Below are 457199 nucleotides of genomic sequence, written 5' to 3'. Positions count from 1 at the left end.
CTCAGCACCATGGAGCCCAACGGCTGCCGCTTTCATGTGCAATTGAGTCAGGTCAACGCCTGACTCCACCCCCTGCCGCTATCCTGCCAGAGATCCCGGTAATTCGGCGAAGATGGCCCCATGCTATCGCTTGTGTCTGTAAAGTCTTGAAATGTATGGGATTGGACAGGACAAGTTTTTCACAACGGGTTGACCTGTTGATCACAGTGCGCTGCTTAAGGTTGTAGGCATCAGCTACTGGAGATCCGTTGATGTCTGATCCGATCAAGCTCGAATTTTCCGAAAAGTACGACGACGAACACGCTCAGGAATATTTGCTCAAGCATCAGGACAATCTGGCGCGCCGGTTGTCCCACAAACGCGACGAGCAATTGGCCCGTGGTGCGCTGGCGATGGCGGGTGAGCCTGGCCTGGTGCTGGACTTGCCGTGCGGCGCTGGGCGTTTCTGGCCCTTGCTGGCGGAAAAACCCAACCGCGTGATCATCGGTGCCGACAATTCGGCGTCCATGTTGAAGGTGGCGATGGCCGCTCAGCCCGCCGATGTGGTGAAACGGGTACGGCCCTTGCAGACATCTGCCTTTGATATTGATCTGCAAGATAACGCGGTCGACAGCATTTTCTGTATGCGCCTGTTGCACCACATTGGTGACCCGGCACATCGCATGGCCATATTGCGGGAGTTTCAACGCGTTACCCGTGACAGCGTGATTATTTCGTTATGGGTAGACGGCAATTTCAAGGCCTGGAAACGCAAGCGTCTTGAACAGCAACGTCGTGTAAAAGGTGAGCAGGAAGGTTACCAAAACAGGTTTGTGTTACCGGCTGCTACTGTTGAAGCAGAATTTGAGGAAGCCGGTTTTCGTGTTCAGGAATCCCTGGACTTCATACCGCTCTACGCCATGTGGCGAGTGTATGTATTGCGCAAGAGGTAACAGGATGGCAGTTGAGTGCGTAGCAGGCAGTCATGTAGCGCCCGAAGAACGCTTTGATTATTTCTGGCGCCAGCAGGGCGAGTGGGTCGAAGAGCCCAACCGTCGGCGTGGTGGTGAAAGCGGTGTGCAGCGTGTGATCAGCCCCAACGGCCGCTTGCTCTACAGCAAACGCCAGACCGGGCACATCTACCGCAGTTGGCTGCATCCGTTTGGCCGCCCGACGGTGCTGCGCGAGCGCGATGCGATCAAGGGCCTGCGCCTTTTGGACGTGCGTGTGCCGGAAATGGTGTTTTGCGAAGCGCGCCGCGACCCCGAGCACCAATGGAAAGCGCTGTTGGTCACTGCGGCTCTCGACGGTTTCGACGAAATCGAGAACTGGTACGCCGCCGGTGGCCGCGAGCAATACGGCGAACTGGTGCATGAGCGTGTACTCAAGGAACTGGCCGGCACCCTGGCGCGCATGCACAAGGGCCGATGGCAACATGGCTGCCTCTACATCAAGCACATCTTCGTGCGGGTGACGGGCGAGGGTGACTCGGCCAACGTCGAAGTGGCGCTGCTGGATTTCGAGAAATGTCGCCAGCGCCTGACCGCTTATCGGGCCGCCTCCCATGACATGCTGCAATTGCGCCGCCATTCGTCGTGGAACGATACCGACTGGAAGAAACTCAGCTACTTTTACGAGACGGCGTTTGGCAGCGCTATCAAGGGTTTAACCAGATGAAGCTAGAAATAGCACGAGGTCTGTTTTTGGTCGGAGCGCTGGGCATCGCAGCCTTGGCGCTGGCGGCGTGGGAACAGCCTCGCACACAGGTGCTCAGTGCAACGCAGGGTGGCGCGCAATGCCTATTGCCGCGCGTTGCCAAAGCGAGCACGGCGGCCAAGCCTGATCATGAGTTATTGCTGTTCATGTTTGGAATGTCTCAAGGGATGAGGCCACAGAGTTGATGAGTTTAAAACCAAAATGAAAAGGCCTCGCGTTGCGAGGCCTTTTTTTTGGGTTGGCATCCGGCTCGTGGCGGGTGAAAAGCGACGCGAACTCAGATCAGATGCAGATGGTTATCCCAGAGCCCTGCCGGCAATTCCAGCGGTTTTGCAACCAGCTGTTTCTGGCGACAATCGTAGAACCGGCAACGGCCCTGGCCCGACGTCACGACAAACCCATCCTCGACCGCGCCCACGCCGGCACAGTCGGGCAGGGGGCCATCCAGGCGCAGCTCGCCGCTGTCCATGTCCCAGATAAAGAAGCGATTGCCACGCGGCGCGGTCAACGCCACCAGGCGCAATTCGCTGTGTACCGCCACGCTGGCGGTGTAGTGCCCCATCGCCTGCAACTGCTCGTCGGCCACCGGAAACGCCACGAACGGCTGCCCTGGACGCTTGATCGCCAACAACTCGGAGCGCTCCTGGGACGGCCCCATGAACTGTTGCCCGGTGAGGATGGTGCCATCGCTGGCGATCCCCATGTGACGCACGCTGTTCATCTGCTGGCCGAGGGTTTCCTTGCTGATCAAGGTGCCGTCGCGCTGCATCAGCACCAGGCTCGGTTCCATGGCGTTGAGGTTCATCTCCACGCGGCTTTCGGCTTCGGTGCGAATGCCACCGTTAGCCACCACCAGGGTTTCGCCGTCGGGCATCCACGACACCTGGTGCGGGCCGATGCCGTGGGTGGAGATTTCACCGCTGTGCACCAGCCGCTCACCTTCGAACCGGTACACACCGAGCAGGCCACGGCCGGGGTCGGACGTGTCGTTCTCGGTGGCGTACAGCCAGTCGCCACTCTTGTGGATGACCGCGTGGCCATAGAAGTGGCGGTTGACGTGGGAGGTGATGGTTTGCAACAGCGCGCCATCGCGCAGGTCGATCAGGTAACTCTCGGTGCCCGGGCGACGGGCGACAAACAGCGCAATCGGCAGCGTCGGGTGGTTGATGATGTCGTGGCAGCGCTGGCCGACCTGGGTGGCAAACACCGGCTTGCCGTCCAGGCGATAGCCCACGGCGTAGTGCTTGCCGTCTGCATCATCCCGCGCCGAGAGCAGCAGCGGGCCCTTGTCTTTGCTTTTGAACAGCGTCCAGCCGCCCAGTGTGAGTGCACTGAGCAGCACGCTACCAACGGCCAAAGCCTGTCGCCTGAGCATCATCAGTCACCGTCGTTGGCGTTAAAGCCCAGTTGGATGCCCAGCGCCTTGGCCAGTTCGCCTTCATGCAGGCGGTGGACGACGTTGAGGCTGTCGTAGATATCGTTGAGTTGCTGGCGCCCGGCGTCGTCGGCCAGCAGTTCATTGAGGGTGCGCTGGTTACTGGCGAACAGTTTCAACGACGCGGCATAGGCGGCGTCGATCTTGTCGGCCAATGGCTTCTGCTCGGACGGCAGCAGGCCACGCAGGCCTTTGTTGTCGACGCCGACCCACACGGTCTGGGCTGCCGCCAGGCTGGCTTCGAGGCTTTGCAGGGACGACTGGCTGCGCCATGCATCGGCCTGGAACGGCTGCGGGATGCCCTTGGTCTGGCGGCCCATCGGCGTGCCGAGCTTTTTCTTCAGGGTGTCCAGTGCAGTCACCTGCACGCGCAGCAGATCGGCAATGGCTTCGTGGGAGTCGGCGTAGCGCTGGTTGGGGAACTTGGTCATCTGCGCCAGCATGCCGTCGGTGCTGTTCCAGCTGGCCAGGATCTCTTCGGCCAGGGCCTTCTGGCGGTCACCGATGGCGACCAGCAGCGGGCAGTAACGGGCCTTTTGCGCGTCGTCGGCGATATCGGTCTTGGCGTCGTAGAGGATGTATTCGTAGGCGGACAGGCCTTGCACCACCACGCTGGACTTGGCCAGGGCGGCGCCGTCGATCTGCGGTTGGCTGGCGACCAGTTGCTCGACTTGGCGGCCGACCAGGTTCTTCTTGTCCGGCCAGAATTGCACCTGCCACGAACGGTTGCCCTCGGCCAGCGGCCCGATCAGCAGCGGTTGCAACTCGGCCCAGGCCTTCTGTGCATGCAGGAAGTCGGCACGCGCGGTGTCCAGGCTTTCCTTGCCCTGGCAGTAGGCCAGCGCGCTGACGGCCAGTTGGCGGTCGGCTTCGACCCAACGGCTGTAGGTCGGCAGGATCACTTGCTTGGCGATGGCCGCCGAGGTCACCGCTTGCGGGTCTTGCGGCGAGCAGGCGCCGAGGGCTAGGGCGGCCAGGCTGGTGAACAACAACTTGGGACGGAACATGTCGAGCTCCCTTCTGTAAGTGGGGCGAAGCTTATAAAGAATTCAGGAACGCCAGCAACGCAGCGCGCTGCTCGGCATTGAAGGACAACACATGCTGCTGCGCCGCTTGGGCTTCGCCGCCATGCCATAGCACGGCTTCGAGCAGGTTGCGGGCGCGGCCGTCATGCAAGAACTGGGTGTGGCCACTCACGGTTTGCGTCAGGCCGATGCCCCACAACGGCGGCGTGCGCCAGTCGCGGCCACCGGCCTTGAATTCTGTGCGGTTGTCGGCGAGGCCCGCTCCCATGTCATGCAACAGCAGGTCGCTGTAGGGGCGGATCACCTGGTTGGCCAGTTCAGGTTCGGCGGCATTGGCGGCCGTGGTGAATGCTGGCGTGTGGCAACCCTGGCAGCCGGCTTGATAGAACAGGTTTTTACCGGCCAGCACCTGCGGCGTGTTGACGCCACGGCGCGCGGGTACGGCCAGGTTGCGGGTGTAGAACAGCACCAGGCGCAGGATGTTGTCGCTGACTTCCGACTCGCCATCGGGGCCATTACCGTTGGGGGCCTGTTTGCAGGCGACTTGGGCATCGGTGCAGTCATCAAAGGGTCTCAGGGACGTGGTGAGGCCCATATCACCAGAGAACGCGTGAACATTTTGTTGATTGAGGTTGGGCTGCCCGGCTTTCCAGCCAAAACGCCCGAGCACGGTTTTTTGCTGGGCGTCGTCCCAGACCCAATTGGCACGGCCGACGATGGCGCCCTTGGCGGCGGTCTTCGGGTCGGTGTTGCGCAGGATATCGGCGTCGCTGATGGCTTCCAGCAGGCCCAGGCCAATCATCGGCGGGGCGATGCGCGCAGAAAAGCGCGTGTCGGGGTGCATCGGGCCATAGCCAAGCTGGGTGATCTGCAGGTCGGGCTTGCGCAACTCGACCACAGTGCCGTCCTTGAAGGTGACGTTGACCGGCGTGTAGTCGACGCGCACCTTGCCTTCCGGTGGCACGCCCGGCACCGCCATGTCCTGCAATTGCCCGCCGTAGACCGGCTCGGGCACCACGCCAATCTGCTCGATGGCCTTGGCATGGGCGGGCGTATCCGGAATCGACAGGCGTACCAGCATCGACACCGCGTTGGGCGCATCGGGCAGCGGCGGGTGACCACGGCCGTCTTTTATATGGCAGTTCTGGCAAGCATTGGTGTTGAACAGCGGGCCGAGGCCGTCACGCGCCGTGGTGGTAGACGGTGCGATCACCCAGGGGCTGCGAAAGAAGCTGTTGCCGACGCTGAAGTCCAGGCGCCGCGTGGGCGACAGGTTGGCCGAGGGCAGGGAAAACGCGTTCTGGTCGCGCTTGTTCACCGTCGCAGCGCCGCCCGCCCGTGATTCACCCGGATCGGCCTTGGTAAACCTCGGGGCGTCATCGCAGCCAGCCAGGCTCAAGGCCAGCAATGCTGCGGACAGGCGAAAAAGCGAACGGAACATCGAGTTTCCTGAACCACTGCTGAAAATAGGGTCGCAAAGTCTAACAGGGCAGGGCGCAATGAATAAGAGCAATTATCGTTTGGTGGCATCCCGATTCATTCCCGCTAGAATGACCGCACATTTTTTTCTGGAGGTGGCCCATGCAGGCTCTCGACGCTTTGCTCAACCGTGTTTCCGTGCCGCGTCTGCTGGAACCGGCACCGACCCAGGAGCAGCGCGACGTGCTGTTCGCCGCCGCCATGCGTGCGCCCGACCACGGCCAACTGCGGCCTTGGCGTTTCCTCACGGTTGAAGGCACTGCCCGCGAGCAGATGGGCACTTTGTTGGCCGAAGCGGCCCGCCTGCAAGACGCCGATGCGCCGCAAGCGGTGATCGACAAGGCCCAGAACGGCCCGTTGCGCGCGCCGTTGGTGGTGGTGGTGATTGCTCGTTTGCAGGAGCACTTCAAGGTGCCGAAGTCCGAGCAACTGCTGGCTGCTGCCTGTGCGGCTCATGGCATTCTGTTGGCGGCTTATGCCCAGGGGATTGGTGCGGTGTGGCGCACCGGTGAGTTGTCCTATTCGGCCCATGTGGCCAAAGGCCTGGGGCTGACGGCGGATGAGGAGGTGATTGGCTTCCTGTACCTGGGCACGCCGCAGAACCCGCCGCGTACTGCTGCTAAAGAAGACCTGACGCAGTTTGTCAGTGCCTGGACCGGTCTCTAAATCCAAAGTGAACCAACTGTGGGAGGGGCTTGCCCCCGATGGGGGTGTGTCAGCTACAGAGGCGTTCACTGGCACTCTGCTATCGGGGGCAAGCCCCCTCCCACATTGGAACTGTGTTGTTTTTGAGATTGGGTTTACACCCTGAACTGATCCATCAACTTCATCTGCTGGCTGGCCAGTGCATTGAGTTGGCTGCTGATCGCCGCCGACTCGGTGGCCTGGCCGGTGAGGGTTTCGGTCACGGTACGGATCGCCGAGACGTTGCGGTTGACCTCTTCGGCCACGGCGCTCTGTTGTTCGGCGGCGCTGGCGATCTGCAGGTTCATGTCGCTGATCACGGTGACCGCATCGCTGATCTTGCCCAAGGCCTGCACCGCCTGATGGATCTGCCCGGCATTGCTCTGGGCCTGGCTCTGGCTGGAATGCATGGTCGCCACCACGCCACGGGTGCCGCTCTGGATGCGTTCGATCACCAGGCGGATTTCCTCCACCGAATCCTGGGTGCGCTTGGCCAGGTTGCGCACTTCGTCGGCCACCACCGCAAACCCTCGGCCGCTTTCCCCGGCGCGTGCGGCTTCGATGGCGGCATTGAGGGCCAGCAGGTTGGTCTGCTCGGCAATGCTGCGGATCACTTCCAGCACTGAACCAATCTGCTCGCTGTTGACCGCCAGCGCTTCGACTTCGCCCACGGCCTTGCTGACTTCTTCGGCCAGGGTGGTGATGTCGCGGGTGCTCTGCTCGATGATCGACATGCCTTCCCGCGCCGACTGGTCGGCACCGCGTGCCGCGCTGGCGGCATTCGACGCGCTGTTGGCGACGTCGTGGGCGGTGGCGCTCATTTCGTTGGACGCGGTGGCCACCTGGTCGATTTCGCGGAACTGCACCTGCATGCCTTCGCTGGTCTGGCGTGCGATGGCTGAAGACTGGTCTGCGGTGCCACGTGCTTCGGTGATGCTTTGCTTGATCTGGGCGATGGTCGGTTGCAGCTTGTCGAGGAAGCGGTTGAACCAGTTCACCAGTTCGCCGAGTTCATCCTTCTTGGCGTAGGCCAGGCGTTGGGTGAGGTCGCCGTCGCCGCTGGCGATGTCCTTGAGCATGGCGGCCACGCTGTTGATCGGCCGGGTCACGCCGGTGGCGGTCAGCCAGATCAGCAGCAAACCCAGCAGGCCAGCGGCGGCGGCTACCAGCAGGGCCTTGAGGGTGCCGGCTGCCTGAGCGTTGTCAAGTACTCCCTGCAACTTGACGTTATCGGCGAGCATTACCGCTTTTGGCAGCTTGATCACCACGCCCCAGGTTTTGGCGTCGGCAATCGGTTTGACCGGGTACACGGCGCGCATGGTGCCGTCCTGTTCGCGGATCATGCGGTTGTCACTGGCCAGCAGCTGCACGATTTCCTTGCCCTCGGCGCCGAGGGTGTCGACCAGGTTCTTGCCGACTTTGGCGGGTTCGCCGCTATAGGCCGCGATCAGACCGGTGCTGGACAGAATTTCCAGGTGTGCGGCGCCGTTGAACAGGTCTTTCTGTGCGGCATCGGCGGTTGCTTGCAGGGCGGTGAGGGCGATGTCGACACCGACGACGCCGATGAGTTTGCCCTCCACGATCAGCGGCGAGGCGATGGTGGTCATCAATACCTTTTTGCCCGCCACCGTGTCTTCATACGGGTCCAGCAGGCAGGTATTGCGGGTGTCCCGTGGGCAGGTGTACCAGATATTGTAGGGCGTACCGTTGAGGGTGAGGCTGGTCTTGTTCAGGTCTTCTTCGACCATGATGGTGTTCAAGCCCTCACCGCCGGCACGGCTCCAATAGCTGGAGAAGCGCCCTTTTTCGTTGGAGACGCGCGCCTTGTCATCGACGAATTCGCTGTCTTTGCCGTCGAGGCCGTTCGGTTCGAATGACAGCCAGAAACCGAGCACTTTGCTGTTGCGATCGAAGGTGGTTTTCAGGCTCTGGTTGATTTCTTCGCGCAGCGCGCCGGCTTCCAGGCCACGCTTGCTGGCCATGCTGCGCAAGTCCTTGATCTGGTCGGCCAGCGCGGTCAGCGCCATCAGGCTGTCGCCGAAGGTTTTCTGCAACTGGCCCGCTTGCTCGGCGGCCCTGGCTTGCAGCAGTTGTTCCACGCTGGCGGTGAGCATGCGCGAGCTGGAATCGCTGACCAACAGATCATTCTGGCTGGTGTTGTAGATATTGATGCTGACGACCAGCGCTATCACCCCCAGCAGGCAAAGGCCGGACAACAGCACGATTTTCAAGCGGATGGAGAGGGTGTTGAACATAGGCTCACTCGCGAATGGACTTGTTGGAAGGCACGCAGTGCAGGCCAAGTCCATTCAGCGCTATGTCTGAAACATCGGCGTAACAAATTTATTCATGAGCAGCAGGCGATGAGTGGTAGGAAAATGCCTACAGCCAACGTCATACGGGCTGTGCGAGTCGTTCGGGTCGAGACCAGATCCACAGGTTGCCCAGGCTCATTCCGGCAATGGCCAGGTAGATTGGCCAGCCGTGGTCGAGCATCACCAGCATCAGGACGGCGCACAGCAGCATGCTTACGGTGGCGCTGACCTTGGCCCGGCGAGCGATGATCTTGCCGTTGCGCCAGTTGAACAGGATCGGCCCGAACAGCCGGTGGTTCTCCAGCCAGGCGCTGAGGCGTGGCGAGCTTTTGGTGGCGGCCCAGGCGGCCAGCAGGATGAATTCGGTGGTGGGCAAACCCGGCACGACAATCGCGATCAACCCAATGCCCAGGCTGACATAGGCCAGCAGGCCGAAGAGGATCCGGGCGATTTTCGAGGTGGAAGGGGTTTTGCGGGTCATGGTTTATTTGTAGCGTCGCGAAGTGAGCGCCAACTGTGGGAGGGGGCTTGCCCCCTCCCACAGTTGATGGCATTTCAATCTGGATGTCAGGCCAATTCAGGGGCGCTAGCGTACGCCTGTTCGAGCAACACGGTGAAGCGCACAAACGCGTCGATTGCGCCTTTTTCCACGGCGGCTTCTTCTTCGGCGCTGAATTCCAGGGCGTCGAGGGTGCGGGTGAAGCTTTTCCAGCCCTCGGCACGACCACCCGCCGGCTCACCCAGGTGACGGGCACCGAAGGTTTCGCTCAGGCCCAGGCCCACGGCACGCTTGATCAGGAACGCAGCGCCCAGCTTGGAGCCTTCGGACACAAACAGCCAACCCAGGGCTTCGGCCTTGCTCGGGTTTTTCACCGCGCCGGCAACCGGTGCAGGTACGTCGGTGTCGAGGTCGCCCAAGTCAAGTTTGGCGGCTTCGGCACGGCAACGCTCGGCCAGGTCCGGCACGATCTTGATCAGTTCGGCATCGTTGTACAGGGCTACCAGTTCCGATTGGAACAGGTACTGCGCCACCACGAAACGGGCGAAGTTGGCCTGGGTTTCAAACGGGGCGTGGGCCTTGACCAGTGCGTCCAGCTTGGTGTGCGGCTCGTTGGTGATCTGGTTCAGGCGTTGGGAGCGCAGGCTTGCGCGTTCTGCGGTAGGGGAAGCGGTCATGAAAAAGTCCTTGAGAAGGGATACGCCTTAGTGCCCGAAAGAGAGCTGTTATCAACTAGACGAACAAGAAGACGCGGCACAGTAAAAAATCCTCACCCCGTCGATGAAATTTCGACGAGGTGAGTAGGGCGTTGCTAGATGTCCCAGATCACGTTGATCGCAAAGTTGCGGCCGGGCTGGGTCAGGCGGTCGAGGTTGGCCGGGCCGGTCACAGCGGCTTCACCGACGCTGTCGTAGCTGCGCACGTCATCCCAGTTCCAGTACTTCTTGTCGGTGAGGTTGTAGAGGCCGCCGTTGATGGTCACGTCCTGAGTGACTTTGTAGAAGGCCGTCAGGTCGACCACACCGAAGCCAGGGGTCTTGAAGGGGCCGCTGGTGTCGCCGTCCGGCGCGTGGAAGGTCGTGCTGTCGACGCGATCCTGCTTTTTCACCAAGGTCCAGCTCAACAGGCCACCGTAGTTGTCCTGGTCATAGCCCAGGCCGAAGACGCCCTTGAGCGGGTTGACGCTGTTCAACGGCTCGCCATTATCGTCGTTGCGGCCGTAGGCATAGGACACCGAGCCCTGGGTGTAGAGGCCTTGCGGCGCGCCGAAGGCATCCAGGTTCAGGCGGCCCTTGGCTTCGGCGCCCTTGATGGTGGCGCGCTTGATGTTGATGGCCTGGAACTGTTCAAGGCTGCCGCCGGCAACGGCATTGTCTTCGTCGATAAAGTCGCGGTATTTGTTGTAAAACACGGCGATCTCGAAGGAGCCTTCGTCGAACTTGCCGCGAATCCCGGTTTCGACGCCTTTGCTGGTTTCTGGCTTGAGGTCGGGGTTCGGCTCGACGGTGTAGCCCAGGTTCAGGTTTTCAAAGCGGCCGTACAAGGCCTTGGCGGACGGCGTACGGAAACCTTCGGCGTATTGGCCGAACCAGGTGTATTGGTCCGTCAGGGCGTAAGTCAGGCCAAACTTGGGTGTCACACGGTGCCAGGTTTTTTCCTTGTCGCTCACCGGGTCCGCGCCTGTCGGGTTGACGGTGTTGAGGAACTCCTGGGTCAGCTTGGGTTTGAGCTGGGTATAGTCGTAGCGCACGGCGGGCAGGAAGGTCCACTTGTCCCAGGTGATCTGGTCCTGTGCGAACAGCGAATACGTGTGGATGGTCGGATCGGGGAAGTCGCTGGACTTCTTCACGCTGTCGCTGGCAATTGGGCTGGGTGCACCGATGGCGGTGCATCCACTGCCCACGGCCACGCAGGTCGCGCTGCCCTCGCGCGAACCGGTGACTTTTTGCTGCTTGAGTGTGGTGCCGTAGGTCACTTGGTGGTCGGTTTCACCGAGGCTGAATGCTTTGTCCAGCTGGGCGTCGAAAATCCACTGTTTTTCCTGGTAGAGCGTGTCGCGGGTGCGCAGGACGCGACGGCCTGACTGATAGATCTCGGCGGTGGTCTGGTCGGTCTTGGCGATCTGGTAGTTGAGGCTGGTCTTGATGCGGTCGGCAATCGGCGACTCGAGGGCGAAGCTGTTTTCCAGGCCGAAACGTTCACGGGTAATGGTGTCGTTGCCACGACGGTCACGGTAGAGGTTGAAGCCTCGGCCGCCGATGAACGGGCCGCCTACCGCGTTCTTCAGGTTGACGTCGCGATCATCCTTGTACTTCTCGTAGGTCAGGCCCAGGCGGTTGTCATCGCCATAGTTCCAGCCGAGCTTGGCCAGGATGTTGGTGGTGCGCGCGTCCTCGGGGTTGGCGCCGGTGCGGGCCAGGCCGGTGGCGTTGTTGCCGTCGTAGGACTCGGTCTCGTGGCCATTGCGCTGGCTCAGGTGCAGCAAGCCATCGAAGTCCTGCACGCGGCCGGCGACGGTGCCGGAGGTCAGCCAGCTTTCGTCGGCGGAGCTGTAGCCGGTCTTGAGGCGGGCGCCGACATCCTGGCCGGGCTTGATGATGTCGTCCGGGTCGAGGGTGAAATAACTCACGGCGCCGCCGATGGCGCTGCTGCCATACAGGGCGGAGGCCGGGCCGCGCAGGATCTCTACGCGCTTGACGATTTCCGGGTCGACGTAGTTGCGGCGGGTCTTGGCGTAGGGGCCGTTGAAGAAGTTGTCCGGCACTTCCACGCCGTCCACCTGGGTGAGGATGCGGTCGCCGTCGATACCGCGGATGTTGAAGCCGGCGTTACCGGAGCGGGTGCCCGCGCCGCCGACCGAGACACCGGGCTCGTAGCGCACCAGTTCGCGGATGTTGTTGACGTTCTGGCGGTCCAGTTCTTCGCGATCCTGCACGCTGACGGTGCTCGGTACGCTGTTTACATCCTGCTCGTTGCGGGTAGCGCTGATGGTCACTTGTTGCAGGTTGAGGGTGCTGCCCGCCGTGCGCTTTTCCAGGACGATGTTGTTGCTGCCCAGCTTGCGGTAGCTCAGGTTGGTCCCCACCAACAGCCGGTCCAGGGCTTTTTCCGGCGGCAACGGGCCGCGTACGCCAGGGGATGACACACCCTGGGCCAGTTCCGCCGGCAGGCCGACTTGCCAGCCGGTCACGGCGGTAAAGGCGTTGAGCGCGGAGACCAGCGATTGCTGCTCGATGCTGAAGTTGTAGTTGCCTTGGCTGCGTGGGGCAGGTTCGGCGGCGGTGGCGGTCATCATTGGCGCACCGGCCAGCAGGATGGCGGCCGTCAGCAAGGACAGAACGGGCGAAGAGGACCGGCGGTTGAAACAAGAGGACATCGAGAGCGCTCCGGGGTACGAATCTTATAGTTGCGAACTGAACCAAATAGGAATCAGTTGCATTGGCTAAGACGAGACGTACCACCGTCGACTATCGAGTAAAAATAATTCTCATTTAGTTCAGGATCACCAGTGCCGGGTATTCCGATAGCCTGGCCGAGGTGATGTGGGCCAGGGAGCGCACCACGTCCAGGGGCTGGTCCAGGCGGTAATTGCCGGTGACGGCGACGCTGGCGAGTTGGTCGTTGGTGTTGACGATCCAGCCGGGGTAATAGCGGCGCAGTTCGGCAAGGACTTCGCTCATCGGGCAGTTTTCGAAGATCAGCCGACCTTGCACCCAGGCCAGGTCCTTGTTGGCGTCCAGTTTGGCGGGCGCACCGAAACCCTTGGGGCCGATACGGATGCTTTCACCGGCGCTCAGGCGCACGCGGGCATCGTCGAAGGTATTGCTCAGGTCGACATCGCCACGCTGCACTTGCACCTGTGCTTCGCCATTGAGGTAGCGCACGGCGAAGGCTGTATCGCGCACGCTGGCACGTACGGGGCCGGCGTCGATTTCCAGGGGCAGGCCATGGTTGGGCTTGATTTCGAAAAACGCCTCGCCCTGGTACAGGCGGGCGATGCGCTGGTGGTCCTTGATGCTGCTGGAAAGCGCCGAGTTGGTGTTGAGCAACACCTTTGAACCATCGTCCAGTTGCAGGCGCTGGCGTTCACCCACCACGGTGAGGTGATCGGCTTGCAGGCGCACCGGCAGGTTGCTGAAGCTGAACAGGCCGATCAGCAACACGGCGGCGGTGGCCAACGGTTTCCAATGGGGCTTGATCCGCCGCCAGGCGCTGGGCTTGCGCGGTGCTGCCAGGGCCACGGCGGCGCTGTGCACTGGCGCGCCACCCCAGGCAGCCTGGGCCTTGGCGAAGGCGTGGACGTGGGCGGGATCGCTGGCCAGCCAGGTTTCGAATTCGGCCTGCTGCCCGGGCTGCGGGCACTGCAAGGCGATCAGCCAGTCGAGGGCTTGGTCCATAGCCGTGTCTTGCAACACCTCATGAGCCACATCATGGGGGCGCAGTTTGTTCGGGTCCGTCACGGTGTTCCTCGGGTCTTCGCCACGTTCTATTCAACTTTCCTACAGCTTGGGTCGACGTTTCTGTCGGGTGAAGCTTAAGGCCGATCCAGCCGTTCGGCCACACCTACACAGATGGCCATGATCAACTTCAGTTCCTTTTGCACGGTGCTCAAGGACACTTCCAACTGATCGGCAATCTCCTGGTAACTGCAACCGTGCAGGCGGCTGAGGATGAAGATCTGCTGCTGGCGGGCGCTCAACTGGCCCAGGCTGACGCTCAGGGCCTCAAGCATTTGCTCGGCCTGGGTGGCATCTTCGGGTGTGCTGATGGGGGCGGCGACACTTTGCAGGACGTCCAGCGGGACATCTTCCTGCAACGTACGGGCCTGGATCCTGCGCGCACGCAGATGATCCAGCGCCAGGTTGCGCGCGGTCTGATAGACGAAGGGTTCAAGGTGATCGATCGGCCGCTCGCTGAGGGCCCGGGTGACGCGCAGGTAGGTTTCCTGCAACAGGTCCTCGGCGGTGCTGTGGTTATTCACCATCCGCTGCAAGGTGCGAAGCAGAACCACCCGTTGGGTGAGAAAGACGTGGTTGAAGCGAGATTGGCTCACAGTGCTACCAGACCGATTTGCAGTTAATGATAATGCTTATCATCAACTCAAATGGCAAGCGGCTATTTTCCTTATGCGCGACACAAACCAATGTGGGAGGGGGCTTGCCCCCGATGGCAGTGGATCAGTCATACATAAGTTGACTGGCCCACCGCTATCGGGGGCAAGCCCCCTCCCACACAAGCCCGCCGCAAAGCGGATTTATTCGGCGTTGCACAACGCCAAGCAGTTATCCAGCATACGGTTGGAGAAACCCCATTCGTTGTCGTACCAGGCCAGCACTTTCAGCAATTTACCGCTGACTTTGGTGTGATTCGCATCGAAGATCGACGACAGTGGGTTGTGGTTGAAGTCACTGGAAACCAGCGGCAGGGTGTTGTAGCCCAGGATCTTCGAGTGCTGGCTTGCTTCTTTGAGCAGCGCGTTGACTTCTTGCGCCGTGGCTTCTTTCTTCAGTTGTACGGTGAGGTCCACCAGCGACACGTTGATCACTGGCACCCGCACCGCCATGCCGGTCAGCTTGCCCGCCAGTTCCGGCAGCACCAGGCCTACCGCTTCGGCGGCGCCGGTCTTGCTCGGGATCATGTTCTGGGTGGCCGAACGCGCGCGGTACGGGTCGGTGTGGTAGACGTCGGTCAGGTTCTGGTCATTGGTGTAGGCGTGGATGGTGGTCATCAGGCCGCTTTCGATACCCAGCTCGCGGTGCAGCACTTGAGCCACAGGCGCCAGGCAGTTGGTGGTGCACGAGGCGTTAGAGATGATCTGGTGGGATTGACGCAGAATGTCATGGTTGACGCCGTAGACCACGGTGGCGTCCGCGCCCTTGGCCGGTGCCGAGATGATCACCTTGCGTGCGCCGGCGGTAATATGGGCGGCAGCCTTGTCACGGTCGGTGAACAGGCCGGTGCATTCGAACACCACGTCGATCTTGTGCGCAGCCCAGGGCAGGTCGGCCGGGTTGCGGATGGCACTGACGGCAATCCGGTCACCATTGACGGTCAGGCTTTCCTGATCGTGGGCGACCTCTGCTTCGAAAGTGCCATGTACGGTGTCGTATTTGAGCAGGTGGGCATTGATCGAACTGTCGCCCAGATCATTGATGGCGACGATCTGCAAATCCTGGCGGTAGCCTTGGGTATACAGTGCGCGCAGGACATTACGGCCGATACGGCCAAAACCATTGATTGCGATACGAAGAGTCATTGGAAAGTGCCTGTCGTCGATTTGTTGTAAGAATTACAAGATTATTCGCATAAAAATAGAAAACAAGCCTTTTTAGTGGCAATATTTTGTTCAATCTACAACGAGTGACCTGAATCAACTGGTCCGATGATCCAAACGACTCCCTGCCATCCCATGCGCTGCGGGCGTTTGATCAGCATAGACACTCAGGTCGCCACATCCGTTAGCCTGGAGTTCTACACATGCATCCCCGCGTTCTTGAGGTCACCGAACGGCTTATCGCCCGCAGCCGCGCCACCCGCGAGGCTTACCTTGCGCTCATTCGCGGCGCAGCCAGCGACGGTCCGATGCGCGGCAAGCTGCAATGCGCCAACTTTGCCCACGGCGTGGCCGGTTGCGGCACTGAAGATAAAAATAGCCTGCGCATGATGAATGCCGCCAACGTGGCAATTGTTTCGTCATATAACGACATGCTCTCGGCGCACCAGCCGTACGAACATTTCCCTGAACAGATCAAGAAAGCCCTGCGCGAAGTCGGCTCGGTCGGCCAGTTCGCCGGCGGCACGCCCGCGATGTGCGACGGCGTGACCCAGGGCGAGCCCGGCATGGAGCTGAGCCTGCTCAGCCGTGAAGTCATTGCCATGTCCACGGCGGTAGCGCTGTCCCACAACATGTTCGACGCGGCCTTGATGCTGGGCATCTGCGACAAGATCGTCCCCGGCCTGATGATGGGCGCGCTGCGCTACGGTCACCTGCCGATGATCTTCGTACCGGGCGGGCCGATGCCGTCGGGCATTTCCAACAAGCAGAAAGCCGATGTGCGCCAGCGCTACGCTGAAGGTAAGGCCACCCGCGAAGAGCTGCTGGAATCGGAGATGAAGTCCTATCACAGCCCCGGCACCTGCACCTTCTACGGCACCGCCAATACCAACCAGTTGTTGATGGAAGTGATGGGCCTGCACCTGCCGGGCGCCTCGTTCGTCAACCCGTACACACCGCTGCGTGACGCGCTGACCCGCGAAGCCGCGCACCAGGTCACGCGCCTGACCAAGGCCAACGGCAACTTCATGCCGATCGGCGAGATCGTCGACGAAAAGTCCATCGTCAACTCCATCATCGCGCTCAACGCCACCGGCGGCTCTACCAACCACACCCTGCACATGCCGGCCATCGCCATGTCGGCGGGCATCATCCTCACCTGGGACGACATGGCCGACCTTTCCGAGGTGGTGCCGACCCTTTCCCACGTGTATCCGAACGGCAAGGCCGACATCAACCACTTCCAGGCGGCGGGCGGCATGTCGTTCCTGATCCGTGAACTGCTCGAAGCCGGCCTGCTCCACGAAGACGTCAACACCGTGGCCGGCAAGGGCCTGAGCCGCTACACCCAGGAGCCGTTCCTGGTCGACGGTGAGCTGATCTGGCGCGACGGCCCGATCGAGAGCCTCGACGAAAGCATCCTGCGCCCCGTGGCCCGTGCGTTCTCGCCCGAGGGCGGCTTGCGCGTGATGGAGGGCAACCTGGGGCGTGGCGTGATGAAAGTCTCGGCCGTGGCCCTTGAACACCAGATTGTCGAAGCACCTGCCGTGGTGTTCCAGGATCAGCAGGACCTGGCCGACGCGTTCAAGGCCGGCCAGTTGGAAAAAGACTTCGTCGCGGTGATGCGCTTCCAGGGCCCGCGCTCCAATGGCATGCCCGAATTGCACAAGATGACGCCGTTCCTCGGTGTGTTGCAGGACCGTGGCTTCAAGGTCGCGCTGGTAACAGACGGGCGTATGTCGGGCGCGTCGGGTAAGATCCCCGCCGCGATTCACGTCAACCCCGAAGCCCAGAGCGGCGGACCACTGGCGCGGGTGCGCGATGGCGATATCATTCGCGTGGATGGCGTGAAGGGCACCCTGGAGCTTAAGGTGGACGCCGAAGAATTTGCAGCGCGCGCGCCTGCCACGGGCCTGTTGGGCAATAACGTGGGTGCCGGTCGCGAGCTGTTTGCATTTATGCGCTTGGCCGCAAGCTCCGCAGAGCAGGGCGCCAGCGCCTTTACCTGTGCCTTGGAGACGCTTAAGTGAAGCTTGCGCTGGTCGGTGACATCGGGGGCACCAATGCCCGTTTTGCGTTGTGGCGGGATCAGGAACTGCATTCGATCCGTGTGCATGCCACGGCGGATCACAAGAGTCCTGAAGAGGCGATCAAGGTCTACCTCAAAGAGGAAGGCCTGGAAATCGGGGACATCGGCGCGGTGTGTCTTTCTGTCGCTGGCCCGGTGAGCGGAGATGAATTTAAATTCACCAACAATCACTGGCGCCTGAGCAAGACTGCGTTTTGCAAGGCGTTGCAGGTGGACGAACTGCTGCTGGTCAATGACTTCTCGGCCATGGCCCTGGGCATGACCCGCCTCAGGCCCGACGAATTCCGCGTGGTCTGCGAAGGCACGCCGGAGCCGTTGCGGCCTGCGGTGGTGATCGGTCCGGGCACTGGCCTGGGTGTCGGTACATTGCTGGACTTGGGCGGTGGCCGCTTTGCGGCGCTGCCGGGGGAAGGCGGGCATGTCGACCTGCCGCTGAGCAGCCCACGGGAAACCCAACTGTGGCAGCACATCTACACCGAGATCGGGCATGTCAGCGCTGAAACCGCTTTGAGCGGTGGTGGGTTGCCACGTCTGTACCGGGCGATCTGTGCAGTCGACGGCCATGCGCCGGTACTGGAAACGCCCGAAGCCATCACGGCCGCCGGTCTGGCCGGTGACCCGGTGGCGATGGAGGTGTTGGACCAGTTCAGCATCTGGCTGGGCCGCGTCGCCGGTAACAATGTGCTGACCACCGGTGGACGCGGTGGTGTGTACATCGTGGGCGGGGTGATACCGAGGTTTGCCGACTTCTTTATCCACAGCGGTTTTGCCAGGAGCTTTGCTGACAAAGGCTGCATGAGCGACTACTTCAAGGGTATTCCGGTGTGGTTGGTGACCGCGCCGTATTCCGGGTTGACCGGGGCTGGCGTCGCGTTGGAACAGGCTTTTGCATAGGGACTGATGGCCCTATCGGGGGCAAGCCCCCTCCCACATTGGGAACGCATTCCAATGTGGGAGGGGGCTTGCCCCCGATGAGGCCATCAACAACACCCCATAACAACAAGGAGGACCCCGTGAGCGTAATCAGTAAATCGATCCTCCTGGTCGACGACGACCAGGAAATCCGCGAATTGCTGCAGACCTACCTCAGTCGCGCCGGTTTCCAGGTGCGTGGGGTGCCGGATGGCGCGGGGTTCCGCCAGGCGATGAACGAGGCGCCGTGCGACCTGGTCATCCTCGATGTGATGTTGCCGGACGAAGACGGTTTCAGCCTTTGCCGCTGGATCCGCCAGCACCCGCGCCAGGCGCAGGTGCCGATCATCATGCTCACCGCCAGTTCCGACGAGGCCGACCGTGTGATCGGCCTGGAGCTGGGCGCCGACGACTACATCGGCAAACCCTTCAGCCCTCGCGAGTTGCAAGCGCGGATCAAGGCCTTGTTGCGCCGTTGCCAGTTCGGCCAGGAGCGCAGCAACGGCGGCGAAGTGCTGGTATTCGATGAGTGGCGGCTGGATATGATCAGCCACCGCCTGTTCCATGTGGACGGCGAAGAAGTGATCCTCTCCGGGGCCGATTTCGCCCTGCTCAAATTGTTTCTCGACCACCCGCAGCAGATTCTCGACCGTGACACCATCGGCAATGCTACCCGGGGTCGCGACCTGATGCCGTTGGATCGCATCGTCGACATGGCCGTCAGCCGCCTGCGCCAACGCCTGCGCGACACCGAAAAGCCCCCTCGTCTGATCCGCACCGTGCGGGGCAGTGGTTATCAACTGGCAGCCAGCGTGGTTGCCGGCAATGTCCACTGAACATTTGACCGAACACCGCCGGCGTTTCCCGGTGCCGCGTTCGCTGCTGGGGCGCATGCTGCTGCTGACGCTGCTGGCGGTGCTGTTCGCCCAGGCGCTGTCCAGCGTGATCTGGGTCTCGCAATTGCGCGCCACCCAGCTCGAAGGCCTGGTCACCAGCGCCCGCAGCCTGGCGCATTCGATGACCGCCAGCGTGAGTTATTTCCGCTCGTTGCCGGTGGCCTACCGCCCACTGGTGCTCGATCAACTGCGCAGCATGGGCGGCACGCGTTTCGTGGTGACCCTCAATGACCGCCCGCTGGACATGGCCATCCTGCCGCAGACCCCGCGTAAACAGGCGGTGCTTGAAGCGGTGGATGAGGTGCTGAAGCAGACCCTCGGCGCCGATGTGCATATGTCGGTGGAGTTCGTCAGCGCCGAAGACCTGCGCATCTTCAATGCCGGCCTGAAACTCGATGAGCTGCCGCGTTCCTGGGCTCACTACGCGCTGACCCTGGAACCGGTGAACCCGCCGGTGCTGGTCACCCAGATCCAGCTCGCCCCGGGCGAATGGTTGTATATCGCCTCGCTGTTGCCCGAGCCCTACACCAGCCTTGAAGAACAAGGCCTGCCGTCCCAGCAGGTGTGGTTTATCGTGCTGACCAGCGGTTTCCTGTTGCTGTTCATCGGCCTGCTGGTGCACTGGCAAAGCCGGCCGCTCAAGCGTTTGGCGCGGGCGGCGCGGGATATGTCCCTGGGCGCCGACGTGGAACCGGTGGCCGAAGGCGGTGGCAGCGAAGTGGTGGAAGTGGGCCGTGCCTTCAATGCCATGCGTGAGCGCATCAGCCGTTACCTGACCGAGCGTAGCCAGTTGTTCAGTGCGATTTCCCACGACTTGCGCACACCGATCACCCGCCTGCGCCTGCGCGTGGAACTGCTGGAAGACGAAAACCTGCAAACCAAGTTCGGCCGCGACCTGGATGAACTGGAGTTGCTGGTGAAGGGCGCGCTGCAATGTGTGAAAGACACGGACATCCACGAAAACATCGAGCCGGTGGACCTCAACCATGTGCTCGAATGCCTGGTGGAGCCTTACGTGGCACCCAACGGCAACGGCCGGGTCACGCTGAACGGTGCAGCCCTGGCGGCGTATCCGGGCAAGCCGCTGGCGCTCAAACGTTGCATTGGCAACCTGATCGACAATGCCTTGAAGTACGGGCAGAACGCTCATCTGCACATCGAGGACGATGGCGCGGAGTTCGTCCTGCATGTGGACGACGAGGGGCCTGGCGTGCCGGAGCAGCGGTTGGAGCAAGTATTCGAGCCACACTTCCGCCTGGCGGGGCAGCAACAGGGTTACGGCTTGGGCCTGGGGATTGCGCGCAACATTGCGCACAGCCATGGCGGTGAAGTGAGTTTGCAGAATTTGCGTGAGGGTGGGTTGCGGGTGACGTTGCAGCTGCCGCGCGGATTAGACTGAACAAAAGCGGTCAACGTGTGGGAGGGGGCTTGCCCCCGATGACAGTGTGTCAGTCAGCTTAGTCTGTAGCTGACCCACCGCAATCGGGGGCAAGCCCCCTCCCACATTTTGATCTTCATTGGTTCAGATGCTCTGGCGCAACCGGGCCAGGTCACGCAACGGCGGCGCGCCAAACAACCGGCTGTATTCCCGGCTGAATTGCGATGGGCTTTCATACCCCACCCGATACCCCGCCGCCGACGCTTCCAACCCTTCGGCAATCATCAAGCGCCGTGCCTCCTGCAATCGCAACTGCTTCTGGTATTGCAACGGGCTCATGGCGGTGATCGCCTTGAAACGGTGGTGCAGGGTCGAGACGCTCAGGTTCACTTCCTTGGCGAGGTCATCGATGCGCAGCGGTTGTTCGTAGTTGCCGTTCAACCACTTGATCGCCTGGCTGACCCGATGGCTCTGACTGTTGGCCACGGCGATTTCATACAGCCGATAACCCTGCGGGCCGCGCAACAGGCGATAAAGAATCTCGCGGTTGATCAACGGCGCGAGCATGGCGATGTCTTTCGGCGTATCCAACAGGCGGGCCAATCGCAGTACGGCGTCCAGCAGTTGACCGTCGATGCGATCGACGTACATGCCGCGAGAAGTCGGGCGCGACGGCACGCCCATTGGGCCTGCTTCTGCGATCAGGGCTGTCAGTTGCGCCGGATCGATATTGATGCGCACCGAAAGGTTCGGGTCTTCCGGCGTGGCATCGATGATCCGCCCGGCCACCGGCATCGCCACCGAGAACACCAGGTAGTTGAGCGGGTCGTAGGCAAAGATCTCGTCGGCCAGGCGGACTTCCTTGCTGCCACTGGCCAGGATGCACAGGGCCGGTTCCACCAGCACCGGCATGAAGTCGCGCGGGGTGTTGTGGCGGTTCAGAAACAGAGTGGTGATGGCCGTACCGTAGGAGCCGTCCTCCCAGGTATGCCGGTGCACGATGCTGGCCAGTTCGGCGCGCTGTTTTTCCATCTCGGCGTCGAGGGGGATGGCTTTATGTTCGGGCGACGACATGGAACGTCCTCTAGGGGCTACTTCGATGGGTTCAGCTTAGCGGCGGCTTTTCAAACAGTGTTACGTCGATTCTGCACAATCCTTGCCTGATCCTGCGATACATCGTGAATCAGGCAATCGCGGCACCTGTCATCTCCCTGAAATAAGGCGTTGGGCCCTGGAATAAAACCGCTGTGCCGAACGTCCTCCCTACGCTTCTCGCAGGATTGTGCAATAAGCCGACAGGAATTGACTAACCGCGCGACTACCCGCGCCGTTATCTTTGATCCTGTGGCAACACGCCCTCACAGTGCTTGCCGAGCATCACTTCTCAACGGGAGAGTCGAACATGTCCACCCCCATTCCCGCGAGCCATATGGCCTTTATCCGCGCCCGCACCGGGTGCAGCACCGAACTCGGTGCACGCTTGAGCAGTTTGATCGAACCGGGCCGCCAGGCTCAGGGTTGCCTGCAATTCTCGTTGCAGCATTCCCAGGTCGATCCCGATGTATGGTTGATCTCCGGTTTCTGGAGCAGCGAACAGGCGATGAGCGCCTACTTCAATTCTCCAGCGCTGATGATCTTTACCGAGCTGTTGAACGACATGGTCGTGCGCAGCATGGACTTCCAGACCTTTACCGATGCATCCGCCGCACACGCCTACGGCGAGTACCTGCAACTCGCCGGCTGAAGGTCTAGAATGGCCGACTTTCCATTGGCCAGGACCTGCAACATGGCACGTAAACAATTTGCCCACCACGAAGCCGTATCCGCCGTAGTACCGGGTGAAGGGGGCTACAGCGCCGCCGTCGCCGTCAAGGCACTCGATGGCATGGGGGCCCCGCAGTTTCACAAAATCCTGGACGGACAGACGTTCAAGACGGCCGCCGATGCCGATGATGCAGCCACCGTGCAGCTTGAACGGCTGATCGGTGTGGATGAAGAGGGGCAGCTGACCTGGGCGAGCGCCGCCAACTGAGCAACGCCGACAATCCAATGTGGGAGGGGGCTTGCCCCCGATAGCAGTGTGTCAGTCAACAACGATGTTGGATGTGCCATTGCCATCGGGGGCAAGCCCCCTCCCACGTTTTATTGTGTTTCAGTCAAGGTTTGCCGGCGCCTGGGCGATACATCTTGAACAGGGCCTCCGGCCCCAACTGGAAGTAATCCGCCGGTCCGCCACCGCGCAAAATCGGCTCGGCGGCGGCGGTGTCGTAGATGCCATCCTTGAGCAGCCACTTGGCGATATGCACCGCGACCACCTCGCCCAGCACCAGCCAGCTCGGCACCAATGCCTTGTCGGCACGTTGCAGCTGGATGATCTGCGTCACCTTGCATTCGAACGACACCGGGCTCTCGCCCACCCGCGGTACACCAACGATCTTCGAGGCCACTGGGGTCAGCCCGGACAATTCGAATTCATTCACGTCCGGTGATACCGGGGCACAACTCTGGTTCATCTGCTCGGCCAACGGGCGGTTGGCCAGGTTCCACACAAACTCGCCGGTCTGCTCGATGTTGTTCAGGCTGTCTTTGCGCCCGACGCTGGAGAATCCAATGATCGGCGGAATGTAGTTGAACGCATTGAAAAAACTGTAGGGCGCCAGGTTCAGGCGGCCTTCGCGGTCGTGGGACGAAATCCAGCCGATCGGCCGTGGACCGACGATGGCATTGAACGGGTCATGGGGCAGGCCGTGGCCGTTGGCGGGTTCGTAGAAGTGGATATCGTCGGGCATGGCCGGGGTTCCTGCAGTGGTCGTCGATGAAGTGGCCATACTATGGAATTTTCATTCATCGCCCACCTATTTTTCACAGCTCCACCGTCAGTCTGCGCCCACTGTCGACAACCCGATAAGTCGGCCTATTGAGAGACTGAGCTTTGGAGCCTTCCCCTTTATGAATAAACTTCCTCAGATCACCCTGGCGTTCTGGGTCATGAAAATCTGCGCGACCACCCTGGGCGAAACCGCCGGGGATTTGCTGTCGATGACCCTCAATGTCGGTTATGCCATCAGTTCGATGATGCTGATCAGCGTGTTCCTGATCACCCTGGTGACGCAACTGCGCTCGAAAACCTACAACCCGGTGCTGTACTGGATCGTGATTTTGTCCACCAGCACCGCAGGCACCACCATGTCGGATTTCATGGACCGCACCTTGGGGCTGGGTTATGCCGCGGGCTCCATGATCCTGGTCGCGATCCTGATGATCATCTTCGCGTTGTGGCACCTCAGCGGCGATTCGCTGAACGTGAACAAGGTGCAGACCTTCCGGGGTGAGTTGTTCTACTGGATGGCCATCCTGTTCTCCAACACCTTGGGCACCGCGTTGGGCGATTTCCTGGCAGATGACTCAGGGCTGGGTTTTGCCGGCGGCGCGTTGTTGATCGGCTCGGCGATTGCGGCGGTGGTGGCACTCAAATACTTCACCAGGATTTCTTCAGTGCTGTTGTTCTGGGTGGCGTTTGTACTGACCCGGCCGTTCGGCGCGACCTTGGGTGACTTCCTTACCAAGCCCCATGAAAAGGGCGGGTTGGATTTCGGCACCATCGGTTCGTCGGCAGTTTTGGCGGCGGTGTTGGTGGTGATGATTGCGGGGGCGTCGTACGCGCAGCGGAGGTACGGACGTAAGGCGATAGCCGAGTTGTCCTGACTCAACCTGTGGGAGGGGCTTGCCCCCTCCCACAGGGTTGACTGCAACTGACGTTTAGTCGGTGGTAATGCGCGAGTGTTTGCGGGTGTCCTTCATGGTCACGTAGACCACCAGCGACACCGCGATGCACGCGGTCACGTACCAGTAGTAACCGGTTTCCATGCCGATGCTCTTGAACCACAGCGCGATGTATTCAGCGGTGCCGCCGAAGATCGACACTGTCAGCGCATACGGCAGGCCCACGCCCAGCGCACGGATTTCGGTGGGGAACAACTCGGCCTTCACCACGGCGTTGATCGAGGTATAGCCGCTGACGATGATCAGTGCCGCCATGATCAGGAAGAACGCACCCCACCAGGTCTGGATGGTGTGCAGGGTGGTGAGGATCGGCACGGTGAACAGGGTGCCGAGGATGCCGAAGGCGATCAGGATCGGCCGCCGGCCGATCTTATCCGACAGCCCGCCGACAATGGGTTGCAGGCACATGAACAGGAACAGCGTCGCCGCCGAGATGGTGGTGGAGTCGGAAATGCTCATGCCGACGGTGTTCACCAGGTACTTCTGCATGTAGGTGGTGTAGGTGTAGAACGCCAGCGTACCGCCCATGGTCAGGCCGACCACGGTCAGCAGTTCCTTGGGGTGGCGCATCAAGGTGCGCATCGCGCTTTCCTTGGCTTTTTCCTTCTTGGTGAACGACTCGGTTTCTTCCATACCGCGCCGCAGGTACAGCGCAACCACCGCGCAGAGGGCACCGATGGCGAACGGGATACGCCAGCCCCAGGCATACAGTTGCTCGGTGGTCAGCAGTTGTTGCAACACGATCAGCACCGCCAGGGCGATGAGCTGGCCGGAGATCAGGGTCACGTACTGGAAGCTGGAGTAGAAACCACGACGTTCCTTGGTCGCCATCTCGCTGAGGTACGTGGCGGAGGTGCCGTATTCGCCGCCGACCGACAGCCCCTGCAGCAAACGGGCAAAGACCAGCAGGATCGGCGCACCGATACCAATGATTTCATAGCCCGGGCTCAGGGCAATCAGCAGCGAGCCGAAGCACATCAGGTAGACCGAGGCCATCAAGGCTTTTTTACGGCCGACCTTGTCGGCGTACAGGCCCATCAGCCAGCCACCGATCGGGCGCATCAAAAAGCCCACGGCGAAGATCGCGGCGGTGTTGAGCAGTTGGGCGGTGGTGTCGCCTTTGGGGAAGAAGGTCTTGGCGAAGTACAGCGAGAAAGCGGCGTAGACGTACCAGTCGTACCACTCGACCATGTTGCCGACGGAACCACTGAAAATCGATTTGATGCGGCTGGAGGTAGTGCGCTCTTTCGTCGGCGCGGCCGCCGACCCCAGAGGCAGGGCGTTGGAGTTATCCATTGAAGGATCCTTCATCTAGTTGTTTTTATGGAGCGGCGCGTGCGCAGCCTGGCTCGAGCTATAGCAGGAGCTGTGCCAGGTGGATGAAGGCCCGGCCTAGAAGGGTTTGGTGATTTTTTTGAGCGGAAAGTCGCTGATGATTTTCAGGGGGGTGAGCGGAAATCCGCTTATGGCTGCTGTCCTCATCGGGGGCAAGCCCCCTCCCACACTTGAGCGCGTTCACAAATCAAAATGTGGGAGGGGGCTTGCCCCCGATAGCGGCCTGCCAGTCAACACAAAGATTCGCCTAGAGAAACATCTCCCGCACCAACCCATGCCGCTGCATCTTCTCATTGAAGGTACGACGCGGCAGTTGCAGCTCGGCCAGTACTGCCTTGATATCGCCCTTGTGTCGGGTCAGCGCGGCTTTCAGGCAGTGCGCTTCGAAGGCCTCTTGCTGTGCGGCCAGGGACTGTCCGGCCTCGATGCCTTCCGGTTCCGGGTCGCCAAGGCCCAGCACCTGGCGTTCGGCGACGTTGGCCAACTCGCGCACGTTGCCCGGCCAGTCATGGCTGAGCAAGCGCCCCAACTGCGCGCCGCTCAATGGCTCGACGCTGCGGCCCAGGCGTTCGGCGGCACTCTGTGCAAAGTGATCGAACAGCAACGGGATATCTTCGCGACGCTCACGCAGGGGCGGCAGGCGCAATTGCGCGACGTTCAATCGATACGCCAGGTCTTCGCGAAAGCGCCCGGCGCGGGCTTCTTCCAGCAGGTCCGGCTTGGTGGCGGCGATGATGCGCAGGTCCACGTGGATGCTCTGGTTGGAGCCCAGCCGCTCCAGCTTCTGCTCCTGCAGCACACGCAGCAGTTTTACCTGCTGGGCCAGCGGCATGCTTTCGATTTCATCGAGGAACAACGTGCCGCCGTGGGCGTATTCCAGTTTACCGATGCGCTTGCCCTGGGCGCCGGTAAAAGCGCCGCTTTCGTGACCAAACAGCTCGGCCTCGAACAACTGCTCCGGGATCGCCGCGCAATTGAGCGCTACAAAAGGCTTCTTTGACCGAGGGCCGAAATCATGCAGGCACCGCGCGACCATTTCCTTGCCGCTGCCGGTCTCGCCACGGATCAGCACGTTGACCGGCAGGCTCGCCAGGTCCAGCACCTGGCGACGCAAGGTCTGCAAGCTTCGGGATACGCCCAGCAGTGTCGATTCCAATTGCGCCCGATGATCGGCCTGTTGGTGCAGGCGACGGTTTTCCAGGATCAGCCCGCGCTTGTCCAAAGCACGGCGCAGGCTGTTGAGCAGGGCATCGGGGCTGAAGGGTTTTTCGAGGAAGTCGTAGGCGCCATCGCGCATGGCTTCGACCGCCATCGGTACATCGCCATGGCCGGTGAGCAGAATCACCGGCAAATCGGCATCACGGCGTCGCACTTCGGCCAGCAGCTCCAGGCCGCTGAGCCCCGGCATACGCACGTCGCTGAGGATCACGCCGGGGAAATCACGGGGCAGTTGCGCCAGGCATTCGTCGGCGCGGCTGAACAACTGCACCTCAAAGCCTGACAGGCTCAGCCATTGCTCGACGGCCGTGCGGATGCTGGCTTCGTCATCGACCACAATCACAGCGTTCAACATAGGTCGGGCGTCTCCAGCGCGATGGGTAGAGTCAGGGTAAATACCGCACCGTCGCCACGGTTGCCGGCGATCAGGCGACCGCCCAATTCGTGCACGATAGCGTAGGACACTGCCAGCCCCAAGCCGAGCCCGTCACCCACCGGCTTGGTGGTAAAGAACGGGTCGAACACACTGTTCAGGTGTTCTTCGGCAATCCCGCCGCCGCTGTCGCTGACCGTCAGTTGCCACAGCTGCTGATCGGCGTGCAGGCGGATTTCCAGGCGTTTGCGCGGTTTGTCGGCCATGGCGTCGAGGGCGTTGCGCAGCAGGTTGATCAGCACCTGCTCCAGGCGGATGGCATCGCCGCGCACCCAGGCAGGTCGGGTCAGGTCCAGCACCACGCCGATCGCCTCATCGCGCAGGCGGGCGTCAAGCAGGTGCAGGGACTGGTCGACCACGGTGGCCAGGTCCAGGCGTTCACGCAGGCCGCTCGGGCTTTTGCGCGCGAAGGTCTTGAGGTGGCCGGTGAGGGCGGCCATGCGCGTGAGCATATCGTCGAGTGGCGTGAGGGCCTGGTAGGCGTCGTCGACGCGGCCGTGATCCAGCAGCAGGCGCAAGGTGGCCAACTGCATGCGCTGGGCTGTCAGCGGCTGATTGATCTCATGGGCGAGGGCGGCGGACATCTGCCCCAGCGCCGCCAATTTGGCCGATTGCACCAGGCCATCCTGCGCGGTGCGCAACGCCTGGGTGCGTTCTTCCACCAGTTGCTCAAGCTCTTCGCGACTGCGCTGGCGCAAGCGGGCCAGGCGCCAGCGTTGGGTCAGGAACAGCACTAGGAATACCAACGCCAGCCAGGAACCGGCGGCCGCCAGGCCGGCGTTGCGTTGATCTTCAAAGGCGAACTGGGGCTTGCGCAACAGGTGCAGGGTCCAGCCTTCGGCTTTCAGCGGCAAGGACTCCCAGATGTAATTGGCATTGCCGTCCGGGCCGTTGACGCGCATCAGGTGGCTGTTTTCGTCAAAGCGCTGCAGGGTCTGGGTCTCCAGCGCCTGCAGTTGTTTTTTGTCGTATTGGCGGGTGGCTTTCAGCTCGGCGAGGTCGTTGGCCGACAACGGACGCAGGTTGCGATAACGCCAGCCGGGCTGGTTGGCGATAAACACGATGCCCCGCGCATCGCTGACCAGCAGCAAATCATTGCCCTGGGCCCATTCACGCTCAAGCTCGGGAAATTCCAGCTTGACCACCATGGCGCCGAGGAACTGCTCGTGTTCATCCAGCACTGCGCTGGAGAGGAAATACCCTGGGATGCCGGTCGTCACCCCCACCGCATAAAAACGCCCGGCGCCCTGGCTCAAGGTCTGGCTGAAGTAGGGCCGGAACGCATAGTTATGCCCTACATAACTGCTCGGCAGGTTCCAGTTGCTGGCGGCCACCGCCAGGCCGGTGCGGTCCATCAATTCCAGGGTGGAGGACTGCGCGGCGCCATTGATGCGTTCAAGCTTGCGGTTGAGCACGTCCTGAGTGGCGGCGTCCAGCGGGCCTTTCAACGCGCTGATCATTTCCGAGTCCAGCGCCAGCACGGCGGGTAGCGCGCGGTAGCGTTCGATCAGGGTGTGCAACGAGTTGGCATAGAGTGCCAGTTGCTGATTGGCACGGGCGGCATCGTCCACCAGGGCCTGGCGTTCGGCGTGGCGAGTGGCCAAGGCTGCGGCCAGCAGGGCACCGGCGATGATCAGCAGGGAGTAGAAGGTCAGGCGCAGGGGGCGGGGGATCGCGATCATACGGTGATGGGCAGGCACGGTAAGGGGAGTGCACCATAGCATGCACGACGTTTATGTTGGGGAGCGGCCTTCCTGTCGCGATCGGTGCTGTTGTGGCGAGCGGGCTTGTCCCGCGTTGGGCTGCGCAGCAGCCCCAATAAGGCCACCGCAGTGTGTCAGGCATATCTCGGTGGCAGGTTTCAGGGCGGCTTCGCCACCCAACGCGGGACAAGCCCGCTCGCCACAACAAGCCCAGTGGTCACGCAGAAAGCCCAGAGGTCACAACCGCCGCGTTTTCCACAGGCCATAAAAAAGGCGACTGGGCCATGGGCCGCAGTCGCCTTTATGTTTGGAGGGGAAGCGCTTACTGCACTTCTACCGCCAGGCTTTCACTGATCTTTTTCTGCCAGATGGCAGGACCGGTGATGTGCACGGATTCGCCCTTGCTGTCGACAGCAACGGTCACCGGCATGTCCTTCACGTCGAACTCGTAGATCGCTTCCATGCCCAGTTCGGCAAACGCGACTACGCGCGACTTCTTGATGGCTTGCGCCACCAGGTAAGCGGCGCCGCCGACGGCCATCAGGTACACGGCCTTGTGGTCCTTGATCGCTTCGATCGCAGTCGGGCCGCGTTCGGATTTGCCGATCATGCCCAGCAGGCCGGTTTGCTCAAGGATCTGACGGGTGAACTTGTCCATCCGCGTCGCGGTGGTCGGGCCAGCCGGGCCGACCACTTCTTCGCGTACCGGATCAACCGGGCCGACGTAGTAGATGAAGCGACCTTTCAGGTCCACCGGCAGGGTTTCGCCCTTGTTCAGCATCTCGACCATGCGCTTGTGCGCGGCGTCGCGACCGGTGAGCATCTTGCCGTTGAGCAATACGGTTTCGCCCGGCTTCCAGCTCTGTACTTCTTCCGGGGTCAGGGTGTCGAGGTTGACGCGACGGGCCGACGGGCCGGCTTCCCAGACGATTTCCGGGTAGGCGTCCAACGGTGGCGCTTCCAGCGACGCCGGGCCAGAACCGTCGAGCACAAAATGCGCGTGACGGGTGGCGGCGCAGTTGGGGATCATGCACACCGGCAGGGACGCGGCGTGGGTCGGGTAGTCCATGATCTTCACGTCGAGCACGGTGGTCAGGCCACCCAGGCCTTGGGCGCCGATGCCCAGTTGGTTGACCTTCTCGAACAGCTCCAGGCGCATCTCTTCGATACGGTTCTGCGGGCCGCGCTTTTTCAGCTCGTGGATGTCGATGGATTCCATCAACACTTCCTTGGCCATCACTGCGGCTTTCTCGGCGGTGCCGCCGATGCCGATACCCAGCATGCCCGGTGGGCACCAGCCGGCGCCCATGGTCGGAACGGTCTTGAGCACCCAGTCGACAATCGAGTCGGACGGGTTGAGCATGGCCATTTTCGACTTGTTCTCGGAACCGCCGCCCTTGGCCGCCACGTCCACTTCCACGGTGTTACCCGGGACGATGGAGTAGTGGATCACGGCCGGGGTGTTGTCCTTGGTGTTCTTACGTGCACCTGCCGGGTCGGCCAGGATGGATGCACGCAGGACGTTTTCCGGCAAGTTGTAGGCGCGACGCACGCCTTCGTTGATCATGTCGTCCAGGCCCATGGTGGCGCCATCCCAACGCACGTCCATGCCCACGCGCACGAACACGGTGACGATACCGGTGTCCTGGCAGATCGGGCGATGGCCGGTGGCGCACATGCGCGAGTTGATCAGGATCTGGGCGATGGAATCACGGGCCGCTGGCGATTCTTCGCGCAGGTAGGCTTCGTGCATGGCCTGGATGAAATCCACGGGGTGGTAGTAGGAAATGAATTGCAGGGCGTCGGCAACGCTCTGAATCAGGTCGTCTTGCTTGATCACGGTCATGAGTCGCGCTCCTCTATAAGGGAACATTCAATAAAGGTGGGCCCAGTGTTGCATCGGTCGGCTGGGTCCACCTTTCCAAGGCACGCCAAAGTGGTGCAGGCGCGACGCTAAAAAGGCGCGGCAGTATAACCCGGCGCGGTGGCCGATACACCCGACTATGGTCAAACTGTCGCAGGCATGATTCCCTGTGCGCGCCCCTTGTGACTGAGTCCTTATATGCCTGAACTGTACGTCGGCGAACGCCATTGGTCGGTAACCCCCGGCAGCAACCTGCTGGATGCCTTGAACCAGGCGGGTGTGGCCGTGCCTTACAGTTGCCGCGCCGGCAGTTGCCATGCCTGCCTGGTGCGTTGCCAGGGCGAGGTCGAAGACAAGCAGCCCGAAGCCTTGAGCCCGGCGCAGCGCCAGGACGGCTGGCGGTTGGCCTGCCAGTGTCAGGTCAGCGGCGATCTGCGGGTTGAAGCGTTTGACCCGACGCGTGATGGCTTGCCGGCCCAGGTGGTGGGTGTCGATTGGCTGAACCCGAACGTGCTGCGCCTGCGCCTGCAACCGGAGCGCGGTTTGCGTTACCGGGCTGGGCAGCACCTGGTGTTGTGGGCCGGGCAGGTGGCGCGGCCGTATTCCCTGGCGAGCTTGCCCCAGGAAGATCCATTCCTGGAGTTTCATCTCGATTGTCGCCTGCCGGGCGAATTCAGCGATCTTGCCCGGCAGTTGCAGGTGGGTGATCGGCTGCGCCTGGGTGATTTGCGCGGCGGTGCGCTGCAATATGATCCGGACTGGCAAACGCGGCCATTGTGGCTGCTGGCGTCCGGCACCGGGTTGGGGCCGTTGTGGGGCGTGTTGCGTGAGGCGCTGCGTCAGGATCACCAGGGCGCCATCCGCGTGATTCACCTGGCCCATGATGCCGAAGGCCATTATCTGGCCGAACCCTTGGCGCAGTTGGCTGCACAGCATCCAAACGTGTCGGTGGAACTGTGGACGGCGGCGCAGGTGGCCCAGGCATTGGCGCAACTGCGGCTTGTTTCGCGGCAAACGCTGGCCTTACTCTGCGGGCACCCAGCCAGCGTCGAGGCGTTTTCCAAGCGCCTGTTCCTGGCAGGATTGCCGCGTAATCAGCTGCTGGCCGATGTGTTTCTGCCTCGTGGTTGAGCGCTGATTTTTCCCGCCGCGAGACTCGTCATGACCGATACCATCCAACAGGTGCGCGAACGCGGGCTGCTGATCCTGCAGCTCAACCGTCCCGACAAGAAAAATGCTTTGACCCGTGCCATGTACACGCAATTGGCCAATGCACTGGAGCACGCCGACGCGGACGCGGATATCCGTTGCGTGCTGATCCAGGGCAGCAATGAGTGTTTCACGGCCGGCAACGACATCAGCGATTTTCTCGAACAGCCGCCCAACGACCTCGACAGCCCACCGTTTCACTTCATGAAAAGCCTGCTCAATTGCAGAAAGCCAGTGATTGCTGCCGTGGCGGGGGCTGCGGTGGGGATTGGCACAACCCTGCTGCTGCATTGTGACTTGGTGTATATCAGCCGCGATGCGCGGCTGCGCATGCCGTTCGTCAACCTGGGGCTGTGTCCGGAGTTCGGGTCCAGCCTGATTTTGCCGAGGTTGCTGGGGCACGCGAAAGCCGCCGAATTGCTGCTGCTGGGCGAGGGGTTTAGCGGCGAACAGGCAGCGGCGTGGGGGCTTGCCACCGAAGCGCTGGGCAGTGGCGAGGCTGCATTGGCCAAGGCGCGGGAAGTAGCCGAGCGTTTTGAGACCCTGGCGCCGGGGGCGGTGCAGGTCACCAAGCAGTTGATGAAGAGTGTGGATCGCGAGCAGTTGCGGCAGGTGATCGAGGAGGAGGGCGCTTTGTTCACCCAACGGTTGAAGTCGCCTGAGGCGATTGCGGCGTTGTCAGCGTTTATCACCCGGCGATGAACGTGTGGTGGTTGATCGGGCTTCATCGGGGGCAAGCCCCCTCCCACATTTGATAGGCAGCGCGGTCAAAAGGTGGGAGGGGGCTTGCCCCCGATGAGGTCCTTTGGCATCACACAACAGCTTCCCTGAAATGCAAAAAGCCCCGCCATTTTCATGGCGGGGCTTTTGTTTTTCAGCGTGTCACTCAGACCTGCGGGTCGCCCACGTGCAGGATCTTCATGCCATTGGTGCCACCGGTGGTGTGGTAGCTGTCGCCCTTGGTCAGGATGACCCAGTCGCCTTGCTCCACGACACCGCGCTTGACCAACTCGTCGATTGCCTTCTGGCTGACTTCGTTCGGTGCCAGCGAAGCCGGATCAAACGGAATGGTGTACACGCCACGGAACAGTGCCGCGCGGGCCTGGGCTTCGCGGTGCGGAGTGAACGCGTAGATCGGCACCGAGGAACGGATGCGCGACATGATCAACGGCGTGTAGCCACTTTCGGTCAAGGCGATGATCGCTTTAACGCCCGGGAAGTGGTTGGCGGTGTACATGGCGGCCAGGGCGATGCTCTGGTCGCAGCTTTCGAACACCTTGCCGATACGGTGGCTGGAGGTCTTGCTGGTCGGGTGCTTTTCGGCGCCGACGCAAATACGCGCCATGGCCTGCACGGCTTCCAGTGGGTACGGGCCGGCGGCGCTTTCGGCCGACAGCATCACAGCGTCGGTGTAGTCGAGCACGGCGTTGGCCACGTCGGACACTTCGGCGCGGGTCGGCATCGGGTTCTGGATCATCGACTCCATCATCTGGGTCGCCACGATCACCGCTTTGTTGTGGCGGCGTGCGTGCAGGATGATCTTCTTCTGGATACCGATCAGCTCGGCGTCACCGATTTCCACGCCCAGGTCGCCACGGGCAACCATCACCGCGTCGGAAGCCTTGATCAGGCCGTCGAGGGTTTCGTCGTCGGCCACGGCTTCGGCGCGTTCGATCTTCGCCACCAGCCAGGCGGTACCGCCGGCTTCGTCGCGCAGTTTGCGGGCGTATTCCATGTCGGCGGCGTCGCGCGGGAAGGACACGGCGAGGTAGTCCACTTCCATTTCAGCGGCGAGCTTGATGTCGGCCTTGTCTTTTTCAGTCAGGGCCGGTGCCGTCAAGCCACCGCCACGACGGTTGATGCCTTTGTGGTCGGACAGCGGGCCGCCGATGGTCACGGTGCAGATCAGCTCGGTGCCGGTGGCGGTATCGACGCGCATGACCACGCGGCCATCGTCCAGCAGCAGTTCGTCACCGACGCCGCAGTCCTTGACCAGGTCCGGGTAGTCGATACCCACGACTTGCTGGTTGCCTTCGGTCAGCGGGTGGCTGGTGGAGAAGGTGAAGGTGTCACCGATCTTCAGCTCGATCCGCTTGTTGGCGAATTTTGCAATACGGATTTTAGGGCCTTGCAGGTCGCCCAGCAGTGCCACGAAGCGGCCGTGCTTGGCAGCCAGGTCACGCACCAGCTTGGCGCGAGCCTTGTGCTCGTCCGGGGTGCCGTGGGAGAAGTTCAGACGGGCAACGTCCAAACCAGCCAGAATCAGCTGTTCGAGGACTTCCGGCGAGTTACTGGCCGGGCCAAGGGTGGCGACGATTTTGGTACGACGGACGGACATGCACAGACTCCTGAGTTCAAGCGCTGAGGAAGGCTACTATGCTCTTTCGTTGTAGTCATTGTTCGTTTGCACTACTTATCGATGATTGGCTTGTTTTCGCTGCGGCTGAATACGAACATCCTTGAAGATTTTCGACGAGGGGTCGATACACTGCACAAGACAGGAGAACCCTCATGCGAATTTTGCTCGTTGCTGCCCTGGCCGTCAGTGTTGTCGGCTGCACCCGTTGGTCGATGGACCATCATTTGAACAATGCCTACCGCGCCTACAAGGTCGGCGATTGCGAGCGCGTCACCCTGGAATTGTCCCAGGTCGACCGTGAAAGCCGCACGCGCCGCTATGTGCAGCCGGAGGTCTCGATGTTGCGCGGGCAGTGCCTGGAACGGCAAAAGCTGTTCGTTGATGCGGTGCAGACCTATCAATTCATCATCAATCAGTACCCGTCGAGTGAGTACGCCTATCGTGCTCGTGCGAGGCTCGATACCTTGCAGCAGCTGGGGCATTACCCCGGTGCAAGTGTCGCCCAGCCACGTCCCGCTTCGTTGTGATGATATTCGTCATTTCATAACTGGCCTGTTGCCAGTCTTGGGCTATCCTTTGGATGTTCGTTTGTACAAGTTTCCATGCAAACGAATGTGGGGCCCGGATTCGGTAGCTGTTCTGGCGGCGGACTATTGCCTGTTGTCGTACCGAGATCCATGGAGAGCGGGCGTTATTTTCTCGTTCCGAATCACTGGCACGGCCGCAGTTATGGCCACTGGATGGCGATCTCACCATGTTTACCGACCGACGGATCGAGCGGCATCAGCTACCTTATTTCCTGCAAGTGTTTAACCGACTCACCGATAAGCCCATCGGCTTTTTGGGCAATGTATCGGAAGATGGGCTGATGTTGATCAGCCAATTGCCCATGATGGTCGACGTGGATTTCGAGCTGCGCTTGAAGATTCCGGAGGCTGACGGCACCTTCCATCCAATTGATCTCACGGCTACCTGCCTGTGGAGTCACGAAGATATCAACCCCCAGCATTACGACTCCGGGTTCAGTGTGCAGCAGGCCCCGGAGGAGTATGGGCAATTGATCAACGTGTTGTTGCATTACTTCAGTTTTGATCCTTTGCAGGCTTCGGCTTAGCGGCAACCTGCTCTCGACCCGGTTCAGGGGCTTTATGCCCTGCCGTGGTCGAGTGTTTCTTTTCAGAACCTTTCTCCTCAGAGGGTCCCGGCTTTTTTCCAACCCATGTAGCGTGTCACCAATGCGGGGCCCAGCTCAGAGGGCAAGGTGTCCAGCACGGACAAACCGTGCGCGCTCAGGCGGTCATGCAACTCATCCCGTGTGTTGAGGTAGTCGATGGTGCCGCTGTAGGCCAGGGCTTCGGGCAAGGTTTGCACAGGGGTATGGCGCAGTTGGTCGAGTACCTCCTCGCGCAAGCTGGCCACCAGCACCTTATGTTGGCGACTGATGCGTTTGACGGCAGTCAACAGTGCTTCATCGTCCTCGTCCCGCAGGTTACTCACCACAATGACCAAGGCTCGACGCTTCTGCCGGGCCAGCAGTTGGCTTGCCGCCGCCTGGTAATCGGCAGTGCGTCGGGTGGTGTCCAGGTCGTACACCGCATTGAGCAACAGGTTCAACTGGCTACTGCCCTTGACCGGCGCCAGGTAGCGCGACTGGTCACCGGCAAAGGTGCACAGCCCCACGGCATCGCCTTGGCGCAAGGCAACGTAGCTGAGCAGCAGGCACGCGTTGAGAGCATGGTCAAAGTGAGACAGTTCGTCATCCTGGCTGCGCATGCGCCGCCCGCAGTCAAGCATGAACACGATTTGTTGGTCGCGCTCATCCTGGTATTCACGGGCGATGGGGGTGCGTTGTCGGGCAGTAGCTTTCCAGTCGATCTGGCGCAGGCTGTCGCCTTCGCGAAACTCGCGCAACTGATGAAACTCCAGCCCCAACCCACGCCGTTGGCGTTGACGAACGCCCAATTGGCTCAACCAGTTGTCTACGCCCAGCAGTTGGGCGCCGTACAGTCGGGCGAAATCCGGGTAGACGCGGGTGGTGTCGTTCACCTCGATATAGCGTCGTGCAGACCATAGCCCCATGGGGCTGGGCAGATGAACTTCGCAGCGGCTGAAACTGAAATGCCCGCGCCGCAGGGGGCGAAGACGGTAGCCCAGTTCGCAGCGTTCACCGGGATACAAGGTTATGGACTGAGGCATGTTCTCCACGCTCAACCCGTCGGGGGCATGATCGAATACCTGCACCGTCAGCGGCTGTGGGAAGTCGTGGTCCAGGGCCAGGCGGATTTCGCCCCAGCGCCCCAACGCCAGGCTGCCGGGCATCTGTCGTTGTATACGCGGAGAGGGGCGGCGATGCCCTCGTACGGCGTCCAGCATGGCCAACAGCAACAACGCCAGGAGTAATCCCCAGACGAGTGAGTGCAAGGTGTCCGATACTGTGAGCTGCAACGCTGCCGCAGTGCCCAGCAGGATGCCCAGACCCAGCAATGCGCCGAGCCAGTTCAACAGCAGACGGGTCGGCTTCATAGGCGAGTCATTGCCGAGGTGCCGGAATCTGATCGAGCAATTGCCTGAGCACCTGGTCGACCTCCAGCCCGTCGATATCCAACTCTGGCGCGATACGTACGCGGTGACGCAGTACTGCCAGGGCGCATTCCTTGATGTCATCCGGCGTGACGAACTCACCACCGCGCAACAAGGCGCGGGCGCGGGCGCCGCGTACCAGGTCAATGGACGCCCGTGGGCCAGCACCGATCGCCAGGCCTGGCCAGTTACGGGTGGCGCGCGCCAGGCGCACGGCATAGTCGAGCACCTGTTCGTCCAGGGCAAGGTCACTGGCAACCTGCTGCAGTTGCAGCACATCTTCGGCCTGCAACACCGTGCGCAATGGGTGTACATCCAGCATGTCGGCCCGCGACGAGCGTGTGACTTCGCGCACCATGTCCAGTTCCTGCTGCGCGTCGGGGTAATCCATGCGCACCTTGAGCATGAAGCGATCCAGTTCCGCCTCTGGCAGGGGGTAGGTGCCTTCCTGTTCGATGGGGTTCTGGGTTGCCAGTACCATGAACGGTTGGCCGATGGGCAGCGCCTCGCCTTCGAGGGTCACCTGCCGCTCCTGCATGGCCTCAAGCAAGGCCGCCTGGGTCTTGGCCGGGGCACGGTTGATTTCGTCGGCCAGTAACAGATGAGTGAACACCGGCCCCTTGCGCAGCTTGAATTGTTCGGTGTGCAGGTCGTACACGGCGTGGCCGGTGACATCGCTGGGCATCAGGTCCGGGGTGAACTGGATACGTGCGAAATCGCCCTCGAAGCAGCGTGCCAAGGCACGTACCAGCAAGGTTTTACCCAGCCCCGGCACACCTTCGAGCAGCACATGGCCGCCAGCGATGAGTGCGGTCAGGACATCGTCGATCACCGCGTCCTGGCCAATCACCGCCTTGCGCAACTCGGTTCGCAGGGCTTGAGCTTGCCCAGTGGCGCGTTGCAGGGATTCGCGGGTCAAGGCAGTGGCGCTTGGGAAATCACTCATAAGGCATTCCTGAGGGTTTGCAGGCACGCCACCTGCCGGCTGAAGTCGGCGCTGGAAAGCCGTTTTGCCGGGAGTGGGCCAAGGGCCTGGTTGATCACGTGAGGGGGTTGGCGCGTCAGGTGTTCAAGCACCCGGCACTGTTCTGCGTTGTCGAGGTGTTCAAAGCCGGGGTGACGGCGTCGGGCCGCACGCAGGATATCGCGCTGCAAAGTCTGCAGCAGTGTGCCTTGGCCGCTGCGGCGCAGCAGGAAGTCGGCACTGGCTTTCAGATGTTCCTGCAGTTGGCGACGAGCAGGGGAAGCGGGGTGCTGGATCGGGCCTTGACGCACGCCGGCACGCCAAAGTCCCAAGGCGACGAAGGCAACGAGTGCGACCAGGGCTTGGGGGAAATAGCGCATCAGCAAGCTAAGCAGGTCGTCGAAATCGCTGTTGAACAGCAAGGTCACGGCGGTGCCCTGGTTCAAGTACCAGAGCAGCCAGGCATTGTCGTGCTTTCCGATGTTCGGGGTTTTCCACAGGTCGCTGTCCGTGATCACTGTGACGCGGCCTTCCCCGAGGTCAAGCTGCATCAGGTGGCTGGCCCTCGCGCTGTTGGCGGAAAATTGAGCCAGGTGCCTGGGGTCGGTGAGGTTGAAATCTGTGTCGAAACTGAAGTAAGCCGATGCGGTTTCATTGTCGACATAGAGCTTGGTCAGGTCCGGGGCTTTCTTCTTCGAGGGCTTCTTGACGGAAGTGGCAGATTCTTCAGGCTCGTCACTCAAGGTCTGGTGAATATGCAGGCGATCGAGCAGCAGGTCGCCGCTTTTGCCTGTCTCTTCATCCCACAGCGCCTCGGCGACCACAAGCAAATGACCGCCGGATCTGGCCCACGCCAGCAACTGTTCTACCTGGCGTGGTGACAGGTTACTGCGTTCGCCGAGCAGCAGCAGGCTGTTGCCTTTGGAAGGCAGGGTGCCCAGCCGTTTCAGGCTATTGGCGTGTTCTACGGTGAGGCCTTGTTGACGCAGAAAGTGTTCGGCCGCCAGATAGGGATTGGCCAGTGCCTCCGGCGAAGGACCACGATCCACCACTTCGTCATAGGGAATCGCCTTGCTCCACACGTAGTAACCGCCCGCTCCAAGCAGGCATGCCAGCAATAACCCCACCCACAGTAATGGACGATTCATCAGTTGCTCCCTGGACTGAACAGGGCGCGCCAATCACTGCATAGTTTCTGCTGGGCAGGGAGCGCTGGGAGGTGGTGACCATAGGCGAGGTTTTGCCAATGCCGGGTCAGCTCATCACTGAAGGCCAGCAGTTGGGGGTGTTGCAACTGGTGTACACGTGCCAGGACCTGGCCTTCGGTATCAGCGTCTTTCAACGGCAGGTTGAAATCATGCAACAACCGGCTGAGCAGGCCTCGGTACAGCAGGCCGAGGGCTTCCCTGGGGTGGGTGGCCCATAGGTGTTCGGCGGCGCCGGCAACGTCGTCGGGCAAGGTTTCGGTGCCCAGTTCAAGGCCGAACAACTGCGTGGGCAGCGGTTTGACAGCCTCTGTCTTGCGCGGCCCGCGTCTGCTGACAAAGGTGCGCAACCACTCGCGATAGCGCCACACAAGCATGATCAGGCTACCAATGAACACGCTCCACAGCAGAATTTCCAGGCCTTGGGCGATGTGCTTGAAGGTATTGCTGTTGAGGTTGTCCAGCAAGGCCTTCAGCCAATCGGGAAGTCTGCCGTTATTGGGCGTTTTGTTTTTACCGGCTGGCTTTTCTTCTCCAAACCGATAACGGGTCACGGTTTCCGGGTTTTTGAAGGGCGGCTTGTCCAGCAGCGATTTGATGGATTGGCTCGCGCTCGGAGTGCTCAGTGGCTTGGAGGGGCTGGAAGCATCGGCCATGACGGGAAGGCTGAGAGGCAGCAGCATCAGTCCGATCATCAGCAACAACATCGGTGCCACATTGCTCAGGCGTTGACGCAGGCGTCGGAATACCAGTTCCAGATCCCAGGCTTCCAATACGGTGCGACGATTAAGGTAGAGGCTGAAGCCGCAGGCGACATAGATGGGTTCCCAAAATATCAGGAGCAAGGCATAGAACGCGTTGCCCAGGTGCTCCAGCCACAACCCTTCCGAGCTTGTCGCCAATAACAGGCGTTGCCAGTCCCAATCCATCTCGAGGTTTTGCGGGATGAACAGATAGAACAGTGCCATGCAGCCGAACCACAGGCCGATTTCAAGGTGCATCCCGATGATGGTGAGCCAGCGTGCGGCTCCGGCATTGCGTTGCTGCAACACGCCCAGGCGTTTCTGGCGTGCCGGGCCGTCCAGGCCTTCGAGTTGGCTAACCGGCATTTCAAAGCTGCGGCTCAGGCTGAGCCGTCGCCAGGTCAGGCTGGCCAGCAGTTGACCCTTGAGGAGGCGCGGCCACTGGCGCACAGCGTGCTTGATAGTGGGCGTTTCACCAAACAGGGCCTTGGACAGAATGTACAGCGGCAAGCGGTCGAAGGCCGGCTTGAGCCACCAGAACAGAAATATGGCGGTGGACGGATACTGCCACAGCAGGGCTGTAAGCAAGGCGAACACAGGTAGGGTGACCAACGCCCAACTGCCCATCAATAGCACGCGATGCTCCCGTGCCATCAAGGCGCCAAGATCCATGGCTTCCCAGGCAGTACGCGGCCGGATGACCACACTGGCATCAGTCAGGCGCATGGCGATTCCTTCCGGCAAAGCCCAGGTAAGTGCCCACCAGCAGCCACAGAACAGCGCCCACCAGGTATTTGATCCACGGGGTTATCACGGTGGTGGATGACCAATATGCCTCGATGAAAGCTGCGATCAGCAGAAACAGCATGACACCGCACAGCATTCGCACGCTCTTGCGTGCAGCCAGCCGCAATGATTCACCACGGGTCAGTTGTCCAGGGGCGATCAGTGCCCACCCCAACTGCAAGCCTGCGGCACCGGCGAGGGCGATCGCGGTCAGTTCGAATGCGCCATGGCCGATGACGAATGACCAGAAGGTCTGGCCATAGCCGATCTCGGTCAGGTGACCGGAGACCGCACCGATGATGAGCCCGTTGAAAATCAGAAAGAACACGCTGCCCAGGCCGAACAATAAACCGGCGGCAAACGTCTGGAACGCGATACCGATGTTGTGCATCACGTAGTAGCCGAACATCATCCAGTCTTCACTTGATGCACGCTCGGCGGCGCGGCCCAGGCGGCTTGCATCAGGGTCGTACATGGCCTGCATCTCGGCCACCTGTTGCGGGCTGACGATGCTGTAGATCAGGTCGGGAAACAGGTAGACCAGCAGGGCAATACCCACCAGGCTGCCGAAGAACAGCAGGCTGGCGATCAGCACGAAACGCCACTGTTCCCGTACCAGCCGAGGAAAATCGGCGAGTACAAAGCTCAGCGCATTCGCCGCCAGTTGGCTGCGATGACGGTAGAGTTGTTGGTGGCCGCGCAGGGCCAGTTGTTGCAATGGGTCTACCAGGTAGCTGCTGTAGCCACGTTCCTGGGCCAGGGCCAGGTGCTGGCACAGGCGTCGATATTGATGAGGGAAATCGGCCACTTCAGCGGCTTTGGCCTGCCCTTGCTCCAACTGTGTGAGCTGCTCGGCGAAGGTTTGCCATTGGCGTTGGTGACGGCTTTCGAAAAGGCTCTGTTTCATGTCGGCCCCAGCAGGCCGCGGGCCACGCCATTGAGTTGTTCCGCAGCGCGGGCGGGGGATACCTGCAAGGGCGCGGCGAGAATCGAGGCCAATTCGTGAACACGCTCGGTGGACAGTTCCCCTTGGCGTTCCGCAAAACCAAGGATCGCCCGTTGTTCGCTCAAATCCAGGGCAAAGGGCAAGCGCAGGGCTGTTGCTTGAGGAATCTGGGGCCGTACCAGCGGTTGTTCCCGGTAGATCACCAGTGTGCCGGCGGCCAGGTCGCCCAGGCGCTTGAAGTGGGGGTGCTGCAGGCAACTGATCGCGCCAAGGCAGTAGCCGAACGGCAGCATGTCCACAAACCGCAGCAGGTTACGAATCAGTGAAGCGGACCAGCCAATCGGAGTGCCGTCATCTTGTACGACACGCAGCCCCATAACCTGCTTGCCGGGTGAGCAACCCTGGTTGAGCACCTCGAACAGCACCATGTACCACCAACTGATCAAAAACAGCAGCAGCGCTCCCAGGCCGATCCCGACGTTGCCAAGCAAAGCCAATGGCACCAACAGAACGCCCATGATCACCCCGCGTACACCTAGGTCGAAGGCAAAGGCGAGCACGCGCGGCACCAGGCCGGCCGGACGCAGGGGCAGGTCGATGCCCTCCGGGGTCTCGATCTGGTAGCGGGTGTCCAATGGGGCTGACGGCATCGCGATCCTTGGCAGTGCAGAGTGACAGGAAGACACGGATGCTAGCAGTGTCGGGGATGGAAGCAACCATTCAAGGTTTTGCTGGGTGTTTGTACAGTGTATTTGGTGCTGGTCGCGGAAGCCTTTCAGCGCCTAGACTTTGTCGATCTTCAGTACAGGAACAGCCCGTGACCTCCATTTTCTGGTACGACTATGAAACCACCGGCATCAATCCGCGCAGCGATCGCCCGCTTCAGGTAGCCGGCATTCGTACCGACCTCGAACTCAACGAGATCGGCTCGCCGGTCAATCTCTATTGCCAGCCCAGCGACGATATCCTGCCGCACCCCATCGCGTGTGCGATCACTGGTATCACGCCCGCAATACTCGCGGAAAAAGGCTTGGCCGAGGCCGACTTCATGACTCGGGTGCACACTGAACTGGCCGCCCCCGGTACGTGCGGTGCCGGTTACAACACGCTGCGGTTTGATGACGAGATGACGCGCTACAGCCTCTATCGCAATTTTTTCGACCCCTACGCACGAGAATGGCAGGGCGGTAACAGTCGCTGGGATTTGATCGACGTGGTCCGCACGGCCTACGCCCTGCGCCCGGAGGGCATTGAATGGCCGCAGCAGGATGGGCGCGTCACGCTCAAGCTGGAGCGTCTGACCGAAGCCAATGGGATCGACCATGGTCAGGCGCACGATGCGTTGTCCGATGTGCGTGCCACGATTGCGTTGGCTCGGCTGGTACGTGAGAAACAGCCCAAGTTGTATGAATGGCTGTTTCAGCTGCGCAGCAAGCAACGGGTAATGGACCAGGTGCGTCTGCTGCAGCCAATGGTGCATATTTCCGGGCGTTTTTCTGCCGAACGTCATTACCTGGGTGTTGTGCTGCCGCTCGCATGGCATCCGCGTAATCGCAATGCATTGATCGTCTGTGACCTCGGACTCGATCCGCAGGGGCTGCTGGACCTTGATGCCGAGGCCTTGCGCCAGCGCCTCTATACCCGTCGTGACGATCTCGCCGACGGTGAATTGCCGGTCCCCCTCAAATTGGTGCATATCAACCGCTGCCCCGTGGTGGCGCCCTTGAATGTGCTGCGCGCAGAAGATCGTGAGCGTCTGCACTTGGACATGAATATTTTTCAGGAACGGGCGCTGCGGCTAACTGACGCACAGGAACTTTGGCGCGATAAGTTGGCGGTCATTTACGCGCACGAAGACTTCACGCCGAGTTCGGATCCTGAGCAACAGCTTTACGACGGTTTTATCGGAGACCGTGACCGGCGTTTATGTGAACAAGTCCGGACCGCTGAGCCTGCGCAATTAGCGCGCCAGCAGTGGCCTTTTGATGACGAGCGTTTGCCTGAATTATTATTCCGCTACCGAGCGCGCAACTTCCCCGATACGTTGAACAGCGAGGAGCAACTGCGCTGGAAACTTTTCTGTCAGCAACGTTTGTCGAGCCCGGAATGGGGCGCGCCGAATACCCTTGATGCGTTTAAACAGGCTCGGCTTGAGTTTGCTGTTAGTGCTACACCGTTCCAGTCTCAGGTGCTGGACCAATGGCAGGAGTATGCGGACGCTCTAGCGACCAGAATGAATCTGTAGTCGGTTTTCGCAGACTATGCGGACAATAAAAAACGCCAGCAAGCTGGCGTTTTTAATGTGTCACGGGGCAGGCGCAAACCTGATGAGGCTTAGCCCAGCAGGGTAGCCCAACCTTCAACCACGTCACCGCCCCACTTGGCTTTCCACTCTTTCAGCGTTTTGTGGTTGCCACCTTTGGTTTCAATCACTTCGCCGTTGTGCGGGTTTTTGTACTGTTTGACTTTGCGGGCACGCTTGGTACCGGTAGTTTTTACGGCGCCGCGTGGAGCTTTAACTTTCGACTCTGGATCCAGCAGCGCGATGATGTCACGCAGGGATTTGGAGTATTCACCCATCAGGGCACGCAATTTACCTTCGAATTCCAGCTCGGTTTGCAGTTTGTCGTCTTGGGACAGGTTCTTCAAACGGGCTTGCAGCTCTTTGATAGCTTCTTCGGTGGCACGGTATTCGTTGATCAGAGACATGTGGACTACCTTATGTAGAGCGCTGATTGACAGGGATAGTGGCCCAATAATAGTCAGGCGGTTTCCTCAAGTAAACATTTAAGCTCGCATTTATGTGAATTACTTTGAATGTTTGTAGCAATGCTATGCATTCGAGTTAATTACTAGGGCGTAGACCCAAAGATAATCTGCTTGGAAAAGCGGGAACAGCCGTGGTATGCCGCACAGATTCATATAAGGGTGGTAAAACCATAGGCTATTAAGGGACAAAGCTGGGGCCGGCGATCAGAATAAACGTTAACGAATACTGCAGTTTTCCTGCGCAATCGCTAGAATGGCGGCCTTTGCGAAGTTCTGGAGTTTCCCCCTAATGCGCACTTTTCGGCTGGTGATTGCTTGCCCGGACCGGGTCGGCATCGTTGCCAAAGTCAGTAACTTTCTGGCCTCCCACAACGGCTGGATTACCGAAGCGAGTCATCACTCGGACAATCTCAGCGGTTGGTTCTTCATGCGTCACGAGATTCGTGCCGATTCGCTGCCTTTTGGTCTTGATGCCTTCCGTGACGCGTTTGCGCCGATCGCTGAAGAGTTTTCGATGACCTGGCACATCACCGACACCGAGCAGAAAAAGCGCGTGGTGTTGATGGCCAGCCGCGAATCCCACTGCCTGGCCGATTTGCTGCACCGCTGGCACAGCGATGAGCTGGACTGCGAGATCGCTTGCGTGATTTCCAACCATGACGACCTGCGCAGCATGGTCGAGTGGCACGGCATCCCGTATTACCACGTGCCGGTCAACCCGCAGGACAAGGAGCCGGCGTTCGCCGAGGTCTCCCGCCTGGTCAAGCAACACGAGGCTGACGTTGTGGTGCTGGCGCGCTACATGCAAATCCTGCCGCCGGAACTGTGCCGCGAATACGCCGGCAAGGTGATCAACATTCACCACAGCTTCCTGCCGTCGTTCGTAGGGGCCAAGCCGTATCACCAGGCTTCCCTGCGGGGTGTGAAGTTGATCGGCGCGACTTGCCACTACGTCACCGAAGAGCTGGACGCCGGCCCGATCATCGAGCAGGACGTGGTGCGTGTCAGCCACAGCGACAGCATTGAAGACATGGTGCGTTTCGGCCGCGACGTCGAGAAGATGGTCCTGGCCCGTGGCCTGCGCTACCACCTGGAAGACCGCGTGCTGGTGCACGGCAACAAGACGGTGGTGTTCTGACCGACCTGTTGTGATTGAAGAATGAAGGGCCTGGGCGTTAAATCGTTCCGGGCCCTTTTTCTTTGCGTGCCCTTGAGGATTGAGCGATGAATGATCCGTTGGACAAAGCCACGTCAAAAGCACCGGCAACCTTAGGGGAGGGCTGTTTGAGCCGATATGACCCGGATGACCTGAGCAGCGAGGACGGCACCGAATTTCCCGGTGCCGCCGAGTTGTGGGAGCAAGAGCAGGCCAAGTCCGAGCCCGAGGACTTCTGATCAGATCCGGAAACTACCGACCAACTGCTTCAACCGTGCCGCTTGTTGCTCAAGGTCGGCACATGCTCGCAGCGTGGACTGCAGGTTTTCCACCCCTTCCTGATTGAGGGTGTTGATCTCGGTAATGTCCATGTTGATCGACTCCACCACTGAAGTCTGTTCTTCCGTGGCAGTGGCGACCGACTGGTTCATGCCGTCGATCTCGCCGATGCGCTGGGTCACGCTGTTCAGGCGCTCGCCGGCCAGGTTGGCGATGTCCACGCTGTCGAGGCTGTGGCGCTGGCTTTCACTCATGGTGCTGACCGAATCCCGGGCGCCGACTTGCAGCTCCTCGATCATCTTCTGCACTTGCTGCGCGGACTCCTGCGTGCGATGCGCCAAGTTGCGCACTTCATCGGCAACCACCGCAAACCCACGGCCCGCTTCCCCGGCACGCGCCGCTTCAATGGCGGCGTTCAGTGCCAGCAGGTTGGTTTGCTGGGAAATGCTGGTGATCACTTCGAGAATCTGGCCGATGTTCACCGTCTTGCTGTTAAGCGCTTCGATATTGCTGCTGGACGCGCTGATCATCGCTGAAAGCTGATTCATCGCCTTGATATTGCGCTCGACCACTTGCTGGCCGTCCTCAGCCAGGTGCCGGGCATCGCTGGCCTGATGGGAGGCTTGCGCGGCATTGCGCGCAATTTCCTGGGCGGCGGCGCCCAATTCATTGATGGCGGCGGCGACACTGTTGGTACGGTTGGCCTGCTCGTCGGAGTTGACCATCGACGAGTTGGACGCGCTGACCACCCGTAGTGCTACCTCATTCACCTGTTCGGTGGCTGAGGACACTTCGCTGATCGATGTGTGAATGCGCTCCACGAAGCGGTTGAAGGCGTTACCCAGCGTGCCGAATTCATCGTGATTCTGGATGGTCAGGCGGCGCGTCAGGTCCCCCTCGCCATCGGCGATGTCCTGCATGGCGCGGGTCATCACGTGCAAAGGTTGCATTAATACGCGGATCAGCATGCCCAGCAGGGCGATGATGATCACCACCGCAATCACCGTGGCGATGACCGCCGAGGTGCGGAACTCGCTGAGCATGGCGAAGGATTTGTCTTTATCTACTGAAATACCGAGGTACCAGTTCACCGAAGGCAGGCCCTTGATCAGTATGAAGGTCACGATGTTGGCCTTGCCGTTGGCCTCGACTTCGCTGAAATCGGCGCTGATTTTTGGCGTATTTTTCGGATACACATCGGTCAGGGTCTTCATCACCAGGTTTTTATCCGGATGTACCAATACTCTGCCATCGGCGCTGACCAGAAACGCATAGCCCATGCCGCCGAAGTTCAGCGCGCCAATGTTATCCACCAGGGTTTGCAGGCTCAGGTCGCCGCCCACTACGCCGATGCTCTGAGTATCCCGGGTGCTGGGGGTGGCAACGGAAATGATCAACTTGCCGGTGGCGGCATCGATATAGGGTTCGGTCAGGGTTGAGCCGTTGCTGCTCTGGGCGCCCTTGTACCAGGGCCGCACACGCGGGTCGAAGCCGTCCGGCATCTTGGTGTCGGGGCGGATGGTAAAGGCGCCCTGGCTGTCACCGACGTAGGTCGCCATGAATGAGGACGTCAGGGTTTTCTGCTCCAGCAGGCTGGCAACTGCGGAAGGCTCGGGGTTGATGGCGATGTTTTGTGCGGCGTTCTCCACCAGGGCAATGCGCCCGGTGAGCCAGGTTTGAATATTGCTGGCGGTGACGTCGCCCATTTCATGCAGGTAATTGTTGAGGTCGTCGCGAATGGCGTTGCGTTGCAGGTAGTCGTTGTAAAGGGTAAACAGCGCGAAAGCCGCGATGACGATAAGGGAGGCTGCAAGCAGGATTTTGTGGCTGAAACGCAGATTTTTATTCATGGCTTGTAGGGTCCGCTAAGGTCTTAATATCCAAAGCGCGTCCTTGTGGGATGCGCAAAATGACAGCGTCAAAAAAGGTGTGATACTTCTTGTGATAGCTCCGGTGGTCCATGTAGGAACTATCTGACCTATTTTTAGACTTTGTGGGTCTTACATCTGCCTGTATCGACTTGGCGACACTAAAGATTAACCATGGGTGACGAAATGCCTGACTCCTCGCAACTGCTTATCGGTGCCGACCTTTCCGGCCAGCCCATCGCCCAGGCCATGCGGTTGGCCAATCGCCACGGGTTGATCGCCGGTGCCACCGGCACGGGCAAGACCGTTACATTGCAACGCCTGGCGGAAGCCTTCAGTGACGCCGGCGTGGCGGTGTTTGCCGCGGACATCAAGGGGGACCTATGCGGGCTCGGCGCTGCGGCGAATCCGCAAGGCAAGGTCGCCGAGCGCATCGCCGGCATGCCTTTCCTGAATTACACGGCCAAGGCTTATCCGGTCACGCTGTGGGATATCCACGGGCAGTCCGGCCATCCATTGCGCACCACCATCAGCGAAATGGGCCCGTTGTTGCTCGGTAGCCTGTTGGAACTTACTGACAGCCAGCAGTCAGCGCTTTACGCGGCGTTCAAGGTGGCGGATCGCGAAGGCTTGCTGCTGCTGGACCTCAAGGACCTCAAGGCACTGCTTAACCACCTGCGCTATCACCCGGAATTGCTGGGCGAAGACGCAGCGCTGATGACCACCGGATCCAGCCAGGCCCTCTTGCGGCGCCTGGCGGTGCTGGAACAACAGGGGGCTGAAGCCTTGTTTGGTGAGCCGGCCCTGCAGTTGGAAGATATCCTGCAGCCCACTGGTGATGGACGCGGGCGCATCCATCTGCTGGACGCCAGCCGTCTGGTGCACGAGGCACCGAAGGTATACGCGACGTTCCTGCTGTGGCTGTTGGCGGAGTTGTTCGAGCAACTGCCCGAGCGTGGTGATGCCGAAAAACCGCTGCTGGCGCTGTTTTTTGATGAGGCACATTTGTTGTTCGCCGATACGCCCAAGGCCTTGCAGGAGCGCCTGGAACAGGTGGTGCGGCTGATTCGCTCCAAAGGCGTCGGTGTGTATTTTGTCACTCAATCGCCGGGCGACCTGCCGGACAGCGTGCTGGCCCAGCTCGGTCTGCGTATCCAGCATGGCTTGCGGGCGTTCACCACCAAGGAACAGAAATCCCTGCGTGCCGTCGCGGAGGGGTTTCGGCCCAATCCAGCATTCGATGCCTTGTCGGTACTGACCGAGCTGGGCACGGGTGAGGCGTTGGTGGGCACCTTGCAGGAAAAAGGCACGCCGGAAGTCGTCCATCGCGTTTTGGTTGCTCCGCCGCAATCACGCATCGGGCCGCTCAGCGAAGCCGAACGCGCCGCGTTGGTCGCCAGTTCGCCGCTGCAAGGCCGTTATGACAAGCCGATTGATCGGGAATCCGCTTACGAAGTGCTGATGTCACGCAAGAAGCTTGGCCCGACCGAAGAGACCAAGCCGACTACCGACGAGCCGAGTTTTACCGACAGGGCCGGTGCGTTTCTGGGCACCACGGCAGGCAAGGCGCTGAAATCGGCGATGCAGCAGGCCGCCAATCAGATGGGGCGGCAACTGGTACGTGGTTTGTTGGGGTCGTTACTGGGCGGCAGCAAGCGCAAATAGAGACTCAGGGCTTGAGCCTGGCGTGGGCTGCCAGTCGCTCAAGGGCTGCGCGCAAGGCCGGGTTGCTGATCCCGTCGGCCGTTGCCTGAATGGTTTCGGCGGCATTCGTCGAGAGGTCATGAGTGTGCTGCACCACGCCAGGCAGGGTGGTGGGCGGTTGTACCTTGAACTGAATGCGCGTCAAACCGGCGAATTCATCAAACGCTATCAATTGACGTTGCAGGCGTTTTTGCTGATAACGCAGACGTGTCGCCCAGTGGCCATCTGTGACAATTAGCAGCAGGTTGCCTTCACGCCAGGACGCCACGCGGCAGTGTTCGCGCGCGGCCGGTTGCAGTTGGCTTTCGAGCAGGCGTTGCAGATGGCCCAGGCGTTGCGCATGGCCAAAGATGGCTTTCAGCGGCTTGGCATCGCGAAGCAACACGGCAGGCGCGCGGGCTGGCGAGGGGCGAAATGCCATTGTTGGACACCTTAAGTAACAGAGCCGCCATCTTAGCAGAAAGCGTCTGCATCTCCCCAGGCAAAGCATCCATGGGCTTTTGTGCGTGAAATCAATCGGTAACTTCTGCGCTCCATGGGTTGAAGTTCCGGTAAAAGCCCTTATTTTAAACAGGCCCTCTCACAGCACCATGCCAGCATCGGGGAATAACGCCACTTTCCTCACCCACGATTCCGGGTAGAATGCGCGTTCGCATGCGGCCGTGAGGGCTGCTCGGGCCACTCACGGTGCGCCCTCCATCCCTATGTGTGGAAGAACCTGCCGATATGTTTGCGCCTTTGTTAAAGAAACTTTTTGGAAGCAAGAATGAGCGCGAAGTCAAACGCATGCTCAAGACGGTGCAGCTGGTCAATGCCTTCGAAGAGCAGATGGTTGCCCTTTCGGACGAGCAATTGCGCGCCAAGACCCAAGAGTTCAAGGCCCGCATAGCCAAAGGTGAAACCCTCGACAAGCTGCTTCCCGAAGCCTTTGCGGTCGCCCGTGAAGCCGGTAAGCGTGTCATGGGCATGCGCCACTTCGACGTCCAGTTGATCGGCGGCATGACCTTGCATGAAGGCATGATTGCCGAAATGCGTACCGGTGAAGGCAAGACCCTGGTGGCAACCCTGGGCGTTTACCTCAACGCATTGTCCGGCAAGGGCGTGCACGTGGTGACGGTGAACGACTACCTGGCCCGCCGCGACGCTAACTGGATGCGCCCGCTCTATGAATTCCTCGGCCTGACCGTTGGCGTCGTTACGCCATTCCAGCCGCCGGAAGAGAAGCGCGCTGCCTACGCGTGCGACATTACCTACGGCACCAACAACGAATTCGGTTTCGACTACCTGCGCGACAACATGGCGTTCAGCATGGATGAAAAATTCCAGCGCGAACTCAACTTTGCCGTGATCGACGAAGTCGACTCCATCCTCATCGACGAAGCCCGTACCCCGCTGATCATCTCCGGCCAGGCCGAAGACAGCTCGCGCCTGTACACCGAAATCAACAAGTTGATTCCGCGTCTGGAGCAGCACATCGAGGAAGTCGAAGGCGTGGTGACCAAAGAAGGTCACTTCAGCATCGACGAGAAGACCCGCCAGGTCGAACTCAACGAAGCCGGTCACCAGTTCGTCGAAGAGATGCTGACCCAGATCGGCGAATTGGCCGAGGGTGAAAGCCTGTACTCGGCGCACAACCTGGGCCTGTTGACCCACGTGTATGCCGGCCTGCGTGCCCACAAGCTGTTCCATCGCAACGTCGAGTACATCGTGCAGGACGGCCAGGTCGTGCTGGTCGACGAGCACACCGGTCGTACCATGCCGGGCCGCCGTCTGTCCGAGGGCCTGCACCAGGCCATCGAAGCGAAGGAGCACCTCAACATCCAGGCTGAAAGCCAGACGTTGGCGTCCACCACCTTCCAGAACTACTTCCGTCTGTACAACAAACTGTCCGGGATGACCGGTACGGCCGACACTGAAGCGTTCGAATTCCACCAGATCTACGGCCTGTCTGTGATGGTCATTCCGCCGAACAAGCCTTTGGCGCGTAAAGACTTCAATGACCTGGTGTTCCTGACGGCCGAAGAGAAATACGCGGCAATCATCAACGACATCAAGGACGGTATGGCCCAGGGCCGTCCGATCCTGGTGGGCACCGCTACCATCGAGACTTCCGAGCACGTGTCCAACCTGCTTAATAAGGAAGGCATCGAGCACAAGGTCCTCAACGCCAAGTTCCACGAAAAAGAAGCCGAGATCATCGCCCAGGCCGGTCGCCCTGGCGCACTGACCATCGCCACCAACATGGCCGGTCGTGGTACCGACATCCTGTTGGGCGGCAACTGGGAAGTGGAAGTCGCGGCCCTGGAAAACCCGAGCCCTGAGCAGATCGCCCAGATCAAGGCCGATTGGCAGAAGCGTCACCAGGCCGTGCTGGAATCCGGTGGCCTGCAGGTGATCGCCTCCGAGCGTCATGAATCGCGTCGTATCGACAACCAGCTGCGTGGCCGTGCCGGTCGCCAGGGTGACGCCGGTTCCAGCCGCTTCTACCTGTCCCTGGAAGACAGCCTGATGCGCATCTTCGCTTCGGACCGCGTGAAGAACTTCATGAAGGCCCTGGGCATGCAGTCCGGCGAAGCGATCGAGCACCGCATGGTGACCAACGCCATCGAGAAGGCCCAGCGCAAGGTTGAAGGCCGCAACTTCGATATTCGTAAGCAACTGCTCGAGTTCGATGACGTCAACAACGAACAGCGTAAAGTGATCTATCACATGCGTAACACGTTGCTGGCCGCCGACAACATTGGCGAGACCATCGCCGACTTCCGTCAGGACGTGCTCAACGCCACCGTCAGCGCACACATTCCGCCACAGTCCTTGCCAGAGCAGTGGGATGTTGCCGGCCTGGAAGCGGCGTTGAAGAGCGACTTCGGTGTCGACTTGCCAGTCCAGCAGTGGCTGGACGAAGACGACCACCTGTACGAAGAAACCCTGCGTGAAAAACTGATGGCCGAATTGCTGGCCGCGTACAACGAGAAAGAAGAGCAGGCGAGTGCCGAAGCACTGCGCACCTTCGAGAAGCAAATCGTTCTGCGCGTGCTGGACGACCTGTGGAAAGACCACCTGTCGACCATGGACCACCTGCGTCACGGCATCCACCTGCGGGGTTACGCCCAGAAGAACCCGAAGCAGGAGTACAAGCGCGAGTCGTTCACGCTGTTCTCCGAGCTGCTGGATTCGATCAAGCGCGATTCCATCCGCGTGCTGTCCCACGTTCAGGTGCGTCGCGAAGACCCGATCGAGGAAGAAGCTCGCCTGCGTCAGGAAGCCGAGGCACTGGCTGCGCGCATGCAGTTCCAGCACGACGAAGCGCCAGGCCTGGAAGCGCCTGAGGTATTGGGTGAGGAGGTCGATGTGGCCCTGGCTCAAAGCCCGGTGCGCAACGAACAGAAGCTGGGCCGCAACGAGCTGTGCTATTGCGGCTCGGGCAAGAAGTTCAAACACTGCCACGGCCAGATCGAATAAGATTTTCGCCTGACGCTGCAACACCCTGCGCCGCGACCGGCTCCTGCCGTCGCGGCGTTTTGCCATTAATTTCACCGTCGCTCACGACGGCACAGACATCACCCATTTTTAAGGAGCGCATTCATGGCTGTTGGTCTTGGTCCTTTGCCCACGTTGCACCCGGTTGCCGGTTTTGAACTCGGTATCGCTTCGGCCGGCATCAAGCGCCCTGGGCGCAAGGATGTAGTCGTGATGCGTTGCGCCGAAGGCTCGACCGTCGCCGGTGTGTTTACCCTCAACGCGTTCTGCGCTGCGCCGGTGATTCTGGCCAAGCAACGCGTGGCCGGTACGATCCGCTACCTGCTGACCAACACCGGCAACGCCAATGCCGGCACCGGCGAGCCTGGCCTGGTGGCGGCTGCGCGCACCTGCGCCAAGCTGGCCCAACTGACCGGCGTGGACGCCAGCCAGGTCCTGCCGTATTCCACCGGTGTGATCGGTGAGCCGTTGCCGGTCGAGAAAATCGAAGGCGCGCTGCAAGCCGCGCTGGACGACCTGTCTGTGGATAACTGGGCCGCCGCCGCCACCGGCATCATGACCACCGACACCCTGCCAAAAGGCGCAAGCCGCCAGTTCGTGCACGATGGCGTGACTGTCACCGTGACCGGTATCAGCAAGGGCGCGGGCATGATCCGTCCGAACATGGCCACCATGCTCGGCTACATCGCTACCGATGCCAAAGTCTCCCGCGACGTGCTGCACAGCCTGATCCTGGACGGTGCCAACAAGTCGTTCAACCGCATCACCATCGATGGCGACACCTCGACCAACGACTGCTGCATGCTGATCGCTACCGGCCAGGCCAACCTGCCGGAAATCACCGAGGCCAGCGGCCCGTTGTTCGCCGCGTTGAAGCAGGCGGTATTCGAAGTGTGCATGGACGTGGCCCAGGCCATCGTGCGTGACGGCGAGGGTGCCACCAAGTTCGTCACGGTTGAAGTCAACGGCGGCGGCAACCACCAGGAATGCCTGGACGTGGGTTACACCGTGGCTCACTCGCCACTGATCAAGACTGCGCTGTTCGCCTCTGACCCGAACTGGGGCCGTATCCTGGCGGCCGTTGGTCGTGCCGGTGTGCCAGACCTGGATGTGAGCAAGATCGACGTGTTCCTCGGCGACGTGTGCATCGCCAGCCGTGGCGCCCGTGCCGAAACCTACACCGAAGCCCAGGGTTCGGCGGTGATGCAGCAGGAAGAAATCACCATCCGTATCGAGTTGGGTCGCGGCGAGTGCAGCGAAACCATCTGGACCACCGACCTGTCCCACGAGTACGTGAAGATCAACGCGGAATACCGTACCTAAGAGGATAAGCGCGGTGAAACGAGTGCATGTAGCAGCAGCGGTGATCCGCGGTGTCGACGGCAAAATCCTGCTGGCGCGCCGCGCCGATACCCAGCACCAGGGCGGCCTCTGGGAATTCCCCGGGGGCAAGGTGGAAGCCGATGAATCGGTCGCCGGCGCGCTGTCCCGCGAATTGCAGGAAGAGCTGGGCATCGAGGTCACCACGGCGCGGCCGCTGATCAAGGTGCAGCATGACTATCCGGACAAACAGGTGTTGCTGGATGTCTGGGAAGTCTCGGCGTTTACCGGTGAGCCCCATGGCGCCGAAGGGCAACCGCTGGAATGGGTGGCGCCTCGGGAGCTGCTCAACTACGAGTTCCCGGCGGCCAACGCGCCGATCGTTGCGGCTGCGCGCTTGCCTGCCGAGTACCTGATCACCCCGGGCGAACTGGAAACCCCGACGTTACTGCGGGGTATCCAGAAAGCCATTGCTGGCGGCATCAAGTTGGTACAACTGCGTGCGCCCAACGGCTACGACCCCAAATACCGCGACCTTGCGGTGGATGCGGTGGGCCTGTGCGCGGGCAAGGCCCAGTTGATGCTCAAGGGGCCGTTTGAATGGCTGGGAGATTTTCCTGCGGCCGGTTGGCACATGACCTCGGCGCAACTGCGTAAGTACGCCAGCAAGGGGCGTCCGCTGCCGAAGGATCGCTGGCTGGCTGCTTCCTGCCATAACGCTGAGGAGTTGGCACTGGCAGAAATGATGGACGTGGATTTTGTCACGCTGTCGCCGGTGCAGCCGACCCAGACCCATCCTGATGCGCAGCCGTTGGGCTGGGAGCAGGTAGCGGCGTTGATCGCCGGGTTCAGCAAGCCGGTGTTTCTGTTGGGCGGGGTTGGACCCGCCGAGCGGGAGAAGGCTTGGGAGGCTGGGGCCCAAGGTGTGGCAGGGATTCGCGCGTTCTGGCCTGAGATTTGAGGCTGTTCTGACCGGCCTTATCGGGGGCAAGCCCCCTCCCACATTCGACCGAGTTCTACCGTTGGAATGCGGTCAAATGTGGGAGCGGGCTTGCTCGCGAAGGCGTCAGATCAGGCGCTGAATAATCAGTGGGGTTTAGCGGCAGCCTGCCATAAAACCTCAGCAACGCCCTGGCGCCTTGCAATTACCCGCGCCGCCACAAACAACAAGTCCGATAACCGATTGATGTACGCCAACCCCACGCCTTCCAACGGCTCGACCGCATTCAACTGCTGGCACCGCCGCTCTGCACTGCGCGCGAGGCTGCGGCACACGTGGGCCTGGGCGATCAACGCCGAGCCACCGGGCAGGATGAAGTTCTCTAGCGATCCCACTTCTTCATTCCAGCGATCAATTGCTGCTTCCAGCCGATCCACTTCCGCCGCATTCAGCGCCTTGTACACTGGCATCGCCAACTCGCCCCCCAGGTCGAACAAGCGATGCTGGCACGGCGTAAGCACCTCGATCACATCCTTCAGTTCCGGATGTTTGCCGCTCTGTTCTTCAAGATTGGCCAGTAACAATCCCAACTGGCTGTTCAGCGTATCCACCTCACCGATGGCCTCCACCCGTGGGTGATCCTTGGGCACACGGCGGCCGTCGCCCAGGCCGGTTTCGCCTTTGTCGCCGGTACGGGTGTAGATCTTCGACAGGCGAAAGCCCATGGTCATTGCTCCAGTTGGGTGAGTTCGTAAGGCGGCAGTTGGCTGCCGGCCAGGGGTAAGCGCAAGGTAAAGCAGGTGCCCTGGCCGAGGGTGGAGTGCACTTCCATCTGGCCCTTGTGGTTATTGGTGATGATGAAATACGACACCGACAGCCCTAGCCCGGTGCCCTGGCCGATTTCCTTGGTGGTGAAGAACGGCTCGAAGGTGCGTTTGCGCACGTTTTCGCTCATGCCGATGCCGTTGTCTTCCACCTGGATCTCCGCCCACGGCGGGTTGAGGCGCGTACGCAGGATGATGCGCCCCGGTTCGTTGTCGTCTTCCCGCAGGTGAATGGCCTGGGCCGCGTTTTTCAGCAGGTTGAGCAGGACCTGTTCGAGTTCGTTGGCAGTGCCTGGCACCGGACCCAGTTGCGGGTCGAACTGGCGGATGATCGCCTGGCCCTTGAAGTCAAAGCCGATGGCCAGGTCGAAATCGTTACCGGCAATCTCCACCGCCTGGTCGATCAATGCCGGCAAGTCGCAAGGTGCCATCTGTCGGTTGCTGCGGCGACTGAAACTGAGCATATGGGTGACGATCTTCGCCGCCCGCGCCCCGGCCTGCTGGATGCCATCGAGCAGTTGCGGCACTTCGCGGCTTTGCAGGTAGCGGTTGACGGTCTCCAACTCGATACCCACCTGTTCCGCGTGTTCCAGGTTCTTCGGCAAGTCAGGCGATAAGCGGCGGCGGATGTTTTGCACGTTATGCAGGATCGCGCCCAGCGGGTTGTTGATCTCGTGGGCCATGCCGGCGGCCAGGCCGCCGACGGAGAGCATCTTCTCCGACTGCACCATCATTTCTTCCAGGGACAGGCGCTGGGTGATGTCATCGATACGGATGACCACGCCACGTCCGGCCCCGCCCATCAGCGGGTAGAAGGTCAGGGCGTAGTGCTTGGGCTCGTCGTCCTTGAACCAGGTGACGCGCTCGATGCGCTCCACCGTGTGTTGTTCGACCGCTGCCCTGATCTGTGGCAAGTAAGGCTTGAGCGGCTGGAAGGCCAGGTAGATCGGCTGGTTCAAAGCTTCATCCAAGCGTGTGCCGGAGAGGGCGCTGGCTTCCTGGTTCCATTGGGTGACGTAGAGCTGTTCATCCAGGGCGATCAATGCCGAGGGCATCGAGTCGATGATGCTGTTCAGGTAATTCTGGAAACCGGTGAGTTTCTTCTCGATCTTGCTACGGACCTGGACTTCCAGTTCCAGCTTGCGGTTGGTGTGGCGCGTCTCTTCGGCCAGGCCCTGGGCCTGGTCGTAGGCCGCCTGGGAGTCGTCCCGTGCGCGCTTGAGCTGTTGCTCGCGGGCTTCGATGCGCGACAGCATTGTGTTGAAGGCTTCGGCCAGGCTGCCTATTTCATCGTGGTTGCCACGACCGGCGCGCAGGGCGTAGTTCTCTTCGCGAGTGACCTGGCGCGACAGTTCTTCCAGTTCGTGGATCGGCCGCGTGATCAGGCGTTTGATCTGACGGGCGATGACCAGCCACAACAGTACGCTGAAAATCAGGATGCCCAGGCTGGCAGTCAATGTGCCGGTGTAGAACGCCACTGGTAGCTCACTGCTGGCCACCAGCAGCAAATGCCCGGACGGTTGGCCGGCGCGGGGCAGGGTGATGACCTGGTTGCTGCGAAACTCGGTGACACGCCAGGCCTCGATGTGCCGGTAGTCATCGGGCAGGTGCAGGCGGTCGCCGTGTTGCATCTGCGCCAGGCGGTTGCCGTCGCCGTCGTACAGAGCGGCGGCGCGCAACGGCGAATAGCTGGTCAACTCATTGAGCAATGCGTCGGCCTTGGCCGGCGATTCGAGGGCCTCGGCGGCGAGCGCAGGGTTGGACACCAGGCGGCCGATGGCCTGCAAGGCCTGGGGCGCCATGCTTTCCTGGGAGATCCAGTAGGCGGCGCTGATAAAGGTCAGGTTGGCCACCAGCAGTACGGTGGTCAACAGCACCAGCAGGGCGGCCAGCAGTTTCTGCCCGACCGGTAGGTTTTCAAGACGCTGGCGCAGCGGCATCAGGGTTTTCCCAGGTGATAGACAGGCGGGCAGGGTAGCGCGTGGCTCAGTCGCGGGGCAATCCGCGTGCAAGCAACTGCTCGACCAGGCGCACTTGCAGCTGTTGAAGGTGCGGCAGGTTCAGTTGGTGACGGGCGGCCGCCTGGCAAGCATAGCCCAATAGGTAGCTGATTTCGGTGCGGCGGCCTGCGGCCACGTCCTGGTACATGGAGGAGTAGTTGGCGGCGGTGGCCTGGATCACCCGTTCCACCTCGTGTTGCAGGTCCAGCGCGGCGGCGGGCTGGCCACAGCATTCCAGCAGTTCGCCGAGTTCGGCGCACAGGGTGGCGACTTCGCACTGGTGGGCCTGTAGCTCGCCATTGCGGCACTGATACAGCACGGTCAGCGGGTTGATGGCGCAATTGAGCGCCAGCTTGCGCCAGAGCCGCGTGAGGATATCGGTGCTCCAGTCGTGGGGGATGCCGGCGGCTTGCAAATCCTCCAGCCACAGCGGCGGGGTTGGGTGGCCTGCATCGCCCAGCCAGGTGTAGCCATGGCCGGCGAACACCACGCGCCAGTCGCCGTCGCGAAACGCGCCTTCGGTGCTGGAGGCGAAGATGCAGCGGGCCTGGGGCAGTTGCGCGGCGACTGCGTCCTGGCTGCCGAGGCCGTTCTGCAGCAGGATCAGTTCGGCATCGGGCGCCAGTCGATGTTGCAACTGTGCGACGGCTGCTTGAGCGTCGTAGGCTTTGCACGCCACCAGCAGGCGATGAATCAGCCCAGGACTGTCGGATGTTTCGCCTGTCACCGGGTAAGTGTGTTCTACACCTTGTTCCACCAAGGTCAGCCCCTTGGCTGTCTGATAGTTGGCCAGGCGCGCTTCATCGCGCAGGATCAACCGCACGGGCACGCCAGCACGCGCCAGGCGAGTAGTCCAAAGTGTGCCCAGGCTGCCGGCGCCGAGAATATGCCAGGTGGTCGACATCAGTTTTTGCTCCGTAGGGTCGCCCGCAGCGAACGGGACAAAAGAACCGCTATAATGCCCCGGCATTTTAGCTTGGGCGCGCTCCATCTCTACTGAGCCCGCCCCTTATATTGGAGATATGACATGCCTTCGTTCGACGTGGTATCCGAACTGGACAAACACGAAGTCACCAACGCCGTCGAGAACGCCGTCAAGGAGCTGGATCGCCGCTATGACTTGAAAGGCAAGGGCAGCTTCGAGTTCAAGGAAAAAGAGCTGACCGTCAACCTGACCGCTGAAGCCGATTTCCAGCTGGAAGCGATGATCGAGATCCTCAAGCTGTCGCTGGTCAAGCGCAAGATCGACGCGCAATGCCTTGAAATCAAGGACGCCTACGCCTCCGGCAAGCTGATGAAGCAGGAAGCCATCCTCAAGGAAGGCATCGACAAGGAACTCGCGAAGAAAATCGTCGCCCACATCAAGGACGCCAAGCTGAAAGTCCAGGCCGCGATCCAGGGTGAGCAGGTTCGCGTCACTGGCAAGAAGCGTGACGACTTGCAAGAAGCCATCGCGGCCCTGCGTGCCAAGACCTTCGACATGCCGCTGCAGTTCAATAACTTTCGCGACTGATGGCACATTGGGGAACCTGTGGGCGTTTTTGACGTCCCACGCCCCACAACCTGCGCCCACTATTGAGCCCTCCGGGGCTCAATTGCTTTTATGGCCACTCACTACACCGAACATCCGGTAACCAGGAGAATGTAGATGGATTTCAATGCTGAAGTGGATCACCTGATCAAGACCTCAGAGTCGTGGCTGCCAATGATCATGGAATACGGCAGCCGGTTTTTGCTGGCAGTGGTCACCCTGGCCATCGGTTGGTGGCTGATCAACGTGTTGACCCATCGAGTGGGTCGTTTGCTGGCACTGCGTAATGCTGACCTGGCGCTGCAACACTTCATCACCAGCCTGGCGAACATTGCGCTCAAAGTCATGCTGGTGGTCAACGTGGCCTCGATGATCGGCGTGGCAACCACCTCGTTCGTGGCCGCGATTGGTGCCGCGACCCTGGCCATTGGCCTGGCCTTGCAAGGCAGCCTGGCGAACTTCGCCGGTGGCGTGCTGATTCTGCTGTTCCGCCCGTTCCGCATTGGTGACTGGATCGAAGCCCAGGGCACCTCGGGCACCGTCGACAGCATCCAGATCTTCCACACCGTGCTGCGCACCGGTGATAACAAGACTGTGATCATCCCTAACGGCAGCCTGTCCAACGGGCTCATCACCAACACCAACCGCCAGCCGACCCGCAAGGTGGTGTTTGATGTGGGGGTTGACTATGAGGCTGATCTGCAGAAAGCCCGTGAAGTGCTGCTGGAGCTGGCAAAAGATCCACGTGTACTGGCCGATCCGGCTGCCGTGGCGGTGGTTTCGACTTTGGGTGACAGTTCGATCACCGTTTCCCTGCGTTGCTGGACCAAGACCGCGGATTATTGGGATGTGGTGTTCATGTTGAACGAACTGGCACGTGACCGTTTAAAAGCGGCGGGGATTGATATTCCATTTCCGCAGCGGGTTATTCGGGTGATGCAGGAAACAGCTGCCAAGTAATTTGAGGTCATCGTCTTGAACTTGGCCGATAGGTCAGGTTCAAGGTGCACGTGTTAATCTCGTTAGTTAGCTTGCTAGTTATTTCTGTGCTGAAACATTACAGCCATAAAAAAGCCGCTCCCTTGTTAAATAAGGGAGCGGCTTTTTGTTTAAGGCCGAGGCCTTAAGTCATCGTTGTAATCAAACGATCAATTACAAGATGTTCAGCGGGTATTGTGCGATAAGACGCAGTTCGTCGATGGACGCCGAACCGTAGTAAACGCCGTCAGACGAACGATACGTGGCTTGACGAATACGCAGGCTCAGGTCTTTGGCTGGGCCGCTCTGGATTACGTATTTGCCTTCGATATCGCGTTCCCACTCTTTGCCGTTCGAAGTGGTGCCCGTGTTGGCGCCGCTACCGGTAACGTAACGAGTCATGAAGCTCAGGCCAGGGATGCCGAAGGTTGCCATGTTGAGGTCATACCGTGCCTGGAACGATTTCTCGCCTTCAGCGTTGAAGTCGGAACGAGCGATGGAGTTGGCCAGGAAAATCGTGCCCCCACCGTCTACGCCGTAAGCGTAGTCGCCGTCACCGGTAACCTTCTGGGCTGCCAGGGTGAAGGTATGAGCTCCGAGGGTGTACGCACCCTGCAAGCTGAATGCGCGGTTGTCGAGCTTGGTGGTGCCGTCTTTTTCAGCTCGTGTCAGGCCTGCGCCGTCGCTCTTGGTGCTGTAGATGTTGAAGTCTACAGCCACCGATTGGTCATCGCTCAGCGCGTGGGTCCAGTTCACGTTGGCGTAGAGTTTCTTCCAGTAATCTTCCACTTTCGAGTAGTAGAGGCTGGTGGTGAACTCTGGGGTCCAGGAGTAGACGCCGCCGACGAAGTTGGCATCACGCAGGCCAGTGCCAGTGCCTGGCTCGGAGCTGGCGATACTGTCTTTGTAGGTGTGGTCCTGGGCAACGATCGAGGTGAAGTGACCTGCTTCCAGCTTAAGACCCTTGATCTCATTGCTGGTGATCGAGATGCCTTGTGGCAGTTCCGGGAGCAGACGGCTGTCGTCGGATGCGAATACCGGGGCGGTGGTGTACTGGTCACCCACTTTCAGGACCGTATCGGAAATACGGAACTTGATGGCGGCGCCGCCTTTGGAGTAGTCATCCTGCGCACGGCCATCTGAGCCGTTAGGGAACAGGCCGGTGCCGGCACGGCCTTTGCCGCTGTCGAGTTTGACGCCCAACAGGCCAATGGCATCGACACCGACCCCAATGGTGCCTTGGGTGTAGCCCGAACTGAACAGGCCATGGAAACCAAGACCGGTCTCTTCGCGGCGGCTTTGAGTGCCAGGCGCGTTGTTACGGAAGTCACGGCTGAAGTACAGGGTACGAGTCAGAATGCTGGCGGTACTGTCCTCGATAAAGCCCTTGGAATCGTCCTGGGCGGACGCCATTGCGAACTGCGAGGTGCCTGCTGAAACAGCCAGGGCGATCATGCTCCACTTCATCACGCGCATCGTGATTTGCTCCTTTGGTTTTAGGAAGAGTACTGCCGTCCCACCTGTATTTTTATCTGGGCGGCTCTTTCTTTTATGTGTCGGCGCAAAGTTATATCACGCAGACCCTATTGACGATACTTACCCATCTATCCTTTCAGCTTCTTTACGAGGCTGTCGTAAATTGCTAGCTCCATGTCGCAAATTCACAGTCCAACTGTAACCGGACTGACAACTTCAATACTGTTTCCAAACCCTTTTCAAAGTTTGAACACTTCCTTGATACGCATTGAAACGCTGCTGTTTTTTATCGCGAAACACCTGTTTCCATTCAGGTGTCGTTGCCGACGATGCAGGTGTCAATGCAACAAGCGTGCACAAAGCGGTAACCGAATGTCATTTTTTCGTGAAAACCGTTACGGACGTGTAAAAACCGCATAAGCACGGGCTTTTTACGCCGTTTGGTTTGGGCTTGACGCGGCGGTGTTACCCCTGTTCGGTGGTGCATAAAACCTGTGCGAGGGGAAAACGTTACCGGTTCACCCTCATGAGTGGGTAATCGGCGGATCCCTTTGAGGCACAAGTGGGTCATTTTGGTGCGTCCCGGTGAGGCCCGGTTTAGCGTAGCTCAAATATTCGACCGCCTCGAAAGAGTGCATGTTTTTTCATCACTGGCGCCGGCGCTTTGCTGCATTCGTCGTGAAGCCGTGCGCATTCGAAGGTATGCTGGGCGCCTGAACCTGACTTGCCGAACGGAGTGCCCGCGGTGTTCGCCCTAGATCAACGCCTGCAACAAGACACACTGGTCATCGGGGACTTCCCGCTGTGCCGCCTGCTGCTGTCCAATGACTCAAACTACCCGTGGTTCATCCTGGTGCCACGCATCAACGCTATCAGCGAAGTGTTTCAACTGGATGTCGCCGACCAGCAGCGTTTGTGGCAAGAGACGACTGCCCTGGCCCAGTTGCTGAATGAAGGCTTGGCCGCCGACAAGATGAACATCGGCGCCCTGGGCAATGTGGTCAGCCAGTTGCACGTGCATGTGATCGTGCGCAAGCGCGACGATGCTGCCTGGCCGGCGCCGGTATGGGGCAAGCATCCGGCGCAGCCTTACACCGATGAGCAAGTCGCTGCCATCCGCGCCCGTCTGCGCGAGCTGTTGCCTGCCGACTTCATTTTCAACCAGGGCTGAATCATGGACCTGCAAGACCGCGTCACCGACCTGGAAAGCCGACTGGCCTTCCAGGACGACACCATCGAGACCCTCAATGACATCCTCGTCACGCAGCAGCGTGCTGTAGAGCGCCTGCAATTGCAGATGACCGCGCTGCTCAAGCGCCAGGAAGAAATGGGCGGCCAATTCGAAACCTCCGAAGAAGAAGCGCCGCCGCCTCACTATTGATAGCCACGCATAAAAAAACCGCGACCCAGCCAGGCTGGATCGCGGTTTTTTGCTGCGAACGCAGGTATCAGCGGCGCGGCAGTGCAGCGATCACGTCTTCGGCCTGCAGGCCTTTGTCGCGATTCATCACGGAGAACTCCACGCGCTGGCCTTCCACCAGGACGCGATGGCCTTCGCCGCGAATGGCCCGGAAGTGGACGAAGATATCGTCGCCCGAATCACGGGAAATAAAGCCGAAGCCTTTGGATGTGTTGAACCACTTGACGGTACCGGTATCCCGATTGGTCATGTCGTAGGTTTGCGACGAGGCCGCAGGGGACGAACGGTAGAAGCTGATGGCCAGGTGAAGAACGATGGCGACCACAGCAATCACCAGGCTGAGCAGGATGGCCGGGTGGCCGCCGACTTCAGGCATGGGTGCCAGGAGGGTGAGGGTTTGTACGACAACGGTCAGTACCAGCAGCGCGCTGACCAGGTTTTGCAGTTGATGACGTGGGCCTTTGTTCCAGTAAGGGATCACCGGTGCCAGCGTCAGGTTAAGAAGGCCGAACATGGCCAGGTACAGAGCGTCGTGTTGTTCCAGATACGGCAGGCTTTCAGGCTGCAGGCTCGGGATAAAGGACAGCAGCAAAGCTGCAACGCCCGTTAGCAGGTGGACGATTTTCAACATTTTGATTAACTCACGTTAAGACGGATCACAAGGAAGAGCTGACTGGCACGGTTCGCTTCTGAACAATGGGAGGCGTTGGGCACGTGCGCGGGGTATCAGCCTATGCCGCTGCCGCAGAAAGTAACGGCGGCGACACGCCATCTATTTAACAGCAAAGGCTGTGCCTACTCAAATCAAGCATTTCGGGGTATTGCAAGGGCGATGGCATTTCTGCAGCAAACGCTTGTCCTAGACGCGTGCAGTTTTTTCAAACGGCCAGCAGAGAAATTTCCTACTTGCCTCAAAGGCTTGGGTTGTGCCGGTCGACAGGGCGCACCGGGGCGAATTGCCGCGCCGGGCTGCGCATCACCGGCACTCTTGCTAGAGTGGTCCTGCACCTGATCAATGAATGCTTGTCAATTGAAGGGGATAAACATGGCAATCGATATCGGTATCAGTGAAGAAGATCGTAAATCCATCGTCGACGGGCTTTCGCGACTGCTTTCCGATACCTATGTTCTGTATCTGAAAACCCACAACTTCCATTGGAACGTCACGGGTCCCATGTTCCGCACGCTGCACTTGATGTTCGAAGAGCAGTACAACGAGCTGGCCCTGGCCGTGGACTCCATTGCCGAGCGTATCCGTGCCCTGGGGTTCCCGGCGCCGGGTGCCTACTCCATCTATGCCCGTCTTTCTTCCATCAAGGAAGAAGAAGGCGTGCCCAGCGCCGAAGAGATGATCAAGCAACTGGTGGCTGGCCAGGAAGCGGTCACCCGCACCGCGCGCGGTATCTTCCCGCTGCTCGACAAGGTCAGCGATGAGCCGACGGCTGACCTGCTGACCCAGCGTATGCAGGTGCATGAGAAAACTGCGTGGATGCTGCGTTCCCTGCTTGAAAATCAGTAAACGCTGGCCTTGAGTGGCGTCGCCCTGGCGCCGCTCGCTTGTTTCCGCGCATTTCCTGGCGTTGTCCTACGCCGATCAACTCCGCGTCTTCTGGTTGCCCGCCGCTCCCTGCTGTTTTATAGGGCCATTGCCCAATGGGAGTACCCATGGGCGGTTGTTTGGCAATGGAGTGTCAGGTGTATGTCACGCGGAGTGGGTAATGGAGTGATGGAAACCGGTGGTTTTCATAAGATAAAGATCGACCCGTTTGCAAAAGGGTTCGATATGGGACTGGCCAAGCCGCTGTCCCGATCGGTAAGGCTCAATGGATTTTCCACGTGCCTGCGGCTGGAGCAGATCTATTGGAATATCCTCACGGAAATCGCCAGGATCAATGCCTGCTCAGTCAGTGCGTTGCTGTCTTATGTCGATCGGGAAGTGCACTTGCGTTATGGCGGGGTGAAGAACTTCAGTGGGTTGGTCAGGGTGGTTTGTGTGGTGCACGTCCTGAAAGGGCGTGCTGAACCCGCCTGTTCACCGGTATAGCCACCGGGCTTCGGGGCCGGCCCTCTATCATGGCGGGCAGGGCCCCGGGCAGAATGCCGGCTGCGCTGCCTCGATTTACCGGATATAATCCCGCGCTTTGCTACGCATGCTGCGGATCCGTAGGGCAGGCGTGGCGCAGTAACGTTCTGATCGCCGAGACATCGCCATGCCCATGTACGACTACCAATGTGCTTCCTGCGGTCATCAGTTGGAAGCCATTCAGAAGATCAGCGCAGCGCCGCTGGTCGATTGCCCAGCCTGCCAGGCACCGGAACTCAAGAAGATGTTGTCCATGCCGGGCTTCCGCTTGAGCGGCAATGGCTGGTACGAGACCGATTTCAAGACCGGCTCGAAGAAGAACCTGGCCGGCGGCGACAAAGCAGACTGAGTTGAACTCTACGCGCAGGCTCCTGCATTATCCGTCCCCTGCTTTAATGTACGGTGACGAGGCAGGCCTCCACCGAATTTCGAATTACGAGAAGTGAAACCACTACCATGATGCGCAGCCATTATTGCGGCCAACTGAACGAGACCCTGGAAGGTCAGGAAATCACCCTTTGCGGATGGGTTCACCGTCGCCGCGACCACGGCGGGGTGATCTTCCTCGATATCCGTGATCGTGATGGTCTGGCCCAAGTGGTGTTCGACCCGGATCGCGCCGCAAGCTTCGCCGCCGCCGACCGCGTGCGCAGCGAATACGTTGTGAAGATCACCGGCAAGGTTCGCCTGCGTCCGGCGGGTGCCGTGAACAAGAACATGGCGTCCGGCGGCATCGAAGTGCTGGGCTATGAGCTGGAAGTGCTGAACGAGTCGGAAACCCCGCCGTTCCCACTCAACGAATACTCTGACGTGGGCGAAGAGACCCGCCTGCGCTATCGCTTCCTGGACCTGCGTCGTCCGGAAATGGCCGAGAAGCTGCGCCTGCGTTCGCGCATGACCACCAGCATCCGTCGTTTCCTTGACGAAAACGGTTTCCTGGACGTAGAAACGCCGATCCTGACCCGGGCCACCCCGGAAGGCGCGCGTGACTACCTGGTGCCTAGCCGTACCCACGCCGGTTCGTTCTTCGCCCTGCCGCAATCGCCTCAGCTGTTCAAGCAACTGCTGATGGTCGCCGGCTTCGACCGCTACTACCAGATCGCTAAGTGCTTCCGCGACGAAGACCTGCGCGCTGACCGCCAGCCTGAATTCACCCAGATCGACATCGAGACCAGCTTCCTCGATGAAAAAGAAATCATGGGCCTGACCGAACAGATGATCCGCAACCTGTTCAAGGAAGTGCTGGACCTGGAGTTCGGCGACTTCCCGCACATGACCTTCGAAGAAGCCATGCGCCGCTACGGCTCCGACAAGCCAGACCTGCGTAACCCGCTGGAACTGGTGGACGTGGCCGACCAACTCAAAGAAGTCGACTTCAAGGTGTTCAGCGGCCCGGCCAACGACCCTAAATGCCGCATCGCCGCCCTGCGCGTGCCAGGCGGCGCGAGCATGCCGCGCAAGCAGATCGACGACTACACCAAGTTCGTCGGCATCTATGGTGCCAAGGGCCTGGCGTACATCAAGGTCAACGAGCGCGCCAATGGCGTTGACGGCCTGCAATCGCCGATCGTTAAAAACATTCCGCTGGACAACCTGAACGCGATCCTCGATCGCGTCGGTGCAGTCGACGGTGACATCGTGTTCTTCGGCGCCGACAAGGCCAAGATCGTCAGCGAAGCCCTGGGCGCACTGCGCATCAAGCTGGGTCACGACTTGAACCTGCTGACCTGCGAATGGGCTCCGATGTGGGTCGTTGACTTCCCGATGTTCGAAGAGAACGACGACGGCAGCTTCAGCGCCTTGCACCACCCGTTCACCGCGCCGAAGTGCTCGCCGGCCGAGCTGGAAGCCAACCCGGCTGGCGCGCTGTCCCGGGCCTATGACATGGTGCTCAACGGCACCGAACTGGGTGGCGGTTCGATCCGTATCCACCGCAAAGAGATGCAGCAAGCGGTCTTCCGCCTGTTGGGCATCAACGAAGCGGAACAGGAAGAGAAGTTCGGCTTCCTGCTCGACGCCCTGAAATACGGCGCGCCGCCGCACGGTGGCTTGGCGTTCGGCCTGGACCGTCTGGTGATGCTGATGACCGGCGCCCAGTCGATCCGTGAAGTGATCGCCTTCCCGAAAACCCAGAGCGCTGCGGACGTCATGACCCAGGCTCCAGGTGTGGTGGATGCCAAGGCACTGCGCGAGCTGCACATCCGTCTGCGCGAGACGCCGAAGGCTGAGTAAGGCTGCTGCGTGAAAGCGCACTGAGGTTTACGCAGTCTAAAAAGGCGCATCTTCGGATGCGCCTTTGCGTTACAAGGGTTGCATTCTGCCTGGGGCGGAATTGATAAGGTTTCTAGAGAATTTTTGGAGTTGTGTTATGGCTGGCCATTCCAAGTGGGCGAACATCAAGCACCGCAAAGAGCGTCAGGATGCCAAGAAAGGCAAGATTTTCACTAAATGGATCCGCGAGCTGACCGTCGCGGCCCGCCAGGGTGGGGGTGACCCAGGCTCCAACCCGCGTCTGCGCCTGGCGCTGGACAAGGCCCTGGGTGCCAACATGAGTCGTGACATCATCGACCGTGCCGTGGCCCGTGGTGCCGGTGCGGCCGATACCGACGACATGGTCGAGCTGAGCTACGAAGGCTATGGCCCGGGCGGTGTGGCGGTGATGGTCGAGTGCATGACCGACAACCGCAACCGTACTGCCGCCGCCGTGCGCCACGCATTCAGCAAATGTGGTGGCAACCTCGGTACTGACGGTTCGGTGGCCTACCTGTTCGAGCGCAAGGGGCAGATCTCTTTCGCACCGGGCACCGATGAAGACGCGCTGATGGAAGCGGCCATGGAAGCCGATGCCGATGACGTGGTGACCAACGAAGATGGCTCCATCGACGTGTTCACCTCGTTCGCCAGCTTCTACGCCGTGCGTAATGCCCTGGAAGCGGCCGGTTTCAAAGGTACTGACGCGGAAATCGTGATGCTGCCGACCACCAGCGCCGAGCTGGACCTGGATGGCGCGCAGAAAGTGCTGAAGATGCTGGATATGCTCGAAGACCTGGATGATGTGCAGAACGTTTATTCGAATGCGGATATCCCAGAGTCTGTCGCCGAACAGCTAGGCTGAAGGGCGATGTAGTTTTAAATGTGGGAGGGGGCTTGCCCCCGATGGCGGTGGTTCAGTCGGTTGGGAGATAACCGACACACTGCCATCGGGGGCAAGCCCCCTCCCACATTGGTTAGTCTCTGTATGAAAAATTGTGTTTACCCAACCCGCAGGCGTTATGACTTTAATCCTAGGTATCGACCCCGGTTCGCGCATTACCGGTTTTGGCGTGGTGCAACAGACCCCGCGTGGCTGCGTGTATGTTGCTTCGGGCTGCATCCGCACCGGTGCGGGCGAGTTGGCCGAGCGCCTGCAGATCGTCTATCGCGGCGTGCGTGAAGTGATCCAGACCTACGGGCCGGTGACCATGGGCATCGAGAAGGTGTTCATGGCAAAGAATGCCGACTCCGCGTTGAAGCTTGGCCAGGCCCGCGGCGCTGCCATCGTGGCGGGCGCCGAGGAGGGCATGGAGATCGCCGAATACACTGCGACCCAGGTCAAGCAGGCCGTGGTCGGCACCGGGGCAGCCAACAAAGAGCAGGTGCAGATGATGGTCATGCACATGCTCAAGCTCACCGCCAAGCCGCAGATCGACGCCTCGGACGCCCTGGCTATTGCCATTTGTCATGCGCACACCCGCTCAAGCTTGCTGCCCCACGGCCTGGGCACGGCACGCAGTCGTGGCGGGCGCCTGCGTCTCTGATAGCATCAGCGCAATCGTTTTCCGGTCGGACCTTGCTCTGACCCTAGCTTTAAGGATCTGAACCGTGATTGGACGCTTGCGCGGCACCCTGGCTGAAAAACAGCCGCCGCACCTGATTCTGGATGTAAATGGGTTGGGGTATGAGCTGGAAGTGCCCATGACCACCCTGTATCGCCTACCGTCGGTCGGTGAGCCGATTACGCTGCACACCCACCTGGTGGTGCGCGAAGATGCGCAATTGCTCTATGGTTTCATTGGCAAGCGTGACCGCGACTTCTTCCGTGAGCTGATCCGCCTGAATGGCGTGGGGCCAAAACTGGCCCTGGCTCTGATGTCGAGCCTGGAAGTGGATGAGCTGGTGCGTGCCGTTTCGGCCCAGGACACCTCGGCGCTGACCAAGGTGCCAGGCGTTGGCAAGAAGACCGCCGAGCGCCTGCTGGTGGAGCTCAAGGACCGCTTCAAGGCCTGGGAAGTCGTACCGAGCATGTTTGCCCTCGTCCCGAACCAGCCGGACATGCCGGCCGGCCAGGTGGCGAGTGCCGAGAGCGATGCAGTCAGCGCGCTGATTTCCCTGGGTTACAAGCCGCAGGAAGCCAGCAAGGCCGTATCGGCCATCAAGGACAAGAACCTGAGCAGTGAAGACATGATCCGCCGCGCCCTGAAGGGAATGATTTAAGTGATTGAAGCTGATCGTCTGATTGCAGCCACCGGCCCGCGCGACCGTGAAGAGGTCCAGGACCGCGCCATCCGGCCCCTGAGCCTGGCCGAGTACATCGGCCAGCCCACCGTGCGCGAGCAGATGGAGTTGTTTATCCAGGCTGCACGCGGGCGCAATGAGTCCCTGGATCACACGTTGATCTTCGGCCCGCCAGGGTTGGGCAAGACCACGCTGGCGAATATTATTGCTCAGGAAATGGGCGTGTCGATCAAGTCCACCTCCGGTCCGGTGCTGGAGCGTCCGGGGGATCTGGCCGCATTACTGACCAACCTTGAACCCCACGATGTGCTGTTTATCGACGAGATCCACCGGCTCTCGCCGATCGTCGAAGAAGTGCTGTACCCGGCCATGGAAGACTTCCAGCTCGACATCATGATCGGCGAAGGCCCGGCGGCGCGCTCGATCAAGCTCGACCTGCCGCCGTTCACGCTGGTCGGTGCCACGACCCGTGCGGGCATGTTGACCAACCCGCTGCGAGACCGTTTCGGCATTGTTCAACGTCTAGAGTTCTATAGCACGGCTGACCTGGCGACCATTGTCAGCCGTTCGGCGAATATTCTCGGCCTGCCGCTGGACCCGGAAGGCGCGTTTGAAATTGCCCGTCGAGCCCGCGGCACGCCACGGATCGCCAACCGTTTGCTGCGTCGCGTGCGGGATTTTGCCGAGGTGCGGGCCAAGGGGCATATCACCAAGGCCGTGGCCGACCTGGCTTTGAACCTGCTGGATGTGGACGAGCATGGCTTCGATCACCAGGATCGGCGTCTACTCTTGACCATGATCGAGAAGTTCGACGGAGGGCCGGTGGGTGTCGATAGTCTGGCGGCGGCGATCAGTGAAGAGCGCCATACCATTGAGGACGTGCTGGAGCCGTACCTGATTCAGCAGGGTTACATCATGCGTACCCCAAGGGGCAGGGTGGTGACGCGCCACGCCTATCTGCACTTTGGGTTAAACATTCCGTCACGATTGGGCGAGATGCCTGTAGTAGACGAATTTCTCGATGCAGTGGACGATTAAAAGCTTCACGCCAGACGATTTATCCGAGGTTTGTGCTGTCCTAGTGGCTGGTGTCGTCATTCAGTCGGTAGAAAAGTTTCAGACAATGAAAAAACAGTTGCCCAGCCGGATTGGCAACCTGAGGAGTAAGCACTAGAGTATGCGCGCGCAAAACGGGGATCAGTCGTTCGCACATCGCTGTCGCGTTTATTACGAGGACACCGATGCCGGCGGCATCGTGTATTACGTCAACTACCTCAAGTTCATGGAGCGGGCTCGAACCGAGCGGCTACGGGAGCTGGGCTTTGCCCAATCCGAGCTGGCAGGCGAGGACCTGTTATTCGTCGTGCACTCCAGCGAGGCGCGGTATCACGCGCCGGCGCGGCTGGACGACGAGCTGTTGGTCAGCGCTGAAGTAATCGAATTGAACCGTGTCAGCCTGCGTTTCAAGCAGCAGGTCAGGCGGGCAACGGATGCAACGCTGCTCTGTGAGGGGCAGTTCCTGGTGGCCTGTGTGCGCACCAATAGTTTGAAACCCCGGGCCATTCCCGAAGCTCTACGTGCGGCCTTTGCCGACGTAAGCGGCGCGGGTAAACAATCAAAGCAGGAGATTTAGCGTGGAACCTACCGTCGTCGACCATTCCTCCATGTGGAGCCTGGTCAGCAATGCCAGTGTTGTGGTTCAACTGGTCATGCTGACCCTGGTAGCCGCATCGGTTACCTCTTGGGTCATGATTTTTCAGCGTAGCAACCTGCTGCGTGCTGGTCGACGTGCCCTGGAGAGCTTTGAAGAGCGCTTCTGGTCGGGTATCGACCTGTCCAAGCTGTACCGCCAGGCTGGCAGCAACCCGGACCCGGATTCGGGCGTCGAGCAGATCTTCCGCGCCGGCTTCAAGGAATTCTCCCGTCTGCGCCAGCAGCCAGGCGTTGACCCGGAAGCGGTGATGGAAGGTGTGGCCCGTGCCATGCGCGTCGCCATTTCCCGCGAAGAAGAAAAGCTTGAGCAAAGCCTGCCGTTCCTTGCCACCGTCGGTTCCGTCAGCCCATACATCGGCCTGTTCGGTACCGTGTGGGGGATCATGAACTCCTTCCGTGGCCTGGCCCAGGCCCAGCAAGCGACCCTGGCCACCGTGGCCCCGGGTATCGCCGAAGCCTTGATCGCCACGGCGATCGGCCTGTTTGCCGCTATCCCCGCAGTAATCGCCTACAACCGCTTCGCTGCCACCAGCGAAACGTTGATCGGCCGTTACTACACCTTCGCCGATGAGTTCCAGGCGATCCTGCACCGTAAAGTGCACACCAGCGAAGAATAAGCAGGTAATTCCCAATGGCTTTAATCGCTCGAGCTCGCAAAAAGCGCAAGCCGGTCGCCGAGATGAACGTAGTGCCTTACATCGACGTGATGCTGGTGCTGCTGGTTATCTTCATGGTGACCGCGCCGATGCTCAACCAGGGCGTGAAGGTTGATTTGCCCAAGGTTTCCAGTGAAGCCTTGCCGCAAGACAACAACACTCAAGTCCTGACCATTTCGATCAAGGCTGACAAGACCTATTACTGGAACCTTGGCAGCGAAGTCGACACGCAGAAGCAGCAAGACAAGGCTCTCACCTTGCCTGCGATGACCGATGCGGTGACCAAGATCATTCGCTCCGGCAACGAAGGCGGCAAGCACACCCAGGTGTTCATCCGTGGCGACAAATCGGTCGACTACGGCTCTGTCATGGGCGCCATGGGCGGGCTGCAGAAGGCCGGCGTGGGTAACGTTGGCTTGATTACCGAGGCGCCCTGATGCAGCAACAGCGAGAGCCGTCCGCCTCGGAAAGCTTCTTCTGGCCTAGCGTCTGGGCGATTGCCCTGCACGTCCTGGTGTTTGGCATGCTGTTCGTCAGCTTTGCCATGACCCCGGACCTGCCGCCAGCCAAGCCGATCGTGCAGGCGACCCTGTATCAGCTGAAATCGAAAAGCCAGGCCACCACCCAGACCAATCAGAAGATTGCAGGTGAGGCCCAGAAGTCGGCTGCACGCCAGACTGAAGTCGAACAGATGGAACAGAAGAAGGTCGAGCAGGAAGCGGTGAAGGCGGCTGCGGAACAAAAGAAAGAAGAGGCGGCTCAAAAGGCCGAGGAATCGAAAAAGGCTGATGAAGCCAAGAAGGCTGACGAGGCGAAAAAGGCTGATGAAGCCAAGAAAGCCGAGAAAGCTGCCGAAGCGAAAAAGGCCGAAGAGAAACAATTGGCTGATATAGCCAAGAAGAAATCTGAAGAAGAAGCCAAGAAGGCTGCCGAAGAAGAGGCCAAGAAAAAGGCCGCTGAAGACGCCAAGAAGAAAATAGTCGAAGACGCGAAGAAAAAAGCCGCCGAAGACGCCAAGAAAAAAGCTGAAGCAGACGAGGCGAAGAAAAAAGTCGCCGACGACGCGAAGAAGAAAGCTGCCGCCGACGCCCAGAAGAAAAAGGCCCAGGAAGCAGCGCGCAAGTCCGCCGAAGAGAAGAAGGCCCAGGCCTTGGCAGATTTGCTCTCCGACACGCCGCAGCGTCAGCAAGCCTTGGCCGATGAACGTGGTGATGAAGTCGCGGGCAGTTTCGATGACCTGATTCGGGCGCGGGCAGCAGAAGGCTGGACTCGTCCACCTTCGGCGCGCAAAGGCATGACAGTAGTGCTGCAGATCGGCATGTTGCCGGACGGTACGGTGACTTCGGTCAGCGTGGCCAAGTCCAGTGGTGACGGTTCGTTCGACAGTTCGGCGGTTGCCGCAGTCAAGAACATTGGCCGGTTGACCGAGATGCAGGGAATGAAACCAAGTGACTTCGCTCCCTATCGTTCATTCAAGATGACATTCACACCTGAGGATCTAGCCTTGTGAGAAACCTTCTTCGAGGAATGCTTGTCGTTATTTGCTGTATGGCAGGGATAGCGGCGGCGGATGAAAAGAACATCCTGGTCACCAGCGGTAGCGACCGGGCCACCCCGATCGCGGTAGTACCGTTCGGCTGGCAGGGCGGCAGCGTGCTGCCGGACGACATGGCCCAGATCGTCAGTGACGACCTGCGCAACTCCGGTTACTACGCGCCCATTCCAAAAGGCAACATGATCAGCCAGCCAAACCAGGCCAGCGAAGTCGTGTTCCGTGATTGGAAAGCGGTGGGTGCGCAGTACCTGATGGTCGGCAACATCACGCCGGCCGGCGGTCGCCTGCAAATCACCTACACCTTGTTCAACGTGGCGACCGAGCAGCAGGTCCTGACCGGCAGCGTCTCGGGCACTGCCGAGCAGATCCGCGACATGGCCCACTACATTTCGGACCAGTCGTTTGAAAAGCTCACCGGCATCAAGGGGGCTTTCTCGACGCGCCTGCTGTACGTAACGGCTGAGCGTTTCTCGGTGGACAACACTCGCTACACCTTGCAGCGTTCGGACTACGACGGTGCGCGCGCTGTAACCTTGCTGCAATCCCGTGAGCCAATCCTGTCGCCGCGTTTTGCGCCGGACGGCAAGCGCATTGCCTACGTGTCTTTCGAGCAGAAGCGTCCGCGTATCTTCGTCCAGCACATTGATACTGGCCGTCGTGAGCAGATCACCAACTTCGAAGGCCTCAACGGTGCGCCAGCGTGGTCACCGGATGGTTCGCGCCTGGCGTTCGTGCTGTCCAAAGACGGCAACCCGGACATCTACGTGATGAACATGGCCACGCGCCAGATCACTCGTGCAACCAGCGGTCCGGGTATCAATACCGAACCGTTCTGGGGCAAGGATGGTTCGACCATCTACTTCACCTCTGACCGAGGCGGCAAGCCACAGGTCTATAAGGCGAACGTGAATGGTGGCGGTGCAGAACGGGTTACTTTTATCGGTAACTACAACGCCAACCCTAAACTTTCGGCTGATGAAAAGACGTTGGTGATGATTCACCGTCAGGATGGTTTCACTAATTTCCGGGTTGCGGCCCAGGATTTGCAGCGTGGAACCGTAAAAATCCTTACAGATACCAACCTTGATGAGTCAGCCACTGTTGCGCCCAACGGCACCATGGTAATCTACGCCACCCGCCAGCAGGGCCGGGGAGTCTTGATGCTCGTGTCCATTAATGGACGCGTAAGGCTCCCACTTCCTACCGCACAAGGCGAAGTCAGAGAACCATCCTGGTCCCCTTACCTGAACTGACGCGGCGCTACAAAAAGATTTGCTTAACACACTGGGGTTCATTAGGAGTTTCACGATGGAAATGCTGAAGTTTGGTAAGTTTGCTGCTCTGGCTCTGGCTCTGTCCGTAGCCGTTGGTTGCTCGTCTAAAGGCGGCGACAATGCCGGTGAAGGCGCAGCTGTTGATCCAAACGCTGGTTACGGCGCTAACACTGGTGCGGTTGACGGCTCCCTGAGCGAAGAAGCTGCTCTGCGCGCTATCACCACTTTCTACTTCGAATACGACAGTTCGGACCTGAAACCAGAAGCCATGCGCGCTCTGGACGTTCACGCGAAGGACCTGAAAGCTAACGGCGCTCGCGTTGTTCTGGAAGGTAACACTGACGAACGTGGTACTCGTGAGTACAACATGGCACTGGGCGAGCGTCGTGCGAAAGCCGTTCAGCGCTACCTGGTACTGCAAGGTGTTGCTCCAGGCCAACTGGAACTGGTTTCCTACGGTAAAGAGCGTCCAGTTGCTACTGGCCACGACGAGCAGTCCTGGGCTCAAAACCGTCGCGTCGAACTGCGTAAGTAATTCGTCATGCGAACGTGCCGTCGTGCTCTGACTGTATTGGCTCTCAGCCTCGCACCGCTTGCGGTGTGGGCTGCGGTTCCTGTGGAAGATAGCAACTCTGGCTATAACAATAGCGGGAGCAGTTATCCGCCAGCGGGTTATGGCACGAACGGCGCCTATGCGGGGGGAGCGGCTACGTCCGCTCCCTCGGCACAGGGCGAACTGTTCAACCAGCTGCAACGCATGCAGGATCAAATCGCGCAGCAGCAAGGCGCTATTGAGGTACTGCAAAACCAGGTGAACCAGCTCAAGCAAGAAGGCCTGGAGCGTTACAAGGATCTTGATCAACGTATTGGAGCCGGCGTTCAACCTGCCGCAACTCCTGATAATTCTTCTGCCGGTGGCGCGCCTAGCGCTGCTGCCGGTGCAGCAGCAGGGGCGGCTGCCAGCCAAGCCCCTGCCGCGAGCAGCGAACCGGGTGATCCGGCGAAGGAAAAGCTGTATTACGATGCAGCCTTCGACCTGATCAAAGCCAAGGATTTTGACAAGGCCAGCCAGGCCTTTACCGCTTTCCTGCGCAAATACCCGAACAGCCAATACGCGGGCAACGCCCAGTACTGGTTAGGTGAAGTCAACCTGGCAAAGGGTGATCTACAGGGCGCGGGCCAGGCATTTGCCAAGGTCAGCCAGCTGTACCCCAAGCACGCCAAGGTGCCGGACTCGCTGTACAAACTCGCTGACGTAGAACGCCGCCTGGGTCATACCGACAAGGTCAAAGGCATTCTGCAACAGGTGGTGGCCCAGTATCCGGGGACTTCCGCTGCCCAGTTGGCCCAACGGGATCTGCAGCGCTTGTAAGCGACGTTTGCCCGTTTAGAAGAAACCCGCGCCTGGCGCGGGTTTTTTCGTTAGAATCCACGCCCTTTTATGAAACACGCTTTTTGGGGTCTACGCGTTGGCGGGGTCCCTTAAAGTGCCTGACGGAGGCGGACAGCCTGTTTAGCTGTTACGCCCGTGGCGACTATGCAAGACACATTACGTATTACCGAAGTTTTTTACTCGTTGCAGGGTGAAACGCGAACGGCCGGCCTGCCCACAGTATTTGTGCGCCTGACCGGTTGCCCCTTGCGTTGCCAGTACTGTGACAGCGCCTACGCCTTCAGTGGCGGTACGGTGCGCACGCTCGATGACATCCTGGAGCAGGTCGCCGGCTACAAGCCGCGCTACGTCTGCGTGACCGGTGGTGAGCCGCTGGCCCAGCCCAATGCCATCCCATTACTCAAGCAGCTGTGTGACGCCGGTTACGAGGTCTCCCTGGAAACCAGTGGCGCGCTGGATATCTCGGCGGTCGATCCGCGTGTAAGCCGCGTGGTGGATCTCAAGACCCCCGGCTCCAAGGAAGCGCACCGCAATCGCTACGAGAACATCGAATTGCTGACGGCCAACGATCAGGTCAAGTTCGTTATCTGTTCGCGCGATGACTACGACTGGGCGAACTCTAAGCTGATTCAGTACGGCCTTGATCGCCGCGCAGGCGAAGTATTGTTCTCGCCAAGCCACCATGATCTGAACGCGCGCGACCTTGCCGACTGGGTGGTGGCTGATAACCTGCCAGTCCGTCTGCAATTGCAACTGCATAAATACCTTTGGAACGACGAGCCAGGACGCTGAAATGACTAAACCAATGATTGATCAAAAACGCGCGGTAATCCTGCTGTCCGGTGGCCTGGACTCGGCAACCGTGGTGGCGATGGCGCAAGCTGAAGGTTATGCCTGCTACACCATGAGTTTCGACTACGGCCAGCGCCATCGCGCCGAGCTGAACGCTGCTGCCCGCGTTGCCCGTGACATGGGGGTGGTCGAGCACAAGGTTATCGGTTTGAACCTCAATGGCATCGGCGGCTCGGCCCTCACTGACAGCAGCATCGATGTGCCGGAAACCGCCGGCGAAGGCATCCCGGTGACTTACGTGCCAGCGCGTAATACCGTGTTCCTGTCCCTCGCCCTGGGCTGGGCAGAAGTGCTCAACGCCCGCGATATCTTTATCGGAGTCAATGCGGTGGATTATTCCGGCTACCCGGACTGCCGCCCAGAATTCGTCGAGTCATTCGAGCGCATGGCCAACCTGGCGACAAAGGCCGGTGTAGAAGGGCAGGGCTTCCGTATCCTGGCGCCGCTGCAAAACCTCAGCAAGGCCGATATCGTGAAAGCAGGTGTAGGACTTGGCGTCGATTATTCGCTGACGGTTTCCTGCTACCAGGCAGACGATGACGGCCGTGCTTGTGGGAAATGCGACAGCTGCCGACTGCGTGCAGAAGGCTTCCAAGCCGCCGGAATTACTGACCCAACGCGTTATTTCTGATTTATTTCAAATAAGGTGTTGAATAATCCTTAGAAATCAGTATTATACGCGCCACCACACAGCGGGTCGTTAGCTCAGTTGGTAGAGCAGTTGGCTTTTAACCAATTGGTCGTAGGTTCGAATCCCACACGACCCACCATTTTTGGCGGTTTAGAAAATCCGGAAGGCCCACGCAAGTGAGGATTTCCGGGTTTTTTTTTGCCTGTTTGAACACACCGAATGCCCCAAGCGTATGAAGCGCTTGGGGTTTTTTATATCTGAGCCATAGCCAATCCGTGGTTAAAACCGGCTGGTCAGATTCGGGTTAAAAGGTCATTGCTGGAAACGAAAAAACAGCCAAAGTCATTGAAATGCATAGAATTGTCCGACAATTCAGTGCATGAAAAACTCTTCATAAACCCCTCGCTCGAACGTTGGTAGCTTCCCCATCGCTGCCCCATAATTCGAGTCCTAATAATGAATAACAAAACTCTTAAAGGCGCCTTGGCGCTTGCCGTTTCCCTTGCCTCAACCCCGTTGTTCGCCGGTGGTTTCGCGCTCAATGAACAAAGCATCAGTTCAATGGGTACGGGCTACGCCGGTCGTTCCTCCTCGGCCGAAGACGCCAGCACGGTGTTCGGCAACCCCGCCGGCATGTCGCGTCTGAAGCAGAATGAAGTCAGCCTCGGTGCGACTTACCTCGATGCCAAATCCAACATCAAGGACGCCAGTTCCTCGCAGTTCGGTGCCGACAACCCAGGCACCAACAAGGGCGATATGGTGCCCGGCATTGCCGTGCCGATGGGCTACCTGGTCACGCCCATTGATGAGCACTGGGCATTCGGCCTGGGCATCTACGCGCCGTTCGGCCTGGTGACCGACTATGAACACAGCTTCCAGGGCAATGGCTTTGGCAACAAGAGCAAGGTCCAGGTCATCACCGTGCAACCGACGGTCAGCTATGCCTTCAACGATAAAGTGTCGGTGGGCTTTGGCCCGACCTTCAACCGCATCAGTGGCGAGCTGGATTCCAATGTGCCGCTGGGTGGCGGCGCCGGCGAAAGTGTGAAAGTCAAAGGTGACGACAACGCTACCGGGTTCAACGCCGGTCTCCTGGTGCAGCCTCTTGAGAGCACGCGCATCGGTGTGACCTACCACTCGCAGGTGGTCTACCACCTCAGCGGCAAGACCCATGCCTCCGGCTTGATTTCCGATGCCTTCGACGGTGGGCCGCAGAAGTATGACGCCAGCCTGGACGTGACCACGCCGTCATCGGTGGATTTCTCGGTAACCCATCAACTGAATGACGACTGGACCTTGTACCTTGGCAGCACCTATACCCGCTGGAGTCAGTTGAAAAAGATCACCATCAATAACGATGGAGTCTCCGACCTCACTGCTCAATTCGGTGGCCTGGGCGCCATCACAGAGCAGCAGCACTGGCATGACACCTGGTCTCACGCGATCGGTGCGGCCTATCGGGTCAACAAAGAACTCGTACTGCGGACCGGTCTCTCGGTGGACCAGACGCCTACCAACAACACCGACCGCTCCGTGCGGATTCCCACGGGGGACCGCACCGTTTTCAGCCTGGGTGCCGGCTGGACGCCCGTCGATAACCTGACCTTCGATGTGGCGTATTCCTACCTCAAGGAAGAGCCGATCAAGGTGCGGCAGAACCTTTCCCAGGTTGGCCTGACCTACGATGCGAAGTATGAAAACAGCGCCAACGGGTTTGGTGGTTCGGTGACTTACCGTTTTTGATGAACAACCGGCGGTAAACGCAGGAAACCCCAAGCGGGGTTTCCTTTTTTTTGCTCCACGAAGGCGCAGGCGAGTACCAGATTAGGCTTTTGAAACCATTCGATATTCTGTAGCCTTGCCGAGCTTCACCTTAACCCGTGCTTGATGAACACAATCACTTCGTCCGGCGGTGCCCGAAGGGCTCCAGAGCCGGTGGTACACTCGACTTTCGCGCAACTGCGCCTGCAGGTCTTGCGAACATGACGCAAATTTCCGAACGCCTTCTGGTTCAAGCCCACCTCGACGCCAAGCAGCCCAAGGCCCTCAGCGCCGATGAAGAGGCGAGCCTGCGCACTGCCATCGCCGCCGAGCTCAAGGCTCAGGATGCGGTGCTGGTTGCCCACTTCTACTGTGATCCGGTTATCCAGGCCCTGGCCGAAGAAACCGGTGGCTGTGTCTCCGACTCCTTGGAAATGGCCCGCTTCGGCGCCGCTCACCCGGCCAAGACAGTCTTGGTCGCTGGCGTACGTTTCATGGGCGAGACTGCCAAGATCCTCACGCCTGAAAAGCGCATCCTCATGCCCACCCTGGAAGCCACCTGCTCCCTGGACCTGGGCTGCCCAGTCGATGAGTTTTCGGCGTTCTGCGACCAGCATCCCGAACGCACCGTGGTGGTGTATGCCAACACCTCGGCGGCGGTCAAAGCCCGGGCGGATTGGGTGGTGACGTCAAGCTGCGCGCTGGAAATCGTCGAAAGCCTGATGGACAACGGCGAGACAATCATCTGGGGGCCAGACAAGCACCTGGGCACATACATCCAGCGCCAGACCGGTGCCGATATGTTGCTGTGGGACGGTGCCTGCATCGTCCACGAAGAATTCAAATCCAAGCAGTTGGAAGACATGAAGGCGCTTTACCCGGATGCAGCCATTCTGGTGCATCCGGAGTCGCCGACCTCGGTGATCGAACTGGCGGATGCCGTGGGTTCTACCAGCCAGCTGATTGCCGCGGCCCAGCGCCTGCCGAACAAGACGTTTATCGTCGCCACCGACCGCGGCATCTTTTACAAGATGCAGCAGCTGTGCCCGGACAAGGTCTTCGTCGAAGCGCCTACCGCCGGTAACGGCGCGGCGTGCCGTAGTTGCGCGCACTGCCCGTGGATGGCGATGAACACGCTGGAGCGCACGTTGCAGTGTCTGCGTGAGGGCAGTAACGAGATATTCGTCGAACCGTCGGTAATCCCGCAGGCAGTACGCCCGCTCAAGCGCATGTTGGATTTCACCCAGGCGGCGCGGCTGAAGCGGGCCGGTAACGCATAGTCGAACGCGGTAAAAAATGTGGGAGGGGGCTTGCCCCCGATAGCAGTGGATCAGTTAATACACCTGTGACTGACACACTGCTATCGGGGGCAAGCCCCCTCCCACATTTTGATATCCAATAGGTAGAAGGCTACTTCTTCTGCTTGGGGATACGCACCAGCTGGCTGTCGGAATAGATGTCATGCCAGCTGCGTTTGCGCTTATCAAACAGCGACCAGATAAACCCCAGCCCCACGCACAACCACGACGCAATCGACACCACGAAGCGCAACAGCGCCTGCCACAGGCTGATCCGCGAGCCGTCAGCGTTCTGTACGCGTACGCCCCACACCTGCATGCCCAGGGTCTGCCCGGAATGGGTCCAGAACTTGGCGAAAAAGCCAAACAGCACAAACAACAGAATCGTCGATAACAACGGGTCGCCATCCAGCGCGCCGGATTCGGTGAGGGTGCGCATCCTGGCTTCACCGACAAACGCGATCCAGATCAGCTTGTAGATAAACGCTGTGACGATCAGCAGTGCGGTGCATAGCAGGAAATCATAGAACATCGCTGCCAGGCGACGGCCCAGGCCAACGGCGGGGAATTCGCCTTGGGGGCTCAGCAGGGGTTTCGACATGGCAGGGCTCTCTTATGAAAAAAAGCCATTTTACGAGCAAATGCACATAAAAAAGCCCCTGATGTCACCATCAGGGGCTTTTTGTCGCAGAAGAACTCAGTGGTTTTCTGCCAGTACTTCGTCAGCCTGCATGCCTTTCTGGCCTTGCACAGCAACGAATGTCACTTTCTGGCCTTCTTTCAGGCTCTTGAAGCCGTTGCCCTGAATAGCGCGGAAATGCACGAACAGATCCGGACCGCTTTCTGGAGTGATAAAACCAAACCCTTTCTCGTCGTTAAACCACTTGACGGTACCGCTCTGACGTTCAGCCATTTTCTTATTTCCTTGACGCTAAAAATTAATGACAGCCCCTTTCGCATGAAAGAGTACTGGGCTGGGTTGCAGGAAAGTAAGAGACGTCGAACGGGTTGTAGCGGACTTCTTCAGCTACTGCCCAGGTCCAGGTTCCAAGCGACCCATGCAAACACAGTGGGCAAACTCTACGCCAACTAATAGAGAAAAAACAAGCCCTGCCAAAAGCCCAGGTTTTGCTGGGGCTCATGACACTTTGTTGAACAGTGTGGAACTGACTTATTCGATAGAGTTGGTCACTTGTTATAGGTTGATCCCTCTATAAAAGACTATCGGAAGTGCACTGTTTTATGGCGATTGCGTTACAGATTAGTGCACGTTAACGCAATCGCGTTACTTATAGAAACAGTCAATCAGCCACGATAGTAACGTTGTGGCACAAATGGCATTTTACTTACACGAAGTGGCACCTTTTTCCCACGCACCAACGCAGAGACTTCGGTATCCAGTGCGATGAATGCGCTGTCCAGGTAACCCATGGCCAGCGGGCCGCCGAGGGTCGGGCCGAAACCGCCGCTGCACACGCTGCCGATCACGGTGCCGTCTGCGTCGACAATTTCCGCGCCTTCACGCACGGGCGTACGCTCCTGTGGCAGCAGGCCTACACGTTTGCGGCTCACGCCGGCTTGCTGCTGGGTGAAGATGGTGTCGGCACCGGGAAAGCCACCGGCACGCGCACCGTCGGCACGGCGGGCCTTCGAGATAGCCCACAACAGGCTGGCCTCGATGGGGGTGGTGTCGGTGTTCATGTCGTGGCCGTAGAGGCACAGGCCGGCTTCCAGGCGCAACGAGTCGCGGGCGCCCAGGCCGATGGCCTGTACTTCGGTCTCGGCCAGCAGGCTGCGCGCCAGGCTTTCCGCGTTGGCGGCAGGCACGGAGATTTCGAAGCCGTCCTCACCGGTGTAGCCCGAACGGCTGACATAGCAGTCCACGCCCAGCAGGCGCAGGGAAGCGAATTGCATGAAGGTCATCTTGGTCACTTCCGGTGCCAGGCGCGCCAGTACCTTGACTGCCGCCGGGCCCTGCAGCGCCAGCAATGCACGCTCTTCGAACAGCGGCTCGATGGTGCACTGGTCGCCGATATGCTGGCGCAGGTGCGCCAGGTCCTGGTCCTTGCAGGCCGCATTGACCACCAGGAACAGTTCGTCGTTACCCAGGTTCGCCACCATCAGGTCATCGAGAATGCCGCCCTGGTCATTGGTGAACATCGCGTAACGCTGCATGCCCACCGGCAGATCGATGATGTCGACCGGCACCAGGGTTTCCAGGGCCTTGGCGGCGTTGGCGCCGGTGAGGCGGATCTGGCCCATGTGGGACACATCGAACAAGCCGGCTTGATCACGTGCGTGCAGGTGTTCCTTCATCACGCCCAGCGGGTATTGCACTGGCATGTCGTAGCCGGCGAAGGGCACCATGCGTGCGCCCAGTTCGAGGTGCAGGGCGTGCAGAGGGGTTTTCAACAGGGTTTCGGTGGACATATTCAGCTCCTGAAAAACGTGCTGGCGCGCTTTTAGGCGTCAGCACTCGATAATGTTGACCGCCAAACCGCCACGGGCGGTTTCCTTGTATTTGCTTTTCATGTCGGCGCCGGTCTGGCGCATGGTGCGGATGACCTTGTCGAGGGACACAAAGTGCTGCCCATCGCCGCGCAAGGCCATGCGCACTGCGTTGATCGCCTTGACCGAGCCCATGGCGTTACGCTCGATGCAGGGCACCTGCACCAGTCCGCCGATCGGGTCGCAGGTCAAGCCGAGGTTGTGCTCCATGCCGATTTCGGCGGCGTTTTCCACCTGGGACACGCTGCCGCCCAATACTTCGCACAACGCACCGGCGGCCATGGAACAGGCCACGCCGACCTCGCCCTGGCAGCCGACTTCGGCGCCGGAGATCGAGGCGTTTTCTTTGTACAGAATGCCGATGGCGGCCGCGGTGAGCAGGAAGCGCACTACGCCGTCCTCATTCGCGCCAGGGATAAAACGCATGTAGTAATGCAGCACCGCCGGCACGATCCCGGCCGCACCATTGGTGGGCGCCGTGACCACGCGCCCGCCGTTGGCGTTTTCTTCGTTGACCGCCAGGGCGTAGAGGTTGACCCAATCGAGCACCGACAGCGGGTCGCGCAACGCCGACTCCGGGTTCTTGCACAGCTGGCGATGCAGGGCCGCCGCGCGTCGCTTGACCTTCAATCCACCGGGCAGGATCCCTTCGTTGCGACAACCGGCGTCCACGCAGTCCTGCATCACCTGCCAGATTTTCAGCAAACCGGCGCGGGTTTCCGCTTCCTGGCGCCAGGCGCTTTCATTGGTCAGCATCACCTGGCTGATGGACAGCCCGTAAGTGGTGCAATGGCTCAGCAAGTCCTTGGCGTGCTTGAACGGGAAGGTCAGGGGCGTGGCGTCTTCGACAATCCGGTCGGCGCCGGCGGCGTCTTCGTCCACCACAAAACCACCGCCGACCGAGTAGTACTCGCGGCTGCGGATCTGGATGTGGGCGGCGTCGAAGGCACGAAAAATCATGCCGTTGGGATGGTAGGCGAGGGGTTTGCGAATCATCGCCAGGTGTTCTTTCTCGTTGAACGCAATGCGGTGTTCACCGAGCAGGTTCAGGTGGCCGTCCTTGCGCATCTGCGCCAGGCGTGTTGCCACGGTTTCGGTATTCACGGTGTCCGGGTGTTCGCCTTCCAGGCCCAGCAGTACGGCTTTGTCGCTGCCGTGGCCTTTGCCGGTGGCGCCCAGCGACCCATAGAGTTCCACCTTGACGCAGGTGGTGGCGCCCAGCAGGTGGTCACGCTTGAGACCCTCGACGAATCGAGCGGCCGCACGCATCGGGCCGACGGTGTGGGAGCTGGAGGGGCCAATGCCAATCTTGAACAGGTCGAACACGCTAAGGGACATGGTTGTTCTCCGGTTTCTTATTATTTTCTGAAAGTTGACTCGATCTAGTGTGGGAGGGGGCTTGCCCCCGATGACGGTGTGTCAGTCAGCTTATCTGTGGCTGATGCACCGCATTCGGGGGCAAGCCCCCTCCCACATTTGTACCCAATGCATCCTTTGGTTATGCGTAGCTCTCGATCGACGGGCACGCACACACCAGATTACGGTCACCAAACACGTTGTCGACACGCCCCACCGGCGGCCAGTACTTGCCTTCGATCAACGATGGCACTGGATACACCGCCTGTTCGCGGGTGTAGGGGTGGGTCCACTCACTTACTAGTTCAGCTGCGGTGTGGGGTGCGTTTTTCAGCGGGTTGTCGTCCTTGTCCAGCGTGCCGTTCTCCACTGCGCGGATTTCTTCGCGGATGGCGATCATGGCGTTGCAGAAACGGTCCAGTTCCTCCTTGGATTCGCTTTCGGTCGGCTCGATCATCAAGGTGCCGGCCACTGGGAACGACATGGTCGGCGCATGGAAGCCGAAGTCGATCAGGCGCTTGGCCACGTCATCCACGCTGATGCCGCTGCTGTCCTTCAGCGGGCGCAAATCCAGGATGCATTCGTGGGCTACCAGGCCGTTGCTGCCGGTGTACAGCACCGGGTAGTGCTCTTCCAGGCGCCGGGAAATGTAGTTGGCATTCAGGATCGCCAATTGCGAAGCGCGCTTGAGGCCCGCACCGCCCATCATGCTGATGTACATCCAGGTGATCGGGAGGATGCTTGCGCTGCCGAACGGCGCGGCGCACACCGCGCCTTCCTTGCGTTCCAGGGCCGCGTGGCCAGGCAGGAACGGTGTGAGGTGCGACTTGACGCCAATCGGACCGACGCCCGGGCCGCCACCGCCGTGGGGGATGCAGAAGGTCTTGTGCAGGTTCAGGTGGGACACGTCGCCACCGAACTTGCCTGGGGCGCACAGGCCAACCATGGCGTTCATGTTGGCGCCGTCGATGTACACCTGGCCGCCGTTGTCGTGAATGATGCCGCAGATTTCGCGGATGCCTTCTTCGAACACACCGTGGGTCGATGGGTAGGTGATCATCAGCGCGGCGAGGTGCTCGCGGTGCTCGATGGCCTTGGCGCGCAGGTCTTCGATGTCGACGTTGCCACGGGCGTCGCACGCGGTGACGACCACGCGCATGCCGGCCATGTTGGCGGTTGCCGGGTTGGTGCCGTGGGCTGACGACGGGATCAGGCAGATGTCGCGGCGTTCTTCGCCACGGCTCTGGTGGTAGGCACGGATGGCCAGGAGGCCGGCGTACTCACCCTGGGAACCGGCGTTCGGTTGCAACGAGATCGCGTCGTAGCCGGTAGCCGCGCAGAGCATCGCTTCCAGTTCGGACGTCAGTTGCAGGTAGCCGGCGCTTTGTTCGGCCGGGGCGAACGGGTGCAGGGCACCGAACTCGGCCCAGGTCACCGGGATCATTTCGCTGGCGGCGTTGAGCTTCATGGTGCACGAGCCCAGCGGGATCATGGTGCGGTCCAGCGCCAGGTCCTTGTCGGCCAGTTTGCGCAGGTAGCGCATCAGCTCGGTTTCGGAGTGGTAGCGGTTGAATACCGGGTGGCTGAGCACAGGCGACTGACGCAGCAGGGCGGTCGGCAGGGTGCTTTCAACCTTGGCAGCGAAGTCCGGCAGGGCCTTGCCGTCGGCGAAGATCGCCCACAGGGTTTCGATATCGGCCTGGGTGGTGGTTTCGTCCACCGACACACCAAGATGCTCGCCGTCCACGACGCGCAGGTTGATGCTCTGGGCACGGGCCTTTTCGTGCAGGGCGGCAGTGTTGGCGCCGGTGTTCAGGGTAATGGTGTCGAAGAAGTGGGTTTGCTCGACGTTCTGGCCCAGGGCAGTCAGGCCCTTGGCCAGGATCGCGGTCAACTGGTGCACACGTCGGGCGATCTGGGTCAGGCCCTTGGGGCCGTGGTACACGGCGTACATGCTGGCGATGTTGGCCAGCAATACCTGGGCGGTGCAGATGTTCGACGTGGCTTTCTCGCGGCGGATATGTTGCTCGCGGGTCTGCATGGCCAGGCGCAGGGCCGGCTTGCCGAAACGGTCGACGGACACGCCGACCAGACGGCCCGGCATGTCGCGCTTGAACGCATCCTTGGTGGAGAAGTACGCCGCGTGCGGGCCACCAAAGCCCAGCGGCACGCCGAAGCGTTGCGCGCTGCCGATGGCCACGTCGGCGCCGAACTCACCCGGCGGGGTCAGCAGGGTCAGGGCCAGCAGGTCGGCGGCCACGGCCACCAGGGCATTGGCGGCGTGGAAGCGCTCCGTCAGTTCGCGGTAGTCGAACACGTCACCGTTGCTGGCCGGGTATTGCAGCAGGGCGCCGAAGAATGGGCTGACGTCGCTCAGTTCGCGCTCATCGCCCACCACCACGTCGATGCCCAGCGGCTCGGCACGGGTGCGCAGCACGTCGAGGGTCTGCGGGTGACTGTGGATCGAGGCGAAGAAGGCGTTGCTGCCCTTGTTCTTGCTCAGACGCTTGCAGAAGGTCATGGCTTCGGCGGCGGCGGTGGCTTCGTCGAGCAGGGAGGCGTTGGCGATCGGCAGGCCGGTGAGGTCGCTGATCAGGGTCTGGAAGTTCAGCAGCGCTTCCAGGCGGCCTTGGGAAATCTCGGGTTGGTACGGGGTGTAGGCGGTGTACCAGGCCGGGTTTTCCAGGAGGTTGCGCAGGATTGGCGACGGCGTGTGGCAGTTGTAGTAGCCCTGGCCGATGTAGGTCTTGAACAGTTGGTTCTTGCCGGCGATGGCCTTGATCTTGGCCAGGGCTTCGGCTTCGCTCAGGCCGTCTTCCAGGCCGAGCACGCTGGTGCCCTTGATGCTTTCCGGGATCACGCTGGCGCTCAGGGCTTCCAGGGAGTCAAAACCCAGGCTGGCGAGCATCTGCTGCTCATCTTCCTGGCGCGGGCCGATGTGGCGGGCGATGAATTCGTTGGCGGTGGTGAGATTAACGGTCATGGCGCGCTCCTCAAGCTTCAGCGTTGGCTTTGATCAGGCGATCGTACGCGTCCTGATCCAACAGTTTAGCGACTGCCCCGGCATCGGCCGGTTTAAAGCGGAAGAACCAACCTTCGCCCATCGGGTCTTCGTTGACCAACTCCGGGCTGCCGTCGAGCTTGTCGTTCACTTCGAGGACTTCCCCGTCCAGAGGCATGTACACGCCGCTGGCGGCCTTGACCGATTCCACGGTGGACGCTTCGGCGCCCTTGTCGTAGGCCTGCAACTCCGGCAGTTGCACGAAAACCACATCACCCAGCGCGTTCTGCGCGAAAGCGGTGATACCCACGGTGACGCTGCCGTCAGCTTCGGCGCGCAGCCATTCGTGATCTTCAGTGAAACGCAACTCGCTCATGGAAACTCCTCAGGGCCAGATTCGTCTGGTGGACGGGATTGGAATAATGGGGAGTTGCTTAGCAATATCGCGGCCAACGTCATTAAGCCTATATAAATCAATGACTTGATAGAATTGGTTATGACGATATGCATTTTGCCTGTAGCGATTTCGCTACAGTTGGGCCTGTGAAAAAAAGCCTATGTGGATCAAAGCCTTGCATGGCGCGCAAAAAACAGGGTTGTAGCGATATCGTTACGCTGTAGCGCTTTCAGTACACTGGATGTCGTTCTCAGACCAACATTTGCAATGCGCTCCGACATTTTTAACCATGTCACTCAAGGCTTGTTGGGAATGCCGTACTTGCGCAGACGATGGGCAATCGCCGTATGGGACGTCTGCAACCGGCTGGCCAGTTGTCGAGTCGAGGGGTAGCTGGTGTAGAGCGTTTCCAGCAGGTTGCGCTCGAAGTCTTCCACCGCCTGTTCCAGGCTGTCGATTTCGCCGTCGCTCTGGCGCGCCACCGAGGTGCCGGCGATGTCGAGGTCGCCGATATCCACCAGGCTGCTTTCGCAGATGGCGGCGGCGCGGAAGATCACGTTCTGCAACTGCCGCACGTTGCCTGGCCAGCGGTTGCCCAGCAGCGCCGGGTAAGTGCCGGGCGCCAGGCGGCAAACCGGACGCTGGATCTGCGCACAGGCCTGCTGCATGAAATAGCGGGCGAGCAGCAGGATGTCCTGGCCGCGTGCACGCAGGGGCGGCACTTCGACGTTGAGCACGTTGAGGCGGTAGAACAGGTCTTCGCGGAAGGTGCCTTCGCTGACCATCTTCTCCAGGTCGCGGTGGGTGGCGCTGAGGATGCGCACATTGACCTTCACTTCACGGTCGCCGCCAACGCGTCGGAAGCTGCCGTCATTGAGAAAACGCAGCAGCTTGGCCTGCAGGTACGGCGACATCTCGCCGATTTCATCGAGGAACACCGTGCCCTGGTTAGCCAGTTCCATCAGGCCTGGCTTGCCACCGCGTTGCGCGCCGGTAAAGGCGCCGGGCGCATAGCCGAACAGTTCGCTTTCGGCGAGGTTTTCCGGCAGCGCCGCGCAGTTCAAGGCCAGGAACGGCGCACTGTGGCGGGCACTGATGGCGTGGCAGGCACGCGCCACCAGTTCTTTGCCGGTGCCCGTCTCGCCCTGGATCAACAGCGGCGCATCCAGCGCCGCCACCCGCTGCGCACGCGCCTTGAGGGTGCGGATCACCGGGGACTCGCCAAGCAGCGCATCAAACCCTTCGGCATGGTCATGGTGCAGCGCCGACAGTTGTTCGCCGATGCGGTTGGGTTGATACAGGGTGAGCAAGGCGCCCGCGTCGGTGATCGGCGTGGCGTCCAGCAGCAGGGTCTGGCCGTTGACGCTGATCTCGCGCAGCGGCAAGCGAAAGCCGTGTTCCAGCAAGGTGTCGAGCAGCGCCGGGTCATTAAACAGCTCGCTGATGCTTTCGCCGGCCGGTTCGCGGCCGTACAGGGCGATCAGCGCCGGGTTGGCCAGCAGGATCTTGCCCGCGCTGTCCAGCGCCAGCACCGGGTCGGTCATGGCGGCCAGCAGGGCGTCGAGTTGCAGGTGGCGGCGTTGGCCGGGGAGGATGTCCACCACGGTCACCGCCTGCACGCCGTGCACGCTGAACAGCGCATCGCGCAGCTCTTCGAGCACCTCGGCGCTGAGGGTCGGTGCGTCGATGTAGACGTTGGGTGGCACCATCTCCACCGCATCCAGGTTGAGATTGCGCCCACCGAGCAGGGCCAGGACTTCCTGGGTGATGCCGACGCGGTCGATGAAGCTGACGTGGATACGCATGGGGCGCTAACGATTCTAGGGAGCGAGAGGCGGCAAGTATGCCTTGCAGAGGGTGGAGATCAAAATGTGGGAGGGGCAAGCCCCCTCCCACCGTTGAAGCTGAGTTGTGACCGTTATTCCAAGTGCTCGGGTTTGATCGGGTCCCCGGCCTTCACATCCAGTTGATGCCGCACATCCTCGAACATCAGGTCGTACTGCTTGTGCATCGAGCCATTCAACACCGCGACCTTAGGCATCCCATACTTCTGCGCGATGTTCATCGCATGCCGCGCAAAGTCGAATGCCTGGTCCTTGGGCAGGAAGAACTCTTCCTTGAGGTCCTTGCCCTGCACCGAGCCATGCAGCTTGAACAGCATGCCCTTGCCTTCCTTTGGGTCCTGGCTGACTTCGTAGTCGATGCACAGGTTGTAGCTGTAGTCCTGAGCATTCAGCGCGTGACGTTCAACATGCAAGTGACCGGGTTCAAAGGTGGCCATAGGCGTCTCTCCTCTACTTCACAGATAGGTGATGCCAGGTGTTGCCGTACTGATGCGTGTACCGGCACTGCCCTGGACGATGGCTTCGATGTCCGAGAGTGAACCGATGACGGCGGTTTTGCCAGTCTTGCGGGCGAACTCGCAGGCCGCTTGGACCTTGGGCCCCATGGAACCGGCGGCGAAGCCGAGCTTTTCCATTTCGTCGGGGTGGGCCTGGCCGATGGCCTTCTGGGTAGGCTTGCCGTAGTCGATGAAGGCCGCGTTGACGTCGGTGGCGATCACCAGCAGATCGGCCTCCAGTTGCGAGGCCAGCAACGAAGAACACAAGTCTTTGTCGATCACGGCCTCAATCCCGCGCAGCTTGCCGTCTTCCCCATACATCGTCGGGATGCCACCGCCGCCGGCGCAGATGACGATGGCGCTTTTTTCCAGCAGCCACTTGATCGGGCGGATTTCAAAGATGCGTTTGGGCCGTGGGCTGGCGACCACGCGACGGTACTTGTCACCATCCGGCGCAATGGCCCAGCCTTTTTCGGCGGCGAGTTTCTCCGCTTCGGCCTTGGAATACACCGGGCCGATGGGCTTGGTCGGGTTCTTGAAGGCGGGGTCCTTGGCGTCCACTTCCACTTGGGTGAGCAGGGTAGCGAAGGGCACTTCGAAGTCCAGCAGGTTGCCCAGTTCCTGTTCGATGATGTAGCCGATCATGCCTTCGGTTTCGGCGCCGAGCACGTCCAGCGGGTATGGCGAGACCTGGATGTAGGCCGCTGCCTGCAACGACAGCAGGCCGACTTGCGGGCCATTGCCGTGGGCGATCACCAGCTCGTTGCCGGCATGGATCTTGGCGATCTGTTCGGTGGCGATGCGGATATTGGCGCGTTGGTTGTCCGCGGTCATGGGTTCACCACGGCGGAGCAGGGCGTTGCCGCCCAGGGCTACGACGATGCGCATACAAAATGTCCTTCTGAAATTCATCGTTGTGAACGCGGTTAGTGTGGGAGGGGGCTTGCCCCCGATTGCGGTGTTTCAGCCAGCACTTTTATTACTGATGTACCGCTATCGGGGGCAAGCCCCCTCCCACATTTTTTAGATATCTGCGAGTGCCGACACCAGAATCGCCTTGATGGTATGCATGCGGTTTTCCGCCTGCTCGAACGCGATGTTGGCCGGCGACTCAAACACCTCTTCGGTCACTTCCACGCCATTGGCCAGGTTTGGATACCGCGCGGCGATGTCCTTGCCCACCTTGGTTTCGCTGTTGTGGAACGCCGGCAGGCAGTGCATGAATTTCACCCGTGGGTTGCCCGAGGCTTTCATCATCTTGGCGTTGACCTGGTACGGCAGCAGTTGCTCGATGCGCTCGTCCCACGCTTCCACCGGCTCGCCCATGGACACCCAGATATCGGTGTGGATGAAGTCCACGCCTTTCACTGCTTCCTTCGGGTCTTCGGTGATGGTGATGCGTGCGCCGCTTTCTTCGGCAAACGCCTGGCATTGCTTGATGAAGTCCGCGTGCGGCCACAGCGCTTTGGGTGCGCCGATGCGCACGTCCATGCCCAGCTTGGCGCCGATCATCAGCAGCGAATTGCCCATGTTGTAGCGCGCATCCCCCAGGTAGGCGTAGCTGATGTCATGCAGCGGCTTGTCGCTGTGCTCGCGCATGGTCAGGGTGTCGGCGATCATTTGGGTCGGGTGGAATTCGGCGGTGAGGCCGTTGAACACCGGCACGCCGGCGAACTTGGCCAGCTCTTCGACGATTTCCTGCTCGAAGCCACGGTACTCGATCGCATCAAACATGCGCCCGAGCACGCGGGCGGTGTCTTTCATGCTTTCCTTGTGGCCGATCTGCGACGACACCGGGTCGATGTAGGTGACGTGGGCGCCCTGGTCATGGGCGGCGACTTCGAACGCGCAGCGGGTGCGGGTCGAGGTCTTTTCGAAGATCAGCGCGATGTTCTTGCCTTGCAGGTGCGGACGCTCGGTGCCGGTGTATTTGGCGCGCTTGAGGTCGCGGGACAGGTCCAGCAGGTAGTGCAGCTCGCGGGTGGTGTGGTGCATCAGCGACAGCAGGCTGCGGTTGCGCATGTTGAAAGCCATGATGGAGTCTCCTTAGTAGTCGATTGGGTCGCGGATGATCGGGCAGGTCATGCAGTGGCCGCCGCCACGGCCCCGGCCGAGCTCACCGGCGCTGATAGTGATGACTTCCACCCCGGCCTTGCGTAGCAGGGTGTTGGTGTAGGTGTTGCGGTCGTAACCGATCACCACGCCAGGCTCTACCGCCACCACGTTGTTGCCGTCATCCCATTGTTCGCGCTCGGCGGCGAAGCTGTTGCCGCCGGTCTCGACCACACGCAGTGCCTTGAGGTTGAGGGCCGCGGCGACGGTTTCGAGGAAGTTGGTTTTCTCGCGTTGGATGTCGATGCCGTGTGGCTTGCTTTCATCCGGGCGCAGGGTGAAGGGCACGATCTGGTTGACCACTTCGGGGAAGATGGTCACCAGGTCGCGGTCGCAGAAGCTGAACACGGTGTCCAGGTGCATCGCCGCGCGGGATTTCGGCAGGCCGGCGACGATCACGCGTTCCACCGCCTTGTTCTTGAACAGGTTGCGCGCCAGTTGACCGATGGCCTGGTGGGACGAGCGCTCGCCCATGCCGATCAAGACCACGCCGTTGCCAATCGGCATCACGTCGCCGCCTTCCAGGGTGGAGGCGCCGTGCTCCTGGTCGGGGTCGCCGTACCAGATCTGGAAGTCGGCGTTGGTGAACTCGGGGTGGAACTTGTAGATGGCCGAGGCCAGCAGGGTTTCCTGGCGTCGCGCCGGCCAGTACATCGGGTTGAGCGTCACGCCGCCGTAGATCCAGCAGGTGGTGTCGCGGGTGAACTGGGTGTTGGGCAGCGGCGGCAGGATGAAGCTGGAATGCCCGAGGAAGTCGCGGAACATTTCGATGGTCTTGCCGCCGAAGCTGCTCGGCAGGTCATCGGCCGACACGCCACCGATCAGGTACTCGGCGATCTTGCGCGGCTCAAGGCTGCGCAGCCAGGAGCTGACTTCCTCGACCAGGCCCAGGCCCACGGTGTTGGAGGTAATCTTGCGCTCCAGGATCCAGTCCAGCGCTTCGGGGATGGCGACGATGTCGGTGAGCAGGTTGTGCATTTCCAGCACATCAATATCCCGCTCGCGCATCTTGGTCACGAAGTCGAAGTGGTCGCGCTTGGCCTGGGCCACCCACAGCACGTCATCGAACAGCAGTTCATCGCAGTTGTTGGGGGTCAGCCGCTGGTGGGCCAAACCTGGGGAGCACACCATGACTTTGCGCAGTTTGCCGGCTTCGGAATGTACGCCGTACTTCACTTTTTCCGTGGTCATTACAGATCCTCCAGTCAGAATTACAGAGTCAGGAAGCCGTCGTAGAGCCCATAGGCCGCCACCAGGGCGCCAATGACTACTGCGGCGAAAATCAGCTTCTCGACGTTGGTGAAAATCGGTTTGCCCAGTTCATGCTTGGCCTTGGCGAACAGGATCGCGCCGGGGGCGTAGAGCAGGGCGGAGAGCAGCAGGTATTTGGTGCCGCCGGCGTAGAGCAGCCAGACCGCGTAGATCAGGGCGATGGCGCCGATGAACAGGTCTTTCTTGCGTTCGCGCAGGGCGTTTTCATAGGTCTCGCCGCGCACCGCCAGCAGCAACGCGTAGGCCGCCGACCACAGGTAGGGCACCAGGATCATCGAGGTGGCGAGGTAGATCAGCGACAGGTAGGTGCTGGCGGAAAACAGCGTGATCACCAGGAATATCTGCACCATGGCGTTGGTCAGCCACAGGGCGTTGGCCGGTACGTGGTTGGCGTTCTCCTTGCGCAGGAACTCCGGCATGGTGTGGTCCTTGGCGGCGGCGAACATGATCTCCGCACACAGCAGCACCCACGACAGCAGCGCCCCCAGCAGCGAGATGATCAAGCCGACGCTGATCAGCACCGCGCCCCAGTGGCCCACCACATGCTCCAGCACGGCGGCCATCGACGGGTTCTGCAACTTGGCGAGCTCCGGCTGGGTCATGATCCCCAGGGACAGCACGTTCACCAGCATCAGGAACAGCAGCACGGTGATAAAGCCGATCACGGTGGCCTTGCCGACGTCGGAGCGTTTTTCCGCACGGGACGAGAAGATGCTCGCGCCTTCGATGCCGATGAACACCCACACGGTGACCAGCATCATGTTGCGCACCTGGTTCATCACACTGCCCAGGTCGGGGTTTTTCACGCCCCAGATGTCAGCGGTGAAGATCTCCAGCTTGAAGGCGAACAGCGCGATCAGCACGAACAGCACCAGCGGCACGACCTTGGCGACGGTGGTCACCAGGTTGATGAACGCCGCTTCCTTGATCTCGCGCAGTACCAGGAAGTGCACGGCCCACAGCAGCACCGAGGCGCCGATCACCGCGGCCGGCGTGTTGCCTTCGCCGAAAATGGGGAAGAAGTAACCCAGGGTGCTGAACAGCAACACGAAGTAACCGACGTTGCCCAGCCACGCACTGATCCAGTAACCCCAGGCGGACGAGAAACCCATGTAGTCGCCGAAACCGGCCTTGGCGTAGGCGTATACGCCACCGTCGAGGTCGGGCTTGCGGTTGGCGAGGGTCTGGAACACAAAGGCGAGGGTCAACATGCCGATGGCGGTAATCACCCAACCAATCAATACCGCGCCGACATCGGCACTGGCGGCCATGTTTTGCGGCAGTGAAAAGATCCCGCCGCCAATCATCGAGCCCACGACAAGTGCAACCAGTGCGCCCAGTCGAAGTTTTCCGGGAGATTCAGACATCGCATAACTCCAATGCAGGAGAAGAGAGACCACAGAATAAATCCGTGCGCTAATCAAACAGCTGACTCAGATCACTTCATTGGCACATTCCATTGTGAATTAATGACTTAGGCTGGAAACTCGTGGGCGATAAGAATCCTCGGAAAGTATTGACGCAGAGCCATTCTTTCCTTTTGGTTAATCATTTAGTCAGCGCTATGGAGGTTTTAAGCTAGACCGTATTCTTGAATATGCAAACATTTCGAAAGGCGTTTCGCGAACGGTCAGACAATCCGATATTTAAATTCTAAATAAGACTAAACTCGAATGCCTGACATGCGATTGCGTTATGAGCCTCTTGGTTTTATCGCCTTCACTAATAAACGCTACACTCGCTGAGTTAATTAGCCGAGTGCACCGTTGTCAGCTCAAGTTGTTGTTCATTCAGGAGTGTTCATGTCTCAACCGGCCCAGAAACTGCGACTTGGTGCCCTGATTGCCCTGGTGGTGGGCTCGATGATCGGCGGCGGGATTTTTTCCTTGCCACAAAACATGGCCGCACGCGCCGAGGTGGGGGCCGTGTTAATCGGTTGGGCAATCACCGCGGTCGGCATGCTGACCCTGGCCTTCGTGTTCCAGACCCTGGCCAATCGCAAGCCCGAACTGGATTCGGGCGTGTATGCCTACGCCAAGGCCGGGTTCGGTGACTACATGGGGTTCTCGTCGGCCTGGGGCTACTGGATCAGCGCGTGGATGGGCAACGTCGGTTACTTCGTGTTGCTGTTCAGTACCCTAGGCTATTTTTTTCCGGTGTTCGGCCAGGGCAACACGCCGGTGGCGATCGGCTGTGCCTCGTTGCTGCTGTGGGCCGTGCATTTCCTGGTGTTGCGCGGGATCAAGGAGGCGGCGTTCATCAACCAGATCACCACGGTGGCGAAGATCGTGCCGCTGCTGATGTTTATCGTGATCGCCGCCGTGGCGTTCAAGGCGGATATCTTCACTCGCGATATCTGGGGCCTGGGCAACCCGAATATGGGCAACGTGGTGGACCAGGTGCGCAACATGATGCTGGTCACCGTGTTTGTGTTTATCGGCATCGAGGGTGCCAGCGTGTACTCGGCGCGGGCCGAGAAACGCTCGGACGTGGGCCGCGCCACGCTGATCGGTTTTCTCGGCGTGCTGGCCCTGTTGGTGCTGGTGAATGTGCTGTCCCTGGGCATCATGAGCCAGCCGGAACTCGCGCAATTGCAAAACCCGTCCCTGGCCGGCGTGCTGGAACATATCGTCGGCCCCTGGGGGGCGATGGCGATCAGCATCGGCCTGGCGGTGTCACTGGTCGGTGCCTTGCTGTCCTGGGCGCTGCTTTGTGCGGAAATCCTCTACGCCACGGCCCATGACAAGACCATGCCGGCGTTCCTGAAGAAGGAAAACGCCAATCAAGTGCCGGTCAACGCGTTGTGGCTGACCAATGTGATGATCCAGCTCTTCCTGGTGATCACGCTGTTTTCCCACAGCACCTACACGACCCTGATTTACCTGGCCTCATCGATGATCCTGGTGCCCTACCTGTGGTCGGCCGCGTATGCCGTGCTGTTGAGCGGGCGCGGCGAAACCTACGAAGACGCCCACGGCCAGCGTTTGAAGGACTTGCTGGTGGGCCTGATCGCTCTCGGCTACGCCGTGTGGCTGCTGTATGCCGGGGGCTTGAAGTACCTGCTGCTGTCGGCGCTGTTGTATGCACCGGGGGTGATCCTGTTTGCCCTCGCCAAGCGTGAGCAGCGCCAGCCCTTGTTTACCCACATGGAAAAAGGCATTTTCAGCTGTGTGATCACCGGCGCGGGGCTGGCGGCGTATGGGCTGTACAGCGGGGTGTTGTCGTTGTGAGACTGGCGTATCAGCCGCCTTATGATTGGGCGGCGATGGTGGGGTTTCTGTCGGCGCGGGCGATCGGCGGGATGGAGACGGTCGAGGCGGGGGTGTACCGGCGCAGTATCAGCCTCGGCGGGCAGCACGGCTGGATCAGCGTGGCACTGGGGGATGGCGATTGGCTAGACGTCGAGGTGGGTTCTCCAGACCCGGCGGCGTTGCCTGAGATCGAACGGCGCCTGCGCACGATGTTCGATCTGGATGCGCAGCCCCAGTTGATCAACCCGCAATTGGCGACGGATCCCTTGATGGCGCAGTTGGTCGCGGCCCGTCCGGGCCTGCGCGTGCCGGGCACCTGGGATGGCCTGGAACTGGCGATTCGTGCGGTGCTGGGCCAGCAGATTACCGTGGTGGCGGCGATTCGCCTAGCGGGCAAGCTGGTGGCGCAATATGGCCAGCCGCTGGAGACGCCGTACGTCGGTATCACCCATGTGTTCCCCTCGGCCGAAGTATTGGCGGCAGCGGACCTGGCCACCCTGGGCATGCCGAAGGCGCGTGGACGGACCTTGTCCGGCGTCGCGCAGGCGTTGCTGGATGACCCTCAGCTGTTCGAAGCCAAGGCCAGCCTCAAGGATGGTGTGGCCCGGCTGGTGGCGTTGCCGGGGATTGGCGACTGGACCGCGCAATACATCGCCATGCGCCAGATGCGCGAGACGGATGCGTTTGCGTCGGGGGATATCGGCTTGATCAATGCGCTGGCGGCGTTGGAGGGCGGGCCGGTGTCGGCGCGGCAGTTGCTGGCGCGGGCCGAGGCGTGGCGGCCGTTGCGGGCGTATGCGGCGCAGCATTTGTGGACTTCGTTGCAACGGGTGGATTGATAGTGACGGTACGGGCCTCATCGGGGGCAAGCCCCCTCCCACAGTTTGATTTGTGAACAACATCCAAAAATGTGGGAGGGGGCTTGCCCCCGATGGCGATAGTCGAGTCACCACTGCGCTCGGTGTGAACCCAGTTCCCCAGCCGGCAGATCCCACTGCAACGGCGTGCCGCTGATAGTCACCGGCGGCAACAATCGATGCGCCTGGCCCCAGGCCGTCTGTTCCACTACCAGGCCTTGATCGCTCGGTTGCTCGGCCCGCAATGCCGGCTGCTCCGGCACCTGCCCGGCGTCCACCAGCAACTTCGCCGTACGCGCCAACGACAACCGCGCCGAACCGCCACGGCCGGTTTTCAACCGTTCGCTCAATGCCCGAATCGCACTGGCCGCCATCAAATACCCGGTGGCGTGATCCAGTGCCTGCAACGGCAGCGGCACCGGTTTGTCCGCGTGTTTCCAGGCCATGCCTGCGGCGGCAATCCCGCTGCTCATCTGCACCAGGCTGTCGAAACCCCGGCGGTTGCGCCACGGGCCGCTCCAACCGTAGGCGTTGAGGCTCACGTCGATCAGGCCGGGGGCAATGGCTTGCAGGGCGCTGGCGGTGTAGCCCAATTGCTCCAGGGCGTCGGCGCGGTAGCCGTGGAACACAATGTCGGCGTCCTTGAGCAGGCTTTCGAAAACCAGGCGGCCTTGGGCGCTCTTCAAGTCCCGGCGGGCGCAGCGTTTGCCCAGGGTCATTTCCGGCACTACGCCGGGCTCGTTCCAGGTCGGTGAGTCGATGCGCAATACATCCGCACCCAGCCCTGCGAGGAAACGGCTGGCCACCGGGCCGGCCAGCACGCGGGTCAGGTCCAATACCTTGAGGCCCGCCAGTGGACGCGCCACCGAGCCGAGCCAGGGTTTGTCGACGGAGGTTGCCAAGGTCTGGCGCTGCACCAGTGCCTCGGCATTGACGGCCAGGCCCTGAGGGTGGGTTTGCCAGGCTTGCCAGGTACGCATCTGCGCGGCACAACCGCCTTCATCGACAATCGCCTGTTCCAGTTCGGCGGCATTCCAATTGGCTACCTTGCCGGCCATCGCGATGCGATCAGCCACCTTGCCCAGTACCCGTTCAGCGGCGGCGCGGTGATGGGGCGCGTTGGTGTGCAGGCGAATCCAGCCATCGGCGCAGGCGTAGTCACCGGCCACCGGGTCCCACAGCGGTGGCGTTTTCCAGCCTATCGGGCGAATCGATGACGAGAACCAGAAGGACGCCAGTCGCCGGTCCACACTCACGCCGGGCAGTCGCCCGGTCTGTTGCAGGATCAACTGGGCCACGGCCTGGCCGGCGGCACCGATACTGGCAACCGCCAGGTCGGTGACGGCAAAGGCCGAGGGCAGGGCGCCGGCTTCGGTGCTGGTCAGCGGCGTGCGCGGTAGATCGAGTGCGGCTTGGATGGGAGTCAGCAGGTCAGTCATCAACGGCCCTCCGTAAGAGAAGGGCCACTATAGAAGATGATCAGGCCGGTGTGACAATCCCAGGTTCCAGCGGCAGATCGATACTGGCGATAAAACCGCCTTGGGCATGATTGGCCAGGAACAGGTTGCCGCCATGGCGCTCGGCGGCGCGACGGGCAATCGCCAGACCCAGACCGTGGCCTTGTGCGGTCTGGCCTGGGGCGCGATAGAACGGTTCGCCCAATTGGCTCAGGTGTTCGGCGTCAACGCCGGGGCCGTGGTCGCGCACGCTGATCACAATATGCTCGCCGTGAAGGTGGGCGTGTAGCTCGATCGGCTGGCCCGGCGGGTTGAAGCGCTGGGCGTTGCGCAGCAGGTTATCCACTGCCCGTTCGATCATGGTCGGCCACCCCTTGAGGTGCAGTTCGGTGTCGGTGGTGAGCTGCACCACCTGATCCGGCGCGCTGAGCTGTGCGTCTTTTTGCAGGGTCTTGAGCAACGGGTTGAGGTCGATTTCTTCGGCGCTGGCGTTATCGGCATCGACGCGGGCCAGTACCAGAATCTCGCTGATCAGAGCCTCCAGGCGATCACATTCGCGGGTCAGGCGAGGCCAGAGTCTTTCGCGTTCTTCGGGGCTGGCGCGTTCGGCCAGGGCCAGGGCGATCCGCAGGCGCGCCAGGGGCGAGCGCAGTTCGTGGGACACGTCGCGCAGCAACTGGCGCTGGCTGCCGATCAGGCTTTGCAGGCGCGCGCCCATGCGGTTGAAGTCGGTGGCCAGTACGCCGAACTCATCGCGCCGGTTGGCCAGTTGCGCCAGGCTGTTTTGTTGGTAGGTGGCTTGCCCAAGGTCATGCACTGCGCCGCGCAGTCGGCTTAAGGGGCGCGTGATGGACAGTGTGACGAACAGGCTGAACAGGGTCAGCACCACCAAGGCGATGACCAATGCGCTCAACGGCCATGTCAGGCTGCTGCGATGCCATTCGTCCAGTTCCGGGTGCGGGATGCGGTAGATCAACAGGTAAGTGTCGCCGGTCTTCTCACTGGTGTATTCAGCGGTCAGGCGGCGCCAGGGCAGGTGGCCGTCCTTGCTATCGTTCTGGCGGGCTTCGAAGGCGGCGGCGCGGCGTGGGAAGGTGCCGCGCACCACCGGCTCGCCGCTTTCGTTCAGCACCTGCACGTCGATGTGGTACTGGCGTTTGCGCTGTTGCAGCAACTCCTGGGCAGCGTCCTCACCCTGGGTTTCGTAGAGTTGGGTCCACTCTTCGGCCAGGTTGTTGAGGCCAGGGTGACGGCTGAGAATCCAGGCATCTTGATTGAGCATATGCCCAAGCAGGATCGACAACCCGGCAACCAAGGCGATGGCCAGCCAGAAACTGGCCAGGATGCGCCAGAACAATGAACGCACAGGAAACCCTCAAGCAGGAAAAGCCCAGTGGCGGGGGCCACTGGGCTGGGAGCGTTAACGCGAGGGCATTATTGCGCTTTTTGCGGCTGTTGCGCTTTCCAGGCCTGGAATTCCTTCCATTCGGCGCGGCGCTGTTCCTGCTGCTTGACGATTTCGTCGAATTTCTTCTGCTGGTCTGGCTTGAGCAGCGCACGGATATCCGCCTGGGTTTTCTGCTTGCCGGCGGCGATTTCGTCCTGCATGGCCTTCTGGTCAGCAGCCGGGAGCTTGTCCAGGTACTTTCTGGTCAGGTCCTTGCGAGCGTGCCATTGGTCGCCCATCAGTTTGCCGATCTGCTGGCGCTGTTCCTTGCTCAGGTCCAGTTGGCTGAAGGGGCCGCCTTTGCCACGCGGACCGTGTTCGCCGTCGTGACCCGGGCCACCCATCATATGGCCTTCGGGGCCGCCCATCGGGCCTGGGCCTTCGGGCATTGCCGCCATGGCAACGGTCGGCAGGGCAGCGGCGAACATCAAAGCGATAAGGGTCTTGCGCATGGTGATTCTCCTGTCTCTATTCCGGTGAGTCCGGATGTGAGTAGATTACGGAGATCAAGGTCAGCCGCCGTCAGGAGAGGGTAAAGGTTTGGTAAGGGGAAGGCGGCAGCTGATAGCTGCTTCAAAGGCTGTAATAGTAGCCCCGACTGCGCAACGCCACGATGCGTGGTCGGCCGTCCGGGTGCGGGCCGATCTTTTTGCGCAGGTTGCTCACGTGCATGTCCAGGCTGCGATCGTAAAGGGTCAGTTTGCGGCCCAGGGCGATCTGCGCCAGTTCCTGTTTGTCCAAGGGCTCGCCGGGCTGGCGTAGCAAGGCTTCCAGCAGGCGGCTTTCGGAGACGGTGAGGGAAAATTCCTGTTCATCGATGCTGACCACGCCGCGCACCGGGCTGAAACACAGGTCGCCCAATTCGAGCTGGGTGGACACGGCGGCCGGGTGGCTGCGGCGCAGCACGGCGCGCAGGCGTGCGGTGAGCTCGCGTGGGTCGCAGGGCTTGGCCAGGTAATCGTCGGCACCCAGTTCCAGGCCGAGAATGCGGTCCAGTGGTTCGCCGCGCGCCGACAGCATCAGCACCGGCAGCTCCGGGTGGTCGTTGCGTAATTGCTTGAGCAGTTCCAGGCCGCTGCCGTCGGGCAGCATCACGTCGAGTACCACTGCGGCCGGGGCACTGTCGGCCAAGGCTTTGCGGGCGCTCAAACCGTCATGGCAGGCGCGTACCTGGAAGCCTTCCTGGCTCAACCAACTGGTCAGCAGCTCGCAGAGCTCCTGGTCATCATCTATCAGTAACAGCTCGCTCATGACTCACTCAATTTAGCCATTGTCGACGGCGACGGTGCCCACCGCTGGCGAAGATCCCGCATAGCAAGGCGATCAGCGCCACGGCCCCACCGGTGACGAACCATTGTTGCTGCTCGGTCAGCCATCGGGTCAAGGCGCCGCCCTGTGTTTCTTTGAGTTGCTGGGCCAGGCGTTGGTTCTCTTGGCGAAGGCGACTCAGTTGGGCGCTTTCGCGTGTAGCATCTACGTTTTGCAGTTGCTTGCTCAATTCTTCACGCTGGCGTTCGCTTTCTTTCAACCGCTGCTGCAACTCGGTGATCTGGGCGCCGGCACTCAAGGACAGAGGCGTGGAACTGCCGGTGTTCGAGGTTTCTTCAGCGTGGGCCGTAGCCCCGATCATTACCACTGACAACAGACACAACTGACGTAAGCGCATCGGAACTCCTGATTCCACACGAATATTCAGAACGTTGTCGGCAGGTTACCGAGAATAATGAGCAATTAGGAGCGCGCCGAACCGATTAGGTTCGGCGTGGCCGTTATCAAGGCAGGACTTGCTTGAACGGCTTGATCACGACGTCGGCGTAAACGCCGGCAGCTACATAAGGATCAGCCTTGGCCCAGGCCTGGGCATCGGCCAGGGAGGCAAACTCGGCGACGATCAGGCTACCGGTGAAACCGGCGTCGCCTGGGTCGTTGCTGTCTACCGCAGGGTGTGGACCCGCCAGCACGATACGGCCTTCGGCCTGCAACTGCTTGAGGCGCTCGACATGGGCCGGGCGCACGCTCAGGCGTTTTTCCAGCGAGTCGGCAACGTCGGTGGCAATGATGGCGTAGAGCATGTCAATCCTCGGTTTTCGGGGTGGTAGGGGCGACGTCATGCAGGTGGCGCGACAGGTAGATACCCTGGCCGACCAGGAACAGCACGGTCATGGCCAGGCTGCCGAAGACCTTGAAGTCGACCCAGTAGTCCTGGAAGGTAAAGGCCACGAACAGGTTGGCGGCGCCGCAGAACAGGAAGAACACGATCCACGCAACGTTCAGGCGTGTCCACACCGGATCCGGCAGGGTCAGCGCGTGGCCCATGATCCGCTTGATCAACAGGCGGTCACCGATGAAGTGGCTGCCGATAAACACCAGGGCGAACAGCCAGTTCACCACCGGCGCTTTCCATTTGAGGAAGGTTTCGCTGTGGAAGGCCAGGGTCAGGCCGCCGAATACCAGGCATGCGACCAGGGTGAGCCATTGGCTTTTTTCCAGCTTGCGCTGGGAGATGAAAATGGCGCCGTAGACGACGATAGAGCTGATGATCAGTACGGCGGTGGCGCTGTAGATGCCCCCGAACGAGAACGCATGACCGGCGATTTCGATGACCCTGGGGTCGAGCTTGGTAACGATGAAAAACAGCAACAGCGGGATGAAGTCGATGAATTGTTTCACAGTAAGAGCCAGAAGCTGGATGTGGCGGCATAATAACAAACATCCTTGGTAGCGAAAGCGCCAGCTGACTTGAGGTTACACATCCCCGTGAATGTTGATTTGCACTGCCACAGCACGGCCTCCGACGGCGCCCTGGCGCCTGCGTTACTGGTTGCGCGTGCGTTTGAAAAAGGCGTGCGAGTCCTGGCGTTGACCGACCACGACACCCTCGAAGGCCTCGACGAAGCCCGCGAAGCCGCGCATGCGTTGGGCATGCAGCTGGTCAACGGTGTGGAGTTGTCCTGCACCTGGGGTGGCGCCACCATTCATGTACTCGGCTACGGCTTTGATCAAAAAGCCCCGCCTTTGGTCGCCGCCATTGCCCAGTTGCACGATGGCCGCTGGCTGCGGTCCGAAGAAATAAGCCGCAAGCTCGGCCTTAAAGGCATGTCCGGTGCCCTGGAAGGCGCCCGCGCCATCCAGCAGGAACTGGGTGACAGCGGCAACGCACCCGCGCGGCCGCACTTTGCCGACTGGATGGTACGTGAAGGTTTTGTAAAGGACCGCGCCGAAGCGTTCCGCAAATGGCTGGGCGCCGGCAAGTTGGGTGATGTGAAGCAACACTGGCCGACCCTGGAGGACACCGTCGAGACCCTGCGGGCCTCCGGGGCCTGGGTCAGCCTGGCCCATCCCTGGCACTACGATTTCACCCGCAGCAAGCGCCGCAAGCTGATTGCCGACTATATTGGAGCGGGCGGCCACGCAATCGAAGTGGTCAACGGGCATCAACCCGCCGAGCAGGTCGGCAGCCTGGCGATTCTTGCCCGCGAATTTGGTCTGCTGGTCAGTGCCGGCAGTGATTTTCATGGCCCAGGCGGCTGGTCCGAGATCGGCGAGTATCGCCCCGTCCCGGAAGATTTGCCGCTCTTGTGGGGGCGATTCAAGCATGACCCCATTATTGCCACCGTCTGAACAGGTAGAACACGTGAGTCAATTCTTCCAGATTCATCCGGAAAACCCCCAGGCGCGCCTGATCAAACAGGCCGTCGAGATCATCCGCGCCGGCGGCGTGGTGATCTACCCAACCGATTCGTCCTACGCCATTGGTTGCCAGATCGGCGACAAGGGCGCGGTCGAGCGGGTAAGACGCCTGCGCCAGTTGGACGACAAGCACAACTTCGCACTGATCTGCAGTGACCTGTCCCAGTTGGGGCTGTTCGCCAAGGTCGACACCGGCACCTTCCGCCTGCTCAAGGCTCACACGCCGGGGCCCTACACCTTTATTCTGAATGCCACCCGCGAAGTGCCGCGCCTGCTGCTGCACCCGAAGAAGCGCACCATTGGCCTGCGGGTGCCAGAGCATCCCATTGCCCTGGCGCTGCTTGAAGAACTGGGTGAGCCGTTGATGAGCGTGTCGTTGATCATGCCCGGCGACACCCATCCCCTGGAAGATCCGTATGAAATGCGTCAGCTCCTGGAAAAGCAGGTGGACCTGATCATCGACGGCGGTTTCGGCGGCGGCAAAGCTTCCACCGTGATCAACCTGGCCGACGGCGAACCCGAAGTGATCCGCGTGGGTTGCGGCGACCCGGCGCCGTTCATGGTCGAGGCCTGAATGTCAGCCGTGGAAACCGTCGACAGCCAGGCGGGCGCCCAGCAGGAACTGCCGTTTGCCATGGTGTACGGCCAGGCGGTCATGGAAATGCCCCTGGATCTGTACATTCCGCCGGACGCGCTGGAAGTCTTCCTGGAGGCTTTCGAAGGTCCGCTGGATTTGCTGCTGTATTTGATCCGCAAGCAGAACATCAACATCCTCGATATTCCGGTGGCGGAAATCACGCGCCAGTACATGGGCTATGTGGAGCTGATGCAGTCGGTGCGCCTGGAGCTGGCCGCCGAGTACCTGGTGATGGCTGCCATGCTCGCCGAGATCAAGTCGCGCATGCTGCTGCCGCGCTCGGAGACGGTGGAGGCCGAAGAAGACGACCCACGCGCTGAACTGATCCGACGCCTGCAGGAGTACGAACGCTTCAAGGCCGCCGCCGAAGGCATCGATGGCCTGAGCCGGGTGGGCCGCGACGTGGTGGTGCCCAAGCTGGATGCCCCCGAGGCCCGTGCGCGCAAACTGTTGCCGGACGTGAGCCTGGAAGAATTGCTGATGTCCATGGCCGAGGTGCTGCGCCGGGGCGATATGTTTGAAAGTCACCAGGTCAGCCGCGAGGCGCTGTCCACCCGCGAGCGCATGAGCGACGTGCTGGAGCGCCTCAAGGGCGGCGGCTTCGTGCCGTTTGTCGAGCTGTTCACCACCGAAGAAGGGCGCCTGGGGGTGGTGGTGACGTTTATGGCGATCCTCGAACTGGTCAAGGAGTCGTTGGTCGAGCTGGTCCAGAATGAGCCTTTTGCGGCTATCCACGTGCGGGCGCGAGCCGAATAAAGAGCTGAATCGATGAATCTGACTGAACCCCGCGAACTGGCACCGCTGCTGGAAGCTTTCCTACTGGCGTCGGGCAAACCGCAATCCCTGGAGCGTTTGTTCGAGCTCTTTGAAGAGGCCGAACGTCCCGAGCCGCCGGTGTTCAAGAAGGCGCTGGAGATTCTGCGCAAATCCTGCGACGGCCGTGCTTTTGAATTACGCGAAGTGGCGTCGGGTTATCGCCTGCAGATTCGTGAGAAATTTTCACCTTGGGTCGGACGCCTGTGGGAAGAGCGCCCCCAGCGTTATTCTCGGGCGATGCTGGAGACCATGGCGCTGATCGCCTATCGCCAGCCGATCACCCGGGGTGAGATCGAGGACGTGCGGGGCGTGGCGGTCAACAGCCATATCGTCAAGACGTTGCTGGAGCGCGAGTGGATCCGCATCGTCGGTTACCGTGACGTGCCCGGCAAACCGGCGATGTTTGCAACCACCAAGGTGTTCCTCGACCATTTCAACCTGAAAAACCTCGACGACTTGCCGCCGCTGGCCGAATTGCGCGAAATGGAAGCGGAGCCGGTGCTCGACTTCGACGATGCCCCGGTGCCGGCCAGCCTGCAGGAGCTCGCCGATGCGACAGCAGAGCCGGAAGAACCGAAGGACGAAACCAGCTTCCACACCTTGCTGCTGGAACTGGACGACATGGAGCAGGGCATCAAGACCGACTTTGATGACTTGCTGCGCGATGGTGCGACTGAGGCAGAACCCCAGGAAACCGTTGACCCTGAACCTGAGCCCGAACCTGAAGAAGACATCCTCGGCGTCGCCGAAGCCCGTGAAAAACTCCTGGCCGCCGTCGCCGCCCTCGAACAGCCGCCGCTGAGCGACGAAGAAGACGAAGCCCGGGCCCTGGCCGAAGCTATCGAGGCCGAGCGTCGCCAGTTCGAAGATTGACCCGGATCCCAAATGGCCCACCGGTCGGCGGAAAAACCGATTGCCGGCCACTAATCGACTAGTCTCTGATGCGCAACGCGCGCCATGCGCGTATGATTCGCGACCCTTTGCCGAGCTATTCGGCCAAAGCCCCGCTTTCAACACTCTTCAGGCCACGCCTGAATCGACCCACCGGGAGGTGCTTAAGATGAACGACAAAGACCAGAACGACAGCCAGGAAATCGGCCCAGCAGGCGAAAAACTGCAAAAGGTGCTGGCGCGTATCGGCGTGGGCTCGCGCCGCGACGTCGAAGCCTGGATCACCCAGAAGCGCATCAAGGTCAACGGCGTCGAGGCTACCCTCGGCCAGCGCGTCGACCTGCACGACGCAATCACCATCGATGGCAAGGTCATCAAGCGTGAAGAGGCCGCCGAATCGGTGCGCCGCGTGATCATGTACAACAAGCCCGATGGCGAGATCTGCACCCGCGACGACCCGGAAGGCCGTCCGACCGTGTTCGACAAGATGCCCAAGCCCAAAGAAGGCCGCTGGATCAACATCGGTCGCCTGGATATCAACACCACTGGCTTGCTGATGTTCACCACCGACGGTGAATTGGCCAACCGCCTGATGCACCCGTCCTACGAGATGGACCGCGAGTACGCCGTGCGTGTACGCGGCGAAGTCGACGACGAGATGATCGAGCGCCTCAAGGCGGGCGTGGTGCTGGAAGACGGCCCGGCCAAGTTCACCGACATCAAGCAGGCGCCAGGTGGTGAAGGTTTCAACCACTGGTACCACTGCGTGGTGATGGAAGGCCGTAACCGTGAAGTGCGTCGCCTGTGGGAATCCCAGGGCCTGGTGGTCAGCCGCCTGAAGCGCGTGCGTTTCGGCCCGGTATTCCTCAACTCCGACCTGCCGATGGGCCGCTGGCGCGAAATGAGCCAGTACGAAGTCGACATCCTCAGTGCCGAAGTCGGCCTGACGCCGGTGGCGATGCCGCAGATGAACGCCAAGAGCAAAGACAAGCTTGAGCGTATGCAGCGTAAATCGTCGCGCCCGGTGGCGCGCACCGAGCGGGTTGCCCGCACCCTGCGCCCGGCGTTGAATGCTCCGGCGACCGGCGGTCGTATTTCCCGTGAGCCGCAGATCGAAGGTGAGCGCCGCCCAACCGCGCCGTCGCGTCAGGAAGGCGAGCGTGCGCCACGTGCGCCGCGTCCTGCCCCATCGGGTGGCCGCAGCAACCGGGGTGAAGCGGATCGCCCGGCCGACAACGCCAGCACCAAGCGTCCAGCCAAGCCTGCCGCTAACAAGCGTCCCGGCCCGAAACTGGTCGCGGACGAGCCGTCTGGCAAGCGCCGTGGCGCACCGGCCGGTTCTGGCCAGCGTCCTGGTTTTGGCCGCAAGAAGCCGCAGTGATCTGCTAAGGGACTCAGTGGGGTTTAAATCTCGCTGGGTTCTGCGTGATAGTTTAATTAATGTAAAACCACTCACACCCCACTGGATGTGGAGTGTGAGTGGTTCATAAAATGAACTTCGAGCTTTTTATTGTTTATATAAATCTAAAAGCCTGAATGGCGTGTCGTTAACAAGATGATAGTCTGAGCGTGCCGTGGCAGTTAACCAGCTTCGAAACGTCACTTAGGGGAACGGTCTGCGGATTATCTTTGGAGTGATTGTATTCTAATACACTATTCCCTATTAATGATGGTCTTTCGCTGGTGTCTGCTCCTGGGCAGGACACATTGATATGACATTGGCCGTTTGAGGCAGTTGAGATTCCACTGGTACTGGCTATACAGCTGTGATAAGCGCTGCTGCTTTTCCATGCAGTTAGGCAGGCTGAGTCCTGGGAGGGAGCTGCTGGAGTAGGATGGTTGGCATTGTCACGCTCTATTGCCTCTCTTTGGCGTTCTGCTTGTTCACGTTCCAATCTTTCTATTAAGCGCTGATTTGCTTCTCTGTCTTCGGCGCTGTCGGCTAATAGAATTGTATCTTGATGAGCCGGCCCGGCTAACGTTGTGTGTGAAAAAAAAGCCATTGATAGATAGATAACACACAACGCGGTGATTGTATTTTTCATCCTATATTTCCTCTGGGTTAGCCCTGGCCCGCACGGGGGGGCTGACTGGTATCAGCTGGCTGATAGCTGGAATATAGGTGGATATGTTTCTACGGGAACCTGTGAAAGTTGACAGGCTTTAAGAGTTATTGTGAATAGCGGACTGCCAAAAGGTTAATAATAGCGGTTGTGTCAATTTGATGTGTGCTCCTTAGAGTGTATAGGCACCCTCAACTAGTATGGGCTTGTCATCCAAGGCCAACACCCCACTGGCAAAGATCAAATCCAGGTGATGGCTGCCTTTCTGCCCACCGCCCAAGCCCAGGTGCAACCCGCAATGGCGCTCCTCGAACCCGGCGTTGCGCGCATACAGATCCTTCACCCCTTCATTGGTACCAATCCCCAACTCTTCCACACGCCGGTTCGACGGGTTGGCATTCAGGTACTTGTTGAAATCATCGGCCAACCCCGGCACTTCACTGGCCACGCTGCAGATGGTCGAGTTCTCGATCCACAACTCCAGCGGCGATTGCAGCACACCATATTTGCGCGCAAACGGGATGGTGCTGAGAAAGGTGCCGACAAACCGCACCTGACCATTGATAGCCTCACTGTGGGTGGCGATCTCGCCCGGGGCCAGGTCGTGATTGCCGACTCCGTTGATATTGGTCCACTTCTTGATGCTGCTCATTGGCGCTTCCAGCCGTGAGCCATGTTTGTCGGTAAAGCTCAGCACGTTGGCCTGGGACATGCGCCGGATCAGCGTGGCATTGAGGTCGGCAATGCGTTGGGGCTCGACGCTGAAGGTGTCATAGAAATAGTCGCCATAATCCTTGAACAGCAGGGATTTTTTCCAGTGTTCGGCCATCACGCCTTGCAGGGCACGGATAAAGTCCGGGCCTTCGGCGCGAGGGTTGGGCAAGGTGGAGGAGTCGTAGAGAAACAGGTACAGGTCGCAGGCTTCGATGGCCTGGGCCAGGGTGTCGCTGGCGGCCAGGTCCAGGCGCTGCACCTGGAAGTTGAAAGGGGCGGCGCTGCCCTGGGTGATCGTCTGGGCGATGGCGTCGTAGCGCTCGGTATGGCCCAGCAGCACGGTGGGGCGGCTCAGGCCATTGAGGGCCGGGTGGTGCGCGAGGTAGTAGAGAAAATGTTCGACGGCGCGGGCCTTGTCCATGACGTGCGTCCTTCTGTGCCTTGGGTAAGGGAGCAGGTGCCGTGCACGGCACCTGCCGGGAGCGTGCCGGTTTTTAGAAGGGCCACATCGCTGTGCCAAATGGCACAACAGCGTCGGCTTGCATCATTTCTACGGCGGCCTCATGGGTCGGCGCTTCAAACCAGTCGTCGAGTTGCAGTTCGGTTTCCAGGTCGTTTTCCAGTGCTTGCATGGTGTATCTCCTAGAGGACGGTGTTTGAGAACGGCTTGCCAACGGGCTTCGCGGGCAAGTGCAAAGAACCTAGGAGAGAGTGTTTCAAAATGCAAAATTTTTATTGACACGGTTTCATTTGGATTTTTTGTTCTGTTTTTGGTGTTTGATTGTTTCTTGAGGAAAAACAGACAACTGGCAGCGCTGAATTGCAGGAAATTTCTGACCGTCATTTTTTATTCAGATCACGGCTGTAACGTGAATTTTCCATGCTGTAACGATTAATTTACGCGTAAATGGCGACATTATTGGTTGATCTTGCGCTGTAAGGATTACCTGACAGATCGTCGCACACGCTTTTGGCGGGCGGCCCCAAGCGGTCGAGCGGTGTACAATGCGCCGCGTTTTACTGTGACCCCCTTGCGTAACCACGCTAAAGGCCAAGACCTCAGGGTGTACCCACCCTGATCACTCCGCCTGGCCACGAGCCGGACGGGTTCGATTTCGTCACAGATAAAAACAAACAGGTGACGCATGACCGTTAGAAAGACGCTGTACTCCTGGTGCCTGCGCTGGGGTTTGAGCGGCGCTGCTTGAGTCGGTAATTCAAGGCAGCAACCTGCAATCAATCTTCTCAAACCTTGCGTGAGACCCTTTTCATGAGTGGACCCCATTCCTCTTCAGGCGAGCTGAAACGCGGCCTGAAAAACCGACATATCCAGTTGATCGCCCTCGGTGGCGCCATCGGCACCGGCTTGTTCCTCGGCTCGGCCGGGGTGCTCAAATCAGCCGGGCCGTCGATGATCCTGGGTTATGCCATCTGCGGCTTCATTGCCTTCATGATCATGCGCCAGCTCGGCGAAATGATCGTCGAAGAGCCAGTTGCCGGTTCCTTCAGCCACTTTGCCCACAAGTACTGGGGCGGTTTCGCCGGCTTCCTGTCGGGCTGGAACTGCTGGATTTTGTACATCCTGGTGGGTATGTCGGAGCTGACGGCCGTCGGCAAATACGTGCATTACTGGTGGCCGGAGATTCCGACCTGGGTTTCGGCCGCGGCGTTCTTCGTGCTGATCAACCTGATCAACCTGGCCAACGTCAAAGTGTTCGGTGAGGCCGAGTTCTGGTTCGCGATCATCAAGGTGGTGGCCATCGTCGGCATGATCGCCCTGGGCAGCTATTTGCTGGTCAGCGGCAGCGGCGGGCCGCAGGCGTCGGTAAGCAACCTGTGGGAACACGGTGGCTTCTTTCCCCACGGCGTCGGCGGATTGGTGATGGCCATGGCGATCATCATGTTCTCCTTCGGCGGCCTGGAAATGCTCGGTTTCACTGCTGCTGAGGCGGACAAGCCGCGCACCGTGATCCCGAAGGCGATCAACCAGGTGATCTACCGCATCCTGATTTTCTACATCGGTGCCCTGGTGGTGCTGTTGTCGCTGACGCCATGGGACAGCCTGCTTGAAACCCTCAACGCCTCTGGCGACGCCTACAGTGGCAGCCCGTTCGTGCAGGTGTTCTCAATGCTGGGCAGCAACACCGCCGCGCATATCCTCAACTTTGTGGTCCTGACGGCGGCGCTGTCGGTGTACAACAGCGGCACTTACTGCAACAGCCGCATGTTGCTGGGCATGGCCGAGCAGGGCGATGCGCCCAAGGCATTGGCCAAGATCGACAAGCGCGGCGTGCCGGTGCGTTCCATCCTCGCCTCGGCGGCGATCACCCTGGTGGCGGTGTTGATGAACTACCTGATTCCGCAGCACGCGCTGGAACTGCTGATGTCCCTGGTGGTGGCCACGTTGGTGATCAACTGGGCGATGATCAGCTTCTCCCACTTCAAGTTCCGCCAGCACATGAACCGCACTGGCCAGGTGCCGCTGTTCAAGGCGTTGTGGTACCCCTACGGCAACTTCGTGTGCCTGGCGTTCGTGGTGTTCATCCTGGTGATCATGCTGATGATTCCGGGCATCCAGGTGTCGGTGTATGCGATTCCGGTGTGGGTGGCGTTTATGGCGGTGTGTTATGGGATCAAGAACAAGCGTAGTGCCCGTGAGCAGTCAGGGACAGGGGCGCCGATAGCTGAGTGAGATAGCAGCCTTGAACGACAAACCCGACCTTGAGTCGGGTTTGTTTTTTGTTGGGGTATTACAATTTTTTAGGTTTTGAGATGGCCTCAAACTCATCCATCAACAGATGAATTTCAGTACTGGGGTTTCTGTCTTTGCTCTTGAGCGCATCCTGCAAGCTTCTTGGTGCGTGCTTTCTCGCGTTCTCGAACGGCGCGCCTGCCAGCATTTTGAAATAGCCTTTCAAGCCCGATTTGGCGTAATCCGCCATTCCAGGTTTGGCCCGCAGATCTGCTCCGACAAGATCACCTGCCGAGTGCTTACCCGAGGCTGAATAAGGTTTGCGGGTGTAACCAAAGTGCAGAAGTAGCCAATATTCGAAGCAGGGATAGGAGGCGATGATGGTAATTTTTTCGTGCGCCCAAGACAGTCGAATGGCCTCATCAAATGATTCGTGTGTGTCACGGTCGATGGCGCAGAAGACTTTGTCAAATTTCCGCTGCCGCTCAATGGCGTATTCCACAATACCTTTTGGATGGGTAACACCGCAGTGCATGATTTCAATTTCCGCTTGGGAGCGAAAATGTTGGGCGGCATCCTCGAGGTAAACCTTGCTGGATTGCAGGTCTTCACAGATGACCAAAACCGTCGCTTGTGGCTGAAACCGGGGTTCCCTTCTCCTGAATGAATCAGCTGTGCGCGCCATGGCTTAGCTCCTGCTGAGAATCGGCAAACCGCGGTAGCGACCTTCATAATAACGCTTTTCGATATCCTCACTGTCTCTTCCCTGAAAGTCATGTACGGAAAACATTTGTGTGGCCCCGTTAGTATCGCGCTCAGTGAGCCAGAATTGATCGCGCCTTAAAAGTTTAGCATTCATGAGGTGGGTGTCATGAGTTGTGAATATTAACTGAGATTTTACATTGTTTAATAGGTGATCCTTTACAAGACTCTCTACAATTTTGGGATGCAAGCTACTGTCAAATTCATCAATAACTACCACCATTTCCCTATGAAGGGATTTCAAATTAAGCAGCGGTAGCCAAAAGCCTATAAGGTTTTGGGTGCCGCCAGACTCTTCGTTTAGCTCAAAATCGGCATTGCCCAAGGCGGTAGTATGGGTTAGTTTTGTTTTTGATTCTTTTTCCAATAAGTCTATATATTCACTAGGGTCATTTGATTTTTCCTTGAGTGTTTGGCTCTCCTCGAAATGTATGTTTGTAATCGGAACATCCAGACGTTGAAGAAGGTCCTGTAACATCACTTTTGCTTCTGCGTTTTGCATGATGATGGCGCGTGATGATAGCGAGGTCGCGCTGATATCATCCTGCCCAACACAAAATGATGAAGACTTTAGCCAGTTATACGGATCTTTTAATTGTTTTAAGTCTTCGCTGCTGTTTAGGACTGCTTGAGCTAGAAATAAACTTTTAGGAGGGGTGAGCTTTTTCCAGGCTTCGTGAACAATTGTCCCGCCTTCTAATGAGTCTCCGAAAACGTATGTCTCTCCAGTTTCTGGGTGGAATTTTCTAGAGTACAGTTGTCTCTCTTTTCCTTTTGGATACGAGTATAGGGTCTCTTCAATTATACGTTTTGATGTGATAGATAGAAAATATTGAAAGCGAAGGCCGTTTTCAATGAAGTTTATTTCGAAGCAACTTGGTTTGTCAGCCAGTTCTGAGTCAAAACGGAATGGTGTTACTGGGATTGAGTAATTGCTGCCGGGCGATTGATGTAAAAGCATAGGTATTAATTGGAGTGCTTTAACAAAGCTTGTTTTACCTGAGGCGTTCGGCCCGTAAATCGCAGCAACTTTCAACAGCTTCGGAAATTTCTCCCCAAGCACTTCGGGATCAAAGATATTTTGTTTCTTCCCAAGACGGGCAGAAGCCACCATCGACAGGGTCTGCTTCTCGCGGAAGGAGCGAAAATTGCTGACAGAAAATTCAATTAACATGCAGAAAACCCGCAATTGAGTGCGCTGATAGGCGAACAATATAGCTAATAAAAGAAGCAGCTGCATTTTTTCTGCGCTTCATGGTATTTCTTCGGGCTGGGTGGTCTTCACGACCCATCGAGTTTCAAGCCCACCGGGTTAGACTCCGTCCCGGATCAAAACAACAGCACCCACCTGGAGGCCCCATGCAACACACCGACATTGACGGCGGCGCGTTTCAGCGTGATGAGTTGGAAGGCCTGATTGACCAGCACTCCGGCCCCTTGCGCCTCACTGGCGTGGACTTGAGCGGCGCCGATTTGTCGCGCATGACCCTGGATCATTGGGTGTTCGAACGCTGCATCCTGGTCCAGACTTCTTTCTTGGGGGCTCGACTGGAAGGCACGAAATGGAAAAGCTGCCGCGCCAGCCTCGCCATTTTCGAAGCGGCCAACCTGCTGGAGGCACAGTTCCACAGCTGTGACCTGAATAACACCCGTTGGCAGCGCAGCAAGCTGTCCCAGGCCAGTTTTGAACACTGCAAGTTGACCGGCGCCAACTTCACCCATTGCGCCTCGCTGGGCCTGAGTTTCAACGAAACGCGGCTGAACAGCGCTTTTCTGTCTGGATTGTCGTTTGCGCGCACCGTGCTGAATAACCTGGATTTTTCCGACAGCGATTTGTCTGATGCCGACTTTCGCAAGGCTGAGCTGATCGATTGCAGCCTCGCCCATGCTCGCATCAATGGCGCCAACTTTGCCGGCGCCGACCTGCGCGGTGCGGATTTGAGCGGGTTTCGCCTCAATGATGCCAAACTGTTCAAAGGCGCCGTGATTTCCAAAGCCCAGGCGTCGATGCTCTTGTCTGAGTTGGGCCTGTCCGTTGCCTAAGGTTTTTGATTGATGCTGGTAATTTCCAACAATGTGCACCTGCCGGATGCCGAGATCGAGCTGACCGCCATCCGCGCCCAAGGCGCTGGTGGGCAGAACGTCAACAAGGTGTCGAGCGCCGTGCACCTGCGCTTTGATATTCCCGCATCGTCGCTGCCGGACTTCTACAAGGAACGGTTGCTGGCGCTGCGCGACAGTCGCATCACCAGTGAAGGCGTGCTGGTGCTCAAGGCGCAACAATACCGGACCCAGGAGCAGAACCGCGCGGATGCGCTGGAGCGCCTGGTGGAGTTGATCCTCAGCGCTACCAAGGTGGAGAAGAAGCGCCGCCCGACCAAGCCGACCCTGGGCTCGAAAAAACGTCGCCTCGAATCCAAGACCAAGCGCGGCAGCATCAAGGCCGGGCGTGGCAAGGTCGACTTTTAGTCGCCGCGTGCCTCACGGGCTTTCGGCGCTTGTCGGTACAGGTAAACACTGAGCAGCAAGCCACCCAAGGCGGCGAGGGCGGCGAACAGGAAGATCGACGCAAAGCCAAACCCCGCCGCCACGGCCCCGGCGAGCGGGCCGGTGATGCCCAGCGACAGGTCGATGAACAGCGAGTAAGCGCCCACCGCCGAGCCTCGGCTGGACGCCGGCACCAGGTTGACCGCTTCCACGCCCAAGGCCGGAAACACCAGGGAAAAGCCAAACCCGCTCAACGCCGCACCGGCCAGGGCCAAACTGGCATCCGGCGCGAGCCACAACAACAGCAGGCCAAAGATTTCTACTGACAGGCAGGCAATCGCCACGCGAAACCCGCCGATCCGGTTGATCAGGTTGCCGAACAACAGCCGTGCGCCGATAAAGCTGGCGCCGAACAAGCTCAAGGCCCACACCGCGTTATCCCAGTGCTGGGTGGTGTAGTACAGGGTGATGAAGGTCGCGATGGTGCCAAATCCAATCGAGCCCAGTGCCAGCGCGCAGCCGTGGGGCAAGACCCGGCCCAGTACATTCATGAACGGCAGGCGTACACCGGCCACAATCGGTGCGGCGACCTTGTTCCAGGCCAACAGCAGGCCGACGATGGCCAGCAGGATGATGCTGACCCCCATGCTCCACAGCCCGAAACTCTTCACCAACACGACGCCCAATGGAGCACCGACCGCCAGCGCGCCGTAGCTGGCGATGCCGTTCCAGGAAATAACCTTGGCGGTGTTCTGCGCGCCGACCCGGCCGATGCCCCAGCCGATGGCACCCGAGCCCACCAGGCTTTCCGCGCTGCCCAGCACCAGGCGGCCGATCAACAGGCTGCCCAGGCTCAAGGCTGGCAGGCTGGAGAACCACGCAGCGAGCAGCATGAACACGCCGCTCAGGCCACAGCCGACCAGGCCGATCAGCACGGCGCGTTTGCTGCCCAGGTTGTCGATGATCTTGCCCGCGTACGGGCGGCTCAGCAGGGTGGCCAGGTATTGCACGCTGATCACCAGGCCGGCAATCACCGCACCGTAGCCCAGTTCACTGTGGACATAGCCCGGCAACACGGCCAAGGGAATACCGATATTCAGGTAGCCGATGAAGGTGAACAAGACGATGGAAACAACTTGCAGCGTGACCGCCATGGGGCGCTGGATATCGGGCATGGGAGAGGTCCACTGTCGCAGCAGGTAAAGATAGGCTGCTAATGATACCGGTGGTTTGCTTCGTGCAGGGCGCTAAAACACAAAAACCTCGGATCAAAAAGACGTCAGGCGCGCGCAGGGGCCAGCAGTTGGGTGGTGACCAGGGCGGCCAGCGCGTTTTCCTGGGTGCCGAAACGCTTGAGCAGTACGGCCTGTTTCTCCGCGCTGAGGCGGTTCCACACCTCGACCATCTGCAGGGCAGCGTCGAGTACGGCGGTATCCGGGGTGTCGGGGAGGGTATCGGTCATGATGGGCGTCTCGATTGATTCAGGCAGTGTGGAAAGCGCTCAACGTTGCGCTTTCCACACGGTCTGTTACGGCGTCAGTCCTGGCTTTTGCTGTCGACTGGTTTGGCTTCTTTGGCCTCAGGCTGTTTGTCGCTGGCCTGCTGCGGTGTTGGCTGCTCTGTAGGGTGCAGGCTTGGGAAGGGGAGATTAGGTATCTCGTGCATCGTCGTCGCTCCTCGCAAGGTCTGTTTTTTCAATCGCAGGTGATTCCGCGCTCTCAAAAAGCCTTGGCAGGATACAGCACCGCAAATGACAAAAAGATTTTTATGTCGCCGGATGGATGAACTTTCATCGTTTAAACGGTCGTTCGGCTAGAACGGCACCTTGCCCAGAATCATGTCGCGGTACATCACAAAGTCTCCCAGCAGGCTATAAAACGGGTGCTGAAAGGTCGCCGGGCGGTTCTTTTCGAAGAAGAAGTGGCCGATCCAGGCAAAGCTGTAGCCGGCAATCGGCAAGGCGATCAGCAAGCCCAACGAACCCCGGCCGATGGCATACGCCAGAATGCCGATCACCAGCGTGGTACCGATGAAATGCAGGCGCCGGCAGGTACTGTTGGCGTGCTCGGCCAGGTAATAGGGGTAGAACTCAGCAAAGCTATTGAATCGCTTGACGTTTTCCACAGTGGCCGGCCCTTTGGTGGTTATGCCGCCCAACAGATGTTCGGCGGGGAGCTTATTTGAGTCTAGAGTGATCAGTAGTAACAGCCAGTGACAATAGATGCCACTTTAGTATCCTTGGCTTCCTGGCTGTCGTTTGAGCCTGCTTTATTAAGAAGACGCCATGAGCGAACGAACAACTTCTGCAAGCTGGGCGATGGGGATAGTCAAGGCATTGGAAATGGACGGCCTGGATTGCCGCGCCTTGTTCAAGCAACTGGGCCTGGACTACGCCGCCCTGAATGATCCCGATGCGCGGTTCCCGCAGGATTGCATGACCCGCCTATGGCAGCGCGCGGTAGAGCTGTCGGGCAACCCGGCGATTGGCCTGAACATGGGCAAGGTGGTGCGCCCGGCGTCGTTTCATGTGGCGGGCTATGCGCTGATGTCCAGCAACACCCTCGCCGAGGGTTTTATGCGCCTGGTGCGTTACCAGCGCATCATCGCTGAAAGTGCCGACCTGAGTTTCCGACTGATCCCCGAAGGGTATGCGCTGATTCTGACGGTGCATGGCGATCACCTGCCGCCGACCCGGCAAAGCGCCGAAGCCTCGTTGGCCAGTGCCCTGGCGCTGTGTGGCTGGCTCACCGGCCGCACCCTGCAGCCGCGCAAGGTGGTGCTGCAAGGTGATCAGCCGGCGGACCTGGCACCCTACAAACAAGCCTTCCACGCACCCCTGGAGTTCAACGCACCCTACGACGCGTTGATTTTCGAGCGGGCCGACATGGAAGCGCCGCTGCCCACGGCCAACGAGGCCATGGCGCTGTTGCATGATCGATTTGCCGGTGAATACCTGGCGCGTTTCTCGGAAAGCCGCGTGACCCACAAGGCGCGGCAAGTGCTGTGCCGGCTGTTGCCCCAGGGCGAGCCCAAGCGTGAAGTGGTGGCGCAGACGTTGCACCTGTCACAACGCACCTTGCAGCGGCGGCTACAGGAGGAGGGCACCAGCTTCCAGACCCTGCTCGACGACACCCGTCGCGAACTCGCCGAGCAATACCTGGCGCAGCCGAGCATGACCTTGCTGGAAATCGCCTACCTGCTGGGGTTTGCCGACCCGAGTAACTTCTTCCGTGCGTTTCGTCGCTGGTTCGATGCCACGCCCGGCGAATACCGGGCGCGGTTGTTGGAAACCTCGGCTGTCAGTGACGCCAAAAGGCCGGAATACACAGAACAAAGACCGTAATGATCTCCAGTCGGCCGAGCAGCATGCCCAATGACAGGATCCATTTGGCCGCATCCGGCAGGCTGGCGAAGTTACCTGCCGGGCCGATGGTTTCCCCCAGCCCCGGGCCGACACCGGATACGGTACTGGCGGCGCCGGTCAAGGCGGTCATCCAGTCCAGGCCCAGCAGCGACAAGGCCAGGGCGATGGCGCAGATGGTGATGGCGAAGAAGAACGAAAACGTCAGGATCGAACGCACGATCTCTTCATCCAGGCGGTGGCCGTTGTACTTCTGCTTGATCACCGCGCGCGGGTGAATCAGCTGGTTCAAGTTGGCCTTGAGCAGGATGTAGGCGACCTGGAAACGGAAGATCTTGATCCCGCCGGCTGTCGAGCCCGAGCAACCACCAATAAACCCCAGGTAGAAGAACAGCATCAGTGAGAAGTTGCCCCACAGGCTGTAGTCCCCCAACGCGAAACCGGTGGTGGTGACCACCGAGGTCACGTTCAGCGCCACATGGCGTAGGGCATCGAGCCAATGCAGGTTGGTGGTCCACCAGTACCAGGTGCCGAGCACCAGCCAGGTCACGATCAGCAAACCGAGCAAACCTTGTACCTGCTGATCCTTGATCAGTGCCTTGCGGTTGCCGCGCAACGTGGCCACGTAGAGGGTGAACGGCAGGCTGCCGAGAATCATCACCACCACCGCTACCCAGTGCACCGCCGGTTGTTTCCAGTGCGCCAGGGATTCATCCGAGGTGGAGAACCCGCCGGTGGAAATCGCCGACATCGCGTGGTTGATCGCGTCGAACAGGCCCATGCCGGCCCACCAGAACGCCAGGCTGCCAAGGATGGTGATGCCCACGTAGGCGGCCACGATCAGCCGCGCCACCATGTGCGAGCGGGGCATGACTTTTTCCGAGCGGTCCGAAGATTCGGTCTGGAACAGGCGCATACCACCGATGCGCAGCAGCGGCAGGATCGCTACCGCCATGCCGATAAAACCAATACCCCCGAGCCAGTGCAGCAGCGAGCGCCACATCAGGATGCCCGGCGACAGGGTGTCCAGGCCGCTCAACACCGTGGAACCGGTGGCGGTGATGCCGGACATGCTTTCGAAGAAGGAGTCGGTGTAGCTGATGTGCTGGGTCAGCAGAAAGGGCAGCGCGGCGAAGACACACACCACCACCCAACTGGTGACGGTCAGCAGGTACATGTCCCGTGGACGCAGGTGCACATGCTCCGGGCGACCGGGGATCACCAGGGCCAGGCCGGCGAGAAAGGTGATCATGCTGGCCCACAGGAACGAGGGCAGGTCGCTGGTGCGTTCGAAGATCACCAGGGTGGCCATGGGCACGACCATGGCGATCGCGAGAGTGATCAGGAAGATGCCGATGATGAAACCGATGATGCGCAGGGTCGGCAACGCCATGAAATTCACTCGAGATAGGGCAGAGGCGCCATTCTACCTGGGGTGCGGGGCATGTAAACCGGGGTTGAGGCAATGCAGTCAAATGTGGGAGGGGCTTGCCCCCGATGGCGATGTGTCAGTAAACACGTGCTTCACTGACACACTGCTATCGGGAGCAAGCCCCCTCCCACCTGGATCAGAACTCGTGATCAGCGTTATCCGGGTTCAGGTCGCTGATGCCCAGCTTGCCCGCTGCCGCTTCGATCGAACCGGTCTGCTTGACCAGTGCGGCGATAGCGTCGCGCACGATCTGGTTGCCCGCATCGTTGCCGGCCGCGATCAACTGGTCGTAGTGCTCACCCTTGTTGGCGTGGTCGACCATGACCTGGATCTTCGCTTCGGTCGCCGCCAGGTCCGCTTTCAAGGCGGTGTCGGCAGCCGGGTCGGCCTTGGCCACCAGGGACGACAGGCTGGCGCCGGTCATTTTGGTGCCGTCGACGCGGGTGTACTCGCCCAGGTAGACGTTGCGGATGCCCTTGGCGTCGTAGAAGTGCGAGTTGTGGGTGTTGTCGCTGAAGCAGTCCTGTTCGTCTTCCGGCGAGTTGGCTTCCAGGGAAACCTTCATGCGCTCACCGGCCAGCTCGCCCAGGGACAGGCTGCCCATGCCGAACAGCATTTTGCGCAGGCCATCGGTGGCAGGTTCTGCCTCCAGGGTGGCGCGGTAGTTGTCTTCGACGTTGGGTTTCCAGTTGCCGACCATTTCTTCCAGGTCGCTGACCAGCAGTTGGGTCACGGCACGCAGGTAAGTACGGCGGCGCTCGTTGTGGCCACCGGTGGCACCGTCGCCCGTCAGGTAGTCCGACGCAGGACGGTTGCCGGCGCCTGGGCCGGTGCCGTTCAGGTCCTGGCCCCACAGCAGGAATTCGATGGCGTGGTAGCCGGTGGCGACGTTGGCTTCGGAACCGCCCAGCTCATTGAGGCTGGCGAGTTTTTCCGGAGTGATGTCCTTCACATCGACCTTGTCTTCGCCGACCTGGATCTGGGTGTTGGCGATGATGTTGGCGGTGGCGCCCGGGTTACCCAGGGCATGCTCGTAGGACTTGTCGACGTAGTCGATCAGGCCTTCGTCCAGCGGCCATGCGTTCACCTGGCCTTCCCAGTCGTCGATGATGGTGTTGCCGAAGCGGAACACTTCGCTTTGCAGGTACGGGACGCGGGCGGCGATCCAGGCGGTACGTGCGGCTTTCAGGGTTTCGTCGTTCGGCTTGGCGAGGAACGCGTCGATCGCGGTCTGCAGGGTTTTTGCAGTGGACTCGGCATCGCTGTAGACCGCGAACACCATGTCTGCGTAGTGCGCGACCACGGCCTTGGCAGCCGCTTCGTCGACCTGGCCGGCAGGGGTGGCAGCCGCTGGAGCGGTAGTGCTGGCAGCCGGGGTCGGCGCCTGTGGCGCTGCGGCCTTGTCTTTACCTTCGCCACAGCCGGCGAGAGAAATGGCAATGGCCAGCAGACTGGCGGTGGCCAGGGGCATACGAATCATGGCGAACATCCTGCTTCGGTTGTTGATGGGGCGCGCGGGGGGAGCGCAAAAAACTGCGACATAATGCGAAAGATTTGCATTTTGTGTAAAGGGTTATACGCGGGAAATATTCAGTATCGTTTTGGCCGGTCAAAGAATTACCGCGTTGTTACGCTCCGACTGCTTCAGAAATGCCGCCAACTCCCGGGCCTGCAAGGGTTTGCTGTAGTGGTAACCCTGACCCTCATGGCAGCCCTCGGAGATGATGTAGGCCTCTTGCTCAGCGGTTTCCACGCCTTCGGCGATCACCTGCATGCCCAGGCTTTTGCCCAACTGGATGATGGCCCGCACGATGGTGGCATCGTCGTCGTCATCCAGCAGGTCCTGGACAAAGCTCTTGTCGATCTTGATCTTGTCCAGGGGCAGGCTTTTCAGGTAACTGAGGGATGAGTAACCGGTGCCAAAGTCATCGATGGCAATCAACGCCCCGGAACGGCGCAGGCTCAGCAGATGCTGGGCTGCGGTGCTGATGTCTTCCATCAGGCCGGTTTCGGTGACTTCCAGTTCCAGGCTGCGCGGTGGCAGGCGGTAGATCTGCATCAGGTTATTGACCACCCGTGGCAACTCGGTGTGGTGCAGTTGCACGGTGGACAAGTTGACCGCCATGCGCAGGTCGGTGAAGCCCAGGTCGTGCCATTCGCGCAATTGCCGGCAGGCCTGGTCCAGCACCCACTCGCCAATCGGAATAATCGTGCCGTTCTGCTCGGCCAGCGGGATAAACAGGTCCGGCGGTACCAGGCCATGCTCGGGATGCTGCCAGCGGATCAGCGCTTCCACACCGACCACGCGGTGATCGCGATAGCTGATCTGCGGTTGGTACACCAGGTGGAACTGGTCGCGGCTGAGGGCGTCGCGCAGGTCTTTTTCCAGCTCGCGGCGCCGGCGCATTTCGCTGTCGACGCTGGCGATGTAGAACTGATAGCGGTTGCGCGAACGGGTCTTGGCCAGGGTCATGGTCTGTTCGGCTTTTTGCAGCAGCTTTTCGGTGCTGTCGCCGTCTTCCGGGAACAGGGTGATGCCGATGGTGGCGCGCAGGCGGATGCCTTCGTGGTCGAGGGCGAACTCTGCCTCCAGGTCGTCCAGGATGCTTTGTGCCAGCTCGGCGGCCTCGTAAGGCTGGTCGATATCGGCCTGCACCAGGGCGAACTGGTCGCCGCCCAGTCGGGCGAGTGCGCCGAGGCGACCGCTGTGGGCGCGCAGGCGGTCGGCCAGGGCCAGCAGCAGTTTGTCGCCGGCCTGGTAGGTAAACTGCTCGTTGACGCTCTTGAAGTCATCCAGCCCCACGCACAACACCGCTACGCGCCGTTGCCGACGGCCGGCGTCGATGAGGATCTTGTCCAGTTGTTCCTGCAGTTTCTGGCGGTTCGGCAGGCCGGTGAGGAAGTCGTACTGGGCCATGCGCAGCAGGCTGCTTTCCGCTTCGTGGCGCAGGTGGGTGTTACGTTCGATGGATTCGAGCAACTGGTTGGCGGTGTTGATCCACAGACCCAACTCGTTGCGCTCGTGGCCCTTGAGCTGCGGGATCTTGTGCTCGCTGGGGCGGTCAGGGTTGATCGACGTCAGGTGCTCGATAATCCGTGACAGCGGCTTGGTCAGCAGCCAGTGATAGACCAGGTAAAGCACCAGGCCCATGGCCAGGGCACGTAGCACCCCGGAAATAAAGATGATCACCGAGTTGACGATAAAGCCCTGGCCATAAGTCGCGGTGTCGAGGGTGATGCTCAGGTCGCCGTAATATTCGCTGTAGGGGCCTTTGCCCACCAGCGCCGTGGTGAAGGTGCGTTCCTGGCCAAGGATCAGATCGGTCAACCAGCGGCTGGGCGCTTGCTGCAAGGCACGGCTTTTTTCCGCCAGCATGGTTTCGTTGGGGTGGCCGATGGACGCCATGCGCACGGCGTCATCCTGAAACAGGCCCTCAATGACTTGCATGCCCATCTCGCGGTCCAGGCTGTAGACGGCCTGGGTGGAGGGGTCGCGAAACATGTCGAGGATGCGCTGGGCATCGCCGGCTACGGCCTGGCGCGTCTTGTAGGCATCAAAAACGATCTGCGCCACGCTTAGCGCGACGCCCACGATCAATGCCGACAGCAGCACAACCCGTAGCAACTTCACCGACAAGCTGTTTTTGAGTTCCAGCTTCAAAGGGGCATTCCTTGTCTCATGCGGGTGGCCTTCAATATGCCATGAGTATTGGCAATCTGGGCATGGCAGTCAAAGGAACATTGGGGCTTGAAGGAATCTGGACACTGTCGAGTGAAGGGGGCGGGAGCGAAAGCGAAAGCGAACGCATTTTCGGATCCCGCGCGGGGTTGAAGGATGTTTTAGGAATTAAAAGTAATCTGAGCCGTATTCTTCTGATGAACGTCGTTGCAGATTTTGCTCGCTGGCTCATTCCCGTCTTTGCTATTCAAATCCAGCACCTTGCTAAATAAGTCAACGCCTTTTCCCGCCAAGTCCAGACCTTTACCTACTACATCGGCGATTTTAGTTGTCAGCGGCACAATCCCTGTAATAGCTGACGCGATCGATAACGGATCCATTGCGTACTCTCCTGCATGAACTGAGAGAGTTATTTCTCTCACGTGCTGGGTGGCCGATTCATGTCAGTGAGTTCCAACTATCCAGCATTGATTTCAACCACAAAAAAGCCCGGCATTTGCCGGGCTTTTTTTACTGCAAGCAGTGCTTAGGCAGTGAAGGTCTTGCCTTCGAACTGCTCAGCCACGAACTTCCAGTTGACCAGGTTCCAGAACGCTTCCACATACTTTGGACGCACGTTGCGGTAGTCGATGTAGTAGGCGTGTTCCCACACGTCGCAGGTCAGCAGCGGGGTATCGCCGCTGGTCAGCGGGTTGCCGGCGCCGATGGTGCTGGCCAGGGCCAGGGAACCGTCAGCCTTTTTAACCAGCCAGCCCCAACCGGAACCGAAGGTGCCGACGGACGTCTTGGTGAACTCTTCCTTGAACTTGTCGAACGAACCGAACGCAGCGTTGATGGCTTCAGCCAGCGCGCCGGTAGGTTGGCCGCCGGCGTTTGGCGCCAGGCAGTTCCAGTAGAAGGTGTGGTTCCAGACCTGGGCAGCGTTGTTGAAGATGCCGCCCGAAGAGGACTTGACGATCTCTTCCAGGGTCTTGCCTTCGAACTCGGTGCCTGGCACCAGGTTGTTCAGGTTCACGACATAGGTGTTGTGGTGCTTGTCGTGGTGGTATTCCAAGGTTTCCTTGGAGATGTGCGGCTGCAGGGCATCGTGTGCGTAGGGCAGCGGCGGCAATTCGAAAGCCATGATAAATCTCCTAATCAGGTCAGTTGCGGTGAGCGCAAGGCCGATCACGGGCGGCCAAACAAGCGCCGGGGAGTTTGTACTCTTTGCGGCGCAGGGTCCGGATCATAGCACCGGGGGTGCGGCAAAACCACGCAACAACTGTGTGGGATAGAGGTTCCAGAGCGTTTGGAATATTCCTCAGGCACTGATCAATTGATAGGCCACGCTGAACATCATCACCGCCACCAACAGGTCCAGCAGGCGCCAGGTGGCCGGGCGTGCCAGCCAGGGCGCCAGCCACGCCGCGCCGAGCGCCAGGGTGGCGAACCACAGGAACGATGCGCTGGCGGCACCGGCCACGTAGGCGCCGGGCTCGGTCTGTTGGGCGCCGAGTGAGCCGATCAGCAACACGGTGTCCAGGTACACGTGCGGGTTGAGCAGGGTCACGGCCAGTGCGCTCAGCATCACCGCGCGCAGCGAGCGGACCTGCAGGTTGCCGCCCTGATCCAGACTCTGTTTCGAACAGGCCTGGCGCAGTGCGCAGGCGCCGTACCAGATCAGGAAAGCCGCGCCGCCCCAGCGTGCGACCGCCAGCAGTATCGGGCTCTGCGCCAGTACCGTCGCCAGGCCGAACACCCCGGCGGCCACCAGCAGGGCATCACACACCACGCATAGCGCGGCTACTGGCAAGTGATGTTCGCGGCGCAGGCTTTGCGCCAACACAAATGCATTTTGGGTGCCGATGGCCATGATCAGGCCGAGGGCGACCAGCAAACCATTCAGATAGCTCTGCCACATAGGGTCTACTCCGCGTTTGCCGCCAGTTGCTGCAACACGTGCATGGCACGCTGGGCATCGGCACGGCCGACGAACAGGTGGTCGTGGTAATAGCCGGCAATCACGTTGCAACTGATGCCGGCCTGGCCCAGCGCGCTGGCGAAGGCGGCGGTCAGGCCCACGGCTTCCAGGGCTGAATGCACGTTCAAGGTGATCCACGCGGCGACGTAATCAAAGGCCAGGCCAGCCCGTTCCGCCTGTTGGCGTTCGACGATCAGGGTCAGGCCCTCCTGTTCGCGGAAGCTGCCGATTACCTCGCAACCGGCGGGGATACGCTGATCGGGCAGGGTGCAGAACACATAGTCGCCGTCATTCAGATGGGGGCTCATGCTGCGCAGCAGGGTTGCCAGGGCGGTTTCGCCAGCCATGGGAGGTTCCTTGTAAAGAGAGAAGCGATGCTGGCTATTCTCAGGGCGCAGGCTGTATAAGAAAAACCAATATTGCTGATCGCTCATTAGAGAAACTGATGTTCGACTATAAATTGCTTTCCGCCCTGGCGGCGGTGGTGGAACAGGCGGGCTTCGAGCGCGCCGCCCAGGTGCTGGGGCTGTCGCAGTCGGCGATCTCCCAGCGCATCAAGCTGCTGGAGGCGCGCATCGGCCAGCCGGTACTGGTGCGGGCCACGCCGCCGACGCCCACCGATATTGGCCGTCGCCTGCTCAACCATGTGCAACAGGTGCGCTTGCTGGAGCGCGACCTGCAAAGCCACGTGCCGGCCCTGGATGAGGAAGGCATGCCCGAACGCCTGCGCATCGCGTTGAACGCCGACAGCCTCGCCACCTGGTGGGCCGAGGCCGTCAGTGGTTTTTGCGCCGAGCAGCATCTGCTGCTGGATCTGGTGGTGGAGGACCAGACTGTAGGTCTCAAGCGCATGCGTGCCGGTGAGGTGGCGGCCTGCATCTGCGCCAGCGAGCGCCCGGTGGCCGGGGCGCGTAGCCTGTTGCTGGGGGCCATGCGTTATCGGGCATTGGCGAGCCCAGCCTTTATTGCCCGGCATTTTCCCGACGGCGTGCGCGCCGACCAACTGGCACGCACACCGGCCTTGGTGTTCGGTCCGGATGATTTCCTGCAACACCGCTACCTGGCATCCCTCGGTGTGGATGGCGGTTTCGAACACCATTTATGCCCATCGTCCGAAGGCTTTATCCGCCTCACGGAAGCGGGCCTGGGCTGGGGGTTGGTGCCGGAATTGCAGGTACGCGACCAACTGGAAAAGGGCCTCTTGGTCGAGTTATTGCCAGATAAGCCCATCGATGTGCCGTTGTACTGGCATCATTGGCGCAGTGGCGGGCAACTGCTGGGCTTGTTGACCGATCATCTGGCCCAGGCGTGTGGCCAATGGTTGGTGCCGTTGGAGTGATGACGCGCGTCAAGGCAACAGCGATGAAAAACGAAAGAACATGGGGTAATACATGAAGATTCTGGTCACCGGCGCAAGCGGCTTCATCGGCGGGCGCTTTGCGCGTTTCGCCCTGGAGCAGGGCCTGGACGTGCGGGTCAACGGGCGACGTGCCGAAGGTGTGGAGCACCTGGTCAGGCGCGGCGCCGAGTTTATCCAGGGTGATTTGAATGACGCCGACCTGGTGCGCGACCTCTGCCGCGATGTCGAAGCCGTGGTGCATTGCGCCGGCGCTGTCGGGTTGTGGGGCAAGTATCAGGACTTTCATCAGGGCAATGTGCTGGTCACCGAAAATGTCGTCGAAGCCTGCCTCAAGGAGCGTGTCGGCCGGCTGGTGCACCTGTCGTCGCCGTCGATTTATTTTGATGGGCGCGATCATCTGGGCCTGACCGAAGAGCAAGTGCCCAAACGCTTCAAACACCCCTATGCCGCTACCAAGTACCTAGCCGAGCAGAAGGTGTTCGGTGCCCAGGAGTTCGGCCTCGAAGTCCTGGCCCTGCGCCCGCGCTTCGTCACGGGCGCCGGTGACATGAGTATCTTCCCGCGCTTGCTGAAAATGCAGCGCAAGAATCGTCTGGCCATCGTCGGCGACGGCCTCAACAAGGTCGATTTCACCAGTGTGCACAACCTCAACGAAGCGCTGCTCAGCAGCCTGCTCGCCACGGGCTCGGCGCTGGGCAAGGCCTACAACATCAGCAACGGTACCCCAGTGCCGGTGTGGGATGTGGTGAACTACGTGATGCGCCAGATGGAGCTACCGCAGGTGACGCGGTATCGGTCCTACGGTTTGTCCTACAGCGTGGCGGCGCTCAACGAAGCGTTTTGTGCGATGTGGCCGGGCCGTCCGGAGCCGGCGTTGTCGCGCCTGGGCATGCAAGTGATGAACAAAGATTTCACCCTCGACATCAGCCGCGCCAGGCATTATCTGGATTACGAGCCAAAGGTCAGCCTGTGGACCGCCCTCGACGAGTTCTGCAGTTGGTGGAAGGCCCAGGACCCTGGGTTGAAGTAAGCACACAACAGGCAACACTTCGGGAACCGAATTCGGCGTTCCGGGTCGATCAGAGCGCCGGGAACGCGGTTTATACTCCCGTCGCTCGCCACCTCACCGATTCAGGGTTGATTCATGCGTAACGATGCTAAAGACGACTTCGACAACGTTCCCAGCCTGCGGGCCGATGTCGGGGATGACGATGATTTCGAGCCTACCCCGGCCACCTCGGTGCGTTCGCGCAACCCCAAGGTGGTCAAGGTCAAGAGCGCCAGCACCGGCCCGTTGTGGGCCTTGATCGGTGCGCTGCTGATCGCCTTTGCGGGCCTGGCCTGGTGGAGCTTCCAGCAGATCTCCCTGATGGGCCAGCAGTTGGTGGCCACCCAGGAGAGCTTTGCGCGCATCAGCGAAGAAGCGGCGGGGCGCCTGCAGGATATTTCCGGCAAGGTGGTGGCCAGCGAGGCCAGCGTCAACAACGGCAGCGAAGCGCTGAAACTGCAGATCAAGCAGCTTGAAAGCCAGCTGCTGGAGCAGGGCAAGCAGCAAGTCGGTGTGGCCGGCCAGGCCACCGAGCTGGACAAGCGCCTGGCGCAAATGACCGCCAGCACCACTGACCTGTCCAACGCCAACAGCAAGCTGCAAGGCCAGGTCCAGGCGTTGACCGACGCCGTGGCAACGCTCAAGGCGGCACAAGGTGACGCGGCCAAGCGCGATAACGAGATCAAGGAACTGACCGCCGACGTGGCCGCATTGAAGAAACAGGGCAACCCCAGCGCCGCCATCGCCCGTATCGAACAGGACCTCGTGGTGCTCAAGAGCGCCCAGGACAACGCGTCGGCCAGCAGTGATGGGCCTACCAACAAGGAGTTCGACGTGTTCCGCATCCAGACCACGCGCAATATCACCACCTTGCAGAGCCAGGTGCAGACCCTCAACCAACAGCTCAACGCGCCGGCGAGAGTCACCCCGCTCGGGCAATAAAGTCTCTGATGGAAATGTCACCACTCGGTGACATTTCCCATCCCCTTCGTTACTTGCCCCCACCGCGCCCTTGTTTAGACTCCGGTGATCCCACAAACAATAATAAGGGCCCCCCATGACCACCCAACCACTGCCTGCCAGCAGTTGGCTGAACGCGCCTGCCCATCACGTCTGGCTCGCTGCCGAAGGCCAGCGCCTGCTGGCGTTTGCCAAGGCGTCTCGACTGCCCGACGGCTTTGGCAACCTGGACGACAAAGGCCGGTTGCCGGCCGATGCCCGCGCCGAAACCATGAACACCGCCCGCATGATCCACAGCTTCGCCATGGCCCACGCCATGGGGTTGCCCGGTTACGCCGAACTGATTGAGCACGGGGTTGCCTCCCTCAACGGCCCGTTGCGCGACAGTGAGCACGGTGGCTGGTTCGCCACGCCCCATGCCGTCGACGGCAACCGTGGCAAGGCCGCCTACCTGCACGCCTTTGTCGCCCTGGCCGCCAGCTCGGCGGTGGTGGCCGGTGCTCCCGGCGCGCAAAACCTGCTGAACGACGCCATCCATATCATCGACCAGTTCTTCTGGAGCGAGGAGGAGGGCGTGATGCTTGAGTCCTTTGCCCAGGACTGGAGCGGCGTCGAAGCCTACCGCGGCGCCAACAGCAACATGCATGCTACCGAGGCGTTCCTGGCCCTGGCCGATGTGACCGGCGATACACGCTGGCTGGACCGCGCCCTGCGCATCGTCGAACGTGTGATCCACACCCATGCCGCCGGCAACCAGTACATGGTCATCGAGCATTTCGACACCACCTGGCAGCCCTTGCTCGGCTACAACGAAGACAACCCCGCCGATGGCTTCCGCCCCTACGGCATCACCCCCGGCCATGGCTTCGAATGGGCGCGGCTGGTGCTGCACCTTGAGGCCGCGCGCTTGCAAGCCGGGCTCGCCACACCCGAATGGCTGGTGACCGATGCCAAAGGCCTGTTTGCCAGTGCCTGCGATTACGCCTGGGCGGTGGATGGCGCCCCCGGCATCGTCTACACCCTGGACTGGAACCACCGCCCGGTGGTGCGCGAGCGCCTGCATTGGACCCACGCCGAAGCCAGCGCCGCTGCCCAGGCCTTGCTCAAACGCACCGGCGAATTGCATTACGAAACCTGGTACCGGCGTTTCTGGGAGTTCTGCGAAACCCACTTTATCGACCGCATCCACGGCAGCTGGCACCACGAACTCAGCCCGCACAACCAACCCAGCAGCAAAATATGGGGCGGCAAGCCGGACCTGTACCATGCCTGGCAAGCGGTAGTGCTGCCCGCACTGCCCTTGGCACCCAGCATGGCCAGTGCCATCGGGGCTGGACGCTATGTCACCAACTGGTGACATTTGTGCATCCCTTTGTTACCTGCGCCTCAAAAAACCCTGTTTAAACTCCGTGCAGCGCAAGCCTAAGACTTGCATGCATAACAACAAGAAAAGGTACTCAGATGAACGCGATTAATCGCCTCGCCGTCGCTATTTCCATTGCCTCGTTGTTTCCCCTCAGTGCATTTGCCGCCGACTCGAAAGGGACGGTTGAAGTTGTGCATTGGTGGACCTCGGGTGGTGAGAAGGCGGCTGTAGATGTCCTGAAGGCCCAAGTTGAGAAAGACGGCTTCACCTGGAAAGACGGTGCCGTCGCAGGTGGCGGTGGCGCCACGGCCATGACTGTGCTGAAAAGCCGTGCAGTCGCCGGCAACCCGCCAGGCGTTGCCCAGATCAAAGGCCCTGATATCCAGGAATGGGCGTCCACCGGCCTGCTCGACACCGACGTGCTCAAAGACGTCGCCAAAGAAGAAAAGTGGGACTCCCTGCTCGACAAGAAAGTCTCCGATACCGTGAAGTACGAAGGTGACTACGTCGCCGTACCGGTCAACATCCACCGCGTGAACTGGCTGTGGATCAACCCGGAAGTCTTCAAGAAAGCCGGTATCACCAAGAACCCGACCACCCTCGAAGAATTCTACGCCGCTGGCGACAAGCTGAAGAAAGCCGGCTTTATTCCGCTCGCCCATGGTGGCCAGCCTTGGCAGGACAGCACCGTGTTCGAAGCGGTGGTGCTCTCGGTGATGGGTGCCGATGGCTACAAGAAAGCCCTGGTCGACCTGGATAACGCCGCACTGACCGGTCCGGAAATGGTCAAGGCCTTGACCGAGCTGAAGAAAGTCGCGACCTACATGGACGTCGACGGCAAAGGCCAGGACTGGAACCTCGAAGCAGGCAAGGTCATCAACGGCAAGGCCGGCATGCAGATCATGGGTGACTGGGCCAAGTCCGAATGGACCGCCGCCAAGAAAGTCGCCGGCAAGGACTACGAGTGCGTAGCCTTCCCGGGCACCGACAAAGCCTTCACCTACAACATCGACTCCCTGGCGGTGTTCAAGCAGAAAGACAAAGGCACTGCTGCCGGTCAGCAGGACATTGCCAGAGTCGTGCTGGGTGAAAACTTCCAGAAAGTGTTCAGCATCAACAAGGGTTCGATCCCTGTGCGTAACGACATGCTGAACAAAATGGACTCGTACGGCTTCGACTCCTGCGCCCAGACCGCTGCCAAGGACTTCCTGGCAGACGCCAAGACCGGCGGCCTGCAGCCAAGCATGGCGCACAACATGGCCACGACCCTGGCGGTGCAAGGTGCGTTCTTTGACGTCGTGACCAACTACATCAACGACCCGAAAGCCGACCCGGCCGACACCGCCAAGAAACTTGGCGCTGCGATCAAGTCCGCCAAGTAACGGTTGACCTTGTGGGGGGACTCCCTGGCCCCCCGCAAGGCTTGTTCCTGTAGTCCTTTTTCCCTGTACTGGATTTCCCCATGAGTTCTGTTGCTGTGTTCAGCAAAGCCTCGCCGTTCGATGCACTGCAGCGCTGGCTACCCAAACTGGTGCTGGCGCCCAGCATGTTCATCGTGTTGGTGGGCTTCTACGGCTACATCCTGTGGACGTTTGTACTCTCGTTCACCAATTCCACGTTCCTGCCAAGCTACAAATGGGCGGGCCTTGCGCAATACGCGCGGTTGTTCGACAACGACCGCTGGTGGGTAGCGAGCAAGAACCTGGCGGTGTTTGGCGGGATGTTCATCGGCATCACCCTGGTCATCGGCGTGACCCTGGCGATCTTCCTCGACCAGAAAATCCGTCGCGAAGGCTTTATCCGCACCATTTACCTGTACCCGATGGCGCTCTCGATGATCGTCACCGGTACCGCCTGGAAATGGCTGCTCAACCCGGGCATGGGCCTGGACAAACTCCTGCGTGACTGGGGCTGGGAAGGCTTCCGTCTCGACTGGCTGATCGACCCGGACCGCGTGGTCTACTGCCTGGTGATCGCCGCTGTGTGGCAAGCCTCGGGCTTTATCATGGCGATGTTTCTCGCCGGCCTGCGTGGCGTCGATCAATCGATCGTGCGCGCCGCACAGATCGACGGCGCGAGCCTGCCGCGCATCTACTGGAGCGTGGTGCTGCCCAGCCTGCGTCCGGTGTTCTTCAGTGCGGTGATGATCCTGGCGCACATTGCGATCAAGAGCTTCGACCTGGTAGCCGCGATGACTGCTGGCGGCCCCGGCTACTCGTCCGACCTGCCGGCGATGTTCATGTACTCGTTCACCTTCAGCCGTGGCCAGATGGGCATGGGCTCGGCCAGTGCCATCCTGATGCTCGGTGCGATCCTCGCGATCATCGTGCCTTACCTCTACTCCGAGCTGAGGACCAAACGTCATGACTAGTCTCGCCTCCAAACCTGCCATCAGCCTGAGTCGCATCGCGATCTACGCGGTGCTGATCCTCGCCGTGCTGCTGTACCTGGTGCCGCTGGTGGTGATGCTGCTGACCAGCTTCAAGACCCCGGAAGACATCAGCTCCGGCAACCTGCTGAGCTGGCCGACCGTGGTCACCGGCATCGGCTGGGTCAAGGCCTGGGCGACTGTGGACGGCTACTTCTGGAACTCGATCAAGATCACCGTTCCGGCCGTACTGATCTCTACCGCCATCGGTGCATTGAACGGCTATGTGCTGTCGTTCTGGCGCTTCAAGGGGTCGCAGCTGTTCTTCGGCCTGTTGTTGTTCGGCTGCTTCCTGCCGTTCCAGACCGTGCTGCTGCCGGCGTCGTTCACCCTCGGCAAGATGGGCCTGGCCAGCACCACCACCGGCCTGGTGTTTGTGCATGTGGTCTACGGGCTGGCGTTCACCACGTTGTTCTTCCGTAACTACTACGTGAGCATCCCGGATGCGCTGATCAAGGCCGCGCGTCTGGACGGTGCGGGCTTCTTCACCATCTTCCGTCAGATCATTCTGCCGATGTCGACCCCGATCATCATGGTCTGCCTGATCTGGCAGTTCACCCAGATCTGGAACGACTTCCTGTTCGGCGTAGTGTTCTCCAGCGGCGACTCCCAGCCCATCACGGTGGCGCTGAACAACCTGGTCAACACCAGCACCGGGGCCAAGGAATATAACGTGGATATGGCGGCGGCGATGATCGCCGGGCTGCCGACCCTGCTGGTCTATGTGATCGCAGGCAAGTATTTCGTGCGCGGCCTCACGGCCGGCGCGGTCAAGGGGTAATCATGGCTACGCTTGAACTTCGCAATGTAAACAAGACCTATGGCGCCGGCCTGCCCGACACCTTGAAGAACATCGAACTGTCGATCAAGGAAGGCGAATTCCTGATCCTGGTCGGTCCTTCGGGGTGCGGCAAATCCACGCTGATGAACTGCATCGCCGGCCTTGAGACCATCACCGGCGGCGCGATCATGATCGGCGACCAGGACGTGAGCGGCATGAGCCCCAAGGACCGTGACATCGCCATGGTGTTCCAGTCCTACGCGCTGTACCCGACCATGAGCGTGCGCGAGAACATCGAGTTCGGCCTCAAGATCCGCAAGATGCCCCAGGCCGATATCGACGCCGAAGTGGCGCGGGTGGCCAAGCTGCTGCAGATCGAACACCTGCTCAACCGCAAGCCGGGCCAGCTCTCCGGCGGCCAGCAACAGCGCGTGGCCATGGGCCGTGCCCTGGCGCGTCGGCCGAAGATCTACCTGTTCGACGAACCGCTGTCCAACCTCGACGCCAAGCTGCGTGTCGAAATGCGTACCGAAATGAAACTGATGCACCAGCGTCTCAAGACCACCACGGTCTACGTGACCCACGACCAGATCGAAGCGATGACCCTGGGCGACAAGGTCGCGGTGATGAAGGACGGCATCATCCAGCAGTTCGGCACGCCGAAAGAGATCTACAACAATCCGGCCAACCAGTTCGTGGCGAGCTTTATCGGTTCGCCGCCGATGAACTTCGTGCCGCTGCGTCTGCAGCGCAAGGACGGCCGCCTGGTGGCATTGCTCGACAGCGGCCAGGCGCGTTGTGAGCTGGCCCTGAACACCACGGATGCCGGCCTGGAAGATCGCGACGTGATCCTGGGCCTGCGTCCGGAGCAGATCATGTTGGCGGCGGGCGAGGGCAACAGTGCGTCGAGCATTCGTGCCGAAGTCCAGGTGACCGAGCCAACCGGCCCGGACACCCTGGTGTTCGTGCAACTCAATGACACCAAGGTCTGCTGCCGCCTGGCACCCGACGTGGCACCGCAGGTGGGCGAGACCCTGAGCCTGCAATTCGATCCTTCCAAGGTACTGCTGTTCGACGCCAACACGGGCGAGCGACTGGGCACTGTTTCTTCATCGCCCACACAGGGGCATGCCGACAACGTGGCCCAATTCAAAGGCCGCTGAAGCAGATAAGTTGTTGTTTTAGATAAAAAAAGTAAACCGCGTTAGATAAAAACAGTTTAATAACAATAAAGACGAGGATGTAGGGATGAAAAAGCAACACAACAACACTCGGCTGATCTGCCAAATGTCAGCTGCAGCAGCCCTGGTACTGTCCGCCAATGCGATGGCGGCCGATGCATTCAGCGCTGATTCCAAGTGGATGACCGGCGATTGGGGCGGTGAGCGTACCAAGCTGATCGAGCAAGGTATCGACATCAAGGCTGACTACGTTGGGGAGATGGGCTACAACGCCAAGGGCGGCTACAACCACGACAAGACCGGTCGTTACTCTGACCAGTTCGGTCTCGGCGTGGCACTTGACCTGCAAAAACTGTGGGGCTGGGACAATACCCAGGCCAAGATCCAGTTGACCAACCGTAATGGCCAGAACATCTCCAACGACCGCATTGGCGACCCGCGTGCCGGCACGCTGAGTTCTTCGATGGAAGTCTACGGCCGTGGCCACATGGTGCGTCTGACCCAGTTCTGGATCCAGCACCAGATGTTCGACAACAAGTTGGACGTGAAACTCGGTTACTTCGGCGAAGGCGAAGACTTCAACACCTTCCCGTGCGACTTCCAGAACCTGTCGTTCTGCGGTTCGCAAGTGGGTAACTATGTCAACACCTGGTACAACTGGCCTGTCAGCCAGGCCGCGATCCGCGTGAAGTACAACATCACGCCTGAGCTGTATGCGCAAATCGGTGCATACAACCAGAACCCATCGCAGCTGGAGCACGGCAACGGCTTCAAGCTCAGCGGCAGTGGCACCAAGGGCACCGTGATCCCGGTGGAATTGGTCTGGTCGCCTAAGGTCAACAACCTGCCGGGCGAATACCGTGTGGGTTACTACAAGAGCGCGGCTGATGCCTCTGACGTCCGTGAAGACATCAACGGCAACGATGCAGCGACCACTGGCGCCGCCTACCGTACCCATAGCAGCAAGAAAGGCTACTGGTTCGTTGCCCAACAGCAGCTCACCACGCACAACGGCGACGCTTCCCGCGGTCTGAACATCGCGGCCAACGCCACCTTCCACGACAAAGAAACCAACCTGGTCGACAACTATCAGTCGTTGATGCTGGTGTACAAAGGCCCATTCGATGCGCGTCCAAAAGACGACGTGGGTATTGGTGCCGCGCGTCTGCACGTCAACAACGACGTGAAGAAAAACGCCGAACTGCTCAACGTCGCCAATGGCGTGAACGACTACGACAATGCGCTTTACACGCCAATCCGCGAAACCGAGTACAACTTCGAAATCAACTACGGCTTCCACGTCACCAACTGGCTGACCGTGCGTCCTAACCTGCAATACGTCGTCCAGCCTGGCGGCGTGGACAAAGTCGACAACGCGTTGGTGGCTGGCCTGAAAATTCAGTCTACGTTCTAACGCTGTTGCGATAAGCTCCTTCTCTCTGTGCGCATTTTGCGGGTAGCCATGGCTATCCGCTTTTTTTTGGGCTGCATTGTGATGATTTTCAGGACTGTGGCACATGCATGAGCAACCGCTGCAACGCTTTTTCAAATCCTTGCGCGAGCGCCCGGTGTTCGCCTGGGAGCGTTTCCAGATGCGTGACGTGTTGGTGATCGATCATCCGCTGTGCCAGGCGGTGTTCAGTCGCCAAGGCGCGCAATTGCTGCACTTTCAGCCGACCGGCCAGAAACCCTGGTTGTGGTGTGCCGCCAAGTGGCCGCAAGTCGGTGCCATCCGTGGAGGCGTGCCGGTGTGCTGGCCGTGGTATGGCCGCCACCCGAGTGAAAATGCCTGGCCGTCCCATGGCTGGGCGCGCTTGATCGACTGGAAATTGCTCGACAGCAGCACCGACGACGACGGTGTGCGCCTGCACTGGCAATTGCAGCTGTGCGACTGGCAGGTCGACCTGCATGCGCACCTGGGCGAAACCCTGGAGCTGCGCCTGAGCACCGAGCATCAGGATGAGTTGCCGTGCCAGCTGAGCCATGCATTGCACGCTTATTGGCGTATTGGTCATGTTGATGAGATAGCGCTGTCTGGGCTTGACGGTGCGCAAGGTTACGACCAGCTCAATCGTCAGGTCTGCCAGCAGGAAGGTGAATTGCGGGTGGAGGGCGGTTGCCAGCGGGTGTTCCAGCACGAGGGCGAATTGCAGCTCAAGGACCACGCCTGGCAGCGCGAACTGTGCATCGACACCGGCGACAGCGCCGACACGGTGGTGTGGCACCCGGGCAGCCGGCCGCTGTTGGGCGTGAGCTTCAACGAGGCGTCGGGGTTTGTGTGCGTGGAGTCGGCGATGGCCGGGGCGAGCCTGGCGCCGGGGGAGAGGGCGCATTTGAGTTTGCAGGCTCGAGCAGGGGTATAGCAGTGTGGCTGCTGGCCTTATCGGGGGCAAGCCCCCTCCCACATTTTGAATGTATTCACAGATCAAAGTGTGGGAGGGGGCTTGCCCCCGATGAGGCCAGTACAGCCAACACAAAGGCCGGCTTAGTTGAACTCATCCCCCACCGGGTACCGGCTGTCATTCAAGCTCTCTTTGATCTTGCGCAAATGCGGCTGGAAATCCACCCCGCGACGCAAGGTCATGCCGGTGGCCAGTACATCCAGCACCGTCAGTTGGATGATCCGCGAGGTCATCGGCATATAGATGTCGGTGTCTTCGGGCAGTGGAATGTTCAGGCTCACCGTGCTGGCCTTGGCCAGCGGCGAGTTCTCGGCGGTCACGCCCAGCACTGAAGCGCCGTTTCCACGGGCGATGCGCGCCACTTCCACCAACTCACGGGTACGCCCGGTGTAGGAAATGATCACGAACAACTCGCCAGTGTGCGCCACCGAGGCGATCATGCGCTGCATCAGCACGTCGGCATGGGCGGTAACGGCCAGGTTGAAGCGGAAGAACTTGTGTAGCGCATCCATCGCCACCGGGGCCGAAGCACCCAGGCCGAAGAAGTGGATCTGCCGCGCCTGGATCAACAGGTCCACGGCCTTGCTGATCAGGGCCGGGTCCAGGGCCTGGCAGGCGCTGTCGAGCGACGCGATGGCGCTGCCAAAAATCTTCTGGGTGTAGGCCTCGGGGTTATCATCGGCCTCCACCGCGCGGCTGACATACGCTGCGCCGCTGGCCAGGCTTTGCGCCAGCTGCAATTTCAGTTCAGGGTAACCGCTCACGCCGAACGAACGGCAGAAACGGTTGACCGTCGGTTCACTGACCGAGGCGGCCTGGGCAAGGGCGGCGATGGAAAAGCGGGTCGCCTGCTGCGGGTTGAGCAGGATGACCTCGGCGACTTTTTTCTCGGCCTTGTTCAATTCTTCGAGGCGGTTCCGGATCTGTTCCAGAAGATTTCGCACGCGGTCCATTCAGTCTTTCCTTCGGGCGACGATGCAAATTAGGGTGGCAACCAATCGACGAGTGGCCTTTTGCGGTGGCCTATCCTACTTAGGGTAGCTGAACACCACCACTCGGAATGCGTATTTCGGGAAAATGTTGTGGTTATTACTACATTTTTCCTTGAGTGATGCCTTGAAAAAAGGTATTTGTAGCTTAACTTGATAAAAGAACAAACATCATGCCTTCGATAACCGTAGAACCCTGCACCTTTGCCCTGTTTGGCGCCTTGGGTGATCTGGCGCTGCGCAAGTTATTTCCTGCCCTCTATCAACTCGATGGCGCCGGCCTGCTGCACGACGACACGCGCATTCTGGCCCTGGCCCGCGAAGCCGGCACCGAACAACAGCACTTGGCGCACATCGAGCACGCATTGCGAGAGTTCGTCGGCAAGGAACTGGACGAAACCATCGCCCAGCGCTTCCTGGCGCGCCTGACCTATGTGCACGTCGACTTCCTGAAGGCCGATGATTACGTGGCCCTGGCGGACATCGCCGGCACCGAGCAGCGCCTGATCGCCTACTTCGCCACCCCGGCGGCGGTGTACGGCGCCATCTGCGAGAACCTGTCCAAGGTCGGCCTGGCGGACAACACCCGCGTGGTGCTGGAGAAACCGATTGGTTCGGACCTGGAATCCTCGCGCAAGGTCAATGACGCCGTGGCGCAGTTCTTCCCGGAGAACCGCACGTACCGCATCGACCACTACCTGGGCAAAGAGACCGTCCAGAACCTGATCGCGCTGCGTTTCGCCAACAGCCTGTTCGAAACCCAGTGGAACCAGAACTACATTTCCCACGTGGAAATCACCGTGGCGGAGCAGGTCGGTATCGAAGGCCGTTGGGGTTACTTCGACAAGGCCGGCCAGCTGCGGGACATGATCCAGAACCACCTGTTGCAGCTGCTGTGCCTGATCGCCATGGACCCGCCGGCCGACCTGTCCGCCGACAGCATCCGTGACGAGAAGGTCAAGGTGCTCAAGGCCCTGGCGCCGATCAGCCCGGATGGCCTGACCACCCAGGTGGTGCGCGGCCAGTACATCGCCGGCTACAGCGCCGGCAAGCCGGTGCCGGGTTACCTGGAAGAAGAAAACTCCAACACCCAGAGCGACACCGAGACCTTCGTCGCCCTGCGTGCCGATATCCGCAACTGGCGTTGGGCCGGCGTGCCGTTCTACCTGCGCACCGGCAAGCGCATGCCGCAGAAGCTGTCGCAGATCGTCATCCACTTCAAGGAACCGTCCCACTACATCTTCGCCCCTGAGCAGCGCCTGCAGATCAGCAACAAGCTGATCATCCGCCTGCAACCGGACGAAGGTATTTCCTTGCGCGTGATGACCAAGGAGCAGGGCCTGGACAAGGGCATGCAACTGCGCAGCGGCCCGCTGCAACTGAATTTTTCCGACACCTACCGCAGCGCCCGGATTCCGGATGCCTACGAGCGGTTGTTGCTGGAAGTGATGCGCGGCAATCAGAACCTGTTTGTTCGCAAAGATGAAATCGAAGCCGCGTGGAAGTGGTGTGACCAGTTGATCGCCGGGTGGAAGAAATCCGGTGATGCGCCCAAGCCGTACGCGGCCGGGTCCTGGGGGCCGATGAGCTCGATTGCACTGATCACGCGGGATGGGAGGTCGTGGTATGGCGATATCTGATTTGAAACTGCCCCAGGGCGTAACCCCTCATGAGTACCGTACCCCGGTGCTGTTGGCGGAAGGCTTGGCCAATAATGTGGCCGAGCAACTGCGCACGGCCATCAGTGCCCGTGGCGAAGCGACGCTGGTGGTGTCCGGTGGCCGCAGCCCCGTGGCGTTTTTCCAGCACCTGGCCAAGCAGGGCCTGGACTGGTCCAAGGTCACCATCACCCTGGCCGACGAGCGCTGGGTGCCGGTGGAACATGCCGACAGCAATGCCGGCCTGTTGAAGCAGCACTTGCTGCAAGGCCCGGCGGCCAAGGCCAGGTTCTTGAGCCTGTACAGCGCCGCGGCCAATCTTGAAGACGCTGCCGAGCAGGCCGATCGCCTGCTGGCCGAATTGCCAGCCATCGATGTGCTGGTGCTGGGCATGGGCGATGACGGCCACACCGCATCGCTGTTTCCCGACAGCCCGAACCTGAGCCAGGCCTTGCAGCCCGACGGTACCCGCCGTTGCTGGCCGATGCTGGCGCCGACCGTGCCGCACCAGCGCCTGACCATGAGTCGCGCGCTGTTGGCCACGGCGAACTACACGATGCTGTCGATTTCCGGCAGCTCGAAATTGACCACCTTGAGCGCCGCGCTGGCCAGTGATGACGTCGCTGCCATGCCGATTCGCGCGTTTCTGCAACCTACATTAGAGATTTACTGGTGCCCATGAGCCAAGGATCAGCCGCTATGAAAAGCCCTCAACCGACCGTGTCCATGGCGGACAAAGTTGCCTTGATCGACAGCCTCTGCGCCAAGGCGCGGATCCTGCCGGTGATCACCATCGCCCGCGAACAGGACATTCTGCCGCTGGCCGATGCCCTGGCAGCCGGTGGTTTGACCGCACTGGAAGTGACCCTGCGTTCGGAGTTCGGCCTCAAGGCCATTCAGGTACTGCGCGAACAACGCCCTGAACTGTGCACGGGGGCCGGCACCGTACTCGACCGTCACATGCTCGAAGCGGCCGAAGTGGCGGGCTCGCAATTCATCGTCACTCCAGGCATTACCCGTGACCTGCTGGAAGCCTCGGTACACAGCCCGATCCCGCTGCTGCCGGGCATCAGCAATGCCTCCGGCATCATGGAGGGCTACGGTCTGGGTTATCGTCGCTTCAAGCTGTTCCCGGCGGAAGTCAGCGGCGGCGTGGCGGCGATCAAGGCCCTGGGCGGTCCGTTCGGCGAAGTGAAATTCTGCCCGACCGGAGGCGTTGGCCCGGCCAACATCAAAAACTACATGGCGTTGAAAAACGTGATGTGCGTGGGCGGTAGCTGGATGCTCGACCCGGAGTGGGTCAAGAACGGCGACTGGGCCCGTATCCAGGAAGTCACCGCGCAGGCATTGGCCCTGCTGGATTGATCTGCTTTTACTGAATCGTTGTTGCTGTGCTTGACGGCATTTTTGCGGTGCACTTGGTCGGTGTACCGCATTTTTTTTGCCTGTAGAAAGGGCGCCTAACCGACGCTCAACTCGGTGATGGCTTTAACCAGCACGGCTATCTCGGTTGCCGAAGTCACCAACCCCGGCGTCACCCGGATACAGGTGCCGAACGACGCACCGACTCGGGTAGTGACAAACAGGTTGTAGTCCTTGAGCAGTCTATCGACCATCACCTGCTGGTCCCGCCCGCTGAACTTGAACGCCGTAATCCCGCAATACACCCTTGGATCATCCGGCGTCAGCACCTCGATCCCCGGCAATGCCCGCACCTGGCTGACCCACAGGTCCCGCAGGTCATTCACCCGTGCGCCTTTTGCCGCCGCGCCGCCTAATTGGCGATGTTCTTCAAACACCAGCGGCAAGGTCATCAAGGCCGGAAAGTTCGGCGTGCTGTAGGACGTACGCGCACGCACATCGGTGGTGGGGTAGTGAAACTCACCCATGTCCGGGTCGATATCGGCCAGGCGCTCCGGGGCGATGTACAAAAAGCCCAGGGTCAGTGGCGCGCCGATCCATTTGTGCAGGTTGAAGCCGGCAAACTGAATGCCCAGCTCGGCCAGGTTGAACTCGATCTGGCCCAGGGCATGGGCGCCGTCGAGGATCACGTCCACGCCGTGCTCACGCGCTGCATGGGCGACGGCTTCGACGGGCATCACCAGGCCGGTGCGGTGGGTGACGTGGGTCAGCGCCATCAGCTTTAAACGAGGATACTCAACGAACGCATCAAGATACGTCTGCACCAGGCTGTCGAAACTGGCCGGGTGTGCGTGGGACAGTTCGATCACCTCCACGCCACGAACGCCGGCCAGCCAACGCATCGCACCCTTGACCGTGTCGTACTCCAGGTCACTGATCAGCACCTGATCGCCCGGTTGCAGGCGGTTGTAGTTGCGGATCAGTGATTGCAAGGCTTCGGTGGCGTTACGGGTAAAGGCCACCGACTCCGGGTCCACATCAATCAGCTCGGCCAGTTGCCGACGAATCTCGACGTTCTCGCCTTGCTCGAAGCGTTGGCGCACATGCAGCGAATTACTTCGGTTGATAAACGCAACCTGTTCCAGGTAATGCGATTGCACCGTTCGGCTCATGCGACCGAAGTAACCGTTTTCCAGATTGATCGGGCCGGGTTCCAGGGCATAGCGCTCGGAAACAGCCTGCCAATGACGTTCGTTGTCTGCATTCCTTGGCATAGGGGGGGCTCTTAATGGCGCGGTGCGGGTTTGCCGTGTTTGGCGCGTAGCGGTTCGAGTAATTCAGATAACCCGTTACTGTCGATTTCCTGCATCAACGCCAGCAAGCCGCCCAGTTCGCCGTGGGGGAAACCTTCACGGGCGAACCAGTTCAGGTAGGGGCCGGGCAGGTCGGCGATTATCAGTCCTTTGTATTTGCCGAAGGGCATTTCGCGGGTGATCAGCAGTTCGAGTTTTTCGGGATTCATGCAGGCTCGGGTGTTTGAGTCGTGACCTTGGAAAATACAGGCATTCTGCATGAAGGCCAAATGACAGATCATGCAAATAACGTACATACAGATGGTTCAATTAATCGTAAATAACTGAAATATATGGAGAATTTGTTTTTTGAAAACCTGGCACGGGCGCTGCAACCACTAAGACAACCTTCTAACCCGTACAAGGAATTGAAAAATGACTGACATCAATAAAGAATCGATCTCCGTACTGAACGACCTGATCGAAACCAGCATCGACGGCCAAAAGGGTTTCAAGGAGTGCGCTGAAGACATCAAGCACCCAGAACTCAAAGCCCTGTTCGCCAAGCGTTCCGCCGACTGCGCCACCGCTGCTGCCGAGCTGAAGACCGCCGTGCGTGCCCTGGGTGGTGATCCGGAAGATTCCGGCAGCGTTGCCGGCGCTTTGCATCGTGGTTGGGTCGACGTGAAGTCGATGCTCACCGGTAAAGATGAAGAGGCGGTGCTGAACGAAGCCGAGCGCGGTGAAGACCACGCACTGAAGGCTTACAAGGAAGCGATCGAGAAGATCAACAAGCACAACCTGCTGGGCATTCGTGACCTGGTTGAACGTCAGTACCACGGCGTGCAACGCAACCACGACCAGGTGAAAGCCCTGCGTAACCAGGCTCGCGCTCAGTCGTAAGCCCTGCGTTGTAAAAGAATGTGGGAGGGGGTTTGCCCCCGATAGCAGTGCCTCAGTCATTGAAATATCGACTGATCCACCGCTATCGGGAGCAAGCCCCCTCCCACATTTGTCTTGCGTAGACTTCAGCCAATGCTGATCGGCGGCAACTCGGTCAGCGTCACCACCTGCTGCTTACGCGGCGCCAGGATTTCCGCCTCGCCATCCACCACCAACTCATCGCGCTGGTTGAACACACGGGTGGCGATGCGCACGCGGAACTTCGGCAGTTTCTCGAGGATTTCCAGGCGCACAGTCAGGGTGTCGCCGATTTTCACTGGCTTCTGGAAGCTCATCTGCTGGCCGATGTAGATCGTGCCCGGCCCAGGCAGCTCGCAGGCAACGGCTGCGCTGATCAGGGCGCCGCTGAACATGCCGTGGGCAATACGCTCCTTGAACATGGTCGCCTTGGCGTACTCGGCATCCAGGTGCACCGGGTTGTGGTCACCGGACATGGCGGCGAACAGCTGGATATCACGCTCTTCCACCAGCTTGCTGTAGCTGGCGGTCTGGCCGACTTCGAGGGCTTCGTACGGGGTGTTGGTTACCTGGGTCATCTAAACGTGCATCCTGTGGCTAATCGGTAATTTAACTGACTGATTTTAATCGAAAATTTATTCGCAGCGGGTGGGCCTGCGCAACGTCAGGGCCTGGTCGAGCCAGCTCAGTACATCCGCCGTGACTTCATCACGGTTGGTTTCGTTGAACACTTCATGGCGCGCCTGCGGGTAGATATTCAGTTGCAGGTGCTGGCAGCCCGCTTCACGCAGGGCGTTGGCCAGGCTGTTGAGACGCTTGCCTTCGCTCACCGGATCACATTCACCGCCCATTATCAGGATCGGCAGGCCAGGGTCGATCTGCGCGAGATTGGACGCTTTGCTGATTTGCTGCAAGCCGCCGAGCAGGTCGATCCACAGTTGGTTGGTGCAGCGGAACCCACACAGCGGGTCATTGATGTACTTGTCCACCTCGGCCGGGTCGCGACTGAGCCAATCGAAAGCGGTGCGATTGGGTTTGAACGCCTTGTTGAACGATCCAAACGACAGGAAATCGATCAGCGCACTGCGCCCGCGCAACCCCTGGCGCAGCCGTTCGGCCCGGGCGATCACCCGCGCGGCGCGGTACAGCGCCACCGGCTGGAAATTCGAACCGCTGAGAATCGCGCCATCCAGGCTCGCGCTGTGGTGCAACAGATAGGCCTGGGCGATGTAACTGCCCATGCTGTGTCCCAACAGAATGATCGGCAACCCCGGCTGTTGCTGGCCGATATGCTGGTTGAGGCTGGCGAGATCGCCCACTACCTTGTTCCAGCCGTCATGCTCTGCATACAGGCCCAGGGTGCCTTCGTCGGCTGTGCGGCCGTGGCCTCTTTGGTCCGGCGCATACACGCCGTAGCCGGCGTCGCACAGGGTTTGCGCCAGGCGCGCATAGCGCCCGCTGTGCTCGGCCATTCCATGGGACAGCATCACCAGGGCCCTGGTCGGGCCTTCGGGCATCCATTGATTGACGTACAGGCGGCTGCGGTCATTCGCGGTCAGCCAGAAGCTGCTGTGGTTCATGGCGGTTCCTTTGCTCAGGGGCTGCTCAAGGTCAGCTCGGGGTTGTTGCAGTGTATAGCTCATCTGCCGAGGATCGGCGCATCTGCCTACACGTCAGCGGCAAGATTCATACAATCAATGACACGGTTTGCTGTATTTGCCTGTTTGGCTATTGCTGCTAACGTCCCCAAAGCTCCGCTTTTCATAGCAGTCAGAAAGCGGCCGGACACACTCAGGTAAGAGGACAAGAATAATGCAACCTGATTTCTGGAATGACAAACGCGCAGCGGGCGTTCCCAACGACATCGACCTCTCTGCCTACAAGTCGGTGATCGAAGTCTTCGAGCGCTCCTGCAAGGCCTTCGCCGACCGTCCGGCATTCAGCAACATGGGCATCACCCTGACCTACGCCGAGCTGGAGCGCCAGAGCGCCGCCTTCGCCGGCTACCTGCAACAGCACACCGACCTCAAGCCGGGCGAGCGCATCGCGGTGCAGATGCCCAACGTGCTGCATTACCCGATTGCCGTGTTCGGCGCCTTGCGCGCCGGGCTGATCGTGGTCAACACCAACCCGCTGTACACCCCGCGCGAGATGCGTCACCAGTTCAAGGACGCCGGCGTGCGTGCGCTGGTCTACCTTAACCTGTTCGGTTCGCGGGTGCAGGAGGTGTGCAGCGACACCGAGATCGACTACCTGATCGAAGCCAAGATGGGCGATTTCATGCCCGCTGCCAAAGGCTGGCTGATCAACACGGTGGTCGACAAGGTCAAGAAGATGGTCCCGGCCTACAACCTGCCGCGCGCGGTGTCATTCAAGCGCGCCCTGCGCATGGGCGCGGGCCTGGGCGTGACCCGCCACCCGGTGACCCTGGACGACATCGCGGTGCTGCAATACACCGGCGGCACCACCGGCCTGGCCAAGGGCGCGATGCTCACCCACGGCAACCTGGTGGCGAACATGCAACAGGCGCGGGCGTGCATGTCCCAGGTCACCGATGATGGCCAGCCGCTGGTGAGGGAAGGGCAGGAGGTGATGATTGCGCCGCTGCCGCTGTACCACATCTATGCTTTCACGGCGAACTGCATGTGCATGATGGTGACCGGCAACCATAACGTGTTGATCACCAATCCGCGGGATATCGGCGGGTTTATCAAGGAACTGAAAAAATGGCGGTTCTCCTGTCTGCTGGGGCTGAACACGCTGTTTGTGGCGTTGATGGACCATCCGGACTTCAAGACCCTGGACTTCTCCCACCTCAAGATCACCAATTCCGGCGGCACCGCACTGGTGAAGGCCACGGCCGAGCGCTGGAAGGCCATCACCGGCTGCTCCATCGGCGAAGGCTACGGCCTGACCGAGACCTCGCCGGTGGCCAGTACCAACCCCTACGGCAGCCAGTCGCGCCTGGGCACCGTGGGCCTGCCGGTGCCTGGCACAGCGATGAAAGTCATCGACGATCAAGGTCACGAGTTGCCGTTGGGCGAGCGCGGTGAGTTGTGCATCAAGGGCCCGCAGGTGATGAAGGGCTACTGGCAGCAACCGGTCGCCACTGCCGAGGCGTTGGACGCCGAAGGCTGGCTGAAGACGGGCGACATTGCGGTGATCGATGCCGATGGGTTCGTCAGCATCGTCGACCGCAAGAAAGACCTGATCATCGTCTCGGGTTTCAACGTGTACCCCAACGAGATCGAAGACGTGGTGATGGCCCACCCAGCGGTGGCCAACTGCGCGGTGATCGGCGTGCCGGATGAACGCACCGGGGAGGCGGTGAAGCTGTTCGTGGTGGCGCGTGCCGAAGGGGTGAGCCTTGAGGAGTTGAAGGCGTACTGCAAGACCAACTTCACGGGGTACAAGGTGCCTAAGCACATCGTGTTGCGCGACTCGTTGCCGATGACGCCGGTGGGCAAGATCTTGCGCAGGGAGCTGCGCGATATCGCTTGATCTGAAATGTGCTGAAAAATGCGGGAGGGGGCTTGCCCCCGATGGCGGTGGGTCAGTCACCAGATGTGTAGACTGAACCACTGCCATCGGGGGCAAGCCCCCTCCCATATTTGTACTGTGCTGTTCTGAAAGCCCCGTTCCAGAGCCATTTATCGAGCTATTTCAGCTTGGTTTAAAGTGTGACCAAATATTGTAGGACAGTCGTGTTTATGACCGTGGCCCCCTCTTTTGGCTCTAGGCGGCCTTTGGCAAAGCTGCTACTCTCGGCGCGCTTTGTGACGTCTCGGCCTGCTTGAAAGCGCCAGATTCACCTAAAAAAAACATACACCAATAATAATCGCATCAAATGCGATGATGAATTCGCGTCGCTGACGTCGCTGAGGAGTGGGCTTCCATGAACGAAGACTTTTGGAAGGATAAGTACCCCGCCGGGATTGCCGCAGAAATCAATCCAGACGAGTATCCGAATATTCAGGCGGTACTGAAGCAGTCCTGCCAGCGCTTCGCCAACAAACCGGCTTTCAGCAACCTGGGCAAGACAATCACCTACGGTGAATTGTACGAACTGTCCGGCGCCTTCGCCGCGTACCTGCAACAGCACACCGACCTGAAGCCCGGCGATCGAATCGCCGTGCAACTGCCCAACGTCCTGCAATACCCGGTCGCCGTGTTCGGTGCGATCCGCGCCGGCCTGATCGTGGTCAACACCAACCCGCTGTACACCGCGCGGGAAATGGAACACCAATTCAACGACTCCGGCGCCAAGGCCCTGGTGTGCCTGGCCAACATGGCGCATCTGGCGGAAAAGGTCGTGCCCAAGACCGCCGTCAAGCATGTGATCGTCACCGAAGTCGCCGACCTGTTGCCGCCGCTCAAGCGCCTGCTGATCAACAGCGTCATCAAGTATGTGAAGAAAATGGTCCCGGCGTATCACCTGCCCAAGGCGATCAAGTTCAACGACGTGCTGGCCAAGGGGCACGGCCAACCGGTCAGCGATGCCAGCCCGGCCAGCGGCGATGTGGCCGTGCTGCAATACACCGGCGGCACCACCGGCGTGGCCAAGGGCGCGATGCTCACCCACCGCAACCTGGTCGCCAACATGTTGCAATGCAAGGCGCTGATGGGCTCCAACCTCAATGAAGGCTGCGAGATCCTGATCACGCCGCTGCCGCTTTACCACATCTATGCGTTCACCTTTCATTGCATGGCGATGATGCTGATCGGCAACCACAACATCCTGATCAGCAACCCGCGCGACCTGCCGGCGATGGTCAAGGAACTGTCGAAGTGGAAGTTCAGCGGCTTTGTCGGCTTGAACACGCTGTTTGTGGCGCTGTGCAACAACGAAGCGTTCCGCAAGCTGGATTTCTCTGCGCTGAAAGTCACCCTGTCCGGCGGCATGGCCCTGCAATTGGCAGCGGCCGAGCGCTGGAAGGCGGTGACCGGTTGTGGCATTTGCGAAGGCTACGGCATGACCGAGACCAGCCCGGTGGCCACCGTGAACCCGATCCAGCATATCCAGATCGGCACCATCGGCATCCCGGTGCCGTCCACCGTGTGTAAAGTCATCGCCGATGACGGCACTGAACTCGCACTGGGTGAAACCGGCGAGCTGTGCGTCAAAGGCCCGCAGGTGATGAAGGGCTACTGGCAGCGCCAGGACGCCACCGACGAGATGCTCGACAGCGAAGGCTGGCTCAAGACCGGTGATATCGCGATCATCCAGCCTGACGGCTACATGCGCATCGTCGATCGCAAGAAGGACATGATCCTGGTCTCGGGCTTCAACGTGTACCCCAATGAGCTGGAAGACGTACTGGCAGGTCTGCCGGGCGTGCTGCAGTGCGCGGCCATCGGCGTGCCGGACGAAAAGTCCGGGGAGCACATCAAGCTGTTCATCGTGGTCAAGCCGGGTGCCACCCTGACCAAGGAGCAGGTGATGGAGCATATGCGCGCCAACGTCACTGCGTACAAAGTGCCCAAGGCCGTGGAATTCCGCGATGCGTTGCCGACCACCAACGTAGGCAAGATCCTGCGCCGTGAGCTGCGCGATGAAGAGTTGAAGAAGCTCGGTCTTAAAAAGTAACGCTCTACCAATGTGGGAGGGGGCTTGCCCCCGATGGCAGTGTGTCAGCTACCGATGTGCTGACTGATACACCGCTATCGGGGGCAAGCCCCCTCCCACATTTTGAACAGCGTTTTTTACAGGGCGAACTGCGCGAAGCTCACGCCAGTCCCTGCCGGACGCACATCCTTCAAGAACGAATCCTTGTCCGCGCTCAGCTCCAGAGTGATCTCCGGTTTGCGCTTGCCCGCATTGCGTACCACCAGGCCTTCGAGCTTTTCACGCAAGAACAGCGTTGGCACCTTCAGGTGCAACAACTGGTCGGTCTCGGCGTTGTGCATCAACAGGTGGATCCACTCGTACTGGCCCACGGCAATCCGGCCCACCGGCAGGTCGAACCACCAGATGTTGCGCTTGCGGTCCAGGTCGGTGAAGTGGCAGTTGTTGACGCCGAGTACGGCTCCGCCCAGTTCGGTGTTTCTGCGGGCGATGGCCTGTGCTTTATTGAGTTTCATAACCTTCCTACGGGATCTGTTATTCAGCGTTATAGCCTGAATGTGCCGGGCATTCTCGTGGGTTGGCCGCAAAACATAAAGCCAAACCTGCGGTCGGCGATGAAATGCCTGGGTAAAAATATTTGAAACTCTGCGCAACGGCCTCGGGTCAATCTTTAGGTAATGACCCAAAAACCTTGATTGTTCTTTCGGAGAAATACCATGAGCAGCACATCTGACAAGATTAAAGGCGTGGCAAACGAGGCGGTCGGCAATATCAAGCAAGGTGTCGGTAAAGTCACCGGCAACGACAAACTGCGCGCTGAAGGCGTCATTCAGGAAAAGAAAGGCGAAGTGCAGAAAGCGGTAGGCGACACCAAGGACGCAGTGAAAAAAGCGACCAAGTAAACGCGCTTTCAAGCAGTCCAAACGGCCATCCACGGATGGCCGTTTTTATGTCACACGGCGTGATTAAAGTTTCGAAATTGTTTCAAGGTCGCCAAATAGGCTACCTTGATTTAGAAAACGGCCCCTGAGTCGCCCACAAACTCAACTTTTTGCGGCGAAAGGAGACGCTATGATTTTTCCGGTTCTCGATGGTCTCAAGCTGCACAAAGTGCTGTTGCGTACCGTCAAGGAATTCGTCGATGACGAAATGCCTACCTATGCTTCTGCACTGGCCTACCAGATGCTGTTCTCGCTGTTTCCCTTCCTGTTGTTCCTGATTGCCCTGATCGGTTTCCTGCACCTGCCGGACTTCTTCACCTGGCTGCGCCTGCAGTCGGAACTGGTGTTGCCGCCCCAGGCCCTGGAGCAGGTGAACCCGGTGATCGACCAGTTGCAGCAATCCAAGGGTGGCCTGCTGTCGGTGGGTATCGTGATTGCGCTGTGGACCGCCTCGGCCGGTGTGCGCCTGATGATGAGCGCGATGAACGCCGCCTACGACGTGGTGGAAGGCCGGCCGATCTGGAAGCGCTTCCCGCTGTCGATTTTCTACACCGTCGGCATCGCCGGCATGTTGCTGGCCGCTGCTGCGCTGATGGTGCTGGGCCCGCAAGTGATGGAATGGCTGGCCGGGCAGATCGGCATGCAGGAGTTCGTGGTCACCCTGTGGACCATCCTGCGCTGGCCGTTGATCGTGATTTTGCTGATGTTCGCCGTGGCACTCATGTACTACGTGATGCCGGACGTCGAGCAGAAATTCCGCTTCATCACCCCAGGCTCCGTGCTGGCGGTAGTGGTGTGGATCGTCGCGTCCCTGGGCTTTGGCTACTACGTCAAAACCTTTGCCGACTACAACGCCATGTATGGCAGTATCGGCGCGATCATCGTGTTGCTCCTGTACTTCTACATTTCCGCCGCCGTGCTGTTGCTAGGCGCGGAGATGAATGCAGTGATCGAGCACATGTCCGCCGAGGGCAAGGACCCCGGTGAAAAAGAGTTCGACGAACCCGGCCATACTGATGAAAAACAGCACGTCTCAGGCCTCGGCCGGGACCACTCCAAGCCCACCCCTGACGAAGTCTGATCGATGATCCGTGAAATCCTGAAAATGGGCGACGAGCGCTTGCTGCGTATCGCGCCTCCGGTTCCGCCGGAATTGTTCGACAGCCCCGAGTTGTGGCAATTGATCGATGACATGTTCCAGACCATGGAACATGTGGGCGGCGTCGGCCTGGCCGCACCGCAGATCGGCGTCGACCTGCAATTGGTGATCTTCGGTTTCGAGGCCAGCGAACGCTACCCGGACGCACCGCCGGTGCCGCAGACGATCCTGATCAACCCGCTGATCACCCCCCTCAGCCCGGTGCTGGAAGAGGGCTATGAAGGCTGCCTGTCCGTACCCGGCCTACGGGGCGCGGTAAACCGTTATCAACAGATTCGCTACGAAGGGTTTGATCCCAAGGGCGAGCCGATTGTACGGTTTGCCGACGGTTTTCATGCGCGGGTGGTGCAGCATGAGTGCGACCACCTGATTGGCCGGTTGTACCCGTCGCGGATCACCGACTTCAGCAAGTTCGGGTTTATCGAGGTGATGTTCCCGGACATGGACCCCACTGCCGACGACTGACTTTCAAACGCGCTGATTGTGGTGAGCAGGTTTGTTGTGGTGAGCAGGCTTGCCCTGCGCTGGGCTGCGAAGCAGCCCCTCGGGTTGGCGGACGAACCCCACTCACCACAGCAAGCCGGCCCCTACAGGTTGAGCATTATTTGGCCGGCTTTACGAACCGCAACGTCATCCGATCCGACTCACCAATCGCCACATACTTCGACTTATCCTGCTCCCCCAACTTCAACGTCGGCGGCAACGTCCACACCCCACCCGGGTAATCCTTGGTGTCCTTCGGGTTGGCATTCACCTCGCTCTGTCCCGCCAGCTTGAACCCGGCATCCGTTGCCAGCTTCACTACCTGGGCTGTGGTCAGGTAGCCGCTGTCCTTGATCGCCTGCAGATCCGCCCCGTCCTTGGCCCGGTGATCTTCCACACCCAGCACGCCGCCCGGTTTCAGTACCTGGTAGAACGCACTGAACGTGGCCGACGCGGTGCCTGCCGCTACCCAGTTATGCACATTGCGAAACGTCAGCACCGCATCCGCCGATGCAGGTTTGCCGAATACCGGCGCCGTGGGATCGAACTCCACCACCGAGGCGTTGCCGTAGCGCGCGGGGTCAGCCGCGAATTTCTTCTTCAGGTTCTCTTCCGACGTGCGCGCGTAAGCACTGCTGCTCGCGGCTTGCACGGCGGCGATGTACTGCCCGTGATCCTTGAGCAGCGGTGCCAGCACTTCGCTGTACCAGCCGCCGCCCGGGGTGATCTCGATCACGGTTTGCTTGGCGCCCAGGCCAAAAAACTCCAGGGTCTGTCGCGGGTGGCGATAGCCGTCACGGGCGCTGTTGGCCGGGTCGCGCCAACTGCCGGCCAGTACGCTTTGGTACTGCTGGGCGCTGATCGGTGCGTCGGCGGCCTGGCTCAAGGCCGGGGCGAGCAGGGCGATGAGGGAGAGAGCTGCGAGCGTCGTTTTCATGATCATCCTGTAAAGGGCCACTGTGCCGCCGAGGCTAGCATGGGCCCTGTACGTGCGGATCACACATTATCCGAGGTCGACCTCACCAAACGATCTAAGCCCATCGCGATCATCGGTTTGTTGCGCTTGTAGCGCACCAGCCGCTCGTTGAGCGACTGCGGCAACAGCGTGTCCTGGGTGAAGCCCATGCGCCGGTACATCTCTTCCAATTCCGGATGGCACAGCAACCACAGCGTACCGTCCACATCGGCCGCCGCCGCCGTGATCAGTCGCGCCGCCAGCCCTTGGCCGCGATAGGCCGGGTCAACGAACACCCCGGTCAGCCACTGCCCGCCGACCACGGGCGTGAGGCACAGGCCGGCAACAATCTCGCCCTCGCGCGCCACCCACAAACGCCCGCCCTTGAGTGCCTTCATCGACGAATTGTGGTTGCGGTAAAACTTGTTCAGCAGCGGCCACAGCGGCTCGGCCAGCGGTTCGATGTGCAATGGGGGCATGGTCTTCAGGCAGCGTTATCAAGGGCCGGGGATTATAAACGCCTTGTGCGCGGCAATAGGTGGTATACCCATCACTGCAACCCCTTAAAGTGGAGTACGCATCATGGCCAAAGGTATGGATTCAAAGAAAGCCGCGAAGAAAAAACCGGCAAAGACCGCGGATGAAAAACGCGCCGACAAGAAAGCCAAGAAAACCGAGACAGGCCTGTTCGGTCACTGAGTTACAAGCTTAGAACCAAACGATCTGCAAGATTTTCCCGCGCCATTGCACAGAGCAGGAAACACCTGCTCTGAGCTGCCGATGGCCCACTACCTTGATCCTGCCCAACGCCGGGAAATCGAAACCCTGGCCCAACGTTTTACCGCCAGAACCGAGTGGCCGACCTGGCTGCTGTTGATCGGCATCTACGCCGGTTGGTTCGCCGTGATCCTCGGCAGCCATTGGCTGGGCCTGTGGTTGAGCACACTGCTGTTGATCCCGATCGTGACGCTGTGGTTGTCGGTCCAACACGAACTGCTCCACGGCCATCCCACCCGTTCGCTGCTGCTCAATAAAATCCTCGGCTATGCACCCTTTGCCGTGTGGTACCCCTACACGCTGTACCGCGACAGCCACCTGCTACACCACAACGACGAAGACTTGACCCTGCCGGGCGTCGACCCGGAAAGCCGCTACCTCTCCCAGCAGCAATGGGACCACAGCTCGCTGTTCGAGCGCGGCGTGCATGGGGTGACCAAGACCGTGCTCGGCCGCTTCCTGCTTTCTGCCCCTTTGGCGATTGGCCGCCTGATCCGCCACGAATGCCAGCGCCTGCCCCAGGTGTGGCCGATGTGGCTGGCCCACGGTGCTATCACCGTGCTGATGCTGGGTTTCATCGCCCACTACAGCGCGCTGTCGATGGGGCATTACCTGCTGCTGGTCAGCGTGCCGGCCTTGTCCCTGGCCTCGATCCGTTCCTACTATGAACACCGCCCGCACCCCCGGCCCGAGCAACGCAGCGTGCTCAACGAAGCGTCCTTGCCGTGGAACTGGCTGTTCCTCAATAACAACCTGCACCTGGTGCACCACGATTTGCCGAAACTGCCTTGGTACTTGCTGCCCACGGTTTATCGCGCCCGGCGTGAACAATGGATCGCACGCAGTGGTGGCTTCCTGGTGCAAGGCTACGGCCAGTTGATCGGCCGCCACGGGCTCAAGGCCATCGACAGCCCCCGGCACCCCTTTGCGTGAGAGACGAGCATGAGTGAGCACTACGCCGAACTGCTGATGTATGTCGCGCCCGAGCCGATCCGGCAGGCCAACCAACAGTGGTTGTCGCGCATTCTGGAACGCCTGGGCCGGCGTCGTCTCGACGCCGATCATCTGGACTTGCCCGGACTGTGGCTGGCTCCCGAATTGCTGGTGACCCAAACCTGCGGTTATCCACTGATGACCCAGTTGCGCGGCAAGGTCCGGGTGATCGGCCGCCCGTGCTATGAGCTGCCCCACAGCCGCCAGGGCGAACATTGCAGCCTGCTGCTGACCCGCGACGACAACCCGCACCATCGCCTGGCGGACTTCTACAACAGCCGTGGCGTGATCAACGGCCACGACTCCAACAGCGGCATGAATCTGTTGCGCGAACGCCTTGCACCCCTGCAACGCGATGGGCGTTTCTTCGCCAGTGTCGGTATCAGCGGCGCCCACCGCGAGAGCCTGCGCTGGCTGCGCGAAGACCGTGCGGACCTCGCCGCCATCGACAGCGTGACCTACGACTACCTCGCCCGTTTCGCGCCACGGGAGGTGGCGGGGCTGCGCATCGTTACCCGCAGTGCGCCGAGCCCGACCTTGCCCTATATCGGCCCGTTGGGCTTGAGTGATGAACAGGTGGTCCAGATCCGCTGGGCGATGAACCAGGCGTTGCAGGACTTGCCCGAGGTGGCCGAGACACTGGGCTTGCACGAAGTGCTCCGCGCCAGCGAAGACGACTATGCGGTGCTCTTGAGCTATCAGGATCAGGCCGTCAACGCGGGTTATCCGATAATTCAATAAGGTTATATAAAAATACCTTTTAAATATTATTAAAGAATAAGCAGCCTTGTTAGGATCGCTCCACCGGAACACCGGACATAACGTGCAACCTTCTCAGATGGAGCCACTATGTCCGGCGCCGACACTTCTCACAGCGATTACGTGGGCGGATTGTTCCGCAGTCATTACGACTGGCTGTGCAGCCGTTTGCAGCGCCACCTCGATTCCCGCGCCCACGCCGAAGACATTGCCGCCGACACCTTCGTCCAGCTCCTGAGTGCGCCGGGCGTGGTGCCGATCCGCCAGCCCCGCGCCTTGCTCACCACCATCGCCCAGCGCCTGATGTACCAACTGTGGCGTCGCCGTGACCTGGAGCGCGCCTACCTCGACGCTCTCGATAACTATGAGACCTCCGTCGCGCCATCCCCGGAAGCGCTGGCGCAAATGCTCGAAGCCCTGCAAGCCATCGACCATCTGCTCGACGGCTTGCCCGCCAAGGTCAAGGCGACCTTTTTGCTGTCCCAGCTCAATGGCCTGACCTACCCGGAAATCGCCGCCGAGCTGGGGATTTCCCAGCGTTCGGTCAGCGACTACATGACCCGCGCCTTCAACCGTTGCCTGCGGCTGTGCCTGGAATGAACGACGACCTGATCGACGAATTACACGCGGCCCAGTTATGACTTTTAACGAACATCACCGCACAACTATGAGGTTGCCGATGAAGCATCTGAAGAAACTCCTGGGCGGCGGCCTGCTGGCCCTGAGCCTGCTGTCCCCAACCGTCCATGCCGCCGAAGCCGTCAAACCCATCCACTTCGGTGACATCACCTGGGAAAGCGGCAGCCTGATCACCGAGGTGCTGCGCCTGATCGTCGAGAAGGGCTACGGCCTGCCCACCGACACTTTGCCCGGTAGCACCGTGAGCCTGGAAGCCGCCCTGGCCAAGGACGATATCCAAGTGATCGGCGAAGAATGGGCCGGGCGCAGTCCGGCGTGGGTCAAGGCGGAAAACGAGGGCAAGGTGTTCGGCCTGGGCGACACGGTCAAGGGCGCCACCGAAGGCTGGTGGGTGCCGGAGTTCGTGATCAAGGGCGATGCCGCGCGCGGTATCAAACCCCTGGCGCCGGACCTGAAGTCGGTGGCCGACCTGCCACGCTACAAGGACGTGTTCCGCGACCCGGAAGACCCGAGCCGTGGGCGTTTCCTCAACAGCCCCACCGGCTGGACCTCGGAGATCGTCAACAGCCAGAAACTCAAGGCTTACAAGCTCACTGACAGCTTCGTCAACTTCCGCACCGGCTCCGGTGCGGCGCTGGATGCCGAAGTGGCGTCGTCGATCCGTCGCGGCAAGCCGGTGTTGTTCTACTACTGGTCGCCAACGCCGCTGCTGGGCCGCTTCAAGCTGGTCAAGCTGGAAGAGCCGCCGTTCAACGCCGACGCCTGGAAGACCCTGTCCGACGCGAAAAACCCCAACCCTATCGGCACCCGCTCGATGCCGGCGCGCCTGGCGATTGGTGTGTCAGCACCGTTCAAGGCGCAGTACCCGCAACTGGTGAGCGTGTTTGAAAAGGTCGACCTGCCGATTGATTTGCTCAACGGCATCCTCGGCGACATGAGCGAGAAACGCACGCCGCCCCGCCAGGTGGCTGAAGCCTTCCTCAAGGACCATCCGGATGTCTGGCAGCAATGGGTGCCGGCGGATGTCGCGGCCAAGGTCAAGGGGGCGCTCTGATGCTTAAAGTCTTCGCTGCGGCGGTACTGTCATTGATCGCCGGTCAGGTGCTGGCGACCGAGCCCTCCACCTTGCGTATCGGCTACCAGAAAAGCTCGGTGAGCATGGTGCTGGCCCGTGAGCACAAACTCTTCGAAGCGGCGCTGCCCGGCACGCAAGTGCAGTGGATCGAGTTCCTCGGCGGCCCGCCGCTGATCGAAGCGCTGAATGGCGGCAGCCTGGACATCGGCAATATCGGCGACATCCCGCCGATCTTTGCCCAGGCCGCCGGTATCGACCTGCAGTACTTCGCCGTCGAGCCCAACGAGGGCAAGACCGAAGCGGTGCTGGTGCCCAAGGCCAGCCCCGTGCAGAGCGTGGCTGAACTGAAGGGCAAGCGCGTGGCGCTGCTCAAGGGCTCCAGCGCACACAACCTGTTCCTCAAAAGCCTGCTGCGCGCCGGCCTGCAATGGAAGGACGTGAACGTGGTGTACCTGTCGCCGTCCGATGGCCGTGCTGCGTTCGAGCAAGGCAAAGTCGATGCCTGGGTGGTGTGGGACCCGTACTACTCCGCCGCCGTGGTCGACGGCTCCGCCCGTGTGCTGGGTGACGGCCAGGGCCTCAACCCGGCCGGCAGTTTTTTTGTGGTCAGCAGCCCGTTTGCCAAGCAGTACCCGCAGTCCATCGGCACGATCATCCAGACCCTGGGCAAGGCGCAGCGCCTGTCCCTCGACAAGCCCGAAGAAAGCATTGCACTGATGGCCAAGACCCTGGGCCTGCAACCGGCGGTGGTGAAAAGCTACTTCGAACACCGCTCGCCCGCGCCGATCCGGCCGCTGCAAGCCTCGGACGTCGCTACCCAGCAACGCACGGCGGACCTGTTCTTCGCCAACGGCCTGATCCCGAAAAAGGTCGACGTGCAGCAAGCCGTCTTCAAGGCGCCATGAATGTGTGGTGAGCGGGCTTGCCCCGGTACAAACCGGGGGCATCGTTTACATATCTAACCGGGGGCATGGTTTACAGGTGAATACGCATGATCAGGATCGCTCGGGCTCGCTGGATGTGCTGGCGCTGAGCAGCTTCGTCTCAACTCATGGGTTTTCAGCGGCCAGTGCGGCAACCACCGCAGGTCGCTCACCCACGCGTTGCTGAAACGCCGCCAGCGCCGGCCACTGGCCCAGGTCAATCGCGTGGAATGCTGCCCAGCGCAGCACCACGAACAGGTAGGCATCCGCCACCGAGTAGTGCGACCCCAACAGGTAATCCTGGCGCTCCAGCGTTTGCACCAGCACCGCGAAACGTTTGAACAGCGTGGCCTCGAACAGCGCGCGCACGTCGCCCTGGATCGCGTCGTTGAAGAACACCGCCAAGCCACCATGAATCTCGGTGGCGATAAAATTCAGCCATTCCTGCAAACGCACCCGCTCCCAGCTGCCATTGACCGGAGCCAGGCCGGCGGCGGGTTTCAGGTCGGCGAGGTATTGCAGGATCGCGCTGGCTTCGGTGAGTACCTGGCCGTTGTCCAGCTTCAGGGCGGCGACGTAACCCTTGGGGTTGATCTGCAGGAAGTCTTCGCCCTCGGCGGTGGTCTTGGCCTGGTTATCGACCCGCACCAGGTCGAACGGCAACGCCAATTCGCGCAACACGATATGCGGGGCGAGGGAACAGGCGTGGGGGAAGAAATACAGTTTCATCTGGGGCAGCTCCGTTGAATTTGCGCCAGTCTCGCGGGCGTGGCACCGTGCGTAAAATTAAACCTTCAGACCCCTGCCATAAGGACAGCTACTGCCATGATGAACCTGATGCACTGGCGCCTGCTGGTGGCCGTGGCCGATCACGGCAGCATCACTGCGGCCGCCGAGCGCGTGGGCATGACCCAGTCGGCTGCCAGCCAGGCCATGGCCGGCATGGAGGCGACGTTGGGCGCGCAACTGTTCACCCGTGAACCGCGCAAGACCTTGCCCACGGCCCTGGGCTTGAGTGTGATCGAACAGGCGCGGGTGATGCTCGGCGCCTTGCAGGCGATTCGCAGCACTGTGGACGACGCCAGGCCCATGTTGCATGGGACGATGCGCATCGCCAGTTTCCCGAGGGTGCTGGCGACGTTTCTGACCCCCGCCTTGCAGCGCTTTGCGCAGCTCTATCCCGGTATCGAGGTCACCACCCTGGATGTCACCGACAACGAAGTGCTCACCTTGCTCGATAGCGGCCTCGTCGACCTGGGCGTGGTGCTCAACCCCACGCCCGAGTGCAATGCGACTGTGTTGGGCCGTGACTTATGGATGGCCGTGTTGCCGGTGGACCATGCGCTGGCGCAACGCCCGGCTGAGGCGTGTGTGTCGCTTGAGGAGTTACTTGAGCAGCCTTTCGTACTGGCTACCGGTGGTTGCACCGCCAATGCGCGCAGCCTGGGGACTGCAGCGGGGCTGACCCTGCGGGATATTCGCGTGGAAGTGCGCGAATGGAGCAGTGCCTTCAGCCTGGTGCGCGAGGGGGTTGGCGTCACGCTGGTGCCGGAAATGGCCCTGCCTATCCAGCGCAAGGGCCTGCGGGTGATGGCGCTGAAGGTGCCGCTGCACCGTGAATTTGCGTTGGTCGGCACGCCGAGTCGTCCACCGTCAGCCGCCGTCAGCGCACTGTTGGAAATGCTGGTTGACTAGTGGCCTTGCATAGCGCCAAGCCCTGTCTATGCTCATCCAGAACCGTTGATGACGCTTGGCATATAAAGCGATTCGGATGGTTGTTCCCATAAAGATCTGCCAGCACTATTCAATCCGTGAATGGAATGCGCCTTGCCAGGCGCTGGTATTTGAAAGGGTGATCCGAATATGTTCAACCGCCATCACAAATCCGACCTGCAACAAATTGAACGTTTCTCCTGCGCCCTGACCGAATCCAATGCCAAACTCGCGGCCATCAGCCGTTCCATGGCGATGATCGAGTTCGACCCCTCCGGCGTGATCCTCGACGCCAACGACAACTTCTGCCAAACCATGGGCTACAGCGCCGAAGACATCCGTGGCAAACACCACCGCATCTTTTGCGACGAGGCTTATACCCACACCGACGCCTACGCCAAGCTATGGCGCGACCTGGCACGGGGCGAGGCGCTCAGCGGCACCTTCATGCGCTTGAACAAGCACGGCCAGGAAGTGTGGCTCGAAGCCAGCTATATGCCGGTGCTGGACAAGGACAATCACGTGCAGAGCGTGATCAAGGTCGCGTCGGATATTTCCGCGCGGGTTCACCATGAACATGAAAACCAGAGCCTGATCGATGCCATTAGCCGTTCCATGGCGGTGATCGAGTTCACTCCCCAGGGCCAGATCCTCAACGCCAACGAAAACTTCCTGAAAACCGTGCAGTATTCCCTGGATGAAATCGTCGGTCAGCACCACAGCATGTTCTGCCATCGCAGCGAAGTGGAGTCGCCGGCCTACAAGGCGTTCTGGGCATCGCTCAATCGCGGCGAATACCACTCGCACCGCTTTGAACGCAAAAACAAATACGGCAAGACATTGTTCCTGGAGGCGTCCTACAACCCGATCTTCGACACCAGTGGGCGCCTGTACAAAGTAGTCAAGTTCGCCAGCGACATCACCGACCAGGTCGCGACCCTGAGAACCGCAGCCGATTCGGCCCACGCCACCTCGGTGCAAAACGACGCCTGTGCGCGCAAGGGCTCGGAGGTGGTGCAGCAGACGGTGCAGATCATTGAAGAAATTTCCCACGATCTGAACCAGGCGGCGCAAAGCATTGATGCGGTGAGCAAGCAATCGGACATCATCGGCAGCATCGTGCAAACCATCCGCAGCATTGCCGAGCAAACCAATATGTTGGCGCTCAACGCCGCGATTGAAGCGGCACGGGCGGGCGAGCATGGGCGTGGCTTTGCGGTGGTGGCCGATGAAGTGCGCAGCCTCGCGGCACGTACCAGCCAGGCGACGGTGGAGATTGTCGATGTGGTGCGCAAGAACCACGACCTGTCGCTGAGTGCGGTGTCGAGCATGCAGTCGAGCTTGAGCCGCACGGGGCTGGGGGTGGAACTGGCGAATGAAGCGGGGCAGGTGATCCTGGAAATCCAGGAAGGGTCACGGCATGTGGTGGATGCGATCGGGCAGTTCAACTCGACGTTGCAACTGCAATAACCTGTAGGAGTGGGGGCTCCTACAGGGTTGTGCGGCGTCAGATCGCGGCCAGGGTTTCTTTGACTGTCTGCGCCTGCGGCTCAGCGGTTTTCGCGGCTACTTGCTGTTCTTGCTGCTGCTTCAGGCGTTCAGCCACCTGCTTGGAAATAGCGTCCTGCTTTTCCTGGGACATGTTCTGCACATCCGCCTCGGTCAAACCCTGCTCCTTGAGCAATTGCTCGCGGATACGCTCGGCCGGAGATTTGCTCATGTAGTCTGTGAACTCGGCACGTGCGCCGGAGGTGGCGCTGGTAGCCGGCACATCCGAGGTCGCCGCGCTGGTCTGCAACTGCACACGGGTCTTGGCGAAGGCTTCGTCGATGCGGTCGGCGGCCTTGTCCAGTTCCTTCTGCGCGGCCGGCACGGTCACGCTTTGCTGCGCGGCCTGCAGGGCACCGCTGTACAGCGCGCTGGCGGCGGCGTTGGCGGGATCCATGTCGGGCCGTTTGATCTGTTGAACGGTCGACACGGCTTGGGTGTTGTTGTTAACCAGCATGATCGGTCACCTGTGGAAATGTGCGGTGCCACAGGTGGAGCAAATAGCGTGCCGGGTGTGAAGTGCCCGGTTTTATTGGGGATGGCGTGGCCGACGCGGCAAGGGTTGTCCTGCCGGCGGCCAGCCATTGCCGTCAATGGGCGATGTTTTCCAAAGCCGGTTCGGCATACTGGCAGCTTCGGGCTGCGTTTGATCCCTATTCAAATGGATATCGAAGGCAAAACGTTTTAAGGTCTAACTTTAGACAGAAACATTAAAAACATATTTAACTTCGACTTCTTCTCCGTCACGTATTGAGATGGATGTTACGGATCCAGTGACATGTTTGGTGTTCGGGATATAAACGATGCTGTAGGAGCCTTGATCGGACCAGTAGAAAGTACCATTTCCGTTGGCGTCCTTAGCGTTATAAGTGGACCAAGGGCGTATGCCAGCCCCGAGGAATGTTCCGTTCGACTCTCCTGGAATTTTTTCGACAATCAAACTAATAATGACTTCTTCTCCATTGGGCCATTTAATAAAGCATTCCACGATATTGTATTGTTCTGTCTGTGACAGAAAGACCGTGTCTGTTGTGAAACTGCCTTGAGGCGACTTGGAGACCTGGAAGTGCCCAGTGGCCTTTGGCGTTTTATTGGTTATGAAACTTGCGGAGATTGGCTTCGTATTTGCGGTCATGGCGAGTTCCTTTCTGTTTGAGTTTGAGCGGGGCTCTCTTTTTAGAGATGGAGTGAGTGTAAATGGGCGCGTTATTTTGTCTACTGTAAAGGTTGACAGTAGATTCGTTGCGGTAAGCGATGCATAGTTCGGTGTTTGACTTTTTACTGGAGAGGTGTGGCAATTTTTGAATTAGGTTTATATGGATTTCATATAAGAGCTCTAATAGCTACTCGTGTTCCAAGGTTGGGTGAGGCATGGCAGTTGTTTCGATAGTGTCGGGGTTTGCTACAGTCAGGCGGGATCAATATAAAACTGCCCTACGAACGAAGGGGGGGACGTGCCATCGACATTGACCCCCCGCCGAATGCTACCTTGCTCAGTGGGCGATGTTTTCCAGCGCCAGGTTCCGCGTACGCGGTCCGAACCAACTGATGGTGATCATCACGATCAGCATGCTGCTGGCAATGAACGCCAACACTCCAGGCGTGCCCAGATGCTCGAGGATAAAACCGATCAACAAGCTGCTGAACACCGTGGACAAGCGGCTGAACGAATAGCAGAAGCCCACCGCCCGTGCGCGGATGTTGGTCGCGAACAACTCGCTCTGATAGGAGTGGTAGCTGAAGCTCAGCCAGGCGTTGCAGAAGGTGATCATCACCCCGCAGACCACCAGACCCACCGCCGTGGTTTGCAGGGCAAACAGGCTGCCGAAGATCATCGCGCCCATCGCCGAGCCGACGATCTGCCATTTGTTTTCAAAACGGTTCGCCACCTTCACGAACAGCAACGGCCCCAGCGGGTAGGCGAGGGTGATGATGAAGGCGTAGAGCAAACTGTGGGTCACGCTGACGCCCTGGCCCGACAGCAACGCCGGCAACCAATTGCCGAAGCCAAAGAAGCCGATGGCCTGGAACACATGGAACACGATCAGCATCAGCGCGCGACGGCGGTACGGCGGTTGCCAGATATCGGCAAAGCGGCCACTGCCTTGCACGCTGACGGCTTCCGGTTCCGGCTCATCCAGCTGCTTGCCATGGTCTTTCTGGCAGCGTGCTTCCAGGATGTCGATGATTGCCCCGGCCTCTTCAAAACGGCCCTTTTGCGCGAGCCAGCGCGGTGATTCCGGCAGGCGCTTGCGCAGTTGCCAGATAAACAGCGCAAACACCGCACTGCTCAGCACTACCCAGCGCCAGCCCGACACGCCGAATGGCGCCTGGGGCACCAGCCACCATGACATCAATGCCACCGCCGGCACCGACAGGAACTGGATGAAAAACGCAAAGGCAAACGCCGAACTGCGCATGCGCTTGGGCACCAGTTCCGAGAGGTAGGCGTCGATGGTCACCAGTTCGATGCCCAGGCCGATACCCACCAGGAAACGCATGCCGATGACGCCCAGCGCTGACGTTTGAATCCCCATCAACACGGTAGCGACGGTGTACCAGATCAACGCAAAAGTGAAGATCGCCCGGCGCCCGAAACGGTCGGCGATGGGGCTGAGCAGGCTGGCACCGAGGAATAGGCCGAGGAAGGTCGCCGAAGCAAAGGCAGCCTGGTCCGAGAAGCCGAATACGCCCTCGCTGCCGGTGTGGAAAATCCCGTCGCTGATCAGGCCGGGGCTGATGTAGGCGGTCTGGAACAGGTCATACAGCTCGAAAAAACCGCCTATCGACAGCAGCGCGACAAGGCGCCAGACGGTCGCAACGGCGGGCAAGCGATCGATGCGTGCGCTGATGTGGGCGGCACGGATCGGGTCGATGCCGTCGGTACTGGAGAGTGCGGGCATGGGGAAACTCAATAAGTGATTGGAATCTCGACTGTTTGAAACGCGTCATCCTGGGGATGCTTTCTCTCGCAGCGTGCTCAGTTATGGCCGTCGAGGGCAAAGGTTTTGAAACCGGGGCGCTGGCTGAGGCGCTGGTAATACGCCTGCACCGCAGGGTAGGGCGGATGCGCCAGAGGGGCGTTGCGCCAGCGATGCACCGAGAGGCCGATGAGGATGTCGGCCAGGGTGAACTCATCACCCGCCACGTAGGCGCCGGTCTTGATCAACTGCTGTTCGAGCAGGCCCATCTTGTCATTCCAGGCTTGCACGCCGGCCTGGATGCGCAGTGGGTCCTGGTAGTCGGGGTTCTGGCGTACCAGCGCATGGAACGCATAACCCCACGACGGGTTGAGTTCGGTAGCTTGCCAGTCCATCCATTGCTCCACGCGGGCCCGTGGTGCGGGTTCGGCGGGGAGCAGGTCGTGGCGTTGGTAAAGGCCGACGAGGTAGCGGCAGATGGTGTTGGATTCCCACAGCACGCCGTGGTCGTCGATCAGCACCGGCACCTGGGCGTTGGGGTTCAGGGCGAGGAATTCGGCGGATTGGGTAGGGGAGTAGCCGATGCCCCAGTCTTCACGCTGGTAGTCGATGCCCAGTTCCTGGCAGGTCCAGAGTACTTTGCGCACGTTGATGGAGGACGTGCGGCCCAAGATTTTCAGTGAGTGTCCCATGGTGCTTCCCTGGCATTTAGAGAAGGACCAATCTAGCAGGGGTGATAGCAATGTGGGAGGGGGCTTGCCTCTCCCACATTGATCAAGTGCTTTCTCGCACCTGTAACTCAAACCCCATATCCACCACCGGCTTGGCCACTTTGTTACCCGCCATGATCGTCAGCAAATGCTCCGCCGCTCGCCGGCCAATCGCCTCACGCGGGGTGCTGATGCTGCTCAGGCGCGGCACCATGAACGACGACGCTGGTAAGTCGTTGAAGCCCAGCACAGCCACGCGCTCCGGCACCTTGATGCCATGGCGCATGGCCTCCAGCAGTGCGCCCTGGGCCAGGTCGTCGTTGCCGAAGAAGATCGCATCCACGTCCGGATGGGCCGCCAGCAACTGCAGGAACAATTCGCCACCCAGGCCTACGGAAGACGGGCGCGGTGTCAGCAATTCCAGCGCCGGGTCGTACAGGCCGGCCTGTTGCAGCGCCCGGCGGAAACCTTCACCACGCAGCAACGTGCGTTGGTCCAGTTGCGCGCCGATGTACGCCAGGCGCTTGCGCCCACGGGACAGCAGGTGCGCGGCCGCGGTCTCACCTGCCGCCAATTGCGAGAAACCCACGCAGTTCACCCCGGCGTTGGGGTCCAGGTCCATCATGTACACGCAGGGCACATTGCTGGCCTCGACCATTCGTCGGGCGCTTTCGGTGCGATCAAAGCCGGTCAGCAACAAACCCCGTGGCTGGTAGGCCATGTAGTTGCGCAGCAGGTTTTCTTCTTCATCGCGGGAATAGTGGGAGTTGCCGATCAGCACTTCAAAGCCCTTGGGCCGCAGCACCTGGTGGATGGCTTCGAGGGTTTCGATAAACAGCAGGTTGGACAGCGACGGCACCAACACCACCACCGAATGGCTCTGCGCCGAGGCCAGGGCGCGGGCGGCGGGGTTGACCACGTAGTTCAGTTCGGCGGCGGCCTGCTGCACTTTTTCCACCAGTTCGGTGGCGACGGTGCTGATGCCGCGCAGGGCACGGGAGGCGGTAATCGGGCTGACGCCGGCCAGGCGGGCGACTTCATTAAGGGTCGGGCGACCCGTGGTGCGCATTTTTTTATCGTTCTTGGAGGTCATCAGGCGGCTTGCCAAACAAAAATCGAGGCACTAAGGTAGCGCTGTCTCCAAGTAGCTGCAAATGCTTGAACGCAGGGTTGCCTGATCCGGTTCAAATGATTGGAGAGGATGCACGCGTCACTCCATAAAAATGACAAGACGGCGCGGGAAAAGCCTGTTTTTGCACTAGCCTTACAGCGTGCAAAGGTAGCGCTATCTGCGTCCTGAGGTGTTTCATGAGTCAACCTGTTACCGCCCTGGTCATCATGGGTGTCGCCGGCTGTGGCAAGACCAGTGTCAGCGAGGCCCTGTGCCGCCTTAACGGCGCCACCGCGATTGAAGGCGACAGCTTTCACCCCGCCGCCAACATCGAAAAGATGAGCGCCGGCCACCCCCTCAACGACGACGACCGCGCCGGCTGGCTCGACATCCTGTGCGATGAACTGCGCCGTTCGCTCAAGGCGGGCGAGCATCCCGTGCTCACCTGTTCCGCCCTTAAAAAGAAATACCGTGACCACCTGCGCGAAGCCGCGCCGGGCCTGGGTTTCGTGTTCCTGGAGCTGACCCGTGAAGTTGCCGCCGACCGCGTGTCCCATCGCCCCGGGCATTTCATGCCGGCCAGCCTCATAGACAGCCAGTTCGCCACCCTTGAATCGCCCAAGGGCGAGCCGCTGACCCTGGCCCTCAACGCCAGCGCAGACAGCGTCGAGGCACTGGCGGAGCAGACCAATACCTGGTGGCTGCAACACGGTTTTGAACCATCCAACTGATTTTTTGCCGGAAAAGATAGCGCTGTCCCCGGCAGGAAATTCAACACCCGCTTTAATAACAACAACAAACAGGAGAGACCCCCCATGTTTGGCATGTCCCACGAGTCCTACCTGCTGCTCGACGCAGTGGTTACCATCATCGGGTTGATCGTTCTGATCACCAAGTTCAAGGTGCACCCGTTCATTGCCCTGATCATCGCGGCCGGCTTCCTCGGCCTGACCTCGGGCATGCCCGTGGACAAGATCATCAAGGCGTTCCAGGACGGCTTCGGCGGGGTGCTCGGCTTTGTCGGCATCATCCTCGCGCTGGGTACGATGCTCGGCAAGATGATGGCCGAATCCGGCGGTGCCGATCAGATCGCCCAGACCCTGATCCGCGCCTTCGGCAAAGAGAAGGTCCAGTGGGCCATGATGTTCGCCGCATTCCTGGTGGGCATCCCGCTGTTCTTCGAGATCGGCTTTGTGCTGCTGATCCCGCTGGTGTTCATCGTCGCGCGCCGTACCGGCGTGTCGCTGATCAAGATCGGCATCCCGCTGCTCGCCGGCCTGTCGGCGGTGCACGGCCTGGTGCCACCGCACCCTGGCCCGCTGCTGGCCATCGGCGTGTTTGGCGCGGATATCGGCAAGACCATCCTCTACGGCCTGATCGTCGCACTGCCGACGGCCATCATCGCCGGCCCGATCTTTGGCACGTTCATCGCCAAGTACATCCCGGGCAACCCGTCCCAGGAACTGGTCGATCAACTGGCCCGCGAGCCTGAGAACAAAGACCTGCCGAGCTTCGGCATCACCCTGGTCACCGTGCTGTTGCCGGTGTTCCTGATGCTGCTCAAAACCTTTGCCGACATCGCGTTTGCCGAAGGTAACGTGGTACGCAACTGGATGGACATGATCGGCCACCCGATCACCGCCTTGCTGCTGGCGTTGTTGCTGTCGCTGTACACCTTTGGCCATCGCCAGGGCATCCACTCCAAGCAGATCCTCAAGCTGCTCGACGCCAGCCTCGCGCCGACCGCTGCGATCATCCTGATCATCGGCGCCGGTGGTGGCTTCAAGCAGATGCTGGTGACCAGCGGCGTGGGTGATGTGATCGGCCACATGGCGGTGAACGCGCAGATCAACCCGATTCTGCTGGCGTGGCTGGTGGCGGCGGTGATTCGCGTGGCGACCGGTTCTGCCACGGTGGCGACCATTACCGGCGCGGGCATTGTGGTGCCGGTGGTGGGGATGATTCCAGGGGTTAACCGTGAGCTGTTGGTGCTGGCGACGGGGGCGGGTTCGTTGATCCTGTCTCACGTCAACGATGCGGGGTTCTGGCTGGTGAAGCAGTACTTCAACATGACCGTGGCCGAGACGTTCAAGACCTGGACGGCGATGGAGACCATTCTGTCAGTGGTGGCGTTGATTTTCATCATGCTGCTGTCGTTGGTGGTCTAAGCCACACCGCGGAACAAATGTGGGAGGGGGCTTGCCCCCGATAGCAGAGTGTCAGTCACAGCATCTGGTGACTGATCCACCGCCATCGGGGGCAAGCCCCCTCCCACATTTAGACTGAGTCAGGCGCCGGTTTTGGGGGCGAGCCCATCCGCCCGGAACATCCCGCGAATCCCCCGCACCGCCTGGCGAATCCGGTCCTGGTTCTCGATCAGCGCAAAGCGCACGTGATCATCGCCATACTCACCAAAGCCGATGCCCGGCGACACACACACCTTGGCTTCCAGCAGCAACTTCTTGGCAAATTCCAGCGAGCCCAGGGCGGCATACTGCTCGGGAATCTTCGCCCAGACGTACATCGACGCCTTCGGGTTCTCCACCATCCAGCCCAGCTCATGCAGGCCCTTGACCAGCACGTTGCGGCGCTGGCGGTACTGCTCGGCGATGTCCTTCACGCACTGTTGATCGCCTTCCAGCGCAGCAATCGCCGCCACCTGCAGCGGGGTGAAGGTGCCGTAGTCGTGGTAGCTCTTGATCCGCGCCAGGGCGTTGACCAGTTCCGGGTTGCCCACCATGAAGCCGATGCGCCAGCCGGCCATGTTGTAGCTCTTGGACAGGGTGAAAAACTCCACCGCAATGTCCTTGGCGCCCGGCACCTGCATGATCGACGGGGCTTTCCAGCCGTCGTAGACGATGTCGGCGTAGGCCAGGTCATGCACCACCAGCACGTCGTACTGCTTGGCCAGGGCGATCACGCGTTCGAAGAAGTCCAGCTCCACACACTGCGCGGTAGGGTTGGACGGGAAACCGAGGATCATCATCTTCGGCTTGGGGATCGAGCCGCGAATCGCCCGTTCCAGCTCAGCGAAGAAGTCCACGCCAGGCACCAGCGGCACCGAACGCACCTGCGCGCCGGCAATTACCGCGCCGTAGATGTGAATCGGGTAGCTCGGGTTGGGCACCAGCACGGTGTCGCCCTGGTCAAGGGTGGCCAGCATCAAGTGCGCCAGGCCTTCCTTGGAACCAATGGTGACGATGGCTTCCGACTCGGGGTCGATGTCCACTTCATAGCGGTCCTTGTACCAGCGCGAAATCGCCCGGCGCAGACGCGGAATGCCTTTGGAGGTGGAGTAGCCGTGGGTGTCTTCACGCTGGGCGACGGTGACCATCTTCTCCACGATGTGGGGAGGCGTGGCGCCGTCGGGGTTACCCATGCTCAAGTCGATGATGTCTTCGCCGCGCCGACGCGCAGCCATCTTCAGCTCGGCAGTGATATTGAAAACATACGGGGGGAGTCGATCTATGCGCGCAAAGCGGCGCGGCGAACCTTGGTCGGCCATTGTTGCCTCGAGAGTACGTAAGCGCCCGGAACCGTCCGAGCGACGTCGGCCACTGCGGTGGCCTGCGGGGCAGACAATACGGTCGATGATGGCCAGTTGTCCAGATGTGTAGGAAATTTTCTGCATGGAGTACCGCGTGGATATGCCCCTATACTCGATACGGGTTTGTTCCCTCATAAGAAGGAGACTGTTCGTATGGATCAGCAGACAAAACAACCGTTGGAGCCACGCATGGAAGCGGGCAAGGCCCTGGTGATTGCCGGTGTACAAGGGCGTTATTCGAAGGCCACCGTGGGCGATATCCCTAAGCTGTGGGAGTTGTTCGACACCTGCATCAAGGACATCAAGAAGCGCGTGGGCGGTGTGACCTATGGCGTTTGCCATAACCCCAACCATGGCGAATTCGACTACATGGCCGGGGTCGAAGTCCTTACAAAAGCCGACGTGCCAAGCAACTTCCAGTCTATCGAGATTCCACCGCTCAACTATGCCGTGTTCCCGCATTACGGGCCGGTGCAGGCGCTGGAGCAAACCTACGAACGCATCATGTTCGAGTGGCTGCCGCACTCGGGCTACAAGGTGATGGGCGCGGATTTCGAGCGCTACAGCGCGGATTTTGACGGGCGCAAGGGCACCGGGACGGTGGAGATCTGGTTGCCGGTGGGAGAAAGAGGCTGATTGCCCGTGTATGAGCCGGCAAGCCGGCTCATACAGAGGTATCAGTACAGCGTGGTTCTGACCCGCTCCGGCATCTCCCGGTCATACGCCTCGGCGTCAAACTGCCCATCATTGAGCCGCTTGTGAAACGCTCCCGCCGAGGGCAGCGCCGAACGGTCCAGGTGTTTCTCCGGGTTCCAGCAGTCCGAGCGGACAAACGCCTTGGAGCAGTGGAAATACGCGGCTTCCACCTGCACCAGAATCACCGAGCGCGCCGGCTTGCCATTTACCGCAAAACTCTCCAGCAGTTGCGGCTCAATGCAAATCTGCGCCCGCCCATTCACCCGCAACGTCTCACCGATCCCGGGGATGATGAACAGCAACGCAATGCGCGGGTCCTGCACCAGGTTGCGCAAGGTATCCAGGCGGTTGTTTCCCGGCCGATCCGGAATCGCCAGGGTGCGCTCATCCACGATCCGCACGAACCCCGGCACATCCCCGCGTGGCGAACCGTCGATGCCGTCCGGCCCGGACGAACTCACCACCACCAGCGGTGAAGCCCGCACCATCGCCTGGTAGTCCTCATTGAGAAACGGGATTTCCTTGCGTACTGCGCGCTCGTGGGGGAGGCCGTAGAGGGTTTCGAGTTGTTCGAGAGTTGTCAGCATGAGAGTCACCTTGTCCTTGGATGAATACGGGCGCGTGTTCAGCCGCCAAAGCTGTGTTGGTAACCCTGAGCGGATCGCCGAATGGCTTTCGCGACCTCAGGCGCTAATCGACAGTAATCGTCTTCGCGCTTGAGCACGACTTCAAGCGTCTGCAGGAGCGCCTGGATGCGCATTTCGGGATTTTCTATTTCGCAGGTTCTGGCAAATTCGAGGATGCCCAGGCGTGAGGCGAACAGCGATTTGTTTCCACTCAGGTCCAGCGCCAATGTGTCTTCAGGAATGTAAGCAGTGGTGTTGACGATGTCGTAAGCAGGCGCCAAACGTGTATCCGATTGCACGGGGTCGCTATAGAGCACGCCGAAGTTTTTCAGGTGCGCATCGCCGTTAGCCACGATGCAGCTCAGCGCCACGCTATCAAACAATTGATCGAGTGAGCTGCGTTGATAGGCCGGGGCACAGAACACACGTACGGCCTTGGCGATGGCGGCGTAACTCTTGGTGTACTTTTGTTCGGCGGACAGGCCCATCAGTGTAGTCATGTCCTCAAAACCCAGTGGGTTGAGGTGTTCGTCCCGATCAAAGCGCCGCATGATGAACAGCTTATGGTTTTGTGACAGGTAAAACGGCGGCACGGGCAGACCTGCATCGCGGGCAATGGACATGCACAGGTATTCATTGATGGCCAACCCCGGAAACTCGTCGCGCCCGCTCTTGATAATCAGGTCGTTGGTTTTCGAGGTGAATTTCTGTTCGGGTGTCAGCGGCTTTTCCGGCACCAGCACCTTGGGCTGCACGCCAGAAATGCCTGCTCGCAGGATGTAGCGATCCACCAGTTCGACGAACAGGTCTTCTGCGCCATCCCAGGCGAGAATTTCGTCAAGACTTTCTCCGGTTTCCGGAGAGCTGTTGCGATGGATCAGCTCATTTACTTGATCCGAAGACACGAAAACCCGGCCGATCGGCGCGCTACTGCCCGAGAGTGCCAACAGCAACATCGGGTCGACTCTGACCGTTTTGGCGAGCCGATTGCGCAGTTGCTCCAGGACGTAGCCTTCCGGCAGGTTCATCTGGAAGATGGGGTGGAGTTCTCGGCGGCGATATTCTTCTGTGCGAACCGGCATCAACAGGCTGACTGCGCTATGCGCTTGCGTGTTATCGCCGTAGCGAAACAGATAGTCATCGGCACCCATCAATACGCTGCCGCTATCACCTTGAGGTGTGTGAACACGCAACCTGGGATTAGTCATTAAATAGATCCTCCACTTCCTCAAGGGTCGGCAGGGTCACAGGCACTAATTTGAATTCGCTGCCCAGTGCTGCAGTCACCCGGGCATAGGCATTCATCGAGACCGAGAGGCTGCCTTTCTCGATTTCGATCAGTTTTTGTCGGGTAACTCCGGCCAGTTTCGCCAAATCGGCCTGCTTATAGCCACGGTTGAGGCGCAGGGAACGTAGTTGGATGCCGAGTCGATGAGTGATTACAGAAGTATCCATGTCACGTATTTATTACTTGGCTGTTGTTAAGTTATGTATACGTTACATTTTGAGCGTGTCAAGGTTGGCCTGACCAAACACCCACCTCAACCTCCGCTCATACCCAATCCGCCCCTTATACGCCTCCCCGCTGTCCAGCCACCCAGCCCTCAGATACAACCCCATCGCCGCCACATTGTCCGCGTCCACCGACAACTCCAGGCTCTTGATCTGCGGCCACGCAGCCAGTGCCGCCGCCGGCAGCGCCTGCAAGCACGCCTTGCCGAACCCGCGCCCTTGTTGATGCCGGTCCACCTGCAACGCATGCAAGGTCGCGCTATGTTCATCGGCCCAATGGGGCAGGCATGGTGGGCGTTTGAGCAGCAGGAAGGCCACCGGTATTTCGTCGGCGAGGAGGGCGAAGCCCTTGATGGCGCCGGGGCTGGGGTTGACCAGCAGGCTGTTCAGCGCACAGTAGATATCGCCGGAATACGGCAGTTGCTCGGGATGCACTTGCAGGGTGTCGAGTTGCTGTTTCTGCGCAAGGCTCAGCGTCTCATAGGCAACGAGGCGGGTTTCCATCGGTGGTGCATCCGAAATCCTACAAAGAGGCGTGGATTCTAGCGGGTTTGCCGAGGGCGAAATTATTTTTAAGCGGGTTGTCGATTTGCCGAAGGGCCATTCGACTAGGGGTGTCTTCCGTGAGTTTTCGACCCCGAGGAGTATCGCCATGAGCACTGCAATCAACACCCTGATCGAACAATGGAAATACGCCGTCACGGCCAAAGATGTCGACAAGATTGTCAGCTTTTACGCCGATGATATCGTCGCGTTCGACGCCGTTGGCGCCCTGCAATTCAAAGGCAAGGCTGCCTACCAGGCGCACTGGAAGGCCTGCATGGAGTTTTGCCCCGACCCCGGTATTTTCGACTTTCATGAGCTGCATATCGTTGCCGGAGAAGACAGCGCCTTTGCCCACTGGCTCGCCCACTGTGGTGGCGCCGGGCCGGATGGCGTGCTCAAGACATGCTGGATGCGGGTCAGCGCCGGTTACCAGCGCATCAACGGGCAGTGGAAGGTGGTGCATGAGCACTGGTCCGCGCCTTTTGACATGGAAACCGGCACCGGTCTGTTCGACCTGAAACCGTGAGCGCCGCGAACTATAGTCAGTAGTCCGAAAACGGAGAAATCCATGAAATACCTCTGCCTGATCTACAGCAACGAACAGGTATTGCACACCTCGCCGGACAGCCCGGCAGACCCGGAATGCTTCGCCTACGCGCAGTCCGTACAGGCCAGCGGTCGCATGCTGGCTGCCGAGCCGTTGGAGTCGGTGAGCACTGCCACCACCGTGCGCATGCGCAATGGCAAGCTGTCGATCACCGACGGGCCGTTTGCCGAAACCAAGGAGCAGCTCGCCGGGTTCTACCTGATCGAGGCCCGCGACTTGAACGAAGCGATCCAGGTGGCCGGTGGTATTCCGGCGGCCCGGGTCGGCAGTGTGGAAGTGCGCCCCGTGCGTGAATTGAATCTCTGAACACAACAACCATAAGACTCAAGAGGTTTACCCCATGTCTACGCAACCTGCCGAGTTTGAGCTGTCCATCAGCCGCCTGATCGATGCACCGCGCAGCCGGGTGTTCCGCGCCTGGACCGAACCCGCCTTGCTCCAGCAATGGTGGGGCCCCCACGGCATGACCACCCCCGAGTGCGAAATGAACCTGTGGGTCGGTGGCCGGTTTCGTACCCTGATGCGTGCGCCGGACGGCGCCGAATACCCGACCCAGGGCGTATTCCTGGAAATCGAAGCGCCCAATCGGCTGGTGTTCACCGACGCCTTCACGCCCGGCTGGATACCCTCGGGCAAGCCGTTCATGACTGCTGAAGTTACCTTCGAAGAGGTCGATGGCAAGACGCTCTACACCGCCCGGGCCATGCACTGGAGCGCCGAAGACAAACAGGCCCACGAAGCCATGGGCTTTCACGATGGCTGGGGCCAGAGCCTGGATCGGCTGGTCACGCTGGTGACCGAGGGTATGCACGATTGACCCTCTCGGTCGATGCCCTTTACCGCAGCGAATCACGTCGGGTGCTCGCCACGTTGATTCGCTTGCTGGGCGACTTCGACCTGGCCGAGGAAGCCCTGCACGAGGCGTTTTTCGTCGCCGTGCAGCGCTGGCCGCTGGACGGTGTGCCGGCCAATCCACGGGCCTGGCTGGTGTCGACCGGGCGCTTCAAGGCCATCGACCGTCTGCGCCGTCAGGCGCGTTTTACCCCGTTGTTGCAGGAGCAGGCCGACACGCTGGAAGCGGCTGACTGGAGCGATGAAGACGTGGAAGACGACCGCCTGCGCCTGATCTTCACCTGCTGCCACCCGGCGTTGGCGGCGGATGCCCAGGCGGCGCTGACCTTGCGTGAGATCTGCGACCTCACCACCGAGGAAATCGCCCGGGCGTTCCTGGCCACGCCGGCCACCATCGCCCAGCGCATCGTGCGCGCCAAGGGCAAGATCCGTGAGGCGAAAATCCCTTATCAGGTGCCGTCCAGGGACGCGCTGCCGGAGCGTTTGGACGCGGTGCTGCGGGTGATTTACCTGGTGTTCAACGAAGGGTATTCGGCGTCCGTCGGGGCCGACCTGACCCGCGAGGAGTTGACCCGCGAAGCGATTCGCCTGGGGCGCCTGCTGCTGGAGTTGCTGCCCGAGCCGGAGGTCATGGGTTTGCTGGCGTTGATGCTGTTGCACGAGTCCCGCCGCCCGGCGCGCACCTCGGCCGAGGGTGAGTTGGTGCTGCTGGATGAACAGGATCGCTCGCTGTGGGACGCGTCGTTGATTGCCGAAGGCTGTGGGTTGGTGGAGCGCGCACTGGGCACCCGGCGCTTTGGCCCGTATTGCCTGCAGGCCGCCATCGCAGCGGTGCATGCCGAAGCGGCGCATGCGGATGAGACGGACTGGCCGCAGATCGTCGGTCTCTACGATGTATTGCTCAGGGCAACGCCGTCACCGGTGATCGAACTGAACCGCGCCGTAGCGCTGGCCATGCGCGATGGACCGTTGGCGGGCTTGCAGCAGGTGGAGGGGATTCTGGCGCGTGGCGAGTTGCTGGATTACCACTTGGCGCATTCGGCACGGGGGGAATTCTGCCGGCAACTGGGGCGCGTCGCAGAGGCACGCGCAGCCTACGAGCGGGCGCTGGCCTTGACCCAGCAGGCGCCCGAACGCAGGTTTATCGAAAAGCGTCTGGTCGAACTCTGAATCAAGGCTGCTGACGCGTCGCCGCCAGCACAATCTCACGAATGCACACATGCTGCGGCTGCTGGTAGGCATAGGCAATGGCCGACGCCACATCGTCGGCGCTGAGCACGGTGCCGCCCATGTCCTGTTTCCAGGCCTGGTAGCCGGTCTTGATCGCTTCATCGGTGGTGTGGCTGAGCAGTTCGGTTTCCACTGCACCTGGGGCAATAGTGATAACGCGTACATTGCTTGGCGACAATTCTTCGCGCAAGTTTTCCGAAATCCCGTGCACGGCGAACTTGGTGCCTACGTAGGCCACGTGATTCGGGAAGGTCTTGCGCCCGGCCACCGAGCTGACGTTGATAATCGTGCCGCTCTTGCGCTCTACCATGCCGGCGGCCACCGCGTGGATACCGTTGAGCAGGCCTTTCACATTGACGTCGAGCATCTGCTCCCACTGTGCCGGGTCTTGCTCGCTGACCGCGCCCAGCAGCATCACACCGGCATTGTTGATCAGTGCATCAGCCGGGCCGAATTGCGCCTCGGCTTCTTGCACGGCCGCGACCAGGGCAGCGCGATCAGTGATGTCGACGCCACGGTTCAAGGTGTTCGGCAGGCCCAGGTCATTGAGGCGATCAATACGCCGCGCCAACAGCAACAACGGGTGGCCGGCGGCTGACAGCAGGCGGGCGGTGGCTTCCCCGATACCGGAACTGGCGCCGGTGATGATGATCAATGGCTTGCTCATGAACTCACTCCTGGAATAAGAAAAATCGATAACGGGTTCGTGGTCGCAGTATATTTACCGGCGCCAAGGCTTAAAAATGCCTTATTCCTCTGTCAGCCATCGGATTCAGCTATGGATGTGCGTCATCTCAAGGCGTTTCTCGCGGTCTTCGAAGAACGCAATATCACTGCGGCGGCCCAGCGTTTGTTCATCAGCCAGCCGACACTGTCGGTGACCATCAAGCAACTGGAAGATGAACTGGGCGTGGCGCTGTTCGTGCGCCAGCCGCGAGGCGTGGAGGTCAGCGCCGAAGCGCGGGTGTTGTACCCGCAAGCGCGGCGCATGGTGGCGGAAGCCGACGCGCTGAGCCGCCTGTTTCGCGGACGCGAAAACCGTATTGCCCTGGAGCTGGGTGTGGAGGGCGACATCGCCGACAGCCAGATCGAAGCCTTCCTGCGCATGGCGCACCAAGGGCTGCCAGGGTTGCTCCTGACCCTGCAGGAAGGCTGCGAAGGCGAAGGGCGCCTGGCCGTGGAGGAGATGTGCTGCGAGGACGACTTGTTCCTGCCGCTGTGGGAAGAGCCCTACGTGATGGCGTTGCCAGCTGCGCACCCGATGGCGCAGCCCGCCAAGGAACAGGCATGGGCGCCGATAGAAGACTGGATCACCTGCCCGCAACATGACTCCCATCAGCGCTTGATGGCGCTCTATGGCCGCTCACCGCAAGCAGTCGCCGGGCATGCCGGGTCGCTGACCCAGGCGTTGCATATGGTGGCGGCCGGTGTGGGCGTGGCGATGTTGCCGCAGTCGTTGGCGGTCGAGCGGGCGGGCGTGGTGATACGTGAGTGGCACCTGCCGGCACCGACACGTCGAGTCGGCTTGTGCTTCGCCGCGCAGGCGTTGGAGCTGCCCGCGTTGCGTGCCTTGCATGAATACTTCCAGAACAACCGCCCGCCGCAGCTCAGCGCCGCATGATCTGGTCGACGGGGTTATTCGAGCATCTGGCTCAACATCCAACTGCCCGCCGGCCCCGGTGGGTATTGCTGCGACCAGAGCGCATCCACCGCCACCGAGCGCGGCCAGCCACGAACCTTGAGTTCAACCAGCCCGGCATTGCCAAAACGCTCCACCAACCAGCGCGGTAGTTCCGCCCAGCCGAAACCGAGTTGCGCCATCTCCATCAGCATCAGAAAACTCGGCGCCGACCACACCCGGCCCTTTGGGCGCGTTTCGTTGGGGCTGATGATGCTGGCCAGGCGCAGTTCCCGGTGTTGCTGCAAGGCTTGCGAGTCGATGTTCTCCAGGCGAGCCAATGGGTGAGTGGGTGCGACGAACAGCGCGATTTCCGTGCGTTCGGCCACGGGTGAGCGCGTCAGGTCGGGCGGGTAAATGTCCTGGGCTTCGATCAAGGCAATCTGCGCGCGGCCGCTCTGCACAAGGGCGATCAGGTCTTCGCACTCGGCGATCAGCCATTCCAGTTCAAGGTCCGGGTAGCGTTGCTCGAAGGCCTTGAGCGCGAGTTCAAAGCGTTCCGACTGGTAGGTATCGGACATGGCGATCGTGACCTTCGGCTCCAACCCCTGGGACAACTGGCTCGCTGCCAGTTCCAAACGGCTGCTGGCCTCCAGCACCTGCTCGGCGCGTTGCAGCAGCACATGGCCGGCCGGAGTCAGCGTCGGCTTGCGGCTGCTGCGGTCGAATAGCAGCACATCCAGGTCAATTTCCAGGCTCGCCACGGCCGCGCTGACGGTGGACTGGCTCTTGCCCAGCTTGCGTGCCGCCGCCGAAAACGACCCTTGGGTGGCGGCCTGGACAAACGCTTGCAGCACTTCGTGGGAGGCCATGACTATCGCCTTGATCGATGGTTATTAGTTATGAAGTATCGATTCAAAGGGTAATCATGGCAACCATCGTCCTTCACAGAGCACAGGTTATGAGCCCTACCAAGTCGATTACTGAACGTGTATGCCAAGCCCTGGGTTTTGAAGGCCTGGCGCTGTTGATCTGTACGCCGCTGCTGGTATGGATCACTGGCAGACCGGCCCTGGAAATGGGCGCGGTGACCCTGGGCCTGAGCCTGCTAGCACTGACCTGGAACATCATCTTCAACAGCCTGTTCGACCGCCTCAAGGTGCGCCTGCAACTGTCCAACGGCGGCTGGACGCGGGTGCTGCATGCGCTGATGTTCGAAGGCGGGCTGATCATCGTCGCCGTGCCGTTGATCGCGGCGTGGCTGAACATCAGCCTGATGCAGGCGTTCATGCTCGACATCGGTGTACTGCTGTTTTTCCTGCCGTACACCTATGTCTATCACTGGGGCTATGACGTACTGCGCGACACGTTTTTACAGAAACATGCCGCCCGACGCCTCGATGCGCTGCCCCGTGATCCAGTTGCTACCGTCGGCCAGCAGGACGGCGATGGCGCCGCCGATATCGTCCGGTAAGCCTGCCCGGCCTAGAGCGGTGTTGTTGGCGACCATCGTATTGAGCGCCGCATTGTCGCGCACGGCGCCGCCGCCGAAATCAGTTTCGATGGCGCCGGGCGCGAGGATGTTCACGGTGATCCCACGACCGCCCAATTCCTTGGCCTGATAGCGGGTCAGCACTTCCATCGCACCTTTCATCGACGCATACGCCGCATAGCCCGGTAGGCTGAAACGCGCCAGGCCGCTGGAGATATTGAGGATACGACCACCGTCGTTGATCAGTGGCAACAGCTTCTGGGTTAGGAAAAACGGGCCTTTGAATTGGATCGCCACCAATTGGTCGAACTGCGCTTCGGTGGTCTCGGCAAAGCTGGCGTGGGCACCGATGCCGGCGTTGTTGATCAGAAAATTAAAGTGGTCCTGTGCGAATACGTCTTTGAGCACGGTGCCGACTTCGCCGACAAAATCATCAAAGGTGCCGCTCTGGCTCACATCCAGTTGCAGCATGGCGGCGCGGCCCCCCAGGGCCTGGACCTGTGCGACCACCGCTTGGGCTTCAGCCGCCGCGCTGTGGTAGGTGCCGATGATGTCAACGCCCTGTGCCGCCAGGTGCAGCGCGGCGCTTTTGCCCAGGCCACGGCTGGCGCCGGTGATGAGTGCGATTTTACGGGTCATGGTCTAGTCCTCGTGGGTGATCAGTGGAACCCAGTGTATTTATTCGCCCATAACGTGATAAACAGCGTTATACCGGAATCACTGGCCGGATTAGGCGAACAATCAAATGAACAAACTTGAGCTGCTGCGCACCTTCGTGCGTGTCACCGAACTGTCGAGTTTTACCCAGGCCGGCGAGAGCCTGGGGCTGCCGCGCTCGACTGTGTCCGAGCATGTGCAAGCCCTGGAAGAACTGCTCGGCGCGCGCCTGTTGCAACGCACCACGCGCAAGGTGCAGGCGACCCAGGACGGCCGGGTTTTGTATGAGCGCAGCAAGGATCTGCTGTCGCATATGGAGGAGCTGGAGGGCTTGTTTCGCCAGGATGAAGCGCAATTGACCGGGCGCATTCGGGTGGACATGCCCAACGTGATGGCGCGGGAATTGATCCTGCCGCGCCTGCCCGAATTCATGGACGCTCACCCACTGATCGAGCTGGAGATCAGCACCACCGATCGCCAGGTCGACCTGCTCGCCGAAGGCTTTGATTGCGTGCTGCGCGTCGGTGCGCAACCGGACCAGAGCGTGGTGGCGCGCCTGCTGTGCAGCATGCCGATGATCAACTGCGCGAGCGCGGCGTACCTGCAACGCCATGGCATGCCCGAGACGTTGGCCGACCTGGCGCGGCACCAGTTGGTGCATTACGTGCGGCCGCTGGGCGCGCGCTCGGCTGGCTTTGAATACCTGCTGGGCAACAAGGTGCACCGCGTTCCCATGGCCGGGCGCGTGACGGTCAACAGCACCGATGCCTACAGGGCGGCATGCCTGGGCGGTTTCGGGATTACCCAGGTGCCGGCCCTGGGTATCGCTGATTTATTGGCCAGCGGTGAGCTGGTCGCGCTGCTGCCGGACTACCCGGCGCCGCCGCTGGACGTGTCACTGCTGTATGCCGGCCAGCGGCATTTGCCGTTGCGGGTGCGGGTGTTCATGGACTGGTTGGCCGCCACCCTGCAAGCCCACCTCTAACGCCGCGCCGACAGTTGCTGCGGCGCCAGGAACGCGTCGTGGAAGTAATCGCGCACCGCCTGCATCGCCGGGGTGAAGGCGCGCTCGCGGTGCCAGGCCAGGCCCACGCTCATCGGCGTGACGGGGTCGGTGACGGTGAGGGTTTCGATGCGCTTGCCTTCCAGGGACCAGGGTCGATGCACCAGGTCGGACAGGATCGCCACGCCGCTGCCATTGGCGACCATGCTGCGCACCGCTTCCACCGAACTGGTGCGCAGCCGCACCAGGGGCGTTTGCCCGGCCTGTTCCCAATAGCGCATGGCGCTGTGTTCGGCCTCGTCGACGGTGAGCAGGATGTAGGGTTCCCGGGCCACGTCGGCCAGGCTTACGGCGCCGCGCTCGCACAGCGGGTGGTGGCTGGGCAGCCACAGGCGGCGTTCCGAGTTGAACAAGATCTCCGAGACGATAGCCGGGTGGGTAAGGTTGGCGGTGAGCACCACCGCCATGTCGAACTGGCCGTCGAGCAAGCCCTGTTCGATGGCCTGGCGTTCCTGCTCGAAGACCTCGATGGTCACGTCCGGGTGCCAGTGTTCCATGCGCTGCAAGTGGTGCGGCAGGAAGTAGCCGAGCACCGTGTAGCTGGCGGCCAGGCGCAGCACACCGCTGGCGCGGTAGTCGGGCAGCGGGCTGTTCAGCGCGTCATCGACGCTGCGCAGGATCACGTAGGCACGGTTGAGAAAATGCCGCCCGGCATCCGTGAGGTTCATGCCCTGGGCCGAGCGCACGAATAACTGCACGCCGAGCATGCCCTCCAGCTCCTTGATCGCCGTAGTCACCGCCGATTGGGATATGTTCAGGTGGATGGCCGCCTGGGAAATCTGGCCGATCTCGGCGGTGGCGACGAAATAACGAATTTGGCGCAAGGTCAGGGACATCGGCCTCTCCATAACATAGGGCTATCTGATTTTCAGAAGATGGGTCATCTGATAATAGATCTTCCCAAGGGGTCAAGGGGCAGCCTACTTTTCCAGCATCACTTAGGCGGAGCGACTTCGATGCAGGCAGTGGATTTCAACTCGGACATGGGCGAAGGCTTCGGCCCCTGGACCATCGGCGATGGCGTCGACGCAGAACTGATGGCCTATATCAGCTCGGCCAACATCGCCACCGGCTTCCACGCCGGCGACCCCGGCACCATGCGTCGCACCGTCGAGCGGGCCAAACAATTGGGCGTGGCCATCGGCGCGCATCCGGGCTTCCGCGACCTGGTGGGCTTTGGCCGTCGCCACATCAACGCGCCGGCCCAGGAGCTGGTGGACGACATGCTCTACCAGCTCGGCGCCCTGCGGGAAATCGCCCGCGCCCAAGGCGTGACCCTGCAACACATCAAGCCCCACGGCGCGCTGTACATGCACCTGGCCCGCGACGAAGAAGCTGCGCGGCTGCTGGTGCAGAACCTGCAAATCATCGAGCCGACGCTGCTGCTGTACTGCATGCCCAATTCGGTGATCTGGCGAGTGGCCACGGAACTGGGGCAGCCGGTGGTGCGGGAGTTTTATGCCGACCGTGAGTACGATCTGACCGGCTCCATCGTGTTTACCCGCAATGTGCGGGCGCTGGATCCGGCGACGGTGGCGGCAAGAGTCCTACGGGCCTGTCAGACGGGACTTGTGCGAACCGTAGAAGGCGAAGACCTGTTTATCGAATTCGATTCCATCTGCCTGCACAGCGACACGCCGGGTGCGCTGGAACTGGTGGAAGCCACCCGCGAAGCGCTGGACCAAGCGGGCATCACGGTCAAAACACCACAATAAAAACGCTCCCGTATTTTTTTCGCCTGCCTTTCTACAACGATTCCAAGAGGAACAGACATGGCTGAAACGTCCCCCATCCGCTACAGCTTCGGCGGTGATGAACACCTGTTTGCCGAGGTTAGCGACAGCATGTCCCTGGAAGCCTTTTTCAAGGGCATGGCGGTGACCCGCGCCGTGGAACGCCTGGCGCTGGAAGGCGTGCTGGATGTGTGCCTGGCCAACGCATCGTTCCAGATCCGCTTCGACCCCGACCGCATTGCCCCTCACGTATTGCTCGACGCGGTGCAGACCGCCGAAGCCCAGGCCGTGGCCGAACGCACCCTGCGCACGCGCATCATCGAAATCCCGGTGCTGTACAACGACCCGTGGACGCACGAAACGCTGATGCGCTTTCGCGACCGCCACCAGGACCCCAGCGGCACCGACCTGGAGTACGCCGCACGCATCAATGGCCTGGCTGATGTCGACGCGTTTATCGCAGCCCACAGTGGTGCGCCGTGGTTTGTGTCGATGGTCGGGTTTGTCGCGGGCTTGCCGTTCATGTTCCAGATGGTCGAGCGCGAGCGCCAATTGCAAGTGCCCAAGTACCTGCGGCCACGCACCGATACGCCGAAACTCACCCTCGGCCATGGCGGCTGCTTTGGTTGCATTTACTCGGTGCGCGGTGCCGGCGGTTACCAGATGTTCGGCGTGACCCCGGCGCCGATCTACGACCCGGCGCAGCAGTTGGCGTACCTCAAGGAGCACATGGTGTTCTTCCGCCCCGGCGATATCGTGCAGTTCAAACCCATGGACCGCGACGCTTACGATCAGGCAGTAGCGCAAGTGGATGCAGGACGTTTCGACCTGCGCATCCGCCCGGTGGAATTTTCCCTCGACGCGTTTCTCGCCGACCCCATTGGCTATCCGAAGACCCTGCAGGAGGCGCTGGCATGATCAAGGTCCTCAAACCCGGCCTCGCCACCTCCGTGCAGGACCTTGGCCGCGAAGGTTACTACCACTTGGGCATTCCGCCTTCGGGCGCGCTGGACCAGTACGCCCTGAGCGCGGCCAACCATCTGGTGGGCAACCCGGTGGGCGCAGCGGGCCTGGAGTGCACGCTGATCGGCCCCGAACTGGAGTTCCAGCAGGATGCGTTGGTGGCCCTCAGCGGCGCCTTGATGTCGCCGCGCCTGGACGGTGAAGTGGTGCACCAGGACACGGCGTTTCAGGTGCGTGCCGGGCAGGTGTTGCGCTTTGAGTTTCCCAAGGCGGGGGCGCGGACTTACCTCGCGGTGGCCGGTGGCATCGATGTGCCGCTGGTGCTCGGTAGCCGCGCCACCTACACCCTCGGCGCGCTGGGCGGCTTTCACGGTCGGCGCTTGCAGGAAGGCGACGAGTTGCCCATCGGTGAAGCCAGTGGCACGGGGCGTGCGGGCAACAGTTTGCCGATGGCGTTGCGCCGTTCGGTGGGCGGGGATGTCACCCTGCGCGTGGTGCCGGGGCTGTATTACGAGCGCCTAACGGACGCGGCAAAAAGCAGCTTTTTCGCCGAGCCCTGGACCGTGGGTTCCGAAGCCGACCGCATCGGCTATCGCTTCAAGGGCGGCAGTGCGTTGAGCTTCCAGCCACGGGAGCAGCCGTTTGGCGCGGGGTCGGATCCGTCGAACATCGTCGACAGTTGCTACCCGATTGGTTCGATCCAGGTGCCGGCCGGGTTGGAGCCGATTGTGTTGCACCGGGACGCGGTGTCGGGTGGTGGCTACGCGATGATCGGCACGGTGATCAGTGCCGACCTGGATTTGATCGGGCAGATGCAACCGAACCAGCGGGCGGGGTTTGTGGCAGTGACGCTGGAAGAGGCGTTGGAGGCGCGGCGGGTGTACAAGAAGCGGTTGAAGCTGATGTCGGGGCTGTTCGCAGGATAAAACTGTGGGAGGGGGCAAGCCCCCTCCCACATGTTCAATCACTGTTGTGTCAGAAGAGTTGGGTGAACAGCCAGTAGAGGCTACCCGACAGCAGAATCGCCGCCGGCAACGTCAGCACCCACGCCATCGCCAGATTGCGGATCGTGCGCATCTGCAACCCGCCCCCGTTTGCCACCATGGTCCCCGCCACACCCGACGACAGCACATGGGTGGTCGACACCGGCAACCCATACATGTCCGCCGCGCCGATGGTCAGCATCGCTACCATTTCCGCCGAGGCGCCCTGGGCGTAGGTCAGGTGGGTCTTGCCGATCTTCTCGCCCACGGTCACCACGATGCGCTTCCAGCCGACCATGGTGCCCAGGCCGAGTGCGATGGCCACGGCGATCTTCACCCACAGCGGAATAAAGCGCGTGGAATTGTCGATCTGTTGCTTGAACAGTTGCAGCTTGCCTTGGGTGTCGGCGTCGAAGTTGCCGACCTTGCCCTTGTCCATCAGGCGAATGGTTTCGCTGGTCAGGTACATGTCGTTGCGCACGTTGCCGACGGCTTCGGCAGGCACTTTGGCCAGGGAACCGTAGCCTTTCACCTCATCACCGATCTGCCCGGCCAGGGCTGCGAGGGCGGGGACCAGTTGCGGGGTGGCTTCCTTGGTGCGCACGTAAGTGGAGAGGATCGGTCGTGGGTCACCGGTCAATGCTTGCGGTGCACTTTTCACCAGGGCGACTTGGGTGACTTCGGCTATGGCGGCGAACTGCAATGACTGCTCAGCCGGCATGGTGCGGTTCAGTGCGTAGGCCATCGGCAAGGTGCCCACCAGGATCAGCATGATCAGGCCCATGCCTTTTTGCCCATCGTTGGAGCCGTGGGCAAAGGACACGCCGGTGCAGGTGGCGATCAGTATGCCGCGGATCCACCACGGCGGCGGGGTATCGCCTTTTGGCGCCTTGTACAGCGCGCGGTTCTTGACGAAGGCGCGCAGGGCCAGCAACAGCATCGCCGCAAAGGCAAAGCCGATCAGCGGCGACAGCAGCAAGGCGTAGCCAATCTTGATCGCCTGGCTCCAGTCCACACCGCTGGTGCCGTCACGCCCGTGCATCAAGGCATTCGCCACGCCCACGCCGATGATCGAACCGATCAGCGTGTGGGACGACGACGCCGGCAAGCCCAGCCACCAGGTGCCGAGGTTCCACAGGATCGCGGCGATCAGCAGGGCGAAGATCATCGCAAAGCCGGCGGAAGAACCCACCTGCAGAATCAGCTCGACCGGCAGCAACGCAATAATCCCGAACGCCACCGCGCCGCTCGAAAGCAGCACGCCGAGGAAGTTGAAAAAGCCCGACCACACCACCGCAAAATGCGGCGGCAGCGAGTTGGTGTAGATCACCGTCGCCACGGCGTTGGCGGTGTCGTGGAAGCCGTTGACGAACTCGAAACCCAAGGCGATCAACAGCGCCACACCCAGCAGCAGAAACGGCGTCCAGGTGGTGAGCTGGGCGCCCATTTCATGCATGTCGTGCATCAGGCTGTAGGCGGTGAACAACAGGCCCATGGCGAGTACGGCGAAGAAGATGATCACCGTCACCAGGCCGGGTTTCTTGTCCAGCCTGGGCTTGGGCGCAGCGGGTGAGGCGTGGGTGGAGGCAGTCAGGGAAGGGGTGGCCATGCCGGAGCATCCAGTGTGGGGAGGATGTCGTTCATAGTCATTGCAGAATGTTACAGAGATGCTGCCATAGGTCAGTGTTTGATGGAATTGGGATAGCCGCTGATCCTGTATACGCTGCAGAACCTATGTGGGAGGGGGCTTGCCCCCCGATGACGGTGGGTCAGCAAGCTAATCTGTAGCTGACCCACTGCCATCGGGGGCAAGCCCCCTCCCACATGTTCAACGGTGTTGCAGCTCAGTAGTCTTTGCGCTTCCTGAAGGCCCACCGCCCGGCGATCAAGGTAAAGGTCGCCACCAACGCCACCAATATCCAGAAGCCTTCCGGGTCTTGGGAAAGTGGCACACCGCCCACGTTCATGCCGAAAAAACCGGCGATGATGTTGATCGGCAACGCCAGCACCGTCACCACGGTGAGGGTAAACAGCGTGCGGTTGCTTTGCTCGTTGAGGTTGGCGGCGATCTCTTCCTGCAACAGTTTGATGCGTTCGCCCAGGGCCATCAGGTCGTTGATGATCAGCGCAAACTCCTCGGTGGATTTGCGCAACTCCTTCACGTCTTCCTTTTGCAGCCACTGCGGCGGGCGGTTGAGCAGGCGCAGCAGCGAGCCCGGTTCCAGCGCCAGCAGGCGTTGCAGGCGCACCAGCACTCGGCGTGCGGCACCGAGTTCGGCGCGGTTGGTGGACAGGCGTGACGAGAGTAATTGATCCTCGATATGGTCGACGCTGATGCTGGTCTTGCGCACGATTTGCGTCAGCACTTCACCCTGGTCACGCAGCAGGTGCACGAGCAAGGCCAGTGGCGAGCGAAAGCTTTCACCGGCCTTCACCGATGAGCGCAGCTTGTCCACTGAGTGCAGAGGTTGCAGCCGCGCGCTGATCAACAGGCGGCTGCGGGCGCACACCCACAGCGTGGAGATATCCGACGAGACCATGCTGCTGAAGTTGAAGACCACGTCGTTGACCACCGCCAGCAGGGCCGAGTCGACATGCTCGATGCGCGTGGAGCGCGAGCCTTCATGCAGGGCTTCGAAGAACTCTTCCGGCAGGTCCAGATGCGCCTGCATCCAGCGCTCGCACGCGGCGTGAGCCAGGTTCAGGTGCAACCACAAAAACTCGTCCGGGTCGGCCGGTTGGCGCAAGGCCTGGAGGGCCGTGGCCGAATCGATCTGCTCGCCCTTTTCACCGGGGCGAAAACGGAAACCGTAAAGCAAGCCGAACAGGTCGGAGTCCTGGTGGCTGTGGTCGATGCTGTGGTTCATGAGGGCTCGCAGGAAAAGCGCCTGTAGGAGATTTCACAGGTTCGCATGCGCGAATCATTGCAAGGGAATTTGACAGTTTTGTGACGGTTTTGGATTTATTTCGTTGCGGTGACATTTATTTGACCGCCTGTCAGGAGTTGTTCAAGAGGCCTCTGGCCCGGCCGATTCAAGGTGTTAAGAACCGCTGTGGATCGGCGGTGCTTTTGATGACAGGGAAGTCGCCGTGTGTATGCACCACTTCCTTGTATCGAGGCTTTTCCCCGATGAATGTTTTGCGAACCTCCTTGAGAGCACAAATCCTGTCGCTGCTCGGTGGCAGCCTGTTGGCGATGCTGTTGATCGCCCTGGCCTGTTTCAACTTCCTGTCCAATGGGGTGCTGAGCTATCGAAGTTTGATCGATGGGCCGTTGCTGACCTCACAGTTGATCGACGAGGCCAACCTGCAATTCAAGGTGCAGGTGCAGGAATGGAAAAACGTCCTGTTGCGCGGCAAGCAGCCTCAGGACATGGAGAAATACTGGGGCCAGTTCCAGGAGCGTCAGCGCGATGTGCAGGGCATTCTCACTCGGCTGGTCACCCAGACCGGCAGCGACCCGAGCCTGAGCCGACGCATCGAAACCCTGCGTCAGACGCACGAGCAACTCGGTGTGGCTTACCAGAAAGGCCGCGATGCCTACGTGGCGGCGGGGGGCGATGCCACTGCGGGCGATATGGCGGTGAAGGGCGTGGACCGCGCGGCCAGCGAGCAAATGAGTGCGCTGGTCAGTGACCTGCGCGAACAAGGCAGCCAGCAATCCAAGGCCATCAGCGCCTACGCTGAGCGCACCGTGCTGGTGGGGTTGGCGATCATGTTGCTGTCCGGTGTGCTGATCGGCTTGTTCAGCCTGTGGTTGATCAACCGCAACCTGATCCTGCCGATCCGCAGCCTGATCGACTACGTGACGCAACTGAGCCACGGTCGGTTCGCCGAGCGCGTAGCCAGCCGTCGCCAGGATGAGTTGGGTCACTTGGCCGCCGCCGCAAATACCTTGCGCGACTTTCTTGCCGAAACCTTCAGCCGCTTGCAGCGCAGCGCCAGCGACCTGGTCGGCGCCAGCGGCGAGTTGAACGCCATCGCCGGGCAGATGGCCACGGGCACCCACGATCAATTCAACCGCACCGACCAAGTGGCCACGGCCATGACCGAAATGTCCGCCACCGCCCAGGAAGTCGCGCGCCATGCCGCCAGTGCTTCCCGTGCGGCCGACGAGGCGGACCATTCGGCGCGGGAAGGCGGTGAGGTGATGAGAGTCACCATCGCCACCATCGGCCAGATGCGCAACGAAATCCTCAATACCGGCACGATCATCCGCCGCCTCGAAACCGACAGCGTACGCATCGGCAAAGTGCTGGAAGTGATTCGTGGCATCGCCGAGCAGACCAATTTGCTGGCGCTCAACGCGGCGATTGAAGCCGCGCGCGCAGGCGAAGCAGGGCGGGGGTTTGCCGTGGTGGCTGATGAAGTGCGCAGCCTGGCGCAACGCACGGCGGCATCGATCATCGAGATCAACGGGATTATCGAGGCGGTGCAGACCGGGGCGGTGGACGCGGCTGAAGCGATTGTGAGCGGCCAGTCATGCAGTGATGAGAGTGTGGAGAAGGTCACGCAAGCCGGCGCCATGCTCGCTCACATCACCCAGGCGGTGGAGGCGATTCGCGACATGAACCGCCAGATCGCCACGGCAGCGGAGGAGCAGACGTCAGTGGCCGAGGACATCTCGCGCAACATCACGCAGATCACCACGGTGGCGACGGCCAACCTCGACAATGTGAAGCGCACCGAAGCGGCGAGCCATGACCTGCGTGGGTTGTCGAGTGAGTTGAATGAGGTGACGGCGCGTCTTAGCGCCTGATCAGGCAAAAAAAAGCCACCCAAGGGTGGCTTTTTTTTAGTTCAAATCAAGTATCGAGCTTGTCTTCCAGCACGGCGCCAGTCTTGGCGTCGAGCTTCACTTCAAACTTCTTGCCAGCGGTGTCGGTCAGTTCGACTTCGTAGACCAGCACACCACTGTTGTTGTGGTCCAGCTCGGTGTCATTGATGGTGGCGCCTGCATGTTTGGCCAGGGCAGCCGCGTTGAGTTTTTCGAAAGGCATCACGGCGCCGGACTTGAGCAGGCCTTCAATGTGGTCCGGGCGAACATCCGCCTGGGCCAGGCCGGCGGTCAGGGTCAGGGCGGTAGCGGCGAACAGAGCGGTCAAGGTTTTCATGGTGTGTGTCCTTCTTCGGTGAGCTGTTTAAGTGGCGCCAGATTAACCGGCGCAACTTAACTCATCCTTAATGGCACACTGACCACTCAGTACTTATAGTCGTTCAGCAGGTCTTGCACGCTGGACGACGGCCAGCGCTTGTAGAACTTCAGCAGCTCGGCGGCGCGGTTGGTGAAGATGCCATCAACGCCGGCCTTCATCACTTTGTCGAAGTCCACCGGCTCATCGACGGTGTAGACATGCACCAGCAGGCCCTTGTCGTGGGTCAGTTTGTTCATTTCCGGTTTGACCAGGTCCGAATAGCTCTGGTCGCCGTGGTTGGTCAGCTCAGCCGATGGGCCGGTGCCGATGGCGCCGAGGCTCTTGGCTTCGTCGACCCATTTTTCGAACTCGGCGGCATCCTTCGGCTCCTGCTTGGCGTAGTAGGCGGCCTTGGTGGTTTCGCCGGACTCAGCGAACGTCTGCTTGTTTTTCGGCTCGATGCTGCCTTCACCCACCCACAACAGCAGGATCTTCGGGGTGTTGGGCATTTCTTTCTGCAGCTCTTTGAGGCTGGCAACCTCGAAAGTTTGCAGCACGACGCGGCCCTTGCCCTGGCCGACACCGGTGTTGCTCTTGCCCAGTTTGGAACCGGCGGAGCTCAGCCAGCCTTTGTCCAGCAGCTTGTTTTTCAGGTCGGCTTCGATGCCCGGGAATTGCTTGGGCTCCTTGGTTTCGATGTACAGGCCGGGTTTGTGCTGCGGGTTGCCTTCGGCGATCTTGATGATGTCGTCCAGGCTCTGGATTTTCAGGCCAACGAAACCTGGACGCGCGCGATCCGGGTAGGCGGCGTTGAACCAGCTGCCGGCGTCGAGGGTTTGCAGTTCTTTCCAGGTGAACTCGTTGGCCGGGGCGTCCTTGCGGTCGGGGAACTTGGTGGCCACGTCGGTGGTGCGCTGCAGGTTGTTGTCGTGCAGGGCGAACAGCACGCCGTCCTTGCTGCGCTGCAGGTCCATTTCCAGGTAGTCGGCACCCAGGTCGCGGGCAATTTTGTAGGCCGCGGCGGTGGATTCGGGAGCGTCGTAGGAAGCGCCACGGTGGGCGATCACGGCCGGGTAGGGGATGCCTTCGTTGGTTGCCAATTCAGCCGGGCTGATCGGGTCGGCAGCCTGTGCCTGGCCAAGGCCGAGCATCAGGGCGAGCAGCAAGGCACTCTTGGTAAACGTGACAGGCATATGCGAAGTCCTTTCGTGGAGGTAGCTTTGAGAAGGCCTCCTTTTTAACAATTGATTGCGAAAGGCGCTATCACCAAACCGACATTAACGTGCTCACGCCTCAATTTTCTGAGTTTTTTTTGCAGGCATTGCAGTACTCTTGCCCGAAGCTGCCCCGTTAGAGGGCGGTACTTTGTGCCACGCGTGTAAACCATCTTTCCAGTCCCTGTGGGACTTTTCAGTGAGGTTTACCATGCGCATCACCTCCGAGCTTATCTGCCAGGCCGCCGACCAACTCCACGGTTTTGTTGGCCTCAACCGCAAGACCGGCCAGTACATCGTGCGTTTCAGCGAAGATTCCTTCGGCATGGACGTGGCCGATGACGGCATTATTCCCACCGCCGAATTCGTCTGGCTGCCGGCCCCGGAACAGACCATGACCCTGTCCCGCGAGCGCATCCAGTTGCTGCTGGACCAGAACATCGACGACCGTATCAACATCACCGAGCCGTTGCGGGTGTATATGCGGCGGGTGGAGATTCCGCAGATCAGTGCGTTGCGCAGCCTGGTGAGCTAACCCTGTGGCGAGCAGGCTCGCCACAAACAAGCCTGCTCGCCACAACAAGCCTGTTAACCACAAACAACCCTGCTCATCACCTGCAAGCCAGTTCATCATCAGGCACTCTCAACCCAAAGGCTCAACCGCTTTCGAAGGCGTACGCCCGTTCGACTTTGCACACCCGTGTCTGGAACGCCGAGTACCAAGTGGTGCGCCCCTGTTCGCGTACCGCCCGGTGCTCGGCCTGCTGCTTCCAGGCCAGGATCGCCGCCTCACTGTCCCAATACGACACGGTAATGCCCAACCCGTCTTCCCGTGCTGATTCCACGCCGAGAAATCCCGGTTGTCCGCGCGCCAGTTCGAGCATGCGGTTGGCGGCCTGGCCGTAACCCTGGTCGCCCTCGGTGCGCAGTGAACTGAAAATCACCGCGTAGTAGGGCGGGGCGGGTGTGCGGGCGATCATGCCGACACTGCCTGGCAAGCCTTGAGCAAGGCAATTGCCAAGGGCGGCGTAATACCCTTTAGCGCAGCGCGTTCGGGTTGGAACAGCGTGGCGACGAAGAACGGGTGGTCGAGCAATTCCACGGCCCGCAGATCGCCTGCCGAGTCATGGCCGCTGGGGATCAGGTCGCCTTCCAGCAGGGCATCGAGAAATTCGGGGTTCACGCCGTAGCGGCAGCGGTAACCTTCCTGCAGGTCAAGGGTGTCGTAGGCCTCGGCGATGCGCGTGTACGGCACCAGGCGCACAGTGTCGGTGGCTTCCACCAGCGCACAGCTCAGTGGCGCGATCACGGCGCGCTTGGCGTGCGGCGCGAGTTCGCCATGCTCGGCATCCTTCCAGCCCAGCACGTTGCGCGCATATTCCAGCACCGCGTGCTGAAAACCGCCGCAGGTGCCGAGGAAAGGTCGACGTTGCTCGCGGGCAAAACGGATCGCCCGCAGTGCGCCATCGGTGTCGCGGTAGGGGCTGGCGGGGACGCACCAGAAACCATCGAACGCGTGCAGGGATTGCGGCAGGGTATCGGTGTCGAGCCACTGCACATGGATGCTCAGCCCCAAGGTTTCGGCGGCCTGTTGCAAGGCCACGGGGATGGCTTGGTGGGCGATGACAGCGGGGTTGTAATCGCCGATCAGGGCGAGGTGCAGCGGTGTGGTTTTCATCCTGTACATCCCATGGCTTGTGGTGTCCTGGGGCGCACTATAGATTGGCGTTCGCGCAATCAATATTGGCGTTTACCCACATGCTCAATGCAGCTACGCACTATTCACTGGATTACCCTGATTTATCGCTGATCCTCGCCCTGGTGCGTGGCGGCACGCTCGCACGGGCGGCGGCGTTGTTACGGGTGGATGTGTCCACGGTATTCCGCGGGGTACGGCGCCTGGAGGCGGCGCTGGGCCAGACGTTGTTTGAAAAAAGCCGTGCCGGCTACCTGCCCACCAGCCTGGCGAGCAACCTGGCGCAACAGGCCGAGCGTGCCGAACAGGCCCTGGAAGCAGCGCGCATTGGTGTGGAGCAGGGCGGTGAGGTGATCAGCGGTACGGTGCGCCTGACCTGTACCGACTCCGTGTTGCAAGGTTTGCTGTTGCCGGCCCTGGCGCAGTTCATGCCGCACTACCCGGCACTGACCCTGGAGCTGAGTACCTCGAATGACTTCGCCAACCTCAGCCGCCGTGACGCGGATATCGCCCTGCGCCTGACCCGCACGCCCCCGGAGCATCTGGTGGGTCGACGCCTGGGCAATGTGGCTTATCAGGTGTGCGCCAGCGCGGATTTTGCCCGTCAGCACGCGGGCCGTGAGTTGGCCGACCTGCCTTGGGTCGCCCCGGATGACTTCCTGCCCGACCACCCCACGGTCGCCTGGCGTCGCGAGCAGCTGCCCGGTGTGCGCCCCAGTTATCGCTGCAACAGCATGTTATCGGTCACCGAACTGGTACGGGCCGGTTTGGGCGTGGCGGCCTTGCCGGACTTTCTATTGGGCGACGGCCTGCAATCGCTGGGCCCTGCGTTGGCAGGGCATGACACCGCGTTGTGGTTGCTCACGCGCCCGGACTGCCGAGCGTTGCGCTCGGTGGTGACCCTATTCGATGAGCTGGGACGGCATGTGCGACTGCCTTAGGTTTTTCGCACAAAGTGCTCATGCATTTCGCAGGTCAGGCTTTCAATGTGCTCAGTCAGTTGTTTGGTCATTTCCGTGAGCCGGGTGTTCTGTTCCAGCAGTTCCAGCAACTGCTTGGTGGTCTGCGCCGCCTGGGCCTGGCGCTCGGTGTTGGCAATCGCCAGGGCTTCGCGGTGCTGCGCATCCGCGTCGGACTGCGCCTTGTCGCGGGCGGCCTGGCGGGTCTGGGCCAGCAGGATCAGGGGCGCGGCGTAGGCCGATTGCAGGCTGAACGCCAGGTTGAGCAGGATGAACGGGTACACGTCGAAATGCGTGATGCCGGTCATGTTCAGTACCACCCACAACACCACGATGGCGGTTTGTGCGCCGAGGAAGGTCGGCGTACCGAAGAAGCGTGCGAAGGCTTCGGCCTTGAGGGCAAAGGTGTCGTTGCCGAAGGTCGGTGCCAGGTGGGCGTGGGGGCGGTGAAAGCGCAGGTGGTCGACGGGGGTGGCTTCGGGCTTTTCTGGGGTCATGGCGGGCTCGGATCTCATGCTTGAAGAACAACCAGCACTATAGACCGAGCCCCCGGCACTCCGTATGAAGATCGGGTCAGTTGCCGCCCCGCTCGTTGGCGAACGCACTCACCGCCTGCACCGCTTCACTGGTGCCTTGGCGAATCTGCAGGATCACCGTGCCGGCCTGGTTGGCCATTTCAACCCCTTGGGCAGCACGGTCGCGGGTGGCGTCCATGCTGTCGATGGCTTGTCGGGTTTCAGCCTGAATCATCGCGATCATGCTGGAAATCTCCGTGGTGGAGCCGCTGGTGCGTGCCGCCAGTTGCCGGACTTCGTCGGCCACCACGGCGAAACCACGGCCTTGTTCGCCCGCACGTGCTGCCTCGATGGCGGCGTTGAGGGCCAGCAGGTTGGTCTGGTCGGCGATACCGCGAATGGTGTTAACGATGGCAGTGATCTGTTGCGAGCGATCACCGAGCTTGGCGATCAGTTGTGAGGAATCGTCGATGTCCGCAGAAATTTCGCGCATGCCATTGGCGGTTTTCTGGATCACCTCGGCACCTTTCTCTGCCATGTCCTGGGTGCTCAGGGACAGGTGATAGGCCTGGGCCGCACTCTGCGCGTCCGCCGCATGCTGTTGCACACGGGCGGTGATGTCCGTGGCGAACTTCACCACTTTGCACAGCCGCCCGCTGGCGTCGTACACCGGGTTGTAGTTGGCTTCGAGCCACACGACCTGGCCGTTTTTATCCACCCGCTCGAACTGGCCGCTGAACAGTTCTCCCTGGTTCAGGCGTTTCCAGAAGTCGCTGTAGGTCGGGCTGCTGGCCAGCGCCGCGCTGCAGAACATTCGGTGATGCTGGCCCTGGATCTGCGCCAGGGTATAACCCATGCGCTGCAGGAAGTTGGCGTTGGCGGTGATGATGGTGCCGTCGAGCTTGAACTCGATCACCGCCATGGCGCGGCCAATGGCATCCAGTTTGGCATTGGCTTCGCTTTCGGCCTGCAGGCGCGGGGTGACGTCCATCGCGTACTTCACCACTTTGGTCACCTGGCCCGTGTCATCACGCACCGGGTTGTAGCTGGCTTCCAGCCACACCGACTGGCCATCCCCGGCCACCCGTTCAAAGGTGCCGGACTGGAATTGGCCATTACGCAGGTTTGACCACAGTTGGCTGTACTCGGGGCTACGGGCGAAGGCCGGGGTACAGAACATTCGATGGGACTGGCCCTCTACCTGCTCGGCGCGGTAGCCCATGGTCTGCAGGAAATTGGCATTGGCGCGCAGCACATTGCCGGACAGGTCGAATTCGATCACCGCCATGGAGCGCTCGATAGCGTCCAGCAGGCTGGCCTGTTGGGCGATGGTGTGTTGCTGGGTGCTGATGGTTCTTTTATGTGTGTTGAATAGCATGTGCGGTGCTCGGGCAAGCAGACTCTGGGGTTTCCTTGGATATGCGCCTGCCCCCGTAAGGTATATGCCCTACGGTTGACTTGCTCATTGCCAGCTTCCTTGTGCTGACAGAGGGGGTGGGACAACGGGTTCAGAGTGATCAGCCTGGCAGGAAGTTCGCCCTTGAGGGAGGACCTTTTTTGGGTAGGCGACCAGTGGTGGCATTATGCTTTCTTCTGGCTGGCAGGCTGGAAGATTCGGACGAGTAGTCGTAGGACGACTTTAGGCGGAATGGGCGATCACTTTGTCGCTGACATTGACCCGGTTGCGCCCGGTGTCCTTGGCGGCGTACAGCGCGCGATCCGCTGCATTCAGCCACATCGCGGCATCGCTGAAGAAGGGCTGGAAGTCGGCCAGGCCGATGCTCAGGCTGACCCGCAATTCGGGGATCTGCGGGTTGCGGTAATTGCTGAAGGTTTCGCGCATGCGCTCCATGATCCGGGCGGCCTGTTCCAGCGGCATTTGCGGAAGAATCACACAGAACTCATCGCCCCCGTAACGTCCGGCCAGGTCGTTTTCCCGCAGGTTGCGCCGCAACTCCAGGCTCAACTGCCGCAGTACCGCATCGCCGACAATATGGCCGTGGGTGTCATTGATCTGCTTGAAGTGGTCGATGTCGATCAAGGCAATCGTGGCGTGGCTTCGCTGTTGCTGGCACTTGTGGAACTTGAGGTGCAGCAGGTCCTTCCAGGAACCGTGATTGAGCAGCCCGGTGAGGCTGTCGGTGCGGCTCAGGGCGCTCAGGGCGCGCTTGTGTTCGGACAGTTTGATTGCCAGTTGATAGCAGACCATGCCGATGGCCATGGGATAGAGCGTCAGCATCGGCAGGCAGGTGTAGACCTGCAGCAGGCTGACATCAGGGTTGAACCGGATACCGAACAGCGCCCCGGCTACGCCGATTCCGAGCCCTTGTGCGCACAGGCCACGCAGGAACAGGCGCTTGCCGCCGGCGGCCACGTTATTCATGGTCATCATCGACAGGATGGTCACTGCCGTCAGTGGCGTGAACTGCGTGGCAGCGGCCCAGAAGCCGCCGAGCAGCGAGTCATACAGCAGGTTGCGTTGTTCGGCCTGGTAGGGGTATTGCGAGCGGGTCGACAGTTGATACGCCACATGCGCCCAGGCAAACCCGTTGAACAGCAGGAGTGCCCACACCCAGCCTGGCATGGCGAGGGGGTAAAGGGCGCCGCTGACACTGATGCAACCGATGGCAAGGCCGATGATCCTTGGCTTGTAGATACGCTTGGCAAATGAAAGCCCTTTGCCTTGTCTGTTTTCCATAAATTCCTGGGGGCAGCTGTTTTTTACAGATACGGTGGCGCGCGTTCGCTGGATCAACCGTTGATCGGATAATGACTGTGAATATTGTCAGTTATTCGCGTGGGAATAATCAGTGTCCTTCCAGGCCATTTGCGCAAAACGGAGGGCGAATGCGTCAAAAACGACCTGGAATGTCGCTCACACAACAGGTTTTTTACGGTTGGCGGGGGGCGGTGACTTCGTAGCCGGCGAGGAACAGGTCGATGGCCGACTCGATCACACTGGCCTGGTGGGCTGCATCCAGGGTGGGTTGGCCGAGGGTGATTTGTGGCCAGAAGGCGAAGGCCTTGAGCAGGCTCTGGATCTGGTGGGCGGCGAAGGCGGGGTCTGAGCAGTTGAGCCGGCCGTCAGCCTGGGCGGCGCGAACCCATTGGGTGAAGCCTTCTTCGCGCTGGCTCAGGCGGGTGACCATGTCTTGCGCACGCTCCGGCGAATGGATGGTGGCGGCGATGGCGACGCGAGCGAGGTCGAGGAAATTGGCGTCCGACATCATCTTCATCTTCGCCTCCAGCAGCCCGCGCAGTTGTTCGCGCAACGGGCGGTCGCTGGTGTAGCTGACGTCAAGTTGGGCGACGCTGCTGGCCCAAAGTTGATGAAGAATTTCAGCGAACAGTTCTTCTTTGCTGGGGAAGTGGTTGTACACGGTGCGCTTGGATACGCCGGCGGTGGCGGCGATCTTGTCCATGCTGGTGACCTCGAAACCGTTTGCGCGAAATTCGGCGATGGCCGCAGCCACAATGGCTTCGCGTTTACGGTCGGTGAGGCGTTGAGGTGCAGTCATGGGTGGCGCTCGGCTCTTGGAGGAAAATTACACTCGGTAGTTTACTTGCTCCGGATTTTGTTGCAATCTTGAAACTACACTGTGCAGTGTAATTTATAAGCGATCCGTAGGAGTCACCCGGAAATGGCCACGATCTCGTCCCGCGTCGATTCTTCGCCAGCAGCGCCCAAGCAAGGCCAAGGGCACTTCAGCAACGACACCCCCGTGCAGCACGGTGGCTTCGGCAAAACCTTGCGCATTTTCTGGAACATGTTGTTCAACAAACCACGCAGCACGCGGCCGGTGGGGCAGATCCCGGTACAACCACTGACTCGCGAGCAATTGCTGGCGGCCCCGGATCACAGCGTGTTCCGCCTTGGACATTCCACCGTGTTGCTGAAAATGCGCGGTAAATTCTGGGTAACCGACCCGGTATTTGCCGAGCGCGCCTCACCGTTCAGTTGGGCCGGCCCCAAGCGCTTCCATCAGCCACCGATCAGCCTTGAAGAGTTGCCGCCCCTGGAGGCGGTGATTCTTTCCCACAACCACTACGACCACCTGGACCGCAAAGCTGTCGTCCAATTGGCCGACAAGGTCCGTTATTTTCTTGCGCCGCTGGGCGTGGGCGACATCCTGGTCAAGTGGGGCGTGGATTCCAGCAAGGTACGCCAACTGGATTGGTGGCAGGGCACCGAAGTGGATGGCATTCGGTTTGTCGCCACCCCTGCGCAACATTTTTCCGGGCGTGGCCTATTTGATGCGAACCAGACCCTGTGGTGTTCCTGGGTGATGATCGATGGTCCTCGGCGAATTTTCTTCAGCGGTGACACAGGTTACTTCGACGGTTTTAAACGCATCGGCGAGCAGTACGGTCCGTTCGATCTGACGCTGATGGAAACAGGTGCTTACAACGTCGATTGGCCTCACGTGCATATGCAGCCAGAGCAAACCCTGCAAGCGCATATCGACCTCAAGGGCCGCTGGTTGCTGCCGATTCACAACGGCACTTTCGACCTGGCGTTCCATGCCTGGCATGAGCCGTTCGACCGCATCATGGCTCTGGCCTGGGAGCGCAACGTGTCCATCACTACGCCGCAGATGGGGCAGGCGTTCAGCTTGAATCAGCCTGAGCGTGGGGTTGCGTGGTGGCTGGAGGTGGAAGCCCAGGGGGCGCAGGAACACCTCGCAGGCTGACGGAGGAGGCTATGGAAAAAGGAGTTTTCAAGCTGTTTCAGAGCTGCGACAGGCGCCAGGCAACGGTGCGATGATCCCCGAAAATTTATGTGTCGGGGGACGTCTTTTATGGAGAGCACGTGCAAGAAATATTGGCAGGCGGGGTTGCCTTGTCCGACAGGGCAGCGGGTGTCTGCGCTCACTGATTCGTCTGGCCAGGCAACGATAGCCCAAGAGCATACAAGCTCGCGTGGTATCGCTTTCGGTGCTGATCCCCAAGCTCATGGCGCCTTGGGGAAAAGCGTCCCGGTCCCGGGGTATGACGCCCCGGGACTCCCTCTAAAACCCTCGCGTGACCCGTCGCTGTCATTGATCGCATTGAGTGGTATTGAACCTTCGGGGCCGGTGATGGTGGAAGTGCCCCTGGTGCAGAACAACACGACCTTTACCGCCGCCAGTGCGTTACAGGGCAGGCGCCTGGGATTTGCCGAGCGGTTTGTGGAGGGGCATGAACATCAGTTGATTGAGCACCGCACCTCCTTCCTGAAAGCGCTGGACATCCTGCTTCGGTCCGGCGCCGTACTGGTACCGGTGCATGCGCACCGTACCGACACCCTGCATGTTCGCAATGAAATCGATGAGCTTGTGCATGAGTATCGACTGGATGCCTTGGTATCCGACAGCCGCAGTACCGCCTTCCATGGGGCTTGCTGGAGTGGTTACCCGGGGCTGGGTGAGCCGCTCGAGGATGGCGCGACACTGTGGTTCTACGGCGCACGATGGGCGAAGGAGTGGTTGGTGGCCATGGTGTGCGAGTATCGAAGCTCCCGTCGTTTGATGGACCCCTTGGAAGGCTACCCGTTGCGTTGAACTATCCCACACAGTGAACCGCACGCGTCGCGCTGTCCGGCAGGAGAAGAGTTTTTAGACTGGCCCACGGATCAACGTTGGTCCTTCGTCATTTCTTACTCCTCGAGAGGTTTTATGATCGGTATCGCATATGGAATGGGCTCCATCGTCCGGCAGTTTGTTCAGTCTTTTGCAGACGGCCACTCACCTGTTGTTTCAAAGGCAGTCCCTCCGGGGACCGAATACCTCAATGTCAATGAGCTTGGCGCGCAAATGGCCCAAGGCAGGTTCGGTTCAGCCGACTTGGTCACGTACCTGCATGAGCGGATTCGCAGGGTCGACCCGAAACTGAAGTCCATCATCGAACTCAACCCCAAGGCACTTGAAACCGCACGCGAACTGGACCGTGAACGAGCCAGCGGCAACGTGCGTGGCCTCCTGCATGGCATTCCTGTTTTGCTCAAGGACACCATCGAAACTGAAGGCATGCAAACCAGTGCAGGTGCTTTTGGACTGGTGGGGGCACCTGTCGGCAAGAACGCCCCATTGGTCGACTACCTGATCAAGCAGGGCGCGGTGATCCTCGGTAAAACCAATATGACCGAACTGGCAGGGTTTCGTGGTGGTCCTGATGGCTGGAGCAGCAGGGGGGGACAAACCCGTAACCCACATGGTGCGGATGCCGACGTCGGGGGTTCCAGTTCCGGGTCTGCCGTCGCCGTTGCGGCGGGGTTGGCGCCCTTGGCGGTGGGAACTGAAACCAGTGGTTCGATTATTGTGCCAGCAGCGCGCAATGGGGTTGTCGGGCTCAAGCCCAGCGTTGGCTTGCTGGACCGTAATGGAATTATTCCTGCAAGTCACCACCAGGACACTCCTGGCCCGATGGCGCGTTCGGTATTTGATGTGGCGCTGATGCTCAATGCCATGTCGGGCAGCGATCCCAAGGATCCGGCGAGCCAGGGAGCGCCCCAAGGTATCGATTACACGAAATTACTGGTTCCAGGCGCGTTGAAAGGCAAGCGTATCGGCTATCCCGCAACGTTTTCTGAAACTGGCGAACCCACACCCACTAAGGACAGTGCGTCATTCCGCCGGATACTTGCCGTGCTTCGTGAGCAAGGCGCGGAAGTAGTGCCGGTCGAGATGCGCCTGGCCGATGATTCGCGTTGGGTAGATTTGTTGTTCTCGGACGTAAAGAATGAATTGAATACTTATGTGGGCAAGCGTTCAGGGTTGCCAGTCGATTCACTGCCTGATCTGACCCTGTTCAACATTAAACGTGATGGCGCGGAGGTGGATCACCAGGCAGTCCTCAACCAAATCAATGCCCAAACCATGACGCCTGAGCAGAGCAAACCCTTTTGGGATGAGCTCATCCGAGACTTTCGCGCTACCATTGACGACCCGATCAAATCGGAGGGTCTGGACGCCATGGTGTCGGATTTTGAGACTAACGACTATTTTGGGGTAGCAGCAGCCGGCTACCCAGGCATCGCTGTCCCTGCTGGTAAGGATGAGAATGGGCTACCGACCAGTGCCTATTTTTTCGGGACCCAGTGGTCCGAACCCACCTTGCTGGCCGTGGCCCATGGGTATGAGCAGGCAGCCCGTGCTCAAATCAAACCGGTGCTCTGACGCCGCAAATGACGTGTCAGGCATTGCAACTGCAGGCCTGACGTTTCGCGGTTGAGAGGGGAGTGCATGGGACCCCGTCCAGGCGCTGGCCAGCAAGGTGGTACGGCTGGCCGCTATGCACCATTGGCTTGAGCAGTGGGTGAGTCAAGTGATGACGAAGTTGCGCCGATCAAGCGAGAGATGATCCCTTGCGCTGCGTGTTCGGTTGTGGCGGTGTCAAAGCGGCGTGTACTCATCCCCCACCCCGGCGCAAACCCCGGGAAAAACACCAGGCCTTCAGCTTCCAGCCGAAAGGCCAGGGCCAGGCGGGTTTCGTCATCCACGTCGCATTGACATTCAAACTGCTGAACGGCTTCAACCGCCACGCCAGCCTGGTATGCCAGGCGTTCCCGGCTCCAGCCCAGCATCGTGCGCGCCTGTACGCTGTGCTTGGCGGTGAATTGATGCAGGACGATCTGCTGTTCTACGAAAGAGCTCATTGCCAGAGAGGACATGGGGTATCTCCAGGGTTTGACGGGGGAGGACAAACTATACTGTGTTTTTGTACAGTTGTTTTGACCGCTCATCAACTGGTTTTTTATGACATGGCCTTGTTCGATTTCCTGCGCCCTGGCAGTAGTCTATTTGCCAGACGATGGCGATGACAGGTACAAAAAAGCTGCATTTGAAGAACCGACTCAGTGGCCTGGCTGTGATGGTCACGCGTGACTTGCCGACGGATTCCGAGTTGGCAGTTCTCACTGGAGAGGCGCTGGATGCGATTAGGTATGCCGCTCGACAACCTTATGACATTGAATGGGTGGATATCCCTTCATCACAAACCTGGACGGTTCGTTGCTGGCGTGGGAAGTAAAATGAAGGAGCAACTGCAATGCTGACGTTCAATTGCTCACAAGCTGCCTGTGAGTTTTTCAGCCGAGTACACAAAGGCAAAAAGCATACACCCGTTCTACGGCCTGCTCTGCCTGTCGAGAGCTATGATCTTCACAGCGACCCCCATCAGTGGCTGGTGCATGCTGCGACAGTTAAACGCAAGCATGTGGTAGTGGTTATGCATCTTAAAACCCGTTACTGCATGCTCTTTTTCGATATGAAAAAAGCTGATAGCGAACGATTTTTCCAGGTGTTTTTCGAGCGTTGGACGGCCGGTATTCTAGATAATGCGTTGAAATGCGCAGTGCTGGATTGGGTCGATCCTCAGGTGCTGGAGCAGATGTTGGCTAATCAAGCCTATTGCCTCGTCCAACGTGGCGATCGCAGTGGCCAGACTACCCTTAATGAAGTACTGCGGTTCTTTAAATGGGATGCCGAGGATTTTGATTTTGTAACGCAGCCTTGGAGTCCATTGCGCTACGACGCAGGAATCAATCGAACACCCAGAGGATTCAAAGGGCAAAACACCTATGTGTTTCCTGATGAGGAAATGCTGATCCACTGGTTGGTAGCCTTCGGGGGCGTAGGTGTCGCCAAGGCTCAACAAACACGCGAAATCTATCGGGCATACAAAGCGTCCTGCCGCTGATGCGCACTATTCCACCCCCGGCGCCTCCCGAATGATCAGGTGATCCAGGTTCTCGATATTCGCGCTGAACACCCCGAACGTCTGCTCGGGGTTTTTCTTGCTCGGCACCTGTTTCAGTTCCGGCGTCACCCCATAGAAGAAGCAGTACAACGCCCGCTCACTGTCCACCGCCGCCTTGATCTGCTCCAGGAACGCCTTGCGCTTGCGGTAGTTCTCGATGAGTTTCTTGCTCAGGTAGACATTGACCGAGTAGGGCTTCTTGTCGAGCCACACCTTCTTTTCGAAGTCGATGCGAAAGCTGCTGGTGTAGTCCTTGATTTCTTTGATCCTGCCCCAGTAGATCAGGCCCTTGTTGTCCTGCAGGTATTCGATCTTCTTGAAGAACGTCCAGTAGGTGGCGGTGTGATCGCCGATCTTCAACGGCATGGACTTGAGCTTGTCCTTGTCGTCGATATTGGACACGTAGCATTCCACCGGGTGGGCGAACACGCTGGTTTTGTCCGGTGTGGTGTCGCTGGCGTTGTGGGAAATGGAGCTGCGGTTTGAGGGTGTCTTTGTTTGCTCTTGTGGGATGTTTCCTTCGGTGCCTGCCAGCGGGGTCTTGCGCTCGTACTGACGGCGGGTGAGCACTAATTCCGATGGGAAATTGTCCTCGCGCTCGTCGTCGCTTTCGCCGGCTGCGCTCTTGTGCGTGCTGGCGTAGCGGCAGCCGTCGATATGCCGGGTGCCGGTCTTGTTCTTGAAGTGCGGCGTACGCAGGTAATTGACGTTTTTAGCGTTGAAGGTGCTCAGGGTATTGCCGGGATCAAACGCTGCCCGGCACTCATCGTTGGGGCACAGGAAACGGTCCTTGTCGGAGTCGAAGTCGGCGGTCTCGTCGAAATTCAGGTCTCGTACGTCGTAGATCGACAGCTTGTCGTCGAGACTCAGGCTGTAGGCCGTATCGAATTTCATGGGGCTCGGGTCCGTGAGAGGTTTCGCTATTAATAGCGGGATCCTGCGTAAATATCAGCAAGAACCTGCTACCCGTCGCCCACTCAAGAAACACAAGGTGCCCCCTACCGCAGTCAGTGCCCCCAACGCATAGAACATGCTGGCCGGCGTGGCATTGATCAGCAGATAGCCGCAAATCACCGGGCTCATTGCCCCGCCGAATGCCGCCAGGTTCTGTGCACCGTAGTAACTGCCGCGCAGTGCATCAGGTGCGATGGTGTCGATAAACAGGAACTCGGAGGGGTAGATGATCATCTCGCCCAGTGTGAACACGAACATTGCCATGCACCAGGTGACCAGGCTGTCTGCGAGGCTGAAACCGACAAGCCCGGTCATGAACAGCAGCGTGCCGAGCACGATCCAATAGCGCAGTTGCTCACGCTTGAGGAAACGGCCGATCTGGTACTGCATCAAAATCACAGTGATGGCATTGCAGGCCAGTACCGCAGACAGAATCTTCAGCGCCTCGGCGGGTTTGTAGGCTACCAGCAAAAACTGCGACAGATACAAGGTATAGCGCCCGTGGACAATGGTGCTCAGCAGGCTGCCGCTGGTGAACAGAATCAGTGTGCGGTCGTTGCGCAAGGTGCGCAGTGTGGTGAGGAAACTCAAGGGCTTGTTGCTGTCATCCCGTTGGGTGGGCGGGATGCCAATCATCAGGAACAGGCTGCCAAAGGCGATCGCACTGGCGATCAGGAACGGTGCCAGTTGCATGTGGCCGGCAATCACGACGCCGACCATCGGGCCTGTGGCGTAGCCGACGTTGGTCAGTGTGTAGCGCAGGGAAAACACCTTGGCACGCTCGCCCACCGGCAGGTTCTCGCTGATGATGGCTTTTGAGCCAATCAGGAACAGCGCCGACGCCGCTTCGGTGATGACCAGGGTCACGGTGGTGAGGTAGAGGTTGCTGGCAAAGGTCAGCAATAGAAAACCGATGGAGCTGGAGAGCATGGCCAGGATCAGCAGCTTGCGCTTTTCCAGGCGGTCGATGATGTAGCCACCGTACAGGCCCAGCAATGTCGCGATAAACACCGCGATGCCCATCAGCAAGCCGATGTCCTGCTGGTTCAGGCCCAGGCGGGTACTCAGCAACAGGGCCAGCAACGGGCTGGTCATGGCGCGGCTGACCACGATGGTCAGCGAGCAAATCATCAGGCGGCGGATTACCAGGGAGTAGGTGGCCACGGTGGGGCGGGTGTCCTTGTTATTTTGTGGACAACGAAAATCCAGGGTGGGAGGGGGCTTGCCCCCGATGGCGGTGGCTCAGTCACCAGATGCTTGGCTGATAGACCGCTATCGGGAGCAAGCCCCCTCCCACATTGTTCAGATCGAGTTATTGGCCGGAGTTGATGGTGATCTTCTCTACCGCACCTTGCTCCAGGTCCCACTTCTTCAGGATCTTGCCGTAGGTGCCGTCATCGATCATGCCTTGCAACGCTTCACTGATCGCCGTGACCAACTCCGTATTGCTCTTCTCAATCCCAAGCCCGGTGAACTGCTTGGAAATCGCCAACCCCACCGGCTTGTACTTGCCCTTGTCCAACGACATCAAATAAGGAATGGTCTCGCTGCCCTGCATCGCAGCGTCCAGACGGTTCTGTTGCAACTGTGCCCGCGCATCTGCCGAGCCCTCAGTGCCGATCACCACGATCGCCGGCTTACCGGCGGCTTCGCAGTTTTCCTTGCTCCACGCGGCAATTTCCGACGGCCAGGTGGTGCGACGGCTGGTGCCGACTTTTTTACCGCACAGGTCAGTCAATTCCTTGAGGTCTTCACGCTTGGCCAGGGTGTAGAGCTGCGGGCCGCTGGTGAAGTAGTCGATAAAGGTCACCGCCTTTTGGCGCTCGGCGGTGTCGGTCATGCCCGACAGCACGATGTCCACGCGCTTGGTGGTCAGGCCACTGAGCATCTGCTCGAAGCCGGTTTCCTGCCACTTGATCTTCACGCCCAGGCGCTCGGCGAGGGCGTTGCCCAAGTCGAAATCCAGGCCGGTGATCTTGTTGGTGGCCGGGTCCTTGAAGTCCATCGGCGGGTAGTTCGGCACGATGGCCGCGCTGATCTCACCCTTGTCCTTGATTGCCGCCGGCAATGCCGCGAAAACAACGGAAGAGGCCATCAGGCCTGCGAGCAACGTGGGGATAAACATTTTCTTCATGGGGGCGTTCTCGTTTGTTTTTTAGTTAAGTGCGAACGGCAGAAATAAAGCTTTGGGTACGCGGGTTTTGTGGGCTTATTAGAATTTCTTCGGGGCTGCCGGCTTCCACAATCTGGCCGGCATCCATAAACACCATGCGGTTGGAGACTTCGCGGGCGAAGCCCAACTCATGGGTGACCACGATCATGGTCATGCCGGTGGTGGCCAAATCGCGCATCACCGACAGCACTTCTCCTACCAGCTCCGGGTCGAGGGCTGACGTGGGTTCGTCAAACAGCATCAGCTTGGGGCGCATCGCCAGTGCACGGGCAATCGCCACGCGTTGTTGCTGGCCGCCGGACAACTCCACCGGATAGGCATTGCGTTTGTCCGCCAGGCCGACGCGGGCCAGCAACTCCAGGGCATCCTCGGTGGCTTCCTTGGGCGAGCGCTTGAGCACCTGGCACGGGCCTTCGATGATGTTTTGCAACACGGTCATGTGCGGGAACAAATTGAAGCGCTGGAACACCATGCCGGTGGCCAACCGCTGGCGGGCAATCTGCGATTCGTTCATCTCATGCAGCTTGTTGCCGACGACCCGGTAACCCACCAGTTCGCCGTCGACCCACAGACCGCCCTTATCGATTTTTTCCAACTGGTTGACGCAGCGCAGCAGGGTACTTTTACCCGAGCCGGACGGGCCGATGATGCACATCACTTCGCCTTGCTCGACCTCGATATTGATATCGCGCAGCGCGTGATACTGGTCGTAATACTTGTTCAGGTTGACGGCCTTGACGATGCTTCTCATGGGGCAAATCTCCTCAACCCAGACTTACGAACGCTTGCCGGCGCCGCGGGCAAAGCGGCGCTCAAGGCGGCTTTGGCCAAATGAAAGAACAGTCACCACCGCCAGGTACCAGATGCCGGCCACAATCAGCAGCTCCATGACCCGGGCGTTGGCGTAGTAGATGTTTTGCGCGTTGTGCAGCAGCTCCGAGTACTGGATCACGCTGGCCAGGCTGGTCATTTTCACCATGCTGATGAACTCGTTGCCTACAGGCGGAATGATCACCCGCATCGCCTGCGGCAGAATGATCCTACGCAGTGCTTGCAGGCTCGGCATGCCGATGGACTTGGCGGCTTCATACTGGCCGGTGTCGACCGAGAGCAAACCGGCACGCACCACTTCGGCGGTGTAGGCACCCTGGTTGATACTCAGGCCCAGCAGGGCGGCCACGAACGGCGTCATCAGGTCGACAGTGTCGATACTGAACAGGCCGGGAATCGCGATCACCGGGAAGATCAGCGCCAGGTTGAACCACAGCAGCAGTTGCAGGATCAACGGCGTGCCGCGGAACAGCCAGGTGTAGGTGATGGCCACATAGCGCAGGATCGGGTTGGCCGACATGCGCATGATTGCCGTGATCACCCCGATCACCACACCCAGCGCCATGGCCAGGATCGACATGACGATGGTGTTGACCAGGCCCCAGAGGATGGCTTCAGACGTGAGGAACTGCCCGATGTAGGACCATTCGATCTGACCGTTGGCGAAGGCACGCAACAGCGCGGCCAACACGATCACGATCAACGTGGCAAAAAACATCCGCCCGTAATATCGACGCGGTACGTGCTCGTACTGGGTGATATCGAACTGGTTTTCGGACAACTTGCGCTCGGCTGCCAAGCGCTCGGCCGGGGTTTGGCTCATGGTGACTCTCCAAAAACTGATGACGCTGGTACTGATGTACTCGGTCCAATGTGGGAGCTGGCTTGCCTGCGAAAGCGCCGGACCAGACACCACGGGGTTGCAGGCTTAAATCCGAAATCCCTGGTAACTCTCTGTCCACTGTTGCTGTTCGGCCAAGGCCGCTTTCAACCGCCCAATCTGCTCCCGAACCCGCTCCGGCGCCGTCCCACCCCACCCACTGCGCGCTGCAATCGCCGCTTCCAGGGTCAGGCAATCGCGCACCTCCGGCGTCAACCGCGCGTCCACCTCCGCCAACATCGCCGGCGAGGCTTCCCACAGTTCAATCTCATGCTTCTCACAGGCCTGCACCAAGGCGCCGGTAATCTCATGCGCCTCCTTGAACGGCACGCCGCGAGTGGCCAACCAATCCGCCACTTCCGTTGCCAAGGTGAACCCCATCGGCGCCTGACGCCTAAGCTCTTCCACCTGCACCTTCATGGTCGCAACCATCCCGGCCATCGCCGGCAGCACCAGCAGCAAGGTGTCCACACTGTCCAACACGCTGTGCTTGTCTTCACTCAAATCGCGGTTGTACGACAGCGGCAATGACTTGAGCGTCGACATCAACCCGGTCAGGTTGCCAATCAAGCGCCCAGCCTTGCCCCGCGCCAACTCGGCAATATCCGGGTTCTTCTTCTGCGGCATGATCGAGCTGCCAGTGGCGTAGGCATCGTCCAGCACCACCCAGCGAAACTGCCGCGAAGACCACAGGCAAAACTCTTCGGACAGGCGCGAAATATTCACCCCGAGCATGCCCGCCACAAACAGGAACTCCGCCACATGGTCACGGCTGGCGACAGCGTCGATGGAGTTTTCGCACGGCCCGGTGTAGCCCATTTCCTTGGCCGAATGCTCAGGCTGGCGTGCAATCGCCGAACCGGCCATCGCTGCCGCCCCCAAAGGCGACAACGCCGTACGCGTATCCCAATCCACCAGGCGTTGCACATCGCGCAACATCGACTGGGCGTGAGCCAGCAAGTGGTGGGCGAACACAATCGGTTGCGCCTGCTGCAAGTGGGTGAACCCAGGACAGATGCTTTCCACATGTTGCTCGGCCTGTTCCACCAACGCCTGCTGCAAACCCAACACCTCGGTGGTGATGGTGCGCGCATGGTCGCGTAGGAAAAGGCGCAGGTCATTGGCGGTTTGATCATTACGCGAACGCCCGGCACGCAGCTTGCCGCCCAGGGCGCCGAGGCGTTCAGTCAATACGCGTTCGATAAAGGTGTGCACGTCCTCGTCATCCAGGGTCGGATGCAGCGTGCCGGCGGCGAAGTCCGCACCAATACCGTCCAGCGCGTCGAGGGTGCGCAGGGTCTCCGACTCATCCAGCAGACCAGCGCGTTGCAACTCACGGGCATGGGCGCGGGAGCCGGCCAGGTCGTAGGGCGTCAGGCGGAAATAGCGCTCAGGGCAACGCGACAACGCGGCCAATGCAGCAGATGGGCCGGTCTTGAAACGAGCGCCCCAAAGGCGGTCGGTGGGCTGGGACATGGATGTTCCTCACGCTTGTTTTTAGAAGAGTCGGAGGCAGTAAAAATAAGTTTTCAACTAGACTGAACCAGCGTCTGACGCGCCGTATTCAAGGTTGCCAAGGGCGGATGTTTATGTTCATTATCGCCGCCTGGCTATGTTCAAGGATTGGGTTGAAGCCTGTTGAATATGGCACTTGAGGTCAACGCGTATTATGGAAACCCCACTTTCCACTTCTGGAAACCTGCCACCCAAACCCGGCACAAGACCGCCCCTGCAACTGAGCGGGCTGGACTTCAAATTGCTGCGCGTGTTCATGGCCGTAGTCGAAGCCGGCGGCTTCAGCGCCGCGCAAAACGAGCTGAACGTGGGCCTGGCGGCCATCAGTAAACAGATCTCCGACCTCGAGATCCGCATCGGCATGCGCCTGTGCACCCGGGGCCGAGAAGGGTTTGGCCTGACCGAAGAAGGCAAGTTGGTGTATCAGGCGTCCATCGAGTTATTTACCTCGGTAGACAGTTTTCGCGACAAGCTTAGTTCGGCGCAAAACGAGCTTATTGGCGACCTTAGTGTGGGCGTAATTGATAACACCGTGTCCGACGTTAATTCCCCGCTAATTACCGCGCTAGGGAAATTGCACAGCGAATCGCCGAAAATTAGATTGCGCCTACATGCCTCGCAATTGGACGAAGTTGAACGCGGCGTGGTCGAAGGGCGGCTGATCGTCGGTATCGTGCCGGTGTATCAACGGCGTGAAGAATTCGATTATTTCCCGCTGTATGAAGAAAAGGCCCACGCCTACTGTGCCGTAGGACACCCACTCTTCGACGCAAACGACCTCACGCCCGAGGTCTTGCGCCAATACGAAGTGGTGAACCATCGGTATGCGATCCACCGCGACAAGGCCAACTTCGTCAACTACGACAGCCAGTCCGCCTCGGCCTCACAAGTGGAAGCTGTCGCGATCCTGGTCCTCACCGGCCGCTTCCTCGGCTTCCTGCCGGAACACTACGCCGCGCCATTGGTAAGGGAAGGGCGCCTACGCGCACTGTGCCCGGAACAGGTTCACCTGAGCACCGCGTTCAACCTGATCCTGCGCCACAGCGCCCCGCGCAGCCCGATGGTAAAAGCCTTCGCAACAGCCTTGGGCGTGGACCTCAAAGCCACGACATAACACTCAAGCCAAACACCGTCCCTCCGAGCGACAGAGATCAACTGTGGGAGCTGTCGAGCCCCAGCGAGGCTTCGAAGGGATCGCCTCGGTCTCCTGACGGCCCCATTCATTCGGATCGCTTCCCTTTAGGTTGTTATCGTTTTCAAATGAAATTGCTGATTTGTTAGCAAATTTAAGAGCGCATTAGCGTTTTCGTACTCACAAAATTATCGTTTTCGCCTACTATTCCCTAATAGTTATCGTTTTTTAGGGTTCGTTAGGGGATTCGACCATGCAGGTAGGCTTCAAGGCACTCGCTGACCGCTACCGTATCTCGCTGGCACAGCCACTGCGCGTCGAATCGGCAATCGGTACGACCCGCATGAGCCACGAGAGCAATGGACATGTCGAGCGTAAGTACCCCCTCAGCTACCAACCCTCGGACGACTTTGCAGGGCATTTCGAGTTCGGGCTCAAGTACGAAGAAATTCACCTCGAATTCTTCGCTCGCCTATTTGCTGCAGCCGGCCCTGAGCCCGTCGAAGCCTGGTGCCGGCAAACGCCTTTTGGTCAATATGCCCGCCGCACCGGATTCCTGTACGAGTGGTTAACCGGACTGCACCTTGATGTACCAGATGTTACCAATGGCGGCTATGTCGATGCTGTTTCATCACAGCATTACCTGACCCGCGTTGAGCCTTTGCGTATAAGGCGCTGGCGCATCAACGATAATCTTCCCGGCGTACCTGCGTTCTCCCCCTTGATCCGTCGCACCGAAGCCGTGCAAGAAGCGTTGCAGTTTGATCTGGGCGCAGCACTGGGGGAGCTGAACCAGACCTTTGGCGCTGATATCCTGATGCGCACGGCGAGTTGGCTGACGTTCAAGGAGTCGCGTGCCAGCTTTTTGATCGAGAGAGAGGCAGACAAAGCCGACAGGATCCAGCGGTTTGCCCACGTGATCGCCAAGTACTGTGGTCACATCGAGAATCCGTTGAGTAATGAAAGCCTGCACACCTTGCAAGCCGGTATTTTGGGGGAAGAGGCGCTAGGGCTGGGCTTGCGGCACTCACCGGTCTTCGTGGGGCAGGCCACTATGCGCGAGGATATCGTTCACTACATTGCGCCGCCATTTGAGGTGCTAATGCAATTGCTCGACGGCTTGAAAGCATTCGAGTTGGCAACACGGGGCGCTGAGCCGCTGGCCCGGACCGCTGTAATCGCTTTTGCTTTTGTCTATATCCACCCCATGCGAGACGGCAATGGTCGGATCCATCGCTTTCTGATCAACGATACCTTGATCCGTGATAAGGCGGTGCCTGAAGGCGTAATCTTGCCAGTGTCGGCCACAATCACAAGTTCGATTGATTTCCGGGCGCGTTACGATCGTACGCTGGAGGCATTTTCGCGGCCATTCATGCAACGCTACGCTGGCTCCTATCGATTTGGAGAACTTGTAGTCTACGAGGACGGAACCCGCAGCAATCTGGTCTTCGATGACTACGACGATGCGCAATTCGCGTGGCGCTACCCCGACTTGACCGAACAAGTCTTGTATACGGCACAGGTAGTGGCGCACACGGTTCGTATAGAGATGGCTGATGAAGCGCGTGTGTTGGTCATCTTTCAGCGCGCCCAGGAACGGCTAAAAGAAGTGCTGGAAATGCCTGATCAGGACGCAAACCGAGTCATTCGGTCGTTAAAGGAAAATGGCTGGCAGGTATCGGGGAAATTGAAGAAAGCTTATCCGCAGCTGGAAGTGATTCACCTAGCCGAACGGGTTGTGGAAGCGGTGCGATCCACATTTGAAGATCAAGAATTGGGTAGCGGTGACGATTGATCGGAATGGGCCATCCGCGCACTGGCACCCCATGCTAGTGCGCGACCCTCGGTCTACCCGCCAACCCCACCCACCCGCATCATCGCTGCAACCGAGCCCGCTTCTTCTTCGCATGAAAATGCCGAAAATGCGCATCCTGCGCCGCCGCCAGCAACTCCCGATCCCCACGCGTATCGCCCCAGGCCCGCAGCCGATAGTCGCCCAAATCCCCGTACACCGCCTCAAGCCGCAGCACCTTGTTCTCGCATCGGCAGTTATTCCCGGTGAGCTTGCCGGTCAACACCCCGTCGACCACCTCAAGCTCAGTGCCGATCAACTTGATCCCGAGCCGATTGGCAAACGGCTGTAACACCAATGCCGGCGACGCCGAACACAACGTGACCTCCGCCCCGGATCCCAACTCCTGCTCCACCGATAACACCCCTGTCGGCCGCATCAGCCGCGCCCAAGTCTTCTGGCAATACTCCTCGGCTTTCTGTTGCACCCATGCCTTCTCCACCCCGGTCATAAAGGTGCGGATCAACTGCGCCTTCAACTCATCCCGGCTGATCTGCCGCACCAGAAAGCGCAGCCCCGGCACCGCCAGCTTGAGCATCCGGCCGTAGAACTCGCCGGGGCCAAAGGCAAACTTGAGGAAGGGCACGAAACTGTCGTGGTGGGTCAGGGTGCCGTCGAAGTCAAAGACGGAAAGTACTTTGGCGTCAGCGGGGCCGGCTTCGAGCATGTCTGGGTTCACGGGTTGGCCTCGGTCCTATCGGGTATTTATTGAGTGTGCATCAGGTGTGACAGCGGGAGTCTACTCCCGTGCCAATCTTCCGACTTTGGCGTAAAGCCCTTCGGTGAAGGCATCCCGGTCACTCGACCGGTGACAACGCTGATGGCAATTGGGGCACAAGGCTACAGCATTGGTGGTGCGATCCGAACCCTTCTGGGCGAGGTGGTCAGCCTGATGTGCTTCAAGAAGTAGCAATTCACCGCGCACAAAAAAGCCCTGAACACGTCAGGGCTTCATGGGGTTGCTTGGCTTAGGAATCAATCCCAGCTCAGCGCGCCGCCAGTCTGGTACTCGATCACACGGGTCTCGAAGAAGTTTTTCTCTTTCTTCAAGTCCATGATTTCGCTCATCCACGGGAACGGGTTGGTGGTACCTGGGTACTCTTCCTTCAAGCCAATCTGCGACAGACGACGGTTGGCGATGAACTTCAAGTAGTCTTCCATCATCGCCGCATTCATGCCCAGCACCCCACGCGGCATGGTGTCACGAGCATATTCAATCTCCAGCTGAGTCCCTTGCAGGATCATCTGGGTCGCTTCTTCCTTCATCTCGGCATCCCACAGGTGTGGGTTTTCGATCTTGATCTGGTTGATCACATCGATACCGAAGTTCAGGTGCATCGACTCATCGCGCAGGATGTACTGGAACTGCTCGGCCACGCCGGTCATTTTGTTGCGACGGCCCATGGACAGGATCTGGGTGAAGCCGCAATAGAAGAAGATGCCTTCCAGCACGCAGTAGTAGGCGACCAGGTTGCGCAGCAGTTCTTTGTCGGTCTCGACGGTGCCGGTTTCGAACTTCGGATCGGAGATCGAGCGGGTGTACTTCAGGCCCCAGGCGGCTTTTTTAGCGACTGATGGGATCTCGTGGTACATGTTGAAGATCTCGCCTTCATCCATCGCCAGGGATTCGATGCAGTACTGGTAGGCGTGGGTGTGGATCGCTTCTTCGAAGGCCTGGCGCAGGATGTACTGGCGGCACTCCGGGTTGGTGATCAGGCGATACACGGCCAGCACCAGATTGTTGGCGACCAGGGAGTCGGCGGTGGAGAAGAAGCCGAGGTTGCGCATGACGATGCGGCGTTCGTCGTCGGTCAGGCCTTCGGGGTTTTTCCACAGGGCGATGTCGGCGGTCATGTTGACCTCTTGCGGCATCCAGTGGTTGGCGCAGCCGTCGAGGTACTTCTGCCAGGCCCAGTCGTACTTGAAGGGTACGAGTTGGTTGAGGTCGGCGCGGCAGTTGATCATGCGCTTTTCGTCAACGGCGACACGGGCGGAGGCGCCTTCGAGTTCGGCGAGGCCTTCGGCGACGTCGAGTTTGTCGAGGGCGGCCTTGGCGCGGACGATGGCGGCGGAGTCACTGGCGGTGACGGCGCGGGCTTCGATGGCGGCGGCAGCGCCGGCACCGTCGAGGCGGTCCATGTTGGCTTCGGTGGCGTGGCCGGCGTTGGCGCCTTTGGTGGCCACTTCGCCTTCTTCTTCTTTGTCGAATTCGTCCCAGCTCAGCATGACGTGTCGTCTCCTGCGTGAGGGCTCAAAGGTGCCCGTGTGAAACCGGATGGTTGGGTGTTCACACGGCCCCCAGGGCCGCGGTGGATCTTAAGGAATCGTTTGTTGCAGCTAGCGCACGCATTAAACGGAATAGGGTTACGGGTGCTCTGCGTGAGGCTTGAGGTGCGGAGCGGTGGTTGCTTGCTCCAGCGGGAGGCCTCAGGTCTGGCTCTTCATCCCTGTGTAAAGGGATATTGCAGGCCCGATTTACCCGCGCATTATAGGGAAAAAATCGGCTTTGTGTTGTGGCGGATGGTCACGGATCGCAGACAAAAAGCCTGCTTTTCGAGCCAAGGCTCGGGTTTATTGGGGTTGGCTGGAGGGGCGAGCGGCAGGATTTTTTTTGAGGATGTGCAGCGAGGGGGGAAGGGGGGCGGTGCTTTGCCGCAAGAACCATTTCTTGCGGCGAATAAGTTCAAACTAACCAAGTGATTACCCGTTAGAACAACCATTGCCCATCACATGGTAATTAAGTATATGACGCTGACCCTGTGAGTCTTCATATTCCATCTTCACCGGTACCACTTCGCACACTTCCGGAATACTGCTCATGGACAGTACTTTTGCCACATCCAGATGGGTGCTGTAAGTGTAGTCTTCAACGATCGGAGGGTTGCTGCCAGCTACGTCAGTCGGGGCTTCGTCGGCCAGGGCGGCGGTGGCGCACAAGCTGCTGAGGGCCATAACTACTAAAGCTTTCATTTCTCTATTTACCTTCTTCAGGGCGAAAGGGGTCACGGGGCCCTTGTGAGGCCACGTGTGTAACTTAAGAGTTGGGAAGTTCGGATTAACGTTGCCTTCGTGGGGGCTGTTGCGTTGTTAATCACTGCTGTATTTAACTACAGTGCCTTGTTGGCGGAAGTGATTTTAGGCCCTCACGTTATATTCATATACCCGTGCTTTTGATAAACACTATTGGCGGTTTTTGTAACAATCCTGTGGTAAAGCTTTTTTCACAAAGCCGCAAAGCGCCACGGCCCGCGGGCTAGAGGTGCAAACGGGGATATCAGGGCAATTTGTAGGGGCTTGTTACTACCATCGTCGAATGGTTCTATAGGTCGGCCCCGGCTACAACAGGGCCATACAACAACAACTATGTCACCGAGGTAAGAAAGATGAGTGCGGCTTCCCTGTACCCCGTTCGCCCCGAAGTAGCAGCCAACACGCTGACCGACGAGGCGACCTACAAGGCCATGTACCAGCAGTCGGTGGTCAACCCCGATGGCTTCTGGCGCGAGCAAGCCAAGCGCCTTGACTGGATCAAGCCTTTCACCACGGTGAAGCAGACCTCTTTCGACGATCACCACGTCGACATCAAGTGGTTCGCCGATGGCACCCTGAACGTTTCCTACAACTGCCTGGACCGTCACCTCGCCGAGCGTGGCGATCAAATTGCGATCATCTGGGAGGGCGACGACCCTGCCGAGAGCCGCAACATCACCTACCGCGAGCTGCACGAAGAAGTCTGCAAGTTCGCCAACGCCCTGCGCGGCCAGGACGTGCACCGCGGCGACGTGGTGACTATCTATATGCCGATGATCCCCGAAGCCGTGGTCGCCATGCTGGCCTGTACCCGTATCGGTGCGATTCATTCCGTGGTGTTTGGTGGTTTCTCGCCGGAGGCCCTGGCCGGTCGCATCATCGACTGTAAGTCGAAGGTGGTGATCACCGCCGACGAAGGCATCCGCGCGGGTAAGAAGATTCCGCTGAAGGCCAACGTCGACGACGCCCTGACCAACCCGGAAACCAGCAGCATCCAGAAAGTCATCGTGTGCAAGCGCACCAATGGCCAGATCAAGTGGAACCAGCACCGTGACATCTGGTACGAAGACCTGATGAAAGTGGCGGGCACCGTGTGCGCGCCCAAGGAGATGGGTGCTGAAGAAGCGCTGTTCATCCTCTACACCTCCGGCTCCACCGGCAAGCCCAAGGGCGTGCAGCACACCACCGGCGGCTATCTGTTGTACGCCGGCCTGACCCACGAGCGCGTGTTCGACTACCGCCCGGGCGAAATCTACTGGTGCACCGCCGACGTCGGCTGGGTCACCGGCCACACCTATATTGTCTACGGGCCGCTGTCCAACGGCGCGACCACCGTGCTGTTCGAAGGCGTGCCGAACTACCCGGACATCACGCGGGTGGCGAAAATTGTCGACAAGCACAAGGTCAATATCCTTTACACCGCCCCGACCGCGATCCGCGCCATGATGGCGTCCGGCACTGCTGCGTGCGAAGGCGCAGACGGCTCCAGCCTGCGCCTGCTCGGTTCGGTGGGTGAGCCAATTAACCCAGAGGCGTGGGACTGGTACTACAAGAACGTCGGCCAATCCCGTTGCCCGATTGTCGATACCTGGTGGCAGACCGAAACCGGCGGCAACATGATGAGCCCGCTGCCGGGCGCCCATGCGCTCAAACCGGGTTCGGCGGCACGGCCGTTCTTCGGCGTGGTGCCGGCGTTGGTGGATAACCTGGGCAACCTGATTGAAGGCGCGGCCGAAGGCAACCTGGTGATCCTCGATTCGTGGCCAGGCCAGGCACGTACCCTGTTCGGCGACCATGACCGTTTTGTCGACACCTACTTCAAGACATTCCGTGGCATGTACTTCACCGGTGACGGTGCGCGTCGTGACGAAGACGGTTACTACTGGATCACCGGCCGTGTGGACGACGTGCTGAACGTGTCCGGCCACCGCATGGGCACCGCCGAGATCGAAAGTGCCATGGTTGCCCACCCTAAAGTCGCCGAAGCGGCGGTGGTGGGTGTGCCGCACGACATCAAGGGCCAGGGCATCTATGTGTATGTCACCCTCAAAAACGGCGAAGAGCCGAACGAGGCGCTGCGTCTGGAGCTGAAAAACTGGGTGCGCAAGGAGATCGGGCCGATTGCTTCGCCGGACGTGATCCAGTGGGCGCCGGGCTTGCCGAAGACGCGTTCGGGGAAAATCATGCGGCGTATCCTGCGCAAGATTGCCACGGCTGAGTACGACGGGCTGGGGGATATCTCCACCCTGGCGGACCCGGGTGTGGTGGCGCATTTGATCGAGACGCACAAGACCATGAACGTCGCGTAAGGCGGGATAGTCAGATAACGCCCCACCCGGTGTAAGCCGGGTGGGGCTTTTTTGAGCGGCCTCAAAAGCACCGGAGATCCAGTGTGGGAGGGGGCTTGCCCCCGATTGCAGTGGTTCAGTTTAAATGCCTTTCACTGACACACCGCTATCGGGGGCAAGCCCCCTCCCACATGGGATCCACGCCAGTCAAATAAATATCGGTTTTTCGTGTAGGGCGTTTCTGAATGTTACCGCCAACCCTCAATGTGTAACCTCCCGCCCAAACCTGAGGCAATGTGCTACGTCTGCGCCCCGAAAAACCCCATTCCAGACACCCCAGGAAATAAGATTAAACGCCAGACTTGCCGTGCCAGAAGGGTTTGCGAATAATAGGCCCGCAATTTGCAGCGTCTACAGGTTTAATGTCTTTTGTCTCTGCATAAAATCCAGAGGCTGTCAATGAGTTGGATCCGCTTTCTCGGTGCTTCTGTAAATTGTTGTCGCATTGAGGAAATATCGGCTTCCAGCCTGTCGTTAGAATGCCGATCACTCGCTCGTCGTCTCCGATGTTGAATCGGTGTAGGACGCAGCACCGCTATTCGGTTTCCCTTACGCCGCATCGTGGGCCATGGCTCATACTGCTGTTTTGCCCTATACCGATGGAGTCCCAAGATGAAGAAACTCGTGCTGTTGGGCGCCCTGGCGCTGTCCGTGCTGTCCATGCAGGCTTTCGCTGATGAAAAGCCCCTGAAGATTGGTATCGAAGCGGCTTACCCTCCGTTTGCCTCTAAGGCGCCGGATGGCAGCATCGTCGGTTTTGACTACGACATCGGCAACGCCCTGTGCGCAGAGATGAAAGTCAAGTGCACGTGGGTCGAGCAGGAATTCGACGGCCTGATCCCTGCGCTGAAAGTGCGCAAGATCGACGCGATCCTGTCGTCCATGTCCATCACCGACGACCGCAAGAAGTCCGTGGACTTCACCAACCGCTACTACCTGAGCCCAGCGCAGCTGGTGATGAAGGAAGGCACCACCGTCAGCGACAGCCTGGATGAATTGAAAGGCAAGAAGATCGGTGTGCAGCGCGGTTCGATCCACGATCGTTTCGCCAAGGAAGTCCTGGCCCCTAAAGGCGTCACGGTTGTGCCTTACAGCTCGCAGAACGAAATCTACCTGGACGTGGAAGCCGGTCGCCTCGACGGTACCGTGGCTGATGCCACCCTGCTGCAAGACGGCTTCCTGAAAACCCCGGCCGGTAAAGGCTACGCGTTCGTGGGCCCGCAGTTCACCGACGCCAAGTACTTCGGCGACGGCATCGGTATCGCTGTGCGTAAAGGCGACAAGGCCGAACTGGACAAGATCAACGCGGCCATCGCGGCGATCCGTGCCAACGGCGAATACAAGAAAATCCAGGACAAGTACTTCGACTTCGATATTTACGGCGCTGACCCTAAGTAACTCGTCGCAGCTGTCTGTCCCAAATGGCGCAAGCAACAGAATTCCTGAGGTTTGCGCCATTTTTTCATCCCCCTTTTCGAGGACCTGAATCATGTTGAAAGGCTACGGGGCCGTCATCCTCGATGGCGCATGGTTGACGCTTCAGCTCGCCTTGTCGTCCATGGCCTTGGCCATTGTTCTGGGTCTGATCGGGGTCGCGTTACGCCTGTCGCCGGTGCGCTGGTTGGCCTGGCTGGGTGACTTGTACTCCACGGTGATCCGCGGGATCCCCGACCTGGTACTGATCCTGCTGATTTTCTACGGCGGCCAGGACCTGCTCAACCGCGTCGCGCCGATGCTCGGCTATGACGACTATATCGACTTGAACCCCTTGGCCGCCGGTATCGGCACCCTGGGTTTCATCTTCGGCGCCTATCTCTCGGAAACCTTCCGTGGCGCCTTCATGGCCATTCCCAAGGGCCAGGCCGAAGCCGGCCTGGCGTATGGCATGAGCAGTTTCCAGGTGTTCTTCCGGGTGATGGTGCCGCAGATGATCCGTCTGGCCATCCCCGGTTTCACCAACAACTGGCTGGTACTCACCAAGGCCACCGCGCTGATTTCGGTGGTGGGCCTGCAAGACATGATGTTCAAGGCCAAGCAGGCGGCAGACGCCACCCGCGAGCCTTTTACCTTCTTCCTCGCGGTGGCGGCGATGTACCTGGTGATCACCAGCGTGTCGTTGCTGGCCCTGCGTCATCTTGAGAAGCGCTACTCGGTAGGCGTAAGGGCGGCTGATCTATGATCTTCGACTACAACGTCATCTGGGAGGCCATGCCGCTGTACCTCGGCGGCCTGGTGACCACCCTGAAACTGCTCGCCATCTCGCTGTTCTTCGGCCTGCTCGCGGCCTTGCCCCTGGGCCTGATGCGCGTGTCCAAGCAGCCGATCGTCAATGGTGCGGCCTGGCTCTATACCTACGTGATTCGCGGCACGCCGATGCTGGTGCAGCTGTTCTTGATCTACTACGGCCTGGCCCAGTTCGAGGCGGTGCGCGAGAGTTTCCTGTGGCCACTGCTGTCCAGCGCCACCTTCTGCGCGTGCCTGGCCTTTGCGATCAACACCAGCGCCTACACCGCCGAGATCATTGCCGGCAGCCTCAAGGCCACGCCTAATGGCGAGATCGAGGCGGCCAAGGCCATGGGCATGTCGCGCTACAAGCTGTACCGCCGTATCCTGCTGCCGTCGGCCCTGCGTCGTGCGCTGCCGCAGTACAGCAACGAAGTGATCATGATGCTGCAGACCACCAGCCTGGCCTCCATCGTCACCCTGATCGACATCACCGGTGCCGCACGCACCGTGAACGCGCAGTTCTACTTGCCGTTCGAGGCGTATATCACCGCCGGTGTGTTCTACCTGTGCCTGACCTTCATCCTGGTGCGCCTGTTCAAGTTGGCCGAGCGCCGCTGGCTGAGCTACCTGGCGCCGAGGAAGCACTGATATGCAACGTATCGATCACCGGTTGCCCTGGAGTCACCTGGGCTGCGAGCGCCAACTGAGCGTGTTCCGTTTCGGCAAGGGCGAGCGCAAGGCCTATATCCAGGCCAGCCTGCACGCCGACGAACTGCCCGGCATGCGCGCCGCGTGGGAGCTGAAAAAGCGCCTTGTCGAACTGGAACAGCAAGGTGCGCTCAATGGCGTGATCGAGCTGGTGCCGGTGGCCAACCCGATGGGCCTGGGCCAACTGCTGCAAGGCAGCCACCAGGGGCGTTTCGAGGTCGGCAGCGGCAAGAATTTCAACCGCGATTTCGTCGAGTTGAGCGAGCCGGTTGCCGCATTGCTTGACGGCAAGCTGGGCGATGATCCCCACGCCAACGTGCGCATGATCCGCCAGGCCATGAGTGACACGCTTAACGCGCTGCCCGAGCCGAGCAGCCAGTTGCAGGGCATGCAGCGCATCCTGCTGAGCCATGCCTGCACCGCCGATGTGGTGCTCGACCTGCATTGTGATGCCGAAGCTGCGCTGCACATGTATGCGCTGCCGCAGCATTGGCCGCAGTGGCGTTCGCTGTCGGCCCATTTGAATGTGAAAGTCGGCCTGCTGGCGGAAGACTCCGGCGGCAGCTCGTTCGATGAAGCCTGTTCGCTGCCGTGGCTACGCTTGTCCCAGGCGTTTCCCGACGCACAGGTCCCGCTGGCCTGCCTGGCGACGACTCTGGAACTGGGTGGCCAGGCTGATACCGGCCGCGACGAAGCGGTCTTCCACGCCGAAGGCATCCTGGCGTTCCTTGCCGAGCAGGGCTTGATCAAGGGTGAATGGCCCGCGCCGCAATACGAGCCGTGCGAAGGCGTACCGTTTGAAGGCACTGAACTGCTGTTCGCGCCCCACGCCGGGGTGATCAGTTACCTGCGTAAAGCCGGTGACTGGGTCGAAAAAGGCGAACCGATCTTTGAAGTGATTGACCCCCTGGAAGACCGCGTCAGCACCCTGTGCGCGGGCACCTCGGGGGTGCTGTTTGCCGTTGAACGGCTACGTTATGCCCAAGCGGGTTTCTGGCTGGCCAAGGTGGCGGGGCGCGAAGCGCTGCGTCACGGGCGCTTGCTCAACGACTGACCACCTGTTTTTGTGAGAACCGACCGCATGTACAAACTTGAAGTCCAAGACCTGCATAAACGCTATGGCAGTCATGAAGTGCTCAAAGGTGTGTCCCTGGCCGCCGCGGCCGGTGATGTGATCAGCATCATCGGTTCCAGTGGTTCGGGCAAAAGTACCTTTTTGCGCTGCATCAACCTGCTGGAGCAACCCCACGCCGGCAAGATCCTGCTCAACAACGAAGAGCTGAAGTTGGTGGCCAACAAGGACGGCGCCATGAAGGCCGCCGACCCCAAGCAACTGCAGCGCATGCGTTCGCGCCTGTCCATGGTGTTCCAGCATTTCAACCTGTGGTCGCACATGACCGCGCTTGAAAACGTGATGGAAGCGCCGGTGCATGTGCTCGGCATGTCGAAGAAAGAAGCCCGTGAAAAGGCTGAGCATTACCTGGCCAAAGTCGGCGTGGGCCATCGCAAGGATGCGTTCCCCGGCCACATGTCCGGTGGCGAGCAGCAGCGCGTGGCGATTGCCCGTGCCCTGGCGATGGAGCCGGAGGTGATGCTGTTCGACGAACCCACCTCGGCGCTGGACCCGGAACTGGTCGGCGAAGTGCTCAAGGTGATGCAGGACCTGGCCCAGGAAGGCCGTACCATGGTGGTGGTGACCCACGAAATGGGCTTTGCCCGTGAGGTGTCGAACCAGTTGGTGTTCTTGCACAAAGGCATCGTCGAAGAGCGCGGCAATCCACGGGAAGTGTTGGTGAACCCGCAGTCCGAGCGTTTGCAGCAGTTCCTGTCCGGCAGCCTGAAGTAATTCCTGCCTATGGGGTTTGCTTTGTGTGGGAGGGGGCAAGCCCCCTCCCACATTGGATATGCATCGTTTTTGAGATTTGTACTCGATTACGGGCTAGCATTGGCCCTTGTCTTCATTACTGTTACTGGCTTCGGATAGCACTCCATGACCGCCCACAAAATTGGTTTCCTGATTTGGCCCAGCACAAAAGCCCTGACGCTTGCGCTGGCTGAGGAGGCCTTGCGCGTTGCCCAGCGGGTGCATCCGGATGTGGTCTACGAGCTGTCGTTCCTGCTTGCAGAACCGGCCACCGAAGGTGCCTGGCAACTGCCGGGCGAGCCGTGGGCCGGCAAGCTCGAGGGTTTCCAGAAGCTGTTCCTGCTGGCGGATGAGCCACCTACTGTCATTGCCTCGCAACTGAGCACTGCGCTCAAGCAGCTTGTGCGAGCCGGGTGTGTGATCGGTGGTCTGTCGGCCGGTGTGTATCCGTTGGCCCAGCTCGGCCTGCTCGATGGCTACCGTGCTGCCGTGCATTGGCGCTGGCAGGACGATTTCGCCGAGCGCTTCCCCAAGGTCATCGCCACCAGCCATCTGTTCGACTGGGACCGCGACCGTCTCACCGCCTGCGGTGGCATGTCGGTGCTCGACCTGTTGCTGGCGGTATTGGCCCGTGATCACGGCGCGGAACTGGCCGGTGCGGTGTCCGAGGAACTGGTGGTAGAGCGTATCCGCGAAGGCGGCGAACGCCAGCGTATCCCGCTGCAAAACCGCCTGGGTTCCAGCCATCCGAAGCTGACCCAGGCGGTGTTGCTGATGGAAGCCAACATCGAGGAACCGCTGACCACCGACGAAATTGCCCAGCACGTCTGCGTGTCGCGACGACAACTGGAACGCATCTTCAAGCAATACCTCAACCGCGTCCCCAGCCAGTACTACCTGGAACTGCGCCTGAACAAGGCCCGCCAGATGCTCATGCAAACCAGCAAGTCGATCATCCAGATCGGCCTGTCGTGCGGCTTCTCCTCGGGGCCGCATTTCTCCAGCGCCTACCGCAATTTCTTCGGCGCCACCCCCCGTGAAGACCGCAACCAGCGGCGCAGCAGCAGCCCGTTCGAACTGTCATCGGTGCCGTCGGAACGCGGTTGAACGCCTGCTTCACTCCTCTTCTGGCGGGCCCTGCGGTGGAATCAACCGGTTGCCCGCGGCATCCCGTGTAGCCGCCTGGACATACAGGGCAAAACCGGTGCGCAGGTAGTACTGCCGCAACAATTCCAGACTGTGCTCAGACAGCGGGTTGCCGCGCAGGTCGGAGTCGTTGTCGAGGGTTGTTGCGACTTCCAGTATGGCCTCGGGCAACGTCTCGATCAGGTTGTTGCTCAGGTCCAGCGTATGCAGGGACGGTAGTTGGAATACTCCCTCGGGAACCTCACGCAATTGGGCATCGCGCAGGTGCAGCGAGCTCAGCTGATACAAACGGCTGACAGCTGGCGCGTGGCCCAGAGGGTTGTTGCTCAGGTCGAGGAATTCAATGCCATTCAAGTTTTCCAGTGAGCGCGCACTTTCGGGCGTCAAGCTCAGTCGGCATTCGGCAAGGTCCAGGGAGGACAGGTGCGGCATGCTGAAAATCGACGTCGGCAGGGTTTGCAATGAGCATCTGTTGAGGGTCAGTGTCTGCAGCTCGGGGAACCCCCTGAGGGTGCCGTCGACTTCGGTGGTTGTGCCGTCGCTGATCAGTTCGAACGAAGTCACATGCTCGAAGCGCGCATTGAGTTGTGGCAGTGCGCCGAGTATCGGCGTTTCGAGTGTCACTGCATGGGTCAGATCGTCATCGAGGCTCTCTTCGTCTTCGGGGCTTTCATAACGCCAGGCTTGTTTGAGCAATGTCTTGAAATTGCGCCGTACCAATTGCTGTTCGGCGCGTGTCTGTTCGTCCAGGGGGATGTCGAGGATCGGGTGGTGCGTCGGCACATCGACAATCCATTCATCCAGGTCGGTGTCCAGCTGGCGGTATTCCTCTTCGAGCTCGCGCATTTCAGCGTCTATGTCGCTCATCGTGCCTGGCAGTTTGAAGCTGAAACGATCGGCCTCGCTGGCGATGAAGGTCGGGTAGAGCTGTTGCACGCGTGCGCGCTGAGCGTCGGAAACCCTGGCTCTGAAGAACTCTCCGGTGCGTTGGCAATAGGCCTTGATCCGTTCCAATGCCTGCCCGGACAACGGGTTGCCCGACAGGTCAACGCCCCGGGCGATCGCGTCGGGCAAATCAGAGAGGCTCGCAGGCAGGTCCTCAATGGCATTGTTGCTCAGGTCAACCGCCGCATGCAGTTCGCTGCTCAGCAGGCCGGTCGGCACTTCGCGCAGGCCGGTGTTGCGCAGGTGCACGCGGCTCAGTTGAGGGAGTCGGTTGAAGTCCGGCATGAGTCCCAGTGGGTTGTGGTTGAGGTCCAGGAACGCCAGGCGGTTCAACCCTTCCAGCCCCCGCACGGAAGTGGCGGACAGCGTGATCGAGCATCGGGGCAGGCCGAGAAACTCCAGGCGTTGCAGGTTGAACAACGGCGCGGGGATATCCCCCAGCGGCGCGTCGCTGATGTCGACAACGTTCAGCTTGTTGAAGCTGGACAGGAAGTGATCCAGGTGCAGGGGGCGACCGTTACCCTCGATACGAATGCCGCCGATATGCTCGAAGCGGATGCTCAACTGCGGTAGCTCACCGGCCAGGGCGCTTGAGATTTCCAGGGAGTTGAGCCAGCGCGTCTGTTGCGGGGTTTCGCGCCGCCAACTGCGTTCCAGCAGTTCCTTGAGCACGGTTCGGCGTCCGCGCTCTACGTCGGAGAGGGCGGGGGCCCGGGCCCAGGTCTGGAGTTCCTCGGTCAGGGTCTGATAGTCGGCGGCCAATTGCGCCAGGGCCACTCTGCCGGCCTCGATGTCGCCCGGCAGGTCGAAGATGAACCGGTTGATCTGCTCGTCGCGGAACGTCGGAAACAGCCGTTGTGCGTCACGCATGTCGGCGGGCAGGGCATTGGCCTCCAGGTAGGTGCCGTGTGCCTGGTAGTAGGTCTTGACCTTCTCCAGCGTCGCCCGTGAGAGCGGGTTGCGCGACAGGTCGAAACGGCGGCTGGACTCGGCCGACAATTCGAACATGGCCTGCGGCAACGTGCTGATCCGGTTGTCGTTCAAGATAGCGGCTTGTAGCTCCGTACGGCTTAGCAGGCCGGCCGGCAGGCGCTCGATGCCGGTATTTGACAGGTCCAGGGCGACCAGTTCAGGCAGGGCCTCGATACTGGGGACGAGGCCGAGCGGGTTGCCGTTCAGGTCCAGCGAGCGCAGCTGATGCATCGCCGACAGCCGCGCCAGGCTCTCCGGCGTGAGGGTGATCCGGCAATTGCTCAATTGCAGTGAATTCAACTGAGGCAGCGAAGTGATTTGCGCGGGCAGGGCATCCAGCGGAGTGTTCATGATTCCCAACTGGCGCAGCCTGGGAAAGCGGCTGAGAAAGGGCAGCACGCCCTGCAGATACTCGGAGCCGTCCAACAGCAGCATGGAAATGTGATCGAACTGGGCGTCCAGGCGTGGCAGCTCGCCGAGAAAGTTGGCGTTCAGGTTCAGCACATGGCCGTCGCGGGCCGGGTCTTCGTAGTAATCGTCGATCCTGGTTTCGCGGCGCCAGGCTTGCTTGAGCTGATGGGCAATGGTCAAGCGGTTCTGTTCCTCCTGGCGCCGCTCCCAGGTGCTCAACGCCTGGGCGCTGGTCGGGTGGTGGGTCGGAATATCCGTTTGCCAGGCCAGCAGGTCTCGGTTCAGTTGTGCATATTCCCGGGCCAATTGAGCGAGCTGTGTTGCTGCGCCGCCCGGGCGAGTCTGCAACTGTTCAATGAGTGCGTGCAGTTGGGTATCCCTCAGGCCGGGGTACAGGGTACGTGCCCGTTGCTGCAGGCTCACCGGGCTGCCCGCGGTGCGCGGTTGTTGGGCATAACCCGCATCGTTGCCGAGCAGTTGCAGGGTTTCGACGGCGGGTTCCGGCTCGGCGCCCAGCAGTACCCGCAGCTCGTGGCGTGGCGGCGGGTGTTGGCGCAGGCGTTCGCGCAGTTCAGGGCCTTGGTGGATGCCGATGTTCAGCTGATCGCGCTGGGCATCGGGGAGGGCGTGTAGGATGGCGGTGTAGAGGTCGGTCTCGCCGGACAGCGGGCCGCGCTCGTCATAGGGCACGTAGCGGCCGCTGTCCAGGCGTACCAGGCTGCGGCGGATGGGGGCGGTGTCGGGGCCGATGCTGCGCCACAGCGGCCCGTCGATGGTGCGGTGCCGGGCTTGCAGGTTGACGTCGGTGGACCAGCCCGGCAGCAATCGCAGTGCGCTCAGCGTCAGTTGGTCGCTGTCGAGGTTGATGTGCGAGTCCAGGTGTTGCCCCTCGTAGGCGCGGTTCAGGCGTACCTCGGTAAGGGCCGCCTGGGCCAGTTGCGCCAGGCGCGGTGGCGTGCGCTGTTCGCGCAGTGCCGTCAGTTCCTGCGCGGTTGCCTGGCCCAGCAACTTTTCGGCGACCGATGCGGGCAAGCCGGGGGCGCTGTCGATCAGCCGCTGGGCCTGGGGGTGTGCGGAATGCTGCCGGAACCCATAGCGCGATTCGAACAGGGCGCCTCGATGCTTGCGTGCGATCTCGGCCAGCCGCTTCCTCAGGTTGCGCGCGCGGGTTTCCAGGCTCAATTGCGGGTCGCTGGCGCGCTCGCCGAACTGTGCGCGGATCTCTTCCGGGGTCAGCGCCTTTAGCACCGCCTTGAGCAAATCACCGTTGGTCAATTGTGCTTCATGAATTTGCACCAGAGGCTTGGACTGATCGCCGAAGACCCACGCCACACGGCCCTGATCATCCAGCAAGCGCAAGCCCCGGGTGTGTGGCCATGAGCCGTTGGCGGTGAGCAGTTGCAGCAGGTCCTGCGGGTCGATACGGCCGTACGCTGCCGGGTCATCGCTGTTCAGGCGCTCGATCAGGGTGTCCAGGTCGCGCTCGATGCGCAGCCGTGCCAGGGCGTCATCGAGCAGCGGTGGCAGGGGCTCGCTGTGAAGGTGCATCTTGCGCAGGCTGTCTTCAGGGGTGCCGCTGAGGGTCAGGGCCAACTCGCGGTCGGCGTCACTGAGGCCCTGCGCCCGGTAGCCCAGGCGGCCGAGCAGGGTGGGTTGGGTCCATTGCAGCGGTTGGTCGAGTTCGGTCCGCCAGGTACCGTGCTCGTTGTGGTGCAACTGGGGTTGATAGGCGTCGGCCCGTGTTGGGTGTTGGATACGGTACTGGCCGTCCTCAGGGGACTTTTTCACCGCATAGAGTTTGCCTTCCAGCGGCAGGATCGATTCCTTGCGCACGTCATGCAGGCCGCGTGCGTCAATACCCAGGTGCGGCGGCAATTGCAGCTTCTGCTGGTAAGGCTCGAGGTCGGGTTGCCAGTAGCGGCGGGCGCCATTGGCGAGGGTGACCGGTTTGAAACGATCGATGAAGGCCAGGGTTTGCGGTGACAACAGTTTGCGTAACTCAGGCACGCCGATTTGCGTGCCGGCCGTAAACAGCCCCAGTTGAACCGCAGCCTCCAGCAGGCTCATCAGGTGTGCAAACGCTTCGCGGTCGAGCCCTTCGGCCCAATCGACGATGCCCTCGAAGACGTCGTCGAGCAGTTGATAGGCCATGTAGCCCAGCATCAGCTCTCCAAGCCCCGGGATGAAGGGTGCAACCACCATCAGCAGCGTGTTCACAATGGAGGAGGCCACATTGACGAACGCATCCCACCGCGCCCAGCGGGCGTTGCGGTCCACGGTGGCGGTGGCGACCGCCAGGGTGCGAGCGTCGTTGAGGATTTTGTTCAGCCTGGATTGATAGAGGAATACCCACGGATCGCCCATGATCGGGATGGCGGAGAATTGCAGCGTGGGATCGTCGGTGGGTTCGGCGCGCCAAGGGGCCAGACCTTTGCCTTGATCACTGGGGTGCCAGGTGATTTTCTCCAGGCGCTGGCTGAGGTCGGCGAAAAACACACCGAGGTGCTCGTGGGCCACGAAGCGACTGAAGAACGCCTGGTAGTCGGTGGCGCGCAGTTGTCGGGTGAGTTCCTGTTTGAAGGCCAGCGCAGAGCGATATTCCTTGAGCGGGTGTTCCGGGTCATCTGGCACATAGGCCACCAGGCGCCGCACGCTACGGGTGTTTTCAAGATCCGGTGCGAACAGCAGGATACCGGTCAGCGGTGTACCCATCATGCTGAATTCATGGCACAGCACCGCATCTGTGCCGAGGCGCAGGCCGGTACGGCCATCGATGAAACCCTCTATCACCTGCGCGTAATCGTCCTGGATATCCTGCTGCAGCCGTGCCAGTTGCAGCGCTGCGCGCAGGGCGGCTTTCTGGCTGGCGTCGACCTTGGTTTGCAGCACCGCGCTGGCGACCGGGCTGTCCATGCCCAGCCCGCTACGCAGGTAGCGCATGTAACGGGCGCCCAGGTCGAGGTCGCGACACAGTTGGGCGAAGGCAGCGACCGGCAGTTGGTGTTTGATCGCCGGCAAGGTGTCGAACCGGCCGGAAGCGTCGGGACGGGTGATGTAGGTGGAGGCCGGTTCATAAGCGTCCGCCTGGGTTTCCTTGTGTTCGAAGTTGTGCAGTGCGGCGTCGAGCAGCGATACGGTCCAGGCGCGGGCGGCGCCAGAGCGCACGGGAAACCAAGGGATGGTCAGCGGGATGTATAGGCGGATAAAGGTCGCTTCCACATCCAGTTCAAGGTTGAACTGCTGTTTCAAGGCGTCTGCAAGCAAGGGTTTGCCGAACGCCTTGGGATCCTTGAGATCCTTGAGCGCGTTGTCGACGCGTCTCTGGGCTTGCCAATGTGCACCGTTCAGCTGTTTGAAGGCGGCTTGCTGCGCGGCGTTGGCGGTTGGTAAAGGCAGGGGCGCAGCTTTTTTGAACGCCTCGCGCTGGCGCACGGACGCGCTGAGCAGCCAGCCGGGCAGGGCGCCGGTCAATGGTTCAAAGTCTTGGTCGGGGCGGCTGTTATCGCTGACTGCCGGTACAGGAGAAGTCGGGGTTGTCATGCTCGGATCCATGAGGGGCTCGAAACCACGAGTAAATCAGCCGCCCCGGCATGCCGGACTTTAGATAGTTATGCCGCCGGCACGTCTGGCCCTCACGCAAACGGCGCGCAGCGTTTAAACTGCGCCATTGCGATGCTATTTGTCGCATTGGCGTAAACCCGCGTAAAACGCGGGTTGGCGCTATAAGAAGTTGTCGCTTGGCGACAAGGCCCTACTGAAAACTGTCCTTACAATCCCTGCATCGCCCGCCAGTTCCAGGCAGGCGTTCCTCTTCAGGAGACTCCGATGTCCGTTGAGCAAGCCCCGGTGCAACGTGCCGATTTCGACCAGGTCATGGTTCCCAACTACGCACCTGCCGCCTTCATCCCCGTGCGTGGCGCAGGTTCGCGCGTGTGGGACCAGGCTGGTCGCGAGCTGATCGACTTTGCCGGCGGCATCGCGGTCAACGTATTGGGCCACGCCCACCCGGCGCTGGTCGGTGCACTGACCGAACAGGCCAACAAGCTGTGGCACGTGTCCAACGTGTTCACCAATGAGCCGGCCCTGCGCCTGGCGCATAAGCTGATCGACGCCACCTTCGCCGAGCGTGTGTTCTTCTGCAACTCCGGCGCCGAAGCCAACGAGGCCGCGTTCAAGCTGGCCCGTCGTGTCGCGTTCGACCGTTTCGGTACCGAGAAGTACGAGATCATCGCCGCGCTGAACAGCTTCCATGGCCGCACGCTGTTTACCGTCAACGTCGGTGGCCAGTCCAAATACTCCGATGGCTTCGGGCCTAAAATCACCGGCATCACCCACGTTCCTTATAACGACCTGGCCGCGCTGAAAGCTGCGGTGTCGGACAAGACCTGCGCCGTGGTGCTGGAACCGATCCAGGGTGAAGGCGGCGTGTTGCCGGCCGAGCTGGCCTACTTGCAAGGTGCTCGTGAGCTGTGCGACGCCAACAACGCCTTGCTGGTGTTCGACGAAGTACAGACCGGCATGGGCCGCAGCGGCCACCTGTTCGCCTACCAGCACTACGGCGTGGTGCCGGACATCCTCACCAGCGCCAAGAGCCTGGGCGGCGGTTTCCCGATTGCAGCCATGCTCACTCGCGAAGACCTGGCCAAGCACCTGGTGGTCGGCACCCACGGCACCACCTACGGCGGCAACCCGCTGGCGTGCGCGGTGGCCGAAGCGGTGATCGACGTGATCAACACCCCTGAGGTGCTGGCTGGCGTGAATGCCAAGCACGAGCTGTTCAAGGCGCGCCTGGAGCAGATCGGCAAGCAATACGGCATCTTCACCGAAGTGCGCGGCATGGGCCTGTTGCTCGGTTGCGTACTGAGCGATGCGTTCAAAGGCAAGGCCAAGGACGTGTTCAACGCGGCCGAGAAAGAAAACCTGATGATCCTGCAGGCCGGCCCCGACGTGGTGCGTTTTGCGCCGAGCCTGGTGGTGGAAGACGCGGACATCCAGGAAGGCCTGGACCGTTTTGAACGTGCAGTAAAAACGCTGACGCAAGCCTGATACACCCTTATTTGCCGGACCGTGTCATGTGGGAGGGGGCTTGCCCCCCGATAGCGATGGGTCAGCCACCTGATTTATCAACTGACAGACTGCTATCGGGGGCAAGCCCCCTCCCACATTTGACCTGCGTTGAATCAGGAACTGTCCGGTATTTTTTCCTATGAGTTTTTCGAGTTAAGGAGTGACACCATGCTGGTGATGCGCCCCGCGCAAATGGCTGATCTGGGCGAGGTACAGCGTCTGGCTGCGGACAGCCCGATTGGTGTCACCTCCTTGCCGGACGACGTGGAACGCCTGAGCGACAAGATCGCCGCGAGCGAAGCGTCCTTCGCCGCCGAGGTGAGCTTCAACGGTGAAGAAAGCTATTTCTTCGTGCTTGAAGACACCGAGACCGGCAAGCTCGCCGGCTGCTCGGCCATTGTCGCGTCGGCCGGTTACTCCGAGCCGTTCTACAGCTTCCGTAACGAGACCTTCGTGCACGCTTCCCGCGAGCTGAAGATCCACAACAAGATCCACGTGCTTTCCCAGTGCCACGACCTCACCGGCAACAGCCTGCTCACCAGTTTCTACGTGGTGCCCGAGCTGGTCGGTTCGCCGTGGTCGGAACTCAATTCCCGTGGCCGCCTGCTGTTCGTCGCCAGCCATCCCGAGCGCTTTGCCGACTCGGTGGTGACCGAGATCGTCGGCTACAGCGACGAGAACGGTGACTCGCCATTCTGGGACGCCATCGGCCGCAACTTCTTCGACCTCAACTACGCCGCCGCCGAGCGTCTGTGCGGGCTGAAAAGCCGCACCTTCCTCGCCGAGCTGATGCCGCATTACCCGATCTACGTGCCGCTGCTGCCGGACGAAGCCCAGGAAGCCATGGGCCAGGTGCACCCGCGTGCGCAGATCACCTTCGACATCCTGATGCGCGAAGGCTTCGAGACCGACCATTACATCGATATTTTCGACGGCGGCCCGACGCTGCACGCACGGGTCTCGGGCATTCGCTCGATCGCCCAGAGCCGCGTGGTGCCGGTGAAGATCGGCGAGATGGTCAAGGGCGTCGGCCGCCAGTACCTGGTGAGCAACGCGCAATTGCAGGACTACCGCGCGGTGATGCTGGAGCTGGACTACGCGCCGGGTAAACCGGTGACGTTGGACCTGGCAGCGGCCGAGGCTCTGGGTGTTGGCGAAGGTGCGAGCGTGCGCCTGGTAGCGGTTTAAAAAGAGAGTTTCGCGGGTGGCTGACAACAGCGGCCCGTTCGAGGAGATAGCATGATCGTTCGTCCCGTACGCAGCAGCGATTTACCGGCCCTGATTGATCTGGCGCGCAGCACCGGCACCGGCCTCACCACCTTGCCGGCCAACGAAGAGCGCCTGACCCACCGCGTGGGCTGGGCCGAAAAAACCTTTCGCGGCGACGCCGGGCGCGGCGATGCCGACTACCTGTTCGTGCTGGAAAACGACGAGGGTCGAGTGGTGGGCATTTCCGCCATCGCCGGCGCCGTCGGCTTGCGTGAGCCTTGGTACAACTTCCGGGTTGGCTTGACCGTCAGCGCCTCCCAGGAGCTGAACATCTACCGTGAGATTCCGACGCTGTTCCTGGCCAACGACCTCACCGGCAATTCCGAACTGTGCTCGTTGTTCCTGCACGCCGATTACCGCAGCGGCCTCAACGGCCGCATGCTGGCCAAGGCGCGCCTGCTGTTCATTGCCGAATTCCCGCAGTTGTTCGGTAACAAGATCATCGCTGAGATGCGCGGGGTGTCCAACGACGCCGGGCGTTCGCCGTTCTGGGAAAGCCTGGGCCGGCACTTCTTCAAGATGGAATTCAGCCAGGCCGATTACCTCACCGGTGTGGGCAACAAGGCGTTTATCGCCGAGTTGATGCCGAAGTTTCCGTTGTATAGCTGCTTCCTTTCCGAAGATGCGCGCAACGTGATCGGCAAGGTCCACCCGGATACCGAACCGGCGTTGAGCATGCTCAAGAGTGAAGGCTTCAGCTACCAGGGCTACGTCGATATTTTCGACGCGGGACCTGCGGTGGAGTGTGAGACCCAGAAGATCCGTGCCGTTCGCGACAGCGAAACACTGGTATTGGCGATCGGCACCCCAGGCGACGACGCCACGCCGTTCCTGATCCATAACCGCAAACGTGAAGATTGCCGGATCACCGCCGCCCCGGCCCGCCTCGCAGCCGGAACCCTGGTGGTCGACCCGCAGACCGCCAAGCGCCTGCGCTTGGTGGTGGGCGATCAAGTGCGTGCCGTACCGTTGTCCGCTGCTCGGGAGTCGAAATAATGAATTCGCTGTACATCGCAGGTAGCTGGCTGGCTGGCCAGGGTGAGCTGTTTGAATCGCGCAACCCGGTGACCCAGCAGGTGCTGTGGGCCGGCAATGGCGCCACCGCCGAACAGGTCGAGTCCGCCGTGCAGGCCGCGCGTCAGGCTTTCCCCGCCTGGGCCAAGCGACCGCTGGAAGAGCGCATCGGCGTGCTGGAAACCTTCGCCGCCACTCTGAAAAAACGCGCTGACGAAATCGCCCGTTGCATTGGTGAGGAAACCGGCAAGCCACTATGGGAGTCGGCCACCGAAGTCACCAGTATGGCCAACAAGATCGCGATCTCGGTACAAAGCTACCGCGAGCGCACCGGCGAGAAGAGCGGCGCGCTGGGCGATGCTACCGCCGTATTGCGCCACAAACCCCACGGTGTGGTGGCGGTGTTCGGCCCTTACAACTTCCCCGGCCACTTGCCGAACGGGCATATCGTTCCGGCCTTGCTGGCGGGTAACACCGTGCTGTTCAAACCGAGCGAGCTGACCCCTAAAGTCGCTGAGCTGACCGTGCAGTGCTGGATCGAAGCCGGCCTGCCGGCGGGCGTGCTGAACCTGCTGCAAGGTGCGCGGGAAACCGGCATCGCCCTGGCGGCCAACCCAGGCATCGACGGGTTGTTCTTCACTGGCTCCAGCCGCACCGGCAATCATCTGCACCAGCAATCCTCCGGGCGCCCGGACAAGATTCTCGCGCTGGAGATGGGCGGCAATAACCCGCTGGTGGTCGATGAAGTGGCCGATGTGGATGCGGCGGTCTACACCATCATCCAGTCGGCGTTTATCTCCGCCGGCCAACGTTGCACCTGTGCCCGTCGCCTGTTGGTGCCCGAAGGTGCCTGGGGCGATGCGTTGCTGGCGCGCCTGGTGGCGGTCAGCGCGACCATCGAAGTCGGCGCGTTCGATCAGCAGCCGGCGCCGTTCATGGGCTCGGTGATTTCCCTCGGCGCGGCGAAAGCCTTGATGGACGCCCAGGAATTGATGTTGGCCAATGGCGCGGTGGCGCTGTTGGAGATGACCCAGCCACAGGACCAGGCCGCGTTGCTCACGCCGGGCATCATCGACGTGACCGGCGTGACCGAGCGCGAAGACGAGGAGTTGTTCGGCCCGTTGTTGCAGGTGATCCGCTACGCTGACTTTGCAGCGGCGATTGCCGAGGCCAACAACACCCAGTACGGCCTGGCCGCGGGTTTGTTGTCGGATTCTGAAGCGCGCTACCAGCAGTTCTGGCTGGAAAGCCGTGCCGGTATCGTCAACTGGAACAAACAACTGACCGGCGCCGCGAGTACCGCACCGTTTGGTGGGGTAGGGGCGTCGGGTAACCACCGCGCCAGTGCCTATTACGCGGCGGATTACTGCGCGTACCCGGTGGCCTCGCTTGAGACCCCGAGCCTGGTGGTGCCTGCCACGCTGACCCCCGGCATCACACTGAACTGAATGTGGGAGGGGACTTGCCCCCTCCCACATTGGATCTCTGTAGTACTGAAGATTGCTTATAAAAACAGATGTTCGTGGAGCCTCGCCGATGAAATCCTATGAAGTCAATTTTGACGGTCTAGTGGGGCCGACCCATAACTACGGCGGTTTGTCCTTCGGCAACGTCGCGTCCCAGAGCAACAGCCAGCAGCATTCCAACCCCAAGGAAGCGGCGTTGCAGGGCCTGCAGAAAATGAAAGCCCTGATGGACATGGGCTTTGTACAAGGTGTGTTGGCGCCCCAGGAACGTCCTGACGTGGCCGCCTTGCGCAATCTGGGTTTCAGCGGCACCGACGCGCAAGTGATCCAGCAGGCGGCCAAAGACGCTATGCCGTTGCTGGTCGCGAGCTGCTCGGCGTCGAGCATGTGGGTGGCCAACGCCGCCACCGTCAGCCCGAGCGCCGATACGGCGGATGGCCGCGTGCATTTCACTGCCGCCAACCTCAATTGCAAGTACCACCGCAGCATCGAGCACCCGACCACCAGTCGTGTGCTGGGGGCGATGTTCGCTGATCAGAAGCACTTCGCCCACCACGCCGCGTTGCCGGCCGTGGCGCAATTCGGTGACGAAGGCGCGGCCAACCACACGCGTTTCTGCCGTGAGTACGGAGAGGCGGGCGTCGAGTTTTTCGTGTTTGGTCGCAGCGCGTTCGACCCCCGCTACCCGGCGCCGCAGAAGTACCCGGCGCGCCAGACCCTCGAAGCCTCCCAGGCCGTCGCGCGTTTGCACGGTTTGCAGGATGACGGTGTGGTCTATGCCCAGCAGAACCCGGCGGTGATCGATGCCGGGGTATTCCACAACGACGTGATCGCGGTGGGTAACGGCGAAGTGCTGTTCTACCACGAAGACGCGTTCCTCAATACCGAACAGATGCTCGGCGAGCTGCAAGGCAAGTTGGCCAAGCTGGGGGGTAACTTCCAGTCGGTGTGCGTGCCCCGCGCCCAGGTCAGCGTCGAGGACGCGGTACGTTCCTACCTGTTCAACAGCCAACTGCTGAGCCGCGCCGATGGTTCGATGTTGCTGATCGTGCCGGAAGAATGCCGCGCCAATGAACGCGTCTGGCAGTACCTGCAAAACCTGACCGCTGCCGGTGGCCTGATCCGCGAGGTGAAGGTGTTCGACCTCAAGCAAAGCATGCAGAACGGTGGTGGCCCGGCGTGCCTGCGTTTGCGCGTAGCGTTGAACGAAACGGAGCTGGCGGCGGTGAACCCAGGCGTTATCATGACCGCGCCGTTGTACGACACCCTGACCCAATGGGTCGACAAACACTATCGCGACAGCCTGCGCGAAAGCGACCTGGCTGATCCGCAATTGCTGTTTGAGTGCCGGACGGCACTGGATGAACTGACGCAAATCCTTAAACTGGGCGCGGTTTATCCTTTCCAGATCAATTAACGCCGTACGGCTGAGAACTATCTATTATGACCACCGACACCCTGAAACTGATTCTTGAAGACACCGACGGCACCCAGCTGGAGACCTCCTGCACCCGCGTCGCCGTGGTCTGGCAGGGCAAGGAAATCTGGATCCAGCATGACGGCCGTGGCCAACTGCTGATCGGCGTGGACGTGGAAGAAGGCGACGCCGAATACGCCAACCTGCTGATGCGCCCACTGGCCACCAACCTGATGAGCCTGCAACTGGAAATGGAACCGGCCGACGTTGAAGGCGATGATGACGATCACGTCCACGGCCCAGGCTGCAACCACTAAGGAAGCTGCGTATGCTCGCCCTTGGCAAACTGCTTGAACTGACCCTCGCCGGTCGCGAACCGGCGCAAAAAATTCAACTGACTGTCGACGGCGTGCAGATGCGCTGGCTCAGCGAGGGCGCACTTGAAGTGCGCCCGCCTGAGGCGAAGGACAACGGCAGCGACCTGCTGCTGTCGTCCGGCATCCATGGCAATGAAACCGCGCCGATCGAACTGCTCGACCGCCTGTTGCATGGCATTGCCCGTGGGGAGATCAAGCCCCGTACCCGTATTCTGTTCCTGTTCGGCAACCCCGAGGCCATGCGCCGCGGCGAGCGTTACCTCGAACTGGACGTCAACCGGCTGTTCAACGGTCGGCATGAAAAAAACATCGGCCCGGAGGCCATGCGCGCCGCCGAGCTGGAGCAACTGGCCCGCAGTTTTTTCAGCCTGCCGGGCCGCTCACGCCTGCATTACGACCTGCACACGGCCATTCGCGGCTCGAAGATCGAGCAGTTTGCCCTGTACCCGTGGAAGGAAGGTCGCCAGCATTCACGCCATGAGCTGGCGCGCCTGAACGCTGCCGGCATGCAAGCGGTGCTGTTGCAGAACAAGACCTCGATCACGTTCACCGCGTTTACCTACGAACAACTCGATGCCGAGGCGTTCACCCTGGAATTGGGCAAGGCGCGGCCGTTCGGGCAAAACCAGGGCGTGGACGTGTCCCGCCTGGAAACACGCCTCAAGCAGATCATCGAAGGCACCGAGCCGCCGACCAGCAGCCTCGACGGCCTGCAACTGTTTGCCGTCTCCCGTGAAGTCATCAAGCACAGCGACGCCTTCCTGCTGCACCTGCCGGCGGATGTGGAAAACTTCTCGCCGTTGGCCCAGGGCTACCTGCTGGCCGAAGACGTGGCCAAGACCCGCTGGGTGATCGAGGAGGAGGGCGCGCGCATCATCTTCCCCAACCCGAAGGTGAAGAATGGTTTGCGGGCGGGGATATTGATTGTGCCGACGACGGATGTCGGCTTGGCCTGAAGCTCAAAGCCTCATCCGATCCAAATGTGGGAGGGGGCTTGCCCCCGATAGCGGTGGGTCAGTTGACAATTAAGTGACTGACACACTGCCATCGGGAGCAAGCCCCCTCCCACCTTGTACTTTGCCGTGTTGCTTAGACTGCTACCGCGCGTGGCTCGCTACGGCGAATCGCGCGGACTTTGTGCAAGGTGTCGGCGCAGGTGCGTGCTGCTTCCTGGCCTTTGTGCACGAAGTGCTCGTAGAAGAAGGTCTGGTGTTCGCTGCCGGCGTGGAAGTGATGCGGGGTCAGGGACACCGAGAACACCGGCACTTCGGTTTCCAGCTGCACCTGCATCAGGCCGCTGACCACCGATTGGGCGACGAATTCGTGGCGGTAGATGCCACCGTCCACCACCAGCGCGGCGGCGACGATACCGGCGTAACGGCCGGTCTTGGCCAGCAGCTTGGCGTGCAGCGGCATTTCAAAGGCGCCGCCGACTTCGAAGAAATCGATGTCCGATTCCTGGTAGCCCTGGGCGATGATCTCGGCGAGGAAGCCTTTACGGCTCTGGTCGACAATTTCCTTGTGCCAGCAAGCCTGGATAAACGCGATACGTTCGCCGTGGTGGTGCTTGGCTTTGCTGTCGATTGCGGTGGGTTGCATGTTCTGACTCCTGTTTAAGAAAAAAACAGGGCGTTATGAATCGAATGGGATTTAAGGGTACGCGAGCACACATCGTGCGCGGCCCTCAGGTGCCAATCCCGTTCTCTCTTCATCCGGACTATGACCGTCGGCCCCGGGATCACACCGGGTCTGCTGACCTTGTCGCCGTCCTGCGTGAGCAGTTCGAGGCGCCAAGCGCTCGCGGGCTATACACATTGCGTGTAATTACCGCCGGTGGGGAATTGCACCCCGCCCTGAGAACGTTGCCGCCAGAACCCTGGCGGCGGAGAGTTTTTAACACGGTTTTTCGAAAACTGCACGACCGCGGTATCGATAAGCTATATCGGTTTGTTTGGTTGGTATTCGATTGAATGCAGTTGGGGCTTGATATTCCGTGGCGTTGCCCGCAGTAATCACTCACAAAAGGCACTTACTGAACCCTCGAGAGGCTTGTTTCATGTCTGTGATCGACCTGCGCAGCGACACCGTGACCCAACCCACCCCCGGCATGCTCGACGCGATGGCCACTGCCCCCAGCGGCGATGACGTGTATGGCGAAGACCCCAGCGTCAACCGACTGGAGGCCGAACTGGCCAAGCGCCTGGGCTTTGCCGCGGCGTTGTTCGTGCCCACCGGCACCATGAGCAACCTGCTGGCGTTGATGGCCCACTGTGAGCGCGGCGAGGAGTACATCGTCGGCCAGCAGGCCCACACCTACAAATACGAAGGGGGCGGGGCGGCCGTGCTCGGGTCGATCCAGCCGCAGCCGCTGGAAGTGCAGGCGGATGGCTCACTGGACCTGGACCAGGTGCTGGCAGCCATCAAGCCTGACGACTTCCACTTTGCCCGTACCCGTCTGTTGGCGCTGGAAAACACCATGCAGGGCCAGGTGCTGCCGCTGGAGTACCTGGCCAAAGCCCGGGCGTTTACCCGAGAGCATGGCCTGGCTCTGCATTTGGATGGCGCACGGCTCTACAACGCAGCGGTGAAGCTGGGGGTGGATGCGCGGGAGATCGCGCAGCACTTCGATTCAGTGTCGGTGTGCCTGTCCAAGGGCCTCGGTGCGCCTGTCGGCTCGGTGTTGTGCGGGTCCACGGCGCTGATCGCCAAGGCCCGGCGCCTGCGCAAGATGGTCGGTGGCGGCATGCGCCAGGCCGGTTCCCTGGCTGCTGCAGGGTTGTATGCCCTGGATCACCAGGTGCAGCGCCTGGCCGACGACCACGCCAATGCCCAATGGCTGGGGGGGGAGTTGCGCAAGGCGGGTTATGAGGTGGAGCCGGTGCAGACCAACATGGTCTATGTGCAGATCGGTGATCAGGCCCAGGCTTTGAAGGCGTTTGCCGCCGAACGCGGGATCAAGCTGAGCGCCGCACCGCGCCTGCGCATGGTCACTCATTTGGATGTGAGCCGGGCGCAGGTCGAGCAAGTGCTCGCGACATTCGTCGACTTTTCGCGCAAATGACTGTGCAGACCGTCTAATTGAGCCTCTCTATCGCATAAACACGCTGTACCACCGGCAAAGGGCCGATATAATGCGGCCCTTTGCCGTCGCTTCGTCTGATGATGTTGCGCACTGGCCTTTGGCCGCAGCCTCCGTGGAAGAACCTAATGAAAAGCGCAGAAATCCGTGAAGCCTTCCTTCGCTTCTTCGAAGAGCAAGGTCACACCCGTGTCTCCTCCAGCTCCTTGATCCCAGGCAATGACCCTACCCTGCTGTTCACTAACGCGGGGATGAACCAGTTCAAGGACTGCTTCCTGGGCCAGGAAAAGCGCGCGTACACCCGCGCCGTCAGCAGCCAGAAATGCGTACGCGCCGGTGGCAAGCACAACGACCTGGAAAACGTAGGCTATACCGCCCGTCACCACACTTTTTTCGAAATGCTCGGCAACTTCAGCTTTGGCGATTATTTCAAGCAAGACGCGATCAACTTCGCCTGGACCTTCCTGACTGGCGTGCTGAAACTGCCGAAGGAAAAACTCTGGGTCACCGTCTACGCCAGCGATGACGAAGCGTATGACATCTGGACCAAGGAAGTCGGCGTGCCGGCTGAGCGCATGGTGCGCATCGGCGACAACAAAGGCGCACCGTACGCCTCCGACAACTTCTGGACCATGGGCGATACCGGTCCGTGCGGCCCTTGCACCGAGATCTTCTACGACCACGGCGCTGACATCTGGGGCGGCCCACCGGGCTCGCCAGAAGAAGACGGCGACCGTTACATCGAGATCTGGAACAACGTGTTCATGCAGTTCAACCGCACCGCCGATGGCGTGTTGCATCCGTTGCCAGCGCCGTCGGTGGACACCGGCATGGGCCTGGAGCGGATCAGTGCGGTGATGCAGCACGTGCACTCCAACTACGAGATCGACCTGTTCCAGAGCCTGCTGGCCGCTGCGGCCAAGGCCATTGGTTGCACCAATGAAGACCAGGCTTCCCTCAAGGTTGTGGCCGACCACATCCGTTCCTGTGGCTTCCTGATTGCCGACGGTGTGCTGCCGTCCAACGAAGGCCGTGGCTACGTGCTGCGTCGCATCATCCGTCGTGCTTGCCGTCACGGTAACAAGCTGGGTGCCAACGGCAGTTTCTTCTATCAGATCGTCGCGGCCCTGGTGGCCGAGATGGGCGAAGCCTTCCCGGAACTCAAGCAGAACCAGGCGCACATCGAGCGCGTGCTCAAAGCTGAAGAAGAGCAGTTCGCCAAGACCCTTGAGCAGGGCCTGAAGATCCTCGAGCAAGACCTCGCCAACCTGCAAGGCTCCGTGGTGCCGGGTGACGTGGTGTTCAAGCTCTACGATACCTACGGTTTCCCGATGGACCTGACTGGCGACATCGCCCGTGAGCGCAACCTGACCCTCGACGAGGAAGGTTTCGAGCGCGAGATGGAAGCCCAGCGCGTGCGTGCACGTTCGGCCAGCTCGTTCGGCATGGACTACAACAGCCTGGTCAAGGTTGACGTAGCCACTGAATTCACCGGTTACAAGGCCACCAGCGGCTCGGCCAAAGTGGTCGCCCTGTATAAGGACGGCCAGTCGGTTGATGTACTGAATGAAGGCGATGACGGTGTTGTGGTTCTGGACCAGACCCCGTTCTACGCCGAGTCCGGTGGCCAGATTGGCGACTGCGGTTTCCTCAAGGCGGCTTCCGGTCGTTTTGATGTGCGTGACACCACCAAGACCGGCGGTGCGTTCCTGCACCACGGTGTGTTGGCTTCGGGCAGCCTGACCGTGGGTGCGCCGGTCGATGCCCAGGTGGACGCTGATGTGCGTCATGCCACTTCGCTGAACCACTCGGCCACGCACTTGCTGCACGCCGCGCTGCGCCAGGTTCTGGGTGAGCACGTGCAGCAGAAGGGTTCTTTGGTAGACAGCCAGCGCCTGCGTTTCGACTTCAGCCACTTTGAAGCGATCAAGCCTGAGCAGATCAAGGCCCTGGAAGACATCGTCAACGCCGAGATTCGCAAGAACACCGCGGTAGAAACCGAAGAAACCGATATCGAGACCGCCAAGGCCAAGGGCGCCATGGCGCTGTTCGGCGAGAAGTACGGCGACAGCGTGCGTGTACTGAGCATGGGCGGTGACTTCTCGGTGGAGCTGTGTGGCGGTATCCACGCCAACCGTACCGGCGACATCGCCCTGCTGAAAATCATCAGCGAAGGCGGCGTGGCCTCCGGTGTGCGTCGTATCGAAGCGGTGACCGGCGCTGCGGCCCTGGCCTACCTGAATGCGGCGGAAGAACAACTCAAGGAAGCGGCCAGCCTGGTCAAGGGCAGCCGCGACAATCTGATCGACAAGCTGTCCGCTGTGCTGGAGCGCAACCGCGCCCTGGAGAAACAGCTGGAGCAGTTGCAGGCCAAGGCGGCCAGTGCGGCCGGCGACGACCTGTCGGCTTCGGCGGTGGACGTCAAGGACGTCAAAGTCCTGGCTGCACGCCTGGACGGCCAGGACGGCAAGGCGCTGTTGGCCTTGGTCGATCAGTTGAAGAACAAGCTCGGCCGCGCAGTGATCCTGCTCGGCGGTGTCCATGAGGATAAGGTCGTGCTGGTTGCAGGTGTGACCAAGGACCTGACTGGCCAACTCAAAGCCGGTGATTTGATGAAGCAAGCCGCCGCGGCAGTGGGCGGGAAGGGTGGTGGTCGTCCGGACATGGCGCAAGGCGGTGGTGTAGACGCCGGCAGCCTGGACGCGGCCCTGGCCCTGACCGTGCCGTTTGTCAAGGCAGGTATTTAAGGCACTGTTAACCGGCCCGTGGTCTAGTCACGGGCCGGTGTGGTGCTGGTTGATTGGATATTAGGCGCCCCTTTACGGGCTGAGGCGGCTTAGAAATGGCTTTGATCGTACAGAAATTTGGAGGCACCTCGGTCGGCTCTGTCGAAAGAATCGAGCAGGTGGCCGACAAGGTTAAGAAGTTCCGCGATGCCGGCGACGACCTGGTGGTGGTGCTGTCGGCCATGAGCGGCGAGACCAATCGCCTGATCGATCTGGCCAAGGCAATCAGTGGTGATCAACAGCCGCTGCCGCGTGAGCTGGATGTGATCGTGTCCACCGGCGAGCAGGTGACCATCGCGTTGCTGGCCATGGCGTTGAATAAGCGCGGTGTGCCGGCGGTGTCCTACACTGGCAGCCAGGTGCGCATCCTCACCGACAGCGCGCATACCAAGGCGCGTATCCTGCAGATTGACGATCAGAAAATCCGTACGGACCTGAAAGCCGGGCGCGTGGTAGTTGTAGCAGGCTTCCAGGGTGTGGACGAGCAGGGCAACATCACCACCCTCGGGCGTGGCGGTTCGGACACCACCGGCGTGGCGCTGGCAGCGGCCCTCAAGGCTGATGAATGCCAGATCTACACCGATGTGGATGGCGTCTACACCACCGACCCGCGTGTGGTGTCCGTGGCTCAGCGCCTGGACAAGATCACCTTTGAAGAGATGCTGGAAATGGCCAGCCTCGGTTCCAAGGTGTTGCAGATCCGTGCGGTGGAGTTCGCCGGCAAGTACAACGTTCCGCTGCGCGTATTGCACAGCTTCAAGGAGGGTCCGGGCACCCTCATTACTATTGATGAAGAGGAATCCATGGAACAGCCGATCATTTCCGGTATCGCTTTCAACCGTGATGAAGCCAAGCTGACTATCCGTGGCGTGCCGGATACCCCGGGCGTGGCGTTCAAGATCCTGGGTCCTATCAGCGGTGCCAACATCGAAGTCGACATGATCGTGCAGAACGTTTCGCACGATAACACCACCGATTTCACCTTCACTGTGCACCGCAACGAGTACGATGCGGCCGAGCGGATCCTGCAGAACACTGCCAAGGAAATCGGCGCCCGTGAAGTGGTTGGTGATACCAAGATTGCCAAGGTGTCGATCGTGGGCGTGGGCATGCGCTCCCATGCCGGCGTTGCCAGCCGCATGTTCGAGGCCCTGGCCAAGGAAAGCATCAACATCCAGATGATCTCCACCTCGGAAATCAAAGTCTCGGTGGTGATCGAAGAGAAGTACCTGGAGTTGGCTGTACGCGCTCTGCATACCGCTTTTGAGCTGGACGCTCCGGCCCGACAGGGCGAGTGACGCAGTGCCTGGAAGGCGCGGTTTACCGCGCCTTTCCTTTTTTTGTAGGGCGCATGTTCTTTTGCGCGCGCTCGACAATACTTAGGCGGTAGGGCTATGGCCTTTGGGTTGTAGGTCGAAGGCCTTTTTTTTGCAGACTGTTGTTCCTGAACTGAAATGCGTGAGGAGAAAGGTATGCTGATTCTGACTCGTCGTTGCGCAGAAAGCCTGATTATCGGTGATGGCGAAATCACCGTGACCGTGCTCGGCGTCAAAGGCAATCAAGTGCGTATCGGGGTTAACGCTCCGAAAGAGGTAGCGGTGCACCGCGAGGAAATCTACCTGCGGATCAAGAAAGAGAAGGACGAAGAACCAAGCCTTTAATTTTTATCGTTTTTTATGTTTGCAAACGGGGATGAACGTGGTTAATATACGCCCCGTGTTGCGGAGAGCTGGCCGAGTGGCCGAAGGCGCTCCCCTGCTAAGGGAGTACACCTCAAAAGGGTGTCGGGGGTTCGAATCCCCCGTTCTCCGCCATTATTTGCTTAGTACGTTGCAATCTGGTTTTTTCGGTAAGTTGTTGAAATTACTCGAAAAAATAGCTTTACATAGAGATTGAACGGCCTATAATGCGCGGCAACAAATGCACTCGTAGCTCAGCTGGATAGAGTACTCGGCTACGAACCGAGCGGTCACAGGTTCGAATCCTGTCGAGTGCACCATTTAAGAGTCAGTTGCAGAAATGCAGGTGATTCGGTTACAACCAGTTGTGATCTGGTCTAAAAACACAATCTGCACTCGTAGCTCAGCTGGATAGAGTACTCGGCTACGAACCGAGCGGTCACAGGTTCGAATCCTGTCGAGTGCACCATACAAACAAAAAGCCCGCCTAGTGCGGGCTTTTTGCCGTCTGGGGTTTGTGTGGGATTTGTTCTTTTTCTCTCGCCTTCATGTGTTTTCCTCATCCGCTGCGTCGTCGCAGTTCATAGATGCGGCCGTTGCTCAGCTTTGGCTCGCAAGCGCTTGTTCTTTCCAGTTTTTTGACGTTTAAAGTGGCCGGGCGGTGTATCATTGCGCCCGTCAGCCCCGCCGGGGCTTGTGGAATACCTCCATGGACTTACCCAGTAGTTACTCAGTACCCCGTTTTACCAATCATGAATTGACTGATTGATCCTTCCGGCGTGCCCCGCTGCTGGGAGTGGAGTTCGCCTATGACCGAAGTAGAAGTAAAGAAAACACAAGAAAGCCTGCAGGATCGCCTGGCTCAAGTCATCGAGCTGCTGCAGCGCCAGCGTGTGGTCGAAGACCTTACGCACCGCCAGGATGGCCCGAATAACAACCTGGTTGAAAACCTGGTTCACCGGCAAAACCTCGTCGAGCTGCAGCGCAAGCTTGACGACCTGCACTCCGCCGACGTCGCCTATATTCTCGAAGCCTTGCCGCTGGATGATCGACTGACCCTATGGCAGTTGGTCAAGGCTGACCGCGACGGCGACATCCTCCTCGAAGTGTCCGACTCGGTTCGTGAAACCCTGATCGCCGACATGGACGATCACGAACTCCTGGCTGCAGCCAAGGAGATGGACGCCGACGAACTGGCCGACCTGGCCCCTGAGCTGCCTCGTGATGTTGTCCATGAGCTCATGGAAGCGTTGGATACTCAGCAGCGCGAGCGTGTGCGCTCCGCGCTGTCCTATGACGAGGACCAGGTCGGCGCCCTGATGGACTTCGAGATGGTCACCATCCGTGAAGACGTCAGCCTGGAAGTGGTGCTGCGTTACCTGCGCCGACTCAAAGAGCTGCCAGGTCACACCGACAAATTGTTCGTGGTGGATTACGAAGGCATTCTCAAAGGCGTGCTGCCGATCAAGCGCCTGCTGGTCAATGATCCGGAGAAGAAAGTTGCCGACCTGATGGCCAGCGACACCGTGAGCTTTCATCCGGACGAGGACGCTTACGACGCGGCCCAGGCATTCGAGCGTTACGACCTGATCTCGGCGCCGGTTGTCGACAAGAACGGCAAACTGATTGGTCGTCTGACCATCGATGAAATCGTCGACTTGATTCGTGAAGAAAGCGAGACCGAAGTCCTCAATATGGCGGGTCTGCGTGAAGAGGAAGATATCTTTGCCTCGGTTTGGCGCTCGCTGCATAACCGTTGGGCGTGGTTGGCCATCAACCTGATCACAGCCTTTATCGCGTCGCGGGTTATTGGCTTGTTCGAAGGGTCGATCGAGAAGTTGGTGGCGCTTGCAGCACTGATGCCGATTGTGGCCGGGATCGGCGGAAACTCGGGTAACCAGACGATTACCATGATCGTGCGCGCCATGGCGCTGGATCAGGTGAGTACCGCCAATTCATCGCGTTTGCTGCGTAAGGAGCTGGCGGTTGGCCTCATCAACGGTCTTGTGTGGGGTGGGGTGATCGGTGTGGTGGCTTACTTGCTGTATGGCAGTTGGTCGCTGGGGGTGGTGATGACGGCTGCGATGACCCTCAACCTGCTGCTGGCGGCGCTGATGGGCGTATTGATCCCGATGACCCTGGCTCGTCTTGGGCGTGACCCTGCCATGGGGGCCAGTGTGATGATCACGGCCATGACCGACAGTGGTGGCTTCTTCATCTTCCTGGGTCTGGCGACGATCTTTCTACTTTGATTCCATCCGGCGGGAGCGTATCTGCTCCCGCCTTGCATTCTCTTCCCAAATCCCAGGCAAAAAAAAGCCAGCACATGGCTGGCTTCGGCTTTCAGTTGCAGATCAATTGGCTTCTGCGGCCGCCTCAACGTCGTGCGCGATAAGCGAGACGAGAGCATTTTGCTGGCGGTGGGAGAGCTGACGAAAACGCTGCAGCAGTTCGCGTTCGTGCAACGACAGCTCTGGGCTGTCCAGGCGCATGCTCAACTCGTCGCCCAGCGCACCTTCCTGAATGAGGCTTTGTTCCAGGCGAGCGATGATTTCGGAGTTCATGCTGCGGTGATGATTGCGAGCCACCTCGGCAATGCGTTCCCGCATTCCGTCTGGCAGACGTACGACGAACTTGTCAGCCGTACGGCTGGAATAAATTGCCTGTTTCAATGGGCGCATATATTTAACCGGTTAGTTCAGGGGAGCGGTTTTTGGAATTGGCCGCAAGATGAGTGTTAAGACAAGGCTCACGACCAAAGTTCAACCTGAATTGCAAAGAGGCCGCATCATGCCTCAGATTTGACAGTTCCTTGGCGTCAATTCTGTGACAAATATTGAACTGCCTAAAGGCTTTATGCCAGCACTCATTTGCATTTTTGCGGACTGGTTGGAAAATTTTTCACCGCGTGAATCCGCGAGGGAACTTCCCGCAAGCCCGGGCCACTACAGGGTTTCAGGCCGCACATCCTATAGCAAAGTGGCCTTTTGCCCTTAGCTTTAAGACTAGTGGCAATTTGCCGATATGCGAGGGTCAGGCGACATAAGGTCGGGCGCAGAGGGGATTAGCGCAGGACAGGGTCGAATTTGATGCGACGACCGACGATGAGCGTCAGCAATAAGAGGCTGGCGAATACACCGCTGGCAATGAAAGCGGTGGTTGTGCCGTCTTGAGATTCCGCACCCAAACCCAGAACCGCTGTGGCAACGGTCAGGCACAGGAACAGCCAGGCATATTTATTCATCAGCGGCTTCCTCAGAATACCCAGTGTTCAGTAGCAGGTGCCGCTTGGGTGTCTTGGGTCAGGCGTACCGGCGATTGCGCATTCGGAGTCATCACTGCCAGTTGCGGGCGTTGTTGCAAATGGTGGGGGATGGCCTGGCTGATCTGCGCAGGGTCGTTGCTACCGGTGGATTGAAAATGAAACATGACCAACGCGGCCAGGGCGACGGTGTTCAGGGCTAACAGAAGGGCACTGTTCATGATTATGTTCTCCGTTTAACGCCGAGGCTTATTGGGGTTGTAGGAGAAGTATTGCAGGTGTCGTGCCAATCTATTAATTCAATAAAATCAGATACTTACCGATGGTTTTAATGGCTTTTAGGTTGCAATTTGCAATGATGGCATTTTGAGGGAGTGCATTTTGCACGATACAGCCCGTGCGCCCGCGTCGCCGGGGTTGAAACACGATCAACCAGGCAAGTATCGGCCTACACTCAAAAAGCCTACGGACGACATGACAAAACCTACCCTGGCCGTTAACATGCACGCCGTCTGTCGCCGCATCCCAGTGTAGCGGCTGTCATTTGTCCCAGTAGCTCAATTGGATAGAGCATCCCCCTCCTAAGGGGAAGGTTGGCCGTTCGAACCGGCCCTGGGACACCAGATTCAAAGCCCTGCACAGACTGTTCTGGCAGGGCTTTTTTGTGGGCGCCTTTCAAAGACGGGTCGAACCTTGCCGGTGTTCAGCGTTCACAGCACGTGTGCGTGCATTTTTCACAATCGGTGTACCTCACAAGCGGTCGGGCAGCGTCTGAGCCTTTAAGCAAAATAATCCCCGGAAACAGCGCAAGTTGCCTGTCCGGACCCGGTCACCCCGGACTATCATGCCGATAGGCCTGTCTCTCACTGCAAGGAGCCGCTCGGAACGCCGATGCGCCAGATCTGGAAATCTTTTCGAGCCCTTTATTTCGCCTCCTTGATGATGCTGATTGGCTCCGGCCTGCTCAGTACCTACCTGGCCTTGCGCCTGGCGGCCGACCATGTGGACAGCCTGTGGGTCGGTGCGCTGATGGCGGCCAACTATTTTGGCCTGGTGCTGGGCGGCAAGATCGGGCACCGCCTGATCGCCCGGGTCGGGCATATTCGTGCTTATGCAACCTGCGCTGGCATTGTCGGCGCGGCGGTGCTGGGGCATGGTCTGATCGACTGGCTGCCGGCCTGGATCGTGCTGCGGATGATCGTGGGCCTGGGGATGATGTGCCAGTACATGGTCATCGAGAGCTGGCTCAATGAACAGGCCGACGCCAAGCAGCGCGGCGTGGTGTTCAGCGGTTATATGATCGCGTCCTACCTGGGGCTGGTGCTCGGCCAGTTGATCCTGGTCATGCACCCTCAGCTCGGCCTCGAATTGCTGATGCTGGTCGCACTGTGCTTTGCGCTGTGCCTGGTGCCGGTGGCAATGACTCGCCGTATTCACCCGGCGCCCCTGCATCCGGCGCCGATGGAGCCACGCTTCTTTATCAAGCGCGTCCCGCAGTCGTTGAGTACGGTGCTGGGGGCAGGGGTGATCGTGGGCTCGTTCTATGGCCTGGCGCCGCTCTATGCCTCCCAGCAAGGGCTGTCTACCGAACAGGTGGGTCTGTTCATGGGCAGTTGTATTTTTGCCGGCCTGCTGGTGCAGTGGCCGTTGGGCTGGTTGTCGGACCGCTATGATCGCGCGCTGCTGATTCGTTGCTTTGCCCTGTGCCTGGCAGTGGCGGCGCTGCCGCTGGCATTACTGACCAAGGTGCCGCTGGAAGTACTGTTCGTGGCGGGCTTCGTGTGTTCCCTGGTGCAGTTCTGTTTGTACCCGCTGGCGGTGGCGTTCTCCAATGATCATGTGGAAGGCGACCGCCGTGTCTCGCTCACCGCCATGCTGCTGGTGACCTACGGTGTCGGTGCGAGTATCGGGCCGTTGCTGGCCGGTGTGGTGATGAAGGTGTTTGGCAGTCACATGCTGTATGCGTTTTTCAGCCTGTGTGCGCTGATCCTGGTGTGGCGGATTCGGCCGAAAGCCGTGACCAACCTGCATCAGGTGGATGACGCGCCGCTGCACCACGTGGCAATGCCCGACAGCATGTCCAGCTCGCCGTTGGTAGCCTGCCTCGATCCACGGGTGGACGAGGCGGTGGTGCAGGAGCAAATGCAAACCGCCGCGCCGGAACCCGATCCGGAAACGGTCACATCGGTCGACGAGCCGCTCTTTGAGGGGCCGCCTGAGCCGCCGGGCCCGGACGAGCATCCTCATGACTTGAGCAGGGCGCGCCCCTGAATACAAAAACGGGCAGATCCCATCAGGGTCTGCCCGTTTTTTTTGCCGCGATCTTTGAGTTTAAAAATCGTCGTCTTTATCGAAACGTCGTGCTTCGCGTTGTAACTGGTAGACAAAGCGCTCGACCTGACGCTGCACCAGACCACTCATGTTGTGGAAGCGCACGCCGGCAAACGTGGTGTTGATCTTCTCTTCAAAGTGCAGGTAACGCAGTTCAACCGAGGTGGTCATGCTACCGAAGGGCAGGGCGGCGATAAAGCGGTCGTAGACCTGGCCTAACTGCAGACGCTCGGAGATGTCTCCCTCAAAGCGCAATTTGCAACCTGTGGCGGAAATATCCAGCAGCTTGCCGCTGATCGGGGCCTTGAGCTTCTCGCCACCCAATTCGATGTTCACCAGTTGCGCCAGCTTCAGGGCAGCGCGAAAGGCATTGCGACGCTGGTGGTAGACCACTTCGTCGGGCAGGCTGCCGGTGTAGATGCGGTGGCCGTCCTTCTCGCTGATGCTCAGGTTGCCGTTGCTTTCCCAGGCAACGCGTACGCCGTCGTGGAAACCTTCGATACGGAAGGGTTCGCCATTTTCGAGGTAGCGTTCACCGTCGCGGGGGATCATTTCATCCAGGGCCAGGGTGCCGTTGTCCCGGCTGACGTCCACCAGGTAGCTCTGGAAGCGCTGGCTGCGTTCGTGGAAGGTAATGATCAGCGGGTCATGGCTATCTTGCAGCATGCGCAAGGTACTGGCGATTTCCAGAGGCGTGGTGAGGACCTTGGGTGGCTGCGGGGCATCTTCCGCATTAAGGGCGTTGAACACGGTTCTTCCATCTCCAGACAAAATACGACTACACGCAAGAGCGGGCATTCTGCCAGTATGTGGCGCGCCTTGGATAGGCCGCGCTGTAAACCGGCGTCAGGCTTGGCTGCGGGTGCTTGGCTTGACCAGGCGCGAGGTGGAACCCTGAGCGTTGTAAAGCGCTGGAGGCTCTCCGCCGTGAAGTATACGCAACTGGTTGGCGGTCGTGGCTTGCTGAAGCTGGATCGACTGACCGTTGAGTTGGTTGGCTTCCTGGCACTGGGTGAGCAATAGGTTGAGTTCTTTGCTCTGGGCCAGTAGTTGATCGCCGACCGAGGAGTGGCTGGCCAGCTGCGCGAGGCCATCATGGTCGGCGGGCAGGCCCAGGCTGACGAGGATCTCGCTGCGTTTTTTGCCGTGCTGTTCCAGCAGGACAATCAGCGATTGCTTGCGCGCCAGAATTTCTTCCAGCAGGGGCATGTCCCGGCCGTAAAGGGCCAGGGATTCTTCCCTGAGCAGCTCGAGCAGCAATTGCGTCGGTGCTAGATCATCAATGATCAGTTGAAGCAGGGTTTCGTCGTGATGCATGGCTGGCCTTGGGGTTTAAGCGTCCAAAAGCCCGGCGCAGGCCTTTGCCTAGCGCTCGGCTTCGAAATTAAGCAGCTTGCTGGCTACACGGTTGCTGTCGACTTTATAGCTGCCATCGGCGATTGCCTGTTTCAATTCGGCCACACGGGCTTTATTGACCACCGGTTGATCGCGCAGCGAGTCAGTGACCTTCTGCAACTGTTGAGCCTCATTGCTCAGGTGTACGGATTCCCCGCTCTGGCTGGCGCTGGCCTGTTCTGCCTTGGCGGGCAGTGGCTGAGCCTTGGCTTCTACGCTGTCCTTGGTGCCGACAGTGCGCGTAGGAGCCGACGTTGTCGGGGTGCTATTTAAACGGCTGAAATCGATGACCATGATCAAAAAACCTCTGGGTATTTGGACGCTTGCCATGTTTTCGGCCATATCCGGACAAACTTTAGGCTCGAATGACAATAAACTGCACCGGCCGGCATCCAACCGACAGTGTAGGAAAAGCTGGCGTCTGATACCAGTGGTCTATAAAGCCACCTCCACTTGGCCGGGGGCCGTGACTCGCGCCTTGATCACACGGTTGGAGTTGAGATTCTTCACGCGGATCTGTTCGCTCATGCCGCCGTTGGACAAGGCTTCCCCCGGCATTTTGACCTGCAGCGCGCCACTGCTGGCGGAAATCACTACCTGGTCACCTTTGCGAATCACCTCGGCCTGCTCCAGGTGCACCAGGGTGATGACCTGATCGGTGACCACTGGTCGGGTCAGTTTCTGCCCGACGGCCTGGTCGAGGGAGGTCAAGTAGCCCTGGCTGATCATGCTGATGTCGCGTTCGCGCAGCACCACGTCCTCAAAACCGATAATGCCCGTGCGTTTAAGTGGGCGGGCAACCACCACTACATCGCGGAACAATTTGACCTGGGCGGGCACGAACACCGTCCAGGGCGAGGCGCCGTCGCAGCGCACCTTCACCGTTACGCGACCGATGGGTTGGGCGGGGCTTTCCAGGGTGGCTGTCAATTCCTTGTCGCACATGGGCATGCGCAGGCGCGGGTCCAACTGGTTGACCTGGATTTCATAACGCCCCGGCGTCTGGGTGGTCGCCAGATAATCTTCTACAGTGAACTCAAGAAAGCCCTGGGTGACGCCGATAAGTAGATCAGGCAAGGTGACGTTATCTGCGCGGGCCGTGGCGCCCAGGCCCAAGGCAAGCAGTGCCAGCGGTGCGCAGAGCAGTCTGCAATACCGTGTCAGGTGGAGGCGTCGGGAAACTGTCGTTTTAATATCCATGACCAATAAATAGCAAAGCTCGTGCCGTTTAGTGTTGGGTGCGCGTCACTGCCCTTATAGGTATGGCCGAAGGTTTTAGCGTGGGAGTCAAGGCATGGCAGGAGTAATGGATTCAGTAAACCAGCGCACACAGCTGGTGGGGCAGAATCGCCTGGAGTTGTTGCTTTTTCGCCTGGATGGCAAGCAGCTGTATGGCATCAACGTGTTCAAGGTGCGGGAAGTGCTGCAATGCCCCAAGCTGACGATCATGCCCAAGTCCAGCCCGGTAGTGTGTGGCGTTGCCAACATCCGTGGCGCGACGATCCCGATTCTTGATCTGGCCCTGGCCACCGGTTCCGCCGGTTTGCAGGACCGCGAAAGCCCGTTCGTGATCATTACCGAGTACAACACCAAGACCCAGGGTTTCCTGGTGCGTTCGGTGGAGCGCATCGTCAACATGAACTGGGAAGAGATCCATCCGCCGCCCAAGGGCACGGGGCGCGATCATTACCTCACGGCGGTGACGCGGGTCGACAACCAGTTGGTGGAAATCATCGACGTCGAGAAAATCCTCGCCGAAGTGGCGCCTACCTCCGAGTCGATCTCGGTGGGTGTGGTGGACGCCGAAACCGCGCACAAGGCAGTCTCACTGCGCGTGCTCACGGTGGACGACTCGTCCGTGGCGCGCAAGCAGGTGACCCGTTGCCTGCAAACCGTCGGCGTTGAAGTGGTCGCCCTCAATGATGGGCGCCAGGCGCTGGACTACCTGCGCAAGCTGGTGGATGACGGCAAGAAGCCGGAAGAAGAATTCTTGATGATGATTTCCGACATCGAGATGCCGGAAATGGACGGCTATACCCTCACGGCCGAGATCCGCAACGATCCACGCATGCAAAAATTGCATATCATCCTGCATACTTCGTTGTCGGGTGTATTCAACCAGGCGATGGTCAAGAAGGTCGGTGCCGATGACTTTTTGGCCAAATTCCGTCCTGATGACCTGGCATCCCGGGTTGTCGACCGGATCAAGGCAGCAGATCACAGCTAAGGTGTTTCCCTTGGCGGTCATACGATTTTAGAGGCGGTATCAGTGTCTACAGGTAATTTGGATTTTGAACAGTTCCGGGTCTTCCTGGAAAAAGCCTGTGGCATATTGCTCGGTGAAAACAAGCAGTACCTGGTATCCAGCCGTCTCAACAAACTGATGGAGCAGCAGGGCATCAAGTCGTTGGGTGAGTTGGTGCAGCGCATCCAGGGCCAGCCGCGCAGCGGGCTCAAGGAAATGGTGGTCGATGCCATGACCACCAACGAAACCCTGTGGTTTCGCGACACCTACCCGTTTGAAGTGCTCAAGAGCAAAGTGCTGCCGGAGGCCATCAAGGCCAGTCCGGGCCAGCGCCTGCGCATCTGGTCGGCGGCCTGCTCCTCGGGGCAGGAACCGTACTCGATTTCGATGTCCATCGATGAGTTCGAGCGGACCAACATGGGCCAGTTGAAGGCGGGGGCGCAAATTGTGGCCACCGATCTGTCCGGCACCATGCTCACCAACTGCAAGACCGGTGAGTACGACAGCCTGGCCCTGGGGCGTGGTCTGTCCCAGGAGCGCCTGCAGCGTTACTTCGACCCGAAAGGGGCAGGACGCTGGGCGGTCAAGGCGCCGATCAAGAGCCGCGTGGAATTCCGCTCCTTCAACCTGCTCGACAGCTACGCCAGCCTGGGCAAGTTCGACATGGTGTTCTGCCGCAACGTGCTGATCTACTTCTCGGCCGAAGTGAAGAAAGACATCCTGTTGCGCATCCACGGCACGCTCAAGCGCGGTGGTTATCTGTTCCTTGGCGCTTCTGAGGCGCTGAACGGTCTGCCGGACCATTTCCAGATGGTGCAGTGCAGCCCGGGGATCATCTACCAGGCTAAATAAGGCTGTGCGGTAAAAAAATGTGGGAGGGGGCTTGCCCCCGATACCGGTGTGTCAGTGATCGATGTATCAACTGAACCACTGCCATCGGGAGCAAGCCCCCTCCCACATTTGGTTTGCGGCAAACCGCAATAAAGCGGCAACCCTCATTGCCGCTTTACTGGCGCGACGCGGAAACCGCTTGCCGCTTTTCCGGCATTGCCGCCGGCAACCCCTTACCAAAACCCTTGATATACGGGCTTGCGCCAGATTGGCATGCACCTTGCTATAACCCTGTTAACGAAAAGCAGGTCAGCCCTTGAAGGTTTCCGCCATGAGCATCAGCTTCGATAAAGCGCTCGGTATCCACGAACAAGCCCTGGGCTTCCGCGCCCAGCGTGCCGAAGTCCTGGCCAACAACATTGCCAACGCCGACACCCCGAACTACAAGGCTCGGGACCTGGACTTCTCCGCCGTGCTCGCCGCACAGCAGGACAAGACCAAGAACGGCACCTTCGCCTTGAACATGACCAACAGCCGTCATATCGAAGCGCAAGGCCTGAGCAATGGTGACGAGTCGTTGCTGTATCGCACGCCGATGCAACCGTCGATCGACCAGAACACCGTCGACGCCCAACTGGAGCAATCGGCCTACGCCGAGAACTCGGTGAACTTCCAGGCCAGCTTTACCCTGCTCAACAGCAAATTCAAAGGGCTGATGTCAGCCCTGCGTGGAGAGTAAGCCATGTCCCTGTCCAGTGTTTTCAATATTGCCGGCAGTGGCATGAGCGCGCAGACCACGCGCTTGAACACCGTCGCCAGTAACATCGCCAACGCCGAGACCGTGTCTTCGAGCATTGACCAGACCTACCGTGCCCGTCACCCGGTGTTCGCCACCATGTTCCAGGCAGGCCAGAACGGCGGCAGCGATTCGCTGTTCCAGGACCAGGGGGCCGCCGGCTCCGGCGTGCAGGTACTCGGTGTGGTCGAAGACCAGAGCAACCTTGAAGCGCGCTACGAACCCAACCATCCCGCTGCGAACGAAAAGGGTTATGTCTACTACCCCAACGTCAATGTGGTCGAGGAAATGGCTGACATGATTTCCGCCAGCCGCTCGTTCCAGACCAACGCGGAAATGATGAACACCGCCAAAACCATGATGCAGAAGGTCCTGACCCTGGGTCAGTGATAAGGGGCGCCAAACAATGGCCATCGTTGATACGTCAAACAACACGCCGGTCCAGGACCTGTTCAACTCCAAGGTCAAGAACGCCCAGGACAACAGCAGCGTCAGCGACGCCGCCAATAAGGCGACGGGCAAGCAGGCGTTGGGCAAGGATGCGTTCCTGCAACTGCTGGTGACCCAGCTGAAAAACCAGAACCCGCTGTCGCCGCAAGACAACGGCGCGTTCGTGGCGCAACTGGCGCAGTTCAGCAGCCTGGAAGGCATCAACACCCTGAACGACTCGGTGAATGCGATCTCCACCAACTTCAGTTCGTCGCAGGCGTTGCAGGCCTCGTCGCTGGTCGGGCGCTCGATCATCATCCAGACCGACAAGGCCATGGTTGATACGAGCAAGAGCATGACCGGTTCGGTGGCGGTGACCTCGGCGGTGGGCAACGTCTCCGTCAAGATCACCGACAAAGACGGCAACGTGGTGCGCACCATCGACATGGGGGCCCAGAGCGCCGGCACCCAGAACTTCATCTGGGATGGCAAGAACGACAAGGGCGAGGTTGCCCCGGCGGGTACCTACACCTTCAACGCCACCACCAAGAACGACAAGGGCGACTCCGTTGCCCTGGCCACTTCGCTGCCCGCGACGGTAACGAGCGTGACCCTGAGCAAGACCGGCGGCGAAATGCTGCTGAACCTGGCTGGCGGCATGGGCAGCGTCAAGCTGTCGCAAATTCAGACTATCGGTACATAGAGCCGGCTAAATACGGCAGAGGGAGAGAAACATGTCTTTTAACATCGGCCTTAGCGGCCTCTATGCGGCCAACAAACAACTGGACGTGACCGGCAACAACATCGCCAACGTCGCGACCACTGGCTTCAAGTCGTCCCGTGCGGAATTCGCCGACATCTACGCCGCGTCCAAGCTGGGCACCGGCCAGAACAGCATCGGCAACGGTGTGAACCTGGCGGCCGTGTCGCAGCAGTTCACCCAAGGTGACGTCAACGGCAGCGGCGGGATCCTGGACATGGCGATCCAGGGTGGCGGCTTCTTCGTGCAGAAGGGCAGCGACGGTTCGCTGGAGTACACCCGCAGCGGTGCCTTCCGTGCCGACAAAGACGGCTACATCACCAACAACACCGGCACTTCGCGCCTGCAAGGCTACGCGGCAGATGCCGATGGCAAGATCATCAAGGGCGGCCTGACCGACCTGCAACTGAACCTGTCGAACCTGCCGCCCAAGGCCTCCACCAAAGTGGATTCCACCAGTAACCTGAACTCCTCGGAGCCGGTGATCGACCAGGTGGCCAAGCCGTTCAACCCGAACGACACCAGCACCTTTACCACCCAGTACAGCACCACCTTGTACGACTCCCAGGGCAACGCGCACCCGATGGTGCAGTACCTGGTGAAAACCGACGGCAATAAGTGGAATGCCTATACCCTGATCGATGGTCGCAACCCTAATGGTTCGGCGCCAACCGGCACCCCATCGACCCCACCTGTGCCATCGACCTTGACCTTTGACGGCGCCGGCAAGCTGACCAGTGTGGTCACCGGTGGTGTCTCCGACAAGACCCTGACCATTACCGGTTGGGTTCCTGGCACCGTGACCAATGGTGTGTGGAAGGCCAACGGTGCGGATGCGAACCCAACAGGTATCGCCGTCAACATGGCCAACATCACCCAGTACAACTCGGCCACCTACCGCAACCCACCGGTCACCGATGGCTACGCCACCGGCCAGATCACCGGGCTGAAAATCGACGGTAGCGGCGTACTGTTCGCCACGTTCAGCAACCAGCAGAGCAAGGCCATCGGCCAGATCTCCCTGGCCAGCTTCAACAACGAGCAGGGCCTGCAGCCAGCCGGTGGCACCACCTGGAAAGAAACCTTCGCGTCGGGCCAGCCGGGTTACGACACCCCGCAAGCCGGTACCCTGGGGTCGATCGTGGCCAACTCCCTGGAGAACTCCAACGTCAACCTGACCAACGAGCTGGTGGACCTGATCAAGGCCCAGAGCAACTACCAGGCGAACGCCAAGACCATCTCCACCCAGAGCACCATCATGCAGACCATCATTCAGATGACGTGACGCTGTTGGCCTGATCCCTTGAAGAAAGAAGCCCCTCGACTGAGGGGTTTTTTTTGCATTGATTTTTTGGCAGGGCTACCCGCTCAAGAGATCACACGATTTGCTGGAACTACCTACACCTCTTGCTCCACCCATTGAGCCAATAGTTTTGTTAGAGGCGAAGGTTATGTGGGACTTATTGACGTCGGGCGATAGGGGCTTGGTGTATTGGCAAGGAGGGACGGGTGTACCGCGCACTGAGGAAACCAAAGACAGCACAGCTGCTGATAAGGATGCCGTCTTAAAACTACTCAAGGAACTGGAAGACGCTCAGAAAACCTCCAAGAACCAGACTGTTCAAGACTTGCGTGACAAGCTGAATGATTTGCGCAAGAAGTTGGGGGAGGACAAGTTCAAGGAGATTATCGAGCAGTTAAAAAAGGACGCGCCTAACAGTTGGCTTGAGTTTATGAAGGCACTGTTTCCTGAGCTGTTTCCAGATGACGTGTCGACTGATGTTGAATCGCAGTCAAGCCGCGGGATAGGAGGTGGTGTTGGTGGTTCGGGTGGTGGCGGTGGTGGACGCGGTCGCTACGAAGGCGGTGGCGTTGACCGTGGGGGGTTAGGGTTAGGAGAGGCGGTGGGTAACTTGCCGGTCACGGCGGGAACCCATCAAACCAATTTCGAGCCGGGTAGCTACAAACCTGGTGAAATGCCGAAAAATCTCTTTTCCGGTGCTTATCAGGGACAAGCAGGTAATTGCGGCGCTATTTCGGCTTGTAAGGCCATGATTGCGCAGTATGGGCCAGCGGGTGTGTTTAAGGACGTCAAGCGGGACTCAGCAGGTAATTACGATGTAACGCTCAAAGACGGCAATCATGTCCGGGTTACGCAGTCGCAGTACCGTGAGACAGCAGCAAAGGCTCAACTACAGGGACAGGATCCCAAGTTGCTTGGGTTTATGAATCTCATGTTGGCCGTGAATAACGTTCAGGCAATGAACCAGCGTAACGACGGTATTTCCGGGAGAAGCTTCAGCGAAGCCATTGATAGCATCAATAATGGGGAGTGGGCTAAGGAGACTTTCGATCGGTTGGGGTATAAAAATCTCGTAGAGAGAGTCAGTCCTTCTGAGTTGGCCAGGGGCCGGCCCGGCACCTTGGATAATTCGACACATTCGGTGGCGGTAATGGGCGGTAATGAGGATCGATGGGGTACGAAGTTCGGCAATGCACGCACTGATCCCAATTTGATTGCCTGGAGCTTCAAGCGGGGGTATGCCTAAGTAAAAAGAGGGATCTCCTGTAATCAAAAGCCCCCTGTAAGCCCGGTTGAAATCCTGGGCTTACAGGGGGCTCGCTGTTTCAGGTAGTTAAACCTGAAAGTGCCTCAGCTTACTGGCAAGCTTCGCAATCCGGCTCGTCAATCGCGCAGGCCTTTGGCACTGGCGCCGGGCCGGCTGGGGCTGCAAGCACCGAGTCATCACCATGGTTGCCGCTGGAAACCGCGTTCAGCTTACCGGTGTTGATGGTTGACTTCTCGGTGCTGGTCGCGGCCAGGGCACGGAGGTAGTAAGTGGTTTTCAGGCCACGGTACCACGCCATGCGGTAGGTCACGTCCAGCTTCTTGCCCGAAGCGCCGGCGATGTACAGGTTCAGGGACTGCGCCTGGTCGATCCACTTCTGACGACGGCTGGCGGCGTCAACGATCCACTTGGTGTCCACTTCGAAGGCAGTCGCGTAGAGCTCTTTGAGTTCCTGCGGGATGCGCTCGATCTGTTGCACGGAACCGTCGTAGTACTTCAGGTCGTTGATCATGACCGAGTCCCACAGGCCGCGAGCCTTGAGGTCGCGAACCAGGTACGGGTTGATCACGGTGAACTCGCCCGACAGGTTCGATTTCACATACAGGTTCTGGTAGGTCGGTTCGATCGACTGCGATACGCCGGTGATGTTGGCGATGGTGGCGGTCGGTGCGATGGCCATGATGTTGGAGTTACGAATGCCTTTCTGCACACGGGCACGTACCGGCGCCCAGTCCAGGGATTCGTTCAGGTCGACGTCGATGTACTTCTGGCCACGGGCTTCGATCAGGATCTGTTGCGAGTCCAGCGGCAGGATGCCCTTGGACCACAGCGAACCCTGGAACGTCTCGTAGGCGCCGCGCTCGTCGGCCAGGTCGCAGGAAGCCTGGATCGCGTAGTAGCTGACCGCTTCCATGGACTTGTCGGCGAACTCGACCGCTGCATCCGAACCGTAAGGAATGTGCTGCAGGTACAGCGCATCCTGGAAGCCCATGATGCCCAGGCCAACCGGACGGTGCTTGAAGTTGGAATTCTGCGCCTGTGGCACCGAGTAGTAGTTGATGTCGATGACGTTATCGAGCATGCGAACAGCGGTGTTGACGGTGCGTTCCAGCTTGGCGGTGTCCAGCTTGCCGTTGACGATGTGGTTCGGCAGGTTGATCGAGCCCAGGTTGCAAACGGCGATCTCGTCCTTGTTGGTGTTCAAGGTGATCTCGGTGCACAGGTTCGAGCTGTGGACCACGCCCACGTGCTGCTGCGGGCTGCGCAGGTTGCACGGGTCTTTGAAGGTCAGCCATGGGTGGCCGGTTTCAAACAGCATGGACAGCATTTTGCGCCACAGGTCTTTGGCCTGGATGGTCTTGAACAGCTTGACCTTGCCTGGGTACTCGGTGAGGGCTTCGTAGTACTCGTAGCGCTCTTCGAAGGCTTTACCGGTCAGGTCGTGCAGGTCCGGCACTTCGGATGGCGAGAACAGGGTCCACTTGCCGTCATCGAAGACACGCTTCATGAACAGGTCAGGGATCCAGTTGGCGGTGTTCATGTCGTGGGTACGACGACGGTCATCACCGGTGTTCTTGCGCAGCTCGATGAACTCTTCAATGTCCATGTGCCAGGTTTCCAGGTAGGCGCACACCGCGCCTTTGCGCTTGCCACCCTGGTTTACGGCTACAGCGGTGTCGTTCACCACTTTCAGGAACGGCACGACGCCCTGGGACTTGCCATTGGTGCCCTTGATGTACGAACCCAGCGCACGCACCGGGGTCCAGTCGTTGCCCAGGCCACCGGCGAATTTGGACAGCATGGCGTTGTCGTGGATCGCGTGGTAGATGCCCGACAGGTCATCCGGCACGGTGGTCAGGTAGCAGCTGGACAGCTGTGGACGCAGGGTGCCGGCGTTGAACAGGGTCGGGGTCGACGACATGTAGTCGAAGGACGACAGCAGGTTGTAGAACTCGATGGCACGGTCTTCTTTGTGCTTCTCTTCGATCGCCAGGCCCATGGCCACGCGCATGAAGAACACTTGCGGCAGTTCGAAGCGGATGCCGTCCTTGTGGATGAAGTAACGGTCGTACAGGGTCTGCAGGCCCAGGTAGGTAAACTGCTGGTCACGCTCGTGGTTGATCGCCTTGCCGAGTTTTTCCAGGTCGAAGGTGGCCAGGACCGGGTTCAGCAATTCGAATTCGATACCCTTGGCGATGTAGGCCGGCAGGGCTTTGGCGTACAGGTCGGCCATCTCATGATGAGTGGCGCTCTCGGCGACTTTCAGGAAGCCCAGGCCTTCGGCACGCAGGGTGTCCATCAGCAGGCGCGCAGTCACGAACGAGTAGTTCGGCTCGCGTTCAACCAGGGTACGGGCGGTCATCACCAGGGCGGTGTTGACGTCGGTCAGGGCCACGCCGTCGTACAGGTTCTTCAGGGTTTCGCGCTGGATCAGGTCACCGTCGACTTCTTCCAGGCCTTCGCAGGCCTCGGTGATGATGGTGTTCAGGCGGCCCAAGTCCAGCGGTGCAAAGCTGCCGTCGGCCAGGGTGATACGAATCGACGGATGCGCTTGCACGGCGGCTTCTTCGGCCGGGGAGCGTACGGCACGTTCCTTGGCGCGCGAATCACGGTAGATCACGTAGTCGCGGGCGACTTTCTGCTCGCCGGCACGCATCAGGGCCAGTTCGACCTGGTCCTGGATTTCTTCGATGTGGATGGTGCCGCCCGATGGCATGCGACGCTTGAAGGTCGCGGTGACTTGTTCGGTCAGGCGGGCAACGGTGTCGTGGATGCGCGACGAGGCAGCAGCGGTGCCGCCTTCAACTGCAAGAAACGCTTTGGTGATGGCGACGGTGATTTTGTCATCGGTGTAAGGAACGACAGTGCCGTTACGCTTGATCACGCGCAATTGGCCGGGTGCAGTGGCGGACAGATCCAGGTTCGAATCGGCGGCCTGCGGCACGGAGCCTTGCGGGTTCTCGCGAGTTGTGTCGGTTTGCATGGGGGGTTGTCTCCACGTTCTATATTTGATTGCGAGTGCCAGGCTCTTCCTGCAACACCCGTACCGTTTTCCATATCGGGGATGGGAAACAGCTGCCATCCGCGTGAGCGGTTTGGTCTACTGAAAATCGGTTGGTTCCATGCTGCGCTAGCAATAAAACGCTTGAATTTCGAGCCACTTGTGTGGTTGGGTGATTTCTGTGAAAACCCCACATGTAGGGTCTTCTGTAGTGCCGAGGTACAAGATAATGCGTTTTTGAGGGGTTAGCAACGCAGTAACCTGTGGATAACGCTGTGGGTAAAATGTGTAAGAAAGGTAGAACAGCCGTGTAGGCCGCATTGCTGCTGGATTACACCGTTTGTCATTAAATGTTACGGGCTCAAAACAAGCGGCCCATTTTCGAAGGGCGCGAACCCTATCACAAAAAAACGCGATCACCGAATGGATTTCCCGGCTTGTGTTTGAGGGCTGGCCCATGGCTACAATCGCCCACATCGGGCTAAGAAGTGACCCACATCATGCCCGCCTTTTATGACAGACATTGAGGTCACCCGTGGAGCAAGAAGCCTGGCAGGTATTGATAGTCGAAGACGACCAGCGATTGGCCGAATTGACCCGTGAGTACCTGGAGAGCAACGGCCTGCGGGTCTCGGTGGAGGGCGATGGTGCCCTGGCGGCGGCGCGGATCATCGCCGAACAGCCCGACCTGGTGATCCTCGACCTGATGCTGCCCGGCGAAGACGGCCTGAGCATCTGCCGCAAGGTGCGCGAGCGCTATGACGGCGTGATCCTGATGCTCACCGCGCGCACCGACGACATGGACCAGGTGCTGGGCCTGGACATGGGCGCCGACGATTACGTGTGCAAACCCGTGCGTCCGCGCCTGCTGCTGGCACGCATCCAGGCCTTGCTGCGGCGCAGTGAGCCGGCCGAGACCGCCAGCGTGGAGAACCTGCGCCGCCTGCAATTCGGCCCCCTGGTGGTGGACAATGCCCTGCGCGAAGCCTGGCTGAATAATGACGGAATCGAACTGACCAGCGCCGAGTTCGACCTGCTGTGGCTATTGGTGGCGAATGCCGGGCGCATTCTGTCCCGCGAAGAAATCTTCATTGCCCTGCGCGGCATCGGCTACGACGGCCAGGATCGCTCCATCGACGTGCGTATTTCTCGCATCCGCCCCAAGATAGGTGACGACCCGATCCACCCGCGCCTGATCAAGACTATCCGCAGCAAAGGCTACCTGTTCGTCCCCGAAGCCGCCGCCGACATGCCGCTGTGAACTCGATCTTCCTGCGCATCTACGGCGGCATGTGCGCGGCGCTGATCCTGGTGGCGCTGCTCGGCGTACTCGCCCTGCACCTGCTCAACGAGGTGCGCAGCGGTCAGTACCGCGAGCGCCTGGCCCATGGCACCTTCGCCTTGATGGGCGACAACCTGCAACCCATGAGTGCCATCGAGCGCCAGCGCGCCCTGGCGGTGTGGGAGCGGTTGCTGGGGATCCCGCTGGAGTTGCGCCCGCTGGCCGATGCTCAACTGGACTTGAGCCAGCGCAATCGCCTGCAACGCGGCCAGGTGCTGGTGCAACAGACCGGGCCACATGCCGCGCGGGTACTGCGTTTGGTCAGCGAGCAGGAGCCGCTTGTTCTAACCGGTGAAGTGCAGCAGATCAGCGAACAGCTGGCACGCGCGACCATCTACCTGCTGGCCGATGAGCTGGTGCGCTTCCCGGTGGCCGAACAGCCGCAACGCCTGGCGCAGATAAAGGAAGCCAAGGGCTTTGGCTTTGACATGCACCTGATGCCCCTCGACCAGGCTGATATGGATGAAGACCAGCGCCGTCGTGTATCGGAAGGCGATACGGTGATGGCCCTGGGCAAGGGCGGCGATTCGATCCGCGTGTTTGCCGGCATGGTCGGTACGCCGTGGGTGCTGGAGATCGGCCCGTTGTATCAGATGAACCCTTACCCGGCGCAATGGCTGATCCTGATCGCCTTGATCGGCCTGACCCTGATCGGGCTGATCGTCTATCTATTGGTGCGCCAGCTTGAACGTCGGCTGCGCGGTCTGGAAGCCGCCGCCACGCGGATCGCCAAGGGCAACCTGGAAGTCCGGGTGCCGGCCCGTGGTGCCGATTCGGTGGGGCGGCTGGCGGCGGCGTTCAATGGCATGGCCGAGCATTTGCAACAGCTGCTGGCGATCCAGCGCGAACTGGTGCGCGCGGTGTCCCACGAGCTGCGCACGCCGGTGGCACGCTTGCGTTTTGGCCTGGAGATGGTCGGCGACGCGACTACCGTCGAGGCGCGGCGTAAATACCTGGAGGGCATGGACAGTGACATCCAGGACCTCGACGGCCTAGTGGATGAAATGCTCACTTATGCGCGCCTGGAACAAGGCTCGCCAGAGCTGAATTTCCAACGGGTCGACCTTGATGCGTTGCTCGATCAGGTGATCGGCGAATTATCGCCACTGCGTCCGCAAATAAATGTAGCCCGTGGTATTTGCTTGTCTTCGGCGCATTGGGACGACGCCTGGGTCGATGCCGAGCCGCGCTACCTGCACCGTGCGTTGCAGAATCTGGTGAGCAATGCCATGCGCCACGCCCAGGGCCAGGTGTTGATCAGTTATCAGGTGGGCCAGGTACGCTGCCGCATCGACGTGGAAGACGACGGCCCCGGCGTGCCGGAAAGCGCCTGGGAGCGCATCTTCACGCCCTTTCTGCGCCTGGACGACAGTCGCACCCGTGCCTCGGGCGGGCATGGCCTGGGGTTGTCGATTGTGCGGCGAATTATCTATTGGCACGGTGGGCGGGCGTTGATCAGCAAGAGCAATAACTTGGGCGGCGCGTGTTTCAGTTTGAGTTGGCCCAGGGATCAGGATAAATCCTGATGGATCAGGCGCTGACTGCGACCAGACTCAACAGCTGCCCATCACCCACCGCAAACTGCCCCACCAATTCCTTGCCATGGCACCATTCTTCGGACAGGTCCGTCAGCAGCCGCAGCCGCAGATGCCCGGCCTCTGACCATTCCAGCAACTCGGCATGCTCAAAGTAGAAACGCTTCTGCACAATGGGGTAGAGCGCCTTGAACAGGCTCTCCTTGGCGGAGAACGTCAGCGTCACCAACTGCGCTATCTGCTCTCTTGGCAAGGCGGCCATGCGTTGCAGCTCATCAGCCGTCAGGATTTCCCCGGCCAACCGCTCCGCTCGTTCCAGGCTCAGCACATTCTCCAGGTCCATACCCAGCCCGCGCCATTGCGCCTTATGCGCGACAATCGCGGCGGCGTGCCCGGTGCTGTGGGTGATGGAGCCGCTGATGTGCGCGGGCCACACCGGTGCGCGGTCTTCGCCGATCGCGGGGATGCAGTCGAGGTGGTCGAGTTGTTGCAGGGCGGCACGGGCGCACAAGCGACCGGCGAGGAACTCGGCCTGGCGCTTGGCCACCGAGCGCTGGATGCTCGCCGGTGGCGGCACGGCACAGCGCTGGAAGTCGCCAGGCGTGAGCAGGGCCGGGTCAAAACGCGTGCTGAGAAACACCGTGCCGGGCAACGATTCGGGCAGCGGCCAATGGACGTCGAGTGGGGTGCAGCAAGCGGGTAGCGGATTCATGGGCGGTATTTTGCCGAGTTGAGGGGCGCGAGGATAGCCCGCTGTGGTTCAGGTGGGGTTCAGAGCCCGTTCAGGGGGAGTTCAGGGGCGCCTGCGTAGTCTGGGGCATACAGCCAAACGCATAGAGGTAACACCATGACTGCGATCAAACAGCTGATGTTGGCGTTAACCATGCTCAGTGCCACCGCTGGGGTCCAGGCATCCGACGGCGCCTTCGCCGCATTCGGCGGTGAAAAAACCAAGAAATCCAGCACCTTGATCCAGCGTGTCAGCTTCGAAGAAGTGGGCAGCCAACCCACGCCCTGGGGCCAGTCCCTGGGGCTTGTCACCCCGCAGGCGGGCTATCGCGCCGGTTATGAACACCTGACCGGCCAGTTCAATGGCATAAAACTGCGCCCGCAAGAGCTGCAGGGCCGCTATGATATCCCTCTGTCGGACAGTTGAATTGCCTTGGAGAGCCTTATGAAATTGCTGGTGGTGGAAGATGAGGCGCTGCTGCGCCATCACCTGTTTACCCGCCTGACCGACAGCGGGCATGTGGTCGAGGCCGTGGCCAATGCCGAAGAGGCGCTGTACCAGACTGGCCAGTTCAACCATGACCTGGCGATCATCGACCTGGGCCTGCCCGGCATGGGCGGCCTGGACCTGATTCGCCAACTGCGTACTCAGGCCAAGACCTTTCCGATCCTGATCCTCACCGCCCGCGGTAACTGGCAGGACAAGGTCGAAGGCCTGGCTGCGGGTGCCGACGACTACGTGGTCAAACCGTTCCAGTTCGAAGAGCTGGAGGCGCGGATGAACGCCTTGCTGCGCCGCTCCAGTGGCTTTACCCAGTCGACCATCGTTGCCGGGCCGTTGCTGCTGGATCTCAACCGCAAGCAGGCGTCGCTCGAAGAGCAGCCGCTGGCGTTGACCGCCTACGAATATCGGATCCTTGAATACCTGATGCGCCATCACCAACAAGTGGTCGCCAAAGACCGCTTGATGGAACAGCTCTACCCCGATGACGACGAGCGTGATCCGAATGTCATCGAGGTGCTGGTCGGCCGCCTGCGTCGCAAGCTGGAAGGCCCGGCCGGGTTCAAGCCGATCGACACCGTGCGTGGCCTGGGCTATCTGTTCAATGAGCGCTGCCGTTGATTCGCTCGCTACGCGTGCGCTTGATGCTGGCGGCCGCGACCTTGGCCGTGCTGTTCATGCTCGGCCTGTTGCCGGCCATGCAAGGGGCGTTCAGCCTGGCGTTGCAGGATTCCATCGAGCAGCGCCTGGCGTCGGACGTCACCACCTTGATCTCTGCCGCGCGGGTCGAAAACAACCGTCTGCTGATGCCGGCGCAGTTGCCCGACGAACGCTTCAACCTCACTGACAGCCGCCTGCTCGGCTACATCTACGACCGCGAAGGCCACCTGGTGTGGCGTTCGCGGGCGACCAAGGAAGAAAACATCAACTACAAACCGCGCTACGACGGGCGCGGTAACGAGTTTGCACGGATTCGCGAGGCCAACGGCCAGGAATTCTTCGTGTATGACGTCGAGGTCAGGCTGCTGGGCGGCAAGAGCGCCGCCTTCAGTATCGTGGCCCTGCAACCGGTGCGCGAATACCAGTTGACCCTGGAAGGTCTGCGCGAAAATCTCTACCTGGGCTTTGGCGCAGCCTTGCTGGTGCTGTTGACCTTACTGTGGCTGGGCCTGACCTGGGGCCTGCAAGCCCTGCGGCGGCTGAGCCAGGAACTCGACCAGATCGAAGGCGGCACCCGTGAGAGCCTCTCCGAACAGCACCCCCGCGAATTGCTGCGCCTGACCGGCTCCCTCAACCGCTTGCTGCACAGCGAGCGTGAGCAACGCGTGCGCTACCGCGATTCCCTCGACGATTTGGCCCACAGCCTGAAAACCCCGCTCGCCGTTTTACAGGGAGTGAGCGAAGAAATGGCCCAGCGTCCGGAAGATCGCGAGCAGGCCCGGGTGCTGCAATCGCAGATCGAGCGCATGAGTCAGCAGATCAGCTATCAGTTGCAGCGCGCCAGCCTGCGCAAAAGCGGCCTGGTGCGCCACCAGGTGCGCCTGGAGCCGGTGCTGCAAAGCCTGTGCGATACGCTGGGCAAGGTCTACCGCGACAAGCGCGTCAGCGTGTCCTTTGACCTGCCGGAAGAATGTGACGTGCCAATCGAGAAGGGCGCCTTGTTGGAGTTGCTCGGCAACCTGCTGGAAAACGCCTACCGCCTGTGCTTGAGCGAAGTGCGCATCAGCCTGGTGGAAAGCCTGGAAGGCACCGAGCTGTGTATTGAGGATGACGGGCCTGGCGTGCCGCCGGATCAGCGTGCACGAATTCTGCAACGGGGTGAGCGCCTGGATCGCCAGCACCCGGGGCAGGGGATTGGCTTGGCGGTGGTCAAGGACATCATCGAAAGTTACGGTGCGCGGCTGACCCTGGGCGATTCGCCATTGGGTGGCGCCGCTTTCAGGATCCACTTCCCGGCTTTGTGATCTTTATGGGGTGTGCAGGCCTCATCGGGGGCAAGCCCCCTCCCACATTTTGATGTTTGAACACATTCAAAGGTGGGAGGGGGCTTGCCCCCGATAGCGTCAGTCCAGGCGCTACATCTCTAACTCTCTTTTGCTCGGTAAGCCCCCGGCGTCAACCCCGTCCACTTCTTGAACGCCCGATGAAACGCCGACGGTTCGGAAAACCCCAACTGCTCGGCAATCTCCTGCAACGACAAATCCGCGCGCCCCAAATGATAGATGGCGATGTCCCGCCGCAGCTCATCCTTGAGTGCCTTAAAGCTGGTGCCTTCCTCGCGCAAATGCCTGCGCAGGGTCTGCGGGCTGATGTGCAGGTGCTGGGCGACGGCTTCCAGGTCGGGCCAAGGTGTACGGTCGCGGCTGAGCAAGCGGCGTAGCTGGCTGCTCAAGCTGTCGCCTTCATCCGGGCGTGACAGCAGGTCGGCGGGGGAGCGCTCAAGGAAGTGCTTGAGCGTGCGTTCGTCCTGCAGCAGCGGCAGGCTCAGGTAGCGGCTGTGAAACACCAGGCTGCTGTTCGGTGCGCCGAATATCTGGGCACAGGGAAACAATAGGTCATATTCGCCGGCGTGGGCCGGCATCGGGTAGCTGAAGGTGGCCTGGTGCAGGCGGATGCGTTGGCCGATCAGCCAACTGCCGAGTCGATGCCAGATCACCAGCAGGCATTCGCTGAGGAAGTGATCCGGGTCCCACAGTTGTGAGTCGTCCAGGCTCAAGCGGGCCATGTCGCCTTCGCGTGTCAGCTGCCAGCGTGGGCCTTGCGCAAATAGGCTATAAAACAGTAAGCCGCGTTCCAGAGCCTTTTCCAGGGTGCGGCAGTGGATGAGTGCGTGGCACATCATGGCGAAGGTGCCGCGTTTGCTCGGGCCGTCGGCAAACCCCAGGTATTCATCGTCCAACGCCAGCCAGAGCATTTGCAGCAGCCGGGTAAATTGTTCCGGTGCGATGCGGGCGCGGGGTTCGGTCAACAGTTCCGGGGTGATGCCTGCCTGCAACAGCAGGCCCGAGTAGTCGTAGCCCGCCCTGCGCGCGCCGCCGAGGGCTGCCCGAGCGTAATGGCTGGCGATGGTACGTTCACGCATGCGAAGGCCTCGTCCATGGAGAGGCGGATGGTAGTTATCCTCGGGTAGGGTCACAAGGCGGATATCCGCCAAATTGTAGGACGGGATTGGGCCGCTGGGCGGAAATCCGCCACTCGATGGGAGGCTTGGGAGGGGGGCGGATAAGCCCAAGCCCTGATGTCTAAAGGCCTTCAGGGTTTTTCAGAAAAGTGGCACGGCCCTTGCGATAAGGATTACAGCGCAGGCTGGACCTACAGACCTCGCAAACAACAAATCCCTCCAGTGCAGGAGGGTTCGCAATTCAAGTGTCGTGGGCAATGGCGGATATTTGCCACACGGGACGATTGAGGAACTTTGCAATGACGACTCGTCAGCCTATCTACAAATCCCTGTACTTCCAGGTGATCGTTGCAATCGTTATCGGTATTTTGCTCGGTCACTTCTACCCACAGACCGGTGTGGCCCTCAAGCCGCTGGGTGACGGGTTCATCAAACTGATCAAAATGGTCATCGCCCCGATCATCTTCTGCACCGTTGTCAGCGGCATCGCTGGCATGCAAAGCATGAAATCAGTGGGCAAGACCGGCGGCTACGCGCTGCTGTACTTCGAGATTGTTTCCACCATCGCGCTGCTGATCGGCCTGATCGTGGTGAACGTCGTGCAACCGGGCGCCGGCATGCACATCGACGTAGCGACCCTGGATGCTTCCAAAGTCGCGGCCTACGTGACCGCCGGTAAAGACCAGAGCATCGTCGGCTTTATCCTCAACGTTATTCCGAACACGATCGTCGGTGCCTTCGCCAACGGCGACATCCTGCAAGTGCTGATGTTCTCGGTGATCTTCGGTTTCGCCCTGCACCGCCTGGGTGCCTACGGCAAGCCGGTACTGGACTTTATCGATCGCTTCGCCCACGTGATGTTCAACATCATCAACATGATCATGAAGCTCGCGCCAATCGGTGCCCTGGGCGCCATGGCATTCACCATCGGTGCCTACGGTGTGGGTTCGCTGGTGCAGTTGGGCCAGTTGATGATCTGCTTCTACATCACCTGCATCCTGTTCGTGCTGGTAGTGCTGGGCGGTATCTGCCGCGCTCACGGTTTCAGCGTGATCAAACTGATCCGCTACATCCGTGAAGAGCTGTTGATCGTACTGGGTACTTCCTCTTCCGAATCCGCACTGCCACGCATGCTGATCAAGATGGAGCGTCTGGGCGCGAAGAAATCCGTAGTAGGCCTGGTGATTCCAACTGGCTACTCGTTCAACCTCGACGGTACTTCGATCTACCTGACCATGGCGGCCGTGTTCATCGCCCAGGCGACCGACACCCACATGGACATCACCCACCAGATCACCCTGCTGCTGGTGCTGCTGCTGTCTTCCAAAGGCGCTGCAGGCGTGACCGGTTCGGGCTTCATCGTACTGGCGGCCACCCTGTCGGCCGTAGGTCACCTGCCGGTTGCCGGCCTGGCGCTGATCCTGGGTATCGACCGCTTCATGTCCGAAGCCCGTGCGCTGACCAACCTCGTAGGTAACGCCGTTGCCACCATCGTCGTGGCCAAATGGGTCAAGGAACTGGACACCGACAAGCTGCAAAGCGAGCTGGCGTCCGGCGGCACCGGTATCTCGGAAACCCGTGAACTGGATGACCTGGGCGTGGCCGAAGGCCCTGCACCTGTGGTCAAGTAAATCGCCGATGGCGTGAACTAACGCCGACAGCAACGCACAAACGCCCCGACTGGTTCGGGGCGTTTGCGTTTCTGGCGCGTCACTTCGGCGACTTTTGTTTTACAGTGAATGACTCGGTTTTAACGCTTGCAGGAGGTTATGTGGACAGTGTGGATCTGAATGTCCTGCGCAGCGTGCTCGAATGGCGCCGTGCCGGACAGCGAGTGGTGTTGTACAGCGTGGTCCAGACCTGGGGCAGCGCGCCGCGCCCGCCGGGCGCCATGCTGGCGTTGCGGGGCGATGGGGTGGTGATCGGCTCGGTATCGGGCGGGTGCATCGAAGACGACTTGATTGCCCGCCTGCAGGATGGCCGGCTGCCTGAAGACGGGCCGCCGGTGCAGTTGGTGACCTACGGCGTCACCCGCGATGAGGCCGCGCGTTTTGGCCTGCCGTGCGGCGGCACCTTGCGCCTGACCGAGGAGCGGGTGGACGAGTGGGAATGGGTGGCTGAGCTGTTGGCGCGTTGCGAGGATCATCAGATCGTCGCCCGGGAGTTGGACCTGGCCACTGGCAAGGTGACGTTGAGCAGTGCAAGCAAGACCGATGTCGTGACCTTCGACGGTGAACGCTTGCGGGCCATCTACGGCCCACGCTGGCGCCTGCTGTTGATCGGCGCCGGGCAGCTGTCGCGGTATGTGGCGGAAATGGCGCGCCTGCTGGATTTCGAAGTACTGATCTGCGACCCGCGTGATGAGTTCGTCTACGGCTGGGAAGAGCAGCACGGCCGCTTTGTGCCGGGCATGCCTGATGACGCAGTGTTGAATATCCAGACCGACGAGCGCACGGCCATCGTCTGCCTGACCCATGACCCGCGCCTGGATGATATGGCTTTGCTGACGGCGCTGAATTCCTCGGCGTTCTACATTGGTGCCCTTGGTTCACGTGTCAACAGCCAGAAGCGCCGGGAGAACCTGGCGGCGCTGGGGTTATCGACGCAAGCGATTGCGCGCCTGCATGGGCCGATCGGTTTGCATATCGGCAGTCACACGCCGGCGGAAATCGCATTGTCGTTGATGGCGGAAATTGTCGCGATCAAGAACGGCGTGGCACCGATGCAGAAGAAACCGCTGCCGGTGGTGGTTGAGTGAGCATCACCGCGATTGTGCTGGCGGCGGGACAGGGCAGCCGGTTTCGCGCGGTGGCAGGGGCTGACCAGGATAAGTTGCTGGCTGATTGTGTGGGCCTGGATGGCGTCGTTCGGCCAGTGATCGAGCAGGTGCTGAAGAATCTGCCGAGTGCCGTGGCTGATCGTTGGGTGGTGACTTCAGCCGATCGTCCCGAAGTAATTCGCTTGGCAGAGATCTACGGTTGCAAGGTGTTGCTGCTGCGCTCGGCCGGCATGGGCGACAGTATTGCCGCTGCGGTTGCAGCCAGTGCTTCGGCGAATGGCTGGCTGGTGCTGCTGGGAGATATGCCGTTTATTCAGTCATCGAGCATTGAGCGAGTGATTGCGGGGTTGGAGGAGGGTGGCATCAGTGTGCCGGTGCAGGACGGGCAGTACGGGCATCCTGTGGCGTTTGGCCGGGTATTTGGGGCGCGGCTGATGGCGCTGAACGGTGACCGTGGGGCGAAATCTCTGTTTGCGCAGGCGGCGGTGCGTGAAGTCGTGGTTGAAGATCCTGGCGTACTCTGGGATGTCGACCTGCCACACTGCCTGAATTTCGAACCGATCTAAGTGTGGGAGGGGGCTTGCCCCCGATTGCGCTGGATCAGCGGCGGATGGGTTGGCTGATCCTCTGCTATCGGGGGCAAGCCCCCTCTCACAATAGGTTTTGGGTGCATAAAAAAGCCCCGCCTGATCACTCAGGCGGGGCTTTTTAGTTGCTGCGGGAATCAGACGAGAGGTTTGCTCTCGTGCTCTGCTTCCTGTGCTGCGGCTGCGGCAGCAGCAGCAGCGGCTTCAGCTTCCTTGCGGCGACGACGCACTTCACGTGGATCGTTCGGCGCACGGCCGTTTTCGGTCAGGGCGCTGACCGGAGCGGCTTCAACCACGGGTGCAGCCACTTCGGCAACCACCGGCGCTTCTACCACCGGCGCAGGTTCAACGGCCGGAGCGGGCTCAACCACTGGGGCTGGCTCGGCAACCACAACTTCGGCAACCGGTGCCGGCGCTTCTTCTACCGCTGGGGCAGGTGCTGGCGCTTCGACCGGAGCGGCAGGCTCGGCAGTCCATTGGAAGGCGGTCTGTTCTTCACGAACTTCACGAACTTCTGGAGCAGCATCAACCACTGCTTCAACCACTGGTTGAGGCTCGACTACCGGTGCTTGCTCAGCCACCGCTTCAACTTCTGGCAGGGCTTCTTGAACCGGAGCAACTTCCACTTCAGGAATAACCGGTGCTTCGATCGGGGTAGTCGCTTCAACAACAGGCGCTTCTACGGCTGGGGTTTCGGCAGCAGGTGCTTCAACGACCGGCGCTTCAACCACCGGGGTCTGGGCAGCAGGTGCTTCTACAACGACGGCTTCTTCAACAGTCGCGGTAGCGCGCTCAGCCTGCTCGTGAGCCTGGGCTTCAGCCGGAGCGCTGATGACCGAGCTGGCAACGGCAGCGGTAACGGCCAGGCCGGCAGCCAGTTCGGCGCCAGTCGGTTCGCCGGTAGCGGCCTCTGCGTTTTCGCCGGTCTCTTCCGAGCCTTCGATCACGTTGCCGTTGGCATCACGCTGACGCTCACGACGGTTGCTGCGACGACGCTGGCCACGGGAGCGGCGGCGTGGACGATCGCCTTCGGCGCCTTCCTGACCGTCTTCCTGCAGTTGCTCTTCGCCGGTCAACACTTCTTCTTCGCTGGCGGCAGCGGCCTGTTCGGCACGTGGTTGACGCTCTTCACGCGGAGCGCGAGGCTGGCGTTCTTCACGTGGCGCACGTTCTTCGCGCGGCTGGCGAGCCGGGCGTTCCTCGGCAACAACAGCGGCACCGGCAACGGCTGGCGCAGCGTCCAGCGGCTCACGAAGTTCACGCACGCGTTCTTCGCGCTCGCCACGTGGCTTGCGGTCTTCACGCGGGGCACGTGGAGTACGCGGTGCGCGCTCTTCACGCGGTGCCCGTTCTACGGTCGGGGTTTCTTCACGGGCTTCGCGAGGCGCACGCTCTTCACGTGGGACGCGTTCTTCACGCGGCGCACGCTCTTCGCGCGGCTTGCGCTCTTCGTCACGACGGCCGTTGCGGTTACGGCTCTGCTGGCGACCGTTGCGACGCTCTTCGTTGCGCGCTGGGCGCTCGGAGGCCGGTTTTTCAACCACGACCGGCGCGGCTGGCTCTTCCTTGGTGGCGAACAGGCTTACCAGCGACTTCACCAGGCCTTTGAACAGGCTTGGCTCAGGCATTACGGCCGGAGCGGCAACCGGAGCGGCGGCTTCAACCGGAACCGGTGCGTTGGCACGGGCCGGAGCAGTTTTCACGGCGGCTTCCTGGCGGACCAGGGTGCGGGTCGCGGCGGCTGGCTGCACTTCTTCGACTTCGGCGGCAGCTGCGGCGATTTCGTAGCTGGACTGGCCGCTGTGGGCTTCCGGGCTGTCATCACGCAGGCGCTGCACTTCGAAGTGCGGCGTTTCGAGGTGGTCGTTCGGCAGGATGACGATACGGGCACGGGTGCGCAGTTCGATCTTGGTGATCGAGTTGCGTTTTTCGTTGAGCAGGAAAGCTGCAACCGGAATCGGCACTTGTGCGCGGACTTCGGCGGTGCGGTCTTTCAGGGCTTCTTCTTCGATCAGGCGCAGGATCGCCAGGGACAGCGATTCAACGTCACGGATGATGCCGGTGCCGTTGCAACGCGGGCAGACGATGCCGCTGCTCTCGCCCAGGGACGGACGCAGGCGCTGACGGGACATCTCCAGCAGGCCGAAGCGCGAGATGCGGCCGACCTGTACGCGGGCACGGTCAGCTTCCAGGCATTCGCGGACTTTCTCTTCCACGGCGCGCTGGTTCTTGGCCGGGGTCATGTCGATGAAGTCGATCACGATCAGGCCGCCGATATCACGCAGGCGCAGCTGGCGGGCGATTTCTTCAGCCGCTTCCAGGTTGGTCTGCAGGGCGGTTTCTTCGATGTCGCTGCCTTTGGTCGCGCGCGCCGAGTTGATGTCGATGGACACCAGGGCTTCGGTCGGGTCGATCACGATGGAGCCACCGGAAGGCAGTTCGACCACGCGCTGGAAAGCGGTCTCGATCTGGCTTTCGATCTGGAAACGGTTGAACAGCGGAACGCTGTCTTCGTACAGCTTGATCTTGCTGGCGTACTGCGGCATCACCTGGCGGATGAAGGTCAGGGCTTCGTCCTGGGCTTCAACGCTGTCGATCAGCACTTCGCCGATGTCCTGGCGCAGGTAATCGCGGATGGCGCGGATGATCACGTTGCTTTCCTGGTAGATCAGGAAAGGCGCGGAACGATCCAGGGAGGCTTCCTTGATGGCGGTCCACAGTTGCAGCAGGTAGTCGAGGTCCCACTGCATTTCTTCGCTGCTGCGGCCCAGGCCGGCGGTGCGCACGATCAGGCCCATGTCGGCCGGTGCGATCAGGCCGTTCAGCGCTTCACGCAGTTCGTTGCGCTCTTCGCCTTCGATGCGACGGGAAATACCGCCGGCACGTGGGTTGTTCGGCATCAGGACCAGGTAACGGCCAGCCAGGCTGATGAAGGTGGTCAGGGCGGCGCCCTTGTTGCCACGTTCTTCTTTTTCGACCTGGACGATGACTTCCTGGCCTTCGCTCAGGACGTCCTTGATGTTCACGCGGCCTTCGGGGGCTTTCTTGAAGTATTCGCGGGAGATTTCTTTGAGGGGCAGGAAGCCGTGGCGCTCGGAGCCGAAATCGACAAAGGCAGCCTCAAGGCTTGGTTCGATGCGAGTAATACGGCCTTTATAGATGTTGGCCTTCTTTTGCTCGCGTGCACCGGATTCGATGTCCAGGTCGTAGAGGCGTTGGCCATCTACCAGTGCAACACGCAACTCTTCGGGTTGAGTTGCGTTAATCAGCATTCTTTTCATGTTGTACCGTCGGTTTCCGGGCTGCCGGAAACGGCGTTCGGCACACACGACTTCTCACGGTCGGTGTCAGGTGCGTCAAGAGTGGTTGGCCACTCCAGTGTCCAGCAATAACGAGCCAATTGGGCCGGTATCGCGACGGACGCGTCCTGCTTGTTAGCGGTGGTGACAAAGGCACCACTTCAACAAAAGCTAAGGTCAGGAGGAGGAATCAACCGGCGACTGTGGACGAGATGAAGCGTCTAAATATAAGCCTAGTGCTACACGGTCCGACGGTTGTGCATCTCCACCCTACACGTATCCCTGATAATTCGGGTGCTGCCGCGCGCAGAATCCGCAGCGGGTTGGCATTTACCGTGTTCTCCAATGGGGAGTCCACGCTCATGGCTAAACAAGACTAGGTGTGGGCGGTTGCGCTCTCACTCAGCTCTTAACAGGCGTTGTTTCCGAAGTATTCGCCGTGGTCTGGCTCAAGACTGACTGCACTTTGTGAACTGGCCGTAAATATCGGCGCAAAATGCGAGTATTCACTCTGCTTTCTGCACTCGCTTCAGGCCTCATGTCACCTGCGCTTGTTACAATCTTGAGCCTTCCAGGGTGGCGAAAGCCCCGTAGGACGGCCTCGCGTTCTGATGAATTGCGATGGTCAGGGCCGGCAGTTTGCCGCATGTCCTCTGTCCAGGCCGCTTTTGGCGGCGTTCGCGACTATAGCAGCAATGATTAAGTGCTTCAATTCCATAAAAAATTGTTATCATCGCCGCCATGACGACTACCGCCCCCCAGACCCCCAGCGTCCAGCTGCTCGAGGTCTCGCCGGAATATGCCGGCCAACGCATCGACAATTTTCTCCTGGCCAGGCTCAAAGGCGTGCCCAAGACCTTGATTTACCGCATCTTGCGTAAAGGTGAAGTGCGGGTGAACAAGGGCCGGATCAAGCCCGAGTACAAGTTGCAGGCGGGCGATATCGTGCGCGTGCCACCGGTGCGCGTGCCTGAGCGTGACGAGCCTGTGCCGTTGGCCCAGGGCTTGTTGCAGCGCCTGGAAGCCTCGATTGTGTTCGAAGACAACAAGCTGATCGTGATCAACAAGCCCTGCGGCATTGCGGTTCACGGTGGCAGCGGCCTGAATTTCGGTGTGATCGAAGCCTTTCGTCAGTTGCGCCCGGATGCCAAGGAGCTGGAACTGGTCCACCGCCTGGACCGCGACACGTCCGGCCTGCTGATGATCGCCAAGAAACGCAGCATGTTGCGCCACCTGCACACCGCCCTGCGCGGCGATGGCGTAGACAAACGCTACATGGCGCTGGTGCGCGGCAACTGGGCCAGCTCGATCAAGAGCGTCCGCGCGCCGTTGCAGAAGAGCAACCTGCGCTCCGGCGAGCGCATGGTCGAAGTGGACGAGGAGGGCAAGGAAGCCCTGACCCTGTTCAAGGTGCTGCGCCGTTTCGGCGACTTCGCCACCATGGTCGAGGCCAAGCCGGTCACCGGGCGCACCCATCAGATTCGCGTGCACACCCTGCATGCGGGCCACTGCATTGCCGGTGACACCAAGTACGGCGACGAGGATTTCTCCAAGGAGATCCGCGACCTGGGCGGCAAGCGCCTGTTCCTGCACGCCTACATGCTCACGGTACCGCTGCCCGATGGTGGCGAATTGAAGCTGCAGGCGCCGGTCGATGAGATGTGGGCCAAGACCGTGGAGCGCTTGAGTGTCGCACCTTGACTACAAACTGCTGATATTCGATTGGGATGGCACCCTGGCCGACTCCATTGGCCGGATTGTCGAGTCGATGCACGCTGCGTCGACCCGTTCAGGTTACGCGTTGTGCAGTGATCTGGCGGTCAAGGGCGTCATCGGTCTGGGCCTTCCCGAAGCGATCCGTACCCTGTATCCCGAGATCAGCGACGCTGAACTGGTCGCGTTTCGCGAACACTATGCCGATCACTACATCGCCCTGGAGGCTACGCCCTCGCCGCTGTTCGACGGTGTGGTGCAATCCCTGGCGGCATTCCGTGCCCAGGGTTATCACCTGGCAGTCGCCACCGGCAAGGCCCGTCGCGGTCTGGATCGGGTGCTCAAGGCCCACGGTTGGGAAGATTATTTCGATATCACCCGCGCCGCCGATGAAACTGCCAGCAAGCCTCACCCTCTGATGCTGGAGCAGATCCTGGCTCATTGCGGCGTGTCGCCACGCCAGGCCTTGATGGTGGGCGATGCCTCCTTCGACCTGATGATGGCGCGCAATGCGGGCATGGACGGCGTGGCGGTCAGCTATGGCGCCCAGGCTGCCGAGGCGTTGCAGCAATATGAACCGCGACTGACGATCGATCATTTTTCCGAATTGCAGGCCTGGCTCAACCAGGCCCAATAAGTCTTTGCTGGGGTTGATGGCATGAGTGACGAGTGGAAAGCGCCCGAAAAGGCTGAAAGCAGTGATGACAAAAGCTGGAAGCTGCTGGAGAAGACTCTCCTGGCCAGCGTCCAAGAGCAGCGTCGCGCGCGGCGTTGGGGGATTTTCTTCAAACTGCTGACGTTTGTCTGGCTCATCGGCATGCTGGCGCTGTTCAGTCCGCTGATGGATATGGAGAAAAGCGCAACCCGTGGCGCCAACTACACCGCACTGATCGAAGTGCGCGGGGTGATCGCCGACAAGGAGTCAGCCAGCGCCGACAACATCGTCAGCAGCCTGCGTGCCGCGTTCGAAGACCCTAAGGTCAAAGGTGTGATCCTGCGCATCAACAGCCCGGGTGGCAGCCCGGTGCAGTCGGGTTATGTGTATGACGAGATCCGCCGCCTGCGTGGCCTGCACCCGGATACCAAGCTGTATGCAGTGATTTCCGACCTGGGCGCTTCCGGTGCGTATTACATTGCCAGTGCTGCTGATCAGATCTACGCCGACAAGGCCAGCCTGGTGGGCTCCATTGGTGTGACGGCGGCCGGTTATGGTTTCGTCGGCACCATGGAGAAGCTGGGGGTAGAGCGTCGCACTTATACCTCAGGTGAACACAAGTCGTTCCTTGATCCGTTCCAGCCGCAAAAAGCCGATGAAACCCAGTTCTGGCAGGGCGTGCTCGACACCACTCATCGCCAGTTCATCGCCAGCGTGAAGCTGGGGCGTGGGGATCGTCTGAAGGACAAGGACCATCCGGAACTGTTCTCCGGCCTGGTCTGGTCAGGCGAGCAGGCCTTGCCGCTGGGCTTGATCGACGGCCTGGGCAGTGCTAGTTCGGTAGCGCGGGATGTGATTGGCGAGAAGGAACTGGTGGATTTCACGGTTGAGGAATCGCCGTTTGATCGTTTCTCCAAGCGGCTCGGTGCCAGCGTGGCGGAGAAGCTGGCCTTTTACATGGGCTTCCAAGGCCCAAGCCTGCGCTGAGCCCCAGGCTACATATAGATCAAAATGTGGGAGGGGGCTCGCCCCCGATTGCGGTGGGTCAGCTGCGGGTTAGTTGGCTGATCCTCTGCTATCGGGGGCAAGCCCCCTCCCGCATTTGCTTGTGGTGTTCTCAGGGAATTTGCACGCCTTCGGCCAGCAGCATATCCACCAGGCGAATGAGGGGAAGGCCGATGAGGCTGGTGGCGTCCGGCCCTTCGGTATTTTGGAACAGGCTCACGCCCAACCCCTCGGCCTTGAAGCTGCCCGCGCAGTCATACGGTTGCTCAATTCGCAGGTAACGCTCGATGCACTCGGCATCCAACTCACGCATGTGCACGGTAAAAGGCACGCAGTCGACCTGGCAGCTGCCTGTCTCGCTGTTCAGCAGCGCCAGCCCAGTGAGAAAACTGACGCGCTTGCCGCTGGCGGCCAGCAGTTGCTCGCGGGCGTTTTCGAAGGTGTGCGGCTTGCCGATGATCCGTCCGTCGAGCGCTGCAACCTGGTCGGAGCCGATAATCAAATACCCCGGATGGCTGGCGGCAAGGGCGCGGGCTTTCTGTTCGGCCAGGCGCTTGACCAGTTCGATGGCGGACTCATTTGCGCGGTGGCTTTCATCGATATCCGGCGAGCTGCAGATGAACGGCAGGTGCAGGCGGCTCAGCAATTCCCGGCGATACACCGAGCTGGATGCGAGTAATAAGGGCAGCATGGGCGTCTCCTCAGGTCGGCAGCGGATTCTAGCGGGGCGACCGGCTGACGCACAGGGCTGAATTTCCTTTGACATGGCTGGGTGCATCCCTATAATGCTGCGCCTATGTTGAATGACCCGATTCCACCTCACGTTGACCCGCGCAAATTGGCTGATCGTGGCACTTCCCTTCAAGGTGAGTTGCTGCTGGCCGATTTGGAGAGACTCTGCGACCCGCTTTCCGACACTGTCGGTACGGTGCAGGCCAAATTCGTTTTTGAACGAGATGAACGTAAATCTGTGGTAATCCACAGTTTTATCGACACCGAGGTCAAAATGGTTTGCCAGCGTTGTCTTGAGCTGGTCACCCTGCCGATCCACAGCGAGTGCAGTTATGCTGTGGTGAAGGAGGGTGCGAATACCCAGTCGTTGCCGAAAGGTTATGACGTGCTGGAACTGGGCGAAGATCCTTTGGATCTGCATGCACTGATCGAGGAGGAGCTTCTGCTCGCCTTGCCCATTGTGCCTGCTCATCATCCGGAAGAATGCCAGCAGCCGGCGGGCCTCGATGACGAGCCCGAACCGAGCGAGGACGAGGTAACGCGGTCCAACCCGTTCAGTGTATTGGCGCAGTTAAAGCGTGACCCAAACGTTTAGGAGTTAATCAATTATGGCTGTTCAGCAGAACAAAAAATCCCGCTCCGCCCGTGACATGCGCCGTTCGCACGACGCTCTCGAGGCTAGCACCCTGTCCGTGGAAAAGACCACCGGTGAAGTTCACCTGCGTCACCACGTATCGCCAGAAGGCGTATACCGTGGCCGTAAAGTGATCGACAAGGGCGCTGACGAGTAATCACTTGTCTGCTCTAGTCATCGCGATAGACGCAATGGGCGGGGACTTCGGTCCCCGCAGCATTGTTCAGGCCTGCATTTCCAGCCTGTCTGCAACACCCTCGCTGCACCTGACCCTTGTCGGTCAACCCTCCTTACTTGAAGAACTGATTGCCAGCCATCCGGCGGTGGATCGCGCGCGCCTGACGATTACGCCAGCCAGCGAAACCATCACCATGGATGAAAAGCCGGCGGCCGCCCTGCGTGGCAAGCCTGACTCTTCGATGCGGGTGGCCCTGGAGCTGCTGCGTGATGGCAAGGTGCAAGCCTGTGTCAGCGCCGGCAATACCGGGGCCCTGATGGCGTTGTCGCGGTTTGTGCTCAAGACGCTGCCCGGCATTGACCGGCCCGCGATGGTGGCGGCGATTCCGACGCAGAAAGGCTATTGCCAGTTGCTGGACCTGGGCGCAAACGTCGATTGCAGCGCCGAGCATCTGCTCCAGTTTGCCGTGATGGGCTCGGTGGCCGCCGAAGCGCTGGGCGTGGCCCGGCCACGGGTGGCCTTGCTGAATATCGGCACCGAAGACATCAAGGGCAACCAGAAGGTCAAGCTGGCCGCCACGTTGCTGCAAGGCGCGCGGGGGTTGAATTACGTCGGGTTTGTCGAAGGTGACGGCTTGTACCGTGGCGAAGCGGACGTGGTGGTGTGTGACGGGTTTGTCGGCAATATCCTGCTCAAATCCAGCGAAGGCCTGGCGACCATGATCGCCACGCGTATCGAAGCGCTGTTCAAGCAGAGCTTGGCGTCGCGCCTGGTTGGTGCCCTGGCGCTGCCGCTGATGCGCCGCCTGCAGGCGGACCTGGCCCCGGCGCGGCATAATGGCGCGAGTTTTCTGGGGTTGCAGGGCATCGTGGTAAAAAGCCACGGCTCGGCCGGTGTCGAGGGGTTTCAAAGTGCGATCGCGCGGGCTGTGATCGAGATCCAGGAAAACCTGCCGCAACGCTTGCACGGCCGTCTCGAGGACCTGTTGCCTTAGGCGAATCGGCCCGGGAGTGCTTAAATGTGACCGGCCAGTTCAATTGACCATCCAATCTGTCAGTTTCGTGCGCTCCCACTGTAGGAGTGCGCTTTTTTGACGACCAGATCATTAGGGGCTTGTTACATGTCTACATCCCTCGCATTCGTCTTTCCAGGGCAGGGTTCGCAGTCCCTCGGCATGTTGGCCGAGCTGGGCGCGCAATACCCGCTGATCCTGGACACCTTCAAGGAAGCTTCCGACGCCCTGGGTTACGACCTGTGGGCACTGACCCAACAAGGGCCGGAAGAGCAACTCAATCAAACCGATAAAACCCAGCCGGCCATCCTGACCGCTTCGATCGCCCTGTGGCGCTTGTGGCTGGCGGAAGGCGGCGCACGCCCTGCATTCGTCGCCGGCCACAGCCTGGGCGAATACAGCGCCCTGGTTGCGGCGGGTAGCCTGACCTTGGGTGAGGCGGTCAAGCTGGTGGAGCGTCGCGGCCAATTGATGCAAGAAGCCGTTCCGGCCGGGCAGGGCGGCATGGCAGCAATCCTGGGCCTGGACGACGCTGTGGTGATCGAGGCCTGTGCCGAAGCGGCCCAGGGCGAAGTGGTCAGCGCGGTAAACTTCAACTCCCCTGGCCAGGTGGTGATTGCCGGTGCCAAGGCTGCCGTTGAGCGTGCCGTCGAAGGCTGTAAGGCCCGTGGTGCTAAGCGCGCGTTGCCGTTGCCGGTGAGCGTACCGTCGCACTGCGAGCTGATGCGCCCGGCTGCCGAGCGTTTTGCCGAGTCCATCGCCGCCATCAACTGGCAGGCGCCGCAGATCCCGCTGGTGCAGAATGTCAGCGCCGCCGTGGCTGCTGACCTCGATACCCTCAAGCGCGACCTGCTGGAGCAGCTCTACAAGCCGGTACGCTGGGTTGAATCGGTCCAGACCCTGGCCGCCAATGGTGCGACTGAGCTGGTTGAGTGTGGTCCGGGCAAAGTCCTGGCCGGCCTGAACAAGCGCTGCGCCGACGGCGTGTCGACTGCCAACCTCAATACCCCTGACGCCTTTGCTGCCGCTCGCGCGGCACTGGCCTGAATCCCTGAACGTAGGAGAAGCCTGCATGAGTCTGCAAGGTAAAGTTGCACTGGTCACCGGCGCAAGCCGTGGCATTGGCCAGGCGATCGCCCTGGAGCTGGGCCGTCAGGGCGCCGTTGTGATCGGCACCGCCACTTCCGCCTCGGGCGCCGAGCGTATCGCCGCGACCCTGAAGGAAAACGGCGTGCAAGGCACCGGCCTTGAGCTGAACGTGACCAGCGATGAGTCCGTGGCTGCCGTACTGGCCGAGATCACCGCACAGTTCGGCGCGCCGGCGATTCTGGTGAATAACGCCGGCATCACCCGTGACAACCTGATGATGCGCATGAAAGACGACGAGTGGTACGACGTGGTCGACACCAACTTGAACAGTCTGTTTCGCCTGTCCAAGGGCGTTTTGCGCGGCATGACCAAGGCGCGTTGGGGCCGAATTATCAATATTGGCTCCGTAGTGGGTGCCATGGGCAACGCAGGCCAAGTAAACTACGCAGCCGCCAAGGCCGGTCTGGAAGGTTTCAGCCGTGCATTGGCTCGTGAAGTCGGCTCGCGGTCGATTACGGTCAACTCGGTGGCCCCTGGGTTCATCGACACCGATATGACCCGCGAACTGCCGGAAGCACAGCGTGAAGCGTTGCTGACGCAGATTCCGCTGGGCCGTCTGGGTCAGGCTCAAGAGATCGCGAATGTGGTCACTTTCCTGGCATCCGACGGTGCGGCATACGTGACTGGGGCTACAATCCCGGTGAACGGCGGGATGTACATGAGTTAAATTGTGACGGATCGCTTCAAAAATATGTCATACGAGCTGTCTAAAATCCGTTATAAAGCTGCAACTTAATTTATAGGCAGGTGGCCGACCGGGTACAGGGTGAAGCTTTCAGTTGAAAAGCTGAAAAGGCTTTCTATACACTTACCCACTGGCCAGCTGCCTGAATTTGTCCATTAGGAGTTAAACAAGGTATGAGCACCATCGAAGAGCGCGTCAAGAAAATCGTCGCCGAGCAACTGGGCGTTAAAGAAGAAGAAGTGGTCAACACTGCTTCCTTCGTAGAAGACCTGGGTGCCGATTCCCTTGACACCGTTGAGCTGGTGATGGCTCTGGAAGAGGAATTCGAGACCGAAATCCCGGACGAAGAAGCTGAAAAAATCACTACTGTTCAAGCTGCTATCGACTACGTTACTAGCCACCAGGCGTAATAGTTTGTAGTCGTCGCTTGCTGTCAGGGAAAAACCGCACTGCTGTAACGGCGTGCGGTTTTTTCTTTAGCCCTGATGAAAAGTACGCGCTGAAGCAAAAGTGTCGTCATTAGAAAAAGGAGAGTGCTGTGTCGCGTAGACGCGTCGTAGTCACCGGTATGGGTATGTTGTCGCCACTGGGCACGGATGTGCCAAGCAGTTGGCAGGGCATTCTGGCTGGCCGCAGTGGTATTGGTCTGATCGAACACACGGACCTTTCTGCCTATTCCACCCGTTTTGGCGGCTCGGTAAAGGGTTTCAATGTCGAGGAATATCTCTCGGTCAAGGAATCCCGCAAACTCGACCTGTTCATTCAATACGGCCTGGCAGCCGGTTTTCAGGCAGTACGCAATGCCGGCCTGGAAGTCACCGACGCCAACCGTGATCGCATCGGCGTGGCCATGGGCTCGGGTATTGGCGGTTTGACCAATATCGAAGAAACCAGCCGCACGTTGCACGATTCCGGCCCCCGTCGAATTTCACCGTTCTTCGTCCCCGGCTCGATCATCAATATGATTTCCGGTTTCCTGTCCATCCATCTGGGCGCACAGGGACCTAACTACGCCATCGCCACGGCGTGCACCACCGGCACGCATTGCATTGGCATGGCGGCGCGCAATATCGCCTATGACGAAGCCGACGTGATGATCGCCGGCGGCGCCGAGATGGCGGCGTGCGGCCTCGGCATGGGCGGCTTCGGCGCGTCCCGTGCGCTGTCGACGCGTAACGACGAGCCGACCCGCGCCAGCCGTCCGTGGGACAAAGGCCGTGATGGCTTTGTACTCTCCGACGGTGCCGGCGCCCTGGTGCTGGAAGAGTTGGAACACGCCAAGGCGCGTGGTGCCACTATCTACGCCGAGCTGATTGGCTTTGGCATGAGCGGTGACGCCTACCACATGACCTCACCGCCGTCCGACGGTGCCGGTGCTGCGCGTTGCATCACCAACGCCCTGCGCGATGCGAAGGTCAATGCGGACCAGGTGCAGTACATCAACGCCCATGGTACTTCGACTCCGACGGGCGATCTGGCGGAAGCCGAGGCCATCAAGTCGGTATTCGGTGAGCACGCCTACAAGCTGGCGGTCAGCTCTACCAAGTCCATGACCGGTCACCTGTTGGGTGCGGCGGGCGCGGTCGAGGCGATCTTCAGTGTGATGGCCATCAAGGATCAGGTCGCGCCGCCGACCATCAACCTGGATGAGCCTGACGAAGGCTGCGACCTGAACTTCGTGCCACACGAAGCGCAGCCGATGCCGATCGACGTGGTGATCTCCAATTCGTTCGGTTTTGGCGGCACCAACGGTTCCCTGGTGTTCCGCCGGTTCGCCGAGTGATGCACAGCTGGGTCGACGGTCAGCCAGCGGACAGCGTGCCCCTGAAAGATCGCGGCCTGGCGTATGGCGATGGGTTGTTCGAGACCATCGCTGTAAAGGCCGGGCAGCCGGTGCTGCTCGACCGTCACCTGCAACGCCTCGACGAGGGTTGCAGGCGCCTCGCCTTGGTTGCGGATCCGGTGTTGATCCGCAGCGAAGTGCAGGCCTACGCCACCGCCCTTGGCGAGGGTGTCCTCAAATTGATCCTGACCCGTGGCGACAGCCTGCGCGGTTATGGCATCAACCCTGGCGCACCGGTGCGCCGTATCTTGCAGGGCAGCCCGCCTGCTACTTATCCCAGCGCTCATGGAACCGATGGCATCCGCCTGTTTCCCTGTGCCACCCGCTTGGCCGAACAGCCGTTGCTGGCCGGTCTCAAGCACCTCAATCGCCTGGAACAGGTGATCGCCCGTGCCGAATGGCAGGACGCCGAGCACGCTGAAGGGTTGATGCTGGATGTGTCCGGTCGCGTGATCGAAGGCGTATTCAGCAACCTGTTCCTGGTGCGCAATGGCTTGTTACTAACCGCTGATCTGACGCGTTGCGGCGTGGCCGGGGTGATGCGTGCCGAGATTCTGGCCCAGGCACAGACCCTGGGCGTCCCGGTGGCCGTGGCCGACATCAGTATTGAGCAGTTGCAGCAAGCCGACGAAGTCTTCGTGTGTAACAGCGTTTATGGCATTTGGCCGGTGCGCGAGTGCGCTGCGATGAGCTGGTCGGTTGGCCCGCTCACCCGTAAACTGCAGGGCATTGTTCGCGCGCTATTGGAAATCTGAGTTGATACGAAAACTGGTTGTACTGCTGCTGGTCGGTCTGTTCTCGGCGGCTTTGCTGTTGGGCTATGGCGCCTGGAAATACGACGCTGCCCTGAAGCAGCCCTTGAACCTGACCCAGGAGCAATTGCTCGACGTACCGGCTGGGGCGACCCCCACTGGCACCTTCAATCGCTTGGAAGCCGACGGCGTGCTGGACGGTGCCTTCTGGTTGCGCCTGTACTGGCGCTTCAACCTGGACGGCCAGCCATTGCACAGCGGCGAATACCGCATGACGCCCGGCATGACGGCGCAGGGCCTGATCGGCCTGTGGCAGCGTGGCGAAGTGGTGCAATACAGCCTGACTCTGGTTGAGGGCTGGAACTTCCGCCAGGTACGCTCGGCGCTGGCCAAGCATGAAAAGATCGTGCAGACCCTCTCGGGCCTGAGTGACAGCGAAGTCATGGAGAAGCTCGGTCACCCTGGCGTGTTTCCAGAAGGGCGGTTCTTCCCCGATACCTACCGTTTCGTGCGCGGTATGACCGACGTCGAATTCCTGAAGAAAGCCTACAACCGCCTGGACGACGTGCTCGCCCAGGAGTGGAGCAAGCGCGCCGCCGATGCGCCGTACACCGACCCTTACCAAGCGCTGATCATGGCCTCCCTGGTGGAGAAAGAGACGGGCGTGCCTGAAGAGCGCGGGCAGATTGCCGGGGTATTTGTACGTCGCCTGAAGATCGGCATGTTGTTGCAGACCGACCCGACGGTGATCTACGGCCTGGGCGAGCGCTACAACGGCAAGTTGACCCGTGCGCACCTCAAGGAAGCCAATCCCTACAACACCTACATGGTAGCCGGCCTGCCGCCGACGCCCATCGCCATGGTCGGCCGCGAGGCGATCCATGCCGCGCTGAACCCGGTGCCGGGCAGCAGCCTGTATTTCGTCGCCCGTGGCGACGGCAGCCACATTTTCTCCGATAACCTGGATGCGCATAATGCCGCCGTGCGTGAGTTCCAACTCAAGCGGCGCGCCGATTACCGCTCCAGCCCGGCGCCGGTGGTGAAGCCTGCCGAAGACGCAACGCCACCGGCGGATGTGCCTGCTGATACGCCAGCTGAACCCGCGCCGCAAAGCCCGCAATAATTCTGACTAAGGACTGCCTGTGACTGGCTTGTTTATTACCCTGGAAGGCCCCGAAGGCGCCGGCAAAAGCACCAACCGCGATTATCTGGCCGAGCGCTTGCGCAGCGAAGGCATCGAGGTGGTGTTGACCCGCGAGCCCGGTGGCACGCCGCTGGCCGAGCGTATCCGCGAAGTGCTGCTGGCGCCGGGTGACGAGCAGATGAACCCGGACACCGAGCTGCTGCTGGTGTTCGCCGCCCGTGCCCAGCACCTTGCCGAGGTGATCCGTCCAGCCCTGGCCCGTGGTGCCGTGGTGATCTGCGATCGGTTCACCGATTCTACCTATGCCTACCAGGGCGGCGGTCGGGGCTTGTCCCTGGAGCGCATCGCCACCCTGGAAACCTTTGTCCAGGGCGAATTGCGCCCTGACCTGACCCTGCTGTTCGATCTGCCGGTGGAAGTCGGCATGGCCCGCGCCACTGCTCGTGGCCGTCTGGACCGCTTCGAACTGGAAGGCGATGGGTTCTTCAACGCGGTACGCAGTGCATTCCTCACACGGGCCAAGGCTGAGCCCGCGCGGTATTCCCTGCTGGATGCAGCCCAACCGCTGGCGCAGGTGCAGCAAGCCATCGACGCGCTGCTACCTAAACTGCTGGAGCGCACCCGTGGCTGAAGCCTATCCGTGGCAGGACAGCCTGTGGCAACAACTGGCCGGCCGTGCCCAGCACGCCCACGCCTACCTGTTGCATGGGCCGGTAGGGATTGGCAAGCGAGCGTTGGCCGAGCGCCTGATGGCCAGCCTGCTGTGCCAGCGCCCGGTCAAGCTTGAAGCCTGCGGCGAGTGCAAATCCTGCCTGCTGCTCAAGGCCGGTAGCCATCCGGATAACTACCTGCTCGAACCCGAAGAGGCCGACAAGGCAATCAAGGTCGACCAGGTGCGCGACCTGGTCAGCTTCGTGGTGCAGACCGCACAGATGGGCGGGCGCAAGGTGGTGCTGATCGAGCCGGTGGAGGCGATGAACGTCAATGCTGCCAACGCCTTGCTCAAAAGCCTGGAGGAGCCGTCCGGCGATACCGTGCTGTTGTTGGTCAGCCACCAATCGAGCCGGTTGTTGCCCACCATCCGCAGCCGCTGCGTGCAGCAGGCCTGCCCGCTGCCAAGCGAGGCCATGAGCCTTGCGTGGCTGGCGCAGGCGTTGCCGGAGTGCTCCCAGGAGGAACGGGTCGAGCTGCTGACCCTGGCCGCCGGTTCGCCGTTGGCCGCCGTGAAGCTGCAGGCCCAGGGCGTGCGTGAACAACGTGCGCTGGTGGTGGAGGGGGTCAAGAAACTGATCAAGCAGGAAGTGTCCGCCACCCAGTTGGCAGAAAACGCCTGGAAGGACATCCCCCTGCTGTTGCTGTTCGACTGGTTCTGCGATTGGTCGAGCCTGATCTTGCGCTACCAGCTGACCCAGGATGAAAACGGCCTGGGCCTGCCGGATATGCGCAAGGTGGTGCAATACCTGGCGCAGAAAAGTGCCCAGGACAAGGTGCTGACGATTCAGGACTGGATCCTCGCCCAGCGCCAGAAGGTGCTCGGCAAAGCCAACCTCAACCGCGTGCTGCTGCTCGAAGCGTTGCTGGTGCGGTGGGTCGGTTTGCTCGGGCGCCGTTAATTTCCGTGGCTGGCGGGTGTATCGTCGGCCAGACATTTTTCGTGACTGAAGTTGTAGACCCCTATGCTCGTAGATTCCCACTGCCACCTTGACCGCCTCGACCTGGCCCAGCACGGCGGTTCCCTTGACACTGCCCTCGACGCCGCGCGCCAGCGTGGGGTAGGGCACTTCCTGTGCATCGGCGTCAGCGCGGAGAATGCGGCAGACGTCAAAGCCCTGGCCGAGCGTTATGCCGATGTGGATTGCTCGGTGGGTATCCACCCGCTGGACCTCAAGCCCGGTGAAGCCCCGGCCCTCGACTGGCTGCTGGGTGAACTCAATCACCCGCGCGTGGTGGCCATCGGCGAAACCGGCCTGGATTACCACTACGAACCCGAAGCCGCCGAGTTGCAGCAGGCTTCGTTCCGCCTGCACCTGCAAGCCGCCCGGCAGACCGGTAAACCGGTGATCGTCCACACCCGTGGCGCCCGTGCCGACACCCTGGCCCTGCTGCGCGAAGCGGCGTTGCCCCAGGCCGGCGTGTTGCATTGCTTCACCGAAGACTGGGATATGGCCAAGGCGGCGCTGGACCTGGGGTTCTATATTTCGCTGTCGGGTATCGTCACCTTCCGCAACGCCGATGCCTTGCGTGATGTCGCACGCCAGGTGCCCGCCGACCGCCTGCTGGTGGAAACCGATTCGCCGTACCTGGCGCCTATCCCCCATCGCGGCAAGCCGAACCTGCCGGAGTATGTGCGCGACGTGGCGGATTACCTGGCGATGCTGCGCGGTGAGTCCTACGAGCGTTTTGCCGAGCAGACCACCGAAAACTTCAAGCGCCTGTTCCCGCTGGCCCACGTGGCTTCTTAACGCGGAGGTCAAATCGCAGGCAAAAAAAACCCGGGTTCTGGGGGGTGAATCCGGGTTAAGACCATTAGGAGTAAAACAAGGGTACGCGGTCCGTTGGTACCCAGGTCGGCGCTTCACTTGGGGGAGATGTCACGCCGACAGTTCAAGTATTGATCAGTATCCGATTCAGTCCAGTCGCGACTGATCGTTTTTTAAACAGATTTGGAATACGCGCGCTTCGCTTGAGTTCTCATCAGGCCGGTGCACGGGTGCAGTTGTTGCGTATTATTTCTGACTGATATCAATGAAAACGTTGGCGCGCTGAAAGTAAAGTGCATTCCGGGTTCACATAGACATTGCCCAACGACCGTTCAGTCGGGATAATCCCTCGCAGCGGGTAAATCGTATCGCCACGTATCCGTGGCCCTGCGCAACCCTCCCTAATCCGACCTTTGCAGACCTCTTCCTCATGCACAAAGAACCCCGTAAGGTCCGTGAGTTTCGCCGCCGTGAGCAGGAAATTCTCGACACCGCACTCAAGCTGTTCCTCGAACAAGGTGAAGACAGCGTCACCGTCGAGATGATTGCGGATGCCGTGGGTATCGGCAAAGGCACGATCTACAAGCACTTCAAGTCCAAGGCCGAGATCTACCTGCGGCTGATGCTTGACTACGAGCGCGACTTGAACGAGCTGCTGCATTCGGCCGATGTCGATAAGGACAAGGAAGCCCTGTCCCGCGCCTACTTCGAGTTCCGCATGCGTGACCCGCAGCGCTATCGCCTGTTCGACCGGCTGGAAGAGAAGGTGGTCAAGGGCCATCAGGTGCCGGAGATGGTCGAGGAGCTGCACAAGATCCGCGCCTCGAACTTCGAACGCCTGACCCTGCTGATCAAGGGCCGCATCAGTGAAGGGAAGCTTGAAGATGTGCCGCCGTATTTCCACTACTGTGCCGCCTGGGCCTTGGTCCACGGTGCCGTGGCGCTGTACCACTCGCCGTTCTGGAGCAATGTGCTGGAAGATCAGGAAGGTTTCTTCCAGTTTTTGATGGATATCGGCGTGCGCATGGGCAACAAGCGCAAGCACAGCAGTGAGCCGCCGGCGATTGAAGCGGCGCCGGCCCAAACGCCTGCCACGTAATGATTTGCTGCCACGCGCAGTACCCCAGGAATATACTCAGGCAAGGACTCTTGCTAAAAGCTGATTTATCAGTCAGCTTTTAGCGCGCCCGAATCATCCTCTGCCGGAGTGATCCATGATCGTTGATCGTCAAGGCAGGCGTTTTCGCAATTTGCGGATCAGCCTGACCTCAGCCTGCAATTACGCGTGTACCTACTGCGTGCCTAACGGCAAGCGGCTGGTGGCTGCCCAGGACGAACTCTCCGCCGAGGCCATGGCCCGTGGTGTGGAATACCTGATCGAAGCGGCGGGCATCGACCGCCTGCGCATCACCGGCGGTGAGCCGCTGGTCAGCCCCAAGCTGGAAGCCTTCATGGGCGCCGTGGGGGGAATGGGGCTCAGCGATATCAGCCTGACCACTAACGGCCAACTGCTGGCGCGCAAGCTGCCGTTGCTGGTGGAGGCCGGGATCAAGCGCATCAACGTGTCCCTCGATACCCTGGACGCAGATGCCTTCCGCAGCATTGCCCGTGGTGGCGACTTGGCCACTGTGCTCGACGGCATGGACCAGGCCCGCGCTGCCGGCATCAAGATCAAGGTCAATATGGTGCCGTTACGCGGCCAGAACCTCGACCAGGTCATGCCGCTGCTCGACTACTGCCTGGAGCGTGGCTACGAATTGCGCTTTATCGAGTTGATGCGCATGGGCCATTTAGCCAAGGACTCCAATGCGTTCCTGCAGCAGTTTGTCAGCCTGCAACAACTGCTGGGCCTGATCGGCGAACAGTATGAATACCTGCAAGCCAACGCCCCCGTGGACGCCACGGCCGTGCGCTACGAAGTGCCGGGCAAGGGCTTCTTTGGTGTGATCGCCAACGAGAGCGTGCCGTTCTGCCGTACCTGTTCACGGTTGCGCTTGTCGTCCACTGGCTGGCTGCATGGCTGCCTGTCGTCGAGTAACCGCCACTACGTCGGCGACCTGCTGGACAAGCCGCGCCATCAAGCGCTGCCGGCGTTGCAAGGCCTGTTGATGAAAGCCCTGGGCGACAAACAGGAAGTGGCCTTCTCGGGCGGTGCAACCATCATGAAGATCATCGGCGGCTAGTGTTCCAAGCTGGCGCAGAACCTGCATCACACGCCCATTCGCCGGTTTTCCGTCACCGGCTTCTGGAGGATTAGGATGCGTAGTCTGGTTTTGTTGCTGGCGTCGTTGACGCTGAGTGGCTGCATGACCGTCAGCGATATGGCCGAAGGCACCCGCTATCAGATGAGCGACGCCGGTTTGCTCGACCACAGCGATACCCGCCGTACCGCCTCGGTACGCATACAGCCGGACTCCTTCGTCTTTATCGCCCAGGGCGCCTTTGTGCCGCCGGGCAGTGCCTATCCGCGTCCGAACGTGGTGGCCGAAGAAGCCTTCAATGGTTTTGTCGAGTACTTCCCCATGGTGCGCCGCGCCCGTCAACCCGAAGGACTGGAGCAGGCCATGGCCGAAGCCCGTGCGGCGGGGGCTCACTACCTGCTGTACTGCCGTTTCGCCAAGGCGGATGACCGCATCGGCAACGCGGATGAATGGGCCGACCAGGAGGCCCTCGACCGCGTCGGCCTGGACAGCGGCGTCATCCAGATCATGTTGATCGAGACCAGCACCCAGTATTTGATTGATACTGCACGTATACGCAGTCGTGGCGGTTTACTGACGTTTCACGACAACAAGCCACAAGACCTGATTGCCCGCCCCCTGGCGCAGTACGCCCGTGGCCTGTTGGGGATGAGCAATCCATAAGACCCAGGAGAACCCCATGACCGATTCCGCCAAGGCCAACGACCTGTTGGCCCAACTGCCCAAAGGCAAGGGACCGGCGCCGGTGCACCTGTGGAACCCGGACTTCTGCGGCAACATCGACATGCGCATCGCCCGTGATGGCACCTGGTTCTACCAGGGCACGCCGATCGGGCGCAAGCCGATGGTCAAGCTGTTCTCCAACATCATCCGCCGCGACGGCGATGATTACTTCCTGATTACGCCTGTAGAAAAAGTCGGCATCACCGTCGATGATGCGCCGTTTGTCGCCATTACCCTGGAAGTCGAAGGGCAGGGCGAAAGCCAGGTGCTGCGCTTCACCACCAATGTCGATGACCAGGTCGAAGCCGGCCTCGAACACCCGCTGCGGGTGGTGATCGACCCTGTGACCCAGGAGCCTGCTCCCTATCTGCGAGTGCGCAGCAACCTCGAAGCCCTGGTGCACCGCAATGCGTTCTACCAATTGGTGGAGTTGGCAGTGAGCCGTCCGATCAACGGTCAGAACTGGCTGGGCGTCTGGAGCGCAGGGGAGTTTTTCCCTATTGGCCTGGAGCCCTGAGGCCGGTTTTATCATCTCCCTGAAATAATTCGCTTGCTGCACATGGGCGCTTTGCGTTATCAATTTGTACATGATTAGACATGTTCGATTTGATAAGAAAAAACGCGTCGTCGACGAGCTCATCCGCCGTATCGAGGGTGGGGTGATGGCCGACGGTTTCCTGCTGCCGGGCGAGCATCAGTTAGCCGAAGAGTTCGCGGTCAGCCGCGGCACCCTGCGTGAGGCCCTGGCTGAACTCAAGCGGCGTAACTACATTGCGACCCAGAGCGGCGTCGGCTCCATCGTCACTTTTGACGGCATGGTGCTCGACCAGCGCAGTGGCTGGGCCCAAGCCCTGGCGGACACCGGTGCGAAGGTCAACACCGATATCCTGCGCCTGGAAGCGGTGACCCGCCCGGACCTGTTCAGCCGTTTTGGCAGCGACCAATTCATTGCCCTCGACCGTCGCCGTCGCACCACTGACGGCACTGCCGTGTCCCTGGAACGCTCGCTGATGCCCGCTTCCGGAGGCCTGGAGGGCCTGCCGAGAGTCGGCCTGATCGATGATTCCCTGACCATTACCCTGGCTGCCTACGGTTATGTCGGCGCCGAAGGCGACCAATGGATCGGTGCAGAGCCCCTCAGCGATGAAGATGCCGAGTTGCTTGGCCGCCCAGCCGGCACGGTGTTCCTCAAGGCCTCGCGCACCACCTACGACCGTCGCGAGCGTTTCATGGAGTACGTCGAAAGCTTGCTCGATCCTCTGCACTTTCGCCTGCACCTGCAATTTGGAAACTCGAAATGACCCCGCTCAATCGCGCCCTCGGCGCCTTCTACGGCTTGGCCTTGGGCGATGCCCTGGGCATGCCGACCCAGTCCCTGAGCCGCGAACAGGTGCGCGCGCGTTTCGGTGCCATCACCGGCCTGGAACACGCCGACGCCGACCAGCCCATCGCACCTAACATGCCCGCCGGCTCCATCACCGATGACACCGAACAGGCCATCCTGGTGGGTGAGTTACTCGTGCAAGGCCGAGGCAAGATCGAACCCACTGTGCTTGCCCAGCGCCTGATCGACTGGGAAGCGGTGATGCGCGCCAAGGGTTCCCAGGATTTGCTCGGCCCCTCCACCAAGCGTGCGATCGACATGATCCTCGCCGGCCACACCCCGGAAGAATCCGGACGTTACGGCACCACCAACGGCGCCGCGATGCGCATCACGCCAGTGGGGATTGCCGCCGATGTCAGCGACCCGGCGCAGTTTATCCAGGCGGTAATCCAGGCCTGCCAGGTCACCCATAACACCACCCTGGGTATTTCCAGCGCGGCGGCGGTGGCGGCGGTGGTATCAGCCGGAATCAACGGTGTGGACCTGGGCGAAGCGTTGAACATCGGCACCCAGGTTGCCCAGCAGGCCGAAGGCCATGGTCACTGGATCGCGGGTGGGCGGATGTCCACGCGCATCAGCTGGGCGCGGACCTTGAGCGTCGGCAGCGGCGACAAGGCCCTGTTCGCCGACCTGCTGTACGAATTGATCGGCACCTCCGTCGCGTCCCAGGAGTCGGTGGTGGTGTCGTTCGCCCTGGCCCAGCAAGTGGCGGTGGGCGAGATGAGTGCTTTCGAGGCGCTGTGCCTGGCGGCCAGTCTTGGCGGTGACACTGACACCATCGCCGCGATTCTCGGCGCCATGCTCGGTGCGTGCCTGGGCATGCAGTGCTGGCCTGAGGCGCTGATCGAACAGGTCAAGCAGGTCAATGGCCTGGATCTGCAGTCGCTGGTTGAAGAATTGTTGAAAATGCGCTGAGTCAGGACGACCGGAAGATTCGCTTTGTATACCTGCCACAACCACAACAATACAGGCACTTGGAGCACCCTCTCATGAGCAGCACATCTTCCGGCCAAAGCGCCGGGCAATTGGAAACACGCGGCATCGAACCGGTTCCTGAAGGCGAGTGCAATGGCCACCCGCTGCAACTGTTCTGGGTGTGGTTCGCGGCCAATATCAGCATCCTCGGCTTGCCGCTCGGCGCCACCCTGGTCGCGTTTCGCGGCCTGGCGATCTGGCAGGCCATCATCGTTGCGATCCTCGGCGCCGCCGGCTCCTTTGCGGTGGTGGGCATCATTTCTATCGCCGGCCGTCGTGGCCGTGCGCCCAGCCTGACCCTGTCCCGCGCCATCTTCGGCGTGCGCGGCAATATCGGGCCGACCCTGGTGTCGCTGATGTCGCGCCTGGGCTGGGAAACCGTCAACACCACTACCGCCGCCTTTGTGCTGCTGTCGTTGTGCTCGATCCTGTTCGGTTCGCCGGTCGAAGCCAAAAGCGCGCCGGTGCTCACCCTGGTCTTCATCGCCATCTTCGTGCTGTTGACCTTGTCGGTGTCCGGCCTGGGCCACGCCACCTTGCTGGTGATCCAGAAGTGGGCCACCTATGTGTTCGGCGCGTTGAACATCCTGGTCGGCGGTTTCCTCTGCGCCACCATCGATTGGAGCGCGGTGTTCAACGCCACCCCGGCACCGCTGAGCGCGATGATCATCGGCGTCGGCACCATGGCGGCCGGCACCGGTATCGGCTGGGCCAACGCCGGCGCGGATATGTCGCGCTACCAGCACCGCAGCGTCAAGGCCGTGCGCCTGGTGGCGTCGGCGGCGTTCGGTGCGGGCATTCCGCTGGTGCTGTTGATCACCCTCGGCGGCCTGCTGTCGGTGGGCAACAATGACCTGGCGTCGGCGACCGACCCGATCATCGCGATCCGCGATATGTTGCCGACCTGGATGGCCGTGCCGTACCTGATCACCGCGTTCGGCGGGTTACTGCTGTCCAACAACCTATCGGTGTACTCGGCGGGCCTCACCACCCTGACCCTCGGTTTGAAGGTCAAGCGCGTGCATGCGGTGATCGTCGATATCGTGGCGATCTTCGCCGGTTCGATTTACTTCATGCTGATCGCCGACAGTTTCTACGGCCCGTTCATCACGTTCATTTCTTTGCTGGCGGTGCCGATCACGGCATGGGTCGGCATCTTCGTGGTCGACCTGATCCACCGTCACTACTACAGCGCCAAGGACCTGCTGGACGTGAGCCCAAGCAGCGCCTACTGGTATCGCGGCGGTGTGGAGTGGCGTGCCTTCGGTGCCTGGGCCGTGGCGATCGTGCTGGGTTTCAGCTTCACCACCATCGGCACCACCGCCGAGAACATCTGGTTCGCCGGGCCTTTGTCCGACTCCTGGCTGGGCCACAACGGCCTGGGCTGGATCGTCACCTTTCTGGTGGCCGGCGGGATTTATGCGGTACTGGGCGGTGCGGCTGATCGTCGCCCGGCTTTAGTAGAGAGCCCTAATGTCTAGATTGCTGCACACCGGCCAGGTCATCGTCGACCTGGTCATGGCCCTCGATACCTTGCCCGCAACCGGTGGCGACGTGCTGGCGCAATCGGCCAGTTTCGAAGCCGGCGGTGGCTTCAATGTGATGGCGGCCGCACGGCGCAATGGGCTGGCGGTGGTCTACCTGGGCCGTCACGGCAACGGGCGTTTCGGCGACCTGGCACGCGCGGCGATGCAGGCGGAAGGTGTCGAGATTGCCCAAGCGGCCAGCACGGATAAAGATACCGGTTTGTGTGTGTCGCTGACCGAGGCCACCACCGAACGCACCTTCATTTCCCATATCGGTGCTGAAGGCGAGTTGAGCGCCGAGGACCTGGCGCGCGTGGTCCCGCAGCCGGACGATTACGTGTATGTGAGTGGCTACAGCCTGTTGCTGGAAGGCAAGGCGCAGGCTCTGCTCGACTGGTTGCTGGCGCTGCCTCGCGCTATCAAGGTGGTGTTCGACCCGGGTCCGTTGGTGAAGGCACCGGATTCGGCGCTGATGGTGGCGCTGTTGCCGCGTATCGATATCTGGACCAGTAATGGCCCTGAAGCACTGGCGTTTACCGGGGCGGAAACGGTTGCAGAGGCGCTGGTCGACTTGAATCGTCATCTGCCCGGCGATGCCTTGCTGGTGGTGCGGGATGGGCCGAATGGATGCTGGGTGAGCCGCAATGGCCAGGCCGAGCATGTGCCGGGGTTGAAGGTGACGGCGGTGGACAGCAATGGCGCTGGGGATGCCCATGCCGGGGTGTTTATCGCAGGGTTGGCCGATGGCCTGGCACCTGCCCAGGCTGCACGCCGGGCGAACGCGGCAGCGGCGCTGGCGGTGACTCGCTGGGGGCCGGCTACATCGCCTGGCAGCGCAGAAGTCGACGCCTTTCTCCGGGAATAGGCCGTGTCAAAAAATGTGGGAGCGGGAAAGCCCCCTCCCACATTTGAGGCTACTGGCTGGTTTCAGACTCCAACTTACGCGCCTCATCCACACCCGACGCCGTCAGCTTGATCGGCAGGTTCAACGCATATTCACCGGCGGCGTCGGTGGTCACATGCCCATCCTTGATCAGGCCGCGATCCTGCAGAAACGCCAACGCACTGGCGACGACTTTTTCTCCGCGGTAGTTATCCAACACCTCCTTGCCCAGCCCCTGGGGATGAGCGTGCAGCAGGCGGGTCAAGACTTCTTTCTCAAGGTCTTTGTCGACGTTCATGCGTACCTCTTCACTGGGAAATGATCGGGTGTTCGTCTTGCGTTGGGTGGATCAAGGCGCAGGCTGTTTTGGCGCGCCGGGCAGGTTCGAGTCATCGCCCTTGTTGATCTTGGGTTCATTGACCGATGGGCCCATTTTGCCGTTGCCGACGGCAGCTGGTGCCTGGCGTTGGGTGTCATGGCCCTGGGTGTGCGGGTCAGCGGCATTGGTATTGTCAATGACTGCGCCGCCATTGGTGTCCAGGCCGGTGCCCATGGATTTCTGGGACTCGGTGGTTGCGTCCGGGTTGGTCGGGCCGGTGGAGGAGGTGGCCGCAAAACCGCTCAGCGAAACCGAAGACAACAGGCCAGCCAGGGCGAGGGCAGCAAACTTGGAATGCTTCATGAGGGTGTCTCCATATGATGAATGTCCTTACCTACTGTTGGTCAGCTCTCGTTTGATGTTCGTGCCTGGGTGGCGACGAACGGTCTTGCGTCACCTGTAAGATTTTGTGTGCCAGTGACCACGAATTGCGCTGCAACTCGTCACGAAAGCGCCTTAGTATGTGTGCTTTGAAATTGCCAAGGCTCGCCCATGACCATCGAGATTCGCCCCGCCGTGCCCAGCGATGCTGCGCAGATCCTGACTTTCATCACTGAGTTGGCCGAGTACGAGAAGGCCCGGCATGAAGTGATCGCCAGTGTGGTGGACATCGAGCGTAGCCTGTTCAGCGAAGGGGCGACCGCCCATGGCCTGATCTGTTTGCGCGATGGCCTGCCGATTGGTTTTGCGGTGTTCTTCTTCAGTTATTCCACTTGGCTGGGCAGCAACTGCCTGTACCTGGAAGACCTGTACATCAACCCGGAGCAACGCGGCGGCGGCGCGGGCAAGAAGCTCTTGCGCCACCTGGCGAAGATCGCGTTCGACAACGGCTGCGGGCGCTTCGAGTGGAGCGTGCTGGACTGGAACGAACCGGCGATTGCGTTCTACAAATCCATCGGTGCCCAGCCGCAGGAGGAGTGGGTGCGCTATCGCATGGAAGGTGATGCGCTGCGTGACTTCGCCCTAGGCTAAAGACCGTAGATCAAAATGTGGGAGGGGGCTTGCCCCCTCCCACAATTTTTTTGCTCTTTTCTCAATATATGGGATGCAAATTTATATATTGAGATGTTTCAAAAGATGGGTTTATAGTCGGCTGCATCAGCACTCACTACCAAAAATAAAACAGGTGAAGCGATGCAGGCACAACCGTTGTCACTCCCCGCCGTGCCCGAACCCACCTACGGCGAGCGGCTCAAAGGCAAAGTGGTGATCATCACCGGTGCCTCCCAAGGCATTGGCGAGGCGATCGTCGCGTGTTTCCAGGCGCAGCAGGCGAAGCTGATCATCGCTGATATCCAGGGCGAAAAGGTCGAGCAGGTCGCGGCCCGCTGGCGCGAACACGGCGCCGAGATCTACGCGCAATCCGTCGATATCACGTCCAAGGAACAATGGCAGGCACTGGTCAATGTGGCCATCGAGCGCTTCGGCCGGGTGGACGTGCTGGTCAATTGCGCCGGGGTCAATGTGTTCCGCGACCCGCTGGAGATGACCGACGAAGACTGGCGCCGCTGCTTCGCCATCGACCTCGACGGCGCCTGGTACGGCTGCCGCACGGTGTTGCCGCACATGATCGAGCAGGGCCTCGGCAACATCATCAACATTGCCTCCACCCATTCCAGCCACATCATTCCTGGCTGCTTCCCCTATCCCGTGGCCAAGCATGGCCTGCTTGGCCTGACCCGCGCCCTCGGCATCGAATACGCGCCCAAGGGCATCCGCGTGAATGCCATCGCGCCGGGCTACATAGAAACCCAGCTCAACGTCGACTACTGGAACGGTTTCCCCGACCCCCACGCCGAACGCCAGCGTGCGTTCGACCTGCACCCGCCCAAGCGCATCGGCCAGCCGATCGAAGTGGCGATGGCCGCGTTGTTCCTGGCGACCGACGAGGCGCCGTTTATCAATGCAACCTGCCTGATGATCGATGGCGGGCGGTCAGTGATGTACCACGACTGAAGCGTTTTCCAATAACAAGAAAGAGGTGGTTCATGTTCAAGAAGACTTTAGGCACCCTGGCACTTGCAATGGCGTTCAGCAGCGTGGCACTCGCCGAAGAAGTGAAGATCGGCTTTCTGGTCAAACAGGCCGAAGAACCCTGGTTCCAGACCGAATGGGCCTTCGCCGAGAAAGCCGGCAAGGAACACGGCTTTACCGTGATCAAGATCGCCGTGCCCGACGGTGAAAAAACCCTCTCGGCCATCGACAGCCTGGCTGCCAACGGCGCCAAGGGCTTTGTGATCTGCCCGCCGGACGTGTCCCTCGGCCCGGCCATCGTCGCCAAGGCCAAGGTCAATGGCCTGAAAGTCATGGCCGTGGATGATCGCTTCGTGGATGCGAAGGGCAACTTCATGGAAGACGTGCCGTACCTGGGCATGGCTGCCTTTGAAGTGGGCCAGAAGCAGGGCGCCGCAATGGCAACCGAAGCGAAAAAACGCGGCTGGGACTGGAAGGAAACCTACGCCGTGATCAACACCTATAACGAACTCGACACCGGCAAGAAGCGCACCGACGGTTCGATCAAGTCCCTGGAAGACGCCGGCCTACCCAAAGACCATATCCTGACCGCCGCGCTCAAGACCCTCGACGTACCCGGCAGCATGGACGCCACCAACTCGGCGCTGGTCAAGCTGCCCAGCGGCGCGAAAAACCTGATCATCGGCGGCATGAATGACAACACCGTGCTCGGCGGCGTACGCGCCACCGAAAGCGCCGGCTTCAAGGCTGCCAATGTGATCGGCATCGGCATCAATGGCACCGACGCCATCGGCGAGTTGAAAAAGGCTGAAAGCGGTTTCTTCGGCTCGATGCTGCCCAGCCCGCATATCGAGGGTTACAACACCGCGTTGGCGATGTATGAGTGGGTCACCACCGGCAAGGAACCTGCGAAATACACGGCGATGGACGAAGTGACCCTGATCACCCGCGCCAACTTCCAGGCAGAGCTGACCAAGATCGGGTTGTGGAAATGACCGGCGCGGCCTTGCGCTTCAACGGCATCGGCAAGGAATTTCCCGGTGTGAAAGCCCTGGCGCAGATCAGCTTTGAAGCGCGGCCGCGCGAGGTGCATGCGTTGATGGGCGAGAACGGCGCGGGCAAGTCGACGCTGCTGAAAATCCTTGGCGGCGCCTACCTGCCCAGCAGTGGCACGTTGCAGATCGGCGCGCAGACCATGGACTTCAAGTCTGCCGCCGACAGCATTGCCAACGGCGTGGCGGTGATCCACCAGGAGCTGCACTTGGTGCCGGAAATGACCGTGGCCGAGAACCTGTTCCTTGGGCACTTGCCGACGCGCTTCGGGGTGGTCAACCGCAGTCAGTTGCGTAAGCAGGCGTTGGCCTGCCTCAAGGGCCTGGCGGATGAAATCGATCCGGATGAGAAGCTCGGTCGACTTTCCCTTGGTCAACGCCAACTGGTGGAAATCGCCAAGGCGCTGTCCCGTGGCGCCCATGTGATTGCCTTCGACGAGCCCACCAGCAGCCTGTCGGCGCGGGAGATCGATCGCTTGATGGCGATCATCACGCGGCTGCGCGATGAAGGCAAAGTGGTGCTCTACGTGTCCCATCGCATGGAGGAAGTGTTCCGCATCTGCAACGCGGTAACGGTGTTCAAGGACGGCCGTTACGTGCGCACCTTCGACGACATGAGCACCCTGACCCACGACCAGTTGGTAACGTGCATGGTCGGCCGCGATATTCAGGACATCTACGACTACCGCCCGCGTGAACAGGGCGATGTAGCGCTCAAGGTCGAGGGCTTGCTTGGCCCGGGCCTGCGTGAGCCGGTCAGCCTTCAGGTACACAAGGGCGAGATTCTCGGCCTGTTCGGCTTGGTCGGGGCAGGGCGCACGGAGCTGTTTCGGTTGCTCAGTGGTTTGACCCGCTGCACTGCAGGACGCCTGGAACTCTGTGGGCAACCCCTGCGGCTACATTCACCCCGCGATGCCATCGCCGCCGGCGTACTGCTGTGCCCGGAAGACCGCAAGAAGGAAGGCATCATTCCGCTGTCCAGCGTCGCCGAAAATATCAATATCAGCGCGCGTGGCGCCCACTCTGCATTTGGCTGGCTGCTGCGTGATGGCTGGGAAAAGGCCAACGCAGACCGGCAAATCAAAAGCATGAAGGTCAAGACGCCGAACGCCGAACAGAAAATCATGTACCTGTCCGGCGGCAACCAGCAGAAGGCCATTCTCGGCCGCTGGTTGTCGATGCCGATGAAAGTACTGCTGCTGGATGAGCCAACGCGTGGCATCGATATTGGTGCCAAGTCGGAGATCTACCAGATCATCCATAACCTGGCGGCCAGCGGTATTGCGGTGATTGTGGTGTCCAGCGACCTGATGGAAGTGATGGGGATTTCCGACCGCATCCTGGTGATGAGCGAAGGCGCCCTGACCGGCGAACTCGCCCGTGACCAGGCGGATGAAGCACGGCTGTTGCAACTGGCTCTCCCGCGTTCGCGGGCTTGAAGAATTCGAGGTGAATGATGTCTGAGGTAAAAACTGCAAAGGGCTTCTGGCCGGGTTTCAACCAGCGCAAATTCCTCGATGACTGGGTGATGCTGCTCGCCGCGTTGAGCATCTTTGTGCTCAGCGCGTTGTTTATCGACAACTTCCTTTCACCGCTGAACATGCGCGGGCTGGGCCTGGCGATCTCCACCGTGGGCATCGCCGCGTGCACCATGTTGTTCTGCCTGGCATCCGGGCATTTCGACTTGTCGGTGGGCTCGGTGATTGCGTGTGCCGGGGTGGTCGCAGGTATCGTGATCCGTGATACCGAGAGCGTGGTGCTCGGTGTGTCGGCGGCGTTGGCCATGGGCCTGGTGGTGGGGCTGATCAACGGTATTGTCATCGCCAAGCTGCGTATCAACGCCTTGATCGCGACGTTGGCAACCATGCAGATCGTGCGCGGCCTGGCTTACATTTTCTCCAACGGCAAGGCCGTCGGCGTGATGGACGAAGGGTTCTTCGTATTCGGCAACGGCCAACTGATGGGCGTGCCGGTACCGATCATCATCACCGTGCTGTGCTTTGTATTTTTCGGCTGGCTGCTCAACTACACCACCTACGGGCGCAACACCATGGCCATCGGTGGCAACCAGGAAGCGGCGTTGCTGGCCGGGGTGAACGTCGATCGCACCAAGATCATCATCTTTGCCGTGCACGGGTTGATCGGTGCGTTGGCCGGGGTGATCCTCGCCTCGCGCATGACCTCGGGCCAGCCGATGATTGGGCAGGGCTTTGAGCTGACGGTGATCTCGGCGTGCGTGTTGGGCGGGGTGTCGTTGAGTGGCGGCATCGGCATGATCCGCCATGTGATTGCCGGGGTGTTGATTTTGGCGATCATCGAGAATGCGATGAACCTGAAGAACATCGACACCTTCTACCAGTACGTCATCCGTGGTTCGATCCTGTTGCTGGCGGTCATCATTGACCGCATGAAACAGCGCTGATCCCGAGCCCTATGAAGATTCAAATGTGGGAGGGGGCTTGCCCCCGATGGCGGCACGTCAGAAAAACATGCATTCACTGACACACCGCTATCGGGGGCAAGCCCCCTCCCACATTTGGATCTGCGCTGTATTGAGGTTCAGCTTTTGCCATAATGCCGCTCGTTTTCGTACCACCACATAGGCCTGATATGCAGGAAAACGCCCACACCCCCGTCAAAGACACCGCCCCCACCGGCACCCAGACCCTGCTGCGCGGCCTGGGCGTGGTGCAGGCCGTGGCGGCGGGTGCGCGGGATCTGAAAGAGATCGCCAAGCGCATCGGCACCACCCGCAGCACCACCCACCGCCTGGCCAGTTGCCTGGTGGACGAGCGTTACCTGCGCGTAGTGCCGCAAGTCGGTTACCTGCTGGGGCCGAAGTTGATCGAGCTGGGTTTCCAGGCGCGGGAAGAGCTGCCGCTGGTGACCTTGGCTATCCCGTATCTGGATGAGCTGTCGGCATTGACCGGTGACACCATCCACCTGGCCATTCGCGAATACGACGACGTGCTTTACCTGCACAAGAACCCCGGCCGCAATGGCCCGGAAATGCGCTCGCGAGTCGGCCACCGCATGCCCCTGGCGCGCACCGGTATCGGCAAGGCGTTGCTGCTGGATGACACGGTGGAGGAGTGGCAGCGCCTGTACGACGTCAGCTTGCCGGTGGGCGGGAAAAGCCTGCAATGGCCGCAGCACCCGGAACAATCCTGGGCACAGTTCGAGCAGCGCATGCGTGAATACGTGGTGGGCGGGTACGCGTTCGACCTGGAAGACAACGAACCGTCGATCCGCTGCGTAGCAGCACCGGTGCGCGATGCCAGCCGGCGCATCGTCGCCGGCATCAGCATCGCCAGTACCGTGCCCTACATGCCGCTGGAGAAAATGGCCGAGCTGATTCCCGTGGTCAAACAGGTCGCAGCCCGGCTGTCGGCGGAGTTGGGCGCGAAGGCCTGATCAGGCCTTCAAGGTCGTCATGTCGATGACAAAACGGTACTTCACATCGCCGGCGATCATGCGGCTGTAGGCTTCGTTGATATGGCGGATGTCGAGCATTTCGATGTCGCAGGTGATGTTGTGCTCGGCGCAGAAATCCAAGACTTCCTGGGTTTCGGCAATGCCACCGATCAAGGAACCGGCCAGCACTTTACGGCCCAGCACCAGCTTGGCGGCGTTGACGGGCGGGTCGACCGGTTCGATCAGGCCCACCAGGATATGCACGCCGTCAAAGCGCAGCACGTCGAGGTAGGGGTTCAGGTCGTGCTGCACCGGAATGGTGTCCAGCAGGAAGTCGAAACGGCCGGCGGCGGCTTTCATCTGCTCGGCATCGGTGGACACGATCACATCGTCGGCACCCTGGCGACGACCTTCCTCGGCCTTGCTCGCCGAGCGGGTGAACAGCGTCACTTCCGCGCCCATGGCCTTGGCGAACTTGATGCCCATATGGCCCAGGCCACCCATGCCCAGCACGCCGACTTTATCGCCGGCCTTCACGCCATAGTGCTTGAGCGGCGAGTAGGTGGTGATGCCGGCGCACAGGATCGGCGCCGCGCTGGCCAGGTCGAGCTTGGCCGGGATCTTCACCACGAAGTGCTCGCTGACCACGATGCTGTCGGAGTAACCGCCCATGGTGTTGCTGCCGTCTACACGGTCCGGGGTGGCGTAGGTCATGGTCGGGCCTTCGAGGCAGTATTGCTCAAGGTCTGACTTGCAGGCGTCGCAGTGACGGCACGAATCGACCATGCAGCCCACGCCGACCAGGTCGCCAATTTTGTGCGCGGTGACATTGGCACCAACGGCAGTGACCTTGCCGACAATCTCGTGGCCCGGCATCAGCGGATATACGGCGATGCCCCATTCGTTGCGCGCCTGGTGGATGTCGGAGTGGCAGACGCCGCAGTAGAGGATCTCGATGGCCACGTCATCGGCGCGCGGGCTGCGGCGCTGGAAAGACATGGGGGCGAGGGGAGTGGTGGCCGACTGGGCGGCATAACCGATGGCGGTGTACATGGGGAAACCTCGCAAAAGCTTGGACAGGAGAGGTGGCGCATTTTGCGCGCCGACCCTGGGAGCGAACATGGCAAATGCTCCGAGTCTCATGCCTATTCGTCCGGGAGTGCCCCGGGTTTGGATCCATTGGCCGCCATACCTGCGATGATGTTCTCATCCCTTATTCGCGAAGTTTTTTTGCCATGTTGTTGACCCGCCATCTCGATGCCAACGCCACCTTGGTTGCCTTGATTGAGGGGCTTACGCCCTGCGACGGTTTCTCCCCGACCCACCTGCCCGGTGTGCAAGTGCTGCGCGCCAGTTGTGACGTGGCACGCGGGCCGCAGATCTATGAGCCAAGCCTGATGTTCGTGGCCCAAGGCAGCAAAGTCGCCTACCTGGGGCCGCGCACGTTGGAGTATGGCGCCGGGCATTACCTGATCCAGGCCATGCCGGTGCCGTTCGAGTGCGAGACCTTTGCCATGGGCGCTGATGCGCCGTTGTACGGTGTCACGGTGGGCATTGACCGCGTGGTCCTGGGCGAATTGGTCATGTCCATGGGCATTCAGGCCGGGCCGCCACCCACGGCGCAGACGCTGGAGTCGATGAGTTCGGTGATGCTCGATGACGCAATGCGCGGTGCTGTCGAGCGGCTGTTGCAATGCCTGCACGATCCGCTGGAAAGCCGGATCATGGGCGCGGCGCGGGTCCGGGAAGTGTTGTTCACCGCTCTGCGGGGCCCGCAGGCCGATGTGTTGCGAGCACTGGTGGAACAGCAGGGGCAGTTTTCGCGGATCGCCACGTCATTGAATCACCTGCATGGCCACTACGCCGAGCCGCTGAATATCGAGACGCTGGCCGGGTATGCGCACATGAGTGCGTCGACCTTTCATGAGCACTTCAAGCGCTGCACGTTGTTGTCGCCGGTGCAGTACCTCAAGCGTCTGCGTCTGCTCAAGGCCCAACAGTTGCTGCTGGTGGACGGTATGGGTGTGGCGCAGGCGGCGCACAGCGTGGGGTACCAGAGTACGTCGCAGTTCAGTCGCGAGTACAAGCGCTACTTCCTGCGCAATCCCGGCGAAGAGCGAGCGGCATAAAAAAGGCTCCCGTTCGGGAGCCTTTTTGTTCAAGCGGGGGAGCTTACATGTTCGGGTAAGTCGGCCCACCCGCGCCTTCCGGTGTGACCCAGGTGATGTTCTGCGAAGGGTCCTTGATGTCACAGGTCTTGCAGTGCACGCAGTTCTGGGCGTTGATCTGGAAGCGCTTCTCGCCGTCTTCCTGGGTGATCACTTCATACACGCCGGCCGGGCAGTAGCGCTGCGCCGGTTCATCGTAGAGCGGCAGGTTGGTGCCAATCGGGATGCTGGCGTCTTTCAACTTCAAGTGGCACGGCTGTTCTTCTTCATGGTTGGTACCGGAGATGAACACCGAACTGAGCTTGTCGAAGCTCAGCTTGCCGTCGGGTTTCGGGTAATCGATCTTCTTGCTGTCCTTGGCCAGCTTGAGGCAGGCGTAGTCCGGCTTGGTGTCGTGCAGGGTGAACGGCATCTTGCCGCCCAGGATGTTCTGGTCGAACCAGTTGAAACCTGCACCGATGATCGGGCCGAACTTGTGCATCGCCGGGCCGAAGTTGCGGCTGGCGAACAGTTCTTCGTAGAGCCAGCTGGACTTGAAGCTGTCGACGTAAGCGGTCAGTTCATCACCGCCTTCGGAGTCGGCAAACAGGCGGTCGGCCACGGCGTCGGCGGCGAGCATGCCGGACTTCATCGCGGTGTGGCTGCCCTTGATCTTGGCGAAGTTCAGGGTGCCGAGGTCGCAACCGATCAGCGCGCCGCCCTTGAAGACCATCTTCGGCAGCGAGTTCAGGCCGCCTTTGCAGATGGCACGCGCGCCGTAGCTGATGCGCTTGCCGCCTTCGAGGTACTGGGCCAGCACCGGGTGGTGCTTGAGGCGCTGGAACTCATCGAACGGCGACAGGAAAGTGTTGCTGTAGGACAGGTCGACGATCAGGCCGACTACTACCTGGTTGTTTTCCAGGTGATAGAGGAACGAGCCACCAGTGTTCTCGTTGCTCATGATGTCCAGCGGCCAGCCGGCGGTGTGCACCACCAGGCCAGGCTGATGTTTGGCCGGGTCGATTTCCCAGATTTCCTTGAGGCCGATGCCGTAGTGCTGGGCGTCGGCGTCGCTGTCCAGGTTGAAGCGCTGGATCAGTTGCTTGCCGATGTGGCCACGGCAACCTTCGGCGAACAGCGTGTATTTGCCACGCAGTTCCATGCCGGGGGTGTAGACGCCTTCTTTCGGGTTGCCTTCGCGGTCGACGCCGAGGTCACCGGTGATGATCCCGCGCACCACGCCGTTTTCGTCGAAGAGCGCTTCCTGGGCGGCGAAGCCTGGGTAGACTTCCACACCGAGGTTCTCGGCCTGCTGGGCCAGCCAGCGGCACAGGTTGCCCAGGGAGATGATGTAGTTGCCTTCGTTGTGCATGGTCTTGGGCACAAAGAAGTCAGGCACCTTGGTGGAGGCTTCGGGGCTGCGCAGTACATAGATGTCGTCGCGCACCACCGGGGTGTTGAGCGGGGCACCGAGTTCTTTCCAGTCCGGGAACAGTTCGTTCAGGGCGCGGGGTTCGAACACGGCACCGGAGAGGATATGCGCGCCGACTTCGGAGCCTTTCTCGACCACGCAGACGCTGATTTCCTTACCGGCTTCGGCGGCCTTCTGCTTCAGTCGGCAGGCGGCAGACAGTCCCGCCGGGCCAGCGCCGACGATGACCACGTCGAATTCCATGTATTCGCGTTCCACAGGCTATCTCCTACTCAAGGCTCAACAGGCTTTTTTTTCTAATGGGTGGAGGTTCGGTGTCGTCTTGCGGCAACGGCAAGACCCACCTTTCTCTCTAGGTGGCGCATTATATCTACACCACTGGCAGCGTCCAATACAAACGTTTGTTTGAATTGCTCGCAGGCTAGATAAATCAAAGTGGTGCGGCTTATGACTGGCTATTTTGCCGTATTGACCAGAATAGGCGTTCCGGTCAATATACGGTCGGTTTTGCGCTTACCGTAGGCAGACAGCAGGTTTCAAGAGCACGTCCAAAAGCAAGACAGGTGACGCGTGCCCAAACACTGGCGCGCAGTTTACACGCTGCGATAAAGAATGACCTCTCAGTCACCCCTGACGAACGGTCATCATTTCCCGTGAGCAAGGTCGCCGCCTGCGTTTTTGGAGGTGCCCTTGTGTGCCGATGAGCATCAACCGCCAGGTTCGCCTAGGCGACTTTCTTTTCACCGGAGAGTAACGAGGAATCCATGAAGGTTCTTGTAGCTGTCAAACGCGTTGTCGATTACAACGTGAAAGTTCGCGTCAAGGCGGACAATTCCGGCGTCGACCTCGCTAACGTCAAGATGTCGATGAACCCTTTCTGCGAAATCGCCGTGGAAGAAGCCGTACGCCTGAAAGAGAAAGGCGTGGCGACTGAAATCGTCGTGGTTTCCATCGGCCCGACCACTGCTCAAGAGCAGCTGCGTACCGCGCTGGCACTGGGCGCCGACCGCGCCATCCTGGTCGAGTCCGCTGAAGAGCTGACCTCCCTGGCCGTTGCCAAGCTGCTCAAAGCCGTTGTCGACAAGGAACAGCCTCAGCTGGTGATCCTCGGCAAACAGGCCATCGACAGCGACAACAACCAGACTGGCCAGATGCTGGCTGCGCTGACCGGTTACGGCCAGGGCACCTTCGCCTCCAAGGTCGAAGTGAGCGGCGACAGCGTTGCTGTCACCCGTGAAATCGACGGCGGCGCGCAGACCGTTTCTTTGAAACTGCCGGCCATCGTCACCACCGACCTGCGTTTGAACGAGCCGCGCTACGCGTCCCTGCCAAACATCATGAAAGCCAAGAAGAAGCCGCTTGAGTCGTTGACTCCGGAAGCTTTGGGCGTTTCCACCGCCTCTACCAACAAGACCGTGAAAGTTGAAGCACCGGCTGCACGCAGCGCGGGCATCAAGGTCAAGTCGGTAGCTGAACTGGTAGAGAAACTGAAAAACGAAGCGAAGGTAATCTAATCATGACTATCTTGGTAATCGCTGAACACGACAACAAGGTGCTGGCCCCGGCCACCCTGAACACCGTGGCTGCCGCTGCGAAAATCGGTGGTGATATCCACGTATTGGTTGCTGGCCAAGGCGCTGGCGCCGTGGCTGAAGCCGCTGCGAAAATCGCGGGCGTGAGCAAAGTACTACTGGCCGACAACGCCGCTTACGCTCACCAGTTGCCGGAAAACGTTGCCCCTCTGGTTGCAGAACTGGGCGCTGGCTACAGCCACATCCTGGCTGCCGCTACTTCCAACGGCAAAAACATCCTGCCACGCGTTGCCGCGCAGCTGGACGTTGACCAGATCTCCGAGATCATCTCGGTCGAAAGCGCCGACACCTTCAAGCGCCCGATCTATGCCGGCAACGCTATCGCTACCGTACAGTCCAACGCTTCGGTCAAAGTCATCACCGTACGCGCCACCGGTTTCGACCCGGTTGCCGCTGAAGGTGGTTCGGCTGCCGTTGAAGCCGTCGCCGCTGCCCACGACGCTGGAACTTCGAGCTTTGTTGGCGAAGAGCTGGCCAAGTCGGACCGTCCTGAGCTGACCGCTGCCAAGATCGTCGTTTCCGGCGGCCGTGGCATGCAGAACGGTGACAACTTCAAGCACCTGTATGCCCTGGCCGACAAGCTGGGCGCTGCGGTCGGCGCCTCCCGCGCGGCCGTCGACGCAGGTTTCGTACCCAACGACATGCAGGTCGGCCAGACCGGCAAGATCGTTGCGCCACAGCTGTACATCGCCGTCGGTATCTCCGGCGCGATCCAGCACTTGGCCGGTATGAAAGACTCCAAGGTGATCGTTGCGATCAACAAGGACGAAGAAGCACCGATCTTCCAGGTGGCTGATTACGGCCTGGTGGCGGACTTGTTCGAAGCTGTCCCTGAGTTGGAGAAGCTGGTCTAATCCAGTCGCTTCACTTATAAAGAGCCCGGTCCATGTGACCGGGCTTTTTTTTGACTTGCTGGAGACACTTGCCATGGAACTGCGTCCCTGGGCCGTACTGCTGGGCCTCACTCTGCTGCCGAGCCTGACGCTGGCCGCCGGCAAATGCGACCGCCTGGTGATCACCGGCAGTCCGGACGCGCCGCCCCTGCTCTGGCGTGACCCGCAAGACCCCACGCACCTCATCGGCGCCACCGCCGACGTGCTGCAACAAGTGGGCAAGGACCTCGGGTTGAAAATCGACCTGCTCTACGGCGGCAAACGTTCGCTGGCCCTGGATGAGGTGCGCAGCGGGCGCATGGATATCCTTGCCGATGTGCCGCTGAACCTGGGCGAGCTGGAAACCCTCGACTACATCCACCCGGCCCTGGTGCAGCTCGACTACCTAGTGTGGACGCGCAAGGATTCAGCGCTGGCCTACACCACGGCGGCCGACCTGCACGGGCACAAAGGCGCGGTGTCGGAACGTGCGCGCTTGAGTGCCGCCTTCGAAACGTTCGCCGGCCAGCAATTGAGCCTGCAACGCCTGCCGTCCCTGACGCCGGCGTTCCAGAAACTGCTGCTGGGAGAGGTCGACTATGTCCTCGCCGGGCGTTATTCCGGCATGGCAATGGCACAGACCTTGGGCATGAGCAACGACCTGATCGCCCGCGAGGTGCCCGTCGATCAGCCGGGCCTGTACCTGGCGATTTCCCACAACTCGGCCTGCAACGATCCGTGGTTGCGCGGACAGCTCGCCCAAAAGATGACAGAATTGCCCGGGTCTGGTGTGACGGAAGCCGCGTTGCAGCGCAATCTGGAACGTTGGAAAGCGCAATTGCAACAACCCGTCGGCACCCCAACAAAGTAGGGATTTTCAGTGACTCTTCGACCTCTTTTCGCGGCCCTCGCCGTTGTCGCTCTGGCGGGATGTGCAGCTGATCCTGCGCCGAATGAACAAATTCGCCTCACCCAGCAAGCCCTTGAGCAAGCCAGCGCCGTTGGCGCCAACCCCGATGAATCGCCCGAACTGAAACTGGCCGAAGAGAAATTCGCCCGGGCCAAGTCGAGCATGGCTGACCAGTCCTACAAAAATGCACGCATGCGCTTTGAGCAAGCCGAGTTGGACGCGCGCCTGGCAGAAGCCAAAGTGTTGACCCGCAAGAGCCAGGAGCAGTTGAACGTGCTCAACACCCGCATCACTCGCCTGCGCAAGCAACTGCAGTTGGGGGAAGCCCAATGAGTCCGATGATCCGTGGTTTGAGTTGTGCGCTGCTGTTGGGCACGGCTGTATTGGGCGGTTGTGCCAGCCATCCCGACAGCGAACAGGCCCTGCAACAGGCTGGGAATGACTTCCAGAAGGTCAAGGAAGACGCCAATGTGTTGCGCTTTGCGCCCAAGGACGTGATCCGCGCCGGTGAGTCCCTGGCCCGTGCCGATCGCCTGTCCAGCTACTGGGGCAGCGGTGCCGACGTGGTGCATTACGCCTACTTGAGCCAACGCTACAGCGCTATTGCCCGTGAACACACCGAACAGGCGCTCAACCAGGAGCGCGGTGCCAAGCTCGAACTGGAACGCCAGCGCCTGCAACTGGCCTTGCGTGAAAGCAAGCTGAGCAGCGTGCAGCAGCAGGGTAAATGGCTTGAAGAACAGATCGCCAGCCTGACCACCACCCAGACCGATCGTGGCCTGGTGATGACCCTGGGCGATGTGCTGTTCGACACCGGTGACGCCGAGCTGAAGAACTCGGCCAACCGCACAGTGCTCAAGATTGTGCAGTTCTTGCAACTGAACCCCAAGCGTGTGGTGCGTATCGAGGGCTACGCCGATAACACCGGCGGCGAGCAGGAAAATCTCAAACTGTCCCGCGACCGCGCGCAGTCGGTGGCTGATGTGCTGGTCGACCTGGGAATCGACGAAAAACGCATCCAGGTGGAAGGGTATGGCGACCAGTATCCGGTGGAGGCCAATGCCTCCGAGCGGGGCAGGGCGCAGAACCGTCGTGTTGAAATCGTCTTCTCTGACGAGAAAGGTCAACTGGGCGCCGCCCGGTAGAAGCCTGGAGCAGCTCTGAATGTGGGAGGGGGCTTGCCCCCGATAGCGGTGCATCAGTCAGCAAATCTGTCGCTGACCCACCGTCATCGGGGGCAAGCCCTCTCCCACATTTTGGTGTGCACCCTCACAGTTTTACTGTCACTCCAACGCGCGCTCGACTATTGTGGCAACTGTCCCCGTACACTTCTAAACTGTGCCGGTATGTTTCACACAAAAATAAAATACCCGTGAAATCGAGTGCTGCGTCATGACCAATCTGTTGCTTTACCAACGTATCGCCCAGCAACTGGCTGAGGATATCCGGCGCGGTGTCTATCAGCCGGGTGAGCGTGTGCCTTCGGTGCGCAAGATGAGCTCACAGCTGAACGTCAGCCACGCCACGGTGTTGCAGGCCTACGCCAACCTGGAAGACCAGGGGCTGATCCGGGCGCGGCCACAGTCCGGCTATTACGTGCACCAGACGCCAGCACTCACGGCGCCGACGCCGGACATTGCACGGGTCGAGCGCCCCGGGTTGGTCACCCGCAGCAGTATCATTCAACAAGTCTTGGGCGAATCGCGCCGCGAAGGTGTGTTCCCGTTGGGCGCCGCAGTGCCGAGCGTGGACTACTTGCCGGTACGCGCCCTGCACCAGCAACTGGCCAAGGTCACACGCTTCCAGAGCCCGCGTGCGTTCAGCTACATGTTCAGCCCCGGTTTCGAACCGCTGCGCCGCCAGGTGGCGATCCGCATGCGCGATGCGGGCGTGGTGGTGGACCCGTCCGAAGTGGTGATCACCCACGGTTGTGTCGATGCGTTGCAGATGTCGTTGCGGGTGCTGACGCGGCCTGGCGACCTGATTGCCGCTGAGTCGCCGACCTATTACGGGTTGCTGCAACTCGCCGATCTGTTGGGCCTCAAGGTCATCGAGATTCCCAGCGACCCGTCCACCGGCATGAGCCTGGAAGCCCTGCAACTGGCGGCCAACCAATGGTCGATCAAGGCCCTGGTGCTGACCACGCGCCTGAGCAACCCGCTGGGCGGCACCATGCCTGAGGAACGGCAGAAACAGTTACTGCGCCTGGCCTCGGACTTCGACATCCAGATTGTCGAGGACGATATCTACGGCGAGCTGATGTTCGAACTGGGCCGCACCAAGGCGCTGAAAGCCTATGACCGCCTGGATCGGGTCATCTATTGCTCCAGCTTTTCCAAGACGCTGTCCCCCGGTGTGCGCATTGGCTGGATGATCGCCGGCAAATACCAGCAGGAGATCCAGCGCCTGCAGATGTTCAGCACCCACTCCGCGTGCAGTGTCACGCAGATGGGCGTTGCCGCTTACCTAGAGAATGGCGGCTACGACCGGCACCTGCGCTACATTCGCCAGGAATACCGCAAGAACCTCAGCGCCTTTCAACTGGCGGTGCAGCAGTATTTCCCGGAAGGCACCCAGATGACCCGTCCGACGGGCGGCTTCATCCTGTGGGTCAGTTTGCCTGGAAGGGTCAATACCCAGGAACTGCACGTGCGCGCACTGCAACAGGGCATCAGTATTGCGCCGGGGCTGATCTTCAGTAATACGGAGCAGTTCAACCACTGTATTCGCCTGAACTGCGGCACCCCGTGGAACCGCGAGGCAGAGCGGGCGCTGATGACGTTGGGGATGCTGGCGAGCCAGTTATGCCAGGAAACAGCAGCAGGATTATGACGCTCAGAAAGGGGACAAATCCTCTAGCACACTAATCACTGTGCTTGTCATGCCGCGCACAACAAGCGAGCATATGGCCCTCTGCCGTTAATGCTGTAGGCGATATGACCTGTATTTTTCGCGCTGTTCTGGTAATTGGCCTGTTAAGCCTGTGCAACGTCGGCACAGTGCTGGCGGCAGCTCCTGTGAGTGAAACCAAGCCGGCCGCCAGTAACGAGCAGAAGCCCTCCACGAAAAAAACGGCTCCCGTTAAAAAAGCCCCAGCGGTGAAGAAACCCACCGCTGCCGCCAAAAAACGTGCAGCCAGCAAGTCCAAGGCATCCCGCGAAGTGACGCAGACACAATTGCCACCGGCACAGTTGGACCTGTCCCTGCCGTCGGACATGGTCAGGCACTTGCAGCCTATCGGTACCATGCCCAAACCCAAAAGTGTGCCCTTGCTGCCGCCGATGTTCGGTGAGAAACCCACCGACAACAGCGCCTTCCAGATCAACGGCCGCCTGCTCAGCAATGAAATGAAGCTGCAATTGCGCAACGAAGAACGGCGCGAAGTCGAAGGCGCCGCGGTGGAGTTCGAGTTCAAGCAGTAAACTTTTCCCGCAAACGTGACGCGTGCCCTCGACCATCTGTCGCAGACTGGTCAGTCACTTTTGTTTTCTGCGAAAAACCCCTGTTAACCCATTTTAAAACGGCTGTTTTAGGGCGTACTCTAGCCCGGCCATCCACATTGAGTCGTCGAGGACCTGCTGGTCATGAATTGCCGTGAAGGCTGTGGCGCTTGCTGCATCGCCCCCTCCATCAGTTCGCCATTACCGGGCATGCCACAGGGCAAACCGGCGGGCGAACGCTGCCTGCACCTATCGGTCGAACAGCTATGCCTGCTGTTCGGCCAGCCGGAGCGACCGGCGGTGTGCAGTGATTTCAAGGCGGATCTCGAGGTCTGCGGCACCGACCAGGCCGATGCGATCCGCTTGATCGGCTGGTGGGAGCAGATGACGGCGGCTTGATGGGCTTTACTATCGGAACTTCAACAATAAGGAATACAACAATGGGTTCGCTGAAACGAATGGCTGTGTTGTGCGGTTTTACGGTGTTGTTTGCTGCCACTGCCCAGGCTGAGGATTGGCAAGTCGCCAAGGACGAAGACGGTATCAAGGTGTCCCTGAGCGAAATTGCCGGCTCCAAGTACAAGGCGTATCGCGGGGTGACCACGATCAAGGCACCGGTGGCGAAGATCGTCGCGTTGCAGGAAGACGTAGTCGGTGCGTGCAAGTGGATTCATGAGTGCAAATTGCAGAAGCTGCTGAAACATGAGGGTGACGTCAGCTATACCTACACCCAGTTCAATGCGCCGTTCCCCGTCAGTAATCGTGATTCGATCCTGAAAATCACCACTGCCAAGGGTGCCGATGGCAGTGTCACTCGGACCTTGCTGGAGGTTCCTACTTATCAGCCGGAAGAAAAAGGCTTCGTACGCGTAGCCCAGGTTGAAGGCTTCTGGAAACTGGTCCCCAAAGGCGACAACCTGACCGAAGTCACCTACCAGGTGCATACCGAGCCAGGCGGCAGCGTGCCCTCGTGGCTGGCCAACAAGTTCGTGGTGGACGCTCCGTTCAACACCTTGAAAGCCTTGAAGCAACACGCGGAAAAATAACTGCAGCTGATCCGGTGCCTCCGGCCTTGAGTGGAACGTTTGTCCAGCGCTCAAGGTCCAGATATGTGTAAGCCCACACATGGGTTTTATCGAGGAGGCACCGATGCAAACGTGGCAAATTACCTTCGTTGATGATCACGGCGTGCAGACCGTGGAGCAGTTCACCTGCGAACACAAGCCCAGCCTCGAAGACGCTGCGCACATGATTCGCAACAAGCTGGTGCCCGTCGCCGCCGAACTGGACCTCAATGACCTGGAGGGCCGCAAGCCCGAGCCGACGGTCAAGATCCTCAAAGACCAGAACAGCATCCAGATCCTCGACATCTCTCCCGCCGTCTGAACATTCCCTGTAGTCCATCCAAGCGCCTCTGGTGGAGGTGATAGCTTCGCGCTACTCTGCAAACGAGATCAGCGAATGAATCGCTAGTTCTGGTCTTGTCAGCTACATGCTTGTTTTCCAGCGGTGATGTTGTTGCCGTAGTCCCCACGCCATTGCGGCGTGGGCTTCGGGAAGCACGGAAAGTCTATCCATCAATTTGAGGAGCACTTTTCATGAGCACAGCCTATCAAGAAGACATCAGCACCAATGTTCTGCGCCGCATGAAAGAAGGCGGCTTCGACTTCTCGCGTTTTCACCCCATCGAGTTCTACGCCATTTTCCCGGATGAGGAACGGGCGCGCAGGGCTGCGGGTGAGTTTCGCGGGGAATCCCTGAATGCCCAGGTGAGTGCGCGCGACGATGGCGCCTGGTACCTGGAACTGAGCAAAGTCATGTTTGCGACCTACGACGGCATAGGAGATTTCGAGCAAGACTTCGGGGCGGTGGTCGAGCCGCTGGGCGGGATCATCGAAGGATGGGGCGTGAAGCAGGAGGTGCGTGGGTTACCCATGTAGCGGCAGTTTATGAGCAACACAGCGTATCGGCTGGCCTTTGGGTCGGCCGATTTTGTTTGTGCGGTGGGAAAATAACTCGGAACTTGCGCGCTATTTTTACGCACCAAAAAAAAGGCCACCCATACGGGTGGCCTAAAGGGAAGAGCGGAGCGCTGAAGGCAGTTCAGCAGATGGGGCCGATTATCCGTAGCCTGCGCCGGGCAGTGAAATCAACTCTGACTATGCTGTTGATAGTCAAAGCCCGCATTGCGATGAAGCGTCGGGCAGTGCACCGGGCATTCTACGCACCAGGACGGTGCGAGCAGATTACGTGGTTAATTCAACTCACTGATTTTTAAGTGTTTATGCCGCTGGCACGGGCCTTGCGATGGTTCTTGCGCCCGGGTGACAAGGAGTTCGGCATGATCCGCACTTATTACGATGAAATGTACGATGGGGCAGGCCAGGTCCGACCGCATTACCGCGAGTTCGCCCGCTGGCTGGCCGAAACCCCGCCTGAATTGCTGGCTCAACGCCGGCGCGAAGCCGATTTGCTGTTTCACCGCGCCGGGATCACCTTCACCCTCTACGGGGACGAGCAGGGCACCGAGCGTCTGATTCCCTTCGACACCATCCCGCGCAGCATTCCCGCCAGTGAATGGAGGATTGTCGAGCGTGGCTGCATCCAGCGGGTCAAGGCGTTGAACATGTTTCTCGCCGACCTGTATCACGAGCAACGCATCATCAAGGCCGGGATCATTCCTGCCGAACAGGTGCTGGCCAACGAGCAATACCAACTGGCGATGCAGGGCCTGGACCTGCACCGCGACCTGTATTCCCACATCTCCGGCGTCGACCTCGTACGCGATGGCGACGGCACGTACTACGTGCTCGAAGACAACCTGCGTACACCCAGCGGCGTCAGCTATATGCTCGAAGACCGCAAGATGATGATGCGCCTGTTCCCCGAACTGTTCGCTGCCCAGCGCATCGCGCCCATCGATCACTATCCCAACCTGCTGCTCGACACGCTGAAAAGCTCAAGCCCCCTGGATAACCCCAGCGTGGTGGTATTGACGCCGGGCCGCTTTAACAGCGCGTTCTTCGAGCATGCCTTTCTCGCCCGCGAGATGGGCGTGGAACTGGTGGAAGGCGCCGACCTGTTCGTACGCGATGACCGCGTTTTCATGCGCACCACCGATGGGCCCAAGGCCGTGGACGTGATCTACCGTCGTCTCGACGATGCGTTTCTCGATCCCCTGGCCTTCAACCCGGACTCCATGCTCGGCGTGCCCGGCCTGCTCGCGGCTTATCGCTGCGGCAATGTGGTGCTGGCCAATGCCATCGGCACCGGCGTGGCGGATGACAAGTCGGTGTACCCCTTCGTCACCGAGATGATCCGTTTTTACCTGGATGAAGAACCGATCCTGAAGAATGTTCCGACCTTCCAGTGTCGTAAACCGGACGAGCTATCCCACGTACTCGCCAACCTGCCCGACCTGGTGGTGAAGGAAACCCAGGGCTCCGGCGGCTACGGCATGTTGGTAGGCCCGGCGTCCACGGCAGCGGAAATCGAAGCCTTCCGAGCGCGGATCAAGGCCAAGCCCCACGCCTATATCGCCCAGCCGACCCTGTGTTTATCCACCTGCCCGACCTTTGTCGAAAACGGCATTGCGCCGCGCCATATCGACCTGCGCCCGTTTGTGTTGTCCGGCAAGGAGACCCGTGTAGTGCCCGGCGGCCTGACCCGCGTGGCCTTGCGCGAAGGTTCGCTGGTGGTGAACTCGTCCCAGGGCGGCGGCACCAAAGACACTTGGGTGGTCGAGGACTGATGCCATGTTGAGTAGAACTGCCTCGGATCTGTACTGGATGTCGCGCTACCTGGAGCGTGCGGAAAACCTCGCACGCATGCTCGACGTCAGCTATTCGCTGTCACTGATGCCCCAGGATGGGCGCGGCGACGGCCTGCATGAACTGGCCATGCCGCTATTGATTACCGGCACCCTGGACGATTACCACGAACGTCACGGCGAACTGCACGCCGAACGCCTGTTGCACTTTTTTGCGCTGGACGCGGCCAACCCGGCCAGCATCTACAGTTGTCTCGGCGCCGCGCGGGCCAGCGCCCATGCGGTGCGTGGGCGAATTACCGCGGATATGTGGGAAAACATCAACGCCACCTGGCTGGATATTCGCGATATCGCCCAGCAGGGCCTCAGCCGTTATGGCATGAGCCGGTTCTGTGAGTGGGTCAAGGAGCGCTCCCATCTGTTCCGGGGTGCCACTTACGGCACCATCATGCGCAACGATGCTTTCCGATTTATCCGCCTGGGCACTTTTATCGAACGGGCCGACAACACGCTGCGCCTGCTGGACGCCCGCTATGAGATGGCCGGTGACCGCGCCGAGGCTGTCACCGATGGCACGGCCCACGCCTACTATCAATGGAGCGCCTTGCTGCGTGCCTTGTCGTCGTTCGAGGCCTACACCGAGATCTATCGCGATGCGCCCGGCGCACGGCAAGTCGCCGAGTTGCTGCTGTTGCGCGCCGATGTGCCACGCTCACTGCGGGCCTGCAGTGAAGAGATCGACCAGATACTCGCCAGCCTGCCTGGCATCAACGGCCGCCCGGCCCAGCGCCTGGCCGCCGAGATGGATGCGCGCCTGCGCTTTACCGCCATCGATGAAATCCTTGAGGAAGGCCTGCACGCCTGGCTGACCGACTTTATTCCTTTGGTCCGCCAGTTGGGCGACGCCATCTACAGTTCCTACCTGGAGGCGGCATGAGACTCTCCATCAGCCACGAAACCACCTACCACTATGAAGACCAGGTGCGCGCCAGCATCCAATACTTGCGCCTCACGCCCCATGACAGCGAGCGCCAGCATGTACTCAGTTGGCAACTTGACCTGCCACGCCCGGTGCGTGCCCAGGTGGACCCGTTCGGCAACATCCTGCATGTGTTGACCCTGGACGAGCCCCACGACGCCATCATCATTGGCGCGCGTGGCCAGGTGGACATCGACGAGTTGCGCGAGGCCGAGCATGAGAGCCAATCGGCGTTCCCGTTCCTGCGCTGCACGCGCCTGACCGAACCCGATGAAGCCCTGCGTGGTTTTGCCGAACAGCACTGCCATCAACGGCGCGACCGTACGGCATTGATCGACCTGATGCAGGCACTTAACCAGGCGATGGTCTACACGCCCGGCGCGACCGAGGTCGACACCTGCGCCGCCCAGGCCTTCGCCGGCCGTGCGGGCGTGTGCCAGGACCACACCCACGCGTTCCTGGCCTGTGCGCGTAGCCTGGGCATTCCTGCGCGGTATGTGTCGGGGTATTTGTACACCGAGGACAGCACGCACCTGGCCAGCCACGCCTGGGCCGAAGCCTGGCTGGATGACGCCTGGTACAGCTTTGACGTGACTAACCAACTGGCCCGCCCGGAGCGGCATTTGAAGCTGGCGGTGGGGCTGGATTACCTCGATGCTTGCCCGGTGCGCGGCATGCGCCGGGGCGGTGGGCATGAGCAGATGCATGCCAAGGTGTTCGTGGCGCCGACGCCGGTGATTTCCGTCCAGCAGCAATGATTCGGTTGCGGCGAGCGGGGTGTTGTGGCTGGCGGACTTGTTGTGGTGAGCAGATTTGCTGTGGTGAGCGGGCTTGCCCCGCGTTGGGCTGCGCAGCAGCCCCAAAACCAGGAACCGAAGAAACTCCTGACACACCGCATTCTGCTTGATCAGGGCTGCTGCGCAGCCCAACGCGGGGCAAGCCCGCTCACCACAGCAAGCCCGCTCACCACAACGCGTTCACCACCGGATGTTTAAGGTTGCTGTTTACGCCCGGCCATATGCTTCAAATACCCCACCAACAGATCCAGCTCACCGTCCGGCAACACGCTGGCCGCGAACGCCGGCATCTTCGCCTGTGGCCAACGCCGCAAACTCTGCGGGTCGCGGATATAGCGCTTGAGGAAATCACCGCCAAAATACTCGGTGGGGTTGTAGGGGATATTCAGGTCCGGTCCCACCTGGGCGTCTCCGGCGCCATTGATGCGGTGGCAGGCCAGGCAGTTTTTCTGGAACAGGGCAAAACCCTGGTTGATCGGGTCGTTGGCCGCCAGCTTCGGATCCGGCAACAACGCCGGAAAGCGCTCCGCTACCGTGTTCAACTGCTTGATCCCGGAGATCTGGAACGGCCACTGCTCAGGGCTGATAGCCCCGGCTTGCGGGTCGGTCCACACCAGGTAGAACGGCCCGGCACTGGGTTTGCCCTGCGCCAGTGCCGGCCAGGGTTGAGCAGGATCCTCCACCGCCAGCCAAGCACGTGCACCCTGTTGTTCCAGCAACGGCGCGGCGGTGAGTTCGGCGGCGAATCCATCCAGGGCAACCGCTTGCAGATGGCTCTCGGGTTTCAAACCCGGTAGGAGCACGGCCAGCGGCACTGCGCGATAACTCATGCTGCGCTTGTAGGAGACGTCATCGTCGATCTGCACCGTCTGCGCTTGCGGGTGCTTGAGCAAGTCGGCGGTCTGCCAGGTCTTGCGGGAGTGGTTGAGTTCGATGGTCAATTGGGCCGCCGCAGTGGGGAGGCTGATGAGCAAGGCGAGGAGGGCAAGGATGGCTTTCAAGAAAGGGCCCGGTGTCGAGTGGCGATGCTGCTCACGATACCGCAAATCTGCACGCAAAAAGACAGCCCCTGCCGGACCGCTATGCGCAATGTCCTGGCAGGCGCTGCCAAAAGCTGCAAACCCGGTGCTGTGAGTGCACGGAATGTGGGTGTGGAGGTGTCACCCAATAACCTTGGTCAAATTGGGCAAGATCAGAATCAGTGTGGTGGCGAAAAGAATGAGTCCCGCCTGACGTACTTTCGAATGTTTGAACATGGCTGACTGCCTTTTGTTGTTATTCCTGAGCGTCAAATGCGTGCCGGTCTTATTTCAGTATGGCGAGATGACGTGTCGCTTTTCTTACAGTTGCTCCAGCAAAACCCGGCAGCAACTTCTTACTGATTCAACCTTAGAGCCCTCGTTCTTCGCGGCTTAGACTCATTTCATATCAGCTAATCAGAATTTCAGCTTAAAAAGGCATGAGGCATATCGCCATCTTGGCGCCAATGCCTTGGCTAGACAGCTAAAACGATTAATCAGGTGATTACCTTAGGTGCCTACCGTTCGTCCGAGCGAGGGGGTCAAAAGCAATGAGCGCATCCGTCATTGAAACCGTGTCAATCGGGCCTAAGGTAGAGGCACACATGCACACTGGTTCGAGGACGTCATGACCCAAGCGTTGATCTTTGATGCGATACGCACCCCCCGTGGCAAAGGCAAGGCGGACGGTGCCCTGCACAGCGTCAAGCCGGTGAACCTGGTAGCCGGCCTGCTCACGGCGCTGGCCCTGCGCAGTGACTTGGACACCCACCAGGTGGACGACATCGTGCTCGGCTGCGTGACCCCGGTAGGCGACCAGGGCGCCGACATCGCCAAGACCGCCGCGCTGGTGGCGGACTGGGACATCAGCGTCGCCGGGGTCCAGGTCAACCGCTTCTGCGCGTCGGGCCTGGAAGCGGTCAACCTGGGGGCGATGAAAGTCCGCTCCGGCTTCGAGGATCTGGTGGTGGTCGGCGGCGTCGAGTCCATGTCCCGCGTGCCCATGGGCAGTGACGGTGGCGCCTGGGTGCTCGATCCGCAGACCAATATGCACAGTCACTTCACCCCACAGGGTATTGGCGCGGACCTGATCGCCACCCTGGAAGGTTTCACCCGCGAGGACGTCGACGCCTTTGCCCTGCATTCCCAGCAGAAAGCGGCGAGGGCGTGTGCAGACGGTTCCTTCAACAAGTCGCTGATCGCGGTGCAGGACCAGAATGGCATCGTGCTGCTGGACCATGACGAATTCATTCGCGGCGACTCCACCCTTGAAGGCCTCGGCAAGCTCAAGCCGAGTTTCGAAATGATCGGGCAGATGGGCTTCGATGCCACCGCGTTGCGTGTCTACAGCCACGTAGAGCGCATCCATCACGTACACACCCCCGGCAACAGTTCCGGCATCGTCGATGGCGCCGCGCTGATGTTGATCGGCTCCGAGGCCAAGGGGCGCGAGCTGGGCCTGCAACCCCGGGCGCGTATCGTCGCCACAGCGGTCACCAGCACCGACCCGACCATCATGCTCACCGGCCTCGCGCCCGCCACGCGCAAGGCCCTGGCCAAGGCCGGACTGCGCGTTGAAGACATCGACCTGTTCGAGGTCAACGAAGCGTTTGCCTCGGTGGTGCTCAAGTTCATCAAGGACATGGGCATCGACGCCGCACGCGTGAACGTCAACGGCGGCTCGATTGCCATGGGGCACCCGTTGGGCGCGACCGGCTGCGCGATCCTCGGCACCCTGCTCGACGAACTCGAAGTACGCCAGCAGCGCTATGGCCTGGCCACCCTGTGTGTCGGCGGTGGCATGGGCATCGCCACCATTATCGAACGCCTCTGAGCCCAAGGAACTTGTCATGACCCAAGCCATTCGTTACGAAAAAGGCCAGGACGGCATCGTGGTGCTGACCCTCGACATGCCCGGCCAGATCGCCAACACCATGAACGCAGTGTACCGCGAGGCCATGGCGGCTACGGTGGAGCGCCTGGAGGCGGAAAGGGATAGCATCGCCGGCGTCGTCATTACCTCGGCGAAGAAGACGTTTTTCGCGGGTGGCGACCTCAATGAACTGATCAAGGTCGACAAGGCCCACGCCAAGGATTTCTACGACGGTGTACGGGTGTTGAAAGCGCAACTGCGGCGTCTGGAAACCCTCGGCAAGCCCGTGGTGGCCGCGATCAATGGCGCGGCGCTGGGGGGCGGCTGGGAGATTTGCCTGGCGTGCCATTACCGCGTTGCGCTGGACGACAAGTCGGTGCAGTTGGGCTTGCCGGAAGTCACCCTGGGCCTGCTGCCGGGCGGCGGCGGGGTGGTGCGCATGGTGCGCATGCTCGGGCTGGAAAAGGCCTTGCCGTATTTGCTCGAAGGCAAGAAAGTGCGGCCGCAACAGGCGCTGCAAGCCGGCTTGATCAACGAGCTGGCGGCGGATCGCGATGAGTTGCTGGCCAAATCCCGAGCCTGGATCCTGGCCAATCCGGACGCCAGGCAACCGTGGGACAACAAGGCCTACCAGATTCCGGGCGGTACACCATCGAACCCAAAAGTGGCGCAGATGCTGGCCATTGCGCCGTCGATTTTGCGCAGTAAAACTAACGGCTGTTTCCCCGCGCCGGAGAAAATTCTTTGTGCGGCCGTCGAAGGCGCCCAGGTGGACTTCGACACCGCGCACCTGATCGAAACCCGTTACTTCACCGAGCTGGTGACGGGGCAGGTCGCAAAAAACATGATCGGCACCTTCTGGTTCCAGCTCAACGAGATCAACGCCGGCAGTTCGCGGCCGCAAGGGTTTACACCGTATGTCACGCGCAAAGTCGGTGTGCTGGGCGCCGGGATGATGGGGGCGGGCATTGCCTATGTCAGCGCCAGCGCCGGTATCGAGGTGGTGCTCAAGGACATCAACCTGGCGGCCGCCGAGAAGGGCAAGGCGCATTCGGCGGTGCTGCTGGACAAGAAGGTCAGCCGTGGGCAATTGACCGCCGAGCAGCAGGAAACCGTCTTGGCGCGGATTCGTCCTACGGCATCCGATGCTGATCTGGCAGGCTGCGACCTGATCATCGAGGCGGTGTTCGAAGACCGCGAACTCAAGGCCAAGGTCTCGGCCGCTGCGCAAAGGGTGGTCGGCGCCGACGCTGTGATCGCCTCCAATACCTCCACCTTGCCCATCAGCGGCCTGGCCACGGCAGTGCCGGATCAAGCCAAGTTCATCGGCCTGCACTTTTTCAGCCCGGTGGACAAGATGCCGCTGGTGGAAATCATCAAGGGCGCGCGCACCAGTGACGAGACCCTGGCCCGTGGTTTCGATTTTGTCCTGCAAATCAAGAAAACCCCGATCGTGGTCAACGACAGTCGTGGCTTCTTCACCTCGCGGGTGTTCGGCACCTTCACCAACGAAGGCATCGCCATGCTCGGCGAAGGCGTGGCCGCGCCGATGATCGAGACCGAAGCCCGCAAGGCCGGCATGCCGGTGGGCCCGCTGGCGGTGTCTGACGAAGTGTCCCTCAGCCTGATGAGCCATATCCGACAGCAGACGGCCAAGGATCTGCAGGCGGAAGGCAAGGCGCTGCCTACGCACCCGGCGACAGCGGTGATCGATCTGTTGGTCAACGAATACAAGCGCGCGGGCAAGGCGGCGGGAGGCGGTTTCTATGAGTACCCCAGCGGCGGGCAAAAGTACCTGTGGCCGGAGTTGAAAAGCCGCTTTGAGCGACCTGATCAGCGCATCTCGCCGCAGGATGTACGCGACCGCCTGCTGTTTATCCAGGCGATCGAGACGGTGCGCTGTTTGGAAGAGGGGGTGTTGATGTCCACGGCGGACGCGAACGTGGGGTCTGTTTTTGGCATTGGTTTCGCGGCCTGGACCGGTGGTGCGTTGCAGTTCATCAACCAATATGGGCTGAAGGACTTTATCGCCCGCGCTCGCTACCTGGCTGAACAGTATGGCGAACGTTTCATGCCGCCGGGGTTGTTGCTGGAGAAAGCGGCGCAGGGTGAAGTGTTCCGGTGAAGCTGGGGGGCTTGCCTTGAAGGGGTATTTCAAGGCAGGCTCTGGGGTGTGCAATATTCCCATCACCGTGTCAGGTATTTTTTATGTCGCTACGCGTCTGTATCCTGGAAACCGATATCCTGCGTCCAGGCTTGATCGATCAATACCAAGGGTACGGGCAGATGTTCAAGCGCCTGTTCGCCAAGCAGCCGATTCCCGCCGAGTTCGTGGTGTACAACGTGGTGAACGGTGAATACCCCTCGGACGACGAAGTGTTCGACGCGTACCTGGTCACCGGCAGCAAGGCCGACTCCTTCGGCACTGACCCATGGATCCAGACTCTCAAGACCTACCTGCTCGACCGTTACGAGCGTGGCGACAAGCTGCTCGGCATCTGCTTCGGTCATCAATTGCTGGCACTGTTGCTGGGCGGCAAGACCGAGCGCGCCGGCCAAGGCTGGGGAATGGGCATTCACGACTACCAGCTGGATGCCAAGGCCCCGTGGATGAGCCCTGAAGTACCGGAATTGACCCTATTGATCAGCCATCAGGACCAGGTGACCACGTTGCCGGAGAATGCCACCGTCATCGCCTCCAGCGCGTTTTGCCCGTTCGCGGCGTATCACATCGGTGACCAGGTGCTGTGCTTCCAGGGACACCCGGAATTTGTCCATGATTATTCCCGCGAGTTGCTGGAGATTCTTCAGACAACCCTGGGCGAAAAGGTCTACACAAACGGCGTAGCCAGCCTTGAGCGCGACCACCACGGTGCAACCGTGGCGGAATGGATGATGCGGTTTGTGGCGCACAAGTCCGAAGCTCAGGTTTAAAGCCAACCCGACCGTTTGAAACTGGCCCACAACCCCGTGCAACCCGTGGCAATGAGCCCGAGCACCGCAAAATAGCCGTAGTGCCATTGCAGCTCGGGCATGTTCTGGAAATTCATCCCGTAAATCCCCGCCACCGCGGTGGGGAATGCGAGGATCGCCGCCCATGCGGCGAACTTGCGCTGCACCACGCTCTGGCGCGAAGCCTCCAGTAACACACCGATTTCGATGGTCTGGCTGGCGATATCGCGCAGGGTGGTGAGGTCTTCCATCTGCCGCGTCACGTGAATCTGCACGTCACGAAAGTACGGGCGCATGTTCTTGTCGATGAACGGGAAGCTGAGCTTCTGCAGCTCCTGGCTGATCTCCACCATCGGTGCCACGTAACGCTTGAGCCGCAGCACATCGCGGCGCAAACCGTGGAGGTTCTGGATATCGCGCTCGCTCAACGAACTGCACAACACGTTGCGCTCCAGTTCATCGATCTCGGCGTGGATCGCTTCGCTCACCGGCTGGTAGTTCTCGGTGACGAAATCCAGCAGCGCATACAGTACGAAATCTTCCCCATGCTCCAGCAACAGCGGCCGCGCCTCACAACGCTGGCGCACAAAGCCGTAGGACGCCGAGTGCCCATTGCGGGCGGTGATGATGTAGCCGTTGCCGGCAAAAATATGGGTTTCGATAAACTCCAGCTTGCCGTTCTCGCGCACCGGTGAGTAGGTGACGATAAACAGCGCATCGCCGAAGGTTTCCAGCTTGGGGCGGCTGTGTTTTTCCAGGGCGTCTTCGATGGCCAGTTCATGCAGGTTGAACTGGCGTTGCAGGTTGGCCAGCTCCTGGGCGTTGGGTTCTTCCAGGCCGATCCACACAAAGTGGTCGGGTTTGGCGGCCCAGGCCGCGCCTTCATCGAGGGTGATATCCGAAACTTTCTTACCGGCGCTGTAGACGGCGGCCGCAACAACTCTACCCATGGTGCTGATCGCTTCTTATTGGGATGACAGGTGTTGGGCAGCTTAGCCTGAATGGCGTTCCGTCGTTGCATCGAGCATTTTGTGGTGAGCGAGCTTGCTCGCGCTGGGGGGCGAAGCGCCCCCCAGCAGTGTTCAGGCAGCCCGCAACTCGCGGTCCATCTCGTCAATACAGGCTTCCATCTGCGCATGACACGCCTGCATCAACGCCGGGATGTCATCCGAAGTCAGGCCAACGGTAGGAATCGGCGGCAACGACCGTATGAGCACACCCCCGCTGTTCCAGCGATTGAGCTGCATATGTGTCACGTAGTTACTGACACACACCTGCACAATCGGCACACCCGCCGCAATCGCCATATGGAACGCGCCCTTCTTGAACGGCAGCAACCCTTGGCCCAGGTTGCGCGTGCCCTCCGGAAACACCCAGATCGAAGTGTCTTCGTGCTGCAACGTGTGGGTGGTGGTAAGCATCGCCCGGCGTGCCTTGTGCGCATTGCCCCGGTCAATCAACACATTGCCCGCCAGCCAGAACAACTGGCCGAACAGCGGCACCCACTTCAGGCTTTTCTTGGCGATGCACACCGTGCGGTAGGGCACTACGGTGCCGAACACAAACAGGTCATAGTTGGACTGGTGGTTGGCGATGATCACGCAGGTGCCGGGCTTGTTGCGCAGCGAGTCCACATCGGCCTTCACGTTGAGCCGCAGGATCCACATGGCCGGCAGCGCGTACAGGCGTGCGCACAGGCGACTGTTGTCCGGGTTGAACGGCCGGCACACACCAACCAGCACGCCGAGCACGCCGGCAAGCATAAAGTGCAGGCCCATCAACAACATACGCAACAGGAAAAGCATCGACACGGCCCACCGGCACAAAAGGTGGCGCAGTGTACGGTTGTGCACTGTATTCGGCAATTACCCCGGTAGAGGTAGGAGATAGGCGATGTTTAAGCGCATGTTTCAACATCTGTCGATACGGGCAAGCTAGAGCGGCTGAAGATGATTCGGAATTGGTTGTAAGAAAAAGCCCGACTCAAGGTCGGGCTTTGGTACATCACGCGTAGGGCTTAACTCAGGATATGCCCCTGGTCCTGGATGATGGCGTCGTCCAAGGCTTCCAACAGTTCTTTACGGACTTTCAACTTGGTGTGCTTGTGGGCGTTCATGTTGAGCTTCTTCAACTGACGCGCCGCTTCCAGCGCCGCCGCGTGCAGCTCTTCCGGTGCCACCACTTTGTCGAGGAAGCCGGCTTGCAACGCGCCCTGCGGGTCAAACATCTCGGCATTGATCACCGAACGATGAAACGCCGACTTGCGCAGGCGATCCCGCGCCAACTCGATACCGGCGTGGTGCATGGTCATGCCAATCGCCACCTCGTTCAGGCCAATGCTGAACGGGCCATCCACCCCAATCCGATAGTCCGCCGACAACAGCAAAAAGGCGCCCTTGGCCACCGCGTGTCCTGGGCACGCCACAATCACTGGGAACGGGTGCGACAACAGGCGACGCGCCAACGTTGAACCGGACGTCACCAGACCGATGGCCTCTTTGGGGCCGGCGGTCATCACCTTCAAATCATAACCCCCCGACAAAATCCCCGGCGTGCCGGTGATCACCACCACCGCCCGGTCCTTCTCCGCCTGGTCCAGCGCTTCATTAAAGGCACTGACCACCGCCGGAGAAATGGCATTTACCTTGCCGTTGCTCAAGGTCAGGGTCGCGATACCGTCTTCGAGGTGGTAGGCAATCAACTCACTCATGACGCGGTTCCTTGTAGGACTTGTTATAGAAGAATGCAGCAGACGTTACCCACCACGCCCGCCCCGGTAAAGCGCTGTGACTGACTGGCCGGTCAGGCTTTTGCCCTGCACAGCGCATCGGAATGCCTGGCGCAGGGCGCAATCGCCGCCCCAGGCGTCTACCGCCGATGCCTGAGAATGGCACAATCACCGCCCGTTGCCGGGCGGTGAGCGGCATAACCGGCTAAGCGCATGAATATTCTGAAAAAAACCTTTGCCATCAGAAAGGCTTTCGACTACATTAGCGCGCCTCGACAGACTGAACTGGTTTGACGAGATACGGTGAAGTGTCCGAGTGGCTTAAGGAGCACGCCTGGAAAGTGTGTATACAAGAAATTGTATCGAGAGTTCGAATCTCTCCTTCACCGCCAAATTACGAAAACGCAAACCCCTGATTTTCCTAGAGAAAGTTGGGGGTTTGTGGTTTTTGGCGTCCAAAAAAAGGCTCCATGGGACCGTCATGGGACTGGTGCGTTATTTTGGTGCGAAAGTTGGCACTGACGGATGAGTTCACAGTTACCTATTTTTAGGGTGCTGCATGATGAGCTGCCAGCCACTGGGGAGAGGATCAAATGGATGTTCTAGAGCATTTTCGTCAAAGGAAGGATTCCGCCAAAGAGCGCCTGGCGAAGCTGGGTGGCGCCCCTGAGCTCTGCTTCGCAGTGTCGGGCTTGTCTGTAGAGTGCGACAAATATGATTTTTCCCGCGTTGCAGTTCTGAGAAGGGTTGAGGCACCCCCAGGTGAGATAGAACTTGCACAAGCGCTGCACCGAAAGTCTTTGTTAAGTGCAGTCGCACGCCACATGCCCTCGGTAACTCACGAACTTGCCGTAGCGTGCGATGGGGAAATATTCGATCAATCGAACATGAACCTCGGTTGGTGGATCATTTCAGCGCTTCGCACGCGTTCCCAAGTTGACATATTGGTGCCGGCTGTGGCGGACGTATCATGGGATGTAATTCCCGCAGTAGAAGCCGACGCTTGCCGGATCCAGCTACTTGAAGACGTGCCGGCAGCACGTAGGTTAGATGTTCGGACAGCCGTATCAGTCGATGCGTTGGACTGGGTGGATGCTCAATTAAAAAGTTGGATCAATTTGCTGGAGCGACCCGCTTTCCGGCTGGCTGTAGATGCCATGACCACGCATCACCATCATGCCAACTTAAGGATGTCAGCCGCGGCCCTCTGGTCTGGCTTTGAGGCCCTATTTGGAATTAATTCTGAGCTTCGTTTTCGCCTTGCGTTGTTGGCAGCTGCCTACCTGGAGGATCGAGGGCCAGAGAGGGTGAGCCTCTACCGGCGCATCAAAAAACTCTACGATTACCGCTCAAAAGCTGTGCATGGTGGGGCCACGACGGACGAGATGCTTGTCGACCATATAATTGAGGTCCGTTGCCTCTTGTCACGTTTGCTCTGTCGGATGACCGAGCAGAGTTGCCAGCCGTCAATAGACGAATTTGAGGTTTTGTTGTTGAGCTGAGCTTTAGGGAGATTGGATATAAAGCGTCTGGTCAGCGAAATGGAAACCCAGCCCGGCCGACTACACTGGATGGCTCAATCCTCAAGGAGCTAGACCGATGCAGATCAATGAAGCGGTGGAGGTGGTGGAAGAGTTGCACACGGCGCAGGCCAATCGGCGCTTGGCTGACGGCTGGACACTGTTAGCTGTTGTGCCCGGTTATGACCACCTTAACGCGCAGGCGGTGGCCTGCTATGTGCTTGGCAGGCCAGCGGAACCCGGCAGAGGCGTCTTTGATGGCGACTGAGGCAACACTGCCTTACCAATAACGCCGCTTATGTTCAATGGCCCCCACATCTGTGCCAAGTGTGGGGGCCTTTTCACGGCCCTCGGAAACCAGCACCCCTTGGATTGGTATACCGAACCAAGGGAAACTGGCAGCTATAGTCCTAAAGCGGCATGCAATATCTTCTAAGGCTGCGATACATCCATTCGCCGCTCTATGATATCCAGCAAGTCACACCCATCCCGCAACGGGATAGAGCACAGTAAAGCAAAGTCGCTGAGTACCACCGCATCGCTGCTTATCTCACTACGCAGCGCAAGGTTCTCAAGCACCTGCGTCACAGCACGAAGTCGATAGTTCGCAGCGTCGAGGAGGATTTCAAGCGGGACGGTTGTGTCGACAAAAAGGGCGGGTGTGGTGCTGTCGTTGCTGGTGAGGGCCATGTATTGGTTCATGCGTTAAGTCCGTTCACTTAGGGGGGGAGCCACGCATTTGTCGCCAAACAAAAGGTGGCAGCTGTACGCAGGTTGGCGAACCGGGACAAGAACGGACAAAGACCGGCAGACCCGAAGGTCTCCCACGCACAGCCACCATGGAGCAGCTTATTGCGTACAGGGGCATCCCGCAAATCTGCCGGGAGGCTTCTGCCGTCTTGTAGTCGGGTCGCCAAACCCAATCGCTCTTCGAGCGACCCGGTGACTATAGGCATGGAGATGATGAGGTGGGAGAGTGGCGCTTCCGGAAAGCGCGTAGAACATTTCGCAAACTTGTGATGTTGCTCAAGGTGCCAGCAACCAATTGCTATAGGTTTCCAGAAAGCTAAGGTCTCGGGACTATCGAGGTAAGAAAATCGAGTTGTGCTAGGGAAAATATTTCTCTAGCATCTGACCTCATGGCTACTCTTCACAGTGAACGAAACTGGAAAATAAAAATCTATCCCGACGACCACGCGCCACCGCACTTTCACGTGCAGACCCCGGATGGCGAGTGTTTGGTTCAGATAGAAGGGCTTGTCGTGCTTGGCGCAGGTGCCGAAACAAAGGCCTTGAAAGCCGCCCTGAATTGGGCAAAAGCTCATATCGCTGATCTTCATCGGGTATGGGATGAACAAAACCGGAGGAACTGACTTATGACCAGCAAGCTTCGCATTTCTGCTGTGCAACCAGTTGCCGGCAAGCATGCTCTAGAAATCGAGTGGAACAATGGTAAGCAACATACCGTCGATCTCATCGATCATATAAAAACCTTCCCCATCCTCAAGCCGCTTATGGACCTGGGGCTCTTCAGCCAAGTAGCTGTAGGTGAATGGGGCTTTGATGTGACATGGGGCAATGACCTTGAGCTGTCTGCCGTGACCTTGCACCGCCTGGCACTGGAGCAGTCCGGCGAGGTTATGCTCACGCAGGATTTCAGAAAGTGGATGCTCAGCAACAATCTTTCCCTGTCCGCCGCTGCGGTCGAATTGGGCTTCTCACGTAGGACTATCACGGCCTATAGCAGTGGTGCTGCTTTGATTCCCAAGCACGTAGGGTTGGCGTGTAGAGGGTGGGAGTATGAGCACCAAACTCACGTGTCAATGGTGTGCAAGTAGGCTCGGTACTCTCTCGAAAGGGCGGCCAATTCAGCCGCCCTTGTTCATATCACGCCCGCACATACACCCAAGCCCTCAACCCCGAAGCCAACCCCACCTCCACCCGCTTGTAGTCCGACACTTCATACGCATCCGCCGCCGCCAGCTCCTGCTCCGTAATCCGGAACACCATCCCCTCAATCCTGGCGCCTGCCTCAGCGCTCGGCGCCACAATCGGATGATGCGTCTTGCCACTACTCGCCAGCACATCCGGGTCGGTGATCTCCACCCAGCTCTGTGAATAGCCCAGCATCGCATCCTGCTGGCCCGCCAGTTCCCGGCCGAAGTTGGCCAGTTGTACGGATTTGTCCTGCAGCGTGCCGTAGGAAAATAACAGCACGAGGTGTTCGGTGGCGCGGTTCATTTGCGTTCCTTAAGCGAGGAGGTCTTCGTAGAAAGCCCCATAGGGTTTGCTCGGATGGGCAATCTGGATTTCCAGGATCCACAGGCCGGCGTTCGGGTAGTGCTCGAAGTCACCCAGGTCGCCACCGCGGTGGATGGCGTGGGGGAAGTCGCTGACGCGGTGGCCCTTGATGTCGAGGTTCAGTTGCCAGCCCATGGCCAGGGCTTGTGCTTCGGCGTAGCGGTAAAGCTCCTGGCCGACGACCTGGTCGTTTTTCCAGCGGGCTTGCACGCGGTCGAACAGTGCTTTGGCGGCGCTGGCGCAGGCGTGCATGTCCGGGTCGTTGCCGATGGCGAAGGTGGCGCCGGCGTCACCTTCGTGACCCTGCCAGACGGCGCCCATGTCGATGAAGAAGATGTCGTTGTCGCCCAGCATCGGATCGCCGTCGGAGCGTTGTTTGAAGGTCTTGAGGGTGTTGGCGCCAAAGCGCACCAGCAGTGGGTGCCAGATGCGCTGCATGTCGAGTTCGGCGAGGACGTGTTTGCCCAGTTCGCGGGCTTCGGATTCGAGCATGCCGGGGCGGATGCGTTGGGCGAGGTGTTCGATGGCTTGCCAGGTCATGCCTTGGGCGTAGCGCATGGCGTCGATGCTGTAGGCGGCGCCCACAGCTTCCTTGGGTTGTGCGGACACCGGTATCTCCTTGGGTTTCGTTATGCTGTTTACTATATAGCGGTAAGGCTCTGGCGCCCAAGGGGATTTTTTATAAATGCAGCCAGGCCAGGCTCCCCAATATCACGGCTGCTCCGCCTGCCGTATACGACAGGCGCTTCAACCATTCCCGCCTGGTGAGCAAGGTGATCGCCGCCAACGAAATCGCGATCTGAATCGCGGTCATCGCTTGGGCCCAGCGATGGTGCTGGTGCAGCGCCTGTTCCGACTTTTCATCCCATTCCTTTGAGGTGGCCTCAAGCTTTTCGGCCTGTTTGCGCACGTCTTCCTTCTGGCTTTTGTAGCGCTCGATCTCTTCCTTGTAATGCACCGCGTCCACACCGGGGATGTGGGTGGCCAGTTCTGCCAGGTTTTGCCGGCTGGATTTGGCCTGGTAGTAGTTCCACTGGTTGGCGGCCTCGGTCTTGAAGATGGCGGCGTTGTTCTTGTCCATTGCCGCTTCGCTTTCGGTGGAGCCGGCCTGGTAGCTGAGCATGGCGCCAAGGGTGGCCATGAGGGCGGTCATCACGGCGATGCGGCTGGCGAAGTTGTCACCGCGGCCGTGGGCATGTTCGGTGGTGTGTTCGATGTGTTTTTCGTGGGGGCTGGGGACTTCGAAGGCTTCGGACATGGGGGCGTCTGTGAAGGGACTGAGGGAGTCTGATTCTTCACCAGTGAAGCTGTCTCAATCCTGTACGTAACGCTGCAAACCTTCGACAAGCGCGTCGAACATCACGCGGCAGCGCGGGCTGCTGCGCAGGTCTTCGTGCATGGTCACCCAGGTGTCCAACTTGAGTGCAAAGCCTTCCGGCAGGACCCGGCGCAGGCGGGGATCGCGCTTGGCCAATTGGACCTGGCACCCGCCGATACCGGCACCGGCACGGATCAGTGCCAGTTGGGCTAGGTCGCTGTCGCTGCTGAGGGCAAAGGCGCTGCGCTCGAAACCCTTGATGGCCAGGCTGCGGATAAATGCGTTTTCCTGGTCGAAACCGATCACTGAGTGACCGGCCAGGTCTTGCATCAACAGGGGCGTGCCGTGTTGCTGCAAGTAATCGTCGCGGGCGTGCAGGCCTACTTCGATCAGGCCGATGCGTCGCGCCAGCAGTTGCTCCTGGCTGGGGCGGACCATGCGCACGGCGATGTCGGCTTCCAGTTGCAACAGGTCGCTCAGGCGGTTTGTCAGCACCAGTTCGACCTTGAGGTGCGGGTGTGCCCGGCGCACTTGCGTGAGGATCGGCGGCAGCACTTCCACGCCGACCACTTCACTGGCGGACACGCGCACCACGCCGCGCACTTCATCACCCTGGGCAGACGCTGCACGCTCAAGTGCCGCCGCTGTGCGCTCCATGGTTTCGGCGTGGGCGCGCAAGGTGTGGGCCACGGCCGTGGGCAACAAGCCGGTGGGTGATCGGGTAAACAGCACCACGCCCAGCGCCGTTTCCAGCGCGGCGATGTGCCGGCCGACCGTGGGCTGTGTAATGCCGAGTTGCCGTGCGGCCCCCGACAGCGATCCTTCCCGGAACACGCCAAGGAACGACCGGTAAAGCTCCCAACCAATATTCGTTGCCATACATAAATGTATAGCGCCTGGATAGTCTTCGACAATTCCTCTATAACCTAGCCGCGCAGAAAATGTCCCCATCAACCAGCGTGGGAGCGTGTGATGAATACAGTATTGGTGTTGGGTGCAACCGGTGGCATTGGTGGCGAAGTCGCACGGCAGCTGCTGGCGGCGGGTTGGCAGGTACGCGCGTTGACCCGTGATGCCGACAAGGCCCGTGGCCAGAACGCCGCATTTGACTGGCTTGAGGGTGATGCACTCAACCGCGATGACGTACTTGCCGCAGCCCGAGGCTGTGAAGTGATCGTGCACGCGGTCAACCCGCCGGGCTATCGGCACTGGGCCGAGCGGGTGCTGCCGATGATCGACAACACCATTGCGGCGGCCGTTGCTGAAGGCGCCACCATTGTATTGCCCGGCACCGTCTACAACTTTGGGCCGGACGCGTTTCCCGTACTGCACGAAGACTCCCCTCAACACCCGCAAACCCGCAAGGGTGCGATCCGTGTGCAACTGGAGCAACGTTTATACGAAGCTTCAGGCAACGGGGCGCGGGTGCTGATCGTGCGCGCCGGTGACTTTTTCGGCGCGCAGGCGGCCAACAGCTGGTTTTCCCAGGGCTTGGTCAAACCTGGCAACCTTGTGCGCAGCATCAATTATCCGGGGGCGCCAGGTGTTGCCCATCAATGGGCGTACCTACCCGATGTGGCGCGTACGATGGTTGAACTGCTCGAGCGCCGTGAAACCCTGGAGGCGTTCGCGCGTTTTCATATGGCGGGGCAGGTGGACACGGATGGCACACAGGTGAGCAGGGCGATCCAGCGCGTGGTGCTGCGTAGGACGGGGCAACAGCCTGTCGTCAGGATGTTCCCCTGGTGGCTGCTGAAAATAGCTTCGCCTTTTGTCGTCACCTTCCGTGAAATGCTGGAGATACGTTACCTGTGGCAAACCCCTGTGCTGCTCGATAACACGCGGCTGGTTGCGGTATTGGGCGTTGAACCTTGCACGCCGCTGGATGAAGCGGTGGAGACGACCCTGGCCGGCATGGGTTGCCTGCCTCGGGCAGTGTGAAGTTTGGCACTAAAGGGCCTGTAGCATCGGCCTCTACGGCACTGGCCCATGCGCGGATCCAGGTGGAAGCCCTTAAGTGAGGGGACTGAGGGGGCAGATTTCCAGCGTAACGCTCTATAGCTCCAGTTGACTGGCGTTGATGCCGAACGCCTTGGCAATTTTTTCCCGCGTTGCACGGCGAGGTTTATTCACCGACTCTTGTTGGGCAAATGCGGATTGGGAAATGCCCAGGCGTTTGGCAACTTCTTCCTGGGTCAGGTTCAGGTGTTCGCGCCATGCACGGATAGGGGTTGCCCCATCCACCAGGCGGCTTACCACCGCATGGGGAATCAGATTTGGATCGTTCTGCCGGGCCAGATAATGTTCATAGGGAATCACCACAAAGGCTGGCTTGCCCTCCGTATTGTGGATGATCTGTACGGCAGTAGGTTCGCTCGTCACGCTTCTTGACCTCTTCAATGCTGACCACATGGATATCGCGATCCCAATCGAAAAGGACTCGGTAATTCCCCACGCGCAAGCGATAACCATGGGGGTAATTGACCAATGCCTTGACGTTGGCTGCCTCGGGCATGCGCTCGAGCGCTGACACAGCATCGCGTACCTGTTGCTGATGATACGTATGCAACCGAAGCAGTTGCTTTACGGATTTTCTAGTCCAGTGGATGGAGTTCATTGGAAGGTTAATAAGTCTTTTATAAGGTTAGCAAGCGATATTTTCAGACGCGCGCCAGTGGCTGTTCGCGCTGCCCTCACAAACCGTAGACGCTCGCCGCTCACACCGACCGGTATAACTGTTTCCAGGTATGAGGCATTGATGTGAAGGGCCATCAACCGGGGAGTCGAGTCGATACAAAGTCGTGGAGGTTGCCTGTATGAGACCCGCCCCGCTATTGTGCTGAATCCTTTTAGTCTTTCCCTTGGGTTGTAGCGATGAATGCACCGCGTACCGCAGTCGGTCCGATCAAGGCCGTGATTTTCGATATGGACGGGTTGTTGCTGGACACGGAAGGCATCTACACAGAAGTCACGCAGATTATCGCCGAACGCTACGGTCGCACCTACGACTGGGGCATCAAGCAGCACATTATCGGGCGCGGTGCCCAGGACCTGGCGGAGTATGTGGTGAAGGCGCTGGATTTGCCGATCACGCCGGCCGAATTCCTCAAGATCCGGGAACCGCTGATGAGCGAGCGTTTCCCCAAGGCCTTGGGCATGCCCGGCGCTGAGGCCTTGGTGCGGCACCTGAAGTCGCACAATATCCCGATTGCCGTGGGTACCAGTTCGTCGCGCAATTCGTTTGGCCACAAGACCACCTTGCACCGCGAATGGTTTGGCCTGTTCGACACCATTGTCACCGCTGACGACCCGGAAGTCGGCGCCGCCAAACCCGCGCCAGACATCTTCCTCACTGCCGCCCGCCGCTTGGGCGTGGCACCGCAGGATTGCCTGGTGTTCGAAGACTCACCCTTCGGCGTCACTGCTGCGAAAGCCGCCCATATGACCGCCATCGCCGTGCCGGACGAAGCCATGGCCGACAGCAAGTATCACCACGCCGACCAGATCATCCGCAAGCTCGCGGACTTCGACCTGGCGGCCTACGGCCTGCCACCTCGAGCCTGATTGATTGCGGTTAAAAATGTGGGAGGGGCGGTGCGACGATTCGACTTGCCCCTCCCACATTTGATTTGCGGTGTTCCGCAAATCCTAGGCGCTGAAGCCACCATCGATGGTCAGACTTGCACCGGTGATGTAGCCCGCTTCCGGCCCAGCGAGGTAAGCCACAAAACTGGCAATCTCTTCCACATGCCCATACCGCCCGACCGCCATCAACCCAATCAAACTCTCGGCAAAATCACTGTTGGCCGGGTTCATATCGGTATCCACCGGCCCAGGCTGCACGTTATTGATGGTGATCCCACGTGGCCCCAGATCCCGCGCCAAGCCTTTGGTCAACCCCACCAGCGCCGCCTTGCTCATCGCATACGGGCCACCGCCACCAAACGGCATGCGCTCGGCGTTGGTGCTGCCGATATTGATCACGCGGCCGCCTTCACCCATATGCTTGGCCGCTTCCTGGGTTGCGATAAACACGCTGCGCACGTTGATCGCCAGGGTCTGGTCAAAGTCTTCCAGCTTGAAATCCTCCAGCGGCGCAATGGCCAGTACGCCGGCGTTGTTCACCAGGATGTCCAGTCGCCCAAAGGCTTCGACGGTGGCGTTGACCGCATTGCGTATCGCATCGGCATCGGCGCTGTCGGCGTGGATCGCCAGGGCTTTGCCGCCTTCGCTGATCACGCTGTTCTGCAGTTCTTCGGCCTTGGCGGCCGAGCTGACGTAGGTAAAGGCAACGGCTGCGCCCTGTGCGGCAAGACGTTTGACGATGGCGGCGCCGATGCCGCGAGAACCGCCTTGAATCAAGGCGACTTTGCCGCTGAGGTTTTGTGTGGTCATGTCGATCTCCAAGCTGTTCAAGGCGGGATGCCTTGTTGTTGGAACCGAGTATCGACCTCGCCAGCCCCTCCCGGTAGACCAGGATTGCTATAGTCTGTGTAAACCAAAAGTTTAGAGTGGGCGATATGGAAAGCTTTGGCAGTATCGAATGTTTCGTGCGCAGCGCCGAAGGTGGCAGCTTTGCCGAAGCGGCGCGGCACCTGAGCCTGACACCGGCGGCGGTGGGCAAAAGTGTCGCCAAGCTTGAGGCGCGCCTGGGCGTACGCCTGTTCCAGCGCAGCACTCGGCGCCTCACCCTCACTGAAGCCGGCAAACTGTTCCTAGAAGAGGTCAGCGGCAGCCTCACCACCATCCAGAACGCCGTGGCCAACCTGGCCAGCGCCGAAGGGCGGCCGGTGGGCACCTTGAAAGTGAGCATGGGCACAGTATTTGGCAATCGCTACGTGATGCCACTGTTGGGCGCGTTTATGCGTCGCTTCCCGGACATCAGCCCGGACTGGCATTTCGATAACCGCCAGGTCGACCTGATCGGCCAGGGCTTCGATGCCGCCATTGGTGGTGGCTTCGAGCTGCCTCAGGGGGTGGTGGCGCGCAAGTTGACGCCGGCCCATCGAGTGCTGGTGGCGTCCCCGGACTACCTGGCGCAGCGTCCTTCGGTGCGGGTGCCCGAAGATTTGGCGCGTTGCCACGGGATCCTCATCCGTTCACCGCAGACCGGTCGTATACGGTCCTGGCAATTGACCAGTATCGAGCGTGAACACCGCCCGCTGGTACTCAAGCCGAGCATGACCATGAGCGACTCCGAAGCCGCCTGCTGCGCCAGCGCCCAAGGCCTGGGCATCGCCTTGGTGAGCATGCCTATGGCCGTGCCATTCCTGGACAGCGGCGCGGTGGTGCGGGTGCTGCCCGACTGGTACGTCGACGACGGCAACATCTCCATTTACTACGCCGAACACAAACTGCTGCCCGGCAAGACTCGCGCGTTTGTGGATTTCATCATTGAGCAATTCGCTGAGCAGCAGTTGAACCAACGCTTCAGCGCGGCCAACCGATGACTTTTTTCGCCCTCGGCGTCGCATAAGTCCTGATCTTCGACGTCGACAGTCCCAACCGCACCAGCGACTCGGCAATGGTCACCGCCGCCGTCACCCCATCCACCACCGGCACGCCGGTGCGCTGGCGAATCTGCTCATCCAGCCCGGCCATGCCGCCACAACCCAGGCAGATCACCTCGGCCTTGTCTTCGCTGATGGCCAACTCGGCCTGGCGCACGATGGCTTCCATCGCCGCCAACGGGTTTTCTTCCAGCTCCAGCACCGCCATGCCACTGGCGCGTACCGAGGCGCAGCGCTGGTACAGGCCGGCCAGTTTCAGGCGGTCTTCGATCAGCGGCACAGTGCGGTCCAGGGTGGTCACCACCGAATAGGCGTGGCCGAGGAACATCGCGGTGCTGGCGGCGGCTTCGGTGATGTCCACCACCGGCACGTCGAGCAATTCCTGCAAGCCTTCACGACCATGCTCGCCATAGCCGGCCTGGATCACCGCATCGAACGGCTGGTCGTAGGCCATTACCCGGTCCATCACCGCGATGGCCGCCAGATAGCTTTCAAAGTTGCCCTCCACCGATTCGGCGCCGAAGTACGGCGTGAGCCCGACAATCTCTGTGCCCGGCGCAGCCACGGCGCGCGCCTGCTGGGCGATGGTTTCGGTAATGGATTCGGTGGTGTTGACGTTGACCACGAGGATACGCATGGAAGGTCCTTGATTAATGACTGACGTTATCGACGGCAATGCTTTCGCCACTGACATCGGCGTAGAACGGCTGGCGCTTGGCGATCAGCAAGTACAGCAGCCCTGCAATACCGGCGCCAAACATCCAGGAAAACGGTGAGACGCTGGCGAAACCCGGTAACAAAGCCAGGAGAATGGCGATCACCGCTGCAGGAACAAACGCTGCCACCGCACGCAAATTGACTCCACGGCTGTAGTAATAAGCGCCGCTTGGGTCTTCGCTGTACAACTGCGGCACGTCGACCTGGCCTTTGCGGATCAACCAGTAATCGACCATGATCACCCCATACAGCGGCCCCAGCAGCGCGCCCAGGCCGGAGAGGAAGTACACGATCACCAGCGGGCTGTTGTAGAGGTTCCACGGCAGGATCAGCACCGCCACGGTGGCGCTGATCAACCCGGCGCGACGGAAGTTCAGGTACTTGGGCGCCAGGTTGCTCAGTACAAAGGCCGGTGCGACAAAGTTGGCCATGATGTTCACCGCCACGGTGACGATCAGGAACGCCAGGCAGCCCAGCACCAGGAAGAAGGTATTCGGGATGGCGGCGATGATTTCGGTCGGGCTTTCGATGACCCGGCCATTGAGCTGGAACTGCCCGCCGCACAGCAGCACGGTGATCGCGGCAAACACCAGGATATTCACCGGCAGGCCCCAGAAGTTACCGACCTGAATGGTCTTGCGGCAGGGCGAGGAGCGGGCGAAGTCACAGAAATTGAGGATCAGCGTGCCGTAGATCGCCAGCCACAGCGCGCCACCAGCAAAGATATTGCGCCACATCTCGCCGCCGCTCAGCGGCTCGCGGATCGACCAGGCGATGTTGCCGCCCGTTTGGAAATACATCCAACCGGCCAACGACGCCACGGTGAGCAAAATTACCGGCCCGGCGAAGCCTTCGTAGCGGCGTACCATTTCCATGCCGTAGGCCAGGATCACCAGTTGCACCAGCCAGATCGCCACGAAACACACCCAGCCGAGGGACGACAGGCCCAGGATCGAATTGTGGTCGTATTCGGCAAAGCCCGGATGAATCGCCGTCAGCAACACGCGGAAAACCACCGACGCCAGGTAGGTCTGGATGCCGAACCAGGCAATCGCAATCACCGCGCGGATCAACGCCGGAATCTGCGCGCCATGAATGCCGAAGCTGATACGGCTGATCACGGGAAACGGCACACCGGTCTTTTGCCCCATGTAGCCCGACAGGTTCATGAAGAAATACACCAGTGCCGCACCGATACCGAGGGACAACAGAATCTGCCAGCCGCCCAGGCCCAGTGCATACAAGCCAATGGCAAACGAGTAGTTGGCGATGTTGTGTACGTCATTGGTCCACAGCGCAAAGATGCTATAGCGACCCCAGCGCCGGCCTTCAACCTTGGTGGGCGCCAGGTCCTTGTTGTGCAGGCGTGGGCTCAGCACCAGAGGGCTGGGCTCGATGGCTTCGGGCTTCAGGGAGGAGGGCAGATCCAGTGCGATGTTATTCGAGAGGCTTGTACGCATTCCGGCAGGCTCCAGCGCATCGGCAGCCAGGCCGCAGATGGCAAAGTGTATGTAGGTTTTGTATTTATTGTATACAAAGCGTATTTCACCTTAAGCCACTTGCGTGCCAGTTTTTGATCTATGAAAACCTTGGGTAATTTCGTTTTTTTAGGTTCATGAAATAACTAGCTGAATTTAAAGCGATATAAATTGACCGTTTGAACAGTTATTTATTTTTTGGTGGGAACCGGGCGATTTGCAAAGACAAAAGACAGGTGGGGAGAGGTGTTACGTAATGGTGCGCTACAAGATGGATTGCACACATAAATGGCACCGATAGTTACATGTGTGTGTACACGTTCAGTGGCCAACACAAATCAAATGTGGGAGGGGGCTTGCCCCCGATTGCGGACTGCCAGTCACCATTGATCTGGCTGACCCACCGCTATCGGGGGCAAGCCCCCTCCCACATTTTTTACAGCGCAACTTCAGGCCTTGCTGATGATATTCCCGGCATGCAGCCCGCATTCCTTCTGCGTGGCTTCTTCCCACCACCAGCGACCTTCACGCTCATGCTGGTTCGGCAGCACCGGGCGGGTGCAGGGCTCGCAGCCGATGCTGATGAAGCCGCGCTCATGCAGGCTGTTGTAAGGCAGCTCCAGCATGCGGATGTAACCCCAGACTTCCTCACTGGTCATCTGTGCCAGCGGGTTGAACTTGTACAGGGTGCGTTCCGGTGTCGAGAAGGCCGTGTCGATTTCCAGCGCCGCCACCTGGCTGCGGGTGCCTGGGCTCTGGTCGCGGCGCTGGCCGGTGGCCCAGGCTGTGACGCCAGCGAGTTTACGGCGCAGCGGTTCGATCTTGCGCACGCCGCAGCATTCGCCGTGGCCATCCTTGTAAAAGCTGAACAGGCCTTTCTCTTTGACGAAGGGCTCCAGCTTGCTCTGGTCTGGCGAGATCAGCTCGATGTCGATCTTGTAGAAATCGCGCACCTGCTCGATAAACCGATAGGTCTCCGGGTGCAGGCGGCCGGTGTCGAGGCTGAACACCTTGACGTTTTTGTTCAGCTTCCAGGCCATGTCCACCAGCACCACGTCCTCGGCGCCGCTGAAGGAAATCCACAGGTCATCACCGAACTGGCTGAACGCCAGCTTGAGAATGTCCTGGGCGGATTTGTTGGCATAAGTCGCGGCGAGTTCAGCGACGTCGAAGGCTTGGTTCATCAGGACGGTTCCTACAGGTCAGTGGCGCTGAGCGCTCTATAGGGGAGCGATGGTATCAAAAACCGCCCTGCGTTGCGGCGGCGAGCGTGAATGGCTAGAGTTCGGCAGTGTTTTTGCTCGCTCAACCAACAACATCTATAAGGGAGTGTCTTGTGGAAATTGCCTGTCTCGACCTGGAAGGGGTACTGGTTCCGGAAATCTGGATTGCCTTCGCTGAAAAAACCGGTATTGAATCCCTGCGTGCCACTACCCGGGACATTCCCGACTACGACGTACTGATGAAGCAGCGCCTGCGCATCCTTGACGAGCACGGGCTCAAGCTTGCCGACATCCAGGCAGTGATCGCCACCCTCAAGCCGCTGGATGGCGCCATCGAGTTCGTCAACTGGCTGCGCGAGCGCTTCCAGGTGGTGATCCTCTCCGATACCTTCTATGAGTTCTCCCAACCGCTGATGCGCCAGCTGGGTTTCCCGACCCTGCTGTGCCACCGCCTGATCACCGACGAAACCGATCGCGTAGTCAGTTACCAACTGCGCCAGAAAGACCCCAAGCGCCAGTCGGTATTGGCCTTCAAGACCCTCTACTACCGCGTGATCGCCGCCGGCGACTCCTACAACGACACCACCATGCTGGGCGAAGCCGACCGTGGGATTCTGTTCCATGCGCCGGAAAACGTGATCCGCGAATTCCCGCAGTTCCCGGCGGTGCATACGTTTGAGGATTTGAAGAAAGAGTTCATCAAGGCCTCGAATCGGTCGTTGAGCCTGTAAGGCTTTCAGCGCGGCTGATGGCCTCTTCGCAGGCAAGCCAGCTCCCACACTTGACCGAGTTCCATCATGAGAATGCAGTCAAATGTGGGAGCGGGCTTGCCCGCGAAGAGGCCAGCCCAGTCACTACAAACCGTCCAGTGTCTCCAACAACACCCGCACCTTCGTCAGCGACTCCTGGTACTCCGCCTCCCATTCCGAGTCCGCGACAATCCCGCCGCCGCCCCAGCAACAAACCTGGCCATCCTTCACCAGCAAACTGCGAATGGCGATGGAACTGTCCATCTCGCCGCGCACATCCAGATACACCAGCGAACCGCAGTACAACCCACGGCGAGTCGGCTCCAGCTCGTCGATGATCTGCATCGCGCGGATCTTCGGCGCGCCGGTGATGGAGCCGCCTGGGAAGCTGCCGGCGATCAGGTCGAGCGCGTCCTTGCCGTCGGCCAGCTCGCCGATGACGCTGCTCACCAAGTGGTGCACGTTGGGATAGCTTTCCAGGTTGAACAACTCCGGCACGCTGACCGAGCCGGTGCGGCAGGTGCGACCGAGGTCGTTGCGCAGCAGGTCGACAATCATCAGGTTTTCGGCGCGGTCCTTGGGGCTGGCCAGCAGTTCGGCGGCGTTGGCCGCGTCTTCCTGAGGCGTCAGGCCGCGTGGGCGGGTGCCTTTGATGGGGCGGGTTTCGACCTGGCGTTTGCTGATGTGCACGAAACGCTCTGGCGACAGGCTCAGCACCGCACCCTCGTCCGGCAGGCTCTGGAATCCGGAGAACGGCGTCGGGCAGGCTTCGCGCAGGGCGCAGTAAGCGACCCATGGATCACCGCTGCACGGCGCGCGGAAACGCTGGGCGAAGTTGACCTGGTAACAGTCTCCGGCCTGGATGTAATCCTGGATACGCACAATGGCCTGACGGTAAGCCTCGGCGGTGAGGTCCGGCGTCATGGGGCCCTGGAGTTTGAACGTCGCCGATGTGTCGGCAACGTCATGGCTGAACAACGCGATCAACCGCTGCCGTTCGTGCTCGGCCAGGGTGGGATGGAACACCAACTGGCTGGTCTGCGCCTGGTGATCACTGGTAAACGCCCAGGCATACAGGCCAAAGCGCGCATCCGGCAGGTGCAGGTCGTCCGTTGCCAGATGCGGCATTTGCTCCAGATGCCGACCAAAGTCATAGCTCAGGTAGCCGATCAGTCCACCGGCAAACGGCAGCTCATACCCGGCGGGCAGATTTGCTTCACCTAGCTGCGTGAGATTTTTCCGCAAACGTTGCAAGAACTCGCCACCGCTTTCATCGGGCGATACTGTCAACGTGACGTTCGGCCAGGCACTCAGCAGGTCATACCGGCCACGCTCAGCCGCCGGCCGGCCGCTGTCCAGCAGCACCGCGCCAGGCGCATGGCGAATCGCCGCGAAATACTCGGCGGGGTTGGCTCGATAGGGCAGCGGGTGTACAGAGCAGGTCAGCATTTAGCCTTCAACCGGTGGAATATGCCCAAACATTTCTTGAACGAACTTCACCCGCTCCTCCGGCGTTTCCGTCACGCCAGCGGCGTTCAGCTCCTCCAACCGCGCTTCCACTGCATGGGTACGCAGGGTCAAACCGCAGTCATTGGCAATCTGGATATTCAGCCCAGGCCGCGCATTCAGCTCCAGGATCAAAGGGCCTTTCTCCTGGTCCAGCACCATGTCCACGCCGATATAGCCCAGCCCGCATAACTCATAGCAGCCGGCGGCGAGCTTCATGAACCCATCCCAGTTGGGCAATTGCACGCCATCCACCGCATTGGTGGTGTCGGGGTGTTTGGTAATGATGTTGTTCAGCCAGGTGCCGCGCAGGGTCAGGCCGGTGGCAAGGTCCACACCCACGCCAATGGCACCCTGGTGCAGGTTGGCCTTGCCGCCCGACTGGCGGGTCGGCAAGCGCAGCATGGCCATCACCGGGTAGCCCATCAGCACGATGATGCGGATGTCCGGCACGCCTTCGTAGCTGATGCTCTTGAAGATCTGGTCGGGCACCACGCGGTACTCGATCAACGCACGATCACGGTGGCCGCCCAGGGAGTACAGGCCGGTGAGGATGCTAGAAATCTGATGCTCGATTTCTTCATGGCTGATGATCTTGCCGGACACCGTGCGGTAGCGTCCTTCAAAGCGGTCGGCGACCACCAGGATGCCGTCACCGCCAGCGCCCTGGGCCGGCTTGATCACGAAGTCGCTGCGCCCACCGATGATCTCGTCGAGCTTGTCGATTTCCTTCTCGGTGCTGATCACCCCGTACATTTCCGGCACGTGGATGCCGGCCGCCAACGCGCGTTCCTTGGTGATGATCTTGTCATCCACGATCGGGTAAAGGCTGCGCTTGTTGTACTTGAGCACGTAGTCGGCGTTACGCCGGTTGATGCCCATGATCCCGCGCGCTTCCAGGGCTTTCCAGGTCTTCCAGAAGCCGAACATTACTGGTCAGCCTTCAAGAAGGCCTTGAAACGCACCAACTCGGTCAGGCGGTAACCGCGATAACGCCCCATGGCCAGCATGAAACCCACCAGGATCAGCAGGATCGCCGGGAAGGTGAACACGAAGTAGATCAGTTCCGGCACGCTCATGATCAGGTGTGCCAGGGACGCCGCGAACAGCGTACCAATCGCCACTTTCAGCGCATGGTTGGCGCCGCGTTCTTCCCAGGTGATCGACAGGCGTTCGATGGTCATGGTCAGAATCACCATCGGGAACAGCGCCACCGACAGCCCGCGCTCCAGCCCCAATTTATGGCTGAACAGGCTGATGGCCGCAATCAGCACCACCACGAAGGTCAGCACCACCGAAAGTCTCGGCAGCATCTGCAATTTCAGGTGTTCCAGGTACGACCTGAGCGACAGCCCCAGCGCCGTGATAATCGTGAACAGCACAATCCCGAAGCCCAGTTGCGTCTCGCGGAACGCCAGGGCGATCAGCACCGGGGTGAACGTGCCTAATGTCTGCAGGCCGATCAGGTTGCGCAGGATCAGGATCACCAGGACGCCGATCGGGATCATCACCATGATCATGAAGGTCTGCTGGGTTTGCAGCGGCAAGCCGTACAGCGAGTATTCGAGGAAGTTGGCGTCGGTGTTCTCGTCGGTCAACTTGGCCAGGCGAATCGCGTTCATCTCGCTGTTGTTCAGGCTGAAGGTCACCATGGCCTTCTTGCCGCCGTCGACGGTGATCAGGTTTTCATCACCGGTCCACCACAGCAGGCGGTCGGCGGGCAGGCCCTGTTCGCCGGTTTCCGGGTTGAAGTACAACCAGTCATTGCCGTTGAAGCTACGCAGCCACAGTTCCGGGGTTTGCGGCTGGTCGGCGACCAGGCGGATGGTGTGGACCTTTTCCACCGGCACATGGGCGATGGACAGCAGCAATTCGACGATCTTGGCTTTGTGCGGCGTCGACGGGTCGCCCGCCAGCAGCAGCTTCACGTTATCGTCGTTGAGGTTGTTGGTGCGCTTGATCGCTTCGGTGATAAACGTCTCGACGTCGGCCGAGTGCTGGCGGATCGGCGCCAGCAGGGCTTCGGCGGCGATTTTTTCCGGGCCTTCCACGGCAATGCTGTCGCGGAACGTGGGGCCCTTCACTTTGACTTTTTCGCCGCTGTAGCGCTTGGTCAGCACCAGGCGGTAATACAGGGTCTGGTTGCCCTTGGCACGGCGGGCCGACCAGGTGACCTTACGGTTGCCGTCGATGCGGTTGACGCTCACCCCATAGTTATTCGAGATGAAGCTTTCGTTGAGGCTGACGAAGTCGCGGCTCAAGGGCGGCACGAACATCTGGATCTTCACCGGGTCTTTCGGGTTGGCGACGAATTCGACCTTGGCGTCGATGTTCCACAAGTCGTCGGTGGCGTCCTCGGTGACGGGGATCCCCAGCACGAAGATCTGATAAGCGGTGACCGAAATACCCAGGACCACCAGGATGGTGATCAGGATCTTCAGGTGCAGGGTCAGAGAGCGCATTCGGTTTACTCGGCGGTATGAGCGTCGGCGGCGCAGGCGGGTTTGCCTGCTGCGTATTTAAGACTGGGGTCGACCAGCGCATCAAAGCGTTTCAGCGCTTCGGAGCCGATCAGCAGCGGGTATTGGAATGCGCTGCGGTCAGTCAAGTTCACTTCGATGCTGCGTAAAGCAGTGCCCATGCAGATATCCAGGGCAATCACCGGACGGGCGGTGTAGTTCTTGTCCTCATCGGGGTCGTAGTCACCGGCGCGGCGCTTGATCTTGCTGACGCGGGCCAGGGGACGCTCGATGGGATGGGAATGGGCGGTGTCGATGGCTAGGTAGAAGCGCACCCAGGATTCGCCGTTGCGCTTGAAGCGCTTGATATCACGGGCACTGAGCGAGGCGGTCTTGGCCCCGGTATCCAGTTTGGCCGCGACTTCCAGGTCGATACCGGCCAGTTGGGCGTATTCGTTGAGGCCATAGACGGTCTTCTCGGCGGCAGCGCCGAGGCCGGGTGCGGTTAACAGGCACATTAATAGAAGGAAGGGTTTGAGTCTCATAGATCCCGAGGCGGCAGTGCGATGTTCAATTCAAGGCGACTGGCATTGCTGCGCAAACTCCCTCGTACGCCGTTTCATCCAATGATGTCAGGCAAAAGTGCCGGGCATTCTAACATGATGCTTTTTTGGCGCCAGCGCTGGCAGGCGGCCATGCCCCTATTGGGTGCAACCCTGGTTATTAGACGATTGTCGACAATATGGATTTATTCTTTGACTATCCTGGGCTGATTGACTAGTTTTTGCGGCATTGCTTTTAAAGGTGTCGACAATATGCTGGATCAGCTGGAATCCCCAGTGGTGGCGCAAGACGATTCCCAGACCATGTCCGAGAACGTCTTCCGGCGTATCCAGGCCGCCATCGTCAAGGGGGAGATCGCGCCCGGCAGCAAGATCTCCGAGCCAGAGCTGGCGCGCACCTACGGCATCAGCCGTGGCCCGCTGCGTGAGGCGATCCACCGCCTGGAAGGCCAGCGCCTGCTGGTGCGCGTGCCCCACGTTGGCGCCCGGGTGGTGTCGCTGAGCCACGACGAACTGATCGAACTCTACGAAATCCGCGAATCCCTCGAAGGCATGGCCTGTCGCCTGGCCGCCGAGCGCATGACCGACGCGGAAATCGAAGAACTGCGCCAGGTGCTGCACACCCACGAGCGCGACGAAGCCTTCCAGGCCGGCCTCGGCTATTACCAGCAGGAGGGCGACTTCGACTTCCATTACCGGATCATCCAAGGCGCCGGCAACCGCACCCTGACCCAGATGCTCTGCGGCGAGCTGTACCAATTGGTGCGCATGTACCGCATCCAGTTTTCCGCCACCCCCAATCGTCCACGCCAGGCCTTTGCCGAGCACCACCGCATTCTTGACGCGATTGCCGATCGCGACGGTGAACTGGCCGAACTGTTGATGCGCCGGCATATCGGCGCATCCAAACGCAACATTGCCCGTCACTTCCCGGACGGCACTCCCCAATCACGAGGTGAATGATGAGTTCCAATAACAAGATGACTCCAGGCCAGCGTTTCCGTGACGCGGTCGCCAGTGAACACCCGCTGCAGGTGGTCGGTGCGATCAACGCCAACCACGCACTGCTGGCCAAACGCGCCGGGTTCAAGGCGATCTACCTGTCGGGTGGCGGGGTGGCGGCTGGCTCCCTGGGTGTGCCGGACCTGGGCATCACCGGCCTGGACGACGTACTGACCGACGTACGCCGCATCACCGACGTGTGCGACCTGCCGTTGCTGGTGGATGTGGACACCGGCTTCGGCTCCTCGGCGTTCAACGTGGCGCGCACCGTCAAGTCGATGATCAAGTTTGGCGCGGCGGCTATCCATATCGAAGATCAGGTCGGCGCCAAGCGCTGTGGTCATCGCCCGAACAAGGAAATCGTGTCCCAGCAGGAAATGGTCGACCGCATCAAGGCCGCCGTGGACGCGCGCACCGATGACAGCTTCGTGATCATGGCGCGTACCGATGCGCTGGCCGTCGAAGGCCTGGAATCCGCGCTGGAACGTGCCGCCGCCTGCATCGAGGCCGGCGCCGACATGGTGTTCCCGGAAGCCATCACCGAACTGGACATGTACAAGCTGTTCGCCTCCCGCGTGAAGGCGCCGATCCTGGCCAACATCACCGAGTTCGGCGCCACGCCGCTGTACACCACCGAACAGTTGAAATCTGCCGATGTTTCCATCGTGCTGTACCCGCTCTCGGCCTTCCGCGCCATGAACAAGGCCGCCGAGAATGTCTACACCGCGATCCGTCGCGACGGTACCCAACAGAACGTGATCGACACCATGCAGACCCGCATGGAGCTTTACGATCGCATCGACTACCACACCTTCGAGCAGAAGCTCGATGCGCTGTTTGCCGCGAAAAAATAACCCGGCCCACTCCCAAATAAATTCAAGATTGGAGAACAGACATGGCTGAAGCAAAAGTATTGAGTGGTGCCGGCCTGCGTGGCCAGGTGGCTGGGCAGACCGCACTGTCCACCGTGGGCCAGGCGGGTGCCGGCCTGACCTATCGCGGCTACGACGTGCGCGAACTGGCCGCCGATGCGCAATTTGAAGAAGTCGCCTACCTGCTGCTGTACGGCGAGTTGCCGACCAAGACCGAGCTGGCCGCCTACAGCGCCAGGCTGGGCAAGCTGCGCGACCTGCCGCAAGCGCTGAAGGAAGTGTTGGAGCGTATCCCCGCCGACGCCCACCCGATGGACGTGATGCGCACCGGTTGCTCGTTCCTGGGCAATATCGAGCCGGAAAAAGACTTCAGCGTGCAGCGCGACGTTACCGACCGCCTGCTCGCCGCGTTCCCGGCAATCATGTGCTACTGGTACCGCTTCAGCCACGACGGCAAGCGCATCGACTGCGTGACCGACGAGCCGAGCATCGGCGGCCACTTCCTGCACCTGCTGCACGGCAAGAAGCCCAGCGAGTTGCACGTCAAGGTGATGAACGTGTCGCTGATCCTCTACGCGGAACACGAATTCAACGCCTCGACGTTCACCGCCCGGGTGTGTGCCTCGACCCTGTCCGACCTGTATTCCTGCGTCACCGCCGCCATCGGCTCGCTGCGCGGCCCGCTGCACGGCGGCGCCAACGAGGCGGCGATGGAGATGATCGAGCGTTTCTCGTCGGCTGAAGAAGCGGTCGAAGGCACCCTCGGCATGCTGGCGCGCAAGGACAAGATCATGGGCTTCGGCCACGCGATCTACAAAGACAGCGACCCGCGTAATGAAGTGATCAAGGGCTGGTCGAAAAAACTTGCGGACGAGGTGGGCGACAAGGTGCTGTTCCCGGTCTCCGAAGCCATCGACAAGACCATGTGGGAGCAGAAGAAGCTGTTCCCCAACGCCGACTTCTACCATGCCTCGGCGTACCACTTCATGGGCATCCCGACCAAGCTGTTCACCCCGATCTTCGTGTGCTCGCGCCTGACTGGCTGGGCGGCGCATGTGTTCGAACAGCGCGCCAACAACCGCATCATCCGTCCAAGCGCCGAATACACCGGCGTTGAGCAGCGCAAGTTCGTGCCAATCGAACGTCGCTGAATGGGAATGCCGACGATCCTGAAATGTTAACCGGATCAAATGTGGGAGGGGGCTTGCCCCCGATTGCAGTCTGTCAGTTGATGCAACTGGCACAGACCCACCGCTATCGGGGGCAAGCCCCCTCCCACATTTTGACCGCATTTCAATTCTGGATCGGTGCAGGTCCTCCCTTTGTTATCACCGTGACCGAGTCCTGACGATGAACACTGAATTTCGCAAACCGCTCCCCGGCAGCCGCCTGGATTTCTTCGACGCCCGCGCGGCTGTCGAGGCAATCACCCCCGGTGCCTACGCCACCTTGCCGTACACCTCCCGCGTGCTTGCGGAAAACCTCGTGCGCCGTTGTGACCCGGCCACCCTCAATGCATCCCTGAGCCAGTTGATCGAACGCAAGCGTGACCTCGATTTCCCATGGTTCCCGGCCCGCGTCGTCTGCCACGACATCCTCGGCCAGACCGCCCTGGTCGACCTCGCCGGCCTGCGTGATGCCATCGCCCTGCAAGGCGGTGACCCGGCCCAGGTCAACCCGGTGGTGCCGACCCAACTGATCGTCGACCACTCCCTGGCCGTCGAAGCCGGCGGTTTCGACCCGGACGCATTCGAGAAAAACCGCGCCATCGAAGACCGTCGCAACGAAGACCGTTTCCACTTCATCGAGTGGACCAAGAAGGCCTTCAAGAACGTCGACGTGATCCCGCCCGGCAACGGCATCATGCACCAGATCAACCTGGAGAAAATGTCCCCGGTGATCCAGGTGCGCGACGGCGTGGCCTTCCCCGATACCTGCGTTGGCACCGACAGCCACACCCCCCACGTGGATGCGCTGGGCGTGATCGCCATCGGCGTCGGCGGCCTGGAAGCCGAGAGCGTGATGCTCGGTCGCGCCTCGTGGATGCGTCTGCCGGAAAGCGTCGGCGTTGAACTGACGGGCAAGCTGCAACCCGGCATCACCGCCACCGACATGGTGCTGGCGCTGACCGAGTTCCTGCGTCAACAGAAGGTGGTCGGCGCCTGGCTGGAGTTCTTCGGCGAAGGCGCCTCGGCACTGACCCTTGGCGACCGTGCAACCATCTCCAACATGGCCCCGGAATACGGCGCGACCGCGGCGATGTTCTACATCGACCAGCAGACCATCGCCTACCTGAAACTCACCGGCCGTGAAGACGAGCAAGTCACCCTGGTGGAGCAATATGCTCGCCACACCGGCCTGTGGGCCGATGACCTGAAAGGCGCGCAATACGAGCGTGGGCTCACCTTCGATCTGTCCAGCGTCGTGCGCAACATGGCCGGGCCGAGCAACCCGCATGCTCGTTTAGCGACCAGCGATCTGGCGTCCAAGGGTATTTCCGGCCAGTGGGACGAAGTGCCCGGCCAAATGCCTGACGGCGCGGTGATCATCGCCGCCATCACCAGTTGCACCAACACCAGCAACCCGCGCAACGTGATCGCCGCAGGCCTGCTGGCGCGCAACGCCAACAAGCTGGGGCTGACGCGCAAGCCGTGGGTCAAATCGTCCCTGGCACCCGGCTCGAAAACCGTGGCCATGTACCTGGAAGAAGCCGGCCTGGGCCATGAGCTGGAAAAGCTCGGCTTCGGCGTGGTGGCGTTCGCCTGCACCACCTGCAACGGCATGTCCGGCGCACTCGACCCGGTGATCCAGCAGGAAATCATCGACCGCGACCTGTACGCCACCGCTGTGCTGTCGGGCAACCGCAACTTCGACGGGCGAATCCACCCCTACGCCAAGCAAGCATTCCTCGCGTCGCCACCGCTGGTGGTGGCGTACGCGATTGCCGGCACCATCCGCTTCGACATCGAAAAAGACGTGCTCGGCCTCGACGCCAACGGCAAGGAAATCCGCCTGCAGGACATCTGGCCGAGCGACGAAGAGATCGACGCAGTGGTCAAGGCCTCGGTCAAGCCGGAGCAGTTCCGCCAGGTCTACATCCCGATGTTCGCCATCCACGAAGACACCGGCCCGAAAGTCGCGCCGCTGTACGATTGGCGCCCGCAAAGCACCTACATCCGCCGTCCGCCGTACTGGGAAGGCGCCCTGGCCGGTGCTCGTCCGCTCAAGGGCATGCGCCCATTGGCGGTGCTGCCGGACAACATCACCACCGACCACTTGTCGCCGTCCAACGCGATCATGCTCGACAGCGCCGCCGGCGAATACCTGGCGAAAATGGGCCTGCCGGAAGTCGACTTCAACTCCTACGCGACCCACCGTGGCGACCACTTGACCGCGCAGCGCGCAACCTTCGCCAACCCGAAACTGTTCAACGAAATGGTGTTGGAAAACGGCAAGGTCAAGCAGGGTTCCCTGGCGCGCATCGAGCCGGAAGGCCAGGTCACGCGGATGTGGGAAGCCATCGAGACCTACATGGAGCGTAAGCAGCCGCTGATCATCATTGCCGGCGCCGACTACGGCCAGGGCTCGTCCCGCGACTGGGCGGCCAAGGGCGTGCGCCTGGCCGGTGTGGAGGCGATTGCCGCCGAAGGGTTCGAGCGCATCCACCGCACCAACCTGGTGGGCATGGGCGTATTGCCGCTGGAGTTCCTGCCGGGCACCGACCGCCACACCCTGAAGATCGATGGCAGCGAGACCTATGACGTGGTCGGTGCGCGCACTCCACGCGCGCAGTTGACCCTGGTGATCAACCGCAAGAATGGCGAACGTGTCGAGGTACCGGTGACCTGCCGCCTCGACACTGCCGAAGAAGTGTCGATCTACGAGGCGGGCGGCGTGTTGCAGCGTTTTGCCCAGGACTTCCTGGAATCGGCGGCGACAGCCTGAGAGGACACCATGGCACACGTAGCGCAAATCAAGATCCCTGCCACCTACATGCGTGGCGGCACCAGCAAGGGTGTGTTTTTCAGCCTCACGGACCTGCCCGAACCGGCGCAGGTGCCGGGGGCTGCGCGTGACGCCTTGCTGTTACGGGTAATCGGCAGCCCCGACCCCTACGACAAGCAAATCGACGGCATGGGCGGCGCCACCTCGAGCACCAGCAAAACCGTGATCCTGGCCAAAAGCACTCGCGCCGATCATGACGTGGATTACCTGTTCGGCCAGGTCTCCATCGACAAACCCTTCGTTGATTGGAGCGGCAACTGCGGCAACCTGTCGGCGGCGGTCGGTTCCTTTGCCATCAGCGCCGGCCTGGTCGATCCGGCACGCCTGCCCCACAACGGCGTGGCTGTGGTGCGTATCTGGCAAGCCAACATCGGCAAGACCATCATTGCCCACGTGCCGATCACTGACGGCGCGGTACAGGAAACTGGCGACTTCGAACTGGATGGCGTGACCTTTCCGGCCGCCGAAGTGCAGTTGGAGTTCATGGACCCGGCGGCGGAAGAAGAGGGCGGCGGTGGTTCGATGTTCCCCACCGGCAACCTGGTGGACGACCTGGAAGTGCCTGGCGTCGGCACCTTCAAGGCAACGCTGATCAACGCCGGTATCCCGACCATCTTTATCAACGCCGAAGACCTCGGCTACACCGGCACCGAGTTGCAAGGCGCGATCAACAGCGACCCGAAAGCCCTGGCAATGTTCGAGACTGTGCGGGCTTATGGCGCGTTGCGCATGGGCCTGATCCAGCACCTGGACGAAGCTGCCCAACGCCAACACACGCCGAAGGTGGCGTTTGTGGCCAAGCCGGCCGACTACGTGGCGTCCAGTGGCAAGGCGATCAAGGCGGGTGATGTGGACCTGCTGGTGCGTGCGCTGTCCATGGGCAAGTTGCACCACGCGATGATGGGCACGGCGGCGGTGGCAATCGGCACGGCGGCGGCGATTTCCGGGACGTTGGTCAACTTGGCGGCGGGCGGTATTGAGCGCAACGCGGTGCGCTTCGGGCATCCGTCCGGTACCTTGCGCGTCGGCGCTGAAGCCACCCAGGTGGAGGGCGAATGGGTGGTAAAAAAAGCCATCATGAGCCGCAGCGCCCGAGTACTGATGGAAGGCTTCGTACGCATCCCCGGCGATGCTTTCTAAAGGTCCTCCTCTATCCAATGTGGGAGGGGGCTTGCCCCCGATAGCGGTGTTCCAGTCGACAGATTCATCCACCGATCCACTGCCATCGGGGGCAAGCCCCCTCCCACAGGTGATCTTTATTCCAAGGCGGACACCTTAGATCTGCCCTCAATAACCGTGAGCCCGAGGACTGACCCCAACCCCTTTTTGGAGTACTGCCATGAGCGCCAACGTCGACCAGAACAACCGTCCCGAGTACGACCAGGTCCTGCAGGACATCGCCGACTATGTCCTCACTTACCGGATCGATTCCCAGGCCGCATTGGACACCGCCCGCAACTGCCTGATGGACACGCTGGGCTGCGGCCTGCTGGCCCTGCGTTTCCCGGAGTGCACCAAGCACCTGGGGCCGGTGGTCGAGGGCACGGTGGTGCCGTTCGGCGCTCGTGTACCGGGCACTTCGTTCCGGCTGGATCCGGTCAAGGCGGCGTGGGACATCGGCTGCATCGTACGTTGGCTCGACTACAACGATACCTGGCTCGCCGCCGAGTGGGGCCACCCGTCGGACAACCTCGGCGGCATTCTCGCCGTGGCCGACCACCTGTCGCAAAAGCGCGTGGCCAACGGTGACACACCGCTGACCCTGCGCGCGGTGCTGGAAGCGATGATCATGGCCCACGAAATCCAAGGCGTGATTGCCCTGGAAAACTCGTTCAACCGTGTCGGCCTCGACCATGTGCTGCTGGTAAAAGTCGCCTCCACGGCGGTGACCGCCAAGCTGATGGGCGCCAACCGTGAGCAACTGCTCGCGGCCTTGTCCCACGCATTTGTCGATGGGCAGGCGTTGCGTACGTACCGGCATGCGCCGAATGCCGGTTCGCGAAAATCCTGGGCGGCGGGTGATGCCTCCAGCCGGGGTGTGCGCCTGGCGGATATCGCGATGCGCGGCGAAATGGGCATCCCCGGTGTATTAAGCGCACCGCAGTGGGGGTTCTACGACGTATTGTTCAGCCACACCAACAAGGACCTGGCGCTCAAGCCGCAGGACAAGCGCGGGTTCAGCCTGTCCCAGCCCTACGGCACCTATGTGATGGAAAACGTGCTGTTCAAGATCAGCTTCCCCGCCGAGTTCCACGCGCAAACAGCCTGCGAAGCGGCGGTGACCTTGCATCCATTGGTCAAGGATCGCCTGCAGGAAATCGAACGTATCGTCATCACCACCCATGAGTCGGCGATTCGCATCATTTCCAAGGTCGGCCAACTGGCCAACGCCGCGGACCGTGACCATTGCCTGCAATACATGACCGCCGTGCCGTTGGCGTTCGGCAATCTGGTGGCGGAGCAGTACGAAGACGAATTCCACGCCGCCCATCCGATCATCGACGCGCTGCGGGACAAAATGGTCATCGTCGAAGACCCACGCTACAGCCGCGAATACCTGGAGGCTGACAAGCGTTCCATCGCCAACGCGGTGCAGGTGTTCTTCAAGGATGGGAGCAGCACCGAGCAGGTGGCGGTGGAGTACCCGATCGGCCATCGCCGTCGCCGGGTGGATGGCATTCCGTTATTGGAAGACAAGTTCAAGGCCAACCTGGCCACACGGTTTACCGCGCAGCGCAGCGCCGAGATTTTTGCGTTGTGCAAAGATCAGGCGCGGCTTGAGGCGACGCCGGTAAACCGGTTTGTTGATCTTTTCGTGATCTAGCAGACACCCTGTATTTATCTGTGGAAACCCAATGAATGTGGGAGGGGGGGGCTCCCACAGTTCACCGTGTTCACTCGAATCGCAGTATGACTCTGCGGTTGTGTTTGCTCTTCTTCTCGATCTTCTCGCAGAACACCCGGCCGATTTCTTCGGTGTTGAGCACATGGGTGCCGCCGCACGGTTGGATATCGATGCCGGCGATTTCAATCACCCGCACCGCACCCTGAATCACCGGCGGTGCCACCGCCTGGGTGCGGGTGATCTGCAGCAGGGTGGCGTACTCGGTGGCCGGCATCGACAGGGTTTTCACCGGGTGGGCCTGTTCGATCAGCGCATTGAGGTCGCGGGTGATGCTGTCTTTGTCGAGGGTCATTTCCGGCAGGTCGAAATCCAGGCGGCCTTTGTCTGCGCTGATGCTGCATCCGGTGACCGGCGCGTCGATGATCGAGCACAACAGGTGCAGGCAGGTGTGCATCTTCATGTGCTGGTAGCGCCGGTCCCAGTCGAGGCCGGCGTCCACCTGCACTCCGGCGGTCAATTGCTCGGGGCAGTGTTCCACCTGGTGCCAGATGATCGAGCGCTGCACCGGGTCGCGCACTGTGCCGGTCACTTCGACCCGCGTACCGTCCGCCAGGGTGAGGTGCCCCGTGTCGCCTGGCTGCCCGCCCCCGGTGGGGTAGAACAACGTGTGTTCCAGGGCGACGCCGTGTTCGCTGACGGCAATCACCCGGGCGCTGAAGGCGTTCTGGTAGGGCGCGCTGTCGAACAGCGCCAGGGTTTCCATGGTGTGCACGGACATGTTCAACCTCCAACGATCAATGGGCTGGCTTGCAACAGGGAACGCACCATCGCACTCAAGCCAGGCGGGGAAAGCAGGGTGATTTCAAATTCCGGGCCGCAGACCTTCAGGTTCAGCGGCAGGCGTGGCAGGGGGTTGCCCGACTCGATGCGGTGCAGGCGAAATTGCAGGTGGTGACGCTCCTTCACCGTGGGCTCCAGCATCAGCCCGGGCAAGGGATGGAAGTCGGCGTCCAGCACCGTGACCTTGTGGCTCGCATTGATCTCGCCGACCACGTGCAGACGCTCATCCAGGGCGAAGGCGCCGAGGTAATTGCTGTGGTCCGACTCGTCGTTTTTTTGCAGTTGGATCTGGTTCACCACCTTCACTTTGGTGCCGGCGGGCACATCCTGGGTGATCACACAGGAGGGACTGATAAACACGTTGTCGCCGATCAGTACATAGCCGAGCACGCGGGCGCCGGAACCAACCTCGACGTTATTGCCCAGGCGTGGGTGGCGCTTGCCGTCGGGGTTGTTGGCGATGCCACGGGCGCCCAGGGTCACGCCGCAGAGGATGTAGCAGTCGTTGCCGATCTCACACGTTTCGCCGATCACGGTGCCGTAGCCGTGATCCAGTACAAAGCGCCGACCAATGCGCGCCGCCGGGTGGATCTCGGCGCCGGAAAGCACCTTGCCCTGGTTGCTCAGCTTGAGGGCGATACGCGAGAAGACGCCGTTGGTGCGGTCGGGGAAATGCCACACCAGGTGCGCCAGCCGGTAATACAGCACCGCCTTGAACGACGCGTAGGACTCCAGGATCAGCTCACCGCGCCCACGGGATGCCGGGTCGCGGTAGGCGTAGGCGATCAAATCCTCGGCCACCGCCTGGGCGGCATTCTGTACCAGCGGCGCCAGATGCGGCTCCAGCTGTTTCATCTGTGCCGGCGTGAGCGTCTTGATGAGGTGAGTCAGCAACTCATCGTGCAACTGTTGCATGTCGATAAAGCCACCCATTGAGGCACCCCCGTCGTCTGATTGGTTGGAAGACCGTTTATTCGAAACTGGGCAGGTAGCTGTCGGCATTGTCGTAGACCATGGTCAGCACCACCGTTTCGGGCGGCAGTTCCGGGGCGAGTTGGGCGACGGCCACCATGTTGGCAGCCGAAGACAAGCCCAGGCTGATGGCATCCGTGCGCATGATGCGTTTCATCATGTCGATGCAGTCCTGGCGCGAGACCTTGAGCATGCCGTCGATCACGTCCAGGTTGAGGATGCTCGGGATCAGGCCGATCGACAGGCCCTGGATATGGTGCGGCGCATGCTGGTTTTTCAGCAGGTCGCATTCTTCCGGCTCCACCCCCATGACGCGCAGCCCCGGCCAGGCGGCTTTCAAGGTTTCGCCAATCCCGGTGATATGCCCACCGGTGCCGATTCCGCTGACAAAGTAGTCGGCGCGACGCTCGCCGAACGCACGCAGGATTTCCGGTGCGGTGGTGTCGCGATGGGTCTGTGGGTTGGCGCCGTTGCGTTGCTGGTTGAGCATCACGTAGCTGGGGTTTTCCAGCTGCAATTCCATGCACTTTTCGCCGTGGGAGTTGTTGCCCAGGCGGCTGTCCGACAGCACCACCTTGGCCCCGTACAGGCGCAGCAGCTTCTGTTTTTCGGGGCTGTAGTTGTCGGGGATCACCAGCACGACCTTGTAGCCCAGCACATTGCCGGCCATGACCAGGCCGATACCGGTATTGCCGCCGCTGGGCTCGATGATGGTTTGCCCGGAGTCACGGATCAGGACGCCCCGGCGTTCGGCGTCGAGGATCATGCCCAGGGCGATGCGCGCCTTGTGGCTGCCGCCCGGGTTGAGGGATTCGAGCTTGGCGTAGACCTCAATGCCGAGGTCTTCGGAGAACTGCGCCAGGCGCACGATCGGCGTTTGGCCGATCACCTCGAGAATCGAGTTGTGCAACATCATTTAGTCCTCGGCTCAATACAAGGGCATGTCGGGTTCGACGTCGCGAACCCAATGTTTCATGCCGCCCTGCAGGACTTTGGTATTGGCGAAACCCGCCGCCAGCAAGGTACTGGCGGCTTGCTCGGCGCGGGTGCCGGCGTAGCAGATCAGGTAGTGGGTGTTGTCCCGGCTGAGGCGGTCGAGCTGATCGTCCAGTTCGGCCAGGGGGATATGCACCACACCTGGCAATTTGCATACCTCAAGTTCGCTGGCATCACGCACGTCCAGCAACACATCGACGCTGCGCGGGTGTTCGAGCAATTGCTTGAGTACACGGGGCTTTATGTAGCGCTCCTCGGCCAGGGACGGTCGGCTGGGCATGGCGTCTGCACAGACAGCCGGTGCCACGCTTTCGTTATGGCGCAGTTCGGAGCAGCACGGGCAGTCGGCACGGCGCTTGAAGCGGATCTCGCTGAACTTCATCGCCAGCGCATCGAAGCGCATCAAGCGGCCAGACAGCGGTTCGCCAATGCCGATCAACAGCTTGATGGCCTCGGTGGCCTGGATCATCCCGACCACACCGGGCAACACGCCGATCACGCCACCGGCGCTGCAATTGGGCGCCAGTTCGGCGGGCGGCGCGCTGGGGAACAGGCAGCGGTAGCAGGGCCCACCTTTATAGTTGAGCACGCTGATCTGCCCGTCGAAGCGGTAGATGGCGCCGTATACCAACGGCTTGCCCAGCTGCACGCAGGCGTCGTTGACCAGGTAGCGGGTGTCGAAATTGTCGGTGCCGTCGATCACCAGGTCGTATGCGCCCACCAGTTCCAGGGCGTTATCGGCATTCAGGGCGGTGTCGTGGGCATTGATCTGGATATGACGGTTGAGTTCTTGCAGACGTTGCTTGGCGGACTCGACCTTGGGCATGCCCAGCGTGCTGTTGCCGTGGACGATCTGGCGTTGCAGGTTGCTGCTTTCCACCACATCGAAGTCCACCAGCCCCAGGGTGCCGACGCCGGCTGCTGCCAGGTACAGGCTGATCGGTGAGCCCAGGCCACCGGTGCCGATGATCAGCACCTTGGCTTTCTTGAGGTTCAACTGGCCTTCGCGGCCGACGCCGGGCAGGGTGATGTGGCGCACGTAGCGCTGGACTTCTTCATTGCTCAGTGCGTCGACATCCATGCCGCCCGACGTGGCGAGCAGCACTTCGATCCGGGCTTTTTCCGGTAGTGGGTCGTCGGCGCCCACTAACTCTTCCTCGGCGGTAAACAGGAAGTGTTCCTTGAGCTGGTTGTTCTTCTCGTGGAACAGGTGGGGACGTAACTGCGGGTGGCTGCTGCAGAGGTTTTCAATGACTTCGCGCAATGTCGTTCCGGCGCCCTCGAGGGTCGATTCCGGCAGCTTGGCCACGCGAACCAGAATGTCGGGGAAAGAGACAGCGTTCATGGACAACTCCGTGTGCAGGTCGTTGAAAGGTTGAAGGGCGAAATGCTTGCCATCCCAGGCAAACAGCTTGGAACCGAGGGCCTGGCCCTGGCGAACGTCGACCACCAGGTAGCTGACGGGGTAGATCGGTTCACCCATGAACAGCGCCTTGTCCTCGTCTTCGTCGCTGAAATAGGCGCCGACATCCGGGTGGGAGTGATAGATCACCACCACCGGGTTGTCGCTGCGAAACGCCTTGCTCAGCAGCAGGGTGTCGGCCACCGAGAATGTGTAGCCGTTGGCGGCGCTGCGCGGGTACATCTCGGGGTTCTTGCGGTGCAGCTCGTTCTGGATATTGCTGCCCAGGTACACGCTGCCGTCGGCGAAGACAAAACCACAGCACTCCTCGGGGTAGCTGCGGCTGGCGTGGGCGTAGATCTGTTCCAGGGCTTCGGGGCGGAGGACGTCCATGTTTCTCTCGCGTGGTGGTAGGAGGGTCAATTTTTCTTGGCCAAGAGTTTTTCAACCGGCAACTTGGTGATCGCAAAGCCGGCCAGCAGGATGGCCGAGTAGAGCATCAGGTCGCGGGAAATCGACACGCCTTCGTACCAGGCGCCGATGATCACCGCGAACACCGGGAAGATGATAAACACGAACGACAGGATGATCGGGCTCAAGCGCTTGAGCAGCATGAAATACACGATGAACCCACCCACCGAGGCCACCAGCCCCAGGTAGAACAGCGCACCCCACGACCGTAGGGTGATGGCTTCGAAGGTCGGCGCTTCAAACCACAGCCCGGCGACGAACAGCATCAGCCCGGCAATACCGATGGGCAGGGTGTTGTAGGTGATTACGCTGATGGCGCTGCCTTTCTGCTTGGTGATGACGTAGCACAAGGCATGCATGATCGCGGCGGTCAGAATCGCCAGTACCCCGAAGAACTCGGCGTGGTCCAGGTGCAGGCCCTGGCTCTTGATGATCATGTAGAGGCTGCCGAAGCCGATACCGATACCGACCACCTGGGAAAAGTAGATGCGTTCGCGCAGGAACAGCGCGGAGAAAATCAGGATGAACACCGGCATGCAACTGAACAGCAGCGCGGTGAGGCCGGACGAGACATGCATCTCGCCGTAGTTGAGCAGGTAGTAGGGCACGCTGAAGTAGGACAGGGTCACGAACACGAAGAACCAGCGACTCTCGCGGGGAAACAGGATCGGTTCGCGGCGCACCATGGCAAAACACAGGAACAGCGGGAAGGCGATGAGGAAGCGCAGGCCGGCGGAGGTCAGCGGCGGCACGCTCTCCACGGCAATCTTGATACCCAGCCAGGTGGTGCCCCAACTCAGGCACACGATCAGGAACATCACACTGGTGATCAGCCCGGCCAGCCACTGTTTTTGGGTTTTGGTCTTGGCGGTGTTTTCGAGAACGGCGGACATTGGCATCGTTTATTGCTTCCCTGAGCCGGAATTGAACTCTATATTGAGCTTGTAATGAGTTGTAAAATTCGGCGATTGAACCCGTAAAAGCACACTATTAGGGCGAAAGATGGCTGTCAAAACAAATATTGACATGGTGTCAATTATGCGTGAGGGGTTGTCCAACGGTCAGGGCGTGAAGTACAAGCGACTGTCCGATGTCATGGAACGGGGCATCCTTGAAGGCTTGATTGAGCCAGGAAGAAAACTGCCGCCCCATCGGGTACTTTCCGACAATCTTGGCGTCACGATCGGCACCATCAGCCGTGCCTACGGCGAACTGGAACGCCTGGGCCTGGTGGTGGCGCGGGTGGGGGACGGTACCTTCGTGCGCAAGCGTGGGATGGAGCGCCAGCGCGATGAAGGCTTTCGCAACTTCAGCGAAGAACCGCGCCAATACTTCGACATGAGCCGGAATATGCACATCCCGGGGCAGGAGACGGTGTTCCTGGCCCAGAGCTTCCAAACCCTGTCGACCAACGCCAAGTTCCTCCAGGACATCAGTGCCTACACGCCAGACGCCGGCTTGCCGCGCTACCGTGAAGCCGGTGCGCAATGGCTGGTGCAGCGCGATTTTCATCCGATCCCCGAGCAGGTCATCTGCGTCAACGGCGGCCAGCACGGCTTGCTCTGCTCGATGATGGCACTGTTGCGGGCTGGCGATACGGTGGTCACTGAACAGCTGACTTATCCCGGCCTGATCACCGCCGCGCGCATGCTGGGTATCCGGCTGATCGGTCTGGAGATGGACGAAGAAGGCGTGCTGCCGAGCGCGCTTGACGAAGTCTGTCGTAATCACCGGATTTCAGCGCTGTACTGCACGCCCACCATCCAGAACCCCACCACCGCTGTGCTCTCGGTGGCGCGTCGCGAAGCGTTGGTCAAAGTCTGTCGCGAACACAATCTGCTGATTCTTGAGGACGAAGCCCACGGTGTACTGGTGGAGGATCGGCCGCCGCCCCTCAGCCATTTCGCCCCTGAGCGTACGATTTTGATCAGCAGCCTGAGCAAGGCGGTGTCCGCCGGGCTGCGTGTGGGCTATGTGCATGCGCCGCCCGCACTGGTCAGCCGTATTTCGGCGGCCCTGCGTTCGACCTGCTGGATGGCCACGCCCGTCACCCTCGAGCTGGCGACCCAGTGGATCGAGAACGGCACGGCGGAATACCTGCTGCGCCAGCAGATCAACGAGATCAGCCGCCGCAAGGCGCTGGTCCGCGACCTGCTGGCGGGCCTGGAATACCGCACCCATCTCAACAGCCCGCACTTCTGGATAGAAGTGCCGGAGCCATGGCGGGCGTCGGAGATCGAGGCCGAGCTCAAGCAGAATAATTACCTGATCGCCACCGCCGAGGCGTTTGCCGTGGGGCAGACGGCGGTGCCGCAGTTCATCCGGGCGAGTATCTGCAACACCTCGGGGGATGATCAGCTGTTGCGGGCGGGGTTTGATGCGCTGGCCACGGCGCTGGGGCAGGGGGGAGGAAGGTTTCAGCTGTAGGCAGGTTCACCGCGTTATCGTTCTTCGCAGGCAAGCCAGCTCCCACATTTTGACCGCATTCCAGAGCTGGAACTCGGTCAACTGTGGGAGCGGGCTTGCCCGCGAAGAGGCCAGTCCAGGCGCCACCCTTACTTGAACCTGCGCTCCACGCCTTTCTCCACCAGAATCTTCGCGGAAATCTCTTCCACCGAGAAATGCGTGGAATTGATGTGCGCAATATTCTCCCGGCGGAACAGATTTTCTACTTCGCGCACTTCAAACTCACACTGGGCATAGCTCGAATAGCGACTGTTGGGCTTGCGCTCATTGCGGATTGCGGTGAGGCGGTCCGGATCGATGGTCAGCCCGAACAGCTTGTGCGAATGCGCGCGCAGGGCCGCCGGCAGCGTCAGGTGCTCCATGTCGTCTTCGGTCAGCGGGTAATTGGCCGCGCGAATCCCGAACTGCATGGCCATGTACAGGCAGGTGGGCGTTTTGCCGCAGCGCGACACGCCGACCAGGATCAGGTCGGCCTTGTCATAGTAGTGCGTACGGGCGCCGTCGTCGTTGTCGAGGGCGAAGTTCACCGCCTCGATACGCTCCATATAGTTGGAGTTGTGCCCAATGGAATGGGACTTTCCGACCGAATAGGAGGAGTGTTCACTCAACTCCTGCTCCAATGGCGCCAGGAAGGTCGAGAAAATATCGATCATGAAACCATTCGACGTTGCGAGAATCTCACGGATGTCTTGATTGACGATGGTGTCGAAAATGATCGGGCGGAACCCGTCTTTTTCAGCCGCCAGATTGATTTGTTGTACCATGGCCCGCGCTTTATCCACGCTGTCGATGTACGGCCGCGTGAATTTGGCGAAGGTAATGTTTTCGAACTGCGCGAGCAGGCTTTGACCCAGTGTTTCGGCTGTGATGCCGGTGCCGTCGGAGATAAAGAAAGCAGATCGTTTCATTTGAGCCCTGGGCCTTAAGCTGATGGCGAATCTTGGATATGATAGGCGCGATTTTGCCGTCCCGCAGTGGGCCGCATTCTCACTTATTTTCCAGGTCCAGGCCACAAGCGCTGGCGAATGCTCCTACTGAGCAGCCGGCGTCCTGAGCTTTTCCAACACAGAAAGTGGAGAGATCACCTTGGTAGAGTACGTAGTTTCCCTCGATAAGCTCGGCGTCCATGATGTAGAGCACGTGGGGGGCAAGAACGCATCCCTCGGCGAGATGATCAGTAATCTTGCAGGCGCAGGTGTGTCGGTGCCCGGTGGTTTCGCCACCACGGCCCAGGCTTACCGCGATTTCCTCGAACTGAGCGGCCTCAACGCTCAGATCCACGCCGCGCTGGACGCCCTGGACGTCGATGACGTCAATGCCCTGGCCAAGACCGGCGCCCAGATCCGCCAATGGATCATGGAAGCCGAGTTCCCCGAGAAGCTCAACGAAGAGATCCGTACCGCCTTCGCCACCCTGTCGGCCGGCAACCCGGACATGGCCGTCGCCGTGCGCTCCTCGGCCACCGCCGAAGACCTGCCGGACGCCTCCTTCGCCGGCCAGCAAGAGACCTTCCTGAATATTCGCGGCGTGGAAAACGTTATCCGCGCAGCCAAGGAAGTGTTCGCCTCGCTGTTCAACGATCGCGCGATTTCCTACCGTGTGCACCAGGGTTTCGACCACAAGCTGGTGGCCTTGTCTGCCGGTGTGCAGCGCATGGTGCGTTCGGAAACCGGCACTGCCGGCGTGATGTTCACCCTCGATACCGAATCGGGCTTCCGTGACGTGGTGTTCATCACCGGCGCCTACGGCCTGGGTGAAACCGTCGTACAGGGCGCGGTCAACCCCGACGAATTCTACGTACACAAGGGCACCCTCGAAGCGGGCCGCCCGGCCATCCTGCGCCGTAACCTGGGTAGCAAGGCTATCAAGATGATCTACGGCGACGAGGCCAAGGCCGGTCGTTCGGTGAAAACCGTTGAAGTCGACAAGGCCGAACGCGCGCGTTTCTGCCTGACCGACGCTGAAGTCAGCGAGCTGGCCAAGCAAGCGATGATCATCGAAAAGCACTACAAGTGCCCGATGGACATCGAGTGGGCCAAGGACGGTGACGACGGCAAGCTGTACATCGTGCAAGCCCGTCCGGAAACCGTGAAAAGCCGCACGTCGGCCAATGTCATGGAGCGCTACCTGCTCAAAGAAACCGGCACCGTGCTGGTGGAAGGCCGTGCCATCGGCCAGCGCATCGGCGCCGGCAAGGTGCGGATCATCAAGGACGTGTCCGAGATGGACAAGGTCCAGCCAGGTGACGTACTGGTCTCCGACATGACCGACCCGGACTGGGAACCGGTGATGAAACGCGCGAGCGCCATCGTCACCAACCGTGGCGGGCGTACCTGCCACGCGGCGATCATCGCCCGTGAACTGGGGATCCCTGCGGTAGTCGGTTGCGGCAACGCCACCCAACTGCTCAAGGACGGCCAGGGCGTGACCGTGTCCTGCGCCGAAGGCGACACCGGTTTCATCTTCGAAGGTGAACTGGGCTTCGACATCAAGCAGAACTCCATCGACGCTATGCCGGACCTGCCGTTCAAGATCATGATGAACGTCGGCAACCCTGACCGTGCCTTCGACTTCGCGCAATTGCCGAATGCCGGTGTGGGCCTGGCCCGCCTGGAATTCATCATCAACCGCATGATCGGCGTGCACCCCAAGGCCCTGTTGAACTATGACGGCCTGCCGCTGGACATCAAGGAAAGCGTCGACAAGCGCATCGCCGGCTACAACGACCCGGTGGGCTTCTATGTCGAGAAGCTGGTGGAAGGCATCAGCACCCTGGCGGCGGCGTTCTACCCGAAAAAGGTCATCGTGCGTCTGTCGGACTTCAAGTCCAACGAATACGCCAACCTGATCGGTGGCAAGCTCTACGAGCCGGAAGAAGAAAACCCGATGTTGGGCTTCCGTGGCGCCTCGCGTTACATCAGCGAAGCGTTCCGTGATTGCTTCGAACTCGAATGCCGCGCCCTCAAACGCGTGCGCAACGAGATGGGCCTGACCAACGTCGAGATCATGGTGCCGTTCGTGCGCACCCTGGGCGAAGCGAGCCAGGTGGTGGACTTGCTGGCGGAAAACGGCCTGTCCCGTGGCGAAAACGGCCTGCGCGTGATCATGATGTGCGAATTGCCGTCCAACGCCATCCTGGCCGAAGAGTTCCTGGAGTTCTTCGACGGTTTCTCCATCGGCTCCAACGACCTGACCCAGCTGACCCTGGGCCTGGACCGCGATTCCGGGATCATCGCCCACCTGTTCGACGAGCGAAACCCTGCGGTCAAGAAGCTGCTGGCCAATGCCATCCAGGCCTGTAACAAGGCCGGCAAGTACATCGGCATCTGCGGCCAAGGCCCTTCCGACCATCCTGACCTGGCCAAATGGCTGATGGAACAGGGCATCGAAAGTGTCTCGTTGAACCCCGATTCCGTGCTGGAAACCTGGTTCTTCCTGGCGGAAGGCCAAGCGTCCGCCTAAGATCGTCATGTCAAAAGTGCCGGTCACCCGATAAGGGTGACCGGCATTCTTATCTGTGCAGGGCGGAACTCCTTCCGGACGCCGCCCTTTTTTGTGCAAGAGCATTATGCAAAGCAGCAGCAAACTGTTTCCCGTCGCCCTGATCAGCGCTGAACGTCGTGGCGACCTGAGTGAAGATGTTTACCGCCTCAAACCCGGTAACAGCCCCGACGGCACCGTCGAGCTGGCGGTTACCCGTCTGGGCCTGGCCGATGTCCCGGAAAACCGGGGCATTGCGGTTATTTTATTGCATGGCAGTTTTTCCAATCGGCGCTTCTGGTATTCGCCCAAAGGCATCGGCCTGGGGGCTTACCTGGCCCGTCAGGGGTTTGATGTGTGGATCCCGGAAATGCGTGGTCATGGTTTGTCCAAGCGCAATCATGACTACGCACGCAACCGCGTCGCTGACTATGCGCGCTACGACTTGCCGGCCATTGGCGCGTTTGTGCGCGAGCAAAGCGGGCAGGTTCCCCACTGGATCGGCCATTCCCTGGGCGGCACCAGCCTGGCTGCAGCGCTTGGCGGGAAGCACCTTGGCGCGCCAGCCGTGGCTTCTGTAGCGTTGTTTGGCTGCCAGGTCAGCCGCACCCACTGGCCGTTGAAACTGCCACCGGTGGAGTGGACGGGGCGCTTGCTCTTGAAACGCTTCGGCGAAGTGTCTGGCTCGCGCCTCAAGCGTGGCCCGGAGGACGAGCCGGCAGGTGTGATGATCGAAGCCATGCGCTGGAACGGCCTGTTTGGCCGCTTTGGCGAAGGCAAGAACGACTGGTGGAAAGGCCTGGCAGACGTGGATGTGCCGTTGTTGGCGGTCAGTGCCGCCGGCGACCATCAGGACCCTGACTGGGCGTGTCGCAAGCTGTTCGAGCAGGTCGGCTCCGAGCACCGTCAATACCTGTGCCTGGGCCGCCAGCAAGGGTTTACCGAAGATTTCGGGCACGTTGAAATGCTCGTCAGCAAAGCTGCCCAGGCCGAAGTGTGGCCGCTGGTGGTGCAATGGCTGAACGACCCGCTCACACCCTTGTTCGGCGTGCAGCCCGAGGTGCTGGCCACGGGTTGAGGGCAGGGCTCTGCCAAGGGCGTTTCACTCGTGTGTGGTTGCGGCTAAGATATGACGCGTTAAACGCTTCTGGTCATATTCAGTCGCGCAGTGGCTATTGCGTTGCGGCGAAGTGGATGGGATGTTTCGCACCTGCTTGGGCTGGCGCTTCTTTTGAAAGACGCTTCTTTGACGGAAAGGAATTGTTCAATGAACCATTACGTGACCCCCGACCTGTGCGACGCGTACCCGGAGCTGGTGCAGGTGCTTGAGCCGATGTTCAGCAACTTCGGCGGCCGAGATTCCTTCGGTGGCGAGATTGTCACCATCAAATGCTTCGAAGATAACTCTCTGGTCAAGGAACAGGCAGACCAGCCTGGCGCCGGCAAGGTGCTGGTGGTTGACGGTGGCGGTTCCCTGCGCCGTGCGCTGCTGGGTGACATGATCGCCGAGAAGGCCGCGAGAAACGGCTGGGAAGGGCTGGTGATCTACGGCTGCATCCGCGATGTCGACGTCATTGCCCAGACCGACCTGGGCGTGCAGGCCCTGGCCAGCCACCCGATGAAGACCGACAAGCGTGGCATCGGCGACTTGAACGTGGTGGTCACCTTTGCCGGGGTGACGTTCCGTCCGGGCGAGTACATCTATGCCGACAACAACGGCGTGATCGTGTCGCCCAGCCCGCTGAAAATGCCTGAATAAACTGCAATAACCGACGGGGTGAGGATGTTCGAGGAAGAAAACGCGCAATGGGGCCTGGTGCATGCCCTGGTGCTGGACGGTAAAGGCGGTGCGCGTTCGATTGCACGGACAGAGCTCGACGACTTGCAACTGCAGCCCCAGGAAAGCCTGTGGCTGCATTGGGATCGCAGTCATCCGCAAACCCAGACCTGGCTGCGCAAATCCAGTGGCCTGAGCGAGTTCGCCTGTGACCTGTTGCTGGAGGAGAACACCCGCCCGCGCCTGTTGCCGCTGCCGGACTCGCAATTGCTGCTGTTCTTGCGAGGGGTCAACCTCAACCCCGGTGCTGAACCGGAGGACATGGTCTCGGTGCGCATCTTTGCTGCGGCCAGCCGGGTGATTTCCCTGCGGTTGCGCCCGTTGCGCGCCACCGACGAACTGCTGGTGCAATTGGCGGACGGCAAGGGGCCGAAGACCGCCTCTGAACTCATCCTTTATATGGCTCAGTACCTCACCAATAAAGTGCAGGATCTGGTCTCCGACCTGTCCGAAATCGTCGACATAGAGGAAGAAAAACTCGATACCGACGAACGGTATACCCCGGAACATGGCAGCGTTTTGCAGATCCGTCGACGGGCGGCCGGGCTCAAGCGATTCCTGGCGCCGCAGCGGGATATTTTTGCCCAGCTCACGCGCATCAAATTGCCGTGGTTCTGTGACGACGATGCCGACTATTGGAACGAATTGAACAACAGCCTCACCCGTTATCTGGAAGAGCTCGAATTGACCCGAGAGCGCGTGGGGCTTGTGCTGGAGGCCGAAGACCGGCGTTTGAGCGTGCGTATGAACCGCACCATGTACCGCTTCGGGATCATCACCGGGATCTTCCTGCCGATGAGTTTTCTCACCGGCTTGCTGGGTATCAATGTGGGCGGGATTCCGTTCTCTGCCAGCCCCTATGGATTCATGATTGCGTGCCTGTTGATGGTCTCGGTGGCGCTTGGACAATGGTGGCTTTTTCGACGATTACGCTGGGTTTGACCTGAATATGAGCTGAACGTAGGAAGGGTCCTATGTGACCCCAAGAATTTAACCCTCGTCTTTTAAATCACTTGCGAGAGGTCCTTATGCACGATCCGTTCGAACAGTCTTTGCGTGACATGCTCAATGCTTCGCCGTCCAACCGGGACGACGATGCCTGCCTGGGCCGCGTGCTGAAAACCGCCAACCGTCAGGTAGGCGCGGGTGATCTGTTCGGTCTGCTCGGGCGCTGGGTGCCGGCGTTGATGATGGCCCTGAACAACGGTTCGGCCCATGTCTCACCGGTTTCCCGTCGTAAACCTCTTGCTCGCACTGCTGATAAGGCTGATTGAATATGGAACTTGATCTCTGGACCCAGAGCCTGGTCACCGCGATGACCGCATTGTGGACCAAGGTGGCGAATTTCATTCCCAACCTGTTTGGTGCCTTGGTGCTGGTGCTGCTGGGCTTTGTCGTGGCCAAGCTGCTCGACACCCTGCTGTCCAAACTGCTCGCGAAACTGGGCCTCGACCGCCTGATGGCGGGCACCGGCCTGACCAAGCTGTTGGGACGTGCCGGGCTGCAAGTGCCGATCTCGACATTGATCGGCAAGATCGTTTATTGGTTTGTTTTGCTGATTTTCCTGGTTTCTGCGGCTCAATCCCTTGGACTTGAGCGAGTTTCAGCTACGCTCGACATGCTGGCGCTGTATTTGCCGAAGGTTTTCGGCGGCGCGCTGGTGCTGCTGGTAGGCGTTTTGCTGGCGCAACTGGCCAATGGGCTGGTGCGCGGCGCCGCCGAAGGCGTGGGGTTGGACTATGCTGCCGGCCTGGGGCGAATTGCCCAGGGCCTGGTGATCATCATCAGTATTTCGGTCGCGATCAGCCAGTTGGAGGTCAAGACTGACCTGCTCAACCATGTGATTGTGATCGTTTTGATTACCGTTGGTCTGGCCGTTGCGCTGGCCATGGGCTTGGGAAGCCGGGAAATTGCCGGCCAGATTCTTGCGGGAATCTATGTGCGTGAGTTGTATCAGGTAGGGCAACAGGTGCGTGTGGGCGAGGTCGAAGGGCAAATCGAGGAGATCGGCACAGTCAAGACGACGGTGCTGACCGATGACGGCGATCTGGTGTCGTTGTCCAATCGGATTCTCCTGGAACAGCAGGTCAGTAGCCGCTAACCCGGCAAACCCTGCTAATGTACGCCGCCGCGAACCCGGCTGATCGGGCTGTGGCGGACATTGACCTGACTGTCGGCACGACTTGTTTTGAATAAAGCCCAAACGCTGTCCACGCGCTATGACCCCCGTGAGCTCTCTGATGAGGAGTTGGTCGCGCGCTCGCACACGGAGCTGTTTCACGTAACTCGCGCGTACGAAGAATTGATGCGCAGATATCAACGCACTCTGTTCAACGTTTGTTCAAGGTATTTAGGGAACGATAGAGATGCGGACGATGTCTGTCAGGAAGTGATGCTCAAGGTGCTGTACGGGCTGAAGAACTTCGAGGGCAAATCGAAGTTCAAGACATGGCTGTACAGCATCACGTACAACGAGTGCATCACGCAGTATCGGAAGGAACGGCGCAAGCGTCGCTTGATGGACGCGTTGAGTCTTGACCCCCTTGAGGAGGCGTCTGAAGAAAAGGCGCCGGCACCCGAGGAGAAGGGCGGACTTGACCGCTGGTTGGTGTATGTGAACCCGATTGACCGGGAAATTCTGGTGCTACGATTTGTCGCAGAGCTGGAATTCCAGGAAATCGCTGACATCATGCACATGGGTTTGAGTGCTACAAAAATGCGTTACAAACGTGCTCTTGATAAATTACGTGAGAAATTTGCGGGCGAGACTGAAACTTAGTGCGTGGCAAATATCTCTTACGTGTAGGCAAGTTCTGTTAGACTTGTCGCCGAGTTGTCCCCCGGTTTGTGGGACTGCTTTACAATCACCAGATGGGGATTTAACGGATGAAACTGAAAAACACCTTGGGCTTGGCCATTGGTTCTCTTATTGCCGCTACTTCTTTCGGCGTTCTGGCACAAGGCCAAGGCGCAGTTGAAGGCGAGCTGTTCTACAAGAAGCAGTACAACGATAGCGTCAAGCACATCGAAGACGGCTTCAATCCTGGCGCTCGCATCGGTTACTTCCTGACCGACGACCTGTCCTTGAACCTGTCCTACGACAAGACCAACCACACCCGTTCGAACGACGGTACTGGTAACCAGAAGATCAAAGGCGATACCGGCAGCCTGGTTGCCCAGTATCACTTCGGTCAAGCTGGCGTAGACAGCCTGCGTCCATACGTAGAAGGCGGTTTCGGCCACCAGAGCCGTACCAACGTTCAGGCTGACGGCCACAGCGGTCGCGACCAGACTACCTTCGCTACCGTTGGTACTGGCGTGAAGTACTACTTCACCAACAACCTGTACGCTCGTGCCGGTGTTGAAGCTGACTACGGTCTGGACAACGGCAAGTGGGACTACTCCGCACTGGTCGGCCTGGGCGTGAACTTCGGCGGTAACGCTGGCGCAGCTGCTCCAGCTCCTACCCCAGCACCAGCTCCAGAGCCAACTCCAGAGCCAGAAGCTCCAGTTGCTCAGGTTGTACGTGTTGAGCTGGACGTTAAGTTCGACTTCGACAAGTCGGTTGTTAAGCCTAACAGCTACGGCGACGTGAAAAACCTGGCCGACTTCATGGCTCAGTACCCAGCTACCAACGTAGAAGTTGCTGGTCACACTGACTCCGTAGGTCCAGACGCTTACAACCAGAAGCTGTCCCAGCGTCGTGCTGACGCTGTTAAGCAAGTCCTGGTTAAAGACGGCGTTGCTCCTAGCCGTATCACCGCAGTAGGTTACGGCGAATCCCGCCCAGTTGCTGACAACGCAACTGAAGCTGGTCGTGCTGTTAACCGTCGCGTAGAAGCGTCGGTTGAAGCTCAAGCTCAGTAATTACTGAGTGGTAGAAAGAAGCCCGGCTTAGGCCGGGCTTTTTTTTCGCCTGTAATTTGTCTCAGGCGCTGGCGGCTTGAGCGAGGCAAGCGACTTGCCCTGGGGCTGCGACATGGCCAATTACCAGGATGGCCGGGCTTTTCAAGGCAAATGCCTGCGCATCTGCATACATTCGTGACAGTTCACTGCGGCATTCCCGTTGCTGAGGCAGCGATGCGTTTTCGATCATCGCCACCGGCATATCCGCCGCCATCCCGCCGTCCAGCAGTTGCTGGCGAATCTCCTCCAGCTTCGCCACGCCCATGTACACCACCAGCGTTGTCCCGCCCTCGGCCAGTGCTCGCCAATTCAGGCGGCTGTCGTCCTGGGTATGCGCCGTCACCAGGGTCACGCCACGACTCACTCCGCGCAGCGTCAGCGGAACCGCGCAATTTGTCGCGCCCGCCAGCCCGGCCGTAATCCCGTTGACCAACTCTACCTCGACGCCCCTTTCACGCAGCCACATGGCTTCCTCACCGCCGCGCCCGAAAATGCACGGGTCACCGCCCTTGAGCCGCACCACGCATTTGCCCTGGCGTGCATAGCGCAGCATCAGGCGATGGATAAAGTCCTGCGGGGTCGAGCGACAGCCACCGCGTTTGCCCACGGTGATCACCCGTGCTCCGACGCAGTGTTCCAGTACTGCCTGGTTGACCAGGTCATCGATCAGCACCACATCGGCCTCACGCAAGGCGCGTACCGCCTTGAGGGTCAACAGCTCCGGGTCACCGGGGCCTGCGCCCACCAGCCAGACTTTTGCGTTCATAAATTATTCCTCGTCCAGGGATGACGTCAGCGGTGAAAGAGTGCGTACAACAGCACCAGGTTGATCAACAACGAAAGCAGCGCCAGAGTGCGCCAGACCTTCAAGGGTTCACGCTCCAGCAAGGGCTTGGGGCGGATGCTCAGTTCCTGTCGGTCCGCCTGTTCCAGCACTCGCAACCATTCTTCGGCAGTTTCGTAACGATGCGCCGGTTGGGCCGCCACTGCCCGTTCCAGGCTCAGGGGCAGCCAATCCGGCAGGTCGGGGCGGTAGCGACTGGCGCTGACGGGCTGGTTGAACCGGGGCCGTTGGAAGGCTTCGATTTCACCGTAGGGGTAGTGCCCGGTCAGCAGGTAATAGAGGCTGACACCGACACTGTATAAATCCTGCTGGGCCGTAGGCCGGTCGCCATTGAACGCCTCGGGCGCGATAAAGCTTGGCGTGCCCGGCAGCGCATGAGCGCGGTCTACCGACAGGCCTGGGCAGTACGCCAGGCCGAAATCCAGCACGCGCAGTTCGCCATCATCCCCCAGCAGCAGGTTTTCCGGCTTGATATCGCGGTGCAGGATCTGTCGCCGGTGCAACATGCCCACCGCCCGCAGCAAGCGCTCGGCGATCGACTGCCATTGCGCCAGGGGCAATGGGCCGTGCTGCTGGAACAGTTCGGCCAGGGTCTGGCCGGGGTATTCCCGCATCACGTAGTACAGATGCTGGCGCCCGCTGGCGGCATGGACTTCAGGAAACGCCCGGCCGGCGACTCGCCGTAGAAACCATTCTTCCGCGAGCAAGGCCTGGCCGGCATCGCCGTCATCATCGCGGCTCAGCGGGAGGGTTTTCAGCAGCCAGGGTTGCTGCTGGGCATCCCACACCCGGTACAACAATGACTGTCGGCTTTGCGCCAATACGCTTTGCACCTGCCAGCCTTCAAAGTGTTGCCCGGCTTTCAGCGGCGGTGGCAGCGGCCACTGCTGCAATTGCACCAGGGCATCGCCGAGGGTGGCTGCGCCAAGGGCGTCGACGCGGACGAGCAGGGCACTGGCATTGTCCTGGCTGCCCGCCAGGTGCGCGGCGTTCACCAGGGTGTTGACTGCCAGCTCCAGGTCGGTTTGCTCGCGCAGAATCGAGCGGATGCTGTGATCGCCCAGGGTTGCCCACACACCGTCACTGAGCAGCAGGAAACATTCGCCTTCGCGCAACTGGCCGTCGAGAAAATCCACCACCAGGTGTTGATCCAGGCCGAGGGCACGCTTGAGTACATGCTGCATGCCCGGCTGCTCCCACACGTGATCCTCACTGATGCGTTGCAGTTCCCCATCCAGCCAGCGATACGCCCGGCAATCGCCGACATGCGCCAGGGTGAAGCGCTGGCCGCGAAACACAAGGGCACTCAGGGTGGTCAGCAACGGCTGGCCACCGCCATTGGCCTGCAGCCAGCGATTCTGGGCCAGCAGCAAACGCTCCAGAGCCTGGGCCACGCTCCAGGTCTGCGGCGTGGCGTAGTAATCCAGGGCCAGCGCCTGCAAGGTCGAGCGGGCGGCCAGGCCGCCGTCGGCGCACTGGCTCACTCCATCGGCGATGGCGCACAAGTAGCCTTTGCTCGCCGCCAGTTCGGCCACGGGGGTCACCACCCGCAGTGCGTCCTGGTTTTCCGTCCGAGGGCCGATGGCACTGGCCTGGGCGATGCTCAGTTGCAGGCTCATCAGACCCGCGCAGCCGTCACGGCGGCCGAGCCCCAGGTGGTTCTCCAGCGACGTTTCACGCCATGCAGGCCGAACCAGGCCAATACGCCCAGGCTGGCGAACAGCCACAGCGCCATCTGATAGCTGCCGGTGCTTTGCTTGATCGCCCCCATACCCGCCGCCAGGGCAAAACCGCCAATGCCGCCGGCCATGCCGATCAGGCCGGTCATCACGCCGATCTCGCGGCGGAAACGCTGCGGCACCAGTTGGAACACCGCGCCGTTACCGGCGCCCAGGCCAAGCATGGTGCAGACGAACAGGGCCAGCGCCGCATAAGAGCTTGGCAGGTTGAAACCCACCGCCGCGATGCAGATCGCCGCCACGCTGTACATGCCCAGCAACGTACGAATCCCGCCGAAACGGTCCGCCAGCGCGCCGCCCAGTGGGCGCATCAGGCTGCCGCCGAACACGCAGGCCGCGGTGTAGTAGCCGGCGGTCACCGGGCTCAGGCCGTACTGGTCGTTGAAGTAACCGGGCAGGGCACTCGCCAGGCCGATAAAGCCGCCGAAGGTCACGCTGTAGAAAAACATGAACCACCAGCTGTCACGGTCGCCCAGGGCCTTGAAGTAGTCGGCCATGGATTTGGCTTTTGGCCGTTCAGGGGCATTGCGCGCCAGCCAGGCAAACACGATCAGCGTCAGTACCAGCGGAATCAAAGCGAAGCCGAACACATTGCTCCAGCCAAAGGCGGCCGCCAACACAGGCGCCAGCAACGCGGCGAACACCGTGCCGGAGTTGCCCGCACCCGCGATCCCCATGGCTTTGCCTTGGTGTTCCGCCGGATACCACTGGGAGGCCAGTGGCAACGCAACAGCAAAGGATGCACCGGCCATGCCCAGGAACAGCCCCAGCAGCAGCGCTTGTTCGTAACTGTGGATGCCCAGCTTCCAGGCGCCGAACAGGGCACAGATCACAATCACTTGGCCAATCAGCCCGGCGGTCTTGGGCGACAGCTTGTCCGCCAGCATGCCCATCAGGAAACGCAGCACCGCACCCGCCAGGATCGGTGTAGCCACCACCAGGCCGCGTTGTTGGGTGGTCAGGTGCAGGTCGGCGGCAATCTGCACCGCCAGTGGCCCCAGCAGGTACCAGACCATGAAGCTCAGGTCGAAATACAGGAACGCGGCAAACAGGGTCGGGGTGTGCCCGGATTTCCAGAAGCTTGATTTCATCACGCACCTCAACGGTTGGGAGTCTTGTAAGAAGGCCAAAACGAAAAAACGCCGCCACCGGGTTTGCGAAGGCAAACCGGGTGTGCGACGTCTTTGTCGGGGAGGGGCAACCGCCGTTGGCTACCTGTGCGCAATACTTAGCAAGAGCTGAGCCAGATCAGCCGAGCAGCTCGCTCATGGCGATAATCTGCTCCGCCACCTGGATCAGCTTTTGCTGGCGGCTCATGGCCTGGCGGCGCATCAGGGTGTAGGCCTCTTCTTCGTTGCAGGCCTTCATTTTCATCAGCATGCCCTTGGCCAGCTCGATGCGCTTGCGCTCGGCCAACTGCTGGTCACGTGCCTGGAGCTGGGCGCGCAAGGCCTGGTCACTTTCGAAGCGCGCCATGGCCACATCGAGGATCGGCTGCAGGCGCTGGGCCTGGATGCCTTCGACGATGTAGGCACTGACGCCGGACTTGATCGCCTGGCGCATTACGTTCGGGTCATGTTCGTCGGTAAACATCACGATGGGCCGGGGTTGGTCACGACTGACCAATACCACCTGCTCCATCACATCACGGCCCGGTGACTCGGTATCGATCAGGATCACGTCCGGGCGCACCGTTTCGACGCGTGCGGGCAGGTCGATGGTCAGGCCTGACTCATCGATGACGTCAAAGCCGGCCTCGATCAGCGCCGTCCTGAGGCGGCCGACCTTGCGCGGGGTGTCATTGATCAACAGGATTCGCAGCATGGGGGTTCTCCTGTCAGCGCAAGGCCTGGCGGTTGGAATCATCGGCCAGGGCATGCAGGCGGAAGCTGCGGGCATACTCGGTGGGGTTGGAACCGTCCCAGACTTTGCCGTCGATCAGTTGGCTGCTGCGCATGTCCTGGGTTTTCACCGGGATCCCCAGCGCACCTGCCGCCTGGCGATACAGCGCCAGTTGCTGCACCTGGCGGGCAACGCCGAGGTAGTCGGGGTCCTCGCGCAACAGGCCCCAACGCCGGAACTGGGTCATGAACCACATGCCGTCGGACAAGTAGGGCAGGTTCACCGCACCATCAGCGAAAAAACGCAGGGCGTGGGGGTCCTGCCATTGATTGCCCAGGCCATCGTCATAGGCTCCCAGCAGGCGCGGTTCGATGCAGTCGAGCGGAGCGTCGAGGTACTCGCGACCACTGAGCAATTGCGCGGTGGAGCGGCGGTTTTCGGTGCTTTCTTCGATAAACCGGCTGGCCTCCAGGATCGCCATCACCAGCACGCGCGCGGTATTGGGGTACTGGTCGACGAACGCACGGGTGCAGCCGAGGACTTTTTCCGGGTGATCCGGCCAGATCGCCTGGCTGGTCGCCAGGGTAAACCCTTGGTTCTGCTTGACCGCGCTGGCGCACCAGGGCTCACCGACACAAAACCCGTCGATGCGTCCGGCTTGCAGGTGCGCAACCATTTGCGGCGGCGGGACCACCACGCTGTCCACATCCTGCAAAGGGTGAATGCCTTGGCTCGCCAGCCAGTAATAGAGCCACATGGCGTGAGTACCTGTGGGAAAGGTCTGGGCGAAGGTCAGTTTTGTTCGGCTTTGGTGCACGTGGCGGTCCAGTGCCTCAGGAGTGACCACCCCTTGTTGCTGCAAACCGTGGGACAGGTTGATGCTCTGGCCGTTCTGGTTGAGCCCCATCAGCACGGCCATGTCGGTGGGCGCGACACCGCCGATGCCCAGGTGCACGGCATAGATCAGCCCGTACAGGCTGTGGGCGGCGTCCAGTTCGCCGCTGACCAGTTTGTCGCGCAGGTTGGCCCAGGACGATTGGCGCTTGAGGTTCAGGGTCAGGCCGTAGGGTTGAGCGAAGCCCTGGGTGGCCGCTACGACCATCGAGGCGCAGTCGCTCAGGGCCATGAAACCCAGGTCAAGGCTGCTCTTTTCCGGGGCATCACTGCCGTTGACCCAGGCCAGCGGGTCGTTCATCGGGCTGTTGCCGACCGAATCGTTCATCAACACCTACCTTTTCTTTCAAAAAAAAAGCGTCGTTCCCTCAGATGGCGATGTAAGCCAATGCGGGTAACGACGCCTTTGTCCGTAGCGCGCTCCGCCGTTGGCGCGTGCTCTGATGCAGAGTTCATAGCAAGGCACATGCCACGGGCGGTGAGGCCCGACTGGCCGTCAACTTTCCATCAAGATTGAAACCGGGCGGGCTTTCAGTATTGCCGCTTTCTCAACGCCAGACTGCCCAGGAACCCTCACGGTGCACGCCGAATCCCTTTTAACGATGCCCCGCCTCCGGTTCCACCGTTGGCTGTGGTTTGCCGGGCTGTGGCTGGTAAGTGCGCTGGCTGGGGCCGAGCTTCACCAGGTTCGGGATGAAAGCCTGTATACCGTGTTCACTGCGCTGTCGGAGCCGCTGGGGGTGCCCATCGTTGTCAGTCAGGCGGTGGCGCGCAAACGTCTCAGCACTGCGCTGGATTTCGATGCGCCGCAACAGGCGCTGGAAGCGCTTGCGCTCGAACAGGGGTTGATCTGGCACGGCGACGGGCAAGCGCTGCATATCTACGATGCCGACGAGGCAAAGAGCTCTGCGGTGACCTTGCGGCATATTACCGTCGACAAGTTGCGTGGCCTCATGCGCCGCTCGGGCCTCGATGAGTCACGCCACCCCCTGCGTGAAAGTGGAGCGCGCACTTTCTATGTGTCCGGCCCACCGAATTACGTCGACCAAGTGATGCGCCTGGCCCAATTGATGGACCGGCAAAGAGCCGACTTGCGTGTGGGCGCGCAAGCCTTTGGTGTGGTTCAAGTGCTCAACACCGATGTGGCGGACCGTCAGTACGGCACACGTGACAACCCGGTAACCGTGCCGGGGATGGCGTCGATGATCAAGACCCTGCTGGCCAGCGAGCACAAGGGGTTGCTGTCCGACAAGAGCCTTGGTGTGATCGCCTACCCGGACAGCAACAGCCTGCTGATTAAGGGCAAGCCGGCCCAGGTGAGTTTCATCCAGAAACTGGTGGCGGAACTCGACATACCCAAGCGACCGATCGAAGTGTCGCTGTGGCTGGTGGATGTGGAGCGCACTGAACTGGAGAAGCTGGGCCTGGGCAGGGACGAAGACGCCAAGACGTCGACCACGCGAATCTTTGCGCCTCGGGATGACAACCGCGTGATGGCCAGGATCGCTGCATTGGAGCGTCGTCGACGGGCGAAGGTGGTGACACTGCCCGTGATTCTCACTCAGGAGAACGTTCCGGCGGTGTTTCAGGATAGCCATACCTTTTATCTACCGCCCCCGGGAAACGACCGAATTGACTGGAAACCTGTGCGCTATGGCACTCAGGTCAGCGTACTGCCGCGTTTTTCCGAAGCTAACCAGATCGAAATGCGCCTTGAGATTGAGGAGGGGCACCAGAGGAGTGAGAAGGGTCGGCGTGAAAAAAACACGGCGGTGGCGCAGGTGGGGGTCAACAGTGTGGTGCGTGTGCCCCAGGGCAGGCGTCTGTGGCTGGGCGCGTTTCAACGAGAGGCAGAAGGGCGGGCGGCTGCTCGCCCGGATCAAGTGCGTCTGTTTGTGATTCAGGCCAGGGCCGTGGGCAGCGAGGCGCTGGGGCCGGGTGGGGGGGCAGGGCCGCCGCCTTTGACAGCAGCACAATACGAGCGCGTTCAACGTGCGTTTGTACGGCCTGAGCGCGATGTCTCACCGTGAACAAGGTGTTAGCCGATGCATCTGGAAATTCTTCTTCAGGAACAATTGATCAGCCGCCGGCGCCTGGCAGCGTTTGCGCCCGGCAAGGTGTTGCCGTTGATGCCGGAGATAATCCATTGCGTGGAGGTTCGGGTTAACGGGCAATTACTGGCCTTGGGTGAGTTGGTGCAGTTGGAAGACCGGTTGGGGGTTGAGCTGCACGAGGTTTACCACGCATGGCTACCTGATGCTGATGGGTAGAGAAACGTCTTACAGCGTGGTTCCAAAAAACGCGGGATGTCTGCGCTTTGTCCTAGCGTGAGCCCTGAGGCAGGTTTTTATAGTCGTGACAGGGGCACTTGAACCCGTAATGCAAATGAGGACTTCAATGTCAGTAGTCGGATGCCGAGGTAATCATGGCTGTCATGGATGATGGAGGGACGACGACTTCCCTGGTGTTTGCGCGTTGGACCCTGCACGACGATGGTCGCCTGACCGGTGAAGACGCGGATGTTCAGTTGCCGCCCAAGGAAGGGCTGGTGCTGCGATTGTTGCTGATGTCCGGTGGTGTGTTGATGACCAAGGATCGCTTGCTGGAGCTGGCTTGGCCGCAAGGGGAAGTCGCCGAAGAGTCGCTGACACGCTGCATTTACTCACTGCGCAAGTACCTTGCCACCGACAAGGGGTTTATCAAGACGATTTATGGTCGAGGGTACCGGTTCATCTGCCCGGTAAAGGTCGAGGGCGATGTGTCGGGCCGCATGGCAGATGTGTGCTCGGCATGCGGCCAGACCCGCCATGGAGCGGTAACCCGTGGTTAGGTTCTGGAGCAAGGGCTTGGTGTTGGGGGTGATGATGACCGGCAATCAGGCGCTGGCCTATTGCTGGGAGGAGGCGGCCAGCCGCTACGACATCGAGCCCGAACTGCTGCAGGCGATCGCTGCGGTGGAGTCGGGCTTTCGTGCGCAGGCGATAAACAGTGCGAACCGTAATGGTACTCGGGACATCGGCCTGATGCAGATCAACAGCAGCCATTTGCCGCGCCTGCTCGAGCGAGGTATTACCGAGGAGCGGTTGCTCAATGAGCCTTGCCTGTCGGTAGAGGTAGGGGCTTCGATTCTCGCCGAGTTCATCCAGCGCTTTGGCTACAACTGGACGGCGATAGGCTCCTACAACGCAGGCCCGGGTTCCGGGCCTGCGCGTCAGGCGTTGCGCATGCAGTATGCCCAGAAAATCTGGGCGTATTACGAGCAGTTGGTAGCGCACCGCCACTGACGATTGAGGTTCACGCCTCGCGCGCTACCCGTGACCCCGGCTATAATCGCCGTCACCTTTCGCCGCCATCCGAGTCTAGCCCGCCCATGTATACCCTGGCCCGCCAGCTGTTGTTCAAACTCTCCCCGGAAACCTCCCACGATCTGTCCCTGGACCTGATCGGTGCCGGTGGCCGCCTGGGGCTCAATGGCCTGGTATGCAAGTCACCGGCAAACATGCCTGTCTCGGTGATGGGGCTCGACTTCCCCAACCCGGTCGGCCTGGCGGCTGGCCTGGATAAGAACGGTGCGGCCATCGATGGGTTTGCGCAGTTGGGTTTCGGTTTCGTTGAAATCGGTACCGTGACCCCGCGCCCGCAGCCGGGTAACCCCAAGCCACGTATCTTCCGCCTGCCGGAAGCCGAGGCGATCATCAATCGCATGGGCTTCAACAACCTGGGCGTCGATCACTTGCTGTCGCGGGTTCAGGCCGCCAAATACAAGGGCATCCTGGGCATCAATATCGGCAAGAACTTCGATACGCCGGTTGAGCGCGCCGTGGACGATTACCTGATCTGCCTGGACAAGGTCTACGCCCAAGCCAGCTATGTTACGGTCAACGTCAGCTCGCCCAACACCCCGGGCCTGCGCAGCCTGCAATTCGGTGACTCCCTCAAGCAACTGCTCGAAGCCTTGCGCCAGCGCCAGGAAGACCTGGCCGTGCGCCATGGCAAGCGCGTGCCGCTGGCGATCAAGATCGCGCCGGACATGAGCGACGAGGAAACCGTGCTGGTGGCCCAGGCCCTGGTGGACTCGGGGATGGACGCAGTCATCGCGACCAACACCACCCTCAGCCGCGTAGGTGTCGAAGGCCTGGCCCATGGCGACGAAGCGGGCGGCCTGTCGGGCGCGCCGGTGCGTGACAAGAGCACCCATATCGTCAAGGTGCTGGCTGCGGAGTTGGCCGGGCGCTTGCCGATCATCGCGGTCGGCGGTATCACCGAAGGCAAGCATGCGGCCGAGAAGATTGCCGCGGGCGCAAGCCTGGTGCAGTTGTATTCCGGCTTCATCTACAAAGGCCCGGCGCTGATTCGCCAGTCGGTAGATGCCATCGCAGCATTGCCAAAAGCCTGAAAGCGACCCATTAAAAAGGGCCCCTGAAAAGGAGCCCCCTGGGCCGAAGCCCGCCGCCCGGATGGGGCGTGCATGGTAAGTCGTTACAAATCCAAAGGTGGTGTCGGAATTAATTGCCCTTGATTAGCCGACGGCGTGAAGTTCGTTGAGTCTGTGGATTCCCGCAGTGCCAGTCATACCGTCCCAGTTGTCGCCGCGTCCTTCTCGCCAGCCGTTGATCCAGGCTTGGCGTACCGACGGTAGAGTAAATGGGCAAAGCTCACGGGATTTGCCATGAACGCCATATTGATATCCGCGTAAAAATGCTCTTTCCAACGGATCACGCTTAAGTCTTCTCATAGGGTGTTTCCCTCACTTGTTGACTGTCTTGATATCCTTCGGCCTCGTCCGAGGCCGGGCAGAGTTTTTCTGCCGTTGGTGGGCTCGCTGCCGGCGTGGCGAGCCGATGTGTCGGCGTCGTTACGGCGCCAACCTGTGTTGAGTTCTAACCAATAGGTCACATGGATTCAATGATCGTTTTGTCATAAGCACGTAACGATAACGATGCTATAGCCATAAGCTGGGATGGTTTTTCGCCCCTTTTATTGGGCAAAGCCAGCTATGATGCACCCTGCATAGAGGATGGGTTTAATCCTTTAGTGAGAATGTCCGCCCGTTGCAGTCAGTTATTATTCGACGAAGGGTCGGAATATTTCTTTTTGTTACAGCCAATTGTTTATCTGCCCCGTCACTAAAGGCCCGAAGGCCCGGCAGCCGGGGTGGGACGGCACATTCGTGCCACGCGAGCACTCTTCAAGAAAAGTGCTTGATTGAAAACCGAGCCGGCGATGCGTCGCCCGTTCATTTATTGCTGAAAAGCCTGGAATGCCCCATGTCGGACCGTTTTGAACTCTTCCTCACCTGCCCCAAGGGCCTCGAAGGCCTGCTGATCGAGGAAGCCGTCGGGCTTGGCCTTGAGGAAGCCCGCGAGCACACCTCGGCCGTGCGCGGCATGGCCGACATGGAAACCGCCTACCGCCTGTGCCTCTGGTCACGCCTGGCCAACCGCGTGCTGCTGGTGCTCAAGCGCTTCCCGATGAAGGACGCCGAAGACCTCTACCACGGCGTGCTGGATATCGAGTGGGCCGACCACATGGTCCCCGACGGCACCCTGGCGGTTGAATTCAGCGGCCACGGTTCGGGCATCGACAACACCCACTTCGGCGCGCTGAAGGTCAAGGATGCGATTGTCGACAAGCTGCGCACCCCGACCGGCGAGCGCCCGTCCATCGACAAGATCAACCCGGACCTGCGCATCCACCTGCGCCTGGACCGTGGCGAAGCCATCCTGTCCCTGGACCTGTCCGGCCACAGCCTGCACCAGCGCGGTTATCGCCTGCAGCAGGGTGCGGCACCGTTGAAGGAAAACCTGGCGGCCGCGATCCTGATCCGTGCCGGCTGGCCGCGCATCGCTGCTGAAGGCGGCGCGCTGAGCGACCCGATGTGCGGCGTGGGCACCTTCCTGGTGGAAGGCGCAATGATCGCTGCTGACATGGCCCCCAACCTGAACCGCGAACTGTGGGGGTTCACCACCTGGCTCGGTCACGTCCCGGCCCTGTGGAAGAAACTGCATGCCGAGGCCGCTGAACGCGCCGCCATCGGCATGAACAAGCCGCCACTGTGGATCCGTGGCTACGAAGCCGATCCGCGGCTGATCCAGCCTGCGCGCAACAACATTGAGCGTGCAGGCCTGAGCCACTGGATCAAGGTGTACCAGGGCGAAGTCGGCACCTTCGAGCCGCGCCCGGACCAGAACCAGAAAGGCCTGGTCATCTGCAACCCGCCGTATGGCGAGCGCCTGGGTGACGAAGCCAGCCTGTTGTACCTCTACCAGAACCTCGGCGAGCGTCTGCGCCAGGCGTGCATGGGCTGGGAAGCCGCGGTGTTCACCGGCGCGCCGGACCTGGGCAAGCGCATGGGCATCCGTAGCCACAAGCAGTATTCGTTCTGGAACGGTGCGTTGCCGTGCAAGTTGCTGCTGATCAAGGTCAACCCGGATCAGTTTGTCACCGGCGAGCGTCGCACCCCGGAGCAGCGCCAGGCCGAACGTGAGCAAGCTGCCTACGACCAGGCCCCGGCCGAGCCGCAAGAGCGCCAGTACAACAAGAACGGTAACCCGATCAAACCCGCTCCGGCCCCGGTGGTCGAGCAGGCGCGCCTGAGTGAAGGCGGGCAGATGTTTGCCAACCGCTTGCAAAAGAACCTCAAGCTACTGGGCAAGTGGGCCAAGCGCGAAGGTGTGGATTGCTACCGCGTGTACGATGCCGACATGCCGGAATACTCCATGGCCATCGACCTGTATCACGATTGGGTCCACGTGCAGGAATACGCCGCGCCGAAGTCCATCGACCCGGAAAAAGCTTCCGCGCGGATGTTCGATGCGCTGGCCGCGATTCCCCAGGCGCTGAACATCGACAAGAGCCGCGTGGTGGTCAAGCGCCGCGAGCGTCAAAGCGGCACCAAGCAGTACGAGCGGCAGAGCGCCCAAGGCAAGTTCACTGAGGTCAGCGAAGGCGGCGTGAAGCTGCTGGTCAACCTCACCGACTACCTGGACACCGGCCTGTTCCTCGACCACCGCCCGATGCGTCTGCGTATCCAGAAAGAAGCGGCCGGCAAGCGCTTCCTCAATCTGTATTGCTACACCGCCACCGCCAGTGTGCACGCGGCCAAGGGCGGCGCGCGCAGCACCACCAGTGTCGATCTGTCCAAAACCTACCTGGACTGGGCACGTCGCAACTTGTCCCTCAACGGCTTCTCCGACAAGAACCGCCTGGAGCAGGGTGACGTGATGGCCTGGCTGGAGGCGAGCCGCGATGAGTTCGACCTGATCTTCATTGATCCGCCGACCTTCTCCAACTCCAAGCGCATGGAAGGTATCTTCGACGTGCAGCGCGACCACGTGCAGTTGCTCGACCTGGCCATGGCGCGCCTGGCGCCGGGCGGCGTGTTGTACTTCTCGAACAACTTCCGCAAGTTCGCACTGGAGGACAACCTCAGCGAGCGCTATGCGGTCGAGGAAATCAGCGACAAGACCATCGACCCCGACTTCGCACGCAATGCGAAGATCCACCGGGCATGGAAAATCACCGCGCGCTGATCCCTGCTGTTAAAAGAGCCGCAAGCCTGGATTATTCCGGGTTTGCGGCTTTTTTACGCTGGTCAAACTCAAGGTCGATGGCTATAACTTAAGGCCAAGCCAAGTGACACCCCCCGCACGCTGGCGTTGTGAGTGTTACCTATGCCGTTGCAAGCCGTTCGCCCGAAAATCCTAGGCTTCATCAGTGAACAGGCGTCGGCTTGGCTGGTGGCATTGGTGGTATTGCTGGCCGGGTTTGCCTTGACGGCTGTTGTTGCCTGGGCCGCCGCCGACCTCTATCAGCAGCAAGTGCGCCAACGCTTTCAGATGCTGGTCAACGAGCGCTACACCCGCCTGCAGGAACGCTTCGATGATCAGGAGCAACGCCTGAACAGCCTGCGGCGTTTCTTCGTCAATTCCGATGACGTGTCCCGCGAAGAATTCGACGGTTTTGCCCAGCCCTTACTACTGCGGGCGCGCGCTTACTCCTGGGCGCCCCGTGTGTATCGCGAACAGCGCAGTCAGTTCGAGCAAGCGGCGTCCGAGCAGCGCGGCACACCTTTTGTTATCCGTGAGTTGAATTCACTGGGTGAGTTGGCCCCTGCGCCCGAGCGCGATGAATACGTGCCGGTCTTGTACAGCCAGACCCAAAGCCTGCTGGGCGCACCCCTCGGTTTTGACTTGCTGGCCCAGCCCCTGCGGCGTTCGGCCCTTGAGCGTGCGCAAAAGACCGGCAAGCTGGCGGTGTCCCAGCCCATGCAACTGGTGGGCGTGGAACCGGCCTATGCCACCGGGGTTCTATTGGTCGCGCCGGTGAGTCATGTGCCCACCTCCGACCAATCCCAGAATGAGCCCTACGGCTATGTCATGGCGGTGATCAGCATGCGCCAGTTGGTGGCCGACGGTTTGCCCAAGCCGGATCGCGACAACCTGGTGATGCAGATCATCGACACCTCCGACGTGCAACAGCGCGTACTGTTCGAGTCCGGCAATGCCGTGGCCGGCGGTGATCTTGTCGGAGCGCGCCGCCTCACGCTGGGCGACCATGTGTATGCCCTGAAACTGCGCCCGAGCCAAGTGTTCGACCAGGCCAACCACTCCTCGTTGAGCACGATCCTGACCATGGGCGGCCTGCTCAGCCTGTTGCTCAGCGCGCTGCTCTATGTGCTGGTCAGCCAACGCCAGCGCGCGTTGAAACTGGTGGAGCAGCGCACGGCGCAGTTGCGCCTGCGCGAGCAGGAGTTACGCGGCGCCCATGGCCAATTGCGCAGTGTGCTGAATGCCGCAACGCAGGTCGCGATCATTGCCACCGACCTGCGCGGTGTCATCAATACCTTCAATGCCGGTGCCGAGCAGATGCTGGGGTTCAAGGCCGAGCAGGTGATGGGCACGCACACCCTGGAAAGCCTGCACCTGGCGTCGGAACTCGAAGCGCGCTCCGCCAGCCTCAGTGTGGCCCTGGGCAAACGCATCCCGGCAAGCCAGGCGATGCTGGTGGAAAGCCCCGACAACCTGCACGAAGCCCGCGAGTGGACCCTGGTACGTGAGGATGGCAGCCAACTGACGGTGAACATGTTGGCCACCGTGTTGCTGGACGACCATGGTTTGTGGATCGGTCACCTGGCGATTTACCTCGACATTACCGAACAAAAGCGCGCCTACGAGGCATTGGCGGCCCGGGATCGGCTGCTCAAGAAACTCAGCGCCCATGTGCCCGGCGGCATCTTCCAGTTCACGTTAGAACCCCACGACAACTGGAAATTTATCTACGCCAGCGACGGCATGCGCGACATCTATGAAATCGAGCCCAGCATATTGCAGCAGGATGCCAAGCAGGTCTTCGAGCGCATCCACCCGCTGGATGCGGAGCGGGTACGCGCTTCGATCCGCTTGTCGGCGTTGCAGTTGAGTCATTGGCGTGAGGAGTATCGGGTGCTGTTGCCGCACCGCGGCCTGCGCTGGATTCGTGGCGAAGCCACTCCGGAAGAGTTACCCGCAGGCGGCACGTTGTGGCACGGCTACGTGTCGGACATTTCCGATCTGAAACGGGTGGAAGAAGAGCTGCGTGCGCTCTCCATCACCGACTCCCTGACCGGGATCCATAACCGCCGCTATTTCCAGGATCGCCTCAAGGCCGAGATGGTCAGGCTCAACCGCACCTCGGGGGCTTTGTCGGTGATCATGCTGGATATCGATCACTTCAAGCGCATCAACGACCAGCATGGGCACGCCGTCGGCGATGGGGTATTGCAGGAGTTGTGCAAACGCATCAGCCAGCGCCTGCGCCGTACCGATGTGTTCTGCCGCCTGGGCGGCGAGGAATTCATGGTGTTGTGCCCGCACACCGATGGCGCTCAGGCCTACAGCCTGGCGATGGAGTTGTGGGCGTCGCTGCGCAGTGCGCCGATGGAACCGGTAGGCATCGTCACCGCCAGCTTCGGCGTGGCCAGTTGGCGGGTGGATGAAGGTATCGACGGGCTGCTGCTGCGCGCCGACTCGGCCGTGTATGTGGCCAAGCAGGCGGGCAGGGATCGGGTGGAGACGGAGCGCCTGCGCGCTTGATGCTTTTCTGTAGGAGCGAGATTGCTCGCGAAGATCGTCAATCCCATCGCGTCTATCCAGGATAAACGCGGTGTTCTTGAGTTTTTCGCGAGCAAGCTCGCTCCTACAGGACCGGTGCTGCCGCGGCGACCTTCGGCTGGCGGTATAAATCCAGCAGCACTTGATCTAACACCGACGAAGCACCCCATGGCTTTGGATCATTGAGGATCGCCACCACGGCCCAGGTGTTGCCGTTGTTGTCGCGGCTGAACCCGGCGATGGCTCTCACGGTGTTCAGGGTGCCGGTCTTGACGTGGGCTTCGCCGCGCATGGCGGTGGTCTTCAGGCGTTTGCGCATAGTGCCGTCGGTGCCGGCGATGGGCATCGAGCTGATGTATTCCGCCGCGTAAGGGCTTTTCCACGCGGCTTGCAGCATGGCCGCCATCTCGCGGGCGCTGACCCGTTCGGCACGGGACAGGCCGGAGCCGTTCTCCATCACCAGGTGCGGTGCGGTGATGCCTTTCTTCGCCAGCCACTGGCGCACCACGCGTTGTGCAGCCTTGGCATCGTCGCCATCGGCATCATTGCGGAACTGCGCACCCAGGCTCAGGAACAACTGCTGGGCCATGGTGTTGTTACTGTATTTGTTGATGTCGCGGATGATTTCCGCCAGGTCCGGCGAAAAGGCCCGGGCCAGTACCTTGGCATCCTTGGGCACCGGCGCCTGGATGTCACGGCCCTGGATGGTGCCCCCCAGTTCCTTCCAGATCGCCCGGACGGCGCCGGCGGTATAGGTGGCGTGGTCCAGCAGCGACAGATAGGTCTGCGAGCTGCAGCCGTCGGCCAACTGGCCGCTGACCGTTACCGTCACGCTGCCATCGGCGGCGGTAACCGGGTTGTAGCGTACGTCGCCGGTGCACTGCTTGGCGTTGGAGACCTTGACCTGGTTGTCGATGCGGATGCTGGCAATCGGCGGCTCGACCGACACCAGTACCCGGCCTGAATCATTGCGGGTCACGAAGCGCAAGGCCTTGAGGTTGACCAGCAGCGCGTCCGGCTTGACCAGGAATGGTTTGTTTTCGTCGTTGCCGTCGTCATTGAATTCGGGCAACTGCGGCTGATTGAAGAAACTGCGGTCCAGCACCAGGTCGCCAGTGACTTGCTGTACGCCGTTGGCGCGCAGGTCGCGCATCAACAGCCAGAGTTTTTCCATGTTCAGCTTGGGATCGCCGCCGCCCTTGAGGTACAGGTTGCCGTGCAACACGCCACCGCTGAGGGTGCCATCGGTGTAGAACTCGGTTTTCCACTGGTGGTTGGGGCCGAGCATTTCCAGGGCCGCGTAAGTGGTGACCAGCTTCATGGTGGAGGCCGGGTTCACCGACACGTCGGCGTTGAACACAGTGGGCGTGCCCGGGCCGTTCAGGGGGATCATCACCAACGACAGCGCAGTGTTTTGCAGTTTGGCTTTGGCCAGCGCCTGTTGAACATTGGGTGGCAGGGTGTTGTTGACGGGGGCAGCGGAGACGGAAAAGGCCAGTGGCAGAATAAAACCGGCAAACAAGACGGAACGCAACGATTTGATCATAAGAAGTAAAACCCTACTGCTGAGGAGGGTGAAAAAGGCGAGGGGTAAATAAGAAAAATCCCTCAATGGTCATGAAAGTGTCGGCATTATGCCCCAAGGTTAAGCCACTTGTAGCTGAACCATAGCGGGTATTCGGCGTTTTTTTCACAGGCGTTGTGCCGCCTGTCCCAGAGAATCGGGCAATCGCCGCCTTAAACTGCTAAAGTGCCGCCCGTTATTACTTATGAGGATTGTTCCAATGGCGACTAACCGTTCCCAGCGTCTGCGCAAAAAACTGTGCGTTGATGAATTTCAAGAGCTGGGTTTCGAACTGAACCTGGACTTCAACGAAGGCCTGAGTGAAGAAGCTATCGACGCTTTCCTCGAAGCATTCATCAAAGAAGCCATGGAAGCCAATGGCCTGGGCTACGTCGGCGGCGATGACTACGGTCTGGTTTGCCTGCAGAAGCGCGGCTCGGTCTCCGAAGAGCAACGTGCGGCCGTTGAAGCCTGGCTGAAAAACCGTTCCGAGCTGACCAAGGCTGAAGTCAGCCCGCTGCTGGACGTGTGGTATCCGGAAAAGCCGATCAACGCGGCTAAGTGATACTGAAAAAAAACGGCGACCTGAAGGTCGCCGTTTTTTTATGCCTTACGCCAGTTCAGGATCAGCAGCGTCAACACCCCCGCCACAATCCCCCAGAACGCCGAGCCGATGGAAAACAGCGTCAAGCCAGACGCCGTGACCATGAAGGTGATCAGCGCCGCTTCACGTTCCTTCGGCTCATTCATGGCGATGCTCAGGCCATTGATGATCGAGCCAAACAACGCCAGGGCCGCAATCGACAGCACCAGTTCCTTGGGCAAGGCTGCGAACAATGCTGCCAAGGTCGCGCCAAATACCCCGGCAATCCCGTAGAACACCCCGCACCACACGGCAGCGGTATAACGCTTGTTGCGGTCTTCATGGGCGTGAGGCCCGGTGCAGATCGCTGCGCTGATGGCGGCCAGGTTGATGCCGTGGGAGCCGAACGGAGACAGCACCAGGGACGCCAGCCCCGTGGCGGTGATCAGCGGCGAGGCCGGCACGTTGTAGCCGTCGGCCCGCAGCACGGCGATGCCGGGCATGTTCTGCGAGGTCATCGCTACCACGAACAACGGGATGCCGATGCTGATGGTCGCCGCCAGCGAGAAGTGCGGCGTGGTCCACACGGGGGTTGCTACTTCCAGGTGGAAACCGCTGAAGTCCAGCAGCCCCATCAACCCCGACAGCGCGGTGCCGATCAGCAGCGCGGCCAGCACCGCATAACGTGGCGACAGGCGTTTGATGATCAGGTAGGTAAAGAACATCCCCAGCACAAGCCCGGTGCGATGCTGTGCGGCGACGAAGATCTCGCTGCCGATCTTGAACAGAATCCCCGCCAGCAAAGCAGCCGCGAGTGACGCGGGGATGCGCTTGACCAGTTTTTCAAAGCTGCCGGTCAAGCCGCAGATCGTCACCAGCACCGCGCAGGTGATGTACGCGCCGATGGCCTCGCCGTAACTCACACCGCCCAGGCTGGTGATCAGCAGCGCGGCACCGGGTGTCGACCAGGCAATCGTGATGGGGGTGCGATAGCGCAGGGACAGGCCGATGCTGCACACCGCCATGCCGATGGAAATCGCCCAGATCCATGAGGAAATCTGCGCCGTGGTCAAACCGGCGGCTTGCCCCGCCTGGAACATCAGGACCAGGGAGCTGGTGTAGCCGGTCATCATGGCGATGAAGCCGGCGACGACGGCCGACGCAGAGGTGTCGGCCAGTGGGCGCAGAGGCGCTTGGGTGGCGTCGGTCATGAACAGGTGTTCCTTTTACCAGGGAAGTTGCGGATTCAAGCCTAAACTCAAACGCAGCGACTCATTGCAATACAGCCGACGCCGCAAACAGCCGTACAGTGTGTTGGCGCAGTGGGTTGTGTACAATGTGCCCTGTTTTTAGGTGATACTTGCCAGCGACACGCTGTTGCCGTATTACCGTTAATTCGCCGCCGTTCTCCAAACCCGAGTGCCCATGAACGAACAGTTGCAACCTCTCAAGAAACAACCGCGTGCCGGCAAGGCCGGTCGCAGCGGAACCCAGGACGATATCGTCTACGCGCATATCTTCGAGGCGATCCTCGAACAACGCCTGGCACCCGGTACCAAGTTGAGCGAAGAGGCACTGGGCGAAATCTTCGGCGTCAGCCGCACCATCATTCGCCGCGCGCTGTCGCGCCTGGCCCATGAAGGCGTGGTGCTGCTGCGGCCCAATCGCGGTGCGGTAGTGGCCAGCCCAAGCGTCGAGGAGGCACGCCAGGTGTTCCTGGCGCGGCGTCTGGTGGAGCGGGCGATCACTGAGTTGGCGGTGCAACACGCCACGGCTGAGCAACTGGCCGAACTGCGCCAGATGGTCAACGACGAACGCGACAGCTTTTCCCGTGGTGACCGCGGTGCCGGTATCCGCCTCTCCGGCGAGTTCCACCTCAAGCTGGCTGAAGCGGCGAAGAACGCGCCGCTGATCAGCTTCCAGCGCAGCTTGGTGTCCCAGACCTCATTGATCATCGCCCAGTACGAAAGCGGCAACCGTTCGCACTGTTCCTACGACGAGCACACCCAGTTGATCGATGCGATCGAAGCACGGGATGCGGCGTTGGCAGTGAATTTGATGATGCATCACATGGATCACATCGACAGCAAGCTCAACCTCGATGAAGAGAGCGCGTCGGATGACCTGCATGCGGTGTTTTCGCATTTGTTGCAGACCAAGAAGCCGGGTCGTTCGCCCATAAAGTTGTAAATACGACCAACAATGTGGGAGGGGGCAAGCCCCCTCCCACATTTGTTTTGGTTGTTTATGGAATTAGCGCTGGTGCACCAATTGCCCGGCCGCATACGTCTGCAACACCGTGCGATCATCCCCCAGTGTCATCAGCACAAACAACGTCTCGGCAATGTTCTTCGCCTGCTTCAGGCGATAGCTCATCAGTGGCGTGGCGTTGTAGTCCAACACCAGGAAGTCCGCATCGGTGCCCGGTTGCAGCGTGCCGATCTTGTCTTCCAGCCGCAGCGCCCGCGCACCGCCCAGGGTCGCCAGGTACAGCGACTTGAACGGGCTTAACCGTGCGCCCTGCAACTGCATGACTTTGTAGGCTTCGTTCAGGGTTTGCAGCAGGGAGAAACTGGTGCCGCCCCCCACATCGGTGCCCAGGCCCACATTCAATTTGTGCTTTTCGGCCATCGGCAGGTTGAACAAACCGCTGCCGAGGAAGAAGTTCGAGGTCGGGCAAAATGCGACCGCCGAACCCGTCTGCGCCAACCGTGCACACTCGTCATCACACAAATGCACGCCATGGGCAAACACCGAACGCTCGCCCAGCAACTTGTAGTGGTCGTAGACATCCAGATAGCCACTGCGCTCCGGGAACAGCTCCTTCACCCACTCGACTTCCTGCTTGTTCTCGCTGATGTGGGTCTGCATGTACAGGTCCGGGTATTCCCCCAGCAGTTGCCCGGCCAGTGCCAGTTGCTCCGGCGTACTGGTCGGCGCAAAGCGTGGCGTGACCGCATAGTGCAGGCGGCCCTTACCGTGCCAGCGTTCGATCAGCGCCTTGCTTTCCTGGTAGCCGGATTCAGCGGTGTCGGTCAGGTAGTCCGGCGCGTTGCGGTCCATCATCACCTTGCCGGCGATCATGCGCAGGTCGAGTTTTTCTGCTGCTTCAAAGAATGAATTCACTGACTGCGGGTGCACGCTGCCGAACACCAGCGCGGTGGTGGTGCCGTTGCGCAGCAGTTCCTTGATGAAAATATCCGCGACTTCCTCGGCGTGGGCCTTGTCGGCGAACTGGCTCTCGCACGGGAAGGTGTAGGTGTTGAGCCAGTCGAGCAACTGCTCGCCATAGGCGCCGACCATGCCGGTCTGCGGCAGGTGGATGTGAGTGTCGATCAGGCCCGGGGTGATCAACGCGTCCTGGTAATGGGTGATGTCGATGTCGGCGGGCAAGGTCGGCAGCAAATCGCTGGCACGGCCGATGGCGCTGATTTGACCGTTTTCGATCACCAGCAGGCCGTCTTCGAAGTACTCGTAGGAGGCTTCGATGCCCACTTCAGCGGGGTCGGCGAGGCTGTGCAGCAGGGCGGCACGGTAGGCTTTGCGAGTCAAAGGCATGGTGATCTCATTTCAAATGGCTTGGCTGCGACGTGAAGCCGGCAGCAGTTTGGCAATGGGTTCGGCGCTGGCGGTGTGCTGGCCGAAATTGGCGTTGTAGGTGGCGATGATTTCGCCGGCGATGGAGATGGCGATTTCCACCGGTAACTTGCCCTTCACCTCGGTGAGGCCCATGGGGCAGCGCATGCGTTGCAGCTGCGCGGCGTCGAAGCCGCGATCGCGCAGGCGGTGTTCGAACTTGACGCGCTTGGTCTTCGAACCGATCAGGCCGAAGTAGGCGAAGTCATTGCGCTTGAGCAGGGCGGCGGTCAGTTCCAGGTCCAGCGCATGATTGTGGGTCATGACGATGCAGTAACTGCCCGCCGGCAGGTCGGCAATTTCGTCGACCGGCTCTTCGCTGACGATTTTACGCACGCCCTGGGGGATATGTGCTGGAAACTCCTGATCACGGGAATCAATCCAGCGCACCCGGCACGGCAGGCTGGCCAGCAACGGGACCAACGCACGGCCAACGTGGCCGGCGCCAAACACCGCAATTTGCGCCTGCACCTGGCCCATGGGTTCGAACAGCAACACCGTCACGCCACCGCAGCACTGGCCCAGGCTCGCGCCGAGGCTGAAGCGCTCCAGATGGGTGTTCTGCTGGCCGCGCACAAGCATGTCGCGGGCGATCTGCATCGCCTTGTATTCCAGGTGCCCGCCACCGATGGTGTCGAAGGTCTGCGTGGCACTGATCACCATCTTCGAACCGGCGTTGCGCGGCGTGGAGCCGAGCTCTTCGATGATGGTCACCAGCACGCAGGGTTCGCCTTGGTTCTGCAGGTCGGCGAGGGCGCTGATCCAGTTGTTCATAGTCACCTCTTGTGGTGTCTGTCAGGCCGCTATCGGGGGCAAGCCCCCCTCCCACATTTGAAGGTATTCACAGATCAAAGTGTGGGAGGGGGCTTGCCCCCGATGGCAGCGCCTCGGTCTAGAGCGAAGCCATCTCGGTATCCGCCTCAACCACCTTCGCCGCAGTCAACTGCCGCATCTGCTCACACCCCCACAACACCCGCTCCGGCGTGGCCGGTGCATCGATCCTGGGTTGATGGCGATAGTCACCCAGGCTCGCCACGGCATCCTTGATCGCACACCACGAGGCAATCCCGAGCATGAACGGCGGCTCGCCCACGGCCTTGGAATGGAACACCGTGTCTTCCGGGTTCTTGCGGTTCTCCACCAGCTTCACCCGCAGGTCCAGTGGCATGTCGGCCACGGCCGGGATCTTGTAACTGGCCGGGCCGTTGGTCATCAGCTTGCCCTTGGCGTTCCACACCAGTTCTTCCATGGTCAGCCAGCCCATGCCCTGGATGAAGCCGCCTTCGACCTGGCCGATGTCGATGGCCGGGTTCAGCGACGCGCCCACGTCATGGAGGATGTCGGTGCGCAGCATCTTGTATTCGCCGGTCAGAGTGTCGACGATTACTTCGCAGCACGCCGCGCCGAACGCGTAGTAGTAGAACGGCCGTCCCCGTGACTGGCTGCGGTCGTAGAAGATTTTCGGGGTCTTGTAGAAGCCCGTGCTCGACAGCGGGACCTGGGCGAAATACGCCTGTTGGATCAACGCCTCAAACGTCAGGATCTGCTCGCGCACGCGCACATGGCCGTTGTGGAACTCCACATCCGCTTCGCTCACGTCGTACTTGCGTGCGGCGAATTCCACCAGGCGCTGCTTGATGGCTTCGGCGGCGTTCTGTGCGGCCTTGCCATTCAGGTCGGCACCGCTGGAGGCGGCGGTCGGCGAGGTGTTCGGCACCTTGTCGGTGTTGGTGGCGGTGATCTGTACGCGGTCGATTTCCACCTGGAACACCTCGGCCACCACCTGCGCGACCTTGGTGTTCAAGCCCTGGCCCATTTCGGTGCCGCCGTGGTTCAGGTGGATGCTGCCGTCGGTGTAGATATGGATCAGCGCACCGGCCTGGTTGAGGAAACTCGCGGTAAACGAGATACCGAATTTCACCGGGGTCAGCGCCAGGCCTTTTTTCAGGATCGGGCTGTGGGCGTTGTACAGGCGGATCGCTTCGCGGCGCTCAGCGTATTGGCTGCTGGCTTCCAGTTCGGCGGTCATCTCGTCGAGCATGTTGTGCTCGACGGTCTGGTAGTAGTGGGTGACGTTGCGGTCGGTCTTGCCGTAGTAGTTGGCCTTGCGCACGGCCAGTGGGTCGAGGGCCAGGTGACGGGCGATGGCGTCCATCACTTCTTCGATGGCGACCATGCCTTGCGGGCCGCCGAAGCCGCGATAGGCCGTGTTGGACGCGGTGTTAGTCTTGCAGCGATGGCCGTTGACCGTTGCATCGCCCAGGTAATACGAGTTGTCGGCATGGAACATCGCACGGTCGACAATCGAGTTGGACAGGTCCGGCGAACAGCCGCAGTTGCCCGCCAGTTCCAGGTTGATCCCGTGCAGGCGGCCGTTGTCGTCAAAGCCCACGTCATATTCGATGTAGAAGGGGTGGCGCTTGCCGGTCATCAGCATGTCTTCCACGCGCGGCAGGCGCATCTTGGTCGGCTGGCCGGTCAAGCGTGCCACCACCGCGCACAGGCACGCCGGGCTGGCCGCCTGGGTTTCCTTGCCACCGAAACCACCGCCCATGCGGCGCATGTCGACCACGATCTTGTTCATCGACACGTCGAGCACTTCGGCCACCAGTTTCTGCACTTCGGTGGGGTTCTGCGTGGAGCAGTAGACGATCATGCCGCCGTCTTCGGTGGGCATCACCGAAGAGATCTGGGTTTCCAGGTAAAAGTGTTCCTGGCCGCCGATGTGCAGGGTGCCCTGGATGCGGTTTTTCGCAGTGGCCAGTGCGCCGGCCGAATCGCCGCGCTGGTGGGTGTGGCTGTCGAGCACGAAGTGCTTTTTGCGAAACGCCTCGACCACGTCCAGCACCGGCTCCAGGTCTTCGTATTCGATCACCGCCGCCATGGCGGCCTTGCGTGCGGTTTCCAGGTCACGCGCAGCAACGGCCAGCACCACTTGGCCGACGAACTGCACCGTATCAATCGCCAGCAAGGGGTCGCCGGGCATCAATGGGCCGATGTCTTTCAGGCCCGGCACGTCTTCATGGGTGATGACAATGCGCACGCCTTCAAACGCGTAGCAGGGCGCCGTGTCGATGCTGATGATGCGGGCGTGGGCGCGGTCGGACAGGCGTGCATACAGGTGCAACTGGTTGGGGAATTCCAGGCGGTCATCGATGTACTGCGCTTCGCCGGATACGTGCTTGGCGGCGCTGTCATGCTTGACGCTGCGGCCCACACCGGAAGTGAGGTCCTGGGCAAACAGTGCGGCGAGTTCGGCCTGGGTTTTAACGACGGCGTGATGGTTAGACATAAGCGGTCACCCGAGTCTCGATGTGCGGCGTTTGCAGTTCGATGAAGTATTTGCGCAGCAGGTTCTGCGCGCTGAGCAGGCGGTATTCCTTGCTCGCGCGGAAGTCCGACAGTGGGGTGAAGTCCTGGGCCAGGGCGGCGCAGGCCTTTTCCACGGTGGCGCTGTTCCAGGTGGCACCGACCAACACCGCTTCACAGTTTTTGGCGCGCTTGGGTGTGGCGGCCATACCGCCGAATGCTACGCGGGCGTCGCTGATCACACCGTTGTCGAGCTTGAGGTTGAACGCTGCGCAGACGGCGGAAATATCATCGTCCAGGCGCTTGGACACCTTGTAGGCGCGGAACAGCGTGTGGCCTTTGGGCACGATGATCTTCTCGATGAACTCGCTGTCCTGCCGGGCGGTGACGCGGTAATCGATGAAGTAGTCTTCGAGCGCCAGGGTGCGACGCGTATTGCCCTTGCACAGCACAATCTGCGCGCCGAGGGCGATCAGCAGCGGCGGCGAATCACCGATCGGTGACGCATTGCCGATATTGCCGCCCAGGGTGCCCTGGTTGCGGATCTGCAGGGAGGCGAAGCGGTGCAGCAACTCGCCGAAGTCCGGGTAGGCATGGTGCAGCGCGGTGTAGCAGTCGGAGAGGGCGGCGGCGGCGCCGATTTCCAGGCGGTCGTCGAAGTCGTCGATGCGCTTCATTTCTTCAATGTTGCCGACGTAGATCATCACCGGCAGGGTGCGATGGAACTGGGTCACTTCCAGCGCCAGGTCGGTGCCGCCGGCCAACAGCCGGGCTTGCGGGTAGGCGTCATAGAGGTCGGCCAGGTCGGCGACGGTGAGCGGCACCAGGCAGCGTTTGTCGCCGCTGTTGAGTTCTCCAGTCTGAGTCGGCGCGATGGCTTTGAGGCGGGCGATGGTCTGCGCCTCACGGCTGTCGAACTGGTCCTTGGGCTTGTTGCAGCAGGCCTGTTCGGCGGCGGCAAGAATCGGGCGATAACCGGTGCAGCGGCACAGGTTGCCGGCCAGGGCTTCATGGGCTTTCTGGCTGTCGGGGGCTTCGCTGTTCTTTTGCAGGGCGAACAACGACATCACGAAACCGGGGGTGCAAAAGCCGCATTGCGAACCGTGGCACTCGACCATGGCCTGTTGCACGCTGTGCAGCTGGCCCTGGTGCTTGAGGTCTTCGACGCTGATCAGTTGTTTGCCGTGCAGTGACGAGACAAAGGTCAGGCACGAATTGAGGCTGCGATAACGAATCTGCTCGGCGCCCTGATCATCGGTGTGCAACTCGCCCACCACCACGGTGCACGCCCCGCAATCGCCGCTGGCGCAGCCTTCCTTGGTACCGGATTTGCCCAAATGCTCGCGTAAATAGTTGAGCACGGTCAGGTTGGGGTCCAGGGCGTGCTCGCTACGGAGTTCCTGGTTAAGTAAAAACTGGATCACGGAAGGCCTCGCAGACTCATTATTGTTGTTAACCGCTTTGCGCCGAATCTAGTCATCTCTGACTTTTCGGTCAATGATTTTCTGACCGGAAGGTCAAGAAAATGCGATCGCAACACTTTCAATTATGGTCCAGTCTTCTGGAACCGGTGTTTTTGGGGGCTTGTGGCTGTTCATCGCTGCTTATTCCGTGCCAAATTCGCCACGGTGGGCGTAGCGCCATCAGCCAGCCAATGCGCTACACTGCCGCGCTTGTACCGATAGAAGATTTTGAAGGGAAAACATGACGTTCAAGGCGCCGGACAGTCTCGCCGAGCAAATTGCTCACCACCTCGCCGAACGCATCATTCGCGGCGATCTCAAGCCTGGGGAGCGGATCCAGGAACAGAAGGTCACGCTGGCGCTCAATGTCAGCCGTGGTTCCGTGCGCGAAGCCTTGCTGATCCTCGAACGCCGTCACCTGATCGCGATCCTTCCGCGCCGTGGCGCCCACGTCACCGAGTTAACGGCGCACAAGGTGCAGAGCCTGTGCACCTTGATGGGCGAGCTGTACATCCTGCTCGGCAATGCGGTGGCCCAGGGCTGGCAGGTGCAGGCCGACATGGCGCCGTTCCTGCAGATCCAGCAGCGCCTGGTGACCAGTTACGAGCGCGAGGACATCCGCGCTTTCGTCGAAGAAAGCTTCAACGTGATGCGCGCCGCGTACCCCTTCGCCAATAACCCGTATTTGCAGGAAACCGTCGAGAACCTGCAGCCGGCGATGAACCGCGCCTATTACCTGGCCCTGGATCAGCGCAAGGCGTCCATGAGCGAATACCTGGCGTTGTTCGAGCAACTGCTCGCCGCCGTACTTGCCCGTGACTTGCCGCAGATTCGCCTGGTGCTGTCGGCGTACGGCCAGCGCAGTTGCTCGCTGGTCATCGCTGCGTTGGCGGACGCCTAAACGTGCGGCTCAAGTGCATCAAACTGGCGGGGTTCAAATCCTTCGTCGACCCGACCACGGTGAACTTCCCCAGTAACATGGCGGCGGTGGTCGGGCCCAATGGTTGCGGCAAGTCGAACATCATCGACGCCGTCCGCTGGGTGATGGGCGAGAGCTCGGCCAAGAACCTGCGTGGCGAGTCGATGACCGACGTCATCTTCAATGGCTCCACCAGCCGCAAGCCAGTGAGCCAGGCCAGCATCGAACTGGTGTTCGACAACTCCGACGGCACCCTGATCGGCGAGTACGCGGCCTACGCGGAAATTTCGATCCGCCGCAAAGTGACGCGCGACAGCCAGAACAGCTACTTCCTCAACGGCACCAAGTGTCGCCGTCGGGACATCACCGATATTTTCCTCGGCACAGGCCTGGGGCCGCGCAGCTACTCGATCATCGAACAGGGCATGATCTCCAAGCTGATCGAAGCCAAGCCTGAGGACCTGCGTAACTTCATCGAAGAAGCGGCTGGCATCTCCAAGTACAAGGAGCGCCGCCGCGAGACCGAAAACCGCATTCGCCGCACCCACGAGAACCTCGCCCGCCTGACCGACCTGCGCGAAGAGCTGGAGCGCCAATTGGAGCGCCTGCACCGCCAGGCCCAGGCCGCCGAGAAGTACCAGGAATACAAGGGCGAGGAGCGCCAGCTCAAGGCACAACTGTCGGCCCTGCGCTGGCAGGCGCTGAATGACCAGGTGGGCCAGCGCGAAGCGATCATCGGCACCCAGGAGATCAGCTTTGAAGCCCTGGTGGCCGAGCAGCGCAATGCCGACGCCAGTATCGAACGCCTGCGTGACGGTCACCATGACCTGTCCGAGCGCTTCAATCTGGTGCAGGGCCGCTTCTATTCGGTGGGTGGCGATATCGCCCGCGTCGAGCAGAGCATCCAGCACGGCCAGCAGCGCCTGCGCCAGTTGCAGGATGACCTCAAGGAAGCCGAGCGCGCGCGCCTGGAGACCGAATCCCACCTGGGCCACGACCGTACCTTGCTGCTGACCCTGGGCGAAGAGCTGGACATGCTCACCCCCGAGCAGGAAGTCACCAGCGTCGCCGCCGAAGAAGCCGCCGCCGCCCTGGAAGAAGCCGAAGCCACCATGCACGGCTGGCAGGAGCAGTGGGACACCTTCAACCTGAAGTCTGCCGAACCCCGGCGTCAGGCCGAAGTGCAGCAGTCACGCATCCAGCAACTGGAAACCAGCATGGAGCGCCTGGCCGAGCGCCAGCGCCGCATGCAGGAAGAGCGCGCGTTGCTGTCCGCCGACCCGGAAGACGCGGCGATCATGGAACTGAGCGAGCAACTGGCCGAAAGCGAAATGACGCTGGAAGAGCTGGAAGCCAGCGAAGAACAACAAGTGGAGCGCCTGGAGCAATTGCGTCAGCAGTTGCAGCAGGCGACCCAGGCACAGCAACAGGCCCAGGGTGATTTGCAGCGGCTCAATGGCCGGCTCGCCTCCCTTGAAGCGTTGCAGCAGGCTGCATTGGACCCGGGCACCGGCACCGCCGAGTGGCTGCGTGATCAACATCTGGCCGAACGCCCGCGCTTGGCCGAAGGTTTGAAGGTAGAAGCCGGTTGGGAACTGGCGGTGGAAACTGTCTTGGGCGCCGACCTGCAAGCGGTGTTGGTGGATGACTTTGGCGGCTTCGACCTGGCCGGTTTTGCCCAGGGCGACCTGCGTTTGCTCAGCCCTGCCGCCGATGGCACGCGGGTGCCGGGCAGTTTGCTGGATAAAGTTGAAGCGGCGATTGATCTGTCGCCGTGGCTGGGCCAGGTCAAGCCGGTGGATTCCCTGGAGCAGGCCCTGGCCCAGCGCGGTCAGTTGGGCGCCGGCGAAAGCCTGATCAGCCGTGACGGCTATTGGGTCGGCCGCCACTTCCTGCGCGTGCGCCGCGCCAGTGAAGCGGAAAGCGGCGTGTTGGCCCGTGGCCAGGAAATCGTCAACCTGATCGCCGAGCGCGAAGAGCGCGAAGCCACCCTGGAAAGCCTGGAAACCGAACTGCAAACCCTGCGTGCCACCCAGCGCCAGCAGGAGACCGGCCGCGAGCACCTGCGCCGCCTGTTGCAGGACGAAGCGCGCCAGCAAGGCGAACTCAAGGCCCAGCTCTCCGCGAGCAAAGCCAAGGTCGAGCAACTGACCCTGCGCCGCACCCGCCTCGACGAAGAAGTCGCGGAAATGGGCGAGCAGCGCGCCCTGGAACACGAACAGATCGGCGAAGCGCGCCTGCAGTTGCAGGAAGCCCTCGACAGCATGGCCCTCGACACCGAGCAGCGCGAACTGTTGCTGGCCCAGCGCGACAGCCTGCGCGAACGCCTCGACCGTGTGCGCCAGGAAGCGCGCCAGCACAAGGACCACGCCCACCAGTTGGCCGTGCGCCTGGGGTCGCTCAAGGCCCAGCACGCGTCCACCGCCCAAGCCCTTGAGCGCCTGGAGATGCAGTCCGAACGCCTGACCGAAAAGCGCGAGCAACTGAGCCTCAACCTGGAGGAGGGCGAGGCGCCGCTGGAAGAGCTGCGCCTGAAGCTCGAAGAATTGCTCGACAAGCGCATGACCGTCGACGAAGAACTCAAGACCGCGCAGATCGCCCTCGAAGACGCCGACCGCGAACTGCGCGACGCCGAAAAACGTCGGACCCAGGCCGAACAGCAATCCCAGTTGATCCGTGGTCAGCTCGAACAGCAGCGCATGGAATGGCAAGCCCTGACCGTGCGCCGCAAGACCCTGCAAGACCAATTGCTGGAAGACGGCTACGACCTGCACGGCGTGCTCAACACCCTGACCGCCCAGGCCAACGAGAAAGAAGCCGAAGAGGAACTGGAGCGCATTGCCGCACGTATCCAGCGACTCGGCGCGATCAACCTGGCGGCCATCGACGAGTACCAGCAGCAATCCGAACGTAAACGTTATCTGGATGCCCAGGACGCCGATCTGGTGGAAGCCCTGGACACCCTGGAAAACGTGATCCGCAAGATCGACAAGGAAACCCGTAACCGCTTCAAGGATACCTTTGATCAGATTAATGGCGGTTTACAGGCGTTATTCCCAAAAGTTTTCGGCGGTGGCAGCGCTTACTTGGAACTGACGGGCGAAGATCTACTCGATACAGGGGTAACGATCATGGCGCGGCCTCCGGGCAAGAAGAACAGCACCATCCATTTGTTGTCCGGCGGCGAGAAAGCCCTGACCGCATTGGCCCTGGTATTTGCCATCTTCAAGTTGAACCCGGCGCCGTTCTGCATGCTCGACGAAGTTGACGCGCCGCTGGATGACGCTAACGTTGGACGGTACGCGCGTTTGGTCAAAGAGATGTCCCAGACCGTGCAGTTCATCTATATCACCCACAACAAGATCGCCATGGAAATGGCGGATCAGTTGATGGGGGTCACGATGCACGAACCGGGCTGTTCGCGTCTGGTGGCGGTAGATGTCGAAGAAGCGATGGCGATGGTGGAGTCTTGATCCATGCCGGCAAAGAATTTTTGTAGCGTGCGGTAAGAGGCTTTACCGGTCTGGCGAAAGTGGCAAATGGACATATTTGTTCAAGGCATTTTGACAGACGGTGTAAAGTTATCTTTGGTCGTGCTAGTTTAATGTCAAATTTTCGTATGCGTGGGCAAAACGTCAGTCAGAACATAGAGTTGGCGCCACGTTTTAAAGCGGTTTGCACGTTGCTAAACCCCTTATTTTTCAGCATTTTTTATTAGAGGCACGGGATTACATGGAAATCGGTCTGCGCGAGTGGCTGATCGTCATCGGCATTATTGTCATTGCCGGTATTCTTTTTGATGGCTGGCGCCGCATGCGCGGTGGCAAGGGCAAGCTCAAATTCCGTCTGGACCGCAACCTGTCCAACTTGCCCGACGACGACGGCAGCGCCGAGCTGCTGGGGCCGCCCCGTGTGCTGGATACCCATAAAGAACCGCAACTGGACGAGCACGACTTGCCGTCGATGAGCGCGCCGGTGCGTGAAGCCCGCGAGCCGTCATCCAAGCGTGGCAAGCGCACCGCTCCGGTGGTCGCAGAACCGCGCCAGGCTGACCTGGACCTGGACGTCAATGACGGCCCGAGCTTCAGCAGCCGCGACGATGATTTCCCCGACGAAAACGCCGGCAAGAATGCCCCGCGCCAGTCCGTGAACGACCAGCCGGCCGCCGAAGAAGTGCTGGTGATCAGCGTGATCTGCCGCGACGCTGCTGGCTTCAAGGGCCCGGCCCTGTTGCAGAACATCCTCGAAAGCGGCCTGCGGTTTGGCGAGATGGATATCTTCCACCGTCACGAAAGCATGGCCGGCAACGGCGAAGTGCTGTTCTCCATGGCCAATGCGGTCAAGCCGGGCACCTTCGACCTGGACGATATCGACCTGTTCAGCACCCCGGCCGTGAGCTTCTTCCTCGGCCTGCCAGGCCCGCGTCACCCGAAACAGGCGTTCGACGTGATGGTGGCCGCGGCCCGCAAGCTGTCCCAGGAACTCAATGGCGAGCTCAAGGACGACCAGCGCAGCGTGCTGACCGCCCAGACCATCGAGCACTACCGTCAGCGCATCGTCGAGTTCGAGCGTCGCGCCCTGACACAGAAGCGCTGAGGTCCGATCTTAAGCGTTGCCTGTAGAATCCGTGCACTAACATATTGAGCAGCTTCGGCTGCTCTTTTGCTTTATGAGAGAACACCCATGACCGCCGCCCACACCCGCATCCTCGAACTGCGCGCTGAACTGGATCAGCACAACTACCGCTACCATGTCCTCGACGAGCCGAGCATTCCGGACGCCGAGTACGACCGCTTGTTCCACGAGCTCAAGGCCCTGGAGGCCGAGCACCCGGAACTGGTCACGCGGGATTCACCGACGCAGCGAGTCGGCAGTGCGGCGCTGTCGGCGTTCACCCAGGTCAAGCATGAGATCCCGATGCTCAGCCTGGGCAACGCGTTCGATGAAACCACCATGCTCGAGTTTGATCGCCGGGTCACCGAAGGCCTCGACCTGCCGGTGGGCGACCTGTTCGGCGCTGGCGCGGCGGTGGAATACAGCTGCGAACCGAAGCTGGACGGCCTGGCGGTCAGCCTGCTGTATCAGGACGGTGAGCTGGTTCGCGGCGCCACCCGAGGCGACGGCACCACCGGCGAAGACATCAGCGTCAACGTGCGCACCGTGCGCAACATCCCGCTGAAACTGCACGGCAGTGGCTGGCCGGCAACCCTGGAGGTGCGCGGCGAAGTGTTCATGTCCAAGGCCGGTTTCGAGCGACTCAACGCCGCGCAACTGGAAGTCGGCGGTAAGACCTTCGCCAACCCGCGCAACGCCGCTGCCGGCAGCCTGCGTCAGCTGGACTCGAAGATCACCGCCAGCCGCCCGCTGGAGTTCTGCTGCTACGGCGTGACCACCGATATCAGCGACACCCACATCGGCAACCTGCAACAGTTGAAGCAGTGGGGCATGCCCATCAGCCATGAGCTGAAGTTGGCCAAAGGCATTCAGGATTGCCTGGAGTACTACCGTGACATCGGCGAGCGGCGTAACAGCCTGCCGTATGAGATCGACGGTGTGGTGTTCAAGGTCAACAGCATCGCCTCCCAGCGTGAACTGGGCTTCCGCGCCCGCGAACCGCGCTGGGCCATCGCGCATAAATTCCCGGCCATGGAAGAGCTGACCGAACTGCTCGACGTGGAATTCCAGGTTGGCCGCACCGGCGCCGTGACGCCTGTGGCGCGCTTGAAGCCGGTCAAGGTTGCGGGCGTGACCGTGTCCAACGCCACCCTGCACAACATGGACGAAGTCGCGCGCCTGGGTGTGATGATCGGCGATACCGTGATCATCCGCCGCGCTGGGGATGTGATCCCGCAGGTGGTGTCGGTGGTGCTTGAGCGCCGCCCGGAAGACGCCCGTGCGGTGCCGATCCCGCAGAGCTGCCCGGTGTGCGGCTCCCACGTTGAGCGCACGCAACTGGTCAAGCGCAGCAAGGGCAAGGAAACCGTCAGCGAAGGCGCGGTGTACCGTTGCGTCGGGCGTCTGGCCTGTGGTGCGCAGCTCAAGCAGGCGATCATTCATTTCGTCTCGCGCCGCGCCATGGACATCGATGGCCTGGGCGACAAGACCATCGAGCAATTGGTGGATGAAAAGCTCATCGGCTCACCGGCCGACCTCTACAAGCTCAAGTACGAGCAGATCATCGACCTGGAAGGCTTTGCCGATATTTCCAGCAAGAAGCTGATCACCGCTATCGAAAACAGCAAGACCCCGACCCTGGCGCGGTTCATCTACGCCCTGGGCATTCCCGACGTGGGCGAGGAGACTGCCAAGGTGCTGGCGCGTTCGCTGGCGTCCCTGGAGCGCGTGCAGAAGGCCTTGCCGCAAGTGCTGACGTACCTGCCGGACGTGGGCCTGGAAGTGGCGCACGAGATCCACAGCTTTTTTGAAGACAGCCATAACCAGGACGTGATCGGCGCACTGCTGTCGCCGCAGGAGTGCGGCCTGCAATTGCAGGACCAGGGCGACCTGAGCGCCGAATTCGCCGCCAGTACCACCCTGGGCGGCTTGCTCGACAAGTTGCATGTGCCGAGCGTCGGCCCGGGCGCTGCGCAAAAGTTGGCAGACAAATTCGTCACCCTCGAAGGCGTGATCAAGGCCGACTGGCTGGATATGCGCCAGGCGTTGCCCGAGAAGCAGGCCAAGGCGGTGCGTGAGTTCTTCGATAACGCCGACAACGCCAACCATGCCCTGGCCATCGAGCAGCAGCTCAAGGACTTCGGCATGCACTGGCTGAGCGAGAAGAAAGTCGTCGAAGGTTTGCCCGAAGCGGGGCACACCTGGGTACTCACCGGCTCCCTGGAACTGATGAGCCGTGACGTGGCCAAGGAAAAACTCGAAAGCCTCGGGGCCAAGGTGGCGGGTTCCGTCTCGGCGAAGACCCACTGCGTGGTGGCGGGGCCGGGGGCGGGTTCCAAGCTGGCCAAGGCGAGCGAACTGGGCCTGAAGGTATTGGATGAAGAAGCCTTCGTCTCCTTCCTTGCCAAGCACAACATCACCGTCTGATTTGCACTTTGTAGCGAGCGGGCTTGCTGTGGCGAGCGGGCTTGCCCCGCGTCGGGCTGCGCAGCAGCCCCCCAACCCTAACGAAAGTGGAACGATCCTGAACAGAAAGTGATCTAGTCTCAGTCACCCAGGGAGAGATCGCCATGTTCCGCTACTTCGAGCAACTCAGTTCGCGCATCGCTGCACCGTTCGTAGCCGGCACATCCCGCGACAGCAAGGTGTGGCAGTGCCGCTGCGGCCAATCGCTGTTCTTTCGCAACAGCCAGTGCCTGGCCTGCCAGGCGCTGCTGGGCTACCAACCCCAACAAGCCCGGCTGGACTCCCTGCAGCCCGGCCCGGTCGAAGGCACCTGGCTGCAGGACGGTAACCTCGACGCCGGCGCCTTCCGCCGCTGCGCCAACCTCGACACCCCGGCCGCCTGCAACTGGCTGATCCCGGCCCATAGCACCGCGCCGCTGTGCGTGGCATGCAGCCTGAACCGCACCATTCCTGACCTGTCGATCCCTGAAAACCACGAGCGCTGGCGCAAAGTCGAAACCGCCAAGCGCCGGTTGGTCGCGCAATTGATCAGCCTGGGTTTGCAAGTGGTGCCCAAAAGCGTCGACGAAGACACCGGCCTGGCCTTCGATTTTGTCGGTATCGACCTGGAGGGCAACGCGCCCATGACCGGTCACGCGAACGGCCTGATCACCCTCGATATCAAGGAAGCCGACGACGCCCACCGGGAAAAGGTCCGCGTCCAGATGCGCGAACCCTATCGCACGCTGCTCGGCCACTTTCGCCATGAGGTCGGCCATTATTACTGGGATCGCCTGATCGCCAATACCCACTGGCTTGAACCGTTTCGCAACCTGTTCGGCGACGAACGTGCCAGTTATGCCGACGCCCTCGACCAGCACTACCAGCACGGCCCACGCGCCGATTGGCAGCAAACCTGCGTCAGCGCCTACGCCACCATGCACCCCTGGGAAGACTGGGCCGAAACCTGGGCGCACTACCTGCACATGATGGATGCCGTCGACACCGCCTTGGGCTTTGGCATGAGCGCCCGCGAGATGGACCTGGATTACCAGCCATTTCCCCTCAGCACGCTCTATGACCCCGAACACCCTGGCGGCGTGGCATTCCTGTCATTCGTCAACGCGTGGATCGAACTGGCCGGCATGCTCAATGAACTGTCGCGCAGCATGGGCCAGCCGGATTTTTATCCCTTTGTGCTGCCTCCAGCGGTGATCGCCAAGCTGCACTTCATTCACCTGGTGATCCAGGAAGAAGGCGGCCGAGCAGATGAGGTGGTACTGGCACAATGATGAGCACTGTGGGAGGGGGATTGCCCCCGATGGCGCTGGGTCAGTCACCTGTTTATTGGCTGATGTACCGTCATCGGGGGCAAGCCCCCTCCCACAGATGCCGTTGACGGTGACAAGTACTTGAACCCCTTCATATTTTTAATCCGGCCCCAACGGTTGTAACTTCCGATGAGATCGGTACAATGGCCCCGCTTGCCGAGAGGCCAGCGTCGTTATGGTGACCCCATCGGTCCCCCCGCAACGATTACCCGTGAACCTGGTCAGAGCCGGAAGGCAGCAGCCACAGCGGGAACATTGTGTGCCGGGGTGTGGCTGGTGGGGTTGCCTCCATAACGCTCTTCCTTGCAATACCTCTTCAAATCCAAATCAAAAATGCTTTCACGCCATCTGCCATCGGGCAGTCCATGGCGGCATACTCCAGTGCCTGGCATCCGGAGATAGCACACGTGGAAAAAGTCGACGACCTCACTCGCGAAAAACTGCGGGAATGGCAGATGCGCCGCCTGGAGATCAAGGACCGCATTCAATCCCACCCTGAGCAGACCCTGGAATTGTCGAGGGTGCTGGACCTGATGGACGATGAACACGCGGAAATCCTCAGCCAGGCGGAAATGATCCGCTCTGCGGAAGTCGTTGACGAGCCCGCGCAGCCACCGCTGGCGTGCGCCTGCACGCTGCAATTGAACGTGGCCGCGCAGAGCGCCGAAGACTTGCGGCGGTTGCTCGATATGGCTGTGTTCGAACTCCAGCAACAGATCAATGCGATGGCGTCTGCGGCTGACGCAGGCCCTCATTGCGGCGGTATGTCGGGCTCCCTGGGCGAGTATCGGTTTGAACTGGGCGGTCAGGGCAATGCCTGATTCCCTGGCGGCGAGGCACTATGCAACCTGAACACTTCGATTTATCCAGCCCGGTCTTCCTGCCTGTCACGGATGAAACCTGCACGGCCCTGCTCGGTACGGACGGCGCCCTGGCCCTGGCTGGCCTGACGGACCCGGAACTGGCCGCCGTACTGGTCATCCAGAACCTGGCCCAGGCCGCGGAAAAAGACCTGACCTGCGCGGGCGCCGAACGCATCCTGGCCAAGTTGCTCGACTGGTCGGTCGACACGCGGGCAGGGGGCGCTGCGACGCTGCTGTCCGAAGCCCAGCGACTGTTCGATCCGCGCAAGCTCTACTTCGGTTTCAACGCGCTTAAAAGCGTCAACCTGCGCCTGCTGTCGGCTGAAGAAGTCGCGGCGCGGGATTACCTGCTGCCTACGGGCAAATGGGATATCGGCTATAAGGTCCGCCACCTGCGCAGCAATGATCCATTCAGCCAACAGATGATCACGCCCCGCCAGCGCGAGCGCTGGCTCAGCCCGGCCCAGGACAAACTGGTGCGTACCTTCCGCGCCAACCTCAATGAAGACCTGCATGTCCAGGGCTACGCGGGCATCGGCAAGAGCCACCTGCTCGGCGCCTTGATGGAGTGCCTGCGCCCCGCCCAGACCCTGGTGCTGGCACGCACAGGGGCCAAACTGGCGACCCTGCGTGAGCGCATGGGGTTGGGGAAGGACAGCAAGGCGGGTTCGACCTTCGCCGCGTTCGCCAAGGCGCTGCTGCAGGGGCCGCGCCCATCCGTGCAGGGCACGCCTGCCAGGTTGCCCGGCAAGCATGAAGTGTCGCAGACCCTGAATATCCACGGCTGGCGGGGGCACGAGGGCGTGGCGACGCTGGATATCTGTCTAAAGGTGCTCGAAAGCTATTGCCACTCCAGTCATCACAGCCTGTCGGCCAGGCACCTGCCGCATTTCAAGCACCCGTTGTCCAGCGTGGATACCCAGGCGTTGCTGGAGTATTCCAGCCGGTTGTGGACGTACCTGGAGGCCAACCCACAGTGGGCCGGCCAGACTGCCTTCGCGGCATTGTGGCTGATCAAGCGTGCGAGTCTCGAAGGCTGTGTGGTGCCGCCTCGCTATACCCACGTGTTGATCGATGAAAGCCAGGACATCCCGCCTTCGTTGTTGCAGATTATCGAGCGTGGCCGCCAGGTATTGATCACCCTCGGCGATGAATACCAATTGGCCAGCGGTGTGATGGTGCGAAGAAAGCGCGAAGTCCGGCACACCGACATCAGTTACTCGGTGCGCTCGGGCCGCAACGTCGAGCGCCTGGTCAACCCGTTGATCAGCGTGCACTCACAAAAGTGCAAAACCCCCTTCGAAGGCGCGCGGGATGCCGACGTCGGCATCGAGCATTACCCCCAGGGCTTCGTGCCGCCGGAAGGCTGCGTGGTGTTGACCGCCTCCCATTGGGACACCATGAAATGGGCCATCCAGTTGCAGCAGGCCAACTGCCCGTTCGGGTTCTTCGACACTGCAGCGCAGCAGGATCTGCAGCGCTTCATGATCAGCGTCATCGCCTTGTTCAAGCCGCAGTTCTACAGCAACGAGCACAACGACAACGGTCCCCATGCGTATTTCAGCGACATGGACGATTGGCAACAGGTGCGCGATGCCAGCCAGTTCGATGAAGCGTTTCTGTGGGTCGAGAGCGAGTTGGAAAAAGGCTTCAACGTCGCCGACATCACACGCTTGAACCGGCTGGGCGGCGTGCCCGGCAAGCGTTGCCTGCTAATGCTGGCGGCAGAGGCGGGCGGCATGGAGTTTGACCGGGTATTGCTGACGCCCGAGTTGCTGACCAACGTGAAGTTCAAGGACGCCTACGCGTTCGACCAACGGCTGTGCGAGGTGTATATCGCCATTTCCCGCGCGCGGATGCAGCTTTACCTGCCTTACGATGTAGTCGAGTGGATTGATTTCCACACCTATCAGAAAACCCGTGAATTCCACGGCTACTGAATGATTTAATTCGGCTGTTTCACAACTTTTGCAGGTCGCTCTGGACAACCTAAAACCACCTTGTTAGTTTCCGCCAGCCACTTGTTTCAGAGTGTGACAAGTGTGTGAAGTTGATATTGAAGTGCCATCGCTTCTTTAACTAACAAGGATGTCTGTGATGAAAAGCCTGCAAGGGTTGCCCCGTCTTATCAGTGCTTCGGTAGGCGCGCCCGGCAAAGCCCGCAACTTGCCCGCCGATGTGCAGTGCGTCCAATACTTGTTCAATCTGATCATTCCAAAAATGGGCTTCCCGCTGGCCGAAAACGGCAAGTGCGATGGCCAATTGGTGCAATGCATCAGCCAGTATCAATTCCGTCATCTCAAATATGCCCACCCTGATGGCGTGATCGACCCGACCGGTAAAACCTTCAACAGCCTGATCGAAGAAGCGGTGAAGGTGCCGGTAAAGGCGTTCCCGAGCATGCGTATCCCGAGCTTTCTGAATGTGTTCGGCAACAATCAGGGTGACGCGGTGCAGGCCACGGTCAATGTGTACCTGGACCGCATGCGCGCGATGATCGAGGCCGAGAAGCGCAACCGTCAATTGATGCTGCAGGCCACGTGCGACGGGGGCATGACCCTCAGCGAGACGGATTTCCAGAACGCGGCCACGCAGTTGGGCGGTGGTATTTCGGTGAACATCATCAAGGCCTTCGCCACCGTGGAATCCGGCGGCCGTTCAGGTTTTGGCCCGGCCAAATTGCCGGTAATCGCCTTCGAAGGGCACCTGTTTCGCAAGTACACCAAGCACATCTACGACCAAGCGCACCCGCTGCTGTCCTACCCCTACAAGAAAAAGGCCGGGCCACAGTGGCAGACCAATAACAAGGACCAGACCAAGGCCTGGGAAACCATGGCCACCGCGTTTGCGCTGGATCAGGAAGCCGCGTTGATGTCGGCGTCCTGGGGCATGTTTCAGATCATGGGTTTCAACTACGCGTCCTGCGGTTACAAGACGGTGTTTGAATTTTCTGCGGCATTAAAAGTGAATGCCGGTAACCAACTAAAGGCCTTCCTCGGTTTTTGCAGCAAGAGCCCGGCGTTGATGAAGGCCATGAAAGCCAAGGATTTTACCGGCATGGCGCGTAACTATAACGGCGAGGACTACGGCAACTATGACGTCCTTATGCAAAAAGCCTACGAGAAACTTGAAGGGAAAAAATAAGATGATCCGTTTTCTAGCGATCGGTGTGTTGTCGTTGTGCGCTGTAGCCCCTGCGTTTGCCGGTTCGCCCGCGTTGCATTCGGGCAAGTATGAAGGGCTGATGCTGGCGGTGACGCCTGAGCACCAGGTGGAGGGTTACTACTCGGAAGCGATGGGCGAGGGCGTCACCCGCAGTTGCACGTTCTACCTGCAAGGCAAACCCGCTGCGCTGACTACCTGGGCCGACGCCACCTACCCCGGCAGCCTGGCACCCTCGTCCGATGGCGTGACCCTGACCGTGGCAGAAGGCCGCCAGCATCCGGGTTGCCTCAATGTGCTGATGCCGGAGATCGCCACCGGCCTGGACCTGAGCCAGACCGCCAACACGAAATGGATCGGCCTGGTGAAGGTGTCCGCCGACAAGGCTTACCTGCTGAAAAACCCAAGTGCCAAGGCCGCCAAGCGTCCGTACATCGTCAAGAATGATGTGGTTGGAGTGCTGGCCTTCAAGGATGGCTGGGCCCAGGTCGAGTTCATCAATGCCGATGACCGCTCGTTTACCGGGTGGATCAGCCAGGATCAGTACAGCCATCTGGCTGCCCCCAAAAGCTGATCAGCCGAAAGTTTCGCGCAACAACCCGGCAAACGCATCCCGCGCCAGGTGCCGCTGGGTGTCCTTGTGCCAGAACAGCAGGTTGTCCACCGCCTGCAGTTCCTCGAACCGGTACGACGCCAGCTGATTGGCCTGCTCATAGCGGGCCAGGATGCCTTCCGGCGCCAGTGCCACGCCAATTCCCGCACTGACACAACCGATGATCGTGCCCCAGCTGGCATAGCTGGCAATGGCCGGCTTGAACGCGTGGGGCTTGACCCAGTTCTCCAGCGCCGCCCGATATGGGCAGCCGGGCGGCCATACCAGCAGCGTGCGACCGGCCAGGTCTTCGGCGCTGCGGATCGGTGCGCTGGAGGCGCTGGCGATCAGCACCAGGCGTTCGCTGTAGACCACGCTGTGTTCGAGCTTTGCGCGTTTGTTGCCGGCGGCCACCAGCGCCACGTCCAGGCGGTGGTGTTGCAGGTCATCGAGCAGTTCGCCCCAGGCACCGGTCACCAGCTCCAGGCTGACATCCGGGTAGCGCCGATGGTATTCGGCCAGCAACGGCGGCAGGCGTCCGCTGGCGCTGGACTCCACAGCGCCGATACGCAGGGTGCCACGGGGAATCGCGTTGGCGTCGACCGCGCGTTTGGACTCGTCCACCAGCGCCAGGATACGTTCGCAATACTCCAGGAAGATCTCACCGGCCGCACTGATCGCCAGCCCGCGTCCGGCACGGATAAACAGCGGTGTGCCCAACTCGCTTTCCAGCTGCTTGATGCGCGTGGTGATGTTGGACGGCACGCAATGCAATTGCACGGCGGCCTGGGCCACGCTGCCGGTTTGCGCCACGGCTCGCACCATTTTCAGTTGGGCCAGTTCCATTGCTCAGTTCCAGTGATTTCAGAAGTCAGAAACGGTTAATTGTCCTGCGCGTTGCTCGGGCGAAGACTGACGGCATTCCTTCCCCGTTTCGGATGCCGTCGATGAACACCCCGTCACCCCTGAAGCTTACGCTAGTCATCGCCAGCGTCATCCTCTGTTGGGCCTATTCGCCGATTGGCGTGCACATCGGCCTGCACAGCTACAGCCCTGGCCAGCTTGCGCTGCTGCGGTTTCTGATCGCCTCGCTGTTCATGGCCGGTGTGGCGCTGATGCTGGGCATCGGTCGGCCACGTCTGCGGGATCTGCCGTGGCTGTTGGTCTTGAGTTTTTTCGGGGTGTTCCTGCACCACACCAGCCTGAATTACGGCCAGCAGTTCGTGACGGCGGCGGCGTCCAGTGTACTGGCGCAATCGGCGCCGCTGTTCAGCGTGTTGATCGCGTTCTTCTGCTTGAAGGAACGGGTCAGCCTCTGGCGCTGGAGCTGCGTGCTGCTGGGTTTGCTCGGCGTGCTGGTGGTGATCTGGGGCGATCACGGCGTGGGTGATATCGACCCGCGCGGCTTGCTGATCCTGCTGGCGGCGGTGTCATGGAGCCTGTACTTCGCCATCCAGAAACATTACGCCCATCGCTATAGCCCGCTGACGATGGCCTGCTACATGGTCTGGGCCGGCACCTTGATGCTCTGTGTGAACCTGCCGGGCCTGTCGGCTGCCGTGGTGCAGGCGCCGTTGCCGGAGAACCTCGCGGTGCTGGTGCTCGGGATTTTCCCCAGCGCCCTGGCGTACCTGGCCTGGGGCTATGTGTTGAAACATGTCGAGGTCAGCCGCGCATCGGTGGCGATGTACCTGATCCCGCCGGTGGCGATGACGATGGCGGCAACGCTGCTCGGTGAGCACATCGCCCTGCAAGTGGTGCTGGGCGGTGTGATCGTGTTGGCCAGTGTAGCCGCCATCAGCCTGGAGGGGCGCTGGCGGTCAGTCGCTCAGGCAAAACGCGCGCAGCCGGTGGCCGTCGAGGTCCTGGGCGACGAAGGTGTAGCCGAAGTCCAGGGTGGTCGGTGACTGGATGATGGTTGCGCCGCGCGCTACCCATTGATCATGCAGCGCGTCCACAGCGGCTTGGTCAGCCAGGGACAAGCCCACTTCGCCGCCACCCCCGGTGAGCCGGGCCGCCGGTTCCACGGTATGGCGCGACCACAGCCCCAGCTTTACGCCATTGTCGAGAATGAACAGGGCGAAGGTCGGGTTGAGTTCCACGGGCGGCTTGTCCAGCAGGCGGCTATAGAAGTTGGCGCTGGTGGCCGGGCTGTCGACGTACAGCAGGAAGTAATGGGCGAGGGTGTTCATGCAGGCTCCTTGGGAATGCGTGTTCGATGGCGCCAAGTCTATAAGGCGGCACTGTCAGTTTCTGTCAGGAGTCTCACCGGTGTAGAGCCGGATGATCTGCTCGATCTCGCCCGACTGCTGCATGCGCAGCAAGGTGCGCAGGATCTGCTGCACCGGCACATTCGGGGCGTTGCGCACGATACAGCCCAGGCGCTGCTCATCAATCACCACAACCTTGTGCAGCCGTTTGCCGACCGGCAGGCGTTGGTTGAAACGGTCGAGTATCCATTCGTTGCTCACCGCAAACTTGAAGCGCCCGGCCACCAGTTTGTGCAGCACCTGCTCTTCGCTACGCGCATCGTCGCGGCTGAGTTGGTCTTTGGCGAACAGCGGGTCGAGGGTCGTATACCGGTAATTGAGCACGGTGCCGATCGCCTGCGGCGCGAGTGTGTCCAGCTCTACCGGCTTCGGGGGGATGTGGGTGCTGACCAACAGGTTGCGCTGCACCATCAGCGGCACGCTCCAGACGTAATCGCCGGACGCGTCGTCGACCCAGGCCTGGGTGACATAACAGCGCACATCAATATCGCCATGCTCCATGGCGCTGGAGATACGCGCCCGTGCCAACACATGGAATTCGGCCGGCCTGCCGACCTGGGTAGCCAGGCTCAACATCAGGTCATACAAAATGCCCTGGGTGGGCCGGCCGCCCTCCAATTGCACCAGGGGCATCGCCCAGCTGTCGGAAACCGAGAAACGCAACGGTGCGGGCGCTGCCAGGCAAGCCGTGGTGATCATCCATAAAGCGCCCAGGACTACGCGCATACACACTCCGGGTTCAGGCCTTTTTGGGGCCAACCCGGCAAGCTTAGTCAGATTAGGCGAGCGTGCCGGATGCAATTTCCCCCTTGCTCCGCTAGCATTACCGGCTTCCGCTTCCCAGTTGCGACGGTTTTCGATGAGTTATCAGGTTCTTGCACGTAAATGGCGTCCGCGCTCGTTCCGCGAAATGGTCGGCCAGACCCATGTGCTCAAGGCTCTGATCAATGCCTTGGACAGCCAACGGCTGCACCACGCCTACCTGTTCACCGGTACCCGCGGGGTGGGCAAGACCACCATTGCGCGCATCATCGCCAAATGCCTGAACTGTGAAACCGGTATCACTTCGACGCCCTGCGGCACCTGCTCGGTGTGCAAGGAAATCGACGAAGGGCGTTTCGTCGACCTGATCGAGATCGACGCCGCGAGCCGCACCAAGGTCGAAGACACCCGCGAGCTGCTCGACAACGTGCAGTACGCGCCCAGCCGTGGCCGCTTCAAGGTCTACCTGATCGACGAAGTGCACATGCTGTCCAGCCATTCCTTCAACGCCCTGTTGAAAACCCTGGAAGAGCCGCCGCCCTACGTCAAATTCATCCTGGCCACCACCGACCCGCAGAAACTTCCTGCAACGATTCTGTCGCGGTGCCTGCAGTTCTCCCTGAAAAACATGACCCCCGAGCGGGTGGTCGAGCATTTGACCCATGTGCTGGGCGTCGAAAACGTACCGTTCGAAGACGACGCGCTGTGGCTGCTTGGCCGCGCCGCCGATGGTTCGATGCGCGATGCCATGAGCCTCACCGACCAGGCCATCGCCTTTGGTGAAGGCAAGGTCATGGCCGCCGACGTGCGCGCCATGCTCGGCACCCTCGACCACGGCCAGGTCTTCGACGTGCTGCACGCGCTGATCGAAGGCGACGCCAAGGCGCTGCTCGAAGCTGTGCGCCATCTGTCGGAGCAAGGCCCGGACTGGAACGGCGTGCTCTCGGAAATTCTCAACGTGCTGCACCGTGTTGCCATCGCCCAGGCGCTGCCTGAAGGCGTCGACAACGGCCATGGCGACCGCGACCGCGTGCTGGCCCTGGCCCAGGCGCTGCCGGCCGAAGATGTGCAGTTCTACTACCAGATGGGCCTGATCGGTCGCCGCGACCTGCCCCTGGCGCCCGACCCTCGCGGCGGTTTTGAAATGGTGTTGCTGCGAATGCTGGCCTTCCGGCCCGCCGATTCGGCAGACGCGCCGAGACAGCCGCTAAAGCCAGTGGGGATCAGCCAGGCCACAGTTGATTCCGCCAAACCAGTGGCTGGCGCGGCAGTTGCTGCGCCAGTGGTTGCTGCGCCTGCTCTTGCGCCGGTGCCTGAACCTGTGGCGGCTGCGCCAGTGGTCGAGCCGGAACCTGTTGTCGAGCCTGAGCCCGTCGTCGACCTGCCCTGGAATGATCCGGTCGAAGCTGAAGTCGAGGCCGAGCAAGTGCCCGCCGTGGAGCCCGTGCTGGAAACCACCGGCGAGCAACCCGAGCTGACGCCGATGCCCACGCCGACTCCCGACAGCGTGGTGCCGGATGCTCCCGAATGGGTCTCTGCACCCGTCCCCGAGCCCACCGTGGCGCAGGTTGAAGCCGCCACGCCGGGCATCGACCTCGACGACGAGCCACCGCTGGACGAAGACTACATCGAGCCGGACATGGATTCGGCCTACAGCTACCTGGACGATCTGGCCAGCGAGCACACCGCCGAACCGGCCCCCGAGCCGGAAGCGGAGCCCGCTGCGGCGCCGGCCACCGGCCTGGCCCTGCAATGGCTGGAGTTGTTCCCGAAACTGCCGATCTCCGGCATGACCGGCAGCATCGCCGCCAACTGCACGCTGATTTCCATTGAAGGCGACCACTGGTTGTTGCACCTGGACCCGGCCCACAGCGCCCTGTTCAACGCGACCCAACAGCGTCGTCTCAACGATGCGCTGAACCAGTACCATGAGCGTACGTTGACCATCGCCATCGAGCTGATCAAGCCCGAGCAGGAAACCCCGGCCCAGGCCGCGACCCGCCGGCGCATCAACCGCCAGCGTGAGGCCGAGGATTCGATCCATGCCGATCCGCTCATCCAGCAAATGATGCAACAGTTCGGTGCGGTCGTCCGTCACGATACTATTGAACCTGTCGAAGCCCCGGTGCCCCAGGCGTCATAAAACCGGGCTACTTATTGATCCACGTACTTTTGAGGTGATTCCCATGATGAAAGGTGGCATGGCCGGCCTGATGAAGCAGGCGCAGCAGATGCAGGAAAAAATGGCCAAGATGCAGGAAGAACTGGCCAACGCCGAAGTCACCGGTAAAGCCGGTGGCGATATGGTCAGCGTGGTGATGACCGGTCGTCACGACATCAAACGCGTGAGCATCGACCCGAGCGTCCTGCCAGGCGTGGGCGAAGATGACCTGGAAATGCTTGAGGCGCTGTTCGCCGCGGCCGTCAACGACGCCGTGCGCAAGATCGAAGCCAACAGCCAGGAAAAAATGGGCGGCGTCACCGCGGGCATGCAACTGCCTCCGGGCATGAAGCTGCCGTTCTGATCGACGAGCTTTAGCTAGACTCCAATGCCAGGCCTTGTGCCTGGCATTTTTGTTCGTGTTGTGGCGAGCGGGCTGATCGTTCCCACGCTCTGCGTGGGAATGCCGCCCCCCGACGCTTCGCGTCCAATATGAACCCTGGCACGCCACGCATGGTCTGCACCCTATACCGATGGAATCGATAAAGGAGCCCCTTCATGCCTCAAGAACCGACCCTGAACCAGCGCATCGTCCTGGTCTCACGCCCCCAGGGCGCACCCACCCCGGAAAATTTCCGCCTGGAGCGGGTGAACCTGCCGGAACTGGCAGACGGCCAGGTCCTGCTGAAAACCCTGTACCTGTCCCTCGACCCCTACATGCGTGGGCGCATGAGCGACGCTCCGTCCTATGCGGCGCCGGTGGAAATCGACGAAGTGATGACCGGTGGTGCTGTCAGCCGTATCGAGCAGTCGCGCAATCCGAAATTCGAAGTGGGCGACCTGGTGGTGGGCGCGACCGGTTGGCAGAGCCACAGTATTTCCGATGGTCGCAACCTGATGCCGGTGCCCAAGGGCTTGCCCAGCCCGTCGATGGCACTGGGCGTGCTGGGCATGCCGGGTATGACCGCCTACATGGGCCTGATGGACATCGGTCAACCCAAGGCCGGGGAAACCCTGGTGGTGGCGGCCGCATCCGGCGCAGTGGGCTCGGTGGTGGGGCAGGTGGCCAAGCTCAAGGGCTTGCGTGTGGTCGGGATCGCAGGGGGCACAGAAAAGTGCCGCTATGTAGTGGACGAACTGGGCTTTGATGCCTGCGTCGACCACAAGAGCGCGACCTTTGCCGATGACCTGGCCCAGGCGTGCTTCAACGGCGTCGACATCTATTTTGAAAACGTCGGCGGCAAGGTGTTCGACGCGGTGGTGCCGCTGTTGAACCCCAAGGCGCGCATCCCGTTGTGTGGGCTGATCGCCGGCTACAATGCCCATGAAGCGCCCAGCGGGCCTGATCGTTTGCCGGCACTGCAACGTACCTTGTTGACCAAGCGCGTGCGCATCCAGGGCTTTATCGTGTTCGATGACTATGGTGACCGCCAGCCTGAATTCCTCAGCGCCATGGCGCCGTGGGTGCGCGACGGCAAGATCAAGTTCCGCGAGGACGTGGTCGACGGTCTGGAGCAGGCTCCCGAGGCCTTTATCGGTTTGCTCGAGGGCCGCAACTTTGGCAAGTTGGTGGTGCGCATTTGACGCTAATCCGGGGCGCGGGTATAAACCGCGTCTCGTTGTTTTGTCGGACCCTTCGCCCATGAGCTTCAGCCCCCTGATTCGCCAACTGATCGACGCCCTGCGCACATTGCCGGGTGTCGGCCAGAAAACCGCCCAGCGTATGGCGCTGCAACTGCTGGAGCGTGATCGCAGCGGCGGCACCCGGTTGGCCCAGGCCTTGAGCCAGGCCATGACCGGCGTGGGCCACTGTCGCCAGTGCCGCACCCTCACTGAAGAAGAACTCTGCCCGCAATGCGCCGACCCGCGTCGCGACGACACGCTGCTGTGCGTGGTGGAAGGGCCTATGGATGTATACGCGGTGGAGCAGACCGGTTATCGCGGGCGCTACTTCGTGCTCAAGGGCCATCTGTCGCCCCTTGACGGCCTGGGCCCGGAAGCCATCGGCATTCCGCAACTGGTGGCGCGCATCGAAGAGCAGGGCACTTTCACCGAAGTGATCCTGGCCACCAACCCGACGGTGGAAGGTGAGGCAACCGCGCATTACATTGCCCAACTGCTGACCAACAAAGGCCTGATCACCTCGCGCATTGCCCATGGCGTGCCGCTGGGTGGCGAGTTGGAATTGGTCGATGGTGGCACGCTGGCGCATTCGTTTGCCGGCCGCAAACCGATCGCCCTCTGACGGCACGGCTTGATAACCAAGCAAGCGCTTGGTAATTTCGCTCCACCTCACCGTGGAGCTTGCCGATGTCTGCCTATCAGGACTACTTCGACCCCAGCCACCAATTGGTCCGCGACAGCGTGCGTCGCTTTGTCGAGCGCGAGATGCTGCCGGGTATCGAGCAATGGGAAGAGACGGAAAGCTTTCCCCGGGAGTTGTACCTCAAGGCGGGAGCGGCGGGGATCCTGGGTATCGGTTATCCCGAAGTCCTCGGTGGTAGCCATGAAGGCGATCTGTTCGCCAAGGTGGCCGCCAGCGAAGAGTTGATGCGCTGCGGTTCTGGCGGCGTCGTGGCGGGGCTGGGCTCGCTGGATATCGGCTTGCCGCCCGTCGTCAAATGGGCGCGGCCGGACGTGCGTGAGCGCGTCGCGCCACAGGTGCTGTCGGGCGAGAAGATCATCGCCCTGGCAGTCACAGAACCGGGCGGTGGTTCCGATGTGGCCAGCCTGCAGACCCGCGCCATTCGCGACGGTGACCATTATCGCGTCAGCGGCAGCAAGACCTTCATTACCAGCGGCATCCGCGCCGATTTCTACACCGTCGCCGTCCGTACCGGCGGGCCGGGCTTTGCCGGGATCAGCCTGCTGTTGATCGAAAAAGACACTCCCGGTTTTACCGTTGGGCCGCCCCTGAAGAAAATGGGCTGGTGGGCGTCGGACACGGCTGAATTGTTCTTCGACGATTGCCGGGTGCCCGTAGGCAACCTGATCGGCGCTGAAAACATGGGCTTTGCCTGCATCATGGGCAACTTCCAGAGCGAGCGGCTGGCCCTGGCGCTCATGGCCAACATGACCGCGCAACTGGCCCTGGAGGAAAGCCTCAAATGGGCCACCGAGCGCGAAGCCTTCGGCAAACCCATTGGCAAATTCCAGGTGATCAAGCATCGCCTGGCGGAAATGGCCACCGCCGTGGAGGTCTCTCGGGAATTCACTTATCGGCAGGCCGCAAAGATGGCCGCCGGTATCAGCGTGATCAAAGAGATATCCATGGCCAAGAACCTTGCCACCGACACCGCAGACCGTGTCACCTATGACGCGGTGCAGATCCTCGGGGGCCAGGGTTACATGCGTGGCAGCCTGGTGGAGCGGCTGTATCGCGACAACCGCATCCTCTCCATCGGTGGTGGCACCCGCGAGGTGATGAATGAAATCATCAGTAAGCAGATGGGCTTCTGATCTTTAGTGCCTTTCAGCGCCTCATCGGGGGCAAGCCCCCTCCCACATTTTGATCTGTGAACCGGTCAAGTGTGGGAGGGGGGTTGCCCCCGATGGCATCAGCCCAGGCAACCGTTATTGTTCAGTCAGCGCAAACTGCGTCAGGCAGAACGTTGGAATTCCCATATCTTCCAAACGTTGCGACCCACCCAGCTCCGGCAAATCAATGATCGCCGCCGCTTCGAAGATCTTCGCGCCCATGCGGCGTACCAGGTTCGCCGCCGCGATCAGGGTGCCGCCAGTGGCGATCAGGTCATCGAACATCAACACCGAGTCGCCTTCGCACAGGCTGTCGGCGTGCACTTCCAGGAAGGCCTCGCCGTACTCGGTCTGGTAACCCTCGGCCAGCACGTCAGCGGGCAGCTTGCCCTGCTTGCGGAACAGGATCAGCGGTTTGTTCAGTTGGTAGGCGATGATCGAACCGATCAGGAAACCCCGCGCATCCATGGCGCCGATATGGGTGAAATCGGTCTCGACGTAGCGCTGGGCAAAGGTGTCGGCCACCAGGCGCAGGGCGCGGGGCGATTGGAACAGCGGCGTGATGTCACGAAAGATCACCCCCGGCTTGGGGAAGTCGATGACGGGACGGATCAGGGATTTGATGTCGAACGAATCGAAGGTCATCGTCGAAGAGTCCTGGGGCTGGAAACGGACTCGAAGTATACCTGCGGCCTCGCCGGTTGGCGCGGCCGCAAGTGTCTGCGTCAACCTTCCAGGGAACCACCGGCCAGCGCGCACAACTGGATCGGGTCGAGGATATGCACTTCCTTGCCTTCGGCGGCGATCAGCTCGTTCTGCTGGAAACGGGTAAATACGCGGGACACGGTTTCCACCGCCAGGCCCAGGTAGTTGCCGATTTCGTTGCGCGACATGCTCAGGCGGAACTGGTTGGCCGAGAACCCCCGGGCACGGAACCGCGCCGACAGGTTGACCAGGAAAGTCGCGATGCGTTCGTCGGCGGTTTTCTTCGACAACAGCAGCATCATTTGCTGGTCGTCACGAATTTCGCGACTCATCACGCGCATCAACTGGCGGCGCAGTTGCGGCAATTGCAGGGCCAGTTCGTCCAGGCGTTCGAAGGGGATTTCGCACACGGATGTAGTCTCCAGTGCCTGGGCCGACACCGGGTGAATTTCGGTGTCCATGCCCGACAAGCCCACCAGTTCGCTGGGCAGGTGGAAACCGGTGATCTGCTCTTCGCCGCTGTCGCTCAGGCTGAACGTCTTCAATGCACCCGAACGTACTGCATAAACGGAATCGAACTTGTCGCCCTGGCGGAACAGGAACTCGCCTTTTTTCAGCGGGCGACCACGTTTAACGATCTCGTCCAGCGCATCCATGTCTTCCAGATTCAACGAAAGTGGCAAGCAGAGGGGGGCCAGGCTGCAATCCTTGCAATGAGCCTGGCTGTGAGCGCGCAGTTTGACTGGCTCGGACATTTCTTAAATCCTTGTGGGAAAACACACATAAGACGTAAGGGTAACGCACTGGGGGCCGGTGAGGCCAGCGTGTACAAAAAACCAGCAACGGTATAAAGAATTTTGTGTCGCCGCCGATACAAAGTCACGAACCCTTGAGCCTGGAGGCTCGATTCATGATTTCCATCGGTGCAATGAACTCGGCAGGCGCTCAGGTGCAGTCCTTTGCGGAGCCGAAAGACCTGGTGGCAGAGGCCAAGCTCGCCAAGGCTGCCAAAGAGCTCAAGGACGCTACTGAAGCGCCGTTGCGGGAGAAAAAGGACGAGGAGGGGGTGAAGGTGACCTTTTCCGGTGCTGCCTTGAAAGCCCTGACGGAGGCCAAGAAACCCAATAAGGACATCGAAGACAGCGGTCTGCCGGACAGTGTCCAGCAGGTCCTCAAGATGATTCGCAAGATCAAGGAGCAGATCGCCGAGAAACAGGCCGAACTGCAAGCCGTGATGGCGGACAAGAGCCTCAGCCCCGACGAGGCGCGGATCAAGGTCAGCAATCTGCAAGGGGCACTCGCCCAGTTGCAGGCGAGCCTGGTGACTGCACAAACCTCCCTGGCCAAGGCCATGAAAGGCCTCAGCGGGGAAGACGCGTTGAAGGCCGGCTCCCTCGCTATGGCGTAGGGTGTTTCAGATCACCCGCGAAAACCGCTGCCTGTTCTGGTGCTCCAGGTAGGCATCGAACACCATGCACACCGAACGCACCAGCAGGCGCCCGGCTGGCAAAACGCGAATGCCTTGGGCGTCGAGTTTGATCAGGCCATCCTCGGCCATGGCCTCCAGTTGCGGCCAGATCTCGGCAAAATATCCGCGAAAATCAATGGTGAACGCCTGCTCGATCTTCTCGAAGTCCAGGCTGAAATTGCAGATCAACTGCTGGATCACTTCCCGCCGCAACCGATCATCGGTGGTACACACCAGGCCGCGACTGGTGGCCAGTTGCGCGCCCGCCAGCGTGTTCTGATAGCCGTTGAGGTCGCTGCTGTTCTGGCAGTACAGGTCGCCAATCTGACTGATCGCCGACACACCAAGCCCGATCAAGTCGCAATGACCGTGGGTGGTATAGCCCTGGAAATTGCGCTGCAGGGTGCCTTCTTCCTGGGCGATGGCCAGTTCGTCGTCGGGCAGGGCGAAGTGGTCCATGCCGATGTAGCGGTAGCCGGCCTGGGTCAGTTGCTCGATGGTGGTTTGCAGCATCAGCAGCTTTGAGGCCGGGGACGGCAGTTCATCGGTGTTGATGCGCCGCTGGGGCATGAAGCGTTCCGGCAGATGGGCGTAGTTGAACACCGACAAGCGGTCGGGCTGTAGCCTGATTACCTCTTCCACGGTGCGTGCGAAGTTGATCGGCGTTTGCTTGGGCAGGCCGTAGATCAGGTCGACATTGATCGAACGAAATTGCAGGGTGCGTGCCGCATCGATCACCGCGCGGGTTTCTTCCAGGCTTTGCAGGCGGTTGACTGCCCGTTGCACCTCGGGGTCGAGGTCTTGCAGGCCGATACTCACGCGGTTGAAACCCAGCTCGCGCAGCAGGCCCATGGTGGCCCAATCCGCTTCGCGTGGGTCGATCTCGATGCCGTAGTCGCCGGAATCGTCATCCAGCAAATTGAAGTGCTGGCGCAGGCAGCTCATCACCTGGCGCAATTCGTCGTGGCTGAGAAAGGTCGGGGTGCCGCCGCCGAAGTGCAGCTGTTCCACCGGTTGCTTGGGGTCAAGGTGGCACGCCACCAGTTGAATCTCTTGCTCCAGGCGTTGCAGGTAGGCCTGGGCGCGGCCACGGTCCTTGGTGATGACCTTGTTGCAGGCGCAGTAGTAGCAGATGTTCGCGCAGAACGGCACATGCACATACAGCGACAGCGGCCGCACCGCCTTGCGGCTGTCGCGCAGGGCGTGGAGCAGGTCGAAGGTGCCGACCTGGCTGTCGAATTGTACGGCGGTGGGGTAGGACGTGTAGCGCGGTCCCGCCAGGTCGTAGCGGTGAATCAGATCGGTATCCCAACGAATGGCGTCGAGCATGCGGGCGTTCCCCCGGATAGGCTAGTGGGCCGAGTCTAGGGGCTGGCCGGGGCGACCACCTTGATTTGCATCAACAGGGAGCGGCGCTATGCCACATGGCGATCTAATGGCCCATCAACCAGTGCTGGTGCGGACCGGGTAACGTCCATATTCCAAACAGGATCACCAGCAAGCCGCCGGCCATCCTCACGCTGCGCTTGCGCAACAGCGCCGTTACCCGCTCAGCCGCCAGACCTGTAGCCAACAGCACCGGCCAAGTCCCCAGCCCGAACGCCAGCATCAACAACCCACTGTCCCAGGCATTGCCCTGGCTCGCCGCCCACAGCAACGTGCTGTAGACCAATCCGCACGGCAACCAGCCCCACAGCGCGCCCAGCAGCAATGCACGCGGTACGCTGGACACGGGCAGCAAACGGTTGGCGACCGGCTGTATATAGCGCCACAGGCCGCGTCCGAGGCTTTCTATACGGGTGAGGCCGCTCCACCAGCCCGCCAGGTACAGGCCCATGCTGATCAACAATAGGCCGGCGAGCACGCGCATGAACATCGCCGCCGGGCTGTTCGCCACCGCCCAGCCGGCAAGGCCGATCAACACGCCGGCCGCGGCATAGCTGAGGATGCGCCCCAGGTTGTAGGCCAGCAGCAGTTGAAACCTGCGGCCGCGTTGCTCTTTGGGGATCGCCAGGGTCAGCGCGCCCATCAGCCCGCCGCACATGCCCAGGCAATGGCCGCCACCGAGCAGGCCGAGGATCAGCGCAGAGACCAGCAGCGGCGCCAGCTCAAGCATGGGGCGGGTCTTTTGGTGGTTGTTCGGGGTGGTTGGCCTCTTCGACGCCAGCCAGGTGGTTCGGGTCCTGATCGTCGAACAGCACGCTATGGGCCGGGCCGTCGAGGTCGTCGTACTGGCCGCTGTCCACGGCCCAGAAGAAGATGTAGATGGCCACGCCCACCAAGAGCAGCGCCGCCGGGATCATTACGTATAAAGCTGGCATCTGCACTCCATGCCCGCGCGGCTCACACCGGCAGCGGGCGGGTTACTGAGGGGGCTCGGGCGGCCGGCGCGCTCGGCAGGCGAGTCAGGCGCAGGGCATTGAGCACCACGGTCAACGAACTGAGGGACATGCCGATCGCCGCCCAGATGGGAGTGATCCAGCCCAGGGCGGCAAACGGCAGCATAAGGCCATTGTACAGCCCGGCCCACAGCAGGTTTTCAATGATTACCCGGCGGGTGCGCCGCGCCAGAGTAAAGGCTTGCACCAAGGCGTCCAGGCGGTTGGACAGCAACACCGCATCGGCGCTGGTCTTGGCCAGGTCGGTGGCCGTGCCCATCGCCACGCTGATGTCCGCGGCGGCGAGTACCGGCACATCGTTGACGCCATCGCCAAGCATCAGCACCTTGCGACCTTCCTTGTGCAGTTGCTGAAGGACTTGCAGCTTGTCATCCGGGCGCAGGCCGCCGTGGGCCTCGTCGATACCCAGCTCGGCGGCGACGCTGGCGACCATCGGCGAACTGTCCCCGGACAGCAACAGCGTGCGCCAACCACGCGCCTTGCACGCGGCCAGCAGGGCAGGGGCATCACTGCGCAGGCGGTCGTCGAGCACGAACCAGGCCAGGGCGCCGTCGCGGTCGCCGAGCAACAGCCATTGGCCGCAAACCTCCGGCGCTGCAGGAATCGGGCAACCACTGAGTTCGCAGACAAAGCCCGGCTGGCCAATGCGCAATACGCGCTCACCGACACGACCTTCTAGGCCCAGCCCTGGCGAACTGATGACCTCATCGGCGGCCAATGGCGCACGCCCGAAGGCGCGGGCAATCGGGTGTTCGGAGCGGTTTTCCAGGGCGGCGGCGAGGCTCAGGCACAGGTCGGTGCTCAACGACCCCAAGGGCCGGATGGCTCTCAATGCCAGGCGCCCTTCGGTGAGAGTGCCGGTCTTGTCGAAGATCACCGTGTCGATCTGGTTCAGCCCTTCCAGCACATGGCCGCGAGTTAGCAGTAACCCGAGTTTGTGCAAAGTACCGGTGGCGGCGGTGAGGGCGGTGGGAGTGGCCAGAGACAGCGCACAGGGGCAAGTTGCCACCAGCATTGCCAGCACAATCCAGAACGCCCGCGACGCGTCCAGCTCCCACCACAGCAGGCCGATCAGCGCGGCGGCGATCAGCGAGCACAACAGGAACCACTGCGCGGCCCGGTCGGCGATTTGCGCCAGGCGTGGTTTATCGGCCTGGGCGCGCTCAAGCAAACGCACGATGGCGGACAGCCGCGTGTCATGGCCCAGGGCACGTACTTCGACGGTCAATGCCCCCTCGACATTCAGCGTACCCGCCGTGACCGCGTCGCCGGTCTGGCGCGGTTGCGGCAGGTACTCACCGGTGAGCAGGGATTCATCAATGCTCGATTGTCCATCGAGAATCACGCCATCCGCCGGCAGCACGGCACCGGGGTGCACTAGCACGCGGTCGCCCAGGGTCAGTTCGGGGAGCAGGATGCGCTCGCTCTGGCCGTCGGGCTTGAGTCGCAGGCACGAGGCGGGCAGCAGGTTCACCAGTTGCGCCGTCGCGGCGGCCGTGCGCTCCCTGGCGCGGCGCTCCAGGTAGCGACCGGCCAGCAGGAACAACGCAAACATGCCCACCGCATCGAAGTACAACTCGCCCGTGCCGGTGATCGCGGTCCAGATGCCCGCCAGGTAAGCCCCGCCGATGGCCAGGGATACTGAGACATCCATGGTCAGGTGGCGCGTGCGCAAGTCGCGCAAGGCGCCCTTGAAAAACGGTGCACAGCTGTAGAACACGATGGGTGTTGTAAGAAACATCGCCACCCAGCGCAGGATCACATGCAGCTCGGGGCTCAGGTCGATGTTGAATTCCGGCCAGGTGGCCATGGTTGCCATCATCGCCTGGAACCACAGCAGCCCGGCCACGCCCAGTTGGCGCAGGGCCAGGCGGTTTTCGCCGGCCAGTTGCTCGGCGGCGCGATCCGCCTGATAGGGGTGAGCGGCGTAGCCGATATGGCGCAGTTCACCGAGCAGTTGGCTCAGCGGCAGTTGCCCATCGGCCCAACGCACGTGCAGGCGGTGGTTGGACAGGTTCAACCGCGCCTCGGCCACGGCGGGCAGGCTGCGCAGGTGTTTCTCGATCAGCCAGCCGCAGGCGGCGCAACTGATGCCTTCCATCAATAGGGTGACTTCGGCGAGTTCGCCTTCGTGGCGCACAAAAGGTTTCTGCACGTCGGCGCGGTCATACAGCGCCAGCTCATCCACCAGTTGTACCGGCAACGCCTCGGGGTTGGCCGAGGCTTCGCTGCGGTGTTGGTAATAACTTTCCAGGCCACCGGCCACGATGGCTTCGGCCACGGCCTGGCAGCCGGGACAGCAGAGTTCGCGGCGCTCACCGAGGATGACCGTGGTGAAACGGCTACCGGAGGGGACGGGGAGGGCGCAGTGGTAGCAGGGGGTGGTCATGGCTTGGGAATCTATGGTGGCTGGTAGGGCCTCATCGGGGGCAAGCCCCCTCCCACATTTGACTGATTTCACCAATAGATATGTGTAAACCCAATCCAGTGTGGGAGGGGGCTTGCCCCCGATGCGCGAAGCGCAGGCTTTTTATTTTTTCAGGTCTTCGGCACCCTGCAACGGTTCATCACCCAGCAGCAAGTCCTTGTCGTGGCTGACTTGTTCTTCCTCGAACATGCGCCAGGTCCGGTCGCCTTCCACGCCGAGCAACTCGACGAAACGCCGGCCTTCGACCTTGTCGGTGACCTGGCCGATATAGCGTCCGGGCTCGCTGTCACTGCGGGCCAGGTTGATCTTGCGGTCCTTCTCCGGCTGGGTCGGGGAAATCAGGTTCAGCTCCAGGGTTTTCGGGTTGCTGTAGCCGGTAAGGTTGACCTCGACTTCACCGGTCAGCTCATCCAGGTGCACCTTGGCGCGCAGTTGCAGGGTCTGCGCGAGCAGCTCGCGGTCGAGGGAGCGGTTGATGCCTTTGCCGGCCTCGTAGTAGTTGTCGTTGACCAGGTTGTCCGGGTTGTTCACCGCGATGGTCACCATGGACAGGGTCAAGGTCACCGAACAGGCCAGGATGCCAATGATGATCCAGGGCCAGAGGTGCTTGTACCAAGGGCTTGCGGCAGTTGCTACGGACATTGTTCGGTTCCCTGTTAGCGGACTTGTGGGCCGATGAATCGGCTCTTGGCTTCAATATGGACGCTGGCGTCATCGGCATCGGTGAGGATGAATTTCACCTCGTTGGTGCTCGACGGCAACTGTTCCGGCGCACTCGACAGCTCCACCGGCATGCTGACGATATCGCCGGCCGCCACCTTGATCTCGCGCCGGCCTTGCAGCTTGAGGTCGGGCAGGCCGGCGGCGTCGAGCACGTAGGTGTGGTCGCGCTGGTCCTTGTTCATGATCTTCAGGCTGTAGACGTTCTCGATGCGGCCTTCGGCGTTTTCGCGGTACAGCACGCGGTCCTTGCTCACGTCGAAACCCACCAGCGAGCGCATGAAGAACGCCGCCACCAGCAGGCTGATCATCGCCAGCAGTACCAGGGCGTAGCCGATCAGGCGCGGGCGCAGCTTGTGGGTTTTCTGCCCCGACAGGTTATGTTCGGTGGTGTAGCTGATCAGGCCGCGCGGGTAGTCCATTTTGTCCATGATGTTGTCGCAGGCGTCGATGCAGGCAGCGCAACCGATGCACTCGATCTGCAGGCCGTCGCGGATGTCGATACCGGTCGGGCACACTTGCACGCACATCGTGCAATCGATGCAATCGCCCAGGCCCTGGGCCTTGTAGTCGGTGCCTTTTTTACGCGGGCCGCGTAGCTCGCCACGGCGTGGGTCGTAGGAAACGATCAGGGTGTCCTTGTCGAACATCACGCTCTGGAAGCGCGCATACGGGCACATGTAGATGCACACCTGTTCGCGCAGCCAGCCGGCGTTGCCGTAGGTGGCGAGGGTGAAGAAACCGACCCAGAAATACGACCAGCCATCGGCCTGGCCGGTGAAGAAGTCGAACACCAGTTCGCGGATCGGCGAGAAGTAGCCGACAAAGGTCATGCCGGTGACAAATCCGATCAGCAGCCACAGCGTGTGCTTGCTGAATTTGCGCAGGAATTTGTTGGCGCCCATCGGTGCCTTGTCGAGCTTGATGCGTTGGTTGCGGTCGCCTTCGGTGACCTTTTCGCACCACATGAAGATCCACGTCCACACGCTTTGCGGACAGGTGTAGCCGCACCACACGCGACCGGCGTACACCGTGATAAAGAACAGGCCAAACGCTGCGACGATCAGGATGCCCGAGAGCAGGATGAAGTCCTGGGGCCAGAAGGTTGCGCCAAAAATAAAGAACTTGCGCTCGGGCAGGTTCCACCACACAGCCTGGTGACCACCCCAGTTCAGCCACACCGTGCCGAAGTAGAGCAGGAACAGGCCGGCACCGCCGAGCATGCGTAGATTGCGGAACAGGCCGGTGAAGGCGCGCGTGTAGATTTTCTCTCGCGAGGCGTAGAGGTCGACGGTTTTGGCAGGCGGGGTAACGTCATGTACCGGTATCTGGTTGCTCATCATTGCATCCCACGGCGGTGGAGATTTGCCTCGGCCAGTACGTGCCAGCCGGGGTCAAATGTAGGGTGTTGCAGTGGCCTAATGATACGCCCCCGAGGATGTGCAAAGGGTGCGACCTTTGGTCGCGTTGGGGGAAATCAATTGATGGTGTACGTGATCTGGATCAATTGACTTGGGAAGTATGGACGGTTTTGGTAGGTATTGTGGTCATTCGTCCCATGGATTGATCAACGGAACCCCGCTGGATTTGAAGTCATTGATATTGCGTGTGACCACGGTGAGCCCGTGGACCAGAGCGGTAGCGGCGATCAGCGCATCGCTTTCATTTGCCCGGTCAGGCACATGCAGGTGGGCACAACGCAGCGCGACCGCGGTATCCACCGGCAGGATCCTGGAATCAAAAGCGGGCATTACATGGCGCTTGAGCCAGGTTCTTAGCAGCTTTCCTTGTGCCGGGTCTCGGCGCTCAATACGTAACACCCCGGTCTCCAATTCTTTCAATGTGATCGCGGAAATAAACATGCGTGTAGCGATGACACTTTTGGCCCAGGCGACCACTTTTGCATCAGCCTGGGGTTTGCGCAGTTCAGAAATAACGTTGGTGTCGAGTAGATACATCAAGAGAGGTCCACAGGTCGATGAGTGATCACGGCTCGCTCGGTTTCGAAGTCGATATCGGCCGCTTCCGGCATCACTAGCAGATCAACGATGTCGGCCTTGAGCCCTGTCAGTTTCTGGTACTCCTCAATGCTTAGCAGTACATGGGCGGGCTTGCCGCGATCGGTGATAAAAACCGGCCCCTGGCGGGCGGCTTTTTTGGCACCACTTGTGTCTTGGTTGAATTCGCGGCTGGAAATAGTCGTGATGGTCATGGGGTGCTCCCCCCTTCGTCAGGCTGGATGTAGTTACGTTACTACTTGGTTGCCCCGAGCCGCAAGTATCAAGTGGTAGTGGGTTCCTGCTTGGATAACCCTGGGAGCCAGAAAGAACAAAGCCCCGCCAGCTTACGCTGCACGGGGCTTTGTTCTTTCGAGGAGTTACTGCTCTTCAGCCTTCTTATCCCCATGGGACAAGCTGTACACATACGCCGCCAGCAAGTGCACCTTGTCATTGCCTTGCAGTTGCTCCTGCGCAGGCATCTGGCCCTGGCGGCCCCAACGGATGGTCTGCTGCAGCTGGGCGAAGCTCGAGCCGTAGATGAATGCACCCGGGTGAGTCAGGTCGGGCGCGCCCATGGCGGCGGTGCCTTTACCGGCCGGGCCGTGGCAGGCCACGCAGTTGGCGGCGAAGAGTTTCTCGCCGTTGGCCACATCGGCTTTCACGCCTTCGGGCAGTTTGCGCCCGTCGAGGTTGGTGAGCACGAACGCGGCCACATCGCTGACGCCTTGTTCCTTGAGGATATCCAACCACGCCGGCATCACCGCATGGCGACCCTTCATGATGGTTTCCTTGATGGTGGCCGGCTCGCCACCCCAGCGCCAGTCTGCGTCGGTCAGGTTGGGGAAGCCATAGGCGCCCTTGGCGTCGGAACCGTGGCATACCGAGCAGTTGGAGGCGAACAGGCGGCCACCCATCTTCAGGGCTTGCGGGTCCTTGGCCACTTCTTCAATCGGCATCGACGCGAATTTGGCGAAGATCGGCCCGAACTTGGCGTCCGACCTGGCCATTTCCTTTTCCCATTCGTGCACGCCGGTCCAGCCGGTCTGGCCGTTGGCGAAGGGGGTTTGCTTGTCGGTGTCGAGGTAGTTGTAGCCCGGCAGCAGGCCCTTCCAGTTGCCCAGGCCGGGGTACAGCGCCAGGTAGCCGAGGGCGAAGACGATGGTGCCGACGAACAGCATGAACCACCACTTGGGCAGCGGGTTGTCGTACTCCTCGATGCCGTCGAACGAGTGGCCGACGGTTTCGTCGGTTTGCTCGGCGCGCTGGCCCTTGCGGGTCGACAGCAGCAGCCAGGTCAGGGCGAAGATGGTACCCAGACTGAGGACTGTGACGTACAGACTCCAGAACGTAGTCATTCTTTGTTACTCCTAGAAGCTTGCTCGACGTGCTTGATGGCTTCGGGATCATCCGCAAAGGGCAGCAAGGTCGCGTCTTCAAACTCCGACTTGCGCTTGGGGCTGAACACCCACAACGCCAGGCCGATAAAGGCCACCATCACCACAACGGTGCCCAGGCCACGAATCATCCCGATATCCATAGATCACCGTTTGCTTTTGATGATGGTGCCCAGGCCTTGCAGGTAGGCCACCAGTGCGTCCATTTCGGTCTTGCCCTTCACGGCGGCGGCTGCACCGGCGATGTCTTCGTCGGTGTAGGGCACGCCCAGGGTGCGCAAGACTTCCATTTTCTTCGCGGTGTCCTTGCCGTCGAGCTTGTTTTCCACGAGGAACGGGTACGCCGGCATTTTCGACTCAGGCACCACGTTGCGCGGGTTGTACAGGTGCGCACGCTGCCAGTCATCGGAGTAACGCCCGCCGACACGAGCCAGGTCCGGGCCGGTACGCTTGGAACCCCACAGGAACGGGTGGTCCCATACGCTTTCGCCGGCGACCGAGTAGTGGCCGTAGCGTTCGGTTTCGGCACGGAACGGGCGGATCATCTGCGAGTGGCAGCCGACACAACCGTTGGCGATGTAGACGTCGCGGCCTTCCAGTTCAAGGGCGGTGCGCGGCTTCATGCCTTCCACCGGCTTGTTGGTCACGTCCTGGAAAAACAGCGGAACGATCTGGGTCAGGCCGCCGATGCTCACGGCGATGACCATGAAGAAGGCCAGCAGGCCGATATTCTTCTCGACTACTTCATGCTTCATCAGTGAGCTCCCACAACGGCGATCTTGGCGGCGGCTTCGGCTTCTACAGGGTCGGCGGCACGCACGGTGCGCCAGACGTTGTAGGCCATCAGGAACATGCCGGAGGCAAAGAATGCACCGCCCAGGGCGCGCACGATGTAACCCGGATGGCTGGCTTGCAGCGCTTCGACGAAGGAGTAGGTGAGGGTGCCGTCATCGTTGATGGCTCGCCACATCAGGCCCTGGGTGATGCCGTTGACCCACATCGAGGCGATGTAGAGCACGGTGCCGATGGTGGCCAGCCAGAAGTGCGCGTTGATCAGGCCAACGCTGTGCATCTGCGGACGGCCGAACAGTTTGGGGATCATGTGGTACAGCGCGCCGATGGAGATCATTGCCACCCAACCGAGGGCGCCGGCGTGTACGTGGCCGATGGTCCAGTCGGTGTAGTGGGACAGCGAGTTGACGGTCTTGATCGCCATCATCGGCCCTTCGAAGGTCGACATGCCGTAGAACGCCAGCGACACCACCAAGAAGCGCAGGATCGGATCGGTGCGCAATTTATGCCAGGCGCCGGACAGGGTCATCATGCCGTTGATCATGCCGCCCCAGCTCGGGGCCAGCAGGATGATCGACATCGCCATGCCCAGGGACTGTGCCCAGTCCGGCAACGCGGTGTAGTGCAAGTGGTGCGGGCCGGCCCAGATGTACAGGGTGATCAGCGCCCAGAAATGCACGATGGACAGGCGGTACGAGTAAATGGGACGTTCGGCCTGTTTCGGCACGAAGTAGTACATCATCCCCAGGAACCCGGTGGTCAGGAAGAAACCCACCGCGTTGTGGCCGTACCACCACTGGATCATCGCATCGGTGGCCCCGGCGTAGGCCGAGTAGGACTTGAACAGGCTCACCGGCAACGAGGCGTGGTTGACGATGTGCAGCATCGCCGTCACCAGGATGAACGCGCCGTAGAACCAGTTGCCCACGTAGATGTGCTTGGTCTTGCGCTTGACGATGGTGCCGAAGAACACCACGGCATAGGTCACCCACACGATGGCGAGCAAAATGGCGATGGGCCATTCCAGCTCGGCGTATTCCTTGGTGGTGGTGTAGCCCAGTGGCAGGGTGACGATGGCGCCAACGATGACTGCTTGCCAACCCCAGAAGGTGAAGGCCGCAAGGCTGTCGGAGATCAGTCGCGTCTGGCAGGTTCGCTGCACGACATAGTAGGAGGTGGCAAACAATGCACATCCGCCGAAGGCGAAGATCACCAGGTTGGTGTGCAGCGGGCGCAGGCGGCCAAAGGTCGTCCATGGCAAACCGAAATTCAATTCCGGCCAGACCAGTTGCGAGGCGATGAACACCCCGAGCCCCATGCCAAGGATCCCCCAGACCACCGTCATGATGGCGAACTGGCGGACTACCTTATAGTTATAAGCAGTCGGACTGATTGCTGTGCTCATTCTAAGGTTCCACGGTTTAGGTTTTTTTATAGGTAAAATCGGCCGCAAGTATGTAGAAAGCGAGGGGTCATTGCAACGCAATGACTGACCTGTATCAATGCGTTCCACGCCAGATTCTGCGCCCTTTCCATGTTTGGTGTAAGGACAAAATCGGAAATCGAAAGCTGATCGAGTGGACAGGAAAATTCAGGGGTCGCAACGAATGTCGTCGCGTACGCCAGGATTGGTCCGCTGTGGGAACAAGCGTAGACCCGAAAGTGAGGAGGGGAAAGTTGTGCTTTGGAAGGGTGTGACACTTGGTCGCGTACAGCACCAGGGTTGCCGCCCCAAAATGGGGCGGCGATCAGCGGTTATTGCGCTTGGCTTTCTGGCGTTGCGCCATCGGCGTTGTGGGACAGGCTGTAAACATAAGCGGCCAGCAGATGCACCTTGTCATTGCCTTGCAGCACTTCCTGCGCCGGCATCTGGCCTTGGCGGCCGTGGCGGATGGTCTGTTGCAACTGCGCAAGGCTGGTGCCGTAGATGTAGCCGGCCGGTTTGGTCAGGTCAGGCGCGCCCATGGCTTCCATGCCATGGCCTTCCGGACCGTGGCAGGCGACACAGGTGGTGTTGAAGGCCGCTTGGCCGGCAGCCACATCGGCGCTGCTGTCGGCGGGCAGAGGCAGCTTGGCCAGGTCGTGGCGCACATAGGCGGCAACGTTTTTCACGCCTTCATCGCCGAGCATGTCACCCCAGGCCGGCATCGCCGCGTGGCGGCCGTTGAGGATGGTGGTCTTGATCGCCTCGGCCGAACCGCCCCAGCGCCAGATGTTGTCCGCCAGGTTCGGGAAACCAAACGCGCCCTTGGCGTCCGAGCCGTGGCACACCGCACAGTTGGAGGCAAACAGGCGACCGCCCATTTTCAGCGCTTGCGGGTCCTTGGCCACTTCTTCCACGGGCATGGCCGAGAATTTGGCGAAGATCGGCCCGAACTTGGCGTCGGCCTTGGCCATTTCCTTGTCCCATTCCTTGGCCTGGGTCCAGCCGTCTTCATAGCCCGGCAACACGCCTTTCCAGTTGCCCAGGCCCGGGTAGAGGATCAGGTAGCCGACCGCGAACACCAGGGTGCCGGCGAACAGCATGAACCACCACTGGGGCAGCGGGTTGTCGTATTCCTCGATACCGTCGAAGGCGTGGCCCATGGTCTGGTCCACGCTGCCCTTGGTCTCGCCCTTGCGGGTGCCGACCAGCAGCCAGGTCAAGCCGATCAGGCTGCCGAGGGTCAGTACGCAGATCCATGTACTCCAGAATAGGGTCATGGCCGGGTGCTCCTTATTGCAGGCTCTTCTTGAGCGTCGGATGGAGAAGGTTCATCGGCGAAGGGCAGCAGGCGCGCCTGCTCGAATTCCGCATTGCGCCGGTTGTTGAACACCCACAGCGACAGGCCGATAAAGGCGATGGCGACCACCAGCGTGCCGAGGCCGCGGATGGTGCCTGCATCGAATTCAAATCCCATGGCTCACCTCTTGCTCTTGATGGCAGTGCCGAGCACTTGCAGGTACGAAACCAGCGCGTCCATCTCGGTCTTGCCCTTGAGGCTGGCCACGGCGCCACTGATGTCGTCGTCGGTGTACGGCACGCCGAGGGTGCGCATCACTTTCAACTTGGTCTCGGTGTGGCTGCTGTCGACGGCGGCGGTGACCAACCATGGATAGGCCGGCATTTTCGACTCGGGCACCACGTTGCGCGGGTTGTACAGGTGCGCGCGGTGCCAGTCGTCCGAGTAGCGTGCGCCGACGCGCGCCAGGTCCGGCCCGGTGCGCTTGGAGCCCCACAGGAACGGGTGGTCCCACACGCTTTCACCGGCGACCGAGTAGTGGCCGTAGCGTTCGGTTTCGGCACGGAACGGGCGGATCATTTGCGAGTGGCACTGTACGCAGCCTTCGCGGATGTAGATGTCGCGGCCTTCCAGTTGCAGCGCGGTGTAGGGTTTCATGCCCTCCACCGGCTTGTTGGTCACGTCCTGGAAGAACAGCGGGACGATCTGGGTCAGGCCGCCGATGCTCACGGCGAGCACCATGAGCAGCATCAGCAGGCCGACGTTCTTTTCAATCGTTTCGTGTTTCATCACAGACTCCTCAGGCCAACTGCGCAGTGGTGGCGGCTTCGACAGGCTGCGCCGAACGCACGGTGCGCCAGGTGTTGTAAGCCATCAGGAACATGCCGCTGAGGAAGATCGCACCGCCCACCAGCCGCACGATGAAGCCAGGGTGGCTGGCCACCAGGGTTTCGACGAAGGAGTAGGTCAAGGTGCCGTCTTCGTTGACCGCACGCCACATCAGGCCCTGGGCGATGCCGTTGACCCACATCGAAGCGATGTAGAGTACGGTGCCGATGGTGGCCAGCCAGAAGTGCGCGTTGATCAGGCCGAGGCTGTACATCTGCTCGCGGCCAAAGACTTTCGGGATCATGTGGTACAGCGCGCCGATGGAGATCATCGCCACCCAACCGAGTGCGCCGGCGTGTACGTGGCCGATGGTCCAGTCGGTGTAGTGGGAGAGGGCGTTGACGGTCTTGATCGCCATCATCGGGCCTTCGAAGGTCGACATGCCGTAGAACGCCAGGGACACCACGAGGAAGCGCAGGATCGGGTCGCTGCGCAACTTATGCCAGGCGCCCGACAGGGTCATCATGCCGTTGATCATGCCGCCCCAGCTCGGTGCCAGCAGCACCAGCGACATCACCATGCCCAGGGACTGTGCCCAGTCCGGCAGTGCGGTGTAGTGCAAGTGGTGCGGGCCTGCCCAGATGTACAGGGTGATCAGCGCCCAGAAGTGCACGATGGACAAGCGATAGGAATACACCGGACGCTCGGCCTGCTTGGGCACGAAGTAATACATCATGCCGAGGAAACCGGCGGTGAGGAAAAAGCCTACCGCGTTGTGCCCGTACCACCACTGCACCATGGCATCCGTCGCACCGCCATAGAGGGAGTAGGACTTGGTCAGGCTGACCGGGATTTCCAGGTTGTTGACGATATGCAGGATGGCCACGGTGATGATGAACGCACCGAAGAACCAGTTACCGACGTAGATGTGCTTGGTGTTGCGCTTGGCCACGGTGCCAAAGAACACAATGGCGTAGGCCACCCAGACAATGGTGATCAGAATATCGATCGGCCATTCCAGCTCGGCGTATTCCTTGGAGCTGGTGTAGCCCAGCGGCAAGGAGATCGCTGCCAGCAGGATGACCAACTGCCAGCCCCAGAAGCAGAACGCGGCGATTTTCGGCGCGAACAATTGGGTCTGGCAGGTACGCTGCACCGAGTAGAAGGAGCTGGCGAACAGCGCGCAGCCACCGAAGGCGAAGATCACCGCGTTGGTGTGCAGCGGGCGCAGGCGGCCGAAGCTGGTCCACGGCAAGTCGAAGTTGAGTGCAGGCCACACCAATTGGGCCGCGAGAAAAACCCCGAGCCCCATGCCGACGATGCCCCACACCACCGTCATAATGGTGAATTGGCGGACCACCTTGTAGTTATAGGCGGTACTTAAAGTAGTGTTCATGGTTCCCCATCCACGGTTCAACCCAAGCAAATGCGGCACTTGGGCTGGAGTTATAGGCAGACTAAAAAGCGAGGCAAGCATGGGCAAAGAGCACAAGGCCAGTATTGACGGGGATCAATGGGCGCAGTGTGTGCGGGAACATGGGTGGTTGTGGGATGTCGCGGTGGAGGCGCTTTCGAGCGATCCCGTCACGCTAATCCTGGCCCACGGCGCTGGCGCGCCGATGGACTCATCCTTCATGAACGATATGGCTGCACGCCTTGCCGGGCATGGCGTCAACGTGTTGCGCTTTGAGTTTCCCTACATGGCCCAGCGCCGGGTGGATGGCGGCAAGCGCCCGCCAAACCCTGCGCCGAAACTGCTGGAAGCCTGGCGCGGGGTGCATGCCGAGGTGCGACGTCATGTCGCTGGGAAACTGGCCATTGGCGGCAAGTCCATGGGCGGGCGCATGGCCAGTTTGTTGGCCGATGAACTGGGTGCCGATGGGCTGGTGTGCCTGGGGTATCCGTTCTATGCGGTGGGCAAGCCGGAGAAACCACGGGTCGAGCATTTGGCGGGGTTGAAGACGCCGACCTTGATTGTGCAGGGTGAGCGCGATGCGCTGGGTAATCGGGCGGCGGTGGAAGGGTATGAATTGTCGCCGAGCATCGAGGTGATGTGGCTGGTGGCGGGGGATCATGACCTGAAGCCGTTGAAGGCGTCGGGGTTTAGTCATGAGCAGCATTTGGAGGCGGCGGCGGTGAAGGTGGCCAGGTTTCTCGGCGTCCTCTAGGGCCCTATCGGGGGCAAGCCCCCTCCCACATTTTGATTTGTGAATACAGTCAAAGTGTGGGAGGGGGGTTGTCGAATCGTCGCACCGCCCCGATAACGGTCTATCGGTTGAAGCGCTCCACCAACGAATACTGGGTATTCGCCGTATGCGTCAACTCTTCACTCAACTGCGCCGAGTTCAACGCCTGCTCCGAGGTCTGGTCCGCCAGCAACGCAATGGTGCTGATGTTGCGGCTGATCTCTTCGGCCACCGAGCTTTGCTCTTCGGTCGCGGCCGCGATCTGGGTAGTCATGTCGGTGATATGCGCTACCGCTTCACTGATGCCCACCAACGCCTGGTCAGCTTCCATCACCCGTGCCACGCCTTCTTCGGCCTGGCGATGCCCGGCGTCCATGGTCTGTACGGCAGCGGCGGCGGTTTGTTGCAGCTTGGCGATCAGGGCATGGATCTGCCCGGTCGACTCGGCTGTGCGCTGCGCCAGTTGGCGGACTTCGTCGGCAACCACCGCAAAACCCCGGCCCATTTCACCGGCACGGGCCGCTTCGATGGCGGCGTTGAGCGCCAGCAGGTTGGTCTGATCGGCAATGCCCTTGATCACGTCGACCACACCGCCGATTTCATCGCTGTCCTTGGCCAACTGGGTAACGGTCACACCGGTCTCACCCACTGCTACGGACAGACGCTGAATCGCCTCGCGGGTTTCCCCGGCGATGTCGCGGCCACGGCCGGTGAGGCGGTTGGCTTCCTGGGTTGCGTCCGCTGTGCGCTGCACATGGCTGGCGACTTCCTGGGTGGTGGCCGCCATCTGGTTAACGGCGGTCGCCACCTGCTCAGTCTCGACGCGCTGGCGTTCCAGGCCGCTGGAGCTGTTATGCGCCAGGGTGTTGGACTGCGCGGCCTGGTCGTTGAGGTGCTCGGCAGTGTCCTGCAGGCGGGTAAGGCAGGTCTTCAGACGCGCCTCCTGACTGAGGATAGACATCTCCAGACGCGCCTGGGCGCCACGGCTGTCGGTGTACATCTGCGCGATCAGCGGGTCGGAGGTGGTCTGCTCGGCCAGGCGCAGCAAACGCTTGAGGCCGCGCTGTTGCCAGCTCAGGCCGAGCAGGCCCAACGGCACCGACAACCCCGCCGCCAGGGCAAAGCCCCAGTGGGAGTTGAGGGACGCGCCGATCATGAAACTCAACTGGCTCACCAGGATAAACGGTAGCCAGTCCTGCAACACCGGTAGCCACTTGTCCCGCTGGGGGATCGCCGACTTGCCCTGGTTGATGCGTTGGTAGAGCGCTTCGGCCCGGCGGATCTGCTCGGCGGTGGGCTTGATGCGCACCGATTCGTAGCCGACCACCTGGTTGCCTTCGAAAACCGGCGTCACATAGGCGTTAACCCAGTAATGGTCACCGGTCTTGCAGCGATTCTTGACAATGCCCATCCATGGCAAGCCTTGTTTGAGCGTTGACCACATGTGCGCGAACACCGCCGCCGGAACGTCCGGGTGACGCACCAGGTTGTGCGGGGCACGCACCAGTTCGTCGCGAGAGAACCCACTGATTTCGACGAAGGCGTCGTTGCAGTAGGTGATCACGCCTTTGGCATCTGTGGTGGAGATCAACCGTTGCTGAGCGGGGAAGGTACGTTCGCGCTGGGTAACGGGTTGGTTATTACGCATGATTGTTCAATCCGCAAGGCTTTGAAGGGGTATCGGCAGCTGTGGGGGATTGTTGAGAAGGATTTTGCTCAGGGTGAGTCGCCTGAGTGTTGCCCGGAAAAGCGACAGCACCGCTTGGGTTCCAGATCAATAGAGTCGAACATTCTAGGCGTAGATTGGTGGGGCGTAGGAAAATTCACTAAGGAAAGTGACAAGTTCTATTTGGAGCGCCATTTAGTCAGAGAATAAGAATGATCACGTCAATTGGAATGTTCTGCCTTTTCCTAGACAGAAATGACCATTTGATAAAGAATGCGCAGGTTATTCTGTAAGAAAAAAACACTATTCCTCCCCTAAATCGTCTTTGGCGATTTGACTTTTTATAGCTGAAATACTCTAGTCACTTTTCCGAGCAGGCAGCTTCGAGGGGGCGAGGGCTGAGGCGGAAATATAGTGACAATGCGTAAAGGAGTACAAAGTGACACTTGTTCCAGTCATTATCTGTGGCGGTTCGGGTAGCCGTCTCTGGCCGGTTTCACGTTCAGCGCATCCCAAGCCGTTTATCGAGCTACCTGACGGCGGTAATCTGATCCGCAAAACATACGCTCGGGCGTTGGCATTGGGCGCTGTGAGTGAAGTATTGACGATCACTAATCGCGATCTCTACTTCAAGACACTTGATGAATACGGTGCCCAAGCACCCGAGTTCACCAATTTGAGCTTTGTGCTGGAACCCTTCGGTCGTAATACTGCTGCGGCTGTTGCACTGGCTGCCCAGGAAGTTGCGCGCACTCATGGGCAAGATGCCATCATGTTAGTGTTGCCGGCTGATCACTTGATCGATAATCAAGTGTCATTCTGCGCGGCGGTTTCAAGGGCATGCGAGTTGGCCAAAGATGGCTGGCTGGTGACCTTCGGCGTGAAGCCCGAATACCCTGAAACGGGTTACGGCTATATCCAGAAAGATAACGACAGCCCTCTGGGGGACGGCTTCAAGGTCAAACGCTTCGTCGAGAAGCCGGACCTGGAAACGGCCCAGGGTTACCTGGCGTCGGGCGAGTACTTCTGGAACTCAGGCATGTTCTGCTTCCGCGCCGGCTCCTTGATCGAACAAATGTCACTGTGCGCGCCGGACGTCTCCAGCGCCGTAGACCTGTGCCTGTCTGGCTCGGGCACGATGATGGGCAACAGCCACCGCAGCCTACACCTCGACCCCGAAAGCTTTGCCAAAGTGCCGGATATTTCTATCGACTTCGCGCTCATGGAACGCTCCAGCAAAGTCGCAACGGTGCCGTGTGACATCGGTTGGAGCGATATCGGCTCATGGAATGCCATGAGTGAGTTGTCAGAGGCTGATGAACAAGGTAACCGTGTCGAGGGAGAAGCGATTTTTCACGATGCCACCAACAACTACGTACGCAGCCCGCGTCGTTTGGCAGCTTTGGTGGGTGTTGAGGATCTGATTATTGTCGATACGCCGGATGCTCTGTTGGTGGCGCATAAGGATCACGCGCAGGATATCAAGGCGATCACGGCGCAATTGAAGAAAAATGGTCATCAGTCGCACCTGGACCACACCACCGTGCGTCGCCCTTGGGGCGCTTACACCACGCTGGAAGAGGGGTTGCGTTTCAAGATCAAGCGGATTGTCGTCAAGCCACAAGGATCGTTGTCGCTGCAAATGCACCATCACCGTAGCGAACACTGGATTGTGGTGAGTGGTATGGCGCGTGTGGTTAACAACGACCGCGAGTTTTTGTTGAATACCAATGAATCAACGTTCATTCCCGCAGGTCATACCCATCGTCTGGAGAATCCAGGGGTCATCGATCTGGTGTTGATCGAGGTGCAGAGTGGTGACTACCTCGGGGAAAACGACATCGTTCGATTCGAAGACATCTATGGCAGGGCGGGAGGGTAAGGCAGCGCGCCTTTAGGGGGCGAGGGCTGAGAGCCCGCTTTTTGCTTGTTTGCTTGTCGGCGCGTGAAGACCTAGGCCGCAATTTAGTGTGCAATAAGTCAGGCACCTGCCTGGCTTTTTTCAGGAGTCAGCGATGTTGGGGTTGTTTAGAAGCCTTTGGGAGTACCGGGGTTTCGTCTGGTCATCCATTCGTAATGAGTTCGTTGCCCGTTTTGCCCGAAGTCGTTTGGGTGGGCTTTGGATGATCATTAACCCGCTGGCGCAGGTAGCAATTTATGCGCTGGTGTTATCCAACGTGCTGGCGGCGAAGTTGCCGGGTATTGATAACAAGTATGCCTACGCGCTTTACCTGATGGCTGGGGTTTTAGCCTGGAGCCTGTTCTCTGAAATCATCGGGCGCTGCTTGACGCTATTTATCGATCAGGGAAACCTGATGAAGAAAATGCGTTTCCCACGTATTACCTTGCCAGTGATTGCCGTGGGGTCTTGCCTGCTCAACTACGGGCTCCTGTTTGTCGCATTGTTATTGGTTTTCGCGCTGCTGGGGCAGTCTCTGACGCTACACGTTTTCTGGATTGTGCCGCTGACATTGGTCGTTACTGCATTGGCGGTAGGTATCGGCCTTGTGCTTGGGGTCCTCAATGTCTTCGTCCGGGATACTGGCCAAGTGGTGCCGATCGTCCTGCAAGCCTGGTTCTGGTTTACGCCGATTGTCTACCCCGACAATATCATTCCCGAAAGCTTCAAGGGGTTGATGCAATACAACCCGATGTACCCGATTGTCACCGCCTATCATGACGCGTTGGTGCATTCGCGAATGCCAAATCTCGATGGACTCATTGTCCCTGCGGTTATCGCACTTGCACTTATGCTGTTGGGCTTGATGATGTTCAGGCGCGCAGCACCAGAAATGGTGGATGTACTATGAGCCTTTTGAGCGTCAGCAATCTGGGTAAGGCTTACCGGGTTTATGCCTCGGAGTTCCAGCGTATCGGTCGTTGGCTTGGCTTGCCGATAAAACCCAGCGAAGAACATTGGGTGATAAAGGGTGTCAACTTCACGATTCATCCTGGAGAGTCGATTGGTATCGTTGGCCAGAATGGAGCAGGAAAATCAACATTGTTGAAAATGATCACCGGTACGCTGCAGCCTAGCGAAGGCAGTGTCCAGATCAATGGCCGTATTGCAGCCATCCTTGAGTTGGGGATGGGGTTCACGCCGGAACTGAGTGGGCGTCAGAACGTATTCCACTCGGCTGGCCTGATGGGATTCAGCGCCGCCGAGATCGCGCAGGCAATGCCAGATATCGAGGCCTTTGCGGAAATTGGCGAATATTTTGACGAGCCCGTTAGAACTTACTCAAGTGGTATGCAAATGCGTGTTGCTTTTGCAGTGGCGACAGCGTTCAAGCCCGATCTTCTAATCGTCGATGAAGCACTTTCCGTTGGTGACAGTTACTTTCAAGCCAAGTGTTTCAAACGTATCAAGCAATACCGCGATGAGGGGATGACCCTGATTCTTGTCTCGCACAGTGCTGATGACATTGTGCGACATTGCGAGAGGGCTATCCTGCTAAAGAACGGGCATGTCGAACTGGACGGTCCCTCGCGAGATGTCACTAATCGTTATTTGGACGAGCTGTTTGGCAAGAAAAAAGGAGTGGGGCATCAGACCGAAGTTTCCAGCCCCGGCCTTGTTCAAGAAGATTTTTTGACTAGCAGTGATGTTTTCGCCACTCGGGGTGGGTATAACCCATCTGAATATCGCTGGGGGCATGGCGGTGCCGCTATTCTGGATTATTTAGTGATTGTGGACGGTGAACGTTTTCCATCACGCATCGAAAGTAATTCAAATGCGGACTTTTACTTCAAGGTCAAGTTTGATGCAGATTTCGAAAGTATCGTGCCTGGCTTTCTGATCAAGACCATTGACGGCATATTTTTATATGGAACCAATTCATTTGTTTCCAGCCGTGGTCAGGCTGTTGTTTCAGCACGAGCAGGTGATGTCCGCATGTTTAAGTTTTCGCTTCCGCTCAATTTGAATGCGGGAGATTTTCTAGTGTCATTTGGTGTCTCGTCGGGCGACCCTTTGTCGGGGGACTTGGTGCCGTTGGATCGACGATATGATTCGGTGATGTTGAAAATTAGCAGATCTGTTCAGTTCTGGGGAATCTCCGATATGGGGGCAACGTTCAATGTCGAGTACCTGGAGTCTTCAGGCGTTGAGGTTGCAACCCATGATTGAGCAATTGGTAGCCGAGTTGCCAGAGGTTTATCAGCCGATCTTTGGCCGCTCCGATCTTTCGGATCATGTTTCACGTCCGTGCGCTGATCGGCTGGATGTTATTGCGCGCATCTATGATGCGCTGCAGGCACATCTCGACCGCCCTCTGAGAGTTCTGGACCTGGGCTGTGCCCAAGGCTATTTCAGCCTTAGCCTTGCCAGTCGCGGGGCGGCGATTCGAGGGGTCGATTTCCTGGATAAAAACGTCGCAGTTTGTACCGCACTTTCTCAAGAACATCCTCAACTGAATGCGACCTTTGAAGTAGGCCGGGTCGAGGATGTTATCGATCGTTTGGAGCCTGGCCAATACGACTTGATTTTGGGGCTGAGTGTTTTTCATCACGTGATTCACGAGCGTGGGATCGATGAAGTGAAGCGGCTTTTTCAGCGCGCTGCCGAGATGACGGGTGCACTGGTTCTGGAAATCGCGTTACGAGAGGGCGATCTTTACTGGGCGGCCTCTCAGCCTGAGGACCCAAGGGAGTTGTTGGAGTCGGTTCATTTTGTCCGCGAAATGGCTCGTTGTGAGACACATCTAACGAGCGTGCAACGTCCTCTGTATTTCGCCAGTAACGGTTATTGGACCGTCGACGACAAAGCGGGAGCGTTTGATGCGTGGCGCAGTGATTCCCATGCGTTGGCGAAGAATACCCACGAGGGAACGCGTCGCTATTTTTTCGGCGCACAGACGGTCATTAAGTTATACCGATTTGTGGGTGGGCGTGCAGACCACAATCGTATTGAGTTTCATCGCGAAAAATTATTTTTGACCGGAGCACCGTCGAACTATCCTGTTTCCGAGCTGATTGCCCTTTCAGAGGGTGAAAGCGAAGGTTGGGTCGTTATGCAGAGGTTTCACGGCGATCTATTGTTGGATGTATTGAATGATGCGTCCTTGGATCGAAAGAAGGTGCTTCGGGAAGTTTTGGAGCAACTTGCCACGCTGGAAGCCTTTGGTCTTTACCACAGTGATTTTCGAGCGTGGAACGTAATAGTGGCGCCGGATGTTGGCGCGCGAGTTATAGATTACGGTGCCATATCGCAAGATTTCAAAGACTGCGTTTGGCCCAACAATATTTATTTGTCGTTTATGGTGTTTGTCCATGAGTTGGCGACAGGGCACGTTGTCGACCCCTCACCGATCAGGCAAATAACGATAGCCCCCTTTAATCTGCCACAGCCTTTCCGTAGTTGGGCGACTGGATTGTGGGCCGTACCGGTGCAGCAGTGGAGCTTTCGTCTGATGCTTGAGCATCTCGACAATCTGGACGAATCACCCAATGACGGCAGTGCCGAGAAGACAGAAGATCTTTGGATGCAGGCGATTGAGGAAGCGCTTGATCAGCACAGTGGCTACATAAAAAACTTAGATGGAAAATTGCTAGGGAATAGTTACGAAATGGAAGCGCAACTTGAAAAAGTGCGAAATCGCTTGGAGCAGGTGGCCGATATCGCTTTGGATGCCCAGGGGGGGATGAGCGGGTTTGAACGACGTGCGATATACAGTGAAGCCGTGGCCGAACAACAGCGTCTCCAGCTGCAAGAGGCAGGATTTCGAATTCAGTCGGCCGAGCGTCGTAGCTACGAAACTGAAGCAGCATTGAGAGAAAGTATAAATCGCGCAACTCAGGCTGAGCTCAAGCGTGTCTCGGCCGAAGCATTGAATGATGTGCTGCGTGATCAAGCCCGGCATGCAACCAATGAACTGTTGGAGCTCTACAAGGGGCATCAACAGGTGATGGTGCAATTTGAAATTGAAAAGCAGCATCGAATGGCCCTTGAGGATCAAATCCATGGGTTGAGAGTTCACGCCGGCAAGCTGGAGTTCGATAGCCACTCACTGCCAGAGGCGGTGCAGGGGTGCACGCGGGTTGACCCTGTCTTAGTCGGCTCTGAGGGCTTGTCGGGTCAGGTTGAGGCTCTGAATGAACAACTGGCTCTGTCAGAAGATCACAGGCGTCATCTAGCCGATGACTGCCGGTCCAGCCTCGCCCGCATAGGCGAACTCGAAGCCCGGGTACAAGAGCTGAGCCACCAACTGGATGTGGCGATGGGCAATACTCATCATTGGTGGCTTCAAGCTACTGCCCATGAAGAGCATGTGGACGTACTGCTAAAGAGCACCTCATGGAAAATCACTTCCCCACTGCGCTTTTGCGTAAGGGCCGGTGTTTGGGCGGTCAAACTGCCCGTTCGTGGAGTGAAGTTCGTGGCGCGTTCAGTGTTGATGCGCTTGCTGCGTTACGTGTTAAGGCGTCCTGCTCTCTATGGGCGGCTGAGCAACACGATAAAAAAATATCCGCGTATTGCACGTTATTTCAAGCAAACGGCATTGCATGGCGGCCTCGTGGCAGATCGACGAGACCCAGCTAGGTCCGGTGTTTTGATTTCACCTAGTCAGCCCATCGAAGTGGATGTCGATAATCTGAGTCCGCGAGTATCGAGTGTTTACTCTGAACTTAAAGATATTATGCGGCGTAGGGATACCCACTGATGCGTATCGTCATTGATTTGCAGGGTGCTCAATCGGAGAGCCGGTTTCGTGGCATTGGCCGTTACTCTCTTTCCTTGGCGTTGGCCATTGCCAGAGAGGCGGGGAACCATGAAGTCTGGATTGCTCTAAACGGTCGAATGCCCGAAAGTATCTTGGATATTCAGGCTGCTTTTTCAACGTTAATTCCCAAGGAACGAATTCGTGTGTTTGAAGTACCCGACGAATTAAGTTCGGCTTGGGTGTTAAGTGCGGCAGAAGTTATCAGAGAGGAGTTTATCAGCTCGCTCGTACCTGACGTTGTCTTGATCAGCAGTCTCTTTGAAGATCCTGGGGTAGGGGCTGTGACTTCCGTGGGCGCGAGCGCTCGAAACTATAAAACAGCGGTTGTGCTCTATGATCTGATACCTCTTCTCAATAAAGATGTGTACCTGCCAACCCAGGCGCTACGTGATTACTACAGCAAGAAGATTGAGTGGTTGGAGCGCGCCGATGCGTTACTGGCCATCTCTCAGTCTTCTTGCGATGAGGCCGTTGAGTACTTGGAAGTGCCGCGTGAGAGTGTGGTAAATATTTCTGCCGCCATTGGTGAACAGTTTTATCCCAAGGTTTTCACAGGAGAGACAGCGGCAAAGTTTCTGCAACGCATGGGTATACATGAGAAGTTTGTACTGTACGCGCCAGGAGGATTTGACCCGAGAAAAAATTTCTCCCGGCTATTGGAAGCGTACAGCCTTCTCAAGCCTGAGTTGAGATCCGTTTATCAATTGGTTATCGCCAGCAAATTACATGATTTGCAGCGAATTGAGTTATTGGATCTGAAAGAAAAGTTTGGGTTTGAGATTCATGAGCTGGTCTTGACAGGCTATGTCGCGGATGAAGATCTGGTATCGCTTTATTCGCTTGCATCGCTGTTCGTTTTTCCCTCCACACATGAGGGATTTGGCCTGCCGGTCCTCGAAGCCATGGCGTGTGGCGCGCCAGTGATTGGCTCAAATTGCAGCAGTGTGCCGGAGGTTATCGGGCTCGACGAAGCACTTTTCGATCCGCTATCAGTAAACTCGATCTCTACGAAAATCAGTCAGGTCTTGGAGGACGACCAGCTTCGTTGCTCCTTGATTGAACACGCGAAAGTCCAGTCAAGAAAGTTTTCTTGGGATGAAACGGCGACTAAAGCAATTGCTGCAATAGAGCGCTTGGGGACTTCGTTGGAGGACTCGAAACCTTATGAGTTTTCACAGCGAGCATTTCTGGAAGGCCTGCTTAACTTGCCTCACTGTCAGCCAACGGACAGGCAACTTGCAAAATTATCCAGTTGTATTGCGTTCAATTTTTTGGGGCAGGCTAAGAGGCAACTGCTTCTGGATATTTCCAGCATTGTTCATTCTGATGCGAAATCCGGTATCCAGCGGGTGGTTCGCAGTTTGTTGCAAGAGCTTTTAAGTGCGCCGCCTGAAAAACTTTCAGTCCGTCCGATATATTATCGTGCGGGCCGCTACTATTACGCCGATGAGTTCGTAGGAAGAGTATTTTCGGGGAGTGAAGGCGCATCAGATGCACCGATTGACTATTCTCAAGGCGATATCTATTTGTCTTTGGATTTGACAATGCATCTGGCGGATGAACTCTATCCACTCCACGCGAAAATGCGTTCCAGTGGTGTCGAGATAAAATTTATTGTCTATGACTTGCTTCTAGTGCATCGGCCTGATTGGTGGCCGGCACCGACAGCAGATTATTTTACAAACTGGCTTAAACGGATCACTGATGTGGGGACTGGGCTGATTTGTATCTCGGAGGCCGTCGCTCAGGAGTTGAAAAATTGGGTGGCTTTCAACTGCCCTGCTAGACGCGATGGTGGTCCTCAAGTGAGGAGCTTTCATTTAGGGGCAGATATTGCCAGCAGTGTGCCTTCGGCTGGATTTCCCAAAAATGCCCAAAAGGTGCTTGCTCAGTTGAAAGCACGTCCCAGTTTCTTGATGGTCAGTACGATTGAACCTCGTAAAGGGCATGCTCAGACCATTGCCGCTTTTGAGTCGATGTGGGCGGAAGGTCTTGACGCCAACCTCGTCATTGTCGGGAAGCGCGGTTGGTTGGTCGACGCGTTGATCACCACAATCGAACAACACACAGCTTTGAACGTGCGACTTTTTTGGCTTGAGGGTATCAGCGATGAATACCTCGAAAACGTCTATGCCGCATCAACATGTTTGATTGCAGCCTCTGAGGGCGAGGGCTTTGGCTTGCCGCTTATCGAGGCGGCACAGCACCATTTGCCGATGATCGCACGTGACATTCCCGTTTTCCGCGAAGTGGCGGGTGATCATGCTTTCTATTTTGAAGGACTCACACCGCCCTCACTGGTGTATGCCTTGAGAGAGTGGCTGAAGCTGTTCAAGCTAGGTGAGCACCCACAATCCGTGAATATGCCTTGGCTTACTTGGAAGCAGAGTGCCGACCAGTTGAAACAGGCGGTATTTCAGTGAAGAGGCCAAATCTTTTTATAAGCGAGCTTGCCGAGCAGTTCGAGCTTTCAAGATTAAACACAGCATTATTAGGGAGCTACGCATGAAAAAAGCAATTATCACTGGCATCACAGGTCAGGACGGCGCCTATCTTGCTCAGCTCTTGCTGCAAAAAGGTTATACCGTCTTCGGTACTTACCGCCGTACTAGCTCGGTCAATTTCTGGCGCATGGATGAACTGGGTGTCACCCAGCACCCGAACCTGCATCTGGTTGAATATGATCTGACGGATCTCTCATCCAGTATCCGTCTGCTGCAGACCACTGAAGCGACCGAGGTTTACAACCTCGCCGCCCAAAGCTTCGTGGGCGTGTCTTTCGACCAGCCGGTGACCACCGCTGAAATCACGGGGGTGGGTGCTGTCAATTTGCTGGAGGCGATCCGCATCGTTAACCCGAAGGTGCGTTTCTACCAAGCCTCAACCTCTGAAATGTTCGGCAAGGTCCAAGCGATCCCGCAGGTTGAGACAACGCCGTTCTACCCACGCAGCCCATATGGTGTCGCCAAGTTATATGCGCACTGGATGACCATCAACTACCGAGAGTCCTACGGCATTTTCGGGACCAGCGGCATCTTGTTCAACCACGAGTCGCCACTGCGCGGGCGTGAGTTTGTAACGCGCAAGATTACTGACTCTGCCGCCAAGATCAGTCAAGGCAAACTGGACGTCTTGGAACTGGGCAACATGGATGCCAAGCGTGATTGGGGGTTTGCCAAGGAGTATGTTGAGGGTATGTGGCGGATGCTTCAGGCCGATGAGCCGGATACTTTTGTACTGGCAACCAACCGTACTGAGTCAGTACGTGATTTTGTTTCTCTGGCGTTCAAAGCCATTGATGTCCATCTCGACTGGAAAGGCGAGGGCGACCAAGAGCACGCGATAAACACCAAAAACGGTAAGACAGTGGTTCGGGTCAATCCGAAGTTCTATCGACCGGCCGAAGTTGAACTATTGATTGGTAATGCCGAAAAAGCTAAGGCTGTGCTTGGCTGGGAGCCAAAAACCAATCTGGAGCAACTCTGTCGGATGATGGTCCAGGAAGACCTGCGCCGTAATGAGCAGGGTTTTTCCTTCTGAGTCCTGAAGAGCGTATTTACTCGCGCTCCAAGCGAGCAGGTTCGTTTTTGAACCGGCTGCATCCTATTTATGTTGTTTAGGCCAAGGGTGAATAGCGGTGAAACATGTTCTGTTGACCGGGGCTAATGGCTTTGTCGGTAATGTACTGCTAGACCAGCTATCGGCAGGCTATCGGGTGAGCTGTGCTTGCAGTGTTCTCAATCCGTCACCCCGTGCCGGTGTCGAGCAGGTTGTGCTGGATATCCGGGATCCAATGGCATGCGCGGCAACCTTGGGACGGCTCAAGCCCACCCATATTGTCCACCTAGCCGCCATTTCTCATGTGCCGACCAGTTTTCGTGATCCCCTGCTGGCTTGGAATACCAACGTCATAGGCAGTTTGAATTTACTGGAAGCCATCAAGCAAAAGGTACCGGATGCATTCGTTGTGTTCGCCAGTTCTTCGGAAGTATATGGGGATGCGTTCAAGTCGGGCGCAGCGTTGGGTGAGAGCAGCCCGTGTTTGCCGATGAATCCTTACGCCGCCAGTAAGTTGGCTGCGGAGTTGGCATTTGAACAGTATTTCAAGCAAGGCATCCGAGGTGTCATCGCGCGCCCTTTTAATCACATTGGTAGCGGTCAGTCTCCTGACTTTGTAACGGCTTCGTTTGCCCGGCAGATCGCCTTGATCGAAAGTGGCAAGCAAGCGCCTGTCATGCAGGTTGGCAATCTTGAGGCTTACCGCGATTTTCTGGATGTGCGTGATGTGTGTACCGCTTACGCGCAGTTGCTTGAGTTGAGTGACGGCCGTGAACACCCGCGCGTGTTCAATATCGCCTCGGGACAGGCACGCAAAATCAAGGAAGTTCTCGATGAACTGATCACCCAAAGTACGGTTGCCATTTCGGTTGAACTTGACCCCCAGCGCTTGCGCCCGTCGGATATTCCGTTCGCTGTTGGCAACTGCGAGCGTATTCGAGAGGTGCTTGGCTGGCAGCCAAGTATCTCATTGAATGAGACATTGGCCTCGCTGTTGGCTGACTGGCGCATGCGTGTGGTGACTGAACAATGAACGTGCTGATGGGAGCCGAATCGTTGAAGCCGCCTCTCACCGGGATTGGGAACTATACGCTCAATCTACTGAGGGAGTTTCAAGGGCTGCCCGCCATAGACGCTATGGAATGCTTTGACGGTGTTCGATTCTCATCGGCAGAAGAGGTCCTGAGCAGGCAGATGTCCTGTGTAAAACCCAGTGGCGGATGGAAAAGCAAGTTCCGCAGTTCTGTGCGCGCATTGCCGTTGGCTTATCGCCTCAAGGCGACGTGGTCAGGAGCGCGATTTCGACAGGGCGACGGTACACGTCGAGATTTTGTCTATCACGAGCCAAATTTTATTCTCAAAGATCATGATGGGCCTGGCGTTACCACCGTCCACGACCTCTCTTTCATCAGTCATCCGCAATTCCATCCTTCGGAGCGTGTCGCTTGGTTGAGTCGTCAATTGCCTCGAACGCTCGACCGCGCCAGTTTTGTCATTACCGATTCGGAAATTGTTCGTACTCAATTGATCGAGCAATTCAGCGTGCCGCCCGATCGTGTTGCAGCAATATATCTGGGGGCGGATGCTCGTTTTATTCCGCGACCGGAGGAGTCTACTGAGTCGGTTCTGTCTCTATACGGTCTTGTTCATGGTCGCTATTTAGCATTTGTGGGAACTATTGAGCCGCGTAAAGGCCTTTCGGTCTTGCTGGATGCCTGGGAGCGCTTGCCGGTGGCGGTGCGTCGCAATTGGCCGTTGGTGATTGCTGGTGCTCCGGGTTGGCAAAATGCGGCGTTGATAAATCGCATCCTGGCCCTTCAGGCGAAGGGCGAAGTTCGGTTTCTTCAATTTGTAAGCGCTGATCATTTACCGTTCATATACGCAGGCGCTGCCGTGTTTGTGTACCCATCGACTTATGAAGGATTTGGCCTGCCGGTACTTGAAGCGATGTCCTGTGGGGTACCGGTTATTTGTGGCATTGGCACGTCGATGGCCGAATTCGCTGGAGGGGCGTGCTGCCTTGTTGATGTCGAGCAGGCTGAGTCGTTGGCAGCCGCTATTTTGGCGTTGGTAGAGAGTCCTGGATTGCGCATTCAAATGGCGAGTGAAGGCCAGCGCCAGGCAAGTCGGTTCTCTTGGTCACGATGCGCACAGGAAACCCTGGACGTTTATGTCAAGGCGATGGAGTCTGCGTAATGTGTGCTTCAAAAAATTATGCGGTAGTAGAGCCTAACCCATCAAATGTGCTTCTAAAGCCGATATAGGTGTTTTTTTGAAAATACTACATTTTTACAAGACCTTTGCCGCTCATCAACATGGTGGGGTAGAGATGTTCATCCGCCATTTGACCCATGCTACAAGTCGGCTCGGATGTGAAAACGTTGTACTTTCATTGACGCCTGACGGTGCATCAACGGAAGACGGGCCTGACTACCGATTGGTTCATGCTAAGGAGAACTTTAATCTTGCATCAACGGGAGTGTCGTTTTCATCTTTTAAGATTTTCTCTGAGTTGAGCAAGTCTGCGGATATTGTTCACTATCATTTTCCTTGGCCATTTATGGATGTCGTGCATTTCGCCACACGCTTGAAGAAACCGACTGTAGTCACGTATCACTCGGATATCGTGCGCCAAAAAATACTTAAATGCCTTTACACTCCTTTGCAAAGTGCCTTTTTGAACAGCATGGACGCTATCGTTGCGACGAGCCCAAACTATCTGGAAAGCTCGCCGGTACTGGCTCGTTATCGTGATAAATCGACGTATATTCCAATTGGTTTGGAGGAGTCTATGTATCCAGGTCCGGAGGCAGAAAAAGTTGAAGAGCTGCAACAGCGACATGGTCGGTTTTTCTTGTTCGTAGGTGTTCTCCGTTACTACAAGGGGCTGAAATTCCTGCTGCAAGCTATAGAAGGCCAGGTTTGGCCCTTATTGATTGTAGGGGGCGGGCCACTTGAGCGAGACTTGATGCAGATGGCGGCTGAACGTAATTTGCATAATGTGCAGTTTATTGGGCAGGTCAGCGAACAAGAGAAAGTGAATTTGATTCACGCCTGTTATGCGGTTGTGTTCCCTTCACACTTGAGGTCAGAGGCATTTGGGATAAGCCTGCTCGAAGCTGCGATGTTTGGAAAACCCATGATTTGTAGTGAGATCGGTACGGGAACTAGCTTTATCAATCAGCATGGAGTCTCTGGTTTGGTCGTGCCACCACGTGATGCGCTTGCCATGCGTGTCGCAATGAGACAGTTATGGGAGTCCTCTGCACTAGCTGCACAGTATGGCAAAGCTGCTCGCGTACGCTATTTGAAGATATTCACCTCCCAATCAATGGGGGACGACTATATGAGGGTTTACTCGGAATTAGCCAGGTCCAGCGAAGAAAACGCGAGACTCAAAGAGCGCAGTGCCCGCTCTTTATGAAGAAGGTAACTCTCTTCAAGTGAACTGATTTGGGTTAACTAATAACATGGATTCGCCGGGGGGCTTAGTGAAAGTCTTTGGCTGGCAGTCTGGATAAACGGATAAATTTCAATATGACTACTGATCATCAGAATCAAATCTTACTAGGCATAGGTGGTGCTTCCGATGTCGAAGGACGTAGTAGGATTGCTGTGTTGATTCCCTCCTTTAAAGTGGTCCCTCATATCCTGCGGGTGATTTCAGAAATTGGGCCAGAAGTAGAGCGTATTTACGTCGTTGATGACTGCTGTCCAGACGGCTCCGGTTCGCATGTTGAGCAAAATTGCACGGACCCTCGTGTAAGAGTGCTGCGCAATCCTGAAAACCAGGGAGTGGGTGGAGCCATCATGACCGGGTATAGGGCTGCCATTGAGGATGATATGGAGGTCATGGTCAAAATAGACGGTGATGGCCAGATGGATCCTTCGCTTATCATGAATTTCGTGAGTCCGATAATAGAAGGGGGGGCAGACTATACGAAAGGGAATCGGTTCTTTGACTTAGAAGAAATTCAATCAATGCCGAGAGTTCGGTTGTTTGGAAACGCTGTGCTGTCCTTCATGACAAAATTTTCCTCAGGTTATTGGGATGTTTTTGATCCCACTAATGGATATACAGCAATACATCGTGATGTGGCTAGACATTTGCCGTTCAACAAAATCAGTCGGCGTTATTTTTTTGAAACGGATATGTTGTTTAGATTGAATACTTTGCGTGCGGTAGTCGTCGACGTACCAATGCATGCGAAATACGGCGATGAAATTAGCAACTTGAAAGTGTCAAAAATTGTGGGTGAGTTCTTTTTCAAACATGTCCGAAACTTCGGTAAGAGAATTTTTTATAATTACTATTTAAGAGATCTGTCACTGGCTTCTATTGAATTGCCCATCGGTCTGATTATGCTGGCGGGCGGCTTGGTCTTCGGGGCGATCCATTGGGTTGAGTCGATGTATTCCGGGGTTCCAACACCGGCAGGGACGGTCATGCTTGCGGCATTACCGATCATCTTGGGAATTCAGTTCATCCTGGCATTTCTGGGCCAAGATATTGCATCGGTACCCCGAAGGCCGTTTCATTTGACGAAAATAAAATCAAAATTCAAGAAACTATAAGCTTGAAAGCTTTCCATCAGTCGTAAATTTTTATTTTGTTTCACTAGGGGAGAAAAAGTCGGTATGCAATTATCGAGTAGAGTGCGGTTAAGTGCACCGGTTGCAGTAGCCAGTGTCATGTTGGTTACGTTGATTGTATTGGTTTCTCGGTCTGCTGGAATCTATCCTGGAATTATGGGGGATGAATATCTCTTCAGCACGATGTCGAGATTGACCCCGTTATCAATTGTAACCATTCCAAACTATCTCTACTTCTCTATCTACAAGTTTACCAGTGTGTGTGGGGCTGGATACCTTGAATGCTCAAGAGTTTTGAATGCCGCATTTTTTGTCGCGGCAGCGCCATTTATATATTTGGTGGCAAGAAAGTTTTGTGGTGGCCGGGTTTCACTGCTAATCGTCGTACTTTCCATGATGGGGCCTATAAACAGCTATACGGTATATTTTATGCCGGATACGTTGTTCTTTTTATCATTCTGGGTTTGTGTTTCTTATTTTTTGAGTCTTGATTCTTTTGCCCTCGCCAAACATTGGTTGTTTTTTGGTTTCTTGATGGGCTTGTCGTCGTTGGTTAAGCCGCATGCCCTTTTTATGATTCCTGCTTTTTGTTTGTGTATCCTGATTTTTTCTTATTTCGACAGAGTAAAGAGCTGGTTGGCTGTAGGGTTGAAAAACTCGGTCTTGTTTTTAGTCGCGATGTTGATAGTCAAGTTTTCCCTCGGCTATCTGTTGGCGGGAAAGGCCGGGCTGACTATTTTGGGTGGGTTTTACACTTCAACATTCGAGGCAGGCGGGTCTACGCTTCAGCGTTATCTTGATATCGCCTCTCAGGCGCCAATGGTAGCAGGGGGACATTTGCTTGCGAACAGCTTGATGTTCGGAGTGGCGCTGGCAGTTGTGATAGTAGGTAGTGTCGAAGTATTGTCTCGCCGGGAAATTTCAGTCGGTGGAAAAGTTTCGTTCTGCACGCTAGCTATCCTGCTAAATCTAATCGCGGTTGTCGCTTTGTTCACGGCTTCAGTGGCAGGAAGTAATTCAGCCGAAAGTATCTTCAGACTGCACATGAGGTACTATAACTTTATGCTGCCGTTGCTTTTTATTGCGGCCGCGGCCCAGCTTTCTCGTGCGCATGATTCATCGCTGAGGTATTTCAGGCTTGCGACGGCGCTGGTGGTTGTTTCTGCTATCGCTTACGCGGCAGTTACTCATATGGCGCCTTATATCTTGTCCCACGTGGACGGTCCGGAACTTCATGGCTATGCACGTGGAACTAAAAGCTTTGTCGCACTTGCTGTGCTGTCGGGATTTGCCGTCCTACTCTGGTACAAGGCTCCTAGGGCGGGGGTCGTTTTTTTTACATTCGCCTATCTGCCTCTATCTGTCGTAGTAATGGCAGTTTTCAACAATGCTGAAGTCAGGCAACGCATGGTAGTTGATGCCTATGATAAGGCAGGTATGTTTGCCAAAAGCTACGTTCCCGATTTCGAATTGTCGAAATTGATTGTACTCGGCGATAGCATGCCAGCC

At 60.2% G+C, this 457199-nt stretch carries 431 protein-coding genes, 6 tRNA genes, 1 other RNA gene, 1 pseudogene and 1 riboswitch (2 of these 440 cut by a window edge); of the genes and pseudogenes, 254 read left to right on the top strand and 185 right to left on the bottom strand.

Annotated elements, in window-relative coordinates:
* The 4 genes from M2497_RS25720 to M2497_RS25705 all read left to right on the top strand — a co-directional run.
* Positions 1-63, top strand: the end of a protein-coding gene (locus M2497_RS25720) for a HAMP domain-containing sensor histidine kinase (protein WP_179028699.1). The gene continues 1218 nt to the left of window position 1, outside the view; only the last 63 of its 1281 coding nucleotides appear in the window; its start codon lies beyond the left edge, outside the window; its stop codon occupies positions 61-63.
* A gap of 188 nt (positions 64-251) precedes the next feature.
* The gene (locus tag M2497_RS25715) at positions 252-932 is read left to right on the top strand and encodes a class I SAM-dependent methyltransferase (RefSeq protein ID WP_248484105.1); all 681 of its coding nucleotides are present in this window, start codon (positions 252-254) and stop codon (positions 930-932) included.
* A 4-nt stretch (positions 933-936) separates the two neighbouring features.
* Positions 937-1656: a lipopolysaccharide kinase InaA family protein gene (locus tag M2497_RS25710; RefSeq protein ID WP_248484103.1), complete on the top strand. Its 720-nt coding sequence runs from the start codon at positions 937-939 to the stop codon at positions 1654-1656.
* On the top strand, positions 1653-1880 hold the full coding sequence (locus tag M2497_RS25705; protein ID WP_058426797.1) for a hypothetical protein: 228 nt from the start codon (positions 1653-1655) through the stop codon (positions 1878-1880). Before M2497_RS25710 ends, M2497_RS25705 begins: the two co-directional genes overlap by 4 nt.
* A gap of 92 nt (positions 1881-1972) precedes the next feature.
* Here M2497_RS25705 and M2497_RS25700 read toward each other — a convergent pair whose 3' ends face one another.
* The 3 genes from M2497_RS25700 to M2497_RS25690 are packed head-to-tail and all read right to left on the bottom strand — an operon-like array spanning position 1973 to position 5596.
* A complete protein-coding gene (locus M2497_RS25700; RefSeq protein WP_248488257.1) occupies positions 1973-3070 on the bottom strand; it encodes a DUF1513 domain-containing protein in 1098 nt (365 codons plus the stop codon).
* A 2-nt stretch (positions 3071-3072) separates the two neighbouring features.
* Positions 3073-4137 (bottom strand): imelysin family protein, encoded by a 1065-nt coding sequence (locus tag M2497_RS25695; RefSeq protein WP_016975505.1) that lies wholly within the window; start codon positions 4135-4137, stop codon positions 3073-3075.
* A gap of 31 nt (positions 4138-4168) precedes the next feature.
* Positions 4169-5596, bottom strand: a complete 1428-nt coding sequence (locus M2497_RS25690) for a di-heme oxidoredictase family protein (RefSeq protein WP_248484101.1) — start codon at positions 5594-5596, stop codon at positions 4169-4171.
* 140 nt (positions 5597-5736) lie between these two features.
* On the opposite strand from M2497_RS25690, the gene M2497_RS25685 reads away from it, so the two are divergent.
* On the top strand, positions 5737-6300 hold the full coding sequence (locus tag M2497_RS25685; protein WP_071496494.1) for an NAD(P)H nitroreductase: 564 nt from the start codon (positions 5737-5739) through the stop codon (positions 6298-6300).
* Between the two features lie 134 nt (positions 6301-6434).
* Here the strand turns inward: M2497_RS25685 and M2497_RS25680 are convergent, their stop codons facing one another.
* The 7 genes from M2497_RS25680 to gap all read right to left on the bottom strand — a co-directional run bounded on the left by M2497_RS25680 (position 6435) and on the right by gap (position 15388).
* Positions 6435-8573: a methyl-accepting chemotaxis protein gene (locus M2497_RS25680; protein ID WP_248484099.1), complete on the bottom strand. Its 2139-nt coding sequence runs from the start codon at positions 8571-8573 to the stop codon at positions 6435-6437.
* Positions 8574-8712: 139 nt separating this feature from the next.
* Positions 8713-9114, bottom strand: a complete 402-nt coding sequence (locus tag M2497_RS25675; RefSeq protein WP_248484097.1) for a YbaN family protein — start codon at positions 9112-9114, stop codon at positions 8713-8715.
* 86 nt (positions 9115-9200) lie between these two features.
* Positions 9201-9809 carry a biliverdin-producing heme oxygenase gene (locus M2497_RS25670; protein ID WP_248484095.1) on the bottom strand — a complete coding sequence of 203 codons (609 nt, stop codon included), beginning with the start codon at positions 9807-9809 and terminating at the stop codon, positions 9201-9203.
* A 134-nt stretch (positions 9810-9943) separates the two neighbouring features.
* Positions 9944-12508 (bottom strand): TonB-dependent receptor, encoded by a 2565-nt coding sequence (locus M2497_RS25665; RefSeq protein WP_248484093.1) that lies wholly within the window; start codon positions 12506-12508, stop codon positions 9944-9946.
* Positions 12509-12623: 115 nt separating this feature from the next.
* Positions 12624-13592, bottom strand: a complete 969-nt coding sequence (locus tag M2497_RS25660; protein ID WP_248484091.1) for a FecR domain-containing protein — start codon at positions 13590-13592, stop codon at positions 12624-12626.
* Positions 13593-13666: 74 nt separating this feature from the next.
* The gene (locus M2497_RS25655; RefSeq protein ID WP_033898538.1) at positions 13667-14185 is read right to left on the bottom strand and encodes a sigma-70 family RNA polymerase sigma factor; all 519 of its coding nucleotides are present in this window, start codon (positions 14183-14185) and stop codon (positions 13667-13669) included.
* Positions 14186-14386: 201 nt separating this feature from the next.
* Positions 14387-15388 (bottom strand): type I glyceraldehyde-3-phosphate dehydrogenase, encoded by a 1002-nt coding sequence (gene gap, locus M2497_RS25650; RefSeq protein WP_058426789.1) that lies wholly within the window; start codon positions 15386-15388, stop codon positions 14387-14389.
* 221 nt (positions 15389-15609) lie between these two features.
* On the opposite strand from gap, the gene edd reads away from it, so the two are divergent.
* From edd to M2497_RS25630, 4 genes are all read left to right on the top strand, one after another.
* Positions 15610-17436, top strand: a complete 1827-nt coding sequence (gene edd, locus M2497_RS25645; protein WP_248484089.1) for a phosphogluconate dehydratase — start codon at positions 15610-15612, stop codon at positions 17434-17436.
* On the top strand, positions 17433-18389 hold the full coding sequence (locus tag M2497_RS25640) for a glucokinase (RefSeq protein WP_248484087.1): 957 nt from the start codon (positions 17433-17435) through the stop codon (positions 18387-18389). Before edd ends, M2497_RS25640 begins: the two co-directional genes overlap by 4 nt.
* Positions 18390-18508: 119 nt before the next feature.
* Positions 18509-19243, top strand: a complete 735-nt coding sequence (locus M2497_RS25635) for a response regulator transcription factor (protein WP_248484085.1) — start codon at positions 18509-18511, stop codon at positions 19241-19243.
* The gene (locus M2497_RS25630; protein WP_248484083.1) at positions 19233-20702 is read left to right on the top strand and encodes an ATP-binding protein; all 1470 of its coding nucleotides are present in this window, start codon (positions 19233-19235) and stop codon (positions 20700-20702) included. Before M2497_RS25635 ends, M2497_RS25630 begins: the two co-directional genes overlap by 11 nt.
* A gap of 123 nt (positions 20703-20825) precedes the next feature.
* Here M2497_RS25630 and M2497_RS25625 read toward each other — a convergent pair whose 3' ends face one another.
* Entirely contained in the window at positions 20826-21755 is a 930-nt protein-coding gene (locus M2497_RS25625; RefSeq protein WP_071496502.1) for an AraC family transcriptional regulator, read from the bottom strand.
* A gap of 328 nt (positions 21756-22083) precedes the next feature.
* Between M2497_RS25625 and M2497_RS25620 the strand changes: the two genes are divergently transcribed.
* Together M2497_RS25620 and M2497_RS25615 are read left to right on the top strand one after the other, a co-directional pair.
* Positions 22084-22425, top strand: a complete 342-nt coding sequence (locus M2497_RS25620) for an antibiotic biosynthesis monooxygenase family protein (protein ID WP_010208042.1) — start codon at positions 22084-22086, stop codon at positions 22423-22425.
* Between the two features lie 42 nt (positions 22426-22467).
* Positions 22468-22713 carry a hypothetical protein gene (locus M2497_RS25615; protein WP_071496503.1) on the top strand — a complete coding sequence of 82 codons (246 nt, stop codon included), beginning with the start codon at positions 22468-22470 and terminating at the stop codon, positions 22711-22713.
* 124 nt (positions 22714-22837) lie between these two features.
* On the opposite strand, the gene M2497_RS25610 is transcribed toward M2497_RS25615, so the two are convergent.
* The gene (locus M2497_RS25610; RefSeq protein WP_248484081.1) at positions 22838-23470 is read right to left on the bottom strand and encodes a flavin reductase family protein; all 633 of its coding nucleotides are present in this window, start codon (positions 23468-23470) and stop codon (positions 22838-22840) included.
* A 160-nt stretch (positions 23471-23630) separates the two neighbouring features.
* On the opposite strand from M2497_RS25610, the gene M2497_RS25605 reads away from it, so the two are divergent.
* On the top strand, positions 23631-24386 hold the full coding sequence (locus tag M2497_RS25605; protein WP_248484079.1) for a hypothetical protein: 756 nt from the start codon (positions 23631-23633) through the stop codon (positions 24384-24386).
* 54 nt (positions 24387-24440) lie between these two features.
* Here the strand turns inward: M2497_RS25605 and M2497_RS25600 are convergent, their stop codons facing one another.
* The 4 genes from M2497_RS25600 to M2497_RS25585 form a co-directional block, all read right to left on the bottom strand.
* A complete protein-coding gene (locus M2497_RS25600; RefSeq protein WP_058423295.1) occupies positions 24441-25760 on the bottom strand; it encodes an MFS transporter in 1320 nt (439 codons plus the stop codon).
* Positions 25761-26046: 286 nt separating this feature from the next.
* On the bottom strand, positions 26047-27372 hold the full coding sequence (locus M2497_RS25595; protein ID WP_248484077.1) for a sigma-54 dependent transcriptional regulator: 1326 nt from the start codon (positions 27370-27372) through the stop codon (positions 26047-26049).
* On the bottom strand, positions 27366-29132 hold the full coding sequence (locus tag M2497_RS25590) for an ATP-binding protein (protein WP_248484075.1): 1767 nt from the start codon (positions 29130-29132) through the stop codon (positions 27366-27368). The genes M2497_RS25595 and M2497_RS25590 overlap by 7 nt, the downstream gene beginning before the upstream one ends.
* A gap of 343 nt (positions 29133-29475) precedes the next feature.
* Positions 29476-30999: a fumarate hydratase gene (locus M2497_RS25585; RefSeq protein ID WP_010208051.1), complete on the bottom strand. Its 1524-nt coding sequence runs from the start codon at positions 30997-30999 to the stop codon at positions 29476-29478.
* A gap of 216 nt (positions 31000-31215) precedes the next feature.
* Between M2497_RS25585 and M2497_RS25580 the strand changes: the two genes are divergently transcribed.
* Together M2497_RS25580 and M2497_RS25575 are read left to right on the top strand one after the other, a co-directional pair.
* On the top strand, positions 31216-32148 hold the full coding sequence (locus tag M2497_RS25580; protein ID WP_248484073.1) for an iron-sulfur-binding ferredoxin reductase: 933 nt from the start codon (positions 31216-31218) through the stop codon (positions 32146-32148).
* 30 nt (positions 32149-32178) lie between these two features.
* Entirely contained in the window at positions 32179-32928 is a 750-nt protein-coding gene (locus M2497_RS25575; RefSeq protein WP_248484071.1) for an enoyl-CoA hydratase-related protein, read from the top strand.
* A gap of 184 nt (positions 32929-33112) precedes the next feature.
* Here M2497_RS25575 and pyk read toward each other — a convergent pair whose 3' ends face one another.
* Positions 33113-34564, bottom strand: a complete 1452-nt coding sequence (pyk, locus tag M2497_RS25570) for a pyruvate kinase (protein ID WP_058423290.1) — start codon at positions 34562-34564, stop codon at positions 33113-33115.
* Positions 34565-34737: 173 nt separating this feature from the next.
* Here pyk and M2497_RS25565 point away from each other — a divergent pair, with 173 nt between their 5' ends.
* The gene (locus M2497_RS25565) at positions 34738-35112 is read left to right on the top strand and encodes a hypothetical protein (RefSeq protein WP_071496513.1); all 375 of its coding nucleotides are present in this window, start codon (positions 34738-34740) and stop codon (positions 35110-35112) included.
* 227 nt (positions 35113-35339) lie between these two features.
* A complete protein-coding gene (locus M2497_RS25560) occupies positions 35340-35699 on the top strand; it encodes a PilZ domain-containing protein (RefSeq protein ID WP_248484068.1) in 360 nt (119 codons plus the stop codon).
* A 77-nt stretch (positions 35700-35776) separates the two neighbouring features.
* On the opposite strand, the gene M2497_RS25555 is transcribed toward M2497_RS25560, so the two are convergent.
* From M2497_RS25555 to M2497_RS25530, 6 genes are read right to left on the bottom strand one after another with little or no spacing between them, the layout of a single operon-like run.
* Complete coding sequence (locus M2497_RS25555) at positions 35777-37108, bottom strand: DUF58 domain-containing protein (protein WP_248484066.1); 1332 nt, start codon at positions 37106-37108, stop codon at positions 35777-35779.
* A 7-nt stretch (positions 37109-37115) separates the two neighbouring features.
* Entirely contained in the window at positions 37116-38111 is a 996-nt protein-coding gene (locus M2497_RS25550; RefSeq protein WP_248484064.1) for a MoxR family ATPase, read from the bottom strand.
* Positions 38108-39277, bottom strand: coding sequence for a DUF4350 domain-containing protein (locus M2497_RS25545; RefSeq protein WP_248484062.1), 1170 nt, complete (start codon positions 39275-39277; stop codon positions 38108-38110). The genes M2497_RS25550 and M2497_RS25545 overlap by 4 nt, the downstream gene beginning before the upstream one ends.
* Positions 39277-40803, bottom strand: a complete 1527-nt coding sequence (locus M2497_RS25540) for a DUF4129 domain-containing protein (RefSeq protein ID WP_248484060.1) — start codon at positions 40801-40803, stop codon at positions 39277-39279. Before M2497_RS25540 ends, M2497_RS25545 begins: the two co-directional genes overlap by 1 nt.
* Complete coding sequence (locus M2497_RS25535; protein ID WP_248484058.1) at positions 40790-41770, bottom strand: stage II sporulation protein M; 981 nt, start codon at positions 41768-41770, stop codon at positions 40790-40792. The genes M2497_RS25540 and M2497_RS25535 overlap by 14 nt, the downstream gene beginning before the upstream one ends.
* Entirely contained in the window at positions 41767-42459 is a 693-nt protein-coding gene (locus M2497_RS25530; protein ID WP_058423285.1) for an RDD family protein, read from the bottom strand. Before M2497_RS25530 ends, M2497_RS25535 begins: the two co-directional genes overlap by 4 nt.
* Positions 42460-42626: 167 nt before the next feature.
* Here M2497_RS25530 and sbcB point away from each other — a divergent pair, with 167 nt between their 5' ends.
* On the top strand, positions 42627-44054 hold the full coding sequence (gene sbcB, locus M2497_RS25525) for an exodeoxyribonuclease I (protein WP_248484056.1): 1428 nt from the start codon (positions 42627-42629) through the stop codon (positions 44052-44054).
* A gap of 89 nt (positions 44055-44143) precedes the next feature.
* On the opposite strand, the gene mvaT is transcribed toward sbcB, so the two are convergent.
* Positions 44144-44518, bottom strand: coding sequence for a histone-like nucleoid-structuring protein MvaT (gene mvaT, locus M2497_RS25520; protein WP_016970296.1), 375 nt, complete (start codon positions 44516-44518; stop codon positions 44144-44146).
* A 349-nt stretch (positions 44519-44867) separates the two neighbouring features.
* Here mvaT and purU point away from each other — a divergent pair, with 349 nt between their 5' ends.
* Complete coding sequence (gene purU, locus M2497_RS25515) at positions 44868-45716, top strand: formyltetrahydrofolate deformylase (protein WP_010208067.1); 849 nt, start codon at positions 44868-44870, stop codon at positions 45714-45716.
* 257 nt (positions 45717-45973) lie between these two features.
* On the opposite strand, the gene M2497_RS25510 is transcribed toward purU, so the two are convergent.
* Positions 45974-47863, bottom strand: coding sequence for a methyl-accepting chemotaxis protein (locus M2497_RS25510; RefSeq protein WP_248484054.1), 1890 nt, complete (start codon positions 47861-47863; stop codon positions 45974-45976).
* Between the two features lie 204 nt (positions 47864-48067).
* On the opposite strand from M2497_RS25510, the gene M2497_RS25505 reads away from it, so the two are divergent.
* Positions 48068-49546, top strand: coding sequence for a helicase HerA-like domain-containing protein (locus tag M2497_RS25505; protein ID WP_248484052.1), 1479 nt, complete (start codon positions 48068-48070; stop codon positions 49544-49546).
* Between the two features lie 4 nt (positions 49547-49550).
* On the opposite strand, the gene M2497_RS25500 is transcribed toward M2497_RS25505, so the two are convergent.
* Positions 49551-50006 (bottom strand): DciA family protein, encoded by a 456-nt coding sequence (locus M2497_RS25500; protein ID WP_248484050.1) that lies wholly within the window; start codon positions 50004-50006, stop codon positions 49551-49553.
* A 305-nt stretch (positions 50007-50311) separates the two neighbouring features.
* Here M2497_RS25500 and secA point away from each other — a divergent pair, with 305 nt between their 5' ends.
* From secA to M2497_RS25485, 3 genes are all read left to right on the top strand, one after another.
* The gene (gene secA, locus M2497_RS25495) at positions 50312-53047 is read left to right on the top strand and encodes a preprotein translocase subunit SecA (protein ID WP_248484047.1); all 2736 of its coding nucleotides are present in this window, start codon (positions 50312-50314) and stop codon (positions 53045-53047) included.
* Positions 53048-53170: 123 nt separating this feature from the next.
* Complete coding sequence (argJ, locus tag M2497_RS25490; protein ID WP_065889944.1) at positions 53171-54388, top strand: bifunctional glutamate N-acetyltransferase/amino-acid acetyltransferase ArgJ; 1218 nt, start codon at positions 53171-53173, stop codon at positions 54386-54388.
* A 13-nt stretch (positions 54389-54401) separates the two neighbouring features.
* On the top strand, positions 54402-55346 hold the full coding sequence (locus M2497_RS25485; RefSeq protein WP_248484045.1) for a Nudix family hydrolase: 945 nt from the start codon (positions 54402-54404) through the stop codon (positions 55344-55346).
* Between the two features lie 125 nt (positions 55347-55471).
* Here the strand turns inward: M2497_RS25485 and M2497_RS25480 are convergent, their stop codons facing one another.
* Genes M2497_RS25480 through M2497_RS25470 form a run of 3 tightly spaced genes read right to left on the bottom strand, consistent with a single transcriptional unit; the run spans position 55472 to position 59053 of the window.
* Positions 55472-56050: a cob(I)yrinic acid a,c-diamide adenosyltransferase gene (locus M2497_RS25480; protein WP_058423278.1), complete on the bottom strand. Its 579-nt coding sequence runs from the start codon at positions 56048-56050 to the stop codon at positions 55472-55474.
* A gap of 2 nt (positions 56051-56052) precedes the next feature.
* Complete coding sequence (locus M2497_RS25475; RefSeq protein WP_248484043.1) at positions 56053-58089, bottom strand: ATP-binding protein; 2037 nt, start codon at positions 58087-58089, stop codon at positions 56053-56055.
* A 46-nt stretch (positions 58090-58135) separates the two neighbouring features.
* On the bottom strand, positions 58136-59053 hold the full coding sequence (locus M2497_RS25470; protein WP_248484041.1) for a putative 2-dehydropantoate 2-reductase: 918 nt from the start codon (positions 59051-59053) through the stop codon (positions 58136-58138).
* Positions 59054-59176: 123 nt separating this feature from the next.
* Here M2497_RS25470 and M2497_RS25465 point away from each other — a divergent pair, with 123 nt between their 5' ends.
* Positions 59177-59662 (top strand): YajQ family cyclic di-GMP-binding protein, encoded by a 486-nt coding sequence (locus M2497_RS25465; protein WP_010208088.1) that lies wholly within the window; start codon positions 59177-59179, stop codon positions 59660-59662.
* A 135-nt stretch (positions 59663-59797) separates the two neighbouring features.
* Entirely contained in the window at positions 59798-60640 is an 843-nt protein-coding gene (locus tag M2497_RS25460) for a mechanosensitive ion channel domain-containing protein (RefSeq protein ID WP_248484039.1), read from the top strand.
* A gap of 192 nt (positions 60641-60832) precedes the next feature.
* On the opposite strand, the gene M2497_RS25455 is transcribed toward M2497_RS25460, so the two are convergent.
* The gene (locus M2497_RS25455; RefSeq protein WP_248484037.1) at positions 60833-62134 is read right to left on the bottom strand and encodes an OprD family porin; all 1302 of its coding nucleotides are present in this window, start codon (positions 62132-62134) and stop codon (positions 60833-60835) included.
* 745 nt (positions 62135-62879) lie between these two features.
* Here M2497_RS25455 and M2497_RS25450 point away from each other — a divergent pair.
* Both M2497_RS25450 and M2497_RS25445 read left to right on the top strand, forming a co-directional pair.
* Complete coding sequence (locus tag M2497_RS25450; RefSeq protein ID WP_071489388.1) at positions 62880-63305, top strand: HIT domain-containing protein; 426 nt, start codon at positions 62880-62882, stop codon at positions 63303-63305.
* A gap of 3 nt (positions 63306-63308) precedes the next feature.
* Entirely contained in the window at positions 63309-63515 is a 207-nt protein-coding gene (locus M2497_RS25445; RefSeq protein WP_015885618.1) for a SlyX family protein, read from the top strand.
* Between the two features lie 67 nt (positions 63516-63582).
* Here the strand turns inward: M2497_RS25445 and M2497_RS30715 are convergent, their stop codons facing one another.
* Positions 63583-64185, bottom strand: a complete 603-nt coding sequence (locus tag M2497_RS30715; protein ID WP_058423272.1) for a cold-shock protein — start codon at positions 64183-64185, stop codon at positions 63583-63585.
* A gap of 414 nt (positions 64186-64599) precedes the next feature.
* Here M2497_RS30715 and M2497_RS25435 point away from each other — a divergent pair, with 414 nt between their 5' ends.
* The 20 genes from M2497_RS25435 (at position 64600) to nadA (ending at position 81246) form a co-directional block, all read left to right on the top strand.
* The gene (locus M2497_RS25435; protein WP_003193874.1) at positions 64600-65073 is read left to right on the top strand and encodes a Dps family protein; all 474 of its coding nucleotides are present in this window, start codon (positions 64600-64602) and stop codon (positions 65071-65073) included.
* A gap of 180 nt (positions 65074-65253) precedes the next feature.
* Entirely contained in the window at positions 65254-65598 is a 345-nt protein-coding gene (locus M2497_RS25430; RefSeq protein WP_071496533.1) for a ribbon-helix-helix domain-containing protein, read from the top strand.
* A gap of 166 nt (positions 65599-65764) precedes the next feature.
* A complete protein-coding gene (locus M2497_RS25425; RefSeq protein WP_003209804.1) occupies positions 65765-65986 on the top strand; it encodes a zinc ribbon domain-containing protein in 222 nt (73 codons plus the stop codon).
* 107 nt (positions 65987-66093) lie between these two features.
* The gene (aspS, locus tag M2497_RS25420) at positions 66094-67869 is read left to right on the top strand and encodes an aspartate--tRNA ligase (protein ID WP_248484035.1); all 1776 of its coding nucleotides are present in this window, start codon (positions 66094-66096) and stop codon (positions 67867-67869) included.
* A gap of 136 nt (positions 67870-68005) precedes the next feature.
* A complete protein-coding gene (locus tag M2497_RS25415) occupies positions 68006-68752 on the top strand; it encodes a YebC/PmpR family DNA-binding transcriptional regulator (RefSeq protein WP_058423270.1) in 747 nt (248 codons plus the stop codon).
* Between the two features lie 157 nt (positions 68753-68909).
* Positions 68910-69434, top strand: a complete 525-nt coding sequence (gene ruvC / locus M2497_RS25410) for a crossover junction endodeoxyribonuclease RuvC (protein ID WP_025854762.1) — start codon at positions 68910-68912, stop codon at positions 69432-69434.
* Between the two features lie 64 nt (positions 69435-69498).
* Positions 69499-70110, top strand: a complete 612-nt coding sequence (gene ruvA / locus M2497_RS25405) for a Holliday junction branch migration protein RuvA (protein ID WP_003175802.1) — start codon at positions 69499-69501, stop codon at positions 70108-70110.
* Entirely contained in the window at positions 70111-71169 is a 1059-nt protein-coding gene (gene ruvB, locus M2497_RS25400; protein WP_122758512.1) for a Holliday junction branch migration DNA helicase RuvB, read from the top strand.
* 139 nt (positions 71170-71308) lie between these two features.
* Positions 71309-71764, top strand: coding sequence for a tol-pal system-associated acyl-CoA thioesterase (gene ybgC / locus M2497_RS25395; RefSeq protein WP_025854760.1), 456 nt, complete (start codon positions 71309-71311; stop codon positions 71762-71764).
* A gap of 1 nt (position 71765) precedes the next feature.
* On the top strand, positions 71766-72461 hold the full coding sequence (tolQ, locus tag M2497_RS25390) for a protein TolQ (RefSeq protein WP_015885609.1): 696 nt from the start codon (positions 71766-71768) through the stop codon (positions 72459-72461).
* Positions 72462-72484: 23 nt separating this feature from the next.
* Positions 72485-72937, top strand: coding sequence for a protein TolR (tolR, locus tag M2497_RS25385; RefSeq protein WP_161793227.1), 453 nt, complete (start codon positions 72485-72487; stop codon positions 72935-72937).
* Complete coding sequence (gene tolA / locus M2497_RS25380) at positions 72937-74010, top strand: cell envelope integrity protein TolA (RefSeq protein ID WP_071496535.1); 1074 nt, start codon at positions 72937-72939, stop codon at positions 74008-74010. The genes tolR and tolA overlap by 1 nt, the downstream gene beginning before the upstream one ends.
* 17 nt (positions 74011-74027) lie before the next feature.
* Complete coding sequence (tolB, locus tag M2497_RS25375) at positions 74028-75308, top strand: Tol-Pal system beta propeller repeat protein TolB (RefSeq protein WP_071496536.1); 1281 nt, start codon at positions 74028-74030, stop codon at positions 75306-75308.
* A gap of 55 nt (positions 75309-75363) precedes the next feature.
* Positions 75364-75864: a peptidoglycan-associated lipoprotein Pal gene (gene pal / locus M2497_RS25370; RefSeq protein WP_003209827.1), complete on the top strand. Its 501-nt coding sequence runs from the start codon at positions 75364-75366 to the stop codon at positions 75862-75864.
* Between the two features lie 6 nt (positions 75865-75870).
* Positions 75871-76701, top strand: coding sequence for a tol-pal system protein YbgF (ybgF, locus tag M2497_RS25365; RefSeq protein WP_058423266.1), 831 nt, complete (start codon positions 75871-75873; stop codon positions 76699-76701).
* A gap of 165 nt (positions 76702-76866) precedes the next feature.
* Positions 76867-77514: a 7-carboxy-7-deazaguanine synthase QueE gene (gene queE, locus M2497_RS25360; protein ID WP_025854757.1), complete on the top strand. Its 648-nt coding sequence runs from the start codon at positions 76867-76869 to the stop codon at positions 77512-77514.
* Positions 77515-77530: 16 nt separating this feature from the next.
* A complete protein-coding gene (gene queC / locus M2497_RS25355; RefSeq protein WP_248488256.1) occupies positions 77531-78205 on the top strand; it encodes a 7-cyano-7-deazaguanine synthase QueC in 675 nt (224 codons plus the stop codon).
* Between the two features lie 63 nt (positions 78206-78268).
* Positions 78269-78344: transfer RNA gene (locus M2497_RS25350), tRNA-Lys, on the top strand.
* A gap of 317 nt (positions 78345-78661) precedes the next feature.
* Positions 78662-79948: an outer membrane protein transport protein gene (locus M2497_RS25345; RefSeq protein ID WP_248484032.1), complete on the top strand. Its 1287-nt coding sequence runs from the start codon at positions 78662-78664 to the stop codon at positions 79946-79948.
* Between the two features lie 239 nt (positions 79949-80187).
* On the top strand, positions 80188-81246 hold the full coding sequence (gene nadA / locus M2497_RS25340; protein WP_248484030.1) for a quinolinate synthase NadA: 1059 nt from the start codon (positions 80188-80190) through the stop codon (positions 81244-81246).
* Positions 81247-81376: 130 nt separating this feature from the next.
* Here nadA and M2497_RS25335 read toward each other — a convergent pair whose 3' ends face one another.
* The 12 genes from M2497_RS25335 to arcD (M2497_RS25280) form a co-directional block, all read right to left on the bottom strand.
* On the bottom strand, positions 81377-81865 hold the full coding sequence (locus tag M2497_RS25335; RefSeq protein WP_071489399.1) for an RDD family protein: 489 nt from the start codon (positions 81863-81865) through the stop codon (positions 81377-81379).
* Positions 81866-81961: 96 nt separating this feature from the next.
* A complete protein-coding gene (locus M2497_RS25330) occupies positions 81962-82177 on the bottom strand; it encodes a cold-shock protein (protein ID WP_248484028.1) in 216 nt (71 codons plus the stop codon).
* Between the two features lie 392 nt (positions 82178-82569).
* Positions 82570-83694: a glycine cleavage system aminomethyltransferase GcvT gene (gcvT, locus tag M2497_RS25325; protein ID WP_248484026.1), complete on the bottom strand. Its 1125-nt coding sequence runs from the start codon at positions 83692-83694 to the stop codon at positions 82570-82572.
* A gap of 39 nt (positions 83695-83733) precedes the next feature.
* The gene (locus M2497_RS25320; protein ID WP_248484024.1) at positions 83734-85110 is read right to left on the bottom strand and encodes an L-serine ammonia-lyase; all 1377 of its coding nucleotides are present in this window, start codon (positions 85108-85110) and stop codon (positions 83734-83736) included.
* Between the two features lie 160 nt (positions 85111-85270).
* Complete coding sequence (gene gcvP, locus M2497_RS25315) at positions 85271-88111, bottom strand: aminomethyl-transferring glycine dehydrogenase (RefSeq protein ID WP_248484021.1); 2841 nt, start codon at positions 88109-88111, stop codon at positions 85271-85273.
* A gap of 10 nt (positions 88112-88121) precedes the next feature.
* On the bottom strand, positions 88122-88505 hold the full coding sequence (gene gcvH / locus M2497_RS25310) for a glycine cleavage system protein GcvH (protein WP_010208126.1): 384 nt from the start codon (positions 88503-88505) through the stop codon (positions 88122-88124).
* Between the two features lie 317 nt (positions 88506-88822).
* Positions 88823-90331: a sigma-54-dependent transcriptional regulator gene (locus M2497_RS25305; RefSeq protein ID WP_095017427.1), complete on the bottom strand. Its 1509-nt coding sequence runs from the start codon at positions 90329-90331 to the stop codon at positions 88823-88825.
* A gap of 113 nt (positions 90332-90444) precedes the next feature.
* On the bottom strand, positions 90445-90807 hold the full coding sequence (locus M2497_RS25300; protein WP_058423256.1) for a DUF5064 family protein: 363 nt from the start codon (positions 90805-90807) through the stop codon (positions 90445-90447).
* Positions 90808-90825: 18 nt separating this feature from the next.
* Complete coding sequence (gene arcC / locus M2497_RS25295; RefSeq protein ID WP_248484019.1) at positions 90826-91755, bottom strand: carbamate kinase; 930 nt, start codon at positions 91753-91755, stop codon at positions 90826-90828.
* Between the two features lie 135 nt (positions 91756-91890).
* Entirely contained in the window at positions 91891-92901 is a 1011-nt protein-coding gene (locus tag M2497_RS25290) for an ornithine carbamoyltransferase (protein ID WP_058423254.1), read from the bottom strand.
* Between the two features lie 12 nt (positions 92902-92913).
* Positions 92914-94170: an arginine deiminase gene (gene arcA, locus M2497_RS25285; protein WP_248484017.1), complete on the bottom strand. Its 1257-nt coding sequence runs from the start codon at positions 94168-94170 to the stop codon at positions 92914-92916.
* A 20-nt stretch (positions 94171-94190) separates the two neighbouring features.
* Positions 94191-95618: an arginine-ornithine antiporter gene (gene arcD / locus M2497_RS25280; RefSeq protein WP_248484015.1), complete on the bottom strand. Its 1428-nt coding sequence runs from the start codon at positions 95616-95618 to the stop codon at positions 94191-94193.
* Between the two features lie 435 nt (positions 95619-96053).
* Here arcD (M2497_RS25280) and arcD (M2497_RS25275) point away from each other — a divergent pair, with 435 nt between their 5' ends.
* Positions 96054-97481: an arginine-ornithine antiporter gene (arcD, locus tag M2497_RS25275; RefSeq protein WP_248484013.1), complete on the top strand. Its 1428-nt coding sequence runs from the start codon at positions 96054-96056 to the stop codon at positions 97479-97481.
* Complete coding sequence (locus M2497_RS25270) at positions 97478-98341, top strand: DNA-3-methyladenine glycosylase (protein WP_248484011.1); 864 nt, start codon at positions 97478-97480, stop codon at positions 98339-98341. The genes arcD (M2497_RS25275) and M2497_RS25270 overlap by 4 nt, the downstream gene beginning before the upstream one ends.
* Before the next feature lie 107 nt (positions 98342-98448).
* Here M2497_RS25270 and M2497_RS25265 read toward each other — a convergent pair whose 3' ends face one another.
* The 7 genes from M2497_RS25265 to M2497_RS25235 all read right to left on the bottom strand — a co-directional run bounded on the left by M2497_RS25265 (position 98449) and on the right by M2497_RS25235 (position 103933).
* Complete coding sequence (locus M2497_RS25265) at positions 98449-99798, bottom strand: CoA transferase (protein ID WP_248484009.1); 1350 nt, start codon at positions 99796-99798, stop codon at positions 98449-98451.
* 40 nt (positions 99799-99838) lie between these two features.
* Complete coding sequence (locus M2497_RS25260) at positions 99839-101182, bottom strand: HAMP domain-containing sensor histidine kinase (RefSeq protein WP_248484007.1); 1344 nt, start codon at positions 101180-101182, stop codon at positions 99839-99841.
* 68 nt (positions 101183-101250) lie between these two features.
* Entirely contained in the window at positions 101251-101715 is a 465-nt protein-coding gene (locus M2497_RS25255; RefSeq protein WP_248484005.1) for an LTXXQ domain protein, read from the bottom strand.
* A 121-nt stretch (positions 101716-101836) separates the two neighbouring features.
* Positions 101837-102514, bottom strand: a complete 678-nt coding sequence (locus M2497_RS25250) for a response regulator transcription factor (RefSeq protein WP_071489415.1) — start codon at positions 102512-102514, stop codon at positions 101837-101839.
* 7 nt (positions 102515-102521) lie between these two features.
* On the bottom strand, positions 102522-102929 hold the full coding sequence (locus M2497_RS25245; protein ID WP_248484003.1) for a translation initiation factor 2: 408 nt from the start codon (positions 102927-102929) through the stop codon (positions 102522-102524).
* 106 nt (positions 102930-103035) lie between these two features.
* Positions 103036-103335 carry a YciI family protein gene (locus tag M2497_RS25240; protein ID WP_071489417.1) on the bottom strand — a complete coding sequence of 100 codons (300 nt, stop codon included), beginning with the start codon at positions 103333-103335 and terminating at the stop codon, positions 103036-103038.
* Between the two features lies 1 nt (position 103336).
* Positions 103337-103933, bottom strand: coding sequence for a septation protein A (locus tag M2497_RS25235; protein WP_071489418.1), 597 nt, complete (start codon positions 103931-103933; stop codon positions 103337-103339).
* Positions 103934-104020: 87 nt separating this feature from the next.
* Here M2497_RS25235 and M2497_RS25230 point away from each other — a divergent pair, with 87 nt between their 5' ends.
* The 5 genes from M2497_RS25230 to rluB all read left to right on the top strand — a co-directional run bounded on the left by M2497_RS25230 (position 104021) and on the right by rluB (position 108678).
* Positions 104021-104884, top strand: coding sequence for a PHP domain-containing protein (locus tag M2497_RS25230; protein ID WP_248484001.1), 864 nt, complete (start codon positions 104021-104023; stop codon positions 104882-104884).
* A gap of 13 nt (positions 104885-104897) precedes the next feature.
* On the top strand, positions 104898-105527 hold the full coding sequence (locus M2497_RS25225) for an L-threonylcarbamoyladenylate synthase (protein ID WP_248483999.1): 630 nt from the start codon (positions 104898-104900) through the stop codon (positions 105525-105527).
* Positions 105528-105647: 120 nt separating this feature from the next.
* Positions 105648-106346 (top strand): ScpA family protein, encoded by a 699-nt coding sequence (locus M2497_RS25220; RefSeq protein WP_248488255.1) that lies wholly within the window; start codon positions 105648-105650, stop codon positions 106344-106346.
* 12 nt (positions 106347-106358) lie between these two features.
* Positions 106359-107279, top strand: a complete 921-nt coding sequence (scpB, locus tag M2497_RS25215; RefSeq protein ID WP_248483997.1) for an SMC-Scp complex subunit ScpB — start codon at positions 106359-106361, stop codon at positions 107277-107279.
* A gap of 187 nt (positions 107280-107466) precedes the next feature.
* Entirely contained in the window at positions 107467-108678 is a 1212-nt protein-coding gene (gene rluB, locus M2497_RS25210; protein WP_025858414.1) for a 23S rRNA pseudouridine(2605) synthase RluB, read from the top strand.
* A 166-nt stretch (positions 108679-108844) separates the two neighbouring features.
* Here rluB and M2497_RS25205 read toward each other — a convergent pair whose 3' ends face one another.
* From M2497_RS25205 to M2497_RS25195, 3 genes are all read right to left on the bottom strand, one after another.
* Positions 108845-109342 (bottom strand): hypothetical protein, encoded by a 498-nt coding sequence (locus tag M2497_RS25205; RefSeq protein WP_248483995.1) that lies wholly within the window; start codon positions 109340-109342, stop codon positions 108845-108847.
* 190 nt (positions 109343-109532) lie between these two features.
* Positions 109533-110495, bottom strand: coding sequence for a leucyl aminopeptidase (locus tag M2497_RS25200; protein ID WP_248483993.1), 963 nt, complete (start codon positions 110493-110495; stop codon positions 109533-109535).
* Between the two features lie 73 nt (positions 110496-110568).
* Entirely contained in the window at positions 110569-110706 is a 138-nt protein-coding gene (locus M2497_RS25195) for a hypothetical protein (RefSeq protein ID WP_003175756.1), read from the bottom strand.
* Positions 110707-111344: 638 nt separating this feature from the next.
* Between M2497_RS25195 and M2497_RS25190 the strand changes: the two genes are divergently transcribed.
* Positions 111345-112766 carry an amino acid permease gene (locus M2497_RS25190; protein WP_248483990.1) on the top strand — a complete coding sequence of 474 codons (1422 nt, stop codon included), beginning with the start codon at positions 111345-111347 and terminating at the stop codon, positions 112764-112766.
* Positions 112767-112824: 58 nt separating this feature from the next.
* Here M2497_RS25190 and M2497_RS25185 read toward each other — a convergent pair whose 3' ends face one another.
* Together M2497_RS25185 and M2497_RS25180 are read right to left on the bottom strand one after the other, a co-directional pair.
* Complete coding sequence (locus M2497_RS25185) at positions 112825-113451, bottom strand: RloB family protein (RefSeq protein ID WP_248483988.1); 627 nt, start codon at positions 113449-113451, stop codon at positions 112825-112827.
* Between the two features lie 3 nt (positions 113452-113454).
* Complete coding sequence (locus tag M2497_RS25180) at positions 113455-114768, bottom strand: ATP-binding protein (RefSeq protein ID WP_348984766.1); 1314 nt, start codon at positions 114766-114768, stop codon at positions 113455-113457.
* A 119-nt stretch (positions 114769-114887) separates the two neighbouring features.
* Between M2497_RS25180 and M2497_RS25175 the strand changes: the two genes are divergently transcribed.
* Positions 114888-115571 carry a pentapeptide repeat-containing protein gene (locus M2497_RS25175; protein WP_248483986.1) on the top strand — a complete coding sequence of 228 codons (684 nt, stop codon included), beginning with the start codon at positions 114888-114890 and terminating at the stop codon, positions 115569-115571.
* 12 nt (positions 115572-115583) lie between these two features.
* The gene (gene arfB, locus M2497_RS25170) at positions 115584-115997 is read left to right on the top strand and encodes an alternative ribosome rescue aminoacyl-tRNA hydrolase ArfB (RefSeq protein ID WP_034109044.1); all 414 of its coding nucleotides are present in this window, start codon (positions 115584-115586) and stop codon (positions 115995-115997) included.
* Here arfB and M2497_RS25165 read toward each other — a convergent pair.
* The 3 genes from M2497_RS25165 to M2497_RS25155 form a co-directional block, all read right to left on the bottom strand.
* Positions 115994-117190 carry an MFS transporter gene (locus M2497_RS25165; protein ID WP_248483984.1) on the bottom strand — a complete coding sequence of 399 codons (1197 nt, stop codon included), beginning with the start codon at positions 117188-117190 and terminating at the stop codon, positions 115994-115996. The two genes, arfB and M2497_RS25165, sit on opposite strands and share 4 nt — an antisense overlap.
* A 104-nt stretch (positions 117191-117294) precedes the next feature.
* Positions 117295-117477, bottom strand: a complete 183-nt coding sequence (locus M2497_RS25160) for a hypothetical protein (protein ID WP_248483982.1) — start codon at positions 117475-117477, stop codon at positions 117295-117297.
* Between the two features lie 350 nt (positions 117478-117827).
* Positions 117828-118139: a DUF962 domain-containing protein gene (locus M2497_RS25155; protein ID WP_248483980.1), complete on the bottom strand. Its 312-nt coding sequence runs from the start codon at positions 118137-118139 to the stop codon at positions 117828-117830.
* Between the two features lie 160 nt (positions 118140-118299).
* On the opposite strand from M2497_RS25155, the gene M2497_RS25150 reads away from it, so the two are divergent.
* On the top strand, positions 118300-119358 hold the full coding sequence (locus tag M2497_RS25150) for an AraC family transcriptional regulator (protein WP_248483978.1): 1059 nt from the start codon (positions 118300-118302) through the stop codon (positions 119356-119358).
* Here M2497_RS25150 and M2497_RS25145 read toward each other — a convergent pair.
* The 3 genes from M2497_RS25145 to M2497_RS25135 all read right to left on the bottom strand — a co-directional run bounded on the left by M2497_RS25145 (position 119315) and on the right by M2497_RS25135 (position 124469).
* Positions 119315-120769: a TrkH family potassium uptake protein gene (locus M2497_RS25145; RefSeq protein ID WP_248483976.1), complete on the bottom strand. Its 1455-nt coding sequence runs from the start codon at positions 120767-120769 to the stop codon at positions 119315-119317. The genes M2497_RS25150 and M2497_RS25145 overlap by 44 nt on opposite strands.
* A 175-nt stretch (positions 120770-120944) precedes the next feature.
* The gene (locus M2497_RS25140; RefSeq protein ID WP_071489432.1) at positions 120945-122288 is read right to left on the bottom strand and encodes an imelysin family protein; all 1344 of its coding nucleotides are present in this window, start codon (positions 122286-122288) and stop codon (positions 120945-120947) included.
* 129 nt (positions 122289-122417) lie between these two features.
* Complete coding sequence (locus tag M2497_RS25135) at positions 122418-124469, bottom strand: bifunctional diguanylate cyclase/phosphodiesterase (protein WP_248483974.1); 2052 nt, start codon at positions 124467-124469, stop codon at positions 122418-122420.
* An 11-nt stretch (positions 124470-124480) separates the two neighbouring features.
* On the opposite strand from M2497_RS25135, the gene M2497_RS25130 reads away from it, so the two are divergent.
* On the top strand, positions 124481-124759 hold the full coding sequence (locus M2497_RS25130; protein ID WP_248483972.1) for a hypothetical protein: 279 nt from the start codon (positions 124481-124483) through the stop codon (positions 124757-124759).
* Positions 124760-125013: 254 nt separating this feature from the next.
* Here M2497_RS25130 and M2497_RS25125 read toward each other — a convergent pair whose 3' ends face one another.
* From M2497_RS25125 to M2497_RS25115, 3 genes are all read right to left on the bottom strand, one after another.
* Positions 125014-125610 carry a Fe-Mn family superoxide dismutase gene (locus tag M2497_RS25125; RefSeq protein ID WP_003212997.1) on the bottom strand — a complete coding sequence of 199 codons (597 nt, stop codon included), beginning with the start codon at positions 125608-125610 and terminating at the stop codon, positions 125014-125016.
* A gap of 177 nt (positions 125611-125787) precedes the next feature.
* Complete coding sequence (locus tag M2497_RS25120; RefSeq protein WP_248483970.1) at positions 125788-126387, bottom strand: LysE/ArgO family amino acid transporter; 600 nt, start codon at positions 126385-126387, stop codon at positions 125788-125790.
* Positions 126388-126392: 5 nt separating this feature from the next.
* On the bottom strand, positions 126393-126794 hold the full coding sequence (locus tag M2497_RS25115) for an ACT domain-containing protein (RefSeq protein WP_248483968.1): 402 nt from the start codon (positions 126792-126794) through the stop codon (positions 126393-126395).
* A gap of 98 nt (positions 126795-126892) precedes the next feature.
* On the opposite strand from M2497_RS25115, the gene M2497_RS25110 reads away from it, so the two are divergent.
* The 10 genes from M2497_RS25110 to M2497_RS25065 all read left to right on the top strand — a co-directional run bounded on the left by M2497_RS25110 (position 126893) and on the right by M2497_RS25065 (position 137934).
* A complete protein-coding gene (locus M2497_RS25110) occupies positions 126893-127786 on the top strand; it encodes a LysR family transcriptional regulator ArgP (RefSeq protein ID WP_248483966.1) in 894 nt (297 codons plus the stop codon).
* 52 nt (positions 127787-127838) lie between these two features.
* On the top strand, positions 127839-128837 hold the full coding sequence (locus M2497_RS25105) for an NAD-dependent epimerase/dehydratase family protein (RefSeq protein WP_248483964.1): 999 nt from the start codon (positions 127839-127841) through the stop codon (positions 128835-128837).
* Positions 128838-128951: 114 nt separating this feature from the next.
* Positions 128952-129797 carry an ATPase gene (locus tag M2497_RS25100; RefSeq protein ID WP_248483962.1) on the top strand — a complete coding sequence of 282 codons (846 nt, stop codon included), beginning with the start codon at positions 128952-128954 and terminating at the stop codon, positions 129795-129797.
* A 115-nt stretch (positions 129798-129912) separates the two neighbouring features.
* Positions 129913-131172, top strand: a complete 1260-nt coding sequence (locus M2497_RS25095) for an AGE family epimerase/isomerase (RefSeq protein ID WP_248483959.1) — start codon at positions 129913-129915, stop codon at positions 131170-131172.
* A gap of 104 nt (positions 131173-131276) precedes the next feature.
* Positions 131277-132563 (top strand): ABC transporter substrate-binding protein, encoded by a 1287-nt coding sequence (locus tag M2497_RS25090; protein ID WP_071496578.1) that lies wholly within the window; start codon positions 131277-131279, stop codon positions 132561-132563.
* An 80-nt stretch (positions 132564-132643) separates the two neighbouring features.
* The gene (locus tag M2497_RS25085; protein WP_058423219.1) at positions 132644-133552 is read left to right on the top strand and encodes a sugar ABC transporter permease; all 909 of its coding nucleotides are present in this window, start codon (positions 132644-132646) and stop codon (positions 133550-133552) included.
* Positions 133545-134390 (top strand): carbohydrate ABC transporter permease, encoded by an 846-nt coding sequence (locus tag M2497_RS25080; protein WP_010208187.1) that lies wholly within the window; start codon positions 133545-133547, stop codon positions 134388-134390. The genes M2497_RS25085 and M2497_RS25080 overlap by 8 nt, the downstream gene beginning before the upstream one ends.
* 2 nt (positions 134391-134392) lie before the next feature.
* The gene (gene ugpC, locus M2497_RS25075; protein WP_248483957.1) at positions 134393-135553 is read left to right on the top strand and encodes a sn-glycerol-3-phosphate ABC transporter ATP-binding protein UgpC; all 1161 of its coding nucleotides are present in this window, start codon (positions 134393-134395) and stop codon (positions 135551-135553) included.
* Positions 135554-135638: 85 nt separating this feature from the next.
* On the top strand, positions 135639-136985 hold the full coding sequence (locus M2497_RS25070) for a carbohydrate porin (protein WP_248483955.1): 1347 nt from the start codon (positions 135639-135641) through the stop codon (positions 136983-136985).
* Positions 136986-137088: 103 nt separating this feature from the next.
* Positions 137089-137934, top strand: a complete 846-nt coding sequence (locus M2497_RS25065) for a D-hexose-6-phosphate mutarotase (protein WP_071489446.1) — start codon at positions 137089-137091, stop codon at positions 137932-137934.
* Between the two features lie 122 nt (positions 137935-138056).
* Here the strand turns inward: M2497_RS25065 and M2497_RS25060 are convergent, their stop codons facing one another.
* A complete protein-coding gene (locus M2497_RS25060) occupies positions 138057-138917 on the bottom strand; it encodes a MurR/RpiR family transcriptional regulator (RefSeq protein ID WP_172832156.1) in 861 nt (286 codons plus the stop codon).
* 218 nt (positions 138918-139135) lie between these two features.
* On the opposite strand from M2497_RS25060, the gene zwf reads away from it, so the two are divergent.
* From zwf to M2497_RS25045, 3 genes are read left to right on the top strand one after another with little or no spacing between them, the layout of a single operon-like run.
* Positions 139136-140602 carry a glucose-6-phosphate dehydrogenase gene (gene zwf / locus M2497_RS25055; RefSeq protein ID WP_248483953.1) on the top strand — a complete coding sequence of 489 codons (1467 nt, stop codon included), beginning with the start codon at positions 139136-139138 and terminating at the stop codon, positions 140600-140602.
* The gene (gene pgl / locus M2497_RS25050; protein ID WP_248483951.1) at positions 140589-141302 is read left to right on the top strand and encodes a 6-phosphogluconolactonase; all 714 of its coding nucleotides are present in this window, start codon (positions 140589-140591) and stop codon (positions 141300-141302) included. Before zwf ends, pgl begins: the two co-directional genes overlap by 14 nt.
* 17 nt (positions 141303-141319) lie before the next feature.
* A complete protein-coding gene (locus M2497_RS25045) occupies positions 141320-141985 on the top strand; it encodes a bifunctional 4-hydroxy-2-oxoglutarate aldolase/2-dehydro-3-deoxy-phosphogluconate aldolase (RefSeq protein ID WP_026013852.1) in 666 nt (221 codons plus the stop codon).
* Positions 141986-142080: 95 nt separating this feature from the next.
* Here M2497_RS25045 and M2497_RS25040 read toward each other — a convergent pair whose 3' ends face one another.
* Positions 142081-143256 carry an aminotransferase class V-fold PLP-dependent enzyme gene (locus tag M2497_RS25040; protein ID WP_248483949.1) on the bottom strand — a complete coding sequence of 392 codons (1176 nt, stop codon included), beginning with the start codon at positions 143254-143256 and terminating at the stop codon, positions 142081-142083.
* Between the two features lie 11 nt (positions 143257-143267).
* On the bottom strand, positions 143268-143504 hold the full coding sequence (locus M2497_RS25035; RefSeq protein ID WP_248483947.1) for a DUF3820 family protein: 237 nt from the start codon (positions 143502-143504) through the stop codon (positions 143268-143270).
* A gap of 205 nt (positions 143505-143709) precedes the next feature.
* On the opposite strand from M2497_RS25035, the gene M2497_RS25030 reads away from it, so the two are divergent.
* Positions 143710-144177 carry a PA2169 family four-helix-bundle protein gene (locus M2497_RS25030; protein WP_010208206.1) on the top strand — a complete coding sequence of 156 codons (468 nt, stop codon included), beginning with the start codon at positions 143710-143712 and terminating at the stop codon, positions 144175-144177.
* 125 nt (positions 144178-144302) lie between these two features.
* On the opposite strand, the gene M2497_RS25025 is transcribed toward M2497_RS25030, so the two are convergent.
* Both M2497_RS25025 and M2497_RS25020 read right to left on the bottom strand, forming a co-directional pair.
* Positions 144303-144773: a MaoC family dehydratase gene (locus tag M2497_RS25025; RefSeq protein ID WP_010208208.1), complete on the bottom strand. Its 471-nt coding sequence runs from the start codon at positions 144771-144773 to the stop codon at positions 144303-144305.
* A 57-nt stretch (positions 144774-144830) separates the two neighbouring features.
* A complete protein-coding gene (locus tag M2497_RS25020) occupies positions 144831-145775 on the bottom strand; it encodes an alpha/beta hydrolase (RefSeq protein WP_248483945.1) in 945 nt (314 codons plus the stop codon).
* A gap of 232 nt (positions 145776-146007) precedes the next feature.
* On the opposite strand from M2497_RS25020, the gene fadD2 reads away from it, so the two are divergent.
* Together fadD2 and fadD1 are read left to right on the top strand one after the other, a co-directional pair.
* Positions 146008-147696, top strand: a complete 1689-nt coding sequence (fadD2, locus tag M2497_RS25015) for a long-chain-fatty-acid--CoA ligase (RefSeq protein ID WP_248483943.1) — start codon at positions 146008-146010, stop codon at positions 147694-147696.
* A gap of 394 nt (positions 147697-148090) precedes the next feature.
* Complete coding sequence (fadD1, locus tag M2497_RS25010) at positions 148091-149782, top strand: long-chain-fatty-acid--CoA ligase FadD1 (protein WP_058423209.1); 1692 nt, start codon at positions 148091-148093, stop codon at positions 149780-149782.
* A gap of 116 nt (positions 149783-149898) precedes the next feature.
* On the opposite strand, the gene M2497_RS25005 is transcribed toward fadD1, so the two are convergent.
* Positions 149899-150276: a hypothetical protein gene (locus M2497_RS25005; RefSeq protein ID WP_248483941.1), complete on the bottom strand. Its 378-nt coding sequence runs from the start codon at positions 150274-150276 to the stop codon at positions 149899-149901.
* 201 nt (positions 150277-150477) lie between these two features.
* Between M2497_RS25005 and M2497_RS25000 the strand changes: the two genes are divergently transcribed.
* The 3 genes from M2497_RS25000 to def all read left to right on the top strand — a co-directional run bounded on the left by M2497_RS25000 (position 150478) and on the right by def (position 152326).
* Positions 150478-150663, top strand: a complete 186-nt coding sequence (locus M2497_RS25000) for a CsbD family protein (RefSeq protein ID WP_248483939.1) — start codon at positions 150478-150480, stop codon at positions 150661-150663.
* Between the two features lie 169 nt (positions 150664-150832).
* On the top strand, positions 150833-151783 hold the full coding sequence (locus M2497_RS24995) for a YihY/virulence factor BrkB family protein (RefSeq protein WP_071496589.1): 951 nt from the start codon (positions 150833-150835) through the stop codon (positions 151781-151783).
* A gap of 3 nt (positions 151784-151786) precedes the next feature.
* Positions 151787-152326, top strand: a complete 540-nt coding sequence (def, locus tag M2497_RS24990; RefSeq protein WP_248483936.1) for a peptide deformylase — start codon at positions 151787-151789, stop codon at positions 152324-152326.
* A 136-nt stretch (positions 152327-152462) separates the two neighbouring features.
* Here def and M2497_RS24985 read toward each other — a convergent pair whose 3' ends face one another.
* Together M2497_RS24985 and M2497_RS24980 are read right to left on the bottom strand one after the other, a co-directional pair.
* A complete protein-coding gene (locus tag M2497_RS24985; protein ID WP_248483934.1) occupies positions 152463-153281 on the bottom strand; it encodes a methyltransferase in 819 nt (272 codons plus the stop codon).
* Between the two features lie 59 nt (positions 153282-153340).
* Positions 153341-153778, bottom strand: a complete 438-nt coding sequence (locus M2497_RS24980; protein ID WP_248483932.1) for a GNAT family N-acetyltransferase — start codon at positions 153776-153778, stop codon at positions 153341-153343.
* 301 nt (positions 153779-154079) lie between these two features.
* On the opposite strand from M2497_RS24980, the gene M2497_RS24975 reads away from it, so the two are divergent.
* From M2497_RS24975 to M2497_RS24955, 5 genes are all read left to right on the top strand, one after another.
* The gene (locus tag M2497_RS24975; RefSeq protein ID WP_248483930.1) at positions 154080-155009 is read left to right on the top strand and encodes a fatty acid desaturase; all 930 of its coding nucleotides are present in this window, start codon (positions 154080-154082) and stop codon (positions 155007-155009) included.
* 9 nt (positions 155010-155018) lie between these two features.
* A complete protein-coding gene (locus M2497_RS24970) occupies positions 155019-155810 on the top strand; it encodes a PhnD/SsuA/transferrin family substrate-binding protein (protein WP_248483928.1) in 792 nt (263 codons plus the stop codon).
* A 108-nt stretch (positions 155811-155918) separates the two neighbouring features.
* Entirely contained in the window at positions 155919-156428 is a 510-nt protein-coding gene (locus M2497_RS24965; RefSeq protein ID WP_248483926.1) for a sigma-70 family RNA polymerase sigma factor, read from the top strand.
* A gap of 79 nt (positions 156429-156507) precedes the next feature.
* Entirely contained in the window at positions 156508-157521 is a 1014-nt protein-coding gene (locus tag M2497_RS24960) for an ABC transporter substrate-binding protein (RefSeq protein WP_248483924.1), read from the top strand.
* Positions 157521-158447: an aliphatic sulfonate ABC transporter substrate-binding protein gene (locus M2497_RS24955; protein ID WP_248483922.1), complete on the top strand. Its 927-nt coding sequence runs from the start codon at positions 157521-157523 to the stop codon at positions 158445-158447. Before M2497_RS24960 ends, M2497_RS24955 begins: the two co-directional genes overlap by 1 nt.
* A 144-nt stretch (positions 158448-158591) precedes the next feature.
* Here the strand turns inward: M2497_RS24955 and gstA are convergent, their stop codons facing one another.
* A complete protein-coding gene (gene gstA, locus M2497_RS24950) occupies positions 158592-159194 on the bottom strand; it encodes a glutathione transferase GstA (protein WP_248483920.1) in 603 nt (200 codons plus the stop codon).
* Between the two features lie 96 nt (positions 159195-159290).
* On the opposite strand from gstA, the gene M2497_RS24945 reads away from it, so the two are divergent.
* Both M2497_RS24945 and M2497_RS24940 read left to right on the top strand, forming a co-directional pair.
* Positions 159291-160160, top strand: a complete 870-nt coding sequence (locus M2497_RS24945) for a LysR family transcriptional regulator (RefSeq protein WP_248483918.1) — start codon at positions 159291-159293, stop codon at positions 160158-160160.
* Positions 160161-160328: 168 nt separating this feature from the next.
* Positions 160329-161648, top strand: coding sequence for a PAS domain-containing methyl-accepting chemotaxis protein (locus M2497_RS24940; protein WP_248483916.1), 1320 nt, complete (start codon positions 160329-160331; stop codon positions 161646-161648).
* Positions 161649-161685: 37 nt separating this feature from the next.
* Here M2497_RS24940 and M2497_RS24935 read toward each other — a convergent pair whose 3' ends face one another.
* From M2497_RS24935 to M2497_RS24915, 5 genes are all read right to left on the bottom strand, one after another.
* Positions 161686-162183 (bottom strand): hypothetical protein, encoded by a 498-nt coding sequence (locus M2497_RS24935; protein ID WP_071489477.1) that lies wholly within the window; start codon positions 162181-162183, stop codon positions 161686-161688.
* Between the two features lie 240 nt (positions 162184-162423).
* Complete coding sequence (locus M2497_RS24930; RefSeq protein WP_248483914.1) at positions 162424-162861, bottom strand: hypothetical protein; 438 nt, start codon at positions 162859-162861, stop codon at positions 162424-162426.
* A gap of 358 nt (positions 162862-163219) precedes the next feature.
* The gene (locus M2497_RS24925) at positions 163220-164629 is read right to left on the bottom strand and encodes an MFS transporter (RefSeq protein ID WP_248483912.1); all 1410 of its coding nucleotides are present in this window, start codon (positions 164627-164629) and stop codon (positions 163220-163222) included.
* A gap of 77 nt (positions 164630-164706) precedes the next feature.
* A complete protein-coding gene (locus tag M2497_RS24920; protein ID WP_248483910.1) occupies positions 164707-165339 on the bottom strand; it encodes a glutathione S-transferase in 633 nt (210 codons plus the stop codon).
* 82 nt (positions 165340-165421) lie between these two features.
* Positions 165422-166453, bottom strand: coding sequence for a LacI family DNA-binding transcriptional regulator (locus M2497_RS24915; protein ID WP_248488253.1), 1032 nt, complete (start codon positions 166451-166453; stop codon positions 165422-165424).
* 212 nt (positions 166454-166665) lie between these two features.
* On the opposite strand from M2497_RS24915, the gene M2497_RS24910 reads away from it, so the two are divergent.
* On the top strand, positions 166666-167199 hold the full coding sequence (locus M2497_RS24910) for a gluconokinase (RefSeq protein WP_248483909.1): 534 nt from the start codon (positions 166666-166668) through the stop codon (positions 167197-167199).
* 84 nt (positions 167200-167283) lie between these two features.
* Positions 167284-168636 carry a GntP family permease gene (locus M2497_RS24905; protein WP_058423189.1) on the top strand — a complete coding sequence of 451 codons (1353 nt, stop codon included), beginning with the start codon at positions 167284-167286 and terminating at the stop codon, positions 168634-168636.
* A 119-nt stretch (positions 168637-168755) separates the two neighbouring features.
* Here M2497_RS24905 and alaC read toward each other — a convergent pair whose 3' ends face one another.
* Complete coding sequence (gene alaC, locus M2497_RS24900) at positions 168756-169973, bottom strand: alanine transaminase (RefSeq protein ID WP_248483907.1); 1218 nt, start codon at positions 169971-169973, stop codon at positions 168756-168758.
* Positions 169974-170168: 195 nt separating this feature from the next.
* Here alaC and M2497_RS24895 point away from each other — a divergent pair, with 195 nt between their 5' ends.
* Positions 170169-170651 carry a GyrI-like domain-containing protein gene (locus tag M2497_RS24895; RefSeq protein ID WP_248483905.1) on the top strand — a complete coding sequence of 161 codons (483 nt, stop codon included), beginning with the start codon at positions 170169-170171 and terminating at the stop codon, positions 170649-170651.
* 41 nt (positions 170652-170692) lie between these two features.
* On the opposite strand, the gene M2497_RS24890 is transcribed toward M2497_RS24895, so the two are convergent.
* Genes M2497_RS24890 through M2497_RS24875 form a run of 4 tightly spaced genes read right to left on the bottom strand, consistent with a single transcriptional unit; the run spans position 170693 to position 173353 of the window.
* The gene (locus M2497_RS24890) at positions 170693-171298 is read right to left on the bottom strand and encodes a pyridoxamine 5'-phosphate oxidase family protein (RefSeq protein ID WP_248483903.1); all 606 of its coding nucleotides are present in this window, start codon (positions 171296-171298) and stop codon (positions 170693-170695) included.
* 38 nt (positions 171299-171336) lie between these two features.
* Entirely contained in the window at positions 171337-172545 is a 1209-nt protein-coding gene (locus M2497_RS24885; RefSeq protein WP_248483901.1) for a type II toxin-antitoxin system HipA family toxin, read from the bottom strand.
* Positions 172538-172792 (bottom strand): helix-turn-helix domain-containing protein, encoded by a 255-nt coding sequence (locus M2497_RS24880; RefSeq protein WP_248483899.1) that lies wholly within the window; start codon positions 172790-172792, stop codon positions 172538-172540. The genes M2497_RS24885 and M2497_RS24880 overlap by 8 nt, the downstream gene beginning before the upstream one ends.
* A 42-nt stretch (positions 172793-172834) precedes the next feature.
* Positions 172835-173353 (bottom strand): GNAT family N-acetyltransferase, encoded by a 519-nt coding sequence (locus tag M2497_RS24875; protein ID WP_248483897.1) that lies wholly within the window; start codon positions 173351-173353, stop codon positions 172835-172837.
* Positions 173354-173501: 148 nt separating this feature from the next.
* On the opposite strand from M2497_RS24875, the gene M2497_RS24870 reads away from it, so the two are divergent.
* Genes M2497_RS24870 through M2497_RS24855 form a run of 4 tightly spaced genes read left to right on the top strand, consistent with a single transcriptional unit; the run spans position 173502 to position 176024 of the window.
* Positions 173502-173921 carry a nuclear transport factor 2 family protein gene (locus tag M2497_RS24870; protein ID WP_248483895.1) on the top strand — a complete coding sequence of 140 codons (420 nt, stop codon included), beginning with the start codon at positions 173502-173504 and terminating at the stop codon, positions 173919-173921.
* Positions 173922-173963: 42 nt separating this feature from the next.
* Entirely contained in the window at positions 173964-174308 is a 345-nt protein-coding gene (locus M2497_RS24865) for a YciI family protein (RefSeq protein WP_016978318.1), read from the top strand.
* 34 nt (positions 174309-174342) lie between these two features.
* Positions 174343-174819, top strand: a complete 477-nt coding sequence (locus tag M2497_RS24860; protein WP_248483893.1) for an SRPBCC family protein — start codon at positions 174343-174345, stop codon at positions 174817-174819.
* Entirely contained in the window at positions 174816-176024 is a 1209-nt protein-coding gene (locus M2497_RS24855) for an RNA polymerase sigma factor (RefSeq protein ID WP_248483891.1), read from the top strand. The genes M2497_RS24860 and M2497_RS24855 overlap by 4 nt, the downstream gene beginning before the upstream one ends.
* A 1-nt stretch (position 176025) precedes the next feature.
* Here the strand turns inward: M2497_RS24855 and M2497_RS24850 are convergent, their stop codons facing one another.
* The gene (locus M2497_RS24850; protein ID WP_248483889.1) at positions 176026-176751 is read right to left on the bottom strand and encodes an SDR family oxidoreductase; all 726 of its coding nucleotides are present in this window, start codon (positions 176749-176751) and stop codon (positions 176026-176028) included.
* A 111-nt stretch (positions 176752-176862) separates the two neighbouring features.
* Here M2497_RS24850 and M2497_RS24845 point away from each other — a divergent pair, with 111 nt between their 5' ends.
* Complete coding sequence (locus tag M2497_RS24845) at positions 176863-177705, top strand: LysR family transcriptional regulator (RefSeq protein ID WP_248483887.1); 843 nt, start codon at positions 176863-176865, stop codon at positions 177703-177705.
* Positions 177706-177719: 14 nt separating this feature from the next.
* Here the strand turns inward: M2497_RS24845 and M2497_RS24840 are convergent, their stop codons facing one another.
* Positions 177720-178574, bottom strand: a complete 855-nt coding sequence (locus tag M2497_RS24840; protein ID WP_248483885.1) for a LysR family transcriptional regulator — start codon at positions 178572-178574, stop codon at positions 177720-177722.
* Between the two features lie 89 nt (positions 178575-178663).
* Between M2497_RS24840 and M2497_RS24835 the strand changes: the two genes are divergently transcribed.
* Positions 178664-179176, top strand: coding sequence for a multidrug/biocide efflux PACE transporter (locus tag M2497_RS24835; protein ID WP_071496625.1), 513 nt, complete (start codon positions 178664-178666; stop codon positions 179174-179176).
* On the opposite strand, the gene M2497_RS24830 is transcribed toward M2497_RS24835, so the two are convergent.
* Complete coding sequence (locus tag M2497_RS24830; protein WP_248483882.1) at positions 179075-179833, bottom strand: SDR family oxidoreductase; 759 nt, start codon at positions 179831-179833, stop codon at positions 179075-179077. The two genes, M2497_RS24835 and M2497_RS24830, sit on opposite strands and share 102 nt — an antisense overlap.
* Positions 179834-179939: 106 nt before the next feature.
* Here M2497_RS24830 and M2497_RS24825 point away from each other — a divergent pair, with 106 nt between their 5' ends.
* Positions 179940-180836 (top strand): LysR family transcriptional regulator, encoded by an 897-nt coding sequence (locus M2497_RS24825; RefSeq protein WP_248483880.1) that lies wholly within the window; start codon positions 179940-179942, stop codon positions 180834-180836.
* Here M2497_RS24825 and M2497_RS24820 read toward each other — a convergent pair.
* Positions 180833-181750 (bottom strand): LysR family transcriptional regulator, encoded by a 918-nt coding sequence (locus M2497_RS24820; RefSeq protein ID WP_248483878.1) that lies wholly within the window; start codon positions 181748-181750, stop codon positions 180833-180835. The genes M2497_RS24825 and M2497_RS24820 overlap by 4 nt on opposite strands.
* Before the next feature lie 120 nt (positions 181751-181870).
* Between M2497_RS24820 and M2497_RS24815 the strand changes: the two genes are divergently transcribed.
* The 3 genes from M2497_RS24815 to M2497_RS24805 are packed head-to-tail and all read left to right on the top strand — an operon-like array spanning position 181871 to position 184536.
* On the top strand, positions 181871-182629 hold the full coding sequence (locus M2497_RS24815) for a 5-oxoprolinase subunit PxpA (protein ID WP_248483876.1): 759 nt from the start codon (positions 181871-181873) through the stop codon (positions 182627-182629).
* A 57-nt stretch (positions 182630-182686) separates the two neighbouring features.
* Positions 182687-183565: an allophanate hydrolase subunit 1 gene (locus M2497_RS24810; protein ID WP_248483874.1), complete on the top strand. Its 879-nt coding sequence runs from the start codon at positions 182687-182689 to the stop codon at positions 183563-183565.
* On the top strand, positions 183562-184536 hold the full coding sequence (locus M2497_RS24805) for a biotin-dependent carboxyltransferase family protein (protein ID WP_248483872.1): 975 nt from the start codon (positions 183562-183564) through the stop codon (positions 184534-184536). Before M2497_RS24810 ends, M2497_RS24805 begins: the two co-directional genes overlap by 4 nt.
* A 49-nt stretch (positions 184537-184585) precedes the next feature.
* Here M2497_RS24805 and M2497_RS24800 read toward each other — a convergent pair whose 3' ends face one another.
* Positions 184586-186202, bottom strand: coding sequence for an inorganic phosphate transporter (locus M2497_RS24800; RefSeq protein WP_248483870.1), 1617 nt, complete (start codon positions 186200-186202; stop codon positions 184586-184588).
* Positions 186203-186437: 235 nt separating this feature from the next.
* Positions 186438-187460 (bottom strand): transporter, encoded by a 1023-nt coding sequence (locus M2497_RS24795; protein ID WP_058423173.1) that lies wholly within the window; start codon positions 187458-187460, stop codon positions 186438-186440.
* A 263-nt stretch (positions 187461-187723) separates the two neighbouring features.
* Here M2497_RS24795 and M2497_RS24790 point away from each other — a divergent pair, with 263 nt between their 5' ends.
* Positions 187724-189352: a methyl-accepting chemotaxis protein gene (locus M2497_RS24790; protein ID WP_248483868.1), complete on the top strand. Its 1629-nt coding sequence runs from the start codon at positions 187724-187726 to the stop codon at positions 189350-189352.
* A 46-nt stretch (positions 189353-189398) separates the two neighbouring features.
* Here the strand turns inward: M2497_RS24790 and M2497_RS24785 are convergent, their stop codons facing one another.
* A complete protein-coding gene (locus M2497_RS24785) occupies positions 189399-189707 on the bottom strand; it encodes a PepSY domain-containing protein (RefSeq protein WP_071496634.1) in 309 nt (102 codons plus the stop codon).
* Between the two features lie 86 nt (positions 189708-189793).
* Complete coding sequence (locus tag M2497_RS24780) at positions 189794-190921, bottom strand: glycerophosphodiester phosphodiesterase family protein (RefSeq protein WP_248483866.1); 1128 nt, start codon at positions 190919-190921, stop codon at positions 189794-189796.
* A gap of 232 nt (positions 190922-191153) precedes the next feature.
* Between M2497_RS24780 and M2497_RS24775 the strand changes: the two genes are divergently transcribed.
* Positions 191154-191477 (top strand): DUF2025 family protein, encoded by a 324-nt coding sequence (locus tag M2497_RS24775; protein ID WP_032891062.1) that lies wholly within the window; start codon positions 191154-191156, stop codon positions 191475-191477.
* Positions 191478-191598: 121 nt separating this feature from the next.
* On the opposite strand, the gene M2497_RS24770 is transcribed toward M2497_RS24775, so the two are convergent.
* Positions 191599-191922, bottom strand: a complete 324-nt coding sequence (locus M2497_RS24770) for an antibiotic biosynthesis monooxygenase (RefSeq protein WP_248483864.1) — start codon at positions 191920-191922, stop codon at positions 191599-191601.
* On the bottom strand, positions 191919-192620 hold the full coding sequence (locus M2497_RS24765; RefSeq protein WP_179029311.1) for a CTP synthase: 702 nt from the start codon (positions 192618-192620) through the stop codon (positions 191919-191921). The genes M2497_RS24770 and M2497_RS24765 overlap by 4 nt, the downstream gene beginning before the upstream one ends.
* An 80-nt stretch (positions 192621-192700) precedes the next feature.
* Here M2497_RS24765 and M2497_RS24760 point away from each other — a divergent pair, with 80 nt between their 5' ends.
* Entirely contained in the window at positions 192701-193579 is an 879-nt protein-coding gene (locus M2497_RS24760; RefSeq protein WP_248483862.1) for a LysR family transcriptional regulator, read from the top strand.
* Here M2497_RS24760 and M2497_RS24755 read toward each other — a convergent pair.
* The 4 genes from M2497_RS24755 to M2497_RS24740 form a co-directional block, all read right to left on the bottom strand.
* Positions 193576-194094 carry a DUF1003 domain-containing protein gene (locus tag M2497_RS24755; RefSeq protein WP_058427265.1) on the bottom strand — a complete coding sequence of 173 codons (519 nt, stop codon included), beginning with the start codon at positions 194092-194094 and terminating at the stop codon, positions 193576-193578. The two genes, M2497_RS24760 and M2497_RS24755, sit on opposite strands and share 4 nt — an antisense overlap.
* A gap of 76 nt (positions 194095-194170) precedes the next feature.
* On the bottom strand, positions 194171-195490 hold the full coding sequence (locus M2497_RS24750) for a PAS domain-containing methyl-accepting chemotaxis protein (protein WP_248483860.1): 1320 nt from the start codon (positions 195488-195490) through the stop codon (positions 194171-194173).
* Positions 195491-195751: 261 nt separating this feature from the next.
* Positions 195752-196810 (bottom strand): diguanylate cyclase, encoded by a 1059-nt coding sequence (locus M2497_RS24745; protein ID WP_248483858.1) that lies wholly within the window; start codon positions 196808-196810, stop codon positions 195752-195754.
* Between the two features lie 193 nt (positions 196811-197003).
* On the bottom strand, positions 197004-197630 hold the full coding sequence (locus M2497_RS24740) for a TetR/AcrR family transcriptional regulator (RefSeq protein WP_248483856.1): 627 nt from the start codon (positions 197628-197630) through the stop codon (positions 197004-197006).
* A gap of 123 nt (positions 197631-197753) precedes the next feature.
* On the opposite strand from M2497_RS24740, the gene M2497_RS24735 reads away from it, so the two are divergent.
* From M2497_RS24735 to M2497_RS24725, 3 genes are all read left to right on the top strand, one after another.
* Positions 197754-198803 carry an MBL fold metallo-hydrolase gene (locus M2497_RS24735; protein ID WP_248483854.1) on the top strand — a complete coding sequence of 350 codons (1050 nt, stop codon included), beginning with the start codon at positions 197754-197756 and terminating at the stop codon, positions 198801-198803.
* Positions 198804-199160: 357 nt separating this feature from the next.
* Positions 199161-199652: a hypothetical protein gene (locus tag M2497_RS24730; RefSeq protein WP_248483852.1), complete on the top strand. Its 492-nt coding sequence runs from the start codon at positions 199161-199163 to the stop codon at positions 199650-199652.
* A 114-nt stretch (positions 199653-199766) separates the two neighbouring features.
* Positions 199767-201266: an amidase family protein gene (locus M2497_RS24725; protein WP_248483849.1), complete on the top strand. Its 1500-nt coding sequence runs from the start codon at positions 199767-199769 to the stop codon at positions 201264-201266.
* A gap of 113 nt (positions 201267-201379) precedes the next feature.
* On the opposite strand, the gene M2497_RS24720 is transcribed toward M2497_RS24725, so the two are convergent.
* A complete protein-coding gene (locus M2497_RS24720; RefSeq protein ID WP_248483847.1) occupies positions 201380-201760 on the bottom strand; it encodes an XRE family transcriptional regulator in 381 nt (126 codons plus the stop codon).
* Positions 201761-202137: 377 nt separating this feature from the next.
* On the opposite strand from M2497_RS24720, the gene M2497_RS24715 reads away from it, so the two are divergent.
* Complete coding sequence (locus tag M2497_RS24715) at positions 202138-202788, top strand: hypothetical protein (RefSeq protein ID WP_248483845.1); 651 nt, start codon at positions 202138-202140, stop codon at positions 202786-202788.
* 6 nt (positions 202789-202794) lie between these two features.
* Here the strand turns inward: M2497_RS24715 and M2497_RS24710 are convergent, their stop codons facing one another.
* The 6 genes from M2497_RS24710 to argH form a co-directional block, all read right to left on the bottom strand.
* Positions 202795-203742, bottom strand: a complete 948-nt coding sequence (locus tag M2497_RS24710; RefSeq protein WP_248483843.1) for a hypothetical protein — start codon at positions 203740-203742, stop codon at positions 202795-202797.
* 54 nt (positions 203743-203796) lie between these two features.
* A complete protein-coding gene (locus M2497_RS24705) occupies positions 203797-204966 on the bottom strand; it encodes an MFS transporter (protein WP_248483841.1) in 1170 nt (389 codons plus the stop codon).
* Between the two features lie 148 nt (positions 204967-205114).
* Positions 205115-205936, bottom strand: coding sequence for an ABC transporter substrate-binding protein (locus tag M2497_RS24700; protein WP_248483839.1), 822 nt, complete (start codon positions 205934-205936; stop codon positions 205115-205117).
* A gap of 25 nt (positions 205937-205961) precedes the next feature.
* Positions 205962-206726, bottom strand: a complete 765-nt coding sequence (locus M2497_RS24695; RefSeq protein ID WP_016974699.1) for an amino acid ABC transporter ATP-binding protein — start codon at positions 206724-206726, stop codon at positions 205962-205964.
* Between the two features lie 24 nt (positions 206727-206750).
* Positions 206751-207629 carry an amino acid ABC transporter permease gene (locus M2497_RS24690; protein WP_248483836.1) on the bottom strand — a complete coding sequence of 293 codons (879 nt, stop codon included), beginning with the start codon at positions 207627-207629 and terminating at the stop codon, positions 206751-206753.
* Between the two features lie 105 nt (positions 207630-207734).
* Complete coding sequence (argH, locus tag M2497_RS24685) at positions 207735-209162, bottom strand: argininosuccinate lyase (RefSeq protein ID WP_248483834.1); 1428 nt, start codon at positions 209160-209162, stop codon at positions 207735-207737.
* A gap of 193 nt (positions 209163-209355) precedes the next feature.
* Here argH and M2497_RS24680 point away from each other — a divergent pair, with 193 nt between their 5' ends.
* Together M2497_RS24680 and M2497_RS24675 are read left to right on the top strand one after the other, a co-directional pair.
* Positions 209356-210315: a LysR family transcriptional regulator gene (locus M2497_RS24680; protein ID WP_248483832.1), complete on the top strand. Its 960-nt coding sequence runs from the start codon at positions 209356-209358 to the stop codon at positions 210313-210315.
* A 271-nt stretch (positions 210316-210586) separates the two neighbouring features.
* Positions 210587-212131 carry a Fic family protein gene (locus M2497_RS24675; protein ID WP_248483830.1) on the top strand — a complete coding sequence of 515 codons (1545 nt, stop codon included), beginning with the start codon at positions 210587-210589 and terminating at the stop codon, positions 212129-212131.
* Positions 212132-212210: 79 nt separating this feature from the next.
* Here the strand turns inward: M2497_RS24675 and M2497_RS24670 are convergent, their stop codons facing one another.
* The 4 genes from M2497_RS24670 to M2497_RS24655 all read right to left on the bottom strand — a co-directional run bounded on the left by M2497_RS24670 (position 212211) and on the right by M2497_RS24655 (position 215158).
* On the bottom strand, positions 212211-212855 hold the full coding sequence (locus M2497_RS24670) for an HAD-IB family hydrolase (protein ID WP_248483828.1): 645 nt from the start codon (positions 212853-212855) through the stop codon (positions 212211-212213).
* A gap of 72 nt (positions 212856-212927) precedes the next feature.
* Positions 212928-213113 carry an HNH endonuclease gene (locus tag M2497_RS24665; RefSeq protein ID WP_348984765.1) on the bottom strand — a complete coding sequence of 62 codons (186 nt, stop codon included), beginning with the start codon at positions 213111-213113 and terminating at the stop codon, positions 212928-212930.
* Between the two features lie 50 nt (positions 213114-213163).
* A complete protein-coding gene (locus M2497_RS24660; RefSeq protein ID WP_093529834.1) occupies positions 213164-214414 on the bottom strand; it encodes a ribonucleotide-diphosphate reductase subunit beta in 1251 nt (416 codons plus the stop codon).
* A gap of 474 nt (positions 214415-214888) precedes the next feature.
* On the bottom strand, positions 214889-215158 hold the full coding sequence (locus M2497_RS24655) for a DUF2790 domain-containing protein (protein WP_092242420.1): 270 nt from the start codon (positions 215156-215158) through the stop codon (positions 214889-214891).
* 413 nt (positions 215159-215571) lie between these two features.
* On the opposite strand from M2497_RS24655, the gene acs reads away from it, so the two are divergent.
* The 7 genes from acs (at position 215572) to argR (ending at position 223471) form a co-directional block, all read left to right on the top strand.
* Positions 215572-217527 carry an acetate--CoA ligase gene (acs, locus tag M2497_RS24650; RefSeq protein ID WP_248483826.1) on the top strand — a complete coding sequence of 652 codons (1956 nt, stop codon included), beginning with the start codon at positions 215572-215574 and terminating at the stop codon, positions 217525-217527.
* A gap of 651 nt (positions 217528-218178) precedes the next feature.
* Positions 218179-218964 carry an ABC transporter substrate-binding protein gene (locus M2497_RS24645; RefSeq protein ID WP_084301307.1) on the top strand — a complete coding sequence of 262 codons (786 nt, stop codon included), beginning with the start codon at positions 218179-218181 and terminating at the stop codon, positions 218962-218964.
* Between the two features lie 91 nt (positions 218965-219055).
* Positions 219056-219745 (top strand): ABC transporter permease, encoded by a 690-nt coding sequence (locus M2497_RS24640; RefSeq protein WP_010208305.1) that lies wholly within the window; start codon positions 219056-219058, stop codon positions 219743-219745.
* Positions 219742-220440: an ABC transporter permease gene (locus M2497_RS24635; protein ID WP_124418298.1), complete on the top strand. Its 699-nt coding sequence runs from the start codon at positions 219742-219744 to the stop codon at positions 220438-220440. Before M2497_RS24640 ends, M2497_RS24635 begins: the two co-directional genes overlap by 4 nt.
* Before the next feature lies 1 nt (position 220441).
* Positions 220442-221554, top strand: coding sequence for a succinylglutamate desuccinylase/aspartoacylase family protein (locus M2497_RS24630; protein WP_248483824.1), 1113 nt, complete (start codon positions 220442-220444; stop codon positions 221552-221554).
* A 27-nt stretch (positions 221555-221581) separates the two neighbouring features.
* Entirely contained in the window at positions 221582-222346 is a 765-nt protein-coding gene (locus M2497_RS24625) for an ATP-binding cassette domain-containing protein (RefSeq protein WP_005790637.1), read from the top strand.
* Positions 222347-222490: 144 nt separating this feature from the next.
* A complete protein-coding gene (gene argR, locus M2497_RS24620; protein WP_122576195.1) occupies positions 222491-223471 on the top strand; it encodes a transcriptional regulator ArgR in 981 nt (326 codons plus the stop codon).
* A gap of 9 nt (positions 223472-223480) precedes the next feature.
* On the opposite strand, the gene M2497_RS24615 is transcribed toward argR, so the two are convergent.
* Complete coding sequence (locus M2497_RS24615) at positions 223481-229378, bottom strand: DUF6543 domain-containing protein (protein WP_248483822.1); 5898 nt, start codon at positions 229376-229378, stop codon at positions 223481-223483.
* Between the two features lie 285 nt (positions 229379-229663).
* On the opposite strand from M2497_RS24615, the gene M2497_RS24610 reads away from it, so the two are divergent.
* From M2497_RS24610 to astE, 7 genes are all read left to right on the top strand, one after another.
* Complete coding sequence (locus M2497_RS24610; protein ID WP_071493988.1) at positions 229664-230884, top strand: aspartate aminotransferase family protein; 1221 nt, start codon at positions 229664-229666, stop codon at positions 230882-230884.
* 189 nt (positions 230885-231073) lie between these two features.
* Positions 231074-232093: an arginine/ornithine succinyltransferase subunit alpha gene (gene aruF / locus M2497_RS24605; protein WP_003175655.1), complete on the top strand. Its 1020-nt coding sequence runs from the start codon at positions 231074-231076 to the stop codon at positions 232091-232093.
* Positions 232094-232144: 51 nt separating this feature from the next.
* Entirely contained in the window at positions 232145-233170 is a 1026-nt protein-coding gene (gene astA / locus M2497_RS24600) for an arginine N-succinyltransferase (RefSeq protein WP_092242443.1), read from the top strand.
* A complete protein-coding gene (gene astD, locus M2497_RS24595; RefSeq protein ID WP_248488252.1) occupies positions 233167-234636 on the top strand; it encodes a succinylglutamate-semialdehyde dehydrogenase in 1470 nt (489 codons plus the stop codon). The genes astA and astD overlap by 4 nt, the downstream gene beginning before the upstream one ends.
* A gap of 88 nt (positions 234637-234724) precedes the next feature.
* Positions 234725-236071 (top strand): N-succinylarginine dihydrolase, encoded by a 1347-nt coding sequence (gene astB, locus M2497_RS24590; protein ID WP_248483820.1) that lies wholly within the window; start codon positions 234725-234727, stop codon positions 236069-236071.
* A gap of 26 nt (positions 236072-236097) precedes the next feature.
* The gene (locus tag M2497_RS24585) at positions 236098-236388 is read left to right on the top strand and encodes a hypothetical protein (RefSeq protein ID WP_003214319.1); all 291 of its coding nucleotides are present in this window, start codon (positions 236098-236100) and stop codon (positions 236386-236388) included.
* A gap of 11 nt (positions 236389-236399) precedes the next feature.
* Complete coding sequence (gene astE, locus M2497_RS24580) at positions 236400-237404, top strand: succinylglutamate desuccinylase (RefSeq protein WP_248483818.1); 1005 nt, start codon at positions 236400-236402, stop codon at positions 237402-237404.
* Positions 237405-237537: 133 nt separating this feature from the next.
* On the opposite strand, the gene M2497_RS24575 is transcribed toward astE, so the two are convergent.
* Positions 237538-238047, bottom strand: a complete 510-nt coding sequence (locus tag M2497_RS24575) for a 6,7-dimethyl-8-ribityllumazine synthase (RefSeq protein WP_071490545.1) — start codon at positions 238045-238047, stop codon at positions 237538-237540.
* A 96-nt stretch (positions 238048-238143) separates the two neighbouring features.
* A riboswitch (FMN riboswitch) is annotated at positions 238144-238313 on the bottom strand.
* Positions 238314-238504: 191 nt separating this feature from the next.
* On the opposite strand from M2497_RS24575, the gene ltaE reads away from it, so the two are divergent.
* The 8 genes from ltaE (at position 238505) to mgtE (ending at position 246244) form a co-directional block, all read left to right on the top strand.
* Entirely contained in the window at positions 238505-239509 is a 1005-nt protein-coding gene (gene ltaE, locus M2497_RS24570; RefSeq protein ID WP_248483816.1) for a low-specificity L-threonine aldolase, read from the top strand.
* A gap of 146 nt (positions 239510-239655) precedes the next feature.
* On the top strand, positions 239656-242274 hold the full coding sequence (gene alaS, locus M2497_RS24565) for an alanine--tRNA ligase (RefSeq protein ID WP_248483814.1): 2619 nt from the start codon (positions 239656-239658) through the stop codon (positions 242272-242274).
* 95 nt (positions 242275-242369) lie between these two features.
* The gene (locus tag M2497_RS24560; RefSeq protein ID WP_010208327.1) at positions 242370-243611 is read left to right on the top strand and encodes an aspartate kinase; all 1242 of its coding nucleotides are present in this window, start codon (positions 242370-242372) and stop codon (positions 243609-243611) included.
* Positions 243612-243785: 174 nt separating this feature from the next.
* Positions 243786-243974: a carbon storage regulator CsrA gene (csrA, locus tag M2497_RS24555; protein ID WP_003175645.1), complete on the top strand. Its 189-nt coding sequence runs from the start codon at positions 243786-243788 to the stop codon at positions 243972-243974.
* Positions 243975-244036: 62 nt separating this feature from the next.
* Positions 244037-244127, top strand: a tRNA-Ser gene (locus tag M2497_RS24550).
* Positions 244128-244235: 108 nt separating this feature from the next.
* A tRNA-Arg gene (locus M2497_RS24545) sits at positions 244236-244312 on the top strand.
* A 72-nt stretch (positions 244313-244384) separates the two neighbouring features.
* Positions 244385-244461 (top strand) — tRNA-Arg (locus tag M2497_RS24540).
* Positions 244462-244801: 340 nt separating this feature from the next.
* The gene (mgtE, locus tag M2497_RS24535; protein ID WP_071490542.1) at positions 244802-246244 is read left to right on the top strand and encodes a magnesium transporter; all 1443 of its coding nucleotides are present in this window, start codon (positions 244802-244804) and stop codon (positions 246242-246244) included.
* 102 nt (positions 246245-246346) lie between these two features.
* Here the strand turns inward: mgtE and M2497_RS24530 are convergent, their stop codons facing one another.
* From M2497_RS24530 to M2497_RS24520, 3 genes are all read right to left on the bottom strand, one after another.
* Positions 246347-246673: an Arc family DNA-binding protein gene (locus M2497_RS24530; protein ID WP_003175643.1), complete on the bottom strand. Its 327-nt coding sequence runs from the start codon at positions 246671-246673 to the stop codon at positions 246347-246349.
* 383 nt (positions 246674-247056) lie between these two features.
* Positions 247057-247236 (bottom strand): PA3371 family protein, encoded by a 180-nt coding sequence (locus tag M2497_RS24525; protein WP_248483812.1) that lies wholly within the window; start codon positions 247234-247236, stop codon positions 247057-247059.
* Positions 247237-247247: 11 nt separating this feature from the next.
* Positions 247248-247475, bottom strand: a complete 228-nt coding sequence (locus M2497_RS24520; RefSeq protein ID WP_248483810.1) for a hypothetical protein — start codon at positions 247473-247475, stop codon at positions 247248-247250.
* Between the two features lie 325 nt (positions 247476-247800).
* On the opposite strand from M2497_RS24520, the gene M2497_RS24515 reads away from it, so the two are divergent.
* Positions 247801-247877, top strand: a tRNA-Arg gene (locus M2497_RS24515).
* Positions 247878-248145: 268 nt separating this feature from the next.
* Entirely contained in the window at positions 248146-249525 is a 1380-nt protein-coding gene (locus M2497_RS24510; protein WP_248483808.1) for an MFS transporter, read from the top strand.
* A 60-nt stretch (positions 249526-249585) separates the two neighbouring features.
* Here M2497_RS24510 and M2497_RS24505 read toward each other — a convergent pair whose 3' ends face one another.
* From M2497_RS24505 to flgA, 4 genes are all read right to left on the bottom strand, one after another.
* Positions 249586-250335 carry a flagellar brake protein gene (locus tag M2497_RS24505; protein ID WP_058427498.1) on the bottom strand — a complete coding sequence of 250 codons (750 nt, stop codon included), beginning with the start codon at positions 250333-250335 and terminating at the stop codon, positions 249586-249588.
* Positions 250336-250431: 96 nt separating this feature from the next.
* Positions 250432-250902 carry a flagellar protein FlgN gene (locus M2497_RS24500; protein ID WP_058427497.1) on the bottom strand — a complete coding sequence of 157 codons (471 nt, stop codon included), beginning with the start codon at positions 250900-250902 and terminating at the stop codon, positions 250432-250434.
* Between the two features lie 48 nt (positions 250903-250950).
* The gene (gene flgM, locus M2497_RS24495; RefSeq protein ID WP_058427496.1) at positions 250951-251274 is read right to left on the bottom strand and encodes a flagellar biosynthesis anti-sigma factor FlgM; all 324 of its coding nucleotides are present in this window, start codon (positions 251272-251274) and stop codon (positions 250951-250953) included.
* A gap of 141 nt (positions 251275-251415) precedes the next feature.
* Positions 251416-252180: a flagellar basal body P-ring formation chaperone FlgA gene (gene flgA / locus M2497_RS24490; RefSeq protein WP_058427495.1), complete on the bottom strand. Its 765-nt coding sequence runs from the start codon at positions 252178-252180 to the stop codon at positions 251416-251418.
* Between the two features lie 94 nt (positions 252181-252274).
* On the opposite strand from flgA, the gene M2497_RS24485 reads away from it, so the two are divergent.
* From M2497_RS24485 to M2497_RS24455, 7 genes are all read left to right on the top strand, one after another.
* Positions 252275-253207: a chemotaxis protein CheV gene (locus M2497_RS24485; protein WP_071493972.1), complete on the top strand. Its 933-nt coding sequence runs from the start codon at positions 252275-252277 to the stop codon at positions 253205-253207.
* Positions 253208-253249: 42 nt separating this feature from the next.
* Positions 253250-254077 carry a protein-glutamate O-methyltransferase CheR gene (cheR, locus tag M2497_RS24480; protein ID WP_090400438.1) on the top strand — a complete coding sequence of 276 codons (828 nt, stop codon included), beginning with the start codon at positions 253250-253252 and terminating at the stop codon, positions 254075-254077.
* 310 nt (positions 254078-254387) lie between these two features.
* Complete coding sequence (gene flgB, locus M2497_RS24475) at positions 254388-254795, top strand: flagellar basal body rod protein FlgB (RefSeq protein WP_010208346.1); 408 nt, start codon at positions 254388-254390, stop codon at positions 254793-254795.
* Between the two features lie 3 nt (positions 254796-254798).
* Complete coding sequence (gene flgC, locus M2497_RS24470; protein WP_058427493.1) at positions 254799-255242, top strand: flagellar basal body rod protein FlgC; 444 nt, start codon at positions 254799-254801, stop codon at positions 255240-255242.
* Positions 255243-255258: 16 nt separating this feature from the next.
* Positions 255259-255984, top strand: a complete 726-nt coding sequence (flgD, locus tag M2497_RS24465; RefSeq protein ID WP_058427492.1) for a flagellar hook assembly protein FlgD — start codon at positions 255259-255261, stop codon at positions 255982-255984.
* A gap of 31 nt (positions 255985-256015) precedes the next feature.
* Entirely contained in the window at positions 256016-257326 is a 1311-nt protein-coding gene (gene flgE / locus M2497_RS24460) for a flagellar hook protein FlgE (RefSeq protein WP_058427491.1), read from the top strand.
* A 166-nt stretch (positions 257327-257492) separates the two neighbouring features.
* On the top strand, positions 257493-258590 hold the full coding sequence (locus M2497_RS24455; RefSeq protein ID WP_248483806.1) for a hypothetical protein: 1098 nt from the start codon (positions 257493-257495) through the stop codon (positions 258588-258590).
* A 109-nt stretch (positions 258591-258699) separates the two neighbouring features.
* On the opposite strand, the gene M2497_RS24450 is transcribed toward M2497_RS24455, so the two are convergent.
* Positions 258700-261594, bottom strand: coding sequence for a ribonucleoside-diphosphate reductase subunit alpha (locus M2497_RS24450; protein WP_248483804.1), 2895 nt, complete (start codon positions 261592-261594; stop codon positions 258700-258702).
* A gap of 553 nt (positions 261595-262147) precedes the next feature.
* Between M2497_RS24450 and M2497_RS24445 the strand changes: the two genes are divergently transcribed.
* Positions 262148-262873 (top strand): response regulator, encoded by a 726-nt coding sequence (locus M2497_RS24445; protein WP_248483802.1) that lies wholly within the window; start codon positions 262148-262150, stop codon positions 262871-262873.
* Positions 262870-264480: an ATP-binding protein gene (locus M2497_RS24440; RefSeq protein ID WP_248483800.1), complete on the top strand. Its 1611-nt coding sequence runs from the start codon at positions 262870-262872 to the stop codon at positions 264478-264480. Before M2497_RS24445 ends, M2497_RS24440 begins: the two co-directional genes overlap by 4 nt.
* Before the next feature lie 4 nt (positions 264481-264484).
* Here M2497_RS24440 and M2497_RS24435 read toward each other — a convergent pair whose 3' ends face one another.
* On the bottom strand, positions 264485-265201 hold the full coding sequence (locus tag M2497_RS24435) for a 4'-phosphopantetheinyl transferase superfamily protein (RefSeq protein ID WP_248483798.1): 717 nt from the start codon (positions 265199-265201) through the stop codon (positions 264485-264487).
* Between the two features lie 135 nt (positions 265202-265336).
* Here M2497_RS24435 and M2497_RS24430 point away from each other — a divergent pair, with 135 nt between their 5' ends.
* The 3 genes from M2497_RS24430 to M2497_RS24420 are packed head-to-tail and all read left to right on the top strand — an operon-like array spanning position 265337 to position 267684.
* Positions 265337-265645: a hypothetical protein gene (locus tag M2497_RS24430; protein WP_248483796.1), complete on the top strand. Its 309-nt coding sequence runs from the start codon at positions 265337-265339 to the stop codon at positions 265643-265645.
* Between the two features lie 18 nt (positions 265646-265663).
* Positions 265664-266341, top strand: a complete 678-nt coding sequence (locus tag M2497_RS24425; protein WP_058427484.1) for a response regulator — start codon at positions 265664-265666, stop codon at positions 266339-266341.
* Positions 266338-267684, top strand: coding sequence for an ATP-binding protein (locus M2497_RS24420; RefSeq protein ID WP_248483794.1), 1347 nt, complete (start codon positions 266338-266340; stop codon positions 267682-267684). Before M2497_RS24425 ends, M2497_RS24420 begins: the two co-directional genes overlap by 4 nt.
* A 119-nt stretch (positions 267685-267803) precedes the next feature.
* Here M2497_RS24420 and M2497_RS24415 read toward each other — a convergent pair whose 3' ends face one another.
* Positions 267804-268802, bottom strand: a complete 999-nt coding sequence (locus tag M2497_RS24415; RefSeq protein WP_248483792.1) for an AraC family transcriptional regulator — start codon at positions 268800-268802, stop codon at positions 267804-267806.
* A gap of 338 nt (positions 268803-269140) precedes the next feature.
* Here M2497_RS24415 and M2497_RS24410 point away from each other — a divergent pair, with 338 nt between their 5' ends.
* From M2497_RS24410 to M2497_RS24400, 3 genes are all read left to right on the top strand, one after another.
* Positions 269141-270472, top strand: a complete 1332-nt coding sequence (locus M2497_RS24410; protein WP_028617588.1) for a dicarboxylate/amino acid:cation symporter — start codon at positions 269141-269143, stop codon at positions 270470-270472.
* Positions 270473-270612: 140 nt separating this feature from the next.
* Complete coding sequence (locus tag M2497_RS24405) at positions 270613-271599, top strand: XdhC family protein (RefSeq protein ID WP_248483789.1); 987 nt, start codon at positions 270613-270615, stop codon at positions 271597-271599.
* Entirely contained in the window at positions 271596-272186 is a 591-nt protein-coding gene (locus M2497_RS24400; RefSeq protein ID WP_248483787.1) for a nucleotidyltransferase family protein, read from the top strand. Before M2497_RS24405 ends, M2497_RS24400 begins: the two co-directional genes overlap by 4 nt.
* Positions 272187-272344: 158 nt before the next feature.
* Here the strand turns inward: M2497_RS24400 and rne are convergent, their stop codons facing one another.
* The gene (gene rne / locus M2497_RS24395; protein WP_248483785.1) at positions 272345-275488 is read right to left on the bottom strand and encodes a ribonuclease E; all 3144 of its coding nucleotides are present in this window, start codon (positions 275486-275488) and stop codon (positions 272345-272347) included.
* 759 nt (positions 275489-276247) lie between these two features.
* On the opposite strand from rne, the gene rluC reads away from it, so the two are divergent.
* Genes rluC through M2497_RS24380 form a run of 3 tightly spaced genes read left to right on the top strand, consistent with a single transcriptional unit; the run spans position 276248 to position 278861 of the window.
* The gene (gene rluC / locus M2497_RS24390) at positions 276248-277207 is read left to right on the top strand and encodes a 23S rRNA pseudouridine(955/2504/2580) synthase RluC (protein ID WP_033901273.1); all 960 of its coding nucleotides are present in this window, start codon (positions 276248-276250) and stop codon (positions 277205-277207) included.
* The gene (locus tag M2497_RS24385; protein WP_248483783.1) at positions 277194-277856 is read left to right on the top strand and encodes an HAD-IA family hydrolase; all 663 of its coding nucleotides are present in this window, start codon (positions 277194-277196) and stop codon (positions 277854-277856) included. The genes rluC and M2497_RS24385 overlap by 14 nt, the downstream gene beginning before the upstream one ends.
* Before the next feature lie 21 nt (positions 277857-277877).
* Entirely contained in the window at positions 277878-278861 is a 984-nt protein-coding gene (locus M2497_RS24380) for a S49 family peptidase (protein ID WP_248483780.1), read from the top strand.
* 130 nt (positions 278862-278991) lie between these two features.
* Here the strand turns inward: M2497_RS24380 and M2497_RS24375 are convergent, their stop codons facing one another.
* Positions 278992-279570, bottom strand: coding sequence for a nucleoside triphosphate pyrophosphatase (locus tag M2497_RS24375; protein WP_248483778.1), 579 nt, complete (start codon positions 279568-279570; stop codon positions 278992-278994).
* 105 nt (positions 279571-279675) lie between these two features.
* Here M2497_RS24375 and M2497_RS24370 point away from each other — a divergent pair, with 105 nt between their 5' ends.
* The 20 genes from M2497_RS24370 to M2497_RS24275 all read left to right on the top strand — a co-directional run bounded on the left by M2497_RS24370 (position 279676) and on the right by M2497_RS24275 (position 297162).
* Positions 279676-280206 (top strand): YceD family protein, encoded by a 531-nt coding sequence (locus tag M2497_RS24370; protein ID WP_010566563.1) that lies wholly within the window; start codon positions 279676-279678, stop codon positions 280204-280206.
* 13 nt (positions 280207-280219) lie between these two features.
* Positions 280220-280402, top strand: coding sequence for a 50S ribosomal protein L32 (gene rpmF / locus M2497_RS24365; RefSeq protein WP_003179396.1), 183 nt, complete (start codon positions 280220-280222; stop codon positions 280400-280402).
* 4 nt (positions 280403-280406) lie between these two features.
* Positions 280407-281417, top strand: coding sequence for a phosphate acyltransferase PlsX (plsX, locus tag M2497_RS24360; RefSeq protein WP_282578713.1), 1011 nt, complete (start codon positions 280407-280409; stop codon positions 281415-281417).
* Positions 281418-281543: 126 nt separating this feature from the next.
* Positions 281544-282482, top strand: coding sequence for an ACP S-malonyltransferase (gene fabD / locus M2497_RS24355; RefSeq protein WP_248483776.1), 939 nt, complete (start codon positions 281544-281546; stop codon positions 282480-282482).
* Between the two features lie 25 nt (positions 282483-282507).
* Entirely contained in the window at positions 282508-283251 is a 744-nt protein-coding gene (fabG, locus tag M2497_RS24350) for a 3-oxoacyl-ACP reductase FabG (protein WP_015885432.1), read from the top strand.
* 191 nt (positions 283252-283442) lie between these two features.
* Positions 283443-283679, top strand: coding sequence for an acyl carrier protein (gene acpP, locus M2497_RS24345; RefSeq protein ID WP_003175607.1), 237 nt, complete (start codon positions 283443-283445; stop codon positions 283677-283679).
* 128 nt (positions 283680-283807) lie between these two features.
* A complete protein-coding gene (fabF, locus tag M2497_RS24340; protein WP_058427473.1) occupies positions 283808-285052 on the top strand; it encodes a beta-ketoacyl-ACP synthase II in 1245 nt (414 codons plus the stop codon).
* Complete coding sequence (pabC, locus tag M2497_RS24335; RefSeq protein ID WP_248483774.1) at positions 285052-285867, top strand: aminodeoxychorismate lyase; 816 nt, start codon at positions 285052-285054, stop codon at positions 285865-285867. Before fabF ends, pabC begins: the two co-directional genes overlap by 1 nt.
* A 1-nt stretch (position 285868) precedes the next feature.
* Positions 285869-286987: an endolytic transglycosylase MltG gene (mltG, locus tag M2497_RS24330; protein ID WP_248483772.1), complete on the top strand. Its 1119-nt coding sequence runs from the start codon at positions 285869-285871 to the stop codon at positions 286985-286987.
* 19 nt (positions 286988-287006) lie between these two features.
* Positions 287007-287639, top strand: coding sequence for a dTMP kinase (gene tmk, locus M2497_RS24325; RefSeq protein ID WP_248483769.1), 633 nt, complete (start codon positions 287007-287009; stop codon positions 287637-287639).
* Positions 287632-288621, top strand: a complete 990-nt coding sequence (locus tag M2497_RS24320; protein WP_248483767.1) for a DNA polymerase III subunit delta' — start codon at positions 287632-287634, stop codon at positions 288619-288621. The genes tmk and M2497_RS24320 overlap by 8 nt, the downstream gene beginning before the upstream one ends.
* Positions 288622-288684: 63 nt before the next feature.
* Positions 288685-289470: a TatD family hydrolase gene (locus tag M2497_RS24315; RefSeq protein WP_248483765.1), complete on the top strand. Its 786-nt coding sequence runs from the start codon at positions 288685-288687 to the stop codon at positions 289468-289470.
* Between the two features lie 448 nt (positions 289471-289918).
* Complete coding sequence (locus M2497_RS24310; RefSeq protein WP_058427443.1) at positions 289919-290587, top strand: TetR/AcrR family transcriptional regulator; 669 nt, start codon at positions 289919-289921, stop codon at positions 290585-290587.
* Positions 290588-290702: 115 nt separating this feature from the next.
* The gene (locus tag M2497_RS24305) at positions 290703-291671 is read left to right on the top strand and encodes a radical SAM protein (protein WP_058427442.1); all 969 of its coding nucleotides are present in this window, start codon (positions 290703-290705) and stop codon (positions 291669-291671) included.
* 75 nt (positions 291672-291746) lie between these two features.
* Entirely contained in the window at positions 291747-292352 is a 606-nt protein-coding gene (locus M2497_RS24300; RefSeq protein WP_058427441.1) for a DUF4823 domain-containing protein, read from the top strand.
* A gap of 16 nt (positions 292353-292368) precedes the next feature.
* Positions 292369-292929: a DUF1285 domain-containing protein gene (locus tag M2497_RS24295; RefSeq protein ID WP_248483763.1), complete on the top strand. Its 561-nt coding sequence runs from the start codon at positions 292369-292371 to the stop codon at positions 292927-292929.
* Between the two features lie 70 nt (positions 292930-292999).
* Positions 293000-293713, top strand: coding sequence for a GntR family transcriptional regulator (locus M2497_RS24290; RefSeq protein WP_248483761.1), 714 nt, complete (start codon positions 293000-293002; stop codon positions 293711-293713).
* Entirely contained in the window at positions 293710-294711 is a 1002-nt protein-coding gene (locus M2497_RS24285) for an ADP-ribosylglycohydrolase family protein (protein ID WP_248483759.1), read from the top strand. Before M2497_RS24290 ends, M2497_RS24285 begins: the two co-directional genes overlap by 4 nt.
* 74 nt (positions 294712-294785) lie before the next feature.
* Entirely contained in the window at positions 294786-296252 is a 1467-nt protein-coding gene (locus M2497_RS24280) for a cytosine permease (protein ID WP_058427437.1), read from the top strand.
* Complete coding sequence (locus M2497_RS24275; RefSeq protein ID WP_248483757.1) at positions 296245-297162, top strand: PfkB family carbohydrate kinase; 918 nt, start codon at positions 296245-296247, stop codon at positions 297160-297162. The genes M2497_RS24280 and M2497_RS24275 overlap by 8 nt, the downstream gene beginning before the upstream one ends.
* A gap of 49 nt (positions 297163-297211) precedes the next feature.
* Here M2497_RS24275 and M2497_RS24270 read toward each other — a convergent pair whose 3' ends face one another.
* Together M2497_RS24270 and M2497_RS24265 are read right to left on the bottom strand one after the other, a co-directional pair.
* A complete protein-coding gene (locus M2497_RS24270) occupies positions 297212-297478 on the bottom strand; it encodes a hypothetical protein (protein ID WP_058427435.1) in 267 nt (88 codons plus the stop codon).
* A 51-nt stretch (positions 297479-297529) separates the two neighbouring features.
* Positions 297530-297862 (bottom strand): hypothetical protein, encoded by a 333-nt coding sequence (locus tag M2497_RS24265; protein ID WP_058427434.1) that lies wholly within the window; start codon positions 297860-297862, stop codon positions 297530-297532.
* 189 nt (positions 297863-298051) lie between these two features.
* On the opposite strand from M2497_RS24265, the gene M2497_RS24260 reads away from it, so the two are divergent.
* The 6 genes from M2497_RS24260 (at position 298052) to M2497_RS24235 (ending at position 303999) form a co-directional block, all read left to right on the top strand.
* Positions 298052-298531, top strand: a complete 480-nt coding sequence (locus tag M2497_RS24260; RefSeq protein ID WP_010208407.1) for a GNAT family N-acetyltransferase — start codon at positions 298052-298054, stop codon at positions 298529-298531.
* Positions 298532-298693: 162 nt separating this feature from the next.
* Positions 298694-299515 carry an SDR family oxidoreductase gene (locus tag M2497_RS24255; protein ID WP_248483755.1) on the top strand — a complete coding sequence of 274 codons (822 nt, stop codon included), beginning with the start codon at positions 298694-298696 and terminating at the stop codon, positions 299513-299515.
* A 32-nt stretch (positions 299516-299547) separates the two neighbouring features.
* Entirely contained in the window at positions 299548-300528 is a 981-nt protein-coding gene (locus tag M2497_RS24250; RefSeq protein WP_248483753.1) for a substrate-binding domain-containing protein, read from the top strand.
* Positions 300525-302024 (top strand): L-arabinose ABC transporter ATP-binding protein AraG, encoded by a 1500-nt coding sequence (gene araG, locus M2497_RS24245; RefSeq protein ID WP_248483751.1) that lies wholly within the window; start codon positions 300525-300527, stop codon positions 302022-302024. The genes M2497_RS24250 and araG overlap by 4 nt, the downstream gene beginning before the upstream one ends.
* Positions 302025-302041: 17 nt before the next feature.
* Complete coding sequence (gene araH / locus M2497_RS24240; RefSeq protein ID WP_248483749.1) at positions 302042-303007, top strand: L-arabinose ABC transporter permease AraH; 966 nt, start codon at positions 302042-302044, stop codon at positions 303005-303007.
* 188 nt (positions 303008-303195) lie between these two features.
* Positions 303196-303999 (top strand): IclR family transcriptional regulator, encoded by an 804-nt coding sequence (locus M2497_RS24235; RefSeq protein ID WP_248483747.1) that lies wholly within the window; start codon positions 303196-303198, stop codon positions 303997-303999.
* On the opposite strand, the gene M2497_RS24230 is transcribed toward M2497_RS24235, so the two are convergent.
* Positions 304000-305052: an NAD(P)-dependent alcohol dehydrogenase gene (locus M2497_RS24230; RefSeq protein WP_248483745.1), complete on the bottom strand. Its 1053-nt coding sequence runs from the start codon at positions 305050-305052 to the stop codon at positions 304000-304002. It abuts the gene before it with no gap.
* Between the two features lie 182 nt (positions 305053-305234).
* Here M2497_RS24230 and M2497_RS24225 point away from each other — a divergent pair, with 182 nt between their 5' ends.
* A complete protein-coding gene (locus M2497_RS24225; RefSeq protein WP_248483743.1) occupies positions 305235-306128 on the top strand; it encodes an AraC family transcriptional regulator in 894 nt (297 codons plus the stop codon).
* A gap of 43 nt (positions 306129-306171) precedes the next feature.
* Here the strand turns inward: M2497_RS24225 and M2497_RS24220 are convergent, their stop codons facing one another.
* A complete protein-coding gene (locus tag M2497_RS24220; protein WP_248483741.1) occupies positions 306172-307836 on the bottom strand; it encodes an electron transfer flavoprotein-ubiquinone oxidoreductase in 1665 nt (554 codons plus the stop codon).
* A gap of 506 nt (positions 307837-308342) precedes the next feature.
* Here M2497_RS24220 and M2497_RS24215 point away from each other — a divergent pair.
* From M2497_RS24215 to M2497_RS24150, 14 genes are all read left to right on the top strand, one after another.
* A complete protein-coding gene (locus tag M2497_RS24215) occupies positions 308343-309092 on the top strand; it encodes an electron transfer flavoprotein subunit beta/FixA family protein (protein ID WP_057009251.1) in 750 nt (249 codons plus the stop codon).
* Positions 309093-309094: 2 nt separating this feature from the next.
* Positions 309095-310024 carry an FAD-binding protein gene (locus tag M2497_RS24210; RefSeq protein WP_071493932.1) on the top strand — a complete coding sequence of 310 codons (930 nt, stop codon included), beginning with the start codon at positions 309095-309097 and terminating at the stop codon, positions 310022-310024.
* A gap of 73 nt (positions 310025-310097) precedes the next feature.
* Positions 310098-310913 (top strand): transporter substrate-binding domain-containing protein, encoded by an 816-nt coding sequence (locus tag M2497_RS24205; protein WP_248483739.1) that lies wholly within the window; start codon positions 310098-310100, stop codon positions 310911-310913.
* A 9-nt stretch (positions 310914-310922) separates the two neighbouring features.
* Positions 310923-311285: a DUF4398 domain-containing protein gene (locus M2497_RS24200; RefSeq protein WP_058427423.1), complete on the top strand. Its 363-nt coding sequence runs from the start codon at positions 310923-310925 to the stop codon at positions 311283-311285.
* Positions 311282-312097: an OmpA family protein gene (locus tag M2497_RS24195; protein ID WP_071491446.1), complete on the top strand. Its 816-nt coding sequence runs from the start codon at positions 311282-311284 to the stop codon at positions 312095-312097. The genes M2497_RS24200 and M2497_RS24195 overlap by 4 nt, the downstream gene beginning before the upstream one ends.
* A gap of 247 nt (positions 312098-312344) precedes the next feature.
* Complete coding sequence (locus M2497_RS24190) at positions 312345-313784, top strand: PLP-dependent aminotransferase family protein (protein WP_015885400.1); 1440 nt, start codon at positions 312345-312347, stop codon at positions 313782-313784.
* A 104-nt stretch (positions 313785-313888) separates the two neighbouring features.
* Positions 313889-314374: a translation initiation factor 2 gene (locus M2497_RS24185; RefSeq protein WP_248483737.1), complete on the top strand. Its 486-nt coding sequence runs from the start codon at positions 313889-313891 to the stop codon at positions 314372-314374.
* 162 nt (positions 314375-314536) lie between these two features.
* Positions 314537-314791 (top strand): YkgJ family cysteine cluster protein, encoded by a 255-nt coding sequence (locus M2497_RS24180; RefSeq protein WP_071491547.1) that lies wholly within the window; start codon positions 314537-314539, stop codon positions 314789-314791.
* A 41-nt stretch (positions 314792-314832) separates the two neighbouring features.
* Positions 314833-315438, top strand: a complete 606-nt coding sequence (locus M2497_RS24175) for an START domain-containing protein (protein ID WP_248483735.1) — start codon at positions 314833-314835, stop codon at positions 315436-315438.
* A gap of 103 nt (positions 315439-315541) precedes the next feature.
* Positions 315542-315778, top strand: a complete 237-nt coding sequence (locus M2497_RS24170; protein WP_248483733.1) for a hypothetical protein — start codon at positions 315542-315544, stop codon at positions 315776-315778.
* 212 nt (positions 315779-315990) lie between these two features.
* The gene (locus tag M2497_RS24165) at positions 315991-316332 is read left to right on the top strand and encodes a ribonuclease E inhibitor RraB (protein WP_058427416.1); all 342 of its coding nucleotides are present in this window, start codon (positions 315991-315993) and stop codon (positions 316330-316332) included.
* A 401-nt stretch (positions 316333-316733) separates the two neighbouring features.
* Positions 316734-318143, top strand: coding sequence for a circularly permuted type 2 ATP-grasp protein (locus M2497_RS24160; RefSeq protein ID WP_092242611.1), 1410 nt, complete (start codon positions 316734-316736; stop codon positions 318141-318143).
* A 4-nt stretch (positions 318144-318147) separates the two neighbouring features.
* Positions 318148-319098 carry an alpha-E domain-containing protein gene (locus tag M2497_RS24155; RefSeq protein WP_058427414.1) on the top strand — a complete coding sequence of 317 codons (951 nt, stop codon included), beginning with the start codon at positions 318148-318150 and terminating at the stop codon, positions 319096-319098.
* Complete coding sequence (locus M2497_RS24150; RefSeq protein ID WP_248483731.1) at positions 319095-319898, top strand: transglutaminase family protein; 804 nt, start codon at positions 319095-319097, stop codon at positions 319896-319898. The genes M2497_RS24155 and M2497_RS24150 overlap by 4 nt, the downstream gene beginning before the upstream one ends.
* Positions 319899-320131: 233 nt before the next feature.
* Here M2497_RS24150 and M2497_RS24145 read toward each other — a convergent pair whose 3' ends face one another.
* A complete protein-coding gene (locus tag M2497_RS24145) occupies positions 320132-320938 on the bottom strand; it encodes a cytochrome c (protein WP_248483728.1) in 807 nt (268 codons plus the stop codon).
* Between the two features lie 646 nt (positions 320939-321584).
* Here M2497_RS24145 and M2497_RS24140 point away from each other — a divergent pair.
* The 3 genes from M2497_RS24140 (at position 321585) to M2497_RS24130 (ending at position 325763) form a co-directional block, all read left to right on the top strand.
* On the top strand, positions 321585-322790 hold the full coding sequence (locus tag M2497_RS24140; RefSeq protein WP_248483726.1) for an acetyl-CoA C-acetyltransferase: 1206 nt from the start codon (positions 321585-321587) through the stop codon (positions 322788-322790).
* Between the two features lie 16 nt (positions 322791-322806).
* Positions 322807-324954, top strand: a complete 2148-nt coding sequence (locus tag M2497_RS24135; RefSeq protein ID WP_248483724.1) for a 3-hydroxyacyl-CoA dehydrogenase NAD-binding domain-containing protein — start codon at positions 322807-322809, stop codon at positions 324952-324954.
* An 83-nt stretch (positions 324955-325037) separates the two neighbouring features.
* Positions 325038-325763 carry an amidotransferase gene (locus M2497_RS24130; protein ID WP_248483721.1) on the top strand — a complete coding sequence of 242 codons (726 nt, stop codon included), beginning with the start codon at positions 325038-325040 and terminating at the stop codon, positions 325761-325763.
* Here the strand turns inward: M2497_RS24130 and M2497_RS24125 are convergent.
* From M2497_RS24125 to M2497_RS24115, 3 genes are all read right to left on the bottom strand, one after another.
* The gene (locus tag M2497_RS24125; protein ID WP_248483719.1) at positions 325760-326731 is read right to left on the bottom strand and encodes a magnesium and cobalt transport protein CorA; all 972 of its coding nucleotides are present in this window, start codon (positions 326729-326731) and stop codon (positions 325760-325762) included. The two genes, M2497_RS24130 and M2497_RS24125, sit on opposite strands and share 4 nt — an antisense overlap.
* Positions 326732-326863: 132 nt before the next feature.
* On the bottom strand, positions 326864-327586 hold the full coding sequence (locus M2497_RS24120; RefSeq protein WP_248483717.1) for a 1-acylglycerol-3-phosphate O-acyltransferase: 723 nt from the start codon (positions 327584-327586) through the stop codon (positions 326864-326866).
* A 212-nt stretch (positions 327587-327798) separates the two neighbouring features.
* Entirely contained in the window at positions 327799-328491 is a 693-nt protein-coding gene (locus tag M2497_RS24115) for a crotonase/enoyl-CoA hydratase family protein (protein WP_071493919.1), read from the bottom strand.
* A 320-nt stretch (positions 328492-328811) separates the two neighbouring features.
* On the opposite strand from M2497_RS24115, the gene M2497_RS24110 reads away from it, so the two are divergent.
* The 3 genes from M2497_RS24110 (at position 328812) to M2497_RS24100 (ending at position 330297) form a co-directional block, all read left to right on the top strand.
* Positions 328812-328901, top strand: a tRNA-Ser gene (locus M2497_RS24110).
* A gap of 201 nt (positions 328902-329102) precedes the next feature.
* Positions 329103-330011 carry a HEPN domain-containing protein gene (locus M2497_RS24105; RefSeq protein WP_248483715.1) on the top strand — a complete coding sequence of 303 codons (909 nt, stop codon included), beginning with the start codon at positions 329103-329105 and terminating at the stop codon, positions 330009-330011.
* A gap of 97 nt (positions 330012-330108) precedes the next feature.
* Complete coding sequence (locus tag M2497_RS24100; RefSeq protein ID WP_248483713.1) at positions 330109-330297, top strand: hypothetical protein; 189 nt, start codon at positions 330109-330111, stop codon at positions 330295-330297.
* A gap of 164 nt (positions 330298-330461) precedes the next feature.
* On the opposite strand, the gene M2497_RS24095 is transcribed toward M2497_RS24100, so the two are convergent.
* Positions 330462-330731, bottom strand: a complete 270-nt coding sequence (locus tag M2497_RS24095) for a short-chain dehydrogenase (RefSeq protein WP_248483711.1) — start codon at positions 330729-330731, stop codon at positions 330462-330464.
* Between the two features lie 437 nt (positions 330732-331168).
* Here M2497_RS24095 and M2497_RS24090 point away from each other — a divergent pair, with 437 nt between their 5' ends.
* Entirely contained in the window at positions 331169-331402 is a 234-nt protein-coding gene (locus tag M2497_RS24090) for a DUF4160 domain-containing protein (RefSeq protein WP_248483709.1), read from the top strand.
* Positions 331403-331405: 3 nt separating this feature from the next.
* On the top strand, positions 331406-331867 hold the full coding sequence (locus tag M2497_RS24085; protein WP_248483707.1) for a DUF2442 domain-containing protein: 462 nt from the start codon (positions 331406-331408) through the stop codon (positions 331865-331867).
* Positions 331868-331916: 49 nt separating this feature from the next.
* Here the strand turns inward: M2497_RS24085 and M2497_RS24080 are convergent, their stop codons facing one another.
* From M2497_RS24080 to M2497_RS24065, 4 genes are all read right to left on the bottom strand, one after another.
* Entirely contained in the window at positions 331917-332270 is a 354-nt protein-coding gene (locus M2497_RS24080) for a gamma-glutamylcyclotransferase family protein (protein ID WP_248483705.1), read from the bottom strand.
* A gap of 9 nt (positions 332271-332279) precedes the next feature.
* Entirely contained in the window at positions 332280-332939 is a 660-nt protein-coding gene (locus M2497_RS24075; protein WP_179040733.1) for a M24 family metallopeptidase, read from the bottom strand.
* A 70-nt stretch (positions 332940-333009) separates the two neighbouring features.
* The gene (locus M2497_RS24070) at positions 333010-333588 is read right to left on the bottom strand and encodes a DUF4337 domain-containing protein (RefSeq protein WP_248483703.1); all 579 of its coding nucleotides are present in this window, start codon (positions 333586-333588) and stop codon (positions 333010-333012) included.
* Positions 333589-333642: 54 nt separating this feature from the next.
* Positions 333643-334527 (bottom strand): LysR family transcriptional regulator, encoded by an 885-nt coding sequence (locus M2497_RS24065; protein WP_248483700.1) that lies wholly within the window; start codon positions 334525-334527, stop codon positions 333643-333645.
* A gap of 93 nt (positions 334528-334620) precedes the next feature.
* On the opposite strand from M2497_RS24065, the gene M2497_RS24060 reads away from it, so the two are divergent.
* Entirely contained in the window at positions 334621-335589 is a 969-nt protein-coding gene (locus M2497_RS24060; protein ID WP_248483698.1) for an NAD(P)H-binding protein, read from the top strand.
* Between the two features lie 114 nt (positions 335590-335703).
* Here the strand turns inward: M2497_RS24060 and M2497_RS24055 are convergent, their stop codons facing one another.
* Complete coding sequence (locus tag M2497_RS24055; RefSeq protein ID WP_071491428.1) at positions 335704-336060, bottom strand: helix-turn-helix transcriptional regulator; 357 nt, start codon at positions 336058-336060, stop codon at positions 335704-335706.
* Positions 336014-336265, bottom strand: a pseudogene (locus tag M2497_RS24050) (type II toxin-antitoxin system RelE/ParE family toxin); the annotation flags it as partial. The pseudogene M2497_RS24050 and the gene M2497_RS24055, both read right to left, overlap by 47 nt.
* 257 nt (positions 336266-336522) lie before the next feature.
* On the opposite strand from M2497_RS24050, the gene M2497_RS24045 reads away from it, so the two are divergent.
* Entirely contained in the window at positions 336523-337212 is a 690-nt protein-coding gene (locus M2497_RS24045) for an HAD-IA family hydrolase (RefSeq protein ID WP_248483696.1), read from the top strand.
* 84 nt (positions 337213-337296) lie between these two features.
* On the opposite strand, the gene M2497_RS24040 is transcribed toward M2497_RS24045, so the two are convergent.
* On the bottom strand, positions 337297-338043 hold the full coding sequence (locus M2497_RS24040) for a 3-oxoacyl-ACP reductase family protein (RefSeq protein WP_058427505.1): 747 nt from the start codon (positions 338041-338043) through the stop codon (positions 337297-337299).
* Positions 338044-338168: 125 nt separating this feature from the next.
* Here M2497_RS24040 and M2497_RS24035 point away from each other — a divergent pair, with 125 nt between their 5' ends.
* Positions 338169-339098 carry a LysR family transcriptional regulator gene (locus M2497_RS24035; protein ID WP_058427399.1) on the top strand — a complete coding sequence of 310 codons (930 nt, stop codon included), beginning with the start codon at positions 338169-338171 and terminating at the stop codon, positions 339096-339098.
* Here M2497_RS24035 and M2497_RS24030 read toward each other — a convergent pair.
* The 3 genes from M2497_RS24030 to M2497_RS24020 form a co-directional block, all read right to left on the bottom strand.
* Positions 339079-339795 carry an aspartate/glutamate racemase family protein gene (locus M2497_RS24030; RefSeq protein ID WP_248483694.1) on the bottom strand — a complete coding sequence of 239 codons (717 nt, stop codon included), beginning with the start codon at positions 339793-339795 and terminating at the stop codon, positions 339079-339081. The genes M2497_RS24035 and M2497_RS24030 overlap by 20 nt on opposite strands.
* A gap of 13 nt (positions 339796-339808) precedes the next feature.
* A complete protein-coding gene (locus M2497_RS24025; protein WP_248483692.1) occupies positions 339809-341335 on the bottom strand; it encodes an NCS1 family nucleobase:cation symporter-1 in 1527 nt (508 codons plus the stop codon).
* A gap of 467 nt (positions 341336-341802) precedes the next feature.
* Entirely contained in the window at positions 341803-342537 is a 735-nt protein-coding gene (locus M2497_RS24020) for a phosphoadenylyl-sulfate reductase (protein ID WP_058427396.1), read from the bottom strand.
* A gap of 152 nt (positions 342538-342689) precedes the next feature.
* Between M2497_RS24020 and thrH the strand changes: the two genes are divergently transcribed.
* Entirely contained in the window at positions 342690-343307 is a 618-nt protein-coding gene (thrH, locus tag M2497_RS24015; protein ID WP_058427395.1) for a bifunctional phosphoserine phosphatase/homoserine phosphotransferase ThrH, read from the top strand.
* Between the two features lie 123 nt (positions 343308-343430).
* On the opposite strand, the gene pabB is transcribed toward thrH, so the two are convergent.
* Genes pabB through M2497_RS23995 form a run of 4 tightly spaced genes read right to left on the bottom strand, consistent with a single transcriptional unit; the run spans position 343431 to position 347835 of the window.
* On the bottom strand, positions 343431-344774 hold the full coding sequence (gene pabB / locus M2497_RS24010; RefSeq protein WP_248483690.1) for an aminodeoxychorismate synthase component I: 1344 nt from the start codon (positions 344772-344774) through the stop codon (positions 343431-343433).
* Positions 344775-345761, bottom strand: a complete 987-nt coding sequence (locus M2497_RS24005; RefSeq protein WP_071493892.1) for an alpha-L-glutamate ligase-like protein — start codon at positions 345759-345761, stop codon at positions 344775-344777.
* Entirely contained in the window at positions 345761-347293 is a 1533-nt protein-coding gene (locus M2497_RS24000; protein ID WP_058427392.1) for an inactive transglutaminase family protein, read from the bottom strand. The genes M2497_RS24005 and M2497_RS24000 overlap by 1 nt, the downstream gene beginning before the upstream one ends.
* A 5-nt stretch (positions 347294-347298) precedes the next feature.
* Positions 347299-347835 (bottom strand): ATP-dependent zinc protease, encoded by a 537-nt coding sequence (locus M2497_RS23995; RefSeq protein ID WP_248483688.1) that lies wholly within the window; start codon positions 347833-347835, stop codon positions 347299-347301.
* A gap of 270 nt (positions 347836-348105) precedes the next feature.
* Between M2497_RS23995 and M2497_RS23990 the strand changes: the two genes are divergently transcribed.
* The 6 genes from M2497_RS23990 to prpD all read left to right on the top strand — a co-directional run bounded on the left by M2497_RS23990 (position 348106) and on the right by prpD (position 356556).
* Positions 348106-348816: a GntR family transcriptional regulator gene (locus M2497_RS23990; RefSeq protein ID WP_248483686.1), complete on the top strand. Its 711-nt coding sequence runs from the start codon at positions 348106-348108 to the stop codon at positions 348814-348816.
* Positions 348816-349709, top strand: a complete 894-nt coding sequence (gene prpB / locus M2497_RS23985) for a methylisocitrate lyase (protein WP_248483684.1) — start codon at positions 348816-348818, stop codon at positions 349707-349709. The genes M2497_RS23990 and prpB overlap by 1 nt, the downstream gene beginning before the upstream one ends.
* Positions 349710-349750: 41 nt before the next feature.
* The gene (prpC, locus tag M2497_RS23980) at positions 349751-350878 is read left to right on the top strand and encodes a 2-methylcitrate synthase (RefSeq protein ID WP_092242678.1); all 1128 of its coding nucleotides are present in this window, start codon (positions 349751-349753) and stop codon (positions 350876-350878) included.
* Positions 350879-351077: 199 nt separating this feature from the next.
* Positions 351078-353672, top strand: coding sequence for a Fe/S-dependent 2-methylisocitrate dehydratase AcnD (gene acnD, locus M2497_RS23975; RefSeq protein WP_248483682.1), 2595 nt, complete (start codon positions 351078-351080; stop codon positions 353670-353672).
* Between the two features lie 9 nt (positions 353673-353681).
* Positions 353682-354872: a 2-methylaconitate cis-trans isomerase PrpF gene (gene prpF, locus M2497_RS23970; protein ID WP_248483680.1), complete on the top strand. Its 1191-nt coding sequence runs from the start codon at positions 353682-353684 to the stop codon at positions 354870-354872.
* Positions 354873-355071: 199 nt separating this feature from the next.
* Positions 355072-356556, top strand: a complete 1485-nt coding sequence (gene prpD, locus M2497_RS23965; protein ID WP_248483678.1) for a 2-methylcitrate dehydratase — start codon at positions 355072-355074, stop codon at positions 356554-356556.
* A 70-nt stretch (positions 356557-356626) separates the two neighbouring features.
* Here the strand turns inward: prpD and M2497_RS23960 are convergent, their stop codons facing one another.
* From M2497_RS23960 to M2497_RS23940, 5 genes are read right to left on the bottom strand one after another with little or no spacing between them, the layout of a single operon-like run.
* Entirely contained in the window at positions 356627-357355 is a 729-nt protein-coding gene (locus M2497_RS23960) for an alanyl-tRNA editing protein (protein ID WP_179029399.1), read from the bottom strand.
* Between the two features lie 2 nt (positions 357356-357357).
* Entirely contained in the window at positions 357358-358350 is a 993-nt protein-coding gene (locus M2497_RS23955) for a serine O-acetyltransferase (RefSeq protein ID WP_248483676.1), read from the bottom strand.
* A 37-nt stretch (positions 358351-358387) separates the two neighbouring features.
* Positions 358388-359302 carry a cysteine synthase family protein gene (locus M2497_RS23950; protein ID WP_071491545.1) on the bottom strand — a complete coding sequence of 305 codons (915 nt, stop codon included), beginning with the start codon at positions 359300-359302 and terminating at the stop codon, positions 358388-358390.
* Between the two features lie 15 nt (positions 359303-359317).
* Complete coding sequence (gene moeB / locus M2497_RS23945) at positions 359318-361180, bottom strand: molybdopterin-synthase adenylyltransferase MoeB (protein WP_248483674.1); 1863 nt, start codon at positions 361178-361180, stop codon at positions 359318-359320.
* A gap of 26 nt (positions 361181-361206) precedes the next feature.
* Positions 361207-362100: an EamA family transporter gene (locus M2497_RS23940; protein WP_166794313.1), complete on the bottom strand. Its 894-nt coding sequence runs from the start codon at positions 362098-362100 to the stop codon at positions 361207-361209.
* Positions 362101-362260: 160 nt separating this feature from the next.
* Between M2497_RS23940 and M2497_RS23935 the strand changes: the two genes are divergently transcribed.
* Positions 362261-363685, top strand: a complete 1425-nt coding sequence (locus M2497_RS23935; RefSeq protein WP_248483672.1) for a PLP-dependent aminotransferase family protein — start codon at positions 362261-362263, stop codon at positions 363683-363685.
* 128 nt (positions 363686-363813) lie between these two features.
* On the opposite strand, the gene M2497_RS23930 is transcribed toward M2497_RS23935, so the two are convergent.
* Positions 363814-364632 carry a pyruvate, water dikinase regulatory protein gene (locus tag M2497_RS23930; RefSeq protein WP_003193298.1) on the bottom strand — a complete coding sequence of 273 codons (819 nt, stop codon included), beginning with the start codon at positions 364630-364632 and terminating at the stop codon, positions 363814-363816.
* A gap of 178 nt (positions 364633-364810) precedes the next feature.
* Here M2497_RS23930 and ppsA point away from each other — a divergent pair, with 178 nt between their 5' ends.
* From ppsA to M2497_RS23890, 8 genes are all read left to right on the top strand, one after another.
* Positions 364811-367186, top strand: coding sequence for a phosphoenolpyruvate synthase (gene ppsA, locus M2497_RS23925; RefSeq protein ID WP_025854225.1), 2376 nt, complete (start codon positions 364811-364813; stop codon positions 367184-367186).
* Between the two features lie 106 nt (positions 367187-367292).
* Entirely contained in the window at positions 367293-368282 is a 990-nt protein-coding gene (locus M2497_RS23920) for an alpha/beta fold hydrolase (protein WP_248483670.1), read from the top strand.
* A 189-nt stretch (positions 368283-368471) separates the two neighbouring features.
* On the top strand, positions 368472-368963 hold the full coding sequence (gene rraA / locus M2497_RS23915; RefSeq protein WP_248483668.1) for a ribonuclease E activity regulator RraA: 492 nt from the start codon (positions 368472-368474) through the stop codon (positions 368961-368963).
* 24 nt (positions 368964-368987) lie between these two features.
* Positions 368988-369983, top strand: coding sequence for a zinc transporter ZntB (locus tag M2497_RS23910; protein ID WP_248483666.1), 996 nt, complete (start codon positions 368988-368990; stop codon positions 369981-369983).
* A gap of 86 nt (positions 369984-370069) precedes the next feature.
* Entirely contained in the window at positions 370070-370315 is a 246-nt protein-coding gene (locus M2497_RS23905; RefSeq protein ID WP_025854229.1) for a hypothetical protein, read from the top strand.
* 2 nt (positions 370316-370317) lie between these two features.
* On the top strand, positions 370318-371142 hold the full coding sequence (locus tag M2497_RS23900; RefSeq protein ID WP_003175519.1) for a mechanosensitive ion channel domain-containing protein: 825 nt from the start codon (positions 370318-370320) through the stop codon (positions 371140-371142).
* A gap of 87 nt (positions 371143-371229) precedes the next feature.
* The gene (sigX, locus tag M2497_RS23895; protein ID WP_010208495.1) at positions 371230-371820 is read left to right on the top strand and encodes an RNA polymerase sigma factor SigX; all 591 of its coding nucleotides are present in this window, start codon (positions 371230-371232) and stop codon (positions 371818-371820) included.
* Positions 371821-371927: 107 nt separating this feature from the next.
* Positions 371928-372908: an OmpA family protein gene (locus tag M2497_RS23890; protein WP_015885346.1), complete on the top strand. Its 981-nt coding sequence runs from the start codon at positions 371928-371930 to the stop codon at positions 372906-372908.
* Positions 372909-372969: 61 nt separating this feature from the next.
* Here the strand turns inward: M2497_RS23890 and cobA are convergent, their stop codons facing one another.
* From cobA to M2497_RS23865, 5 genes are all read right to left on the bottom strand, one after another.
* Positions 372970-373713, bottom strand: a complete 744-nt coding sequence (gene cobA / locus M2497_RS23885; protein ID WP_248483664.1) for a uroporphyrinogen-III C-methyltransferase — start codon at positions 373711-373713, stop codon at positions 372970-372972.
* A gap of 26 nt (positions 373714-373739) precedes the next feature.
* Entirely contained in the window at positions 373740-375410 is a 1671-nt protein-coding gene (locus tag M2497_RS23880) for a bifunctional protein-serine/threonine kinase/phosphatase (RefSeq protein ID WP_248483662.1), read from the bottom strand.
* Positions 375410-376621 (bottom strand): nitrate/nitrite transporter, encoded by a 1212-nt coding sequence (locus M2497_RS23875; RefSeq protein WP_179029395.1) that lies wholly within the window; start codon positions 376619-376621, stop codon positions 375410-375412. The genes M2497_RS23880 and M2497_RS23875 overlap by 1 nt, the downstream gene beginning before the upstream one ends.
* A 157-nt stretch (positions 376622-376778) precedes the next feature.
* On the bottom strand, positions 376779-377354 hold the full coding sequence (locus M2497_RS23870; RefSeq protein ID WP_248483660.1) for an ANTAR domain-containing protein: 576 nt from the start codon (positions 377352-377354) through the stop codon (positions 376779-376781).
* A gap of 13 nt (positions 377355-377367) precedes the next feature.
* Positions 377368-378594, bottom strand: coding sequence for a CmpA/NrtA family ABC transporter substrate-binding protein (locus tag M2497_RS23865; protein ID WP_248483658.1), 1227 nt, complete (start codon positions 378592-378594; stop codon positions 377368-377370).
* A gap of 274 nt (positions 378595-378868) precedes the next feature.
* Between M2497_RS23865 and sctC the strand changes: the two genes are divergently transcribed.
* From sctC to M2497_RS23840, 5 genes are all read left to right on the top strand, one after another.
* The gene (sctC, locus tag M2497_RS23860; protein ID WP_248483656.1) at positions 378869-380296 is read left to right on the top strand and encodes a type III secretion system outer membrane ring subunit SctC; all 1428 of its coding nucleotides are present in this window, start codon (positions 378869-378871) and stop codon (positions 380294-380296) included.
* Between the two features lie 15 nt (positions 380297-380311).
* Positions 380312-380536: a FliM/FliN family flagellar motor switch protein gene (locus M2497_RS23855; RefSeq protein ID WP_248483654.1), complete on the top strand. Its 225-nt coding sequence runs from the start codon at positions 380312-380314 to the stop codon at positions 380534-380536.
* A 155-nt stretch (positions 380537-380691) separates the two neighbouring features.
* Positions 380692-381096, top strand: a complete 405-nt coding sequence (locus M2497_RS23850; RefSeq protein WP_248483652.1) for a winged helix-turn-helix domain-containing protein — start codon at positions 380692-380694, stop codon at positions 381094-381096.
* Positions 381089-381550, top strand: coding sequence for a transglycosylase SLT domain-containing protein (locus M2497_RS23845; protein ID WP_248483650.1), 462 nt, complete (start codon positions 381089-381091; stop codon positions 381548-381550). Before M2497_RS23850 ends, M2497_RS23845 begins: the two co-directional genes overlap by 8 nt.
* 86 nt (positions 381551-381636) lie before the next feature.
* Entirely contained in the window at positions 381637-382662 is a 1026-nt protein-coding gene (locus M2497_RS23840; protein ID WP_248483648.1) for a quinone-dependent dihydroorotate dehydrogenase, read from the top strand.
* A 123-nt stretch (positions 382663-382785) separates the two neighbouring features.
* On the opposite strand, the gene M2497_RS23835 is transcribed toward M2497_RS23840, so the two are convergent.
* Positions 382786-383001, bottom strand: coding sequence for a ribosome modulation factor (locus M2497_RS23835; protein ID WP_002553055.1), 216 nt, complete (start codon positions 382999-383001; stop codon positions 382786-382788).
* A gap of 532 nt (positions 383002-383533) precedes the next feature.
* Here M2497_RS23835 and rlmKL point away from each other — a divergent pair.
* Together rlmKL and M2497_RS23825 are read left to right on the top strand one after the other, a co-directional pair.
* The gene (gene rlmKL / locus M2497_RS23830; protein ID WP_248483646.1) at positions 383534-385798 is read left to right on the top strand and encodes a bifunctional 23S rRNA (guanine(2069)-N(7))-methyltransferase RlmK/23S rRNA (guanine(2445)-N(2))-methyltransferase RlmL; all 2265 of its coding nucleotides are present in this window, start codon (positions 383534-383536) and stop codon (positions 385796-385798) included.
* 141 nt (positions 385799-385939) lie between these two features.
* Positions 385940-388339 carry a diguanylate cyclase gene (locus tag M2497_RS23825; RefSeq protein WP_248483644.1) on the top strand — a complete coding sequence of 800 codons (2400 nt, stop codon included), beginning with the start codon at positions 385940-385942 and terminating at the stop codon, positions 388337-388339.
* A gap of 103 nt (positions 388340-388442) precedes the next feature.
* Here the strand turns inward: M2497_RS23825 and dacB are convergent, their stop codons facing one another.
* Positions 388443-389903: a D-alanyl-D-alanine carboxypeptidase/D-alanyl-D-alanine-endopeptidase gene (gene dacB, locus M2497_RS23820; RefSeq protein WP_248483642.1), complete on the bottom strand. Its 1461-nt coding sequence runs from the start codon at positions 389901-389903 to the stop codon at positions 388443-388445.
* A 238-nt stretch (positions 389904-390141) separates the two neighbouring features.
* Between dacB and M2497_RS23815 the strand changes: the two genes are divergently transcribed.
* A complete protein-coding gene (locus M2497_RS23815) occupies positions 390142-390486 on the top strand; it encodes a YggL family protein (protein WP_248483640.1) in 345 nt (114 codons plus the stop codon).
* Between the two features lie 38 nt (positions 390487-390524).
* On the opposite strand, the gene M2497_RS23810 is transcribed toward M2497_RS23815, so the two are convergent.
* Positions 390525-391715 (bottom strand): benzoate/H(+) symporter BenE family transporter, encoded by a 1191-nt coding sequence (locus M2497_RS23810; protein ID WP_248483638.1) that lies wholly within the window; start codon positions 391713-391715, stop codon positions 390525-390527.
* A gap of 214 nt (positions 391716-391929) precedes the next feature.
* Between M2497_RS23810 and M2497_RS23805 the strand changes: the two genes are divergently transcribed.
* Positions 391930-392694 (top strand): GntR family transcriptional regulator, encoded by a 765-nt coding sequence (locus M2497_RS23805; protein ID WP_248483636.1) that lies wholly within the window; start codon positions 391930-391932, stop codon positions 392692-392694.
* A gap of 63 nt (positions 392695-392757) precedes the next feature.
* Here the strand turns inward: M2497_RS23805 and guaD are convergent, their stop codons facing one another.
* From guaD to xdhA, 4 genes are all read right to left on the bottom strand, one after another.
* Positions 392758-394062, bottom strand: a complete 1305-nt coding sequence (gene guaD, locus M2497_RS23800) for a guanine deaminase (protein WP_248483634.1) — start codon at positions 394060-394062, stop codon at positions 392758-392760.
* Positions 394063-394074: 12 nt separating this feature from the next.
* Positions 394075-394914, bottom strand: coding sequence for a xanthine dehydrogenase accessory protein XdhC (gene xdhC / locus M2497_RS23795; protein ID WP_248483633.1), 840 nt, complete (start codon positions 394912-394914; stop codon positions 394075-394077).
* Between the two features lie 118 nt (positions 394915-395032).
* Positions 395033-397432 (bottom strand): xanthine dehydrogenase molybdopterin binding subunit, encoded by a 2400-nt coding sequence (gene xdhB / locus M2497_RS23790; RefSeq protein ID WP_248483631.1) that lies wholly within the window; start codon positions 397430-397432, stop codon positions 395033-395035.
* Entirely contained in the window at positions 397425-398873 is a 1449-nt protein-coding gene (xdhA, locus tag M2497_RS23785; protein WP_248483629.1) for a xanthine dehydrogenase small subunit, read from the bottom strand. The genes xdhB and xdhA overlap by 8 nt, the downstream gene beginning before the upstream one ends.
* 280 nt (positions 398874-399153) lie before the next feature.
* Between xdhA and M2497_RS23780 the strand changes: the two genes are divergently transcribed.
* From M2497_RS23780 to M2497_RS23735, 10 genes are all read left to right on the top strand, one after another.
* The gene (locus M2497_RS23780) at positions 399154-399813 is read left to right on the top strand and encodes a GntR family transcriptional regulator (RefSeq protein WP_248483627.1); all 660 of its coding nucleotides are present in this window, start codon (positions 399154-399156) and stop codon (positions 399811-399813) included.
* A gap of 2 nt (positions 399814-399815) precedes the next feature.
* A complete protein-coding gene (gene smc, locus M2497_RS23775) occupies positions 399816-403304 on the top strand; it encodes a chromosome segregation protein SMC (RefSeq protein WP_248483625.1) in 3489 nt (1162 codons plus the stop codon).
* A gap of 259 nt (positions 403305-403563) precedes the next feature.
* Entirely contained in the window at positions 403564-404427 is an 864-nt protein-coding gene (gene zipA, locus M2497_RS23770; protein ID WP_058427355.1) for a cell division protein ZipA, read from the top strand.
* Between the two features lie 87 nt (positions 404428-404514).
* Entirely contained in the window at positions 404515-406872 is a 2358-nt protein-coding gene (gene ligA, locus M2497_RS23765; protein ID WP_248483623.1) for an NAD-dependent DNA ligase LigA, read from the top strand.
* A 143-nt stretch (positions 406873-407015) separates the two neighbouring features.
* Positions 407016-408182: a putative zinc-binding metallopeptidase gene (locus tag M2497_RS23760; protein WP_058427353.1), complete on the top strand. Its 1167-nt coding sequence runs from the start codon at positions 407016-407018 to the stop codon at positions 408180-408182.
* A 224-nt stretch (positions 408183-408406) separates the two neighbouring features.
* An RNA gene (gene ffs / locus M2497_RS23755) (signal recognition particle sRNA small type) lies at positions 408407-408503 on the top strand.
* A gap of 125 nt (positions 408504-408628) precedes the next feature.
* Positions 408629-409042, top strand: a complete 414-nt coding sequence (locus M2497_RS23750) for a hypothetical protein (protein WP_248483621.1) — start codon at positions 408629-408631, stop codon at positions 409040-409042.
* A gap of 20 nt (positions 409043-409062) precedes the next feature.
* The gene (locus M2497_RS23745; RefSeq protein WP_248483619.1) at positions 409063-411024 is read left to right on the top strand and encodes a hypothetical protein; all 1962 of its coding nucleotides are present in this window, start codon (positions 409063-409065) and stop codon (positions 411022-411024) included.
* 157 nt (positions 411025-411181) lie between these two features.
* Positions 411182-412228 carry an N-acetylmuramidase family protein gene (locus tag M2497_RS23740; protein ID WP_058427350.1) on the top strand — a complete coding sequence of 349 codons (1047 nt, stop codon included), beginning with the start codon at positions 411182-411184 and terminating at the stop codon, positions 412226-412228.
* A 1-nt stretch (position 412229) separates the two neighbouring features.
* Positions 412230-412820 (top strand): hypothetical protein, encoded by a 591-nt coding sequence (locus tag M2497_RS23735; protein WP_248483617.1) that lies wholly within the window; start codon positions 412230-412232, stop codon positions 412818-412820.
* On the opposite strand, the gene M2497_RS23730 is transcribed toward M2497_RS23735, so the two are convergent.
* Complete coding sequence (locus tag M2497_RS23730; RefSeq protein WP_058427348.1) at positions 412821-413684, bottom strand: LysR substrate-binding domain-containing protein; 864 nt, start codon at positions 413682-413684, stop codon at positions 412821-412823.
* Between the two features lie 101 nt (positions 413685-413785).
* Here M2497_RS23730 and M2497_RS23725 point away from each other — a divergent pair, with 101 nt between their 5' ends.
* Positions 413786-414745: a DMT family transporter gene (locus M2497_RS23725; protein ID WP_248483615.1), complete on the top strand. Its 960-nt coding sequence runs from the start codon at positions 413786-413788 to the stop codon at positions 414743-414745.
* On the opposite strand, the gene M2497_RS23720 is transcribed toward M2497_RS23725, so the two are convergent.
* Both M2497_RS23720 and M2497_RS23715 read right to left on the bottom strand, forming a co-directional pair.
* Positions 414659-415030 (bottom strand): VOC family protein, encoded by a 372-nt coding sequence (locus M2497_RS23720; RefSeq protein WP_248483613.1) that lies wholly within the window; start codon positions 415028-415030, stop codon positions 414659-414661. The genes M2497_RS23725 and M2497_RS23720 overlap by 87 nt on opposite strands.
* 54 nt (positions 415031-415084) lie before the next feature.
* Complete coding sequence (locus M2497_RS23715) at positions 415085-415834, bottom strand: transporter substrate-binding domain-containing protein (RefSeq protein WP_248483610.1); 750 nt, start codon at positions 415832-415834, stop codon at positions 415085-415087.
* Positions 415835-415967: 133 nt separating this feature from the next.
* On the opposite strand from M2497_RS23715, the gene dnaX reads away from it, so the two are divergent.
* The 5 genes from dnaX to M2497_RS23690 all read left to right on the top strand — a co-directional run bounded on the left by dnaX (position 415968) and on the right by M2497_RS23690 (position 421490).
* The gene (dnaX, locus tag M2497_RS23710; protein ID WP_248483608.1) at positions 415968-418013 is read left to right on the top strand and encodes a DNA polymerase III subunit gamma/tau; all 2046 of its coding nucleotides are present in this window, start codon (positions 415968-415970) and stop codon (positions 418011-418013) included.
* Between the two features lie 43 nt (positions 418014-418056).
* A complete protein-coding gene (locus M2497_RS23705; RefSeq protein WP_003175481.1) occupies positions 418057-418395 on the top strand; it encodes a YbaB/EbfC family nucleoid-associated protein in 339 nt (112 codons plus the stop codon).
* 194 nt (positions 418396-418589) lie between these two features.
* Entirely contained in the window at positions 418590-419615 is a 1026-nt protein-coding gene (locus M2497_RS23700) for an NADP-dependent oxidoreductase (RefSeq protein WP_248483606.1), read from the top strand.
* A 58-nt stretch (positions 419616-419673) separates the two neighbouring features.
* Positions 419674-420276 (top strand): recombination mediator RecR, encoded by a 603-nt coding sequence (gene recR, locus M2497_RS23695; RefSeq protein ID WP_015885312.1) that lies wholly within the window; start codon positions 419674-419676, stop codon positions 420274-420276.
* 65 nt (positions 420277-420341) lie between these two features.
* Positions 420342-421490 (top strand): acyl-CoA dehydrogenase family protein, encoded by a 1149-nt coding sequence (locus M2497_RS23690; RefSeq protein WP_248483605.1) that lies wholly within the window; start codon positions 420342-420344, stop codon positions 421488-421490.
* 114 nt (positions 421491-421604) lie between these two features.
* On the opposite strand, the gene M2497_RS23685 is transcribed toward M2497_RS23690, so the two are convergent.
* Entirely contained in the window at positions 421605-422153 is a 549-nt protein-coding gene (locus tag M2497_RS23685) for an adenine phosphoribosyltransferase (RefSeq protein ID WP_248483603.1), read from the bottom strand.
* Positions 422154-422233: 80 nt separating this feature from the next.
* Positions 422234-422968 carry a fumarate/nitrate reduction transcriptional regulator Fnr gene (fnr, locus tag M2497_RS23680; RefSeq protein WP_058427340.1) on the bottom strand — a complete coding sequence of 245 codons (735 nt, stop codon included), beginning with the start codon at positions 422966-422968 and terminating at the stop codon, positions 422234-422236.
* Positions 422969-423123: 155 nt separating this feature from the next.
* Here fnr and M2497_RS23675 point away from each other — a divergent pair, with 155 nt between their 5' ends.
* Positions 423124-423621, top strand: a complete 498-nt coding sequence (locus tag M2497_RS23675) for a hypothetical protein (protein WP_248483601.1) — start codon at positions 423124-423126, stop codon at positions 423619-423621.
* Positions 423622-423627: 6 nt separating this feature from the next.
* On the opposite strand, the gene hemN is transcribed toward M2497_RS23675, so the two are convergent.
* From hemN to ccoN (M2497_RS23595), 16 genes are all read right to left on the bottom strand, one after another.
* Positions 423628-425010 carry an oxygen-independent coproporphyrinogen III oxidase gene (gene hemN, locus M2497_RS23670; RefSeq protein WP_248483599.1) on the bottom strand — a complete coding sequence of 461 codons (1383 nt, stop codon included), beginning with the start codon at positions 425008-425010 and terminating at the stop codon, positions 423628-423630.
* 103 nt (positions 425011-425113) lie between these two features.
* The gene (locus M2497_RS23665) at positions 425114-425797 is read right to left on the bottom strand and encodes a sulfite exporter TauE/SafE family protein (protein WP_071493843.1); all 684 of its coding nucleotides are present in this window, start codon (positions 425795-425797) and stop codon (positions 425114-425116) included.
* A complete protein-coding gene (gene ccoS / locus M2497_RS23660) occupies positions 425790-426002 on the bottom strand; it encodes a cbb3-type cytochrome oxidase assembly protein CcoS (RefSeq protein WP_010208549.1) in 213 nt (70 codons plus the stop codon). Before ccoS ends, M2497_RS23665 begins: the two co-directional genes overlap by 8 nt.
* Before the next feature lie 22 nt (positions 426003-426024).
* Entirely contained in the window at positions 426025-428469 is a 2445-nt protein-coding gene (locus M2497_RS23655) for a heavy metal translocating P-type ATPase (RefSeq protein WP_248483597.1), read from the bottom strand.
* A 141-nt stretch (positions 428470-428610) separates the two neighbouring features.
* Positions 428611-429150, bottom strand: coding sequence for a FixH family protein (locus tag M2497_RS23650; protein ID WP_071491367.1), 540 nt, complete (start codon positions 429148-429150; stop codon positions 428611-428613).
* A 14-nt stretch (positions 429151-429164) separates the two neighbouring features.
* The gene (gene ccoG / locus M2497_RS23645) at positions 429165-430568 is read right to left on the bottom strand and encodes a cytochrome c oxidase accessory protein CcoG (RefSeq protein WP_248483595.1); all 1404 of its coding nucleotides are present in this window, start codon (positions 430566-430568) and stop codon (positions 429165-429167) included.
* Between the two features lie 207 nt (positions 430569-430775).
* Positions 430776-431186: a type II toxin-antitoxin system VapC family toxin gene (locus tag M2497_RS23640; protein WP_248483593.1), complete on the bottom strand. Its 411-nt coding sequence runs from the start codon at positions 431184-431186 to the stop codon at positions 430776-430778.
* Positions 431186-431440 carry a type II toxin-antitoxin system Phd/YefM family antitoxin gene (locus tag M2497_RS23635; RefSeq protein WP_248483591.1) on the bottom strand — a complete coding sequence of 85 codons (255 nt, stop codon included), beginning with the start codon at positions 431438-431440 and terminating at the stop codon, positions 431186-431188. Before M2497_RS23635 ends, M2497_RS23640 begins: the two co-directional genes overlap by 1 nt.
* Before the next feature lie 165 nt (positions 431441-431605).
* Complete coding sequence (gene ccoP / locus M2497_RS23630) at positions 431606-432583, bottom strand: cytochrome-c oxidase, cbb3-type subunit III (protein ID WP_248483589.1); 978 nt, start codon at positions 432581-432583, stop codon at positions 431606-431608.
* Positions 432580-432765 carry a CcoQ/FixQ family Cbb3-type cytochrome c oxidase assembly chaperone gene (locus M2497_RS23625; RefSeq protein WP_003175465.1) on the bottom strand — a complete coding sequence of 62 codons (186 nt, stop codon included), beginning with the start codon at positions 432763-432765 and terminating at the stop codon, positions 432580-432582. The genes ccoP (M2497_RS23630) and M2497_RS23625 overlap by 4 nt, the downstream gene beginning before the upstream one ends.
* Before the next feature lie 3 nt (positions 432766-432768).
* Positions 432769-433377 (bottom strand): cytochrome-c oxidase, cbb3-type subunit II, encoded by a 609-nt coding sequence (ccoO, locus tag M2497_RS23620; protein ID WP_003193167.1) that lies wholly within the window; start codon positions 433375-433377, stop codon positions 432769-432771.
* Positions 433377-434819: a cytochrome-c oxidase, cbb3-type subunit I gene (gene ccoN / locus M2497_RS23615; protein WP_248483587.1), complete on the bottom strand. Its 1443-nt coding sequence runs from the start codon at positions 434817-434819 to the stop codon at positions 433377-433379. The genes ccoO (M2497_RS23620) and ccoN (M2497_RS23615) overlap by 1 nt, the downstream gene beginning before the upstream one ends.
* Positions 434820-435169: 350 nt before the next feature.
* Positions 435170-436117, bottom strand: a complete 948-nt coding sequence (gene ccoP, locus M2497_RS23610) for a cytochrome-c oxidase, cbb3-type subunit III (protein WP_248483585.1) — start codon at positions 436115-436117, stop codon at positions 435170-435172.
* Positions 436114-436314 carry a cbb3-type cytochrome c oxidase subunit 3 gene (locus M2497_RS23605; RefSeq protein ID WP_010208563.1) on the bottom strand — a complete coding sequence of 67 codons (201 nt, stop codon included), beginning with the start codon at positions 436312-436314 and terminating at the stop codon, positions 436114-436116. Before M2497_RS23605 ends, ccoP (M2497_RS23610) begins: the two co-directional genes overlap by 4 nt.
* Positions 436315-436317: 3 nt before the next feature.
* Positions 436318-436926 (bottom strand): cytochrome-c oxidase, cbb3-type subunit II, encoded by a 609-nt coding sequence (gene ccoO, locus M2497_RS23600; RefSeq protein ID WP_017735321.1) that lies wholly within the window; start codon positions 436924-436926, stop codon positions 436318-436320.
* Between the two features lie 10 nt (positions 436927-436936).
* Positions 436937-438361 (bottom strand): cytochrome-c oxidase, cbb3-type subunit I, encoded by a 1425-nt coding sequence (gene ccoN, locus M2497_RS23595; RefSeq protein ID WP_248483583.1) that lies wholly within the window; start codon positions 438359-438361, stop codon positions 436937-436939.
* A gap of 79 nt (positions 438362-438440) precedes the next feature.
* Here ccoN (M2497_RS23595) and M2497_RS23590 point away from each other — a divergent pair, with 79 nt between their 5' ends.
* On the top strand, positions 438441-439133 hold the full coding sequence (locus M2497_RS23590; RefSeq protein ID WP_248483581.1) for an alpha/beta family hydrolase: 693 nt from the start codon (positions 438441-438443) through the stop codon (positions 439131-439133).
* Positions 439134-439233: 100 nt separating this feature from the next.
* Here M2497_RS23590 and M2497_RS23585 read toward each other — a convergent pair whose 3' ends face one another.
* Positions 439234-440799 (bottom strand): PAS domain-containing methyl-accepting chemotaxis protein, encoded by a 1566-nt coding sequence (locus M2497_RS23585; protein ID WP_058427327.1) that lies wholly within the window; start codon positions 440797-440799, stop codon positions 439234-439236.
* A gap of 457 nt (positions 440800-441256) precedes the next feature.
* On the opposite strand from M2497_RS23585, the gene M2497_RS23580 reads away from it, so the two are divergent.
* From M2497_RS23580 to M2497_RS23530, 11 genes are all read left to right on the top strand, one after another.
* Entirely contained in the window at positions 441257-442699 is a 1443-nt protein-coding gene (locus M2497_RS23580; protein WP_248483579.1) for a mannose-1-phosphate guanylyltransferase/mannose-6-phosphate isomerase, read from the top strand.
* A gap of 133 nt (positions 442700-442832) precedes the next feature.
* Positions 442833-443627: an ABC transporter permease gene (locus M2497_RS23575; RefSeq protein ID WP_248483577.1), complete on the top strand. Its 795-nt coding sequence runs from the start codon at positions 442833-442835 to the stop codon at positions 443625-443627.
* Entirely contained in the window at positions 443624-444946 is a 1323-nt protein-coding gene (locus tag M2497_RS23570; protein ID WP_248483575.1) for an ABC transporter ATP-binding protein, read from the top strand. Before M2497_RS23575 ends, M2497_RS23570 begins: the two co-directional genes overlap by 4 nt.
* Positions 444939-447479 (top strand): methyltransferase domain-containing protein, encoded by a 2541-nt coding sequence (locus tag M2497_RS23565; RefSeq protein WP_248483573.1) that lies wholly within the window; start codon positions 444939-444941, stop codon positions 447477-447479. The genes M2497_RS23570 and M2497_RS23565 overlap by 8 nt, the downstream gene beginning before the upstream one ends.
* Positions 447479-449962 carry a glycosyltransferase family 1 protein gene (locus tag M2497_RS23560; RefSeq protein WP_248483571.1) on the top strand — a complete coding sequence of 828 codons (2484 nt, stop codon included), beginning with the start codon at positions 447479-447481 and terminating at the stop codon, positions 449960-449962. The genes M2497_RS23565 and M2497_RS23560 overlap by 1 nt, the downstream gene beginning before the upstream one ends.
* An 82-nt stretch (positions 449963-450044) precedes the next feature.
* A complete protein-coding gene (gene gmd, locus M2497_RS23555) occupies positions 450045-451079 on the top strand; it encodes a GDP-mannose 4,6-dehydratase (RefSeq protein ID WP_248483568.1) in 1035 nt (344 codons plus the stop codon).
* 97 nt (positions 451080-451176) lie between these two features.
* Positions 451177-452130, top strand: coding sequence for a GDP-mannose 4,6-dehydratase (locus M2497_RS23550; protein ID WP_248483566.1), 954 nt, complete (start codon positions 451177-451179; stop codon positions 452128-452130).
* A complete protein-coding gene (locus M2497_RS23545) occupies positions 452127-453293 on the top strand; it encodes a glycosyltransferase family 1 protein (RefSeq protein WP_248483564.1) in 1167 nt (388 codons plus the stop codon). Before M2497_RS23550 ends, M2497_RS23545 begins: the two co-directional genes overlap by 4 nt.
* A 76-nt stretch (positions 453294-453369) precedes the next feature.
* Positions 453370-454521 (top strand): glycosyltransferase, encoded by a 1152-nt coding sequence (locus M2497_RS23540; RefSeq protein ID WP_248483562.1) that lies wholly within the window; start codon positions 453370-453372, stop codon positions 454519-454521.
* A gap of 113 nt (positions 454522-454634) precedes the next feature.
* Positions 454635-455672: a glycosyltransferase family 2 protein gene (locus M2497_RS23535; protein WP_248483560.1), complete on the top strand. Its 1038-nt coding sequence runs from the start codon at positions 454635-454637 to the stop codon at positions 455670-455672.
* Between the two features lie 117 nt (positions 455673-455789).
* Positions 455790-457199 carry the 5' portion of a glycosyltransferase family 39 protein gene (locus tag M2497_RS23530; protein ID WP_248483558.1) on the top strand. 609 nt of this gene lie beyond the right edge of the window, so only the first 1410 of its 2019 coding nucleotides appear in the window; the start codon lies at positions 455790-455792; its stop codon lies off the right edge, out of view.

The sequence above is a fragment of the Pseudomonas sp. CYM-20-01 genome (genome assembly GCF_023169845.1).
In the GTDB taxonomy this organism is placed as follows: Bacteria; Pseudomonadota; Gammaproteobacteria; order Pseudomonadales; family Pseudomonadaceae; genus Aquipseudomonas; species Aquipseudomonas azotoformans.
Note: the sequence above shows the minus strand (reverse complement) of the source record. Positions and strands in the feature narration are given on the sequence as shown.

Bases quoted from the DNA above. Each gene is read 5' to 3' on its own strand.
- arcA (WP_248484017.1), bottom strand. From the start codon at position 94,170: ATGACCACGGAAAAAGTGAAGTACGGCGTACATTCCGAAGCCGGCAAA.
- M2497_RS24725 (WP_248483849.1), top strand. From the start codon at position 199,767: ATGATCGGTATCGCATATGGAATGGGCTCCATCGTCCGGCAGTTTGTT.
- M2497_RS23905 (WP_025854229.1), top strand. From the start codon at position 370,070: ATGCACGATCCGTTCGAACAGTCTTTGCGTGACATGCTCAATGCTTCG.
- M2497_RS25460 (WP_248484039.1), top strand. From the start codon at position 59,798: ATGGATTTCAATGCTGAAGTGGATCACCTGATCAAGACCTCAGAGTCG.
- xdhB (WP_248483631.1), bottom strand. From the start codon at position 397,432: ATGTCTAACCATCACGCCGTCGTTAAAACCCAGGCCGAACTCGCCGCA.
- M2497_RS24955 (WP_248483922.1), top strand. From the start codon at position 157,521: ATGCTTAAAGTCTTCGCTGCGGCGGTACTGTCATTGATCGCCGGTCAG.
- M2497_RS24700 (WP_248483839.1), bottom strand. From the start codon at position 205,936: ATGAAGAAAATGTTTATCCCCACGTTGCTCGCAGGCCTGATGGCCTCT.
- prpB (WP_248483684.1), top strand. From the start codon at position 348,816: ATGAGTTCCAATAACAAGATGACTCCAGGCCAGCGTTTCCGTGACGCG.
- M2497_RS24865 (WP_016978318.1), top strand. From the start codon at position 173,964: ATGAAATACCTCTGCCTGATCTACAGCAACGAACAGGTATTGCACACC.
- rluC (WP_033901273.1), top strand. From the start codon at position 276,248: ATGACGACTACCGCCCCCCAGACCCCCAGCGTCCAGCTGCTCGAGGTC.
- M2497_RS24235 (WP_248483747.1), top strand. From the start codon at position 303,196: ATGCAGGAAAACGCCCACACCCCCGTCAAAGACACCGCCCCCACCGGC.
- M2497_RS25565 (WP_071496513.1), top strand. From the start codon at position 34,738: ATGCGAATTTTGCTCGTTGCTGCCCTGGCCGTCAGTGTTGTCGGCTGC.
- M2497_RS23740 (WP_058427350.1), top strand. From the start codon at position 411,182: ATGAAAAGCCTGCAAGGGTTGCCCCGTCTTATCAGTGCTTCGGTAGGC.
- M2497_RS25575 (WP_248484071.1), top strand. From the start codon at position 32,179: ATGACCGATACCATCCAACAGGTGCGCGAACGCGGGCTGCTGATCCTG.
- prpC (WP_092242678.1), top strand. From the start codon at position 349,751: ATGGCTGAAGCAAAAGTATTGAGTGGTGCCGGCCTGCGTGGCCAGGTG.
- M2497_RS24190 (WP_015885400.1), top strand. From the start codon at position 312,345: ATGACCAATCTGTTGCTTTACCAACGTATCGCCCAGCAACTGGCTGAG.
- M2497_RS25510 (WP_248484054.1), bottom strand. From the start codon at position 47,863: ATGAATAAAAATCTGCGTTTCAGCCACAAAATCCTGCTTGCAGCCTCC.
- pal (WP_003209827.1), top strand. From the start codon at position 75,364: ATGGAAATGCTGAAGTTTGGTAAGTTTGCTGCTCTGGCTCTGGCTCTG.
- M2497_RS23565 (WP_248483573.1), top strand. From the start codon at position 444,939: ATGATTGAGCAATTGGTAGCCGAGTTGCCAGAGGTTTATCAGCCGATC.
- M2497_RS23995 (WP_248483688.1), bottom strand. From the start codon at position 347,835: ATGAGACTCAAACCCTTCCTTCTATTAATGTGCCTGTTAACCGCACCC.
- acs (WP_248483826.1), top strand. From the start codon at position 215,572: ATGAGTGCGGCTTCCCTGTACCCCGTTCGCCCCGAAGTAGCAGCCAAC.
- M2497_RS25715 (WP_248484105.1), top strand. From the start codon at position 252: ATGTCTGATCCGATCAAGCTCGAATTTTCCGAAAAGTACGACGACGAA.
- M2497_RS25160 (WP_248483982.1), bottom strand. From the start codon at position 117,477: ATGACCGATACCCTCCCCGACACCCCGGATACCGCCGTACTCGACGCT.
- M2497_RS25500 (WP_248484050.1), bottom strand. From the start codon at position 50,006: ATGGCATTTCGCCCCTCGCCAGCCCGCGCGCCTGCCGTGTTGCTTCGC.
- argH (WP_248483834.1), bottom strand. From the start codon at position 209,162: ATGTCCCAGCCCACCGACCGCCTTTGGGGCGCTCGTTTCAAGACCGGC.
- M2497_RS24825 (WP_248483880.1), top strand. From the start codon at position 179,940: ATGAACAAACTTGAGCTGCTGCGCACCTTCGTGCGTGTCACCGAACTG.
- M2497_RS25700 (WP_248488257.1), bottom strand. From the start codon at position 3,070: ATGCTCAGGCGACAGGCTTTGGCCGTTGGTAGCGTGCTGCTCAGTGCA.
- gcvP (WP_248484021.1), bottom strand. From the start codon at position 88,111: ATGACCGTTAATCTCACCACCGCCAACGAATTCATCGCCCGCCACATC.
- M2497_RS24805 (WP_248483872.1), top strand. From the start codon at position 183,562: ATGATCAAGGTCCTCAAACCCGGCCTCGCCACCTCCGTGCAGGACCTT.
- M2497_RS24375 (WP_248483778.1), bottom strand. From the start codon at position 279,570: ATGCTGCCCTTATTACTCGCATCCAGCTCGGTGTATCGCCGGGAATTG.
- M2497_RS23685 (WP_248483603.1), bottom strand. From the start codon at position 422,153: ATGACCTTCGATTCGTTCGACATCAAATCCCTGATCCGTCCCGTCATC.
- M2497_RS23890 (WP_015885346.1), top strand. From the start codon at position 371,928: ATGAAACTGAAAAACACCTTGGGCTTGGCCATTGGTTCTCTTATTGCC.
- M2497_RS25555 (WP_248484066.1), bottom strand. From the start codon at position 37,108: ATGAAGCCGACCCGTCTGCTGTTGAACTGGCTCGGCGCATTGCTGGGT.
- M2497_RS25290 (WP_058423254.1), bottom strand. From the start codon at position 92,901: ATGGCTTTCAACATGCGCAACCGCAGCCTGCTGTCGCTGATGCACCAC.
- M2497_RS24165 (WP_058427416.1), top strand. From the start codon at position 315,991: ATGAGCACAGCCTATCAAGAAGACATCAGCACCAATGTTCTGCGCCGC.
- M2497_RS25105 (WP_248483964.1), top strand. From the start codon at position 127,839: ATGAAGATTCTGGTCACCGGCGCAAGCGGCTTCATCGGCGGGCGCTTT.
- M2497_RS24940 (WP_248483916.1), top strand. From the start codon at position 160,329: ATGTTCAACCGCCATCACAAATCCGACCTGCAACAAATTGAACGTTTC.
- M2497_RS24930 (WP_248483914.1), bottom strand. From the start codon at position 162,861: ATGACCGCAAATACGAAGCCAATCTCCGCAAGTTTCATAACCAATAAA.
- M2497_RS25115 (WP_248483968.1), bottom strand. From the start codon at position 126,794: ATGGCTGGCGAAACCGCCCTGGCAACCCTGCTGCGCAGCATGAGCCCC.
- M2497_RS24690 (WP_248483836.1), bottom strand. From the start codon at position 207,629: ATGAGCCAAACCCCGGCCGAGCGCTTGGCAGCCGAGCGCAAGTTGTCC.
- M2497_RS25550 (WP_248484064.1), bottom strand. From the start codon at position 38,111: ATGAGTGATTTCCCAAGCGCCACTGCCTTGACCCGCGAATCCCTGCAA.
- M2497_RS25475 (WP_248484043.1), bottom strand. From the start codon at position 58,089: ATGCCGCTGCGCCAGCGTCTTGAAAACCTACCGGTCGGGCAGAAACTG.
- sctC (WP_248483656.1), top strand. From the start codon at position 378,869: ATGCCCCGCCTCCGGTTCCACCGTTGGCTGTGGTTTGCCGGGCTGTGG.
- purU (WP_010208067.1), top strand. From the start codon at position 44,868: ATGCGCACTTTTCGGCTGGTGATTGCTTGCCCGGACCGGGTCGGCATC.
- rne (WP_248483785.1), bottom strand. From the start codon at position 275,488: ATGAAAAGAATGCTGATTAACGCAACTCAACCCGAAGAGTTGCGTGTT.
- nadA (WP_248484030.1), top strand. From the start codon at position 80,188: ATGACGCAAATTTCCGAACGCCTTCTGGTTCAAGCCCACCTCGACGCC.
- def (WP_248483936.1), top strand. From the start codon at position 151,787: ATGATCCGTGAAATCCTGAAAATGGGCGACGAGCGCTTGCTGCGTATC.
- M2497_RS25505 (WP_248484052.1), top strand. From the start codon at position 48,068: ATGCCTGACTCCTCGCAACTGCTTATCGGTGCCGACCTTTCCGGCCAG.
- M2497_RS25035 (WP_248483947.1), bottom strand. From the start codon at position 143,504: ATGAATCCCGAAAAACTCGAACTGCTGATCACCCGCGAAATGCCCTTC.
- M2497_RS25620 (WP_010208042.1), top strand. From the start codon at position 22,084: ATGTCCACCCCCATTCCCGCGAGCCATATGGCCTTTATCCGCGCCCGC.
- M2497_RS25305 (WP_095017427.1), bottom strand. From the start codon at position 90,331: ATGCGTATCCACGTCAGCTTCATCGACCGCGTCGGCATCACCCAGGAA.
- M2497_RS23960 (WP_179029399.1), bottom strand. From the start codon at position 357,355: ATGTCCGTGCACACCATGGAAACCCTGGCGCTGTTCGACAGCGCGCCC.
- M2497_RS25415 (WP_058423270.1), top strand. From the start codon at position 68,006: ATGGCTGGCCATTCCAAGTGGGCGAACATCAAGCACCGCAAAGAGCGT.
- rlmKL (WP_248483646.1), top strand. From the start codon at position 383,534: ATGTCGGACCGTTTTGAACTCTTCCTCACCTGCCCCAAGGGCCTCGAA.
- M2497_RS25530 (WP_058423285.1), bottom strand. From the start codon at position 42,459: ATGCCGTCAGCCCCATTGGACACCCGCTACCAGATCGAGACCCCGGAG.
- ruvC (WP_025854762.1), top strand. From the start codon at position 68,910: ATGACTTTAATCCTAGGTATCGACCCCGGTTCGCGCATTACCGGTTTT.
- M2497_RS24905 (WP_058423189.1), top strand. From the start codon at position 167,284: ATGTTTGGCATGTCCCACGAGTCCTACCTGCTGCTCGACGCAGTGGTT.
- M2497_RS25705 (WP_058426797.1), top strand. From the start codon at position 1,653: ATGAAGCTAGAAATAGCACGAGGTCTGTTTTTGGTCGGAGCGCTGGGC.
- M2497_RS25090 (WP_071496578.1), top strand. From the start codon at position 131,277: ATGAACGCGATTAATCGCCTCGCCGTCGCTATTTCCATTGCCTCGTTG.
- M2497_RS24430 (WP_248483796.1), top strand. From the start codon at position 265,337: ATGACTGCGATCAAACAGCTGATGTTGGCGTTAACCATGCTCAGTGCC.
- M2497_RS24750 (WP_248483860.1), bottom strand. From the start codon at position 195,490: ATGCTATTCAACACACATAAAAGAACCATCAGCACCCAGCAACACACC.
- arcC (WP_248484019.1), bottom strand. From the start codon at position 91,755: ATGCGCATCGTCGTAGCCCTGGGCGGCAACGCCCTGCTCCGCCGTGGT.
- argR (WP_122576195.1), top strand. From the start codon at position 222,491: ATGACCGCCCACAAAATTGGTTTCCTGATTTGGCCCAGCACAAAAGCC.
- M2497_RS24100 (WP_248483713.1), top strand. From the start codon at position 330,109: ATGCAGATCAATGAAGCGGTGGAGGTGGTGGAAGAGTTGCACACGGCG.
- M2497_RS25600 (WP_058423295.1), bottom strand. From the start codon at position 25,760: ATGGATAACTCCAACGCCCTGCCTCTGGGGTCGGCGGCCGCGCCGACG.
- M2497_RS24285 (WP_248483759.1), top strand. From the start codon at position 293,710: ATGACCCCGCTCAATCGCGCCCTCGGCGCCTTCTACGGCTTGGCCTTG.
- M2497_RS25200 (WP_248483993.1), bottom strand. From the start codon at position 110,495: ATGGACAAGGCCCGCGCCGTCGAACATTTTCTCTACTACCTCGCGCAC.
- M2497_RS23935 (WP_248483672.1), top strand. From the start codon at position 362,261: ATGGCTGTCAAAACAAATATTGACATGGTGTCAATTATGCGTGAGGGG.
- M2497_RS24265 (WP_058427434.1), bottom strand. From the start codon at position 297,862: ATGAAGCATTCCAAGTTTGCTGCCCTCGCCCTGGCTGGCCTGTTGTCT.
- M2497_RS24880 (WP_248483899.1), bottom strand. From the start codon at position 172,792: ATGGATACTTCTGTAATCACTCATCGACTCGGCATCCAACTACGTTCC.
- M2497_RS24645 (WP_084301307.1), top strand. From the start codon at position 218,179: ATGAAGAAACTCGTGCTGTTGGGCGCCCTGGCGCTGTCCGTGCTGTCC.
- M2497_RS24820 (WP_248483878.1), bottom strand. From the start codon at position 181,750: ATGTCCCTGACCTTGCGCCAAATTCGTTATTTCGTCGCCACCGCCGAG.
- M2497_RS24960 (WP_248483924.1), top strand. From the start codon at position 156,508: ATGAAGCATCTGAAGAAACTCCTGGGCGGCGGCCTGCTGGCCCTGAGC.
- M2497_RS24785 (WP_071496634.1), bottom strand. From the start codon at position 189,707: ATGAAAACCTTGACCGCTCTGTTCGCCGCTACCGCCCTGACCCTGACC.
- M2497_RS23815 (WP_248483640.1), top strand. From the start codon at position 390,142: ATGGCGACTAACCGTTCCCAGCGTCTGCGCAAAAAACTGTGCGTTGAT.
- M2497_RS23850 (WP_248483652.1), top strand. From the start codon at position 380,692: ATGGCTGTCATGGATGATGGAGGGACGACGACTTCCCTGGTGTTTGCG.
- M2497_RS24760 (WP_248483862.1), top strand. From the start codon at position 192,701: ATGCTCAATGCAGCTACGCACTATTCACTGGATTACCCTGATTTATCG.
- M2497_RS23805 (WP_248483636.1), top strand. From the start codon at position 391,930: ATGAACGAACAGTTGCAACCTCTCAAGAAACAACCGCGTGCCGGCAAG.
- M2497_RS24415 (WP_248483792.1), bottom strand. From the start codon at position 268,802: ATGCGTGAACGTACCATCGCCAGCCATTACGCTCGGGCAGCCCTCGGC.
- M2497_RS24715 (WP_248483845.1), top strand. From the start codon at position 202,138: ATGCTGACGTTCAATTGCTCACAAGCTGCCTGTGAGTTTTTCAGCCGA.
- M2497_RS25180 (WP_348984766.1), bottom strand. From the start codon at position 114,768: ATGCAGCTGCTTCTTTTATTAGCTATATTGTTCGCCTATCAGCGCACT.
- M2497_RS25680 (WP_248484099.1), bottom strand. From the start codon at position 8,573: ATGTTCAACACCCTCTCCATCCGCTTGAAAATCGTGCTGTTGTCCGGC.
- M2497_RS24660 (WP_093529834.1), bottom strand. From the start codon at position 214,414: ATGCTGAGCTGGGACGAATTCGACAAAGAAGAAGAAGGCGAAGTGGCC.
- M2497_RS23655 (WP_248483597.1), bottom strand. From the start codon at position 428,469: ATGACCACCCCCTGCTACCACTGCGCCCTCCCCGTCCCCTCCGGTAGC.
- M2497_RS24260 (WP_010208407.1), top strand. From the start codon at position 298,052: ATGACCATCGAGATTCGCCCCGCCGTGCCCAGCGATGCTGCGCAGATC.
- M2497_RS25590 (WP_248484075.1), bottom strand. From the start codon at position 29,132: ATGATCGCGATCCCCCGCCCCCTGCGCCTGACCTTCTACTCCCTGCTG.
- recR (WP_015885312.1), top strand. From the start codon at position 419,674: ATGAGCTTCAGCCCCCTGATTCGCCAACTGATCGACGCCCTGCGCACA.
- M2497_RS24290 (WP_248483761.1), top strand. From the start codon at position 293,000: ATGATTAGACATGTTCGATTTGATAAGAAAAAACGCGTCGTCGACGAG.
- M2497_RS24500 (WP_058427497.1), bottom strand. From the start codon at position 250,902: ATGCATCACGACGAAACCCTGCTTCAACTGATCATTGATGATCTAGCA.
- M2497_RS25545 (WP_248484062.1), bottom strand. From the start codon at position 39,277: ATGAATCGTCCATTACTGTGGGTGGGGTTATTGCTGGCATGCCTGCTT.
- ybgF (WP_058423266.1), top strand. From the start codon at position 75,871: ATGCGAACGTGCCGTCGTGCTCTGACTGTATTGGCTCTCAGCCTCGCA.
- M2497_RS25100 (WP_248483962.1), top strand. From the start codon at position 128,952: ATGCGTAACGATGCTAAAGACGACTTCGACAACGTTCCCAGCCTGCGG.
- M2497_RS24185 (WP_248483737.1), top strand. From the start codon at position 313,889: ATGACCTGTATTTTTCGCGCTGTTCTGGTAATTGGCCTGTTAAGCCTG.
- M2497_RS25330 (WP_248484028.1), bottom strand. From the start codon at position 82,177: ATGGCTGAACGTCAGAGCGGTACCGTCAAGTGGTTTAACGACGAGAAA.
- M2497_RS24965 (WP_248483926.1), top strand. From the start codon at position 155,919: ATGTCCGGCGCCGACACTTCTCACAGCGATTACGTGGGCGGATTGTTC.
- M2497_RS24435 (WP_248483798.1), bottom strand. From the start codon at position 265,201: ATGAATCCGCTACCCGCTTGCTGCACCCCACTCGACGTCCATTGGCCG.
- M2497_RS25000 (WP_248483939.1), top strand. From the start codon at position 150,478: ATGAGCAGCACATCTGACAAGATTAAAGGCGTGGCAAACGAGGCGGTC.
- M2497_RS25435 (WP_003193874.1), top strand. From the start codon at position 64,600: ATGGCAATCGATATCGGTATCAGTGAAGAAGATCGTAAATCCATCGTC.
- acpP (WP_003175607.1), top strand. From the start codon at position 283,443: ATGAGCACCATCGAAGAGCGCGTCAAGAAAATCGTCGCCGAGCAACTG.
- M2497_RS24870 (WP_248483895.1), top strand. From the start codon at position 173,502: ATGAGCACTGCAATCAACACCCTGATCGAACAATGGAAATACGCCGTC.
- ccoO (WP_017735321.1), bottom strand. From the start codon at position 436,926: ATGAAACACGAAACGATTGAAAAGAACGTCGGCCTGCTGATGCTGCTC.
- gcvH (WP_010208126.1), bottom strand. From the start codon at position 88,505: ATGAGCGAGTTGCGTTTCACTGAAGATCACGAATGGCTGCGCGCCGAA.
- astA (WP_092242443.1), top strand. From the start codon at position 232,145: ATGATCGTTCGTCCCGTACGCAGCAGCGATTTACCGGCCCTGATTGAT.
- M2497_RS24770 (WP_248483864.1), bottom strand. From the start codon at position 191,922: ATGATCGCCCGCACACCCGCCCCGCCCTACTACGCGGTGATTTTCAGT.
- M2497_RS24945 (WP_248483918.1), top strand. From the start codon at position 159,291: ATGATGAACCTGATGCACTGGCGCCTGCTGGTGGCCGTGGCCGATCAC.
- flgC (WP_058427493.1), top strand. From the start codon at position 254,799: ATGTCCCTGTCCAGTGTTTTCAATATTGCCGGCAGTGGCATGAGCGCG.
- M2497_RS24205 (WP_248483739.1), top strand. From the start codon at position 310,098: ATGGAACTGCGTCCCTGGGCCGTACTGCTGGGCCTCACTCTGCTGCCG.
- M2497_RS25615 (WP_071496503.1), top strand. From the start codon at position 22,468: ATGGCACGTAAACAATTTGCCCACCACGAAGCCGTATCCGCCGTAGTA.
- arfB (WP_034109044.1), top strand. From the start codon at position 115,584: ATGCTGGTAATTTCCAACAATGTGCACCTGCCGGATGCCGAGATCGAG.
- M2497_RS24925 (WP_248483912.1), bottom strand. From the start codon at position 164,629: ATGCCCGCACTCTCCAGTACCGACGGCATCGACCCGATCCGTGCCGCC.
- M2497_RS23745 (WP_248483619.1), top strand. From the start codon at position 409,063: ATGCAACCTGAACACTTCGATTTATCCAGCCCGGTCTTCCTGCCTGTC.
- araG (WP_248483751.1), top strand. From the start codon at position 300,525: ATGACCGGCGCGGCCTTGCGCTTCAACGGCATCGGCAAGGAATTTCCC.
- M2497_RS25335 (WP_071489399.1), bottom strand. From the start codon at position 81,865: ATGTCGAAACCCCTGCTGAGCCCCCAAGGCGAATTCCCCGCCGTTGGC.
- gstA (WP_248483920.1), bottom strand. From the start codon at position 159,194: ATGAAACTGTATTTCTTCCCCCACGCCTGTTCCCTCGCCCCGCATATC.
- M2497_RS24830 (WP_248483882.1), bottom strand. From the start codon at position 179,833: ATGACCCGTAAAATCGCACTCATCACCGGCGCCAGCCGTGGCCTGGGC.
- M2497_RS25685 (WP_071496494.1), top strand. From the start codon at position 5,737: ATGCAGGCTCTCGACGCTTTGCTCAACCGTGTTTCCGTGCCGCGTCTG.
- M2497_RS24000 (WP_058427392.1), bottom strand. From the start codon at position 347,293: ATGCGCTCTCTGACCCTGCACCTGAAGATCCTGATCACCATCCTGGTG.
- M2497_RS25045 (WP_026013852.1), top strand. From the start codon at position 141,320: ATGAAAAGCCCTCAACCGACCGTGTCCATGGCGGACAAAGTTGCCTTG.
- alaS (WP_248483814.1), top strand. From the start codon at position 239,656: ATGAAAAGCGCAGAAATCCGTGAAGCCTTCCTTCGCTTCTTCGAAGAG.
- M2497_RS23635 (WP_248483591.1), bottom strand. From the start codon at position 431,440: ATGACCATCACGACTATTTCCAGCCGCGAATTCAACCAAGACACAAGT.
- M2497_RS23705 (WP_003175481.1), top strand. From the start codon at position 418,057: ATGATGAAAGGTGGCATGGCCGGCCTGATGAAGCAGGCGCAGCAGATG.
- fadD2 (WP_248483943.1), top strand. From the start codon at position 146,008: ATGCAACCTGATTTCTGGAATGACAAACGCGCAGCGGGCGTTCCCAAC.
- M2497_RS23840 (WP_248483648.1), top strand. From the start codon at position 381,637: ATGTATACCCTGGCCCGCCAGCTGTTGTTCAAACTCTCCCCGGAAACC.
- pgl (WP_248483951.1), top strand. From the start codon at position 140,589: ATGGCGATATCTGATTTGAAACTGCCCCAGGGCGTAACCCCTCATGAG.
- M2497_RS23910 (WP_248483666.1), top strand. From the start codon at position 368,988: ATGTTCGAGGAAGAAAACGCGCAATGGGGCCTGGTGCATGCCCTGGTG.
- ccoO (WP_003193167.1), bottom strand. From the start codon at position 433,377: ATGAAGCATGAAGTAGTCGAGAAGAATATCGGCCTGCTGGCCTTCTTC.
- M2497_RS24135 (WP_248483724.1), top strand. From the start codon at position 322,807: ATGACCCAAGCCATTCGTTACGAAAAAGGCCAGGACGGCATCGTGGTG.
- M2497_RS23725 (WP_248483615.1), top strand. From the start codon at position 413,786: ATGAACACCCCGTCACCCCTGAAGCTTACGCTAGTCATCGCCAGCGTC.
- M2497_RS24370 (WP_010566563.1), top strand. From the start codon at position 279,676: ATGTTGAATGACCCGATTCCACCTCACGTTGACCCGCGCAAATTGGCT.
- M2497_RS25535 (WP_248484058.1), bottom strand. From the start codon at position 41,770: ATGAAACAGAGCCTTTTCGAAAGCCGTCACCAACGCCAATGGCAAACC.
- M2497_RS25665 (WP_248484093.1), bottom strand. From the start codon at position 12,508: ATGTCCTCTTGTTTCAACCGCCGGTCCTCTTCGCCCGTTCTGTCCTTG.
- M2497_RS23865 (WP_248483658.1), bottom strand. From the start codon at position 378,594: ATGAACGATTCGGTCGGCAACAGCCCGATGAACGACCCGCTGGCCTGG.
- M2497_RS24225 (WP_248483743.1), top strand. From the start codon at position 305,235: ATGTTGTTGACCCGCCATCTCGATGCCAACGCCACCTTGGTTGCCTTG.
- M2497_RS24215 (WP_057009251.1), top strand. From the start codon at position 308,343: ATGAAGGTTCTTGTAGCTGTCAAACGCGTTGTCGATTACAACGTGAAA.
- M2497_RS24625 (WP_005790637.1), top strand. From the start codon at position 221,582: ATGTACAAACTTGAAGTCCAAGACCTGCATAAACGCTATGGCAGTCAT.
- M2497_RS23990 (WP_248483686.1), top strand. From the start codon at position 348,106: ATGCTGGATCAGCTGGAATCCCCAGTGGTGGCGCAAGACGATTCCCAG.
- M2497_RS25245 (WP_248484003.1), bottom strand. From the start codon at position 102,929: ATGCGCTTACGTCAGTTGTGTCTGTTGTCAGTGGTAATGATCGGGGCT.
- M2497_RS24615 (WP_248483822.1), bottom strand. From the start codon at position 229,378: ATGACAACCCCGACTTCTCCTGTACCGGCAGTCAGCGATAACAGCCGC.
- ccoN (WP_248483583.1), bottom strand. From the start codon at position 438,361: ATGAACACTACTTTAAGTACCGCCTATAACTACAAGGTGGTCCGCCAA.
- M2497_RS25255 (WP_248484005.1), bottom strand. From the start codon at position 101,715: ATGCGCAAGACCCTTATCGCTTTGATGTTCGCCGCTGCCCTGCCGACC.
- M2497_RS24310 (WP_058427443.1), top strand. From the start codon at position 289,919: ATGCACAAAGAACCCCGTAAGGTCCGTGAGTTTCGCCGCCGTGAGCAG.
- flgD (WP_058427492.1), top strand. From the start codon at position 255,259: ATGGCCATCGTTGATACGTCAAACAACACGCCGGTCCAGGACCTGTTC.
- M2497_RS25625 (WP_071496502.1), bottom strand. From the start codon at position 21,755: ATGTCGTCGCCCGAACATAAAGCCATCCCCCTCGACGCCGAGATGGAA.
- M2497_RS25320 (WP_248484024.1), bottom strand. From the start codon at position 85,110: ATGTCCCTTAGCGTGTTCGACCTGTTCAAGATTGGCATTGGCCCCTCC.
- M2497_RS24270 (WP_058427435.1), bottom strand. From the start codon at position 297,478: ATGAACGTCGACAAAGACCTTGAGAAAGAAGTCTTGACCCGCCTGCTG.
- rluB (WP_025858414.1), top strand. From the start codon at position 107,467: ATGAACGACAAAGACCAGAACGACAGCCAGGAAATCGGCCCAGCAGGC.
- pabB (WP_248483690.1), bottom strand. From the start codon at position 344,774: ATGCTGACCTGCTCTGTACACCCGCTGCCCTATCGAGCCAACCCCGCC.
- M2497_RS25670 (WP_248484095.1), bottom strand. From the start codon at position 9,809: ATGACCGCTTCCCCTACCGCAGAACGCGCAAGCCTGCGCTCCCAACGC.
- M2497_RS25070 (WP_248483955.1), top strand. From the start codon at position 135,639: ATGAAAAAGCAACACAACAACACTCGGCTGATCTGCCAAATGTCAGCT.
- M2497_RS25560 (WP_248484068.1), top strand. From the start codon at position 35,340: ATGTTTACCGACCGACGGATCGAGCGGCATCAGCTACCTTATTTCCTG.
- M2497_RS24745 (WP_248483858.1), bottom strand. From the start codon at position 196,810: ATGGAAAACAGACAAGGCAAAGGGCTTTCATTTGCCAAGCGTATCTAC.
- M2497_RS24810 (WP_248483874.1), top strand. From the start codon at position 182,687: ATGGCTGAAACGTCCCCCATCCGCTACAGCTTCGGCGGTGATGAACAC.
- M2497_RS23535 (WP_248483560.1), top strand. From the start codon at position 454,635: ATGACTACTGATCATCAGAATCAAATCTTACTAGGCATAGGTGGTGCT.
- M2497_RS24920 (WP_248483910.1), bottom strand. From the start codon at position 165,339: ATGGGACACTCACTGAAAATCTTGGGCCGCACGTCCTCCATCAACGTG.
- M2497_RS25425 (WP_003209804.1), top strand. From the start codon at position 65,765: ATGCCCATGTACGACTACCAATGTGCTTCCTGCGGTCATCAGTTGGAA.
- M2497_RS24560 (WP_010208327.1), top strand. From the start codon at position 242,370: ATGGCTTTGATCGTACAGAAATTTGGAGGCACCTCGGTCGGCTCTGTC.
- M2497_RS23700 (WP_248483606.1), top strand. From the start codon at position 418,590: ATGCCTCAAGAACCGACCCTGAACCAGCGCATCGTCCTGGTCTCACGC.
- M2497_RS23855 (WP_248483654.1), top strand. From the start codon at position 380,312: ATGCATCTGGAAATTCTTCTTCAGGAACAATTGATCAGCCGCCGGCGC.
- xdhC (WP_248483633.1), bottom strand. From the start codon at position 394,914: ATGAACAACTGGATCAGCGCCCTCGCCGACCTGCAGAACCAAGGCGAA.
- M2497_RS25605 (WP_248484079.1), top strand. From the start codon at position 23,631: ATGAATAAACTTCCTCAGATCACCCTGGCGTTCTGGGTCATGAAAATC.
- gmd (WP_248483568.1), top strand. From the start codon at position 450,045: ATGAAAAAAGCAATTATCACTGGCATCACAGGTCAGGACGGCGCCTAT.
- M2497_RS24755 (WP_058427265.1), bottom strand. From the start codon at position 194,094: ATGACCCCAGAAAAGCCCGAAGCCACCCCCGTCGACCACCTGCGCTTT.
- M2497_RS24985 (WP_248483934.1), bottom strand. From the start codon at position 153,281: ATGAAAACGACGCTCGCAGCTCTCTCCCTCATCGCCCTGCTCGCCCCG.
- M2497_RS25470 (WP_248484041.1), bottom strand. From the start codon at position 59,053: ATGTCGACCACCTGGCATATTCTCGGCGCCGGCAGCCTGGGCACACTT.
- M2497_RS24280 (WP_058427437.1), top strand. From the start codon at position 294,786: ATGAGCAGCACATCTTCCGGCCAAAGCGCCGGGCAATTGGAAACACGC.
- M2497_RS24845 (WP_248483887.1), top strand. From the start codon at position 176,863: ATGGATGTGCGTCATCTCAAGGCGTTTCTCGCGGTCTTCGAAGAACGC.
- dacB (WP_248483642.1), bottom strand. From the start codon at position 389,903: ATGATCAAATCGTTGCGTTCCGTCTTGTTTGCCGGTTTTATTCTGCCA.
- M2497_RS24045 (WP_248483696.1), top strand. From the start codon at position 336,523: ATGAATGCACCGCGTACCGCAGTCGGTCCGATCAAGGCCGTGATTTTC.
- ugpC (WP_248483957.1), top strand. From the start codon at position 134,393: ATGGCTACGCTTGAACTTCGCAATGTAAACAAGACCTATGGCGCCGGC.
- M2497_RS24635 (WP_124418298.1), top strand. From the start codon at position 219,742: ATGATCTTCGACTACAACGTCATCTGGGAGGCCATGCCGCTGTACCTC.
- M2497_RS23650 (WP_071491367.1), bottom strand. From the start codon at position 429,150: ATGTCCGTAGCAACTGCCGCAAGCCCTTGGTACAAGCACCTCTGGCCC.
- flgE (WP_058427491.1), top strand. From the start codon at position 256,016: ATGTCTTTTAACATCGGCCTTAGCGGCCTCTATGCGGCCAACAAACAA.
- M2497_RS25005 (WP_248483941.1), bottom strand. From the start codon at position 150,276: ATGAAACTCAATAAAGCACAGGCCATCGCCCGCAGAAACACCGAACTG.
- M2497_RS25205 (WP_248483995.1), bottom strand. From the start codon at position 109,342: ATGAAAAATACAATCACCGCGTTGTGTGTTATCTATCTATCAATGGCT.
- M2497_RS24115 (WP_071493919.1), bottom strand. From the start codon at position 328,491: ATGAGTGAGTTGATTGCCTACCACCTCGAAGACGGTATCGCGACCCTG.
- M2497_RS24525 (WP_248483812.1), bottom strand. From the start codon at position 247,236: ATGAATAAATATGCCTGGCTGTTCCTGTGCCTGACCGTTGCCACAGCG.
- M2497_RS25540 (WP_248484060.1), bottom strand. From the start codon at position 40,803: ATGCGCCTGACTGATGCCAGTGTGGTCATCCGGCCGCGTACTGCCTGG.
- M2497_RS25120 (WP_248483970.1), bottom strand. From the start codon at position 126,387: ATGTGGCAGAGCTATCTGAATGGTTTGCTGGTCGCCCTCGGCCTGATC.
- prpF (WP_248483680.1), top strand. From the start codon at position 353,682: ATGGCACACGTAGCGCAAATCAAGATCCCTGCCACCTACATGCGTGGC.
- ccoN (WP_248483587.1), bottom strand. From the start codon at position 434,819: ATGAGCACAGCAATCAGTCCGACTGCTTATAACTATAAGGTAGTCCGC.
- hemN (WP_248483599.1), bottom strand. From the start codon at position 425,010: ATGCTCGACGCCATTCGTTGGGATACCGATCTGATTCACCGCTACGAC.
- M2497_RS24150 (WP_248483731.1), top strand. From the start codon at position 319,095: ATGAGACTCTCCATCAGCCACGAAACCACCTACCACTATGAAGACCAG.
- M2497_RS24025 (WP_248483692.1), bottom strand. From the start codon at position 341,335: ATGCGTACAAGCCTCTCGAATAACATCGCACTGGATCTGCCCTCCTCC.
- M2497_RS23780 (WP_248483627.1), top strand. From the start codon at position 399,154: ATGACGTTCAAGGCGCCGGACAGTCTCGCCGAGCAAATTGCTCACCAC.
- ccoG (WP_248483595.1), bottom strand. From the start codon at position 430,568: ATGAGCAACCAGATACCGGTACATGACGTTACCCCGCCTGCCAAAACC.
- pabC (WP_248483774.1), top strand. From the start codon at position 285,052: ATGCACAGCTGGGTCGACGGTCAGCCAGCGGACAGCGTGCCCCTGAAA.
- M2497_RS24655 (WP_092242420.1), bottom strand. From the start codon at position 215,158: ATGAAAGCTTTAGTAGTTATGGCCCTCAGCAGCTTGTGCGCCACCGCC.
- flgA (WP_058427495.1), bottom strand. From the start codon at position 252,180: ATGGATATTAAAACGACAGTTTCCCGACGCCTCCACCTGACACGGTAT.
- M2497_RS24695 (WP_016974699.1), bottom strand. From the start codon at position 206,726: ATGAGAAGCATCGTCAAGGCCGTCAACCTGAACAAGTATTACGACCAG.
- M2497_RS25175 (WP_248483986.1), top strand. From the start codon at position 114,888: ATGCAACACACCGACATTGACGGCGGCGCGTTTCAGCGTGATGAGTTG.
- M2497_RS25595 (WP_248484077.1), bottom strand. From the start codon at position 27,372: ATGTTGAACGCTGTGATTGTGGTCGATGACGAAGCCAGCATCCGCACG.
- M2497_RS25430 (WP_071496533.1), top strand. From the start codon at position 65,254: ATGTCACGCGGAGTGGGTAATGGAGTGATGGAAACCGGTGGTTTTCAT.
- ccoS (WP_010208549.1), bottom strand. From the start codon at position 426,002: ATGCCAGCTTTATACGTAATGATCCCGGCGGCGCTGCTCTTGGTGGGC.
- M2497_RS23880 (WP_248483662.1), bottom strand. From the start codon at position 375,410: ATGAGCCTGCAACTGAGCATCGCCCAGGCCAGTGCCATCGGCCCTCGG.
- moeB (WP_248483674.1), bottom strand. From the start codon at position 361,180: ATGGACGTCCTCCGCCCCGAAGCCCTGGAACAGATCTACGCCCACGCC.
- M2497_RS23590 (WP_248483581.1), top strand. From the start codon at position 438,441: ATGGGCAAAGAGCACAAGGCCAGTATTGACGGGGATCAATGGGCGCAG.
- M2497_RS24575 (WP_071490545.1), bottom strand. From the start codon at position 238,047: ATGCAACCCACCGCAATCGACAGCAAAGCCAAGCACCACCACGGCGAA.
- M2497_RS25085 (WP_058423219.1), top strand. From the start codon at position 132,644: ATGAGTTCTGTTGCTGTGTTCAGCAAAGCCTCGCCGTTCGATGCACTG.
- ybgC (WP_025854760.1), top strand. From the start codon at position 71,309: ATGCGCGCGCAAAACGGGGATCAGTCGTTCGCACATCGCTGTCGCGTT.
- M2497_RS24610 (WP_071493988.1), top strand. From the start codon at position 229,664: ATGTCCGTTGAGCAAGCCCCGGTGCAACGTGCCGATTTCGACCAGGTC.
- astB (WP_248483820.1), top strand. From the start codon at position 234,725: ATGAAATCCTATGAAGTCAATTTTGACGGTCTAGTGGGGCCGACCCAT.
- M2497_RS25265 (WP_248484009.1), bottom strand. From the start codon at position 99,798: ATGACTGACCTGCTGACTCCCATCCAAGCCGCACTCGATCTACCGCGC.
- M2497_RS25675 (WP_248484097.1), bottom strand. From the start codon at position 9,114: ATGACCCGCAAAACCCCTTCCACCTCGAAAATCGCCCGGATCCTCTTC.
- M2497_RS24160 (WP_092242611.1), top strand. From the start codon at position 316,734: ATGATCCGCACTTATTACGATGAAATGTACGATGGGGCAGGCCAGGTC.
- aruF (WP_003175655.1), top strand. From the start codon at position 231,074: ATGCTGGTGATGCGCCCCGCGCAAATGGCTGATCTGGGCGAGGTACAG.
- M2497_RS24530 (WP_003175643.1), bottom strand. From the start codon at position 246,673: ATGCGCCCATTGAAACAGGCAATTTATTCCAGCCGTACGGCTGACAAG.
- tolA (WP_071496535.1), top strand. From the start codon at position 72,937: ATGCAGCAACAGCGAGAGCCGTCCGCCTCGGAAAGCTTCTTCTGGCCT.
- M2497_RS25150 (WP_248483978.1), top strand. From the start codon at position 118,300: ATGAGCGAACGAACAACTTCTGCAAGCTGGGCGATGGGGATAGTCAAG.
- tolB (WP_071496536.1), top strand. From the start codon at position 74,028: ATGCTTGTCGTTATTTGCTGTATGGCAGGGATAGCGGCGGCGGATGAA.
- M2497_RS24935 (WP_071489477.1), bottom strand. From the start codon at position 162,183: ATGCTGGTTAACAACAACACCCAAGCCGTGTCGACCGTTCAACAGATC.
- M2497_RS24860 (WP_248483893.1), top strand. From the start codon at position 174,343: ATGTCTACGCAACCTGCCGAGTTTGAGCTGTCCATCAGCCGCCTGATC.
- gcvT (WP_248484026.1), bottom strand. From the start codon at position 83,694: ATGTCCACCGAAACCCTGTTGAAAACCCCTCTGCACGCCCTGCACCTC.
- M2497_RS24455 (WP_248483806.1), top strand. From the start codon at position 257,493: ATGTGGGACTTATTGACGTCGGGCGATAGGGGCTTGGTGTATTGGCAA.
- M2497_RS24090 (WP_248483709.1), top strand. From the start codon at position 331,169: ATGGCTACTCTTCACAGTGAACGAAACTGGAAAATAAAAATCTATCCC.
- M2497_RS25690 (WP_248484101.1), bottom strand. From the start codon at position 5,596: ATGTTCCGTTCGCTTTTTCGCCTGTCCGCAGCATTGCTGGCCTTGAGC.
- M2497_RS23575 (WP_248483577.1), top strand. From the start codon at position 442,833: ATGTTGGGGTTGTTTAGAAGCCTTTGGGAGTACCGGGGTTTCGTCTGG.
- M2497_RS24040 (WP_058427505.1), bottom strand. From the start codon at position 338,043: ATGACCACACAAAACCTCAGCGGCAAAGTCGCCTTGATTCAAGGCGGT.
- M2497_RS24485 (WP_071493972.1), top strand. From the start codon at position 252,275: ATGGCAGGAGTAATGGATTCAGTAAACCAGCGCACACAGCTGGTGGGG.
- M2497_RS24840 (WP_248483885.1), bottom strand. From the start codon at position 178,574: ATGGCCTCCCACGAAGTGCTGCAAGCGTTTGTCCAGGCCGCCACCCAA.
- prpD (WP_248483678.1), top strand. From the start codon at position 355,072: ATGAGCGCCAACGTCGACCAGAACAACCGTCCCGAGTACGACCAGGTC.
- M2497_RS24640 (WP_010208305.1), top strand. From the start codon at position 219,056: ATGTTGAAAGGCTACGGGGCCGTCATCCTCGATGGCGCATGGTTGACG.
- M2497_RS24585 (WP_003214319.1), top strand. From the start codon at position 236,098: ATGACCACCGACACCCTGAAACTGATTCTTGAAGACACCGACGGCACC.
- M2497_RS24070 (WP_248483703.1), bottom strand. From the start codon at position 333,588: ATGTCCGAAGCCTTCGAAGTCCCCAGCCCCCACGAAAAACACATCGAA.
- M2497_RS24195 (WP_071491446.1), top strand. From the start codon at position 311,282: ATGAGTCCGATGATCCGTGGTTTGAGTTGTGCGCTGCTGTTGGGCACG.
- M2497_RS23560 (WP_248483571.1), top strand. From the start codon at position 447,479: ATGCGTATCGTCATTGATTTGCAGGGTGCTCAATCGGAGAGCCGGTTT.
- M2497_RS24895 (WP_248483905.1), top strand. From the start codon at position 170,169: ATGGATCAGCAGACAAAACAACCGTTGGAGCCACGCATGGAAGCGGGC.
- M2497_RS25580 (WP_248484073.1), top strand. From the start codon at position 31,216: ATGCCTGAACTGTACGTCGGCGAACGCCATTGGTCGGTAACCCCCGGC.
- M2497_RS24170 (WP_248483733.1), top strand. From the start codon at position 315,542: ATGCAAACGTGGCAAATTACCTTCGTTGATGATCACGGCGTGCAGACC.
- M2497_RS24230 (WP_248483745.1), bottom strand. From the start codon at position 305,052: ATGTACACCGCCATCGGTTATGCCGCCCAGTCGGCCACCACTCCCCTC.
- M2497_RS25465 (WP_010208088.1), top strand. From the start codon at position 59,177: ATGCCTTCGTTCGACGTGGTATCCGAACTGGACAAACACGAAGTCACC.
- M2497_RS24790 (WP_248483868.1), top strand. From the start codon at position 187,724: ATGAATGTTTTGCGAACCTCCTTGAGAGCACAAATCCTGTCGCTGCTC.
- fabG (WP_015885432.1), top strand. From the start codon at position 282,508: ATGAGTCTGCAAGGTAAAGTTGCACTGGTCACCGGCGCAAGCCGTGGC.
- M2497_RS25480 (WP_058423278.1), bottom strand. From the start codon at position 56,050: ATGGGCTTTCGCCTGTCGAAGATCTACACCCGTACCGGCGACAAAGGC.
- queE (WP_025854757.1), top strand. From the start codon at position 76,867: ATGCAAGACACATTACGTATTACCGAAGTTTTTTACTCGTTGCAGGGT.
- secA (WP_248484047.1), top strand. From the start codon at position 50,312: ATGTTTGCGCCTTTGTTAAAGAAACTTTTTGGAAGCAAGAATGAGCGC.
- M2497_RS23715 (WP_248483610.1), bottom strand. From the start codon at position 415,834: ATGCGCGTAGTCCTGGGCGCTTTATGGATGATCACCACGGCTTGCCTG.
- M2497_RS25040 (WP_248483949.1), bottom strand. From the start codon at position 143,256: ATGCCAAGGAATGCAGACAACGAACGTCATTGGCAGGCTGTTTCCGAG.
- M2497_RS25695 (WP_016975505.1), bottom strand. From the start codon at position 4,137: ATGTTCCGTCCCAAGTTGTTGTTCACCAGCCTGGCCGCCCTAGCCCTC.
- M2497_RS23825 (WP_248483644.1), top strand. From the start codon at position 385,940: ATGCCGTTGCAAGCCGTTCGCCCGAAAATCCTAGGCTTCATCAGTGAA.
- mgtE (WP_071490542.1), top strand. From the start codon at position 244,802: ATGACCGAAGTAGAAGTAAAGAAAACACAAGAAAGCCTGCAGGATCGC.
- M2497_RS24630 (WP_248483824.1), top strand. From the start codon at position 220,442: ATGCAACGTATCGATCACCGGTTGCCCTGGAGTCACCTGGGCTGCGAG.
- M2497_RS23875 (WP_179029395.1), bottom strand. From the start codon at position 376,621: ATGAAATCAAGCTTCTGGAAATCCGGGCACACCCCGACCCTGTTTGCC.
- dnaX (WP_248483608.1), top strand. From the start codon at position 415,968: ATGAGTTATCAGGTTCTTGCACGTAAATGGCGTCCGCGCTCGTTCCGC.
- M2497_RS24680 (WP_248483832.1), top strand. From the start codon at position 209,356: ATGGAAACCCCACTTTCCACTTCTGGAAACCTGCCACCCAAACCCGGC.
- M2497_RS24765 (WP_179029311.1), bottom strand. From the start codon at position 192,620: ATGAAAACCACACCGCTGCACCTCGCCCTGATCGGCGATTACAACCCC.
- M2497_RS24675 (WP_248483830.1), top strand. From the start codon at position 210,587: ATGCAGGTAGGCTTCAAGGCACTCGCTGACCGCTACCGTATCTCGCTG.
- mvaT (WP_016970296.1), bottom strand. From the start codon at position 44,518: ATGTCTCTGATCAACGAATACCGTGCCACCGAAGAAGCTATCAAAGAG.
- M2497_RS24105 (WP_248483715.1), top strand. From the start codon at position 329,103: ATGGATGTTCTAGAGCATTTTCGTCAAAGGAAGGATTCCGCCAAAGAG.
- M2497_RS24020 (WP_058427396.1), bottom strand. From the start codon at position 342,537: ATGAACCAAGCCTTCGACGTCGCTGAACTCGCCGCGACTTATGCCAAC.
- M2497_RS25165 (WP_248483984.1), bottom strand. From the start codon at position 117,190: ATGCCCGATATCCAGCGCCCCATGGCGGTCACGCTGCAAGTTGTTTCC.
- M2497_RS25025 (WP_010208208.1), bottom strand. From the start codon at position 144,773: ATGACCCAGGTAACCAACACCCCGTACGAAGCCCTCGAAGTCGGCCAG.
- M2497_RS23665 (WP_071493843.1), bottom strand. From the start codon at position 425,797: ATGCTTGAGCTGGCGCCGCTGCTGGTCTCTGCGCTGATCCTCGGCCTG.
- fabD (WP_248483776.1), top strand. From the start codon at position 281,544: ATGTCTACATCCCTCGCATTCGTCTTTCCAGGGCAGGGTTCGCAGTCC.
- M2497_RS24850 (WP_248483889.1), bottom strand. From the start codon at position 176,751: ATGAGCAAGCCATTGATCATCATCACCGGCGCCAGTTCCGGTATCGGG.
- M2497_RS25610 (WP_248484081.1), bottom strand. From the start codon at position 23,470: ATGCCCGACGATATCCACTTCTACGAACCCGCCAACGGCCACGGCCTG.
- M2497_RS23675 (WP_248483601.1), top strand. From the start codon at position 423,124: ATGATTTCCATCGGTGCAATGAACTCGGCAGGCGCTCAGGTGCAGTCC.
- M2497_RS24875 (WP_248483897.1), bottom strand. From the start codon at position 173,353: ATGGAAACCCGCCTCGTTGCCTATGAGACGCTGAGCCTTGCGCAGAAA.
- M2497_RS24055 (WP_071491428.1), bottom strand. From the start codon at position 336,060: ATGTGGTCAGCATTGAAGAGGTCAAGAAGCGTGACGAGCGAACCTACT.
- M2497_RS25240 (WP_071489417.1), bottom strand. From the start codon at position 103,335: ATGCTCTACGCCATCATTGCCACCGACGTTGCCGACTCGCTGGAAAAA.
- M2497_RS24795 (WP_058423173.1), bottom strand. From the start codon at position 187,460: ATGAACCACAGCATCGACCACAGCCACCAGGACTCCGACCTGTTCGGC.
- M2497_RS25190 (WP_248483990.1), top strand. From the start codon at position 111,345: ATGAGTGGACCCCATTCCTCTTCAGGCGAGCTGAAACGCGGCCTGAAA.
- M2497_RS23735 (WP_248483617.1), top strand. From the start codon at position 412,230: ATGATCCGTTTTCTAGCGATCGGTGTGTTGTCGTTGTGCGCTGTAGCC.
- M2497_RS24710 (WP_248483843.1), bottom strand. From the start codon at position 203,742: ATGAAATTCGATACGGCCTACAGCCTGAGTCTCGACGACAAGCTGTCG.
- M2497_RS23585 (WP_058427327.1), bottom strand. From the start codon at position 440,799: ATGCGTAATAACCAACCCGTTACCCAGCGCGAACGTACCTTCCCCGCT.
- M2497_RS23930 (WP_003193298.1), bottom strand. From the start codon at position 364,632: ATGAAACGATCTGCTTTCTTTATCTCCGACGGCACCGGCATCACAGCC.
- M2497_RS23625 (WP_003175465.1), bottom strand. From the start codon at position 432,765: ATGGATATCGGGATGATTCGTGGCCTGGGCACCGTTGTGGTGATGGTG.
- alaC (WP_248483907.1), bottom strand. From the start codon at position 169,973: ATGGCCGACCAAGGTTCGCCGCGCCGCTTTGCGCGCATAGATCGACTC.
- M2497_RS25020 (WP_248483945.1), bottom strand. From the start codon at position 145,775: ATGAACCACAGCAGCTTCTGGCTGACCGCGAATGACCGCAGCCGCCTG.
- M2497_RS25080 (WP_010208187.1), top strand. From the start codon at position 133,545: ATGACTAGTCTCGCCTCCAAACCTGCCATCAGCCTGAGTCGCATCGCG.
- M2497_RS24155 (WP_058427414.1), top strand. From the start codon at position 318,148: ATGTTGAGTAGAACTGCCTCGGATCTGTACTGGATGTCGCGCTACCTG.
- cobA (WP_248483664.1), bottom strand. From the start codon at position 373,713: ATGAACGCAAAAGTCTGGCTGGTGGGCGCAGGCCCCGGTGACCCGGAG.
- M2497_RS24140 (WP_248483726.1), top strand. From the start codon at position 321,585: ATGACCCAAGCGTTGATCTTTGATGCGATACGCACCCCCCGTGGCAAA.
- M2497_RS24080 (WP_248483705.1), bottom strand. From the start codon at position 332,270: ATGAACCGCGCCACCGAACACCTCGTGCTGTTATTTTCCTACGGCACG.
- M2497_RS24740 (WP_248483856.1), bottom strand. From the start codon at position 197,630: ATGACTGCACCTCAACGCCTCACCGACCGTAAACGCGAAGCCATTGTG.
- M2497_RS23920 (WP_248483670.1), top strand. From the start codon at position 367,293: ATGCAAAGCAGCAGCAAACTGTTTCCCGTCGCCCTGATCAGCGCTGAA.
- M2497_RS25630 (WP_248484083.1), top strand. From the start codon at position 19,233: ATGTCCACTGAACATTTGACCGAACACCGCCGGCGTTTCCCGGTGCCG.
- M2497_RS24735 (WP_248483854.1), top strand. From the start codon at position 197,754: ATGGCCACGATCTCGTCCCGCGTCGATTCTTCGCCAGCAGCGCCCAAG.
- M2497_RS23605 (WP_010208563.1), bottom strand. From the start codon at position 436,314: ATGGGATTTGAATTCGATGCAGGCACCATCCGCGGCCTCGGCACGCTG.
- M2497_RS24970 (WP_248483928.1), top strand. From the start codon at position 155,019: ATGAGTGAGCACTACGCCGAACTGCTGATGTATGTCGCGCCCGAGCCG.
- ligA (WP_248483623.1), top strand. From the start codon at position 404,515: ATGACCGCCGCCCACACCCGCATCCTCGAACTGCGCGCTGAACTGGAT.
- csrA (WP_003175645.1), top strand. From the start codon at position 243,786: ATGCTGATTCTGACTCGTCGTTGCGCAGAAAGCCTGATTATCGGTGAT.
- M2497_RS24180 (WP_071491547.1), top strand. From the start codon at position 314,537: ATGAATTGCCGTGAAGGCTGTGGCGCTTGCTGCATCGCCCCCTCCATC.
- M2497_RS23900 (WP_003175519.1), top strand. From the start codon at position 370,318: ATGGAACTTGATCTCTGGACCCAGAGCCTGGTCACCGCGATGACCGCA.
- M2497_RS24295 (WP_248483763.1), top strand. From the start codon at position 292,369: ATGACCGATTCCGCCAAGGCCAACGACCTGTTGGCCCAACTGCCCAAA.
- M2497_RS25345 (WP_248484032.1), top strand. From the start codon at position 78,662: ATGAATAACAAAACTCTTAAAGGCGCCTTGGCGCTTGCCGTTTCCCTT.
- M2497_RS25300 (WP_058423256.1), bottom strand. From the start codon at position 90,807: ATGGCCACCTTTGAACCCGGTCACTTGCATGTTGAACGTCACGCGCTG.
- M2497_RS25455 (WP_248484037.1), bottom strand. From the start codon at position 62,134: ATGCGCGTGATGAAGTGGAGCATGATCGCCCTGGCTGTTTCAGCAGGC.
- M2497_RS24885 (WP_248483901.1), bottom strand. From the start codon at position 172,545: ATGACTAATCCCAGGTTGCGTGTTCACACACCTCAAGGTGATAGCGGC.
- M2497_RS24175 (WP_248483735.1), top strand. From the start codon at position 314,833: ATGGGTTCGCTGAAACGAATGGCTGTGTTGTGCGGTTTTACGGTGTTG.
- M2497_RS24275 (WP_248483757.1), top strand. From the start codon at position 296,245: ATGTCTAGATTGCTGCACACCGGCCAGGTCATCGTCGACCTGGTCATG.
- M2497_RS23955 (WP_248483676.1), bottom strand. From the start codon at position 358,350: ATGGGTGGCTTTATCGACATGCAACAGTTGCACGATGAGTTGCTGACT.
- M2497_RS24980 (WP_248483932.1), bottom strand. From the start codon at position 153,778: ATGCCCCCATTGCACATCGAACCGCTGGCCGAGCCGCTGTGGCCGCTG.
- M2497_RS24780 (WP_248483866.1), bottom strand. From the start codon at position 190,921: ATGCCTGTCACGTTTACCAAGAGTGCCTTGCTGCTCGCCCTGATGCTC.
- M2497_RS24800 (WP_248483870.1), bottom strand. From the start codon at position 186,202: ATGGCCACCCCTTCCCTGACTGCCTCCACCCACGCCTCACCCGCTGCG.
- M2497_RS24120 (WP_248483717.1), bottom strand. From the start codon at position 327,586: ATGCTTTTCCTGTTGCGTATGTTGTTGATGGGCCTGCACTTTATGCTT.
- M2497_RS24095 (WP_248483711.1), bottom strand. From the start codon at position 330,731: ATGAACCAATACATGGCCCTCACCAGCAACGACAGCACCACACCCGCC.
- gap (WP_058426789.1), bottom strand. From the start codon at position 15,388: ATGACTCTTCGTATCGCAATCAATGGTTTTGGCCGTATCGGCCGTAAT.
- M2497_RS24250 (WP_248483753.1), top strand. From the start codon at position 299,548: ATGTTCAAGAAGACTTTAGGCACCCTGGCACTTGCAATGGCGTTCAGC.
- M2497_RS23570 (WP_248483575.1), top strand. From the start codon at position 443,624: ATGAGCCTTTTGAGCGTCAGCAATCTGGGTAAGGCTTACCGGGTTTAT.
- M2497_RS24510 (WP_248483808.1), top strand. From the start codon at position 248,146: ATGCGCCAGATCTGGAAATCTTTTCGAGCCCTTTATTTCGCCTCCTTG.
- M2497_RS24305 (WP_058427442.1), top strand. From the start codon at position 290,703: ATGATCGTTGATCGTCAAGGCAGGCGTTTTCGCAATTTGCGGATCAGC.
- M2497_RS24060 (WP_248483698.1), top strand. From the start codon at position 334,621: ATGAATACAGTATTGGTGTTGGGTGCAACCGGTGGCATTGGTGGCGAA.
- M2497_RS24035 (WP_058427399.1), top strand. From the start codon at position 338,169: ATGGAAAGCTTTGGCAGTATCGAATGTTTCGTGCGCAGCGCCGAAGGT.
- arcD (WP_248484015.1), bottom strand. From the start codon at position 95,618: ATGTCTGAATCTCCCGGAAAACTTCGACTGGGCGCACTGGTTGCACTT.
- M2497_RS25145 (WP_248483976.1), bottom strand. From the start codon at position 120,769: ATGGCGTTGCCGACCCTGCGCATCATCGGTTTCATCATCGGCATCTTC.
- M2497_RS25710 (WP_248484103.1), top strand. From the start codon at position 937: ATGGCAGTTGAGTGCGTAGCAGGCAGTCATGTAGCGCCCGAAGAACGC.
- M2497_RS25125 (WP_003212997.1), bottom strand. From the start codon at position 125,610: ATGGCTTTCGAATTGCCGCCGCTGCCCTACGCACACGATGCCCTGCAG.
- rpmF (WP_003179396.1), top strand. From the start codon at position 280,220: ATGGCTGTTCAGCAGAACAAAAAATCCCGCTCCGCCCGTGACATGCGC.
- M2497_RS24835 (WP_071496625.1), top strand. From the start codon at position 178,664: ATGAGCCCTACCAAGTCGATTACTGAACGTGTATGCCAAGCCCTGGGT.
- zwf (WP_248483953.1), top strand. From the start codon at position 139,136: ATGCCTTCGATAACCGTAGAACCCTGCACCTTTGCCCTGTTTGGCGCC.
- ccoP (WP_248483585.1), bottom strand. From the start codon at position 436,117: ATGACCCTATTCTGGAGTACATGGATCTGCGTACTGACCCTCGGCAGC.
- M2497_RS25030 (WP_010208206.1), top strand. From the start codon at position 143,710: ATGACTGACATCAATAAAGAATCGATCTCCGTACTGAACGACCTGATC.
- M2497_RS25065 (WP_071489446.1), top strand. From the start codon at position 137,089: ATGCATGAGCAACCGCTGCAACGCTTTTTCAAATCCTTGCGCGAGCGC.
- guaD (WP_248483634.1), bottom strand. From the start codon at position 394,062: ATGCCTTTGACTCGCAAAGCCTACCGTGCCGCCCTGCTGCACAGCCTC.
- scpB (WP_248483997.1), top strand. From the start codon at position 106,359: ATGAATCTGACTGAACCCCGCGAACTGGCACCGCTGCTGGAAGCTTTC.
- M2497_RS24450 (WP_248483804.1), bottom strand. From the start codon at position 261,594: ATGCAAACCGACACAACTCGCGAGAACCCGCAAGGCTCCGTGCCGCAG.
- M2497_RS24520 (WP_248483810.1), bottom strand. From the start codon at position 247,475: ATGAACAGTGCCCTTCTGTTAGCCCTGAACACCGTCGCCCTGGCCGCG.
- rraA (WP_248483668.1), top strand. From the start codon at position 368,472: ATGAACCATTACGTGACCCCCGACCTGTGCGACGCGTACCCGGAGCTG.
- M2497_RS23545 (WP_248483564.1), top strand. From the start codon at position 452,127: ATGAACGTGCTGATGGGAGCCGAATCGTTGAAGCCGCCTCTCACCGGG.
- araH (WP_248483749.1), top strand. From the start codon at position 302,042: ATGTCTGAGGTAAAAACTGCAAAGGGCTTCTGGCCGGGTTTCAACCAG.
- argJ (WP_065889944.1), top strand. From the start codon at position 53,171: ATGGCTGTTGGTCTTGGTCCTTTGCCCACGTTGCACCCGGTTGCCGGT.
- fnr (WP_058427340.1), bottom strand. From the start codon at position 422,968: ATGTCCGAGCCAGTCAAACTGCGCGCTCACAGCCAGGCTCATTGCAAG.
- ltaE (WP_248483816.1), top strand. From the start codon at position 238,505: ATGTCTGTGATCGACCTGCGCAGCGACACCGTGACCCAACCCACCCCC.
- M2497_RS23720 (WP_248483613.1), bottom strand. From the start codon at position 415,030: ATGAACACCCTCGCCCATTACTTCCTGCTGTACGTCGACAGCCCGGCC.
- M2497_RS24425 (WP_058427484.1), top strand. From the start codon at position 265,664: ATGAAATTGCTGGTGGTGGAAGATGAGGCGCTGCTGCGCCATCACCTG.
- M2497_RS23640 (WP_248483593.1), bottom strand. From the start codon at position 431,186: ATGTATCTACTCGACACCAACGTTATTTCTGAACTGCGCAAACCCCAG.
- acnD (WP_248483682.1), top strand. From the start codon at position 351,078: ATGAACACTGAATTTCGCAAACCGCTCCCCGGCAGCCGCCTGGATTTC.
- M2497_RS23690 (WP_248483605.1), top strand. From the start codon at position 420,342: ATGTCTGCCTATCAGGACTACTTCGACCCCAGCCACCAATTGGTCCGC.
- M2497_RS24910 (WP_248483909.1), top strand. From the start codon at position 166,666: ATGAGTCAACCTGTTACCGCCCTGGTCATCATGGGTGTCGCCGGCTGT.
- edd (WP_248484089.1), top strand. From the start codon at position 15,610: ATGCATCCCCGCGTTCTTGAGGTCACCGAACGGCTTATCGCCCGCAGC.
- pyk (WP_058423290.1), bottom strand. From the start codon at position 34,564: ATGTCCGTCCGTCGTACCAAAATCGTCGCCACCCTTGGCCCGGCCAGT.
- M2497_RS24130 (WP_248483721.1), top strand. From the start codon at position 325,038: ATGTCGCTACGCGTCTGTATCCTGGAAACCGATATCCTGCGTCCAGGC.
- zipA (WP_058427355.1), top strand. From the start codon at position 403,564: ATGGAAATCGGTCTGCGCGAGTGGCTGATCGTCATCGGCATTATTGTC.
- M2497_RS25250 (WP_071489415.1), bottom strand. From the start codon at position 102,514: ATGAGCGAGCTGTTACTGATAGATGATGACCAGGAGCTCTGCGAGCTG.
- M2497_RS23870 (WP_248483660.1), bottom strand. From the start codon at position 377,354: ATGCTGCGAATCCTGTTGATCAATGACACCCCGCGCAAGGTCGGCCGC.
- M2497_RS24030 (WP_248483694.1), bottom strand. From the start codon at position 339,795: ATGCGTATCCTCGTGGTCAACGTCAACACCACCGAATCCATTACCGAA.
- M2497_RS24995 (WP_071496589.1), top strand. From the start codon at position 150,833: ATGATTTTTCCGGTTCTCGATGGTCTCAAGCTGCACAAAGTGCTGTTG.
- M2497_RS24005 (WP_071493892.1), bottom strand. From the start codon at position 345,761: ATGTTCGGCTTCTGGAAGACCTGGAAAGCCCTGGAAGCGCGCGGGATC.
- M2497_RS23810 (WP_248483638.1), bottom strand. From the start codon at position 391,715: ATGACCGACGCCACCCAAGCGCCTCTGCGCCCACTGGCCGACACCTCT.
- M2497_RS24315 (WP_248483765.1), top strand. From the start codon at position 288,685: ATGCTCGTAGATTCCCACTGCCACCTTGACCGCCTCGACCTGGCCCAG.
- M2497_RS23950 (WP_071491545.1), bottom strand. From the start codon at position 359,302: ATGTTGCACAACTCGATTCTCGAGGTGATCGGCCAAACGCCGATCGTG.
- M2497_RS24255 (WP_248483755.1), top strand. From the start codon at position 298,694: ATGCAGGCACAACCGTTGTCACTCCCCGCCGTGCCCGAACCCACCTAC.
- M2497_RS23835 (WP_002553055.1), bottom strand. From the start codon at position 383,001: ATGAGAAGACTTAAGCGTGATCCGTTGGAAAGAGCATTTTTACGCGGA.
- M2497_RS24775 (WP_032891062.1), top strand. From the start codon at position 191,154: ATGCGCATCACCTCCGAGCTTATCTGCCAGGCCGCCGACCAACTCCAC.
- M2497_RS24670 (WP_248483828.1), bottom strand. From the start codon at position 212,855: ATGCTCGAAGCCGGCCCCGCTGACGCCAAAGTACTTTCCGTCTTTGAC.
- M2497_RS24890 (WP_248483903.1), bottom strand. From the start codon at position 171,298: ATGCTGACAACTCTCGAACAACTCGAAACCCTCTACGGCCTCCCCCAC.
- M2497_RS24300 (WP_058427441.1), top strand. From the start codon at position 291,747: ATGCGTAGTCTGGTTTTGTTGCTGGCGTCGTTGACGCTGAGTGGCTGC.
- M2497_RS25445 (WP_015885618.1), top strand. From the start codon at position 63,309: ATGGACCTGCAAGACCGCGTCACCGACCTGGAAAGCCGACTGGCCTTC.
- flgB (WP_010208346.1), top strand. From the start codon at position 254,388: ATGAGCATCAGCTTCGATAAAGCGCTCGGTATCCACGAACAAGCCCTG.
- M2497_RS25140 (WP_071489432.1), bottom strand. From the start codon at position 122,288: ATGATTCGTATGCCCCTGGCCACCGCCAGTCTGCTGGCCATTGCCATT.
- M2497_RS25095 (WP_248483959.1), top strand. From the start codon at position 129,913: ATGACCACCCAACCACTGCCTGCCAGCAGTTGGCTGAACGCGCCTGCC.
- M2497_RS30715 (WP_058423272.1), bottom strand. From the start codon at position 64,185: ATGTTGAAAATCGTCCACCTGCTAACGGGCGTTGCAGCTTTGCTGCTG.
- arcD (WP_248484013.1), top strand. From the start codon at position 96,054: ATGTCTCAACCGGCCCAGAAACTGCGACTTGGTGCCCTGATTGCCCTG.
- M2497_RS23760 (WP_058427353.1), top strand. From the start codon at position 407,016: ATGTTCCGCTACTTCGAGCAACTCAGTTCGCGCATCGCTGCACCGTTC.
- M2497_RS25185 (WP_248483988.1), bottom strand. From the start codon at position 113,451: ATGGCGCGCACAGCTGATTCATTCAGGAGAAGGGAACCCCGGTTTCAG.
- ccoP (WP_248483589.1), bottom strand. From the start codon at position 432,583: ATGACTACGTTCTGGAGTCTGTACGTCACAGTCCTCAGTCTGGGTACC.
- M2497_RS24085 (WP_248483707.1), top strand. From the start codon at position 331,406: ATGACCAGCAAGCTTCGCATTTCTGCTGTGCAACCAGTTGCCGGCAAG.
- M2497_RS24125 (WP_248483719.1), bottom strand. From the start codon at position 326,731: ATGGGTAGAGTTGTTGCGGCCGCCGTCTACAGCGCCGGTAAGAAAGTT.
- fadD1 (WP_058423209.1), top strand. From the start codon at position 148,091: ATGAACGAAGACTTTTGGAAGGATAAGTACCCCGCCGGGATTGCCGCA.
- M2497_RS25110 (WP_248483966.1), top strand. From the start codon at position 126,893: ATGTTCGACTATAAATTGCTTTCCGCCCTGGCGGCGGTGGTGGAACAG.
- M2497_RS24815 (WP_248483876.1), top strand. From the start codon at position 181,871: ATGCAGGCAGTGGATTTCAACTCGGACATGGGCGAAGGCTTCGGCCCC.
- flgM (WP_058427496.1), bottom strand. From the start codon at position 251,274: ATGGTCATCGATTTCAGCCGTTTAAATAGCACCCCGACAACGTCGGCT.
- M2497_RS24065 (WP_248483700.1), bottom strand. From the start codon at position 334,527: ATGGCAACGAATATTGGTTGGGAGCTTTACCGGTCGTTCCTTGGCGTG.
- M2497_RS24975 (WP_248483930.1), top strand. From the start codon at position 154,080: ATGGCCCACTACCTTGATCCTGCCCAACGCCGGGAAATCGAAACCCTG.
- astE (WP_248483818.1), top strand. From the start codon at position 236,400: ATGCTCGCCCTTGGCAAACTGCTTGAACTGACCCTCGCCGGTCGCGAA.
- M2497_RS24720 (WP_248483847.1), bottom strand. From the start codon at position 201,760: ATGTCCTCTCTGGCAATGAGCTCTTTCGTAGAACAGCAGATCGTCCTG.
- aspS (WP_248484035.1), top strand. From the start codon at position 66,094: ATGATGCGCAGCCATTATTGCGGCCAACTGAACGAGACCCTGGAAGGT.
- M2497_RS24410 (WP_028617588.1), top strand. From the start codon at position 269,141: ATGACGACTCGTCAGCCTATCTACAAATCCCTGTACTTCCAGGTGATC.
- M2497_RS24380 (WP_248483780.1), top strand. From the start codon at position 277,878: ATGAGTGACGAGTGGAAAGCGCCCGAAAAGGCTGAAAGCAGTGATGAC.
- M2497_RS24210 (WP_071493932.1), top strand. From the start codon at position 309,095: ATGACTATCTTGGTAATCGCTGAACACGACAACAAGGTGCTGGCCCCG.
- M2497_RS23730 (WP_058427348.1), bottom strand. From the start codon at position 413,684: ATGGAACTGGCCCAACTGAAAATGGTGCGAGCCGTGGCGCAAACCGGC.
- M2497_RS25585 (WP_010208051.1), bottom strand. From the start codon at position 30,999: ATGACCGTGATCAAGCAAGACGACCTGATTCAGAGCGTTGCCGACGCC.
- M2497_RS25195 (WP_003175756.1), bottom strand. From the start codon at position 110,706: ATGCAAGCACTGGAAAACGACCTGGAAACCGAACTGCAACTCGACGAC.